Annotated in this window: 466 protein-coding genes, 8 tRNA genes, 1 other RNA gene, 4 pseudogenes and 1 other annotated feature (1 of these 480 only partly in view); of the genes and pseudogenes, 189 read left to right on the top strand and 290 right to left on the bottom strand. The window is 53.3% G+C overall.

Going from position 1 to position 457156, the window contains the following annotated elements:
* Positions 1-231 carry the final stretch of a virulence factor SrfC family protein gene (locus tag F3J37_RS01715; RefSeq protein WP_166931342.1) on the top strand. The gene continues 2142 nt to the left of window position 1, outside the view, so 231 of the gene's 2373 nt are visible here — the last part of the coding sequence; the start codon falls outside the window, past its left edge; the stop codon is at positions 229-231.
* On the opposite strand, the gene F3J37_RS01720 is transcribed toward F3J37_RS01715, so the two are convergent.
* From F3J37_RS01720 to F3J37_RS01730, 3 genes are all read right to left on the bottom strand, one after another.
* Positions 232-498, bottom strand: a complete 267-nt coding sequence (locus tag F3J37_RS01720; protein ID WP_038647177.1) for a barstar family protein — start codon at positions 496-498, stop codon at positions 232-234. It lies immediately after the preceding gene.
* A gap of 2 nt (positions 499-500) precedes the next feature.
* Positions 501-935: a ribonuclease domain-containing protein gene (locus F3J37_RS01725; RefSeq protein WP_166931345.1), complete on the bottom strand. Its 435-nt coding sequence runs from the start codon at positions 933-935 to the stop codon at positions 501-503.
* 88 nt (positions 936-1023) lie between these two features.
* Positions 1024-1371, bottom strand: a complete 348-nt coding sequence (locus F3J37_RS01730; protein WP_034827340.1) for a helix-turn-helix domain-containing protein — start codon at positions 1369-1371, stop codon at positions 1024-1026.
* A gap of 295 nt (positions 1372-1666) precedes the next feature.
* On the opposite strand from F3J37_RS01730, the gene F3J37_RS01735 reads away from it, so the two are divergent.
* Positions 1667-2821 (top strand): efflux RND transporter periplasmic adaptor subunit, encoded by a 1155-nt coding sequence (locus tag F3J37_RS01735; RefSeq protein ID WP_166931347.1) that lies wholly within the window; start codon positions 1667-1669, stop codon positions 2819-2821.
* An 18-nt stretch (positions 2822-2839) separates the two neighbouring features.
* Positions 2840-5992: a multidrug efflux RND transporter permease subunit OqxB gene (oqxB, locus tag F3J37_RS01740; protein WP_166931351.1), complete on the top strand. Its 3153-nt coding sequence runs from the start codon at positions 2840-2842 to the stop codon at positions 5990-5992.
* Positions 5993-6037: 45 nt separating this feature from the next.
* On the opposite strand, the gene F3J37_RS01745 is transcribed toward oqxB, so the two are convergent.
* A complete protein-coding gene (locus tag F3J37_RS01745; RefSeq protein WP_166931353.1) occupies positions 6038-7480 on the bottom strand; it encodes a sensor histidine kinase in 1443 nt (480 codons plus the stop codon).
* On the bottom strand, positions 7477-8196 hold the full coding sequence (locus tag F3J37_RS01750) for a response regulator transcription factor (RefSeq protein WP_240154046.1): 720 nt from the start codon (positions 8194-8196) through the stop codon (positions 7477-7479). Before F3J37_RS01750 ends, F3J37_RS01745 begins: the two co-directional genes overlap by 4 nt.
* A 152-nt stretch (positions 8197-8348) precedes the next feature.
* On the opposite strand from F3J37_RS01750, the gene F3J37_RS01755 reads away from it, so the two are divergent.
* The 3 genes from F3J37_RS01755 to F3J37_RS01765 are packed head-to-tail and all read left to right on the top strand — an operon-like array spanning position 8349 to position 10023.
* Entirely contained in the window at positions 8349-8948 is a 600-nt protein-coding gene (locus tag F3J37_RS01755) for a cytochrome b/b6 domain-containing protein (protein WP_240154047.1), read from the top strand.
* Positions 8949-8956: 8 nt separating this feature from the next.
* Positions 8957-9739: a molybdopterin-dependent oxidoreductase gene (locus F3J37_RS01760; RefSeq protein WP_166932009.1), complete on the top strand. Its 783-nt coding sequence runs from the start codon at positions 8957-8959 to the stop codon at positions 9737-9739.
* 29 nt (positions 9740-9768) lie between these two features.
* Positions 9769-10023 (top strand): pentapeptide MXKDX repeat protein, encoded by a 255-nt coding sequence (locus F3J37_RS01765; protein ID WP_160867222.1) that lies wholly within the window; start codon positions 9769-9771, stop codon positions 10021-10023.
* Positions 10024-10068: 45 nt separating this feature from the next.
* Here the strand turns inward: F3J37_RS01765 and F3J37_RS01770 are convergent, their stop codons facing one another.
* On the bottom strand, positions 10069-10554 hold the full coding sequence (locus F3J37_RS01770; RefSeq protein WP_034827354.1) for an RrF2 family transcriptional regulator: 486 nt from the start codon (positions 10552-10554) through the stop codon (positions 10069-10071).
* A gap of 159 nt (positions 10555-10713) precedes the next feature.
* Positions 10714-11913: an MFS transporter gene (locus F3J37_RS01775; RefSeq protein WP_166931357.1), complete on the bottom strand. Its 1200-nt coding sequence runs from the start codon at positions 11911-11913 to the stop codon at positions 10714-10716.
* 155 nt (positions 11914-12068) lie between these two features.
* Here F3J37_RS01775 and tus point away from each other — a divergent pair, with 155 nt between their 5' ends.
* On the top strand, positions 12069-12995 hold the full coding sequence (gene tus / locus F3J37_RS01780; protein WP_166931359.1) for a DNA replication terminus site-binding protein: 927 nt from the start codon (positions 12069-12071) through the stop codon (positions 12993-12995).
* Positions 12996-13067: 72 nt separating this feature from the next.
* Here the strand turns inward: tus and fumC are convergent, their stop codons facing one another.
* Positions 13068-14465, bottom strand: coding sequence for a class II fumarate hydratase (gene fumC / locus F3J37_RS01785; RefSeq protein ID WP_034827360.1), 1398 nt, complete (start codon positions 14463-14465; stop codon positions 13068-13070).
* A gap of 196 nt (positions 14466-14661) precedes the next feature.
* Between fumC and manA the strand changes: the two genes are divergently transcribed.
* Together manA and F3J37_RS01795 are read left to right on the top strand one after the other, a co-directional pair.
* A complete protein-coding gene (gene manA, locus F3J37_RS01790; protein WP_166931362.1) occupies positions 14662-15837 on the top strand; it encodes a mannose-6-phosphate isomerase in 1176 nt (391 codons plus the stop codon).
* A 128-nt stretch (positions 15838-15965) separates the two neighbouring features.
* Positions 15966-17465: a YdgA family protein gene (locus tag F3J37_RS01795; protein ID WP_058960012.1), complete on the top strand. Its 1500-nt coding sequence runs from the start codon at positions 15966-15968 to the stop codon at positions 17463-17465.
* A gap of 34 nt (positions 17466-17499) precedes the next feature.
* Here the strand turns inward: F3J37_RS01795 and malI are convergent, their stop codons facing one another.
* On the bottom strand, positions 17500-18525 hold the full coding sequence (malI, locus tag F3J37_RS01800) for a Mal regulon transcriptional regulator MalI (protein ID WP_097117230.1): 1026 nt from the start codon (positions 18523-18525) through the stop codon (positions 17500-17502).
* Positions 18526-18704: 179 nt separating this feature from the next.
* Here malI and F3J37_RS01805 point away from each other — a divergent pair.
* Positions 18705-18896 (top strand): annotated as a pseudogene (locus F3J37_RS01805) (PTS sugar transporter subunit IIBC); the annotation flags it as partial.
* A gap of 998 nt (positions 18897-19894) precedes the next feature.
* Here the strand turns inward: F3J37_RS01805 and F3J37_RS01810 are convergent.
* The 3 genes from F3J37_RS01810 to F3J37_RS01820 form a co-directional block, all read right to left on the bottom strand.
* Entirely contained in the window at positions 19895-20107 is a 213-nt protein-coding gene (locus tag F3J37_RS01810; RefSeq protein ID WP_166931364.1) for a hypothetical protein, read from the bottom strand.
* 74 nt (positions 20108-20181) lie between these two features.
* The gene (gene umuC, locus F3J37_RS01815) at positions 20182-21444 is read right to left on the bottom strand and encodes a translesion error-prone DNA polymerase V subunit UmuC (protein ID WP_166931367.1); all 1263 of its coding nucleotides are present in this window, start codon (positions 21442-21444) and stop codon (positions 20182-20184) included.
* Positions 21444-21683: a DNA polymerase V gene (locus F3J37_RS01820; protein ID WP_166931370.1), complete on the bottom strand. Its 240-nt coding sequence runs from the start codon at positions 21681-21683 to the stop codon at positions 21444-21446. Before F3J37_RS01820 ends, umuC (F3J37_RS01815) begins: the two co-directional genes overlap by 1 nt.
* 114 nt (positions 21684-21797) lie before the next feature.
* On the opposite strand from F3J37_RS01820, the gene F3J37_RS01825 reads away from it, so the two are divergent.
* Entirely contained in the window at positions 21798-22091 is a 294-nt protein-coding gene (locus tag F3J37_RS01825) for a hypothetical protein (protein WP_166931373.1), read from the top strand.
* A gap of 188 nt (positions 22092-22279) precedes the next feature.
* Here F3J37_RS01825 and F3J37_RS01830 read toward each other — a convergent pair whose 3' ends face one another.
* The 9 genes from F3J37_RS01830 to F3J37_RS01870 all read right to left on the bottom strand — a co-directional run bounded on the left by F3J37_RS01830 (position 22280) and on the right by F3J37_RS01870 (position 30255).
* The gene (locus tag F3J37_RS01830) at positions 22280-23368 is read right to left on the bottom strand and encodes an acyltransferase family protein (RefSeq protein ID WP_166931376.1); all 1089 of its coding nucleotides are present in this window, start codon (positions 23366-23368) and stop codon (positions 22280-22282) included.
* 110 nt (positions 23369-23478) lie between these two features.
* On the bottom strand, positions 23479-23712 hold the full coding sequence (locus tag F3J37_RS01835; protein ID WP_166931379.1) for a hypothetical protein: 234 nt from the start codon (positions 23710-23712) through the stop codon (positions 23479-23481).
* A complete protein-coding gene (locus F3J37_RS01840; protein ID WP_166931381.1) occupies positions 23709-25316 on the bottom strand; it encodes a phage tail protein in 1608 nt (535 codons plus the stop codon). The genes F3J37_RS01835 and F3J37_RS01840 overlap by 4 nt, the downstream gene beginning before the upstream one ends.
* 66 nt (positions 25317-25382) lie before the next feature.
* Entirely contained in the window at positions 25383-26045 is a 663-nt protein-coding gene (locus tag F3J37_RS01845) for a UCP028438 family phage-derived protein (protein ID WP_166931384.1), read from the bottom strand.
* Positions 26046-27173 (bottom strand): baseplate J/gp47 family protein, encoded by a 1128-nt coding sequence (locus F3J37_RS01850; RefSeq protein WP_369410639.1) that lies wholly within the window; start codon positions 27171-27173, stop codon positions 26046-26048. It abuts the gene before it with no gap.
* A gap of 3 nt (positions 27174-27176) precedes the next feature.
* The gene (locus F3J37_RS01855; protein ID WP_166931387.1) at positions 27177-27542 is read right to left on the bottom strand and encodes a contractile injection system sheath initiator; all 366 of its coding nucleotides are present in this window, start codon (positions 27540-27542) and stop codon (positions 27177-27179) included.
* Positions 27543-27551: 9 nt separating this feature from the next.
* Complete coding sequence (locus F3J37_RS01860; protein WP_166931390.1) at positions 27552-28151, bottom strand: phage baseplate assembly protein V; 600 nt, start codon at positions 28149-28151, stop codon at positions 27552-27554.
* Positions 28148-29263 (bottom strand): phage late control D family protein, encoded by a 1116-nt coding sequence (locus tag F3J37_RS01865; protein ID WP_166931393.1) that lies wholly within the window; start codon positions 29261-29263, stop codon positions 28148-28150. Before F3J37_RS01865 ends, F3J37_RS01860 begins: the two co-directional genes overlap by 4 nt.
* Positions 29264-29265: 2 nt before the next feature.
* Positions 29266-30255 carry a hypothetical protein gene (locus F3J37_RS01870; protein WP_166931395.1) on the bottom strand — a complete coding sequence of 330 codons (990 nt, stop codon included), beginning with the start codon at positions 30253-30255 and terminating at the stop codon, positions 29266-29268.
* A 97-nt stretch (positions 30256-30352) separates the two neighbouring features.
* Here F3J37_RS01870 and F3J37_RS01875 point away from each other — a divergent pair, with 97 nt between their 5' ends.
* Positions 30353-30895, top strand: coding sequence for an ATP-dependent Clp protease proteolytic subunit (locus tag F3J37_RS01875; RefSeq protein WP_166931398.1), 543 nt, complete (start codon positions 30353-30355; stop codon positions 30893-30895).
* Positions 30896-30934: 39 nt separating this feature from the next.
* On the opposite strand, the gene F3J37_RS01880 is transcribed toward F3J37_RS01875, so the two are convergent.
* The 19 genes from F3J37_RS01880 to F3J37_RS01970 all read right to left on the bottom strand — a co-directional run bounded on the left by F3J37_RS01880 (position 30935) and on the right by F3J37_RS01970 (position 46046).
* Positions 30935-33070, bottom strand: a complete 2136-nt coding sequence (locus F3J37_RS01880) for a phage tail tape measure protein (protein WP_166931400.1) — start codon at positions 33068-33070, stop codon at positions 30935-30937.
* A gap of 64 nt (positions 33071-33134) precedes the next feature.
* A complete protein-coding gene (locus tag F3J37_RS01885; protein WP_166931402.1) occupies positions 33135-33482 on the bottom strand; it encodes a hypothetical protein in 348 nt (115 codons plus the stop codon).
* A gap of 48 nt (positions 33483-33530) precedes the next feature.
* The gene (locus F3J37_RS01890) at positions 33531-34193 is read right to left on the bottom strand and encodes a hypothetical protein (RefSeq protein ID WP_166931405.1); all 663 of its coding nucleotides are present in this window, start codon (positions 34191-34193) and stop codon (positions 33531-33533) included.
* 88 nt (positions 34194-34281) lie between these two features.
* Entirely contained in the window at positions 34282-34770 is a 489-nt protein-coding gene (locus F3J37_RS01895; RefSeq protein ID WP_166931407.1) for a phage virion morphogenesis protein, read from the bottom strand.
* Positions 34771-34945: 175 nt separating this feature from the next.
* A complete protein-coding gene (locus F3J37_RS01900) occupies positions 34946-35326 on the bottom strand; it encodes a hypothetical protein (protein WP_166931410.1) in 381 nt (126 codons plus the stop codon).
* A 9-nt stretch (positions 35327-35335) separates the two neighbouring features.
* Positions 35336-35767, bottom strand: a complete 432-nt coding sequence (locus F3J37_RS01905) for a hypothetical protein (RefSeq protein WP_166931412.1) — start codon at positions 35765-35767, stop codon at positions 35336-35338.
* 46 nt (positions 35768-35813) lie between these two features.
* Entirely contained in the window at positions 35814-37370 is a 1557-nt protein-coding gene (locus tag F3J37_RS01910; protein WP_166931414.1) for a phage tail protein, read from the bottom strand.
* A 58-nt stretch (positions 37371-37428) separates the two neighbouring features.
* Positions 37429-37650 (bottom strand): hypothetical protein, encoded by a 222-nt coding sequence (locus tag F3J37_RS01915; RefSeq protein ID WP_166930968.1) that lies wholly within the window; start codon positions 37648-37650, stop codon positions 37429-37431.
* Between the two features lie 3 nt (positions 37651-37653).
* Positions 37654-38475 carry a hypothetical protein gene (locus F3J37_RS01920; RefSeq protein WP_166931417.1) on the bottom strand — a complete coding sequence of 274 codons (822 nt, stop codon included), beginning with the start codon at positions 38473-38475 and terminating at the stop codon, positions 37654-37656.
* Position 38476: 1 nt separating this feature from the next.
* Complete coding sequence (locus F3J37_RS01925) at positions 38477-39121, bottom strand: hypothetical protein (RefSeq protein WP_166931419.1); 645 nt, start codon at positions 39119-39121, stop codon at positions 38477-38479.
* Position 39122: 1 nt separating this feature from the next.
* Positions 39123-39515, bottom strand: a complete 393-nt coding sequence (locus F3J37_RS01930; protein WP_166931422.1) for a hypothetical protein — start codon at positions 39513-39515, stop codon at positions 39123-39125.
* On the bottom strand, positions 39515-39760 hold the full coding sequence (locus F3J37_RS01935; protein WP_166931424.1) for a hypothetical protein: 246 nt from the start codon (positions 39758-39760) through the stop codon (positions 39515-39517). The genes F3J37_RS01930 and F3J37_RS01935 overlap by 1 nt, the downstream gene beginning before the upstream one ends.
* Before the next feature lie 45 nt (positions 39761-39805).
* Entirely contained in the window at positions 39806-40930 is a 1125-nt protein-coding gene (locus F3J37_RS01940; protein ID WP_166931427.1) for a major capsid protein, read from the bottom strand.
* Positions 40931-40944: 14 nt separating this feature from the next.
* A complete protein-coding gene (locus tag F3J37_RS01945; protein ID WP_166931429.1) occupies positions 40945-41697 on the bottom strand; it encodes a DUF6651 domain-containing protein in 753 nt (250 codons plus the stop codon).
* Positions 41698-41818: 121 nt separating this feature from the next.
* Entirely contained in the window at positions 41819-43216 is a 1398-nt protein-coding gene (locus F3J37_RS01950) for a DUF4055 domain-containing protein (protein WP_240154048.1), read from the bottom strand.
* Between the two features lie 12 nt (positions 43217-43228).
* Positions 43229-44701, bottom strand: coding sequence for a phage terminase large subunit family protein (locus F3J37_RS01955; RefSeq protein WP_166931432.1), 1473 nt, complete (start codon positions 44699-44701; stop codon positions 43229-43231).
* Positions 44688-45167 carry a DUF2280 domain-containing protein gene (locus tag F3J37_RS01960; RefSeq protein WP_166931434.1) on the bottom strand — a complete coding sequence of 160 codons (480 nt, stop codon included), beginning with the start codon at positions 45165-45167 and terminating at the stop codon, positions 44688-44690. Before F3J37_RS01960 ends, F3J37_RS01955 begins: the two co-directional genes overlap by 14 nt.
* A 30-nt stretch (positions 45168-45197) precedes the next feature.
* A complete protein-coding gene (locus F3J37_RS01965; RefSeq protein ID WP_166931437.1) occupies positions 45198-45833 on the bottom strand; it encodes a putative metallopeptidase in 636 nt (211 codons plus the stop codon).
* A gap of 3 nt (positions 45834-45836) precedes the next feature.
* The gene (locus F3J37_RS01970) at positions 45837-46046 is read right to left on the bottom strand and encodes a hypothetical protein (RefSeq protein ID WP_166931440.1); all 210 of its coding nucleotides are present in this window, start codon (positions 46044-46046) and stop codon (positions 45837-45839) included.
* A gap of 84 nt (positions 46047-46130) precedes the next feature.
* On the opposite strand from F3J37_RS01970, the gene F3J37_RS01975 reads away from it, so the two are divergent.
* Entirely contained in the window at positions 46131-46373 is a 243-nt protein-coding gene (locus F3J37_RS01975; protein ID WP_166931443.1) for a hypothetical protein, read from the top strand.
* A 53-nt stretch (positions 46374-46426) separates the two neighbouring features.
* Here the strand turns inward: F3J37_RS01975 and F3J37_RS01980 are convergent, their stop codons facing one another.
* The 17 genes and pseudogenes from F3J37_RS01980 to F3J37_RS02055 all read right to left on the bottom strand — a co-directional run bounded on the left by F3J37_RS01980 (position 46427) and on the right by F3J37_RS02055 (position 55161).
* Complete coding sequence (locus F3J37_RS01980; protein ID WP_166931446.1) at positions 46427-46975, bottom strand: KilA-N domain-containing protein; 549 nt, start codon at positions 46973-46975, stop codon at positions 46427-46429.
* Between the two features lie 210 nt (positions 46976-47185).
* Positions 47186-47347: pseudogene (locus tag F3J37_RS01985) on the bottom strand (lysis system i-spanin subunit Rz); the annotation flags it as partial.
* A 20-nt stretch (positions 47348-47367) separates the two neighbouring features.
* Positions 47368-47748 carry a hypothetical protein gene (locus tag F3J37_RS01990; protein WP_166931449.1) on the bottom strand — a complete coding sequence of 127 codons (381 nt, stop codon included), beginning with the start codon at positions 47746-47748 and terminating at the stop codon, positions 47368-47370.
* A gap of 54 nt (positions 47749-47802) precedes the next feature.
* Positions 47803-48624, bottom strand: coding sequence for a lipid II-degrading bacteriocin (locus F3J37_RS01995; protein WP_166931452.1), 822 nt, complete (start codon positions 48622-48624; stop codon positions 47803-47805).
* A gap of 181 nt (positions 48625-48805) precedes the next feature.
* Positions 48806-49072: a hypothetical protein gene (locus tag F3J37_RS02000; RefSeq protein WP_166931455.1), complete on the bottom strand. Its 267-nt coding sequence runs from the start codon at positions 49070-49072 to the stop codon at positions 48806-48808.
* Positions 49069-49245 (bottom strand): Rz1-like lysis system protein LysC, encoded by a 177-nt coding sequence (lysC, locus tag F3J37_RS28605; RefSeq protein WP_444505530.1) that lies wholly within the window; start codon positions 49243-49245, stop codon positions 49069-49071. The genes F3J37_RS02000 and lysC overlap by 4 nt, the downstream gene beginning before the upstream one ends.
* On the bottom strand, positions 49208-49609 hold the full coding sequence (locus F3J37_RS02005; RefSeq protein ID WP_166931458.1) for a DUF2570 family protein: 402 nt from the start codon (positions 49607-49609) through the stop codon (positions 49208-49210). Before F3J37_RS02005 ends, lysC begins: the two co-directional genes overlap by 38 nt.
* Complete coding sequence (locus F3J37_RS02010) at positions 49596-50096, bottom strand: lysozyme (RefSeq protein ID WP_160833501.1); 501 nt, start codon at positions 50094-50096, stop codon at positions 49596-49598. Before F3J37_RS02010 ends, F3J37_RS02005 begins: the two co-directional genes overlap by 14 nt.
* Before the next feature lie 9 nt (positions 50097-50105).
* Positions 50106-50351, bottom strand: coding sequence for a phage holin (locus F3J37_RS02015; RefSeq protein ID WP_160833405.1), 246 nt, complete (start codon positions 50349-50351; stop codon positions 50106-50108).
* Positions 50352-50621: 270 nt separating this feature from the next.
* The gene (locus tag F3J37_RS02020; protein WP_166931461.1) at positions 50622-51194 is read right to left on the bottom strand and encodes a hypothetical protein; all 573 of its coding nucleotides are present in this window, start codon (positions 51192-51194) and stop codon (positions 50622-50624) included.
* A 13-nt stretch (positions 51195-51207) separates the two neighbouring features.
* Complete coding sequence (locus tag F3J37_RS02025; RefSeq protein WP_240154049.1) at positions 51208-52128, bottom strand: hypothetical protein; 921 nt, start codon at positions 52126-52128, stop codon at positions 51208-51210.
* A gap of 419 nt (positions 52129-52547) precedes the next feature.
* Complete coding sequence (locus F3J37_RS02030; RefSeq protein ID WP_166931464.1) at positions 52548-53171, bottom strand: hypothetical protein; 624 nt, start codon at positions 53169-53171, stop codon at positions 52548-52550.
* Positions 53161-53289 (bottom strand): YlcG family protein, encoded by a 129-nt coding sequence (locus tag F3J37_RS02035; protein ID WP_166931467.1) that lies wholly within the window; start codon positions 53287-53289, stop codon positions 53161-53163. Before F3J37_RS02035 ends, F3J37_RS02030 begins: the two co-directional genes overlap by 11 nt.
* Before the next feature lie 112 nt (positions 53290-53401).
* Complete coding sequence (locus F3J37_RS02040) at positions 53402-54019, bottom strand: recombination protein NinG (RefSeq protein WP_166931470.1); 618 nt, start codon at positions 54017-54019, stop codon at positions 53402-53404.
* Positions 54012-54338 carry a hypothetical protein gene (locus F3J37_RS02045; protein WP_166931473.1) on the bottom strand — a complete coding sequence of 109 codons (327 nt, stop codon included), beginning with the start codon at positions 54336-54338 and terminating at the stop codon, positions 54012-54014. The genes F3J37_RS02040 and F3J37_RS02045 overlap by 8 nt, the downstream gene beginning before the upstream one ends.
* 156 nt (positions 54339-54494) lie before the next feature.
* Positions 54495-54713 (bottom strand): hypothetical protein, encoded by a 219-nt coding sequence (locus F3J37_RS02050; RefSeq protein WP_166931476.1) that lies wholly within the window; start codon positions 54711-54713, stop codon positions 54495-54497.
* Complete coding sequence (locus tag F3J37_RS02055; protein WP_166931478.1) at positions 54706-55161, bottom strand: YbcN family protein; 456 nt, start codon at positions 55159-55161, stop codon at positions 54706-54708. Before F3J37_RS02055 ends, F3J37_RS02050 begins: the two co-directional genes overlap by 8 nt.
* 116 nt (positions 55162-55277) lie before the next feature.
* On the opposite strand from F3J37_RS02055, the gene F3J37_RS02060 reads away from it, so the two are divergent.
* Positions 55278-55895, top strand: a complete 618-nt coding sequence (locus tag F3J37_RS02060) for a hypothetical protein (protein WP_166931480.1) — start codon at positions 55278-55280, stop codon at positions 55893-55895.
* Positions 55888-56373, top strand: a complete 486-nt coding sequence (locus F3J37_RS02065) for an NUDIX hydrolase (RefSeq protein ID WP_205298840.1) — start codon at positions 55888-55890, stop codon at positions 56371-56373. The genes F3J37_RS02060 and F3J37_RS02065 overlap by 8 nt, the downstream gene beginning before the upstream one ends.
* 214 nt (positions 56374-56587) lie before the next feature.
* Here F3J37_RS02065 and F3J37_RS02070 read toward each other — a convergent pair whose 3' ends face one another.
* The 4 genes from F3J37_RS02070 to F3J37_RS02085 all read right to left on the bottom strand — a co-directional run bounded on the left by F3J37_RS02070 (position 56588) and on the right by F3J37_RS02085 (position 58871).
* The gene (locus F3J37_RS02070) at positions 56588-57283 is read right to left on the bottom strand and encodes a replication protein P (RefSeq protein ID WP_166931483.1); all 696 of its coding nucleotides are present in this window, start codon (positions 57281-57283) and stop codon (positions 56588-56590) included.
* Positions 57280-58206 carry a replication protein gene (locus F3J37_RS02075; RefSeq protein ID WP_166931485.1) on the bottom strand — a complete coding sequence of 309 codons (927 nt, stop codon included), beginning with the start codon at positions 58204-58206 and terminating at the stop codon, positions 57280-57282. Before F3J37_RS02075 ends, F3J37_RS02070 begins: the two co-directional genes overlap by 4 nt.
* A gap of 78 nt (positions 58207-58284) precedes the next feature.
* Positions 58285-58563: a CII family transcriptional regulator gene (locus F3J37_RS02080; protein ID WP_166931488.1), complete on the bottom strand. Its 279-nt coding sequence runs from the start codon at positions 58561-58563 to the stop codon at positions 58285-58287.
* Between the two features lie 110 nt (positions 58564-58673).
* Complete coding sequence (locus F3J37_RS02085) at positions 58674-58871, bottom strand: Cro/CI family transcriptional regulator (RefSeq protein ID WP_166931490.1); 198 nt, start codon at positions 58869-58871, stop codon at positions 58674-58676.
* A gap of 107 nt (positions 58872-58978) precedes the next feature.
* Here F3J37_RS02085 and F3J37_RS02090 point away from each other — a divergent pair, with 107 nt between their 5' ends.
* The 4 genes from F3J37_RS02090 to F3J37_RS02105 all read left to right on the top strand — a co-directional run bounded on the left by F3J37_RS02090 (position 58979) and on the right by F3J37_RS02105 (position 60640).
* A complete protein-coding gene (locus tag F3J37_RS02090; RefSeq protein WP_166931493.1) occupies positions 58979-59692 on the top strand; it encodes a LexA family protein in 714 nt (237 codons plus the stop codon).
* A gap of 354 nt (positions 59693-60046) precedes the next feature.
* Positions 60047-60187 (top strand): hypothetical protein, encoded by a 141-nt coding sequence (locus tag F3J37_RS02095; RefSeq protein ID WP_166931495.1) that lies wholly within the window; start codon positions 60047-60049, stop codon positions 60185-60187.
* Positions 60187-60429: a transcriptional antitermination N peptide gene (locus F3J37_RS02100; RefSeq protein WP_166931498.1), complete on the top strand. Its 243-nt coding sequence runs from the start codon at positions 60187-60189 to the stop codon at positions 60427-60429. The genes F3J37_RS02095 and F3J37_RS02100 overlap by 1 nt, the downstream gene beginning before the upstream one ends.
* 22 nt (positions 60430-60451) lie before the next feature.
* Positions 60452-60640, top strand: a complete 189-nt coding sequence (locus F3J37_RS02105; protein ID WP_166931501.1) for a hypothetical protein — start codon at positions 60452-60454, stop codon at positions 60638-60640.
* 115 nt (positions 60641-60755) lie between these two features.
* Here F3J37_RS02105 and F3J37_RS02110 read toward each other — a convergent pair whose 3' ends face one another.
* Entirely contained in the window at positions 60756-60881 is a 126-nt protein-coding gene (locus tag F3J37_RS02110; RefSeq protein ID WP_369410641.1) for a DUF2256 domain-containing protein, read from the bottom strand.
* The gene (locus tag F3J37_RS28090) at positions 60874-61137 is read right to left on the bottom strand and encodes a hypothetical protein (RefSeq protein WP_166931503.1); all 264 of its coding nucleotides are present in this window, start codon (positions 61135-61137) and stop codon (positions 60874-60876) included. Before F3J37_RS28090 ends, F3J37_RS02110 begins: the two co-directional genes overlap by 8 nt.
* A 119-nt stretch (positions 61138-61256) precedes the next feature.
* Here F3J37_RS28090 and F3J37_RS02120 point away from each other — a divergent pair, with 119 nt between their 5' ends.
* The 17 genes and pseudogenes from F3J37_RS02120 (at position 61257) to add (ending at position 74400) form a co-directional block, all read left to right on the top strand.
* Entirely contained in the window at positions 61257-62369 is a 1113-nt protein-coding gene (locus F3J37_RS02120; RefSeq protein WP_166931506.1) for a hypothetical protein, read from the top strand.
* Positions 62370-62403: 34 nt separating this feature from the next.
* Positions 62404-62544 carry a protease FtsH-inhibitory lysogeny factor CIII gene (locus F3J37_RS28475; protein WP_166931508.1) on the top strand — a complete coding sequence of 47 codons (141 nt, stop codon included), beginning with the start codon at positions 62404-62406 and terminating at the stop codon, positions 62542-62544.
* Complete coding sequence (locus tag F3J37_RS02130; protein ID WP_166931511.1) at positions 62541-62681, top strand: hypothetical protein; 141 nt, start codon at positions 62541-62543, stop codon at positions 62679-62681. Before F3J37_RS28475 ends, F3J37_RS02130 begins: the two co-directional genes overlap by 4 nt.
* Entirely contained in the window at positions 62678-62995 is a 318-nt protein-coding gene (locus F3J37_RS02135) for a hypothetical protein (RefSeq protein WP_166931513.1), read from the top strand. Before F3J37_RS02130 ends, F3J37_RS02135 begins: the two co-directional genes overlap by 4 nt.
* Positions 62995-63813: a PD-(D/E)XK nuclease-like domain-containing protein gene (locus tag F3J37_RS02140; RefSeq protein WP_166931515.1), complete on the top strand. Its 819-nt coding sequence runs from the start codon at positions 62995-62997 to the stop codon at positions 63811-63813. Before F3J37_RS02135 ends, F3J37_RS02140 begins: the two co-directional genes overlap by 1 nt.
* Positions 63810-64751, top strand: coding sequence for a RecT family recombinase (locus F3J37_RS02145; protein ID WP_166931518.1), 942 nt, complete (start codon positions 63810-63812; stop codon positions 64749-64751). The genes F3J37_RS02140 and F3J37_RS02145 overlap by 4 nt, the downstream gene beginning before the upstream one ends.
* Positions 64752-64753: 2 nt before the next feature.
* Positions 64754-65149, top strand: coding sequence for a hypothetical protein (locus tag F3J37_RS02150; protein WP_166931520.1), 396 nt, complete (start codon positions 64754-64756; stop codon positions 65147-65149).
* Positions 65150-65558: 409 nt separating this feature from the next.
* Entirely contained in the window at positions 65559-65798 is a 240-nt protein-coding gene (locus F3J37_RS02155) for a DNA polymerase III subunit theta (RefSeq protein ID WP_166931523.1), read from the top strand.
* Complete coding sequence (locus F3J37_RS02160; RefSeq protein ID WP_166931525.1) at positions 65795-66055, top strand: hypothetical protein; 261 nt, start codon at positions 65795-65797, stop codon at positions 66053-66055. The genes F3J37_RS02155 and F3J37_RS02160 overlap by 4 nt, the downstream gene beginning before the upstream one ends.
* A gap of 45 nt (positions 66056-66100) precedes the next feature.
* Positions 66101-66961 (top strand): phage N-6-adenine-methyltransferase, encoded by an 861-nt coding sequence (locus F3J37_RS02165; RefSeq protein ID WP_166931528.1) that lies wholly within the window; start codon positions 66101-66103, stop codon positions 66959-66961.
* A complete protein-coding gene (locus F3J37_RS02170) occupies positions 66958-68700 on the top strand; it encodes a DNA cytosine methyltransferase (protein ID WP_166931531.1) in 1743 nt (580 codons plus the stop codon). The genes F3J37_RS02165 and F3J37_RS02170 overlap by 4 nt, the downstream gene beginning before the upstream one ends.
* On the top strand, positions 68697-68930 hold the full coding sequence (locus F3J37_RS02175; RefSeq protein ID WP_240154050.1) for a hypothetical protein: 234 nt from the start codon (positions 68697-68699) through the stop codon (positions 68928-68930). Before F3J37_RS02170 ends, F3J37_RS02175 begins: the two co-directional genes overlap by 4 nt.
* 168 nt (positions 68931-69098) lie before the next feature.
* On the top strand, positions 69099-69347 hold the full coding sequence (locus F3J37_RS02180) for an excisionase family protein (protein ID WP_166931534.1): 249 nt from the start codon (positions 69099-69101) through the stop codon (positions 69345-69347).
* A 32-nt stretch (positions 69348-69379) separates the two neighbouring features.
* On the top strand, positions 69380-70657 hold the full coding sequence (locus F3J37_RS02185; protein ID WP_166931537.1) for a site-specific integrase: 1278 nt from the start codon (positions 69380-69382) through the stop codon (positions 70655-70657).
* 29 nt (positions 70658-70686) lie between these two features.
* A pseudogene (malX, locus tag F3J37_RS02190) lies at positions 70687-72108 on the top strand (maltose/glucose-specific PTS transporter subunit IIBC); the annotation flags it as partial.
* Positions 72105-73283: a MalY/PatB family protein gene (locus F3J37_RS02195; protein ID WP_166931540.1), complete on the top strand. Its 1179-nt coding sequence runs from the start codon at positions 72105-72107 to the stop codon at positions 73281-73283. The pseudogene malX and the gene F3J37_RS02195, both read left to right, overlap by 4 nt.
* Positions 73284-73401: 118 nt before the next feature.
* Positions 73402-74400 (top strand): adenosine deaminase, encoded by a 999-nt coding sequence (gene add, locus F3J37_RS02200; RefSeq protein ID WP_034827380.1) that lies wholly within the window; start codon positions 73402-73404, stop codon positions 74398-74400.
* 113 nt (positions 74401-74513) lie between these two features.
* On the opposite strand, the gene F3J37_RS02205 is transcribed toward add, so the two are convergent.
* From F3J37_RS02205 to F3J37_RS02225, 5 genes are all read right to left on the bottom strand, one after another.
* Entirely contained in the window at positions 74514-75554 is a 1041-nt protein-coding gene (locus F3J37_RS02205) for an oxidoreductase (protein ID WP_166931543.1), read from the bottom strand.
* Positions 75555-75631: 77 nt separating this feature from the next.
* Positions 75632-76549: an arabinose operon transcriptional regulator AraC gene (araC, locus tag F3J37_RS02210; RefSeq protein ID WP_034827384.1), complete on the bottom strand. Its 918-nt coding sequence runs from the start codon at positions 76547-76549 to the stop codon at positions 75632-75634.
* An 89-nt stretch (positions 76550-76638) separates the two neighbouring features.
* Positions 76639-77625, bottom strand: coding sequence for an L-arabinose ABC transporter permease AraH (gene araH / locus F3J37_RS02215; RefSeq protein WP_034827386.1), 987 nt, complete (start codon positions 77623-77625; stop codon positions 76639-76641).
* 17 nt (positions 77626-77642) lie between these two features.
* Positions 77643-79163, bottom strand: coding sequence for an L-arabinose ABC transporter ATP-binding protein AraG (gene araG, locus F3J37_RS02220; RefSeq protein ID WP_166931546.1), 1521 nt, complete (start codon positions 79161-79163; stop codon positions 77643-77645).
* 144 nt (positions 79164-79307) lie between these two features.
* Positions 79308-80291, bottom strand: a complete 984-nt coding sequence (locus F3J37_RS02225; protein WP_166931549.1) for an arabinose ABC transporter substrate-binding protein — start codon at positions 80289-80291, stop codon at positions 79308-79310.
* A 366-nt stretch (positions 80292-80657) separates the two neighbouring features.
* Between F3J37_RS02225 and F3J37_RS02230 the strand changes: the two genes are divergently transcribed.
* Both F3J37_RS02230 and araA read left to right on the top strand, forming a co-directional pair.
* A complete protein-coding gene (locus F3J37_RS02230; RefSeq protein WP_166931551.1) occupies positions 80658-82343 on the top strand; it encodes a ribulokinase in 1686 nt (561 codons plus the stop codon).
* Positions 82344-82354: 11 nt separating this feature from the next.
* Complete coding sequence (gene araA, locus F3J37_RS02235) at positions 82355-83845, top strand: L-arabinose isomerase (RefSeq protein WP_160867211.1); 1491 nt, start codon at positions 82355-82357, stop codon at positions 83843-83845.
* Between the two features lie 1233 nt (positions 83846-85078).
* Here araA and yjfF read toward each other — a convergent pair.
* Genes yjfF through ytfQ form a run of 4 tightly spaced genes read right to left on the bottom strand, consistent with a single transcriptional unit; the run spans position 85079 to position 89604 of the window.
* Positions 85079-86065, bottom strand: a complete 987-nt coding sequence (gene yjfF, locus F3J37_RS02240) for a galactofuranose ABC transporter, permease protein YjfF (protein WP_038647220.1) — start codon at positions 86063-86065, stop codon at positions 85079-85081.
* A complete protein-coding gene (ytfT, locus tag F3J37_RS02245; RefSeq protein ID WP_166931553.1) occupies positions 86062-87078 on the bottom strand; it encodes a galactofuranose ABC transporter, ATP-binding protein YtfT in 1017 nt (338 codons plus the stop codon). The genes yjfF and ytfT overlap by 4 nt, the downstream gene beginning before the upstream one ends.
* The gene (gene ytfR, locus F3J37_RS02250) at positions 87071-88591 is read right to left on the bottom strand and encodes a galactofuranose ABC transporter, ATP-binding protein YtfR (protein WP_034827399.1); all 1521 of its coding nucleotides are present in this window, start codon (positions 88589-88591) and stop codon (positions 87071-87073) included. The genes ytfT and ytfR overlap by 8 nt, the downstream gene beginning before the upstream one ends.
* A gap of 56 nt (positions 88592-88647) precedes the next feature.
* Entirely contained in the window at positions 88648-89604 is a 957-nt protein-coding gene (gene ytfQ, locus F3J37_RS02255) for a galactofuranose ABC transporter, galactofuranose-binding protein YtfQ (RefSeq protein ID WP_097119804.1), read from the bottom strand.
* Between the two features lie 675 nt (positions 89605-90279).
* On the opposite strand from ytfQ, the gene ydgT reads away from it, so the two are divergent.
* The 9 genes from ydgT (at position 90280) to nth (ending at position 98258) form a co-directional block, all read left to right on the top strand.
* Positions 90280-90495 carry a transcription modulator YdgT gene (gene ydgT, locus F3J37_RS02260; RefSeq protein ID WP_034827409.1) on the top strand — a complete coding sequence of 72 codons (216 nt, stop codon included), beginning with the start codon at positions 90280-90282 and terminating at the stop codon, positions 90493-90495.
* A 101-nt stretch (positions 90496-90596) separates the two neighbouring features.
* Positions 90597-91040 (top strand): DUF2569 domain-containing protein, encoded by a 444-nt coding sequence (locus F3J37_RS02265; protein WP_034827411.1) that lies wholly within the window; start codon positions 90597-90599, stop codon positions 91038-91040.
* A gap of 123 nt (positions 91041-91163) precedes the next feature.
* The gene (rsxA, locus tag F3J37_RS02270) at positions 91164-91745 is read left to right on the top strand and encodes an electron transport complex subunit RsxA (RefSeq protein WP_034827413.1); all 582 of its coding nucleotides are present in this window, start codon (positions 91164-91166) and stop codon (positions 91743-91745) included.
* Positions 91745-92323 carry an electron transport complex subunit RsxB gene (rsxB, locus tag F3J37_RS02275; RefSeq protein ID WP_166931555.1) on the top strand — a complete coding sequence of 193 codons (579 nt, stop codon included), beginning with the start codon at positions 91745-91747 and terminating at the stop codon, positions 92321-92323. Before rsxA ends, rsxB begins: the two co-directional genes overlap by 1 nt.
* Entirely contained in the window at positions 92316-95237 is a 2922-nt protein-coding gene (gene rsxC / locus F3J37_RS02280) for an electron transport complex subunit RsxC (protein ID WP_166931557.1), read from the top strand. Before rsxB ends, rsxC begins: the two co-directional genes overlap by 8 nt.
* Positions 95238-96296 carry an electron transport complex subunit RsxD gene (gene rsxD, locus F3J37_RS02285; RefSeq protein ID WP_166931559.1) on the top strand — a complete coding sequence of 353 codons (1059 nt, stop codon included), beginning with the start codon at positions 95238-95240 and terminating at the stop codon, positions 96294-96296. It begins immediately after the preceding gene.
* 2 nt (positions 96297-96298) lie between these two features.
* Positions 96299-96931 (top strand): electron transport complex subunit RsxG, encoded by a 633-nt coding sequence (gene rsxG / locus F3J37_RS02290; protein WP_166931562.1) that lies wholly within the window; start codon positions 96299-96301, stop codon positions 96929-96931.
* Positions 96928-97629, top strand: coding sequence for an electron transport complex subunit E (locus F3J37_RS02295; protein WP_166931564.1), 702 nt, complete (start codon positions 96928-96930; stop codon positions 97627-97629). Before rsxG ends, F3J37_RS02295 begins: the two co-directional genes overlap by 4 nt.
* The gene (gene nth / locus F3J37_RS02300; protein WP_058962383.1) at positions 97626-98258 is read left to right on the top strand and encodes an endonuclease III; all 633 of its coding nucleotides are present in this window, start codon (positions 97626-97628) and stop codon (positions 98256-98258) included. The genes F3J37_RS02295 and nth overlap by 4 nt, the downstream gene beginning before the upstream one ends.
* A gap of 108 nt (positions 98259-98366) precedes the next feature.
* Here nth and F3J37_RS02305 read toward each other — a convergent pair whose 3' ends face one another.
* The 7 genes from F3J37_RS02305 to F3J37_RS02335 all read right to left on the bottom strand — a co-directional run bounded on the left by F3J37_RS02305 (position 98367) and on the right by F3J37_RS02335 (position 109435).
* A complete protein-coding gene (locus F3J37_RS02305) occupies positions 98367-101669 on the bottom strand; it encodes an ImcF-related family protein (RefSeq protein WP_166931566.1) in 3303 nt (1100 codons plus the stop codon).
* Between the two features lie 110 nt (positions 101670-101779).
* Positions 101780-102898, bottom strand: a complete 1119-nt coding sequence (locus F3J37_RS02310; protein ID WP_166931568.1) for a KPHS_23130 family T6SS system protein — start codon at positions 102896-102898, stop codon at positions 101780-101782.
* A 5-nt stretch (positions 102899-102903) separates the two neighbouring features.
* Positions 102904-103158: a PAAR domain-containing protein gene (locus F3J37_RS02315; RefSeq protein WP_072226632.1), complete on the bottom strand. Its 255-nt coding sequence runs from the start codon at positions 103156-103158 to the stop codon at positions 102904-102906.
* A gap of 351 nt (positions 103159-103509) precedes the next feature.
* A complete protein-coding gene (gene yiaA, locus F3J37_RS02320) occupies positions 103510-103950 on the bottom strand; it encodes an inner membrane protein YiaA (RefSeq protein WP_160867204.1) in 441 nt (146 codons plus the stop codon).
* Between the two features lie 258 nt (positions 103951-104208).
* Complete coding sequence (locus F3J37_RS02325) at positions 104209-105294, bottom strand: Tli4 family immunity protein (RefSeq protein WP_166931570.1); 1086 nt, start codon at positions 105292-105294, stop codon at positions 104209-104211.
* Between the two features lie 29 nt (positions 105295-105323).
* The gene (locus F3J37_RS02330) at positions 105324-106910 is read right to left on the bottom strand and encodes an esterase/lipase family protein (protein ID WP_166931572.1); all 1587 of its coding nucleotides are present in this window, start codon (positions 106908-106910) and stop codon (positions 105324-105326) included.
* Positions 106911-106912: 2 nt separating this feature from the next.
* Positions 106913-109435, bottom strand: a complete 2523-nt coding sequence (locus F3J37_RS02335) for a type VI secretion system Vgr family protein (protein ID WP_166931574.1) — start codon at positions 109433-109435, stop codon at positions 106913-106915.
* Between the two features lie 1254 nt (positions 109436-110689).
* On the opposite strand from F3J37_RS02335, the gene F3J37_RS02340 reads away from it, so the two are divergent.
* Positions 110690-111649: a zinc-dependent alcohol dehydrogenase family protein gene (locus F3J37_RS02340; RefSeq protein ID WP_166931576.1), complete on the top strand. Its 960-nt coding sequence runs from the start codon at positions 110690-110692 to the stop codon at positions 111647-111649.
* A 32-nt stretch (positions 111650-111681) separates the two neighbouring features.
* Here the strand turns inward: F3J37_RS02340 and F3J37_RS02345 are convergent, their stop codons facing one another.
* On the bottom strand, positions 111682-112371 hold the full coding sequence (locus tag F3J37_RS02345; protein ID WP_166931577.1) for a CTP synthase C-terminal region-related (seleno)protein: 690 nt from the start codon (positions 112369-112371) through the stop codon (positions 111682-111684).
* Positions 112372-113023: 652 nt separating this feature from the next.
* On the opposite strand from F3J37_RS02345, the gene dtpA reads away from it, so the two are divergent.
* The 3 genes from dtpA to gstA all read left to right on the top strand — a co-directional run bounded on the left by dtpA (position 113024) and on the right by gstA (position 116277).
* The gene (gene dtpA / locus F3J37_RS02350; RefSeq protein WP_166931580.1) at positions 113024-114532 is read left to right on the top strand and encodes a dipeptide/tripeptide permease DtpA; all 1509 of its coding nucleotides are present in this window, start codon (positions 113024-113026) and stop codon (positions 114530-114532) included.
* Positions 114533-114688: 156 nt separating this feature from the next.
* On the top strand, positions 114689-115597 hold the full coding sequence (locus F3J37_RS02355) for a LysR family transcriptional regulator (protein WP_166931583.1): 909 nt from the start codon (positions 114689-114691) through the stop codon (positions 115595-115597).
* A 74-nt stretch (positions 115598-115671) separates the two neighbouring features.
* Positions 115672-116277, top strand: coding sequence for a glutathione transferase GstA (gene gstA, locus F3J37_RS02360; protein ID WP_182059077.1), 606 nt, complete (start codon positions 115672-115674; stop codon positions 116275-116277).
* An 81-nt stretch (positions 116278-116358) separates the two neighbouring features.
* Here the strand turns inward: gstA and pdxY are convergent, their stop codons facing one another.
* The 5 genes from pdxY to anmK all read right to left on the bottom strand — a co-directional run bounded on the left by pdxY (position 116359) and on the right by anmK (position 120820).
* Positions 116359-117219 (bottom strand): pyridoxal kinase PdxY, encoded by an 861-nt coding sequence (pdxY, locus tag F3J37_RS02365; protein WP_166931589.1) that lies wholly within the window; start codon positions 117217-117219, stop codon positions 116359-116361.
* A 54-nt stretch (positions 117220-117273) separates the two neighbouring features.
* A complete protein-coding gene (gene tyrS, locus F3J37_RS02370) occupies positions 117274-118548 on the bottom strand; it encodes a tyrosine--tRNA ligase (protein WP_034821575.1) in 1275 nt (424 codons plus the stop codon).
* Between the two features lie 139 nt (positions 118549-118687).
* A complete protein-coding gene (gene pdxH / locus F3J37_RS02375; RefSeq protein WP_045834198.1) occupies positions 118688-119344 on the bottom strand; it encodes a pyridoxamine 5'-phosphate oxidase in 657 nt (218 codons plus the stop codon).
* A 14-nt stretch (positions 119345-119358) separates the two neighbouring features.
* Complete coding sequence (locus F3J37_RS02380; RefSeq protein WP_160869826.1) at positions 119359-119688, bottom strand: MliC family protein; 330 nt, start codon at positions 119686-119688, stop codon at positions 119359-119361.
* Positions 119689-119698: 10 nt separating this feature from the next.
* Positions 119699-120820: an anhydro-N-acetylmuramic acid kinase gene (gene anmK / locus F3J37_RS02385; protein ID WP_166931592.1), complete on the bottom strand. Its 1122-nt coding sequence runs from the start codon at positions 120818-120820 to the stop codon at positions 119699-119701.
* A gap of 285 nt (positions 120821-121105) precedes the next feature.
* On the opposite strand from anmK, the gene slyB reads away from it, so the two are divergent.
* On the top strand, positions 121106-121573 hold the full coding sequence (gene slyB / locus F3J37_RS02390) for an outer membrane lipoprotein SlyB (RefSeq protein WP_034821586.1): 468 nt from the start codon (positions 121106-121108) through the stop codon (positions 121571-121573).
* A 41-nt stretch (positions 121574-121614) separates the two neighbouring features.
* Here slyB and slyA read toward each other — a convergent pair whose 3' ends face one another.
* Positions 121615-122052, bottom strand: a complete 438-nt coding sequence (gene slyA, locus F3J37_RS02395) for a transcriptional regulator SlyA (RefSeq protein WP_034821588.1) — start codon at positions 122050-122052, stop codon at positions 121615-121617.
* Positions 122053-122204: 152 nt separating this feature from the next.
* Between slyA and F3J37_RS02400 the strand changes: the two genes are divergently transcribed.
* Genes F3J37_RS02400 through F3J37_RS02410 form a run of 3 tightly spaced genes read left to right on the top strand, consistent with a single transcriptional unit; the run spans position 122205 to position 125313 of the window.
* Positions 122205-122441, top strand: coding sequence for a DUF1656 domain-containing protein (locus F3J37_RS02400; protein WP_038647264.1), 237 nt, complete (start codon positions 122205-122207; stop codon positions 122439-122441).
* Between the two features lie 6 nt (positions 122442-122447).
* Positions 122448-123305, top strand: coding sequence for an efflux RND transporter periplasmic adaptor subunit (locus F3J37_RS02405; protein WP_058959762.1), 858 nt, complete (start codon positions 122448-122450; stop codon positions 123303-123305).
* Between the two features lie 7 nt (positions 123306-123312).
* Positions 123313-125313 (top strand): FUSC family protein, encoded by a 2001-nt coding sequence (locus F3J37_RS02410; RefSeq protein ID WP_166931595.1) that lies wholly within the window; start codon positions 123313-123315, stop codon positions 125311-125313.
* On the opposite strand, the gene F3J37_RS02415 is transcribed toward F3J37_RS02410, so the two are convergent.
* The 4 genes from F3J37_RS02415 to F3J37_RS02430 form a co-directional block, all read right to left on the bottom strand.
* Entirely contained in the window at positions 125314-125781 is a 468-nt protein-coding gene (locus F3J37_RS02415) for a hypothetical protein (RefSeq protein ID WP_034821596.1), read from the bottom strand.
* Between the two features lie 134 nt (positions 125782-125915).
* Positions 125916-126434: a superoxide dismutase family protein gene (sodC, locus tag F3J37_RS02420; protein ID WP_034821608.1), complete on the bottom strand. Its 519-nt coding sequence runs from the start codon at positions 126432-126434 to the stop codon at positions 125916-125918.
* Positions 126435-126515: 81 nt separating this feature from the next.
* Positions 126516-127412: an aldo/keto reductase gene (locus tag F3J37_RS02425; protein ID WP_166931598.1), complete on the bottom strand. Its 897-nt coding sequence runs from the start codon at positions 127410-127412 to the stop codon at positions 126516-126518.
* A 72-nt stretch (positions 127413-127484) separates the two neighbouring features.
* Positions 127485-127724, bottom strand: a complete 240-nt coding sequence (locus tag F3J37_RS02430) for a DUF1289 domain-containing protein (RefSeq protein WP_034821614.1) — start codon at positions 127722-127724, stop codon at positions 127485-127487.
* Positions 127725-127951: 227 nt separating this feature from the next.
* On the opposite strand from F3J37_RS02430, the gene eptA reads away from it, so the two are divergent.
* The 5 genes from eptA to rnt all read left to right on the top strand — a co-directional run bounded on the left by eptA (position 127952) and on the right by rnt (position 132667).
* Positions 127952-129589 (top strand): phosphoethanolamine transferase EptA, encoded by a 1638-nt coding sequence (gene eptA, locus F3J37_RS02435; protein ID WP_166931601.1) that lies wholly within the window; start codon positions 127952-127954, stop codon positions 129587-129589.
* Positions 129590-129628: 39 nt separating this feature from the next.
* Positions 129629-130225, top strand: a complete 597-nt coding sequence (locus F3J37_RS02440) for a TetR/AcrR family transcriptional regulator (protein WP_166931604.1) — start codon at positions 129629-129631, stop codon at positions 130223-130225.
* A gap of 50 nt (positions 130226-130275) precedes the next feature.
* Positions 130276-131373: an alkene reductase gene (locus tag F3J37_RS02445; protein WP_058959756.1), complete on the top strand. Its 1098-nt coding sequence runs from the start codon at positions 130276-130278 to the stop codon at positions 131371-131373.
* Between the two features lie 109 nt (positions 131374-131482).
* On the top strand, positions 131483-131890 hold the full coding sequence (gene gloA, locus F3J37_RS02450; protein ID WP_034821634.1) for a lactoylglutathione lyase: 408 nt from the start codon (positions 131483-131485) through the stop codon (positions 131888-131890).
* Positions 131891-131998: 108 nt separating this feature from the next.
* Entirely contained in the window at positions 131999-132667 is a 669-nt protein-coding gene (rnt, locus tag F3J37_RS02455) for a ribonuclease T (RefSeq protein ID WP_045813980.1), read from the top strand.
* 66 nt (positions 132668-132733) lie between these two features.
* Here the strand turns inward: rnt and F3J37_RS02460 are convergent, their stop codons facing one another.
* The gene (locus tag F3J37_RS02460) at positions 132734-133069 is read right to left on the bottom strand and encodes a Grx4 family monothiol glutaredoxin (RefSeq protein ID WP_176505800.1); all 336 of its coding nucleotides are present in this window, start codon (positions 133067-133069) and stop codon (positions 132734-132736) included.
* A 363-nt stretch (positions 133070-133432) separates the two neighbouring features.
* Between F3J37_RS02460 and F3J37_RS02465 the strand changes: the two genes are divergently transcribed.
* Positions 133433-134218 carry a C40 family peptidase gene (locus tag F3J37_RS02465; protein WP_045834204.1) on the top strand — a complete coding sequence of 262 codons (786 nt, stop codon included), beginning with the start codon at positions 133433-133435 and terminating at the stop codon, positions 134216-134218.
* 85 nt (positions 134219-134303) lie between these two features.
* Here the strand turns inward: F3J37_RS02465 and cydH are convergent, their stop codons facing one another.
* On the bottom strand, positions 134304-134393 hold the full coding sequence (gene cydH, locus F3J37_RS02470) for a cytochrome bd-I oxidase subunit CydH (RefSeq protein WP_097119278.1): 90 nt from the start codon (positions 134391-134393) through the stop codon (positions 134304-134306).
* A gap of 275 nt (positions 134394-134668) precedes the next feature.
* Here cydH and purR point away from each other — a divergent pair, with 275 nt between their 5' ends.
* A complete protein-coding gene (purR, locus tag F3J37_RS02475; protein WP_166931607.1) occupies positions 134669-135694 on the top strand; it encodes an HTH-type transcriptional repressor PurR in 1026 nt (341 codons plus the stop codon).
* On the opposite strand, the gene punR is transcribed toward purR, so the two are convergent.
* Positions 135691-136602, bottom strand: coding sequence for a DNA-binding transcriptional activator PunR (punR, locus tag F3J37_RS02480; protein WP_166931610.1), 912 nt, complete (start codon positions 136600-136602; stop codon positions 135691-135693). The two genes, purR and punR, sit on opposite strands and share 4 nt — an antisense overlap.
* Positions 136603-136710: 108 nt before the next feature.
* Here punR and punC point away from each other — a divergent pair, with 108 nt between their 5' ends.
* Positions 136711-137913 (top strand): purine nucleoside transporter PunC, encoded by a 1203-nt coding sequence (gene punC, locus F3J37_RS02485; RefSeq protein ID WP_166931613.1) that lies wholly within the window; start codon positions 136711-136713, stop codon positions 137911-137913.
* A gap of 309 nt (positions 137914-138222) precedes the next feature.
* On the top strand, positions 138223-139371 hold the full coding sequence (gene cfa, locus F3J37_RS02490) for a cyclopropane fatty acyl phospholipid synthase (RefSeq protein ID WP_166931616.1): 1149 nt from the start codon (positions 138223-138225) through the stop codon (positions 139369-139371).
* 48 nt (positions 139372-139419) lie between these two features.
* Here the strand turns inward: cfa and F3J37_RS02495 are convergent, their stop codons facing one another.
* On the bottom strand, positions 139420-140070 hold the full coding sequence (locus F3J37_RS02495) for a riboflavin synthase (protein WP_034821656.1): 651 nt from the start codon (positions 140068-140070) through the stop codon (positions 139420-139422).
* 198 nt (positions 140071-140268) lie between these two features.
* Between F3J37_RS02495 and F3J37_RS02500 the strand changes: the two genes are divergently transcribed.
* The 6 genes from F3J37_RS02500 (at position 140269) to F3J37_RS02525 (ending at position 144341) form a co-directional block, all read left to right on the top strand.
* Positions 140269-141642 carry an MATE family efflux transporter gene (locus tag F3J37_RS02500; protein ID WP_166931619.1) on the top strand — a complete coding sequence of 458 codons (1374 nt, stop codon included), beginning with the start codon at positions 140269-140271 and terminating at the stop codon, positions 141640-141642.
* A gap of 154 nt (positions 141643-141796) precedes the next feature.
* Positions 141797-141873 (top strand) — tRNA-Val (locus F3J37_RS02505).
* Positions 141874-141876: 3 nt separating this feature from the next.
* A tRNA-Val gene (locus F3J37_RS02510) sits at positions 141877-141953 on the top strand.
* 12 nt (positions 141954-141965) lie between these two features.
* Positions 141966-142042: transfer RNA gene (locus F3J37_RS02515), tRNA-Val, on the top strand.
* Between the two features lie 344 nt (positions 142043-142386).
* Positions 142387-143799: a pyruvate kinase PykF gene (pykF, locus tag F3J37_RS02520; protein ID WP_034821670.1), complete on the top strand. Its 1413-nt coding sequence runs from the start codon at positions 142387-142389 to the stop codon at positions 143797-143799.
* A gap of 305 nt (positions 143800-144104) precedes the next feature.
* The gene (locus F3J37_RS02525; RefSeq protein ID WP_007374746.1) at positions 144105-144341 is read left to right on the top strand and encodes a major outer membrane lipoprotein; all 237 of its coding nucleotides are present in this window, start codon (positions 144105-144107) and stop codon (positions 144339-144341) included.
* A 69-nt stretch (positions 144342-144410) separates the two neighbouring features.
* Here F3J37_RS02525 and F3J37_RS02530 read toward each other — a convergent pair whose 3' ends face one another.
* The 7 genes from F3J37_RS02530 to sufA all read right to left on the bottom strand — a co-directional run bounded on the left by F3J37_RS02530 (position 144411) and on the right by sufA (position 151078).
* A complete protein-coding gene (locus tag F3J37_RS02530; RefSeq protein ID WP_058959750.1) occupies positions 144411-145448 on the bottom strand; it encodes a L,D-transpeptidase family protein in 1038 nt (345 codons plus the stop codon).
* Between the two features lie 61 nt (positions 145449-145509).
* Positions 145510-145926: a cysteine desulfuration protein SufE gene (sufE, locus tag F3J37_RS02535; protein WP_038647304.1), complete on the bottom strand. Its 417-nt coding sequence runs from the start codon at positions 145924-145926 to the stop codon at positions 145510-145512.
* 20 nt (positions 145927-145946) lie between these two features.
* Entirely contained in the window at positions 145947-147170 is a 1224-nt protein-coding gene (gene sufS / locus F3J37_RS02540; RefSeq protein WP_058959749.1) for a cysteine desulfurase SufS, read from the bottom strand.
* Positions 147167-148444 (bottom strand): Fe-S cluster assembly protein SufD, encoded by a 1278-nt coding sequence (sufD, locus tag F3J37_RS02545; protein WP_038647308.1) that lies wholly within the window; start codon positions 148442-148444, stop codon positions 147167-147169. The genes sufS and sufD overlap by 4 nt, the downstream gene beginning before the upstream one ends.
* Positions 148419-149165 (bottom strand): Fe-S cluster assembly ATPase SufC, encoded by a 747-nt coding sequence (gene sufC, locus F3J37_RS02550; RefSeq protein ID WP_034821684.1) that lies wholly within the window; start codon positions 149163-149165, stop codon positions 148419-148421. The genes sufD and sufC overlap by 26 nt, the downstream gene beginning before the upstream one ends.
* 39 nt (positions 149166-149204) lie before the next feature.
* Complete coding sequence (gene sufB / locus F3J37_RS02555) at positions 149205-150698, bottom strand: Fe-S cluster assembly protein SufB (RefSeq protein WP_038647310.1); 1494 nt, start codon at positions 150696-150698, stop codon at positions 149205-149207.
* 5 nt (positions 150699-150703) lie between these two features.
* The gene (gene sufA / locus F3J37_RS02560; protein WP_038647312.1) at positions 150704-151078 is read right to left on the bottom strand and encodes a Fe-S cluster assembly scaffold SufA; all 375 of its coding nucleotides are present in this window, start codon (positions 151076-151078) and stop codon (positions 150704-150706) included.
* Positions 151079-151468: 390 nt separating this feature from the next.
* Here sufA and F3J37_RS02565 point away from each other — a divergent pair, with 390 nt between their 5' ends.
* A complete protein-coding gene (locus F3J37_RS02565) occupies positions 151469-151873 on the top strand; it encodes a hypothetical protein (RefSeq protein WP_045813973.1) in 405 nt (134 codons plus the stop codon).
* 30 nt (positions 151874-151903) lie between these two features.
* Here F3J37_RS02565 and ydiJ read toward each other — a convergent pair whose 3' ends face one another.
* Entirely contained in the window at positions 151904-154957 is a 3054-nt protein-coding gene (gene ydiJ, locus F3J37_RS02570; RefSeq protein ID WP_166931622.1) for a D-2-hydroxyglutarate dehydrogenase YdiJ, read from the bottom strand.
* Positions 154958-155163: 206 nt separating this feature from the next.
* Between ydiJ and ydiK the strand changes: the two genes are divergently transcribed.
* Together ydiK and rprA are read left to right on the top strand one after the other, a co-directional pair.
* Positions 155164-156276, top strand: a complete 1113-nt coding sequence (gene ydiK / locus F3J37_RS02575; RefSeq protein ID WP_034821692.1) for an AI-2E family transporter YdiK — start codon at positions 155164-155166, stop codon at positions 156274-156276.
* Positions 156277-156592: 316 nt separating this feature from the next.
* An RNA gene (gene rprA / locus F3J37_RS02580) (antisense sRNA RprA) lies at positions 156593-156700 on the top strand.
* 99 nt (positions 156701-156799) lie between these two features.
* Here the strand turns inward: rprA and ppsA are convergent.
* A complete protein-coding gene (gene ppsA, locus F3J37_RS02585) occupies positions 156800-159187 on the bottom strand; it encodes a phosphoenolpyruvate synthase (protein WP_166931625.1) in 2388 nt (795 codons plus the stop codon).
* A gap of 449 nt (positions 159188-159636) precedes the next feature.
* On the opposite strand from ppsA, the gene ppsR reads away from it, so the two are divergent.
* Together ppsR and F3J37_RS02595 are read left to right on the top strand one after the other, a co-directional pair.
* Positions 159637-160464: a posphoenolpyruvate synthetase regulatory kinase/phosphorylase PpsR gene (ppsR, locus tag F3J37_RS02590; RefSeq protein WP_166931628.1), complete on the top strand. Its 828-nt coding sequence runs from the start codon at positions 159637-159639 to the stop codon at positions 160462-160464.
* A gap of 148 nt (positions 160465-160612) precedes the next feature.
* Positions 160613-161659 carry a 3-deoxy-7-phosphoheptulonate synthase gene (locus tag F3J37_RS02595; protein ID WP_166931630.1) on the top strand — a complete coding sequence of 349 codons (1047 nt, stop codon included), beginning with the start codon at positions 160613-160615 and terminating at the stop codon, positions 161657-161659.
* Between the two features lie 5 nt (positions 161660-161664).
* Here F3J37_RS02595 and F3J37_RS02600 read toward each other — a convergent pair whose 3' ends face one another.
* From F3J37_RS02600 to F3J37_RS02675, 16 genes are all read right to left on the bottom strand, one after another.
* A complete protein-coding gene (locus F3J37_RS02600; protein WP_166931633.1) occupies positions 161665-163104 on the bottom strand; it encodes a protein adenylyltransferase SelO in 1440 nt (479 codons plus the stop codon).
* A gap of 97 nt (positions 163105-163201) precedes the next feature.
* Positions 163202-163945, bottom strand: coding sequence for an EAL domain-containing protein (locus tag F3J37_RS02605; RefSeq protein ID WP_166932023.1), 744 nt, complete (start codon positions 163943-163945; stop codon positions 163202-163204).
* 311 nt (positions 163946-164256) lie between these two features.
* Positions 164257-164718 carry an NlpC/P60 family protein gene (locus F3J37_RS02610; RefSeq protein WP_097119267.1) on the bottom strand — a complete coding sequence of 154 codons (462 nt, stop codon included), beginning with the start codon at positions 164716-164718 and terminating at the stop codon, positions 164257-164259.
* Between the two features lie 68 nt (positions 164719-164786).
* Positions 164787-165533 carry a vitamin B12 ABC transporter ATP-binding protein BtuD gene (btuD, locus tag F3J37_RS02615; RefSeq protein WP_166931635.1) on the bottom strand — a complete coding sequence of 249 codons (747 nt, stop codon included), beginning with the start codon at positions 165531-165533 and terminating at the stop codon, positions 164787-164789.
* Positions 165534-166079 carry a glutathione peroxidase gene (locus tag F3J37_RS02620; protein WP_034821708.1) on the bottom strand — a complete coding sequence of 182 codons (546 nt, stop codon included), beginning with the start codon at positions 166077-166079 and terminating at the stop codon, positions 165534-165536.
* 39 nt (positions 166080-166118) lie between these two features.
* Positions 166119-167102, bottom strand: coding sequence for a vitamin B12 ABC transporter permease BtuC (btuC, locus tag F3J37_RS02625; RefSeq protein WP_166931637.1), 984 nt, complete (start codon positions 167100-167102; stop codon positions 166119-166121).
* Positions 167103-167192: 90 nt separating this feature from the next.
* Positions 167193-167555 carry a DUF2502 domain-containing protein gene (locus F3J37_RS02630; RefSeq protein WP_166931640.1) on the bottom strand — a complete coding sequence of 121 codons (363 nt, stop codon included), beginning with the start codon at positions 167553-167555 and terminating at the stop codon, positions 167193-167195.
* A gap of 191 nt (positions 167556-167746) precedes the next feature.
* Positions 167747-168049: an integration host factor subunit alpha gene (gene ihfA / locus F3J37_RS02635; RefSeq protein WP_007892687.1), complete on the bottom strand. Its 303-nt coding sequence runs from the start codon at positions 168047-168049 to the stop codon at positions 167747-167749.
* A gap of 4 nt (positions 168050-168053) precedes the next feature.
* The gene (gene pheT / locus F3J37_RS02640) at positions 168054-170441 is read right to left on the bottom strand and encodes a phenylalanine--tRNA ligase subunit beta (protein WP_166931642.1); all 2388 of its coding nucleotides are present in this window, start codon (positions 170439-170441) and stop codon (positions 168054-168056) included.
* A 14-nt stretch (positions 170442-170455) separates the two neighbouring features.
* Positions 170456-171439, bottom strand: a complete 984-nt coding sequence (gene pheS, locus F3J37_RS02645; RefSeq protein WP_166931644.1) for a phenylalanine--tRNA ligase subunit alpha — start codon at positions 171437-171439, stop codon at positions 170456-170458.
* Positions 171440-171510: 71 nt separating this feature from the next.
* Positions 171511-171636: a sequence feature (Phe leader region), on the bottom strand.
* A complete protein-coding gene (gene pheM / locus F3J37_RS02650) occupies positions 171587-171631 on the bottom strand; it encodes a pheST operon leader peptide PheM (RefSeq protein WP_121626058.1) in 45 nt (14 codons plus the stop codon). (Overlaps the previous feature by 45 nt.)
* Before the next feature lie 115 nt (positions 171637-171751).
* Positions 171752-172108, bottom strand: coding sequence for a 50S ribosomal protein L20 (gene rplT, locus F3J37_RS02655; RefSeq protein ID WP_007892678.1), 357 nt, complete (start codon positions 172106-172108; stop codon positions 171752-171754).
* Between the two features lie 82 nt (positions 172109-172190).
* Entirely contained in the window at positions 172191-172388 is a 198-nt protein-coding gene (gene rpmI / locus F3J37_RS02660) for a 50S ribosomal protein L35 (protein WP_006118955.1), read from the bottom strand.
* Between the two features lie 99 nt (positions 172389-172487).
* The gene (infC, locus tag F3J37_RS02665; RefSeq protein WP_034821726.1) at positions 172488-173039 is read right to left on the bottom strand and encodes a translation initiation factor IF-3; all 552 of its coding nucleotides are present in this window, start codon (positions 173037-173039) and stop codon (positions 172488-172490) included.
* Between the two features lie 4 nt (positions 173040-173043).
* Positions 173044-174972 carry a threonine--tRNA ligase gene (gene thrS, locus F3J37_RS02670; protein WP_166931647.1) on the bottom strand — a complete coding sequence of 643 codons (1929 nt, stop codon included), beginning with the start codon at positions 174970-174972 and terminating at the stop codon, positions 173044-173046.
* Between the two features lie 243 nt (positions 174973-175215).
* The gene (locus F3J37_RS02675) at positions 175216-175977 is read right to left on the bottom strand and encodes a DUF481 domain-containing protein (protein WP_034821732.1); all 762 of its coding nucleotides are present in this window, start codon (positions 175975-175977) and stop codon (positions 175216-175218) included.
* Positions 175978-176309: 332 nt separating this feature from the next.
* On the opposite strand from F3J37_RS02675, the gene ghoS reads away from it, so the two are divergent.
* Entirely contained in the window at positions 176310-176600 is a 291-nt protein-coding gene (gene ghoS, locus F3J37_RS02680; RefSeq protein ID WP_166931649.1) for a type V toxin-antitoxin system endoribonuclease antitoxin GhoS, read from the top strand.
* Positions 176601-176689: 89 nt separating this feature from the next.
* Positions 176690-177583: a fructosamine kinase family protein gene (locus F3J37_RS02685; RefSeq protein WP_097119259.1), complete on the top strand. Its 894-nt coding sequence runs from the start codon at positions 176690-176692 to the stop codon at positions 177581-177583.
* Positions 177584-177587: 4 nt separating this feature from the next.
* Here the strand turns inward: F3J37_RS02685 and F3J37_RS02690 are convergent, their stop codons facing one another.
* Positions 177588-178124, bottom strand: coding sequence for a YniB family protein (locus F3J37_RS02690; protein ID WP_034821741.1), 537 nt, complete (start codon positions 178122-178124; stop codon positions 177588-177590).
* Between the two features lie 143 nt (positions 178125-178267).
* On the opposite strand from F3J37_RS02690, the gene hxpB reads away from it, so the two are divergent.
* From hxpB to F3J37_RS02720, 6 genes are all read left to right on the top strand, one after another.
* A complete protein-coding gene (gene hxpB, locus F3J37_RS02695; protein WP_166931652.1) occupies positions 178268-178936 on the top strand; it encodes a hexitol phosphatase HxpB in 669 nt (222 codons plus the stop codon).
* Between the two features lie 231 nt (positions 178937-179167).
* Entirely contained in the window at positions 179168-180004 is an 837-nt protein-coding gene (gene kduI, locus F3J37_RS02700; protein ID WP_034821747.1) for a 5-dehydro-4-deoxy-D-glucuronate isomerase, read from the top strand.
* Between the two features lie 12 nt (positions 180005-180016).
* A complete protein-coding gene (gene kduD, locus F3J37_RS02705) occupies positions 180017-180778 on the top strand; it encodes a 2-dehydro-3-deoxy-D-gluconate 5-dehydrogenase KduD (RefSeq protein WP_166931655.1) in 762 nt (253 codons plus the stop codon).
* A 134-nt stretch (positions 180779-180912) separates the two neighbouring features.
* Positions 180913-181503, top strand: coding sequence for a metal-dependent hydrolase (locus tag F3J37_RS02710; protein ID WP_166931658.1), 591 nt, complete (start codon positions 180913-180915; stop codon positions 181501-181503).
* A gap of 153 nt (positions 181504-181656) precedes the next feature.
* Complete coding sequence (locus F3J37_RS02715; protein ID WP_038647354.1) at positions 181657-183048, top strand: L-cystine transporter; 1392 nt, start codon at positions 181657-181659, stop codon at positions 183046-183048.
* Between the two features lie 198 nt (positions 183049-183246).
* The gene (locus tag F3J37_RS02720; protein WP_034821757.1) at positions 183247-183630 is read left to right on the top strand and encodes a DUF6515 family protein; all 384 of its coding nucleotides are present in this window, start codon (positions 183247-183249) and stop codon (positions 183628-183630) included.
* A 54-nt stretch (positions 183631-183684) separates the two neighbouring features.
* Here the strand turns inward: F3J37_RS02720 and osmE are convergent, their stop codons facing one another.
* On the bottom strand, positions 183685-184020 hold the full coding sequence (osmE, locus tag F3J37_RS02725; RefSeq protein ID WP_166931661.1) for an osmotically-inducible lipoprotein OsmE: 336 nt from the start codon (positions 184018-184020) through the stop codon (positions 183685-183687).
* Positions 184021-184210: 190 nt separating this feature from the next.
* On the opposite strand from osmE, the gene F3J37_RS02730 reads away from it, so the two are divergent.
* The 3 genes from F3J37_RS02730 to cho all read left to right on the top strand — a co-directional run bounded on the left by F3J37_RS02730 (position 184211) and on the right by cho (position 187319).
* Entirely contained in the window at positions 184211-185401 is a 1191-nt protein-coding gene (locus tag F3J37_RS02730; protein ID WP_166931664.1) for a multidrug effflux MFS transporter, read from the top strand.
* 117 nt (positions 185402-185518) lie between these two features.
* Positions 185519-186346, top strand: coding sequence for an NAD(+) synthase (gene nadE / locus F3J37_RS02735; RefSeq protein WP_058959728.1), 828 nt, complete (start codon positions 185519-185521; stop codon positions 186344-186346).
* Between the two features lie 112 nt (positions 186347-186458).
* The gene (gene cho, locus F3J37_RS02740; RefSeq protein ID WP_166931667.1) at positions 186459-187319 is read left to right on the top strand and encodes an excinuclease Cho; all 861 of its coding nucleotides are present in this window, start codon (positions 186459-186461) and stop codon (positions 187317-187319) included.
* A 78-nt stretch (positions 187320-187397) separates the two neighbouring features.
* Here cho and spy read toward each other — a convergent pair whose 3' ends face one another.
* The 6 genes from spy to F3J37_RS02770 form a co-directional block, all read right to left on the bottom strand.
* Positions 187398-187895 carry an ATP-independent periplasmic protein-refolding chaperone Spy gene (gene spy, locus F3J37_RS02745; protein WP_034821771.1) on the bottom strand — a complete coding sequence of 166 codons (498 nt, stop codon included), beginning with the start codon at positions 187893-187895 and terminating at the stop codon, positions 187398-187400.
* 280 nt (positions 187896-188175) lie between these two features.
* Positions 188176-189171: a succinylglutamate desuccinylase gene (astE, locus tag F3J37_RS02750; protein ID WP_166931670.1), complete on the bottom strand. Its 996-nt coding sequence runs from the start codon at positions 189169-189171 to the stop codon at positions 188176-188178.
* A 43-nt stretch (positions 189172-189214) separates the two neighbouring features.
* Positions 189215-190543, bottom strand: coding sequence for an N-succinylarginine dihydrolase (astB, locus tag F3J37_RS02755; protein WP_166931672.1), 1329 nt, complete (start codon positions 190541-190543; stop codon positions 189215-189217).
* A complete protein-coding gene (gene astD / locus F3J37_RS02760) occupies positions 190543-192009 on the bottom strand; it encodes a succinylglutamate-semialdehyde dehydrogenase (protein ID WP_166931675.1) in 1467 nt (488 codons plus the stop codon). Before astD ends, astB begins: the two co-directional genes overlap by 1 nt.
* A complete protein-coding gene (gene astA, locus F3J37_RS02765; RefSeq protein ID WP_166931677.1) occupies positions 192006-193037 on the bottom strand; it encodes an arginine N-succinyltransferase in 1032 nt (343 codons plus the stop codon). The genes astD and astA overlap by 4 nt, the downstream gene beginning before the upstream one ends.
* A complete protein-coding gene (locus tag F3J37_RS02770) occupies positions 193034-194254 on the bottom strand; it encodes an aspartate aminotransferase family protein (protein WP_166931679.1) in 1221 nt (406 codons plus the stop codon). Before F3J37_RS02770 ends, astA begins: the two co-directional genes overlap by 4 nt.
* A gap of 888 nt (positions 194255-195142) precedes the next feature.
* On the opposite strand from F3J37_RS02770, the gene F3J37_RS02775 reads away from it, so the two are divergent.
* Complete coding sequence (locus F3J37_RS02775) at positions 195143-196234, top strand: porin (RefSeq protein ID WP_058959721.1); 1092 nt, start codon at positions 195143-195145, stop codon at positions 196232-196234.
* A gap of 172 nt (positions 196235-196406) precedes the next feature.
* The gene (locus F3J37_RS02780) at positions 196407-197465 is read left to right on the top strand and encodes an alpha/beta hydrolase family protein (RefSeq protein ID WP_166931682.1); all 1059 of its coding nucleotides are present in this window, start codon (positions 196407-196409) and stop codon (positions 197463-197465) included.
* Here F3J37_RS02780 and F3J37_RS02785 read toward each other — a convergent pair.
* The 8 genes from F3J37_RS02785 to F3J37_RS02820 form a co-directional block, all read right to left on the bottom strand.
* Positions 197398-198417 (bottom strand): helix-turn-helix domain-containing protein, encoded by a 1020-nt coding sequence (locus F3J37_RS02785; RefSeq protein ID WP_166931684.1) that lies wholly within the window; start codon positions 198415-198417, stop codon positions 197398-197400. The genes F3J37_RS02780 and F3J37_RS02785 overlap by 68 nt on opposite strands.
* A gap of 85 nt (positions 198418-198502) precedes the next feature.
* Positions 198503-199939, bottom strand: coding sequence for a YchO/YchP family invasin (locus tag F3J37_RS02790; RefSeq protein WP_166931687.1), 1437 nt, complete (start codon positions 199937-199939; stop codon positions 198503-198505).
* 211 nt (positions 199940-200150) lie between these two features.
* Positions 200151-200948: an SDR family oxidoreductase gene (locus F3J37_RS02795; RefSeq protein ID WP_166931689.1), complete on the bottom strand. Its 798-nt coding sequence runs from the start codon at positions 200946-200948 to the stop codon at positions 200151-200153.
* An 11-nt stretch (positions 200949-200959) separates the two neighbouring features.
* On the bottom strand, positions 200960-202027 hold the full coding sequence (locus tag F3J37_RS02800) for an ABC transporter permease (protein WP_034821800.1): 1068 nt from the start codon (positions 202025-202027) through the stop codon (positions 200960-200962).
* An 18-nt stretch (positions 202028-202045) separates the two neighbouring features.
* Positions 202046-203566: a sugar ABC transporter ATP-binding protein gene (locus F3J37_RS02805; protein ID WP_166931692.1), complete on the bottom strand. Its 1521-nt coding sequence runs from the start codon at positions 203564-203566 to the stop codon at positions 202046-202048.
* A 9-nt stretch (positions 203567-203575) separates the two neighbouring features.
* The gene (locus F3J37_RS02810; protein WP_166931694.1) at positions 203576-204187 is read right to left on the bottom strand and encodes a DUF2291 family protein; all 612 of its coding nucleotides are present in this window, start codon (positions 204185-204187) and stop codon (positions 203576-203578) included.
* A 44-nt stretch (positions 204188-204231) separates the two neighbouring features.
* Positions 204232-205167, bottom strand: coding sequence for a D-ribose ABC transporter substrate-binding protein (locus F3J37_RS02815; RefSeq protein ID WP_166931697.1), 936 nt, complete (start codon positions 205165-205167; stop codon positions 204232-204234).
* A gap of 65 nt (positions 205168-205232) precedes the next feature.
* Complete coding sequence (locus F3J37_RS02820) at positions 205233-206030, bottom strand: GolD/DthD family dehydrogenase (RefSeq protein WP_166931699.1); 798 nt, start codon at positions 206028-206030, stop codon at positions 205233-205235.
* Between the two features lie 376 nt (positions 206031-206406).
* On the opposite strand from F3J37_RS02820, the gene F3J37_RS02825 reads away from it, so the two are divergent.
* On the top strand, positions 206407-207228 hold the full coding sequence (locus F3J37_RS02825) for a DeoR/GlpR family DNA-binding transcription regulator (RefSeq protein WP_034821814.1): 822 nt from the start codon (positions 206407-206409) through the stop codon (positions 207226-207228).
* A gap of 47 nt (positions 207229-207275) precedes the next feature.
* Here F3J37_RS02825 and cheZ read toward each other — a convergent pair whose 3' ends face one another.
* The 15 genes from cheZ to otsB form a co-directional block, all read right to left on the bottom strand.
* A complete protein-coding gene (gene cheZ, locus F3J37_RS02830) occupies positions 207276-207917 on the bottom strand; it encodes a protein phosphatase CheZ (RefSeq protein WP_034821817.1) in 642 nt (213 codons plus the stop codon).
* 9 nt (positions 207918-207926) lie between these two features.
* On the bottom strand, positions 207927-208316 hold the full coding sequence (cheY, locus tag F3J37_RS02835) for a chemotaxis response regulator CheY (RefSeq protein WP_007892562.1): 390 nt from the start codon (positions 208314-208316) through the stop codon (positions 207927-207929).
* Between the two features lie 39 nt (positions 208317-208355).
* A complete protein-coding gene (locus F3J37_RS02840) occupies positions 208356-209405 on the bottom strand; it encodes a protein-glutamate methylesterase/protein-glutamine glutaminase (RefSeq protein ID WP_166931701.1) in 1050 nt (349 codons plus the stop codon).
* Positions 209402-210277, bottom strand: a complete 876-nt coding sequence (cheR, locus tag F3J37_RS02845) for a protein-glutamate O-methyltransferase CheR (protein WP_034821825.1) — start codon at positions 210275-210277, stop codon at positions 209402-209404. Before cheR ends, F3J37_RS02840 begins: the two co-directional genes overlap by 4 nt.
* 90 nt (positions 210278-210367) lie before the next feature.
* The gene (locus F3J37_RS02850) at positions 210368-212047 is read right to left on the bottom strand and encodes a methyl-accepting chemotaxis protein (RefSeq protein WP_166931704.1); all 1680 of its coding nucleotides are present in this window, start codon (positions 212045-212047) and stop codon (positions 210368-210370) included.
* A 165-nt stretch (positions 212048-212212) separates the two neighbouring features.
* On the bottom strand, positions 212213-213883 hold the full coding sequence (locus F3J37_RS02855; protein WP_166931706.1) for a methyl-accepting chemotaxis protein: 1671 nt from the start codon (positions 213881-213883) through the stop codon (positions 212213-212215).
* Between the two features lie 249 nt (positions 213884-214132).
* The gene (locus F3J37_RS02860) at positions 214133-215809 is read right to left on the bottom strand and encodes a methyl-accepting chemotaxis protein (RefSeq protein ID WP_166931709.1); all 1677 of its coding nucleotides are present in this window, start codon (positions 215807-215809) and stop codon (positions 214133-214135) included.
* Between the two features lie 170 nt (positions 215810-215979).
* Entirely contained in the window at positions 215980-216477 is a 498-nt protein-coding gene (cheW, locus tag F3J37_RS02865; RefSeq protein WP_034821837.1) for a chemotaxis protein CheW, read from the bottom strand.
* A 22-nt stretch (positions 216478-216499) separates the two neighbouring features.
* Positions 216500-218482: a chemotaxis protein CheA gene (gene cheA, locus F3J37_RS02870; RefSeq protein WP_202404638.1), complete on the bottom strand. Its 1983-nt coding sequence runs from the start codon at positions 218480-218482 to the stop codon at positions 216500-216502.
* Between the two features lie 10 nt (positions 218483-218492).
* Complete coding sequence (motB, locus tag F3J37_RS02875; RefSeq protein WP_166931712.1) at positions 218493-219524, bottom strand: flagellar motor protein MotB; 1032 nt, start codon at positions 219522-219524, stop codon at positions 218493-218495.
* Positions 219521-220408: a flagellar motor stator protein MotA gene (motA, locus tag F3J37_RS02880; protein WP_034821846.1), complete on the bottom strand. Its 888-nt coding sequence runs from the start codon at positions 220406-220408 to the stop codon at positions 219521-219523. The genes motB and motA overlap by 4 nt, the downstream gene beginning before the upstream one ends.
* 131 nt (positions 220409-220539) lie before the next feature.
* The gene (flhC, locus tag F3J37_RS02885; RefSeq protein ID WP_034821849.1) at positions 220540-221118 is read right to left on the bottom strand and encodes a flagellar transcriptional regulator FlhC; all 579 of its coding nucleotides are present in this window, start codon (positions 221116-221118) and stop codon (positions 220540-220542) included.
* Positions 221118-221468, bottom strand: coding sequence for a flagellar transcriptional regulator FlhD (flhD, locus tag F3J37_RS02890; RefSeq protein WP_034821852.1), 351 nt, complete (start codon positions 221466-221468; stop codon positions 221118-221120). The genes flhC and flhD overlap by 1 nt, the downstream gene beginning before the upstream one ends.
* Before the next feature lie 960 nt (positions 221469-222428).
* Positions 222429-223868, bottom strand: coding sequence for an alpha,alpha-trehalose-phosphate synthase (otsA, locus tag F3J37_RS02895; protein WP_160868190.1), 1440 nt, complete (start codon positions 223866-223868; stop codon positions 222429-222431).
* Positions 223865-224653, bottom strand: a complete 789-nt coding sequence (otsB, locus tag F3J37_RS02900) for a trehalose-phosphatase (RefSeq protein ID WP_034821859.1) — start codon at positions 224651-224653, stop codon at positions 223865-223867. Before otsB ends, otsA begins: the two co-directional genes overlap by 4 nt.
* A 539-nt stretch (positions 224654-225192) precedes the next feature.
* On the opposite strand from otsB, the gene F3J37_RS02905 reads away from it, so the two are divergent.
* From F3J37_RS02905 to F3J37_RS02920, 4 genes are all read left to right on the top strand, one after another.
* The gene (locus tag F3J37_RS02905) at positions 225193-225486 is read left to right on the top strand and encodes a hypothetical protein (protein ID WP_202403471.1); all 294 of its coding nucleotides are present in this window, start codon (positions 225193-225195) and stop codon (positions 225484-225486) included.
* 110 nt (positions 225487-225596) lie between these two features.
* Positions 225597-226280, top strand: coding sequence for an outer membrane protein (locus F3J37_RS02910; protein ID WP_160834654.1), 684 nt, complete (start codon positions 225597-225599; stop codon positions 226278-226280).
* Between the two features lie 169 nt (positions 226281-226449).
* Positions 226450-226962, top strand: coding sequence for a GNAT family N-acetyltransferase (locus tag F3J37_RS02915; RefSeq protein ID WP_034821865.1), 513 nt, complete (start codon positions 226450-226452; stop codon positions 226960-226962).
* A 158-nt stretch (positions 226963-227120) separates the two neighbouring features.
* Entirely contained in the window at positions 227121-228179 is a 1059-nt protein-coding gene (locus tag F3J37_RS02920) for a YeiH family putative sulfate export transporter (protein ID WP_166931714.1), read from the top strand.
* Positions 228180-228211: 32 nt separating this feature from the next.
* Here F3J37_RS02920 and F3J37_RS02925 read toward each other — a convergent pair whose 3' ends face one another.
* From F3J37_RS02925 to umuD, 6 genes and pseudogenes are all read right to left on the bottom strand, one after another.
* Positions 228212-228523, bottom strand: a complete 312-nt coding sequence (locus F3J37_RS02925) for a hypothetical protein (protein ID WP_034821870.1) — start codon at positions 228521-228523, stop codon at positions 228212-228214.
* 314 nt (positions 228524-228837) lie between these two features.
* Positions 228838-229098 carry a hypothetical protein gene (locus tag F3J37_RS02930; RefSeq protein WP_166931717.1) on the bottom strand — a complete coding sequence of 87 codons (261 nt, stop codon included), beginning with the start codon at positions 229096-229098 and terminating at the stop codon, positions 228838-228840.
* Between the two features lie 256 nt (positions 229099-229354).
* A pseudogene (locus F3J37_RS28100) lies at positions 229355-229540 on the bottom strand (sigma 54-dependent transcriptional regulator); the annotation flags it as partial.
* Positions 229541-229607: 67 nt separating this feature from the next.
* Positions 229608-230204, bottom strand: a complete 597-nt coding sequence (locus F3J37_RS02940) for a DsrE family protein (RefSeq protein WP_166931719.1) — start codon at positions 230202-230204, stop codon at positions 229608-229610.
* A 154-nt stretch (positions 230205-230358) separates the two neighbouring features.
* Positions 230359-231621 (bottom strand): translesion error-prone DNA polymerase V subunit UmuC, encoded by a 1263-nt coding sequence (umuC, locus tag F3J37_RS02945; protein ID WP_166931722.1) that lies wholly within the window; start codon positions 231619-231621, stop codon positions 230359-230361.
* Positions 231605-232039 (bottom strand): translesion error-prone DNA polymerase V autoproteolytic subunit, encoded by a 435-nt coding sequence (gene umuD / locus F3J37_RS02950; RefSeq protein WP_166931724.1) that lies wholly within the window; start codon positions 232037-232039, stop codon positions 231605-231607. Before umuD ends, umuC (F3J37_RS02945) begins: the two co-directional genes overlap by 17 nt.
* A gap of 450 nt (positions 232040-232489) precedes the next feature.
* On the opposite strand from umuD, the gene F3J37_RS02955 reads away from it, so the two are divergent.
* From F3J37_RS02955 to F3J37_RS02980, 6 genes are all read left to right on the top strand, one after another.
* Positions 232490-232672 (top strand): hypothetical protein, encoded by a 183-nt coding sequence (locus F3J37_RS02955; protein ID WP_166931727.1) that lies wholly within the window; start codon positions 232490-232492, stop codon positions 232670-232672.
* The gene (locus tag F3J37_RS02960) at positions 232638-233174 is read left to right on the top strand and encodes a hypothetical protein (protein WP_166931728.1); all 537 of its coding nucleotides are present in this window, start codon (positions 232638-232640) and stop codon (positions 233172-233174) included. The genes F3J37_RS02955 and F3J37_RS02960 overlap by 35 nt, the downstream gene beginning before the upstream one ends.
* Before the next feature lie 430 nt (positions 233175-233604).
* Complete coding sequence (gene alaE, locus F3J37_RS02965) at positions 233605-234042, top strand: L-alanine exporter AlaE (RefSeq protein WP_166931731.1); 438 nt, start codon at positions 233605-233607, stop codon at positions 234040-234042.
* A 324-nt stretch (positions 234043-234366) separates the two neighbouring features.
* Entirely contained in the window at positions 234367-234627 is a 261-nt protein-coding gene (locus F3J37_RS02970; RefSeq protein ID WP_166931735.1) for a hypothetical protein, read from the top strand.
* Positions 234628-235106: 479 nt separating this feature from the next.
* Entirely contained in the window at positions 235107-235391 is a 285-nt protein-coding gene (locus tag F3J37_RS02975; RefSeq protein WP_166931738.1) for a biofilm development regulator YmgB/AriR family protein, read from the top strand.
* Positions 235392-235783: 392 nt separating this feature from the next.
* Positions 235784-236524, top strand: a complete 741-nt coding sequence (locus F3J37_RS02980; RefSeq protein WP_166931740.1) for an SDR family oxidoreductase — start codon at positions 235784-235786, stop codon at positions 236522-236524.
* 145 nt (positions 236525-236669) lie between these two features.
* Here F3J37_RS02980 and F3J37_RS02985 read toward each other — a convergent pair whose 3' ends face one another.
* Positions 236670-237614, bottom strand: a complete 945-nt coding sequence (locus tag F3J37_RS02985; RefSeq protein ID WP_166931743.1) for a GIY-YIG nuclease family protein — start codon at positions 237612-237614, stop codon at positions 236670-236672.
* A gap of 399 nt (positions 237615-238013) precedes the next feature.
* Here F3J37_RS02985 and F3J37_RS02990 point away from each other — a divergent pair, with 399 nt between their 5' ends.
* On the top strand, positions 238014-238406 hold the full coding sequence (locus F3J37_RS02990; protein ID WP_166931745.1) for a VOC family protein: 393 nt from the start codon (positions 238014-238016) through the stop codon (positions 238404-238406).
* Positions 238407-238519: 113 nt separating this feature from the next.
* Positions 238520-238903 (top strand): hypothetical protein, encoded by a 384-nt coding sequence (locus F3J37_RS02995; RefSeq protein WP_166931748.1) that lies wholly within the window; start codon positions 238520-238522, stop codon positions 238901-238903.
* Positions 238904-238967: 64 nt separating this feature from the next.
* Here the strand turns inward: F3J37_RS02995 and F3J37_RS03000 are convergent, their stop codons facing one another.
* Positions 238968-239471, bottom strand: a complete 504-nt coding sequence (locus F3J37_RS03000) for a P-loop nucleotide/nucleoside kinase family protein (protein WP_166931750.1) — start codon at positions 239469-239471, stop codon at positions 238968-238970.
* A gap of 106 nt (positions 239472-239577) precedes the next feature.
* Between F3J37_RS03000 and F3J37_RS03005 the strand changes: the two genes are divergently transcribed.
* The 4 genes from F3J37_RS03005 to dcuR all read left to right on the top strand — a co-directional run bounded on the left by F3J37_RS03005 (position 239578) and on the right by dcuR (position 243223).
* Positions 239578-240144, top strand: a complete 567-nt coding sequence (locus F3J37_RS03005; RefSeq protein WP_205298841.1) for a flavin reductase family protein — start codon at positions 239578-239580, stop codon at positions 240142-240144.
* A gap of 64 nt (positions 240145-240208) precedes the next feature.
* Positions 240209-240745, top strand: a complete 537-nt coding sequence (gene msrA, locus F3J37_RS03010) for a peptide-methionine (S)-S-oxide reductase MsrA (protein ID WP_039334791.1) — start codon at positions 240209-240211, stop codon at positions 240743-240745.
* Positions 240746-240875: 130 nt separating this feature from the next.
* Positions 240876-242507, top strand: coding sequence for a sensor histidine kinase (locus F3J37_RS03015; protein WP_034821920.1), 1632 nt, complete (start codon positions 240876-240878; stop codon positions 242505-242507).
* Complete coding sequence (gene dcuR / locus F3J37_RS03020; protein ID WP_034821922.1) at positions 242504-243223, top strand: two-component system response regulator DcuR; 720 nt, start codon at positions 242504-242506, stop codon at positions 243221-243223. Before F3J37_RS03015 ends, dcuR begins: the two co-directional genes overlap by 4 nt.
* Here dcuR and F3J37_RS03025 read toward each other — a convergent pair.
* Together F3J37_RS03025 and F3J37_RS03030 are read right to left on the bottom strand one after the other, a co-directional pair.
* Positions 243217-244176: an FAD:protein FMN transferase gene (locus tag F3J37_RS03025; protein ID WP_166932028.1), complete on the bottom strand. Its 960-nt coding sequence runs from the start codon at positions 244174-244176 to the stop codon at positions 243217-243219. The genes dcuR and F3J37_RS03025 overlap by 7 nt on opposite strands.
* Before the next feature lie 133 nt (positions 244177-244309).
* Positions 244310-247090, bottom strand: a complete 2781-nt coding sequence (locus F3J37_RS03030; RefSeq protein ID WP_034821924.1) for a flavocytochrome c — start codon at positions 247088-247090, stop codon at positions 244310-244312.
* A 606-nt stretch (positions 247091-247696) separates the two neighbouring features.
* On the opposite strand from F3J37_RS03030, the gene F3J37_RS03035 reads away from it, so the two are divergent.
* Both F3J37_RS03035 and fumA read left to right on the top strand, forming a co-directional pair.
* Positions 247697-249208, top strand: a complete 1512-nt coding sequence (locus F3J37_RS03035; RefSeq protein WP_034821926.1) for an anion permease — start codon at positions 247697-247699, stop codon at positions 249206-249208.
* A 164-nt stretch (positions 249209-249372) separates the two neighbouring features.
* Positions 249373-251016, top strand: a complete 1644-nt coding sequence (fumA, locus tag F3J37_RS03040) for a class I fumarate hydratase FumA (RefSeq protein ID WP_097119217.1) — start codon at positions 249373-249375, stop codon at positions 251014-251016.
* A 78-nt stretch (positions 251017-251094) separates the two neighbouring features.
* On the opposite strand, the gene F3J37_RS03045 is transcribed toward fumA, so the two are convergent.
* The 3 genes from F3J37_RS03045 to exaC form a co-directional block, all read right to left on the bottom strand.
* The gene (locus F3J37_RS03045) at positions 251095-251259 is read right to left on the bottom strand and encodes a hypothetical protein (protein ID WP_166931753.1); all 165 of its coding nucleotides are present in this window, start codon (positions 251257-251259) and stop codon (positions 251095-251097) included.
* A gap of 151 nt (positions 251260-251410) precedes the next feature.
* On the bottom strand, positions 251411-252754 hold the full coding sequence (locus F3J37_RS03050) for an aryl-sulfate sulfotransferase (RefSeq protein WP_166931756.1): 1344 nt from the start codon (positions 252752-252754) through the stop codon (positions 251411-251413).
* A gap of 124 nt (positions 252755-252878) precedes the next feature.
* Positions 252879-254399 (bottom strand): acetaldehyde dehydrogenase ExaC, encoded by a 1521-nt coding sequence (exaC, locus tag F3J37_RS03055; protein ID WP_160832521.1) that lies wholly within the window; start codon positions 254397-254399, stop codon positions 252879-252881.
* A gap of 383 nt (positions 254400-254782) precedes the next feature.
* On the opposite strand from exaC, the gene F3J37_RS03060 reads away from it, so the two are divergent.
* Positions 254783-255346, top strand: a complete 564-nt coding sequence (locus F3J37_RS03060; protein ID WP_097119214.1) for a class I SAM-dependent methyltransferase — start codon at positions 254783-254785, stop codon at positions 255344-255346.
* Here F3J37_RS03060 and F3J37_RS03065 read toward each other — a convergent pair.
* Complete coding sequence (locus F3J37_RS03065) at positions 255334-256053, bottom strand: glutamine amidotransferase (RefSeq protein ID WP_058959686.1); 720 nt, start codon at positions 256051-256053, stop codon at positions 255334-255336. The two genes, F3J37_RS03060 and F3J37_RS03065, sit on opposite strands and share 13 nt — an antisense overlap.
* Before the next feature lie 191 nt (positions 256054-256244).
* Here F3J37_RS03065 and F3J37_RS03070 point away from each other — a divergent pair, with 191 nt between their 5' ends.
* Positions 256245-257129 (top strand): DMT family transporter, encoded by an 885-nt coding sequence (locus F3J37_RS03070; protein WP_166931759.1) that lies wholly within the window; start codon positions 256245-256247, stop codon positions 257127-257129.
* Between the two features lie 47 nt (positions 257130-257176).
* Entirely contained in the window at positions 257177-258538 is a 1362-nt protein-coding gene (locus tag F3J37_RS03075) for a CoA transferase (protein ID WP_166931762.1), read from the top strand.
* Here F3J37_RS03075 and F3J37_RS03080 read toward each other — a convergent pair whose 3' ends face one another.
* The 3 genes from F3J37_RS03080 to ghrA are packed head-to-tail and all read right to left on the bottom strand — an operon-like array spanning position 258539 to position 260826.
* Entirely contained in the window at positions 258539-259099 is a 561-nt protein-coding gene (locus tag F3J37_RS03080) for a TorD/DmsD family molecular chaperone (RefSeq protein WP_058959684.1), read from the bottom strand.
* Between the two features lie 26 nt (positions 259100-259125).
* Positions 259126-259863, bottom strand: coding sequence for a phosphatase (locus tag F3J37_RS03085; RefSeq protein ID WP_034821944.1), 738 nt, complete (start codon positions 259861-259863; stop codon positions 259126-259128).
* A 24-nt stretch (positions 259864-259887) separates the two neighbouring features.
* On the bottom strand, positions 259888-260826 hold the full coding sequence (ghrA, locus tag F3J37_RS03090) for a glyoxylate/hydroxypyruvate reductase GhrA (RefSeq protein ID WP_166931765.1): 939 nt from the start codon (positions 260824-260826) through the stop codon (positions 259888-259890).
* A gap of 207 nt (positions 260827-261033) precedes the next feature.
* Here ghrA and treA point away from each other — a divergent pair, with 207 nt between their 5' ends.
* On the top strand, positions 261034-262713 hold the full coding sequence (treA, locus tag F3J37_RS03095) for an alpha,alpha-trehalase TreA (protein WP_166931767.1): 1680 nt from the start codon (positions 261034-261036) through the stop codon (positions 262711-262713).
* Between the two features lie 399 nt (positions 262714-263112).
* Positions 263113-265209, top strand: coding sequence for a TonB-dependent siderophore receptor (locus F3J37_RS03100; RefSeq protein WP_160868208.1), 2097 nt, complete (start codon positions 263113-263115; stop codon positions 265207-265209).
* Between the two features lie 59 nt (positions 265210-265268).
* On the opposite strand, the gene F3J37_RS03105 is transcribed toward F3J37_RS03100, so the two are convergent.
* Positions 265269-265517, bottom strand: coding sequence for a GlsB/YeaQ/YmgE family stress response membrane protein (locus F3J37_RS03105; protein ID WP_160868209.1), 249 nt, complete (start codon positions 265515-265517; stop codon positions 265269-265271).
* Between the two features lie 186 nt (positions 265518-265703).
* Between F3J37_RS03105 and F3J37_RS03110 the strand changes: the two genes are divergently transcribed.
* Positions 265704-266438: a flagellar brake protein gene (locus F3J37_RS03110; RefSeq protein WP_058959680.1), complete on the top strand. Its 735-nt coding sequence runs from the start codon at positions 265704-265706 to the stop codon at positions 266436-266438.
* Between the two features lie 122 nt (positions 266439-266560).
* Here the strand turns inward: F3J37_RS03110 and F3J37_RS03115 are convergent, their stop codons facing one another.
* The 7 genes from F3J37_RS03115 to F3J37_RS03145 all read right to left on the bottom strand — a co-directional run bounded on the left by F3J37_RS03115 (position 266561) and on the right by F3J37_RS03145 (position 274203).
* Positions 266561-268051, bottom strand: a complete 1491-nt coding sequence (locus F3J37_RS03115; RefSeq protein ID WP_166931770.1) for an FGGY family carbohydrate kinase — start codon at positions 268049-268051, stop codon at positions 266561-266563.
* A 2-nt stretch (positions 268052-268053) separates the two neighbouring features.
* Positions 268054-268998 (bottom strand): transketolase family protein, encoded by a 945-nt coding sequence (locus F3J37_RS03120; protein ID WP_097119205.1) that lies wholly within the window; start codon positions 268996-268998, stop codon positions 268054-268056.
* Entirely contained in the window at positions 268991-269821 is an 831-nt protein-coding gene (locus tag F3J37_RS03125) for a transketolase (RefSeq protein WP_034821964.1), read from the bottom strand. The genes F3J37_RS03120 and F3J37_RS03125 overlap by 8 nt, the downstream gene beginning before the upstream one ends.
* Before the next feature lie 198 nt (positions 269822-270019).
* Positions 270020-271120, bottom strand: coding sequence for an ABC transporter permease (locus tag F3J37_RS03130; RefSeq protein WP_034821966.1), 1101 nt, complete (start codon positions 271118-271120; stop codon positions 270020-270022).
* Between the two features lie 2 nt (positions 271121-271122).
* Positions 271123-272637 carry a sugar ABC transporter ATP-binding protein gene (locus F3J37_RS03135; RefSeq protein ID WP_097119204.1) on the bottom strand — a complete coding sequence of 505 codons (1515 nt, stop codon included), beginning with the start codon at positions 272635-272637 and terminating at the stop codon, positions 271123-271125.
* Positions 272637-273248, bottom strand: a complete 612-nt coding sequence (locus F3J37_RS03140) for a DUF2291 family protein (protein WP_166931772.1) — start codon at positions 273246-273248, stop codon at positions 272637-272639. The genes F3J37_RS03135 and F3J37_RS03140 overlap by 1 nt, the downstream gene beginning before the upstream one ends.
* A 13-nt stretch (positions 273249-273261) precedes the next feature.
* Complete coding sequence (locus tag F3J37_RS03145) at positions 273262-274203, bottom strand: D-ribose ABC transporter substrate-binding protein (RefSeq protein WP_166931775.1); 942 nt, start codon at positions 274201-274203, stop codon at positions 273262-273264.
* 183 nt (positions 274204-274386) lie between these two features.
* Between F3J37_RS03145 and F3J37_RS03150 the strand changes: the two genes are divergently transcribed.
* The gene (locus F3J37_RS03150) at positions 274387-275334 is read left to right on the top strand and encodes a sugar-binding transcriptional regulator (protein ID WP_097119202.1); all 948 of its coding nucleotides are present in this window, start codon (positions 274387-274389) and stop codon (positions 275332-275334) included.
* Between the two features lie 59 nt (positions 275335-275393).
* Here F3J37_RS03150 and emtA read toward each other — a convergent pair whose 3' ends face one another.
* The gene (gene emtA, locus F3J37_RS03155) at positions 275394-276023 is read right to left on the bottom strand and encodes a membrane-bound lytic murein transglycosylase EmtA (protein WP_075564066.1); all 630 of its coding nucleotides are present in this window, start codon (positions 276021-276023) and stop codon (positions 275394-275396) included.
* 163 nt (positions 276024-276186) lie between these two features.
* On the opposite strand from emtA, the gene ldcA reads away from it, so the two are divergent.
* Together ldcA and F3J37_RS03165 are read left to right on the top strand one after the other, a co-directional pair.
* Entirely contained in the window at positions 276187-277110 is a 924-nt protein-coding gene (ldcA, locus tag F3J37_RS03160; RefSeq protein WP_045833039.1) for a muramoyltetrapeptide carboxypeptidase, read from the top strand.
* A gap of 23 nt (positions 277111-277133) precedes the next feature.
* Positions 277134-277796, top strand: a complete 663-nt coding sequence (locus tag F3J37_RS03165) for an MBL fold metallo-hydrolase (RefSeq protein WP_160868213.1) — start codon at positions 277134-277136, stop codon at positions 277794-277796.
* Here F3J37_RS03165 and F3J37_RS03170 read toward each other — a convergent pair whose 3' ends face one another.
* The 4 genes from F3J37_RS03170 to F3J37_RS03185 form a co-directional block, all read right to left on the bottom strand.
* Positions 277797-278210, bottom strand: coding sequence for a GNAT family N-acetyltransferase (locus F3J37_RS03170; protein ID WP_038647520.1), 414 nt, complete (start codon positions 278208-278210; stop codon positions 277797-277799).
* A 22-nt stretch (positions 278211-278232) separates the two neighbouring features.
* A complete protein-coding gene (locus tag F3J37_RS03175) occupies positions 278233-278616 on the bottom strand; it encodes a hypothetical protein (RefSeq protein ID WP_034821987.1) in 384 nt (127 codons plus the stop codon).
* Between the two features lie 131 nt (positions 278617-278747).
* Positions 278748-278969 carry a YgdI/YgdR family lipoprotein gene (locus tag F3J37_RS03180; RefSeq protein WP_058962298.1) on the bottom strand — a complete coding sequence of 74 codons (222 nt, stop codon included), beginning with the start codon at positions 278967-278969 and terminating at the stop codon, positions 278748-278750.
* A 175-nt stretch (positions 278970-279144) separates the two neighbouring features.
* Positions 279145-279324: a hypothetical protein gene (locus F3J37_RS03185; protein ID WP_034821992.1), complete on the bottom strand. Its 180-nt coding sequence runs from the start codon at positions 279322-279324 to the stop codon at positions 279145-279147.
* A 202-nt stretch (positions 279325-279526) separates the two neighbouring features.
* On the opposite strand from F3J37_RS03185, the gene F3J37_RS03190 reads away from it, so the two are divergent.
* Positions 279527-279856 (top strand): hypothetical protein, encoded by a 330-nt coding sequence (locus tag F3J37_RS03190; protein WP_034821995.1) that lies wholly within the window; start codon positions 279527-279529, stop codon positions 279854-279856.
* 60 nt (positions 279857-279916) lie between these two features.
* Entirely contained in the window at positions 279917-280468 is a 552-nt protein-coding gene (locus tag F3J37_RS03195; protein WP_034821998.1) for a hypothetical protein, read from the top strand.
* Positions 280469-280493: 25 nt separating this feature from the next.
* Here F3J37_RS03195 and F3J37_RS03200 read toward each other — a convergent pair whose 3' ends face one another.
* Positions 280494-280700 carry a DUF2767 family protein gene (locus F3J37_RS03200; RefSeq protein WP_034822002.1) on the bottom strand — a complete coding sequence of 69 codons (207 nt, stop codon included), beginning with the start codon at positions 280698-280700 and terminating at the stop codon, positions 280494-280496.
* A gap of 183 nt (positions 280701-280883) precedes the next feature.
* Here F3J37_RS03200 and F3J37_RS03205 point away from each other — a divergent pair, with 183 nt between their 5' ends.
* Positions 280884-281132: a DUF883 family protein gene (locus F3J37_RS03205; RefSeq protein WP_034822005.1), complete on the top strand. Its 249-nt coding sequence runs from the start codon at positions 280884-280886 to the stop codon at positions 281130-281132.
* Between the two features lie 33 nt (positions 281133-281165).
* Here the strand turns inward: F3J37_RS03205 and F3J37_RS03210 are convergent, their stop codons facing one another.
* Both F3J37_RS03210 and F3J37_RS03215 read right to left on the bottom strand, forming a co-directional pair.
* On the bottom strand, positions 281166-281363 hold the full coding sequence (locus F3J37_RS03210; protein WP_166931777.1) for a hypothetical protein: 198 nt from the start codon (positions 281361-281363) through the stop codon (positions 281166-281168).
* Between the two features lie 100 nt (positions 281364-281463).
* Positions 281464-281661: a DUF6404 family protein gene (locus tag F3J37_RS03215; RefSeq protein ID WP_034822012.1), complete on the bottom strand. Its 198-nt coding sequence runs from the start codon at positions 281659-281661 to the stop codon at positions 281464-281466.
* Positions 281662-281867: 206 nt separating this feature from the next.
* On the opposite strand from F3J37_RS03215, the gene F3J37_RS03220 reads away from it, so the two are divergent.
* A complete protein-coding gene (locus F3J37_RS03220) occupies positions 281868-283124 on the top strand; it encodes a mechanosensitive ion channel family protein (protein WP_045813885.1) in 1257 nt (418 codons plus the stop codon).
* Positions 283125-283183: 59 nt separating this feature from the next.
* Here the strand turns inward: F3J37_RS03220 and icd are convergent, their stop codons facing one another.
* A complete protein-coding gene (gene icd, locus F3J37_RS03225; protein WP_038647536.1) occupies positions 283184-284434 on the bottom strand; it encodes an NADP-dependent isocitrate dehydrogenase in 1251 nt (416 codons plus the stop codon).
* 101 nt (positions 284435-284535) lie between these two features.
* Here icd and rluE point away from each other — a divergent pair, with 101 nt between their 5' ends.
* The 8 genes from rluE to F3J37_RS03265 all read left to right on the top strand — a co-directional run bounded on the left by rluE (position 284536) and on the right by F3J37_RS03265 (position 292505).
* Complete coding sequence (gene rluE, locus F3J37_RS03230) at positions 284536-285204, top strand: 23S rRNA pseudouridine(2457) synthase RluE (RefSeq protein WP_205298842.1); 669 nt, start codon at positions 284536-284538, stop codon at positions 285202-285204.
* A 45-nt stretch (positions 285205-285249) separates the two neighbouring features.
* Positions 285250-285723, top strand: coding sequence for an NUDIX domain-containing protein (locus F3J37_RS03235; RefSeq protein ID WP_038647540.1), 474 nt, complete (start codon positions 285250-285252; stop codon positions 285721-285723).
* A 41-nt stretch (positions 285724-285764) separates the two neighbouring features.
* Positions 285765-286877, top strand: coding sequence for a tRNA 2-thiouridine(34) synthase MnmA (mnmA, locus tag F3J37_RS03240; protein ID WP_038647542.1), 1113 nt, complete (start codon positions 285765-285767; stop codon positions 286875-286877).
* 35 nt (positions 286878-286912) lie between these two features.
* Positions 286913-287554: a high frequency lysogenization protein HflD gene (gene hflD, locus F3J37_RS03245; RefSeq protein WP_034822031.1), complete on the top strand. Its 642-nt coding sequence runs from the start codon at positions 286913-286915 to the stop codon at positions 287552-287554.
* A 44-nt stretch (positions 287555-287598) separates the two neighbouring features.
* A complete protein-coding gene (gene purB / locus F3J37_RS03250) occupies positions 287599-288969 on the top strand; it encodes an adenylosuccinate lyase (protein WP_034822034.1) in 1371 nt (456 codons plus the stop codon).
* Between the two features lie 224 nt (positions 288970-289193).
* Complete coding sequence (gene phoP / locus F3J37_RS03255) at positions 289194-289862, top strand: two-component system response regulator PhoP (RefSeq protein WP_034822036.1); 669 nt, start codon at positions 289194-289196, stop codon at positions 289860-289862.
* Positions 289863-289865: 3 nt separating this feature from the next.
* Positions 289866-291326, top strand: a complete 1461-nt coding sequence (phoQ, locus tag F3J37_RS03260; RefSeq protein ID WP_034822039.1) for a two-component system sensor histidine kinase PhoQ — start codon at positions 289866-289868, stop codon at positions 291324-291326.
* A gap of 57 nt (positions 291327-291383) precedes the next feature.
* Positions 291384-292505, top strand: a complete 1122-nt coding sequence (locus tag F3J37_RS03265) for a ribosomal protein uL16 3-hydroxylase (protein WP_034822040.1) — start codon at positions 291384-291386, stop codon at positions 292503-292505.
* A gap of 132 nt (positions 292506-292637) precedes the next feature.
* On the opposite strand, the gene pepT is transcribed toward F3J37_RS03265, so the two are convergent.
* From pepT to lolC, 5 genes are all read right to left on the bottom strand, one after another.
* Positions 292638-293864 carry a peptidase T gene (pepT, locus tag F3J37_RS03270; RefSeq protein ID WP_038647552.1) on the bottom strand — a complete coding sequence of 409 codons (1227 nt, stop codon included), beginning with the start codon at positions 293862-293864 and terminating at the stop codon, positions 292638-292640.
* A 119-nt stretch (positions 293865-293983) separates the two neighbouring features.
* Entirely contained in the window at positions 293984-294817 is an 834-nt protein-coding gene (cobB, locus tag F3J37_RS03275) for a Sir2 family NAD+-dependent deacetylase (RefSeq protein ID WP_034822045.1), read from the bottom strand.
* Between the two features lie 149 nt (positions 294818-294966).
* Positions 294967-296211, bottom strand: a complete 1245-nt coding sequence (gene lolE / locus F3J37_RS03280; RefSeq protein WP_038647554.1) for a lipoprotein-releasing ABC transporter permease subunit LolE — start codon at positions 296209-296211, stop codon at positions 294967-294969.
* Positions 296211-296912, bottom strand: a complete 702-nt coding sequence (gene lolD, locus F3J37_RS03285; protein WP_166931779.1) for a lipoprotein-releasing ABC transporter ATP-binding protein LolD — start codon at positions 296910-296912, stop codon at positions 296211-296213. The genes lolE and lolD overlap by 1 nt, the downstream gene beginning before the upstream one ends.
* Positions 296905-298104: a lipoprotein-releasing ABC transporter permease subunit LolC gene (gene lolC, locus F3J37_RS03290; protein WP_166931782.1), complete on the bottom strand. Its 1200-nt coding sequence runs from the start codon at positions 298102-298104 to the stop codon at positions 296905-296907. The genes lolD and lolC overlap by 8 nt, the downstream gene beginning before the upstream one ends.
* A gap of 397 nt (positions 298105-298501) precedes the next feature.
* On the opposite strand from lolC, the gene F3J37_RS03295 reads away from it, so the two are divergent.
* Entirely contained in the window at positions 298502-298711 is a 210-nt protein-coding gene (locus tag F3J37_RS03295) for a hypothetical protein (RefSeq protein WP_166931784.1), read from the top strand.
* Positions 298712-298851: 140 nt separating this feature from the next.
* On the top strand, positions 298852-302295 hold the full coding sequence (gene mfd / locus F3J37_RS03300; protein ID WP_166931786.1) for a transcription-repair coupling factor: 3444 nt from the start codon (positions 298852-298854) through the stop codon (positions 302293-302295).
* A 165-nt stretch (positions 302296-302460) separates the two neighbouring features.
* On the opposite strand, the gene F3J37_RS03305 is transcribed toward mfd, so the two are convergent.
* The 8 genes from F3J37_RS03305 to hinT form a co-directional block, all read right to left on the bottom strand.
* Positions 302461-303003 carry a glycine zipper 2TM domain-containing protein gene (locus F3J37_RS03305; protein WP_034822117.1) on the bottom strand — a complete coding sequence of 181 codons (543 nt, stop codon included), beginning with the start codon at positions 303001-303003 and terminating at the stop codon, positions 302461-302463.
* Between the two features lie 295 nt (positions 303004-303298).
* Entirely contained in the window at positions 303299-304603 is a 1305-nt protein-coding gene (locus tag F3J37_RS03310) for an NAD(P)/FAD-dependent oxidoreductase (RefSeq protein WP_034822063.1), read from the bottom strand.
* A 212-nt stretch (positions 304604-304815) separates the two neighbouring features.
* The gene (gene ycfP, locus F3J37_RS03315) at positions 304816-305358 is read right to left on the bottom strand and encodes an alpha/beta hydrolase YcfP (protein WP_034822066.1); all 543 of its coding nucleotides are present in this window, start codon (positions 305356-305358) and stop codon (positions 304816-304818) included.
* Between the two features lie 39 nt (positions 305359-305397).
* Positions 305398-306441, bottom strand: coding sequence for a beta-N-acetylhexosaminidase (gene nagZ / locus F3J37_RS03320; RefSeq protein ID WP_166931788.1), 1044 nt, complete (start codon positions 306439-306441; stop codon positions 305398-305400).
* Between the two features lie 15 nt (positions 306442-306456).
* Entirely contained in the window at positions 306457-307272 is an 816-nt protein-coding gene (gene thiK, locus F3J37_RS03325; RefSeq protein WP_166932033.1) for a thiamine kinase, read from the bottom strand.
* On the bottom strand, positions 307259-307855 hold the full coding sequence (gene lpoB / locus F3J37_RS03330; protein ID WP_034822075.1) for a penicillin-binding protein activator LpoB: 597 nt from the start codon (positions 307853-307855) through the stop codon (positions 307259-307261). The genes thiK and lpoB overlap by 14 nt, the downstream gene beginning before the upstream one ends.
* Before the next feature lie 10 nt (positions 307856-307865).
* Positions 307866-308231, bottom strand: a complete 366-nt coding sequence (locus tag F3J37_RS03335; RefSeq protein WP_166931791.1) for a YcfL family putative periplasmic lipoprotein — start codon at positions 308229-308231, stop codon at positions 307866-307868.
* A gap of 18 nt (positions 308232-308249) precedes the next feature.
* On the bottom strand, positions 308250-308600 hold the full coding sequence (gene hinT / locus F3J37_RS03340) for a purine nucleoside phosphoramidase (protein WP_058959575.1): 351 nt from the start codon (positions 308598-308600) through the stop codon (positions 308250-308252).
* A 358-nt stretch (positions 308601-308958) separates the two neighbouring features.
* Here hinT and F3J37_RS03345 point away from each other — a divergent pair, with 358 nt between their 5' ends.
* Together F3J37_RS03345 and bglB are read left to right on the top strand one after the other, a co-directional pair.
* Positions 308959-310563 carry an MFS transporter gene (locus tag F3J37_RS03345; protein WP_166931793.1) on the top strand — a complete coding sequence of 535 codons (1605 nt, stop codon included), beginning with the start codon at positions 308959-308961 and terminating at the stop codon, positions 310561-310563.
* The gene (gene bglB, locus F3J37_RS03350; protein WP_166931795.1) at positions 310560-311699 is read left to right on the top strand and encodes a beta-galactosidase BglB; all 1140 of its coding nucleotides are present in this window, start codon (positions 310560-310562) and stop codon (positions 311697-311699) included. Before F3J37_RS03345 ends, bglB begins: the two co-directional genes overlap by 4 nt.
* A 369-nt stretch (positions 311700-312068) precedes the next feature.
* Here the strand turns inward: bglB and ptsG are convergent, their stop codons facing one another.
* From ptsG to yceD, 14 genes are all read right to left on the bottom strand, one after another.
* Positions 312069-313502, bottom strand: a complete 1434-nt coding sequence (gene ptsG / locus F3J37_RS03355; RefSeq protein ID WP_058959578.1) for a PTS glucose transporter subunit IIBC — start codon at positions 313500-313502, stop codon at positions 312069-312071.
* Between the two features lie 283 nt (positions 313503-313785).
* Complete coding sequence (locus F3J37_RS03360) at positions 313786-314577, bottom strand: metal-dependent hydrolase (RefSeq protein WP_034830707.1); 792 nt, start codon at positions 314575-314577, stop codon at positions 313786-313788.
* A gap of 17 nt (positions 314578-314594) precedes the next feature.
* Complete coding sequence (gene holB, locus F3J37_RS03365; protein ID WP_166931798.1) at positions 314595-315584, bottom strand: DNA polymerase III subunit delta'; 990 nt, start codon at positions 315582-315584, stop codon at positions 314595-314597.
* On the bottom strand, positions 315581-316216 hold the full coding sequence (gene tmk, locus F3J37_RS03370; protein WP_058959580.1) for a dTMP kinase: 636 nt from the start codon (positions 316214-316216) through the stop codon (positions 315581-315583). The genes holB and tmk overlap by 4 nt, the downstream gene beginning before the upstream one ends.
* Complete coding sequence (gene mltG, locus F3J37_RS03375) at positions 316206-317225, bottom strand: endolytic transglycosylase MltG (protein ID WP_166931801.1); 1020 nt, start codon at positions 317223-317225, stop codon at positions 316206-316208. Before mltG ends, tmk begins: the two co-directional genes overlap by 11 nt.
* Positions 317222-318034: an aminodeoxychorismate lyase gene (pabC, locus tag F3J37_RS03380; protein WP_166931803.1), complete on the bottom strand. Its 813-nt coding sequence runs from the start codon at positions 318032-318034 to the stop codon at positions 317222-317224. The genes mltG and pabC overlap by 4 nt, the downstream gene beginning before the upstream one ends.
* A gap of 122 nt (positions 318035-318156) precedes the next feature.
* Complete coding sequence (gene fabF / locus F3J37_RS03385; RefSeq protein ID WP_034830699.1) at positions 318157-319398, bottom strand: beta-ketoacyl-ACP synthase II; 1242 nt, start codon at positions 319396-319398, stop codon at positions 318157-318159.
* Positions 319399-319484: 86 nt separating this feature from the next.
* Positions 319485-319721 carry an acyl carrier protein gene (gene acpP, locus F3J37_RS03390; protein ID WP_007885774.1) on the bottom strand — a complete coding sequence of 79 codons (237 nt, stop codon included), beginning with the start codon at positions 319719-319721 and terminating at the stop codon, positions 319485-319487.
* Between the two features lie 153 nt (positions 319722-319874).
* A complete protein-coding gene (fabG, locus tag F3J37_RS03395; RefSeq protein ID WP_166931806.1) occupies positions 319875-320609 on the bottom strand; it encodes a 3-oxoacyl-ACP reductase FabG in 735 nt (244 codons plus the stop codon).
* A 10-nt stretch (positions 320610-320619) separates the two neighbouring features.
* Positions 320620-321552, bottom strand: coding sequence for an ACP S-malonyltransferase (gene fabD, locus F3J37_RS03400; protein WP_166931809.1), 933 nt, complete (start codon positions 321550-321552; stop codon positions 320620-320622).
* A gap of 16 nt (positions 321553-321568) precedes the next feature.
* Positions 321569-322522, bottom strand: a complete 954-nt coding sequence (locus F3J37_RS03405) for a beta-ketoacyl-ACP synthase III (protein ID WP_034830694.1) — start codon at positions 322520-322522, stop codon at positions 321569-321571.
* The gene (gene plsX, locus F3J37_RS03410) at positions 322523-323563 is read right to left on the bottom strand and encodes a phosphate acyltransferase PlsX (protein ID WP_166931812.1); all 1041 of its coding nucleotides are present in this window, start codon (positions 323561-323563) and stop codon (positions 322523-322525) included.
* A gap of 27 nt (positions 323564-323590) precedes the next feature.
* Positions 323591-323761, bottom strand: coding sequence for a 50S ribosomal protein L32 (rpmF, locus tag F3J37_RS03415; protein WP_007885783.1), 171 nt, complete (start codon positions 323759-323761; stop codon positions 323591-323593).
* A 14-nt stretch (positions 323762-323775) separates the two neighbouring features.
* The gene (yceD, locus tag F3J37_RS03420; protein WP_034830691.1) at positions 323776-324297 is read right to left on the bottom strand and encodes a 23S rRNA accumulation protein YceD; all 522 of its coding nucleotides are present in this window, start codon (positions 324295-324297) and stop codon (positions 323776-323778) included.
* A gap of 143 nt (positions 324298-324440) precedes the next feature.
* On the opposite strand from yceD, the gene F3J37_RS03425 reads away from it, so the two are divergent.
* Positions 324441-325022, top strand: coding sequence for a Maf family protein (locus F3J37_RS03425; RefSeq protein WP_166931815.1), 582 nt, complete (start codon positions 324441-324443; stop codon positions 325020-325022).
* 11 nt (positions 325023-325033) lie between these two features.
* On the opposite strand, the gene rluC is transcribed toward F3J37_RS03425, so the two are convergent.
* The gene (gene rluC, locus F3J37_RS03430; protein WP_097119613.1) at positions 325034-325990 is read right to left on the bottom strand and encodes a 23S rRNA pseudouridine(955/2504/2580) synthase RluC; all 957 of its coding nucleotides are present in this window, start codon (positions 325988-325990) and stop codon (positions 325034-325036) included.
* Between the two features lie 301 nt (positions 325991-326291).
* Here rluC and F3J37_RS03435 point away from each other — a divergent pair, with 301 nt between their 5' ends.
* Both F3J37_RS03435 and rne read left to right on the top strand, forming a co-directional pair.
* Positions 326292-326498, top strand: coding sequence for a hypothetical protein (locus tag F3J37_RS03435; protein WP_141399045.1), 207 nt, complete (start codon positions 326292-326294; stop codon positions 326496-326498).
* A 64-nt stretch (positions 326499-326562) separates the two neighbouring features.
* Positions 326563-330039, top strand: coding sequence for a ribonuclease E (gene rne, locus F3J37_RS03440; protein ID WP_166931818.1), 3477 nt, complete (start codon positions 326563-326565; stop codon positions 330037-330039).
* Positions 330040-330349: 310 nt separating this feature from the next.
* Here the strand turns inward: rne and flgL are convergent, their stop codons facing one another.
* The 11 genes from flgL to flgB all read right to left on the bottom strand — a co-directional run bounded on the left by flgL (position 330350) and on the right by flgB (position 340270).
* A complete protein-coding gene (gene flgL, locus F3J37_RS03445; RefSeq protein WP_166931821.1) occupies positions 330350-331315 on the bottom strand; it encodes a flagellar hook-associated protein FlgL in 966 nt (321 codons plus the stop codon).
* Positions 331316-331333: 18 nt separating this feature from the next.
* On the bottom strand, positions 331334-332977 hold the full coding sequence (gene flgK, locus F3J37_RS03450) for a flagellar hook-associated protein FlgK (protein WP_166931823.1): 1644 nt from the start codon (positions 332975-332977) through the stop codon (positions 331334-331336).
* A 118-nt stretch (positions 332978-333095) separates the two neighbouring features.
* The gene (gene flgJ, locus F3J37_RS03455) at positions 333096-334037 is read right to left on the bottom strand and encodes a flagellar assembly peptidoglycan hydrolase FlgJ (RefSeq protein ID WP_166931826.1); all 942 of its coding nucleotides are present in this window, start codon (positions 334035-334037) and stop codon (positions 333096-333098) included.
* Positions 334037-335143, bottom strand: a complete 1107-nt coding sequence (locus tag F3J37_RS03460) for a flagellar basal body P-ring protein FlgI (protein ID WP_166931829.1) — start codon at positions 335141-335143, stop codon at positions 334037-334039. Before F3J37_RS03460 ends, flgJ begins: the two co-directional genes overlap by 1 nt.
* An 11-nt stretch (positions 335144-335154) precedes the next feature.
* A complete protein-coding gene (locus F3J37_RS03465) occupies positions 335155-335865 on the bottom strand; it encodes a flagellar basal body L-ring protein FlgH (RefSeq protein ID WP_034830679.1) in 711 nt (236 codons plus the stop codon).
* 61 nt (positions 335866-335926) lie between these two features.
* The gene (gene flgG / locus F3J37_RS03470; RefSeq protein ID WP_034830678.1) at positions 335927-336709 is read right to left on the bottom strand and encodes a flagellar basal-body rod protein FlgG; all 783 of its coding nucleotides are present in this window, start codon (positions 336707-336709) and stop codon (positions 335927-335929) included.
* A 17-nt stretch (positions 336710-336726) separates the two neighbouring features.
* The gene (locus F3J37_RS03475; RefSeq protein WP_034830676.1) at positions 336727-337485 is read right to left on the bottom strand and encodes a flagellar basal body rod protein FlgF; all 759 of its coding nucleotides are present in this window, start codon (positions 337483-337485) and stop codon (positions 336727-336729) included.
* Positions 337486-337505: 20 nt separating this feature from the next.
* A complete protein-coding gene (gene flgE / locus F3J37_RS03480) occupies positions 337506-338738 on the bottom strand; it encodes a flagellar hook protein FlgE (protein ID WP_166931832.1) in 1233 nt (410 codons plus the stop codon).
* 24 nt (positions 338739-338762) lie between these two features.
* Positions 338763-339437, bottom strand: coding sequence for a flagellar hook assembly protein FlgD (gene flgD / locus F3J37_RS03485; RefSeq protein ID WP_034830672.1), 675 nt, complete (start codon positions 339435-339437; stop codon positions 338763-338765).
* A gap of 12 nt (positions 339438-339449) precedes the next feature.
* The gene (gene flgC, locus F3J37_RS03490; protein WP_034830669.1) at positions 339450-339854 is read right to left on the bottom strand and encodes a flagellar basal body rod protein FlgC; all 405 of its coding nucleotides are present in this window, start codon (positions 339852-339854) and stop codon (positions 339450-339452) included.
* A 2-nt stretch (positions 339855-339856) separates the two neighbouring features.
* Positions 339857-340270, bottom strand: a complete 414-nt coding sequence (flgB, locus tag F3J37_RS03495) for a flagellar basal body rod protein FlgB (RefSeq protein WP_034830667.1) — start codon at positions 340268-340270, stop codon at positions 339857-339859.
* A gap of 153 nt (positions 340271-340423) precedes the next feature.
* On the opposite strand from flgB, the gene flgA reads away from it, so the two are divergent.
* The 3 genes from flgA (at position 340424) to flgN (ending at position 341934) form a co-directional block, all read left to right on the top strand.
* Positions 340424-341083: a flagellar basal body P-ring formation chaperone FlgA gene (gene flgA, locus F3J37_RS03500; protein WP_166931835.1), complete on the top strand. Its 660-nt coding sequence runs from the start codon at positions 340424-340426 to the stop codon at positions 341081-341083.
* Positions 341084-341188: 105 nt separating this feature from the next.
* Positions 341189-341497 (top strand): flagellar biosynthesis anti-sigma factor FlgM, encoded by a 309-nt coding sequence (gene flgM / locus F3J37_RS03505; protein WP_034830662.1) that lies wholly within the window; start codon positions 341189-341191, stop codon positions 341495-341497.
* 5 nt (positions 341498-341502) lie between these two features.
* Entirely contained in the window at positions 341503-341934 is a 432-nt protein-coding gene (gene flgN / locus F3J37_RS03510; RefSeq protein ID WP_058959595.1) for a flagellar export chaperone FlgN, read from the top strand.
* A 31-nt stretch (positions 341935-341965) separates the two neighbouring features.
* Here flgN and murJ read toward each other — a convergent pair whose 3' ends face one another.
* From murJ to rimJ, 4 genes are all read right to left on the bottom strand, one after another.
* Positions 341966-343504 (bottom strand): murein biosynthesis integral membrane protein MurJ, encoded by a 1539-nt coding sequence (gene murJ / locus F3J37_RS03515; protein ID WP_166931837.1) that lies wholly within the window; start codon positions 343502-343504, stop codon positions 341966-341968.
* Positions 343505-343625: 121 nt separating this feature from the next.
* Positions 343626-344546, bottom strand: coding sequence for a Gfo/Idh/MocA family protein (locus tag F3J37_RS03520; RefSeq protein WP_160868232.1), 921 nt, complete (start codon positions 344544-344546; stop codon positions 343626-343628).
* Position 344547: 1 nt separating this feature from the next.
* The gene (locus F3J37_RS03525) at positions 344548-345189 is read right to left on the bottom strand and encodes a DUF480 domain-containing protein (RefSeq protein WP_166931840.1); all 642 of its coding nucleotides are present in this window, start codon (positions 345187-345189) and stop codon (positions 344548-344550) included.
* A 12-nt stretch (positions 345190-345201) separates the two neighbouring features.
* Positions 345202-345795 carry a ribosomal protein S5-alanine N-acetyltransferase gene (rimJ, locus tag F3J37_RS03530; protein ID WP_034820126.1) on the bottom strand — a complete coding sequence of 198 codons (594 nt, stop codon included), beginning with the start codon at positions 345793-345795 and terminating at the stop codon, positions 345202-345204.
* 244 nt (positions 345796-346039) lie between these two features.
* On the opposite strand from rimJ, the gene mdtH reads away from it, so the two are divergent.
* The 10 genes from mdtH to F3J37_RS03580 all read left to right on the top strand — a co-directional run bounded on the left by mdtH (position 346040) and on the right by F3J37_RS03580 (position 353774).
* A complete protein-coding gene (gene mdtH / locus F3J37_RS03535) occupies positions 346040-347242 on the top strand; it encodes a multidrug efflux MFS transporter MdtH (protein ID WP_034820128.1) in 1203 nt (400 codons plus the stop codon).
* A 91-nt stretch (positions 347243-347333) separates the two neighbouring features.
* Positions 347334-347981 carry a glutaredoxin 2 gene (grxB, locus tag F3J37_RS03540; protein WP_058959598.1) on the top strand — a complete coding sequence of 216 codons (648 nt, stop codon included), beginning with the start codon at positions 347334-347336 and terminating at the stop codon, positions 347979-347981.
* Positions 347982-348091: 110 nt separating this feature from the next.
* Complete coding sequence (locus F3J37_RS03545) at positions 348092-348655, top strand: lipoprotein (RefSeq protein WP_038647632.1); 564 nt, start codon at positions 348092-348094, stop codon at positions 348653-348655.
* A 135-nt stretch (positions 348656-348790) separates the two neighbouring features.
* On the top strand, positions 348791-349837 hold the full coding sequence (gene pyrC / locus F3J37_RS03550) for a dihydroorotase (RefSeq protein WP_045833074.1): 1047 nt from the start codon (positions 348791-348793) through the stop codon (positions 349835-349837).
* Between the two features lie 68 nt (positions 349838-349905).
* Positions 349906-350151 (top strand): DNA damage-inducible protein I, encoded by a 246-nt coding sequence (dinI, locus tag F3J37_RS03555; RefSeq protein WP_034820137.1) that lies wholly within the window; start codon positions 349906-349908, stop codon positions 350149-350151.
* A gap of 143 nt (positions 350152-350294) precedes the next feature.
* Entirely contained in the window at positions 350295-350564 is a 270-nt protein-coding gene (locus F3J37_RS03560; RefSeq protein WP_034820140.1) for a hypothetical protein, read from the top strand.
* 288 nt (positions 350565-350852) lie between these two features.
* On the top strand, positions 350853-351107 hold the full coding sequence (gene bssS / locus F3J37_RS03565; protein WP_013508627.1) for a biofilm formation regulator BssS: 255 nt from the start codon (positions 350853-350855) through the stop codon (positions 351105-351107).
* A gap of 107 nt (positions 351108-351214) precedes the next feature.
* On the top strand, positions 351215-352330 hold the full coding sequence (solA, locus tag F3J37_RS03570) for an N-methyl-L-tryptophan oxidase (protein WP_166931843.1): 1116 nt from the start codon (positions 351215-351217) through the stop codon (positions 352328-352330).
* Positions 352331-352624: 294 nt separating this feature from the next.
* Positions 352625-353197 (top strand): cytochrome b, encoded by a 573-nt coding sequence (locus F3J37_RS03575; protein WP_166931846.1) that lies wholly within the window; start codon positions 352625-352627, stop codon positions 353195-353197.
* Between the two features lies 1 nt (position 353198).
* Complete coding sequence (locus tag F3J37_RS03580) at positions 353199-353774, top strand: YceI family protein (RefSeq protein WP_166931849.1); 576 nt, start codon at positions 353199-353201, stop codon at positions 353772-353774.
* Positions 353775-353818: 44 nt separating this feature from the next.
* On the opposite strand, the gene trhO is transcribed toward F3J37_RS03580, so the two are convergent.
* On the bottom strand, positions 353819-354874 hold the full coding sequence (gene trhO, locus F3J37_RS03585) for an oxygen-dependent tRNA uridine(34) hydroxylase TrhO (protein ID WP_166931852.1): 1056 nt from the start codon (positions 354872-354874) through the stop codon (positions 353819-353821).
* 268 nt (positions 354875-355142) lie between these two features.
* On the opposite strand from trhO, the gene F3J37_RS03590 reads away from it, so the two are divergent.
* From F3J37_RS03590 to F3J37_RS03600, 3 genes are all read left to right on the top strand, one after another.
* Positions 355143-356066: a Kdo(2)-lipid IV(A) acyltransferase gene (locus tag F3J37_RS03590; RefSeq protein WP_166931855.1), complete on the top strand. Its 924-nt coding sequence runs from the start codon at positions 355143-355145 to the stop codon at positions 356064-356066.
* 558 nt (positions 356067-356624) lie between these two features.
* Positions 356625-356891, top strand: coding sequence for a hypothetical protein (locus F3J37_RS03595; RefSeq protein WP_034820172.1), 267 nt, complete (start codon positions 356625-356627; stop codon positions 356889-356891).
* 118 nt (positions 356892-357009) lie between these two features.
* Complete coding sequence (locus F3J37_RS03600) at positions 357010-357408, top strand: MysB family protein (RefSeq protein WP_034820175.1); 399 nt, start codon at positions 357010-357012, stop codon at positions 357406-357408.
* Between the two features lie 3 nt (positions 357409-357411).
* Here the strand turns inward: F3J37_RS03600 and F3J37_RS03605 are convergent, their stop codons facing one another.
* The 3 genes from F3J37_RS03605 to F3J37_RS03615 form a co-directional block, all read right to left on the bottom strand.
* The gene (locus tag F3J37_RS03605; RefSeq protein ID WP_166931858.1) at positions 357412-357651 is read right to left on the bottom strand and encodes a YceK/YidQ family lipoprotein; all 240 of its coding nucleotides are present in this window, start codon (positions 357649-357651) and stop codon (positions 357412-357414) included.
* Positions 357652-357789: 138 nt separating this feature from the next.
* Entirely contained in the window at positions 357790-360339 is a 2550-nt protein-coding gene (gene mdoH, locus F3J37_RS03610; protein WP_166931861.1) for a glucans biosynthesis glucosyltransferase MdoH, read from the bottom strand.
* Positions 360332-361867, bottom strand: a complete 1536-nt coding sequence (locus tag F3J37_RS03615) for a glucan biosynthesis protein G (RefSeq protein ID WP_182058499.1) — start codon at positions 361865-361867, stop codon at positions 360332-360334. Before F3J37_RS03615 ends, mdoH begins: the two co-directional genes overlap by 8 nt.
* A 279-nt stretch (positions 361868-362146) precedes the next feature.
* On the opposite strand from F3J37_RS03615, the gene mdoC reads away from it, so the two are divergent.
* Positions 362147-363298, top strand: coding sequence for a glucans biosynthesis protein MdoC (gene mdoC / locus F3J37_RS03620; RefSeq protein WP_166931864.1), 1152 nt, complete (start codon positions 362147-362149; stop codon positions 363296-363298).
* A gap of 64 nt (positions 363299-363362) precedes the next feature.
* Here the strand turns inward: mdoC and F3J37_RS03625 are convergent, their stop codons facing one another.
* A complete protein-coding gene (locus F3J37_RS03625; RefSeq protein WP_166931867.1) occupies positions 363363-364820 on the bottom strand; it encodes a phospholipase D-like domain-containing protein in 1458 nt (485 codons plus the stop codon).
* Between the two features lie 155 nt (positions 364821-364975).
* On the opposite strand from F3J37_RS03625, the gene F3J37_RS03630 reads away from it, so the two are divergent.
* Positions 364976-366124 (top strand): glycoside hydrolase family protein, encoded by a 1149-nt coding sequence (locus F3J37_RS03630; protein WP_166931870.1) that lies wholly within the window; start codon positions 364976-364978, stop codon positions 366122-366124.
* Here the strand turns inward: F3J37_RS03630 and F3J37_RS03635 are convergent.
* From F3J37_RS03635 to F3J37_RS03750, 24 genes are all read right to left on the bottom strand, one after another.
* Positions 366121-366294: a hypothetical protein gene (locus F3J37_RS03635; RefSeq protein ID WP_166931874.1), complete on the bottom strand. Its 174-nt coding sequence runs from the start codon at positions 366292-366294 to the stop codon at positions 366121-366123. The genes F3J37_RS03630 and F3J37_RS03635 overlap by 4 nt on opposite strands.
* A 39-nt stretch (positions 366295-366333) precedes the next feature.
* Positions 366334-366477, bottom strand: a complete 144-nt coding sequence (locus F3J37_RS03640; protein WP_166931877.1) for a hypothetical protein — start codon at positions 366475-366477, stop codon at positions 366334-366336.
* Between the two features lie 133 nt (positions 366478-366610).
* Entirely contained in the window at positions 366611-368815 is a 2205-nt protein-coding gene (locus F3J37_RS03645) for a TonB-dependent receptor (protein WP_166931880.1), read from the bottom strand.
* 358 nt (positions 368816-369173) lie between these two features.
* A complete protein-coding gene (locus F3J37_RS03650) occupies positions 369174-370406 on the bottom strand; it encodes a beta-ketoacyl-ACP synthase (RefSeq protein WP_166932035.1) in 1233 nt (410 codons plus the stop codon).
* Positions 370406-371137, bottom strand: coding sequence for a 3-ketoacyl-ACP reductase FabG2 (locus F3J37_RS03655; RefSeq protein WP_166931883.1), 732 nt, complete (start codon positions 371135-371137; stop codon positions 370406-370408). Before F3J37_RS03655 ends, F3J37_RS03650 begins: the two co-directional genes overlap by 1 nt.
* Entirely contained in the window at positions 371134-371607 is a 474-nt protein-coding gene (locus F3J37_RS03660) for a hotdog family protein (protein WP_034820205.1), read from the bottom strand. The genes F3J37_RS03655 and F3J37_RS03660 overlap by 4 nt, the downstream gene beginning before the upstream one ends.
* The gene (locus F3J37_RS03665; RefSeq protein ID WP_166931885.1) at positions 371600-372757 is read right to left on the bottom strand and encodes a beta-ketoacyl-[acyl-carrier-protein] synthase family protein; all 1158 of its coding nucleotides are present in this window, start codon (positions 372755-372757) and stop codon (positions 371600-371602) included. The genes F3J37_RS03660 and F3J37_RS03665 overlap by 8 nt, the downstream gene beginning before the upstream one ends.
* Positions 372754-373329, bottom strand: coding sequence for a DUF3261 domain-containing protein (locus F3J37_RS03670; RefSeq protein WP_166931887.1), 576 nt, complete (start codon positions 373327-373329; stop codon positions 372754-372756). The genes F3J37_RS03665 and F3J37_RS03670 overlap by 4 nt, the downstream gene beginning before the upstream one ends.
* Positions 373326-375647, bottom strand: coding sequence for an MMPL family transporter (locus F3J37_RS03675; RefSeq protein ID WP_166931890.1), 2322 nt, complete (start codon positions 375645-375647; stop codon positions 373326-373328). The genes F3J37_RS03670 and F3J37_RS03675 overlap by 4 nt, the downstream gene beginning before the upstream one ends.
* Positions 375613-376203, bottom strand: a complete 591-nt coding sequence (locus tag F3J37_RS03680; protein ID WP_205298858.1) for an outer membrane lipoprotein carrier protein LolA — start codon at positions 376201-376203, stop codon at positions 375613-375615. Before F3J37_RS03680 ends, F3J37_RS03675 begins: the two co-directional genes overlap by 35 nt.
* 17 nt (positions 376204-376220) lie before the next feature.
* Complete coding sequence (locus tag F3J37_RS03685; protein ID WP_166931896.1) at positions 376221-376637, bottom strand: acyl-CoA thioesterase; 417 nt, start codon at positions 376635-376637, stop codon at positions 376221-376223.
* On the bottom strand, positions 376630-378324 hold the full coding sequence (locus tag F3J37_RS03690) for a glycosyltransferase family 2 protein (protein ID WP_166931899.1): 1695 nt from the start codon (positions 378322-378324) through the stop codon (positions 376630-376632). The genes F3J37_RS03685 and F3J37_RS03690 overlap by 8 nt, the downstream gene beginning before the upstream one ends.
* A complete protein-coding gene (locus F3J37_RS03695; protein ID WP_166931902.1) occupies positions 378318-378665 on the bottom strand; it encodes an ApeI family dehydratase in 348 nt (115 codons plus the stop codon). The genes F3J37_RS03690 and F3J37_RS03695 overlap by 7 nt, the downstream gene beginning before the upstream one ends.
* Complete coding sequence (locus F3J37_RS03700; protein ID WP_166931905.1) at positions 378652-379977, bottom strand: AMP-binding protein; 1326 nt, start codon at positions 379975-379977, stop codon at positions 378652-378654. The genes F3J37_RS03695 and F3J37_RS03700 overlap by 14 nt, the downstream gene beginning before the upstream one ends.
* Entirely contained in the window at positions 379974-380534 is a 561-nt protein-coding gene (locus tag F3J37_RS03705) for a COG4648 family protein (RefSeq protein ID WP_166931909.1), read from the bottom strand. Before F3J37_RS03705 ends, F3J37_RS03700 begins: the two co-directional genes overlap by 4 nt.
* 8 nt (positions 380535-380542) lie before the next feature.
* Positions 380543-380797 carry an acyl carrier protein gene (locus F3J37_RS03710; RefSeq protein WP_034820249.1) on the bottom strand — a complete coding sequence of 85 codons (255 nt, stop codon included), beginning with the start codon at positions 380795-380797 and terminating at the stop codon, positions 380543-380545.
* An 11-nt stretch (positions 380798-380808) separates the two neighbouring features.
* Entirely contained in the window at positions 380809-381066 is a 258-nt protein-coding gene (locus F3J37_RS03715; protein ID WP_034820252.1) for a phosphopantetheine-binding protein, read from the bottom strand.
* A 3-nt stretch (positions 381067-381069) separates the two neighbouring features.
* Positions 381070-381870, bottom strand: coding sequence for a lysophospholipid acyltransferase family protein (locus F3J37_RS03720; protein ID WP_166931912.1), 801 nt, complete (start codon positions 381868-381870; stop codon positions 381070-381072).
* On the bottom strand, positions 381860-382591 hold the full coding sequence (locus F3J37_RS03725; RefSeq protein WP_166931915.1) for a beta-ketoacyl synthase chain length factor: 732 nt from the start codon (positions 382589-382591) through the stop codon (positions 381860-381862). Before F3J37_RS03725 ends, F3J37_RS03720 begins: the two co-directional genes overlap by 11 nt.
* A 197-nt stretch (positions 382592-382788) precedes the next feature.
* A complete protein-coding gene (locus tag F3J37_RS03730; RefSeq protein ID WP_097119582.1) occupies positions 382789-383181 on the bottom strand; it encodes a hypothetical protein in 393 nt (130 codons plus the stop codon).
* Positions 383182-383412: 231 nt separating this feature from the next.
* Entirely contained in the window at positions 383413-384783 is a 1371-nt protein-coding gene (locus F3J37_RS03735) for an efflux transporter outer membrane subunit (protein WP_166931918.1), read from the bottom strand.
* A complete protein-coding gene (locus tag F3J37_RS03740; protein WP_166931921.1) occupies positions 384780-385868 on the bottom strand; it encodes an HlyD family secretion protein in 1089 nt (362 codons plus the stop codon). The genes F3J37_RS03735 and F3J37_RS03740 overlap by 4 nt, the downstream gene beginning before the upstream one ends.
* On the bottom strand, positions 385865-387544 hold the full coding sequence (locus F3J37_RS03745; RefSeq protein ID WP_166931924.1) for an MFS transporter: 1680 nt from the start codon (positions 387542-387544) through the stop codon (positions 385865-385867). The genes F3J37_RS03740 and F3J37_RS03745 overlap by 4 nt, the downstream gene beginning before the upstream one ends.
* Before the next feature lie 2 nt (positions 387545-387546).
* The gene (locus F3J37_RS03750) at positions 387547-387978 is read right to left on the bottom strand and encodes a MarR family winged helix-turn-helix transcriptional regulator (protein ID WP_034820286.1); all 432 of its coding nucleotides are present in this window, start codon (positions 387976-387978) and stop codon (positions 387547-387549) included.
* 485 nt (positions 387979-388463) lie between these two features.
* Here F3J37_RS03750 and F3J37_RS03755 point away from each other — a divergent pair, with 485 nt between their 5' ends.
* Complete coding sequence (locus tag F3J37_RS03755) at positions 388464-388721, top strand: biofilm/acid-resistance regulator YmgB/AriR (RefSeq protein WP_034820289.1); 258 nt, start codon at positions 388464-388466, stop codon at positions 388719-388721.
* A gap of 151 nt (positions 388722-388872) precedes the next feature.
* A complete protein-coding gene (locus F3J37_RS03760) occupies positions 388873-390369 on the top strand; it encodes a SulP family inorganic anion transporter (protein ID WP_166931927.1) in 1497 nt (498 codons plus the stop codon).
* Between the two features lie 433 nt (positions 390370-390802).
* Here F3J37_RS03760 and F3J37_RS03765 read toward each other — a convergent pair.
* From F3J37_RS03765 to uvrY, 6 genes are all read right to left on the bottom strand, one after another.
* Positions 390803-390888, bottom strand: a tRNA-Leu gene (locus tag F3J37_RS03765).
* A gap of 11 nt (positions 390889-390899) precedes the next feature.
* A tRNA-Cys gene (locus F3J37_RS03770) sits at positions 390900-390973 on the bottom strand.
* A 42-nt stretch (positions 390974-391015) separates the two neighbouring features.
* Positions 391016-391091: transfer RNA gene (locus tag F3J37_RS03775), tRNA-Gly, on the bottom strand.
* A 141-nt stretch (positions 391092-391232) separates the two neighbouring features.
* Positions 391233-391781 (bottom strand): CDP-diacylglycerol--glycerol-3-phosphate 3-phosphatidyltransferase, encoded by a 549-nt coding sequence (gene pgsA, locus F3J37_RS03780; protein WP_034820295.1) that lies wholly within the window; start codon positions 391779-391781, stop codon positions 391233-391235.
* Positions 391782-391849: 68 nt separating this feature from the next.
* A complete protein-coding gene (uvrC, locus tag F3J37_RS03785; protein ID WP_034820298.1) occupies positions 391850-393682 on the bottom strand; it encodes an excinuclease ABC subunit UvrC in 1833 nt (610 codons plus the stop codon).
* On the bottom strand, positions 393675-394334 hold the full coding sequence (uvrY, locus tag F3J37_RS03790; RefSeq protein WP_034820300.1) for a UvrY/SirA/GacA family response regulator transcription factor: 660 nt from the start codon (positions 394332-394334) through the stop codon (positions 393675-393677). The genes uvrC and uvrY overlap by 8 nt, the downstream gene beginning before the upstream one ends.
* 429 nt (positions 394335-394763) lie before the next feature.
* Here uvrY and F3J37_RS03795 point away from each other — a divergent pair, with 429 nt between their 5' ends.
* Entirely contained in the window at positions 394764-394991 is a 228-nt protein-coding gene (locus tag F3J37_RS03795; protein ID WP_034820303.1) for a DUF2594 family protein, read from the top strand.
* 31 nt (positions 394992-395022) lie between these two features.
* Here the strand turns inward: F3J37_RS03795 and F3J37_RS03800 are convergent, their stop codons facing one another.
* Both F3J37_RS03800 and F3J37_RS03805 read right to left on the bottom strand, forming a co-directional pair.
* Complete coding sequence (locus tag F3J37_RS03800; RefSeq protein ID WP_034820307.1) at positions 395023-395634, bottom strand: acyl-homoserine-lactone synthase; 612 nt, start codon at positions 395632-395634, stop codon at positions 395023-395025.
* Between the two features lie 122 nt (positions 395635-395756).
* Entirely contained in the window at positions 395757-396479 is a 723-nt protein-coding gene (locus F3J37_RS03805; protein ID WP_160868254.1) for an autoinducer binding domain-containing protein, read from the bottom strand.
* Positions 396480-397031: 552 nt separating this feature from the next.
* Here F3J37_RS03805 and F3J37_RS03810 point away from each other — a divergent pair.
* Complete coding sequence (locus F3J37_RS03810; RefSeq protein ID WP_034820313.1) at positions 397032-397706, top strand: DUF4396 domain-containing protein; 675 nt, start codon at positions 397032-397034, stop codon at positions 397704-397706.
* Here F3J37_RS03810 and F3J37_RS03815 read toward each other — a convergent pair whose 3' ends face one another.
* Complete coding sequence (locus tag F3J37_RS03815; protein ID WP_166931930.1) at positions 397707-398405, bottom strand: extensin-like domain-containing protein; 699 nt, start codon at positions 398403-398405, stop codon at positions 397707-397709.
* Between the two features lie 284 nt (positions 398406-398689).
* Here F3J37_RS03815 and cycA point away from each other — a divergent pair, with 284 nt between their 5' ends.
* The gene (gene cycA / locus F3J37_RS03820; RefSeq protein ID WP_058959632.1) at positions 398690-400081 is read left to right on the top strand and encodes a D-serine/D-alanine/glycine transporter; all 1392 of its coding nucleotides are present in this window, start codon (positions 398690-398692) and stop codon (positions 400079-400081) included.
* Between the two features lie 42 nt (positions 400082-400123).
* Here cycA and F3J37_RS03825 read toward each other — a convergent pair whose 3' ends face one another.
* Positions 400124-401098, bottom strand: coding sequence for a metal-dependent hydrolase (locus tag F3J37_RS03825; RefSeq protein ID WP_166931933.1), 975 nt, complete (start codon positions 401096-401098; stop codon positions 400124-400126).
* Between the two features lie 23 nt (positions 401099-401121).
* Positions 401122-401757: an HTH-type transcriptional regulator RutR gene (gene rutR, locus F3J37_RS03830; RefSeq protein ID WP_034820328.1), complete on the bottom strand. Its 636-nt coding sequence runs from the start codon at positions 401755-401757 to the stop codon at positions 401122-401124.
* A 297-nt stretch (positions 401758-402054) separates the two neighbouring features.
* Between rutR and rutA the strand changes: the two genes are divergently transcribed.
* The 6 genes from rutA to rutG are packed head-to-tail and all read left to right on the top strand — an operon-like array spanning position 402055 to position 407008.
* Positions 402055-403146, top strand: coding sequence for a pyrimidine utilization protein A (rutA, locus tag F3J37_RS03835; protein ID WP_058959634.1), 1092 nt, complete (start codon positions 402055-402057; stop codon positions 403144-403146).
* On the top strand, positions 403146-403856 hold the full coding sequence (gene rutB, locus F3J37_RS03840; RefSeq protein ID WP_160868258.1) for a pyrimidine utilization protein B: 711 nt from the start codon (positions 403146-403148) through the stop codon (positions 403854-403856). The genes rutA and rutB overlap by 1 nt, the downstream gene beginning before the upstream one ends.
* Before the next feature lie 44 nt (positions 403857-403900).
* Positions 403901-404296: a pyrimidine utilization protein C gene (gene rutC / locus F3J37_RS03845; RefSeq protein ID WP_058959636.1), complete on the top strand. Its 396-nt coding sequence runs from the start codon at positions 403901-403903 to the stop codon at positions 404294-404296.
* Positions 404296-405099: a pyrimidine utilization protein D gene (rutD, locus tag F3J37_RS03850; protein WP_166931936.1), complete on the top strand. Its 804-nt coding sequence runs from the start codon at positions 404296-404298 to the stop codon at positions 405097-405099. Before rutC ends, rutD begins: the two co-directional genes overlap by 1 nt.
* Before the next feature lie 16 nt (positions 405100-405115).
* Positions 405116-405637 (top strand): NADH-dependent FMN reductase RutF, encoded by a 522-nt coding sequence (gene rutF, locus F3J37_RS03855; RefSeq protein WP_166931939.1) that lies wholly within the window; start codon positions 405116-405118, stop codon positions 405635-405637.
* A 45-nt stretch (positions 405638-405682) separates the two neighbouring features.
* Positions 405683-407008, top strand: coding sequence for a pyrimidine utilization transport protein G (gene rutG / locus F3J37_RS03860; protein WP_166931941.1), 1326 nt, complete (start codon positions 405683-405685; stop codon positions 407006-407008).
* Here rutG and F3J37_RS03865 read toward each other — a convergent pair.
* Together F3J37_RS03865 and F3J37_RS03870 are read right to left on the bottom strand one after the other, a co-directional pair.
* A complete protein-coding gene (locus F3J37_RS03865; protein ID WP_166931943.1) occupies positions 407005-407919 on the bottom strand; it encodes a DMT family transporter in 915 nt (304 codons plus the stop codon). The two genes, rutG and F3J37_RS03865, sit on opposite strands and share 4 nt — an antisense overlap.
* A gap of 111 nt (positions 407920-408030) precedes the next feature.
* Positions 408031-408195, bottom strand: coding sequence for a con-10 family general stress protein (locus F3J37_RS03870; RefSeq protein WP_071845623.1), 165 nt, complete (start codon positions 408193-408195; stop codon positions 408031-408033).
* 311 nt (positions 408196-408506) lie between these two features.
* Between F3J37_RS03870 and wrbA the strand changes: the two genes are divergently transcribed.
* The 3 genes from wrbA to F3J37_RS03885 are packed head-to-tail and all read left to right on the top strand — an operon-like array spanning position 408507 to position 410784.
* Positions 408507-409106, top strand: coding sequence for an NAD(P)H:quinone oxidoreductase (gene wrbA, locus F3J37_RS03875; protein WP_034820354.1), 600 nt, complete (start codon positions 408507-408509; stop codon positions 409104-409106).
* Between the two features lie 20 nt (positions 409107-409126).
* Positions 409127-409357 carry a YccJ family protein gene (locus F3J37_RS03880; protein WP_038647733.1) on the top strand — a complete coding sequence of 77 codons (231 nt, stop codon included), beginning with the start codon at positions 409127-409129 and terminating at the stop codon, positions 409355-409357.
* Between the two features lie 53 nt (positions 409358-409410).
* Complete coding sequence (locus tag F3J37_RS03885) at positions 409411-410784, top strand: NAD-dependent succinate-semialdehyde dehydrogenase (protein WP_166931945.1); 1374 nt, start codon at positions 409411-409413, stop codon at positions 410782-410784.
* 48 nt (positions 410785-410832) lie between these two features.
* On the opposite strand, the gene agp is transcribed toward F3J37_RS03885, so the two are convergent.
* The 3 genes from agp to F3J37_RS03900 form a co-directional block, all read right to left on the bottom strand.
* Positions 410833-412440 carry a bifunctional glucose-1-phosphatase/inositol phosphatase gene (agp, locus tag F3J37_RS03890; RefSeq protein ID WP_166931947.1) on the bottom strand — a complete coding sequence of 536 codons (1608 nt, stop codon included), beginning with the start codon at positions 412438-412440 and terminating at the stop codon, positions 410833-410835.
* A 256-nt stretch (positions 412441-412696) separates the two neighbouring features.
* Positions 412697-412784: transfer RNA gene (locus F3J37_RS03895), tRNA-Ser, on the bottom strand.
* A gap of 35 nt (positions 412785-412819) precedes the next feature.
* A tRNA-Ser gene (locus F3J37_RS03900) sits at positions 412820-412907 on the bottom strand.
* A 224-nt stretch (positions 412908-413131) separates the two neighbouring features.
* Between F3J37_RS03900 and yccA the strand changes: the two genes are divergently transcribed.
* On the top strand, positions 413132-413788 hold the full coding sequence (gene yccA, locus F3J37_RS03905; protein WP_166931949.1) for an FtsH protease modulator YccA: 657 nt from the start codon (positions 413132-413134) through the stop codon (positions 413786-413788).
* A 100-nt stretch (positions 413789-413888) separates the two neighbouring features.
* Positions 413889-414215 carry a sulfurtransferase TusE gene (gene tusE, locus F3J37_RS03910; RefSeq protein WP_038647738.1) on the top strand — a complete coding sequence of 109 codons (327 nt, stop codon included), beginning with the start codon at positions 413889-413891 and terminating at the stop codon, positions 414213-414215.
* On the opposite strand, the gene yccX is transcribed toward tusE, so the two are convergent.
* Positions 414216-414494, bottom strand: a complete 279-nt coding sequence (gene yccX, locus F3J37_RS03915) for an acylphosphatase (protein WP_166931950.1) — start codon at positions 414492-414494, stop codon at positions 414216-414218.
* An 82-nt stretch (positions 414495-414576) separates the two neighbouring features.
* On the opposite strand from yccX, the gene rlmI reads away from it, so the two are divergent.
* Together rlmI and hspQ are read left to right on the top strand one after the other, a co-directional pair.
* Positions 414577-415767: a 23S rRNA (cytosine(1962)-C(5))-methyltransferase RlmI gene (gene rlmI, locus F3J37_RS03920; protein WP_166931952.1), complete on the top strand. Its 1191-nt coding sequence runs from the start codon at positions 414577-414579 to the stop codon at positions 415765-415767.
* 58 nt (positions 415768-415825) lie between these two features.
* Positions 415826-416143, top strand: coding sequence for a heat shock protein HspQ (gene hspQ / locus F3J37_RS03925; protein WP_034820407.1), 318 nt, complete (start codon positions 415826-415828; stop codon positions 416141-416143).
* Between the two features lie 32 nt (positions 416144-416175).
* Here hspQ and F3J37_RS03930 read toward each other — a convergent pair whose 3' ends face one another.
* The gene (locus F3J37_RS03930) at positions 416176-416598 is read right to left on the bottom strand and encodes a CoA-binding protein (RefSeq protein ID WP_034820410.1); all 423 of its coding nucleotides are present in this window, start codon (positions 416596-416598) and stop codon (positions 416176-416178) included.
* 175 nt (positions 416599-416773) lie between these two features.
* Between F3J37_RS03930 and F3J37_RS03935 the strand changes: the two genes are divergently transcribed.
* The gene (locus F3J37_RS03935; protein WP_166931954.1) at positions 416774-417400 is read left to right on the top strand and encodes a YccT family protein; all 627 of its coding nucleotides are present in this window, start codon (positions 416774-416776) and stop codon (positions 417398-417400) included.
* Positions 417401-417467: 67 nt separating this feature from the next.
* Positions 417468-417929: a methylglyoxal synthase gene (locus tag F3J37_RS03940; RefSeq protein WP_166931956.1), complete on the top strand. Its 462-nt coding sequence runs from the start codon at positions 417468-417470 to the stop codon at positions 417927-417929.
* Positions 417930-417932: 3 nt separating this feature from the next.
* Here F3J37_RS03940 and helD read toward each other — a convergent pair whose 3' ends face one another.
* Positions 417933-419987 (bottom strand): DNA helicase IV, encoded by a 2055-nt coding sequence (gene helD, locus F3J37_RS03945; protein ID WP_166931958.1) that lies wholly within the window; start codon positions 419985-419987, stop codon positions 417933-417935.
* Positions 419988-420110: 123 nt separating this feature from the next.
* Here helD and F3J37_RS03950 point away from each other — a divergent pair, with 123 nt between their 5' ends.
* The gene (locus F3J37_RS03950) at positions 420111-420554 is read left to right on the top strand and encodes a YccF domain-containing protein (protein WP_034820431.1); all 444 of its coding nucleotides are present in this window, start codon (positions 420111-420113) and stop codon (positions 420552-420554) included.
* Between the two features lie 12 nt (positions 420555-420566).
* The gene (yccS, locus tag F3J37_RS03955) at positions 420567-422705 is read left to right on the top strand and encodes a YccS family putative transporter (protein ID WP_166932037.1); all 2139 of its coding nucleotides are present in this window, start codon (positions 420567-420569) and stop codon (positions 422703-422705) included.
* Between the two features lies 1 nt (position 422706).
* Here yccS and F3J37_RS03960 read toward each other — a convergent pair whose 3' ends face one another.
* The gene (locus tag F3J37_RS03960) at positions 422707-423330 is read right to left on the bottom strand and encodes a TfoX/Sxy family DNA transformation protein (RefSeq protein ID WP_166931960.1); all 624 of its coding nucleotides are present in this window, start codon (positions 423328-423330) and stop codon (positions 422707-422709) included.
* 221 nt (positions 423331-423551) lie between these two features.
* On the opposite strand from F3J37_RS03960, the gene sulA reads away from it, so the two are divergent.
* On the top strand, positions 423552-424043 hold the full coding sequence (gene sulA, locus F3J37_RS03965) for an SOS-induced cell division inhibitor SulA (protein ID WP_034820439.1): 492 nt from the start codon (positions 423552-423554) through the stop codon (positions 424041-424043).
* A gap of 349 nt (positions 424044-424392) precedes the next feature.
* Entirely contained in the window at positions 424393-425463 is a 1071-nt protein-coding gene (ompA, locus tag F3J37_RS03970; protein ID WP_166931962.1) for a porin OmpA, read from the top strand.
* A gap of 90 nt (positions 425464-425553) precedes the next feature.
* Here ompA and matP read toward each other — a convergent pair whose 3' ends face one another.
* Entirely contained in the window at positions 425554-426021 is a 468-nt protein-coding gene (gene matP / locus F3J37_RS03975; RefSeq protein WP_141399037.1) for a macrodomain Ter protein MatP, read from the bottom strand.
* A 53-nt stretch (positions 426022-426074) separates the two neighbouring features.
* Here matP and F3J37_RS03980 point away from each other — a divergent pair, with 53 nt between their 5' ends.
* Entirely contained in the window at positions 426075-427937 is a 1863-nt protein-coding gene (locus F3J37_RS03980; RefSeq protein WP_166931964.1) for an AAA family ATPase, read from the top strand.
* 67 nt (positions 427938-428004) lie between these two features.
* The gene (gene fabA / locus F3J37_RS03985) at positions 428005-428523 is read left to right on the top strand and encodes a bifunctional 3-hydroxydecanoyl-ACP dehydratase/trans-2-decenoyl-ACP isomerase (protein ID WP_034820448.1); all 519 of its coding nucleotides are present in this window, start codon (positions 428005-428007) and stop codon (positions 428521-428523) included.
* Positions 428524-428589: 66 nt separating this feature from the next.
* On the opposite strand, the gene rmf is transcribed toward fabA, so the two are convergent.
* The 6 genes from rmf to rlmKL all read right to left on the bottom strand — a co-directional run bounded on the left by rmf (position 428590) and on the right by rlmKL (position 436541).
* Complete coding sequence (gene rmf, locus F3J37_RS03990) at positions 428590-428757, bottom strand: ribosome modulation factor (RefSeq protein WP_007887362.1); 168 nt, start codon at positions 428755-428757, stop codon at positions 428590-428592.
* Positions 428758-429026: 269 nt separating this feature from the next.
* Complete coding sequence (gene pqiC / locus F3J37_RS03995) at positions 429027-429593, bottom strand: membrane integrity-associated transporter subunit PqiC (protein WP_166931966.1); 567 nt, start codon at positions 429591-429593, stop codon at positions 429027-429029.
* Entirely contained in the window at positions 429590-431233 is a 1644-nt protein-coding gene (gene pqiB / locus F3J37_RS04000) for an intermembrane transport protein PqiB (RefSeq protein ID WP_034820453.1), read from the bottom strand. Before pqiB ends, pqiC begins: the two co-directional genes overlap by 4 nt.
* Entirely contained in the window at positions 431205-432488 is a 1284-nt protein-coding gene (gene pqiA, locus F3J37_RS04005; RefSeq protein WP_166931968.1) for a membrane integrity-associated transporter subunit PqiA, read from the bottom strand. The genes pqiB and pqiA overlap by 29 nt, the downstream gene beginning before the upstream one ends.
* Positions 432489-432504: 16 nt before the next feature.
* Positions 432505-434418 (bottom strand): ABC transporter ATP-binding protein, encoded by a 1914-nt coding sequence (locus F3J37_RS04010; protein WP_034820460.1) that lies wholly within the window; start codon positions 434416-434418, stop codon positions 432505-432507.
* A gap of 5 nt (positions 434419-434423) precedes the next feature.
* Positions 434424-436541, bottom strand: a complete 2118-nt coding sequence (rlmKL, locus tag F3J37_RS04015) for a bifunctional 23S rRNA (guanine(2069)-N(7))-methyltransferase RlmK/23S rRNA (guanine(2445)-N(2))-methyltransferase RlmL (RefSeq protein WP_166931970.1) — start codon at positions 436539-436541, stop codon at positions 434424-434426.
* Positions 436542-436638: 97 nt separating this feature from the next.
* Here rlmKL and F3J37_RS04020 point away from each other — a divergent pair, with 97 nt between their 5' ends.
* Positions 436639-437748: a YcbX family protein gene (locus F3J37_RS04020; RefSeq protein ID WP_166931972.1), complete on the top strand. Its 1110-nt coding sequence runs from the start codon at positions 436639-436641 to the stop codon at positions 437746-437748.
* A 4-nt stretch (positions 437749-437752) separates the two neighbouring features.
* On the opposite strand, the gene F3J37_RS04025 is transcribed toward F3J37_RS04020, so the two are convergent.
* The 5 genes from F3J37_RS04025 to F3J37_RS04045 all read right to left on the bottom strand — a co-directional run bounded on the left by F3J37_RS04025 (position 437753) and on the right by F3J37_RS04045 (position 443393).
* Entirely contained in the window at positions 437753-438295 is a 543-nt protein-coding gene (locus F3J37_RS04025) for a cell division protein ZapC (RefSeq protein ID WP_034820471.1), read from the bottom strand.
* Between the two features lie 149 nt (positions 438296-438444).
* On the bottom strand, positions 438445-439455 hold the full coding sequence (gene pyrD / locus F3J37_RS04030; RefSeq protein ID WP_166931974.1) for a quinone-dependent dihydroorotate dehydrogenase: 1011 nt from the start codon (positions 439453-439455) through the stop codon (positions 438445-438447).
* Positions 439456-439572: 117 nt separating this feature from the next.
* The gene (locus tag F3J37_RS04035; protein WP_166931976.1) at positions 439573-440574 is read right to left on the bottom strand and encodes a glycosyltransferase family 2 protein; all 1002 of its coding nucleotides are present in this window, start codon (positions 440572-440574) and stop codon (positions 439573-439575) included.
* A complete protein-coding gene (locus tag F3J37_RS04040; RefSeq protein ID WP_166931978.1) occupies positions 440571-442097 on the bottom strand; it encodes a lipopolysaccharide biosynthesis protein in 1527 nt (508 codons plus the stop codon). The genes F3J37_RS04035 and F3J37_RS04040 overlap by 4 nt, the downstream gene beginning before the upstream one ends.
* Before the next feature lie 315 nt (positions 442098-442412).
* Entirely contained in the window at positions 442413-443393 is a 981-nt protein-coding gene (locus tag F3J37_RS04045) for a glycosyltransferase family 2 protein (protein ID WP_166931980.1), read from the bottom strand.
* A 776-nt stretch (positions 443394-444169) separates the two neighbouring features.
* Between F3J37_RS04045 and ssuE the strand changes: the two genes are divergently transcribed.
* The 5 genes from ssuE to ssuB are packed head-to-tail and all read left to right on the top strand — an operon-like array spanning position 444170 to position 448435.
* Positions 444170-444721 (top strand): NADPH-dependent FMN reductase, encoded by a 552-nt coding sequence (gene ssuE / locus F3J37_RS04050; protein WP_166931982.1) that lies wholly within the window; start codon positions 444170-444172, stop codon positions 444719-444721.
* 10 nt (positions 444722-444731) lie between these two features.
* The gene (locus F3J37_RS04055; protein WP_166931984.1) at positions 444732-445691 is read left to right on the top strand and encodes a sulfonate ABC transporter substrate-binding protein; all 960 of its coding nucleotides are present in this window, start codon (positions 444732-444734) and stop codon (positions 445689-445691) included.
* A gap of 11 nt (positions 445692-445702) precedes the next feature.
* Positions 445703-446848, top strand: a complete 1146-nt coding sequence (gene ssuD / locus F3J37_RS04060; RefSeq protein ID WP_034820486.1) for an FMNH2-dependent alkanesulfonate monooxygenase — start codon at positions 445703-445705, stop codon at positions 446846-446848.
* A gap of 10 nt (positions 446849-446858) precedes the next feature.
* Complete coding sequence (gene ssuC, locus F3J37_RS04065) at positions 446859-447647, top strand: aliphatic sulfonate ABC transporter permease SsuC (RefSeq protein WP_166931986.1); 789 nt, start codon at positions 446859-446861, stop codon at positions 447645-447647.
* A complete protein-coding gene (gene ssuB / locus F3J37_RS04070; RefSeq protein WP_058959672.1) occupies positions 447644-448435 on the top strand; it encodes an aliphatic sulfonates ABC transporter ATP-binding protein in 792 nt (263 codons plus the stop codon). The genes ssuC and ssuB overlap by 4 nt, the downstream gene beginning before the upstream one ends.
* Here ssuB and F3J37_RS28350 read toward each other — a convergent pair.
* Positions 448432-448560 carry a hypothetical protein gene (locus F3J37_RS28350; protein ID WP_255464739.1) on the bottom strand — a complete coding sequence of 43 codons (129 nt, stop codon included), beginning with the start codon at positions 448558-448560 and terminating at the stop codon, positions 448432-448434. The genes ssuB and F3J37_RS28350 overlap by 4 nt on opposite strands.
* A gap of 21 nt (positions 448561-448581) precedes the next feature.
* Complete coding sequence (pepN, locus tag F3J37_RS04075; RefSeq protein WP_166931988.1) at positions 448582-451197, bottom strand: aminopeptidase N; 2616 nt, start codon at positions 451195-451197, stop codon at positions 448582-448584.
* A gap of 244 nt (positions 451198-451441) precedes the next feature.
* Here pepN and pncB point away from each other — a divergent pair, with 244 nt between their 5' ends.
* From pncB to F3J37_RS04095, 4 genes are all read left to right on the top strand, one after another.
* The gene (gene pncB / locus F3J37_RS04080; RefSeq protein ID WP_166932039.1) at positions 451442-452647 is read left to right on the top strand and encodes a nicotinate phosphoribosyltransferase; all 1206 of its coding nucleotides are present in this window, start codon (positions 451442-451444) and stop codon (positions 452645-452647) included.
* 149 nt (positions 452648-452796) lie between these two features.
* A complete protein-coding gene (gene asnS, locus F3J37_RS04085; protein WP_034820510.1) occupies positions 452797-454197 on the top strand; it encodes an asparagine--tRNA ligase in 1401 nt (466 codons plus the stop codon).
* 300 nt (positions 454198-454497) lie between these two features.
* The gene (ompC, locus tag F3J37_RS04090; protein ID WP_304623221.1) at positions 454498-455604 is read left to right on the top strand and encodes a porin OmpC; all 1107 of its coding nucleotides are present in this window, start codon (positions 454498-454500) and stop codon (positions 455602-455604) included.
* 198 nt (positions 455605-455802) lie between these two features.
* A complete protein-coding gene (locus tag F3J37_RS04095) occupies positions 455803-456993 on the top strand; it encodes an amino acid aminotransferase (protein WP_034820516.1) in 1191 nt (396 codons plus the stop codon).
* Positions 456994-457156 lie beyond the last annotated feature (163 nt).

Here is a 457156-nt window from a genome sequence, read left to right on the forward strand (position 1 = left end):
GGACAAACCATCTTCGCCCGACCGCCTGCGCCGAGCGTGAGCTTCTCGCCAGGTCAACGTTTAACACGTTTGTCAGCCGCACCCGCCAATCATACCGCCTATTATATCTATGACTGGCTGGTGGGATTAAATTCGGTCATCGTGGAAAACAACGGCTATACCGGCGGCAGCGACCTGCCCGCCAATGCCCGTCAGATGCTGGCGATACTACTGTTGCCGCTGCACGCGTAATCAGTCATGAATCAGGCGCAGCTCGCCTCGCAGCTGCTGCGCCGCCTCTTCCATCAGCGCCAACACCGGTGCAAACTCCGCCTCGCTCGCCTGTGCAATATGATGTAAATGCAGTTCAGCCGGCAGCGCAATCCCGCCCGTCAGCCAATCCCACAGTGCGTCCAGATTACAGCCAAACTCTCCGCTGCAGCCGCTTTGGGCCACAAACTCACGGTAGAACGCCTGCCGGCTGGCCAATTGCTGGAAATCAAAAGAGAGCGTCAACATGGTTAGTTCACCTGTTTGAAGCTGCGATAGTGATCGGTGGTCAGAAAGATCAGTCCATCTGAAGAGTAAAGCAGACGATCGGCGTCGCGGTGGCCGCAATCGTAATTCACATCGGCCTCATACCATTGCCGCCCCGCTTGCATTGGCAGGCGCTGTTCACGATTGCTAAAACGATCGCCACCAATGGCGCGGCCCGGCAACACCGTGCACAAGTCGCCTTTGCTGGGGTTCCAGCCCTGACGGCGTGCTTCATTTTTGGTGAGATAAAGATCCGGCAACTGATGATTTTGCTGTAACCACTGCGCGACCGTGTGGGCATCGGTGAGTTTGGCAATATCTGTGCCCTGTGCGGCGGTTTTACCGGTTAAATGCGGCTTAAGCCCGGCCCATGTGGCGGCCAGCGCGAGAATGAGTCCAATCCAGAGTTTCTTTGACATAGTGACATCCCGAAGTGCAGGACGCCGATAATAGCAGGATTATCGTGAAGAAGAACGCGGGCCAGCATGGCTGGCCCTGGCGGAGGTGTTACTGCATCGCACTCGCGGCTGGCACGGCATGTCGACGCCATGCGCCTGGCGCCACGCCATACTGACGTTTGAAGCTGCGATTAAACGACTGCTGCGAATCAAACCCCAGTGAAATCGCCACATTAAGGATCGGTTCGTTGGTGGTCGTTAAACGGTCCGCCGATTTTTTCAGTTTCTTATTACGAATGTACTCGCCCAGCGGATAGCCGGTGTGCTCTTTGAACATACGCTGCAGGTGCCATTTCGAATAACCGGCGCGCCCTGCTACGGTGTCCAGATCCAGACGTGCTTCAATGTTGTTATCAATCCAGTCGATCAGATCGTGAATAAATGCGTCGCTCATCATCCCATTTTCTCCCGTCGCCTTAACGAACAGTATCAGTATCAGTTGCAATTACACTTTAAGGGTGACTGACTATGACATTTAATGCAAGTTTTATTATTGCATTAAATGCCGCACTCGCCGTAGGGGCTTTCCCCCTCTGAAACGAATTGATCAAAACAGCACATAAAGTGTATCAGATATTCTTGCAGATGCAGTTTGCAGCAGCCTACACTCATCGCGTTTTAATGCAATCTTAAAAGTTGCAGATTTTTCGTACATGTCCTTTCTTTTTTCACACCAACGCGGAATAACAACAATGCATCTGCAAACATATGGGGTTCGTCGGGCAGTAAGCCTGTCAGGAGTGATGTTGCTGGGAAGCCTGCTGGCCGCTTGCGATCGGGGTGTGGCGCAAAACGCCCTGCCACCGCCGCCCGAAGTGAGTGTCGCGCAGGTGGTCGAACAAAAAGTCAGCCAATGGGATAGCTTCAATGGTCGCTTTGAAGCGGTGCAAAGTGTGCAACTGCGCCCTCGCGTTTCCGGCTATATCGATCAGGTTAACTATCGCGAAGGCGATGACGTGAAAAAGGGTCAGGTGCTATTTACCATTGATGACCGCACCTATCGCGCGACGTTAGAGCAGGCACAAGCTGAACTCGCGACCGCGCGCAGTCAGGCATCGCTGGCGCGCAGTGAGTCGGCACGCACCGATAAACTGATTGGCACCAATGTGGTATCCCGTGAAGAGTGGGAACAGCGTCGTTCTGCAGCAAGTCAGGCGCAGGCCAATGTGCTCTCCGCGCAGGCCGCCGTTGATATGGCGCAGCTGAATCTCGATTTTACCCGCGTCACTGCCCCGATTGATGGCCGTGCCAGCCGCGCGATGATCACCACCGGTAACCTGGTGACCGCCGGTGACAGTGCCAGCGTGCTGACCACCCTGGTGTCGCAGGATCGCATGTATGTCTATTTCGACGTCGATGAAGCCACTTACCTCCAATATCAGGCGATGGCACGTCAGGGACAAAATCGCGGTTCGCTGCCGGTGGAAATCGCGCTGACCGGCGAGCAAGGTTATCCGCATCGTGGCACCGTTGATTTCCTCGACAACCAACTCACCGCCAGCACTGGCACCATTCGCATGCGTGCCACGCTGGATAATCATGAACGTCAGTTCACTCCAGGTCTGTTTGCCCGCGTGCGTTTACCCGGCAGCGCCGCGTTTAACGCGCTGTTGATCGACGATAAAGCGGTGCTGACCGATCAGGATCGTAAATACGTGTATGTGGTCGATGCGCAGGGTAAAGCCGAGCGTCGCGATATTCAGGCTGGCGAGCTGGCTGATGGCCTGCGCATTGTGCAATCCGGTTTGAAGCCGGGTGACAAAGTGATCGTCAATGGCCTGCAGAAAGTCTTCATGCCTGGTATGCCGGTGAAAGCTCAGCCGGTGGCAATGCGCTCCGCTCAATAATAATCGAGACTGCCTGTTATGGATTTCTCCCGCTTTTTTATCGACCGACCGATCTTTGCGGCGGTACTGTCGATTTTGATATTTACCACCGGACTGATCGCCATACCACTGCTGCCGATCAGTGAATACCCCAACGTGGTGCCACCCAGTGTGCAGGTGCGCGCAGAATATCCTGGCGCCAACCCCAAAGTGATTGCTGATTCGGTGGCGACACCGCTGGAAGAAGCGATCAACGGGGTCGAAAACATGATGTACATGAAGTCAGTGGCCGGTTCGGATGGCGTGCTGGTCACCACCGTGACCTTCCGTCCAGGTACCGATCCAGACCAGGCACAGGTTCAGGTGCAAAACCGTGTGGCGCAGGCAGAAGCCCGCCTGCCGGAAGAGGTGCGTCAACTCGGTTTGACCACGCAGAAGATGTCACCGACGCTAACGCTGGTGGTGCATATGTTCTCGCCGAAGGGCAAGTATGACTCACTCTATCTGCGTAACTACGCCACCCTGAAGGTGAAAGATGAGCTGGCGCGCCTGCCTGGCGTTGGTCAGATTCAGATCTTCGGGGCGGGCGAGTATGCGATGCGCGTCTGGCTCGATCCGAATAAGGTGGCCGCACGTGGCATGACCGCTTCTGATGTGGTCAGCGCCATGCAGGAGCAGAACGTGCAGGTGTCTGCCGGTCAGTTGGGCGCAGAGCCGACCAAAAAGGCCAGTGACTTCCTGCTGTCGATCAACACCCAGGGTCGTCTGGAGAGCGAAGAACAGTTCGGCAATATCATTCTGAAAACCGCCGATGACGGCTCGCTGGTGCGCCTGCGGGACGTGGCGCGCATCGAGATGGGTTCCGGTAGCTACGCCCTGCGCTCTCAGCTGAACAACAAGGACGCGGTCGGCATCGGTATCTTCCAGGCACCGGGCGCCAACGCCATCGACTTGTCGAATGCTGTGCGTGACAAGATGGCCGAACTGGCCACCCGCTTCCCGGACGATGTGCAGTGGGCGGCACCGTACGATCCAACCGTGTTCGTGCGTGATTCGATCCGTGCCGTGGTGCAAACGCTCTTTGAAGCGATTGTGCTGGTGGTACTGGTGGTGATCCTGTTCCTGCAAACCTGGCGTGCATCGATCATTCCGTTGCTGGCCGTGCCGGTTTCGGTGGTGGGAACGTTCAGCGTGCTTTACCTGCTGGGCTTCTCGCTCAACACCCTCAGTTTGTTCGGGCTGGTGTTGGCGATAGGTATCGTGGTGGATGACGCCATTGTGGTGGTAGAGAACGTCGAACGTAATATCGCGATGGGACTCTCACCGACGGCGGCGGCGCATCAGGCGATGCGCGAAGTGTCGGGACCCATTATCGCGATTGCGTTAGTGCTGTGTGCGGTATTCGTGCCGATGGCGTTCCTGTCTGGTGTAACCGGTCAGTTCTACAAGCAGTTTGCGGTGACGATTGCCATCTCCACGGTGATCTCCGCCATTAACTCATTGACGCTCTCTCCGGCGCTGGCGGCCAAGCTACTGAAGTCGCATGATGCACCGAAAGATATGCCAACGCGTCTGATTGATCGTTTGCTCGGCTGGATTTTCCGTCCGTTTAACCGCTTCTTCCAGCGCAGTTCTGATGGCTACGAGTCAATGGTCGGAAAAACCCTGCGTCGCCGCGGTGCGGTATTTGGCGTTTACGTCATACTGCTGGCGGGCGCGGGCTTTATGTTCCACACCGTGCCGGGCGGCTTTATTCCGACGCAGGATAAGCTGTATCTGATTGGCGGCGTGAAAATGCCAGAAGGTTCATCACTGGCGCGTACCGATGAAGTGATTCGCAAGATGAGCGAAATCGGCATGAACACCGAAGGCGTGGCCTATTCGGTCGCCTTCCCTGGCCTGAATGCCTTGCAGTTCACTAATACACCGAATACAGGAACCGTATTCTTCGGCCTGAAGCCGTTTAATGAACGTACCCGTACGGCTGCGGAAATTAACGCTGAAATCAACGCGAAAATCTCCAAAATCCAGCAAGGCTTTGGTTTCTCGATTATGCCACCGCCGATTCTGGGGCTGGGTCAGGGTTCGGGTTACTCGCTGTATGTGCAGGATCGTGCGGGCTTAGGTTACGGTGCGTTGCAAACCGCCATTAATACCCTTTCCGGTGCGGTGATGCAGACGCCCGGCATGATGTTCCCGATCTCCTCGTATCAGGCCAACGTGCCGCAACTGGATGTGCAGGTGGATCGTGACAAGGCCAAAGCGCAAGGCGTGTCTTTGACTGACCTGTTCAGTACCTTGCAGGTGTATCTCGGCTCCTCTTACGTCAACGACTTCAATAAGTTTGGTCGTACCTGGCGTGTGATGGCGCAGGCGGACGGGGATTTCCGTAACAGCGTGCAGGATATTGCCAATCTGCGTACCCGTAACAATCAGGGCGAGATGGTGCCAATCGGCAGTATGGTCAACATCACCACCACCTATGGCCCCGATCCGGTGATTCGTTATAACGGCTATCCGGCGGCGGACTTGATAGGTGATGCCGATCCACGCGTACTCTCTTCAGCGCAGGCAATGGAGAAGCTGGAAGCGATGTCGGGCCAGGTGCTGCCGAATGGCATGAACATCGAATGGACCGACCTGAGCTATCAGCAAGCCACTCAGGGCAACACGGCGTTTATCGTCTTCCCGGTTGCGGTACTGCTGGCGTTCCTGGTGCTGGCGGCATTGTATGAGAGCTGGACGCTGCCGCTGGCGGTGATCCTGATTGTGCCGGTCACCATGCTGTCCGCGCTGGTTGGCGTGTGGCTCACCGGCGGCGATAACAACGTGTTTGTGCAGGTCGGGCTGGTGGTACTGATGGGGCTGGCGTGTAAGAACGCCATTCTGATCGTCGAATTCGCCCGTGAGCTGGAGATGCAGGGCAAAGGAATTGTCGAGTCGGCGCTGGAAGCTTGCCGCCTGCGTCTGCGCCCGATCGTGATGACTTCGATTGCCTTTATTGCCGGTACCGTTCCGCTAATTCTGGGTGAAGGTGCCGGTGCTGAAGTGCGTGGTGTCACCGGGATTACCGTGTTCTCGGGCATGCTGGGCGTGACGCTGTTTGGTCTGTTCCTGACGCCGGTGTTCTATGTGACGTTACGTAAACTGGTGACGCGAAAGCAGCCGGATGCGGAAGTGCAGACGGTGTAAATCTGTTTTAGGGTAAATTGCGGCGGCCAGAGATGGCCGCCTTTTTTATAAGGGGACGAAGAGCTGGAAGCAGGCACCCGGCGCGGGTTTCAGGGCAATGTCGCCGCGATGCAATTGCAGCATGCGACGAACGATGACCAGCCCCAATCCTCCATTATCGCGACGATCCGGATCGATGATTGAGGGGCGTTCAAACAGGGTCTGACTGACTTCCGGTGAGATACCTGGGCCGTTGTCTTCCAGCTCCATCATCACGTTCTCCCCTTCCAGCCACAGACGCAGGGTAATGTTTCCACCCGACGGCGTATGACGGATGGCATTATCCACCAGGTTGGTCAGAACACGCTCTATCATCGACATATCCGCGTCGATCATGGGCAAACCCGACGCGATATCAACCGACAAATTCAGGCGGGATTTCTCCAACGCCAGCTCAAATTTCTGTATCACGTCCTGAACCAAATCCGGCAGCGAAAACCGTTCGTACTGTGGCGTGACGACACCATGTTCCAGCCGCGCTAACTCAAACAGCTGCTGCGCGAGCATGCCGACCTTTTCACTTTGCGTCAGGGCAATCTGTAAATATCGGCTGCGCTCCGCTTCGGTCAAGCTGCCAGCTTTCACTGCCAGCGTCTCCAGATAACCCTGAATCGACATCAGCGGCGTGCGCAAGTCATGCGAAATGTTGGCGACAAATTCACGACGCTGCTGATCTTTCAGCTCCAGCGTCTGTACCTGAGCATCAATACGCTGCGCCATATCGATAAAGGCGTTTTGCAACTGCGCCACTTCATCCTGTTGCGGGGAATGAGGTAGCGCGGCAAGGCGTTGTAGCGCATCCGCACCCGCTGTCACCTTTTGTGTCAGCTGTCGCACCGGTCTTGTGACCCAATAATAGGCCGCTGCACCCGCCATCAATCCAAGCAGGACGATAACCACCACCGACCAAAGCATGGCGCTGCGCAGCACGGACATTTTAACGCCCTGCTGCAGATGTTGATAATTCTCCCCCTGCAAAATCACATAGAGATAACCCACCGTTCTGTTGCCATCCAGAATAGGCGCAGCGCTGAACACTTTGAGCGCGGAAGGTGAACGAGGATCGTCACCATACACCGGCAGTGGCGCCCCATTCAGCCACTTTTGCAGTGGACGCACGTCGACCCGATCGCGATGGACATGGCCGGCTGGCGCATCATTGGCCAGAATCTGTCCCTGCGCATCCAGCAGGTAAACTTCAACGCTCGGGTTGTAGGACATCATCTGGCCGAACAGCTGCTTGAGTGCCGGAGCATCGGTGTTTCCGGCACTCATCAATGCGCTACTTTTGGCAATAGAAGCGGCCAGATCTCGCGATAAATTCTGCATCATGGCATCGCTGTATTGCTGGCGGTTGTTGTCCTGAATCAACAGGATCAGCGCACTACTGATCAGTAGCATCAGGGCAAAGACCAGCGTCAAACGCTGAGTGAGTGACAGACGTTTCATGTAACCTGATCTCCCTCACCCGGCACCACGAATTTGTAGCCCTGTCCCCACACCGTAAGAATCCAACGTGGCTCAGCTGGCGTCGTTTCAATTTTGAGGCGTAATCGGTTGATATGGGTGTTAACCGTGTGCTCATAACCTTCGTGCTGGTAGCCCCACACCAGATTCAGCAAGCTAAGTCGCGAAAAGACCTTTCCTGGATGACGGGCAAAATGGTAGAGCAACTCGAATTCACGAGGCGTCAGCTCAATTAGCGTCTGAGCCAGCCGAACCTCTCGGGCAACCGGATCAATACTCAGGCTGCCAAGACGCAGGTTTCCCGCATCCTGACGTAAATTTTGGCTCATCGCTTCCTGGCGGCGGAAAAGTGCTTTAACGCGCGCCACCAGCTCCAGCATCGAGAAGGGTTTGGTCAAATAGTCATCAGCGCCCAGTTCCAACCCCAGTACGCGATGCACTTCACTGGCGCGAGCGCTGATCATCACTATCGGCGTGTAGTGCGGCATGTTGCGCGCGCGGCGACACAATTCCAGCCCATCAACGCCGGGCAGCATAATGTCGAAGATCAGGGCATCCCAGCGTTGGCTCTCCAGTAATTGACTACCCGTATCGCCATCTGCAGCATGCGTAATATCAAAGCCTTCATCGCGCAGGTGAATGTGCAACAACTCGGCAATATTGCCATCGTCTTCAACGATTAAGATCTTCTTCGCCATGTTGACCGCCTCAATGAACATCCTTTAAATCTTATACAGAATTGCCCCCCGGAGTTATCACATTTTGTTTAACTCTGCGTGAGGACTCTGTGATCAATATCGGCGCAAAGTCTCTTCATTCCAGACGGCATAACAATATGCAGAGGTGCAGAATGAAATGTGCTCCCGATAAAAAGGTTCATCCGCTGTGGTTGAGATTGACTCACTGGATCAATGCCGTTGCGATGACATTAATGATTCTCAGTGGCTGGCGGATTTATAACGCGTCTCCTTTATTTTCATTTGATTTTCCCAATAGCTATACCCTGGGAGGATGGCTGGGGGGTGCACTGCAATGGCATTTTGCGGCAATGTGGCTTTTTGCCGGTAATGGCGTGCTCTATCTGACGCTGAATCTCCTGAGCGGACGTTTTCGCCAACGTTTTCTGCCCTTAAGTATGACTCAATTAGTAAAAGATGGCCTATCTGCATTAAAAGGACATCTTAGCCATCACGATTTACGCCAATATAATATGGTGCAAAAATTTGCGTATTTGCTGGTGGTCATTGATGGCATGTTATTAGTCTTTTCAGGGTTAGTGTTGTGGAAGTCGGTGCAGTTTCCGTTTTTGCGAGAAGTATTGGGCGGCTATGACACGGCTCGCTTCATTCACTTTTTTGCCATGGCCTTTTTATGTGCCTTTGTTGTTATCCATCTGATCATGGTGGCACTGGTACCTAAAACGTTATTATTGATGACACGCGGACGCTAAAAATGACGATGAAAAAGATTGAACGTCCCAGCAGTGAAACTGACGCCCTGTTAAAAGACGCCACTACGATTCTGGCGAAAAAAATGTCTGGCCATTCACGACGTCAATTTCTGCGCATGGGCTTGAGTGCGGGCGGTGTGGCATTGCTGACCGGGTGCGACATCGACAATAATCCTGACATCGAAAACATTTTAAGCCGCATGTCACGTTTTAATGACCGTATTCAGGGATGGTTATTCAGCGGTTATCAAATGGCGCCAGAATATACCCTAAAAGATATTACGCGGCCCTTCCCGTTTAATGCCTTTTACGGTGAAGAGGATATTCCGCAGGTAAACGGTGATGATTACCAGTTGCAACTGAGCGGACTGATACGTGATAAACGCAGCTGGCGACTGCCTGAGTTATATAAATTATCTCAGCATGAACAAATCACCCGCCATATTTGTGTAGAAGGATGGAGTGCCATTGGCCGCTGGGGCGGCGTTCGATTCAGCGACTTCCTGCAACTGATTGGGGCTGACACCAAAGCGAAATATGTCAGCTTTCGCTGTGCCGATGATTATTACACCAGCATTGATATGGCGACGGCATTGCACCCGCAAACCTTATTAGCACTGAGTTGGGATGGCCGGATATTACCGCCGGAGTACGGTTACCCCATGAAATTACGGATTCCGACCAAACTGGGCTACAAAAACCCCAAACATATTATTTCAATTGAAATCACCAACCGCTTTACCGGTGGCTACTGGGAAGACCAGGGCTATAACTGGTTTGGCGGCAGTTAATCTCCCCAAAACCCTGTAAGGAAATGAAGATGAAAAAGATTATTGCAACTGTATTCGCTGGCGCACTGTTGATGGCTTTCTCTGGCGCTTATGCTGCTGACAATATGGCTAAAGATGGTATGCAGAATGAAAGCGGTATGTCGCACGACGGCATGAAAAAAGACCACATGAAAAAACCGATGAAGAAACATGACAGCATGAAGAAAGATGGCATGTCTAAAGATGGCATGGCTAAAGACGGTATGGCGAAGGATGAGATGTCTAAGGACGGGATGTCTAAGTAACAGTGTCGGTTACCGGGCGTATGCCCGGTAACTGTTTTACTGATATCAGCGGGATTTTTTACAAAGGTCTTCGATTTCGAGATCGGGCAGTTCATCGCAGCTACTGGTGTCGTGTTTTTTCAGCTCAGCCAGTGCGTCAGCCACCGTACGCGTCTCCAGCACTTTCAACGAGGCTTCTTCCGCCTCTTCAGCAATCGATTTGAAGTACCAGCACAGGTTGGCACTCACCAGACAACGCGGTGCGACATCAGGGCGTGAAGCCCAGAGCTTTTTGTCTTCAATCACAGAGGTATAAATATCGCGCAGCGTGATCTCTGCGGCCGGACGCCCGAGGTGAATCGAACCAGTACGGCCAAGCGTAGAGACAATGATGCCATCGCGCGTTAACGGAACCATCAGTTTCCGAATGAAACTGGGGTTCGCTTCAAGACCATACGCCAAAATAGCACTGGTCGAGCGTTTGCCCAGTTGCTCCGCCATCGCTACGCTCAAAACCATCTGCAAAGCTGTCGGGAAGCGGTAATCAAGCATTTCTGTATCCTGAGTTGCGGTTTATCTTATTGTTTTTTTGCCGCGGCAGTGAGTAATCAATGAGCAATAAATATAACAAACACTGTTGCTTTTTAGAAGCGAGCTGCTGTGATCAAGGCACGTATTCATCATTTGATCAGGCAGAAGCGCACAGGCTGCTTAGTTTACGGCTCCCTTTTGCGGTTGCGGATTGGGCGCGGGCAATTTCTGCTTTAGCACGCCCACCAGCACCATATTCACTAACGCCAACAGGCACAACAGCCACAATGTGGCATTCGCCCCGAGCTGCTGAAAAACATATCCCCCTACCAGCGGCGTTAATGCCTGACCAATCAGTGCAGGACGCGCCATGCGCCCTACCACAATGGCGTAGGCCTCTGGTTTGACCATCACCAGCGGTAAAGTTCCCCGCACTATCGCCCGCAAACCGTTTCCAGCACCGTATAGCACCATACTGACCAGCGCGAACTGCGGAAACAAGGTCAACAACAGCAATCCGATGGCCACCAGTCCTACCGAGAAAAACGTCGTCCAGATCGGATGTCCCCGTTTGAACGCGATATCCACAATACGTGACCCAACCTGACAAGGACCCAGAATCGCGCTGATGGCTAAGGCGGCGGTCAATGAGTGGCCGCTGGCTTGTAATAGACTAATCAACTGCACCGAAATAGCGGTCATGATCACTGAAGCAAGGGTAAAAATGCTGCATAGCAGCCAAAATAGCGCCGGTGCCAACTCACCACTGGCGTTATGCTGCTTTGTCGCCGTTTTCACGATGGGTTTAATCGGCACAGGCAGTGCATACCAGTAGGCTGGCAACACGGTGAGGCATAACAGCGCGGCAATGGCGAAACAGGCGCCGCGCCAGTCAAGCCAGTGAATCAGCAGCGCAGTCCCCGGCCACACCAGCGTGGTGCAAAAGCCGGAGATTAAGGTAATGCCGGTAATCGCGCCGCGAGCCTGTCCACCATAAAGCGTTCCGAGGGTGGCAAACAGGGCGTCATATAAACCCATCGCCATTCCGATGCCGATAATCAGCCAGGCAAAGAGAAACAGCAGCAGATGGTGACTGAATCCCATGATCACCAGGCCCAGCGCCATCACCGCCCCGCTCGACGCCAGCAGCGCGCGGCCATAACTGCCCGCAATCAGGCGGCCACTTAAGGGGGCTAGCAGGCCAGAAACCAAAATACCTAAGGATAATGCGCCATACACCCACTGCTGCGACCAGCCGGTTTCCGCGACGATCGGATTCGCCATCACGGCCATAAGATAAAACGAACCGCCCCACGAAAGGATTTGAACGCCTCCCAGTGTCACAATGGCAGGAACCGCAGGTTTAGGGTGATGCTCCACGACAGGTTTCCGTTAGCAGGCAAAGCATTGTTATAACATGTTCATCCTGCTGGAAAAATGTTTGTGTGCCCTGCTTAGCGAAATCACGTTTCAGAGTGGAAGATTGGCACCAAATACGATAAGGTAAATGGTATGTTGTAACTATGGAGCGTAACATGTCTCGCTATGATTTAGTGGCTGATTTGCACGAGTGCGTCAACGCACTGGAGCGCGGTTTAAGTAGCCTGCGCCAGCAAGTCGAACAGCAGCCGTTGCTGATCGCGCGCGCATTCAGCTTGCCCGAAATCGAGAAAGGCCACGAGAATGATGAAATTGAGCGTATCGCCGTGACTCAACATCTCGGGCAGAAAGCGCGAGACATGGCGCTGGCTCACTACTGTCGTCTGTTTATGCAGCATCAGTCGGAAAAACTCAGCACCAAGGCTGCGGTGCGTTTGCCTGGCGCCATCTGTATAGAAGCGGATGAAGCCGTCAGCGAGCACATCAGTCAGCAGGTGGCCGATATCAATGCGCTTAAGCTGCGCCTGGAACACCTGATTACCGTGGAGTCGGGGCTGCCGAGTGAGGCGCGCTTTGAATTTGTTCACCAGCATTTGCGCGGTTTAATCACCCTGAACGCCTATCGCAGCGTGACCCTGCTGCACGGGCCGGATAGCCTGCGCTTTGGCTGGGCCAACAAGAACATCATTAAAAACCTGACCCGTGAAGCCGTGGTCGAGCAGCTGGAACGCAGCCTAAAGGCAAACCGTGCGCAAGCGCCCTGGACGCGCGAACAGTGGGCCGAGAAGGTGCAGCAAGAACTGGAGATGATTTTGTCACTGCCCGTCGATGCCAAACTGAAAATCAAGCGTCCGGTTAAGGTCCAACCGATTGCCCGCGTCTGGCGCGCCAGTAATAAGAAGCAGGTGCAACTCGCCTGCCCTTCACCGCTGCTGGTGCTGTGTCGGGATAAAACTCAGGTACCGATTCTAGGGGAATTGCTGGACTACGATGCCGATAACGTCACGCATCGTCATAAGCCGCTAGCGCAGCCGCTGCATCTGGTGATCCCACGGCTGCACTTGTGGAGTGACAAGCTTTAATGAAGAAGCGGCCCTCAGGCCGCCTCTGTCATCGCTGAACTGAGCGGCATTACCCCTCAGTTATCGCAATAATTATTGCTTCATGCTGCCAACCATCTCTTCAGGACGTACCCACTCGTCAAACTGCTCTTCAGTCAGATAACCGAGCTTCAGCGCCGAGCCTTTCAGCGTCAGCCCTTCTTTATGGGCTTTCTTGGCGATTTCCGCCGCTTTGTCATAACCGATATGGGTATTCAGCGCCGTCACCAGCATCAGCGACTCGTTCAGCAACTGATCGATACGCTCGCGCACCGGTTCGATGCCTACCGCACAGTGATGGTTGAAGCTGTCCATCCCGTCGGCCAGCAAGCGAATGGACTGCAGGAAGTTGTGGATCACCATTGGACGGAACACGTTCAACTCAAAGTTGCCCGAAGCACCACCAATATTCACCGCAACATCGTTACCCATCACCTGGCAGCACAGCATGGTCAGCGCTTCACACTGGGTTGGGTTCACTTTACCTGGCATGATTGAGCTACCCGGTTCGTTCTCTGGAATGGCAAGTTCGCCAATACCACAACGCGGACCCGATGCCAGCCAGCGCACGTCGTTAGCGATCTTCATCAGTGAAGCCGCCAGACCTTTCAATGCACCGTGTGCATGCACCAGCGCATCACAGGTTGCCAGCGCTTCAAATTTATTCGGCGCAGTCACAAACGGTTGCTGTGTCAGATCGGCCAGCGCTTTCGCCACGCGCACCGCATACTCGGGATGGGTGTTTAAACCGGTGCCTACGGCGGTGCCACCCAGTGCCAGTTCGGCCACGTGTGGAATGCTGTGTTCGATGTGCTTGAGGTTATGTTCCAGCATTGCCACCCAACCAGAAATTTCCTGGCCCAGCGTCAATGGCGTGGCATCTTGCAGGTGGGTACGACCAATCTTCACGATGTCTTTAAAGGCTTCAGACTTCTCGCTCAGGGTCTTTTTCAGCACATGAATCTGCGGAATCAGCTGCTCCCGCACGGCGATGACCGCGGCCACGTGCATGGCGGTGGGGAACACATCGTTGGAGCTTTGGCTCTTATTGACGTCGTCGTTTGGGTGCACCAAACGCGACATGCCACGCTCGCCGCCGAGAATTTCACTGGCGCGGTTGGCCAGCACTTCGTTCATGTTCATGTTGGTCTGGGTACCGGAACCGGTCTGCCAGATGGCCAGCGGAAACTCTTCACTGTGTTTATCAGCCAGCACTTCGTCAGCCGCTTTCAGAATCGCTTCTGCACGCTCAGCCGGAAGCAGGCCGAGATCGCGGTTCACCTGTGCTGCAGCGCGTTTGGTCAACGCCAAAGCATGCACCAGTGCGACGGGCATCTTCTCGGTTGAGATACGGAAATGCTCCAGCGAACGCTGGGTTTGTGCCCCCCACAACTTATCTGCCGGTACTTCGATCGGTCCCATTGAATCTTTTTCAATGCGATTCGCTGCCATGACTACGTCTCCTTAGCTCAGATTAGAGGTTTCCGCTCAGGTCGTCTTCCCGCGACGCCGTTGAGCGAGCAAGATTGTCACACACAAGAAATTAACATTATGCGAGCCCATCGCGTTTATTGCACTTGTTGATGTATTTTGTATGGCACTTTCTGCTTTAATAAGCCTATTTACTTACGGTTATTAAGGGTAAACGATGCAAAAAATGAACAATTCGCTGCAAAATTACGCTTGGGGCAGCAAAACTGCGCTGACCGAACTTTACGGCATTGAGAACCCACAAGGATTACCGATGGCGGAGCTGTGGATAGGCGCCCATCCGAAGAGTCCGTCAACCGTTGAGATCAAAGGTGAAACGCGTTCCCTGCGCGATGTCATCAATGATGACCAAACCGCAGCCTTAGGCGCGGCCGTCGCACAGCGTTTTGGTGAGTTGCCGTTTTTGTTTAAGGTGCTGTGTGCCGATCAGGCCTTATCGATTCAGGTTCACCCAAGCAAAGCCGCAGCCGAAGAGGGATTTGCGCGCGAGAATGCCGCCGGTATTCCGATTGGCGCTGCTGAGCGCAACTATAAAGACGCGAATCACAAGCCGGAACTGGTGTATGCCCTGACCCCATTCCAGGCGATGAACGGCTTCCGCGAGATGCACGAAATCGTCTCACTGCTTGAGCCGGTGGCCGGTGCCCATCCGCAGATCGCTCACTTCCTCGAAAAACCTGATGAGGCAAGCCTCGCCAAACTGTTCTCCACCCTGCTGTCTTTAAAAGACGAGCCTAAATCACTGGCGTTGGCGGTGCTGAAATCTGCACTTAACTCGCGTAGTGGCGAACCCTGGCAGACCATCAAAAGCATTGCGGCTGATTATCCGGACGATACCGGCTTGTTCTCGCCGTTGTTGCTGAACGTCATCACCCTGCAGCCTGGCGAAGCCATGTTCCTGTTTGCCGAGACGCCGCATGCCTATTTAAAAGGGGTGGCACTCGAAGTCATGGCGAATTCCGATAACGTTCTGCGCGCGGGTCTGACACCGAAATTCATCGATATTCCGGAGTTGATGGCGAACCTGAAGTTTGAGGCCAAACCGGCTGCCACGCTGTTGACGCAGCCTCAGCAAGTGGGCGACACGCTGAACTTCCCAATTCCGGTGGACGATTTTGCCTTTGCCATCCACGCTCTTTCCGCCACACCACAGCCGTTAGCGCAACAGAGTGCGGCGCTGCTGTTCTGTATCGAAGGTCAGGCGGTGATTGAGAAGTCAGGTGAGCAACTGCTGTTGAACCCCGGTGAATCATGCTTCGTTGCCGCCAATGAATCCCCGGTTAATGCCGCAGGTACAGGACGCCTGGCGCGGGTTTATAACGCGCTCAGCTGATCCGGCTGACGATACCAGCATTAACTGCTATTCTTTCAAACTATTACTTTAAAACGCCTGCGGGCGTTTTTCTTCACCGCCGCCCCCAAGCAGCGGCGTGCGGACCCAAGGATAAGGACGACTCAGCGATGAAAAAGACCAAGGTTGCCGTAGGTGTAATTGTAGCGATCGGCGTGATCTGGACAGGCGCGGCCTGGTTTACCGGCAAGCAACTGGAAAGCCATATGGATCAGATGTTGCAGAACGCCAACACTCAGCTTAATGCCTATGCGCCAAACGCTCGCCTGACGCTCAGCTATCAGGACTACCAGCGCGGCATCTTCAGCAGCAAAACCAAACTGGTGATTCAGGCCAGTTCACAGACGGAAGACAACCCGTTGCTGAAGCCGGGTCAAAGCATCGTGCTGAACGAAACCATCGACCATGGTCCCTTCCCCTTTGCGCAGTTGAAGCGCGGCAGCCTGATTCCGAGCATGGCTTCGGTGCATACCGAGCTGGAAAACACCGATGCGGTGAAGAAACTGTTTGAACTCACCAACGGTAAATCGCTGGTGACCGCTGATACGCGCGTCGGGTACAGCGGTGCCACTGATACCGCACTGGATCTGCTGGCGGTGGATTATAACAACGCGCAGACCGGCGATCGTCTTGCCACCAACGGCGGCACCCTCGAAATCAGCGCCGACAGCAAGGGCGATAAAGTCAGTCTGAATGGCGATTTCTCTAGCATCGCTGTTACCAGCAAAAACCAGGTTGAGCAGCCGGTGCTGTTTACCCTTAACGGCCTGAAGCTGAAGGGTGATACCCATCTCAGCCCGGAAGGTGTGCGCGTGGGGGATCAGTCCATCAGCCTGGATAAACTCGACGCCAGCATTAACGGCCAGGAAGGTTTGTCATTACAGAAGCTGGACACCCAATCCTCCTTCGATAATAAAGATGGCAAAATCGGCGGCGATCTGAATATGAACGTCGGCAACATCAGCCTGCAGAAGCAGCCGTTCGGCGAAGCTAAGCTGGCGATGAAGTTTGCGCAGTTTGATGCGCAAGCGGTGAAAACCTTCTCGGACAGCTACAACGCGCAGATGCAGGCACTGCTGAACCAGCCAGGTTTAGTCGAGGATCCCGTCCGCTATCAGGCTAGCGTGCAGACCATCCTGAAGAATAACCTGCCGACGCTGCTGAAGGGTTCACCGACCGTCAGCATCGCGCCGCTGAGCTGGAAAAACGATAAAGGGGAAAGTACCTTTAACCTCAGCATCGGCTTTAACGATCCCGCTACCGTCACCGGTGAAGCGCAGACGTTGGGCGCAGCAGTGGATCGCGTGCTGAAAACCCTGGATGGCAAACTGAACATCAATATGCCAATGGCTACCGAAGCGATGCGCCATGTGGGGCTGGCTGAAGGTTATCAGAGCGACGATGCGCAGAAGCTGGCGGATCAGCAGGTGAAAGGTCTGGCGGCAATGGGGCAGATGTTCCGTCTGACGCAGCAGCAGGATGACAACATCACCACCAGCCTGCAGTACGGCAACGGTCAGGTGACTATGAACGGCGACAAGATGTCACTGGAGCAGTTCCTGTCACGTTATATGCTGGGCGCGCAGACCAGCGAAGGGATGCCTGAGTAACAGCGATATACCCGCGGCGCGAGCTATCGCGCCGCTAAACGCCCCGCACCAACTGCGGCGGCACAATCAGCGTTTGCACTTCCGCATCCGGTTTCGCCAGTCGTTGCAGCATCCTTTCCCCCGCTCGCCTTCCCACATCACGCGCTTCACTACTGACAAACGTTAGCGAGGAGTCATACGACTCGCGTAGCGGATCGTCATTAAAGCCGACCAGCGCCAGCTTTTGCGTGAAGTAGCTGTCCACCGCATCTTCGCCCAGCGAGCGTCCGCTGTGGATCGCACCAAAATAGCAGCCGAGCGTGGTACTGGCGTTATGGGCAATGATAGCGGTGATGCGCGGATGGTGATGCAGCAGGTCCTGCGTCAATGCCGATACGCTCTGCTGCCGATCGTCGCACTCAATGATCCAGTCTGGACGAAACGGTAAACCGTATTGCAACAGGGTCGCACAATAGCCGCCAATACGTTCCGCGCGCGTCAGTGAAGAACCCAATCCGCCGACCCACGCGATACGCTGATGCCCCTGACGGATCAGATACTCGGTGGCGATGCGCGCCGCCTGGCTGTTGTCCGGACGCAAGGAATCGACCTTGTCGAGGCTACTGGCCCGCGCGGCGCAAATGAGCGCAATCTGTTGCTCATGCGCCTGCGCGACCAGCGTATCCGCCTGCGCAACGGCGCCACCCAACACAATGCCATCCGCGCCCTGAGCGGCCAGGGAATCGAAGCAGCGTTGCAGATGCTGCCCGTGTTGTCCGCTTTGCGTCAGCACCAAAACTTTTCCCTGCTGCTCCAGCACTTCACTCAGCCCCGCCGTCATCGCCGCATAAAACGGCTGGCTGAGATCGCGCACAATCAAACCTATGACACCACTCTCACCGCCACGCAGGATGGAAGCTGAACGGTTACGTACGTAACCCAACTGTTCAATCGCCTGATTAACCCGCTCGGCCGTGGCGGAAGAGATACGTCCTTTACCGGAAAGCACCAGAGAGACTGTCGATACCGATACGCCAGCCGCCTGCGCGACATCGTGAATAGTGGTTTTAGGCTGAGACATCCGGTTCCGTTTCCAACAACTGATGAAGAAACAAAGAGGTAAAACGTTACACTGATTCACGCAAAAATAAAGCCTGGGATTAGTCACGCTTTGTGACTATAGCCACAAAACTGCATGGTAAAACGTTTTATCATTCTTTACCATTTTGAAAATTTGCCGCTTTTTAACCAGGAGAGACTATGTCCGCCAGCCGACCCAAAATGTCACTTTGGGAATTTTTCCAATGTCTGGGTAAAACCTTTATGTTGCCCGTTGCCCTGCTGTCGTTCTGCGGCATTTTGCTCGGGATCGGTAGTTCACTGAGCAGCCACGATGTGCTGACGCTGATTCCGATGCTCGATCAGCCGTTCCTGCAATACCTGTTTATCTGGAGAGAGACGACTAGAAAACGGATTTGGGATGAAGTAGCTACGTATCACGGTTTTTGTCAAAGCCTTACCGCAAGACGATTCACTACATCGCACGTAGTAACATCGTTTTGCGGTAATTTTTTGCCCCATACATGCCCCACTCAGTTACTCACCACAAATTTTCCATAAACCCCTACCGCTTCGCTAGCATTTGCACAGCGTCATCCTAATATCAAAGTGTCGCTTTTACTTCCCTGTACTATCGACAAACTCCGATTGATCATGATTCGCACCCATTGTGCAGCCCGGACGCCTTCTGTGACGGGCTTTTTTATGTCTGGAACTATCACTTCCGAAACGGAACGAAATTCGTTACTCCCCTCAGTAAATTCTTATCATCGATCATTTTGTGATCAATCCCGCAATTGTTGCTATTATAGCGACGTAATACACGCAGCAAACGTGATGTTTTACGAAAGAGAATTTCCCATTGAACGAATTTTCAACCCGCCTCTGTGCGGGTTTTTTTGTGCCTAAGGGGTGGCGATCACATCTTTATCAGTGCCAAGGCGCATAATGTATGAAACCAGAAGGTACGATAGTTTCCTCCAAAGATTGCCCGCGCTTCATCTCACTCGCAGCGCGGGCTTTTTTGCGTAAATAGACTAGATTTGAAGTGGTACTGTCGAAAACGTGGAGGCGAGAATGCGATATCTTTTGCTGCCAGGTATCACTACGGTATTGCTAGTAGTTGTTGTGTTTCTAATGCAAGCACAGTGGAGTCCCATGCTGTGATGATTCGACCCATCTCAGCAGGCTAATAAGAACTATAAAAGTTTTCGCTGAACTCTCCGCACAGGCTGAACTCAAGGGCATCCTGTGCTTTTTTTTGTTCGTGGCATGGCAATTCCTCAACACCATACTAAGCTCAATCGGTTCCCGTTCCCCACGGGACGCCATCAATTGCAGGCATATCATTTGCCGCCCGGTGTCCACTGCTCCGGGCTTTTTTGAAAGTTTCAAATTGGCGATCCATCCTGCTCATGTATTACGGTAACTTCATGCGTCACCACTCCCACAACGGCCACATCTTCAAGCAGGTCATCTTCCAGAGTCAAACCGTCATCCGTAATAATCCGGCTAGGGTGCAGATAAGCGTGCCCCCATTCATACAGGCCTGACATATCGAGCAGAACAGTATCGCCGTTCTGTGGCCGCCTCTTCTCATCCACGATGCAACTCCGCCCCTTCCACTCAACCAGGTAACAGGTTGTGCTCGTTGCCATGACCTTTTGAACCGGCAGCGTCATCTCGCCACTGGCAGGTCCGAATATCGAGTGGTGTACGCCGGTGAAAGCATTTCCCGCTTCATTGCCCACGATTTCTGAGTACCCTGCCCTGCGAACCATAGTTTCCCCTTCCCGCTCTGGTTAAGGCCATCTACAACGCGCATCAGCGCCTCACTGTTGACCTGTGGTTTGTGTTCGTCAAAGAGATTGAGTTGTGAAACGCCCTGACTGAAGAAATCTCCAAGCATGACTCCTGCCTTCATGTAACGCCGGTTATCGAGCCAGATGCGATCAAGCATCTCCATAGCTACCCGGATGATGTCGCGGGTGTCGTTGGATGGAGTCATCAAATTACCCATGGCCTGATTACCGTAATAGATTTCATTTTCTGCATGCGGGCTGGTTCGAACGAATACCGCTACCTGCCTGCAGAATTGACGCTCTCCGCGTAGCTTCTCGGCGGCACGTTCTGCATAAGCACATATCGCCTGGCGCATCTCCATATAATCGGTTATCCGGGAGCCAAACGAGCGAGAGCAGACGATTTGCTGTTTCGTCGGTGCAAACTCTTCTATCTCAAGGCATTGCTCGCCACGCAGTTCTCGCACCGTTCTCTCAAGCACCACATTGAAGTGCTTGCGGATGATATAAGTGCTCTGCTCTGACAGATCTTTGGCAGTGATTATGCCCATCGCGTTGAGTTTCTTGCTGATTCGTCGGCCAACGCCCCAAACGTCTTCTACTGGCACAAGAGCCATTAGCTTCTTTTGACGGTCAATATTGGACAGGTCCAGCACACCGCCTGTCTTCGACCATTTCTTGGCTGCGTGATTTGCCAGCTTCGCAAGCGTCTTTGTTGGCGCGATACCAACGCCAACAGTGAGATGTGTTTCCTGCTTTATGCGAGCCCTTACCCTACGCCCGAAGTCTTCCAGTGGCTCAATCCTGCTCATTCCCTCAAGCAGCATAAAAGCCTCGTCTATTGAATAGATTTCAACAGCTGGCGCCATCTCTTCGAGCGTGGTCATTACACGGTTAGACATGTCGGCGTAGAGCGCATAGTTAGAACTGAAGATGTGGACACCATACCTTCTGAATTCGTCCTTCAGCTTGAAGTAAGGCGCGCCCATGGGCACCTGCAACTTTTTAGCTTCAGCAGAACGAGCTATCACGCAGCCATCATTGTTTGAAAGAACGACGACCGGCTTGCCGCGTAGGTCAGGACGGAACACTGTCTCGCAACTTGCATAGAACGAGTTCACATCAATCAAGGCAAACATCACATACCGCCGTTAGGGTTGAAAACCTGAAACACTCGCTCATCACCATCTTGCGGTGAAATGTCTCGAAACGTGGTTGTGTGCGTCTCGATCCAATTATTGGCATCACGCAGAGAATAATCCCACTTGTAGCGTTTAAGCACTGCTACAAAGTCGAGGGTACTGATAGTGAAACGTCCCTCGGCATCACGCTTAATCGCCTGCCTGAAAGCCATCATAATTTCGTAGTCGCGGGGCATGGTTTGGCCTCCCTGATAGTTACTGTGTAAACATACAGTATTATTGATCGTTGGAACTGATCAAGTGGGAGATTATGTGGATGCGGGAAGGGGTTGGTTAGGAAAGGAATTTAGTTGGGGGATGAGGCGCAATCGAATGTTGACCTTATCGAGTGCATGCACGATCATGATGAAAATCATGAAGCAGGATTAGAAATGAAAGAACAAAAGCCATCCTCTTATTATGGATTGATAGCTCTCAAGTGGCTCTTCAGGGCGCTGGGAGTCATGTCCATTTTGTGTATTCTTGGCGTCATACCAAAGCCCAATGATGATAACTTGCTTTATGCGGGATTCGTAATTATATGGGCGTTATCAGAGTTAGATTGGTATAGAAGAAAAAATAAAATTAAAGAGAGTCAAAAATGAGGTTTTTTACTAGGGTTTTTGGCCTGTTCCTTCTCTATAACATTCTTGTCATGAAGTCATATCTGTGGGAGTCGAAATACTATTTCTATATTGAGATTATCGGAATAGTAATATGGATGGCTAGTGAGTATTCATGGGTAAAGGAAAAAAGAAATAAAAATGATAAGGCCGGATAATTCCGGCCATTTCTAGCATTCAATTTTCTTGCTGATTGATTTCTTGAATAATGACTCAACACTATCCTTCTTAGATAGAATTGGCCTTTCAATAAGCACCCATGATATCGACGCAAGTGCGAAACTAGTTACACTCCACACAAAAACATTATTAATACTATGAGAGGAAACCGGGGTAAATCTTGTGCCAACATACATTTCTGGGACGAGGTTATGGATAAGATAGAATGCATAGCTTATCTTGCCCATTAAAGCTAGAGGCTTAAACTCAAGAAAGTCTTTAACCCTCGATTTTTCATAAGCATAGAGGTAATAAACGATGCACACTGAAAAAACAAGCAAGGCCATATACATGAGTTGAGTGTTAGCCCCATAGTTTTTATGTGACTGAAATATTTGTGTAGAAAAGTATGTAATAACAAAAACAATCAAAGATAAGTTTAGCGTAACTTTCACACCCTTTCTTGGAATATTATATATCTTTTTGTTGTAAACCGCCCAAGCCAGTAGTGCGCCTGCGGAAATCGTATCAAAGTGCGTAAATGGCAGAGCGTAAAATTTCTTTTCAGCCAAGCCAAAAAATGATGTTAACGGGGTGAATACCATTCCCAGCAAAAATGTTGCCAATATCACGTAGACGACTTTATTTTTGGGGGAAAGAAGTATTAACGCAGGCCATATCAAATAAAATTGTTCCTCTACATCAAGAGACCAAAAGTGCCCTGTATACCCAACCCAATCTTGGGTCAAAAAGATATAAATATTTGTGGCATATAAATAATGCCATATGGGGCTAATCTCTGTGAACCAATAAAGATTAAAACAAACCCCTATAGTTATTATTATGTAAAAAACAGGGACGATTCTAAGGAATCTTCTCACATAGAATGATGAGAATTTATACCATAAATAATCATCCCTGTCTTTTTGTTTGAGCAGAATTGATGTAATTAAAAATCCACTTATGACAAAAAATATTGAAACACCCACACCACCTAGTTCATTACTTTTTTCAAGGTAATAGTTAAATATGTAGTGCTGAATCAGAACCATAGAAACGGCAATTGCTCTTAACCCGTCTAAACCTTTGACATGCTTCATTTAAGAAAATTCTCAATTTATATTGAGAGCGAGTTTAAGTATCAGGTTAAGGTTTTGCAAGCATTTGCATTAAGAAAGGTTAAGAATTAGTAAAAATTAATGCCTTTGATTTACTGGTTCTGGGTGGTGTAAGTGCCATCTTTATTGTAAGTGGGGGAGTTAAGGAATTCTTCATCAAAGTAAAATATTTTGTCCTTTAAATTGAAGAACATGCCAGGTTGACAGTAAAGATCACCAACTGGAATGAGGGTGTAGCCATCTATGTTAAAATCATCTTCTGCAACAATCACATTCTCAACTAATGTCTGGTCATTCTTTATTACCGCGAAGACGGTTTTCATCATGCATACTCCCTAATTCTGCAACCACCAGATAGCCCTGTATTGCCGTTATAGGCAGACTGACTGGCACCACGATATACCCCATCAACAGAGGCTCCCCATGAAGTTCCCGGGAAGGGTCCCTGTGCTGGAGCTGTATAGTTGGTGGCTACGCCAAAAGATGCCTGGATAGCGTTTGGAACTCCTCTGCCGTAGATTGAGTTAATGATTCCAGTTCCCGTTGGCGCCGTGGATGATGCTCCGGTGGCTGACGTGATTGTCCCATTGGTGGGGGTAACCGCGTAACTGCCCTGTCCACCGGGACATGACAAAAGAGAACCAAATGTACTCGTTCCTCCCGCGCTTCCTTGCCCAGATGTTCCACCTGGAGATCCTCCGGCTCCAATAGTAACCGTAGTAGGGACTGGGTTGGTGTAACGAGCAAGAGCATATGTACCCTGACAACCTGGTGAGGTACATGCCGTTGTGGTTGATGACGTAGCTGCGCATCCGCCAGTCCCACCACTACCGCCTACCAATTCAACCTCATACATGGTTGTACCGGGCGTTGGCGTATACAAACCTGTTGACGTAAATGTCTGGATGTTTAGCAGGCGGCCTGTCGCCTGCCCTAACTGCATTGCGTGATTGGACTGCGTGGCAGCAGCTACCGGTAACGCGCCGCCACTATTTCCACACAAAACCCAGGCCGTAAGTGTGCTATTCCACTCCACTTCAATCAGTCCATTGGCAATAATCTCGCCGCCCTGCAATGCCTGATTGGCGTGAGAATAAAGGGGATATGCAGAACCGCCATTCACCGCGAGAGTAGACGCGCCGGAGTTAGCCGTTTTCGCCTTGAAGGTGACGCGCATACCGTCAGTCAGAGTTGGCAGCGCAGGAACGAATGACGCCACGTAGGCGTTGGCCGCACCGGTGTCAGCGGCGTAGGTCATTGTTCCCTGCTGAACGGCTGAGAAAATACCTGCCGCCGGAAGGAATGGCGCATTAGCAGCCACCGCAATATTCGATGCGGTGATGGTAGTGGCGCCCTGAGCGACCGTGATGATCCACGCAGCTGTGTAGCCAGTATCAGCTGCTGGCGTGGTCTGCGTACCTGTGGTTGCTGCAACGCCTGCCTTCAATGCAACAGTACAAACACCTGATCGAACCGTATTCTGAGCTGTCCCGGCATTGTTTGGTCCGCTGTACGCTACAGAAGGGTTGGCGGCATTGTAGTAAGGCAGTACGGTCGCGCCTGAGTCCGTATCGCTGTATGCAATCTGGATCAGGTAATTGATGCTCTGCCCCGCCGTGGTCGGCGCTGTCAGCGTAAAGGTGGTGGAGCCGAGGATTACGCCCTGCTTCAGGATGGTGTTAGTTGTATCGGCTGCCAGTGATGAGTAAGCGGTACCGTCAACGTTCTGCAGGCTGTAGATCTGACCTTTGGCTACATTCACCACCATTGAGGCTGGGGAAGATGGCGTGCAGGCCAGCCCGTGAAAATAGGTGTTTGAACCCATTAGTGCTGCGGCAAGCTTTGCCAAGCCCATCATGGCATATTTGTTGGTATTAAGCAGGTCAGTTTCGAGCGGAATCGCGCCCGGATAAACGATTTGACGATCCATTTATATTTCCCAATAAAAAGGCCACCGCAATGGGTGGCCTGTTGAGGATGGCGAATTGATGTGTGTTTACTGCAATCTAACCCAGACGAGGGTGCCTTCCATTTTCACTGCCGCGATGGCTTCGTAGACCTGAGCATCAGTAATACTTCCGGTGATCATGCTTTGCGATGCGTATTCGCCACGGGATGCCGAGTTGTAGCCAGATGGAGTTGATGCATAACCCGCGATATAGGGAATGCCTGAACCTGACGGACGATAAGCGGTGACGAATGCCTGGTATGGAAGCATCAGGGAGCCATAGCCTCCCGTAACGCCATATCCAATTAATGGACCGCCATAAGAACCTGTATCCAATGGTCTCTGAGATTCAAAAATGTACGGCGTCTTGCCGGTCATATCTTCTAAGATATCGATGATCGCCTGTCGCGTGCCTCGCTCCCTGAAAAGGCTTATCTTCATCTGATTCCTAAACAGATCGTCCGACTGTCCTGCCGACCTCTGCAGGTTTTTACCGAAGAAGTCATACGCTGCAATATCCAGCCAGCCATCCGTGGCGGTGCTGATTCGTGTCTGGAGCTTCGCATAAAGATACAGCGAATAGCACCATGCCAGCGCGCTGGAACAGGCAGTGAGTGCGCCAGTCAGGATAGGGTTGCTGTCACCAAACCAGGTGGGTGGCATAAGCCCTTTAAGGCGCGTGTAAATGTCGTTATGATCACCTGTCGCCATTTAGCTCACCGATATCGTGCCAGCGCGGATCACCTGCTTACCGGTAGCGGCAATATCCGCAGTCGCGCCGTTGAGGGTTACAGAGGAGACGTTAGTCACAAGAGAACTGGCGCCATATGCAATGTTGGATAACTTCGAGTACGGCAGCAACTGACCGAGCGAAAGGCTGGCGATGTATTCCTGAATCGCCGCCTGCACCATGGCTACAATCGTTGCGTGGTTGCCGGATGAGTCAGTGGTGATCACCATCACGACATTCGCCGTTACAACCGTTGGCGGAAATACGCCGAAGCTGATCGTGAAACCCCTGACAGCGTCGATTGCAGCATATGCCTGGCTGATAAACGTGCTCGATGGGGTGCCGCTACCGTCATCAACCACCGCATAAAAGTAGCCGGGTTGAGCGGTGCCGTTATACGCGTAATTTTCGGTCAGCGTATACGTAACGCCGCTTTGCATGCTGCTCAGTGCGTAACCAATCGCGGCTTTGGTCGCCTTTGACAAAGAAGCTATCCAGAGTACGAATCGGGCCCGGAAGTCATCGTCGGACTCGGCATCCTCACCGTTAACAAACGTAGTGCTGTTCGTCACCGTGTCGACATACTGGATTGAGCCGGAAATGATGGTGATGGTGCCAGCCTGCGCATTGCCCGCCGCCCCTGCGGTATCAGCCTGTACAGGAACTGACAGTGAACTCACCCCGGCTGCAATCACGTATCCCGACTGTGTGGAGTCGTACGCAGCGTTGGTTGTGTCTGCGATAACAGAGTAAGCCTGAGTACCGTCTGTAGTGGTCACGCCTGACCCGACAGGGATCAGTGCCTGATTCGTTGCCGTAAACCGACCGAACGTCGCCTGGCCTGTCGCCTGCACCGCTGACAGGCGCGTGAAGCTGAAATCAGCCATCCACGAATCCAGATCGTCGCCTGAACAGGTGGCCGCACGGGTTACCACCAGAAGATTCACTATAAGCTGCTGAATCCACATCGCAACGCCAGCATTAGATTCAGCCAGCGCGCGCAGGATGCTGCCGATCGCCAGATCGACGAGCCCCGCAGCTTTAGCCTGCATCGCAGTAACCTGATCGCTGACCAGTGTGGCGAAAGTTTTAGTATTGAGTGATGCCACGTATTACCTCGTTACGTCAAAGCTGAGTGTTTCCGGTGTGCCGGAGGTGGCGTCGGTATATTTCACTGACACGCTGACCCCGCCCTCGATGAGTGCCAGACTGACAGATGGCGCAGGGCTTGATGCGACCGCTTCCTCAAGCAGCATCTGGCCGCTGATAAGCGCCTTCCATTCGTTGAGATTTACGTTTTGCCCAACCTTTTGCCCCAGTCCCGCGCCATATTCCGGATGGAAAACGTATTCACCGGGATTGGTCATCAGGCGGCGCAGTATTCGCTGCTTTCCTCTTTCCGTGCCGGTAACAGGCCGCAGGTCGCCCGCAGGCGAGGTGCTGAGGTCACCGCCCGTATAGTGGTAAATGTCGTACATGAGTCACCGCTATGAGAGTTGTTGGTTTGGCTTGCTGGTAGTGCCGCCGCCGTCGCCATTTTCCGGATGGGTGTGGCCGTTATAGGTAACGCGAACCTTCTGAACCGTGCCGTAAAGGCCGTTGTTGTCGCTGATGTCTTTCACAACAATAAGATTGTTGTCCATCGTCACATCACCACCCGTAAAGTGGTGTGCAGGCGCGTCGTAGGTCATCTTCAGCTTTGCACTCAGAAGTACCTCGCCGGTGTTCAGGAACTTCAGAAGCGATCCGCTTTTGTGGACGAGCCAGAACTCTCCCGAAGGCGGCCCCGGACAGCGGTCTTCATCGTTATAAAACTGCCCCGCCGCCATCCCGGCGCCCATCAGGCCGGAATCAAATTCCACTTCGACCTCGGCACCAATCATTGGCCCTGCCGCCAGCCCCCATCCGTTGCCGACCCACGGAGAGCTAAGCGGTATCCACCCCGTTTCCTCGCCTGTTGGCTGCAGCTGAACCTTTACCGCGTAACTGTCCGGGTCGTAGGCGGTGATAATCCCCTGCCGCGTGCCGCTGTCACCCGCACTTGTTTGCTGAGCATTGGCCGCCATCGCATTCAGTAACGCTCTCATTGTGTTACCTCTAGTGCCGGGCTGTGATTCTTGCCGGTAACGTTCATCGTGTAGCCATTTTCCCAGCTCATCGACCGGCGCACGCTGTCACACCAGTAGCGCTGGTCGAAAGGACTTTGTGTTCCTTCAACACGTACCAGAGTCTGCGGCGTTAAAAGATTATCCCCGGCGGTTGAGCCGCTGAATTTCATCTCATGCTGCACGACCTGCTGATAAATAGTCTGCGCCAGTTCGTTGGCTGCTTCGGGGGAAAGGCCATTTCTGATCACCCGGTAAACCTGCGTTTTCGAGGTAGAGTTTCCGGGCGTGGTGCCTTTGGCATACTTCGGATAAGACGCCACGAATTGCTTGTTCTTGCGCTTCGCATTCCAGCTCAGAACCTCAACGGTGACGCCCTTTGATATCGTCAGTGCGCGAGAGAACGACAGGTCATCTGACATATTGCATTGCGGGTAAGCAAGAGTGCCCGGTGGCTGCCAGCGAATGACGTAATTGTCTGCCTTCGCCGGATCTTTAATGGGTTCAAAATGCAAGTTTTCCCCATCGACATACACGGAGTAATTTTCAATGGCTGCCAGCGTAGTGATTAAGTCCCACTCCGTTTGTTCCCCGGTAAGGTGCGCGCTGTCAATCTGATAGAACTCACCGAAACGCTGCGTGGTTGCAGTGACAACAGGTGTAAGTCCATGCCGCTGTGCCAGCATCGTGGCAATCTGTGAACTGGTGTAGTTCTTGAAGCTTTCGCCGGCAGACTTGGCATCAATCATCAGCGCGGTAAAGTCACGACCGTCAGCCGTCACCTCGAACCGTGCAGGGTCGTAATGCCAGTTGTCGATATTGCCGATAATGAGCTTCTTCTCGTCTGTACCTGATTGCGTGATGATCGAGGCATACAACTCCACCTTGATAGTGGTCTGCGTTGCCCACCAGTTCAGCATCTGCATGTTGGCTGGCATTGCAGACGGCGCGAGAACAAGGTCAAACGTCGATGCGCCACGGAAACCAACATCCTCCACGCTGAACGATACAAACGGGACTTCAGTGCCATTTAAACGACAACGCCCGCTGATATGGCGGGCGCTGGATTCAATTATCGGGTTATTTACGTCCATGGCTAACTCGTAGGGTTGGCTGGAATCGTCAGCGTGTTAATGCCGCTCAGTTGTGGGTCAGTCAGGTCATTGGCAGATGCAATGCTGCTCCAGAGAGAGGCGTCGCCGTACTGATCGGAAGCCACCTGATAAAGGTTGCCTCCGGACAGAGTAACCGTCCTCACGCCGTCCGCTGTCTGGCCAGAATTCACGTTTTTATTCAGGCGCCCTAACACGTTCTGAAGGCTGTAAAGCGCCGGTATGCGCGTGCTCTGATCTGCCTGGCTAAGCAGATTGCTGACCGTGGTTGAAATCGGATTGCCGGGAACCAGTCCACCAAGGGTGGTTATCTGGCTGGCTGCCGATTCGAGTTGGCTGATTTGCTGCTGCACAATGGTCTGCGCGGCGATAATCGGCCTGACCACTGCCTGCACCTGCTCAACCGTTGCGTGCGCAAAGTCAGTAACCTCTTTTACGGCACTCTGTACCGTCGTAACCGCGCTGGTGACTGTCGATACGTCGATGATGTCAGAGAGGCCAAGAGCCTGCCCGATATCGCTGTCCAGCAGCCCCTGCAGCGCGCCGGTCAGCGCATCCACCTTCAGCGGCGAAGCATTATTGGCAACAATGGCCACCTCAATACTGTACGGCCTGCGGTATATGAACTCATAAACCGGTGTGAAAGAGGTGATCACCACCGTGAAGCTGTAATCATCCAGCGTCAGGGTTAACTTCTCCCCTGCGTCGCGCATCCGCTCAAGTGCTTTAACACGATCGCCAGATTCGGAGCCGGTAATAACACCTGACCACGTCAGCGGGTCATATTCCACACCAAGTACGTCAATGACGCGCTTGCCCCCGACCATCTGATGCAGAACCGTCTTTTGCCGACCGGGCAGTGCCAGGCGCTCAGGGACTTCGAAATCAAGAAACTCGAAATCCCCAAGCACAAGGCGTGTTGTGGTCGGATCTAACCCCTGCGCGAAGTTATTCAGGGCGCTAATAAACGACATAGTGGCTTCCTGTGCAATCACTGATCAAACGTCAGGATTACAAAAATGGTGAAGAGGGAATATGTTGAGTGTTCGGAATATTCTTAAGGAAGAAAATATGCTGCACACAGTTCATTTCTTATGCCCAGTAACAGCTCAAACCGTATCCTTTTTTCAGCAAGGCTGCCTGCAGGCCATCGGTAACGGAGCTACATCACTGCAAATACACATTTCAAGTGGTGGCGGAGATTTAATTTCAGGATTTACTGCCTATCACTTTTTAAAATCACTTCCGGTTCCAATCGCCACTCACAATATTAGTAACGTTGAATCAGTAGCTAACGTCATATTCATGGCTGGAACCGAACGACGCGCTAACCCCGGCTCTCGATTCCTTCTTCACCCCCTACATTGGGGTTTCGCTACTTCGGGAGTGGATCACGCCAGAATTATCGAGTGGTCCAAATGTCTCGATAACGATTTCGAGCGTTTTGTTGAGGTTCTCAATCGCGAGACGCAGCGCAACGATGTCGACTGGGGAACATTGATTAATTCCGCGACAATACTTGACGCCGATGCCGCCACCACCAACGGTATGGTTACATCTGTGGCAAGTGCAACACTGGCTGAATCCGCCGCTAATTGGTGGGTAACCTGCTGACATTGCTATTCTCCAAAATAAAACCCGCCAGTTGGCGGGTTATTGAGTTGAGGCTTTACTTACCTGACCCGGATATACCATCAACATTGATGAGTCGAAGGCGCTGGTAGATGCTGGGGCTTTGGTGGCTTCACGCGTCTGGTGTTTGGTAACCACCTGAGCAATAGGCTTGCCATCGAGGTTTACTGTGCTGTTAACCTGTATCGTCTGTCGGCCAGCGGGAGGAACAGCTGGAGTATCTCGCCCCTGATACATGCCTTTCATTCCAGTGGCCATATCAACATGGCCGCCAGAATTACCCTGAGATGCTAACGCAAGAGCGGTTTTTGAACGTGGGGCTTTAGGGCCTCCCGTAATCGCATTAATGTCACCAAGCAAGCTCATTGCATTGCTTCTAACCTGCCTCTCTTGGGTCGTCAGTATGTTGACGCCGGGAAGTTGGTTCAGGTAACCAATGATGGTGTTAAAGAGAGATGCAAAGCCCGAGTCCACCTTCTTGCAGAAGTTATCCAAACTTGTCCAGACACCCCAATTCGCAATATAGCTACCTACCTGCTTAATCCTGCCCCAGATATTGGTGGCAATTCCTTTAAATTCCACCCACATCTCTTTTAGTGCCGGCTTTATTTTGTCCCAGTTTTTGTAAATCAGGACTCCAGCACCAGCAACTGCCGCGATAGCCCAAACTACCGGCCCCCCAAGCATTGTCACCACCGAGCTAACTACACCCAAGCTGCCTACAAGTCGGGCCGCTGTGATTGTTGCACCGAGCAGTAGGATGCCACCGGTTAAGAGCGACAGACCAGCAACAGCGGTTGCTGAGTACATCGCAATTTTGGTTGCCCAAGGGTTATCTTCAGCAAACTTGCTCACTTTATCGATGAATCGAGCAAATCCTAGCGTGACATTTGTGATCGTCGGTAGCAATTGAAGCCCCATTATTGCTTTGAGGTTCGTCCATGCGGAAGAGAGTGCTGAAGCAGCGCCATCAGGGGAGTTTAGGTAAACATCGTAAGCCGAATTAAAGTCTTTGGCGTGCCGGAATATTGCGGCATCCTTCTCCAATTTACTGGCATTGAGAATGTGCTGGCCGAGGAATCCACCGGTGTTCCTGTTAAAGTTTTTGGCAACCATCTCGGCTACTTGCGTGTCCGTTAGTTGCGCGCCATATCGCTCTCTAATTTTAGCTGCCATGGCTGCTGCCAATTGGTCCGGATTGGCAAACATCCGCACATACTCATCTTTAAGCCCGCCACTTAATATCGATTCACCACCGAGGCTTTGCATGTATATTGCGCGCTCACTTGGTGACATTCCGTTCATGGCGTTTTTCATCAGGTTGAGGCGGGCTTTACTCACTCCCTCATCGTACATTCCCAGCTCAGACAAAAATCCTTTCGCTTTTTTGTCCATATGCCCGCCGATAAGCGAACTGAATGATGTCATCAACGCTGTACCGGATTGGAAGCCACCGTTTATGGACATCAGTCCAGCGAACTCACCATAAAGGTACTTTGGATCAAGTAGCGTATAAGCCATTTTGCCCGATTGTGAGGCAGCCAAGAAATCTTTTGGGCTTACACGACCTTTAGAAGCAAGCTGAACCTGAGACATCCATTCAAGCTCTTTTTGAAATTCTGCTGGATTGTTAACGACTGAGCCGCCGCGATGCTCAAGCGCCCTGGCAGCTGCGTTAACCATCCCATCCCTAGCATGATCTCCAAGAGCCATGCCTATGGTTGACTCGTATTTAGCGAACATCGGAGCCAACTCAATTGAATGGTGTAAATCGCCCAGAGCGGTGTGTAAATCTTGAATTAAGCGGATATTACCGGCAATTGTTGTGCCAAGAACCTGATGAGAAACAACCTGCGCTGTAGTTGTAACCGTAGCATTATCTTGAGCAGTTAGATTAATAGTTTTGAAGTCGTTTTGAGCCTTCACAAGGTCGTTAGCGGCCTTGATAGTTGCGTCCAAGCCTTTGGTGATCACTAAGCCTACGGCAGTAAGCGCCCCGCCAGCCAGCGTCATTTTACCAATCTGCTCCATCTTACGCTGGAACACTTCCGCTTGCTTGTTGGTATCACCGAACTTGCGAGATATCGCCAGTAGCCCGGCCGATACGTTTTCGGTCATCGACAGCCTGACCGCTACTTTATAGGCTTCAATGTCCATCACAACTCCAATTATGGGCAATAAAAAAACCCACCAATTGGTGGGCTTTTCTAGTGCATAGCTATTATTTCCGCTTAAGGAACATTCTCTGAATTGAGTAAACTGTTCCACCAGGCGCTTCTACGTTAACCAGCGAAAGGTACTGAGGGTCATTACTAACAACCACCAATCTTATTTTTCTCAAAACTAACAAGTCATAATATTGACCATCAGTTGTGGTCGCTATTCCGCTGTCACCTTTTTTTGCTGTGACAATAACTTCTGAACCGGGCGGGCATGTTTGTCTTGTGCACGACCCGTATAATTCTGCGTATGTTGTATCATTTCTAAAACTTGCAGCCATGTCATCATCAGATGCAGCATGAGCCATACCAATTACTAACATCCCAAAAAGTAGCAATAGCTTCTGCATAAGAACCCCTTAAAATATTAATACCGAAAAGTTAGCAACAGTTGGCATTTAAATTTGAGATATTAATTTTTTAAGAACTGCAACAGCTATTAGACTTTTTCCAATATCCATGTTCAGGTATTTTGGTTCATTACCGTATTGGATTACTAAGGTTTCATTATTATCATCAGCATTAATCACCTTTCCAATCGGACATTCGAAGCTTTTTTCACTACCAGAGAAAATGACCCTCTTATTAGTTATTGATAGCTCCCCCATTGAAATTTTGGTTAAAATTCGCTCTGTATGATAAGACCTCGTACTACCAGTTGAAACAGAAAAACCTTTGGCTACTCTCACCCTTGCAGAGCCAGAACCAGTGCTATATCTCTTGCTTCTCATCTCATAAAGTTCAGCCTCTGTAGAAAAGTGGCAGACTTCATTTTTCTTCAGCAAGGCCTTTAAGCTGAGTTCTACAGGTAGATCGCCAGAATTAATGCGACTGACTAGTAATTGGCTCGCATGGATGTCATTGCTATTTTTTTGATATTCAAGCCGATGCCCAGCGTCTATAAATTCGTTTTTTTTGTGTCGGTAAGTAGAAACGCCTCCAACAGTCAACAATGCAGCAAAGGCTGCACCGGGAAGGTTTCCAGCAACAAGAAAGACAAAAGAAATTCCGCCAAGTATGTAGATAAGACACATCAATGCCTTATTACTGTAATTCTGCATATCCCTATCCCCATCCCCATCGTAAAAGTTAGGAGTAATCCTAGCCCCGACTGGGCGCAATGGGAAGCAAGAAACCCGCCGGAGCGGGTTAAATTAAATCGTCATAACCCAGCGAAGGGTGGATAGCGTGGCCTTTTGTTATTCCCTCAACTGCGGCTTTGCCGATGATGCGCCGGATGAAATTTCCGTTATGGATGACAGCAGGCCCAAGTACCGGGCGCGGCGGCATTCTTGTCGTGCCAAATTCAAACCACGGCGCTTTCTCATCTTTAGATCCAACCACAGCCTCTAATCCATCAACTTCGAATTGCCAGCTGTCACGAAAACCGCCGGTACGCTCCAGAGGAGCATCAGCAGGAAAACCCTTCCGGGCTTTATCAGCTTCAGTGCTATCAGCAAGATCATCCCATTTGTTAAACGGTCCAACTGATGCCTGATAGTGCCCCACCTCATCTTTAGCGGTTTCTGCAATTCTGCGTGCCGCCTCTTCCAGCCCGTTCTTCATGCTCTTATGCAACGCAACATCTAATGCTGCAAACTGCAAGGCTGCACCAAGGAAGCCATTCAGTTCTTTCATTTTTGCTCCTCCCACTGCCAGTTTTGCCAGTTGAACTTGGCGCCATCCAGCTCAGAGAAAACTATCGACATTGCGTCGCGCTCATGAGGCTCAAGTGTGACCACGTCAAAAACAGTCGGGAATGGAACCCCGTTTTTCACAAGCCAGCAACGGCTGCGAAAATCGGGGTTCGTTGCTAGTTTTTTGTGGCCGCCTTAACGCCTTCGCTGTCACCCTGCCCATTGTCGTCTTTAGGGAAGAAGTGCTTTGCAAGCGCATCCATACCCTCACGACCGAGGATGCTGATCATCGCGTCAATTTGAGCCTGATTCTGAGGACATGAATATTCGTCGCCATCAATCTCAGAAACTCGTGCTGCGGGAATCGCATAAACGTTCACGTAAACCGCATTCATTGCAGCTTGACCACCCATCGCCAGAATTAGGCGCGATTCCTGCAAGGGGTCGAGGTCACGATACTTGATGATGCGGCCACGAGCATCCTTCACCTGGTTGGATTTAACTTCTGCTGCCACCGCTGCCGGCTGGTCATTTTCGTGCACAGTTACCTTTGGCATTCTTTATCCTTAATTCACTTTTTTGCGGCGGTTAGCGGTGAATGACAGCGTCTGGCTGACAGTCTTCTCGCCCTGTTTGTTACCGGCATCGGTCAGATGGAATGACACGCCTTCATAGCGATACACGCTGATGGTGCCATTCGATTCTGTGATGCTCTCGGTAATGGTCCCGCGCTGCTGATCGATACCGTTGAAGTAGTTGTTTTCCCACTGCGCCCAGAAGTCATCCAGCGTGCCATCCATGCGCTCAGCGGTGATGGTGCCATTCCAGCCTGTGGGGATTTGCAGTTCATCACTCACGCCATTCAGCGGGGTAATTTTCTGGTTGGAAACCTGCGGCTTAGCGTCGAAGGTCATAATTTTCGGGATGCGCAGTTTCCCGGTTGGCGTGGTGATATCAACAGCGACATCGCGGCCTACTGTGTAGCCAAGTTGCGGCATGGTGTTTCTCCAAAAGAAAGCCCCGCATTAAGCGAGGCCTGAATGGTTAGCTGGATGGGTTGTTGGATACCGCGATAGTTACGCTGCCACCGCCTTCCAGATTGACAAGGAAGTAGCGCACCACGTTCAGATACTTGACCTGCACATCCGCTACCATGTAGCCGAGCGCAGCCTGTGAATCAGAGTTATTCGACGAATCCAGTTTCACAGAGAATGCCGGGCCGCCGTTGGGGTCACCAATCATCTCCTGATCTTCAAGATTAGAGAGGAATGCCTCAATGGTGCTCTTTGTCTCGCGACGCAGTTCGGCCGTCTGGTTCTGGCCCACTACATCACCAAAACTTGCCGCGATGGTCAGCGACAGGAAGTTGGTCATGCGGGTGTAGGTGTCGTCGTTCTGGCTCTGCACAGAGCTGCAATTACGGCCAGAGCGCATGCCGAAGTAATTACCGCCCGGGCACGGGTTGGTGATCACATCCAGTCGAGCTGAGTTGATCGCGCCAATCTCAGATGTCGAGTAAGGCTGATTGGCCAGCTGGCGCTGAGTAGCAATGATATTGCTGATGCGCTTGTTCAGAGTGGAGATATGCGGTGAACGGGCGGCAATATTGGCTGCCTCGAACGTGGCAGGAGCAATCATGCGGTTCACACCGTTGACCGTATCTTTCCAGTATCCCCAGTCGCCCACGATGGCCTTGAAATGCCAGTCATCCACACCGACGTTATTCAGCAAGGTGCTCAGCGCTGAGTACGTGGTACCCGATGCGCCCTGGCTGATCGCAAATGAACCTTCGGCAGTGGCGAACGTTGCCATGGTCGGCCACGCGCTGCTGTCTGTCAGGTCAACAAGGTTCATCACCTGTGAGTTGGTACCGCGCAGCGCATACATCCCCTTGCGGGTAGTGCTGGTGCCGTCAGTGCCGAGCAGAGTGGAGTCAGTGATGGTTGTCACGCCATCGGTACCGCCCGCCATGGTGTAGGTTTTGGTCACATCAGGCAGTGCGGTGCTGGCGCCCACGTTAGCAACAGCCAACTGACTGGCTCCGCGAATGCTGGTCTGTCCGTTGTTTACCGCGCTTACGATGTTCTGCCAGAGGGCAAGGCCCGTGCCGGTGATGTTATCGAAAATCTCAGCACTCTGGCCCGGCAGGTTAATCGTCAGTTTAAACGAGTTAACCGCGGTACCGGCGGTGATAGCCGCCTGCAGCGTGTTGCCGCGCGTGCCGGTGTAAATAGCAGTTAAAGTCAGGCCTGTCGTAGGGGTGCTGGCTACATCCTTCATCGCAACGGTTGCAGCGACATCCGTTCCGTCAGTGACGCGCACGCAGTGCAGATTAGAGGCACCCAGTTGCAGCGAAATAGCCACGGCTGTAGCCAGATCGTATTTGCGTACCTGAGGCGAACCAAGATAAAGCGCCTGGTCGGTGTCGGAACCAATCAGAAACGCGCTGTTTACCGGCCCCCAGCTGCCAATGCCGACGAGGCCGAGGCCATCAGTTGCCACACCATTGATGTAGCGGGTTTTCGGCGCAATCACCTGCACGTACAAATCAGGTGCAGAGAGCGCAGAGGTGTTCAGACTGCCTGCTTGATAAACCGGCATGTTCTTCTCCAATAAAAAACCCGCCATCGTGGGCGGGTCTGGTTGGGACTGAGGTGAATTACGCGGCGCGTTTAATCACGTAGACAGCCTGGTCGCCACCAAGAATTTCTTTGATGGTGGTGACATCTGTAATTTCTTCGCCAATCTGATAATCGGCAAAGGCGATGCGAACGACGAGGATATATCCCAGCGTTTCAGCTTTTGCGGCAGTTGTTGTAGCCGCCGTAGTAGTTGCCGTCGCTGCGGTGCTTGTGGTCTGCGCGCTATCGGTATCAGCCATGGTTTACTCCAGAAGGGTTTTAATCAGGTTGCCTGAGGCGTCAGTGACGTGCATAACGGGAGCGACGATCTGCGGCGCGGCAATAGTTTGGGTGGTGGCATAGTTGACTGTATAAATCAGGTCTCGCCGGTAAATAAGGTAGTTTTCGCTGGCGTCGGTATCAAACTGCCGCGTGTAAAACAGCAAAGATGGCGCACCGTCACCCAGCGAGATACTGCTGCTTTCAGACAACATAGCGTCAACAGCAGATGCAATGAGTATCCGCATGGCCGGTGTGGGTGCCCAGATGGTTATCTGGAAATCCTTTGCCTGCCTGCGAAGCTCGCGCATCGCCGTACCAACGCCGCCAGTACGGGCGACAACAGAGCCACCACTCGCCAGCGTGATGACTGCTCCGCTGCTGGTTGCGCCCGGAATCTGGTTAGCCATAGCCGTGGCAACTGTCGCCAGCGTGTCGCCGCTCTGCACGGGGTAATGATATCCGGTACCGTCAATCAGGAAATACACGTTTGTTGGCACTGAAACAGCGCCGGAAAGCGTAATATTCAGCCCATCAACGGTGGCAATCATCGGCGGGTCGCCCTTCTCGATAACCCTGTACGGCCTGCCCAGCTCGCTACCAATCTTCCTTTCAGATGGCAGCGCCCAGATGGAAATGTGCGCGCCACTGGCGTTGATATCCTCCTGGAGTACGTTAGGCACCGGCCAGCCCGGGTAAATCTTCACAACTGAGCCGGAAATACTCGGTGATGAGGTGCCGTTTGGGTACACCGTTGAGGCGATCATCCCGGCAATCGTGTTGCTTACGTCAGATGAGTCAGCCATATCACACCAGTGCCTGCATTGCGGTTATGCGCCAGCCCATATCAGTGAGTTCAGCGCTGGAAATGACGTAACGGCGGCCAATGTCGTCGGTGATGATGTCGCTGGTACGCAAAACGATGTCACCGAAAGCCGGAAACAGGATTGCGTACCACGGCGTTTTGGCATCTGCGGGCAGATTGACGGGGCTTTTCTCCCCTTTCGTACCCTGCAGGATGCTGGCAGGCCAGCCAGACATTATCGCGACTTCATTTGCTGCAGTCGTGCCGCCATATCCCTGCACACCGCCGCCACCGGGTGCCTGTGACGTTCTCAGCACTTTAATAGTGCGATTGGTCTGCACGCAGTAAATCGGCAGCGTTGTCTGCATAGCGGCCACGAAGAAAGCTCCATCCTCCGGCGACACCAGAAAATCACCCGGTACAAATTCGCGCCCGTCGAACACGCCCAGCCAGGTGGCCTGACCGTACTTATTCGGTGCGCTGTAGGTGAAATTCGTGGTGAAGGATGCTGGCAGCGTCTGCAGAGATGCGGTTTCGAGAGGATTGAATGCGCTGGCTGCCCGATACTGCCGGGCGCTATATCCGATACGCTTCGCTGCCTTACCGTAGCCGATGTAAACCTTCTCTCTCAGCTTTGCAGCATCCATTTCAGCACCTGACTATCTGCGTGGTTCCGTTACCAAGCGCAGTCCCGGGCGCTATGCCAATAAATCCGCACAACTCGCGACGCCACTGATTGAACAGCCGCGTGCGGTCGCGCACTTCATTGGTGTTTCGCTTCCAGACTGCAGCCTGATCCGTATCGAGGTTGTCACCTGCGCCGGTGATGGCTGATTCGAGCGCCTTTAGCGTGGTGACATAGTTCACCACCACGGCCTCTTCCTCAGCGCTTAACGTTGACAGGCGGTGATAAAGTGTCTGCCAGGCACCTGAGGACACCCAGCCGTAAGCCATATCGCTGGTATCCGTGGCAGGAATATCACCCTGCATCGGATAGCCCATAAATCGGCGCACATCCACAAGTTGACCGGCAGTCAGCATTATTCAGCCTCTTCCTGTTTTACCGCCCAGCCACCTGAGTAGTAGTTTTTCACTTCTTCAGGATGAACCTGAGCGGTGTGCGGTGCCGGATGAACTTCCGGATCACGCACCATCGTTACAAACGCTACGGATGAGGCATTTTGCACATCAGCGCCAGCCTCGGCGTTAGTGCCGGTTGTGACTTCAATGCCATCAGTAATGACCTCTGGCGTGTTGTCTTCGGTTCCGTCAGCTTTCTTAGCCATGATTATCTCCGGATTGCAGCCGCCGGTCTCCCGGCGGGTTAAGGATTAGCCCAGCAGAAGTGCGGTGTGCTCAGGCTTGATGTTGGCGCAGCCCCACGCGGCGGCAATTTCGTAATGCACGCGCTTGTACTGGCGGTACATTGACACTTCGAACGCCATGCCGGTACGCGGATCGGTGATGGTGATGCGGTCATCGGCCATATCACCTTCCTGCGGCAGCGCCGGTGCGCGGGTTGCCAGCAGAATCGCTGAGCGGCTGAACGCGAAGTTAGCGGTGAAGCTGGCCGCCAGCGTAACGGTGGCGCCAGTCGCTACATTCTCACGTAGGCCCGGCGCGCCGATAGCCAGAGAGCCACCTGACAGGACGCTGGTCACAACGTACTTGTAGTTGCCGATAGTGATGATATCGCCAGCCAGAATAGTGCCAGTGCCAGTCTGTACCGGGATGATAGTGGTGCCCACGGTCAACGCGCCGTTGGTTACATAGCTTGCGCCGGTGCCCGGAGTGTGAGTGACCACACCTGCGGATTCACGCACTTTGAAGCCGTGAAGCTCCAGCAGCGTACCCTGAGCGCGCAGCTCGTCGGTGCCCGCTTCGTTAGCCTTGGTCAGCTGGGCCAGTGTACGCAGGTTTGCACCCGCTGTGGTGTCGATAACACACTGCAGTTCGCTCAGCGGCGCGCCGTTATCAGACAGGATTTTGCGGACCTGCGCGGTGTCGCTCAGGTCTTTAGCAAATGGCGTGGTGCCAGCGGTACCAGCGGCGCGGGATGAGATCAGGGCCAGTTTACCCAAGTCTGATTCCATCTCGTTGACCAGCGTACGCATTGCCTGCGCAATCTGGTTGCGACGAATATTGGCGTAGCCCGGGCCGTTATTAACACCCTTCTGCTCTTCACCCGTCCACTGGAACGGCACCATGCGGGACTTCTGAATGGTGAATGGCGTGTTGCCGATGTTCTGGTCACCGGTGTTTGGTGGCAGCTGGCCGGGCACGACATCCTGCGCAGCAGCGGCAGGTGCGATCGGGATGCGGATTGCTTCGCCCACCGCTGCACGTTCTGCAGAGGGGTCCAGCGTGACAGCAGGGATGAAGCCGGTCAGTTCGCGGGACACGATATCGCGCGCCGCGAACAGATCAGGGATAAGGCCGGTGAGGTTGTTAGCCATTCAAGTTTTTCCTGTTAATCAGTAATAGTGACACCGGCACCGATCTGGCTGCTCTGGTCCTGAGGACTGAGCGACTCAAACTGCGCACGGCTGATAGTTTTGCCGCCCGTACCACCATTGCCGCCGCTGGAGCCGCCGCCTGATGCGCCGGTGCCTTTGAGGATTTGGTCTTTATACGGGTAATTTTCGACGAGGATGCCCAGCGCTTCATCGAAACCAGCCGGTTCACCGGGGTTGCTGGCGCTGAAAATCTTGTTGCCTGCTTTGTCGTAGGCGATGACGCTGTCACCTTCGAGTTTGAAGCTAGAACCGAAGCGTGATTCCACCATGTCGGCAGGAATGTTCAGCTTGTCGGCGATGAACTTCGAACGTGCGAAGCTGCCACCCACTTTTTCAGCAATCAGGCGACCGCTGAGGTCGTCGCGCTCTTTAACAATGGGCGCGTACTTCTCTTCAACTGCCTTGATCGCTTCTGCGCGGACCTTGTCGACTTCACCGGCATCCACCAGTTTTTTGTCGTCGAGGTTTTTGATGACTTCGAGCGCTTTGATAGCCGCCTTCGGATCGGCAATACCTTCAAACGTTTTCAGGGAGGTCTCTGCCGCTTCAGCGCGCTCACGATGAGATTTGGCCTCACCGTTAAGGCGTGAAATTGACTGGAGGGTGCCTGGTGCGTCAAAAGCAATTTCTTTGCCGTCATCGTTCACGTAGACAGGTTTGCCATCGGATACGACCACATGGCCGTTTTCGTCGAGTTTCAGTTTCATAGCGGGTTATCCAACCTTATCGGTGAGCCATCCGGCCCGTTTCGCCGTTCCGCATCCGCAGATTTCGGCAATAAAAAAAGGCCCATGCGCGAGCATGAGCCTGTGTCTTTGCGGCTGGTAATCAGCCGGTCAGCGTTGTCTTGGTTTCACCCGGGCGAGGTGCCTGTTTCGCGATGCGAGTTTGCTCGTCCGCCCAGTTCAGTTCGATGTCAATCAGCCCACGACGCTGCATCTCGTTAAACAGCGTCTCACTGGAGAGCGCGTTAGCGACATTCATATCCATGAGTAGTGTTGCGGATGCCTCGGCAAGCGTGGCAGCGCCAAAGTCGCGGAAGATGGTGACTGTGCCGCCATCTTTCTCCTTAATCCACTCTGCCGCATACTGCAGGGCCAGATTAGCCGCATCAGTCAGGTCACCAACTATACGCTGTAATGCGCAGGTGCCTGCCTCATTGTCAGCCACTGTCTGTGCGACAGTCTGCCGACCTGGCTTGATGACAAGCAACTCGGCGCCAATCTGCCGCATGAGGTCTTCGAGGTCGCGCAGGTCGGTACGCCCGGCCTCAATGGCCTTGCCGGTGTGCTCAACATATTTGAGGTCGGCGTCATCTTCATCGGAAACGATGGCGTTTGCGGCACCTACCGTAATTGGCGCATCACCAAGCTTACGACCGAACAGGATCGGCACGCGGGCAACATGCAAAATAGTCTGCTGATCGCTGCGAGACTGCCAGTGTTCGATGTTGAGGAAGGCGAGTTGTGCCAGCGGCGGGCGGGATTGCATGAAGCCACGCTTATCGCCGTAGACAGGCACAAACGTGATTTTATTCAGGCTGGTTACGCCTTCTTCATGCAACTGCCACTCCAGAACATTTGAAGCGTTGATTTTCTGGCGATAGGTGCGCCACCGGCCCGGGTTCAGCACGCGAACCTGCTCAATTTCCTTAACGACAAACTCATTTTCCGGATCGCGCTCACTTACTGTCTCGACAAAGCGGAGCATGGTGAATGTCTCGCGCCCGTCAATGCGCTTTGAGTCGAAGTCGAGCAGGCTGTTTGCCCCAATCTTTGCAAAGTAGGGTCGCAGGCCGCGCCTTTTTTCCTCGGCTACCGACAGGTTGCCTTCGGTTGGCGGGTGCTCAACCAGAATGCCGCAGATGCCGTTAGCCATTACCTCTTCACAGATATCGGCCAGGAATGAATGCAGGTTGGTACCCTGCTGATCGATATCAGGGAACATCTGCTGAATGCGCTCAGGCACCTTTTTCTCATCCCACGAAACCGGGCGAGAGAATGGCTTGCCGCTCAACACCTCGACGGTGCGTGAGAAGGCCGGAACCAGCGTGGCCGTAGCGAGGCGGTTCTTATAAAAGCCCTCGTCCTCATTAGGCCACTTGGGCAGATACATTTTGCCCGCATCGCGCATGGCAGAGGTGCCGCCCAGCAGAGCGGCAATCATCGGCCAGCAACCGGCAATGGCCTCGATTTTTGCGGACCGCTTGCGAACGTCATTACTCATTGTGTTTTCCGGTTAGGCAGAGAAAGGTCTGACGGTTACGCCTTTCGGCTGGAACAGTTCGGTAATTGCCCAGACCAGCGCATCAAGGCGGTCTGGTGATTTTTTGGCAGTAGCTGGCACGTATTCCATAAGCTGATTTTCCAGCGTATAGAGGTTGCCGCGATGCGCCACACGCCCCTGCTCATACAGAGCAGATATAGGTTCAGCACGGGCGTATTTGCCTTTGCTGGCGTGCACACGGATGATGCGACCGGTATACCCCGCGTTGCGCAGCGTATCCTCGGCCATATCGCCACCCTGGTTAGTTTCGATCACGATCGCTTCAGCGCGGTGCTCGTTATAAGCCCATATGGCTTTTTTGGCCCAGCCGTTCGGCGAGAATTTGCCGGAGTAATCGCCATTGACCGAAAACAGGCGTTCATTACCTTTTCCGTAGGAACTGGCGGCCACGATACCTGTTTCATCACTGTCCTCATTGTTCACTGCCTGAGGGTCAATAGCGATAACGGTACGGGTCGATTCTATGACGATTTGCAGCGCGTGAGCGCTGGATATCATCGCCTCGTTCCACAGCGCACCTTCAGCATTGAAGCGGCGAGGCTTCTGCATATACTGCGCTTCGGCAGTGCGTCGGTGCGAGAACAGCGATATCCGGTGCGTTTCATTGTGCTTAAACGGCCATAGCCAGCCATCAGGCAGGCCATGATCAATCGGTATCGCGTGAGTGTTTTCCGGGTAGAGCGCGCTGTATGACTGGCTGTTGTCGATAATCACCGGCAGATTGAGGTGATGCCACTCTTCCCCGCTGCCGCCTCGCAGCAGGTAACCGCTCAGGTCGTGATAGTGAATGCGCTGCATGATCACAATCATCGGCGTTGTTTCGACGGCCAGACGTGATTTGATGGTTTCGTTAAAGCGGTTATTCACGCCGTCACGCACGATTTCGCTGTAAGCGTCATCAGGCTTTACCGGATCATCAATAATCAGACTGCCCTGCCAGCCCGGCTCCATATGCCCGGCACGAAAGCCGGTAACCTGACCCGCAGCGGACGAAGCATAAACGCCTCCGCCGAACTCGTTCCACCACATCGCCTTACTGTCTGCGTCATCGCGCAGCGCCATCGGCCACATCGACTGATAAGCCTTCGACTTAATCATGGTGCGGGCAGTTGATGAGTTCAGCAGGGCAAGATTGTGCGAATACGACAGGTGCATGAAGCGCGCGCGGCGGTTAAGCGCCAACCCTCGCCCCATCATGTTGATAGTTGCCAGCTCAGTTTTGGTATAGCCAGGCGGAACGTTGATGATCAGCCTTGTGATTTCGCCATCAATCACCCGGTCGAGCGTTTGCTGAATAACCTTGTGATGCGGCGCTACAATCATTTTGCCGTCGGTGCGCTGCTTAAAGAAGTAACGGGCGAAATACATGCCGTCTTCTTCACACTCAATTTTTCGCGCGTAAATCTTCTGCTCAGCAGTCGTCATCCTCCAACATCTCCCGCCGAGCAGCTTTGTATTCGTCTTTGGTCAGCGTTGCCGACTCAATTGGCCCACCGTCTTTTCCCGTATGCTCAACCTTTTGCTTGTTCGTGTAAGCGTCACCGCACTCTTTGGCAGCCTGTTCAATCAGGGTTGCAGCCAGCGCCATGTTTCGCATGTTCTCAGCCTTGTTCATCATCCGGTCGAGGGTGCGCAGGCGGTAGGCTTTGTTGGCGATCGGGATGTCGGTGATTTCGGTCTGGAAGCGAGTGCGGGTCACGTTGAACAGGTCGACCCACTTCTGACTCAGGCTCTTCGCCATCGCGTTAGCCGGGTCATATGCTGACACCTGCTGACGCGTGACAGTCACCCTGAAATTCTCTTTTACAAGCTCGATCACCTTTGCAGGTGTGTCATAGCATGCGAGGGATTGAACGATGAAGGCTTTAACCTCTGTCGATAAAGCTGCCACAGGTCACCTCCATGACAAAGCAGATAAAAGTTATGCCAGTTTCATCAGGCACGTACCGCATGCTCTGGCTATGTTGATGTTTGCCACTTCTGCCGGTCTGGCAGCGGCCTCAATAAGTTCCTGAACGTCAGCGCTTGCGCCATAGCGGCGAACCACTCCGGTGAACTCTTCCACGTCGTGGCCACGCAAGCACAACTTAGGATCTCCATCTCGCGTGAACTTAGGTACGCCAAACTCATCGGTGGCTTGAGCGATGTGGTAAAGCTCATGCTCTACCAGAGCGCAGAATTCAAGGTCACTGCATTGAGAGCAGTAATCGGCCGCCAGCGTGATGATGAACTTCGGAATTCGACCGAACCATTCATGCATCTGCTGTTCCACTCTGGCTTTCTGCCATCCACCGGCGCGGAGCATTACTTGTTCGGCCTGGCCGAGGACGTAGCGCCCTTTCTTCGCGAACGAGTCAGACGCCCACATGAAGCAGAGATCGGCCTCAACCAAGTGCTCGTGGTCAGGGTTATGGATGCTGCCGGTATCGCTGATGATTTGGCGATTTACCCACTCATGCACTTCATTGGCGGGAATGAGCCGGGTGTATGGATGCCAACTCTCGGAGTCGCTGAAGTTAACTGGCGGATAAGGCCTGCGCTCGTCATCGTTAGCCATGGGTTACTCCGTTGTTACTTCTTCTGTCTGCTCTACCGCTACTGGCGTGAATTGCACACGCTTCACATCGGCAGGAGCGAAATACAGCCACTCGCCCGTCTCAGTCGCCAGCGGCACTAAGCCGTTAACCAGCTCAGGCTGACGGCGTGACATCTTGCCCGTGAAGCTTTCACCTGTTTGGGTGGTTAGCGTGATTTGGTAGATTTCGGACATACCAACCCCCAATATGTTATTTTTTGTAAAGTATTAAGTGTTATTTGTATATATTAAGCTTTTCATTTCATAAGGATGAACTAAATGAATAAGGTAATGGCTTGGTTGTCAGGGTTGTTGTTCTTGGCCGCACTTGGTTATGCATTCTACTTCTCAGAGCGAACGGCAGTATCTTTCGCTTTTTTATTCGCCGCCTTTGCGTGTACTGAGTTATTTATAGACTGGTCTGGAATTAAGGATGGCGGTTTAAAAAAGATCGGGCTTACTATATGTAAAGCTATACCCGTTATAGCAGCAATTGTTCTGGCTTTTAACCCAAACCTCTAATTCTTAGAGGTGTTTATTGCCCGCTATAAAAGTGGGCAATAATTTACCCACTTTCACTGGGTAGTGTCTCCTTCCATCAACGCCACCATGTCTGGATCTATCTGGCTTACAATCCTCTCACGTGCGCAGCTGAGAAGTTTCTTTCTCCCACCAACGCCCCACTTATTCATCGCCCTGGCGCAAGCACTGACCTCTTTTGTCTCAGTTGCTATTAGCAAGTCGAGACGGTTAAGCCGGTTCATGCTGCTAATACCGCTAAGCACAGCTTCTCGGAAAGTTTCGTACACCTGGATTTCGAACTCCGGTTTAATCCATGCCGCATAGCGAATAGCTAATAATTCGGCGGCCCAAACACCTTGGCTCACGCCACCATTAACAATGTTAAGTGATTGATTTTCTTCCAGACGACATTTTTGTCCTCTGGAATCAAGCGCAGAAACGAAACGCTTTACGGCTGCACTCCGAATAAATTTGTTAGGCCTTTGGGATTCCGTCGCCTCTCCATTGACTACGGCTGCGGCATGTAGATCGTTAAGGTTGTATCTTCCTTCCGAGTCAACCCGGACAGAGATACCGTAAACATTCACAGTTTGATTTGTCATGTCGGTAATTACCTTTTAGTGATGAACCTTGTCTCACAGGAAATCCGGCCCTCAGAGGCTCCGACAGCCAGCCGGTATCCTCAAGGGTCATCCTGAAAGGTTCTGAGTGGTAAAATGCGCGTGAGATGCGCGGTAAATACGTATAAAAAAGCCCACACATTTCTGCGCGGGCGATTTTCCTGAAAGTTACATCTCAATTGTTGAGATTCTTTATTTCAGACACTGCTCTTTGATGTAGTCCTGCAAATAACCAACCTGCTTCGTCACTGTGACGATTCGCTCTCTGAGGGTGAAATAATCCCGTTTAGCGGCGTCAGTAAGTAGGGCTCTACTAGCATCATCGGGCGCACTCGAAAATGCGCCCTGTGATGATCTTACTGCTTTGAATGCAGTTAGATACCGCCAAACTCTACGCTATCTCGACTGCAATCGAGTAATGCCATTCCATTTTGCGTTCCGTTGGTGTCACTCCTCTGGCTAAAAGGAACCATCCAAATGTTGTCGCTAAGAGAAGCATTATCAACATCTACTAATAAATGGGCCTTTTGCGCAGCATCCTGAACCTTTGAAAAGTCGTCGAAACCTTCATGCTCACCTGTCCTAGCGGCAACCACTTTTCTGACAATTGTCCGACTGTCGTAGTGCTGGCAGGCAGTAATGTCAGCTGTTACTACTTTGTCAGGCTTGTTGATGATAGGAACGGCAATCATTCCAATTAGAACAATTGCTACGATGATTAGCACTAACAAGACTCCAACACGCAAAGATTTCATGACTATTCCCTATCTTAAGCATTACATTAAGATGAGAATTATACTCATTAAGACTCAAAACTTAACATGCGTTTGACCGTTAATTTCAATTTTATAAGGTACTCCTTTGAAGCGCTCCCCCATCCAGCGACCGATGGTGGTGAGATCTTCATTCGTCTTGGTTCGATGAGTGCTGGCATCAAAGTCATATTTATCAGGAACTTGAGCCCTAATCACACCATCGAATGCCCACGACCCGGTTGCATTTCGAGTAAAGACACCATCCATTTGAAGAGTAATGTTTCCCAGGATGTACTCCATCACATAGTTAGAACGTCCGGTATCATATGGGAATGCAAACGTCATGTTATATGTCCCGGGCGCCCCAATCGCGTTCATTCGGCTATTAAAACCAGGAATTTTATCCGCTGTGAGGAACTGCAAAGCAAGGGTGTTGATATCAACGCTCATAGATTGACCATTACCCCAGAGGAAGTTACCAAAAGCGCTCGCGATTGCGTAAGGAGAGTTTCCTAATTGTTTTGAACCGCCATTCAAAGGAAGATCAGTCCGCTCTTTTGAATAAAATTTTTGAGCAACATAAATTCCATCATTTGGATGTTCAATTTCGCATTTATTCAAGAAAATACAGTTACGGAACCAGATTAGAGAGTTCTTTTGCTTTTCAGCTTCGGATTTTGCGCTTTTAATAATCTTGGATAATGCTGGCAATGAACGGTTATAGTAAGCGCCGGACTGAAAATCAATTGCGATCGCAGCCTCTGGTGGCGGCCCGCCAACCATGCTTCCACTACCGCTAGACATTGGCATTAGTGATGCATCGGGATTTCCAGCAGGTACAGCAGGCACAGTTCCGCTAACAACAATATCGCCCATAAAAACCTCTCCTATATTCGGTTTTAGAAATTAACTGATGATATTTTTAATGAATATCACACGACACACTTTGAGATGCGCCTTGTGATATCCACTTATACAAATAGAAAGCCCGACCAAAGTCAGGCTATACAGATGTGCGCTTATTTATGTGCTTAGTAGGCATATAATCGCGAGGCGATTACAGGTATTTCTTCACCATAGCTACAAGCTCATCTTTAGCTGATGCACCTAATGTAGCGACACCGCTTTCTACAAACGCCAGCGCTGCTTCGAAGTCCTGCACGCCTGCTTTGACTTCTGCTGTCGGGGTGATTACTTCAGCGGTAACAGGCTCTGCTGCAACTGGCTGTACGGTGGTTGCGTCATTCAATGGCTCAGACATTTGGTTGCTCTCTTCTTTAGGATGGATAAACAGGCTCTTCAGCCATGTCAGAAATTTGGTCATTTTTGCCGTTCCAGTTCTATTTTACGGATGGCGGCCTTATCACGGTTGCAGTTGGCAAGTGAGTTGAGCAGGCGCTCGTTCAGCTCCAGACTGTCGCCCCATGTGAACGGTTCAGGGATAAGTGGTACTTCGCAGTCAGCCAGCAGGCTTACCGGTATCTGTACCGGTGGCACCTGAACGTACTTTGTTTCGGTTTGCGCGCAGTTGGTCAACAGCGGCAGCAGGAACAGGCTGAGTAGCGCACGGATCGCCTTTAATCGCCTGACGAATGATGACCACCCTTCCCTCGCTATCTGAGTTACTGGCCTGATTATCATCATGGGTTGCCTGGGCGATGTCGTTGAAGAGTGCTGTGGCTCTCAGAACATTGGTTGTGATGGCCTCGGCCGATGTCTTTTCCTGCTTCAGTTGTTCATTCTGCAGGGTGAGTAATGCCTTTGAGGATGACTGAAGCTTTACCGTGACGCAGAGAGCCATGACCAAAAGGATCAGGACCGCAATAGCGACCGCATCCCATTTGATTCTACTTAAGGTCATTGGCGTTCTCCGCCAGGCACAGTGAACGCTCCATGTCACGGCGGTTCATCAGTCCGCGCCATTTCTGTCCGCCTGCATACACCCATCGGCGCATCTCTTCGCACGCTCCGGTCACATCGCCCGCATTGAGCTTCTTCAGCAGGGATGATTTCGAGAATGCAGATGATCCTACGTTGTAGGTGAAGCTGTAGAGCGCGGCTTTCTGGTATTCACCCAGGGGGATTTTTACCAGTCCGTCAACTGACTGCTTAACCGGCTGAAGGTCAGCGCTCAGAAGGCGATCGCATTCACGGTCGGTGTACTTCTTGCCTTTGATGATGTCGTTGCCGGTATGACCATCGCAGACAGTCCACACGCCAGCCACATCTTTGTAAGGCTCGTACACGCGACCCTCAACGCCATCTTTGCCACCGAGGAACACGGTAGCAATCGCGATAGCACCACCACCGGCAACAGCGATCAGCTTATTGCGCAGATTACTGGACATAGCCATGGGTTAATCCTCGGTGGTGACATCGGGTGCGGTGGGCCAGCGCTGGAGCGCAGCGATTTGCGCGTTGGTGGCCTTGCGTTTGTAATACCAGTTGATGCCGAGAGTAATAAGTGCGACCACGATACCGGCCAGCACACCCACGGCACTCCACTCATCGGGACTCAGCTTGGTAAGCAAGCCGTTTGCTATTGTCCCGGCAGATGCGCCATAAGCTGCGCCTGATGCCAGTTTGCTCATATCGATACTCATGTGACCCCCTCTGTGTTGAGGGAGCTGGCTCAATTAGGAATTGTCTACTTTCTGAACTGAGCAAGCCCGGTTAGCTTTAATCTTGTCGAGAGAGAAAAGCCCGGTTGCTGTTAGGTAGCCAAGATTGAATAATCCGCCTGAGTGCGGATTTTTTTTGCATAGAAGGCGCCCGCTATCACACAGGGAAACCCATGAGGTCGTGCTTGTTGGCAGGGGCGAAATAAAAAAGGCCCGCCGAAGCGAGCCTTTTTGTTTTTGTGCTTTGTGATTTTATAGGGAAGATTGGTGAAACCTAACTGAAAGGTAATACAACCCTAATAAAGTCGTGGTTATCAAGTTTATTAGTATCAAAGAGTAAAGACCCACAAATACTGTTTTTACAAACCAAAGCACTTCTATAGAGCTGAGACCAATGATCCATGCAGAAATCATTTTCCCCAAAAGAATTGACACAAGTCCAACGCTAAACAATATAAAACTCATGAGCGCAAGATATCCAAAAAGAAAGCAAACAAATCTTCTTCGTGTAAGCTCGACTTTGATTTCAGTCCCACGAAACTTTTCTAAGAGAATTGGCGGATCTCCAGCCATTACCTCGTCGATAGACGCATTACTGAAGGTCGAAACTGCGGCTAAAGCAGCAATATAGAACCCTATCAGGACTTGCAGCAACCCATTAACTTGTACTATAAGACCACTGCTACCCACTAAGGGAATTTGATCGTGGCAAAAAAAATAAACTGCCATCGCAAGTACAGCCCCTAGCGACGGTAAAATAAAGTCGTACCATTTTTTTTCGCTATGTCTGATACGCAGATAATTTAATGGTGAAAAAAGTTTCATATTGAAACCTCGATTATAATAGCCCTTTCATCTTCCTCTCCAGTTCCTGGTGTATCGTGCTTTCACACTGATTTATGCCGGAACCGAGAATGATTTTTTCACTTTTTGTAAAGAGCTTAGTTGCTGCATCCTCATTCCTGTCTAAATCAAGGCTAGCTTGACGACCATCTTTAGAATAGCTGATAGATACCTTGCTAAAGCCCGACTGCTGACCTTTCTTTCTTAAAATTTCCAATAACCTTTTTTTATCTGCCAGCGGTGGTTGCTTTACAATCTTATACCTCACTGACCGTTCTGCTAGTTCAGTGTAAGCGGTTTTGTCCATGCCACCTTGCTTACGAGTGCTGACCAGCTTTACATTATGCAGTTTTGCACCCTTCAAAGTGTCCAGCAAGGTTTGCGAGCCATGCGAAAAAATTTCAAGCTTTGGCTTCAGCTGGCACATTGCTTTTGTCGCTGGATTTTTGAACTCTTGACCAATGAATGCATCACGAAGCATTGCATTGAGAAAAGGCTGTAGGATTGATTTGCTTATACCCGGTACTGTCTCAACTAAGGTTTTGAAATGATCTGCGGTATGCTGGGCAACTGTGGTTGAGATCATTACATGGCTTGAAACAGCTATTCCTTCTCCTGCAAGCTTGGGCTCAACGCGAAGTTGCCCTGTCGTGAGTTCGCCAAAAACTGGATCTGACCCGTTTTTATCACAAAGCTGGATAAGCAAGATTGCTTCTGAATCACCAACTTTGTAAGTCATCTCAGAAATTCGCACTGCACGCGTACCTTGATTGTACAGCCGGACAGCGTTTCCTGCATCCACTAGGTTTTTCAGGTTCCTCAGGATGTCGATAACAGGTATATCAGGCGCAGCCGGATGAGTCGGCTGAAACGCAAAATCGAAGAAAGAAACCCATCTTTCATAAGTTGACAACATTGAACAGCCCTATTCGTTAGTAATAGCCCTAGTACAACTTAACGAATTAGGAAAAAAAATAAAGATACAATGAGAAAAACTCTAATTTTTAGCAATTCATTTATGGAGCCTTTAGTCCTAAAAATTCCAGATATTATCCCCGACGCTAAGCGGTAAATACGGTCATCGTCATGACCGAGGAAATATTTGGCGGCCAAAGCATTCGAACCCGCGACCAATCGGTTAACAGCCGAACGCACAACCACTGTGCTTCTCACCCGGATTTCAGGCAATAAAAAAGCGCCTTCGGCTGGTAACCGTGGCGCTTTTAATCACTCACTTGTGATGGAACTGCTCAGTTCGCTTTGCTTCCCGAGCATATATGAATATGCCAGGCTTCCATGCCCTTTGTCTTTAGCTATTCGTGCTATTCATTCTCTTTAGGCAGCTATTTTAGGAATCTCCTTCTCCATTTCTCGCTTAATTGCGTAAAACATTTCTCCTTCGAGGATGTCCAGCGCCCATTCCATTCTGTTTCTTGCTTCCTTGGTGCTGATGCCAGTGAAATAAATCAGCGATGCACCGATGTTTTGCACGCTCTTGCGTTTGCAATATCGTAATCTGGCTACGTTCTTAATCGGGTTGTCCTTCCCGAAGGTTTTAACCATGACAGCTTCAACGAAAGCAGCATCATCTGATTCTTTGGCGAGAGCGATGATGTTTGCTGTTGAGGTTTGTGGCATCAGCAGGTCTCGGGCTTTGCGGAATAGCTCTTCACCACGCAGGCCTTCACAGTGCAGCTCTGACACGATTTTCTCTATCTGCTTACCCTTCTGCTCACTCCATTCGCAGCGCATCATAAGGCGGCCGATAACGTTCACTTCACCGCGATCGTAATCTTCATTGCCGAGGTGCTGGCCCCAAACTGTGAGCATGTGGCGAACCCACGCCTGCTGTGAGATGTTGATGGTCTTCCATCCATTGCCAAACAGTCGGCGCATATCTGCAGAGCTACGCACACCGGCGAGCCTGACGATTTGCTGAAAGTCTCTTTCAATGCGCATGTTTCATCCCCATGATTTTGGCTGTGTGCTTGATGATCCGGTAATCAACCGGGAAGGTATTGCGGGCGCGGTACATCCTGAGAAACCGCCACTTGTCTCGCAGGTAATCGGCGATCATTTCTTCCTCCGCTTGGTGATTTTTTCGGGGCTGGCCGGGTAGCTGGAGCGCTTGCGCTGAACCGGGATCGGATGAACGGGGTTAAATCTGCTGAGTAATCTGGTTAGCCAGGTCATGCGGCTTCGCTCCTTTGTTTGATCAACTCACGGGTTTTCTGCCTGTAATGCGCCGCCAGTTCCTGCAACTCTTCCCGCGTCCACTTTTTCAGCTCTTGCGGCCCCATCAGGCGATCGAATGCAGCCTGACCGATTTTCTTAATCAGGTTTGGCGTGTAGTTTTCGATGTTTCCGGATAGGTGCTGGTTACAGGGAACGCACTGCTTATGGCAGTTGGTTTCGTCGTAACGTGTGGCCGGTGATGCGCCGCGTGTGCGGTAGTGGCCTGCGTCATATTTTCCATCGTGAAAGCGACCGCAGCTTATGCATGGATCGGCGGTGTCGCGGGAGCGGATAAACTCGTTGAAGGCGGCTTGAGCTTGTTGGTGGAAGTGGCTGAGGGGCTTAAGTGCTAACTTGCGGATCTTGAGGTTACGTTTTTCCTGCTGTGCTTCTTTCTTTCTGACCTGCTCCTGCTGATGTATTCGTTTCTTTCTGGCTGCTGTTGCGAGTTGCTTTATCAGTTCGTCCTGGTGCTCATCGCAACACCACCACTGATAAAGAGTAAGGGGCTTATAGCGCTTTTTGCATATTCTGCATTTACGCACCTTCGGTGTTTTCCTTTCTTCAGGCATTGCACCTCTCCTTTTTGCGGTCATCATAATATCTCAGGTCGTCGCCATTGAGCGGCATAAGGTATTTAGAAGGGAAAATACACCAGCCATAATTTCTGAAATCCCTTAACGAGACGGAAAATTTTCCAACACATACAATATCGCCAACACACAGCCAGCCGCCCGTGTTAGATGGCATTTGTCCGCAGGTACCATCTGGTGCATTAAAAAATTCTCCAGCCTCGCACCAACCCAGTAATGTTACAGACTTGCCGACGTTTTCTGGATTCACTGAGTCAATTACCAAAGCAATGCAACCTGCTTCTAGTCCTGATTTCATCGGATTTTCTCCACATGATAACATTTGGCCCTAATTCATATTCATAAGGACCGGGATGTTTTAAAGCTATTACAGGTAAGACATGGTTAATACTTCAAAATTTATCTTTGTTCTAGTTTAAATATTAGGTGGTAAATTAAGAATTGCATGACGGAATTAAGACACTTCATCTGTGCGTTCCTTTTGAACATAATCGGGCCAATATTTATTGAGGATGATTGCCGGTACCTTCAGCTTTAGTCCGAGCGAGTGGGCCTTACCTGTGACAGCAGACACCGATTTGTTTATAGCGGCTGCCATCACGGGCACAGGAACCTTTCCGGCGACGCGCTCGATGTAAGCCAGATCCTTATCTGACCATGTTTTCTTAGGCATTTTGATCGTCCTTCAGTTTTTGATATTCGCTATCGTGCGGAATGGTCAACGCCAGCCCGAACTGTGCGCACCACTGCTCAACCTGATTTAGGAAGAAGTGCATATCTCCTGTGTCAAGGCTGAATGTATGGCGCGGCTCGTAGGAGGTGACCTTCTCGCCGGTAACGAAGTCGGTATAGGTAATCTCTTCGCAGCCAAGGTAAGTGCGCTTTAGGTTGCGCTTTACCCAATCAGGCGTGGCGTCGATACGACCAGACTTGATGAGATATTCGCTGATTTCGCCAAACCACATATGGGCGAGGCTGTTCTGAGAAAAGCTACGTTTTTCTTTCCACGGCCTGAGGATTAGCCGGTAGCAGTCGCCGGATTCGAGCAGGGGTTGAAGCTGTTGCCCGATAGCGCTGAAGTTTGCCTTATGAAGTCTGATGCCCTCTTTTGGTATCTCCATAGCATTACTGATATGATTGGTAATTGCCTAACTTAAGGTTATGAAATACATTTAAGCGTTGAGCTATAAAAGTAATAAATTTGTAAGTCATTTGAAAATACATTTCAGGAGCTCCAATGTCAGTATCAAAAGATTTTCTGATGTCAGTTTATGAAAGATGTAATGAACACATAAAAGAGCAGTCTTCTAAAAGAGATCAAACCATCGCTTTCTATCTTGTTATATTATCGTTTTATATTGGTTCATATACCTCCTTCAGCAAGATGATATCTAGCCAATATTCGGCCATTTTTTTAAACTTAGTCATATGTATGATTGGGGGGATGACAATAAGAACTCTCTCCGGGTTGCGCTCTTGGCAAATGCAATACACAGACTCAGCCCTAGCACTTAACAAAATACTTGCAAGGGATAAGCTTGATTTTGGAGATGTTAACCAAAGCATAAAAGATTTCTTCAAAAAACAGAACCAAAAATATAGCACCATGAGTTTTGAAAAGATGTTAAAAGGTATCGAGAATAGAGTCATATTTTGTATGATCCTTATCTCAGGGTTTCCAACGGCTATACTTGTGAAAGAAATTTTTTCGCTATTGAAGGCTAATAATGAATATTTGACCGCTTCCGCTAAGGTATTGGTCTATTGTACGTATGTCTTTTACTATCTCTATAATACAAGAAAGATTATACGACGTTCTGCCATTCAACCAACCTGGATTGTAAATTTTGAATAAGGTTATTTTCGAAAACAGCATGCTATCAGTCTCGATCGATGAACTGGGTCACCTCAAACTCCACCAAAAAAATGGTGGCGTTGTAATAATACCCATCCATAAAAACCAATACGCAATCATTCAACACCTAAGGAACGGTGAGAATTTGTATGAGTTCCCTCGGGGATTCATTGATTCTGGAGAAACCCATTTGACAGGAGGAGAGAGAGAACTTAAAGAAGAGCTAAACTTAGAATCCTCCAATAGCTATATTCTTGGTAAGTTGTCTACTGACTCAGGTTTAATATCGGATAAAATCCAAGCAATAATTTGTGAGGTTGACGATATAAAAAACCTCACGCCTCAAAAAGAGGAAGGAGTGATTTGTTGTAAATTCCACTCACTTGAAGAGATTTTTGGAATGATTAAACAAGGTTTAATTAGAGATAATTTCACCTTATCAGCACTCATGCTGTTGATTGCAAAGAACCAAAGCTAATCATTTAATATTTACAAGCATCATTTCTCTTTTGAAGTTGAATATGAATATGGGAAAAGTTCATGCTGTAAAATATTATACTTTCTAGATAATTCTCTATAATGACCGCTTCGATTCTATTCCAACTTCAGCACAATTCATTCTTCACAAATCGTTTTGTTGCTAACTATCAAACTTCGGCATAAGCGCCAATTGCTAATGCTTTTTTCCTCACTCATGACTTACCTCGCTTCAGGGTTGCACGCAGCATCGCTACGCCCTCCTGCGCTTTCTCGGTAGTTGATGGGATGGAGAGCTTCAGCAACTGCTTACGCGGCTGTGGTACTTCTTCTCCAGCTTCAATGCGCTGTGACATCTTGCGCAGCTCAGAGCGACATTTCACGCGCAGCTCGGGTTCACTCAGATTGTTAGCTCGCATCATGCTGTACAGGCCGGTGACCATCCAGTATTCGGCGTTGCTGCCCCACGGATAGTCTTCTGCCGTAACGTAACCGCCGCGTCTGGCGCAGTATGTCATCACCAGCGAATACAGCGTATCTTCGTCAGGCAGACCCGCAGCGCAGAATGATGATTGCTTGCACCAGGCGATAAACTGGCCTGGCGATGGCAGAAACGGGGATCCACTGGCACGAGCCTGCCGCATTCCGGCCGCCAGCTGTGTTTTGCTGGTTATGCCATTTTCAGCGAAGGCTGCAATCCACTGACGTTTAGCAGCGGCTTCATCAGCTGGGTTGCGCCATGCAGTGCTGATTGATGCCGGGAAAACCTGCTTCAATCCCTCGAAAAACTCGTTAATCAGCTTTTCGATTTCGTGATGCAAGCGGCGATCGACATGCTGCGGTACATCACCGGCCATGCGCGATAACGCGGCGCCGTCACGGTGGTTCACAGCTGCTTCGAGTTGTCTCATATGAATTTCTCCCAAGCTTCTTCGCTGTTCCAGTGGACAGCGGCATGCTGATCCGTAGACACAGGTCGGTTTCGGTTAGGCTGGTGCATTTGTGCTTTGAGCGTGTCCCACTTCTGGCGAAGCTTTGCAGGGCTCATGACGTTGGTCTGCCAGAAGGCATCGGCGTTAGCCCATTTGAACAATTCGCAGATTTCATGATGTGTGCACTTCAGCGCATTGCGCATCAGGCGGATGTCGTTCGCCCATGCTGGCCAATTGGGTTGCTGGGCAGTAGGCGACACATTTCGAACTTTTGAATAAATCCAGTCGGCCGCTTTGAGATCGTCAGCTGTCCCCCACTTGTCCCCTTTCGGCGTTTGGATGGCTGCATCGGGTCGGATAGCCGAATTATTTTCAGGGGGTGGGTCAGAGGATTCGCCAGAATTCTCTGACGAATAATTACTTTCTTTCTTGTCTTTTGAAGAATGTCTTTTGTGTGTCTCCAATTTAGAGACAGGCAAAGTCTCTAGGTTAGAGACACTTTTTGTCTCTGGTTTAAAGACTAAATTGCTAACTTGGAGACACTTGCTGAATTGCCACGCTGAAACCTCTTTGTTAATCCCGATTTGGCTTCCTTCCATTAACAGGCAATTCATTGAAAGCAGTTCTTTTTTTGCCTTGTTGACGTTCTGGCGAGAAAGCCCGGTGAGTTGGGCAATCTGCTCATCAGCAATGCGATCTGATTTCTTGTTGAAACCGTATGTTTTGCGGACGTATGCCAGCATCAGTTTCAACTGCCTAGCTGTTAAATCGGCACTTGCGATAGCTTCCAGTAGCTCGTTAGCGATTCTGGTGTAACCATTATCGGTATCGACCACACGGCGCTCCACGGCCTCCGTTTCAGGCCTGATTGGTGAGACGTTGCTGTAGGCGAGATTACTCATAAAGTGACCCGCCACTGTTTACATATCCAGTTAGTCCTGGCATAATTTTCTCCAGTTATTTGTGTTCGCAAATTGCTACTAGGCCGGGAATGAGTTGCTGCTCACCCCGGCTTTTTCATTGGTGAGAATGCTCGCCACCTGTCTGGCTAAATGAGCCATCTCGTCATCAACGACACCCCATTCAAGCACTGCCAGTAGCATCGAGAACTTAGGCAGCCAGTCGCGTTTCCAGCGGCTAATCTGCGCTTTATCGACACCCATGGCGGCAGCTGTCTTTTCAGTGCCAATCATTGCGATCTTGTTCAGTAAGGCGCTTTCAATCTTCAGCGCCTCGTTGCGTTTGTTTGCGCGTTCCATTCGTTATATTTCCTTGTGATGTAAGAACTTGCTGTACCTTGCAGTAACAAGGTCAGTTGGTTTTGCCCTGGAGTTCCGAGGGCGGTCAGATTGATAAAGAGCGACGCTGCTTATGCGGCAGCGTTTCTGCTGCTAGGGAAAGGTCGGAGTTCTTCTGCTTCCACGCTTCCATCAGGCTTTGTGGTGATGAAGATCTTGCGACCAACTCGTACTGCTTTGCTGATTGCCGTCTGGTGAACGCCGATAATGTCGGCGGCTTTTGCCTGACCGTTCTCCTTGACGTAATCAGCGAGGGTTACTTTGTCCATCGGTTTCCTCCACGTGATTACCGATGCAGTAATAATACTATGAGTATTAAATAAAGCAATACCTACGGTATTTCACGTTTTAATAACTGAGGTATTAGAATCAGGTGATGAAAAACACCAAGGTTTTGACGCCGGAACAGCTTGATGACGCAAAGCGCCTCAAAGCTCTGTACGAGTCTAAAAAGAAAAATCTGGGCATTACCCAGCAAGATATTGCGGACGCACTGGATATCACTCAGGGCGCTGTAGGCCATTACTTGAATGGCAGAAACGCACTTAACTTAAGCGCAGCTTTAACTTTTTCGCGCTTACTCCAGGTTCCTGTTAGTGATTTCAGTCCATCGTTAGCCAAAGAAGTGGATGCAGCTTCACTCCCTGCCCTCGATAAAAACGTGACTTACGCTGGACCATACGAACCAAAAGGAAGGTATCCTATGCTCAGCTGGGTCAGCGCAGGACAATGGGAAGAGGCCATGGAACCCTATTCGATCAGCGAGATAAACGAGTGGTATGAATCGGATGTACCTATTCAGGGGACAGGATTCTGGCTGAAGGTAGAAGGTGACTCCATGACTGCCCCTATCGGGCAAAGCATCCCAGAAGGCCATAGCGTTCTGGTTGATACTGGGCGTGAGGCAAAAAATGGATCATTGGTTGTCGCTAAACTGACAGACGCAAATGAGGCGACATTCAAGAAGCTGGTCATCGACGGTGGACAACGCTACCTGAAAGGCCTCAATCCTTCATGGCCTATGACGCCCATTAACGGCAACTGCCGGATCATCGGCGTCGTAGTAGAGTCAAAAGTCAGATACGTTTAAAAGCAAGTACCCCGACAAGCCGCCACCGAGCGGCTTTTTTATTACCTGCAAAAAATAAATTCCCTTCAATTACAGCATATTAATACCATTCATATTATTTTTAATACTCTGGGTATTGCCATGAATTAATACCTAGAGTATTGTTTATCTCAACAGCAGGACGCTGGCGAACAACTAAACGGACTTTTGCTCTTTAACAATTTAGCCCTGTGAATACACAGGCCGAGGCGAGTGCTTCGGGCAAGAGATAGGTGGAGCTTACGCCAGTCAGGACGGTGGACCTGAGAAGCCTATGAAGTTCGGAAACGTCACGGGTTCCGGCTCTTGCACCCAAGCACTCATCGAGGAACACCCATGAACGAGAACTACCAGAAATCATCTGCGTATCGTGAAGCCGACCTTTGGGAGTCGATGCGCAACCAGAACGATCGCAACTACCGCCGCGTGCTCAAGAAGCAGCGCGCTAAAGCCGCCAAACGTAACGGAGCAAAGTGATGACCAGAAATCAACGCCGTATGGCGGCCTACAACGCGAAGAAAGCAGCAGAGGCTACCGACGCTAACCGCTTCGGGAAAAAGCTGACTGTGGCTCTCTCAGGATGCAGCTTAAACGTATCCCGCGCCACATCCTCACCAAGTCTGCGTGAGAAGCATGAGAGCACAGCGATGTGCTTACCGGAAATCGCGATTTTTGCCGCTGGATATCGCAAATCAAAAGACATCGTAACGGCGAGATAACGGTATGAGGAAAGAAACGGTTATGTCATGGAGTGACGCAATTGAAGCCATGGAGAACGGAAAAACGGTGCGCCATGAATACTTCACTCGTGAAGAGTGGTTTGAGATGCGCAACGGCAGATTGTTCGCTGAGGATGGATGCCCGATGGATGGATGGTATCGAAATGAAGACTGGCAGAAAACAGGCTGGTCAATCGTCGGCAATCAGTAAATAGCGGAGCCACCCATGAGCAAGACAGAAAACGCCATAGTCTGACTGGTCATTGCTTTGCTTATGGTGGCTGGTTGGTTGAGTAAGGTGCCGTGTTAACGGCGTGGAAGCTTAGTCACTTCCTTCGGCACCGCTCAGAACATTTCTTGACCTCATCCCAGCACTTCTCCCACTTTTTACGCCAAGTAAATGGCCTGCCACACACTGTGCAAATTTTGATTGGGAGTTCGTTTTTATTCACGGTGTTCCTTATGAGATTTGGCCTCAACAAGAATTAACGGACATTTTCTTACCTTACAGGCCTGGGAATAGGCCAGCTCACAGACATCGCAAATGCTTATTACTTCAGATTGATACTCGTACTCCATGTAATAACGGAAGTTGCCACCATTCGCATCTGTACGCCAGAAACGGAGGGGCTCCAGTACTTCATCAAGCTGCCTGAATGTCAGGCCCGTCGGGTTATGAAAACCCACTCTTACGCGATATGTAGTCATGATTTGATAATCCCTAACCCTCTGATTCGTTACAACCCGGTAATTAATCTCGCTGTGATAGGGATTTCCTAAATACACCCGCCTCTGTGCGGGTGTTTTTTTGCCCGCAGGAGAATGAAATGAGTGAAACAACGGATTTAGCAGTACTGGAAATTAAGCCAGAGCAGGCACCAACGCTGTATGTGCCAAACGGTCTCAATGCTTATCTCGATGAGATTCGCAATTCAGTGAATGAAGTGCCTGACCTGAGCACTGCCAAGGGTCGTGCACGTGTGGCATCGCTGGCGGCGCAGGTATCGCGTAGTAAGACAGCCATTGAAAAGCCTGGCCGCGATTACCTGAAGCGCCTGAAAGAGCTGCCGAAGGAAGTTGAGGCAGAACTGCGCCGCTTCGTGTCCGAGTGCGATGCCATCCGCTATGAAACCCGCCGCCCGCTCACTGAATGGGAGCAGGCTGAAGACGAACGCAAGCAGGCATTGCAGCAGCGCCTGGCTGACCTCCGGTCGCTGGCTGATGTGATTGATGATAGTGGTAACTACCTGCCGTCTACGGATATTCAGGCGCGTCTCAGTGAAGCCAAAGCGGTGACCCTGGATGAAACATGGCAGGAAATCGCTACCGAAGCAGGCGTGGCGAAGGATGTCACAGTGCAGAAGCTGGAAGCCGCGGCAGTCGTGGCTAAGCAGCGTGAAGATCAGGCCGCCGAACTCGAACGCCTCCGCAAAGAAGCGGAAGAGAAAGCCCGTCGCGATCACGAACAGAAGTTGAAGCAGGAAGCGGCTGAGTCCGCCCGCCGTGAAGCTGAACAGAAAGCGCAGGTTGAGCGCGAGGAAGCAGCGCGCCGCGAAGCAGAGCTGAAGGCAAAAGCAGAACAGGCAGATCGTGACCGCATCGCCGCACAGGAGCGTGCTGAGCGTGAAGCCAGAGAAGCGCAGGAGCGCACTGCAAAACTGGCGCAGGAAGCGCGTGAGCAGGCTGAGCGTGAGAAGCAGGCGGCAATCGCTGAAGAGCAGCGCAAGGCCAAAGCAGCGGAAGATGCCCGACTGGCTGAAGAGAAGCGCATCGCCGACGAAGCCGCAGCGCGCGCAGCCAATGAAGCGCACAGAAAGACGATCGGAACCGCTGTCGTAAACGCGCTCATCGCCAACGCCGGATTAACCCGCGTACAGGCCATCGACGTTCTGATGCAAATCAAAGACGGCAACATCCCGCATACCAGCATCACCTACTGATTTAACCAATTCAACCAACACCAAGGAATCACCCATGCAGGCATTCGCTATCGCTGGGGCCACCCACATGGGTGGCTTCAGTTTCAACACGTCTCAATTAGACCGCATCGTTAGCCGCATCCGTTCTGGCTGGCGCTCATTTATGGACACTTTAAATCAGCAGGGACAGCCATGATCAAGCAAACGCCAACCAAGCAGTATCAGAAGCAACAGGAAGAGCTTGAGCGCCAGCGCCAGATGCTGGAGCAGACAAAGGATTTCACTTTTATCAACCAGATGCTGAAAGCTATCGGCATGGGAGAGCGCAAATGAAATTCCGGTTGCACGATAAAGACGGCAAAGAGGTTCAGGCCATCGCCGACAGCCTGCTGGATGACGAGTTGCAGATCATCGCCGCTCGCGTTGACAGCATCTTAGCCCAGCGTCACATGAGCCCAATCGTGGCGCCAGCCTGCGCCTATATGCTTCGCCATTTCGATCACGAAGCCATGGGTATGTTCGACATGGATGATGAACTGGAGATGGCTGCCGACGCATTCATGCGCGACATGATGATCACCGCTGCGAAGCGCGAACGGGCGATTGAAATCTGGAAGCACAAACACAGTTACGACGAGGTGGCGTGATGGAGCCTGGCATTTATTTCGACATCAGCAATGAGGCGTATCACCACGGTGCCGGAATCAGTAAATCACAGCTGGATGACATTTCGATAAACCCGGCCATTTTCCAGTGGCGCAAAGAGGCACCTGAAGACGAAGAGAAGAAATCGGCGCTCGATATGGGCACCGCGCTTCACTGCCTGCTGCTGGAACCGGAAGAGTTCGATAAGCGCTTTATCGTGGCGCCGGAGTTCAACCGCCGCACCAACGAAGGCAAAGCGAACGAGCAGGCGTTTCTGAAGGACTGCTCAGGGTTGGGCATGACGGTTATGGATGCCGAGCAGGGGCGCAAATTGAAACTGATGCGAGCCAGCGCCCTCGCCCACCCCGCCGCACGCTGGCTTCTAGAAGCCGAAGGCCATCAGGAAGCTTCGATCTACTGGAACGATGACCAAACCGGTGAACTTTGCCGGATCCGTCCGGACAAATTCCTGACCGGGCAGCCGGTGATAGTGGACGTGAAGAAAGTGGCGGACATGAGCCGATTTGCGCGCCACGTCGAAGAGTTCCGCTATCACGTTCAGGACGCCTATTACCGCGAAGGCTACAGCAAGCACTTTGGCGAATACCCGCTTTTCGTTTTCATCGCCGTCAGCGAGTCAATTGATTGCGGCCGGTACCCGGTGCGGGTGTTCCAGTTGGGCGAGGATGACGTTTCAGTCGGTTATGACCTCTTCCGCCGCGACCTGACCGCCTACCACGAATGCATGCAGTCCGGTAACTGGGGCGGCATTGAAGAAATCACGCGCCCGGATTGGGCCAAGAGAAAGGATAATGTATGAGCAATGACCTGATTCATGCGCCAACTAATGAGGCAGACACTAGAGCAGCCATCTTCAGCCCTACAGGTTTGCAAAAGCTTCAGGCGTTCGCCGATGTGATGGCAAAAGGTAAAGCGACTGTTCCTGCACATCTCGCGGGCAGTCCGGCGGATTGCATGGCTGTGGCCCTTCAGGCTGCTCAGTGGGGTATGAACCCATACGCAGTGGCTCAGAAGACACACCTGATTAATGGCGTTCTGGGGTATGAGGCACAGCTAGTGAATGCGGTGATCACCTCGATGGCCCCTACTAAAGACCGTCTTCATTACGACTGGTTTGGTCCATGGGAAAAAGTGATTGGCAAATTTATCGAGAAAACATCCCAGAAAGGTAATAAGTATATCGCCCCGAACTGGTCCATGGCAGATGAGCAAGGATGCGGCGTGAGAGTATGGGCCACCCTGAAGGGTGAAGACGAACCACGCGTGCTCGAGTTGCTTTTATCTCAGGCTCAGGTGCGCAACTCAACGTTATGGGGCAGCGACCCGAAACAACAACTTGCGTACCTTGGCGTAAAGCGCTGGGCGCGCCTGTACTGCCCTGATGTGATTCTCGGTGTGTACACGCCAGATGAGTTTGAGCCCCAGCAGCGAGCAGAGCGCGATGTCACCCCGGCGCGCAGCCGTGCCGACCTGAATAACCTGATCAACAACAAGCCTGAAACACAGCAGCCTGAGCGCGAAATTAACCCGGCGACGAGCACCAATGATGCACCGCGCACGCCGGATCAGCTGCTTGCCGATTTCACAGAGGCTTCAGCCAATGCTGATTCAGTTTCGAGTCTCGACCGCTTCTACAAGTACGCGGCGAAGGTGCTGGCTGACAGCACCGGGCATCTTGAAAAAGCCACTGACGTTTACCTGATCCGCAAAGCTGAACTGGATGAAGCGGGAGCGTAGCCATGCGCAAACTTGCACAGTACCGGCGCAACGCTGCGCCTAACAGCGGTTTCAAGGAGCGAGCCGTCTGGCAGTTGAGTAAGGGACCAAAAACAGGGCGCGAATTAAGCGCCCTTTTTCATATGTCGCTGGGCCAGTTCAACAGCATCATGCGCGGCTGCCTGCGCGGTGAGACGGCGGTGATTACTGCCAGCAACCCGGTGCCGGTTGATGGATGCACCGACTTCACTTACACGCTGGTCAGCACCAGACGCATCACTCACAAGAACCCGAAGGCAATCGTCGTTTCATGGCGCGCTTTCGGCATGGCTACCAATGACAGCCAGCGCATAAACACAGAGGCGGCACAGCGCCGCGCCAGATTAATCAAGGCTGGCCTGTGGCCGGTTGGAGAATGAAAATTTTTGTTCGAATTATCTTACTGCCTATCAATTCCTAAATATCATATGTTCATAAGATTCATTAGTTAATAGTTATGAATTTCTCCTGGAAGTAAACCATTATTTTCATCAATACTTGAATTTAACTGTTGATCGATATTAAATTATTATGCATTTTTGTAACAGGCCCTAAATCTGAGGTTTCGATGCAAAAATATCACTCCCAACTGGTTGAAATATCTGACGAACTCGTCAAGTTCAAGTCGCAAGGTAATATTTGCATTGAGCTATCTGAGGTCGACAGTGAATATGGATTTAATGAATGGATGCCGTACCTGTGCCTATGTTGCGAATGGTTCGATAGAGCGCACGCTTTAGCTATGATTTCTGCTATTGAAAAATTCAAATTGAGCCAAGAGGTGTTGCATTGACTAATAACCTTGCAGCACGCAGCAGAGAAGAACGCGATAAGATAAACGTGGACTTAGCTGCGTCTGGTGTTGCGTTTAAAGAGCGCATGAACCTGCCGGTTATCGCCATGGAAGTGGAGATGCGGCAGCCGGAAGCGTTGCGTGAATACTTCAAAGAGCGCCTGCAGCATTACAGGAATGTCGCGTTGCAGTTACCGCGCGGCAGCGATCCGGTTTATCAGAAGGAGGAGAAGTGATATTCGATTGCATAATTATTAAGGATGGAGTTACACCTCATATCCACCAAGTTGGTGCGACTAATGCTAATTTCTGCATAGTTGATGAATATCGACGAGTTATTGAAGAGTTTGCTATTCAGCAATTTGAACTACCCGATCCGGAAAGTGGCCGAAACGCACTATTTCTATTTGCATTAAAAATGGATTGCCAAAGAGAGCAAATGATTGAACAAATAGATATTCTTCGGCCAAGACCTGTAAGATTTATTGATTAACCTGCTCCGGCAGGTTTTTTTACGCCCAAATTCTGGAGTACCAGCATGACAAATCCATATGTTGCCGCGCTGGAAGCGCTGCGCGCACAGCCGACCCATAAGCTCAAGCAGGTTGGCGACCAGTGGCGCACCCCTGATCAAATCTGGTGGGGCATTAATTCGCTTTACGGCCCTTTTGTTCTCGACCTGTTTGCCGATCGCGACAACGCAAAGTGCGAGGCCTATTACAGCGCGGAAGACAATGCACTGACTCAGGACTGGTCTGTCCGCCTGGCTGAACTGAATGGCGCAGCGTATGCGAACCCACCCTACAGCCGTGCCAGCGAACACGATGGACAGTACATCACCGGCATGCGTCACATCATCGCTCATACCATGGCAATGCGGGAATTGGGCGGGCGCTATGTGTATTTCATTAAAGCCGCAACCGCCGAGACATGGTGGCCGGAAGAAGCGGATCATATCGCATTTGTTCGCGGCCGCATCAGTTTCGACCTGCCCGCATGGTACCGGCCGGAGGAAGGCCAGCCTTTAGAGTCATCAGCCGGGTTCGGCGCGGCGATCGCTGTGTTCGATAAGGAATGGCGCGGACCAAAATTCGATTATGTCAGCCGTGACAATCTCGAGGCGCGCGGCGCGGCATTCATGGCGCAGATTGAGAGAGCAGCAACTCGGATTAGTCATTCAACTACGCCAGTTAATATCCCCATCACAGCTAACGATGTCTGGTCAGCAGAGGTTAAGTTGCTCTCCAACCAGGTGGAGAGCATCGAATTATTGCCTGCTGATCATCAGAGAAAAATTAAGCATCACATCAATCGCATGGTACTGGAACGCCAGCCAACAGGCGTGATCATTGCCGCCGCGCAGTCGCTTGCAACAACTTTTGGAGAGTATGCTCAGTGAGAGAAATCATCGTTGATAACTTCGCCGGCGGCGGCGGAGCCAGCACCGGGATCGAAATGGCTACCGGCCGCAGCGTGGACATCGCCATCAATCACGACCCGAACGCGATCGCCATGCACACCACGAACTACCCGGACACGCTGCACTACTGCGAATCGGTGTTTGATATTGACCCGGAAACGGCGACCGCTGGCGCGCCGGTTGGTCTGGCGTGGTTCTCGCCGGATTGCCGCCACTTCAGTAAGGCCAAGGGCAGCAAGCCAGTGAAGAAGGAGATTCGCGGCTTGGCATGGATTGTCATTCGATGGGCACTCGCGAAGCGCCCACGCGTTGTGATGCTGGAAAACGTGGAGGAGTTCAAAACTTGGGGGCCGCTGCTGGAGAGCGAAGAACGTCCGGATCCGGCGCGTGCGGGAGAAACATTCTCGGCTTTCGTTGGCATGCTTAGCACCGGCGTTCCGGCGGATCACCCGGCGCTGGATGAGGTGTGCGACTTCCTGCAGATTGGCCGCCATAGCGCAGACGCCCGCCGCCTGGTAGCTGGGGTAGGTTATGACGTGGAATACCGCGAGCTGCGCGCATGCGATTATGGTGCGCCAACTATCCGCAAACGATTCTTTATGGTGATGCGCTGCGACGGCCAACCAGTGACGTGGCCACAGCCATCGCACGGGGATCCAAAAAGCCTGGCTGTGCAGTCCGGTCATTTGAAGCCATGGCGAACTGCAGCTGAATGCATCGACTGGTCAATTCCCTGCCCCAGCATATTTGGACGCAGTAAGCCGCTGGCCGAAAACACGATGAAACGCATAGCGCGCGGCATTCAGCGCTTCGTGATCGACAACCCGACGCCATTCATCGTGAAGTGCAATCACACTACTAGCAAAGGCGGTTATGACTGTTTCCGGGGCCAGTCGCTGGACGACCCGCTTCAGACAATCACCCGCAAGCATGGGTATGCCGTAGTCGCGCCGATTTTTGCTGGTACCGGCGGATCAACATTCCAGATGAAGCCGCGCCCCGTCGATAAGCCGTTTTTCACGCTGCTGACTCAGAACCGCACAAATGTTGTCTGCCCGATGCTTGCACCGATCATCTCCCGTCAGTTCGGTAACAGTGTTGGTCATCCAGTTGATGAACCTGCGGGAACGGTCATGGCAAACGGTGGTGGAAAGAGTGCGCTGGTTACCGCGTTCATGGCGAAGCATTTCGGCGGAAACTATACCGGCCCCGGTGCCGCGTTGGATGGACCGGCACACACGGTGACCACTACCGATCATCATGCGTTGGTTACGTCGAACCTGATTAAGTTTCGCGGCACCAACACCGGCCAACCAACCGACACTCCGCTGCACACCATCACCGCTAGCGGCACCCACCTGGGCGAAGTGCGCGCCTTCCTGATGAAGTATTACGGCAACGAGAAAGGCGGAGTTGGGCTGACTGAACCGCTGGGTACAGTCACTACCAATGACCGCTTCGGCCTGGTCACTGTTGACGGCGATTATTACGAGATTGTCGATATCGGCATGCGCATGCTGCAGCCACACGAACTCTACGCAGCGCAGGGCTTCCCTTCCTGGTATGTCATTGATCAGGACTTTCGCGGAACGAAATACGCGAAGGATAAGCAGGTTGCCCGTTGCGGCAACGCCGTGCCGCCTCCGTTCGCTGAAGCGCTGGTTCGCGCCAACCTTCCTGAGATGTGCTCACCGCTCGCAAGGGAGAGAATTGCATGATGTCGACACAAACCGAAAATGCGCTCCGGGCGGTAGCGCGCAAGTGCCGGTCAGATATCTTGGCTGCGCTGAAAGGCAAGCCGCGATCAGAACGGGACAGCATCATTACCGCCATCCTCGATCGCCACGCCAAAACGATTGATTGCCTGCCACCGAATACGTTCCGGCCAAAAGCCTGGCTGATTCATTACGTGCGGCAGATTGATAAAGAAATGCGGACGGCAAAATGACTGCCACATGCGATGAAGTAGACACGGGCTGGGTTATCGCAAACCTGGCCCTTTTTATTGCCCTGCTCTTGGCATGGATCTGGCCACCTAAAGAGTAAATGTTGCCATATAGCCACATCTCACCCGATTAACCCTATTTGTTGTCATATACCAACATCCGGAGAGCCAATGGAAAGCGTTATTCAACTGACGCCCAATAAATGGGTGTCTGAGTCTGTTCTCACCACAGTAACCGGCATGACCAAGCACATGATTCAGCACGCGCGCCGCGCTACCTGGATGGAAGGTCGCGAGTATAAGCATGTATCGCCTGACCTCGCGCCGAAAGAAAACAGCACCATCATGTACTGCCTGCCGGAAATAAATCACTGGATAGAGAGGCAGCGCCCGGCGATCCGCAGGAAGATTTCTGCTTAAATGTCGGCTCCATTAACAACCGGGGAAAGAGAATGGCTAGCTATCCAACCGGCGTAGAGAACCACGGAGGGTCTTTGCGCATCTGGTTCATATACCAGGGTAAGCGAGTAAGGGAAAGTCTTGGTGTGCCGGATACACCAAAGAACAGGAAGATGGCCGGGGAGTTGCGCACATCAGTGTGCTATGCGATCAAGACGGGAAACTTTGATTACAGTAAGCAGTTCCCTGATTCGGCCAATATCGAAAGGTTTGGGGGCAAAAGGCAACCTGTGACGTTGTCACTGTTAGCTCAAAAGTGGATGTCGTTGAAGGAGCTTGAGCTTACGAAAACGGCGCGCGTCCATTACCACTCCTACATCAGGTCGGTGTTTGAGGTGCTTGATGGACAACGGTACGCGAACAGCATTACGCAGGAAGATATGCTTCAGGCGAGAAAGGCGCTATTGAATGGGTATCAACGACCGAGGGGAAGAGACCACCGGCCACTGGAGGGAAGGAAGGCAACAACAGTGAATGGATACATCGCCTGCATGAAGGGTATGTTCTCGTTTGCAGTGCGTAATGGTTACATGGATCAAAACCCGCTTGATGGGGTATCGCCACTCAAGAAAGAAAGGCCAAATCCTGATCCGCTCACACGGGAAGAGTATGAGCGTGTATTAGACATGTGCCCTTCTGACCAGATGCAGAACATGATCATCTTTGCCGTGAATACCGGCATGCGACACGGTGAGATTTATGCCTTAGCCTGGGAGGATATCGACACTGTTAACTGGACGGCCAAGATAGTGCGCGGCGAGGCCCTTGCCAATCACTTTACACCACCTAAGACAGAATCGGGGATCAGGACGGTCCAATTGTCAGTTCCGGCTATTGAAGCTCTCAAACGCCAGATGATACTGACCAGGATGGGTAAGCAGCACGAAATCAAGGTTCATCTGAGGCAGAACGGTGAAAAGCGTATCGACCTCTGCACTTTCATATTTGCGCCGCACCTGACCGCGATGAATGGCAGGTCAGAGGATTATTACACTAACGGTTCTCTTGGCGCAGCATGGCGAACCATTCTGCGCCGGGCAGGAGTCCGACACCGAAAAGCCTACGAAACGCGCCACACGTTTGCATGCTGGGCATTGAGTGCCGGAGTCAACCCGAACTTTGTAGCTAACCAGATGGGCCATTCATCCGCACAGATGCTTTATACCGTTTATGGAAAATGGATGACAGAAAACAACCTTGATCAGATGGCGGTTTTAAACGCTGAATTTTCAAGAAATGCCCCACAGATGCCCCACAGTAAAACCGCCTGAATGTAACTATCTGTTTTTAAACTCACTTCCTCCCTCAGTCGTTATTCATCTGGATGGCGAAGCTGGGTTCATTTGCCTTCAGTTATCTGCCGGTGATGTTCGCGATTGCGATTCCACTGGGCATGGCGCGGGAGAACAAAGGCGTCGCTGCCTTTGCCGGTTTTGTCGGCTACGCAGTGCTAAACCTGAGCGTGAACTTCTGGCTCAATATCAATGGCATTCTGCCAACCACCGACGCAGCGGTGCTGAAAGCCAACAACGTACAAAACATCCTTGGCATTCAGTCGATCGACACCGGTATTCTCGGCGCGGTGATTGTTGGTGTGGTAGTGTTCTGGCTGCATGAACGCTTCCACAATATCCGTCTGCCGGATGCGCTGGCCTTCTTCGGCGGTACGCGCTTTGTGCCGATTGTCACCACCGTGGTGATGGGCTTACTCGGCTTAGTGGTGCCTCTGATTTGGCCATTCTTTGCGCGCGCCATCACCGGCCTCGGCTGGATGATCAACAGTGCCGGTGAATTTGGCCCGATGATCTTCGGCACCGGCGAACGTCTGCTGCTGCCGTTTGGTCTGCAACATATTCTGGTGGCAATTATTCGCTTCACCGATGCGGGCGGTACGCTCGACGTCTGCGGCAAAAGCGTCAGCGGTGCCCTCACCATCTTCCAGGCGCAGCTGGCTTGCCCGGATACCCACGGCTTTGCGGAAAGCGCCACGCGTTTCCTGTCGCAAGGCAAAATGCCGGCCTTCCTCGGTGGTTTGCCGGGTGCCGCACTGGCGATTTATCACTGCGCACGTCCTGAAAATCGTCACAAAATTAAAGGGCTGCTGATTTCGGGTGTGGTGGCTTGCGTGGTCGGCGGGACTACCGAACCGATCGAATTCCTGTTCCTGTTCGTGGCTCCGGTGCTGTATTTGATCCACGCCCTGTTGACGGGTCTGGGCTTCACCGTGATGGCGATACTCGGCGTGACCATCGGTAACACCGACGGCAACGTTATCGACTTCTTCGTGTTCGGCGTGCTGCACGGCCTCTCCACCAAATGGTATTGGGTGCCGGTGATTGCGGCGGTGTGGTTCGTGGGTTACTACGCCATCTTCCGTTTTGCTATTACCCGCTTCAATATCAAAACACCGGGTCGCGAAGCAGAAACCAGCAGCGTGGAACAGCAGGTCAGCCGCGCGGGCGTGGGGAAATCAGGCTACAACACCCCGGCGATTCTGGCGGCTCTGGGCGGTGTGGAAAATATCACCTCGCTGGATAACTGCCTGACGCGCCTGCGTCTTACCATTGCGGACATGAGCAAAGTGAACGATGCCGCACTGAAAGCCAATGGTGCAATTGGTGTGGTGCATCTCAACCAAACCAGCCTGCAAGTGGTGATCGGTCCGCAGGTGCAGTCGGTGAAAGATGAAATGGCACACCTGATGAGCGCGACGGTGTCATGACGCAGAGGTTTGATTTCGACCAGGCCGTGGATCGCCACGGCAGCTGGTGTACGCAGTGGGATTTCGTGGCGGACCGCTTTGGTGTGGAGGGCTTATTGCCCTTCACCATCTCCGATATGGATTTCGCGACGGCACCCTGCATCATTGAGGCCCTGCAACAGCGGTTAAACCATGGCGTATTGGGCTACAGCCGCTGGCAGCATCAGGACTTTACCTCGGCGATTCAACACTGGATGAAGAATCGTTTTGCCACAGAGGTTAAGTCGCAATCGCTGGTTTACGGCCCGTCGGTGATCTACATGGTGGCGCATATGCTGCGCCACTGGACAAAACCCGGCGATGAAGTGCTGATTCATACGCCTGCCTACGATGCATTTTATCACACCATCAACGGTAATCAGCGCCGCGTGCTGGAACTGCCGCTCCAGCGCCAGGGTAATGACTGGCAGTGTGATATGACGCAGCTGGAACCGCTGCTGGCACGACCCGATTGCAAAGTGATGCTGCTGTGTAGCCCGCACAATCCTACCGGCAAAGTGTGGCGGCGTGAGGAGTTGCAGCAAATGGCCGCGCTCTGTGCGCGTCATGATGTGAAAGTGATCAGCGATGAGATCCATATGGATATGGTGTTGGGCGACGCACACCACACCCCGTGGAGCCAGGTGGCGCAATCTCCCTGGGCGTTATTCACGTCGGCATCAAAGAGTTTCAACATTCCGGCGTTGACCGGCGCGTGGGGCATTATTCCGCATGATGCCGATCGCCAGGCGTGGTTCCACGCGCTGAAGCAACAGGACGGCCTATCGTCACCGGCGGTGATGGCCGTCGCGGCGACCATTGCCGCGTATCGTGAAGGTTCAGCCTGGCTGGATGCACTGCGCGATTATTTGCAGGCGAATATGCAGCACATCGCGCAACGGCTGAATGCCGCGTTTCCCGCTCTAAACTGCCAGCCCCCTGCCGCCACCTATCTGGCATGGATTGATCTTACTCCGCTGGGTATTGATGAGCAGGCACTGCAACAGCAGCTGATTCATCAGTACAAGGTGGCGATCATGCCGGGTTCGACTTACGGTGATGCCAGCCGCGGTTATCTGCGCCTCAACGCGGGTTGCCCACGCAGCAAGCTGGATGACGGGCTGGATCGCCTGATTGCGGCTTTAAAATCGTATTAAATGCGCTCGGATGCTGATTAATTCAGCATCCATTTCACGACTTGCGCAAATCACTGGCGCTGTTGCGCAAGATGTTTTTATAATGCTCTGCACTTTATGAAACTTTAGCGAGTGCGACATGATTGACCTGAAACTCCCCCTGACCGACATCCACCGCCACCTTGATGGCAACATCCGCGCACAAACCATTCTTGATTTAGGTCGCCAGTTTAATCTCGCACTGCCAGCCAATTCGCTCGACGATCTGCGTCCGCATGTGCAAGTGACGGCCAATGAACCTGACCTGGTGAGTTTCCTGCAGAAGCTGGATTGGGGCGTAAAAGTGTTGGGCGATTTGGATGCCTGCCGCCGCATTGCGTTGGAAAACGTGGAAGATGCCGCACGCGCCGGTATTCACTATGCAGAACTGCGTTTCTCACCGGGATACATGGCGATGACGCATAACCTGCCGATTGCCGGTGTGGTGGAAGCCGTAATTGATGGCGTGCGTGCTGGCGTAAAACAGTACGGCGTGGATGTGAACCTGATCGGCATTATGAGCCGAACCTTTGGTGATGAGGCCTGCCTGCGCGAACTGGAAGGTTTGCTGGCACACCGCGATGGCATTACTGCTGTGGATCTGGCTGGTGATGAGCTCGGCTTCCCGGGCAGTGAGTTCCTCAGTCACTTCAATCGCGCGCGTGATGCTGGTTTCCGTATTACCGTGCACGCCGGTGAAGCTGCTGGCCCGGAAAGCATCTGGCAGGCGATTCGCGAACTCGGCGCGGAGCGTATTGGCCATGGTGTGAAAGCGATTGAAGACCGCGCGCTGATGGATTTCCTGGCTGAGCAGCGCATTGGTATCGAATCCTGCATGACCTCGAACATTCAGACCAGCACGGTAGCTTCACTGGCCACTCATCCGCTCAAAGCCTTCCTGCAACACGGCATTCTCGCCACCATCAACACCGATGATCCGGCAGTTCAGGGTATTGAGCTGGCGCATGAGTATGAGCACGCTGCGCCGCAGGCAGGACTCACCGCCGAAGAGATGCGCCAGGCGCAGGAAAATGGTGTGACGATTGCCTTCCTCAGTGATGCAGAGAAAGCGGCACTGCGTCAGCGCGTGGCGGGATAACGCGCCTTAAAGTAAAAAAGGTGCGCAGCGATGCGCACCTTTTTAATCAAGCCGCACCAGGGTGAACTGAGCTTTTGATGGGATCGGTTCCCGCAGGGTGCGCTTTCATTTAGTCACCTCAGCGACATCGTCTGGCGCTTCTCAGCGGACTGTAACCCGAGTTCAATCAGCTCCATCACCTGAATCGCCTCTCCAGCCTGTACCGGGTTCTCACCGGTGCCCGCAATCGCATCACGGATTGCCGCATAGTAAGCCGGATAGTTACCCGGCAGCGTCAGCAGCTCTTTCTCCACCATCACATCGCCTTCTGCCAGCGTCAGGGTACCGTTGCGCATGTCGTAGCCCCAGTCTTCCTGCGGTGGACGTTCACCCGCTTTCAGACGATCTTCCTGCGGATCCAGGCCGTATTTGACGTAACTGCCCCGCGTGCCGTGCACCACGAAGCGCGCCGATTCTGCCGCCACCAGCATGCTGGCGTGCAACACTACACGACGGGTAGGATAGGTCAGCACTGCGTGGAAATAATCGGTGGTTTGCGCACCCGGACGCAGTTCAGCCATATCCACATTGATCGCCACCGGCGGACCAAATAATTGCAGCGCCTGGTCTAACACATGCGGTCCAAGATCAAACCAGATACCGCTGCCCGGGCCTTTCATCTCACGCCAGCGCTGACGAACTTCAGGGCGGAAGCGATCAAAATGCGATTCGAGATGACGCACATCACCTAAGGCGCCATCAGCCAGCAAAGTTTTCAGCGTCAGGAAGTCACTGTCCCAACGACGATTGTGGAAAACGGAGAGCAGCAGCCCTTTGGCCTTAGCCAGTGCATCCAGCTCACGCGCTTGTGACAGTGTCACGGTAAACGGTTTATCCACCACCACATGTTTACCGGCATTAAGCGCCGCTTTGGCTAACGGGAAGTGAGTATCATTTGGCGTCGGTATCACAATCAGTTGCAGTGTCGGGTCATCCAGCAGGGCTTGTGGATCAGAGACCACCTGCACCGAGGGCCAATCTGCATGCACCTTGCTGGCATCGCTGCTGGAGACGGCTGCCAATTCAACGCCTGGCGTACCGACGATCAAAGGAGCATGAAAGGTTTTGCTGGCAAAACCGTAGCCAATCAGGCCGACACGTAATTTATCGCTCATTCTCATTCCTCTTGTTCGTTACCAGACTGATTTAAGACGAATCAGCCGGTAACAACAAGGCGGAATCACCTGAAAACTCAGGAGATCGCACTCCGTGCCGGTTGCCAGCTTTCCTGCGCCACCAGGGCATCGTGCGCATCCTGACTGCGACGGCGGAAATCACTGGGGCTGACGCCGACCCGTTTGCGGAACACGCGAGAGAAATAGAGCTGATCGTCATAACCCACTTCGCGCCCGACCGAGGCAATGGGCTCCTGCGTGGTTTGCAGCAACAGTTTAGCGCGGATCACCCGCTGATCTTCGCGCCAGCGCAGCAAATTGATCCCCATCTGTTCGCGAAACAGATGCGCCAGTCGTGACGGGGAAAGACACACATGGCGCGCCACTTCCTCGATTTTCACCTCGCTTGCCAGATGGTTGGTAACGTATTGGCAGGCCTCAATCACGCGCGGATCGCGAATTTGCTGATGACTGCGCGGATCCTCCTCCACCGCACGCAGCAGCAGGCGCTCCAACAGATTCATCGCCAGTTCCTCGGCAAAGCGACGGCCTGAATTGTGGGTTTGCTCAATGCTGGCAAACAGACGATCAAACTCGGCACGTTGCGCTTCCGGCAAGCGTAACCGCCCCACGCCCTGGCTCTCATCCTGCCACTGCAACCAGTCCGTCCAGTAAGCCCGTGGACGGAAATAGACCCAGCGATGGAACCAGCATGGGCTGTCTGGTGAACGGCCATAGTAGTGCGGGGTTTTAGGCTGGAACAGCAGCAAGTCACCGGGTTCGCAGTCAAACGCCGATTCGCCATCAAAAATGCGGCCCTGACCTTTGATCGTCAGATTAAGGATGTAACCCTTCATGCCGAGCGGTCGGTCGATAAAGAAGTCCAGCTGATCGTTGGCATTGATCGGCGTTAAGCCCGCCACCAGCCAGGCATTAAACGGATAGCCGGGTAGCAGTGGGTTCTGCTGCTCACTAGGGGGTTCACGATGGTACATAGTGCCCTCACGGTAACCTGTAAATGCGCAGTGCCGCGCGCCAGAAGGACGACCATTTGGCCGCCCTGCCTTATCTTTTACGGCTGGAATCAGGCCGCTTTGTTTTTCTGTTTGTAGCGGTCAAAAATCACCGCCGCTAACAGTATCAAACCGCGCACCACATACTGTGAGAACGGCGAGATATTCAATAAATTCATCGCATTCTCAACCGTACCCAGAATCAGCACGCCCGCCACCACATACGAAATCTTACCGATGCCGCCTTTCAACGAAACGCCGCCCAGCACACAGGCTGAAATCACGATCAATTCATAACCGAGTGAAGTCATCGGCTGACCACTGGTCATGCGTGAGGCCAGAATAATGCCCGCCGCCGCCGAAACCAGTCCCGAAAGAATGAAGATGATGATACGGGTACGCACCACTGGCACCCCGGCCAGACGAGCCGCTTCTTCATTACCGCCAATCGCCAGCGTGTTGCGGCCAAAGGTGGTTTTATTCAGCACGAAACCAAACACAATCATAGTGGCGATGGTGAGCCAGATCGGCGCTGGCAAGCCGAGCCAGTTGGCATAACCGAGGGTGAAGAAGCGTTCATCCTCGATGCCGACCGCTTTACCGTCAGAGAAGATATAGGCCAGACCACGCACAATCTGCATCGTCGCCAGCGTGGTGATCAGCGCATTGATCTTCAGCCGGGCAATCACGAAGCCATTGATAAATCCGGTGGCCATGCCGAGCACTAAACCGGCTGCGACGCCCAGCCAGAGGCTCTCCGTCATGTTGATCACCACGGCGGTGACCACACCGGCACAGGCGATGACCGACGCGACGGAAAGGTCAAAATCGCCTGACGCGAGGCAGAACAACATGCCGCAGGCCACCATGCCGGACATCGACATGGCAAGTCCCAGCCCTTTCATATTGATGAACGTGCCAAAGTTGGGTACGAAGATGGCGCAAACGATAAACAGCAGCGCGAAGACCACCAGCATGCCGAAGTTATCCCAGATACGCCCCAGTTGCAGGCCGTTACGCTGCACCGGTGGCGTGTTGGAAGTGGTAGATGAAGCCATTGTTGCTCTCCTTTACATCAGGCCACGGCGGCCGCTTGAGGGGTTTTCGGCATCGCCAGGCTCAGCGTCAGCTGCTCCGTGGCCGCGTCGTGTGGCAGTTCTCCGGCAATCTCTCCTTCACGCATCACCACGATGCGGTCAGCCAGGCCCATCACTTCGGGCAAATCGCTGGAGGCAAACAGCACCGCGATCCCTTTATTTGCCAGTTGGTATATCAGGTTGTAAATCTCATGCTTGGCACCGACATCAATGCCGCGTGTTGGCTCATCCAGCAGAATCACGTTCATCTCTTCGGACAACCAGCGACCCAGAATGGCCTTCTGCTGATTGCCCCCTGACAGGTTCATGATCAGCTGCTGCGGACCTGGCGTTTTGATATTCAGTGAGCGGATGTGAAGATCGGCGTTTTTCGCCTCCCAGCCGGGTTTAATCAGACACCCCGCCGTGAGATTGTGGCGGCGTGCACTGATATTGATGTTGTCGCGCACCGAGTGCACCGGAATAATCCCTTCGGATTTACGATCCTCGGGACACAGCATGATCCCCGCGCGGATCGCATCGATCGGCTGACGGATGTTGAGCTTTTTGCCATCCAGCGACACGCTGCCACCGCGCAGTTTGGTGGCCCCAAACAGCCCTTTCATTAATTCGCTGCGCCCCGCCCCCACCAGCCCAAACAGGCCGACGATTTCACCGGCTCGCACCGTGAGCGAAATCGGCATGCGCACGCCTTTGGCTTCGACCTGGTCAAGCTGCAAACGCACTTCACCCAAGGCGCGCGGCGCATAGCCGTAGATATCGCCAAGGTTACGACCGACCATCGCCTGCACCAGGTCGTCATGATGCGTATTCGGCATATCAGTGAAAGTGCGCACATAGCGACCATCTTTGAACACGGTGATGGCATCGCTCAGGGCAAAGATCTCCTCCATACGGTGCGACACATACAGCACCGTACGGCCCTGATCGCGCAGCTGACGAATGACGCGGAACAGATGCTCGATTTCACGCGCTGAAAGTGAACTGGTCGGCTCGTCAAAGGCGATGATGCGCGCATTACGCGCCAGCGCTTTGGCGATCTCCACCATTTGCCACTGGCCGAGCGACAGATATTTCAGCGGCATATCAGGATCGATATCCATGCCGAGATTTTTCAGCTGCAAATCCGCTTCGTAGCGCAGCAGTTTGCGATTCACCAACCCACGTTTGTGCGGCAACTGGCCGAGATAGATGTTCTCCGCCACGCTCATCTCCGGCACCAGATGCAGTTCCTGATAGATGATCGCCACGCCCGCATCCAGCGCATCCACGGTGTTGTTGAAACTTTTCACTTCGCCTTTGATGCGAATCTCACCTTCAGTCGGCTGATAACTGCCGCTGAGAATCTTTAGTAGCGTGGACTTTCCCGCGCCGTTTTCGCCCATCAGCGCATGCACTTCCCCGGCGCGGCACTGGAATGAGATATCCTGCAGCGCCTTCACGCCCGGAAAGGTTTTACTGATGCCATGAAAGGACAGAAAAGCTTGATCAGTTTCCATGGAAACTCCTCTTCGCCTCCATCCTTCGCGCCGTTGCTGTGTTGTCTTCGCGCTTTGCCCCAGCCATCAATGAAACGGGCGCAAACGCGATGGCCAACCTGCTGCAACACCCGGGATGGAGGCTGCGTTTATCAATCAGGCGACTTACATCAGCCCTTTCTTCGCCAACTCAGTTTTGAAGTTGTCGCGGGTAATCAGCACCACATCGGTGACTTCGGTGAATTTCGCGGGCTCTTCGCCTTTGGTCACCCAGTTGTAGAGCATCTGGCTGCTCTTATAACCGTGCACATCCGGGCTTGGCAGCAGCGAACCGTAGAAGCCGGTTGGTGCACCTTTAGACAGCTCGCTCACCGCATCCACACCGTTAATGCCAATGCCAATCACGTCGGGCGCTTTAAAGCCCTGGCCTTCAGTCGCGCGCACGCCACCCAGCACGGTGTTGTCATTCATGCCGACAATCAGCCAGTGTTTTACTTCTGGATGCTGCACCAGCAGCGAGTTACCGGCATCAAATGCCCCCGGAATATCGTTGGATTTGGTCGGCACCTGATAGATTTGCGTCTCCGGGAATCCAGCCGCTTTCAGCGCTTCCATCGAACCGCCGGTGCGACGACGCGCAGTGTCCAGCTCATTGGCGGTAATCGCCATGACGCCGGTCTCTTTCGCATCCCAGCCGCGTTTCTGCATCTCTTTGTAGAGTTCCTGGCCCTGGCGCTCACCGATCTTGGTTGCGGCCATCATCACCAGCGGCACGGTGTCCATTGGCTTGCCTTTGGCGGTAACAAACTGGTCATCAACCGCAATCACTTTCAGGCCATAGCTACGCGCTTTCGCCACGATGGCTGAACCCAGCTTCGGGTCCGGGGTGCAAATCACGAAGCCTTTGGCCCCGCTTGCCGCCAGGCTATCAATGGCATTCAGGGTTTTCTCGCCGTCGGGTACGGCAATTTTGATCACGTCAAAGCCGAGATCTTTGCCAGCCTTATCAGCGAACTTCCATTCGGTCTGGAACCAGGGTTCCTCCGGTTGTTTGACGAGGAAACCGAGTTTCATCGTCTCGGCGATAGCGGATTGTGACATAACCGCGGCGAGACCTACCGCCGCCAGCGCTTTAGTGAATTTATGCATGATGCTCTCCGGCACAATGATGTTTTATCGCTGTTAATAACGAATCGGTGTAAACGCTACCAATTGGATTTCACGTTTGGGTACAGCGCAAAATCAGCGCGTTAGCTCAAAGGTTGTACAAAGGCTGTGCAAACGCTGGGCTAGTTGTAGCGGTAATGGCGAAGAAAAATGTAGAGCGGTATCACATCCCAAAACGATGACCAATTCCTCCATATATTCAGCGAAATTAACCAGTCATTAACTTTTGCTGCCGATCACAGAACGGTTCCGATGGCAGAAAAGTGCATATTCTCAGCCAGCGATGACTAACCGCTTATGCACCCGCATTCCAGGATAGAGCCAGATAACTCACACAGGAGAATCCTAATGGGTGCTGGCGCCATAACAATTGGGCTGGATTTTGGCAGTGACTCGGTGCGTGCCCTCGCCGTGGACTGCCACAGTGGTAAAGAGCTGGAAAAGGCGGTGGTGAACTATCCACGCTGGGCGAAGGGTGAATTCTGTGACGCGCACGCCAACCGTTTTCGCCAACATCCACAAGACTATATCGACGCGCTGGAGCAGGCGGTGGTCGCGGTGGTGCAAGCGCTAACTCCCGAACAACGCGCTGCCGTGGTGGGGATAGGCGTGGATTCAACGGGTTCAACCCCTGCACCGATTGACCGTGACGGCAACGTGTTAGCCTTGCGCCCGGAATTCTCCACCAACCCCAACGCTATGTTTGTGTTGTGGAAAGATCACACCGCGATCGAAGAAGCGGAAGAGATTAATCAGCTGTGCCGTAACGGTCATTTCACCGATTACACCCGTTATATCGGCGGCGTGTATTCTTCGGAGTGGTTCTGGGCCAAGATTCTGCACGTGTCACGCCAGGATGCAGCAGTGCGTGATGCGGCAGTGTCTTGGGTGGAACTCTGTGATTGGGTACCGGCACTGTTGAGCGGTCGCACCGCCCCAGCACAGCTGCAACGTGGACGCTGCGCCGCCGGGCATAAATCGCTGTGGCATCCTGAATGGCAGGGTTTACCGCCCGCAGATTTTTTCCGCGCACTCGATCCGATGTTGGTTGAGCAGCTGGATTCTCCATTGTTTACCAACACCTTCACTGCTGATGTACCGGTGGGCACGCTTTCCAGCGAATGGGCGCAGCGTTTGGGATTGTCTGAGCAGGTAATTTTGTCCGGTGGGGCCTTCGACTGTCATATGGGCGCGGTCGGTGCGGGCGCGCAGCCTTATACACTGGTGAAAGTGATTGGCACCTCAACCTGCGACATTTTAATTGCCGACAGCGAGAAAGTCGGCGATCGCGCCATTAAAGGCATTTGCGGCCAGGTGGATGGCAGCGTGGTACCGGGCGCCATCGGCTGCGAAGCGGGTCAATCGGCGTTTGGTGATATCTACGCCTGGTTTAGCCGCTTGCTGGGCTGGCCGCTGCAGCAGGCCGTGACGCGCCATCCTGAGTTGCAGCCGCAACTCGCCGAGATGCAGCAGGATTTAATCCGTTCCCTTACCGAAGCCTGGGCTGCCGATCCCCAGCTTGATCATCTGCCCGTGGTACTCGATTGGTTCAACGGGCGTCGCACACCGGATGCCAATCAGCGCCTGAAAGGCGTGATCACCGATTTGAATCTTGGCACCGACGCGCCTGCGTTGTTTGGTGGTCTGGTGGCCGCCACGGCGTTTGGTGCCCGCGCCATTATGGAGTGTTTCGAGCAACAGCAGATTCCGGTGGAGAGCATTCTGACGCTCGGCGGCATCGCGCGTAAGTCCCCTGCCATTATGCAAGCCTGTTGCGACGTGATGAACCGTCCGCTGGATATCGTGGCTTCTGATGAGTGCTGTGCGCTGGGCGCTGCCATTTTTGCCGCCGTCGCCGCGAACGTGTATGCCGATGTGCCTGCCGCACAGCAGGTGATGGCGAGTCCGATCGCCGTGACCTTGCAACCCAACAGTCTGCGCGTGGCGGGCTATCAACAACTTTATCAACGCTATCAAAACTGGTGCCAGGCCGCTGAACCTCAGTATGCCGCCCGCGCCACATCCGCTAAGTAAAGGAGCGAGAAATGGAACAGAACGTTTGGTTTGTGATTGGGACTCAGCATCTCTACGGAGCGGAAACCTTGCGCCAGGTCGAACATCACGCACGCCAGGTGATGGACGGATTGAATCAGGCGGGCACACTGCCGGTACCGCTGGTGTTGAAGCCACTGGTGAAATCACCGGATGAAGCGCTGGCGCTGTGCCGCGAAGCCAATCACGACAATAGTTGTGTCGGCATCATGACCTGGTTACACACATTCTCACCGGCCAAGATGTGGATTGGTGGGCTGAGTATCCTGAATAAGCCGCTGTTGCAATTCCATACCCAGTTCAACGCAGAAATTCCGTGGGACAGTATGGATATGGACTTTATGAACCTGAACCAGACCGCACACGGCGGCCGAGAGTTCGGCTTTATCGGCGCGCGCATGGGCTTACAGCACAGCGTAGTGACTGGCCACTGGCAGGATAAGACCAGCCAGCAACGCATCGGACGCTGGATCAATGCGGCACTAGCGAAGCAGGCCAGCCAGCAGCTGAAAGTGGCGCGCTTTGGCGACAATATGCGCGAAGTGGCGGTGACCGAAGGCGATAAGGTGGCGGCACAGATTCAGTTTGGTTATTCGGTCAACGGTTGGGGCGTCGGCGATCTCGTTGAGGTGGTGAACAGCGTCAGCGATGGCGATGTGCATGCGTTGATCGATGAATACGAGAGCCAGTATTTGTTCAGCGAGGCTGCCGCCGTGAATGGCGAGAAGCGTCAGAATGTGCTGGATGCGGCGCGCATTGAATTAGGTTTGAAGCGTTTCCTCGATGATGAGGGCTGCAAAGCCTTTACCACTAATTTCCAGACTCTACACGGCATGACGCAGTTACCAGGCTTGGCCGTTCAACGTTTGATGGGCCAGGGTTATGGTTTTGCCGGTGAAGGTGACTGGAAGACCGCTGCGCTGCTGCATATTTTGAAGGTGCAAGCCGGGAATCGTGCGGGCGGCACTTCATTTATGGAGGATTACACCTATCACTTTTCCCCGGGCAACGATTTGGTGCTGGGTTCACATATGCTGGAAGTGTGTCCATCGATTGCCAAAGAGGCGAAGCCGTTGATTGATGTGCAGTTCCTCGGCATTGGTGGCAAAGCCGATCCGGCGCGCATGATTTTCTCCACGCCAGCTGGTCGCGCGGTGAATGCCAGTGTGATTGATATGGGCGATCGTTTCCGTTTGCTGGTAAATGTGGTGGATGCGATTGAGCAGCCGAAACCGCTGCCGAAATTGCCGGTCGCGCGTGCCTTGTGGCGTGCCCAGCCCTCACTGGCTACCGCTTCCGAAGCCTGGATTTTGGCCGGCGGTGCGCACCATACGGTGTTTAGTCAGGCACTGGATTTGGATGATATGTATTTGTACGGCGAGCTGAACGGCATTGAGGTGCTGGTGATTGATGAGGATACGCGTTTGCCGGCGTTTAAAGATGCATTGCGCTGGAACGAGGCGTATTACCGGTTAGCGCGCTGATCGTGTTATGACCTGTTGAAGCCGCGTTGAGTCGCGGCTTTTTTGTGGCTAAAACCTGCGATCCAGGCAGCATAAGTAGGCGTAGTGGTTAAAAGTGTGCGTTCTAGTCAACGAAGGTGAGTGCTGTGACTAAAAACGTGCGCTCCAGTCAACAAAGGTGGGCGTTGTGACTAAAAACGTGCGGTCCAGTCGACAAAGGTGGGCGTTACGTAAAGTCGGCGTGAATACATCCCTGTAGCCTCGGACGCCGCATCCATGCGGCGTACGCTTTACTCCACTACCCACCTTTGTCTCCTTTATGCAAGTTCGTTGCGGTTTTTTTGGCGCTGAATTTGAATCGAACGCTCATGTTTACACTGACTACAGCAATAACAGCCCTGACCACCGTTGTCTCTATACGGAGGCTTGGTGCGATGTTTTATTGGTCCAGTACTGAACAGAACTTTCAAGTTTGCACGGACTACAGCAATGACAGTCCCAACTGCGCCATAAAGGCCAGCCCGAAGAGCAAAGCGTTCGCGCCAGGGATGGCGCGGTCGATCTGCATGGATGCGGGGTTCCTTTGCGATCGGGCTGGCCTTTAGGGGGCTTCGCACCCAACCATCAGCAACTCCACCTAACTTTTAAAGATGGCTGCTGTGGCTAAAAACGCGCGGTTCAGTCGACAAAGGTGGGCGTTACGTAAAGTCGGCGTGAATACATCCCTGTAGCCTCGGACGCCGCATCCCTGCGGCGTACGCTTTACTCCACTGCCCACCTTTGTCTCCTTTATGCAGGTTCGTTGCGGTTTTTTGGGAGTTGAATTTGAATCGAATTTTCAGGTTTGCACTGACTACAGCAATGACAGTCCTACCCACCTTTGTCTCTCTTATGCAGAATTATTGCGTTTTTTGGGAGCCGCATTTATATCGAGCATTCAGATTTGCACTGACTACAGCAATGACAGTCTCAATTGCCCCATAGAGGCCAGCCCGAAGAGCAAAGCGTTCGCGCCAGGGATGGCGCGGCCGATCTGCATGGATGCGGGGTTTCTTTGCGATCGGGCTGGCCTTTATGGGGCTATGCACAAAACTTTCAGCAACCCTACCTAACATTCAAAATATAAGCGCCAACCCCTGCAATCCCCCCCAACATCCACAATTCTGAGCAACAAGCCTCCAACATCCTCGAATCGGCGAGCCAAAACAAAAAAGGTGCGCAAATTTGCGCACCTCCTGAAAATGCCACTAACAACTACGAAGTTAAACGCTTAACCGGCGCATTCTTCTGGCGATCCCACATCACGGTCAGCAGACGCTGCAGTGCGATAAACGCGAACAACAGAATACCGATGGCGATCTTCGTCCACCACGAACTCAACGTGCCGTCGAAGTTAATCCATGTCTGAATCAGCCCCTGAATCAACACCCCAAACAACGTGCCGAGCACCGTGCCGACACCACCGGACAACAAGGTGCCGCCAATCACCACCGAGGCAATCGCGTCCAGTTCCACGCCCAAACCTGCCAGGGCGTAGCCTGCTGAGGTATAGATCGAGAACACAATCCCCGCCAGTGTAGCCAGGGTGGTGGAAAGCATATAAATCTTGATGGTGGTGGCGCGCGTCGAAACGCCCATCAACTGCGCTGATGTCAGATTGCCGCCAATCGCATACACCTGATTACCAAAACGCGTGCGATGCGCGAGGATGATCCCGCCAATCACCACCACCAGCATAATCACCGCCAGTAGGCTAAGACGCCCACCGCCGGGGATCTTCCACGCCAGGCTCGACAGTGTGGAATACAGCGGATGATCGATGGGAATCGAATTCTCCGACACCAGATAACTGCAACCGCGCAGGAAAAACATCCCCGCCAGGGTAATAATGAAGGCCGGGATCTTCAGCGCATCAATCAGCCAACCCATCATGGCGCCAAACAGTGCCCCCATCGCCAGCACAATCGCGAAGGCTAGAATCGGATCCACATGATAATCGCCAATAATCTTCGCCAAAAACACGCCGCTAAAGGCGATAACGGCCCCCACTGACAAATCGATACCGCCAGACAGAATCACAAACGTCATACCCACGGCGATAATGCCGAGAAATGCGTTATCGGTCAGGATATTACAGATCACGCGTGTCGAGGCAAAGCCAGGAAACTGACTCAGGCAGAACAGATAACCGGCGACAAACACCAGCAGCGTAATCATCAATGGCAGATGGCGCTTAATCATTTTGGTCGTCTCCCTTTCAGCATGGCGATAAAGCGCGGCGATTGCAGCAACAGCACACACATCACCACTACCGCTTTCACCACCTGATTCAGCTCCGGCGGGAAGCCAGACAGCAAAATACCGGTGTTCATCGACTGAATAATCAGCGCGCCAACCAGCGACAACACCAGATTAAAACGCCCGCCCATCAACGATGCACCACCAATCACCACAGCGAGAATGGCATCCAACTCCAGCCATAGTCCGGCATTGTTGGCATCGGCACCCCGAATGTCTGCGGCCACGATCAGGCCCGCGACAGCCGCACACACACCGCTGATGGCATAGGTGGACATCACTACTAACCAACCGTTAACACCGGCATTGCGGGCAGCACGCAGGTTAATCCCCACCGCTTCGATAAACAGGCCCAGCGCGGTTTTGCGCGTCAGCAGCCACACTAACAGTGCCACCAGTAGCGTTATCCACACCGGAACCGGCAGCATCCACAGCGAGCCGCTGCCAAACCAGCCGAGGCTGTCGCTGTTAAAGGTCACAATCTGGCCCTGAGTAATCAGCTGTGCAATACCGCGTCCGGCCACCATCAAAATCAACGTGGCAACAAACGGCTGAATCTTCAGCAGCGCCACCAGCACGCCATTCCATAAGCCGCAGGCCAGGCCGGTGCCAAGGGTGGCGAGAATAATAAAACTCAGGCTGTGTCCCGCAACGGTCAGGGTGGCCGCCGTCGCGCCCGCAATCGCCATCACCGCGCCGACTGACAAATCAATCCCGCCGGTGGCAATCACCAGCGTCATACCGACCGCCAGTAAGGCGACGGGTGCAGCACGGTTGAGGATATCAATCGGGCTGCCGAACAGGCGGCCGTCCTGAATATGCACGGCAAAAAAATTGTTGGCGACCAGGCTATCCACCAACAGCACCAGAATCAGCGCGATGATTTGCGGCATGCCTGGCGGTAACTTCGGCTTACGCCGTTCAGGTTTTGGATGTGTCATAGGGGATTCAAGCATGTTGTGCTCCTCCATCGGCGATGGCATTGACGATCGACGCCACCGACAGCTGCTCCAGCGGGATTTCAGCCACCTGCTTCAAATCACGCATGATCAACACGCGGTCGGCATAGCCCACCAGCTCTTCGAGTTCAGAGGAGATAACCAGTAACGCCAGTCCATCGGCGCACAGGGTTTCAATCAAACGAATGATCTCGGCATGTGCACCGACGTCAATGCCGCGCGTCGGTTCGTCGAGAATTAAGAATTGCGGCTTCGTCACCAGCCAGCGTGACAGCAGCACCTTCTGCTGATTACCGCCGGAGAGTAATTCCACCGGCTGATCGGCATGTGGCGTGCGAATCCCCAGGCTTTTGATAAAGCGATCGGCGATGGCCTGCTGCTCACGCCGTTTAATCGGTCGCAGCCAGCCGCGTTGGGCCTGTAGCGCCAGAATAATATTCTCGCGCACCGATGCAGCGCCGATAATACCGTCGGTTTTACGATCTTCCGGGCAGAACCCCATGCCCAGATGGGAAGCTTTAGCCGGTGTCCGGATGTGCTGCACTTTGCCTTTGATGGTGGCAGTACCCCGATCCGCTCGACGGATACCAAACAGCACTTCGGCGGTTTCCGTGCGCCCCGATCCCAGTAATCCGGCTAAGCCCACCACTTCTCCCGGACGCACCTCCAGGTCGAAAGGTTCAATGGTGCCCTTCTTGCCGTAATCTTTAAATGACACCACCGGTTGATTGCTCTTCAGCGTGCTGCCCTGACGCTGCAGGGCAGTTTCCAGTAACTCGCGCCCCAGCATCAGTTTGATCAATTCGATTTGCGGCAGCGATGCCGTATCACGCGTGGCTATAAACTGGCCATTGCGCAAAACGGTAATACGATCGGTGATGCGATATACCTGATCGAGAAAATGAGTGACAAAAATCAGGCTCATCCCTTTGGCTTTCAGTTGCGCCATCAGGGTGAATAGCATTTCGACTTCGCTGGCATCGAGGCTGGCGGTGGGTTCGTCGAGGATTAACACCTGAGCCGAGAGATCCACGGCGCGGCAAATCGCAATGATCTGCTGCATCGCCACCGAGTAATGGCCCAGAGGACGCGTCACGTCGAGGGCAAAACCGTAGTTGCGCATCAGCGCATCGGCATCGCGCACCATACGCTTGCGGTCAATCATGCCAAAGCGGCGCGGCTCGCGGCCGATGTAGAGATTGTCTGCCACCGACATATTCGGCAGGAGATTCACCTCCTGATAAACCGTGCCGATGCCCATTTGCTGTGCATCGGCGGTATTGTGCGGTGAAATGGCAGTGCCATTCAGGGTGATGGTGCCTGCATCACGGGTGTACACGCCGGTCAGCACTTTAATCAGCGTGGATTTCCCGGCGCCGTTTTCGCCCAGCAGCGCCATGATCTCGCCTTTGCGAATGCTGAATGACACATTATCCAGCGCTTTCACGCCGGGGAAACCTTTGCTGATACCGTTGAGAGTCAGGAGTGCGGATGCATCTGCGGTGCTCATCAGGTTCTACCTCGCCTTACGTCATGAAAAACCGCCCCGAAGGGCGGTTGCGGGGATCAGTAACCCATGCCTTTTTTGGTGTCGAGCTGTGCCTGCGCTGAGTCTGGCAGATACAGTTTCGATTCGGTTTTGATGATTTTTGGTGGCATCGTGCCGTCTTTTTTGAATTTCTCCAGCGCATCGAATGCCGGACCCGCCATGTTTGGCGTCAGCTCGACGTTGGCATTGGCCTCACCCGCCAGCATCGCTTTATAGATATCCGGTACGCCGTCGATAGAACCGGTCAAAATATCTTTGCCTGGCTTCAGACCCGCTTCTTTAATGGCCTGAATGGCGCCGATCGCCATATCATCGTTGTGCGCATACACCATGCAGATGTTCTTGCCGTTGTTTTCCGCTTTGATAAAGCTCTCCATCACCTCTTTACCTTTACTACGGGTAAAGTCGCCGGACTGCGAGCGGATCACTTTGATGTTGTTGTGGCCCGCGATGGCTTCGGCGAAGCCTTTTTTGCGGTCGATGGCTACGCTGGCACCCACGGTGCCTTGTAACTCAACCACATTACACTTCTTATCGCCGACCGTTTTCACCAGCCAGTCACCAATCAACTTGCCTTCCAGCACGTTGTCTGCGGTCACCACCGCCATATACAGCGACTTATCTTTCACCACGATGGCGCGGTCTAACAGGAACACCGGGATTTTGGCGTCTTTGGCTTCTTCCAGCACCGGTTCCCAACCGGTTTGTACTACCGGGGCGATGAAGATGGCGTCAACGCCCTGCGCGATAAACGAGCGCACCGCTTTGATTTGGTTTTCCTGCTTCTGCTGACCATCGGCGATTTTCAACGTGATACCGCGCTTTTGCGCTTCGCTTTTCGCCACGTTGGTTTCTGCTGAACGCCAGCCAGACTCCGAGCCAACCTGTGAGAAGCCCACCGTCATATCAGCGGCAAGTACAGACGTACTGAGTGCTGAACTGACCATGGCGGTTAAGAGTAAACGTTTCCACATAATTTCATTCCTCTGAAGGGAGTGTGCTGTAGGGGTACAAAACGCAGATTAAGCCTGGCGCAAAAGCGAGAAAACAAGCGCGACATGCCTCACAAAATAGAATGAATTAAAGGAGTTACGAAATTATGCATGTAAGAAGTCATACCAGCCATATGGACAATTTGCCTGATATTTATTTCAGTGTCGGTTAAATAAATGTAATAAACAGAATCGGTTAGGATGGTGGCTACTGGAAGCGATTACAGACGCTGCGTAAAGAATGGTTATCGACTGCGGGCACAAGCAATGATCAGTTTTGTGATTATTCGCACACTACATGATTTACAGTTTCAAAGCGTGTAGATGCCATTGCTTAACAGTTCGACATAAATCGGCCTAATAAACGTCTTATATGAATGAAAGTCAGTGCACTAAGCCTGATAAAAAATGACAACTTTCATTTGCGTTAAGGGTGTGAGCTTTTTTCACATTATGCCGTCTGTCAGGGTTAAATTTGTCTTAATCCCGTCTGGAAATGCGCGTTTAAAACGGCAAAATGAAGAAAAAATGTCTTTTGATGAGCGAATTAGCTCACGTTGTCTGATTTTTGAATTTTTTTAACGCTGGCGTATGGACTCTGTCAGTGTGCTCCCTATACTTGGGCACTTCCGAGCACTTTATTTTTAAATGGCAATCATGACTGCGCTAGATTACCTGCTGAAATTCCGCAAAGTGAATAATCTCGATAGTCTGGAAAAACTCTACGACCATCTTAATTATTCGCTGACCGATGACAATGACATCATCAATATGTATCGCGCTGCCGATCATCGTCGTGCTGAACTTGTTTCCGGCGGCCGCCTTTATGATATGGGCCGCGTGCCGAAATCAGTCTGGCGCTACGTAATGTAATGGGTTTTCCCCGCCTTTTTCTGCACTATTGCGTTGTCCATGTCGGGCGTGCCCCGTTTGGACATACAACGCCTTCTTAATTTCGCTACAGGATCCGCAAGATGACCGAATCGGTAAACCCGCCGCGTATTGCTGGCTGGCTGTTGTTGCCGCTAGCCTGGTTGATTATGACGATGCTGACCAGTGCACTGGTGGTGGCCATGTATCTGAGCCCGTTGTTTGATACAGAATTGCGTACCACGTTGTTCACTCATGCCAGCCAATTGTTCACGCAATGGGCGATTTCCCTGCTCACCGCAGGCGTGGTTTGGGTCTACAGTATCTGGGTTTGCTGGATGTTCTGTAAACGTTCGCGCCGTCTACCGCGTCATTACATCCTGTGGTTGCTGATGACGGTGTTACTGGCGTTGAAAACGTTCGCTTTCACCCCGGTGGCGGATAACAAAGCCATTCAAACGCTGTTGTTGTCACTGCTGGCGGCGGCGGTCTTTGTGCCCTACTTCAAACGTTCTCAACGTGTAAAAGAGACGTTTATCCAGCCATAACGGCGCGAGTTTCGTCAGGAATTTAATTCTGCGTGCTCTCAACATCCACAGATTTTGTGTAGAGGTTGAGATGCACCTCTCAATTCCGGATAATAGACGCCTTTCGGCTTCCCAGGTTAAAAAATGACCGATTACTTACTTCTCTTTATTGGCACTGTGCTGGTGAACAACTTCGTGTTAGTGAAGTTTCTCGGCCTATGTCCCTTTATGGGCGTGTCAAAAAAATTGGAAACGGCCATTGGCATGGGACTCGCCACCACTTTCGTGATCACCCTGGCGTCGATTTGCGCATGGCTGGTGAACCATCTGATTCTGGTGCCGCTCGATCTGGTGTACCTGCGAACCCTGGCGTATATCCTGGTGATCGCCGTGGTGGTGCAATTCACCGAAATGGTGGTGCGCAAAACCAGTCCGTCACTCTATCGACTGCTGGGCATTTTTCTGCCGCTGATTACCACTAACTGTGCGGTGCTGGGTGTCCCTTTGCTGAGCGTCAATCTCAACCATACCTTTATGCAGGCTGCGGTCTATGGCTTCAGTGCCTCGCTCGGCTTCTCCCTGGTGATGGTGCTGTTCGCCGGTATGCGTGAACGTCTGGTATTGGCCAACGTCCCTGCGCCGTTTAAGGGCAACTCCATTGCATTAGTCACCGCAGGTTTGATGGCGCTGGCCTTTATGGGCTTTACCGGGCTGGTGAAATTCTAATGACCGCGATTTGGATTGCTATTGTGGCTATTGCTGCGCTGGGCCTGGTTTTTGGCGCCCTGCTCGGCTATGCCTCGCGCCGATTCGAGGTAGAAGAAGATCCGATCGTTGAACAGATCGACAGTATTCTGCCGCAGAGTCAGTGCGGCCAGTGCGGATATCCGGGCTGCCGCCCGTACGCCGATGCCGTGGGTAATAACGGTGAAGCCATTAATAAATGCGCCCCCGGCGGCGAGCAAACCATGCTCAAGCTGGCCGCACTGCTCAACGTTGAACCGCAACCGCTGGATGGCGCTGAGGAAGTGCAGGAACCGATCCGCACCGTGGCCTGGATTGATGAAGCCAACTGCATCGGCTGCACCAAATGTATTCAGGCTTGCCCGGTAGATGCGATTGTCGGTGCGACCCGTGCCATGCATACCGTGCTGAGCGATGTCTGTACCGGCTGTGATTTGTGCGTTGCTCCCTGCCCGACCGACTGTATTGAAATGCGTCCGGTTGCCACGACCACGGCCAACTGGAAATGGGATCTCGAAACCATTCCTGTACGGGTGATCCCGGTAGAAACTCATGCTTAATTTGTTAAAACTGTTCCGCAAAGAGAAGCTGTGGGATTTTCAGGGCGGCATTCATCCGCCGGAAATGAAAACACAGTCTAACGGCACGCCGTTAAGCCAGTTACCGCTGCCTGAACAATTTATCATTCCGTTAAAACAGCATATCGGGCATGAAGGCGAGATTTGCGTCTCACCGGGCGATCACGTCTTGCGTGGTCAGCCGCTGACGTTTGGCAGCGGACGCATGCTGCCGGTGCACGCACCGACCTCCGGCACCATCGAAGCGATTGCGCCACATATGACCGCGCACCCTTCGGGTCTTTCCGAACTGTGCATTTTCCTGCGCGCCGATGGTGAAGATCGCTGGACCACCCTCGATCCGCAACCTGACTTCCGTTCGCTTACTCGTGAAGATGTCGTCAAGCGCATCCATGAGGCAGGCGTCGCCGGTTTGGGGGGTGCAGGCTTCCCGACCGCCACCAAGCTACGTGGCGGATTGCGCGGCGTCAAAACCCTGATTATCAATGCCGCAGAGTGCGAACCTTACATCACCGCCGATGATCGTCTGATGCAGGACTGCGCGGCTGAAGTGCTGGAAGGTTGTCGTATCCTCGCCTGGGTATTGCAGGCTGAGCGTGTGCTGATTGGCATCGAAGATAACAAACCCGAAGCGATTGCAGCGCTGAAGCAGGCTTTGGGTGGTGACCGCGAGTTGCAACTGCGTGTCATCCCCACCAAATACCCTTCTGGCGGTGCTAAACAACTGACCCAGATTCTTACTGGCGTTGAAGTGCCGCACGGCGGCCGTTCCACCGATATTGGCGTGCTGATGCAAAACGTCGGTACGGCCTGGGCGGTAAAACGCGCCATTATCGATGGCGAGCCGATTACCGAACGCGTCGTTACCCTGACCGGCGAAGCCATTGCGCAACCGCGTAACGTTTGGGGACGCCTGGGTACGCCAGTTAGCCATCTGTTGCATCATGTGGGTTTCGCACCGGGTTCACGTCAGATGGTGATCATGGGCGGCCCGCTAATGGGTTTTACGCTGCCGTCACTGAATGTGCCGCTGGTTAAAATCTCCAACTGCATTCTGGCACCTTCTGCCAGTGAAATGGGCAATAACGAAGAAGAACAGTCTTGTATTCGTTGCAGTGCCTGTGCGGATGCCTGCCCGGCGAAACTGCTGCCTCAGCAGCTGTTCTGGTACAGCCAGGGCGGCGATCATGAGAAGGCGCGCGCCCATAACATTGATGACTGCATTGAGTGCGGTGCCTGTGCATACGTCTGCCCAAGTAATATTCCGCTGGTGCAATATTATCGCCAGGAGAAGGCAGAGCTGCGTGCTATCGATCTCGAAGCGAAGCGCACCGCCGAAGCTAAAGCGCGCTTTGAAGCGCGTCAGGCGCGTTTAGAGCGGGAAAAACTGGCGCGTGAAGCGCGTCATGAAGAAACTAAACAGCGTGTGGCACGTAGCGATCAGGGTGAACGTGACGCGGCGATTGCTCGCGTGAAGGCGCGTGCCGCCAAAACACCGGAACAGGAAACTGCCGAGCGTGAGGCTCGCCATGCACAGGCGTTAGCTCAGCAGGCGGAAAAACAGTCTGAAACGCAGGCGCTGAGTCGCCAGTCTGGCGATCCGCGTAAAGCCGCGGTGGAAGCGGCCATTGCGCGAGCTAAGGCGAAGAAGTCTGGTGTGGCTGAGCAACCGATCAGCGACGTTGCTGAAACACCTGTTGCTGAGGCTGATCCACGTAAAGCCGCGGTTGAAGCCGCCATTGCGCGCGCTAAGGCGAAGAAAGCTGCGGCTGCGGCTGGTGAACAAGTTTCTGAGCCTGCTAAAGCAGCCCCGGCCGCTGAAGTTGATCCGCGTAAAGCGGCAGTTGAAGCTGCTATTGCGCGTGCTAAAGCGAAGAAAGCCGCTGCGGCTGTCGAACAAGCGCCTGCACCTGCTAAAGCAGCCCTGGACGCTGAAGTTGATCCGCGTAATGCGGCAGTTGAAGCCGCCATTGCGCGCGCTAAGGCGAAGAAAGCTGCGGCTGCGGCTGGTGAACAAGTTTCTGAGCCTGCTAAAGCAGCCCCGGCCGCTGAAGTTGATCCTCGTAAAGCCGCGGTTGAAGCCGCCATTGCGCGCGCTAAAGCTAAGAAAGCCGCTGCTGCTGGCGAACAAGCGTCTGAACCTGCTGATACAGCACCGACCGCTGAGGTTGATCCTCGCAAAGCAGCAGTTGAAGCCGCTATTGCCCGTGCTAAAGCCAAGAAAGCCGCTGCTGCTGGCGAACAAGCGTCTGAACCTGCTGATGCAGCACCGACCGCTGAGGTTGATCCTCGCAAAGCAGCAGTTGAAGCCGCTATTGCCCGTGCTAAAGCCAAGAAAGCCGCTGCTGCTGGCGAACAAGCGCCTGCATCTGCTGATGCAGCCCCGGCTGCAGAAGTTGATCCGCGTAAAGCGGCGGTTGAAGCCGCCATTGCTCGCGCTAAAGCGAAGAAAGCTGCGGCGGCTTCTGGTGAACAAGTGTCTGAGCTTGCTGACGCAGCACCTGCCGCTGAAGTTGATCCGCGTAAAGCAGCGGTTGAGGCCGCCATTACTCGAGCTAAGGCGAAGAAAGCGGCTGCGGCTGCGGCGGCTGAGCAGATTTCTGAACCTGCTGACGAACCACACGCACCTGAGCCTTCTGATGCAGCACCTGCCGCTGAAATCGATCCGCGTAAAGCCGCGGTGGAAGCGGCCATTGCGCGCGCTAAAGCGAAGAAAGCTGCAGCGGCCGCAGAGCAAGCTTCTGCGTCTGCTGAAGCCGCACCTGAATCATCTTCTGAAGTAGAGGCTGCTGCCTCTCCTGACTCCGCCGACCCACGTAAAGCGGCCATTGCCGCCGCGGTCGCCCGTGCCAAAGCGCGTAAAGCGCAGCAGCAGCCTTCGACGACTGAGGATTAAATGGCTTTTCGTATCGCAAGTTCCCCTTATACCCACAATCGCCGCAGCACCGGCAACATCATGCTGCTGGTGGTACTGGCTGCGCTGCCGGGTATGGCCGCGCAGTGGTATTTCTTTGGCGTGGGTTTTCTGATTCAGGTATTGCTCGCCACCGCCACTGCGTGGATCACCGAAGGCGCCATTTTGCGTCTGCGCAAAACACCCGTGGTTCCAACACTTGCGGATAACTCCGCCCTGCTTACTGCATTGCTGCTCGGCATCAGTCTGCCGCCGCTGGCACCCTGGTGGCTGGTGGTCATTGGCACCGTGTTTGCCATTGTTATCGCGAAACAACTGTATGGCGGCCTGGGTCAAAACCCCTTCAACCCAGCGATGGTCGGTTATGTGGTCTTACTGATCTCCTTCCCGGTGCAGATGACCAGTTGGTTGCCGCCGGATACATTGCAGGCAATCAAACCCGGCCTGCTGGATTCTCTCAGCATGATCTTCACCAATCACACGCTGGCCGGTGAAACCATGCAGCAGTTGCAGCTCGGGGTGGATGGCGTCAGCCAGGCCACGCCGCTGGATACCTTTAAAACCGGCTTGCGCGCCGGACATAGCGCAGAACAGTTGCTGGCGGAACCGATCTATACTGGTGTGCTGGCGGGATTGGGCTGGCAGTGGATCAACCTCGGTTACCTGCTGGGCGGTATGCTGCTGCTGGCAAAAAATGCCATTCGCTGGCACATACCCGTCAGTTTCCTGGCGTCGCTGGCATTCTGCGCCACCCTTGGCTGGTTGTTTTCACCGGAATCGCTGAACTCGCCGCTGATTCATTTGTTCTCCGGCGCGACCATGCTCGGCGCATTCTTTATTGCCACCGATCCGGTCACCGCCTCGACGACTAACCGTGGTCGCCTGGTTTATGGAGCACTGATTGGTTTGCTGGTGTGGCTGATTCGCAGCTTTGGCGGATATCCGGACGGTGTGGCCTTCGCGGTTCTGTTGGCGAACATTTGCGTGCCGCTGATTGATTACTACACCCAGCCGCGCGTTTACGGCCATCGTAAGGATTAATGATGTTCGATGCTATTCGTAAAAATGCCGTGACGCTGGCGGCGTTTGCGGTGATCACCACCGGCGTCACTGCGGTAGTGAACTATGTCACCAAGCCGACGGTGGAACATCAAACGGCACTGCAGCAAAAAAACCTGCTCGATCAGGTAGTGCCTACCGAGATGTATGACAACCACATTCAGCAAGAGTGTTTCCTGGTGACGGATGCAGCGGCATTAGGCAATAACCAGCCGCATCATCTCTATCTGGCGCGTAAAGGTGATAAACCCGTCGCGGCGGCGCTTGAGACTACCGCGCCAGACGGCTATTCTGGTGCGATTCAGATGCTGGTCGGTGCCGATTTTCACGGCAAAGTATTAGGTGTCCGCGTAGTGGAACACCATGAAACGCCTGGACTGGGCGACAAGATTGAACTGCGCATTTCCGACTGGATCAACAGCTTTAACGGCAAAGTGGTGCACGGTGCCGACGACAAGAACTTTGCGGTGAAAAAAGACGGCGGTGAATTTGATCAATTTACCGGCGCGACCATTACCCCGCGTGCAGTGGTGAATGCCACTAAACGTACCGCATTACTGATTGAAACGTTGCCAGCGAAGCTCTCTTCGCTGCCCGAATGTGGAGATGCACCATGAGTGAAGCAAAATCCCTGCTGGTTGGCGGCCTGTGGAAGAACAACTCCGCCTTGGTGCAACTGCTCGGCTTGTGTCCGCTGCTGGCCGTGACCTCAACCGCCACTAACGCCCTCGGCCTTGGCCTGGCCACCACGCTGGTGTTAACCATCACCAACAGCGCTATCTCCGCCTCGCGTCGTTGGGTGCCGGCGGAAATCCGTATCCCTATTTACGTAATGATCATCGCTTCGGTAGTGAGCTGCGTGCAGATGCTGATCAATGCTTACGCTTACGGGCTGTATCAGTCATTGGGAATCTTTATTCCCCTGATCGTGACCAACTGTATTGTGGTGGGCCGCGCGGAAGCGGTGGCGTCGAAAAGCAGCATCCCGCTCTCGGCGCTGGATGGATTTGCCATTGGTATGGGCGCGACCTGCGCGATGGTGACGCTAGGTTCGATTCGTGAATTGATCGGTAGCGGCACCCTGTTTAACGGTGCTGACCAACTGCTGGGCCCCTGGGCCAAAGCGCTGCGCATTGAAGTGTTCCATTTCGATTCACCGATGTTGCTGGCGATGCTGCCGCCTGGAGCTTTTATTGGCTTAGGCATGCTGCTGGCCGGTAAATATCTGATCGATCAGAAAATGAAGCAACGAGCCGCCCTGCGCGCTGCTGAACCTGAAGACGCGCCACAAGGTGAAACCGGGAAGGCCGTGTGAACAAGGAAAAGCGACTGCAAATTCTCACGCGCCTGCGTGATGACAATCCGCATCCCACCACGGAGCTGTACTTCAGTTCGCCGTTTGAACTGCTGATTGCGGTGCTGCTGTCCGCGCAGGCCACTGATGTCAGCGTGAATAAAGCCACGGCGAAGATGTATCCGGTGGCAAACACCCCCGCCGCCATTTTGGCTTTGGGTGTTGATGGCGTGAAAGAGTTCATCAAGACCATCGGCCTGTTTAACAGCAAAGCGGAAAACGTTATTAAAACCTGCCGCATTCTTATTGAGCAGCACGGTGGTGAAGTACCGGAAGATCGCGCGGCATTAGAAGCCCTGCCTGGCGTCGGACGCAAGACCGCCAACGTGGTGCTGAATACCGCCTTTGGCTGGCCGACCATTGCCGTGGATACGCATATTTTTCGCGTCAGCAATCGCACTCGCTTTGCCCCCGGCAAGAATGTCGAAGAAGTCGAAGATAAACTGATTAAAGTGGTGCCATCTGCCTTTAAAGTCGATTGCCACCATTGGTTAATCTTGCACGGCCGCTATACTTGCGTGGCACGTAAACCACGCTGCGGCTCCTGCCTGATTGAAGATTTGTGTGAGTTTGACGCTAAAGAGTCTTAGTGTCCGCCAGGGGCTTCAGCCACGGCTCCCACAGAAAGACTGAGTCCGTCGCCAGCGCGCGAAGATGGTCCGCATCCGCACCGCAAGCGTTAATTAGGGATTGCAGGGTCATGAGTCTTCCTCGCTGACAAAGGTTTCATCCGGCACGTCCGGGGTGTCACTGATAATGAATATGTCCGCCGGGAGCGTGAAGTTGCGCAGCTTCAGCAGCGCCAGCGGCCCCTCACCCGCTTCTGTTCGCAGAATGTAGTTCAGCGGGCGGCCGTCGGGAGCCTGCCAGGTGAGCCGCCAGCTGCTGCGGATGCCCGGATTGGCGCTGACCTGAGCCTTATCCAGCAGGCGAATCAGGCCCCAGCTGCCCGGCATGTCGCCGTACTGGCGGGTGCCGGCCTTCGTGCTTATCCAGCTCAGTGATGCACCCGGCGCTTCTGTGTCGGCAGGCCAGGTGAAGCGCTTCCACACCGGTTGCTGATTCATGTAGGTGAGCTTCTGACTGTCGATAATCAGGTCAGTCTGCATCACGTCTGCAGCCGTACCAGGACGCAGCTCAAAGTGCAGCCCGGCCTCGCCGCGGGTAAACACCACGTCAGAAATCCGGCTAAGCTGATTAAGCGCCTGCAGAAAAGCCGGGTTAAAAGTCAGCCCCTGAGCGTTGATGCTGTCCGGTATCCAGCGCGTGCCTTCGCGGTGCAGCACACCGCTCAGACGCGACTGCAGGAAGCGGGTGATGCGACCGTTGTCCGCATTCAGATATTTCGCCAGCAGCGGCAGTGACACTTCACTGCTGACATTTTTAAACGGATAGCGGCCGCCAAACGCGCTGTTCCACTCATTCACCACCGCCTGCTGCCACTGGGCGTTCAGGCTGCCCGCAGCCGGCACCAGCACCTGCTGCCAGGCCTGCTCCATCGGGCGCACAAACACCGCCTGCCCAAAACCGCTCCACTCCTGCCCCAGCCCGGCGGCGACCAGGCTGCCATAATCACGCGTGTCAGTGAGGTCCACGGTTTTCCCCTGAAACACCGTCTGCGCCAGCGTCTGCGTCATGGCCTGCGGGTCTGCCGCGTTAGTGACCTGCTGCAGGCGCAGACGCACCTGAGTCACGCGCGTCAGGAAGGTGCGCAGGTTCATACTGCTGCTGCCCTGACTGTCAGTCAGCGCCAGCAGCGGGCCGAAAGTCGCATCGAGTGGGCCGCTCGGGCCGCTGTTCTGGTCAATGGCAGGGCGCTTTTCCCGACTGAGCAGGTTCTGCGCAGACTTCACCAGCGAGTCAGCAATAGCATCCCCACTCTGCCCGGTCCGTCCCTGCACGTTGAGCGTATTCATCAGCGCCACCAGCGGTGACTGCCTGACGTCTGCCATCAGCGTGAGCTGATCGATCGCGTCTGAAAGCGTCGGTGCCGGCTGCAGGCGCAGGCTGTTGAGGAAATTCAGCCAGGCGGCGCTGTAGTCGGCAAAGTATCGGCTTGTGAGCCGCGCCTCCAGCGCTTCGGGTGAGGAAGCATCACCGGCGGGCGGCGGCGCATCACTGAGTACCCAGTCCATCTCTTCACGCCGCTCCCGCGCCACTTTTTCAATCGCGGGTTTAACGCCATCTTCCCAGGCCTGACGGGTGAACATGCCGGGAACAACTTCATCGGTGGTAAACAGCCGACCGGCATCCGTATCGCCGGTCATATCGGCCAAGCGCATATCGGCATACTGGTGCGCCACCTGCGCCAGCACCCTCTGATACTGGCGGGACTCGCTGTTGGTCACCCCCATCTGGCGAACCAGCAGGGCGCGCACCTGCCTGACCAGCTCCGGGTCTGCTTTCAGCGCCCATTCAGGGTGAGCATTAAGATTCTCTGCATAGAAAGCCAGCAGCGGACTCCCGGCGCCTTGCCAGTATGCCTGGTCCAGACCCTGCCGCTGCGTCCAGTTCTGCATCAGTGCCTGGCTGAACCAACTGGGGTCCATACGTTCAGGGCGCGTCAGCATCAGATACAACCTGAGCTGCGTGTAGGCCTGCTTTGACTGCGTTTCCCGCAATGGGCTGTCAGGTGGGAGTGAGGCATAGGCTTTCAGTGCGTCAGTAAGCTGCAAGGCTGCTGCATCGCGTAGCAGGGGCGGCGCCGCCTGACGGTAGCGCGGCCACAGGGCAGACAGCAATTCTTCGTTCTGATTCAGTCCGAGGCGGCTGTACCAGGGCGTACCATGCTCCTGGCGATACTGTAATTGCCCGATCGTATCCTGAAGCACGCCCATCGCAGCAAGCCGTTGTTTTAAAGACTGACTGCTGTCAGAAGCGTTTTCAGTCACCTGTACGGCATCACCGATAATGCTGCGATTGGCGGCGAAAGAGACCAGCATTCCTACTCCCCACAGTACCACCAGCACACAGGCGGCTGCGGCGAGAATGCGATTCCACTGCATGCCATAGCGAGACGGGCGAAGATGAGCAGGGAGTTCATTTGAAGACGCAGGCAGCGCATCCCAGCATTTATCGCGTATCCAATGGTGTGGCACCGTAAGTGCCGTACCTTCCGATTGCGGGCTGAACACCATCCCCGCCAGCGGCAGAGAGCGATGAACACTCTGCAGCGGAGAAAGCAGCGTAGTTATCGATTCAGGCACACGCGCCAGCTGGTCCGCGAGGCTCAGCAAAAAGTGATGCTGCGGCGAGCCCGCCACCTGCTGGGTCCCCTGCGCGATGAGATCCGCCGCCAGTGCCGCGAGCAATGCATCGTGATTATTGGTTGTGGAAGTCTGGAACCCAACGGCCTGAGTTATACGGCCAGATTGCTTTCCAGCCCGTGTATGCAATGACCAGACGAACAGCGGCAGTCGCCAGCCGAGCATATTGCAGCGAGCCGATAAGGCATGTGCGGTGGCATCAATCGCGGCACTGGAAGGTTGCGCAGTAGTGGGCAACCCGCCAATGTCGTTAAGCTGGTCAGCAGCAGAAGTCACCCAAATTATCGCGTCTGCAGGACGGCGACGCAGACGCTTTAAAGCAATCAGCCAGTTTTCATCAGTTTGAGAGGCGGGATCGCCGCCCCACAACAACAGCGTACCACTGTCCTCTTGCCAGAGTTGATTGGTCAGGCCAGGTGCCAAGCGTTCAACGTCTGACACGCTGCCCGTGATGAGAAGGATGTGAACTTTGAAATTCCAAAGACGGCCGTGTTGTTGGTGGAGAGCATAATGGAGATGCTGAAGAATAATCCGGTGATTTTCAGTTGAAGTGGTTTTTTTCTTATCTAATTGCTTGTCGTGCCCAATTATTTTTTGAGGTAAATATTGCTCATGCTCTTCGCCAATTGACTTTTTCTGAGAAAAATGAAGAGTAAAGACAGCTATTATTAAAGCTATTACACACATCCCCCAGATTAACCAAACATATTCAACATTTACGCCTAAGATATCCATACCACTTCTGAAAGTAGTGATCAGGAATGCACTTACGCATGCAAGCGCCACGACTAATATTGAATATCCTGTTACACTAAAACGCCGAATGACCGGCGAAGCTGTTGATGTCATAAAAACAACTTCCTTGTAATCAGACAAAATGAATAGGCTTTATCCTTGCCACCTGATATTAATAATTGAGTTTCTCCCGTTCTAATTGCAGCATCAACTAATAATGAAATAGAAACAGGAAAGGATAGTGGTCCTGGCGGGCCAAATGAATGATTAACAACCAAAAATGGATATCGAGAAGGAAGTGCCCATTTTTTTTCTTCAGCATAGCGTACGATTGTAATCTTATCAGCCTCCTCAACTCCCGAAAGCCATACATGCTTCATTTCTGAAGCCTCCAACCTGTTATACTCTGTCAGAGTATCAAGTGATTTCGTCAGAGAGTTTGAATGCAAAAATCTCCCTACACCTGCTTTGACAAGAAATGAATCACTCTTGATCATTTCTGATGAACATATAAGACTTGCGTTAATGAATTCACTATATCCACATTCAACAGAGTTAGGCCAATCCTGTAAGGTAATAATCAGTGCCATTTCTTTAATCGAACAGAATTCAGAACCTGAAAAGTATTGGTCAGTCACAGATACAATATTAGGGACAATATCCCATTGTTTAAATACAGCCTCAGAAATGTGAGATGCATCATGCTTTTCTGTTTTGAGTAAAATGATGTCATAAAGACTATTTCGATAACCAGGGCATTGTCTTTCCAGATTTTCATCTAAAAAAATAAACTTAGAGCTTAAATTTAAAAAATCGTGGTGTAGATGCCTGCATTTAACCGGATATGCTGGAATATTAGAAGGATCTCCAATTAAAGCTTCGCTTCCATTTTTTTCAGGACACAAGATTATATTTGCTATAATCGGCCTTTGCCACATAGCCCAACGCTGCCAATGAGATTTGGTAAGTTGAGTCTGAATACCCCATAATATAGCGGCATTGGAAGATTGATCATAGCGAAACCAAATAATTCCCACGAGACATAGCCATATCAACCCTGAAGGTAGCAAACCATTGATTATTATATCTCTGTAATCATGAACTTTCAGCAGAAAAATTGAAGTTAATGCACCTAAGCAAATCAAAAGAATAAAAACAATCGACAAGAATTTAATGGATGGTTTCTTCAAGATTTTTTTTGGTGGGATATCTGGAATTGGCCAATTCATTTTATTTAATCTACCATCTCATTTCGAAAGCTGATAACTTTGCAACCACATTCACATACGCAGTCGTGAACAACCACCTGAACGCCATTATCAAACACTGTAGGATCGCCCTGCTGAATGTGGTTAGAACCATGCAGTGGGCATGAAACGCTATCTCCTACTAATGCCACTTGTACACCTTCGACATACATGGTTGATGTGGCTGATATAACCTTACCGCCGTGTGTTGTTGCATCGCCTAAGCAAGTCAGTGCTGGCATATACTTTTCCTCCTATTTTAAATGGTGAGATACATCATTAAAGGAAATCAATAAATCAATAAATCAATAAATTTCAAAATTTAATAGCTTAAAATAATAAATAATAACCGCGAAACATACTTTACTGCTTAATAACAACCAAAGGATTACTAGTTTAAACTTATAGACTCACTATATCGATCATATACAAAAACGTTATCGCATGAAATTTAAACTGCGGCATTCCTATTAATCATAATTGAACACCCTATTAAATGAGCATGCTCTCAACAGAAGGTGCAATGGGTTAAATAAATATGAGCAATCTTTAATGGTATAATTCGAATCGGGCGCATCACCGCCCGACAGCCATTACTCCAAAGTATTCTCAACGTTATTATTAACCGGTATCCCTTGTTCTGTGAATTGGTTATCACGGGTATTCTTCTGCACGGCTACTGCACCAAATAGCGCCATGAAGAATGACACACCGTAAAACCCTTTTTCGCTAGGCATCAGTGTTGCATTCACCAATCCGATAACCAGCAGCGCAACTGAAAGACCAAATGCCAGTAGGCACACTCCGTAGTAAAGGCGAGTTGTGGGGATATTTTCCTGGCGATCGCGAACCGTTTTTTGCAATGAAACCGCAGCAAACAGCGCAAGAATCAGCACAGAAAAATAGTAGCCTTTTTCATTTAGCTCCATCCCTGCCTGCCACAAACCGGCCAAATAAACCACACTGCCGCCGATCATGGCAATCCAGGAAATAGCGATAAATGCGGGTGAAACAGGGATATTCTGCGTTTTCATAGGATTTCCTTTAATTTATTGAAAATAAGTTAAAATGTTAAAAAGACCTGCCGCCGGAATTAAATTCAGACCAATGCACCAGGGCATTGCGCCCTGTGCGCATTTTTCAAACAGCCGTTGACTAAAAACAGTAAAAATATTCGGATTGAATAGGTGGTTGACATTGCATGGGAGAATGCCTGGCAATAGACAGGCAGCACTCAGTACATAAAACAACTTATATGTCATGCGGTTGTACTAATGATTAGGTAAAGCAGGCTATTTTGCTATCGCATTTGGGCGGATACGGATAGTGTCGGTAATCTGCTGCCAGATACTTACAGCTTCGGCCTCTGTAAGACGTCCCTCGCCCTCAAGGCCCTGCTGCAGGAACGTCAGAGATAACATTGGATGCTTGGGCGATGCCGTTTTTTCATTGATATTAATGACAAATCGCAGGGCTTTTTCACCGTAGGTGTCACTAAGCAATCCCTTTGCCAGCCACTGTTCTGCATACAATCCATTGATGTTACGGGGTCCACTGGCGATCGTATTGCCTTCGGCTCGCTTGATGTTGCGCTCCATCATGGCACTTCTCTCCAGCAGAGAATCATCAGAGTCACTGTAGTTATCGCTATCAAAAAAAAATCTAACTTCAGGGTATTTTTGAGAGATGTAGTTAGCACTAATCTCCTCATTTGGCTTAGTTATTCCATCCTTTATAAACAATTCTGGCAGACAGAATCCAGATTCATTTGGTATTTCGTTCTCTTGCTTACCGGAAATACGCCTTAGCAAATCTGTTATCTCAACCAGTTTATTAGGAACAGTATTTCCATAGATTTCAGGTGTTTGTTTACGTTCTTCATCATAACGCGACGATAATCCATTATCAGCTTCAATGGTGATTTCAACAGCAACACCATTAGTGTAAAGGTGAGCTTCAAGGATACGTGAAGCGTCAACAATTTGGGTACTCTCATTTCGTTCAAATATCACCCCCTCCATACCATCAGGTAAAGAATAAACTTCTTTGAGATAAGGCATATCCACTGGCTTCAAGGTTTTCGTAGCTGATAGTTCAGCCTCTCTTAAGCGGATTTTGTTTTCGAACGCTGGACGATAGATCCGTTTGTATACTAATTGTGATCCATCAATAAACACCAATACATCGTCAGGCTTAATAATGAATGTTTCCGGCAGGTCAATCAAATAACGCCCGATACATCGGGTAGTTCCTTCCTGTAAAAAATGTATCACGTTTTTACGCTCCTCTGAGGTTAAATTTACTCTTGGTGACCACCAGCTATATCCGTACCATCTAATAATACCAACACCCAATACAAGCAAAGTGGCGGTGACCATTTTGATTCTCATTCTTGCCTCAGTGTGATTTATTGTATTTTCTGAACGATTTTCACTAGAGCACGTAGTGTAAACTGTTGTGCCAGTAAGTTCTGGAAGGCTGGTTCATGTTCGACTGAAACCTGAAACCGTGCTTGTAATGAGTGTTCATTGATGCGCCCTGAGCGCACGGGTACAGTACCGTCTCCCGCCTCTTCTGCAGGCAACAACTTGTAAGTCTGATGAATACCTTTTGCCCAGCCGCTACCGGACAGGGAAGAGGCAACATTTCTCTTGTCTGACATTTCTGTTTTATTCACAGCACGACCAGTCAGCCCATCACGCTGGCGGTTCCTATTAAGCCATGCTTCAATCTGTGGAGTACTTGCCTGCCAGCTAACATCTCCATAGGATTTGTATGACTCATCTGCACTGTAGAAGGACCAGGTGTTATGGTGAAACTTTCCAGAGAGATCCTCAATAAAAGGCATAACTTCACGTTGTAATATTTTTTCAAACGTTCTCCAGTCCCTATCCCGGTCTGCCTGACTAAAGCTTTTACCGGGATTAATAAACTGATCCTCGCACAGTCCCCACCACTGGTCCTGTTTAAGATAAATTTCGCTATAGGGACATTCGTTTGGAAGTGCATATATTGTTTTGTCGTCTATTATCTTTAACCAGCCTAGGCCATATTCTCTCCCCGGCAACAATTGCAGAGGTCCGGGAGCCTGAGAGAGTACAGCGGTCATAGTTTCAGCATCTGAGCCCAATACTTTCGCAACTCCCCAGCCTTTAACGTTACCTGCACCGTTTTCTGTCCCAGCCTTCATTCTGCGATAAGTGGCTGCGGCTCCCAATGCTGGCATCACGCCATGTATCACGCCAAGTACCTTATTTTCTCCTCCGAGGATTTGTGTATAGTGCCGAGCAACAAGCCCCCCCATAGAGTGGGTAATCAAAATAACCTTCTCGCACTGCCGTCCTTTTAGCCGATAGAACTGGATTTTTTCATCAATGTATTTGTTCAACGCAACAGCTGAAACGGCGTTAGACTGGAGCCAATTATACCCCATAGCAAAGACAGGAAAGAGGTAACGGAAAGTCAAATCTACCTCTTCCTTACTAACTGATGTATCACCCACTTCTAGTTCAAGCGCGGTTTTAAGCAGATTAGTGCGCTCATTAGAATGACCATTTTCAAAGTCATTGAGAGTGTTTTGCAGCCAGTCAAGAAAAGTACCATAACTTTCATAACCTACTGTTCCCCACCCACGTTCCCGGCGAGTTTTAAGTAAAAAGGGTTCTTTTTTATCATCTATTTTTCCACCGTCATCCACAGTTGTCTTTTTTGGATCCAACTTTTTTCTTCGCGTTTTCGCATTTTCACCAAACCAGTACAAAACAAGTTCTTTTTTACTATCTAGCCGCCAGATATTTCTTGCTTGCTTATCGTTATTTCTCAAATTGCTGCCCATTACACCCGGTATAAAAATGACTGGAATAACCCGATCTGGATACACGACACATTGCTGTAAAATGTTTTTTTCTTTAGGCGTACTAAACAACTGATAACAAGCATTACCATCCTCATCAAATGTCGGCTCAATTTTTGGTATCGTTTTTTCCTGAGACATAACTAACGCTCCTTGTTCAAGTTTAAATTGATGCTGGTAATGTCAGGAAAGTTTTGATGAGCTATTTTTCCTGCACCATCTGAAGTAGCTAATGTCTTCCCGAGATCACTAATCACATTCCCCTGATGACTTTTTACCGCTTCTTTAGTTCCTGCCCGGATGAGTTGCGTGTTGAGTTCATAATTACCCTGTTGCCAGGAACTAAACATTTCGCTTGCGCTTTGACCACCGAATTTTTGCCATACCGCTGCGCGCTGAATAATTTTATCCGGGGCACCGCTCTCTACTTCACCGTCTCCTATTCTCAGATAAGCACCACCGCTACCTACCAGCAAAATATCCTGTTTTGCACGTATGATAACTTTACCTTCGCTACTACTGATACGTACATCCTGGAATGCGTCCAGCAACATCTCATCACTCTGAGACTGAATTTCGACTTTCCCCTTAGCCGCTGGTAACTTCAGTCCCAGCTTTTGTGCAAACAGGCTGATTCTTTCGCCCGCTGCCACCGTAAAAGCTTTCATTACGCTGAAGTCAGTGTTTTTACCGCTGGTTGCAATGAGGTTTTCACCTGCTGACAGTTGCAGGCTTTTAGTCGTGGCCTGCGCGATGCCACCAGGCGCTGAGAGTAGTAACGCAGACTGCCTAAGATCGGTGATGGCATCACTCAAAAGCGACTTCTGGGTTTGTAAATCCGCCAATTCGGCTTTTGCCATCTCTGCTGCACTTCGCAAGGACTCAGTTAACTGCTGCGCCTTTTGAAGTTCGCTAAGAGCATCTTGCATCGACAACATCTTCCCATGTGCCTGAGGCTGAATATCCGCAGTGATAAACACGCCTTTGCCACCACGGATAGCGATATGATTATCAGTCCGTAGCTCTGCTCCTTCGCCACGAAGTTCACGCCGCGCATCGACATTGTGCCCCAGATTCAGCTGCGTCTTGCCCCCATACTCCGTGCTGAGCTTGATATGCTCCTCACCACGCTTATCCTCCATACGCAGTTTATTCAGCCCTGCCGTACGGATAACATTGCGGGTGCTGTTTTTCTCGGTGACGTGATCAACATGACGAGAATCATGTAGCGCATGAGCAATATACGGCTGGTCCGGGTCACCCTCACGAAACGCTATTGCCACCTCCGTCCCCTGTATCAGCGGGAAGTGGAAGCCGTACATATCTCCACCGTAAGGTTTCGCGAGGCGAACGGGCATGCTTTCCAGGCCGCGCTCTCTACCCTCCTCGTCCGCATCAAACACCACTCGGTATAACCCGGATGCATCCTGCCAGGCATAGATGTCGTTGTCTTTCGCACTGGTCACGCGCGCCGTCATGGTACCGCTGACTTTAGGACGAGCAGGCAGTGCGGGGCGCCAGCAAAGCGTCTCACTGTAAGGCACAGCATTCAGCGTTGCCTGGAAGGCCGAACGTCGGCTCGCACTGACATTGATTTGGGTGATTAAAACGGGACTCTGCAACTGTGCAGGCAGCGTGGGTATGCCTGTTTCGGTAACAGATAAAACATGTCCGGGGCCGATAAAAGTATCGTTGCAAATACCGGATATCAGCGTCTGCCGGGCAAGAAAACGTTCATGATCGAGACGGGCATAAATGTTTGCGGTCTCGGTCTCCGGAGCAAACTTATCGCCGCTGTAAGGATGGCGGGGACGATAGTGATAAACCTCCCCGTAAGAGATGTTGTCGCCATCACCCCGCGTCATATCGGCCTTCACCGACCGCAGCACGCGCTGTGCCTCACGGTGGTTGTAATCCTTTGTTGTCACACCCGCTTCAACCACGTTATGGGTCAGATTCAGGTTCCAGACAGATTCCTGAGCATTGTCTTCAAGACCTGACGGGCTGTTCAGCGGCAGCGACTTCTGATCGGAATAAGCGCTCTGCGCGTCACCAAAACGGATGACCTCAGTCTGCGTATCGGGCTGAAGTGTGAAGTGATAGAAAATGCCGATTTCAGACAACAGACGCTGTACAAACTTCAGGTCACTTTCCTGATACTGGTTAATCTGCTCTCTTTTGGGGTAGTCATGCTTCAGGCTGAATTCATATTCCCACCCCTGAAAACCATGCTCATCCAGTATCTGACTGACAACTTCCGGAACGGATTTATTCACAAAGAAGCGGTGTGAGCGGAATTGTTTATCCAGAAGCGAGAAGCGGGGTTCAATAATAACAAGATAGCTGACCTGGTCTGCGGAACCCGTCAGACGCCGGAAGTCGGTGATGTAGCCGTGAACAATCTTCTGCGATTCGAATTTCTGCAGAGGTCCAATGCCCATAATCAGCGTCACCGCTTTGCGCAGCATCCGGTCTGGTGAAATGTCATTATCCGGGCTGGTGAACATCACGCTGTAAAGGTAGTTCTCGCTCAGCGCTTCCATGCCCGTAAGATTTTCCACATCAATCGGTGAATTGCAGGCTGGAATCAATAAAGAATATCGATTGAGCGTAGAGGAAATTACCGATGCTGTTTTTTCTATTAGGCCAGAGGGGATCATTGTCATTCTCTCCTTGATGACGAATTGTTATGTCTCCCACTAATTGCAGAGAGAATAACGTCAGTAATATTTTTATTTCTTGATTGCCGATAATTACTTCTTTGTCAAGCTATCAGGGATTAACGTCACCGATATCGCATGCTTTTCCATAGGGAAAAACCGCCCCCCAGTGATTGTCATACGGCTGCTGCGACTACTAAATTTGATAAATTCTCACTCTGTTTCAGGCACGCTACCGCCCCTGGCCGTTAACCGAGGCCTATAAGGTCTGAGGCATCTGTAAATCGGTGTATTTTTCAGAGGCGTATCTGCGCGCAGGCGAACCTCTGAAAAAGCGGACAGTGAACCACCCACACGGGCTTACGCGAAGGCGCGTTCGTGCAATGAATTGGAATGAATGATTTTGACATCCTTGTAAGTCCAGGTTTTTATTCGCTGCGCAATTCAATCTGCTTCAGGTAGTTGCGCTTCTTTTTATAAGTGCCCTTGATGTCGTGCATCACAGGGTTAACCTTCACCACCCTTGCGTTCTCCTTATGAACGAGAGAGGAAGCTCGATTGACTTATGCGCCCCTGCGGTGTGCAGGCACTGGCGTAAATTGGAACGGACTTTCAAAGCCCCAGTTTGATAACCCACGCTTATGATTCAATCGTATAAATAGTGGAGAAAAGCATTAAGACCCGACTTTTCCTGTAAGTCCGTGCACGAATATAAAGTAATCAATGGACCTAAAGCAACAGCCTGACACGTTCTCTTATTGCTGATTTATATAAGGAAATTCTTAGATTTGGCTTTAAGTCATTGTTAGATGACTCATAATTTAGCCAGAAATATCTGAAAAAAATTTTTGAGAAAATTTATTCTCAGGCGGTCACTTCATTCAAATGAGGACAAACCAGTAAGCAAACATAACAACTTTCTCCGAGGGATTATTTTGGAGGGGCGATTGCCGTGATCGTTGCGCCCGGTACACATTGCCGAGGTTGAGGGTGCGGTGAAAGCGCCACCGCTATCTCTGTTTCACAAATAGCACTCAGTTTGGGACACATTTTCCTCTCTATCAGAGATGCCGGCAGATCTGGGCTTTAACCGAAAGGATATAATCCATTGCATTAGCGGGTTGCTATTAATGGAAAAAAGCAAAAGTGGTCATGTAGAATTATAAGAAATCGTCCTTAAGCTAAAACCTCATGACATTAAATAATGGTTATTTAGGACTTCACCATCCTAATTCGACGCCAAAACCGAAGTCTGAGTCCATGCCGATAACGGATCGCAATCTCGCGCTCTGGTATCGGCAGTTTGGCGATCCTGTTGATGTACTGACGCTGGAATCCTCCTCTTTATCCTCTTGTTCCGCTGACCTGCTTCGCGTGCAAATGCACTATGCGCCAGTGAACGCATCTGATCTGATCCCGATTACCGGTGCTTATCGTCATCGTGTCGCACCGCCACAGGTCGCTGGCTACGAAGGCGTGGGCACCGTGATCTCCGCGCCCTCTGCTTACTCACATTTAGTGGGGCAACGCGTGTTACCACTGCGTGGCGTGGGCTGCTGGCAACGTTATGTGGATATCTATCCACAGCTCGCTATTCCGGTACCAGAGGATATTACGAGTACGCTGGCCGCGCGCGCCTATATCAATCCGCTGGCCGCTTTGCTGATGCTACAGCAATGGCCGGTCAGCGGTAAAAATGTCCTGGTCACTGCCGGTGGTTCCGCCTGCGCACTGTTGCTGGCCCAGTGGGCTAAGCTGCACGGTGCACGACGTGTGGTGATGGTGTATCGCTCGTCAACACATGCAGAAAAGTTGCACGCCCTCGGCCTGACTGCGTTGCAGGAGACTGCGCGGGATGCGATTAAAACAGTGAGTGCGCAAACCGATATCGTGTTTGATGCTGTCGGCGGCGATGTGGGGCAGTTGATCTGGCGAACGCTAGCTGAGCACGCACAGTTTGTGGCTTATGGAGTATTGAGCGGCACGCCAGTAAAAGTGAATGCTACCCGCCCGGTGCTGCACTGGTTTCATGTGCGGCACACCTTGGGCGATATTGGCGCGGCACCGTGGCAGCAGCTTTTCATAGAACTCTGGCCGTTGCTGCGCGACAGCGAGTGTGGTGAGGTGGAAATTTTCCCAATGAGCGAGTGGCGCGCGGCTATTGAGAGTTATCACCAGTCGGGTCGCACGCGCAAACCTCTGCTGTGTCTGGACGAGTAAAGAGAGGCTAAGCAGCCTCTCTGTTCAATCGATTATTTAGCCGCAGCCTGCAGCCAGGCGACCACCAGCGGGGATAGCCGATTTTGCAGCGCCGCCCGTTCTGACTGGAACAGCGTCGCGACAAAGAACGGATGATCGGTCAGTTCAACACCGCGTACGTCACGATCCAAATCCCATGAAGTAATCTTTAGATTATTAGTGGCCAGCGCGTCACTGAATTCCGGGTTCACGCCGAAATTGCAGTGATACCCTTCATCACTTTCCAGCGCGCCGTAAGCTTGCGCAATCCGTGAGCCCGGTTGGAAAGTCACCGTGCCACGCTGTTCCACCAGCGAACAGGCCAGCGGCGCAATCACCCAGCGCCCACCTTCATCCGTTTCCGCATGCCCGGCATCTTCCCAACCCAGTACATTACGTGCGTACTCCACCACCGCATACTGGAAACCGCCACACGAACCGAGGAACGGTTTGTGGTTTTCACGCGCCCAGCGGATCGTCGCAAAGACACCTTCGTCGTTGAGATACGGGCTACCTGGCACGACCCAAATGGCATCGTAATCGTTCCAGTTGTGTTGATGGATGTCGGGAGTGGCGATCCAGTCGGCGGTGACGTCGAGCGAAAGGAATTTTGCGGCAAACTGTACAGCAGGAGGAATGGCTTGATGTGCAACGGCATTGGCACGGAAATCGCCAACAAGGGCGACACGAACTGACTGCGTCATGGCTACGTCCTTTTAGGGAAAAAACGAGGTTACAGCAAACATCACGACCTGTCTAAGCGCATTTCAGCGCGATATTACTCACTTTCGTTTGCGCGCATTTTGGTTATAGCCTGCTTTTTATACGGCTAAACATTCCTCTTTGTGGTGATTAACTCGACGGATGTTGACTACGCAATCGTTTACTTCTTTTACGGTTTTAATTAATTCGTAATTTTGTGCGCAGGATCAACAAATTAGCCATTTGGAAACTTTAGCCAGCCTATTACGCTCAACAATCAAACAATTGTGCTCAGTAAGTGCGCACGTGCGGTCTTTATATTGGTATAAATTATCATCTATAGCGTTATGTTCTGCAAAATGCGTCTTAAGCGGTTTATATCAGGAAAATGATCCCTGAGATCTCCAGTTAGCACGATTATTCTGATATAATGGCACACAGCAATATTTAACACTGATTTACAACTTCTTATAACGGCATTAACCCTACCTGTTACAAGTATTTCAGCGTGCAAAAAATGCTTGCCCTGTTGGCCTGATTCAGCCAAATTAGGCGCCGTTTTTCCTTTCTAATAACAATGTTGCGCGGGATTACTCAGCCCGACGCAGACTTAATTCCTGTCGTAAAACAGGCTATGTATAAACTGAGGTACATGTGTCAACTGCAAACAAACACACTGACGAGGCAGTAAGCCTCAACGCGTTCAAGCAACCGAAAGCGTTTTATCTGATCTTCTCCATCGAACTGTGGGAGCGTTTCGGCTACTACGGTCTGCAAGCCATCATGGCCGTTTACCTGGTGAAACAGCTGGGCATGTCCGAAGCGGACTCCATTACCCTGTTCACCTCGTTCAGCGCCCTGGTTTACGGCATGGTCGCGATTGGCGGCTGGCTGGGCGATAAAGTATTGGGTACCAAACGCGTGATTGTGCTCGGCGTGATCGTGCTGGCGCTCGGTTATGCACTGATCGCTTTCTCAGGTCATGACACTGCGATGGTGTACGTCGGTATGGCGACTATCGCCGTGGGTAGTGGCTTGTTTAAAGCCAACCCTTCTTCTCTGCTGTCTACCTGCTACGAGAAAGATGATCCGCGCATCGACGGTGCGTTCACCATGTTCTATATGTCGATCAACATCGGTTCTCTGTTCTCGATGATGCTGACACCGTGGTTGGCTGCACATTACGGCTGGGGCGCAGCGTTCTCGCTCTCCGTAGTGGGTCTGGTGATTACCTTACTGAACTTCCTGTTCTGCCAGCGCCTGGTGAAAAACTACGGTTCTAAACCGGACTTTGCGCCACTGAATGTCAGCAAATTGCTGATGACGCTGGTAGGTGTGGTGGCGCTGGTTGCCATTGCCGCCTGGTTGCTGCATCACCAAAGCATTGCGCGTATGTCGCTGGGCGTGATCGCCATCGGCATCGTGCTGGTGTTCGCGAAAGAAGCCTTTGCCCTGCAGGGTGCAGCACGCCGTAAAATGATCGTCGCCTTCCTGCTGATGCTCGAAGCGATTGTGTTCTTCGTGCTGTATATGCAGATGCCAACCTCACTGAACTTCTTCGCTATTCGTAACGTTGAGCATGCCATTCTGGGTATTACCTTCGAACCTGAACAGTTCCAGGCACTGAACCCGTTCTGGATCATGCTGGCCAGCCCAATTCTGGCAGCGGTTTACAACAAGCTGGGCGACAAACTGCCTATGCCACACAAGTTCGCGATTGGTATGGTGCTGTGCTCTGCTGCGTTCCTGGTGCTGCCATTTGGTGCCAAGTTCGCTAACGATGCCGGTATTGTGTCTGTGAACTGGTTGATCATCAGCTATGCACTGCAGAGTGTGGGCGAACTGATGATTTCCGGTCTTGGCCTGGCAATGGTGGCGCAGTTAGTCCCACAGCGTCTGATGGGCTTCATCATGGGTTCCTGGTTCCTGACCACGGCGGGTGCTGCAATGATTGCCGGTAAAGTGGCGAATCTGATGGCCGTACCGAATGATGTGACCGATCCGCATGCTTCACTGGAAGTTTACAGCCAAGTGTTCCAGCAGATTGGTATTGCGACCGGTGTGATCGCTATCCTGATGCTGATCACCGCGCCACTGCTGAACCGCATGACGCAGAGTGATGCTTCACAGCCTGAACTGAAAAGCGCTAACGCCAATCAGTAATGAAGGTGATGTGAATAAGCCGGGCAAACGTCCGGCTTTTTTATTTCCTGTTACTCATTTCTTTCCACCGCTTTAACGTTTCCTGCTGCCAAAGCTTCGCTTTTTATCCACTTCCCCGCATGATGACGGCTTCCTGTTAAACGTGCTGGAATCATCATGGATAGATTTGAAGAACTTCAGGTATTTGTTGCGGTGATTCAGCAAGGCAGCCTGGCCAGTGCTGCACGTTTTTTACAGCGCTCCCCTCCCGTTATTACCCGCACATTGAATGCCCTCGAGTCCCGGTTGGGCACGACCCTGATTGAACGCACCACTCGTCAAATGGCGCCCACAGAAGCGGGCTGGCAGCTGTTCGAACGGGCTCAGCAAATATTAGGTGATTATCAGCACGCGCTCGATAGCGCGCATCACAGTGGCCTGCAGGGGCTGCTGCGCATCACCGCACCCGTGCCTTTCGGCCGCCGCCATATCATGCCGCTGGTGAATGCATTCTTGCAGCAACATCCCGAGATGCAAATCGAAGTGGTGCTGAGTGACAGCTATCAGGATCTCATTGAGAACGGGTTGGATATCGCGCTGCGCATTGGCGAATTACAGGATTCTTCAATGGTGGCACGCAAAGTAGGCAGCGTGCGTTCGACGTTGGTGGCGAGCCCGGAATATCTTCGGCTTGCGGGTGCTCCCGCCCATCCGGCAGAGCTGCAGCAACATACGGTGATCACCAGTTTGCGTCACACACGCGAATGGCGCTTTGCACAGGATTTACGCGTGCGCATTTTGCCTCGTCTGCGCGTAAACGATATTGAAAGCCAGTTGGAAACGCTGCGTGGAGGCCAGGGGATTGGACGTTTGCTGTCGTACCAGGTGCTGGATGATATTCGTGATGGCAAACTGATCCGTTTATTACCCGAGTGGGAGCCTGCCCCCTTGCCGGTACAACTGGTCACACAGCGGGTTAAAAACATGACGCCTAAGGTGCGGCAGTTCTGGGACTATGCGCTGGAACAATTGCCTGCGCTACCTTGTTTTACGCAGGGAAAGTTTAAAGCGGACCGTAATTCCTGATCGCGGTCACTGGTAAAAAATTTTCGCAGATTTATGCTAATTCGATCACAACCACACTTCCAGGAGAAGCCATGATGAAACTCTATTGCAAACCCGGTGCCTGTTCGTTGTCACCGCATATTGTTGCGCGTGAATGCGGGCTGGACTTTACCCAGGTCAATGTCGATCTGCAGAAAAAGGTCACCGAGCAGGGAGAAGATTACTGGCAAATTAACCCCAAAGGACAAGTTCCGGCGCTGCAGTTTGATGACGGCAGCTTGTTAACCGAAGGCGTTGCCATTGTGCAGTATCTGGCGGATCTGAAGCCGGATCGCAATTTACTGGCACCGACCGGCAGCCTGACGCGCTACCACACCCTTGAATGGTTGAGCTTTGTCAGCAGTGAACTGCATAAAACCTTCTCGCCGCTGTTCCGTCCGGACACGCCGGAAGAGTACAAAGTGATTGTGCGGGCGCAGTTAGAGAAAAAATATCAGGCGGTGAATGAAGCGCTGCAGGATAAGCAGTGGCTGATGGGACTGCGTTTCACCGTGGCCGATGTCTACCTGTTTGTGGTCACGCGTTGGGCAAAAGCCATCAAGCTGGATTTGAGCGGGTTAACGGCACTTGAAGCTTGGTTTGATCGCGTGGCGGAGCGCCCTGCGGTGCAGGCAGCATTGAAAGCGGAAGGTTTGGTTTAAGCCGATTCAAGCGCACCCTGTGCGCCTGTTTTGCCTCGTGTCTGCAGGCCACCGGGTGGTCGCCTGCAGATTTCGCAGCCGTTACAGCCTCTCAGCAGCAAAGTGCTGAGTCGGTTGTGCAATTGCATCCTGCGCTGCCACCAGTTGCAATTCGTACTCGCCCATCTCGTGAGTTTTCAGCATCACTTCATACACTGCAGCGGTCACGTGTTCCAGTGCATCCTGTAACGATTTGCCGTGCAGCAGATCGACCAGCAGCAAACCACTGGTGAGATCGCCCACGCCCACCGGCTGACGAACCCCGAAATCCACCAGCGGACGGCTGATATGCCAGCACTCGTCAGCGGTGACCAGCAGCATCTCAAAGCGATCGCTGCGACGTCCGGCACGCGCCAGATGTTTCACCAGCACCACTTTCGGCCCTTGCGCCACTAACGCGCGTGCCGCCACTACCGCCTGCTCAACATTCGCCACTTCGTGGCCGCTGAGCATTTCCAGCTCCAGCAGGTTCGGCGCGATGATATCGCTGGCTGGCATCGCCATCTTGCAATGGAACTCCGCGACGCCAGGCGCCACAATGCAGCCCTTCTCGGGATGGCCCATCACCGGATCGCAGAAGAACCAGGCGTTGGGGTTAGCGGCTTTCACCTGACGCACGATTTCCAGAATCTGCTCGCCCTGCTCAGCAGACCCTAAATAGCCGCTCAGCACCGCATCACAGGTCTTCAGACGGTCAATCGCCGCGATGCCTTTGACGATGTCGGTGAGATGCGTAGCGGGCATCACAGTACCGGTCCAGTGACCGTATTGCGTGTGATTAGAAAACTGTACGGTGTTTAACGGCCAAACGTTTGCGCCCATACGGCGCATGGGGAATTCGGCGGCGCTGTTTCCGGCGTGGCCGTAAACCACATGAGACTGGATTGCGAGGATATTTTTCATTATTGCCCTGTACTGCCTTGCCATAAAAAAGGGCCGGAAACCGGCCCTCGAACCTTACTGCCAGTTAATCAGGCAGTAGTGCTTTTTACCGCGACGCAACAGCGTGAAGCGACCAAACAGTTTGTCGCTGTCGCTGAAACGATATTCGGCGTCAGATTGTTTTTCACCGTTGAGAGAAACGGCGTTGGAACCGATCATGGTACGCGCCTGGCCACGAGATGGCACCAGTTCAGCCGCCACCAGCGCCTGCTGCAGATCGTCTTCCGCTTTCAGGTTAATCACTGGCATACCGTCCTGTGCTAACTGCTCGAAGTCCGCTTCGGTCATCTCGGTCAGGCTGCCTGAGAACAGGCTGTCGGTAATACGCTTAGCGGCCGTCAGACCGGCTTCACCGTGCACCAGACGTGTTACCTGCTCTGCCAGCACGTATTGGGCGCGTGGCGCTTTACCGCTGTTCTTGTCTTCTTCTTCCAGCGCATTGATCTCTTCAATGCTCATAAAGGTGAAGAACTTCAGGAAGCGATACACGTCTGAGTCAGCAGTGTTAATCCAGAACTGGTAGAACTTGTATGGGCTGGTTTTCTTCGCATCGAGCCACACTGCGCCACCTTCGGTTTTACCGAATTTGGTGCCATCAGATTTGGTGATCAGCGGAACGGTCAAGCCCCACGCCTGCTGCTGATGCAGACGACGCGTCAGATCGATACCTGACGTGATGTTGCCCCACTGGTCAGAACCGCCAATCTGCAGCACCACATCGTGACGCTTGTTCAGCTCCGCAAAGTCGTAACCCTGCAGCAGGTTGTAGGAGAACTCGGTGTAAGAAATCCCCTGATCTTCACGGTTCAGACGCTGCTTCACCGCTTCGCGGTTGATCATCTGGTTCACCGAGAAGTGCTTACCGATGTCACGCAGGAAAGTCAGCACGTTCATGCCGCCAAACCAGTCGTAGTTGTTCGCTGCGATAGCACTATTATCGCCGCAGTCGAAGCTGAGGAAAGGCGCAACCTGGTTGCGGATCTTCTCAACCCATTCGCCCACGGTATCCGCGGTGTTAAGTTTACGTTCTGCTGCTTTAAAGCTGGGATCGCCAATCAGACCGGTGGCACCACCCACCAGCGCGACCGGCTTGTGTCCGGCGTCCTGAAAACGTTTCAGGCAGAGCAGCGGCACCAGATGGCCCAAATGCAAGCTATCAGCGGTCGGATCGAAGCCGCAATAGAGTGCAATTGGCCCTTGCGCCAGTCGCTCTGCTAACGCTTCCTCGTCCGTTACCTGGGCGACTAAGCCCCTTTCTTGCAATTGTTGTATCAGGTTACTGCTGGTCATCACTGACTCCAAATTGATCAGACTGCACCTAGGCTGGTACACAGCTTTCCGCTGAGATGCGGATACGAAAAAAATGAGGGCTATAGCATAAAGCGCTGACGCCAACTGCGCCAGCGTTGAAAGGGGGTAAAACGCAGTTTTACGGCGCTAAACGGTCAATCGTCCAGCCGTTGCCTTCACGTTGGTAGAGGAAGCGGTCGTGCAGGCGATGTTCGCCGCCCTGCCAGAACTCCACGGTATGGAATTTGACGCGATATCCGCCCCAGAAACTGGGTAAAGGCACTTCGCCTTGCTGGAATTTTTGCTTAAGTTCAAGGAACTTGCCTTCCAGCACACCACGCGCCGAAATACGGCTTGATTGCTTTGACACCCAGGCACCGATCTGGCTATCCCGTGGGCGGCTGCTAAAGTATTTCAGCACTTCCAGTGGCGACAGTTTTTCCACTTCACCCAATACCATCACCTGGCGTTCAAGAAAGTGCCATGGGAAATGCAGCGAGATGCGCGGATTGTCCGCCAGTTGCAGCGCTTTGCGGCTGCCCAGATTGGTGTAAAACACCATGCCTTGTTCATCGTAATGCTTCAGCAACACAATACGCTGATAAGGCTGGCCGCTGCTGTCCACAGTGGCGACGGTCATCGCCGTGGGATCGGGCAGTTGGGCATCGCACGCCTGCTTGAGCCAGTGTTCAAACAACGCCAGCGGATTGTCTGGCAGATCGTTACGTCTAAGCCCGCCGCGAGTGTACTCACGACGTAAATGGGCAATGTTTTGCAAGCTGTCACTGTCGCTCATGCTGATTCTCTTCGTTACTGGGCGGACGTATCCGCATTTTGCAATTCACAGTCATTAATCACGATTTTGTCATTACGCTCAACAAAAGCGCCATTGCCTTTCGACCAGAAGACATAAGTGCCGTCGCTGTAGCGCGCGCCGGAAGCCGATACGGTTTGCGTTAAGGTGAGCGGTTTACCATCCAGAATAAAGCTCACCTGCTGCTTCGGATTGTCCAGTGTCACCGTTAACGGTAACGTGCCGCACTGATAGCGCAATGTCTGTGGTGTAGGCTGCTCTTTGTGCATCATGCCGCAGCCACTCATCGCGACGACACAGCTCAACAGAATAACGATTTTTTTCATCTTTCACTCCTTAATGTGTCAATCGGGCATTCGCCGGATAAATGGCGCCCAATACACTCATTTCCCGTGCACCGGTGACGGCAGGCAAATTGCCTGGCAAACCGGACAAGGTGCGAAACGCCAGCCAGGCGAAGGCCAACGCTTCCATATCATCACCACTGATCCCGGCGTCATCCGTCGTCCCCACTTCTGTACCCGGCAAATGGGCCGCCAGCCGCGCCATCAGCAATGGGTTGCGACTGCCGCCACCACACACCAGCAGGCGATCGCAGCCATCATTGAGCTGAACTTGTTGAGCAATGGTCAATGCGGTGAGTTCGCTGAGTGTGGCCTGCACATCCTGCGGTGCCAGCGCCGGGAAACGCTGTAATTGACGTTCAACCCAGCCGAGATTGAAGTATTCACGACCGGTACTTTTCGGTGGTGGCAGCGCGAACCAGGGGTCGTTGAGCATTTCCTCCAGCAGTGCAGGCACCACCTGACCACTGCGCGCCCAGCTAGCATCCTTATCATAGGGCACGCCCTTATGACGCCAAATCCAGGCATCAATCAACATATTGCCAGGCCCGGTATCAAAGCCACGCACAGGCTGACCGGGGATCAATAACGACAGATTGGCAATACCGCCAATGTTGAGCACCATGCGCCGTTCAACGCTGTCCATCAACAGCGCCTGATGGAACGCGGGAACCAGTGGCGCGCCTTGTCCGCCTAAGGCCATGTCGCGACGACGAAAATCGGCCACCACGGTAATTCCCGTGGCGGCGGCGATTTGATTGCTGTCCCCAATCTGTAGCGTATTCGGGGCGTCGCTCTGCGGCTCATGCCACACGGTCTGACCATGACAACCTATTGCCATGATGTCGCTGGCTTCCAGCGATTGCTGCTGCATTAGCGTTAACACCGCTTCGGCAAATAGCTTGCCCAGCCGTGTATCCAGTTGGCCGAGTTGCGACAGCGTCAACGATTGCCCCTGACAGATTGCCAGCACCTGTTGCCGAATCTCCTGCGGCATCGGGTGACAATAGCTGGCCTGCTGCGCGACCATATGATTATCAATCACCGCCAGTACCACATCGACACCGTCGAGGCTGGTGCCGGACATCACACCAATATAGCGTCCTGATTTCATAGCGGTTCCTTACTCACGCGCGAGTCTTCAATTTGATTCTGTTTAGCCTGGCAAATATCAGCGGCTAATTCTATGATAAAATTCCGCTTTTCAACCGCACCGCACATGGCATTTCAGCGATAAAATATTTTCAGCACGAAATTGAATTTTTGTTGAGGGGCAATGGTCTATCCTTCGCCTCAGCCGCGTAATATTTGGACATAGAGTCAATTGCCAGCTTTCTGTCTTATACTCTTGCTGTAGAGGACGAGAACATGGCGTTTTTTTGCATTAAGGAGCTTTCTGATGATTAAGCGTTTTGTAGCCGTGGCACTGACCGGCCTGACGCTGGCAGGTTGTGTCAGCAATGACACCCTTTCCGGTGATGTGTATAGCGCCAATGAAGCCAAACAAGTACAAAGTGTCTCATACGGTACTCTGGTGTCGGTTCGCCCGGTTAAAATCCAGGGTGGCGATGAAAATAACGTGATTGGCGCGATTGGTGGTGCGGTGCTGGGTGGTTTCCTCGGTAACACCATTGGTGGCGGCACCGGTCGTAGCCTGGCCACAGCAGGCGGTGCGGTACTTGGCGGCGTAGCAGGCCAGGGCGTGCAGGGTGCGGTCAACAAGTCTGACGGTGTTGAGCTGGAAATCCGTAAAGACGATGGCAACACCATTATGGTGGTGCAGAAGCAGGCCGCAACCCGTTACTCAGTGGGTCAGCGCGTCGTCATGGCGTCGAATGGCAGCCAGGTGACCGTTTCACCACGTTAAGCGAACAGATAAAAAAAACCGACGCCAGCGCGTCGGTTTTTTTATTTCTCGCGGTTTTGGAACTCGAGAATGTTTTTTTCCAGTCGAGCAATCAGCGTGACCATTTGATTAATCTCTTCGAGGCTGATGCCCGAAAGGATGTCATCGCGGGTCGCATCAATCACATTTTCAACCTGCTCGATAATCGGCTCGGCCTGCTTCGTCAACTTAATGCGTTTGGCACGACGGTCGTTAGCACAGGTGGCACGCGTGATGAGTCCCTTCTCTTCCAACTGATCCAGCGTACGCACCAGCGAAGGTTGTTCAATACCAATGGCTTTGGCCAGCTGGATCTGCGACTGCTCTGGCGGAAGTTGATGAATATTGTGTAACGTCACCCAATGCGTTTGTGTCAACTCAAGCGGCTTCAAACGCTGGTCAATCAAGGCACGCCAGATGCGTACCAGCCGAGACAGGTCTGTACCGAGGGGCGTATCCATTTCATCTCCTTATAATTAGCTTGCTAGCTATCAAGCCAGATTTTACACTATTCTGCGAGTTTACAGGACAAATTACAAATCCCAGGCCAGACGGCACGCTCTCTTCTACGCTAGTTTGAGAGAGAACCTGGGACAATGAAGGATGAAGACACGTGTCCATTACCGCACTTTCCGCCACCGCTCCGCTTACCGACCTGGTATTTGGTGCCTCGCTGTTCTTTCCGCCGCTGTTTAAAGCTGTGCTGCTGGGTTTCTTTTTCTGGTTACTGATTCACCCGTTGCTGCGCGGCTGGATGTACTCCGGCGACATCTGGCATCCCACCTTAATGGATCTTTCCCTGTTTGTTCTGTGCGTCACTGGCGCACTGTGGATACTGAGCCTCGGATAAATCACCATGAAATTCAACCCTTTTAAATACTTTTCAACACTGGTGGTGTTTGCCCTGGCCCTGATTGCCGGCTGGTGGATGTGGAACTACTACATGCAGTCACCGTGGACACGTGATGGCAAAGTGCGCGCTGAGCTGGTGGATATCACACCGGAAGTGTCTGGCCGCATCATTGATCTCAAGGTGCATGACAACCAGTTTGTGCATAAAGGGGACATCCTTTTAAAGATCGATCCCGTGCCCTGGCAAATTGCGCTGGATAATGCAGATGCCCAACTGGCGAAGGCGCAATCCGATTTGGCCAAAGCCCAACACGAAGCCAATCGCCGTGCCAGCCTGCCACGTAATGTGATCTCAGCAGAAGATATGGATGCCGCACGACTGACAGCGAACGCCGCAGCAGCAACGGCTAAAGCGGCACAGGCGAGTCTGGATCAGGCGCGCTGGAATCTGCAACAAACCACCCTTACCGCGCCCACCGACGGTTGGATCAGCAACCTGACGCTGCGTCCCGGCAACTACGCCACCGCCGGAACACCGTTGTTCGCCCTGGTGGATAGCCACTCCTATTATGTAATGGGCTATTTCGAAGAGACCAAACTGCGTCACATTCAGCCCGGCGCCGACGCGCAAATCGTACTCTACAGTAATGGCACTCGCTTACAGGGAAAAGTGGAGAGTATCGGGCGCGCTATTTACGATCAGAGCGTTTCAACCGATGGCGGTTTAGTGCCAGACATCAAACCCAACGTGCCTTGGGTGCGCCTGGCACAGCGTGTGCCGGTACGCATTCGTTTGGATGCGATCCCTGATGATGTTCCGCTCGTGGCGGGCACCACCTGTACGATTTCCATCGCACATTGAGGCCGTCATGAATCTGCAGTGGCTGGCCTGGCAAAATCTGCCGTGGATTAAAGCAACCGGCGGCGAATGGCGCTATGCCTTGCGTAATGCGATTGCGATGTGTCTGGCGCTCACCATCGCCTATGCGCTGCAACTGGATGAACCCTATTGGGCGATGACCTCCGCCGCCGTGGTGAGTTTTCCCACCGTCGGCGGTGCGATCAGTAAAAGTCTGGGGCGTATTGTCGGCAGTCTGCTCGGTGCCACCGCCGCGCTGCTGATTGCCGGGCATACGCTCAACGAACCCTGGCTATTTGCCTTTTTTATGGCCGGCTGGCTGGCGTTTTGTACCTGGATCGCCAACCACTATCAAAACAATGTCGCCTACGCATTCTCTCTGGCCGGGTACACCGCAGCGATCATTGCCTTTAGCAGCGTCAATATTACCGATGTGACCCAATTGTGGGATATCACTCAGGCGCGCGTTTGCGAGGTGATTTCAGGCATTTTATGTGCCGGACTGATGATGATGGTTTTGCCCAGTACATCAGATGGCAACACCTTGATGACTTCACTGCGGCAGATGCACGCCCGTCTGCTCGACCATGCAGTTTTACTGCTGCAACAAAGCAGTACTGATAACGTGCGCACCGCGCATGAGAATGTCATCAGCCAGATTCTCACTATGAACTTGCTGCGTATTCAGGCCTTCTGGAGCCATTACCGCTATCGCCGTCAGAACAACGTGCTTAACTATGTTTTGCACCAGCAGTTGCGCCTGACCAGCGTTCTCTCCAGCCTGCGCCGCATGCTGCTTAACTGGCCCGACGCACCACCGGAACTCTACACCGCCATTCAACAGTTGTTACACGAACTCGCATTGCCGCAGTGTGATAAATATCGTCTGGCGCGCATACTGCGTAGTGTAACACCGGACGCCACCGGCGATTATCGTCAGCGCGCGTTTGTTCAGCGTTTACGTTATTTCTGCTGGGTTTACCTCAACGTTAATCGCTGGATACGTTTGATTGAGCGCGCAGACGCCGATACGCGCTTTCAACCGCCAAAAGTGCCCTCTCTGGCACGTGAAAGCGACAGCGCTGAAGCCGGCTGGAGTGCGTTGCGCACCTTCAGCGTGATCTTGCTGGGCTGCGCTTTCTGGATTGGCACACAATGGGATGCGGGTGCGGCAGCCCTGACGCTGACGGCGATTGCCTGCGTGCTCTACTCTTCCGCTCCCTCCCCCAGCGGCAGCGTGTCACTGTTGCTGAAAACCCTGCTATGGCTGTCGGTGTTTAGTTTTCTGCTGCAATACGGTTTGATGGTACAAATCAGCGCCCTGTGGCAATTTCTGCTGGTGCTGTTTCCGCTGCTGATCACCTTGCAACTGTTTAAGCTGCAGCAGAAAAAACGCGCGGGGATGTGGGGACAATTTATTGTGTTTATGGGTTCATTTATTGCCGTCACCAACCCGCCAGACTGGGATTACCAAAGCTTTCTCAACGATAATCTGGCCAAAGTGTGTGGCGTGCTGCTGGCATGGATGGCTTTTCAGGTACTGCGCCCCAGCTCCGATGCGCGCCGTAGCCGCAGGCATATTCGCGCGTTACGCCATGCATTTCTTGACCAGCTGCGACGCCATCCACGTCTCAGCGAAAGCCACTTTGAATCGCAGATCTACCATCACATTAGCCAGCTGAGTAGTAGCCGTGATGAACAGGCGCGTGTCTGGTTACTGCGCTGGGGCGTGGTGCTGCTCAACTGTTCTCATATTGTCTGGCAATTACGCGAATGGCGGCCAGCCTCAGCCACTCTGGCGCAAATGCGCGATAGCAGTTTGCAGGATCTGCAACGGATTATGAGCCTGCGCGGCGTGCGTCATACTTCGTTGCAGGCCACGCTGGATGAGCTGGAAGGGATGATTGCGCAACTGCAGCAGCAGCCTGATAGCGAAGCCAATACGCTGGCGGGCATTTTATGGCGCCTGCGCTGTTCGTTAGCACAGTTAAGTCAGGCGGTGCCGGATTAATTACTGGCAATATTGTGTGGTCTGGCGGTTAAAATCGTCCTGCAACTGCTGCAAGGTTTTGTGCCCTTCAAAACGGGTTTTGTCTTGCTCGGTCATCGGCTCAATCACCAGGTATCGCTCCTCATACGAATAGATAAAGCGACGATCGAGAAACGTGCCGGTGAAACTTTTCCCCCGGATTGAGCCGCAAACCGTGGTTAACGTGCGGTGAAAAAACTCGGTGTGCAGGAAATTGGTTTCGGTGGCGCTACGCAGCACATTCTGACAGCCCTGTGCCTGTAACTGTTCGAGCGTGTGCGGGGTAAGCCACTCCCGTCCGCGAGCGATATCTTCACAACTTGCACGCAGCGGGTTGGTATCAATGGTGCGCTGTAACTGGCGGCTGGTGTCTAACCTCAACTGCGTTTCGTTGGGTTGATCACATCCCGCGAGTAATACACATAACAGCAAAATCCCACGCGTTTTCATTCCTGCCCCTGAGAGGTTTTATTCCTGAATCAACATCATAGGACGGATAGCGTGCGGAGTGTAGCGGGAAAGTGGGTCAGACTTTTTCCGGCAGTGAAAAGATGCAGACGGCAGATTGCCTGCCGCCTGAGAGTTTAAATCACACCGCAGGCAAATCGGGCACCGCCTCCCCCTAACGGTTGCGGATGATCTGCATGATTATCGCCACCCACATGAACCATTAACGCCTTCCCTTTCACTTCGCTCAGCGATTTTATACGCGGCGCCACCACCGGATAATCGGCCTTGCCATCGTCAGTGACATACAGAGCAGGCAGATCGCCCAGATGACCGTCGGCGTAAGGCCCGAGATGTTTGCCGGTGTTTTGTGGATCCAGATGTCCACCCGCTGCGCCGGCCGCAACAGTTTTGCCATCCGATTGACCAGGCTCACAACTGCCTTTGGCATGCACATGGAAGCCGTGAATACCCGGTTTCAGGCCGGTTAGTGCGGGCGCGAACTGCAAACCATATGGCGTTTCACTGATAGTGACTTTACCAATGGCGGCGCCGATACCCTGTGCGGTGACCTCATGCAATGTCACCTCTTCAGAGGCGGCCTGAGCGCCAGCAGCACAGACCAGCGCCAGTGTGGCGATGAGAATTTTTTTCATAACGTCTCCTTACGGTTGAAATGCCCTGTAAGCCTGGACCGGAATAGGCCAGGCTGCCGTAATTTGACGTAGTTTTACGCTTCAGGGCACATCAAAACCGAGTGCCGCTTTGCGAATGCGGAACCACTGCTGACGATCGAGCGTCAGTTGGCAAGCGCCTGCCGCTTCGCTGACGCGCGTGGCTTTACCGGATCCGATGATTGGCAGTGGGCGGCTTGGCAATTTCATCACCCATGCATACACCACCTGTTCAATGCTGCTCGCGCCGATTTCCTGTTTGACCTGCTCAAGCTCATCACGCAGCGGCTGATAATGCGCATCGTTAAACAGACGTCCACCGCCTAAACAGGACCATGCCATCGGGCGGATGCGCACCTGCTGACACTGGTCGAGCGTGCCATCGAGCAGCGTTGACTGTTCCAGCGGTGAGATTTCCAGTTGGTTGGTCACCAGGCTAAACGGCAGGCGAGATTGCAGCAGCGTGAACTGGGAAGCGGTAAAGTTCGACACGCCGAAGTGACGCACTTTGCCGCTCTGATGCAGTGCCATAAAGGCTTCGGCCATTTCATCTGTATCCATTAACGGATCCGGGCGATGAATCAGCAGCAGATCGAGATAATCGGTGTTGAAGTAGCGCAGGGAATTTTCCGCACTGTGCAGGATGTGGCTGGCCTCGGTAATGTAATGGCCAATTTTATGTTCCGGTTTGGCGCGTGTTGCAATGCCGCATTTGGTGACAATCTGCAATTTTTCACGCAGCCCCGGCGCCAGACGCAGCGCCTCGCCAAAAGCGGCTTCACAACCGTAGTTACCATAAATATCGGCGTGATCGACAGTGGTGATGCCCAATGACAGATGATGCTCGATAAAAGCCACTAACTGCTGCGGCGTCATGCCCCACTCCAGCAGGCGCCAGTAGCCAACGATCAGCGGTGAGAATTGAGGTCCCTGCGGGGCGATAGTTTGCGGTTGTAACATCGGTAAACTCCCTTGAACGCGAAAGCGGAAAGCGAAGCTGGGAGTATAACGGAAAGGCAAATCATCGTTTTCTTAAAACAGTGAGGGTTGTTCCGGATCATGATTCTCATCGACTTTTTGTTGTCGATGCAGGCGCAGCCAGCGTTGGCGACATAACCGCAACACATCACGTTTTTGCGCATCGGTAAACTTCATCCAGTTAAAGCGTTCCTCACGGCTACGCAGACAGCCGCGACAATAGCCGCGCGCATCACTCTGACAGATGCCGCGACACGGGCTGGGAACAGGAAAGAACTCTAATTGCTCGGCCACATCCACTCCGGTTTAACAATAAGCTTTATATTGATAACAGCTTAGTGACATTGTGCAAAGCGTATACGTAGTTCGCCCAGATTTCATCCAGTCGTCACCACGGAAATGGATATTTACCATTGATCTCAGCGCAAAAACCCTTGGTTGGGTACTGTTTAATAAGCGTTAAGGTTTTCCTCATATTGAATTCATACGATTGTCACATTCCATCCTGCTACTGAGTTTTCATGAAATTCCCGAACAAGTTACAGTGCCATGCCAACAGTTTTAATCTGATTGCCGCCCTGTTTTTTACCCTCGTGCTCAACGCCCTGTTTCTACTGCGGGCGTGGGAAATTATCCCTTACGATCGCCTTCACGATTACCTGTTTGCTGCCAGCATTCCGGTGGTGCTGGCCTCTGCGTTCTATCTGATTTTCTCGTTGCTGGCATGGCCCTATGTTCGCAAGCCGCTGCTTATTCTGTTGGTGCTGGCCAGCGCCGCCGCTAACTACTTTATGCACAGCTTCGGTACGGTGATCGACACCAACATGATCGAAAACGTGTTTGAGTCAGATGCTCAGGAAGCTGGAGCACTGATCAGCAGTGGTTATGTGGTGTGGATGATCTTGATGGGGTTGGTGCCCGTCGCCGCCATCTGCATGGTGCGCATTAAAACGGGCCAACGCTGGTGGTGGAGCCTGCTGCAACGCCTGGCCGGGGCGCTGGGTGCGATTTTGCTGATTCTACTGATGGCGGTGCTGTTCTACAAAGATTACGCTTCGCTGATTCGCAACAATAAAGGGCTGGTGAAAATGATCACCCCGGCCAATATTGTCAGCGGCACCGGTCATTACGTTGATCAGCGTTATCTGCAAGGCAGCCAGGCGTTGGTCAAAATTGGCCAGGATGCCAAAAAAGGCCCGCTGATCGCCGCGGAACCGAAGAAAACGCTGGTGGTATTAGTGGTCGGCGAAACCGGACGTGCTGAGAACTTCTCTCTTGGCGGCTATGCGCGTGAAACCAATCCTGAACTGAAAAAACAGCAGGTTATCTACTATCCCGACGCCAGTTCCTGTGGCACGGAGACCGCCATTTCAGTGCCCTGTATGTTCTCCAACATGCCGCGAGAGCATTACGACGCCAACCTGGCGCATCATCAGGAAGGCGTGTTAGATATTCTCGCCCACGCCGGGGTCAGTGTGTTGTGGCGTGAAAACGATGGCGGCTGTAAAGGCGCCTGCGATCGCGTGCCGCACACCGATATGACGCAGTGGAATTTGTCGCAATATTGCCACGATGGTTTCTGTCTCGATGATGTTCTGCTGCATCGTTTTGATAACTATGTGGACAGTCTGCACAATGACGGGATTATCGTGTTACATCAAATGGGCAGCCACGGTCCAGCCTATTATCAGCGCTATCCGGCGGAATTCCGTCGCTTCACGCCAACCTGCGATAGCAACCAGATTCAGGATTGCGATCATCAGGCGTTGGTGAATACCTATGATAACTCTCTGTTGTACACCGACGATATGGTGAGCCGCACCATTGATAAACTCAAAGCTTTGAGCGATCGCTTCAACGTAGCGCTGGTCTATCTCTCAGACCACGGTGAATCACTGGGTGAACACGGTATGTATCTGCACGGTGCGCCTTATATGTTTGCGCCCTCACAGCAGACACATATCCCACTGTTGATGTGGATGTCACCAGGCTATGCGTCGGCGTTCCACATTAACGAGACCTGTTTACGCCAGCAGGCCGCGAGTGAGAAAGTGTCGCAAGACAATCTTTTCCATACGGTTTTGGGCATGTTCAACATCCAAACGCAAGAGTACCAACCGCAACTGGACATGATCAGATCGTGCCAAAATGCCGGATAAGGTTTGCATTAGACCGACTGGTCTAATACTGTGTGGCCCATGAACAAGACTGTGCAACGCAACGAAACCCGTGAACATCTGCTCGCTACTGGCGAGCAGGTTTGTCTGCAACGCGGTTTTACCGGCATGGGCCTGAGCGAAATGCTGGCGCTGGCGGAAGTGCCAAAAGGATCGTTTTACCACTACTTCCGCTCCAAAGAAGCTTTTGGCGTGGCGTTGCTGGAACGCTATTTCGTTAACTACCTGCAGCAGGTCGATCAGCAGTTAAATCATCCGGGCTTGTCAGCGCGGGAACGTTTGCTGGCACACTTCCGCTATGGCGCCACGCTGTTTATCGAGCAAGGCCATATCGTGGGCTGTTTGGGTGTGAAGTTATCGGCGGAAGTCTGCGATTTATCAGAACCGATGCGTGATGCCTTGCAGCATGGTGCCAGTGCCATGATCGCGACTTATGCCCGCTGTTTGAGCGAAGTCGCCGCTGAACAGCCGCTGCCTTGTGGACAAACGCCCGAGCAACTGGCACAGCGCTGTTACCTGTTGTGGTTAGGCGCCAGTTTGCAAAGCAAAATTTCGCGAGAGTCAGGCCCGATTACCCTGGCACTTGAAACCATTGAACAGTGGCTGAATGGCCACTGATTTTTAAAAACCGCAGTTTCTAGACGACCGGTCTACTTATAGGAGTCATCATGGCGAGTAAACAGCTGTTCTCCCCACTCAAAGTGGGCGCGATTACCGTACCTAACCGTGTATTTATGGCACCGCTGACGCGTCTGCGCAGCATTGAGCCGGGCGACATCCCAACCCCGCTGATGGCAGAATATTATCAGCAGCGCGCCAGCGCCGGTCTGATCATTACTGAAGCAACGCAGATCTCTTTCCAGGCGAAAGGTTATGCTGGTGCACCGGGTTTGCATACTCAGCAGCAAATTGCCGCGTGGAAAGTGATCAACGAAAGCATTCATGCGGCGAAAGGTCACAGCGCGGTGCAACTGTGGCACACCGGCCGTATCTCGCATAACAGCGTTCAGCCGGAAGGCAAAGCGCCTGTTGCACCTTCAGCTCTGGCTGCGGGCACGCGTACCTCATTGCGTGCTGAAGATGGCACCGTTTACCGTGAAGATACCTCCCTGCCGCGTGAATTGAGCGTGGCGGAAATTCAGCAGATCGTAAAAGATTTCGGTCAGGCGGCGGCAAACGCGCGTGAAGCCGATTTCGACCTGCTGGAGCTGCATTCTGCCCACGGCTACCTGATGCACCAGTTCCTGGCACCGGGTTCCAACCAGCGTACCGATGAATACGGTGGTTCGATTGAGAAACGCGGTCGATTCGCGCTGGAAGTGGTGGATGCGGCGATTGCTAACTGGTCTGCCGATCGTATCGGCATTCGCATCTCGCCAATCGGAGCCTTCCAGAATCTGGAAAATGGTGCCGATGAAGAAGCTGCCGCGTTGTGGTACATCTCCGAGCTGGGCCAGCGTGGTCTCGCGTATCTGCACCTGTCTGAACCAGACTGGGCCGGTGGCCAGCCTTACAGCGATGCTTTCCGTGCAAAAGTGCGTGCGCTGTTCCCAGGCGTAATTATCGGTGCGGGTGCTTACAGCGTTGAGAAAGCTGACGACCTGATTGCACGTGGCTTGATTGATGCCGTGGCCTTTGGTCGCGACTTTATTGCTAACCCGGATCTGGTTGAGCGTCTGCAGCAAGACGCACCGCTGAATCCACAGCGCCCGGAAAGCTTCTACGGCGGCGGCGCTGAAGGCTATACGGATTATCCAAGCCTGTAAGAATCAAGCTGCCGCACCGGATGTGCGGCAGTGCTGTTTCTTCAGGGCATTAACTGGCTATACTTGCTAGTCTTTGTCATTCCCTGATGACTTTTCAAAAGAGGATGTTATGCGTTTACTTCACACCATGTTACGCGTTGGCGATCTGCAACGTTCTATCGATTTTTATACCCGTGTGCTGGGCATGCGCGTACTGCGTCAGAGCGAAAACACCGAATACAAATACACCCTGGCTTTCGTGGGTTACACCGAAGAGAGTGAAGGCGCGGTGATCGAACTGACCTACAACTGGGGCGTGGACAAGTACGACCTCGGTAATGCTTATGGTCATATCGCGCTGGGCGTCGATAACGTCGCTGAGACCTGCGAGCGCATCCGCAGTGTCGGTGGCAACGTGACGCGTGAAGCCGGTCCGGTAAAAGGCGGCACCACCATTATTGCCTTTGTTGAAGATCCCGATGGCTACAAAATCGAGCTGATCGAAAACAAACATGCTGGTCACGGCCTCGGTCACTGATGCCGTTAGTCAGTCTGCTAATTTGCAGGCTGACTTCCCTCTCCTGCTGCACCCTCCTTTAATTTTTGCCATAATGCGCGCTGCCCCATTTCTTGCTATGAGATCCTGATGTCTGAATCGAACGCCTTAAACGCTCTTCATCAACGCTTCCGTGGTTTTTATCCTGTGGTTATTGACGTCGAAACCGCCGGCTTTAACGCGCAAACCGATGCACTGCTGGAAATTGCGGCCACCACGCTCAAGATGGATGAGGACGGTTGGTTACACCGTGATGAAACCCTGCACTTTCACGTTGAGCCGTTCGAAGGCGCGATCCTGAATCCTGCGGCGCTGGCGTTTACCGGTATCGATCCCTCCAACCCTTTACGCGGCGCGGTAAGCGAATACGAAGCGCTGCATGCTATCTTCAAGATGGTGCGCAAAGGCACCAAAGATCATGGCTGTAATCGCGCCATTATCGTGGCGCACAATGCGACTTTCGATTTGAACTTTGTGATGGCCGCCGCCGAACGCGCCAGCCTGAAGCGTAATCCCTTCCATCCTTTTGCGACCTTTGATACCGCGGCACTGAGCGGTTTGGTGTTGGGACAGACGGTGCTGGCAAAAGCCTGCAAAGCGGCGGGGATGGAGTTTGATAGCACGCAGGCGCACTCCGCGCTGTACGACACCGAGCAAACGGCCACGCTGTTCTGTGAGTTGGTGAATCGCTGGAAACGTTTGGGGGGCTGGCCACTGGCTTTCAGTGAAGAACAGACTGAAGACGATGCCTCTGCCTGATGGGTTGATTGGCTGATTGCCGGATGAGTGCGCAAAGAAAAGGCCGACATGTGTCGGCCTTCGCAATTATTCCGCTTCTTTATACTTCTCAGCGGTTTCTTTTACCAGCGGCTGCAATTCGCCACGCTGGAACATCTCAACGATAATGTCGCAACCGCCGACCAGCTCGCCATCCACCCACAATTGCGGGAAAGTCGGCCAGTTGGCGTATTTTGGCAATTCTGCACGGATATCCGGGTTTTGCAGAATATCCACATACGCGAAGCGCTCGCCACAGGCAGAAAGCGCCTGCACAGCCTGTGCAGAGAAACCGCAGCTTGGCAGTTTCGGGGAACCTTTCATGTATAACAAAATCGGGTTTTCTGCGATCTGGCGCTGAATTTTTTCAACAGTACTCATTATTGCCTTCCTTAATACTTCACTTCGTGTTTGTTTATTGTAGCGACTTCAGCCCCGCACTGAAAACGGGATTTTGCGTTACCGACCAGCTGATCGCCATGTTTGTTAAGTGCTGAGGGTACAGATAACATTTTCATATCATTAATAAGCATGAACAAATTAATAATTAGCAATAATTTCGCTGCGTTAAACAGCTGAAATCGCTCAATTTAGCGACATTATCTACCTGGTAACAGATTAATAGAAAAAGGCCTTACCTTTTGGAAAAAAAGTGGATTAGAATTGCTTCGGCGCTGATCGTTGATCAGATTTCTCTTACTCTGCCGCAGCCTGCTTTTTGCCAGACTGCTTAACCTGTACCGGACTATGCGTTTACTGATTACGCTTTTCATACTGGCTTTTGCGCAACTGTTTTTTAACGTGGCTTCTGCTTCGCAGCATGCCCCGATTAATGCCAGTTTGCATAACGCCGAGAAAAAAAGTGCGCGCGAAGATGAGCGCCGCAAGCGACGCCCGGTTAAAACAACGGCTAAAAAGTCTCGCCTGACCACCGTGCAGAAGCTCAAGCTGAAAAAGCAGAGTAAAACCGAAACCGCCTTAAACAAATCCAGCCGCAAAAAATCCCTGCTGAAGTCGCCATTGAAAAAGTATGGCCATCAACGCCTCGCGAAAAAGTCCCCGGATGTGGACGATGAAGTTCAGGGACTCACTGGCATCAAGATGAGCAAATCCCACCGCCTGCGCTACCAAAAGGCACGCGAAACCGCGATGACGAAGTTGATGGGACAACTGGGCAAGCCTTACCAGTGGGGTGGCACCTCACCCCATACCGGTTTCGATTGCAGTGGTTTGGTCTGGTATGCCTATAAAGATCTCGTCAAATACAAATTCCCACGCACGGCGAATGAGATGTATCACCTGCACGATGCCGCGCCCATTAAGCGTGAGATGCTGGAGAAAGGGGATTTGGTATTCTTCCGCATCAATAATCGCGGGACTGCCGATCATGTGGGCGTTTACCTCGGCAACGGTAAATTTATTCAGTCACCCCGCACCGGTAAAGACATTCAGATTAGCGCATTGGGCGAAGACTACTGGCAGAAACACTATGTCGGTGCGCGCCGTATGATGACTCCAAAAACTATTCGCTAATTGTTGCGCAACATCCTGTGGCTCTCGCCACAAAAAAAGCCGGACGCTTAATCAGTGCCGGCTTTTTTTATTGATGCGCTTTGAATTAATGAAGAATGGCGGTGAAGCTAAACGCAATAATCATCAACAGTGCGCCAACCGTGGTCATTAGCGCCAGCTTTAAATCTGTACTCATCACTACTCCTTAGTCACACATTTATTAGGGTTAAAACAATTTTCGCACAGCGGTGGGCAAAAATCTCGTCTTATCCGCGCTGGCTTGCTAGAATCGCCGCCTTTCGTTGCGCAACTGATTTTTGCGCATGCTGTATTTACAGCCTGCTGAAGTGATTTTCCCTGCCTGAAACGGCAGATTTGCCCCCCCCTTTAGGGCATAAAACCCTTCGCAGACGCAAACGTTTAACAAAATACTTATCAGTAAGTTGCGATAAGCCGGGGAGTACCTTTTTCATGGCAACAATTAAAGATGTAGCGAAACGCGCGGGTGTATCTACCACCACCGTTTCGCATGTCATCAACAAAACGCGTTTTGTTGCAGAGGAAACGCGTAACGCCGTATGGGAAGCGATTAAAGAGCTGCACTATTCGCCGAGCGCCGTTGCGCGTAGTTTGAAGGTGAATCACACCAAAACGCTGGGACTGTTAGCCACTTCCAGCGAAGCGCCCTACTTTGCCGAAATTATCGAAGCGGTTGAGAACCACTGTTTCGAACGCGGCTATACCTTGATTCTGGGCAACGCACATAACGATTTGCAAAAGCAGCGCGCTTACCTGTCGATGATGGCGCAAAAGCGTGTGGATGGTCTGTTAGTCATGTGCTCAGAGTATCCTGACGATTTGCTGCAGATGCTGGAAGAGAACCGCAACATTCCGATGGTCGTGATGGACTGGGGCGCCTCTCGCGGCGACTTCACCGATACCGTACAGGATAACGCCTTCCAGGGGGGTTACCTGGCTGGACGCTACCTTATCGAGCGCGGTCACCGAGATATCGGTGCGATTCCGGGTCAAATGGAGCGCAACACCGGCGGCGGGCGCCATGCGGGCTTCCTGCAGGCGATGAGCGAAGGCGGTGTGACCGTGCGGCCGGAATGGGTTGTTCAGGGCGACTTCGAGCCAGAATCGGGTTATCAGGCGATGCAGCAGATCCTTAATCAGAAACAGCGTCCGACCGCCGTGTTCTGCGGGGGCGATATCATGGCGATGGGCGCGATCTGTGCCGCCGATGAGATGGGACTGCGCGTGCCGCAGGACATCTCCGTGATTGGCTATGATAACGTGCGCAACGCGCGCTACTTCACCCCTGCGCTCACCACAGTTCACCAGCCGAAAGCGGAGTTGGGCAAAAAAGCGCTGGAAATGCTGCTGGATCGCATCACCAGCAAACGCGAAGAGCCGCAAACCATTGAGGTCCAGCCTACACTGATTGAGCGTCGCTCCGTGGCGGACGGTCCATTCCGTGATTACCGCCGTTAAAGCTGATTTTCGCTGAGCCACTCGTGGTTCAGCGTTTCAGCATCGCCAAGATAGGCGAGTAACCACTCCAGCGCGGGTGACGCACGCTGTTCTGACCAACTGACGCAGCAGGGACTTTCCGGAAACGGCTGCGGCAGTGATAGCTCGACCAACGCCCCCCTATCCAATAATGGCCGCGCCAGGTGGCCCGGCACCATGCCCACGCACAATCCCGCCTGCAAACAATCCATCCCTGTTTCCCACTCTGGCACCACTAAACGCCGCTGATTATCCAATGTCCAGGTCATGCGTCGTGGTAATGCGCGAGAGGTATCTTCCAGTACCAGCGATGGCCAGGCACGCAGCGCTTCTTCGTTGAGATCGGCACTCGCGGCCAGAGGATGATCAGGACTGACCACACAACGCCAGTTTAGAGCACCCATATCCTGAAAGGCAAAACGTCCACCCACCGGGATCGCCTGGGTGGCGCCAATCGCCACATCGACCCGCCCGTCCGCTAAGGCATCCCATACACCGTTAAATACCTCGTAGCTGATGATCAATTCCATATCCGGGAAATGACGGTAAAAATCCTTTACCAGTTGTCGGGTACGCTGGGGTTTTACAATGCAATCCACGGCAATACTGAGCTGTCCGCGCCAGCCATTCGCCAGTTGCTGGCACTGCCTGCGGGTTGCCAGCATTTTTTTGATAACAGATCGCCCCTCCCGCACAAAATGCTCGCCCGCCGGGGTTAACACCACCTCACGGTGCTGACGCTCAAACAACGGCACGGCCAGCCAGGTTTCCAGCTGACGCACCGTATAGCTGACGGCAGAGGGCACGCGATGTAATTCCTGCGCCGCTGCGCTGAAACTGCCATTGCGCGCGACGGCGTCCACTACTTCCAGCGCATACTCAGACCACATACTTTTGCCTTCAAAAATTTTAATAGCACTGCGCAAATATTAGCGTTTCACAAAGAATGACGCACTCTTTTACACTCCCCGACGTTCAATCTGCCAATGAGAATTACTATGTTGTCGTCAAAAGGATTTATGCCCTATCTTGCCGTGCTCAGCATGCTCGGCTTCCTCGCTACGGATATGTATCTGCCTGCCTTTGGCGATATGCAGCGTGACTTCGCCACCGCGCCGGGCACCATCAGCGCCAGCCTCAGTCTGTTTCTCGGTGGTTTTGCCTGCGCCCAGGTATTCTGGGGACCGTTGTCAGATCGCTTTGGACGTAAACCCATTTTATTGGCAGGTTTGACGATTTTCGCCCTGGGTTGCCTAGGGATGGTATGGGTGACGGACGTCAATATGATGCTGGCGCTGCGCTTTGTGCAGGCGGTTGGCGTGTGCGCCGCCGCGGTCAGCTGGCAGGCACTGGTGGTCGATCGCTACCCCAAAGCCCAGGCCAATAAAGTTTTTGCTACCATAATGCCACTGGTTGCCCTTTCTCCTGCGCTGGCACCTTTGTTAGGTGCATGGCTGATGGGCCATTTCCACTGGCGCAGTATCTTTGTCGTGCTGACGATTATTGCCGTGCTGCTGGTCATCGGCACGCTGCAGCTTGCTGCGCCTAAAAAAGCCAAAGCAGATAATGCTCCGCAACCCGACTGGCTGAATCTGCTCTCCACGCGTGTCTACAGCGGCAACGTGCTGATCTACTCTGCCTGTTCTGCCAGTTTCTTTGCCTGGCTAACCGGTTCGCCGTTTATCCTGGCGTCTGCGGGTTTAACTCCCGCCGATATTGGTCTGAGCTATATTCCGCAAACCATCGCATTTTTGATTGGTGGCTTTGGTTGCCGCGCGATGCTGAGCCGATATCAAGGATCGCAACTGCTGCCGTGGCTGTTAGTGCTTTACAGCCTGAGCATATTAAGTCTGTTTGTCGTCGCGATGCTGCCTGCGCCTTCGTTGATTGCTCTGTTGCTGCCTTTCTGTGGCATGGCACTGGCCAATGGCGCCATTTACCCGATTGTGGTTTCCAGCGCATTAGCGCCTTTTCCGCACGCCACGGGCAAAGCCGCAGGTTTGCAAAATCTGCTGCAACTGGGTTTGTGCTTTATCGCCAGCCTGTTGGTCTCTGCCGGATTACAACAGGCGCTCTACAACACCACACTGGTGATGGTCGCCACTGTGGTGCTGGCCTGGGCTGGCTTCATCTGGCAACGCAGCTTAAACGCACAAAGTGATATTGCTCACACCTCCCGTCCCTGCGAAGATAATCACTGATGCAACGATTATCGTTAGCAAACTAACGATAACTCGTTGAATATTGACCCACGTGAGCATATACTCAGTGGGTCAGCATTTCTGCAACAAATCAATAACATAATTGCATTAATTTTAAGCGACTCTGTCGCTGGGATGGCGTCTGCACGATCTTCCTCTCCTGATTGGTGCCAGACATTTCTATTCAGATTCATACCTCTGTAAAACGTCGGATATCTGGCGCACGGATTTTCCGTGAGATCTCTCACAGGCCTTAGGAAATTGACTATTATTTCCACAGGTTCAAATCGGAAGGGTGATGGAGAAGCTATGAGTTCATCGTGTATAGAAGAAGTGAGCCTTGAAGAAAACCACTGGTTTCGCATCGTCAACGAATTACTGGAACGCGCTGATGTTGCGGTCAATGGCACACGCCCCTGGGATATTCAGGTCAAGCATCCGGATTTTTTTAAACGTGTTTTGCAGGAAGGATCGCTAGGTCTGGGTGAAAGTTATATGGATGGCTGGTGGGATTGCGAACAATTGGATGTCTTTTTCCATCGCGTTCTGCTACAGCATCTGGATAAACAACTCCCGCGTCATTTTAAAGATACCTTGCGTATTGCGGCCGCGCGTTTAACCAATTTACAGTCTAAGAAACGCGCCTGGATTGTCGGGAAAGAACATTACGATCTCGGTAACGATCTTTTTTCACTGATGCTCGACCCCTTTATGCAGTACTCCTGCGGTTACTGGAAAGACGCTGAAACACTGGAACAGGCTCAGTATGCCAAGCTGGATATGATCTGCCGTAAATTGCAGCTTGAGCCCGGCATGACGTTGCTGGATATCGGCTGCGGCTGGGGCGGACTGGCTGAATTTGCCGCGCGCAATTATGGCGTAAAAGTGCATGGCGTCACCATCTCGGCTGAGCAGCAGAAGTTAGCCCAGCAGCGCTGTGAAGGGCTGGACGTGACTATTTTGCTGCAGGATTACCGTGATTTGAATTTGCAGTTCGATCGCATTGTATCCGTCGGCATGTTCGAACACGTGGGGCCGAAAAACTATGCCACTTATTTTGACGTTGCCGATCGCAATCTCAAACCAGACGGCATATTTTTACTGCACACCATTGGTGCCATCACCACCGATATGAATGTGGATCCCTGGATTGATAAATATATCTTCCCCAACGGGTGTTTACCGTCTGTGCGTCAAATTGCTGATGCCAGCGAGAAGCATTTTATTATGGAAGACTGGCATAATTTTGGTGCGGATTATGACACCACCCTGATGGCATGGCATGAACGATTCCAGAAGACCTGGCCGCAACTGGAAGAAAAATACGGCGATCGCTTCAAACGGATGTTTAGTTATTATCTCAATGCTTGCGCCGGCGCTTTCCGCGCGCGTGACATCCAATTGTGGCAGGTGGTATTCAGTCGCGGTAAAGAAGGTGGTTTACGCGTTGCACGGTAATCAAAGATGAGAATTTAAAAAGGCGCCGCGGCGCCTTTTTTTATTGGATTACTCAGCGTCTGCGGCTTGCGCCAGCGCGATAGCCGCGGCTTCACGTTGGGCCAAAACGCGTTCCACCGTCTCGACAATCGCCTGAGTATGGGGATCGATCTCAATGTTCACTTTGTGCCCCAGTTTTTTCGCACCCAGCGTGGTGCGCTCCAGCGTTTCCGGAATCAGGTGCACACAGAATTTGCTTTTAGTGACGTCACCCACGGTCAGGCTGATGCCATCGATACCGACGAAACCTTTATGCAGGATATATTTGATCTGAGAAGCATCCTGTAATTTAAACCACACTTCACGGTTATTTTCAGACTGGATGATTTTGCAGATTTCTGCCGTGGTCATAATATGGCCAGACATTAAATGTCCGCCAATTTCGTCACTGAACTTCGCCGCGCGCTCAATATTCACCACATCGCCCACCGCTAATTCACCAAGGTTGGTAATGCGTAGGGTTTCTTTGATAAGGTCGAAGCTCACGCGATCGCCCTCAATCGCCGTCACCGTCAGGCAGCAGCCGTTGTGCGCCACCGAGGCGCCCAACGCTAATCCCGGTAAAAGTTCTTCCGGCAGACGTACGATATGGGTACGAAACAACTCTTTTTCTTCTACGGCGATAATTTCGGCCGTGCCCTGCACAATTCCAGTAAACATACTCTCAGCCTCTGCGAAGTTTGTGTCAGTTTATCACAGCTTGAGCAGCGCGGTTTAATTTGCCGGAGTTCAAACTTTACACAATTAACTTAACAAAATGCGATCAAAGTTTGGTGGAACGCAGCGCTACCGCTACACTAGCCGCGCATTCTTTGGGGATATCTCCCCTCTTCTCTTCTTAATTTAAGCAGGTGTTACGTGCAGAAGTATTTAACAGAAGCGCGTCAATTGCTGGCCCTCGCGATCCCGGTCATCCTTGCTCAGGTGGCTCAGACGGCGATGGGTTTTGTGGATACCATTATGGCCGGTGCGGTGAGCGCCACGGATATGGCCGCCGTTGCTGTCGGCACCTCTATCTGGCTTCCCGCCATTCTGTTTGGTCATGGTCTTCTGCTGGCGTTGACGCCCACCGTTGCGCAATTCAACGGTTCAGGACGCCGCGAACGCATCGCGGAACAAGTGCGTCAGGGTTACTGGCTGGCACTGGCCGTCGCATTTCTGATCATTGTGGTGTTGTGGAATGCCGGCTATTTGATTCATGCCATGCACGATATCGATCCGCAACTGGCGGCTAAAGCCGAAGGCTATCTCCATGCATTACTGTGGGGTGCGCCCGGCTACCTGTTCTTCCAGGTGGCGCGTAATCAGTGCGAAGGTTTATCAAAAACCAAGCCAGCCATGCTGCTGGGCTTTTTAGGTTTGCTGGTTAACATTCCCCTGAACTACGTCTTTATTTACGGTCATTTCGGTATGCCCGCACTCGGGGGCGTAGGCTGTGGTGTCGCCACCGCTTCGGTTTACTGGGTGATGTTTATGGTGATGCGTTTCTGGCTGAAACGCATGGCAAGCATGCGCGATATTCGCATGAACAGCCGCTGGTCACCGCCCTCACGCGTCATCTTGTCTCGGCTGTTTACCCTCGGGTTACCGGTGGCGCTGGCACTGTTCTTTGAGGTCACCTTGTTTGCGGTGGTGGCACTGCTGGTCTCTCCGCTGGGGATCGTCAAAGTCGCGGGTCATCAGATTGCGCTCAATTTCAGTTCGCTGATGTTCGTTCTGCCACTGTCACTCGGTGTCGCGACCACCATCCGCGTGGGCTATCGTCTTGGGCAGGGCTCAACGGAACAGGCGCGCGTGGCGGCATGGACGGGACAAGGTGTCGGTATCAGCATGGCCGCTATCACAGCGATCTTCACCATCACCTTCCGTGAACATATCGCCGCACTGTATACCGCCAATCCAGAAGTGATTACGCTGGCCGCCCAACTGATGCTGCTCGCTGCCATCTATCAGTTCTCAGATTCCATTCAGGTCATTGGTAGCGGGATTCTGCGCGGCTACAAAGATACGCGCTCCATCTTCTTTATCACCCTGATTGCCTATTGGGTACTGGGTTTACCGGTGGGTTATATTCTGGCGCTGACCGACTGGGTGGTACCGCAACTCGGTCCGGCGGGATTCTGGTGCGGATTTATTGTCGGCCTGACGTCTGCTGCCGTGATGATGATTTGGCGTATTCTTCGGTTGCAACGTTTGCCGGCGCAGATAATTTTGGCGCGCGCGGCCCGCTAAGTCGCTGAACAGGCCGTTATTTGCCCCCGCAATGCCTAAAAAAACAGCGGGTCGCACAGATGCTGGTCAGTCGTCATGGAAAATCATTTTTTCCCTTGCCAGCATCGCGGCCTGCCGTTAATATTCGTCCCCGCTGTCGCCCTGACAGCATGTTGCGCTCTTAGCTCAGTTGGTTAGAGCACCACCTTGACATGGTGGGGGTCGATGGTTCGAGTCCATTAGAGCGCACCAAGTGCGTCCGTAGCTCAGTTGGTTAGAGCACCACCTTGACATGGTGGGGGTCGGTGGTTCGAGTCCACTCGGACGCACCAAATTTCTAAAATGCGCTCTTAGCTCAGTTGGTTAGAGCACCACCTTGACATGGTGGGGGTCGATGGTTCGAGTCCATTAGAGCGCACCACTCTTTGTTTTCTCTCCCTTTGCGCAACACCCCTTTCCTTGATCTGTATCGTTTTCTCTCTCAGCTTTTATATTGGTTTTCGCATACTTAGCGTCTATACTATGCCGCGTTGTCCACCTGAAAGGTTTCAGCGCTAACGTGCCTATGCCAACAACTCAAATGATTTGCGCAACACTGCTCTGCCAGTTCCCTCGCGTACTGCATAACTTCTCTGCACGCTTAGCCTCTGTCACCTATTCTTACTCCTGTACGATCCAAACCAACACCATACACATTTTCACTTCGCTGCCAAACGCCGCGAATCCCGACCTCTATCATCCATCACAACTTACAGAAAACCTGACATGAAAAAGACCAAGATTGTTTGTACTATCGGTCCGAAAACCGAATCTGAAGAGATGCTGACTCAACTGCTGGAAGCGGGCATGAACGTCATGCGCCTGAACTTCTCACACGGGGATTATGCCGAACATGGTCAGCGCATCACTAACATGCGTGCCGTCATGGAAAAAACCGGTCGTCAGGCCGCGATTCTGCTGGACACCAAAGGTCCTGAAATTCGTACCATGAAACTGGAAGGCGGCAACGATGTTTCATTAAAAGCCGGCCAGACTTTCACTTTCACCACCGATCAGTCAGTGATTGGTAACAGCGAACGTGTTGCTGTGACCTATGCAGGCTTCACCGAAGACCTGAAAATCGGCAACACCGTGTTGGTCGATGATGGCCTGATTGGTATGCAGGTTACTGAAGTGACAGAAAACACGGTCGTCTGTAATGTGCTGAACAACGGTGACCTCGGTGAAAACAAAGGCGTTAACCTGCCAGGTGTTTCTATCCAGTTGCCAGCGCTGGCTGAAAAAGACAAACGTGACCTGATCTTCGGTTGCGAGCAAGGCGTTGATTTCGTCGCGGCTTCCTTTATCCGTAAACGTTCGGATGTACTGGAGATTCGCGAGCACCTGAAAGCCCACGGCGGCGAGCACATCCAGATCATCTCTAAAATCGAAAACCAGGAAGGCCTGAACAACTTCGACGAGATTCTGGAAGCCTCTGACGGCATCATGGTTGCACGTGGTGACCTGGGTGTTGAGATCCCGGTTGAAGAAGTGATCTTCGCGCAGAAGATGATGATCAAGAAATGTAATAAAGCACGCAAAGTGGTCATCACCGCGACGCAGATGCTGGATTCGATGATCAAGAACCCACGCCCTACCCGCGCGGAAGCAGGCGACGTGGCGAACGCCATCCTTGATGGTACTGATGCGGTTATGCTGTCGGGTGAAAGTGCTAAGGGTCGTTACCCGCTGGAATCTGTGACCATCATGGCCACTATCTGTGAGCGTACCGACCGCGTAATGAAATCTCGCATTGGCGAGCTGCAGGATTCACGCAAACTGCGCATCACCGAAGCGGTTTGCCGTGGCGCAGTGGAAACAGCAGAAAAGCTGGAAGCCCCAGTGATTGTGGTGGCGACCGAAGGCGGTAAGTCTGCTAAAGCGATTCGTAAGTACTTCCCGGACGCCACCATTCTGGCGCTGACCACCAATGCGACCACCGCACGCCAGCTGATTCTGAGCAAAGGCGTGGAGACGCGTCTGGTGACTGAAATTGCCTCAACGGATGATTTCTACCGTATTGGCAAGGAAATGGCGCTGGAAAGTGGCTATGCACAGAAAGGCGACGTTGTGGTGATGGTATCAGGTGCACTGGTTCCAAGTGGCACGACCAACACCGCTTCAGTCCACGTACTCTGATTTTTGCCTGAAGTTTTATTTAAAAGCGCCTTTTCGGGGCGCTTTTTTTATTCTTGCGCTAATACAAAATCCAGATTTTTCCAATCGATAATAACTATTCAATATCCCGCACAATTAAGGTTAGTCCGATTAAATCTCTCTGTTTTAGCTAAATATTTTCATCATCTTCTGCGAAACGCTGCTTCTTTGAGCGAACGATCAAATTTAAGCATGTTCTCATCAAAAATTTATTCTCAACTCAAAAAGCTTTGTGTAATACTTGTAACGCTACATGGAGATTAACTCAATTCTAGAGGGTATTAATAATGAATCGTACTAAACTGGTACTGGGCGCGGTAATTCTGGGTTCAACTCTGCTGGCTGGTTGCTCAAGCAACGCTAAAATCGACCAGCTGTCTTCAGACGTTCAGACTCTGAACGCTAAAGTTGACCAGCTGAGCAACGACGTGAACGCAATCCGTTCTGACGTTCAGGCTGCTAAAGATGACGCAGCTCGCGCTAACCAGCGTCTGGACAACCAGGCTCACTCTTACCGTAAGTAAGAGTTCTGGTTTGAAAAATGGTGCCCATGTGGCACCATTTTTTTTGTCCTGATTTTGGTCCTTCCTGAATCAGGGTTTAGCGCCACTCTCACCCATTGCCTGGCTAATGGTCGCTTGTCCTGCCCCAGCGCCACTCTGCTGTGTTTGCAGCACATCCGGCAACACCGTGTCCTGCGTGACGGGTTCGCCGCTGCTCACCAGTACAGGCATCCCTGAACGACGCGCCATCGCCTCTTTGATCAGTGCGGTATCACTCTTCTGACTATTGATAAATGCCTTAGATTTCGCAGTCAACGCAATTGGCATGGTTTGCGGATCGTCCTTCTCATTGCGCGACAACGGCTGATGCACCTCAACGTAACGCTTGCCATCCGGTTCCACCGCATACTTGATCGGCTCGTTAACGATCTGCACCCTCGTTCCCTTTGGCACGCTGTTGAACAGCGCTTCGATATCATCCGGACGCAAACGAATACAGCCCGAGCTCACACGCATCCCAATACCGAAATCGGCGTTGGTGCCGTGAATCAAATACTGGCCGGTACCGCGCGCCAGACGCATCGCAAACAAGCCCATCGGGTTGTCTGGCCCGGCCGGAACGACACCCGGTAAGGTAATGCCCTCTTTCGCGTAGCGTTTGCGGATATTGACGGTAGGCGTCCAGGTGGGATTGGGGATTTTCTGGCTGATGCTGGTGACCATACTTGGTGTCGCGGCGCCCAACTGGCCAATACCGATCGGATACACCACCACGCGATTCTCCCCTTTCGGATAATAGTAGAGACGTAGTTCCGCAAGGTTAATGACGATACCTTCACGGGGTGCATCAGGCAGCAGCATTTGTAATGGAACCGTCAGTTGCGTCCCCGCTTTGGGCAGCCAGGGATCGACGCCAGGATTGGCCTCCAGCATGCCGAGCATCCCAATCTTATAATGCGCTGCAATGCTCTCTAAGGGCCGTTTGTCGTCAGGGACAGTGGTCAGGGTATTCTCGCCAATTAAACGGCTGTTATCGGCTGGCAGGGGATATTCCGTTGCAAATGCAGGTGCAGAAAGTCCGAAGCAGGACAACAGCAATGCACCGGCTAAACGTAACGCTGGTTTCATGCAATTTTCTCTTTGTCGGATGGAACAGACCCCGGTCATGCCGGGGTCTGGAGAGTGTAACTTAGCTGAGGCTTTGAGCGTTATGACGGATCGCGCGAATCATCGCTTCCAATCCTTGAGAACGTGTAGGAGTGAGGTGTTGAGTCAACTCTAATTCTGCGAACCAATGACCGACATCCAGCGCGAGAATCTCCTGCGCTTGCAAGCCCTGATAGAGGCTAAATACTACCGCAATCAAACCTTTAACAATGGCGGCATCACTGTCGCCTTCAAAGGCGATGGTGCCATCAGCTTGTGGGGTCATGCGGATCCACACCTGACTCTGACAACCCGAAATCACATACTCTGGCTGCTGTAAGCTTTCAGAGGATTCTGGTAATTTCGCACCGAGTTCAATGATGTAGAGATACTTCTCTTCCCAGTTTGCGCAACGGTTAAAGTTGCGCACCAGCTTCTCTTTTTCTGGCAAATTCGCCATGGATAACTCCTGAAATCTGCTCAACCGCCCAGCAGACGATGAATACGCGTCAAACCTGCTGCCAGGCGATCGGCTTCTTCTTCACTGTTATACAGCGCAAATGAGGCACGGCACATTGCGGGCACCGCATAGTGGCGCATCAGAGGCATAGCGCAATGATGTCCGGTGCGGATGGCAATGCCGTATTGATCGAGGAAACTCCCGACGTCAAAGGCATGATGCTTACCAAGGTTGAATGCCACCACGCCACTGCGTTGTGCCGGACCGTAGATAATCAGGTCGGGTACCGACGCGAGCTTATCTAATGCGTAACGCATCAGAGAGGTCTCACGTTCGTTGATGACATCCAATCCCAGCTCACTGATCCAGTTCAGCGCCGCGCCTAAGCCGATGATGCCACCGGTATTCGGTGTGCCGGCTTCAAAACGCCACGGGGCAGTGTTCCAGGTGGTGCCGGTTGGCAGCATCACCTGATCGATCATTGAACCGCCACCTTCCCATGGAGGCATGATCTCCTGTAACGCTTTACGCGCATACAACACGCCGATACCGGTCGGGCCATAAATTTTATGGCCAGAGAAGACGTAGAAATCGCAATCGATATCCTGCACATCCACTTTGTGATGCATCACCGCCTGCGCACCGTCCACCAGCGTGACAACACCCGCGGCTTTCGCCTGCGCCACGATGGCTTTCACCGGATTGACTGTACCGAGCACGTTAGAAACGTGCGTCACTGCCAGCAGGCGCGTGCGGCTATCAATCAGCCCGCTCAGCTGCTCAACAGCCAGTTCGCCCTGCTCGTTAAGCGGCAGAACGCGAATTTCAGCCCCGGTGCGCTGCGCCACCATCTGCCACGGCACGATATTAGCGTGGTGCTCCATCTCCGTGATGATGATGTTATCGCCCGATTGCAGCTGACTGCCGCCCCAGCTGTTGGCCACCAGATTGATGCCTTCAGTGGTGCCTTTAACGAAGATAATCTCTTCTGGCGATGCCGCATTGAGAAAACGCGAGGCTTGGGTGCGCACGTTTTCCATATCGGTGGTGGCTTGCGCACTCAGCGAGTGAATGCCACGGTGCACGGCTGCATAGCCGTGCTGGTAAAAATAACTTTCCGCATTGATGACCGCGAGCGGGCGCTGAGCGCTGGCCGCGCTATCAAGGTAGGCCAGCGGATGTCCGTTGACCTCACGTTTCAGAATCGGAAATTCCGCTCTGATTCGTTCGAGATCGAAAGTCATAACTCAACTCCAGGGAAACGCGCACTAATGCGTTCCAGCACCAGTTGGCGCAGCGGTTCTTCTTCCAGCAGTTCGGTCAATTCAGCCGCGAACGCATGGATAATCATCTGCTGTGCGGCATCTTCAGGGATACCACGCGAGCGCAGATAGAACATCTGCTCATCGTCGATACGGCCGATGGTCGCACCATGGCTACACTTCACGTCATCCGCATAGATTTCCAGCTGCGGCTTGGTATCCACTTCCGCCAGGCGACCGAGCAACAGGTTGTTGTTGGTCATCTGTCCGTCGGTTTTCAGTGCATGCTTCGCCACTTTAATGTGACCGTTGAAAATCGAACGGCCTTTATCGCGCGAGATGGTTTTGTGCAGCTGACGACTCAGGCAGTAGCCTTTGTTGTGTTCAAGATAGCTGCGGGTATCCGCCACTTCTGCGTTGATCGGCAGCACCAGACTGTTCAGTGACAGCTGGGTGTTTTCACCGTTGAGCTGCACGCTGGTGTTGTGACGAGACAAGCCAGCACCCAGCAGGAAGCTGGTGCTGCTGACCTGTGCATCACGACCAATGACGATGTCATTGTGTGCAAAGTGATAGCTACTGCTCTCTTCGAACGCCAGCTTGATGTGTTTCAGCTGGGCATTGTCGGCGACAGCAAAGGTAAAGCGTGCACCGGTAAAGTGGGCCGCACCGTTCAGCGTCACGTAATGCTCAATCACTTCAGCTTCGGCGCTCTGCTCCAGCTCAAGATGATGGCGGTGATGAACGGTGTTCAGCGCATCGGCTTTGCCGCTGGTGATGTGCAGTAAATACAGCGGACGTGCCGCCGATTTGCCGCGCGCCAGACGAATGGAAGTCACTTCTTCCGCCAGGCTTTCGGTGAGATGCAGGAACACTTCTGGCTGCACCGCAGCCGGCAACGGGCGGCGTTCAGCCGCACGGCTGTGCTGCACGTCAAACAGATCGGTGTCGCGCGCGCTCAGCTCAGGCTGGAAGCGGCCATCAACAAACACCAGACGCACCGCATCCACCGGTAGCGCCAATTCAGCAACCTGTTCCGCCGTCACGGTCTGCGCTTCTGGCAACACGAACTGGTTGGCGAACAGGCCATCCAGCGCGGTGTATTTCCAGTTTTCATGCTTACGGGTCGGCAAGCCGACACGCATTAATTGCTGCCAGTGCTGCTGTGCCTGCAGAGAACGCACCTCACCGCGCGATTCAAACAGGTGATGCCACTGTTGCAGGGCGTTATCACTCTTCGTCGGTAAGCCAGCCATAGCCTTGCTCCTCCAGCTGTTTAACCAGCGAGAAATCGCCAGACTTAACGATTTTGCCCTGATACAGCACGTGCACGTGATCTGGCTTGATGTAGTCCAGGATACGCTGGTAGTGGGTCACGATAATGAATGAACGCTTACCGTCACGCAGGCTGTTAACGCCTTCAGCGACGATTTTCAGCGCATCGATATCCAGACCGGAGTCGGTTTCATCCAGGATGCACAGTTCTGGCTCAAGAGCAGCCATCTGCAGAATGTCGTTACGCTTCTTCTCACCACCGGAGAAGCCGACGTTCACTGAACGGGTCAGCAGATCTTCAGGCATCTTCAGCAGTTTAATTTTGTCTTCGATGAAGTCCTGGAAATCAAAACGGTCCAGCTCTTCCTGCTCACGGTATTTGCGCACCGCATTCACAGAGGTCTGCAGGAAGAATTGGTTGCTGACGCCCGGAATTTCGACCGGGTACTGGAACGCCATGAAGATGCCTTCGCCCGCGCGCTCTTCTGGCTCCAGCTCAAGCAGGTCTTTGCCATGGAAGCTGACAGAACCACCAGTCACTTCGTAATCTTCACGACCTGCCAGCGTTGCAGACAGGGTACTTTTACCTGAGCCGTTAGGGCCCATGATGGCGTGGACTTCGCCTGGTTTCACTTCAAGGTTCAGACCGCGCAAAATCTCTTTGTCTTCAACGCTAACCTGTAAATCTTTAATGCTTAACATACTCTTTCCTTCACATTGCTTCCGGCAACGCGTGTGGCATCAGCCCACACTGTGCTCAAGGCTGATAGCCAACAGTTTTTGCGCTTCCACGGCGAATTCCAGTGGCAGCTCGGAGAAAACGTCTTTGCAGAAGCCGTTGACGATCATTGAGATCGCATCTTCTTCGCTAATGCCGCGCTGCAGGCAGTAGAACATCTGGTCTTCACCAATACGCGAGGTCGTGGCTTCATGTTCCAGCTGTGCCGTGTTGTTGCGCGTTTCCACATACGGGAAGGTGTGCGCACCGCATTCGGCACCAATCAGCATCGAGTCACACTGGGTGAAGTTACGCGCGTTGGTCGCGGTTGGCATGATTTTCACCAGACCACGATAGGTGTTCTCACTCTTACCGGCGGAGATCCCTTTCGAGATGATGGTCGACTTGGTGTTCTTACCAATGTGGATCATCTTGGTGCCGGTATCCGCCTGCTGACGGCCGCTGGTCAGCGCCACGGAGTAGAACTCACCCACTGAATAGTCACCGCGCAAAATGCAGCTTGGGTATTTCCAGGTGATGGCTGAACCGGTCTCAGACTGCGTCCAGGACATCTTGCTGTGGTCGCCTTCACACAGCGCACGCTTGGTCACGAAGTTGAGGATACCGCCCTCGCCTTCACCGCCCGGGAACCAGTTCTGTACGGTGGAGTATTTCACTTCGGCATTTTTGTGGATGATCACCTCAACCACTGCGGCGTGCAGCTGGTAGGTGTCACGCACCGGGGCTGAGCAGCCTTCGATATAGCTGACATAGCTGTCTTCATCGGCGATCAGAATGGTACGTTCGAACTGACCGGTTTTCGCCGCGTTGATACGGAAATAAGTCGACAGCTCCATCGGGCAACGCACGCCTTTAGGGATGTAGACAAAAGTCCCGTCTGAGGCCACAGCAGAGTTCAATGCCGCGAAGAAGTTATCGTTGTGGGGAACCACAGTACCGAGATACTTCTGCACCAGCTCTGGATGATCGTGAATCGCTTCGCCGAATGAGCAGAAGATAATGCCTTGCTCAGCCAGTTTGTCACGGTAGGTGGTGGAAACGGATACGGAGTCAAAAATCGCATCAACCGCGACTTCACGTCCTTCACGTACCGGAACACCCAACTGATTGAAAGCGTCTTCCACTTCTTTGGTCAGGTAATCGCTTGACGCGACGCTGCCAGAGGTTTGCTTCGCACCCGGTTCAGAGGCGCAGCTATCATCGCAATTGCCGCAAGACGGCGCGGAATAGTAGCTGTAATCCTGATAATCGAGTGAGGCGTAATTGGCTTTCAGCCAATGTGGTTCTTCCATCTCTAACCAGGCACGGAAGGCCTTGAGGCGGAATTCCAGCATCCACTCAGGTTCGTTACGTTTGGCCGAAATCGCACGCACCACATCTTCATTGATGCCGTGTGCCAATTCGTCGGTTTGCAACTGGGTAAAGAAGCCTTCTTTATAATTCAGGCTACCTTCCCACGTTTGTACATCGTCAGATGCTTCGCTGTGTCGTGACATTTTACTTACTCGACGCCAAAGCTCTCACCGCACCCGCAGGCGTGCTGAGCTTTAGGGTTGTTGAATTTAAAAATCTGGTTCAGGCCTTCACGGACATAATCCAGTTCGGTACCGTCAACAAACGGCATAGCCTGAAGAGGCACAAATAATTTTGCGCCGAATTGCTCAAACGTCAGGTCGTCATCGGCTGGCTCTTTTGTCAGATCCATAACGTACCCAAAACCGGCACAGCCGGACTGCTTCACACCCAATCTAAGGCCCTTAACTTCAGGATCCGCCTCAACCAGGTTAAGAATCTGTTTCGCTGCCGATTCGGTCAGCGTAAGCCCTTTCCAGACGAAATCGTCGGGTGAAAAGGAAGCTGCATTTACTGATGACATAGTGCTACCTCGTAAGTCTGGGCCTTTTCAGGCTATCCCCCTATGGTAGTGATATCAGATACCACTTCAACCTCTTGTTTTGCAGGGATAATCATCTCGTGCTGTTTTTTACTGTTGCTTTATTAAGCATAGTCTCTTCAATCGAGCTTGTGAGCGGCATTCCCGTGCGCGCCACACCCGCGTAACCCGTTAAAATGACGTAAAATTTAGAAATTCAACTTTACGACATCGTCATGATTGATAGGTTACGCCTTTCTTCAATGTAAAGAGATTGTTATTGCCGATTTTAGTAACAGGCAAAGGAAATCAATAAAATTTCATTGCGGGAATTGCATTCCTGACGCGGTTGAATATGATAATGATTATCATTAACCCATTTAAGGTAGCGACATGACGCTTACCGTCTCAGCCTGGTTACAACACAAAATCGATGAATATAAGTTTTCAGTGCGTGATATCACCGTCGACTTCTACATGGCTCAGGCTAAGCTCAACCGCACCGATTGTACTATTGACCAACTGCGTCGCTTTAACGACACCTGTCTCGACATGGCAGAAATCTGCGAGCTTAACGGCGACGACCAAAGCTATCTGCATGCCATGGGCAAGCTCCATCACCGCTTAGTGCAGGAGATGGGCAATGCCGATCGCGACCGTTTATTCCGTATTCAGGCCTATCAACTGGCGCGCCTGTCGTTGACTCGCTTGTGTCATCAACTGGCGCTCAGCGGCGAGTGGGATAAAGCCACCAGCCTGCAGAGTGATTTCGTCCGTCACGCAGGCTGGATATTCTAATCCAGCTTTGTGACGACTCCTACAATTTGTTTACATCAATTCCAGTAATGCCTGCAGCGGATGGCGCATGCCATTGCCCTCGGCGCGTTTCACCTGGCTGCGACAGGAGAAACCTGTCGCCAGACAACGCTGACGTGGCAGTTTCTGTAGCTGCGGATGCCATGAGAGTTCGTAGATGCCGAGCGAATTTTCGAGGTTCTTGCTCTCATGTCCGTACGTCCCCGCCATACCGCAACACCCGACGTTGACGTTTTCCAGCTTCGCACCGAAACGCGCAAAGATGTCCTGCCACTGATTCGGCGTTGAGGGCAGCGCAGTGACTTCAGTGCAGTGTGCAAACAGATACCAGGCCTCGCCGCTGGCAGTCTGCACCGCGCGCGCATCAAGGGCTTGCTGCAACCATTCGTGGACCAGTTGCACCTTGAACTCACCGCGCTGCTCACCCAGCACTTCCTGATATTCATCGCGATAACACAGCACCGTTGCGGGATCGACCCCAACCATCGGCATTCCCAATTGGGCGACACGATTAAGAAACTCGGCGGTTTTGCCGGCAGTGCGCGCAAAGCGCTGCAGGAAGCCTTTCACATGTTGTGCTTTGCCATTGGGTGAGAAGGGTAACAGCACCGGGCGGTAACCCAGCTTCTCAATCAATTTGACGAAATCGGTCACCAGCTGCGCTTCGTAATAGCTGGTGAACGGATCCTGCACCACCAGTACACAGTTTTCACGTTGCGCACTATCCATCGCTTCCAGCTGTTCCAGCGTCAGGCTCATCGCCGGGTGCCCACCGAGCTGCTGTTTCAGGCTTGGAGATGAAAGCAACGGCAGATCGACCATGCCAATGTGGGTTTTACTGAGATCGCGCACCCACGGCTGCTTGAGAAAGAAGTTGAACACCTTTGGCGCTTTAGCCATCAATGGCGCATAACTCTCAACGGTGGCCACCAGATGATCGCTCATCGGACGCAAATAGCGCGTGTGATAAAGCTGCAGGAAGCGCGAGCGGAAGCCCGGTACATCAATCTTAATCGGGCACTGCGTCGAACAGGCTTTGCAGGCTAAACAGCCTGACATCGCCTCTTTCACTTCATGAGAAAAGTCATACTCGCCCTGCTTCGCGTGCCAGGAGTTACGCGTGCGTTGGATCAGTGTGCGCAGGCTGGCACCCTGTTTAGGCAGCGCCTGTTCCAACTGCGAGGGATCAACGCCCTGCTCTGACAGCAAACGCAACCATTCACGCGTTAGCGTCGCGCGTCCTTTCGGCGAATGGATACGGTTGCGGGTAATCTTCATCGACGGGCACATCGGGCTGCGCGCATCAAAGTTGAAGCATAAGCCGTTGCCGTTGCACTCCATGGCGCCGCGCCAGTCAGTGCGCACCGTGACCGGAATCTGACGATCGTAAGTGCCGCGTTTCACCGCATCCACCTGCATCATCGGCTCGTTGCTGCCCAGCGGGGTGCAAATCTTGCCGGGGTTCAGGCGATTATCAGGATCGAAGGCGGCTTTAATTGCGCGCAGTTCGTTGAACAGCGTCTCGCCAAAAAATTCCGGGCTGTACTGCGCGCGGAATCCTTTACCGTGTTCACCCCACAGTAATCCGCCGTAGCGTGCGGTCAGCGCCACCACTTCGTCGGAGATTTGCTTCATCAGCATCTCTTGCTGCGGATCGCACATGTCGAGCGCAGGACGGACGTGCAGCACACCGGCGTCCACGTGGCCAAACATGCCATAACTCAGGCCATGGCTATCGAGCAAGGCGCGGAAATCGACGATGTAATCCGCCAGTTGTTCTGGCGGAACTGCCGTGTCTTCCACAAACGGAATCGGCTTGGCGCGCCCTTTGGCGTTACCCAGCAAGCCCACCGCTTTTTTGCGCATATTATAGATGCGCTCGATACCGCCTAAATCATTACACAGTTGATAGCCGATCACACCGCCCTGCTGCTGCGCCATCAGCTCATCCAGTCGACCGCACAGGCTGTTGACCTGCTGTTCAATCAATTCGCCGTTGTCACCGGCAAATTCAACAATATTCAGGCCGAGCATTTCCTTGTCCGGCACATCGGTAATAAGCTCTTTTACCGAATGCCAGACAATATCCTCACGTGCCAGATTCAACACTTTAGAGTCCACGGTTTCTACTGACAGCGCTTTGGCTTCCACCATGAAAGGGGCATTACGCAGTGCAGAGTCAAAGGAGTCGTACTTGATGTTCACCAGACGACGCACTTTCGGGATCGGCGTGATGTCCAGACGCGCTTCCGTAATAAAGGCCAGCGTCCCTTCTGCACCGCATAACAAACGCGTCAGATCGAAGGTTTGCATGTCATCGCTGAACACATGACGCAAGTCATAACCGGTCAGGAAGCGGTTAAGCTTAGGGAATTTATCCAGAATCAGATCACGCTGATCACGACAGCGATTCAGCACCTGATGATAGATACGCCCTTCTGCTGTCGGTGTTGTTGCTAATTGCTCAGCCAGTTCGGTGGGCATCGCGCGGGTATCCAGGATATCGCCACCGAGCAGAACCGCCCGCAATCCCTCCACGTGATCCGAGGTTTTACCATACACCAGCGAACCCTGCCCGGATGCATCGGTATTGATCATGCCGCCTAAGGTAGCGCGATTACTGGTGGAGAGCTCCGGCGAGAAGAAGAATCCATAAGGCTTCAACCAGGCATTGAGCTGATCTTTCACCACGCCCGCTTCCACACGCACCCAGCCCTGTTCAGGATTGATTTCAAGGATGCGATTCATGTAGCGCGACATGTCGACCACAATGCCCTGATTGAGTGACTGACCGTTGGTACCCGTTCCGCCGCCGCGTGGGGTAAACACCAGGCTGTTAAAGCGCGTTTCACCGGCCAGCCGCGCGATTAGCGCCACGTCCGCCGTCGAACGCGGAAACAGCGCGGCATCGGGTAACAGCTGATAAATGCTGTTATCGGTAGAAAGCGAGAGACGATCGGCATAACTGGTGGCGACATCGCCGGTAAAGCCTTGTTCTTTTAATGACTGCAGGAATGTCAGCACCAGTTGAACGAGGCCTGGCGCCTGGGAAATCTGTGGGATCATTATTGCGTGACCGAGATGTTGTAAACGTTTGCGTGGTTATTTTTTTCAACCACTGGTTTTATCATATTTTTTTAATGGCTGCTGTTTTTTCAGGAAAGACCTCCACGACACCTGCTTTTTTCTGTTTAATTTTCAGGAAATAGCTCATCATTGATCAGGGCCCACGCGGTCCACCACGAAGGATTAATTGAGGTCAAAACGTTGTGATGAAAAGCCTGCAACGCGGTATGGATCTACCGCAACTGCTATTCTCGTTGATGTTCATTCTCATCATGATCATCGCCTGCCTGTGGGTGGTACAACCCTTTATTCTGGGCTTTGCCTGGGCCAGCATGGTGGTGATTGCGACCTGGCCATTGATGATCCGTTTGCAGCATTTGCTGTGGGGACGACGATCGCTAGCGGTGATCGCCATGACCATTCTGTTACTGCTGCTGTTTATTATTCCCATTGCCCTGCTGGTGAGTAGCCTGATCGACAACAGCGCACCGGTGATTGCCTGGGCCACGCAGCGACATCTGGTTTTCCCGGATTTTGTCTGGCTGCGCGAAATTCCGTATGTCGGCAACAAAACCTACTCCAGCTACCATAAAATGGTCGATGGCGGCGGGACGGCGATTCTGAATCAGCTGCAACCTTACATTGGCCGCACCACAGGCTTCTTTGTGGCGCAGGCCGGCCACTTCGGCCGCTTTATGATCCACCTCGCCGTCATGCTGCTGTTTAGCGTGTTGCTCTATTGGCGCGGTGAGCAGGTCGGCCACGGCATTCGTCACTTCGCTTATCGTATGGGCGGACGTCGCGGCGATGCGGCGGTGCTGCTGGCTGGGCAAGCGATTCGTGCCGTGGCGCTGGGTGTGGTGGTGACGGCGCTGGTGCAGGGTGTGCTGGGCGGCATTGGCCTGGCGATTTCCGGCATCCCTTATGCCACCTTGCTCACCGTGCTAATGATTCTGACGTGCCTGGTGCAGTTGGGGCCCTTGGTGGTGCTGGTACCGGCTATCATCTGGCTCTACTGGAGTGGCGATACCACCTGGGGCACGATATTACTGGTGTGGAGTTGCGTGGTCGGCACGCTCGATAGCGTATTGCGTCCGATGCTGATTCGTATGGGCGCGGATCTGCCGATGATTCTGATCCTTTCCGGCGTTATCGGGGGATTGATCGCCTTTGGCATGATCGGACTGTTTATTGGCCCGGTGGTGTTAGCGGTATCTTATCGTTTGGTTTCCGTGTGGATGCATGAAGCACCTGCCCCGGATGATGACCCGCAAACGGCCATCGAAGCTCTTGCCGAACATGAGGAAGAGCAACCTTAAAGCTGACCTTTTCCGCGAGCGGTGCAGATAAATGCACCGCCTTCTTCTCCCACTTCTGATTTGCCTTACCTACTGCGCTGAAAGCAACTTAATCGCTGTCACATAATTGCCTACACCACCCTTTATTTTTCATAAGCGATTTTTAAGAAAAAACGCAGATTTAGGCGCTTTAGGTGGATTTCGCTAACGGAATGATTATTTTTCGAACTGAATCATCAGGCGCAACCGTTAAAAAAGCTCAGAAAAGATTATCAGCTTTAAACTAATAAGAGGATTCTTAAAGACGCCAGCAAGCCTGATGAATAACATGAATCCTATGTTTGAGATCAAACCACTGATTTTTAAACAACCTTTTTCCCCTGAGTAAAGTGAAGAATTGCTGTGTGTAGTCTTTGCCCATCCCCTGTGATGGGCTTTTTTTTTGTATTTTTTATGGATAAAAAAAAGGCCAGCAGCGCTGGCCTTAATGATTTCATCAAGGACGCTTCAGATTTACCCCGAACACGCCCTAATTGATGTCTGATTACTGCTTAGCCGCATCCAATTCCGCCAGATTTAACCAGGTTTGCACCACGGTATCTGGGTTCAATGACAGGCTATCAATACCCTGCTCCATCAACCACGCAGCGAAGTCTTCATGATCTGAAGGACCCTGGCCACAAATTCCAACATATTTGCCTTGTTTCTTGGCGGCCTGAATCGACATCGACAGCAGCGCCTTCACCGCTTCGTTGCGCTCATCAAACAGTGCAGACACCACGCCAGAATCGCGGTCCAGACCCAGCGCCAGCTGTGTCATGTCGTTCGAGCCGATAGAGAAGCCGTCGAAATACTGCAGGAACTGTTCAGCCAGCAAGGCGTTTGACGGGATCTCACACATCATGATCACCTTCAAGCCGTTCTCACCGCGTTTCAGACCCTGCTTACCGAGTTCTTCCACCACGGCCGCCGCCTGGTCAACGGTGCGCACAAACGGAATCATAATCTCGACGTTAGTCAGACCCATTTCGTTACGTACTCGTTTCACCGCTTCGCACTCCAGCGCGAAGCAGTCGCGGAAGCTGTCCGCCACGTAGCGGCCCGCACCACGGAAGCCCAGCATCGGGTTCTCTTCTTCTGGCTCGTAACGCTCGCCGCCCACTAGATTGGCGTATTCGTTCGATTTGAAGTCTGAGAGGCGCACAATGACGCGCTTCGGTGCAAAGGCCGCGCCCAGGGTGGCGATGCCTTCGGTCAGACGAGCGATGTAAAACTCAACCGGATCATCGAAGCCCTTCATCATTTGACGAATCTGCTGCTGCAATTCCGGTGTCTGCTGGTCAAATTCCAGCAGGGCTTTCGGATGCACGCCGATCATACGGTTGATGATAAATTCCAGACGTGCCAGACCGACACCTTCATTTGGCAGACAGGCGAAGTCAAAGGCGCGATCCGGGTTACCGACGTTCATCATGATTTTCAGTGGCAGGTCCGGCATGGTATCCACTTGCGAACTGGTCACTTCAAAGTCCAGCAGATCCTGATACACATAACCGGTGTCGCCTTCAGCACAGGAAACGGTCACCTTATGCCCATCTTTCAGATAATCGGTGGCATCGCCACAGCCAACGACGGCAGGAATGCCCAGCTCACGCGCGATGATCGCCGCATGGCAGGTACGGCCGCCGCGATTAGTGACTATCGCGGAGGCTTTCTTCATGATCGGTTCCCAATCCGGGTCAGTCATGTCAGTGACCAGCACATCACCCTTTTCGATGCGGTGCATTTCGCTGATGTCATGAATCACTTTCACTTCACCCGCGCCAATGCGATGGCCGATGGCACGGCCTTCCACCAGCACCTTGCCTTTCCCTTGCAGGTTATAGCGCTCCATCACCTGACCGTTAGAGCGCACGGTTTCCGGACGCGCCTGCACAATGAACAATTTGCCGGTGTGACCATCTTTCGCCCACTCGATATCCATTGGGCGCTTGTAGTGCTGCTCAATCAACACCGCCTGGCGCGCCAGATCCTGCACTTCGTCATCGGTCAGGCTAAAGCGGTCACGCTGCTCCTGATCGACATCTTCAATGCGCACCTGCTCACCGTGCTCCTGAGAATCGGCATACACCATGCGGATCTTTTTGGAACCCATGGTGCGACGCACGATGGCCGGGCGATTGGCTGCCAGCGTGGGTTTGTGCACGTAGAATTCATCCGGGTTCACCGCACCTTGCACCACCATCTCACCAAGACCGAACGCCGAGGTGATAAAGACCACCTGGTCGAAACCGGATTCGGTATCAATGGTAAACATCACGCCAGAAGACGCGAGATCGGATCGCACCATGCGCTGAATACCCGCTGACAGGGCAACGCCACGATGGTCGTAGCCCTGGTGCACGCGGTAAGAGATCGCACGATCGTTAAATAAAGAAGCGTACACGTGCTTCACGGCCACCAGCACCGCATCAAAGCCCTGCACGTTAAGGAAGGTCTCCTGTTGCCCCGCGAACGAGGCATCGGGCATGTCCTCAGCGGTGGCGGATGAGCGCACCGCAAAGGAAGCGTCGGCATCATCAGAGGAGAGTTGCTCATAGGCAGTACGAATCGCCTCTTCCAGCTCAGGCAGGAATGGCGTGTCCACAATCCATTGACGAATTTGTTTACCGGCCTTAGCCAGCTCTTCAACATCATCAATATCCGTTTTGTCCAGCAAATCATAAATGCGCTGGTTCAGTCCGCTTTGATCGAGAAACAGATTAAAGGCGTAAGATGTCGTGGCATAGCCGTTTGGCACGGAGACGCCCAGTGACGACAAGTTAGTAATCATTTCTCCCAGGGAAGCATTCTTGCCCCCCACCCGATCAACATCATGCATGCCAAGCTGGTTGTACCAGAGCACTAGCGACTGTTGGTCTTGATTGGACATTGAGATTATCCTTCATTTAAATGATTGGAGCACATGGAACATTTTGCTATTCGCCAAAACAGCCTGGCACAATCAATAAATAAAGACTAAGTGTTGAATCGTTAAAGCAGAAAAAGAAACGCAAATTCGGACTAGTTCCCGCTGGCATCAAAGTTGCGCAACAGGCTTATTTAACGCCGGCACATTGCCGCAACGATATTTTTCCCCTTTTCAGAGGGTTAGCCATTGCTTTTTGTTGCGCAACAGATTCAGACTTTATTTTTACCTTGTGATAAAAATTGCGGGGAAATAGCCGTTTTCAAAACAGCATTTCATCTAATATTGTTCATCACACAAATCAAATTCCAGCAAAAGCGCTAATGATATGGATATTTCATTTTATTTTTAATTAAAATGAAATATCACCAATGACATTGTTACGCAAAAGTAAATGAGAGGGGATTTCGCCTATGAGCTCTGAGCGCAGTGTGTTCTACATTTCAGACGGTACCGCCATTACCGCGGAGGTATTGGGGCATGCCGTTCTGTCGCAATTCCCTGTGAACATCAATAGTGTGACCCTGCCCTTTGTTGAGAATGTTCAGCGAGCTCAGGCGGTTAAGGCGCAGATTAACGCGCTTTATCAGCAAAGCGGCGTACGTCCGATTGTGTTCTTTTCCATCGTCACCCCGGATGTGCGCGAAATCATTCTGGAAAGCGAAGGATTTTGCCAGGACATCGTGCAGGCGTTAGTGGGTCCGCTGCAAAGTGAGCTTGGCGTATCTTCAATGCCAGTGGCGCACCGAACCCATGGTCTGACGGCGAGCAATCTCGGCAAATATGATGCGCGTATTGCCGCGATTGATTACACGCTTGCGCACGATGATGGTATCTCACTGCGTGGTCTGGAGGATGCACAGGTCATTTTGCTCGGCGTCTCTCGCTGTGGCAAAACACCCACCAGCCTCTATCTGGCGATGCAGTTTGGTGTGCGTGCGGCAAACTATCCCTTTATCGCCGATGACATGGATAACCTGAAATTACCGCCGGCGTTACGCGCCCATCAACATAAGCTGTTTGGATTAACCATCGACCCTGAACGTCTGGCGGCGATTCGGCAGGAGCGTGCAGAGAATACCCGTTATGCCTCGATGCGCCAGTGCCGCCTGGAAGTGGGGGAAGTGGAAGCGCTCTTCCGCACGCATCAGATTCGTTACCTTAACAGTACCAACTATTCTGTAGAGGAGATTGCCACCAAAATCCTCGACATTATGGGTCTGCGCCGCAGCATGTATTGATCTGTACGCCAGGCCGTAAAGCCTGGCTTCCGTCTTGTTTCGCTCACCTTTCTTTTTAGCGGGTTGAATTCGCGGCCTATTGGTTTATTGTGACCACCATCACTTCCCGGTATTTCACCGTTGCGAAGAACAGATTTTGAGAATCTCAATGAACAAGACTGATGAACTGCGTACCGCGCGCATCGGCAGCCTGCTAACGCCCGCTGTGCTAGCGCAAGAACACCCCATTTCACCGGAGGTGGCAGCCACCGTCACCGCTGCGCGCCAGCGTATTGCACGCATTTTGACCGGTGAAGATCCACGCCTGTTGGTGATTATCGGCCCGTGCTCGCTACACGACCCTAAAGCCGCGCTGGACTATGCCGAACGCCTCAACGTGTTACGCGAACGTTACCAGGATCGTCTGGAAATCGTGATGCGCGCTTACTTCGAAAAACCGCGCACGGTGGTCGGCTGGAAAGGATTGATCTCAGATCCGGATCTGGATGGCAGTTTCGACGTTAATCGCGGCATCGCCATTGCTCGTAAACTGTTGCTGGATATCAACGCCACCGGTATGCCGACCGCCACCGAGTTCCTTGATATGGTGATCGGCCAGTTTATTGCCGACCTGATCAGCTGGGGCGCCATTGGTGCACGCACCACGGAGAGTCAGATCCACCGTGAAATGGCTTCGGCGCTGTCGTGCCCGGTCGGATTCAAAAACGGTACAGACGGCAATGTGCAAATCGCAGTGGATGCGATTCGCGCGTCACGCGTCAGCCATATGTTCCTGTCTCCAGATAAACACGGTCAGATGACGATTTACCAGACCAGCGGCAATCCGCATGGTCATGTGATTCTGCGCGGTGGCCGTCAGCCTAACTATCACGCCGAAGATGTCGCGGCCGCAGCCGCAAATTTGCGTGATTTCAATTTGCCGGAACAGCTGATCATCGACTTTAGCCATGGTAACTGTCTGAAGCAGCATCGCCGCCAGCGCGACGTCGCAGATGATGTGGCAGCACAAATTCGCGCGGGATCACGTGCGGTGGCGGGTGTGATGATTGAGAGTTTCCTGCAGGAAGGTAATCAGAAAGTGGTGAGCGGCGAGCCGTTAAACTACGGTCAGTCCATTACCGATCCCTGCCTGAGCTGGGAAGATAGCGCCGAAGTGCTGGAGAAACTGGCTGCCGCGGTCGACAGCCGTTTTTAATCACCTTAGCTGGAGCAACTCACCTCCAGCGTTTTGCCCCACTCTGGCGGCCGTTGGCGTAACTCTGCGCTGACGGCCGCATCATCAAATGGCTGTTGTAAAGCCAAATGGAGCCGCTCCAGCGCCGCCTTCTCACCCTGCTCGACTTCTTCAATCACCTGCTGTGCCAGATAATTGCGCAACACCAGCGCTGGGTTGGCCGCCTTCATGACCTGTTGGCGTTGTTCATCTGATGCCTCATCCTGCAGCAGACGCTGACGATAGCCGTCGTACCAGTGGTCAAACGCCTCGCGGTCAATAAATTCATCACGCAGCGGCGAACGCTGTTGATGCTGCTGCGTCTCACTCAGTAAGCGAAAGGTCAACGTGTAATCGCTTCGCTCTTGTGTCATCAGCGACAGCAGTTGCGTCAGAATCGCGTTGTCATTGGCATCGGCAGTCAGAAGGCCCAGTTTAGCGCGCATTTTCTCACCCCAGACCCGCATAAGTTCCGTTTCATAATGGCTGAGCGCCTGTTTTAACTGATCCGTGCTCATCAACCCTGACAATGCATGCGCCAGACGATTGAGGTTCCACAAACCAATCATCGGCTGATTCTCAAAGGAATAACGCCCCTGATAATCGCTGTGATTGCAGATGAATCCGGGTTGGTAATCATCAAGGAAGCCATAGGGACCATAATCCAGCGTCAGTCCGAGGATCGACATGTTGTCGGTGTTCATCACGCCATGCGCAAAGCCTACGCTCTGCCAGTGGGCGATCAGGCTGGCAGTGCGTTTCACGATATCGGTAAACCACAGCACATAGCGGTCAGCGTCATCGCTTAACTGCGGCCAGTGATGATGAATGGCGTAATCTGCCAGTTGCCGGACCTTATCCTGCTCGCCGCCATAGTAAAAATGTTCAAAGTGACCAAAACGCAGATGACTCTCAGCGATGCGCATCAGCATTGCCCCGCGTTCCTGCGTTTCACGCAGCACTGGCTCATCGCCAATCGCCAGAGCCAGCGCGCGAGTGGTGGGAATCCCCAAATGGTGCAATGCTTCCGAAGCCAGGAACTCACGCACGCTGGAACGAATCACCGCCCGGCCATCACCCATACGCGAATAGGGTGTCAATCCCGCCCCTTTTAAATGCCAGTCGAGTTTACGTCCGTTCGTCAGTTGCTGTTCACCCAGCAGAATGCCACGCCCGTCGCCCAGTTGGCCGGCCCACACACCAAATTGATGTCCGCTGTAAACCTGCGCCAGCGGGGCCATACCTGGCAATAGCTCACGACCACTCCAGACGCCGTGCCCCTGCCCAGTGAAGAGCCCGGCATCCAGTTCCATTTCTGCCGCCAGCGGCGCGTTATGATAGAACAGGCGCCCGCCTTCCAACGGCGTTGGCATCAGCGCCGTATAGCATCCCGGCAGCTCTTGCTGCCAGCTATTAATAAATTGCATCACCACTCCAGAAGGTGCACACAAAAAGCACCAACAGTGAGTTTAAAGAATAGGGTTCAGTGTAACGCTGGGCGTCAGCGGATGACAGTTGAAAGGACTACTGCTGTGAAGGGGTGTGCGAAGTCACATCAGGATAAATAAGATCACCTAACCGTTCCGCTTTGACAACCGGGAACAAATTGCCTTGCAGTTGAGCTCCGCTCAGCATGCTGACTTTCTCCAGCATGAGGTTATCGTCAACACCACATATTATGAGCTGATCGGCATAATCTGAGAAATTATCGATGACCGTTTGGATAAATGGTGTAAAAGATGCACGTTTAGCCAGGCCTTGTATAAAGGTTTTATCCAGTTTCAGTACACTAAAGAGATTATCGTAAACTGCGGTCGCAGGTGCTTTACCCGCACCAAATTGGGAAAGTGATAAACGGAATTCCTGCTGTAATGTTGCCAGAAGTGGCTGCGCTTTTCCGCGCGCTAATTGCGGAAACGTTTCGCTAATATCGAGAATAATAAAAGGAAGTTGTTTAAATTTCCTTAACAGAAATTCACTTTCAAGCAGCGTTAACGCCATCGAATCATCAATACGAACCAAAGCGGTAATTTGATGTAGCTCAAAAAAGTCACGGTACTTTTCCAGTAAAGAAAGCTGGCTCTGCATTAACCGTAATTGCTGCGCATCGTCTAATTGCGGCAACAGCAAATCCTGCGGCAGCGTAATAGGTGCGCTGTCGTGGACGAATTGCGTCACCAGCTCGACCGCAGTCAGCTGGCCCGCCAGTGTATAAACTGGATAGAACCAGGTTTCCGACTGATAGTCGGCAGATAAATGGACTTTCATTTTAGCAGCCAGAAGCAGTGGCAATTGGCGCATCGTATATCAATGAAAACGGTCAGGCAATAGGACCAAACGTTAGAAGAGACGCAATTTTGTGCCTGATTAAACCGTTTTAAGCCATAAATAAAACTTAAGCCAAATAGCCTGAGTGGTTGTCCATACTCATTAAATAAATTCAGTCTTATTTTTAGTATTTATGCGAGCACAGGTAAAGTGCCATTTTAAATGAGAGTTAAATTCGAGGGGAATTCAATAATAAACCGGCTGAAAAACCATGAAGAGAATAGGTCATTCAGCACTGGTATGGTAATCATTCAGATACGACGTGCCTGCCAAAATACCTTGCGCCAATAGACATTATCCAGTGAAGAGCGAATCACGCCCTGGCTGGTCGAAGCGTGGATAAAGGTGTTATCGGTATCATAAATACCCACATGCAGGCCATTCTCTCCGCTGCCCGTTTTAAAGAAGACCAGATCACCGGGCAGCAAATCGCGTTTATCAATGCGAGTGCCAATATCCGTCTGGTCAACGGTAGAACGCGGCAGTTGCATATCGAATTTATCGCGGAAGGTCAGATAAACAAAACCAGAGCAATCCACACCGCCTCGACTTAACCCGCCGTAGCGATAAGGCGTGCCACGCCAGCGACCTAACTGATCGTTGAGTTGAGCAATCACGGTGATGGAATCAGAAAGGCGGCCATTCGGCGGCGGCGCGTGATGGCTACTACACCCAACCAGCAGCAGCATCAGAAGAAATACCGTTATTCGCATCAGAATGTCCCTAAATCCGTCGCCCGGATGACACTTTAGCGGCAAATCTGCTTAACAGGCAATGTTAATCAGGGAATAAACAGCAGAGGGCCTTGCGGTGTATCTAATTGTTGAAACTCGGTTTGGTACAACGGAGAGAGATTGGCGGCGGTTAAGACGTCCCGCGCACTCCCCTGCATCACCACTTCCCCCTGATGCATCAATCCTACGCGGTCGGCATGGCGCAGACTGTGGTTAAGATCATGGCCGCTGGCAATCACCGCAATACCGGCGTGGCACAGCTGGAACAACAATTTATCCACGGCTCGCTGCTGCGCGACATCCAATGCCGTCATCGGCTCATCCAGAATTAAAAGCTTGCCGTGAGGATTGATCGCCGGATGGATTTGCATCACCACCGCAGCCAGTCGCACACGCTGCCATTCGCCTCCGGAGAGCTGCGTCAGTTGACGGGTTAATTTGTCCTGTACGCTGAGTTGCGTCAGCACATCATTGAGTGTGACATCTACCTGCGGCGACGCCGAAGAGAAATGCAGACGCAGATAGTGCCAGACGGGCATGGTCCCTAACGCGGCCTGTTGTTGCGGTAACCAGGCACGCCATTGAGCCAGTGCAGCCCCGCTTAAGCGGCTCAACGACGTTCCTGCAAGCTGAATCACGCCTTGAGCCGGCAATAATCCCGACAGCGCACAGAGTAAAGTACTTTTTCCCGCGCCATTCGGGCCCACCAAATGTATCCATTCACCTGCATTGACGCTGAGATCAACCGGAGCCAGACGTCCCGCGACGCTGACTCCCTGACACTGCAACAGCATTTACTCTGCCAGCGCCTGCTCAACGCGTTTCAGGATGATCGGATCATCAGGCGTCATATCCGGAGAGAAACGCGCAATGACCTTACCCTGTTTGTTGATGAGGAATTTTTCGAAGTTCCACAAAATGTCGCCCTCGGCTTTTGGTGCACGTCCTTTGCTCACCATACGCTCGAGGAAACCGCTGCCTTCAGGACGTTCGGCTTCAGGCTGTGCCGCCGTTAACTGCGCATACAGCGGATGACGATTGGCACCGTTCACATCGGTTTTATCGAACATCGGGAAAGTCACACCATAAGTGGTGCTGCAGAAGGTTTTGATCTCTTCGTTGCTGCCCGGTTCCTGCTCCAGAAACTGGTTGCAGGGGAAACCCAGCACGCTAAAGTTTTTGTCCTGCCAGGCTTTCTGCAGTGACTCAAGCTGCTCATACTGCGCCGTCAGCCCACATTTTGACGCCACGTTGACCACCAGCAGTACGTTGTCCTGATACTGTGCCAGCGTCGTTTTTTCGCCGTCCAGGGTAACCAGTTCTGTCTGATAAATGCTCATTGTCGATTCCTGTTGTTGAGACCAAGATGCCAGCCATTGCTAGCGCGAAGATTTCACTAAAAGCACGATAAACAGCGGAGCGCCGAGGGTGGCGGTGACCACGCCAATCGGCAACTCAGCCGACGTCAGCACCAGCCGGGCGATAATATCTGCCCCGAGGAGCACCGCAGCCCCTGCCAGCGCCGAGGCGGGCAGCAGGTATCGGTGATCGCTAAAACCGCTTAAGCGTAACAGATGAGGGATGACCAATCCGACAAATCCGATGGCACCGGCCATCGCCACGCTGGCGCCTACCAGCCAGCCCATCGCCAACACTAACAGGTTACGCCATAACAATAACGGCAGGCCTAGCTGACGCGCCGAGATTTCCCCCAGTGAAAGTAAATTCAGCGTCCGAGCGGTGGCTGTCAGCAGAAGAGTGACCGGCAACAGCGCCAGCATCATCCAGCCATAGCGCCAGTCAATACCGCCAAAGCCGCCCATCATCCAGTACATTAACTGCCGCAGATCGAGGCTGGTGCTAAAGTACACGGCCCACGTCATCACTGCGCTACAGATAATGCCGAGCGCCACGCCCGTGAGCAGTAAGCGACTAACGGAAAGCTGACGATGGGCAAAGTGCAGCAGGATCAGCGTGATCAATAATGCGCCCGCCATCGCCGCCAGCGCCAGGCTCCATAGCGAGCCATTGCCCAGCATCACACCCAACACTAACCCAATGCCCGCGCCATTGGATACGCCAAGCAAGCCGGGTTCCGCCAGCGGATTGTTGAACAGCGCCTGCATCACCACGCCACACACCGCCAGCGCAGCCCCCACCAGCAGCACCGCCAGCGTGCGCGGTAAGCGCAACTGCCAGACGAAGAGTTCACCGTTAGAGGAAAACCATTGGGTTGGCGATATCCAACTGTCTCCGGCGCACAGGCTGAGAATAAACAGCAGCAGCAGAATGGCACTGAGCAGCATCAGCCAGCGCTGGCTACGACGATCGGCCTGACGGGCAAGCTGGTCCAACAGAGTCATAGATAAGATTGGCTGAGAAAACAGAAAATCGATTGTAGTGGGATTGTGGCAAAAAGAAAGCGGCACCGAGTGGGTGCCGCTGAGCATTGCTTATTGATGAGGCGGGATCGGTTGACCGTGATTATCACGCTGATCGTGGTTATCACGCTGGTCATGATGCTGGTCGCGCGGCTGCGGTTTGTTATCGTGGTGCGGCGCATTGCCCGGGTGCTGTGACTGCCAGCCGTTACCGTTCCAGTAACCGTGCGGGCCTTTGGTGCCGATGCGTTGATTGTGGTGCTGTTTCCACCAGGTTGGCGCACGCCAGTCGTAGCCATCCCAGTAGTAGCCACGTTTATCCTGATCACCGATATGAATAGAAACACCCGGTGTGTTGATGTTAACGGAAACATTGGCGCTAGCCAGCAGCGGCATGCCTAACAGGATGCCCAGTAAAAGTGCTGTCTTTTTCATCAGCAATACCCCTTGTTATGTGATGGCGCTGTTATAACAAATGGATTGCCGCAGTCACTATCAGCCAGTGCCGATTTTCATCCTATTTTCCGGATACTTACGAAATCCTGACATTATGGAAAGATTACGCAGAACGGCTATTTTACAGCCAATAAAAAAGGCCGCTAAGCGGCCTTTTTGTCATACTGAAATTAGTCAGCGTCCTTCGGTGTCGCGTTCTCAACGCGACTTTTCAACTTCTGTCCCGGACGGAAGGTCACCACTCGGCGGGCAGTGATAGGAATATCTTCCCCCGTCTTCGGGTTACGGCCCGGACGTTGGTTTTTGTCACGCAGATCAAAATTACCAAATCCGGACAGTTTAACCTGTTCTCCGTTTTCTAACGCGCGGCGAACTTCTTCAAAGAAGAGCTCAACCAACTCTTTGGCATCGCGTTTGCTCAACCCGAGTTTTTCAAACAGGTACTCTGACATTTCAGCTTTTGTAAGCGCCATAGGTTCAATCCCTCAAGGTTGCCTGGAATCGCTCTTTTAATGCCGCAACGCATTTGGCAACGGTCGCGGCAATCTCCTCTTCTTCGAGTGTCCGGCTGGTATCCTGCAAAATCAGGCTAATCGCGAGGCTCTTTTCGCCCTCGTTCACGCCCTTACCACGGTACACGTCAAACAAGTTTACGCCAACTACCTGATTTACGCCAACTTTCTTACACTCCGCGATGATATCTGCTGCGGGCACGTTTTCAGCCACTACCACAGCGATATCACGACGGTTCGCCGGGAAGCGTGAAATCTCGCGCGCGTCAGGCAGGACGCGGTCTGCGACCTTATTCCAAAGCAGTTCAAACACTAAGGTGCGGCCGTTGAGATCCAGCTTACGTTCCAACTCCGGATGAACCACTCCGATAAATCCGATTCGTTCGCCGCGTAAATAAATTGCCGCGCTCTGTCCCGGATGCAGTGCCGGATTGGCTTCTGCACGGAAAGAAATCTCATCGAGTTTACCGGTCAAATCCAGTAACGATTCTAAATCGCCTTTTAAATCATAGAAGTCAACTGTCTGACGCGCCAGATCCCAATGCTCTTCATAGCGATTACCGCTCAGAACGCCCGCCAGCATAAGATCCTGGCGGATACCGAGATCGGCCTGCGTATCAGGAACAAAGCGTAAACCGCTCTCAAACAGGCGCACACGGCCTTGCTGACGGTTCTGGTTATACACCACCGCACCGAGCAGACCGGTCCACAGTGACAAGCGCATTGCCGACATATCGCTGGAAATCGGGCTTGGCAGGATCAGCGCTTCTTCACCCGGATGCAGCAGCTGCTGCACTTTCGGATCAACGAAGCTATAAGTAATGGCTTCCTGATAGCCTTTATCGACGAGCAGGTTACGCGCACGCTTCAGCGACAGATCCGCTTCGCGATGCTTCGTCATAATCAGGCTGGCTTTCACCGGCACGTCTGGAATGTTGTTGTAGCCGTATACGCGGGCCACTTCCTCAACCAGATCTTCTTCAATCGCCATATCGAAACGCCAGCTTGGTGCAACGGCTGTCCACTCGCCATTGCCCACGGTCACTTCGCAACCGAGACGCGTCAGGATATCGGTGACCTGCTCATCGCCGATCACGTGGCCAATCAGGCGGTCCAGCTTTTCACGACGCAGGGTAATGGTGGCGCGCTCAGGCAGCTTGCTGGCGTCGGTTTGATCGATAACCGGACCCGCTTCGCCGCCACAAATGTCCAGCAGCAGTTGGGTGGCCCGCTCAATGGCTTTGAATTGCAGTGCCGGATCAACACCACGCTCGTAACGGTGTGACGCATCGGTATGCAGGCCCTGACGACGAGCACGGCCGGTGATCGCCAGCGGTTCAAAGAAGGCGCACTCGAACAGCACATTTTGGGTTTCTTCATTCACACCGGAGTGCTCACCACCAAAAATGCCGCCCATCGCCAGCGCTTTCTGATGGTCAGCAATCACCAGCGTGTCGCTGCTGAGTTTCGCTTCGGTACCATCTAGTAAGGTCAGGACTTCACCCTCTTCCGCCATGCGCACCACGATGCCACCGTCAATGCGGTCGAGGTCAAAGGCGTGCATCGGCTGACCGAGTTCCAGCAGAACGTAGTTGGTGATATCCACAACCGGGTCGATAGAACGGATGCCGCAACGACGCAGTTTTTCACGCATCCACAATGGCGTTGCCGCTTTCACATTGATGCCTTTTACAACGCGGCCCAGATAACGTGGGCAAGCGTCGGTGGCATCTACGCGAATCGGGAAGGTATCAGTAATGGTCGCTTTAACCGGCTCAATCGTTGGCTCGGTGAGCGGCAGACCGTTGACTACCGCCACATCGCGCGCAATACCAATAATACCGAGGCAATCGGCACGGTTTGGCGTTACGCTGATTTCGATGGTGTTGTCATCCAGCTGCAGATAGCTGCGGATGTCAGTGCCGATAGGCGCATCAGCAGGCAGTTCAATAATGCCGCTGTGATCGTCGGAAATACCCAGCTCAGAGAACGAGCACAGCATGCCTTCTGAAGGCTCACCGCGCAGTTTCGCGGCTTTGATTTTGAAGTCGCCTGGCAGTACAGCGCCGACGGTTGCCACGGCGACTTTCAGGCCCTGGCGGCAGTTTGGCGCACCACAGACGATATCCAGCAGGCGCTCGCCGCCCACGTTGATTTTGGTCACGCGCAGTTTGTCGGCGTTCGGATGCTGGCCGCACTCCACCACTTCACCCACGACCACGCCATGGAACGCACCGGCGACCGGATCCACGCCGTCCACTTCCAGGCCGGCCATGGTGATTTGCTCAGACAGCGCAGCGCTGTCCAGGGCTGGATTTACCCATTCGCGTAACCAGAGTTCACTGAATTTCATTGGATAACCTGCCCTTATTTAAATTGTTTGAGGAAACGTAGATCATTTTCGAAGAAGGCGCGCAGATCGTTCATGCCATAACGCAGCATGGTGAGACGCTCCATTCCCATGCCGAAAGCGAAGCCAGAGTAGACTTCCGGGTCAATGCCCACATTGCGCAGTACGTTCGGATGCACCATGCCGCAGCCCAGCACTTCCAGCCACTTACCATTTTTACCCATCACATCCACTTCCGCAGACGGTTCGGTGAACGGGAAGTAAGAAGGACGGAAACGAATCTGCAGGTCTTCTTCAAAGAAGTTGTTCAGGAAATCATGCAGCGTGCCTTTCAGGTTGGTGAAGCTGATGTCTTTATCGACGATCAAACCTTCCATCTGATGGAACATTGGGGTGTGGGTTTGATCGTAGTCGTTACGATACACGCGACCTGGCGCGATGATGCGGATCGGCGGCTGCTGGTTTTTCATGGTGCGGATCTGCACGCCAGACGTCTGGGTGCGCAGCAGACGGGTGGCATCGAACCAGAAGGTATCGTGGTCAGCACGCGCCGGATGGTGGCCAGGAATGTTGAGTGCGTCGAAGTTATGATAGTCATCTTCGATTTCCGGACCAGTGACCACCGCAAAGCCCAACTCGCCGAAGAAGTTTTCGATACGATCGATGGTGCGGGTCACCGGGTGCAAACCGCCGTTCTCAACGCGGCGACCAGGCAGCGAGACATCAATGGTCTCTGCGGCGAGGCGCGCATTCAGCTCAGCGCTTTCCAGGGTGTCTTTACGTGCGTTAAGACGATCCTGCACCTGCTGCTTCGCTTCGTTAATCACCGCGCCTGCTGCCGGACGGTCTTCCGCTGGCAGTTCACGCAGGGTGGTCATTTGCAGCGTCAGATGCCCTTTCTTACCCAGGAATTCGACGCGCACGGCGTCCAGGGCGGCGATATCCGACGCCTCGTCGATAGCGGCCGTGGCACGGGCCACCAGGTCTGCGAGTTGGGACATGATTTCCTCTTCTTCCAGCCGGGCTGGTCAGTTCTTGTTAGGACCGTGAGATCCGATAAAGTGTCGCCAGAAACAAAAAAGCCTCCACGAGGGAGGCTTTCAGCGCGATTTTTCGTTTCTTTTCTTATGCGCAAAAGCCCCCGATTGTCAGGCGCTAAAGTAAAAAAAGAAACGGAAAATAGCAGCGTGCATGCTTGCGTTACCTTGTCTTGATAGAAACCGCACTATTGAAAAGCCCAGCGGTTAAAATGTCAATCTTTTGCGTGAGTTGCAGGCAATAAAAAAGGGAGCAAGCTCCCTTTTTCATCTGACTTACGCCAGAGCTGATTTTGCTTTTTCGACCAGTGCCGTGAAGGTCACTTTGTCGAACACAGCGATGTCAGCCAGAATCTTACGGTCGATTTCAATAGAGGCTTTTTTCAGGCCATTGATGAAACGGCTGTAAGAGATACCGTTCTGACGGGCCGCAGCGTTGATACGCGCGATCCACAGCTGACGGAACTGACGCTTACGTTGACGACGGTCACGGTAAGCATACTGACCAGCTTTGATAACAGCCTGGAAAGCAACGCGGTAAACACGTGAACGTGCACCGTAGTAGCCTTTAGCTTGTTTTAAGATTTTCTTGTGACGTGCGCGAGCAATTACACCACGTTTTACGCGAGCCATGTGAGCTCTCCTATATCATATTCTGTGATGCCCTATTCCCTGCAGTACGCAAAGTGTTCAGGCAGATTTATAAAAAGTTTACTTATGCGTACGGCAGGCAGGCAACAACCAGACCCAGATCGCCTTTAGACACCATGCCTTTCGGACGCAGGTGACGTTTACGCTTGGTAGACTTCTTAGTCAGAATATGACGCAGGTTCGCGTGCTTACGCTTGAAGCCGCCAGAAGCGGTCTTCTTGAAGCGCTTAGCCGCGCCACGGACAGTTTTAATCTTTGGCATTTTTACAAATATCCACTTCGCATTGTTAATAAAATGAATCAGACAGGCGAATAAGATTCCGCACAGCGCGAACGCTGCGCGGAATTATTACTTGAAGGCCTACTGTTTCTTCTTCGGTGCGAGCACCATGATCATCTGGCGGCCTTCGATCTTAGTCGGGAAGGACTCGACAATGGCCAGATCCAGATCTTCACACAGGTCTTTACGGACGCGGTTAAGCACTTCCATACCGATCTGCTGGTGCGCCATTTCACGACCACGGAAACGTAGCGTGATTTTGGCTTTATCGCCCTCTTCCAGAAAGCGAATCAGGTTGCGTAGTTTGACCTGATAGTCGCCATCATCGGTACCAGGACGGAATTTAATTTCCTTAACCTGGATAACTTTCTGCTTCTTCTTCTGTTCCTTAGAAGACTTACTCTTTTCATAAAGGAACTTGCCGTAATCCATAATACGGCAAACCGGCGGTTCGGCGTTCGGGCTGATTTCAACTAAATCTACGCCAGCTTCTTCGGCTTTCTCAATTGCTTCGCGCAATGTCACAATGCCAAGTTGCTCGCCGTCTACGCCAGTTAAGCGCACTTCGGTAGCACGGATTTCGCCGTTGATACGGTTCGGACGCGTCGGTTGTACTCGTTTTCCGCCTTTAATAACCTTATTCCTCTAATTGGTGAAGATGTCGGCTGCGAATCTCTTGTTGCAGCTTCTCAACAAACACATCTACGTCCATGCTCCCGAGGTCTTTACCACGGCGGGTGCGCACGGCAACTTTGCCTGCTTCCACCTCTTTCTCACCGCAAACCAGCATATAAGGGACGCGACGTAATGTGTGCTCGCGGATTTTAAAGCCTATCTTCTCGTTTCTCAAGTCTGCTTTGACACGAATGCCCGCTTTCTGCAATTTCTTTGTCAATTCACTGACATATTCTGCCTGACTGTCGGTAATATTCATCACCACAGCCTGCACGGGGGCCAGCCAGCTCGGGAAGAAGCCCGCGAACTCTTCGGTCAGGATGCCGATAAAGCGCTCCATTGAACCGAGAATCGCACGGTGAATCATTACCGGCGTCTGACGATCGTTGTTTTCGCCCACATAAGTGGCGTCCAAACGTTTTGGCAGGGAGAAGTCTAGCTGAACGGTGCCGCACTGCCATGCGCGGTCGAGGCAATCGTACAGGGTAAACTCAATTTTCGGGCCGTAGAAGGCACCCTCTCCTGGCTGATATTCGAACGGAATTTCGTTCTCCTTCAGCGCTTCTGCTAAATCCACTTCCGCACGGTCCCACATTTCATCGGTACCGATACGTTTCTCCGGACGGGTCGACAGTTTCACCACGATTTTTTCAAAACCGAAGGTGCTGTACATGTCGTACACCATACGAATACAGCTATTCACTTCATCACGAACCTGATCTTCGGTACAGAAGACGTGCGCATCATCCTGGGTAAAACCACGGACGCGCATCAGGCCGTGCAATGCGCCTGATGGCTCATTACGGTGGCAGCTACCAAATTCCGCCATACGCAGCGGCAGGTCACGGTAGGATTTCAGACCCTGATTAAAGATCTGAACGTGGCCAGGGCAGTTCATTGGCTTGATGCAATATTCACGGTTCTCTGAAGAGGTGGTGAACATCGCTTCTTTGTAGTTTTCCCAGTGGCCGGTTTTTTCCCACAGCACACGGTCCATCATAAACGGACCTTTCACTTCCTGGTAATCGTACTCTTTCAGCTTGGTACGGACGAACACTTCCAGTTCACGGAAGATGGTCCAACCGTCGTTGTGCCAGAACACCATACCTGGCGCTTCTTCCTGCATATGGTACAGGTCGAGCTGCTTACCGATTTTACGGTGATCGCGCTTCGCCGCTTCTTCCAAACGCTGCAGATAGGCAGCCAGCTGCTTCTTGTCGGCCCACGCTGTACCGTAAATACGCTGCAGCATTTTGTTGTCGCTGTTGCCGCGCCAGTAAGCACCGGAGATTTTCTGCAGTTTGAAGTGATGGCAGAAACGCATGTTCGGCACGTGCGGACCGCGGCACATGTCGATGTATTCTTCATGATGATACAAACCAGGTTGATCATCGTGGCTGATGTTTTCGTCAAGAATGGTGGTTTTGTAGCTTTCGCCACGCTCAGCAAACACATCACGTGCTTCCTGCCAGCTCACCTTTTTCTTCACCACATCGTAATTAGTCTCAGCTAACTGGTGCATACGCTTTTCCAGCAGCTCAAGATCTTCCTGCGTCAGGGTGTGTTCGAGATCGACGTCATAATAGAAGCCGTTATCGATCACCGGACCAATCGCCATTTTGGTATTCGGCCACAGTTGTTTAATCGCATGCCCTAACAGGTGCGCACAAGAGTGACGAATAATTTCCAGACCGGCTTCATCTTTGGCGGTGATAATTGCCACCTGAGCATCTTCGGTGATCGGATCAACCGCATCCACCAGCTCGCCATTTACACGACCGGCAATACAGGCTTTCGCCAGGCCCGGTCCGATATCCATCGCGATGTCCATCACGCTGACCGGACGGTCAAATACGCGCTGGCTGCCATCAGGAAGAGTAATTACTGGCATTTCATATCCTTAATTGCAGTGGTAAGCCACACGAAAGCCTACATGCAACATTGAGTTCTGTTTGAGTAACCCGGCGTAATGTCAGACCCACGTTGTCGGAATGACGCCAGGAATGTAAAGCGCCGGAGATAATAGCAGCTTTCTGCCGCGATCTAAACCCGCGAAAAATGCGCTAAGCCATCGACAGATAAAAAAAACCGCTGCGCGGCGCTGGCCGGCAACGGTTTTTTCATCACGGCTCGCTTACATCGCGTAAGAAAGCTGGATGGTGGTTTTGGTGTCGGTACGATCCGGCGCAGACTCTGGCGGATTATTATTCCAGGTCACGTTGTAAGCCAGCTTCAACGCGAAGTGTTCGTTGATGGCCACCTGCAAGCCGGTTTCGGAGTTCAGCGTTGTATCTTCACCGAAGCTGCTCAACACGGAAACACCCTGGATGAATTTGGTCGTGTCAGTCAGTTGCCACTGGTAGCTCACAGCACCGTATCCCAGCGCCTTGGTTTCGTGACCACCTTCATGGAAATCATCGTAACGTACACCGGGACCGAATTCAGCTCGCAGCGAGTGCACAGGACCGTTCAGCAACTGGCGACCATAACCGGCAGTCAGTACATCGCGCGAATCATAACCGTTGAAACGGTCGCTCAACCAGCTCGCCTGACCGAACAGATAGTCCGCGCTGTTCATATTGTAACGGGTACGACCACCGATGTTGTAAGTCTCTGAGGAACGCTCATCGTTGGATGAGTTGTTCGCGGCGTTGCCCCACAAGCTGTAAGCGGTGTTGGTCTGATACCACGTCATGTTGGTTGAGGCGCTCAATGATGAACTGGTGGTATTCCCTGTCTGTGCCAAATAACCGGCTGACGCGCTGCCTTCAAACGGTTTTTTTGCCGTTGAAGGGTCATCCATAGAGGTAAAAACGGTGTTATCAGCAAATGCCTGGTGACAAAATGCTCCAGCAGAGAGCAATAAAACAGCGGACAGCTTATTAAAGGCTTTCATTAAATGTGACCCGTACGGCAGTTTAAAAAAGAGTGAGTCTGAAGAGTTTTCCCAGCCAATCAATGCAATTTACGGTAAGTTTTGTAAAAAAGTATGAAGATGCCAGAAATGCCAGGTTCCGCGCTGGAACCGCATGGTTAATAGGAGCTTTCCCATTTCCGCTGCGCATTATAAGAGGCAATTAGCGAAATAGCAGCCCAATTGATACAAGAATTTTCTGAAGCCTGTTGACGCAGATTTACGCTCCCTTTTCCCACCTGAATTGCGCAGAATTCGCTCTATCCGCAGCGCTGGTCTACGCTGAAATCTGTTCCATTACAATGAGGTGAATGATGAGTGACCACGACCTGAAACGTTACATTGTCACGCTAAGCTACCCTGATGAGAGCTTAGGCGATCTGCAATCCCTTAACAGCGTGATGGTCAGCGGCGGTTACACCACGACCTTGCATGATGATGAAGGTCATTCGCATGAGTTGGGAACCAACAGTTTTGGCATCATCAGTGCATTGGAACAACATGAGATCGCAGAACACGCCGCCGGGCTGGCGGATGTTGCCCTGCATCGTAAAGCGGAGGTGAAGATCACCACGCTGTCCGAATTTCTACAGGCAAAACCCTGACGCGCCACAAATAATCGCCGCACCACTGGTTTTGCTGAAGTTTTGAGCGCTACAATCAAACTTACGCAGCGAATAAAGAGGATTACCCAATGTGGTCAGCCATTAGTCGTCTGTTAAGCGAACACGCCGGTGAAGCTGAAATCACTGAACGTTACGAACTCCCTGGTGGCGATGTGCATCCTGCCTGGCGCCTCCGCTACGGCGATCTCGACGTTTTCGTTAAATGTAATACGCGCGATATGCTCACTCTGTTTAGCTGGGAAGCGGACCAGCTGGGATTGCTGGCGCGGACACAGACGGTCCGGGTGCCGAAAGTATATGGCGTCGGGAATGACCGCGACAGCAGCTTCTTACTGTTGGAGTATATTCAGCCAGAGGCGCTGAACGAACAGAGCGCCTTCCAGCTTGGCCAGCAGTTGGCTCACCTCCATCAATGGAGCGAGCAACCGCAGTTTGGCCTCGATTACGATAACAACATCACCACCTCCCCCCAGCCCAACAGTTGGCTACGCCGCTGGTCGGTGTTCTTTGCTGAACAGCGTATTGGCTGGCAACTGCAACTGGCCGCTGAGAAAGGGGTGCAATACGGCAATACCGAATTGATCGTCGATTGCGTGCAACGCGCGTTGGCCAATCATCATCCTCAGCCTTCTCTACTACACGGCGATTTGTGGCCTGCTAACTGCGCGGATAGCAGCAGTGGGCCATGGCTGTTTGACCCCGCCTGCTATTGGGGCGACAGGGAGTGCGATCTCGCGATGTTGAATTACTACGTCGAATTGCCACGCCAGATTTACGAGGGATATCACTCGGTGTGGCCGCTGGCGGAAGGGTTTTCGCAACGACAGCCCGTGTATCAGCTTTACTATTTGCTCAACCGCGCCAACGTGTTTGCCGGTAACTGGACAAACGCGGCACAATTCGCGATTGACCAGTTGTTAAATGAAGATGCATTGGGACAACGTCAGGCCAGGCCGGCCTGACGCCTTACAGCATGCCCAGTAATTTCAGGACAAAATAACCCGCAATAGCAATCACAATTGGCAGGATATAGAGCGGGAAAATTTGCAGCAAAATAGTATGTCGCGGGACATGGATCTTCTCTTCCAGCTGAGCACGTGTGCGCCCTTCAGCTCCTTTGGCTTGTTCAAGAATCAACTGATCTTCAATACCTTCCTTGATGTGACGCGACTGACGCCACATGCGCGCGCCTGACGCCTGCAGCGCAATGCCGACGAAAATCAGGATGTAGATGACCCAGAAGCCAATATTGGCACCGCCATGAAACTCCGGTACCGGTGAGTTTTGCCAAAACAGGTTCAAAAACGGCGTATTGAACTTGATCATGTCGACCATGACATGGACAAAATCAAGCATCACTGCATCAATGCCCGGCTGCTTTTCACTGTGTTTAAACATGAAGCCGAGAATTGAGATAATGGTGGATAGCAGCGCCGGAATAAAAATTACCCAGCCAGCCACTCGCTTAAGGATGGCGATGCGGCCAGCCTGTTGGTAAGTCATGGTGTCTCCCTTCACATACAATAGTTTTGCCCTAAGTCTACCTGCACTGCGGCTTTTTTTCCTGAAAAATGCGTAACCTGCCGTGAGTCGGATTTCCCGGCTGCGCATGATAAGGTAGGGCAAATTTCAAACGGAGCTGTTGTATGTCTTATCGTCGCCCGGTGTTGGCCGCTATTTTTGATATGGACGGATTGCTGATCGACTCTGAACCCTTGTGGGATCAGGCAGAACTGGATGTGTTTGCGAGTCTGGGGGTGGATATTACCCGCCGCCATGAACTGCCCGATACGCTGGGTTTGCGCATCGATCAAACCGTCCGTATGTGGTTTGAAGCTTTGCCGTGGAACGGCCCGGATCAGGCGGAAGTGACGCAACGTATCATTGCCCGCGCGCTGGCATTGGTTGAGGAGACGCGTCCATTACTGCCCGGCGTTGAACAGGCATTGCAACTTTGCCAGCAGCAGGGATTAAAAATCGCTCTCGCTTCTGCGTCACCGCTGTTTATGCTGGAGCGCGTGCTGGAGATGTTCGACCTGCGCAAATACTTCGACGCCATTGCTTCAGCCGAAAGCCTGCCGTACAGCAAACCTCATCCACAGGTCTATCTGGATGCGGCGGCGAAGTTGGCGGTGGATCCGCTCAACTGTGTGACGCTGGAAGATTCGTTCAATGGCATGATCGCCACCAAAGCCGCGCGCATGCGTTCGATTGTGGTGCCAGCAGCCGAGTACGCGGATGATGCGCGTTGGGCTCTGGCCAATGTGAAGCTGGCGAGTTTGGCCGAGTTGAAAGCTGAGCATCTGTTCAATTAATTCTGATACACCTGTGCCGGGCCAGGACTCAGCCCCTCCATTCTCGTTGCCCATCTGTGGGCAACACTTTCCATTGTTCCTGACACCCACTACGGCAATAACTGCGCGTATTTGATCACTCACACAATTAAATAAAACAACGTTTCATTTTTATTGAATTCACATCCCATCCTGCCTAAGATGCCCAAAGACCCACTTCGGGACACTTCCTTCAACTTTGAGAGGTCTGAGATGGACGTTCGTCAAAGCATTCATACTGAGCATGCAAAAAATCTGGACACCGCCGGATTACGTCGCGAATTTTTGATCGAGAAAATTTTTGAGGCAGACCATTACACCCTCACTTACAGCCACATTGATCGCATCATCATTGGTGGTGTCATGCCAATCCAGCAGTCGGTGACGATCGGTGAAGAAGTCGGCAAACAACTGGGCGTGAGCTATTTTCTTGAACGCCGCGAACTGGGCGTGATCAACATTGGCGGACCGGGCTTGATTGACGTCGATGGCAAAACCTGGGAGGTGGGCCATCAGGAGGCGCTGTATGTTGGCCAGGGCGCCAAAAGCGTGGTTTTCCGCAGCAGCAACGCCAACCTTCCAGCGAAGTTTTACTACAACAGCGCACCCGCACATACCCGTTATCCGGATAAAAAGATCACCCTGCAGGATGCAGTCAAAGCCACGTTAGGGGATGCCGCGACCTCAAACCGTCGCACCATTAATAAATTTATCGTGCCGGATGTGTTACCCACCTGCCAGCTCACCATGGGACTCACGCGTCTTGATGACGGCAATCTCTGGAACACCATGCCGTGCCACACCCACGAACGTCGTATGGAAGTGTACTTTTACTTTGATATGGCGGATGACAGCGCCGTTTTCCACATGATGGGCCAGCCGCAGGAAACGCGCCATTTGCTGGTGCACAACGAGCAGGCGGTGATCTCACCAAGCTGGTCAATTCATGCCGGAGTAGGCACACAGCGCTATACCTTTATCTGGGGCATGGTGGGCGAAAATCAGGTGTTCGATGACATGGACCACGTCAGCATCAGCGCGCTGCGCTAACAGGAGCGAAAGATGATCCTTAACGCATTTAATCTTGAAGGCAAAATTGCGCTGGTCACCGGCTGTAATACCGGTTTAGGTCAGGGGATGGCCTTAGGGTTGGCGCAAGCCGGCTGTGACATCATCGGCGTTAATCGAGCCGGTCCTGCCGATACGCAGTCTAAAGTTGAAGCCCTGGGGCGCCGCTTTTGGTCGATTCAGGCCGATTTGACTCAGCCGAAAGGGGTGCCGCAAATTGTTGAGCAAGCCGTGGCTCAGGCCGGACGTATCGATATTCTGGTGAATAACGCGGGCATCATCCGCCGTGAAGATGCACTTAACTTCAGCGAGCAGGATTGGGATGATGTGATGAACATCAACAGCAAAAGCCTATTCTTCCTTTCTCAGCAGGTGGCGCGTCAGTTTATCGCTCAGGGCAAAGGCGGCAAGATTATCAATATCGCCTCAATGCTCTCCTTCCAGGGCGGTATTCGCGTGCCTTCTTATACTGCGTCGAAAAGTGCGGTGATGGGCTTAACGCGTCTGATGGCCAATGAGTGGGCGAAACACGGCATTAACGTGAATGCCATCGCTCCAGGCTATATGGCAACCAATAACACCGAACAACTGCGTAATGACGAATCACGCAACGAAGAGATCCTCGGGCGCATCCCTGCCGGACGCTGGGGTATTCCGGATGACATGATGGGTCCGATCGTGTTTCTGGCTTCTGACGCTGCAGATTATGTGCACGGCTACACCCTGGCCGTCGATGGTGGATGGTTAGCACGCTAACCTGTTCTTTTCCCGCGTCATTATGACGCGGGAAAGCGAAAAATATTAACGCTTCGTTACAGCGTCACCGTTCTATTTCACTGGATAAATCCCTATACTGGATGCATCGACAGTTTTTGCAGCCAGGTTTCATCATGACGGCCGAAGGCCATATCATTTTTGCCATTGCCAGCGCGATTTTTGCTAAGCGTGCGGAGCTGACGCCAGTGATGGCCAGCGCCGACTGGTGGCATCTCGTGCCTGCTGCACTGCTGACCTGTCTGCTGCCTGATATTGACCATCCTAAATCTGTGTTAGGCCAGCGCCTGAAATGGATCTCACAACCCATTGCGCGCGCCTTTGGTCATCGTGGATTTACCCACAGTTTGCTGGCGGTAGCGATCAGCCTGTGGCTATTCCAGATTAACGTTCCGGCGGACTGGTTCCTGCCTGCTGATGTCTTACAGGGGATGACGCTGGGTTATCTCAGTCACATCGTCGCCGACATGTTGACCCCCGCAGGCGTCCCCTTGCTGTGGCCGTGCCGCTGGCGTTTCCGTTTGCCGCTGCTCAATAGCCAGAAAGGCAATCAACTGGAGCGCGCACTTTGCCTCGCATTGGTCGGATATGCATTGTGGTTTCCCGCAGGTATGCCCTCTTTTGGTGCCAACGGTTGGCCCGAGCAACTGTTTAATACGCTGCAAAATGGTGTCGGTCGGCTAGTTAATGGCCAAGGCGGTCAATAACCAGGCAAATCAATCAATAAAGTTATAAACCATTCCTTTTGAGTATAAGCCTGCACTTTCCTGAACTGGTAACATTCCTGACATTCCCTGACGGGAACTTACTGTTTTCCGTGCCAGCCAAACGTGCTGCGCGGCACACCTCTGGAGTCGAGTATGGATTTTCCCCTCATTATTAATATCATCGCCTTCGTTGCGTTGCTGATTCTTTTGAATCGTATTGGCAACCAAAGCTGGAGCTTGTCGAAACGCGTGCTGACTGGCTTAGTGATTGGCGTGCTGTTCGGTCTGGCGCTGCAAACCATTTATGGCGAAAACAGCCCGGTGGTGAAGGATTCAATTAGCTGGTTCAACATTGTCGGCAACGGTTATGTCCAGTTGCTGCAGATGATTGTGATGCCGCTGGTGTTTGCGTCAATCCTGAGCGCGGTAGCGCGTCTGCATAACGCCTCTTCACTCGGCAAGATCAGCGTGCTGACCATTGGCGTATTGCTGTTCACCACCGCGATCTCCGCGCTGGTGGGTGTGATGGTCACCGGGCTGTTTGGCCTGAGCGCAGAAGGTCTGGTGCAGGGTGCGCAGGAAACCGCACGTCTGAGCGCGATCCAGAGCAACTATGTAGGCAAGGTTGCCGATCTCAGCACGCCGCAGCTGCTGCTCTCCTTTATCCCGAAAAATCCGTTTGCCGATATGGCGGGTGCTAACCCCACCTCGATCATCAGCGTGGTGATCTTCGCTGCCTTCCTCGGCGTGGCTGCATTGCAGTTGCTGAAGGATGACAAAGTCAAAGGCGAGCGCGTACTGGTGGCAATTGATACGCTGCAGTCCTGGGTGATGAAACTGGTGCGTTTGATCATGAAGCTGACGCCGTACGGTGTGCTGGCGCTGATGACCAAAGTGGTGGCGGGCTCTAACCTGCAGGACATCATCAAGCTGGGTGGTTTTGTGGTGGCCTCTTATCTCGGTCTGGCGATCATGTTTGGCGTGCACGCCCTGCTGCTGTCAGTGAACGGCATCAACCCGATGCGCTTCTTCCGCAAAGTATGGCCGGTGATCACCTTCGCTTTCACCAGCCGTTCCAGTGCGGCCAGCATTCCGCTGAACGTCGAAACGCAGACGCGCCGTCTTGGTGTGCCCGAATCGATTGCCAGCTTCTCGGCTTCCTTCGGTGCCACCATTGGTCAGAACGGTTGCGCCGGTTTGTACCCGACCATGCTGGCGGTGATGGTTGCGCCAACGGTCGGCATCAACCCGTTTGATCCGATGTGGATTGCTACGCTGGTCGGTATCGTTACGCTGAGCTCAGCCGGTGTTGCCGGTGTAGGCGGCGGTGCCACCTTCGCCGCGCTGATTGTGCTGCCTGCGATGGGCTTACCGGTGACCCTGGTTGCGCTGCTGATTTCCATTGAGCCGCTGATCGACATGGGCCGTACCGCATTGAACGTCAATGGTTCGATGACGGCCGGTTCACTCACCAGCCGCTGGCTCGGTTTGACCGATAAAAAAGTGCTGGAAAGCGACGAGCACGCTGAACTGGCGCATCGCTAATTCCAACGCAGCAGAACAACGGCAGGCCTCATCGCCTGCCGTTTTTTTATGGCTGAAACTCCGCAATTCCCCCCGATCGTGGCGCTAGCGTCAGGAAAGCGTTAAGCATGGTAAACAGACGAAAAATCAGCCACTTTTCACTTGAGTTTTGTCGTCAGAAGGCTAATTCTGCTATCAGTCATAGCAGGAGAATCACCGATGAAAAACGTTATCGCCTCGGTGCTGGCGTTAACCTTATTAACGCCCGCCATTAGTTTTGCCCACCCTTACGGCTGGGGCCCCGGCCCAGGTCCACATTGGGGTGGTGGCCCACGTTGGGGCGGTCCTGGTCCGCTGCGCTTCTTACCTGAGGCGGCGACAGCGGTGCTGATAGGCGGTCTCACTTATTACATGCTGAATGGCAACTACTACCAGCGTCAGGGTGATACCTACGTGGTGGTTCAGGCGCCTGAAGCGCCGCCAGAAGGCGGGATGCGCGTACTCGATTTCAACGGGAAACGCTATTACGTGCAGGAAGGCCACTACTATCAGCGTGAGATGGGCGGCAATTATGTTGAAGTGCCACGCCCTTACGGACTGTAAGCGTTAAACGAAAAAAGGCCCGTCATTGACGGGCCTTTTTGCATTCGGCAAGAATTACTGAGCAGCTTGCGGATCGGTATCGTAGTCTTTACAGCTCTGGAAACCGTAGTTCATGACACGGCCCACATCGTTGTAACTGACAAAGTAGGTCTGTGCTTTACCATCACGCTCGCCGAGTATATAGGTCTGGCAAGTACCACGGGCGTGTACCATGGTGATTTCAGTTGATGGCGCACCCGCAATCTGGCGAACCTGATCGCGTGTCATTCCTTTTTTCACATCCTTAACCACCGGCTTAGTCACATAGCTTTCTGCTTTGTCATAAGTCGTACAACCAGACAGGGCTACCAGCGTCACAGCGGCAGCGATACATCCCAGCACTTTATTCATCTTTATATTCCTCATTCTTTGTCCATGTCACACTAAGCCTGGAACATAAATCCAGATTTATCAACTCAATGGCTTCGCTTTAAGCCCATTCTGAAGCGTTAGTTTTTCGTAAAGTTGCTGTGTTGCCGCTTCGCGCTTCGTATAATCCCCCGGAAAAAAAATCTCAAGACATCAAGAAAACAGAGGATCAATGACACCTGCACACTCTAATCGGTTGGTTTACGCCATTACGCTGGGCCTGCTTGCGGCACTCGGGCCGCTCTGCATCGACCTGTACTTGCCTGCCTTACCTGAACTGGCGCGCGATCTGCACACCGAAACCGCCACCGCGCAGTTAAGTTTAACTGCAGGTTTGCTGGGCCTCGGCGCAGGACAATTGCTGTTTGGGCCGATGAGCGACAAATTTGGCCGTATTCGCCCCCTGATGCTGTCACTGGTGTTGTTATTTATCGCTTCAATTGGCTGCGCGCTGGCAAAAGACATTCACTCGCTGCTGGTGGCTCGCTTGTTTGAAGGCCTGGCGGGCGCTGGCGGTGCGGTATTGTCACGCGCCATCGCACGCGATATGTACAGCGGCCATGAACTGACGCGTTTCTTTGCCCTACTGATGCTGGTGAATGGTCTGGCGCCGATTGGTGCGCCGGTACTCGGCGGCGTGTTAATGACGGTGCTGAACTGGCGCGGCATTTTTGTGGTGCTCGGTTGTATCGCCGTACTGCTGGTCTTCCTTGCGCGCTGGAAACTGCACGAAACGCTGCCCGCCGAACGTCGCAGTCAGGGCTCGATCTTTTCAGCCTGGGCAGCACTCGGCCAGGTGATCACTCATCGTCCCTTCATGGGCTTCTGCCTGACGCAGGGCTTTATGATGTCCGGCATGTTTGCCTACATTGGCGCTTCCCCGTTTGTATTACAGCAAATCTATGGCCTGTCGCCGCAGGCGTTTAGCTTCTGCTTCGCCGCCAATGGCTTCGGCCTGATTATTGCATCTCAAACCAGTGCACGCTTGTGCCCGCTGTGGGGTGAATATCGCGTGCTGAAAGGTGGACTGACGCTGGCGTTCGTGGCGTCAGGTTGCTTGCTATTAGCTGGCCTGACCGGTGCACCATTGCCAATCATTCTGCTGGCACTGTTCTTCACCATCGCCAGTAACGGTGTGATTGCCACTACGGCTTCGTCATTGGCGATGCAAAGTCAGGGACACCGTGCAGGCAGCGCCTCGGCGGTGATTGGCGTCACCATGTTCACCTTAGGTGCCATTAGCGTGCCCGTCACCGGTTTGGGCGGCACCTCAGTATTGAGCATGACGGGCACTATCTTTGGCTGCTTTATGCTGGCAATTTTGATGTTCATCCTGTTGGCGCAAAAACCGAAAAGCGCCTGAAAAGCCTGCAAATAAGTGCGACAACAAGCCATGCGGCTTGTTGTTTGCCAGCGGAGGCGTTAGCTTTAGCAGATGATTCGTATTGTGCCGTCAGGCTACTGACTTGAGGAGAGGTTCATGTCACTGCAGCAGGAAATCATTGAAGCGTTGGGTGTTAAACCCGTTATCGATCCGCAACAGGAAGTCCGCGTCAGCGTCGATTTTCTGAAATCCTACCTGAAAGCCAATCCATTCCTGAAAACCCTGGTGCTCGGCATCAGCGGCGGACAGGACTCTACGCTAACCGGCATTCTGTCACAAACCGCCATTCGCGAGTTACGTGAAGAGACCGGCGACAAAGATTACACCTTTATTGCGGTACGTCTGCCGTATGGCGTGCAGGCCGATGAGCAGGATTGTCAGGATGCGCTGGCGTTTATCCAGCCGGATCGCACCTTGGTCGTGAATATCAAGGAAGCGATTCTCGCCAGCGAGCGCGCGTTGAAAGAGGCGGGCATCGTGGTTTCCGATTTCGTGCGCGGCAACGAAAAAGCGCGTGAGCGTATGAAGGCACAATACAGCATCGCCGGCATGACCAAAGGCGTGGTGGTGGGCACCGACCATGCGGCCGAAGCCGTGACCGGTTTCTTCACCAAATACGGTGACGGCGGCAGCGATATCAACCCGATTTTCCGCCTGCACAAAGGTCAGGGAAAACAGCTGTTAAAAACCCTCGGCTGCCCGGAACACTTGTATCTGAAGCATCCTACTGCCGATCTGGAAGACGATCGTCCTGGCTTGCAGGACGAAGTGGCACTCGGCGTCACCTATCAACAGATTGACGCTTATCTGGAAGGCAAAACCATCGATGCCGCCGCCGCGAAGATCATTGAAGGCTGGTATCTGAAAACCGAACACAAACGTCGTCCGCCGATCACCGTGTTCGACGACTTCTGGAAAAAGTAACCGCTCTACGTTTCCCGCCGCTGTCGCGGGAAACGCCCTCCTCCTGCCGCTGACTGGCGAGAAAAGCATCACGCTGATATACTGGACAGACAACCAGTAATCGGAGTGTGTTTTGGTCAGACGTGCAGCCAGCCACCGCCTCGAATTTGATGCGGCCGCGATTTATCAATATCCCGAACATTTACGCCAATGGCTGGAAGGTTTGCCCAATCAGCCTGGCGTTTACACCTTTCACGGTGACAGCGCTAACCTGCCGTTATATATCGGCAAAAGCGTCAACCTGCGCAGTCGGGTGATGTCGCATTTTCGCACCCCGGACGAAGCCAACATGTTGCGCCAGGCGAGACGCGTCACCTGGATCCCTACCGCGGGCGATCTTGGCGCGCAACTGCTGGAAGCGCAGATGATCAAAACCCAACAGCCGCTGTTTAATAAGCGCCTGCGCAAAAATCGTCAGCTGTGTTCATTGCAGCTTGGCGATGGCCCTCCGCAGGTGGTGTACGCCAAAGATCTCGACTTCTCGTGCTCACCGAATCTCTACGGCTTATTTCGCAGTCGCTTTGCGGCCATGGAAAAACTCAAGACGATCGCCGATGAACAGCGCCTGTGCCATGGATTGTTGGGGTTGGAGCGTTTAACGCCGGGACGTGGCTGTTTTCGCGCCGCACTAAAACGCTGCGCTGGGGCGTGTTGCGGCAACGAATCCATTGAAGCCCATCAGCAACGGTTGCATGAGGCATTGGAACAGATGCGCGTGGTGTGCTGGCCGTGGCAAGGCCCGATTGGCATGGTGGAAGTGGGCACGGAGATGACGCAGATTCACGTCATCGATCACTGGTTCTGGCTCGGTTCGGTCGCTACCGAAGCAGAGGCCCGCCAACTGCAGCGCGCACGCCAGGGTTTTGATCATGACGGCTATAAAATTTTGTGCCGCCCGCTACTGTCCGGGGTTTTCCCGCTGATTGAACTCTAAAACAAAACCGCCGACGCTGCCCAAAGCATCAGATGCAGTGGACAACGTCGGCGGTCTCAAACCGATTAGCTAAACGGCTTATTCACCATCAGCCGGCGGTGGCGGCATTTTACCGTCATGCGGGCCTTTCTCTGTCAGACGTTTCTCAAAGTTGGCGTTGTACTGTTTTTTCTGCTCAGGCGTCAGCACGTTGTAAATCTTGTTCTGTGTTTCCATCATGCTCACCGCACGATCTTTCGCGTTGGCGGTCATTTTCTCAGCCTGCGCTTCGGCTTTCGCTTTATCGAAAGTATCTGAAGCGATGATGCTGTGGTTGGCACGACGCTCTTCCAGAGATGGACGTTTCATCTCTTTATGGCTGTCACGCATGATGGTCTTGATCTGCGCTTTCTGCGCATCCGTTAAATTCAGGCCTTTGAACATCATCTCCATACCGTGATGATGCATTGGCGGCTTGTGCATCGGTTTTTCGCTACCTGCTGGCGGTGGTGTCAGATTGTCCGCTGCAGCGTGGACGATGTTGGCAGCACCAAGAGCCATTGCAGTAGCCAGGAACAGGGAAGTGAGTTTACGCATAATATTTGTCCTTACTATTCAGTTTCATGACGACAAGGTGTGTCGCGTCTTCGGAAACAAGCATACGACGCCAAACGTCAACTACTCAGAGTCTGAGTAAAGCCCTGAAAGCATAAAAGACAGTAATCAGGCAATCATGGAGAGAAAGAGAAGAAATACGTGAGGAATTGCAAAAGAGTATGACAATCAAAGGGAAATGCGCAGGAATTAAGGAGGAGTGTAACGGTATTGTCGGATTTGCGGAAGGGAAAAATGGGTGAATTTTCTTCACCCACCTTATTTATAACGTCAGTGCCTGCGTTTGCTCGTTTTCTTCCACCAGCATCAAGCCAGCACGCAGTCCTGCGGCAACATTTGGGTTGGGAAACAGCACATATTCGCGCGCCTGCTGCACGTAGTAGCGCGTCTCCCCCTCTTCTGCCAGCAACGTGCCTTGCGGGAAGGCAGTGAAATTCAGGGTCTCTGGCCCCATGTGCAGCACAAACGCGTCACCGTGGCGGGTAATCTGCTGCGCCACGCGATAGTGGCGGGGTTGTTCCCGCACCTCTGGCAGTGGCTCACCGTACAACAATGCTGCCAGCGCCAGCTGCACGGCCGCAAACTGGCTGAGATCATTTTCACCAAACGGCAGCGCTTTACCCAGCTCCAGCGTGCAGCTGGCCGCATCGTGATGTTCACAGCTGTAATGGGTAAAGGTGCCGCCTGGAGAACGATGAAACACCAGCGCTTCCAGCTCAGCCGCCGCCAGCCAGTGCAGGAAGTCCTGCGGCCACGGCTGAGGATTCAGCGGCATCACGCCGAAACGCGCATGGTATGAGCCGCGAATCGCGGTATGCAGATCGAGATGCCAGCGCACTTCATGATCGCGACACTCGCGCCAGAACTGTTCCAGCGCCTGCTCCAGCCGCAGCGTGCGTTGAGCTTCAGGCAAATCGGAGACCTTCTGCCAGCGCCCTCCGAACAAACGGTTAATGTCATATTGCTGATAGCGCTTGCCGCTACGTAGCGCATCGGGATTGCCCAATATCACCAGCAAGCGCACCGCTAACGGTTGTTCTCCGCGTAGCAGTGGCGTCAGCAACAGGTTAAGAATCTCAACCGGGGCCGTTTCGTTGCCGTGCACGCCCGCTGACAGCACCAGCGCCTGATGCGTCGGTGCATGGGGGGTCAGGGATAGAATGCCCTCATCATGCCACTGCCACTGTAAATGGGCATTGCTGCCCTGCCGCTGCTGCGGCGGCTTACCTGACAGGGTTTGTTGTAGAAAATCCTGCATGTACACTCCTTTTCAACTCAGAAGCTTCACTTACCCTCTGAGGTTAACGCTGAAATGCGTAGACACTGCCTAAGTCTAGCAGCTGTGTCAGCTCATCCAGCGCGGTGCGTCCTTCACGCAGTAATTGCGGATCGGCCAAATCGGTTTGGGTGAGGCGATCGCGATAGTGGCGATCCACCCAGCTGTTCAGGGTGTTGAACATGCGATCATTCATCAATACCGCTGGATTCAGGGCCTGACGCTCCGCTTCATTCAGTACCACGCGCAAACGCAAACAAGCTGGCCCACCGCCGTTGCACATGCTCTCACGCAGATCGAACACCGTGAGCTCACGAATCGGCCCGCCGCTCTCCACCAGCCCGGTCAAATAGCGCCATACACCCGCGTGCTGGCGTGACTCTTCTGGCAGCACCAGTCGCATGCCACCTTCAGGATGCTGCAACAGTTGGCTGTTAAACAGATAGGTATTCACCGCGTCGGCTACTGACACTTTATCGCGCGGCACCACAATCGGCTGGAAACCGGGCACCCGCGCAGCCAGCTGTTGTAATAACGCCGGCTGATCGACAAACGCCTCTTCATGGCAGAACAGCACCTGCTGGTTGCTGACGGCGATGACATCGTTGTGGAATACGCCCTGATCGATCACCAGCGGGTTTTGCTGTGCAAACAGCGTGCGATCGTCGTCGAGCTGATGCAGGCGCGCCACCGCGGCACTGGCTTCCCGCGTCTGACGTGCCGGGTAACGTGCCGGTGCAGCACCCTGCTGTTGACCATCACGACCATAAACAAACAGCTGAACACCCGCATCGCCGTAGTCCGCACCAAAGCGGTTATGGTTGGCGGCACCTTCATCGCCAAACAGCGCCACTTGTGGCAAAGCATCATGCACGCTGAAATGTTGCGGATCGCGGAAAATGGCGCGCAGCAAGTCGGCGGTTTCCGGCGCTTCGATGGCACGGTGGAATTTATTGTTGAGGTTAGCCACGGTGAAGTGCACGCGGCCATCGGCGCTATCAGCCGAAGGCGATACAGTGGCGGCATTGGCCACCCACATTGCCGAGGCAGAACTGGCAGCAGACAACAGCTGCGGCGCCTGCTGAGCCGCTTTCGCCAGTACCTGTTCGTCCGAGCCAGCAAAACCGAGCTGGCGCAGTAGCGGGATATTCGGCCGCTCATGCGGAGGGATCACCCCTTGCACGTAGCCCATGTCCGCCAGCGCCTTCATTTTCAGCAGGCCCTGCTTTGCGGCCAGGCGCGGGTTTGAAGGCTGCAGTTGATTGCGCGTTGACGCTTCATTTCCAAAGGAGAGCCCGGCGTAATGGTGCGTCAGGCCGACCAGACCATCAAAATTGGCTTCAAACGCTTTCATTATTCAGTTCCTTCCGCGGAGAAATCGAGTCCCGGCGATAAGCTGCCCGGCAAGGCCAGGCTTGGGCTCTCTAAAGATGCCATCGGCCACGCGCAGTAATCCGCAGCATACCAGGCACTGGCGCGATGGTTACCGGAAGCACCCACACCGCCAAACGGCGCTGAACTAGCGGCACCGGTTAATGGTTTGTTCCAGTTAACAATGCCGGCTCGCGCTTCCAGCAGCAGCTGGTCAAACTGCGCACGCTGCGGAGAAATCAAGCCACAGGACAAACCGTAACGCGTCTGGTTAGCGATACGAATCGCCTGATCGTACTCGTCGTAACGGATCACCTGCAGCAGCGGACCAAACACCTCTTCGTCAGGCAGTTTCGCCACGTCGGTCATCTCAATAATGCCTGGAGTGATAATGGCGCTGTCGCGGTCGGGCCAGTGCATCGCCAGCAACACCTTACCGCCCAGATCGATACGCTGCTGCCAGGCTGCGTAAATATGTCCGGCGGCGGCGGGTGAAATCACGCTGCCCATAAAGGGTTGCGGTTCAGCATTCCAGGCGCCAGGTTGCAGACGTCCGGCCACTTCCACCAAACGCTGCAGGAAGGCATCGCCTGCTGCTCCGCTTTTCACCAGCAGACGACGTGCACAGGTGCAGCGCTGCCCGGCGGTAATAAAGGCAGACTGAATCGCGATGTGTACTGCACCATCAAGGTCTGAAGGATCTTCAACAATCAGCGCATTGTTACCCCCCATCTCCAGGGCCAGCATTTTCTCCGGCTGCCCGGCAAACTGACGATGCAGGTGATAGCCGGTTGCGGCGCTGCCGGTAAACAGCAGGCCATCGATTTGTGGCTCATGCGCCAGTGCCTGCCCGGTTTCGCGCGCGCCCTGCAACAGCGCTATCACGCCCGCTGGCAGTCCCGCCTGATCCCACAGTTCGACAGTTTTTTCCGCGGTCATCGGCGTGAGTTCACTCGGTTTGAACACCACGCAGTTACCCGCCAGCAGTGCAGGAACGATATGACCGTTCGGCAGATGGCCGGGGAAATTGTAAGGACCAAACACCGCGAGCACACCATGTGGACGATGGCGCAGCGAACTTTCGCCGTCGGCCTGCTCTCCGGTACGCGTGTGGTAGGCTTTCACCGAGATGGCAATCTTATTGATCATCGCCTGCACTTCGGTCAGGGTTTCCCAGCGCGGCTTGCCGGTTTCTTTAGCAATGGTCTCTGCCAGCGCAGTTTTGTGGCTTTCAAGTAATGTGGCGAAGGCTTCCACTACCGCCTGACGTTCCGCAAACGGCCTGCGTGCCCACGCGGGAAAGGCCGCGCGCGCCGCTTCACAAGCCGCCGCCACCTGCGCACCGGTCGCTGCCCGACCCTGCCACAATGTTTCACCGTTCACCGGGTTTTGTTTGGTTAACGCTTCCGCGCCGCCTGTCAGCCATTGACCATTAATGAAGTGCGTCATGCTTTTTTCTCCTCGCGGCACAACGTGACCACACGCAATGCATCGCCATAATCGCAGCGCAACGCCGTGCGCTGATGTTCATTGATGCGGACTTTCCCGCTTGCCATATCGACAGGCAGCAGCACCACGCGGAAATGCTGGTAATCACCGTTGGCGACCAGACACAGCGGCCAGCTTTCATCCGCTTCCCCGGCTTCGGCCTGAAGCAGATGGCTTTTACGAATGGCGCGAATGCGATCAATCTCGCACTCCAGCGTTGGGCCGCCGTCAAAGATGTCGACGTAATTGAGATAACGAAACCCTTCGGCTTCCAGCACGGCGCGCGCGGGGGCCGTTTTCGGATGCACTTCACCAATCACCTTCTGCGCCGCTTCGCTGAGATAGTGGATATACAGCGGATGCTTTGGCATCAGCTCGGCAATAAAGGCTTTCTGCCCGGTGCCGCTGAGGAAATCGGCCTCACGAAACTCCATCGAGAAGAAACGGCTACCGACGCTGTCCCAGAACGGGGAATGACCGGTGTCATCACTGACACCGCGCATCTCTGCCACCACATGCTTCATAAAGCGGTCGCGGAAATTTGCCATAAACAGGAAACGGGATTTCGACAGCAGATGGCCATTTTTGCCATCGCGATAATCGGGATCGAGGAACAGGGTGCACAGCTCGCTACTGCCGGTGTGATCGTTACTTAAAGACAGCGTTGGCAAGCTGGCATAAACGTTTAACTCTTTCGACGCGTGCACCTGGGTGCCCACACGGAAGTTGTACCACGGGTCTTGCAGGCCTACGGCCACCTCAATGGCACAGATGCCGACAGCACGGTTGTCTTCGCTGTCAGCCAGCACAAATACATAGCCTTGTTCAGCACGCGATAACGCGCCCTGCCAGGTGAGCAGAGAACGCTCAATTCGCGCTTTCAGTGTATCGCTATCGGCGGGCAGCGAAGTTAAGCCGCCCCCGGTTTTGCCCGCCAGCGACAGCAACTGCGCAAGGTCGTCACGTTCGACGGGGCGAATCACCATCATGATGCAGCTCCTGTAAGCACACGAGCGCAGGCACGTTCAAAGCGCGCCAGTCCCTCTTTCACTTCCGCTTCGCTGATATTCAGCGCTGGCGCGAAGCGCACCACGTTGGCACCGGCAATCAGCACCATGACACCTTCTTCTGCCGCCGCCAGGTTGAACTGCTTCGCTTTCCCGGCAAAATCTTCATTCAGCACGGCACCAATCAACAGTCCGAGACCGCGAACTTCTTTAAAGATCGGCAGGCGCTGATTCATCTCCTGCAAAGCATCGACAAACCACTGATGGCGCTGCGCCACGCCCGCCATAAAATCGGGTTGGTTAATCAGCTCCATCACTTTACCAGCGACGGCACCCGCCAGCGGGTTACCGCCGTAGGTGGTGCCATGGGTGCCCACGCCCATCACCAGCGCCAGATCTTCGCGTGTAAGAATCGCGCCAATCGGGAAGCCGCCACCGAGCGCTTTGGCGGTGGTCAGGACGTCCGGCGTCACGCCATAGTGCATGTAGGCATACAGCGAACCGGTACGACCCACGCCGCTCTGTACTTCATCGAATATCAGGGTCGCCTGATATTTGTCGCAAAGTTCACGCAGGCCGCGCAGGAAAGCAGGATCGGCCGGTAACACGCCGCCTTCGCCCTGAATCGGTTCAACAATTACGGCACAGGTCTGGTCATTGATCAGTGCTGCCGCAGAGGCGAGGTCGTTGAAGTTGGCGTGCTGAATCGCCGGAGGCAGCGGTGCAAAATCACGTGAGTAAGCCGGTTGTCCACCCGCTGAAACAGTAAACAGCGTGCGTCCGTGGAAAGCATTATTGAAGGCTACAATGCCATTTTTCTCTGCGCCAAAACGATCGTGCGCCACTTTACGGGCCAGCTTCAGTGCAGCCTCATTGGCTTCCGCCCCGGAGTTACAGAAGAACACGCGATCGGCGAAGGTGGCGTCAATCAGCTGTTTAGCCAGACGTAAAATAGGTTCGTTAGTATAGCCATTGCCGGTGTGCCACAGCTTACTCGCCTGCTCGGTCAGTGCCTGTTGCAAAGCCGGGTGTGCATGTCCCAAAGCATTCACCGCGATGCCGCCTGCAAAGTCGATGTAATCCTTACCTTGCTGATCCCAAAGGGTTGAGCCTGCAGCACGCACCGGTACGAAAGCCGCGGGGGCGTATACCGGCATCATCCATTGATCAAAATCGTGACGTGAAACCTGCAGTGACATAGCCATTTCTCCTGCTCCACCTGAGTGAAGCTATTGTTTTAAAATTGTTAAAATCTGTTGTGTCGCAGCACTACTGTAGAGTGCAGTAAGCGTGCCAGCTAGCGGAAAAAATGCATAAACGGGTTTGGGTTACGCAATATCAATGAGTTACACCAGGTCACTATTCACATAAAATGCATAAAAAGTGAATATCAGTCTGATGGAGATGGGAGAGCAGCAATTTATTTAGCAGATTTATGCATTCACAAAATGAAATAGCGCTTTTGTGATCGCACAGGGAATATTTCGCCAAAATGTCGCGGCTGTCGCCCTGTTTTAGGGCAACTTGTGCATTTATGGTGCGCGAGTGTGCAGGAAGTGTGCAGCCAGATGGGTAAGTAAAAGCAGCGCTGATTCGCCGCTAATTAACAATCTTGTTGCATATTTGGCTGTATTTTGAACAGCCATTTAATTAAACGTGAGTTAAACCACATTTAGTGACTAAGGTTATTATCAGAACAGAAATAAAAGGATACAAAGAGATTAACCAGATAATTACCATGCTAATGATTAGGTGGTTTTCTATATTTGTTATTGAACAATAATGCATAGGCTTGTGCTATTTAACCCTTAAAGAAATGCGGTGATTTACTTTTCTTTAATTTTACTAAAAACTATTAAAAACAATGCTATATGTATTTAGATTAGTCAAATGCATGACGGAATTGAGATAAGTTTATCCAATGTAAAATCCCGAACAATGGAAGTTAAGATTAAAAATCACACAAAAAGCCAATCGGAAATATTTAGTTACATATATTGCACTGTTGATCTTGAACCTTTTGTGTCATTTTCTTTTCACCCCGATGACGGGGATACAATTAAAAAATATCACAGGGTAAATTATAAATGATGAAGCGCTCCTTACTGGCAGCAGTGATGCCTTTACTGCTGGGACTTTCTTCGGCTCAGGCCGCCGAAATCTATAACAAAGATGGCAACAAGCTGGACCTGACCGGCAAAATCAACGTTTCGCATCTGTTCTCGGATAACGACAGCGCAAACGGTGAAGTTTCTTCTTATACCCGTCTGGGCTTTAAAGGCGAAACCAAAATTAATGACCAACTGACCGGCTATGGTCAGTGGCAATACCAGTACAGTCTGAGCAACTCTGAAGGCAGCGATGCCAACTCAGGCAACAAAACCCGTCTGGGCTTTGCAGGCCTGAAAGTGGCTCAGTTTGGTTCAATCGACTACGGCCGTAACTACGGTCTGGTGTATGACGTACTGGGTTACACCGATATGCTGCCGTACTTTGGTGGTGATTCAGGTTACACCGATGCCTTCCTGTCAGGCCGTTCTACCGGTGTGCTGACCTGGCGTAACAAAGATTTCTTCGGTCTGGTGAAAGGCTGGAACTTTGCCGCGCAGTACGAAGGCAAAAACGAGCGCTCTGATAGCGCGACTGCCAGCAACCTGGCGGTACGTCGTTCGAATGGCGACGGCTTTGCGCTGTCAACCTCTTATGACTTCGATTTCGGCCTGAGCCTTGTCGGTGCTTACGCTAATCTGGATCGTGTCACTGCACAGAACACCGCGACCTACGGCCGTGGCGATAAAGCGCAGAGCTGGGCAGCCGGTCTGAAATATGATGCTAACCAGATTTACCTGGCGACCATCTATGGCGAAACGCAGAATGCAACGCCGATCGGTAACAACGGTTTCGCTAACAAAGCGGTTAACTTTGAAGCCGTTGCACAGTATCAGTTCCTGAACGGCCTGCGTCCTTCACTGGGCTATGTGTCTTCTCGCGCGAAAGATGTTGAGAACAACGTGGGCGATACCGATCTGTTCAAATACGTTGCCGTTGGCGTGACTTACTACTTCAACAAGAACATGTCTGCTTATGCAGAATATAAAATCAACCTGTTGAAAGATAATAACGCGTTGAACATCAACACTGACGACGTAACTGCTGTTGGTCTGGTGTATCAGTTCTAAGAGAGTATCCCTCATTGCATACCGGCTAGTGTCGGCTGGGTATGAGCCAGGGGCAGCGTAAGCTGCCCTTTTTTGTTGTCGTTATACAGGTACTCAATCGTGATTGAGGACGCGATAACTGACTGTTTCCGTTATTACTCTTCATGATTTTACACTCATGGAGACAACGCTAATGATTCGATTTTGTATTTGTGCACTTATGCTGATGATGTGTGCGTCGCTTGCACAGGCCGCAACGGGTTTTCGTCAGATAACACTTGATAGTCAGGGCAATCGTCCGCTCAATGTTGCGTTTTGGTATCCCACTGCCGCCACGGGCGTCTTTGAAGATGTGGGTGAGAACCCCGTGTTCTATGGTGAGCCGATGTTACGCAATGCAACGCCTCGTCCAGGACAGCATCCTTTAGTCCTTCTGTCTCACGGCTATGGCGGTAGCTGGCGTAACCTCAACTGGTTGGCGCATGCACTCACTGTACAGGGATATATCGTCGCTGCCCCCAATCATCCCGGTACAACAACTGAGAATCACGATCCTGCTACTGCCCGGAAACTTTGGCTGCGTCCAGATGATATCAGCCGGGTACTGGATCGGTTATTGGCAGACGAACACCTGGCAGGAAAGGTCGATTCGTTGCGCATCGCCGCCATCGGCCACTCACTCGGAGGGTGGACAGTAATGGAGTTAATCGGTGCCCGGTTTTCGTCGAACAGATTTGTTCAGGATTGTCAGAACCACGCGCAACTAGCAGACTGTCAATTAATCGAGACTTTGGGTATCAGCAATACAAATACCGCTTCTTTATTAGATGCTCAATTACGTAATCCACGTATTAAAGCGGCCGTATCGCTTGATCTTGGTCTGGCGCGCGGATTCACACCTGAGAGCCTGTCAAGGGTTTCTGTGCCAGTGCTGGTGTTATCCGCAGAACAAGACAGTGTTGAACTTCCCGCCTCACTGGTATCCGGTTATCTGGCGCAGTATCTTCCGCCGCAACAGACATCGTTTTCACGTATAAGAGGCGCAACCCACTTTAGTTTTATGCAGCGCTGTAAACCTCATGGTGCTGAGTTAATCGAACAATCTTCCCCAGGTGAGGGCTTCGTTTGCCGGGATCAAGGCAGCCGCACCCGCGCCGATATTCATCAGGAGTTAATCGCCCGTATCACTCGCTTTCTGACAGCGGCATTGAACCCGCCTGCTGACGAAATGCACTCGGCGTCTGTCCGCTAATGCGTAAAAACTCGCGATTGAAATTTGATTTAGTGGCGAATCCTGACGCCAGCATCACCTCCGTAACCGGCAATGAACTGCTTCGAAGCAACTGCTGCGCATGAGCGATGCGAAAACCATTTATCCACTGAGAAACATTGCAGTGGTAAGTCGCATTGATCGCACGTGAGATATGACGCGAGGGAATACCGGATTTGCGTGCTAACAGATTCAACGTGAGTTGTGTATTAAGGAACAGGTCATCCTGCCGCAGTCGATTTTCCAGTTGCAGGCACAAGGCTGCCTGCTCAGGCGTCTGCAACGGAGAAGAATCGGGCAGTACTGTCTCAATACTCACTTCCCGGGGGCGGGTCCGTGCTGCAAGTACAATCGCCAGACTAAGCAAAGGCAGCATTAAACTTTGCAGTATCGCGATGATTTGCGGCACAAGCTTGCCCTGATGCAAAGTGAATTCGAGCGCCACCAGCAAATCTGTCATACCAGAGAAGCAAAGAAAAACACCGGCGGTAAGAGCCATTCTTGCCGCCAGCCCGACTTCACCAATGCGCGCATCGCTAAATCGATCCCCACCGCCTAAGCCCATAAGAATCAATGTCGCCCCGTATCCGATATAAAGCACAAATAGCGCGCTATCAATGGCTTCTGGCCAGCACTGCATAATGATGATGGCCAGCGCGGGCGGGACGATTTTCCAGAGTGAATATTGATGAGTCGTATGCGGGCTGAAACAGTGCCAGGCCAGCGCCGGGATTAGCGTTGCTAATAACACGCGCAAAGCCATGAGTGGTGTTGACGGCCAGATCCAACGTAATGCTCCCACCGCCAGTAACAGTGAGCAGACGACCAGAAATAGCAGCGTGGTTTGGTGGCGTTGCTTATCGTTCGCCGCTAAGGTCACGATTAAAATTAGCAGCACCATTAGCGTAACCAGCGGAACCGGAATTGAAGGCATGCAAAAAGAATCCATTCTTGACAATAAGCCGCTATATTACCAGGTTCATGCACTGAAGTGGCCGGAATTTCGTCGATGACCGTTTTTAAGGCGCCAGCAAATCGAAGCGATTATCCTCACCGGAATCGATGCTAAACGGTTCCTGAATTTGCAACATAATCCAGTTGGAGGTCACCCGGCTGCCCTTGCTGTCTTCCAGTGTCACAGACAGACGATAGCTGTTGGTGGCGTCCGATGCACTGTTCCACGCGGGCATAATGATGCTCCAGCCTTGCGGATCATTAGGATTAGCGCCCGGCGTGAGGCTTAACGCCTGGGTATCGCCCTGCCACGTCACCCTGGTTATCGGATTCGCATTACGGATTTGCAATTTCAGCGGCAGGCTTTCGCCGCCGTTTAATTGCCATGGCGGTGTGGCGAGGAATACCGATAAGGTTTTGCGCTGACGATACTCCACCACCGGCGTGTTGTTGCGCGTCACCATGTCGTAACGGCTGCCGCGCAGCGAACGCGCTTCTGCCACGTTGTCGGCGCTCAACTGCTGGCTCAACGGCACGCCGAAACGATAGTTAAGATGTAAACCCAGCTGATCCTGACTTTCACCTTCATTACTGGTTTTGTGGCTGGCAGAAAATGTCACCAGCGGCACCGGCGTGTAGGACACACCAAAGGTCAACGCCGAAGGATTGTGATAGGTATTGCCGCTGCTAAACAGATCCACATCACTGCCCAGATACTGCTCCCAACTCACCGACATACCAAGCTGGCGATAAAACGGCAGGTAGCCCTGAGTGGTGAAATCGTAGCCGCGTGCTAAACGCTGCTGCTGAAAGGGATCGCGGTTTTGCCAGCCCGATAGCGGTGTGTAGTAGTTAGCCGAGAAGCGCAGGTAATCACCCCAGGCTTCTGTGCCCACTGAAGCGCGCTGTAATCCGCTGTTGAACATGCGGTCGACAAAACCGTTGTAACCAAGCAGCCATTTGCCCGCCGTCCAACGTTGTCCTAAGCCGATATTGCCCACCAGCCCATCATCCGTTTGGTGAAAACCCACCTCACTAAAGGTCAGATATTGATAGCGATCGGCCCACGGCGTTAGCAGAGAGGCGCCACTGCCGGTGAAGTTACCGTCCATATCGACGTTAAAATCGATCTGCGCTTTACCATAAGGCGATAGCAGAGATTGGCCCTCATCCACCACGCGGTTTGCCACCTCATCGCGGAAATGGTTAAACGCCCAGATGCCCGCCTGATGACCAAAAGTGTTGTCACTGGTGCTGTCCTGACTGGCTTCACCAATGCTCTTGGCGATGGTCGCCAGATTTTTGCTGAAGGCCGCATTCTCATCTTCATAGCCAAGTGCGGGCAGATCGCTGGCCATTTTCTGGAAGCGTTCGGGATCGCTAAAGGGCGCATCAGCGACATGCGTGTCAGTCACCAACGCGAGAGCAGGCGCGGTGAAAAGCAGCCCCGTTGCAGCGGGCAACATACGCAGTGATTTGAAAGCAGAGAAAACAGATGTCATAGCAAAAACAGGCTTTTATCCAGTTTAGAATTTGAAGTGGCTCACAAAACTGTACTGGAATACCCTAACACATTCTGCCGATTTTGCAGAAAAGGCCGGGCTGAATTAGGACATTGCCTGATTAGCAAAAGGCATCATTTTCTATTGATCACTAAATCGCTCCGCAGAGCGCCCTGCGTGAAGTGCCGCAAGGCGCTCACGGCTGCTGCGATTAGGAGAAGATCAACCCGCCATCCACATTGATGGTTTGGCCGGTGATGTAGCGCGCATCATCCGACGCGAGAAACGCCACCAACCCGGCGACATCTTGCGGCTGTCCGGCGCGTTTCAGCGGAATATTTTCCACCCACTCCGCCATCAACTCGCCTTTGCCATACTGCTTTTTATCGCTGCTAAGGATTTCTCCCCACACGCGATCGTTGTAATCCCACATCTCACTTTCGATGATACCCGGACAGAAAGCATTCACGGTGATGTGCCACGGCGCCAGTTCCAGTGCCAGGCTCTGAGTAATGCCGATAACACCCATTTTACTGGCCGCATAGTGTGGCGTGTAAATAAAGCCCTGTCGCCCCTGCCCGGATGAGGTGTTGATCAGGCTGCCGCTGCCCTGCTTCACCATGTACTTTGCCGCCTCACGGCAACACAGCCAGACGCCGGTGGTGTTCACAGCCAGAATTTTTTCGAAATCGCTCTTTGGCATTGAATCAAAGCGATCAATAGTGATCACTCCGGCATTCTGAATCGAGACATCAATGGTGCCAAAGCGCTCCGCCGCCTGCTGATAAAGCTGCTGCACTTCGGCCTCATTGGTCACATCCACCTGCAGCGCCAGAATCTCGCTGCCATACTGTTCTTCCAGCGCCGGCGCTGTGGTGAATACCCGGTCCGAGTTGGACACCATTACCAGCCGAGCGCCATCGCGCGCAAATCGTGCGGCGATGCCCGCGCCAATCCCGCGGCATGCGCCGGTAATCACCACCGTTTTCCCACTAAAATCGCGTGTCATATTGCCTCCTGTTATCCGTGCGTTGCTTCAGGCAGGGCGGCCGATTGCTGCTTTTTTTCATGTCTGCGCAGCAGCACCACCTTACTTTGTAATTTTTGCTGGAACTGGTCGATGACCACGGCGGTGACGATCACCAGTCCTTTAATCACCATTTGCCAGAAATCGCTGACGCCCATCATCACCATGCCATCGGCGAGGAACACGATGACAAAGGCACCGATGATCGAACCTGATACGCGCCCGCGCCCCCCTGCTAACGCCGTTCCGCCCAATACGGTTGCACCGATGGCGTCCATCTCGAACATGTTGCCGGTCATCGGGTGCGCGGTTTGCAGTTGGGATGCGACGATCAATCCCACTAGCGCAGCACATAAACCGGAGAAGGCATAGACAAACACTTTGACCTTAATGATCGGCACACCGGCCAGGCGTGCCGCAGATTCATTGCCGCCGGTGGCATAGATATAGCGGCCCAGCGGGGTTTTACGTGTCAGATAAAGGCCGAGCAGCAGGAAGCCGATCATTAACCAGATTGGGATGTAGACGCCAAGCACACTGCCCGATCCCAGCAACGCGAAACCGGTATTGCCCAATGCTGGCATCCCCACCAGATTGGCGTAGGTACTGCCATCGTTGAACAGCAGCGCGGCCCCGCGAGCCACATACATCATGCCGAGGGTGCAGATAAAGGGTGCCACGCCCAGACGCGTCACCACGGTGCCGTTGATCAATCCCAGCACAATGCCAAACAGCGCCACCACCAGAATCACTTCCGGCACGTTAAAGAACAGCGTGTTGCCGCCCCATAGCGGCACACCATTGGTGAGCAACGCCCCCGCCACCATGCCGCAAATGCCCGCCACCGCACCGACCGACAGATCGATGCCACCCGTAAGGATCACCAGCGTCATACCAATGGCCAGCAGCCCGGTGATGGCAACATGCTGCGTCATGATCAGTAAGTTTGAGGTGGTCAGGAAATTAGGCACCATAAAGCTGAAAAAGCCGACCACGATCAGCAACGCAATAAAGGTTCGCGCTTTCAGCAAGTACATATAAAGCAGGTATTTCTGGTTCATTTATTGATCTCCTGCGGCTCAATCATGCGGTGTTGAGGCGCTTATCAGCGCTTCTCGCGTTGCTGCGCTGCGCGGTAAGTCGGCGGTAATACGGCCATCGGCCATCACCAGAATGCGATCGGCCAGTGCCATCACCTCGTCCAGTTCAGAAGAGGAGAACATCACCGCCAGACCTTGCTGTGCGAGATTGCCAATCAGGTGGTACACGTCCGTTTTGGCCCCCACATCGATCCCACGCGTGGGTTCATCCAGCAAAACCACTTGAGGGCCCGTCATCAGCGCTTTTCCCAGCACCACTTTCTGCTGGTTACCGCCGCTGAGTGAGGTAATCGGCAGTTCTGGATCGCTCACTTTGATGGCGAGATGACCAATCATTTCATCGACGCGACGCTGCTCTTTGTGGGGATTGAGTAAGCGCAGCGCACGGCGAAAACCGCGCAAGCTGAGATCGCTTAACGTCATGTTGGCGGTGATCGACATCAACTGCACCACGCCTTCGGTTTGTCGGTCTTCCGGTACCAGCGCAATGCCTTTTTTCAGGCGCTGCTGGAAGTTGCGTTTATCCAGCACTTCGCCATTCAAACTGACGCTGCCAGACTGGCAGTGCATCATGCCAATCAGCCCTTTAAACAGCTCGGTGCGCCCCGCGCCCAGCAAACCGTAAATGCCGATCACTTCGCCCTTGCGCAGTGAGAACGACACATCATTGAGCTTATAGCCACCATTCTGATGCAGCGCCGTCAGGCCGTTAACGTGCAAAACCGTTTCGCCCTGTGCAGCGGGCTGGTAGTCGAAGTGTTTTTTCTTGTCGCCGACCATCTGTTCGATGATCCAGGGAACTGACGCATCACGCACTTCTCGCTCACTGATAAAGCGACCGTCACGGAAAATGGTGATGTGATCGCCAATTTCCATCAGCTCTTCCAGCCGATGCGAGATATAGATGATGGTCACACCACGCCGCTTCAGCTGGTCAATGACGTTGAACAACACTTTCACTTCAGACTGGCTCAGCGCACTGGTGGGTTCATCCATGATCAGCACGCGCGTATCTTTCGACAGCGCCCGAGCGATCTCGACCAGCTGCTGATGGCCGATCCCCAGTTCGCCCAGCGGTGCATAAGGGTCAACATCCAGTTCCAGCCGCTCCAGCAGCGATTTTGCTAATGCGTACTGATACTTTTCATTGATCACACCGCGCTGGAAAAACTCATTGGCGATAAAGATGTTGTCCATTACGTTCATGTTGGGGAACAGGTTAAGTTCCTGAAAGATGATGCTGATACCGTGCTTTTCCGCCTGATGAGTGGAGCTGAGCGACACCACTTCTCCGTCCAGCAGAATTTCACCGGATGAAGGCGTTTCCACGCCCGCCAGCATCTTCATCATGGTGGATTTACCGGCACCGTTTTCGCCAATCAGCACGTTCACTTTGTTGCGATAGACGCGGTAATTCACCTGATCGAGTGCGGTCACGCCGGGATAAATACGCGACACGTTACGGGTTTCGATGATCACGTCACTTTGAGGATTTTGCATACCCGCTCCTTACTGCCGCACGATGGCAGCAGGTGTGACATTCGGCACCTGCTCAGGCGTATCGAAGCTGCTAAACACGCCGGAAATTTGCACCTTATCGCCGACTTTGGGCTTGAAGGCGCTCATCATGTTGGCTGCCTGCTGATTAATGGCGCGGCTGTAGTCGCCAAACAGCACCTGATCGTTGAAGTCCTGATAGCTGGCTCCTTTGTAGGCATCACGCAGCACCGTGCCAGGGAAAATCGGACCGACCTGCACCGTCACGTTATCGCCGGAAACATCTTTCACCGTCATGCGGCCATTGCGCGAAGTGGTATTCACCGCTGTCACCTCATCGCTGACCTTGACGCTAAAGACACAGGGGTTCTCTTCCTGCGCGCGGTAGCCGTAGGTTTGACAGGCGCTGTCAAAATCTTTGGCGGACTTCAACGCATTCAGCAGTTCCGCCACCGGCTTCGCATCGTGCTGAATCTGCGGCACCAGTTTCTGCTGCCAGGTCTGAGCAATATTGGCCATTTTAGGATTGGGGGGATTTTTCAGGTCGGCCAGCTCCTGCTGCGACACAATGCGGCAACCGCTAAGGATCACGATAGGAAGCAGTAACCAGAGTCGTTTGTGCATCACATTCTCCTGGGCGCCTGCTGTGCAGGCGCACCGATTATTGATTACGACTTGTAGTTAAAGTCCTGCACGCCTTTAGCATTGTCCGGGGTGATTAAAATGCCGCGGAACATCACGCGCTGCTTCTCCGGCTTCACCCCTTTCTGGATGAAGTTGTCGAGATCGGTCACGCCCTGCGCAGCAATAGCCTGCGCCTGCAACATTACCGTAGCTTTCAGATCGCCTTTTTCTACCGCATCACGCTCGTCGTTGCTGCCGTCGATACCCACCACGGTAACATCGTTGCGGCCTGCGGCTTTAAGTGCCGCAATCGCGCCCAGCGCCACCGGACCGTTACCACAGATCACGCCTTTGACATCGGGATGGGCCTGCAGAATGCTGTCCATAATGCGTTTGCCATCAATCAGGGTGCCTTTCGCATCCTGACGTGCGACAGATTTCATATCCGGATACTGATCCAGCACCTGGTGGAAGGATTTCGAACGGGTGACACAGTTGTTGTCCGCGAGGTTACAGGTCAATTCGGCATAGCTGCCCTTTTCACCCATCTTCTCAACAAACACGTTGGCGACGTCTGAGCCGGCCTGGAAGTTGTTATGGGTGATTTGCACCAGCGCCACATCATCTACAGGAATCTCGCGGTTAATCAGCACCACCGGAATCCCCGCATCTTTGGCTTTTTTGATTGCTGCGACGCTGGCGGTGGAATCGGCGTTATCCAGCACAATGCCCTGCACTTTTTTACCGATGGCGGCATCGATCAGTTCGCTCTGCTTCTTAACGTCTTCACCGTGCGACAGCACGCTGGTTTTATAGCCCAGCTCTTGCGCTTTCAGGTTGGCGCCTTTGGCTTCGGAAGCGTAATAGGGGTTATCCAGTGAGTTCACCAGAATCATGATGGTGCCTTTGTCGGCAGCGAAACTGGATTGGGCGATCAGGCAACTGGCAATGGCAGTGAATAACAGGGTACGTTTTTTCATGTTCGTGCTCTCTCATTGTTTTGTTGTTATTGCAGGGTTGAGGCCGTACTGGTGCTGGCGCGGCATTACCAGATGGTGAAGCCGCCATCGATCATTAAATCTGCGCCGGTGATCATGTCGCTGCCGTTGCTGGCGAAGAACACCACGGCAGCGGCAATTTCATCGGTGTAAGCAAAACGCCCTAACGGGATCAGTTTTTTCATCTGTTCGCCCTTCTCACCGCGCCAGGCCTTTTCGCCCATCGGCGTCAGCACCACGGTGGGTGACAAGGTATTGACGTTGATACGGTGTGGTGCGAACTCTTTGGCCATCACTTTAGTCATACCGAGTAGACCCGCTTTGGCAGAGGTATAGGCCACGTGGTTATCAATGGCGATGGAAGCGGCCTGTGAAGCGATATTGATGATCTTGCCGCCATTACCGGCGCGCACCATGCGTTTGCCCGCCGCTTGTGAGCAGAGGAAAGGACCCGTGAGATTGACGGCGATCTGCTTCTGCCACTCGGCAAAGTCGGTTTCCAGTACCGGCTGTAACATCACATAACCCGCGCAGTTCACCAGGATATCAATGTGGCCGTAATGCTGTTCAACCTGGTTGAACGCCGTCTCGACTGAGCCAGCATCGGTCACGTCACAGCACACCAGCAGTACACGATCGGCAGAGAATTGTTCCTGCACAGCCGCCACGCGATCGCTTTCGAATGGAGGGTAAAGCAGGGCCAGCCGTGCACCTTTCTCTAACAGCATGGCGTTACTGGCCATGGCAATTCCACCGAGGCCACCGGTCACCACCGCCACCTTGCCGGTGAGGTCCAGATCGGTATTTACGCCGTAGCGCAGGTTGACATCGTATTCCCCACTCATCCCTTCTCTCCTGTGTGCATGTTCAGCGCCTTTGGTTATCTCTGGCCGGATAGGTTTGCAGTAACATTGATTTTCGAACAAAAATATAAGCTATCGTTTCGCAATGGTTTGTGGGTGAGATCAAATTTCATACAAATGATGCAAACTATTTTTATCTTACTGTATTTTAAGTAAATAACTAAATATCACGTTTTGTGATATAGAAATAACGGCTGGCAGGTCTATGTGAAATCAATTGCATGGCTTTATCTTATTTTCATTCGAAAATGCATCTTTGTGCGAGCCGCCTCGCAAATCCCTGGTATGCAGAGTAAAATCATCACGGGTTTTCTTATTGCCAAAACCAGACCGTGATTGGAAAGAGGGAGCATTTCGATTGAAAAGCAAAACTGAGCAGCTGGCTGATATGCAGCAGCGTCGTGAGAAGATCCTGGAGATGATCCGCGAAGACGGCACAGTCACGGTTAAAGCGCTTACCGATACCTTTGGCCTGACCGAGGCAACCATCCGCACCGATTTGCGTATGCTGCAAAAAGCCGGGCATGTGCAGCGTTATCACGGTGGCGCCACGCTGATGACCGGTAAGCAGAACACCGGCGCACTGCTGCTTGAGCGTCAAACTCACCTTGATGAGAAAGAAGCCATTGGCCGGCTGGCCGCGCAGTATGTGGAAAATGGGGATACGGTGATTTTCGATTCCGGCACCACCACCACCGCCATTGCGGAAGCAATTGGCCACATCCGTCGTTTATCGGTGATCACCACGGCGGTGAATATTGCGCTGAAGCTGGGGGGCGAACCGGGGATTAATATCCTGCTGACGGGGGGGACCTTCAAATTTCCAACACTCTCGACGTCCGGTGAGAAAGCCGCTTCTTTCTTTGAAAACGTGCTGGCCGAAAAGCTGTTTCTCGCCACCGCCTGTATTTCGCCCCGCCTCGGGTTAAGCTTCCCCAGTGAGACGGATATCAAAGTGAAGATGGCGATGATCAACTCCGCCAGTACGGTATTTGTGGTGGCAGACTCCAGCAAAATCGATAAGGTGTCGATGTTTGCCCTGCCCTGTGACTGGAGCAAAATCCATTATTTGATTACCGATCGCGGGATTACGCCGGCGCAGATTGCAGCGTTTGAAGCGTTAGGGGTACAGGTGTTGGTGGCAGGCATTGAAGAGACAAAAAAACGCGCGGTGTTTTGAGCATCAATTCAGGGGCGGCCCACTCGCAGCCGCCCCCTCAATGCTGATTAGAAACCTAAGCTATCCAGCAAGTCATCCACCTGATCCTGGTTCGCTACCACGCCAGGTGCATTGGCATGGATCTGTGGACCATTCAACAGGCTGCTGGCGTCTTTACGCGCGGCAGCGTTGGCTTCAGGCATATTCTCCAGCAACACCATCAGCAACTGACGCTCGATCTCCTGGATCACATCCATCATGCGCTTGATCACCTGGCCGGTAAGGTCCTGGAAATCCTGCGCCATCATGATCTCAAGCAGCTGCTTGTTGGTGTACGAGGTATGCGACGGCACATCACTGAGAAATTCGCGCGTATCCGAAACCAACTCGCGTGCATCCGCCAGCTCAATCGGGTTTTCAAACCACGCATCCCAACGGCCTTTCAGCTTGTTGGCGTTGGCTTCCATTTGGTCCTGGTGCGGCTGCGCGGCTTCAACGCAGTTGAGTGCGCGTTCTGCCGCTTGCGCCGTCATCTGCACCACGTAATCCAGACGGTCACGCGCGTCCGGAATCGCTTCCGCCGCTTCGGCAATCGCCTGGTCTAACCCCAATTCGCGCAGGCTGTCGCGCAACATACGCGTCAGCGAGCCGATACGGGTAATAATGTCGTGTGCCGAGGCTTCTTCGGTTGGTTTCGGAAGGTCGCTCATCACATCTCCTTACATACCCAGTTTTTCGAAAATTTTACCCAGCTTTTCTTCCAGCGTGGCTGCGGTGAACGGCTTCACTACATAACCGCTGGCACCGGCCTGGGCAGCTGCAATGATGTTCTCTTTTTTCGCTTCGGCGGTAACCATCAGCACCGGCAGTTTGCTCAACGCCGCGTCCGCACGAATGGTCTGCAGCAGTTCCAGACCGTCCATGTTGGGCATGTTCCAGTCGGACACCACGAAATCAAAACCACCCGCACGCAGTTTGGTCAGTGCATCAACACCGTCCTCTGCTTCTTCAACGTTGTTGAATCCCAGCTCTTTCAGCAGGTTGCGGACGATACGACGCATCGTATTGAAGTCATCCACCACCAAAAAGCGCATGTTTTTATCAGCCATATCTACTCCTGTGTTGTCTCGTCCGGCAGGACGGGCTCGTTAAATTCGCAATGCCTGTCCGGCGCTAATTTTTGCCAGCATGTGCTGACTGATGTGTCCTAAATCGACTACTTCACTGGTGCCGCCCATCGCAATCGCTTCGCGCGGCATACCAAAGACGACGCAACTTGCTTCATCCTGCGCGATGGTCCAGGCACCGGCACGATGCATTTCCAGCATCCCGGCGGCACCGTCGTTACCCATCCCGGTGAGGATGACACCCACGGCATTTCGTCCTGCGTGTGTCGCCACGGAACGGAACAGCACGTCAACAGACGGCTTATGGCGGTTCACTGGCGGTCCATCATTCAGTTTCACCACGTAGTTAGCGCCACTACGGCCCAACTCCATGTGCATCGCGCCCGGTGCGATATAGGCATGACCGGGCAAAATACGTTCGCCATCTTCCGCTTCTTTCACGGTTATCTGGCACAGCTTGTTCAGGCGCTCAGCAAACGAGCGGGTAAACCCTGGCGGCATGTGCTGCGTGATCAGCAGCGCCGGGCTGGTCGCGGGCAGCGGCTGCAGTACATGGCGAATCGCCTCGGTGCCGCCAGTGGAAGAGCCAATCGCAATCAGCTTCTCACTACTCAGCAGCGGGCCAGCTTTCAGCATCACCGGGCCGGGTGTGGCCGGGCGCGCATGCAATTTGGCTCGCGCCGCTGCGCGAATTTTGTCGGCGATCATCTGGCTGTACGCCAGCATGCCTTCGCGAATACCCAACTGCGGCTTAGTGACGAAATCCACTGCGCCCAATTCCAGCGCGCGTAATGTCACTTCCGATCCTTTACCGGTCAGCGATGACACCATCACGACTGGCATCGGACGCAGGCGCATTAACTTCTCAAGGAAGTCGAGGCCATCCATACGCGGCATCTCGACGTCCAGTGTCAGCACCTGTGGGTTGTATTGCTTGATTAAATCCCGCGCCACCAACGGATCGGGCGCGGTAGCGACCATCTCCATATCGGCGTGGCTGTTGATGATCTCCGTCATCAACTGTCGCATTAGCGCGGAGTCATCCACGCACATCACGGTGATTTTGCTCATCGTCTTTCCTTGGTCAATCCATAGACTGTCTGTCCACGCAGCCAGAACTCTTTACTGATCTGGCTGAAGTTCTCTGAGTGTCCAGCGAACAGCACACCGCCGGGCTTCAGCAGGGGAACGAAACGGCGCAGAATTTTTTCCTGCGTCTCTTTATCGAAATAGATCATCACGTTGCGACAGAAAATTGCGTCGAACGGACCCGGCAACGCCCAGTCGTTGGCCAGTAAATTCAGCTGCGAATAGTTCACCATGCTGGCGAGATCGGAGCGAACGCGTACCATACCTTCATGCGGGCCGGTGCCACGCAGGAAAAAGCGTTGCAGCTGCGATTGCGATAAGGTGCGCAGCTCTTCCTGGCGGTACACCCCCGCCACGGCTTTTTCCAGTACCTGTGTATCAATGTCGCTGGCGTGCACCTGGAACTTACCCGGTCCGGTACCCAGCGTTTCCGCCAGCGTCATGGCGATGGAGTACGGCTCTTCGCCGGTTGAGGCGGCGGTACTCCACACGCTGTAACTGCCACTGCGCTTACGCGCATGATCCGCGAGGATCGGGAAATGGTGCGCCTCGCGGAAAAATGAGGTCAGATTGGTGGTCAATGCGTTAATAAACGCCTGCCATTCTGCACTGTTCTGGTCTTGCTCCAGCAACGCCAGATAACGACCAAAATCATCAATGTTCAGCGTGCGCAAACGGCGCACTAAGCGGTTATAAACCATCTCCCGCTTGTGATCGGCCAGCACGATGCCTGCGCGTTGATAGATCAGCTGGCTGATACGACGAAAATGCGTATCTGAAAGCGGCAGGCGCTGCACCATTTGCGAGAGCAGCGTTGTTGCTTCACTTTGATCCAATAACGTCGATTTCTTCATGTCAGGTCACCCGGCAACAAACTGATTAAATTGTGATACTGCGATTACTGCTGCGCTGCCAGTTGGGCCGCCTTGCGGCGGCCATACGGATTAAAAGGTTTCCCAGTTATCGTCCGCGCTACGTGCACCTGCGGGTTGAGCCAGCGCTTTGACTGCGGCTGGACGCAACATTTTTGGCGCTGTAGATAGGTTAACGGCCTGAGCGACAAATTCTTTACCAATATTGAACACCGCAACCGACTGTTTCAGTCGACTGGCCTGATCTTCCAGTGCGGCAGCCGCCGTGGCTGACTCTTCTACCAGCGCGGCGTTCTGCTGTGTCACGCGATCCATCTCGTTCACGGCCAGACCCACCTGGTCGATTCCGCGACTCTGCTCATCCGACGCCGAGGCGATTTCGCCCATGATGTCGGTGACGCGAGTGACGGCGTTGACGATGTTGGTCATGGTTTCGCCCGCGCTCTCCACCAGCACCGAACCGGTGTTGACGCGACTCACCGAGTCTTCGATCAGACCTTTGATCTCTTTCGCTGCCTGGGCGCTGCGCTGTGCCAGACTGCGCACCTCACCCGCCACCACCGCAAAGCCACGGCCCTGTTCACCCGCACGTGCTGCTTCAACCGCCGCGTTGAGTGCCAGAATGTTGGTCTGGAACGCGATGCCATCGATCACACTGATGATATCCGCGATTTTCTTCGAGCTGCCGGTGATCTCTTTCATGGTGGTGACCACACCATCCACCACTTTGCCGCCGTGCTGCGCGGTTTCAGAGGCAGTCAACGCCAGTTGTGAAGCCTGACGGGCGTTTTCGGCGTTCTGCTTCACGGTCGCGGTCAACTGCTCCATGCTGGCAGCCGTCTCTTCCAGAGAAGCGGCCTGCTGTTCAGTACGTGAAGAGAGATCGTTGTTACCCATGGCGATTTCGCTGGCACCGGTGTAGATAGCGTCTGAACCATCACGCACGGTACGCACGGTATTCGCCAGCTCCTGCTGCATGTGCTGCAGTGAGCTGAGCAATTCACCCATCTCGTTGCGCATACTGACATCAATCTGCTGCGTCAAATCGCCACGCGCGATGTGACGGATATGGTCGATGCTCTGTTTCAACGGACGAATCAGCACGTTGCGCATGCCGCTCCATACCAGTGCAATCACCAGCAGGGTCACCAGCAAAGTACCGATCACCAGCATGATGGAGTGCTGATAGGCGCTTTCGTTGGCATCAATACCCTGCTTTGCCAGCACGATGTTGTAGTTCAGCCATGCGGTGTAATCCTTCTCGAATTTATCCTGCATACCCTGCGTTGGTTGATCGACAAAGCCTTTGAAGTTCCCGTTACCCAGGAAATCAATCAGCTCGGCCAGTCCACCACGGAAGGCGTTGTAGTTGGCCTGCAGCGTCTTGACGTTCTCCGCACTTTTGCCCTTCTCAGACAAATTCGCGTTGAACTCGGCAAAAGCCTGGTCAGCGGTTTTCAACTCCTCACTTGCCAGCGCCACCAAATCTTTCACGGTTGCGCCTGAGCCAGCTTGCTGGCTGTCCAGCAAATAGCGGATCCCTGCACGGTTCAGCGTGTTACGCGCCTGAACCAGCGATACCCAAGAGGTGCCCATCGCCCGTTGCAGCGTACTGAGACGCTGGTTGTAGGCAAAATTCTCTTTATCGGCTTTCACCGTGGTAAAAAACATCCCTCCGGAAAACAGCTGCAGCAAGGCAAACAGTGCCAGCACACATAACAGCCCGGAAACGACACGAATACGACTAAACATAAACACCTCATTGGTTGGCGGATCGCTCCTGTTATCGGCGTTCACAGAGGGATCTTTATGTTGTCTGCAACGGGTTGGACCAGCGGGAATTAAGGAGGATCAGGGATAAATTAAAGTGTGCCGACAGGTGAACGGGCGCACCTGCGTGCGCCCGGTTAAAAACGTTTAAAATGTCTCCCAGTTGCTGTCACTCACTGGCGCGGTGACAGTTTTGCGCGGTGTACTCAGCACCGGCTGCACGCTCGGTGACGAGCGCACCGCCGCAGTGGCCTGCGAGGCACGCGGCACGCGGAATACCGCCACTGACTGGCTCAAACGACTGGCCTGCTCTTCCAGCGACGCCGCAGCAGCGGCGGATTCTTCCACCAGCGACGCATTCTGCTGCGTCACGCGATCCATCTCAGTGACCGCCTGGCCGACCTGATCAATACCGCGGCTCTGCTCATCCGACGCTGAGGCGATCTCGCCCATGATATCCGTGACACGCGTGACCGCGCCGACGATATCATTCATGGTTTCACCGGCGGTGCCGACCAGCTGCGAACCGCTGTTAACACGATTCACCGAATCCTCAATTAAACCTTTAATCTCTTTCGCCGCCTGCGCACTGCGCTGCGCCAGATTACGCACTTCACCGGCGACGACTGCAAAGCCGCGACCCTGCTCACCCGCGCGAGCGGCTTCGACTGCCGCGTTCAGTGCCAGAATATTGGTCTGGAAGGCAATGCCATCGATCACGCTGATGATATCGGCGATTTTCTTCGAACTGCCAGCAATGTCATGCATGGTGCGCACAACACCATCCACCACTTCGCCACCTTTACGCGCGGTATCGGAAGCGCTGAGTGCCAGCTGAGAAGCCTGACGGGCGTTCTCGGCGTTCTGCTTCACGGTCGCTGTCAGCTGCTCCATGCTGGCCGCCGTCTGTTCCAGCGAAGCCGCTTGTTCTTCGGTACGCGCGGAGAGATCGTTGTTGCCCGCCGAGATTTCGCTCGCGCCGGTAAAGATGGCATCAGAGCCGTCACGCACGTTGCTGACGGTACGCACCAGCGACTGCTGCATCTCATGCAGGCTGGCCGCCAGTTGGGTCATCTCGTTACGTCCTTCCACGGCAATATTCTGCGTCAGATCGCCAGAAGCGATATGGCGGATATGGCCCAGCAGCTGATGCAATGGCTGGATCAGCACCGCACGCAGACCGAACCAGCAGCCGACAATCACAAGCACCACCACCAATGCCACCACCGCCAGCAGCCACATCATGGTGTGGAACGCTTGCTGGTTCTGCGCCACGCCTTCCGCCGCCAGCGCACTCTGCGCCGTGCGCCACTCTGCATAGGTGGCCTTCATCTTCACCTGTTTGGCTTCAATGTTCTGCGCAAACATGCCTTGCAGATCGTTAGCTTTCAAACGTTCCAGCATCGCTTTCAAACCATCGTTGAAGGCGGCGTAGTCCGTTTCCAGGCGATCGCGCAGTGCGTCCGGCAAGCCTGGCGTACCCGGCAGATCGTAGTAACGCTGGTAGTGCCCGGCAGCCACATCCAGCTGCTTTTCAGTCTGTGCAATCAGCGCCTGAAGCTGGCCGCCGTTGGACTGTGCCGCCATGCTGCCCTGCATGCGCAGCATCGCGCGGTTTAACACGGTACGGGTCTGGTTGAGTTCGATCCAGGCATCGGACATCGCGCCGACGTTGTTGGTCGACGTCTGTGCCACGGCAAAAGCTTCTTTATCTTTTTGTAAGGCAGACCAGAACAATCCGCCCGACAGTAACTGCAAAGCACCAAAGACCAGCAAGACTGCGATCAGGCTGGTGACAACATTGATTCGTTTTAACATGGGTTCTCCAAAGAGTGAGGCATTTCGGCTCCCGCTGTTATCGACCGCAGTTGTTAAATTTTGAGGGGCTTTAACGGATTTTACGAAATATAATTCTGCCAATAACTTTCTTTACAGTGTTTTATAACTAAAGAAATTGTCATTAAAAAAAATGCGCCTTTATCGGGTAAACGATAAAAGCGCATTGATGCTATTGGAATAAAAGGATATTGCGGCAGTGGGTGCGCCAGCGCACACCACTGCAAGCGATTAAAACGTTTCCCAGTTACTGTCGCTGACTGGTGCAGTCACAGCTTTACGTGGTGCACTCAACACCGGCGGCGCGATCTGCGGATGGCGCACCACGGCACTGGCCATGCCAGGCTGTTCGGCACGCGGCACACGGAATACCGCCACAGACTGGCTCAGACGGCTGGCCTGCTCTTCCAGCGAAGCCGCTGCCGCAGCAGACTCTTCCACCAGCGAGGCGTTCTGCTGGGTCACGCGGTCCATTTCCGTCACAGCCTGACCGACCTGATCGATACCACGACTCTGTTCATCAGACGCTGAGGCGATTTCGCCCATAATATCGGTCACACGGGTGACCGCATTGACGATCTCACTCATGGTTTCACCGGCGGTACCCACCAGCTGCGAACCGCTGTTGACGCGATTGACAGAATCTTCAATCAGACCCTTAATCTCTTTCGCCGCCTGGGCGCTGCGCTGTGCCAGGTTGCGAACTTCACCTGCCACCACCGCAAAGCCACGCCCCTGCTCGCCAGCGCGCGCCGCTTCCACCGCTGCATTCAGCGCAAGGATGTTGGTCTGGAAGGCGATACCGTCAATCACGCTGGTGATATCAGCGATCTTCTTCGAACTCCCGGCGATATCGCTCATGGTGCGTACGACGCCTTCCACCACGTTGCCGCCCTTCTGTGCGGTTTCTGAGGCACTCAACGCCAGCTGTGACGCCTGGCGGGCATTTTCGGCGTTCTGTTTCACTGTCGCGGTCAGCTGTTCCATGCTGGCTGCGGTCTGTTCCAGCGAGGCAGCCTGCTCTTCCGTACGAGCTGAGAGATCGTTGTTACCTGCCGAGATTTCACTCGCACCGGTGAAGATGGCATCAGATCCGTCACGCACGTTACTGACAGTACGCACCAGCGACTGCTGCATGTCATGCAGGCTGCTCGCCAGTTGGCTCATCTCATTGCGGCCTTCAACGCTAATACTCTGGGTCAGGTCACCCTGCGCGATCGACTGAATGTGGGCAATGTTAGTATTCAATGGATTAATCAGGATGCGACGCAGGTTCACCCAGCACAGTCCAATCACCACTAATACCACCACCATGATAGCGCCCAGAATCCAGCTCATGCGGCTGAAGGCATCGGCATTTTTTTCCTGGCCTTGTGCTGCCAGTTTCGCCACATCCGCACGCCAGTCGGTGTAAGTTTTCAGGAACTTACTTTGGCTCGGTGCTACTGGCACGCTGCCCGCTTTCGATAAATCGTTGGCGAGAAGCGCATCCTGCATCTGGCTCAATGCCGTGGCGTAAGCGGTATAGCCCTCATCCAGTTGACCTGTGAGTTCCTTATCTTGTCCCGGTGTATCCGGAATCGCTTTATAGAGTTTGAAATTATCCGCTGCTTTTTGCTGGAACTGTTTGCTGTCGTTGAAAAGCCCCTCAATATCCGGCTCTTTGTTGGCCAGTTTACTGGTGGCGATACGCAACTGGATGCGCGTCAACACAACACGGCTTTGGTTGAGGCTCATGTAAGCATCATTCAGCGCCGAAAGGTTTTGGCTCGCTAACTGCGACACATTGAAGCTGGATTTGTCGTCGTTTAAAGCTTTGAGGAATATGGATCCGGATATGACCTGCAGCAGGCCAAACATCAGTAGCACCACCAGCAGACTGGTGACGACGCGAATTTTTTTTAACATAGATAGCCCTGGGAAAAGTAAGTAAATGGAACGCAATATTTATCGGCGGGCGAGGCAGGGAGTTTAATGAAAGTTGTGTGAATAAATATTGTTATTATCTGATTTTTATAGAAATTATTTCAATGCGGGATTATCACGGGCCGATGCTGCCAGCCCGTGATTGTCGATGATTACGCGCTACGCAGCGTATCCACCAGCGCCATCTCTTCGCTGCTCAGCAGCTTCTCGATGTCGACCAGAATCAGCATACGTTCGCCCAGTGCGCCGAGGCCGGTCAGGTACTCGGTGGACATGGTGACCGCGAATTCCGGTGCCGGACGAATCTGTTCCTGCATCAGAGACAGCACGTCAGACACGCCATCCACCACGATACCCACGACGCGGTGCTCAAGATTCAGCACGATCACCACGGTGTTTTCGTTGTACTCCACATCCTGCTGCGCGAACTTCACACGCAGGTCGATGATTGGCACAATCACGCCACGCAGGTTCGTCACACCCTTGATGAATTCTGGGGTGTTGGCGATACGTGTTACCTGATCGTAACCCCGAATCTCCTGCACTTTGAGAATGTCGATGCCGTACTCTTCGTCACCCAGGGTGAAAACTAAGAATTCCTGGCCCACGGTTTCGCCAGCGATTTTGGTCACGGTTGCCATGTCAGTCATTTTTTTGCCCTTTATTTATCTATTACGCTGCGGCACCGGCCACACGCTTTTCACGGTTCAACGATTGCAGTGCAGAGACATCCACAATCAGCGCCACACTACCATCGCCAAGGATGGTGGCGGCAGAAATGCCCGGCACTTTGCGGTAGTTGCTTTCCAGGTTCTTCACCACCACCTGATGCTGGCCAATCAGCTGATCCACCAGCAGTGCATAACGGCGGCCTGCGCTCTGCAGAATCACCACGATGCCCTGGGTCGCGTCGGTTTTGGCATTCTGCACATCAAACACATTCCACAGCTCCACCAGCGGCAGGTATTCGCCACGCACTTCCAGCACGCGCTCGCCACCGGCCAGCGGTTTCAGCTCTTCAGCCGTTGGCTGCAGGGATTCCATCACCGCGTTCAGCGGCAGAATGAACACTTCATCCGCCACGCGCACTGACATGCCATCAAGAATGGCCAGCGTCAGTGGCAGCAGGATGCGAATAGTGGTGCCTTTGCCCTGCTTCGAGGAGATTTCGACGTGACCGCCCATCTCCTGAATGTTTCGTTTTACCACGTCCATGCCCACACCACGGCCGGACACGTCAGTGACCTGCTCCGCCGTTGAGAAGCCCGGTGCGAAGATCAGCATGCCGACTTCTTCATCGCTCATGCTGTCGCTGACCGGCAGGCCAGAGGACAGGGCTTTCGCCAGAATACGTTCACGGTTCAGACCGGCACCGTCATCGATCACTTCGATGCAGATATTGCCGCCCTGATGTTCCGCTGACAGCGTCAGATTGCCCACCGCTGTTTTGCTCGATGCCAGACGCTTCTCTGGCGTTTCGATACCGTGGTCAAGGCTGTTACGCACCAGATGCGTTAACGGATCGATAATGCGCTCGATCAGGCTCTTATCCAGTTCAGTAGAGCTACCCAGCAGCGTCAGCTCCACTTCTTTGCCCAGCTTGCTGGCCAGATCGCGCACCAGACGCGGGAAGCGGCTAAACACATACTCCATCGGCATCATACGAATCGACATCACCGACTCTTGCAGGTCACGCGCGTTACGCTCCAGCTGGCCCATGCTGTTCAGCAGGTCGCCGTGAGCCACAGGATCCAGTTCGCCAGAACGTTGTGCCAGCATTGATTGGGTAATCACCAATTCGCCGACCAGGTTGATCAGCTGATCCACCTTCTCAACCGCAACACGAATACTGCTGGATTCGCTGGTTTTGGCCGGCGCTGCCGCACGTTTCGCTTCACGTTTGGCTGGCGGGGTGATGTCGGTTACGGTGGCGGTTTGCACCGGTGCAGGGGCTTCCACCGCAACGGCTTCGGCAGGTGCTGCTGCGACGGTGGCCGCGCCTTCCGGGAAGTGAATCTGCGCTTCATCAATCACAAAACAGAGCACCGCAACGATGTCGTCTTTACCGACGCCATCAATGGTCACTTCCAGCGAGTTGGTGCCTTTCACCACGTTGGAGACAGTGCCGAGATTACCCAGCTCCTCCAGCATCAGTTCCGGCTCTTTCTCTTTCAAATCGATCAGTTGCAGGCGTAAACCCGCGGCCGTGGCCGGGGCTGCGGCGATCTCCACCACGTCGGCCACTTTTGCCGGCTCGGGTGCGATTCCTTTGGCTTCCAGCGCCAGCTGACGCAGTGCTTCGCAGATATATTTGAAGTTTTCTGCGTTGGGTTCCTGCGCCGTTTTATAGGCATCGAGCTGTTCTTGCATAATATCTTTGGTTTCCAAAAACAGGTTGATGATGTCGGTGCTGAGCTGCATTTCGCCGCGGCGCGCACCATCCAGAATGTTTTCCAGGATGTGGGTGGTTTCCTGTAAAACCGTAAAGCCAAACGTACCGGCTCCGCCCTTAATGGAGTGGGCGGCGCGGAAGATGGCATTCAACTGCTCGGAATCGGGCTCCTGGGGATCCAATCCCAACAGGTGTTGCTCCATATCCGCTAACAGCTCATCGGCTTCATCGAAAAACGTCTGGTAAAAATCGCTGATGTCCATGCTCACGGGATCACCTCGGCTGTGAGGGTTGGTCTGGTGTCACCGCGCCTGCCGCTGGCTGCGCTGCTGGTGCAGGCGCCACCGCACTGACCGGCGAAGCCGGAGTAGCGGTAGAACTTGCGGGTGCAGCAGATGCAGCGGGACCGGTCGGTGCGGTAATGTCGGGAATAATTTGTGCCGGGTCAGTTATCTGCGCGGCATCGCTCTCAGAGTTCTCTTTCTCAATCGCAGCCTGGGTGTCATGGTTCAACACCAGCAGACTGATACGACGGTTTACAGCATCGTTCGAACCACGATTCTTTAACTTCATGGTGTCAGCCATGCCCACCACGCGCAGCATTTTGCCCCCATCCAGCCCGCCAATCACCAGTTCACGACGTGAGGCATTGGCGCGGTCGGCTGAGAGTTCCCAGTTACTGTAGCCGCGATCGCCCGTCGCATACTGGAAGTCATCCGTATGGCCAGCCAGGCTGATTTTGTTCGGAATATCATTCAGAACCGGCGCAATGGCGCGCAGGATGTCACGCATGTACGGCTCCACTTCTGCGCTACCAGTTTTGAACATTGGGCGGTTCTGGCTATCAATAATCTGAATGCGCAGCCCCTCTTCCACCATGTTGATGATCAGATGCGGACGCAGTGCTTTCAGACGCGGATCGGCTTCAATCAACTGGTCCAGCTTTTCGCGCAGACGATTCAGACGAATCTCCTCCAGCTTTTTCTTCTGCGCATCCATATCGACCACTTTCTTCACTTCGCCGTCTTTACGTGTTGGATCGTCACCGCCACCGGGGATCGGGCTTTCGCTGTCGCTGCTGCGCTGGCCACCGGTCAGCGCGACTTTCAGCGGTGTACGAAAGTATTCTGCAATCTGAATCAACTCTTTCGGGCTGGAAATTGAGAGCAGCCACATCACCATAAAGAACGCCATCATCGCCGTCATAAAGTCGGCATAGGCAATCTTCCACGAGCCGTGGCTGCCATGATGACCTTTATGTTTGCGCTTTTTAACCAGCACAATGGGGCGATTGCCTGCCTTCATGAGTTCTGATCCGAGGTTTGTTTCGCAGGATTTTTCGCGTTACGCACATGTTCTTCCAGCTCGGAGAACGACGGACGCTCAGCGGAATACAGGGTTTTACGCCCAAACTCCACGGCGATCTGCGGTGCGTAACCATTCAGACTGGAGAGCAAAGTCACCTTGACGCACTGCATCATTTTGGTGGTTTCAGCACACTTCTGACGCAGCACTGACGCCAGCGGCGAGATAAAGCCATAAGCCAGCAAGATACCAAGGAAGGTTCCCACCATGGCGTGAGCGACCAGCGCGCCCAACTCTGCTGCCGGGCGATCGGCTGAGGCCAGTGCATGTACCACGCCCATCACCGCCGCCACGATACCGAAGGCAGGTAAGCCATCGCCCATGGCCGATATACTTTGCGCCGGCACTTCACACTCGTGCTCGTAGGTCTCGATCTCTTCGTCCATCAGCGCTTCAATTTCAAACGCATTCATATTTCCGCTCACCATCAATCGCAAATAGTCGGTAATAAAATCCACCAACTGTTTATCGGACAAAATACGCGGATAGTTAGCAAAAATTTCGCTCTGGCTGGGATCTTCAATGTCACGTTCTAATGACAGCATGCCTTGCTGACGTGATTTCGCCATCAGGCGATACAGCAGTGCCATTAAATCCATGTATACAGCTTTGTTATATTTCGAGCCGCGCATTAACATTGGCAAGGCTTTTAATGTTTTCTTGATCGACTTGCCATTGTTGCCCACTAAAAAGGCACCAATACCGGCACCGCCGATAATAATCAGCTCGGCAGGTTGATAAAGCGCCCCCAGATGGCCACCGACCATCATATAGCCGCCCAACACGGAGCCGACGACCACGATATAACCCAGAATAATCAGCACAAAAAATCCTTACGTCCGTAACGTGTTGGTAGAAGTTAAGCCAGAGAGCCGCAGGTGTTATTCGTAAATCGTGGGCAAAAAAAAGCAGCGGACTAAGCCGCTGCTGGATGTTTTCCACGATGCGAACAAACTTAAACGGCGCGTTTAACCTGTTCATCCAGCAGTTGTGGAAAGGTATCGGCAGAATCTGCAGAAAGTTTACGTCTTTTTACGGCACGTGATGGCGGCTGGCACAGGCTGCAAACAAAGCTGCCAACAGGCTGATGAGCGTGATTAATAAAGCTCCCGCCACAGCATTTACAGTCAGACAATTCCAGCATGCCGCTTTCAACGAATCGCACCAGGGTCCATGCACGCGTTAGCGCCAACAGCGGGCCCTCGTCCGATTGCGGACACTGCTCAAGATACAAGCGATACGCTTTGATGACCGCTTCAACACCATTGCTCAGCCCGGTTTTCAGCAGGAACTGCCAGGCATTACAGAACATGGATGAGTGAATATTTTGTTCCCAGGTCATGAACCAATCGGTTGAGAATGGCAGCATGCCTTTCGGTGGTGGTGCACCACGCAGCTCTTTATACAGTTTAATCAGGCGACCACGGCTCAACTGGGTTTCGCTTTCCAGCATTTGCAGTCGTGCGCCCAACGTAATCAGCTCCATGGCCAGCTGAATATCGCGCGCTTCCTGAACAATACTTTTTTCGGTCATTAAACCGCCCTCTTCTTCGCAGAGGCATCATCTTTTGACGCGTTCCGCAGTAAACGGCTGGATAATAAAATGCCGGTGTGGATTTGCTGCAGGTCATCCACGCGTGATTCTTGAGTCAAACGGTTAATATGGTTGTGATCGGTAAAGCGGAACTGGCAAACCAGTTGATTGGTTTCCGCTAATTTTACCATCTCAGGCAAGGTTAATTGCGACAATGCATCTGCCATCGATTCATCGATGCCTAAACGAAACATTGCTGAAGCTTTTTCCTGGTTAATTAAACGCTGAGCAAGAAGCAAATATGACAGATTGATGTCATATATATGTTTTAGTAATTCTGATGTACCCATTTTTTTCCATCCTGATAGACGCGACACATATACGGCCACAGAATTAAAAGTTCTATGGTTCGGGTTGCTGGTTGGTAAATCTAAAGATGGCAAAAAATAATCAGGCAAAGCCAACGTGTACTGAACTGTTTCACTTCCCGCCGGGACACTGATCAGTAGTAGTCAAAACTCCAGGCCAATCTTTTCTTGAGTTGTAACCATCTTCCGTGACGTCTGCTTACAGTTTTTTAAGACTAATCCGAAAACAACGCAAATCTATATCGTCTGATTTCTACATACAACGTGAGTGGTGCGAAATTTTAGATAAAGTGTGATCTGCGTCACACTTTTAAGGCAAATTTTTTCCTGGAAGCTTCAGAATTGCTTTTATGTTGTACGTTTTTTGAGCGAATTTGAATTGTTTCGCTAATATTTCACTCTAAAAAGCCCCTTTTTAGCCTGTATGGTCGATTGTCATGACAATGCGATCTTTTATCTGTTGAGTTGGTTTTAAATGGCGATATGCAGCCACTTAAAATCATAAAAGCAGCATAATATGCTGATTTTGGTAAAAACTATTTGCTTCTAAATTAATCACTTACAGGGAATATTGCTGAAATGCACTACCACCATGATGATAGATAAGCGTGAAGACTGGACGCAGCGCGCCTGGGAACTGTTAGGGCTTTGTAGGGAGTGTTTAGCGAACGGCAGTGGATGTAACAGTGCGTTACATTAGTGATATGAATGAATTGGGGATTTGACGCATTGATTTGAGATAACTATCGGCCTGACCAACCAAACCTTTAGGGCCGACATGAAAAAAAAGCTTTTTTCACGTTCGATTGCACGCTTTTTAACCAAAACGTGCGATTTTAGCTGCCGTGTCAGGCAGTTACTCCTTAAGGAAATGAAAACGATTTCGCAGGTTTAAGATGGGCAGTGAAAACGGTGCGCAGCATTGCGCACCGGAAAGCAGATTTAGGCGAGTTTCGGGAAGGTCGCGACTTTATTGGCGATACCATGATCGGCGCTGCGCGCAGGTAATGCATTTAAATCACGCAGGAAGCTCTCACGCCATTGCGTAATATCCTGCTTGCGCAACACCGCCATCATGTCGTTGTAGCGCGAGATGCGCTCGGTGCGCGGCATGGTGAGTGCCCTGTCGAGTGCGGCAGCCACTTCATCACGATCGTAAGGATTCACGATCAATGCCGATGTCAGTTCGTTCGCTGCCCCCGCAAAGCGTGACAACACCAGCACGCCGGGATCGTCTGGGTCCTGCGCAGCCACATACTCTTTCGCCACCAGATTCATGCCGTCACGCAGTGGCGTGACCAGCCCCACATCGGTTAAGCGGAAGATTTTCATCAACAGGCGGCGATCAAAGTGCTGGTTCAGATAATAGAGCGGTGTCCAGCCGAGCGTACCGTACTTACCATTAATACGCCCCGCTTCCGTCTCTAATTGATGGCGAATATCCTGATAAGCCTGCACATCGCCACGGGACGTCGGCGCGATTTGTGAATAACGGATATTGCCGCGATGCTGCGGGAAATTCTCCAGCAGTGCCTCATAAGCCAGAAAACGCTCCGGTAATCCTTTGGAATAATCGAGCCGCTCGCTGGCAATAATGTTTTGCACATCGCCCAGCTCACGTTTCATTGCCGCCATTTTCGGTGGCAGATGTCCTTCGGCCATCTCTTTGATGCTATCCGGCTCGATACCAATCGGATACACCTCCGTCATAAAGGTATTGCCAAAGGCACGGTGTTTCTTCTCGCCTTTATTCTGCAACTGCGTCAACTGGCTCAGGCTATCGAGGAAGGCTACGCGATCGGACTCGGTCTGGAACCCCAGCAGGTCATAATCGCACAGCATCTCCAGCAGTGTCTGATGCGGTGGCAGCGCATTGAAGATCTCCGGCGTCGGGAACGGAATGTGCAGGAAGAAGCCGATACGATTGTTGACGCCCAGTTTGCGCAACTCGGCTGCAAACGGCAGCAGATGGTAATCATGGATCCACAATACATCGTCAGGTTGCAGTAGCGGCTTCAGGCGCTGTGCCAGCAAGGTGTTCACACGGCAATAGCCATCCCAGGCTTCGCGCTGATACTGCACTAAATCCAGACGATAGTGGAAGGCCGGCCAGATAACGGTATTAGAGAACTGGCAGTAGTACTGATCGTAATCGTTCTGATTGAGCGGCAGTGAGGCATAAGTAATGCCATCCTGTTCAATCTGCGAAAGTGGCTCATCCTCTTCCTCGCCAGAGAATTCACTGATTTCTCCGTTCCAGCCAAACCACAAGCCTCCGGTGGTGCGTAACGCGTCCAAAATGCCCACCGCAAGACCCCCCGCGCTGGCTTTGCCTCCATCCGGAATGGCGATACGGTTAGATACCACGACTAAACGACTCATAACCTTGACTCCTTACCGACGATGTCATGTTCTAGTTGTAATAATAGTTGCGCCAGCCAGTGCCATACCGCATCAACGCTGTCGAGACGGTAGCGCGCATGGCTGGCGCCTTCTCCGACCTTGACTGAAATGCCCTGCATGGCGTTAACGGCGAGAAATCCTTTTTCATCGGTCAGATCGTCACCCACGAAGACCGGAATGCGGCCAATAAAGGGGGCTTCTTGCATAAATTCACGTACCGCAGCACCTTTATCGATGCCCTGCGGTTTTAGCTCCACCACACACTTGCCCGGCTGTAGTGCCAGCGCAGGAAAGCGCGTCACGGCGTCTTCCGCCAGCTGCATGATGGATTTTTCGTACTCGGGCGCGTTGCGATAGTGCAGCGCAAACGCCATGCCTTTCACTTCCAGCAGGGTGCCTGGCCATTGGTCGAGTGTTTGCTGCAGTTCGGTTTGCAGCGTTTGCGCAATGTCGCCAGGCAGCGAATGCCGGTGCACGTGCCCACTGGCGTCACGGCGTTCCGCACCATGCACGCCCGCAGCGGGCGCTTCCAGTGGCGCAACCAGTGCATCCAGTTGCGCAATCGGACGGCCCGATACCAGCGCCAGGGCGCCATGACTCAGATTGGAGATTTGTTGCAGATGCTGGCGCACCGATGCGGGGATGGAAACCGACTCGGGTTGCGACTGAATGGTCGCTAGCGTGCCGTCGACATCAAAAAAGAAGGCATAAAGACCGCCACTTAATGACGGCAAGGTGCTGTTCTGATTAACCGCAGGGGTCACGTCTCCTCCTGTTCATTAGGCTTTAACAGGATGTTCGAAGTCAGGCTGGGTGTTTTCAGTCGGATGTCTGGACTGAGGCGAGGAGATTGAGCCAAAAACGGGGGACTGCGATAGGTAACTCTCCACAAACGCACAACTTTATAGCCAACACAGCAACCTGACTGCGAACATCGTCAGCATTAAGTCTAGACGGAGATCACAGTTTTGCCAGGCGTAGCGGGTTAACGCATGTGAAAAGTGTCTGTTTCAGGTCTTTGCAACGGCAAAAAATCGCCCCCTTTCCTTTTATAACGCTTCGCTTTTTTAAGACCTTAAATTTTGCCCGCCCTCTTTCACTGGTGACGCCTCATTTACCAGATTTTCCTCACTTGCATCCGCGCCGCCGATTGGCTTATGGTGCGGTTACCGCGCGATTCAAGGCGGAAAAAAGGCCGATAAAGGCCCATATCTGCGCCAAATGGCGCTTTCAGGCAGGCATTCAGGACGATGAAAATCCGATCAGGTTCACACTTTTGCGATGTCATGGCGGGTAACAGCCTATGATCCCCCAGAGCTACAGTCAGCGCGTGCATTTCTATTACTGCATCCTGGTGGCGCTGAAGATCAATGCAAAAACGCGCAAACCCGCCGGCGTGCGCGGCAAGAATAACTTTCTGCTGAAATGGCTGCGTAACGCGCAGAACAACACCATTTTCCATCCCGACATCACCAGCGAAATTGAGTGGCTGCGTGGCAAAATTATCAGCTCCGGGCCGGATGCCGATTTAGAGCCGATGCTGCAATACGTTTATGAGACCGCCAGGCGCGCTGAAACCTTGCGTTTAGGCTCTTAGCTCCCTTACGTAACTCTACCAGGTTGCCTAAGTATTCAACCGAATTTTTCTCGTGATTGGCCTTTCTTATGATGCGTTCTCTACCTGATAAAGAATGAGAACGGAATCATATGAAACTTAATGCGTTAATCTTTGCTATGCCAATGCTGTTTGCTGCGGGCAGCGCTGTTGCAGCCGAAACCAGTGAAGGCTATTACGCCTCTGCAAAATATCTGCAAAGTGAACAACGTGCCAAAGAGATGGATACCAGCGCACGTCCTGGCGTGGGGCAATTTGTTGCAGGCAATGAAAAGGCACATAACGGCGCGGCAGCGCTTGCAGCCGGTTATCAATGGGGCAATGGCTGGCGCACGGAAGGCGAATATACCTTTGGTCAGAAATCCGAATTCACCAGTGGTTCATCGACTTTCACTTCCAGCTATAACCATCTGCAAACCGATGTCCAGCGCTTGATGCTGAACGTGTATCGTGACTATCAAATCGGCTATAACGTTGCGTTGTACGGCACCGCAGGCGTCGGCGTCAGTAAAATCAAAGCAGGCGGTTGGCAAGGCAACTCCTCTCGTCAGTATGCTTCAACCACGCAAAACAACCTGACCTACAGTGTCGGCGCCGGTATTAGCTACACGCCGATTGAGCAGGTGAGCCTGGACCTTGGCTACCGTTATGTGGATATGGGCAAAATAGAGAGCGGATACAATACGTTCGGGAACGCTCGTGGCCTTAAAGATGAGCAAATGAAAGCACATCTGGTGGAAAACCAGTTTGTTCTGGGAGCCCGTTATTTGTTCTGATGCCTTACGCATCCCTGCGCTCTCCAGTCGGAGGGCGCATCACTATTCTGATTCCACACTTAGCATGTGTCGGAACCGTATCTCCCTGTTAAAGTACCCTGCTGAAAAGTCAGCGATGGAACGTTTGGCTGCACGACCATCAATAGGGACGGATAACAGGACATCTTACATGAATTTCACCATACGCAAGGCTCAGGCCGAGGACGCGGAACTGCTTCATCAGCTGGGACGCATGACCTACAGCGCGCATTTCAAACATATGTGGGTTTCAACCGACGAAATGGATGCGTTTATCGATAAAGAATATGGCCTGACGGTGCTGCAGAGCAGCCTCGCGGCAGAAAACGAGAGCTGGCTGATCGCCGAGACCGATCACCCGGTAGGTTTTGCCAAGGTCACCTGGAATACACCGGTTCCTGATTCCGGCATGACGGGCGCCATGTTGAATAAGCTCTACCTGAATCCCGACCAGACCGGTAAGAACTTCGGCAAAATCATGTTCCAAAGCATCATCAATGAAGCCCGTGAGAAGCAGGAAGGTTACATGTGGCTGGAAGTGATGGCTGAAAACGTGCGTGCACGTAAGTTTTGGGAAGCCTTTGGCATGCAGCACATCAAAGACATCCCGTTCGTCACCGCCTCGCAGCGTAGCACGCTGCAAATTTTGGGTATGGTGATTTAACCCGACAAGGCGCCGCGAACACCGATTTCGCCGCGCCCTCTCCGCCTTTATCTGCGTTCATCCCCGTCTTTACCACTTATTCAGATTTGTTCTAACGATATAATCAGTTTTTCTTTCAAGCCATCTCTCCGCATCATAACGGCAACACAGGAGGCGTTATGGCTGATATCTCTCTACACAAACACTCACAGGGTATGGCGCATTTCGCGCCCGGTTTGCTGCTTACGGCGGCCATTGCGCTGGCAACGGCATGGCTCGGTAATCTGCTGTCGGTCGCGCAGCTGGGGTTAGGCGCCCTGACGCTGGCCATCATCGGCGGGATCATTCTCGGCAATACGCTCTACCCGACGGTGCACGGTCACTGCGACGCGGGCGTACAGTTTGCCAAACAGAAACTGCTGCGTCTCGGCATTATCCTTTATGGCTTCCATCTCACCTTCCAGCAGGTGCTGGATGTCGGCGTCAGCGGTGTGGTGATTGATGTACTGATGCTGACCAGCACCTTTACCCTCGCCTGCTGGCTGGGACGTAAAATCCTGAAACTGGATCGTGAAACCGCGTGGTTGATTGGTGCAGGTAGCAGTATTTGCGGTGCCGCCGCCGTATTGGCGACTGAACCGGTGATTAAAGCCGAATCGTCCAAAGTGGCGGTGGCGGTCGCGACTGTGGTGATCTTCGGTACACTGGCGATTTTCCTTTACCCGCTGATTTGGCATAGCGTTTCGCCATTACTGCCGGGCCTGAGCCTGAGTGAATTTGGTATTTACACCGGTTCGACCATGCATGAAGTGGCGCAGGTCGTGGCGGCCGGACATGCTATCAGCCCGGAAACAGAAAATGCGGCGGTGATCGCCAAAATGCTGCGCGTAATGATGCTGGCACCGTTCCTGGTGGTGATCGGGGTGATGGTACGCCGCAGCGCACCGGCCACCAGCGGGGAAAAACAGCGTATTACTTTCCCATGGTTTGCACTGGCGTTCATTCTGGTGGCGCTGTTTAACTCAGCGCATCTGATTCCCGCCTCGGCGATTGCGGTCATTAATCAGCTGGATAACGTGCTGCTCGCCATGGCGATGGCCGCACTGGGTCTTACCACCCATATCAGTCAGCTGAAGCGAGCCGGACTGCGTCCGCTGTTATTAGGTTTGATGTTGTTTATCTGGCTGATTGTCGGCGGCGGCGCGATTAATCTCACCATCCACCATTGGCTTGGATAACTTATTTGCCGCCCGACCGGGCGGCAAAAGCCTTATTGTTTGAAGTGTTTTCGTGAATAGATGGCGGTCTGTCTGCGGCTTTTAATGCGGAATTTGGCATGAGAGATCACCGTCATCCACTTCGGATCAACCTTGTTAGTCAAATAGATATTCAACTGATCCAACAGCGCCTCCCAATTCTTCGCCTGCCAGGCTTTGTCACTGCCGAGTGACTCTTTCATTTGCTGAATGAGGCTATCCACTCTGGATTTTACCTCACTCAGTGTTTCTCCAGCCTGATGCGATGCTGCTAATTTCCGGATTTCGGTGGCGTAATAATGGATATCAATCTCGTTCTCGCGCACGCGAACCTCTGCTTATTATTGGTCCGTAATATTACAGTAACCTAAGTCTGTGAATTAACATAATCGGCAATACCTTTCGCCGCTTCGCTATTGTTACCTATTCGCACTTCCTATGTCAGGATTGATGGGCAACCTTCAGCCTGTCAGCCAATTAAAAAAGCCGCCCGCAGGCGGCGTGTTACATCACTTTTTAGTAGATATTGAAATGGGGTTTCATTATTTTAGCGAAATCTTAACGAAGTTCTTTCGGACACCCACATCAATTTCACAACCCTTTATAATCAGTGAATTAGATGATTTCCATCTAATCAGGATCACTCTTTAATCGTAAATTCCAGCTCACTGAGTTTTTGATATTCCTTCGCCAACTTTTTAAGTTGCACCGCACGCATTTTATCCGCACGCACCAGCGCTTCTTCTTCGGTTAACTGAAACTCTTTTTTCTTAAAAAACTGCTCAAAGTTGTACTCACGATCGCGGCGCTGTACAAATACCTCGCCATCATTTTTGAGTTCACCTTCTGCGATGTAGATGCCCCGGGTTAATGCATATTTTGTTATATAGGCTTTTGTCATGCTGTCCTCTCATCTTGCTACGTCGGTTAATTAAAGCAAAATCGCCGCGTAATTTACAGCGTCTTGAAGAAAAAACAGTCTATTCCTGGATGGCATCTCCATTGATTTAATTAATGTTTTAATTAAACCTAACGTCAATACCAGGAAAAAATACCTCAGGTTTGGTGACAATTTAAAGCGCAGCGCGATTTAAACATTTCAGCTGTGTGAAGCTACCCCACAGGAAATTTCCTTTCAGCGGTGCAAAGAACGGTATTCATTTTTTCTGGATATCTTCCCAATTCAGCCCGAAGCGCATGAGGTATTTACGTAAGCGATCGGCATCATTCGGCTGCTTTTTATGCTGCCGCGAGACCGAAAATAAATGTCGTCCCGCTTCAGATAATGTTGAGGTGTGTTGGCAGACTTCCAGCACGGTTTCGAGTTGTTTTTGATCAAAGAGAACCTTTGGCAGAAGCCACAATAAGGGCGTTGAGGTTCATGCCAGGGACAGCAAAGCCACAAACGCATCACATACTCAGTAAAGCGTACCCCTGATTTTGCAGCGTGGTCATCGTGGTGAGTGCAGAAGGTGTATGGATCACTGAATCTGCAATCCATTGGGGTTCGTAGTGATGCCAGGCCAGCGCCTGATCGCACACCGTGACTTTGACGCCCTGCTGTTCCAGCGCCGATATCAGCGCAAGGTTGGGATTATCCACACCAAACAGCTGTCGAAAACGGGTGTTTTCCAGCATCGCGGGCGTCGCTTCGCCATTCACCGCCACCACAAATTTTAACTGCTTTGCCGGCACGCCGGCCGCCACATAGGTATTCACCACTTGTGCCACATGCTCCAGCGCCGGATTAACCTGACCGCGTTCTTCCGCGCCACGACTGACTTTGAAGACCACTTTGTTACTCAGCGCACTGCTGGGCTGGAATGCGCTGCTGGCGTCATAGTGCACTTTGCCGTAACCGGCAATAGCGGGCGTGGTCCAGGTGATAGCGGGATCGGAAGGAGGTGCACTGGCTTTCGGGGCAAAGAGGGTTTCATTTTGGCTGAGTAAGGCACCGCATACCCCACCCGCTACTGCGACAACTGCGCTAATCACCACTGAACGCATCTCTTTTCCCCCGCGACATCGTGAAAAATCGGCCTTGCCAAGTATGGCATGGATTGGCATTTTGTCGGCTTATCGTGACGGTATACGGGCATATTCAGTCATTTCCTAACGCCCGATAAAAAGTGGCGGCTCATGTTATGCGCTAATCCGCTATTCACTTCGCCACCGGGAGATCTGCGTATCGGGTGGTATATGCTGGAGACAACATCTCACGCTTCATCGCCCAGGATTTCTGGATTCCTTGTCCGGCGAACCATAGCTTCCCTTTTCCTTTTTTATTGATCTGATCTATCACATGCATCAATGCTGAACTGTTGGCCTGTGGCTGGATATCATCAAATAGATCAAGCTGCGCCACGCCCTGACTGTAAAAGTCACCTAACAAGACACCCGCTTTCATATAGCGACATCCTTCCCGCCAGATGCGATCCAGCGCCTCGGTGGCAACGCGGATAATGTCACGAGTGTCATTCGTGGGTATCTGTATTTCACCAATCGCCTGATTACCGTAAAAGATTTCACCCTCCGCATGCGGGCTGGTGCGAATAAACACGCCGATCTGTCGACAATACTGCCGTTCGCCACGCAACTTTTCGGCGGCGCGCACGGCATAGTTGCACACCGCTTCACGCATATCGGCGTACTCCGTGATACGTCCCGCAAACGAGCGTGAGCAGACAATCTGCTGCTTCACGGGCGCAAACTCTTCCAGTTCGAGACAGGGCTCACCGCGCAGCTCGCGCACGGTGCGCTCCAGCACCACATTGAAATGCTTGCGGATCACCCAGGTGCTCTGCTCCGACAAATCCAGCGCGGTGTTGATGCCCATGGCATTCAGCTTCTTGCTGATACGACGCCCTACGCCCCACACATCCGCCACATCGACTAACGCCATTAACTTCTTTTGCCGCTCAAGGTTGGAGAGATCCAGCACGCCGCCGGTTTTACTCCATTTCTTAGCGGCATGATTGGCCAGCTTGGCCAGAGTCTTAGTCGGGGCTATACCGACTCCAACTGTCAGGCCCGTTTCTCTAAGCAGGCGCTTACGAATGTCACGGCCGAACACCTCGAGATCGATACAACTCCTGACGCCTGATAAGTCGAGAAAAGCTTCATCAATCGAATAAATTTCCATCCTCGGAGCCATCTCTTCGAGAATATTCATCACCCTATGACTCATGTCACCATACAGCGCGTAATTGGAACTAAACACCTGCACCTTCTGGCGTTTGAGTTCATCCTGTAGCTTGAAATAGGGCTCAGCCATACCGATACCCAATGCCTTCGCTTCTGCTGATCGTGAAATTATGCATCCGTCATTATTGGAAACAACAACCACAGGCTTACCTTGCAGGTCCGGTCGAAAAACAGTTTCGCAGGAAGTGTAAAAACTGTTTACATCAACAAGCGCGAACATATCTGTGGCTTTTCAGGGTAAACGTCACTACACCAAAAATTTCCAGTTCCTCTTCTGCCTCGAAAACGATAGGAGAATAGTTTGTATTACGGGGCATGAGCTGAAGGCGTGGGGAAGTTTGAAGTTCTTTCACCGTGAATTCTCCCGAGACGGCAGCAATGACGATATCGCCATGAACTGCAGATAATGACCGGTCAACAACCAGTAAGTCTCCGTGACTGATACCTGCTCCTAACATTGAATCGCCACTGACTTTGATAAAGTAGGTTGCGCTAGGATGTCTGATGACAAGCTTATTCAGATCGAGACTGTCCTCAATATAATCCTGAGCGGGGCTGGGAAAGCCGCAAGGCACACGTTCCATAAAGAACGGAAGCGGGCTCGTTGTATCGGACTGAGAGGGGGTAATCAATTGCATAACGGGCACCTTGATACTGTGTTTATATACAGTATCCATGATTATTCTGATCGATCAAGATCCCTGGAGGAGGATTTCTGAAAGCCGTTGAAGCTCCTCTGAATTTAAGTTGCAACCAGACCCTGAATCCTGAAGATCGAACACTCAATAATCACATAACGTTACTTATTCTGCTTTCCTACTGTTGTCATTCTGCTGAGGTTCGCCAAATGTCGATCCATCACATTGATATCGTCAGCTACAGCAATCTGTTATCTACTGTCAAAGGGATATCCTTATGCTGTCAGCCAACAAAACGGACTTCAGCTGCAAATCTGACAGGCAGACAGCCCTAAGCTGTATAATGTCAGGTAAGCTTAGAACTGCTAACTACCTGCACAACAGTAGTTTCAGCTATATTTGTTATTGCTCACAGTTTATACTGTACGGATTGATCAACGGAGGCTCTTAATGAAACACACTCCACAAAGTAATGCTGACATTCTCAATCTTCATGCTCGAACCATGCAGATAAATGGTACTGTTGACGAAAAGGTTGAGCAGTTGCGCAACATGTTTGCTCAGAGTTCAAAACGTACTAAGGATGACAGGAAGCTCCGTGGGGATCGAGAAAAGGTATATTACGAAGGCTGAGTTTAGCGAAGATTTTGTAAGAGCCAGTGAAGACTTTGAATATGGGTATGACGTTATCTCTAAAGTTAATGTCAAAACTGGTCAGTCAATTCTGCATTACGCAGTCCGCCTCCAACAGAGATGGAACGATGATAATTGTATCGTCGTCTATGATCATGATGACGATAGATTATGGAGCAGGGTAAAGGCCTCTGATTCGAAGGATGATGCAGGCATAAACTGGTATCTTGGTTTTTTTCATGGTCGCGTTGAAGCATGGAAAAATGATCCCCTAATCGTAATATCTTTCCGTGATGAAATCATTCCAACCCCTACAGGGTATGATAAAGGTTTCAAGTTAGCTGTTATCCACGCAATCAGCGATCACTCTACCCTTTTCGGTGATAGCTGGGAAAAGAAAATCCCCGCTTACATGCGTGATAAGCGAAAAGAAAATTCCAATATTCTCAACTATTTTGCGGATATAAATAGCTCGGACTCTGACGACCCGACTGCATCTTGAAACTCGTAAATATGGCTGAAGCCTTAGTTTTGAATAGGGGATTATCTGCATCTCTATGCAATTGAATTAAGTATCCGATAATGCGATTGGGATGACTATAACCTCACCCCAAGAAAATCCGCAGTTACCGCTTCTATAACCTCTTGGCTCAACGCCTCAGCATCAACTATCATCCGCACTCCATGTCCATAAGCGAACCCCGGCAGAAGCTGATACTCACAAATAATTTCAGGCGGTTCTGACCTTCTCCCCGTTGATTAATATACCGCAATGTATTAATCAACGGGGAGCAGTTCACCCTCTTTTTAGCTATCTTTAATGCGGTATGGATGCGCCAGTCTACTTCATCATGCTATGCCGTCTGCGCATCATACTTACTTCGTCACGTCAAAATAGGAAGTGCACTTTGCCTCAACCTCAAGACCAGCGCATGCGCCGAACGGCCTTTATGGCGGATACCACTGCACTGATTTTATTTTTCACCACGACGGGCATGATTAATGAACGATGGATCGCCGGCATGGCGTGGGATCAGGTGCTACATGCCCGTTTGATTGGTGCCGTTTTGATGGTGCCGGTTGCCCGCCCTTATGGCTTGTGGCGCGATTGGGTAATGCAGCGTGCGGGATCGGGCCGGGTTTCGAAACTGCTGTGGGACAGTGTCGCGCTGGTGAGTTTTCAGGTGCCCATCTATGCAGCAATCATTGCTTTTAGCGGTGCATCGGGCAGTGGACTGGTGCGTGGGACGCTCGGTGCTGCGTTGATGATGCTGTGTTTGGGAAGACCTTATGGCGCGTTTCTAAATTGGGTGCGAGGAGTGTTTGGTTTGCCGCCGGGTGGAGAAAAGCCGATGTCATTGGATAGCTAAATGATTTTCAACCGGAAGCGAACAAAAATGATTCGAATAGCCTGTGAAAGGGTGTGTTAACCTTTTGATGAACAGGCACTTTTCCCACATAAATAATCCTTTTTTTATAAAATCATTAAAGCCCGTGCCTCACGCTGTATTAAAAATGAACAACCCCCATTCCGCATGATGGAAACGCCAGATTGAATATTTAAAGGCTCCGCTTTTATTGATCATGAAAATCCACACCATGACATTATTAAGACGAGTCGTAATGCAATATTGAAAATAGCTTCTAAGTTTAAATTGAGGTTGTCATTAATTCGATCTGATGGAGGATTTTCAGTGTTATTTCAAGATCATGAAAAAATCCATATTATCATTGGTGAAGCCGCATTAAGCCTTGCTCTATGTCGAAAGGAAATCAGTATTGCAAACCTTTTTTCACAGCTTGGTTTGATGTCTAAATCAGAGAATAATATTGACCGCTTGACTCAAATCGCTAAAGCCAGAAACTGGTTAATGAGCTTTGAGTCGTCTTCAGTCGCCGAGGAGCAAATACCTTATTTGCAGACCTTAGTTAGCCTGAACAATGAACTGAATTAACGATAAATGAACTGAAGCCAAAGGACGTAATCCGGTTCCGGCCGGGAGACGACGAAGCGGATAACCTCATCGGTTACACGTGAGTGTATACCGGCCGGAGACACTGTCAGGGACGACACTCTCAAAATGAGTTGCCAGAATCAGTCTTTCGCTACACCACTGGCGAAGCAACTGAGTTATCACGCATAAGCTGATAACACACTCCACGTAAACCATCCCCGCATAAAAACCGCAAACATCGAAGATGAATTTGAGCATAAATTGGTCTAATAAGATTTATGGACGATGCCAGAACGGTTTTTGGTGATCACCGTCCTCCCAATTTTGACAAAATGCGCTAAATTTAATTCATCTGTGGTTTCGATATCACTCGAAATACCACCCTGTACAAAATCCGCACTCTACTAATAGATTGCGATTTTTATACGTTACAGCCTGACCATCATGACGTTTGAGTAGCGGACATAAGGGATAAAATCATGTATCAGAGCGCACAACAGTCAACTAATAGCGCGAAGTCTTTCCTTCACTTAGATGCGCTTCGCGATAAAGCCACTGCTGAAACCGTTGTAATTGAAGCAGCCGCGGGTGAAATCACCCAACGTGGCATGAGAGTCACCAACGGCGCCGTTATTTTGCAATTGATCACTGAAGTGCAGAAGGCCTCTGATCCCGTGCAAATCGATCTGTTACTCAACGCCCTAAAAATCGTGGTCGGGATGACTCCCGGTGAAGAAGAACGCTGGGCATACTTTAACTGGTAAACGTGTTTATAAAGACTAAGCACATCCTCGACCATTGATATTGTTGCTACAGAAGCCCCAGATCCATGAAACAGACGGGAAGCACTCAATATTTTAAAGAATGCAGGTATCAGCTATACGCCAGGTATCGACAAACACGAAGTGGAGGATTTTCTGTCACCTTATTTAGTGAGGCCATATTAGGCGCCTGCAAATTTCGACGCTGTTCGCGCCGGAAAGGCAAGATCTGCTTCACGCTCAAAGCCGGCCTGACATCTCGCCAGTGGGTCCATTCCGTACCAGAAGCTGTAGTGCAATCAGCAATGCCTTAGTTGCGTAATGAAATAGATGACGAACAGTGTTTTGTTTACGTAAGGTAAATGCTCATTCCTCAGCCAAAAAAAGGACTAAGCATGGGCAGGTTTCAGGGTAAACGTATACTGATCACTGGTGGTACAAGTGGCATGGGACTGGCAGGCGCGCTGCGCATTATCACTGAAGGTGGTGATGTAGCCATTACAGGACTGAGTGAAGAAAGACTGGAACGCACCCGTACTCTACTGCCTAAAACATCGCTTATTTTGAAAAGTGACTCTGCGAGCGAAGTTGACATCAATGCGCTAAAGGAAGCTATTAGCGATTGGGGTTCACTTGATGGATTATGGCTCAATGCTGGCTTCGCGGAGGTCAGCTCTCCGGAATCTGTAACGGCGGATTCTTTTAATCGCATGATGAACGCAAATGTGCGCGGCCCGATGCTACAGCTTGCCGCCCTATCAAAATCACTTAATTCAGGTGCATCCGTTCTGGTTACTTCGTCCTCTTCGGCTTATGAAGGTGCGGCTATGACAAGCCTGTATGCAGCGACGAAAGGCGCCGTTATCGCTATGGTCAAAAGCTGGGCATCTGCACTGGCCGAACGAGGCATTCGCGCCAACACTTTGGTGCCAGGCCCAATTGAAACTAATTTCAGGCACTTTATGCCAGAGGAGTCGCGTCAGCAGTTTGAAGATTTTGTGGTAAGCCAGGTTTCTTTAGGTCGCGCAGGCACAGCAGAAGAAGCCGCTGCGGTTGCATTATTCCTCCTGTCAGATGACGCATCCTATGTTACTGGCAGCCAGTATGCTGTAGATGGCGGGCTGGTACATTACTGATGTGTCTATAAGGAATTATGAAATCTATCGAGTAGATTCAATAAAGTCTGCTGTTCGCTCACAGTGGATCTCGCCCTGCGGCAAGTCTGCTCCGTGCCAGGAGCGGACCATTGCAAAATGGGATTGTTTCAATCAAAACGTAACGTCACAACCAGCCAACGCTCTCTCGCCATTTACGATTAGTAACTTTATCATTTTCGCTTATTTTTTTAGAGATAGAGCGAGGCTCTCTTCCTAGATACTCAGATATTTCTGTCGGGGACAATTCAAAATCGACAAGCATGACTCTAAGTTTTTCCATTTCCTTTAAAGTCCAGGGCTTGCCAAAATTTTCATACAGAGAGACCTTATCCTCCCTGATAGCTCGCTTTCTCTGAGTTTCACTTTCCCTCTGAAAAATTTCGCTTTTAAACTGCGAACGGAACTCTTTACAGAAATTGTCATCAGTTTTTTTGTTATACAGGTTGCTAAAAATAAGTTTGGATGCCGGATCTAAATCAGGCGTATCAATAATAAAAACCTTGACCTTTTCCATATATGGATGTTCAATTTTACCCAATATGCTTAGTTGTTTTATATTGAAAAAACCTCTCAAATCAAAAGAATTAATGAGCTTTAATTGAATTGCACTTTCAATTCTGCTTGCATTTGAATAACAGTACCTTGCCATTGGAAGGGCCCACACTACGAGTTGAGGAATATATTTTTCCAATGCAATTTTCTGCCAGTCAGTATCAAAGATTTGGCTTTTTGCTAAAATGTTCTTCGGCAAATCAGAAGGCAATGTTGTTGATGCCCATATCTTATAATCCTTAGCCAAGGCTTGATAGTGTTTTGTGTGGTTATGAATTTTATAAGCCGACATGAAGCGATACACGTCGTCCTCGTGACCCGCATCGTAAATTGTTCGGTTTCCTCTCAGATATCCGTCGTAATGTTCGTTTATCCTTCTACCTACATTACAACTTACCCCAACGTAAACCACACGATTGAAAAGTCCTTTATGGACAATAAGATAAACTCCGCTACAGCCAGATTTCTTGGCCTCTGATATAGAACCTAAAAATCTCCATTCCATAATTAAATCCATTATTACTGCCACTTTTTTTATTTATCATTATTTTTGTGAAAGTTCAACAAATTAGTTCAAGAACTAAGAGAGCAAGACTTATATAATTATTCTTGCCATCGTTAGCGATCATATAGTGTGGTGGCGCAATGTACTTGGACGTGCATGTGGAGAAAATATATCGTTGTTGATTAAAATGACCTGCTCCCTGTTGATTCACACAGAATGCTGTTAGCAATGTCCGATGTTCGCTCACAAACGACCTTCACTACCAATCCACCCCAAGTCAGTCGCCGGCTTAGCAACAAAAATACACCCCCAAAACATTATGGTAAATCCCGTGTTGTGCTGTGCTCAGTCGGTTGTATCTCGCAAATTCTTCAGCAAACATCTCTTAAGCACAAATATGGAGCACCTACCATGAACATAACCAAAATCGACCATATCCACGTCTACGTTGACGATATAGAAAAAGCAGAACGCTGGTATCAGGAAATCCTTGGCTTCACCCGCGATAGCTTGCTGTACTTCTGGTTTGAACAAGGAGGGCCGCTGGTCATCAGAAATAGTGGCGCATCGCTTTCCCTCTTCCTGAGAAAATCCCAGCACCCGGGCCATACCATGGCTTTTGCCGTGCAGGCGTCAGCATTTCTCGAACTGATACCTACCCTAAAGTTCAACAAAATCGCCTATACCGTCAGTGATCACGATGTCTCTATGTCCCTGTACTTCAGCGATCTCAGTGGCAACAAGATTGAAATAACGTCCTGGGAATATACGCAGGCAAAACAGATATTGGAAAACGCGGGATAATGATTCGCCAGTCAGGAATGAATAACGCTACAATCAATAACGGACTAACATTTTGAAAGGAATCAAAAATTGAAATTTCACTACTCGCTTCATCGCCTTAGCTTGGCAAAGCAATGGCAAAAGGACAGTTTCAGAATTGCATTTTTATTCTCATCGGCCTATTCTTCTCAGCCGTGATCAAATGGCTATTACCCCAATTAACTCATGGTAATATCACCGGCGGCTTTACCGGTATGCTATGCGGGCTTGCAGCAAGCTTTTGGTTTACCAATATTGCGTGGCTTACGTTTAAGACCCCCATTCGCCAAAGCGACCTGGATTCAGTTCTGGAGAAATACCATTACCAGCAAACTGAGCAAGGTTATTATGAGCTGCAGATAGCGAAATACCGAAGATTCAAATCTCAGCGTATTTATATAAGTAACGATGGCAATGACATCACGCTTGAAGGCCCCTATAACACCCTCAAAAGAATTATCAATCATCTCAATAAATAGCCGGAAACTTTGAGGGGCCAATATTAGATGACTGGAACAAATATCAATCCAGTCATCTTCACTCTTAACCGTGCACCACCACATTAAACCCTTCATCCGCATGCGGTGCGACGAAGTAGCTGCTGATCACCTCGAACTGCGCATCGGTGGCCGCGAAGTCATGCTCACCTTCTGCGTTGCGCGCATGCAAACGGGTTTTGCACACCGCATCCGGCACATCGATAAAGTGCAGTTGATGCTCCGCCTGAGCACTCTGGATCACCGCCTTCATCCACTGACGTTGGCCGACGGTGTTCGCCGGGAAATCCAGCACCACCGACACACCGCGCTGTAACAGTGCGATCAGATGTGGCGTCATCGCATTGCGTAATTTGCCCGCACAACGGACGTAGTCCGCAACATCCTGCATCTCTTCGGCGAACAAATGTGCCAGCCAGGCGTCTTCGCTGATAATCACCGCGCCAGTTTGTTGGGCCAGTTGATGTGCCAGCGTTGATTTTCCGGCAGCGATTTTACCGCACAGCAGATGCAAAACAGGACGAGATGTGGACACAGACGCAGATTCCATTAGCCAGCTCCAGATAAAATGACGCTCTACCATGCCGTTAAATGCCGGTCCAGTAAAGCCTGGCATCTACACTTACGCTATCTCTGCAAAAATAAGGAGACGCATGATGAGTCAACGCCTGCATAAAATCGACTTTCCGGTCAGCAAGGCGCGGAAGTATCTGGAACCCGGTCCGGTGGTGTTGCTGAGTTCGCAATTTGAAGATCACCACGACATCATGACGCTCGGCTGGCACACCATTCTGGAGTTCTCGCCGTCACTGGTGGGCTGCATGATCGCCAACGGCAACTACAGCCATGAGCTGATTCGGCAAAGCGGACAGTGCGTGATGAACATCCCCTCGGCGGATTTGGTGGATAGCGTGGTGGCGATTGGTAACTGCCATGGCGATCGCCTCGATAAGTTCGATGCCTTTCACCTCACGCCAGAACCGGCAAAAGTGGTGAATGCGCCGCTGATCGATGAGTGCTTCGCCAGCTTTGAGTGTCAGCTGTATGACGATTCGATGGTGAATAACTACGGCTTCTATATTTTCGAAATCGTTAAAGCGCACGTGGCCGATAAACCGGAATTTCCGCCGACGCTGCACTACACTGGCGAAGGACGTTTTACCGTAATGAGCAATAGCGTGCTCGACAAGCACCATGATTTTAAGCCAGAAATGTTAATTTAGGCGGCTTGAATTCACCTTCGAGCGCCCTCACAGTAACGCTTTCGACCTGACAGGAGTAATAACAATGGCAACCGAATATGCGGTGATCGCCGGTGGCTGTTTCTGGTGTACCGAAGCAGTGTTCAAAGATGTGATTGGCGTGGAGTCAGTCGAAAGTGGGTATACCGGCGGGGAGCGCCCGAACCCAACCTATGAGCAGGTGTGCAGCGGTGCCACCGGCCACGCCGAAGCGATCCGCGTCGGTTTCGATCCCGAGCAAGTGAAATATGGCGACCTGCTGGATATCAGCTTTGCGACGCACGATCCAACGCAGCTGAACCGTCAGGGCAACGACGTCGGTACCCAGTATCGTTCAGCGATCTTCCCGGCGAATCCAGAGCAGGAAGCCGAAGCGATTGCCGCCATTGCGCGTGCGCAAGCCGATCTCAACGTGCCGGTGGTGACCACCATCGAGCCGCTGAAAGAGTGGTATCCGGCAGAAGATTATCATCAGGATTACTGGGATGGCGCCGGCCAGCGTAACGGCTACTGCATGGCGGTGATTCCACCGAAACTGCAGAAGCTGCGTAAGAGCTTTGCCAACCGCGTGAAGCAGGGCTAATCCAGCCCCCTAAGATGCGGCCTCTGCACGCCGCATCCAGTCTGCTTATCACCATCAAAGGTCGTCATTTATGACGACCTTTTTGCATTAAAGCGTCATAATAGCGCCCTCTTCTCTTCAGGGAGCGATGATGACCACGCCTCAACCCGCAATCCCCGCGCGCAAGCGGCCCATGAAACTCAACACGCTGGTGACGCTGATGCTCAGCGCGGTGATCGTGCTGGTGCTGCTGAGTGTGCACATGTTCTATTTCTTCCAGATTGGTGCCTCAACCCGCGCCCAGCTGGAAGATAAAGCCATGGCGGTGGCCCGCACGCTGGCAAGATCGCCGGAGATTCAGCAGGCGCTGACGCAACCGGTAGCCAATGCCAATATTCAGCCCATCGCGAAAGCCGTGGAAGAGAGCAACAATCTGCTGTTTATTACCGTCACCAATATGGACGGTATCCGCTATTCTCATCGCAATCCGGAACTGGTCGGTAAGCACTTTATCGGCGAGGACATTGGGCCTGCCCTGCGCGGCCATGAAAACGTCTCGGTGAACAAAGGTTCTTTAGCAAAAGCGCTGCGCGTGTTTACTCCGGTGTATAACGCGGAGGATCGGCAGATCGGCGTAGTGGCGATCGGTATTTCCCTTGATGCCGTGACCGATCAGATCAACGAAAGCCGCTGGAGCATTATCTGGACCATCCTGATTGGTACGCTGGCAGGCGCGATTGGCACCCTGGTGCTGGTGCGCGTGCTGAAGCGCATCTTGTTCGGCCTCGAACCCTACGAGATTTCCACTCTGTTTGAGCAGCGTCAGGCAATTCTCAACTCGGTCAAAGAGGGCGTGGTGGCGATGGACGATCAGGCTCAGGTGACGCTGGTGAATCAGGCCGCGCGCACCCTGCTTAATGAGCCGTCGTCCAGCGGTATGATTGATAACGAGGGCATTGATGATGCCTCGGTGATTAACCAACATCTGCGAGATGTGCTGCACAGCGGCCGTGCGCGTCGTGATGAAGAGCTGAATGTGAATGGTCGCTTGCTGTTGTGCAATACGGTGCCAGTGCGCAGCCAGGGACGCATTATTGGCGCGGTCTGTACTTTCAGGGACAAGACCGAAATCAGCCGACTGATGCAGCGTCTGACGGGCATGGTAAACTACGTCGATGCGTTGCGGGAGCGCTCGCACGAGTTCATGAACAAGCTGCACGTGATCCTCGGCCTGCTGCACATGAAAAACTATGCGCAAGTGGAAGCGTATATTTTGAAAACCGCCAATAATTACCAGACTGAAATTGGCTATTTGCTCGATCGCATCAAGTCACCGGTGATTGCCGGTTTCCTGCTGAGCAAGATCAATCGCGCTTCGGATTGCGGTCATCGCCTGACCATCAGCGATGCCAGCTATGTGCCCGACAGCGGTAACGAAGACCAGATGGCGGCCCTGATCACCGTGGTCGGTAATCTGGTGGAGAACGCCATCGATGCGCTCAGCGAGCAGACCGAAGGCGAGATCCACGTGATGCTGCACTATCAGAACGGCTGGCTGGCGTGCGAAGTGAGTGACGATGGTCCCGGCATTGAGCCGGCCAATCTGGCGACAATTTTTGATAAAGGGTTCTCCACTAAAGGAGAGAACCGTGGCGTCGGCCTGTTCCTGCTGAAACAGCAAACGGAAAACCTCGGTGGCGGCGTGACCGTTGAGTCAGAACCCGGCGTATTTACCCAATTTTTAGTACAACTTCCCTGGGATGGAGGAAACCAATCCGCATGATCAATGTGTTAGTGGTCGATGATGACGCCATGGTCGCTGAGCTGAACCGCTCGTTTATCGGTCAGGTTCAGGGCTTTCACTGCTGTGGAACCGCTTCGACCCTGAAGCAAGCCAAAGAGATTCTGTTCAACAGCGACACCCCGATTGATTTGGTGCTGCTGGATATCTACATGCAGCAAGAGAATGGCCTCGATCTGTTGCCGGAACTGCGCAAAGCCCAGAGTTCGGTAGAGGTGATCATCATTTCATCCGCTGCCGATGCCGAAAACATCAAAACTTCGCTGCACTACGGCGTGGTGGATTATTTGATTAAGCCGTTCCAGTTCCCACGTTTTGAAGAGGCGCTCACCAGCTGGCGGCAGAAGAAGTCGCTGATGGATAATCAGCACTACTATCAGCAGTCTGATGTCGATCTGTTGATCCATGGCAACCCCGCCACGCAGCATGACAACAAACGCCTGCCGAAGGGTTTAACGCCGCAGACGCTGCGCACCTTGTGTCAGTGGATTGATGCCCATCCCGGTCACGAGTTTTCCACCGATGAGCTGGCGGCGGAGGTGAATATTTCGCGCGTGTCGTGCCGTAAGTATCTGATCTGGCTGGCGCAGATTAATATTCTGTTCACCAGCATTCACTATGGCGCAACCGGGCGTCCGGTGTATCGCTATCGTTTACAGCCGGAATACCATTCGCTGTTGCAGCAATACTGTCAGTAACGCAGCTGCCAGGCGAAATCGCGCTGCTGGAACTGGAAGTGGCGCGGTGAAGAGCAGATGATCTGTCGATCGCGCGTCACAAACACCGCATCCAGATCGGGCTGGTCGGCCAGATAAGCCAGCCCCTGCTCCACGCCCATGCCGTACAGCAGCGTCGTGTAGATGTCACCATCCAGTGAGCGGTCAGAAATTACCGTCACGCTCAGCAGCTCGTTATCCAGCGGATAGCCGGTGTGGGGATCAAAGATGTGGTGCCAGCACTTGCCGTCCAGTTCGAAATAGCGCTCGTAAATCCCCGATGTCACCACCGATTTCCCCTGCACCTGCAGCACACCCAGCAGTTCATTCTCGCGTCCAAACGGCTTTTTCAGGCCGATGCTCCAGCCTTGTGGCTCATGCGGCGGTGCGCCGAGGGTCTGCACATTGCCCCCGAGATTGATCAGCGCCTGCGGCACGCCCTGCTGGCGTAAAAACGCCTGCACCACATCCGCGATATACCCTTTGGCGATGGCCCCGAGATCGATCTCCATGCCCGGCTGTTGCAGGAACACCGAACGCTCTTCTTCGTTGAGGATCACCTGATGTGGATCGGTGAGCGGCAACAGTGCGGCAATCTCATTGGCGGGAGGCACGGCACGCCCCTGAAAACCAATCTTCCAGCATTTGACCACCGGACCGATGGTGAAGTTAAAAGCGCTGCCGGGTGACACACTGACGGCATGTGCCACGCTGATCAGTCGGAACACCGCCTCACTGACGCGCACTGCATGGCGACCCGCTGCCTGGTTGATCGACATCACTTCGGATTCGGCACGATTGACGGTGAACAGGTTTTCCTGCTGCTTGATAAGTTGAAAGACCTGACGGGCTAAGGTGGGGTTATCGTCGAACAGTTTGAGCAGAATGGGCGAACCCATCAGAACAGCGGAGTAAGAGTAGACGCCTTCGGTCATAGAGCCTCGTTTACCCGCCATACTGCGCGCCAGTGGGTTGTGTCGATAACCCAATGACCGACCGCTGCCAGTCATTGGGATTCACCCTTAACGCTTTACTCTGGTACGCAATATTTTGGGTAATTAACGTTAATTAGTTTCCTAACGCCAGTTTAGCCGCATTGTGACCGGCCTTGATACCGAAGATGATGATATCCGCTACCGCGTTACCACCGATACGGTTCGCACCGTGGATACCGCCGACCACTTCACCAGCAGCCCAGGCACCCGGAATCACCTGTTTCTGCGCATCCAGCACCGCAGTATCGGTGTTGATGGTGACGCCGCCCATGGTGTGGTGCACCCCCGGGGCGATACGGATGGCGAAGTACGGGCCTTTATTCAGCGGGTGACGCAGCGCCGTCTTACGACCGAAGTCTTCATCATCCTGTTTCGCCACAAACTCGTTGTAACGACCGAGTGTGGTCTGCAGCGCTTCCTGATCCATGTTGAGTTTCACCGCCAGCTCGTGCGGGGTTGGTGCGCTAATCACAAAGCCTTTGGCGATATACTCGTCGGCCGCTTTGTTGTTGGCACGCACCTGCTCATCAAACACGATCCATGCGCTTTTCTCTGGCAGTGCGATGATCTCAGCAGAGACTTTGTCACGGGTTTCCATCTCATTGTAGAAACGATGACCCGCCTGGCTGACCAGAATCGCCCCGCCGCCACGCATCGCTTCGGAGATCAGATAAGACGTAGTCTGTTCAACCGTTGGGTGAATCTGGATCTCACCCATATCCACGGTATCCGCACCGATTTTTTGCAGCATGGCGATACCGCTACCGGTGGCACCTTTGTGGTTGGTGGTGACGAAGCCATCCAGTTCCGGGCGATATTTCACCACCATTTCGCGGTTAGCACTGAAACCGCCGGTGGCGACAATCACGCTTTTCGCATTAAGAATGCGGCTGTCATTGTACTCATCCACCACTTTGACGCCGGTAACGGCACCGTTTTCCACCAGGATCTCTGAAACTGAAGTCTCCAGCAGCACTTCGATTTCGCGCTGGTTGACGTTTTTCACCAGGCCGCTGATCAGGAAGCCACCGACGGCAGAACGGTCTTCCGGACGGTGCGTACGGTCGATGCTCATGCCGCCAGTAATGGTGATGTCGCACAGCTCGATATTTTTCGCCGCCAGCCACTCAATCGCTTCCGGCGCCTGCTCAACAAACTCGCGCAGCAGCACCGGGTTGTTTTTGAATTTACCGCCCTTCAGCGTCTCTTCGTAGAACAGCTCTTTGCTGTCTTCGATGCCTTTCAGTTTCTGATAGCGGGTTTCGGCGGCGTTCATGCCCACCGAGGCTTTGATGGTGTTACCGCCAATGGTCGGCATCTTCTCGATGATCACCACGCGTGCGCCGTCATCGTGCGCCTGAATCGCCGCCGCCAGACCGGCACCGCCAGTCCCCACCACTACCACGTCATAATTGACCGGTGCGTTCGGGTTACCGCCCTCTTCAATCACATACTCTTTACTGGAGGTGGTCAGTGCGCGGGAGACCGCTTTTTTCAGCGCCTCACTCTGCGTGGTCGCACCGGTGATCGCATCGACGTGCGGGCTGTTTGCCACCAGAATGCGTTCACGCAGGCTTTCGAAGGTACTGGTAAAGTCGACATCCAGGCTGGGATCCGGCACCAGTGAGATATCGGTGATACGGTCCGTGTCGAGGGTGACGTTGATTTTCAGCTTCAGCGCTTCGGCTTCCACTTTCGCCTGGTAAACTCCGGCTTTGTATTTACGATGGCCATCGCTAACGTCGCGGATCATCGCATCCACCAGCGAGAAGCGCCACAGCGGTTCTGGAATCGTCAGCGCCTCACGCTTGGTGCTGTCGATGTAGAGCTCCATGTGCTCGTTTTTGATGATGCGATCGGCCCAGTCCGGATAGGCGATGCAGGCTTTGCCGACCGCCACCAAATCAAAGCCGTGCTCCAGCGCGTTCTCGGCATCTTCTTTATTCACCACACCACCCACGCCAATCACCGGCACTTTCGCCAGCGTGGCAGAACGTTCGGCCAGGTATTTGGTGATCAGTGGCGTGGGATCTTTGGTATCGACAATCGATGGACGCAGCAGCTGTCCGACGGAGAAGTGCACGTAATCCAGACCGCGCGCCGCCAGTTTTTCCAGCAGATACATCGTGTCGTCCCAACGGATACCGGGAACTTCCAGCTCTTCCGGTGAGAAGCGATAACCGATGATGAAGTCAGCCGCCGCAAAGCGATCGGCCATTTTATGGGTGATCTCCAGCACTTCCATTGGGAAGCGTGCGCGGTTATCGCGGCTGCCGCCCCATTTGTCGTCACGCTGGTTGGAGTTAGGTGAGTAGAACTGCTGAATCAGATAGGTGTTCGCGCCATGAATTTCGACGCCATCGAAACCGGCTTTGATGGCACGGTTCACCGCATCACCAAACTTGGTGATCATCACATCGACTTCTTCGGCGGTCAGCGCTTGCGGCTTAGTGGCACCATCACGCGGTGCAGCAATGGCACTCGGTGCAACAGGGGTTTTACCGCCAATCAGCGCAGGTTCCACCATGCGGCCACCGTGGTAAATCTGCAGAATGGCTTTTGAACCTTCAGATTTGATCGCATGGGCGATTTTCGCCAGCCCGGCAATTTTGTTGTCGCTGTCGATACCCAACGCGCCAGGGAAAGCCGGGCCACGGTTATCAATAAAGCAGCATTCGACAATCACCGTACCGATACTGCCCGCACGTACGCGGTAATACTCGACCAAATCGCTGGTGACACCGCCGTCAAAATAGCCGGTACAGGTGGTCATCGGGGCCATCACCAGACGGTTTTTCAGCACCGCACCTTTCGGCAGCGTTAGCGGGTTAAGGATTGGGGTGAGCTTATTCATAATGAGCAACTCCAGAATTAAGAAATTGTGTATTCAATTCTTTGGCGGTTCGGCGCGGCTTTATAATTATTTAAGTGGTCCGATTTCATGGCGTAAATATACCATTTTATTTAGTTACATAACCCAGAAAGTTAGTTATATAAGTTTTACGTTTGGAAATGATATTTGATGCTCATTGCCAGAATAGGCGCTCCGCTAAGTTTTAACCAAGACTTGACAAAAATCAACTTTTTCCTTACATTTAAAACAAATGTAGTACTATCATAAAGATAAAAGCCTCTATCCCGCCTCATTTTGCTCGATTTTTCGCGTTTCGATAGTTTGTAGCGTTTAATCCACAGCAGACAGAAAGTTAAATAAAAAGCAAAAGATAAAAATTAAAAAACAGTGCATATTTTTTATTGATCTAGATCAAAGGAGATATTTTAATTAATCGCATCTTAGCTGCATTCAATTGATAATTCGCGTATCGAATTTGCAAAGCAAAGTTTCATCAAAGAACAAAATTTAAATTGTCACGACTCATCTGCTGCACGCATGTTGAAACCAAAAGAACAGTGTGTTCGTGACAATCAATCGCATTCTTCCTAACTTGCAGACAAAACTATGAACACACAAACAACCCAGAGTGCCTCCCCCGTAGTGCCTCCTGCGGCGCCGGGGAAAAAGAATCGCCTGATTATGTTGTGCCTGCCGATCATTGTGGCGGTGCTGTTGCTGCTGGTCCCGACCCCTGCCGGGCTGGAACCCTATGCATGGCACTTCTTCGCTATCTTTGTCGGTGTGATTGTCGGGCTGATCTTTGAACCGCTGCCCGGTGCCGTTATCGGCCTCACCGGCGTGGTGGTGATTGCGCTGTTCAGCCAGTGGGTGCTGTTTAGCCCGGCCGAGCTGGCTGATCCCAAGTTCAAAACCGCCGCGCAGTCGTTCAAATGGGCAGTGAGTGGCTTCGGCAACTCCACCGTCTGGCTGATCTTCGGTGCCTTTATGTTTGCCGCCGGCTACGATAAAACCCAGTTCGGTCGCCGCCTGGCGCTGATTCTGGTGAAGTATCTCGGCCGTCGCAGCCTGACACTCGGTTACGCCATCACCTTCGCTGACCTGTTACTGGCACCGTTTACGCCTTCTAACACCGCGCGCAGCGGCGGGACCATCTACCCGATCATCGCCAACCTGCCGCCGCTGTACGGTTCCAAACCGAATGACCCGAGCGCACGTAAGATTGGTTCTTACCTGATGTGGGTGGCGATCACCGCCGCCTGTATCACCAGTTCAATGTTCCTCTCTGCACTGGCACCGAACCTGCTGGCGCTGGCGCTGGTAAAAAGCGTGGTGGGCTTCGAAATCTCCTGGGGCATGTGGTTCCTCGCTTTCCTGCCGCTCGGTGTGCTGTTGATTCTCACCATGCCGCTGCTGGCTTACTGGCTCTATCCGCCGGAAGTGAAGGTTAATGACGAAGTGCCACGTTGGGCGACCGCTGAACTGGCGAAGCTCGGCAAGCTGTCACGCAACGAAATCCTGCTGCTGGTGTTTGTGGTCTCAGCACTGATGATGTGGATCTTCGCTGCCGCATGGATTGAGCCAGCGATGGCCGCCCTGCTGGTTATCGTGCTGATGCTGTGGACCGGTGTACTCAACTGGAACGATATCACCAGCAACAAAGCGGCATGGAATACCTTTGCCTGGTTCGCCACACTGGTCGCCCTGGCGGATGGTCTGGCGCGCGTGGGCTTTATCGCCTGGCTGGGTAAAGAAGGTGCGCAACTGCTGCACGGTTATGACCCACAAGTCTCGGCGGTGGTGTTGCTGGTGGCCTTCTACTTACTGCACTACCTGTTCGCCAGTACCACTGCGCACACCACGGCACTGTTACCAGCGATGCTAACCATTGCCGCCTCGATTCCGGGCATCAACATGCCAGTGTTCTGCCTGATGATGTGTGTGTCCCTGGGTGTGATGGGTATTATCACCCCGTACGGCACCGGCCCTAGCCCGATTTATTACGGTAGCGGCTACCTGCCAACCAAAGATTACTGGCGTCTCGGTACTATCTTTGGTGCCATCTTCCTGATTGCTCTGATGGTTATCGCCTACCCGTGGATGGTGATGATGTTCTGACGATGTTGCTCCGATGTTAAAAACGGAGCCGCGCAGTACCGTGAAAGTGTTATGATGCTCGCCAGTCAGCCCTTGCGGAGGGCTGGCGAGAGAAAATCTAAAAACAGATCGCCTAATTTGTCACCTGCCACTCTGACAGGCGACACGAAGCTAAGTGAGCCAACATGTCGAACAAACCCTTCTATTATCAGAATCCCTTTCCTCTCGCCAAAGATGATACCGAATACTATCTGCTGAGCCGCGATTACGTCTCAGTAGCCAACTTCGATGGCGAAGAGGTGTTGAAAGTCGATCCGAAAGCCCTGACGCTGCTGGCGAAGCAGGCATTCCATGATGCTTCATTCATGCTGCGCGCCTCGCATCAGGCGCAGGTTGCCGCGATTCTGGCGGATGACGAAGCCAGCAAGAACGACAAATACGTTGCCCTGCAATTCCTGCGTAACTCGGAAATCGCCGCCAAAGGCGTGCTGCCGACCTGCCAGGACACCGGCACGGCGATCATCATGGGCAAAAAAGGCCAGCGCGTCTGGACCGGTGGTGGCGATGAAGCCGCGCTGTCACAAGGCGTCTATAACACCTTTATTGAAGACAACCTGCGTTACTCGCAGAACGCCGCGCTGGATATGTACAAAGAGGTCAATACCGGCACCAACCTGCCGGCGCAGATCGATCTCTACAGCGTGGATGGCGACGAGTACAAATTCCTGTGCATCGCCAAAGGCGGCGGTTCTGCCAACAAAACCTATCTGTATCAGGAAACCAAAGCGCTGATCACCCCGGCCAAGCTGAAGAATTATCTGGTCGATAAAATGATGTCGCTCGGCACCGCCGCCTGCCCGCCGTACCATATCGCGTTTGTGATTGGCGGTACCTCAGCAGAAAGCACGCTGAAAACCGTTAAGCTGGCTTCCACCCACTACTACGATTCACTGCCGACCGAAGGTAACGAACACGGTCAGGCATTCCGTGACGTGGCATTGGAGCAGGAACTGCTGAAAGCCTCACAAGAGCTGGGCCTCGGCGCACAGTTCGGCGGTAAATACTTCGCCCACGATATTCGCGTGGTGCGTCTGCCGCGTCATGGTGCGTCTTGCCCGGTGGGCATGGGTGTCTCTTGCTCGGCTGACCGTAATATCAAAGCCAAAATCAACCGCGAAGGCATCTGGATCGAGAAACTGGAAGATAACCCAGGCCGCTATATCCCGGAAGAACTGCGTCAGCAGGGCGAAGGCGAAGTGGTGAATGTCGATCTTAACCGCCCGATGAGTGACATTCTGGCGCAGCTGTCATCCTATCCCGTGGCAACCCGCCTGTCGCTGAACGGCACCATTATCGTGGCGCGTGATATTGCCCACGCCAAACTGAAAGAGCGCATCGACAACGGCGAAGGTTTGCCGCAGTACATTAAGGATCACCCAGTGTATTACGCGGGTCCGGCGAAAACCCCGGAAGGTTATGCCTCCGGTTCACTTGGCCCAACCACCGCGGGTCGTATGGACTCCTACGTTGACCTGCTGCAGGAACACGGCGGCAGCATGGTGATGCTGGCAAAAGGCAACCGCAGCAAACAGGTGACTGATGCCTGCCATAAACACGGCGGCTTCTACCTCGGCAGCATCGGCGGCCCGGCAGCGGTACTGGCGCAGCAGAGTATTAAGAGTCTGGAATGCGTGGAGTACGCAGAACTGGGAATGGAAGCCATCTGGAAGATTGAAGTGGAGAACTTCCCGGCGTTTATCCTGGTGGATGACAAAGGCAATGACTTCTTCCAGCAGATCCACAATCAGTGTTCTGCCTGCGTGAAGTAAGGCTTTAAGCCGTGCTAAAACTAAAAATCCGCGGCTTATGGCTGCGGATTTTTTTATGGGGTGAGCACTGCGCGATGCTTACATCGCACCGAGTTGTACGTCTAACAGCATATCGGCATCATCATCGTTTTGACCAATCACGTAGATCGCCTGACGTCCCGGCAGATTCACCGTGATGATGTGCTGATCATCGGCATCCAGCACGTCATCGTGCTGTTCCTGAAACTTATGCAATGTGTTCATGTTTTTCCTTAAAATGGTGCGCGACTTTACTTTCCCTACACTCTTATATCGACAAGACCAGGCTCAAATGTAGCGGAATATTCTGCTTTCGTGATGCAGGCACTCTGTCACGGCCAAATGACAGTCTGATTAAAGAAGTAACGCACATTTCTTACTGTGAGGATGTCAGTGCCGGACAACCTGGTAGCGCCGGATAACGGATGCAATCCGCTGTCACCGCCTTCTCACTGTGCGGTGTCCCATCCGGTGCCCAGCGGTAATCCACCATGTAGGCGCGATACACCGTGTTGCCACTGTAGTGATCGCGCGGCATCGCTTTGCCGTAAAACGGGCTGACGTACTCCCAGACAATCGCGCCCTGCGGTGTCACCTGGAACAGGCGGCCGCTCTGCCCTTCGTTGATCAAGGTGTTGCCATTCGGCAGGCGCTGCGCGTTGCTGATATAGGCACTGTAGAAGGTGGAGATCGCTTGTCCTGATTTCTCGCCGGTGTACTCCCAGACGATTTGTTTGGTCTGCGGGTTCACTTCAATGACGCGTGAAGCGGAGAAGAATCCTTGCCGCGTGGGCGGGAATCCGGCGTTGCCCTGATTATCAAAAATCAGAATATTGCCAGCACCCGGCAAGCCCGGTCCGATCATGTGCACATCGTGCTCGCCAATCAGCTGATCCAGCGGACGCGGCAGCGGGGTATCCAGCTTCAGCGCTGGATAATCAGGCCCAATGCGCCACACCACTTTGCCCGTCTGCCGATCGACAATCACTGCCACGTTGCCGTTGCGCGAGTTAAACAGGATGTTGTCAGGGGCAAAGCGTTGATCGCCTTTATCAAACCACGGGTTTGGTCCCAGCGGTGCCGCCGTGTTCATATGCAAAAAGTCAGCGTCCTGGCTGTCACGGATCATCGCCAGTTGCGCGTCAGAAAAACCCAGCTCATTGAGGTGATCGGCCACCGACCAGCTCCATAGCTTTTCCCCCTGCGGCGACACCTCCTCCAGCGTATTATCGATAATGCGATAGTTGTAGCCCGGCAGCTGGCGCAGTGTCGCGCCCAGCACCAGCGTGTTGCCATCTGCCAGGCGCTGGATTTCATGGTGTTGGTGCACCGGCTGCTGCTGACTGCCGTATTGCCACTGTACCGCACCGTTCCAGTCCACTTCCGCCACGCTGGCATTCACCATGCCGTTGCCGGGGCTGGCTTCCTTATCGAGATCTTTCTGACGCTCCAGCTGTACCAACAGATGCCCCCGCTGGCCGTTGACGCGATCACTGGGAATTGGCCAGCTCGGGAATCCTTCATAGGCCCAGCGATGCACTTCCTGCCCGGTCATATCAATTAAGTGGGTTTGGTTATCGCTGCCGGGGATCACCACATAACCGTTCCAGGCACGCGCGGGATCGTAATACGTCACGCCCGTAGGAAACGCACTGGGAATGGCCGATGCACCAAATGAGAGGGACAACAGGCAGACAGACAACGTTGCCGCAATACGCATAATTCACCATCCTGACTAAGGGAGAAAGAAAACGCCCTTATAGGGTAGATGCGAATGGCGGCAGGATTAGTCCGAATGAGGCATGTGGGAGAAAAGGCAGCGGCATGACCCGCTGCCTGAGTGCTTAGAAGAAGCCCAGCGGTTGCGTGCTGTAGCTCACCAGCAGGTTTTTGGTTTGCTGGTAGTGATCAAGCATCATTTTATGGGTCTCGCGACCGATACCGGATTTTTTATAGCCACCGAACGCCGCATGTGCCGGATAGAGGTGATAACAGTTGGTCCAGACACGGCCCGCTTTAATCGCGCGCCCCATACGATAGGCGCGGTTGATATCACGGGTCCATACACCTGCGCCCAGTCCGTAGATCGAGTCATTGGCGATGGCGAGGGCTTCCGCTTCATCTTTGAAGGTCAGTACACCGACCACCGGTCCAAAGATCTCCTCCTGGAACACGCGCATGCTGTTGTCGCCTTTCAGCAGCGTTGGCTGAATGTAGTAGCCGCTATCGAACGCTTCACCAATCTTCTCTACACCGCCGCCGTGCAGCACCTGTGCACCCTCTTTCTGCGCGATTTCCAGATAAGAGAGGATTTTGTCGAACTGCTGCTGCGACGCCTGCGCGCCAATCATGGTTTCGGTATCCAGCGGATCGCCGCGTTTGATGGTTTTAATACGTTTCATGACGGCCGCCATAAACGGCTCAAAGATCGACTCTTGCACCAGCGCGCGTGACGGACAGGTACAGACTTCGCCCTGATTGAGGAAACCGAGCACCACGCCTTCTGCCGCTTTCTCGATAAAGCTCTCTTCCGCATCCATGATGTCTTCAAAGAAGATGTTCGGTGATTTACCGCCCAGCTCAACGGTGGACGGGATCAGGCTTTTCGCCGCCAGTTCGAGGATATGCCCACCGGTAGCGGTGGAGCCGGTAAAGGCGATCTTGGCGATGCCCGGATGTGACGCCAGCGCTTCACCGGCTTCTTTACCGTAACCGTGCACCACGTTGATGACACCCGGCGGTACCAGATCTTTGATCACTTCCATAAACAGGGTGATCGACAAGGGCGTCTGCTCAGCCGGTTTTAACACCACGCAGTTACCCGCTCCGAGCGCCGGAGCCAGTTTCCACGCCGCCATTAATAGCGGGAAGTTCCACGGGATGATTTGCCCGACCACGCCCAGCGGTTCATGGAAGTGGTAAGCGGCGGTGAATTCGTCGATTTCCGCTGCCGTGCCTTCCTGTGCGCGCACGCAGCCCGCGAAGTAGCGGAAGTGGTCTACCGCCAGCGGTAGGTCAGCGGCCAGGGTTTCACGTACCGGCTTGCCGTTATCCCAGGTTTCGTTGACCGCAATGTATTCCAGCTTCTCTTCCAGTCGATCGGCGATTTTCAGCAGCACCAGCGAACGCGCCTGCGGGGAGGTTTTGCCCCAGGCATCCGCAGCGGCCTGTGCTGCCGCCACCGCATTATCGATATCGGCCTTATCCGAACGCGGGAACTCGCCGATGGTGGAACCGTTAATCGGGGTGGTGTTGACGAAGTAATTACCGTTCACCGGCGCAACGAATTCGCCGTTGATAAAGTTGCCATAACGCGATTGCAGAGTGATGAGAGAACCTTGTTCTCCCGGAGCAGCGTAACGCATGGTGTTTCTCCTTGCGGACAGAGTGGCGAATAACAACTATGAAACCTGTTATTAACATTGATCGATCAATGTCAGCCTGTCAGATCGCAGAGCGGGAAACTGTGACCGCACCGAAGGAAAATTCCGGGAATGAGGGTTTGAGATTTAGGCGTGATGATCCTGCACGTCAGTCTCAGCATTGATTAAACGTTACGCTCTTGCCTGCCGCAGATGGCCGGAGTCTATTGCGCCAATTCACAGCCAGGTTATCAGCTTTACATCCCTCCAATTTCTTCCCCGCTTCGTTGCGGAAAATTCCGAGTTTTGCCGCATATGCAGCGAAAAGCGAAACAAACGCAATGAATTTGGTCAATATGAAACAGGATACTCATCAGGAGAAAGAGATGTTGGCTTCAGCCCTGACGTTAATGCGCGCCAAAGCGAACTTTGTTCAGCAATTTATTCGAAACCCGCGCAAGATGGGCAGCATCACGCCCTCCTCTGCTGCGCTGTGCCGCACCATGTGCGATGCCGCCAACTGGGATCACAGCCTGCGTATCGCCGAACTCGGTGCCGGTGACGGCGTGTTAACCCGTCATATTCTGGACAGAATGTCGCCGCAGGCTCAATTAGATGTGTTCGAGATCAGTCCAGATTTAGTGAAGAGTTTGCGCGCGTGGAGCGATCCCCGCATGCAGGTGCGTGCGTGCTCAGCCGAGTACTTGTCGGGTGAATACGATGTGATCTTTTCCGGCCTGCCGCTGCTGTCGCTGCCGCCGGAAACGCGCGAAGCGATTCTAAGCGCCGTGCACGATGTATTGGGCCCGCGCGGTGTATTTATCCAGTTTCAATACACCTCATTGACCCAACCTACTCTGTCACGTTACTTCACCTGGCAGCGCCAGCGGGTGCTGAAAAATATGCCGCCCGCCTGGGTTTATCGCTGCACACGGCATTACGCGCCCTGAGCCTGCACGCGCGGCTGCGGCCGCGTTTGCTGCCAGAATCTTTGGAGCAACTCACGTGACCAATCCTCACCGGCGACCTGCGCGCCATCATCACTCACGCCTTCCGGTAAGCAGGTGGTCATGATTTCGCGGGTAAACTCCGGGTGGAACTGCACCGACAGCGCCTGCGGGGAATAACGTAAAATCTGGCAGCCATCCAGCTCGGAACGTGCCAATACTTCAGCCTGCGACGGCGGCGTAATCACCGACTGGCGATGTGACAACCACGCCTGGAATTCACCTGGTAACGTCGCTAACCAGGGATCATCACTGGCAGTGTGGGTCAGGGTTTTCAAGCCGCGCTCCCAGCCGTTCGGGTTATCACCCACTTTGCCGCCCAGCGCATACGCCATCAGCTGATGACCGTAACAGACGCCCAGCAGCGGCAGCTCCGCTTCCAGCGCGCCACGAATCCATGCGGCCGTGCGTTCGCTCCAGTCGGCGTGGTCGGTGACCATTGCCCAGGAGCCGCTGAGAATCGCGCCGCTGACGCGATCAAACGCCGGCAACTCTTCGCCAAGATGCGGACGGACAATCACATAGTCTTCCGGCTGCAGTTGCAGCGCATCAATAAACCAGACGGGTTGTTCACCAATTTGCGCCACGACCTGCGGTGGCGGGACTTCGAGTTGAATCAGAGCAAGGGGTAACGCGCGGGTGTGTGTCATTCCGAATTCATTCCTTAACGGAGTCAGCTTTCGGACATCCACTTTGACAGGAAATCAGTGACCTGTCTTATTTTTTTCCTGCATAAGCTCATGCCATAGCGAAAAATATTTTTGCACAATGTCACAGAAATGCACGGCTTCGTGCCATGATTAGCCGGTGATTACCCCCCTTTCATGTGAAGGATGACATTGTGGCAGTGCGGCATTTCTTTATGGTTCTGATGGTGGTCTCCATCTGGGCTTTCAATAACGTGGCGGTGAAGTGGGGATTGCTGGAACTTCCGCCGCTGTTCCTCACCTGGATGCGCTTCGTGGTGGTGGCGATTGTACTGGTGCCGTTCTGCCGCATTACGCGCGAACAGCTGCCGTGGCTGCTCACCCTTGCCTTCACTTTTGGCTTCATGCACTTCTCGCTGCTGTTTGTCGGCATGCGCTTTACCGATGCCGGAACCGGCGCGATTGTGGTGCAGCTCGGTACGCCGATTGCCATGTTGCTGGCAATGCTGGTGCTAAAAGAGAAGCTGACGCTGGTACAGCTGTTTGGTATTGCGATCTCGTTAGGTGGCGTGGCGGTGCTCTCCGGCAGCCCCACGATTCCGGCGTGGTGGGTGCTGTGCATACTGCTGTGCAGCGCCTTTGGCTGGGCCATCAGCAATATGATCGTGAAGAAATCGCCGCCGATAAAACCGCTGACGCTCACCGGTTGGATCTCATTCCTCGCCGTGCCGATTGTCGGTGCCGCTTCCTGGCTCACCGAATCGCACCAGTTTTACGCCTTAAGTCACGCGGGCTGGCGCGGCTGGTTTGGTATTCTTTACAGCGCGCTGGCTTCCTCGATTGTGGCTTATACCTTGTGGTATTCGTTGCTGAAAAAGTACAACGTCAACTTAATCATGCCTTACTCGCTGCTCACGCCCGTGCTGGCCGTGTTGATGGGCGTATTTGTGCTGGGCGACAGCATGAACAGCTTCAAGATTCTCGGGGCGTCTCTGGTGGTGCTCGGTACCGCCATTGCGGTAATCAACCTGCGTAATCTGCGCATGCACGCGCGCTTTCCTCGCCTGCGCCGCCGTTAAATTCTCTCTGCTATGCTTGAGTCTCGCGCGTTTTCCGGAGACTCAATATGGATACTCAATCTGCTGCCGCGTTATGGCAGCAACTGTGGCAAGGATTGCGTGGCGCGGAACCCCTTCCCGCGCTCAGCTTTCTCCAGCCCGATACCTTTTCTTCCGCGTTTGCCGTCAGTGAACTGGCCGCCACCAGCATCGGGCTGGCAAGCCAGGCGGTGAGCGACTTGCTCGGGCAATCGGCCACGGTTAGCGTCAATGTGCGGCTCGCCTCTCGCTGGTTTCAACACAGCCTCACGCCGTTAAATCGCTCACCCGCCGCGCTCTGGGATCCCTTTGCAGGCGATTACGCCACCACCGATGGCTGGATCCGTCTGCACACCAACGCCCCTCATCATCGTTCGGCCATGGAGCAGGTGCTCGGCCAACACGCCGACCGCGCCGCGTTAGCGCAGCGGGTGTCTCAGTGGCAAGCGGCCGCGCTGGAGCAGGCCGTGATTGAGGCTGGCGGCTGTGCTGCGCAGATGCGCAGTGAGCAACAGTGGTTGCAGCACCCACAAGGGCTGGCCGTCAGCAGTGAAGCGCTGATCGCGCAACAGGCCACGGGGGATGCGCCCACGCCCGGCTGGCAACTGCCGACGGCGCGTCCCTTGCTCGGCGTGCGTGTGCTGGATCTGACGCGCATTATCGCCGGGCCGGTCGCCACGCGTTTTCTCGCCAGCCTTGGCGCGCAGGTTTTACGTATCGATCCTTACGGCTGGGAAGAGCCAACATTGGAGGAGGAGATCACCTGCGGCAAACGCTGCGCACGGCTCGATCTCAAATCCAGAGCGGGCGTTGAGCAGCTGCGCGATCTGATCAAACACGCTGATGTGCTGGTGCATGGTTATCGCGCGGATGCGCTGGAAAAGCTGGGGCTGGATGCCGAGTCACGGCGCAAACTGTCGCCCGGATTGGTGGATGTCAGTCTCAATGCGTGGGGCTGGAGCGGACCATGGCGCAATCGTCGCGGCTTTGACAGTCTGGTGCAGATGGGATGCGGTATTGCCGAACAGGGCATGAGCTGGCGTGGTAACACCAAACCGACACCACTGCCAGTGCAGGCACTCGATCACGCCACTGGCTATATGATGGCCGCCGCCGTGCTGGAAGGGATGCGTCAGCGTCGGGAAAATCACGTTGGCTGGCAGGCTCGCTTATCGCTGGCGCGCACCGCCAGGCTATTGCAACAGTTTGGCGCGTCCCCGCAGCAGCCGCAGCATGGCATTACCGCCCAGCACGACGATGCCCTGCCGACAGTTGAGATCAATGCGTGGGGGATTGCCGAAAGGTTGCGTGCCGCTGCATACCTGCCCGGCACGCCGATGATCTGCGCCACGCCGGGCGTCAAGCTCGGCAGCGGCGCAGCCAGCTGGTAATCAGGCTTCTTCGTCGTTGCCTTCGTTCAGCTCGTCGTACATTGCCTGAATGGCTTCACGGCTCAGCGCGGCCAGCGTGCGGTAGAACGCGCTGGTCGCGTGGGCTTCCACTTTGCCGAGGAACGCGCCGCACCACGGCAGCAGATAGTCGTCGAACAGCGCTAATTGCGCAGCAAACTCATCCTCCGCGGACTGATCTTCCAGCCACGAGGCCGCCAGCAGCAGTACGCCAAAATGGTCGGCTGGCGCGTCGCTTAACGGCATGCCACGTGAAGAGAGAAACGCACGCACATCCGCTTCCTGCGGGCCGTTTGGCCACTGTGAGGCGTAAGGCGGTACGCTGCATTCGCTGCCGACGAACAGTGCGTTGTAATCCGCCGCCAGCGCCTGCGGATCGCTATTCTGCTGCAGACGCGTCAACAGTTCATCCTGCTCCAGCGGCCACTGAGCCTTCAGTTTGCCTTCACGCAGCATGGTGAAGAGCGGCACCAGCAATGGATCTTGTGGCTGGCGGTTGAACAGCGAGCCGATGACGCGGCAGAGAATGGAAAACTCATTCATGCAACAGAATTCCTTGAGGCTAAAAGTTAAAAGTCCGCAAATTCAGCAATGTGCTTACCGGTTCGCTGTTCGAGGAAGTCGAGCAGGCGGCGCGGCGTGACATTTAACACGCGATCCTCGGGAAAATCCACTTCGCGTGTGATGCGGATGCAGTGTTCGAAATGACCAAGGGTAAAGGCGGTGTGAGAGTCTGAACCGAACGCCAGACGCCCGCCGGCATCACGCACTGCTTCAGCGATGGCGCGGCAGTTGGGTTCACTGCCCGGACGCGAATGGGTAAAGGAGGAGTTATTGATCTCCAGCGCCACATCATAATGCGCGGCCGCTTCGGCAATGGCGCGGATATCCACCGGGAATTTCGGGTTGCCAGGATGCGAAATAATGTGCACCAGCCCACCGGCCATCGCGGCAATCATCGCTTCCGTGTGATGCGCTTTATCACGCGGTGCATACACCGGCTCATGGAAACCGGCCACGATCAGATCCAGTGCATCCAGCATCGGACCGCTGCAGTCAATTTCACCCTGCTGATTTTTGATGTTGGCTTCAATACCACGCAAAACGCCTACGCCATCAATCACGCGTGGCCAGATACGCATATTAACGAAGTGCCAGTAGTGCGGCGCATCCGCCATATCCGGGCCGTGATCGGTGATGGCAAACAGCTTCAGGCCATTCTGCTTCGCCTGCACCACATAGTCATGCAGTGTGCTGTATGCGTGGGTACTGGCAACGGTGTGCATATGCAAATCGACGGGATACATCCTCTTCTCCTGACTCAATGTGAATTAATAACCGCGCTGGCGATCAACTAAACCACCCGGCTGATCCCCTTGCTCCAGAGCAAGTATGGCACCGGCAATGAAATCCATCGCCTCGCCGGGCAACGTGATAGCCGCAGTATGTGGCGTCAATGTGACATGTGGATGAGACCAGAGCGGGTGATCCGCCGGCAGTGGCTCGGTCTGGAACACATCCAGCGCCGCGCCCGCCAGTTGCCCGCTGTTCAATGCGGCCAGCAGATCGGCTTCCACCACATGCGCGCCACGCGCCAGATTGAGGAAAAAGGCACCCTGTGGTAACACGCGCAGAAACTTTTCATCGATCAGGTTGGTGGTTTCCGGCGTGGTGGGCAACAGATCGATCAGCACCTGAGTGCCATCCAGAAACGCATCCAGCTGATCGCGACCGTGGAAGGTTTGCACGCCCTCAATCTGCTTAGCCGAGCGGCTCCAGCAGCGCAGCGGGAAACCCCACTGACGTAAACTTTCCAGCACGCTACTGCCCAGTACGCCCGCACCGAGCACGCCGATGGTGAAGTTGGCGCGATCCGCTGTGTCGAGTGGCTGCCAGTTTGCCTGTTGCTGCTGCTGACGATAGTCGGCAAAACGGCGGAACCAGCCCAGCACGCACCAGTTGGCGTATTCCTGCATCTGTCGCGCCATGCCGGTATCTTCGAGACGGAACAGCGGCACCTCATCGGCTAACATTTCCGGATGGGCACGCAGTTGCTTAAGAATTTCGTCCACGCCCGCGCCCATGGCAAACACACCTTTCAATGGACGACCAGCCAGCATCTCGGTGGGTGGCGAACGCACGATGGCATAATCCGCCGGATCCGTGTCGCCTGGCTGCCAGTAGCGCACGTTGGCTTGCGGTAAACGCTGACGTAGTCCCGCTAGCCAGCGATCGGGGGCTTGCGACGGGTGATACCAGATGATCTCCATACAGCTCTCCTTTTTTTCCTTCAGCCTCAGGCAAATAGCGCTTCAGGGCAAGCAAAAACCTTAAGGTTAATGCAATTTCTTGCGTGATTAATTCCCGCGGCTTCACATTTCCATGGCCTGAGGCGGCTAAGCGGCACGTTAGCGACTAAAGTTGTTCGGGTGGTCAATGTGTTAGCGCACCACCTTTTCGGACAAGGAGAAAAACCGATGATAAAAAATGTCAAATTCACCCCCGCGCCACTGACGTTCTTACTGAGCGCGGCGCTGCTGGCCAGCGCCTCTGTTGCGCAGGCGGAAGATACCAGCCGAATGCTAAGCAGCCAGCCACAGCCGCCCGATATCCGCCTGGGGCCTCTGTTTAATGCGGTACAGCAGGCAAAATTTTATCCGGATCAGAAAACCTTTGCCGATGCGGTTCCGAAGTATAATCCTTCCTCGATACTGGCGGACTGGCAGATGCAAAAGAGCCAGCGCAACTTCGACCTCAAGCATTTTGTTGACGCCAACTTCACACTGCCCAAAGAGCAGGACAAATATGTGCCGCCTGCCGGACAAAGCCTGCGTGAGCATATCAATGGACTGTGGCCGGTGCTGACACGATCGACACCGACCGCCAGCCAGTATGATTCCCTGTTGCCGCTGCCGAAACCCTATGTGGTCCCCGGCGGCCGCTTCCGCGAAGTCTATTACTGGGACAGCTACTTCACCATGCTGGGCCTCGCCGAAAGCGGGCACTGGGATCGCGTGCAAGATATGGTGGATAACTTCGCCACCGAACTGGATAAATACGGCCACATCCCGAACGGCAACCGCAGTTATTACCTCAGCCGCTCGCAGCCACCGTTCTTTAGCCTGATGGTGGATCTGCTGGCGACGCATAAAGGTGATGATGTCTATCGCCAGTATTTGCCGCAGTTGCAGAAAGAGTACGACTACTGGATGGCGGACAGCGATAAGGTCGCTGCCGGTCAGGCCAGCAAGCGTGTGATCAAACTTGGCGACGGTACTCTGCTTAACCGCTACTGGGATGACCGCGATGCGCCGCGCACCGAATCCTGGCTCGACGATGTGAACACCGCCAACAAAGCGCCGGATCGCAATAAACAGCAGGTGTATCGCGATCTGCGTGCCGGTGCGGCTTCTGGTTGGGATTTCAGCTCTCGCTGGTTTACCGATGCCCACAATCTGGCCTCGATCCGCACCACCCAGCTGGCACCGGTCGATCTCAATAGCCTGATGTTCCATCTGGAGCAGGTGTTGTCCAAAGCCTCGAAACTGGCGAATCAGGATGACAAAGCCAAACAGTTCGCGGCAGATGCTGAGAAACGCCAGGCAGCGATTAATCGTTATCTGTGGGATGAGAAGCAAGGCTGGTACGCCGACTACGACTGGCAGAAAAAACACATTCATCCGCAGCTGACCGCCGCTACTTTGTTCCCACTCTATATGCAGGTGGCGAGTGAAAAACAGGCGGACCGCACTGCCAAAGCGGTGGAGAAACAGCTGTTGAAACCGGGAGGTTTGGTGACCACCACCGTGAACAATGGTCAGCAATGGGATGCACCAAATGGCTGGGCGCCGCTGCAATGGGTGGCGGTGGAAGGACTGGAACATTACAAGCAACCCAAGCTGGCGCAGGAAATTGGTCAGCGCTTCCTGCAAAACGTGCAGGCCACTTACGACAAAGAGCACAAGCTGGTTGAGAAGTATGTGGTGGAAGGCGCGCAACTGGGCGGCGGTGGTGGCGGTGAATATCCGTTGCAGGACGGTTTCGGCTGGACCAACGGCGTGACGCTCAAACTACTGGATAAATACTGCCCGAAAGATCACACCTGTAATAACGCGAGCGATATCCCGAATATGCCCGCGCTGAGTGCGGGTAAATAACCCTCTCCCTCTACTTTAAAACCGCTGCTACTGCTTTGTTTGTCAAACGGTAGCAGCGCAATCGGTTCGCGCTGTCAAAGCTAAGGTGCTGAATGCCATCATCTCAGGCATACGATGCCACCACTGAACACAGCGAAGTCATCACCTCAGGTTTACACACCATCGCGCACCGCGACAGATGGTATGACTGCATCATGAAACCTTTTCTCACATAAAGCCGCGCTCGCTACGCTACCCCTCCTGTTTATTTCCTCACAATCTCTTTCACTCACATTAACAACTTGAAACACACCCCACTAAAAGATAATAATTCTCACTCTTAATTTTAATCGTATTCTCAATTTTCGGCATTGCCGATTGAGTGCTGCTTTTGTTCTGCTTCCCGTTAAAGGATTTCCGATGACGCTTTTTACCCTTAATCGTACCCGCGTGCTCTGCGCACTGGCTCTGGCCCTTCCCGCCGCAACCTTCGCGGAAGAATCCATCGTGGTCACCGCGCAACCGCAAGAGAGCGCCAACTCACCGACGCAAGGCTATCTCGCCACCCGCAGCAGCGGCGGCAGTAAAACCGATCAGCCGCTGATCACCACGCCGCAGTCCATCTCAGTGGTGACACGTCAGCAGATGGAAGATCAGGGTGCGCAGGATCTCAATCAGGTACTGAACTACACGCCGGGCGTATTCACCAACTTCGGCGGGGCCGCCACTCGCTATGACACCATTGCGCTGCGTGGTTTCCATGGCGGCGATGTCGACAACACCTTCCTGGATGGCTTGCGCATCATGAGTGATGGCGGCAGCTTCAACATCTTGCAGGTAGATAACTGGTTCCTCGATCGCGTTGATGTGATCAAAGGCCCCTCCTCCGCACTTTACGGCCAGACCGTACCAGGCGGATTAGTCAATCAGGTGAGCAAGCGGCCGCAGTTTGCTGAAGAGGGCCATTTCCGCCTGTCGACCGGCACCAACGCCACCAACAGCGCCGCCTTTGACTACACCAATGCGATTAACGATCAGTGGGCCTTCCGTCTCACCGGCATCACGCGTAACAGCGATACGCAGTACGATCACACCCGTGAAGAAAAATATGCGATTTCGCCACAGCTGCTGTGGCAACCCAGCGAAGACACCAGTCTGGTGCTGCGTGCCTATCTGCAAAAAGATCCATCCGGCGGTTATCACGGTTCCGTGCCCGCTGAAGGCACGCTTTATAGCCATAATGGCCGCAAGCTGAGTGATGGATTCTATGAGGGCGACAGCGCGCTGGATCAGTTCAAGCGCCACGAGCAGATCTACAGCTACGACTTCTCGCACCGCTTCAATGAAGTGTGGTCTGTATACTCCACCGCCAGCTATAGCCACGCCAATGTCGATCTCGATCAGGTGTATCAGATTGGCTGGGATGCCGCTAACCCGGACCTGCTGACCCGCTACTACTCCGGTGAACGTTCCTCGCTCAGCGCATGGGCCAACGATAACCGTCTGCAGGCCGATTTTGCCACCGGCGCGCTGCAGCATCGGGTGATCCTCGGTGCCGAATACCACCGTTATAAGAATGATTTGAGTAAAGCCAGTGGCTATGCGAGTTCATTAAACCCCTGGACGGGCGAAGCGGTCGGCAGCATGCCGGATTACAGCTGGACCGAACAAACGCGTCGCTATTATCAGACCGGACTCTACTTGCAGGATGAAATGCAGCTCGACCGCTGGCATCTGGATCTCTCTGGTCGTTACGATCGCATCGTCTCCAATAATGGCACCAGCCGTCGCCAGGATGACCACGTCAGCGGCCGTGCTGCGCTGCTGTATGCGTTCGACAGCGGAATTTCACCTTACGTCAGCTGGAGCCAGGCGATTACCCCGGCTTCTTTGACCGACCCAGACGGCAATCAGCTGAAGCCAACCACTTCCGAGCAGTATGAAGCCGGTGTGAAATACCAGCCGGTGGGCACACGTGATATGTACTCCATCGCGCTGTACGATTTGACGCAAAACGATGTGGCGAACCGTAACGTGGTGGACAGCACCTACAGTCCTTCCGGTAAAGTGCATTCGCAGGGCATTGAGCTGGAAGCCCGCAACCAGCTAACGCCGCGACTCAGCACCATCGCCGGTTACACGCTGAACCATCTGCGTTTCAAAGATTCCGTTGACGGGAATGATGGCCATACGCCTTACGTCACGCCGAACAGCATGGCGTCATTCTGGGGTCACTATCAGTTTGATTACGGCTTGAGCGCCGGTGCGGGTGTGCGTTATATCGGTAAACAGTGGGCTGATAATGAAAACACCACACGTTTGCCGTCAGTGACGTTGTTGGATGCATCAGTCCGTGCCGACCTGAGTGCGTGGAATTCACAGTTGAAAGGGGCATGGCTGCAGATCAATGCCAATAACCTGACCGACAAAAAGTATCTCGCCGCCTGTTATGGCACCGGGTATTGCTATCGCGGCGCAGAGCGAACCATTACCGCCACCGTGGGCTACGACTTCTAACTGCCAAAAAAAATCCGCATCCCGGTGGGATGCGGATTTCATTAAATCAGGGGGTACTGCTAGGTGCGCACTTTACGGTAGATCCACAGCACCACGATGGCACCAATCACCGCCACCACGAAGCTGCCAAAGTTGAAACCGTCAACTTTACCGAAGCCAAACAGGGTACTGATCCAGCCGCCAACCACCGCGCCGACGATCCCTAAAACCACAGTGATGATGAATCCACCGCCATCTTTACCTGGCATGATCCATTTAGCGATGATCCCGGCAATCAAACCAAAAATAATCCATGAAATGATACCCATTTACTGCTCCTTACGTTATGAATCAAGGTGTTCACTGCGATTAGTATAGTCGGATATTTTTAATCTGCTTGATGAACATCACAGTAGATAGAGAGTTAGCAGGCTAAAGCTTTTTGCCACCCTGTCGATAATAATGCGATAGCCGTGTCACCCGTGATAATAACAATCGGATAAGTGGAGCAGGATGTGAAAGAAGCCGATAACGAACAATATCTCAAACGAGGCACCCTTGCTGTTTTAAACGTAATGAAGGATTTGTTGCGTTTCCAGACCCCTTTAATGGTGAGTTTTTCGCGCGGTCAATTTATCAGTCGCATGCTGGATGCCGATGAGGATCGCGTGATCTTCGATCTCGGCAGCAATGCACTGGACAACGATTTAGCGCTGCAGGGCGGCGAAGTGAATATCGCGGCAGAAACGCAGGGGGCAAAAGTCGAGTTTGGCTTGATCAAACTGGAGCGCACCGAGTTCGAAGGCTTACCGGCTTTCACTGCCCCACTGCCTGAACTGCTGTGGCAGATCCAGCGTCGTGAGTTTTTCCGTGTTTCCGCCCCAATGGAGCCAGTGTTTTACTGCCATACGCAGTGGCCGGATGGCAGTAAGGCGCGTTTTCGTTTGCAGGATCTCTCTCTCGGCGGTGCAGGTGTCTTGCTGGACGAAAGCTTGCCAGAGGGTCTGAACCGCGGTGACACCTTTAAAAATCTGCGCGTGGAGTTGGGCGAATACGGTCATTTTGAGGTCACGGCACAGCTGCTAAATATTGGCGAGCGCAGCACCGTCACCAGCAAGAATGAAACCCGCACAACCCCTCGTCTCAGCTTCCGCTTTACCGCCATTGAGCCGGTGCAGGAACGCCAGCTACAGCAGGTGATCTTTGCCCTGGAGCGTCTGGCGCGCGACAAAGCGAATCGCTTCCAGTAATTGGGTAACATGCGGGGACCAGAGCGAACCCCGCAGAATTCTCTACGACATGATTTATCACGCCTGGGCAAGCGCGGTGTGACTCGCCCTCGCGCGATACGTTGTCTTTGAGACGATAAAGATTAATGGTGCGGTTGATAACGACAACGCGCCACCGCTTCCAGCCAGCCGCGATAATTCTCCTGCATAATGGTCGCGCGATCGCTGCGCGGCTCAATCACGCTGCCCCCCTGCAACGCCTGCATATCACTGCCCTGCTGCCACCAGCCTAATGAACGCCCCGCCAGCAGCGCGGCACCCAGGGCGGAGACTTCAGCGGTAGGGGCACGTTTCAGCGGCCGCTGCAACACGTCTGCCTGTAACTGCATCAGCCAACTGTTTTCGGTTGCCGAGCCATCCACACAGAGCGCGGGTAACTGCACACCACTGGCCTGCTCCATAGCGAAGAACACATCGGCAATCTGGAAGGTGATTGATTCCAGCGCCACGCGCGCCAGCACCTCTGGCGTGGCGGCATCGGTAAGGCCACATACCATGCCGCGCGCCTTCAAATCCCACCAGGGCGCGCCCAGGCCTGACAATGCAGGCACGAAATAGATGCCCTGATTATGCTCGCTGCGTTGCGCCATCGCCGTCAGTTCACGCGGATCGCTGATGCCCAGCATGCGTCCCAGCCAGGCCGCGCCTGAACCGGTATGGGTGATGTTACCTTCAAAGGCAAATCGCAGCGTGCCATCGTGCCACGCCACCGTGGTGCTGAGGCCGTTTTCGGTCAGCAAGGGGGTGGCCATTGACATCATCAGCGATGAACCGGTGCCGTAAGTGGCTTTCACCACCTCTTCACCCGCACTACGTTGTGCCAGCAGTGCCGCATGGGAATCGCCAATGCGCGACAAAATGGGCGTACCCGCTTTCAGTCCGGCGATGTCCTGTACCGTGACAACACCCTGCGCACTGGCGGAGGGCACAATATGTGGCAGCGCCGCGCGCGGGATATGGAATAACGCCAGCAGTTCGTCATCCCAGTCGCCGCTGTGCAAATTGTAGAGTTGGGTGCGGGCCGCATTAGCGTGATCGGTAATAAAACTTTCGCCGCCGCTAAGTTGCCAGCTGAGCCAGCTATCAACAGTGCCAATGCAGAGTTCACCGGCTTGTGCACGCGCCAGTCCATCTGGAATCGTCGCCAGCATCCCGGTGAGTTTGCCTGCGGGAAACATGGGATCGACCGCCAGGCCCGTTAAGCCGGTGATGCGTGGCGCTTTACCCGCCATGCGTAAATCGCGACAAAAGGCTTCCGAGCGACGATCCTGCCAGCTCACCAGCGGCGTCAGCGGTTGCCCGTCGCGGCGCTGCCAGATCAGCACCGACTCGCGCTGGTTGCTGATCGCGACGGCGGCCACCTCTGCCCCGCCGCACTGCGCCAGACAGCTTTCAATCGCCTGTTTCACCGCCTGCCAGATCGCCAGCGGATGCTGCTCGGCCAATCCCGGCTGGGGATGGGCTAGCGTCAGAGGCTGGCTGCCGCGCGCCACCACGTTGCCTGCGCGGTCCACCGCTATGGCTTTCGCGTTAGTGGTACCCTCATCAATTGCCAGTATTAATGGACCCGCCATGTTTACGCTCCTGCACACATGCGCACTGCACTCTTCACCACGCTGGCGGCGTCAATACCATGATGCGCGCGCGTGGAGGCACGATCGCCAGCAATCGCGTATTGACCATCGGGGATGCCCAGACGTAACAGCGGAATTCCGCAGCCGCCTTCAGCCAGCACTTCGGCCACCAGACTGCCGACGCCGCCGTTAACATTGTGCTCCTCTACGGTGATCACCGCCGGATAATGCTTTAACAGCTCTTGCAGCCGTTGGGTATCGCAGGGACGAATTGATGGAATGGCGATCACACCTGCGCTGATTCCCTGTTCCTGTAATTGCTCGGCCGCACTCACCGCCTCATGCACGGTGGAACCCATCGCCACCAGCACGATGTCGTTGCCTTCACGCAACACGTCGATTTGGCCCGGACGGAACTGGTAGTTTTCATCGTGCAGCTGAGGCAGGTCCTTGCCATCCAGACGGATGTAAACCGGCCCCACATGCGCAAGGGCATAATCGATGATCTGGCGGCACTCCAGCGGGCAGGATGGCGCGTAAATCTCGATATTGCCGAAGCCACGCATCACCGCAATATCATCAATGCTGTGGTGGGTGCTGGCCAGCGGGCCGTAACTGGCACCGGCATTCAGGCCAAACAGTTTGACGTTGGTATTGTTGTAACAGACGTCCACTTTTACCTGCTCGTTGGCGCGCGAAATCAGGAACGGAGCTGCATTACAGGTCACCGCCACTTTTCCACCGATTGCCAGACCGGCCGCCGTGCCCACCAGGGTTTGTTCCGCAATGCCAACGTTCACCAACCGATCGGGAAACGCCTTAATGAAAGGCGATATTTTTGCCGTTGAGGTGGAATCTGCCACCACCGGCACCAAATCCACACCGCGATTTACCGCGTCAATAAAGGCTTCCACCATCACCGTGGCCAGGTGTTTTGCATTACTCATCTTTTAATTCCTCCAGTGCCAGTTCGATCTCTTCCCCTTTCGGCACACGGTGATGCCACTCTGGTTTGCCCTGAATAAAGGAGATGCCAAAGCCTTTCTCGGTATGCGCCACAATCACCTGCGGTTTGCCGTTACGTGGCAGGTTTTCAATGGTTTCCACCACGGAAGCCATGTCATTACCGTTGCATTCAGTGACTTCCAGACCGAAGGCTCGCCATTTATCCGGCAGCGGATCGGTGTTCATAATGTCGCGCGTGTGCCCTGCCAGCTGCAGTTTGTTCTTGTCGTTGATGATCACCAGGTTATCGAGGTTGTAGTGCGCCGCCACCAGCGCGGCCTCCCAGTTACTGCCCTCGGCCAGTTCACCGTCGCCTGTGACCACAAAGATGCGGCGGTCGCTGTTGTCTTTTTTCGCCGCCAGCGCAATACCCACCGCCACCGGTAAGCCGTGGCCCAATGCACCGGTGTTGAGTTCCACGCCCGGCGTTTTCTGCCGCACCGGATGGCCCGGCAAATGTGAATCCGAATGCTGATAAGTGGGCAGCCATTCGGTTGGGAAGTAACCCGCCTCCGCCAGCACACAGTAATAGCCGCCGACCGCATGCCCTTTCGACTGGATGTAAATGTCACGCTGGGGATCGTTAGTGCGATCCGGTGCGCAATTCAGGATGCGGAAATAGAGCGCCGTCAGGATTTCGACCTGAGAGAGATCGGCACCGGTATGTCCACCCGCCGGACTACCGGCATTGAGCTGGATGATGCGGCGACGCACAGCGCGCGCTTTCGCTGCCAGGTCCGCCACCGAATATTTGAAAGGATTCATAGACACCTCTGCATTTTAAAGCGTTATTGAATATATATTCACAGCAGGTAAAAAAATTTACCCGGATTTTTCCCCTGAATAAGCTGAGTTGCGGGAAGGCGGCCAGCTCGTCAATCCCCCAGGAGCTTACTCAGGTCAGTGACTGGGATGAGCAAGCGCAACCGACGCACCTGCGGCTCGGCTTATGACGGGTAACAATTAACCTTTGGCCTCACCTTCCTGAATCAATGCCTTCTGCGCCACCACGGCGGCCTTTTGCTGCATGCGGCTTTGCATTTGATCGATGATCACTGCCACGATAATCACGATGCCTTTGATCACCATTTGCCAGAACTCGCTGACGCCCATCATGATCAAACCATCCGCGAGGAAACCGATGACAAATGCCCCTACCAGCGTGCCGAGAATGGTGCCGCGCCCGCCAGCCAATGAAGTACCGCCCAGCACGACCGCCGCAATCGCATTCATCTCGAATGAGGTGCCGTTCGCCGGATGGCTGGCCACCAGCTGCGAGGAGACCACAATGCCGGCAATCGCCGCACAGAAACCTGAAATGGTGTAAACCCAGATTTTCACCGACTTCACTTTGACGCCCGAGAGTTCCGCTGCACGCTCGTTATCACCAATCGCATACACCTGACGGCCAAACGGCAGGCGACGTGCTACATAGGCAATCACCAGCGCCAGCACCACCATCATCCAGATCGCCCACGGTAAGCCGAGAAAATACCCCGCACCGATTTTGTCGAAACCGGTGTTACCTAGCAGCGGATTGCCCTGCAAGCCGGGGAAGGTTTCGCCGCCGGAGGTCAGCATCGCCGCCCCGCGCAGGATGTACATGGTGCCCAGCGTGCAGATAAACGGGGCCACGTTGTATTTGGTGATGATCCAGCCATTCACCGCGCCAATCAGTCCACCCACCACTAACACCACGGGCACAATCACCCAAACGCTGGGAAAGATGGCGATGCCAAACATCGGCAACACAATGCCTTTGGTAATCAACCAGCCGGCAATCATGCCGCACAGGCCCAGCGTGGCACCGATGGAGAGATCAATACCCGCAGTGATAATCACAAAGGTGATGCCGAGCGCCAGAAACGCATTGATGGCGATGTGTTTGACCATGATCACCATGCTACCCACGGCGAGGAAATCCGGCACGGTGATGGCAAAGAAGCCGACGATGAGGAACAACGCGATAAAGGTGCGCAGTTTTAACAGCAGCAGAATCATGCCTTCACGCGAGTTGAAAACCTTACCTGGCGAAGCGAGCGCCATTGCGCCATTGTTTTTCATGCTCAGAACCCCTGTGCACTTGCTTTAACCAGCGCCGCCTCTTCCGCTTCCGCGCGCGGCAGGTCAGCTGTCAACTTGCCGCCAGACATCACAAGAATGCGATCGGCGACGGCCATAATTTCTTTTAAATCGGAGGTGGAGAACACCACGGCAATGCCCTGCTCTGACAGTTTCACCATCATGCGAAACACTTCCGCTTTGGCACCCACATCAATGCCCCGGCTCGGCTCATCCAGCAGCAGTAAACGTGGATTGGTGAGCAATGAACGGCCAATCACCACTTTCTGCTGGTTGCCGCCACTCAGCGCACTGATCGCCACGTCGGGTGACGATATTTTGATGGCCAGATTGCCTACTGTACTGTTTACCGCTTCGCGTTCAGCTTGTTCGGCGATCACGGTGCGATGCGATAAACGTCGCCACAGGCTGGCAATGGTGAGATTGCTGGCCACAGAGGAGACCGGGAAAATACCGGCCCGTTTGCGATCTTCCGGCACCAGGCTCATGCCCATACGAATACGTTCGGCCGTTGGCAAGCGTGTGGGCAACGGTTTGCTGTCCAGCCACAGTTTGCCGAGATAGTTGCGCTGGCTGCCGAGCAGGCACTCAAACAACTCGGTGCGCCCCGCGCCCATCAGGCCATAAATGCCGACGATCTCCCCGGCGCGCACATTGAAACTGACATCGTCCACCAGCGTATTGCCATGGGCACTGACACAGGTGATGTGCTCGGCTTCCAGCACCGCCGCCCCGAACTGACGATTAGGCGGCAGAAAGTTACTCACCGGTTCGCTGCCGAGCATTTCACGCACGATCCACGGCACATCGATGTCGCTGACCTTCGCTTCCGCCTGAAAGCGACCGTCGCGCAGGATGGTAATCACATCGCCAATCGCCATCAGCTCTTCCAGCCGATGCGAGATATAAATGATGGAAACCCCCTGCCGCGTCAGTTCGCGGATCACGCGGAACAGGATCTCCACTTCGGTTTTGCTCAACGCCGAGGTCGGCTCATCCAGAATTAAGATGTCGGCGTTTTCTGCCAGCGCTTTGGCAATTTCCACCAACTGCTGCTGACCCACTTTCAGGTTGCCGACCATCTCGTCCGGTGAAATTGGCTGGTCGAGACGTTGCAATAACGCAGCCGTGCGTCGCTTCTGTTCAGCTTCGTTAATCGGGCTGATGCCGCGCTGGATTTCCCGTCCCAGAAAGATGTTCTCCGCCACGCTGAGGTTTTCGAACAGGTTGAGTTCCTGATGCACCATGCCGATACCGTGGCGGGCGGCGTCTCGCGTACTGCTCAACACCACTTTTTCGCCGTTAAGGAACATTTCGCCGCTGGTGGGCTGCTGCACCCCGGCGAGGATCTTCATCAGCGTGGATTTACCTGCCCCATTTTCACCGATGATGACGTTCACTTTGCCGCGCCACACGCGATAATCGACACGGTCCAGCGCCAGGGTGCCCGGAAACAACATCGACATCTGTTTGGCCTGCAGGATGATTTCATCGCTCATCATGGATTCCCTTGCTGCAACTGAATCGCCACCACGTCATTCACCTGATTCGGCTCCATACTGACGGCTAACAGCGCCTGCACCGGTTTGCCGACCCAACTGGCATCCACCGGCGGTAGTTGCTGAACGGCATGACGATTCAACGCTTTAGTCAGCTGTGCGTATTGCACCTGATTGGTGAACTCTTCAAAGCGATAGCCCGCCGCATCACGAATTGCATTACTGCGCAGTACCGGCCCAATCAACACCTTGACCGGTTTGCCATTGATGGTGACAGTCAGGCTGCGTTCGCGTTCGTTGCTGTTATCAAAGTCGGTGACGGTTCCTCCGGCACGCACAAACACGCTTTCGCTGCCCCCGGCCTTGACGGTATGACTTTTGGTTTCCATATCCGCCCAGCTCAGCGCCTGCTTCTCAGCCGGTTGCTGCACCCGGCTGGCCCAGCTCGATTCGGCGATCTGCTGTGGCGTCTGATTGCTGTAGCCGGGTTTGGCATTCGGATCTTTCGGCATGATGGGATTGCCGTTTGCATCGAGATCCACCACGGTGCAGGCGGTCAATATCAGCGATAAGAGCCCAACCATCAGCCCGGTTGCTGCTTTTCCCTTCATGCCGACCTCCGTCTTATTTCGCCAGGTTGAAGTTTTTCAGCTTCGCGGCGTTACTGTTATCGATCAGCACGCAATCCATAAGCTGCTTCTCTTCTTTTTGCGCTTTGCCGTTTTTCAGGTAGTAATCCACCTGCTCAACCGCCATTTGTGCCTGATCCCAGCCTGGCTGCAGCACCGTGGCTTTGATGTTGCCTTTATTGATGATGGAATCGCGCGTGTAATCGCTGCCGTCAAAGCCCACCACAATTACGTTGGTTTTACCGGCGGCTTTCAGCGCGGCTTCTGCCCCCAGCGCCATGGTGTCATTCCCGGAAATCACCCCGACAATGTTGGGATTTTTCTGCAGAATGGTTTCCATGCGGCTAAAGGCTTCGGTCTGGCTCCAGTTGGCACTCTGCTGCGCCACCATCTTCATATCGGGATAGTCATCCAGCACGTCGTGATAGCCCTGTGAGCGCACGCCCGCGTTGGTATCCGACTCTTTGCCCAGCAGCTCAACGTAGTCGCCTTTGCCGTTCAGCAACTTAGCGAACTTCTCTGCGCCCAACTGCGCGCCCTGATAGTTGTTAGAGACAATCTGCGCCACGGCGACGCCGGTTTTGTTGATCTCACGGTCAATCAGGAAGGTGGGGATTCCAGCATCTTTGGCTTTTTGCACCGGGCCGACGGTGGCGTCAGCACCGGCGTTATCCAGAATGATCGCTTTGGCTTTACGCGCGATGGCGGTTTCGATCAGCTGGTTTTGCTTATTCACGTCATCATCGTGCGAGGCCACCAGCGTGGTGTAACCGAGCGCTTTGGCCTTCTCTTGCGCGCCATCCGCTTCGGCTTTAAAGAACGGGTTATCGTGAGAAGGCGTGATAATTGCTATCAAACCTTTCTCTGCCGCCAGCGTTGCCGCTGAGGCCAACATCAGTGAAGCCAGTAGGGTCATTTTGAGGACAGAAGCTTTCATTGATTTTTCTCCGCTTGAATATATATTCAATTGCGATTTTATATGCATAATGACTATGCGCTGGCTTGCTGAACTCGTCCATCGCGCGATCCTGAAAAAGCGAAAACGATCACAAAATGTTCTGCGTTGTTATTTATGACAGCCTGATTAACAATACCAGGCAGGTTAAGAGAGAGAAAAACCATGGCAAAACAGGACGAACAGCGGCTGATGGTAAAAATCGCCACGCTTTATTATGTGGAAGGCATGAAGCAGTCCGATATTGCGCAACTGCTGAAGCTGTCGCAATCCTTTGTGTCACGCATCCTCAATCGCAGCGTGAAAGAAGGCGTAGTGAAAATCAGCGTGGTGCCACCCGCCAATGTCTATCCCGAACTGGAGAAGGCGATTGAGCAGCAGTATCAGCTACCACAGGTGATTGTGGTCGATGTGCCGGATCAGGCTTCCGCGCTGCAAATTAAACAGGCGATTGGCTCAGCAGCGGCGCACTATCTGGAAACCCGCCTGCGCGCCGATGAACTGATCGGCATTTCATCATGGAGTGGCACCATTCGCGCGATGGTGGACGCGTTGCATCCGCTGAGTGCGCCCTGCAAAGGCGTGATCCAGCTGCTTGGTGGGGTGGGTGCGAACGGCAACGTGCAGGCCACCATCCTGACGCAGAATCTTGCGGCGCTACTGGATTGTCCGGCCTGGTTGCTGCCGTCGCAGTCGATTGAGCATTCAGTGCAGGATCGTCAACGCTTATCAGTAAACCCAGACGTGGCCGTGGTGCTGGAAAAGTTTGATCAAGTGGATCTGGCGATTGTCGGCATTGGCGATCTTGAGCCCTCCGCGCTGCTACGCAATTCCGGCAACTACTATGACGGCGAGATGCTGCGCACGCTGGCCGAGCGCGGTGCGGTGGGCGATATCTGTTTGCATTATTTTGATACTGACGGAAAACCGGTGTTGAACGCCGAGGAAGATCCGGTGATTGGCATGGAGCTGGCGCAGGTTAAACAGTGTGCGCAAGTGGTGGCACTGGCGGGCGGCAAAGAGAAAGCCCAGGCGATTCGCGGAGCGTTGCGCGGTGGATATGTGAAAGTGCTGATTGTGGATTATCCCACCGCACGATTGCTGATGGAATGACCGATTTAACAGGTTGCTTTAAGGCGCGGCCCTGACGAGCCGCGCTTCGCAAAGCCGACTTATCCGATGGTTCGGTAGGCCGTTGTGACCTTCCACAAATAACGTGGTGCCTGTGCCGCCGGATGTTTATCCTGCACATGCTGATAGAATTCGTCCGGCGTCATCGAGTTGATCATCGCAATCGCCCGATCGCGATTCCGTGAGAAGGTGCGCAGCAACGCACCAGCACCGTTGGCGTAAGAAACGATGGTGGCATAACGCAGCGTGAGTGGATTTCGAATACCGGCCAACTCAGAATCCTGCAGCAGCTTGAGATATGCCGCACCGATATCGATATTTCTCGCTGGATCGCGCAATTCCGAAGACGTCGGCTGACCGTGACGTCCCTGAGTGCGATACACCGCACGCCCCGCCGTTGAGGCTTTAATCTGCATCAACCCTACCGCGTTTGAACGGCTGGTAACGGTGGGATTGCCCCCGGATTCGACACTAATAATGGCGCTGATTAACTTCTCATCAACGCCATAATGACTGGCGGCATCTTCGGTAAACATTGACCATGCATCATTCACTTTCGACGGTGGTGCCTGGGTTAATGGCGTATTTTTCTCTGGCACGACCGTTTTTTCTGGCTCACTGGCACAGCCCGCGAGCAACAGCGCAGATAGCATAAGTAGTCGAATTTTCACTGATTTTTGGTTCCGCAATAGAGTTGGCGCAAGCTATCATACCTGGCGCAGCGCAATGCAAAATTACCGTTTATCCTAAATACGTAAAAAACCTTGTGCTGCCGTGACATCGGTAACGGATTTCGCCATCATCGGCAGGCCACTTTAAATCAGGATGAACGCTATGCTTTCCCCCCGATCTATTCGTCTGATCGCCCCCTCCGGCTATTGCCATAATCAGGATGCGGCCCAACGTGCAGTGAGTCGTTTACAGGCTCAGGGACATCAGTTGGACAACTTATCAGCGATTACACGCCGCTTCCAGCGTTTTGCGGGCGAAGACGGGGAACGGTTGAATGATGTGAACCAGCTGGCAACACTGAGCACGCTGCCCGATATTGTGCTGGCGGTGCGCGGTGGGTACGGTGCCTCGCGTTTGCTGGATCAGATTGATTATGTCGGTCTGCAGCGCCGGCTGCTCAATCAACCTATCGCGCTTTGTGGACACAGTGATTTTACCGCGATTCAACTGGCGTTACTGGCGCAAACCGGGCTGGTGACCTTCAGCGGCCCGATGCTGGCCGGCAACTTCGGCGCAGAGGCATTATCCGAATTTACCCTGTCACACTTTTGGCAGGCGCTCTCTTCTCCTACAGTCAATATAGGCTGGCAGACCCACAGCCCGGATGCGGGACGCTGGCAAGGGACCTTGTGGGGTGGCAATCTGGCGATGATCTGCTCCCTGATCGGCACACCCTGGATGCCACAAATTGAAAACGGCATTTTGGTGATCGAGGATGTGAATGAGCATCCTTTCCGCATAGAGCGTATGCTGATTCAACTGCAACAGAGCGGCATTCTGGCGCGCCAGCGGGCGATCATCACCGGCAGTTTCACCAGCACGTCACTGTCGGCTTATGACAATGGTTTCGATTTTGCCAGCGTATGGCAACGCATCCGCGATGAATATCAGCTACCGGTGATCAGCGAACTGGCGTTTGGCCACGATGCCGACACCGTCACGCTGCCGCTGGGTGCCAGCGCCACCTTACAGCTTGAACAGGGCGAAGCGCAGCTTGCCTTCACCGGCCACCCGACATTGCGCTAACGTTTTGCCGCAGGAGACCGACATTGAAGCCACTGTACGAAGATTTGTGGATCTCCACCCCGGAATTTCCCGCCGAAGAGACGGCGCAAGATTTAATGATGCATGGCTTTATGCTGCGCCATCCGCGCGGCAATCTGGTCATCGGCCGTGTCGAGCATCCGCTCGATCATGAGTTTCTCAATGATGCGGGCGGGGTGATTCGCCACTACCTCACCCACTGGCATGAAGCCGCGCCCGGCGCCGTGGCGATCCAGCAGCGTTTTAACAGTGCGCTCTACTGTCACAGCCGTTCACTGGGGCCGGTCAGTCTGATTGTCGAACCTGATGAGACCTTCATTCAACAGGAAAGCCACTTTGGTGATTTCCATCTGCTGCCCACACCCGGCCACACACCCGGCAGCTGCAGTTACCTTTATCACTCCCCGCTGGGCCAGACCTATCTGTTTGTTGGCGATACCTTAACCTGTGACTACAACCGCTGGATCAGCGTGTTGGTACCGGAGAGTAATCCGCTGGAGTTACAGCAATCACTGGAGCTGTACCGCGAGCTGCGCCCGGATGTCGTGCTGATGAGTACCACGCGTGGTCACTTATCATGGGCCAAAGTTGATTTGCAGAGTTGGCTGGCGGCGATTGATGAGGCAGAGCAATCGCCGCTGGATTTACGCCAGCAGCCACTGATCTAGCTACAGCGATTTACTGAGGTAATGACGCTGATGCAGACGCGGATAATTATCGAGGCTAAAGCGTAAGGTGTAGCCCATCTTTTCATAGAACGGGCGCGCCTGGAAACTGGCCGTATCAACCTGCGCATAAAGGCAACCACGGGCGCGGGCTTCTGTTTCGGCGGCCTGAATCAACTGTGTACCAGCGCCCTGCCCACGTAACGCATCGCCGACCCATAGCAGGTCGATGCGCAGCCAGTTACCAAAGGTGGAACCGGTCAACCCGGCCAGCTTGCGGCCAGAAGCATCCTTAATGAAGACGCCAATCGCCTGCATCTCACTGGGATCGATAAAGCGGCTGTTATATTCGGTGAGGCCGAGACGAACATCATCCAGATCCTCTGCGGTAACGGTGTCGGTTACGCTTAATTGCATCGTCTTCTCCTTTGACAGGCAACTATGAATTGGGGCGCTGGCTATCGTCGTAACGTTCCAGCGAAAGAATTTCCGCATCGCGTTTTTCGGTGCGATTGCAGGGGATGAGTTTATCGCTATCGGCATAGACAAAGAACGTATCGTCATTGTTTTTGTTCACAATCAGCTGATCGCCATTACGAAAACGCGTGATCGCCACTTTATCCCCGCCTTGCAAACGCGTGCGCTGTTGCCCTGCTGCAATTTGAAAATGACGTGTTGGCCACATCAGCGTACTTAAACCGTATTCCGCACGCGATACCGTCATGGTCGGGCGCCCCGGACAGGTAATTTGAAATTCGGTTTCGCTCCAGGCCGGCGCGATATGGCACGCCATTAAGCCAACGGCAATAGCTATCGCCTTCATTGGATCTCCGCTGAGGTTAGATGATGATTTCGTTGGGTTTTATGCAGAGAAGCCTAACACAGAAAAAAGTGAGAAGACGAATAATGGCCCGTTGAGTACGGGCCTGCAAGGATAGAAGGGTAAAGAAAACGTTAGTTAACCGAGTTCATATCTTTGATTTGATTACGGTTTATCTGCTGTTCTTTACCATCAATATCTTTGTAAGTAATCATGCCGGTATCTTCATCCACTTTCGGTTTACCCTGCACCACAATGGTTTGCCCATCGGTGGTGTGCATGACGTGATCGGATGCGCAGCCCGCCAGCAGTAGGCCGAGGCTAAAAGTACCAATTAAAAGCAATGTCTTTTTCATCTCATCCTCCTTTTGGATTCATTGTCAGGTTTAGCACAGCGCGCAGTAATGTGAACCAGGAGAAAGATTAATCTGTGCAGAACAATTGCTGCGCATCAGCCGATATCGACTGAGCAGCAGCTATATTGCATGGATTTCCATCGCAAACGGATGGGGAAGGAATGACCGAAAGGGATTACTCTGCTGCAACCTGTGCGGCGACTAACATTAACGCCAGACCCGCATCTTCCGGATCGAAGCCTTGCATCACTTCTTGTATGGCCGCTACACAGTTCATTACCTGCTTTTTTTTGTCGGCTTCTAATTTATCAATCGCGTGCTGAAGAATCATTAAACTGGCTTCTTCTTCTTTCATAGATTTGCCCTTGTTTTGCTTACCTGATGCGCAACGCTGGCAAGAATAACGTTTATCTGCTACCAAAGTCACCCCTTTACATTCTTACCGCTTAACGATTAAGCAAATGACAAATGGGAAGCGGTGCCAGACCTGCTATGATCAGCATATCAGTGGGCATTGACGGGCCACTGCAAACAAGGAATCGAACCAGGACAGGATCATGTTGCGAATCACGGTAGTACTCACCCTTTTATTATTGGCTGGTTGCAGCTCCACGCCCAAAGGTGTCGACTGCCCGGGCGAAGTCGCGACCATTTATGGACAATCAATGGGGCAGACGCAGGCGCGCATTTTCGATTTGGTGAATGCCTTTACGGTCACGCGTGATGGCGTGGCGGTGAAAAGTGGCACATTGCACTCCAGCGATCGTTTCCAGTATGTCCCTTCTGCCGTGACGCCTGAGGGCTTCACCGCTCAGCGGCTGTCAGATAAGCAATTCCGTCTGATCAACCCTTATCAGAACACGATGATTACCTGGACGTGCCCTTAAACGTGCTTAGCCGGGAAAGATGGTTTATTGTCAGGCTTCCTCACGCTGCGGACCTGTACTATGGAAAAGAGTCTGGACAATAACGGCTACATCGATTTCCCCTTCCCCGCTTCCACCAACGCGGATGGTTCGGTGAATCCTTGTGGATTTGACCTCACGCTGGAGACCGATCGCATCGACGAAATCTCAGCGGGTAAACATTCCGAAAATTTACGGCGTTTACTGGAAGAGGTGAATTTGCAGGAGGGGGTATTTATGACCTTAGCCTGTGACTGGCAGCAGCGTGATGACGGCGTGTGCGGATTTATCGATGTGGCATTACGCCCGGCGCTATCGAGTGGCAGCAGTGAGGAGACGCAAAGTCTGGATCAGGCATTTGAACTCTATCTGAGCCGACAAGAGAAGCAGCACAACATGCAGAGCGGCACCCTGGTCAATTACGCCCGCGCCGTGCTGGATTGGGGCTGGTCACCTTTGCATCAGCGTCATATGCGCTATGAGAAAGTCACCATTCGCTATTATTGTCAGCAAGCCGACGATGCCGAGTGGTGTTTCGATCATCTTCGCCATTTTTTGGTGACCTGGTATCCGGCTTATCGCGGCAATCCCTGAGGGCGTCTCGTGACACCCTTAGGGATTAGGGTTTGACCAGACGAATCGCATGCTCCAGCATCCGCTGTTCGTCGCGTTCATCATGCGCGCGATGATGGCGGGTTCGCTGCAATAAATCGGTGATTTCAGCGCGTTTAGTTTCGTGGCCACATTCGGATAGGACAATCACCGCGTCGCCAATAACCCGACACACTTCATCGTAATCGTCTTCACTTAATACATCACGTTTCATCTCTCCTCCTGGTGTGACACGGCCTGATTTCCGCAAATCAAAAGGCCTGCTACTTCGTTTAAGCCTGGACAGAGTTCAACAATCCTGCAAACCACTGTTACAACCTCGTTGGCCTGCGGGTTGCTGGTCTGAAAATCTGTGACTACGCTGAATCGTAATATTCACAACCAGCAGGGAGTCATCATGACTGATAAAGCGGAAGCAAAATTGAATGAAGCAGCGGGCGCAGTTGAAGAAAAAATCGGGGAATGGACCGGCTCTCGCAAACATCAGGCTAAAGGTGCCGCGCGTCGTTATCCCGCGCAAGCCAGTTATGCTGTGCAGGATGCAGCAGATTGCGTGGTCAAATCGGTACGTGATAATCCGGCAACTGGCCTGGCGGTAGCGGCCAGCATCGGCATTATTGTCGGTTTCCTGCTGGGCAGGAAATAAGCGGCGATAGGGGGGCCTTCCTGGCCCCAACGCTTATTGATGATGACCAGCCTCATCCAACCTTTCCTGAATATATTCATCCGGCGTCTCTGCCACATCAGCCGTGCTGTTATTCACATCCAGATGACGCCCCTGGTGCACAGTGATATTCACTGGCACGTCAGGTAATTGCGCACAGCTGCCAAATGACACCAGTAAAAAGAACCACGCCGCTAATGACGTCTTTGCCATCTTCTCTTCCACCCACACTGTTTTGAGTCGGGCCAGATTGCCTGACAGAGTGCAAATTAGCGTCAGTGCTGCGCAAAGCTGTGTGGGGAGATGTGAGCAATCAGGCTTGCGAACGACGTGCTTTGAAGCGCGCCACCATGGTCATCAATGCCTGATAAATCAATCCAGCGTACAAGCTTTTCACCACCACCATACTGATGGCCTCACCCTGCGCCTGCCACGAAGTGAACCACATGAAAATGCCCCACAGCAGCGAAAACAGCAACCAGCCCTTAACGAATTTGATGACACCTTGCATACCACCTCCAGAATCTGAAGCGCAGAACATAGCGGGTTTTGCCGGAAAAGGCACGACGAGGGGTTCATGGATGCTATCTGTTTCAAAGTTTTGCGAAATGTATTGTCAGGCGCGAACCGCCGTTAAGAAATTGCGCACTTGTCGCATACAGTATGATCACAGTTTGTGATTGAATCCCCGCCAACGTTGTCAGGCATGTTGTGAATATGAATTATTTAAGCGATATCCAGAAATTTATTGAGAGTAACACCCTGCTATCCACCACTTTTAGCTTGCTGCTGCTGGTGATCGCGGGGATGGTGACGCATCTGATCTGCAAATTCTTTGTGGTGAAGGTGGTGCGCAAGGTCTTCTTCAGCACACACAAAAAACAGGTTCCACTCGATAAAGATGTGCGGCTATCTGAAAAGCTCTCAAACTTTATTCCGGTGATCACGGTCTATTACCTGCTGCAGTTTATGCCAGATCTGCCCGAGCATCTGCTGATTGCTATTAAGACTATCTGCGGCATTTTGTTCTTTGTTTATCTGTCGCTGTTCTTCACAGAAGTGCTGGAGATTGTTAACAACTCCTACTCCCGCAAATCAAAGCGTAAGAATCACTCGATCAAGGGCTATATTCAGGTCGGCAAGATCCTGGTGCACATTATTTCGGCGATCATGATTCTGGCCATTATGTCGAATAAATCGCCAGTGATTATTATCTCGAGTTTGGGTGCGGTTGCTGCGGTATTGATGTTGGTGTTCCAGCACACCTTAATGTCGCTGGTGGCGAATATTCAGGTGTCATCCAACGATGTGCTGCAACTTGGTGACTGGATTGAGATGCCGGATAAAGGCATTAGCGGCGAAGTGATTGATATTGCACTGCACACCATTACGCTGCGTAACTGGGATAACACTTTGTCACGCATCCCGACGAAAAACTTCCTCACCGAAACCTACACCAACTGGCAAGCGATGTTCTCCTCCGGCGCGCGCCGTATTATGCGTAGCTTCCACCTCGACCAAATGTCGATTCGCTTTCTCGATCACGAACTCATTCAGCAGATGAGCCAGATTCGCGGTGTTAACGAACAGCTGTCAGCGTTAATGGATGGCCGTGACAGCAATGCAGTGGGCGATCGTTGGTTTGCTGACAACGGTATGACCAACTTGACGGTGTTCCGCAAATATCTCACCGCGTGGCTGTCGCAGCGCGATGATATTAAGCAGGATATGTATATCGTGGTGCGCACCATGAAGCCCTCACCGGAAGGTTTGCCGGTAGAAGTCTATTGCTTCACCTCGTCGATATTTTGGGTCGAGTATGAGAATTCGCAGTCAGCGATATTCGAATATATCTATGCGATTGTCGGCCAGTTTGGGCTGCGCATGTATCAGCATCCGGGCGGCAATGATTTCTGGCGCTTGTCGCAGCAGCATGCGTCATCCGCCAAATCCGTTGAACAGCAGGCCGATTAACTTAGCGCATAAAAAAACGGGAGCCATGGGCTCCCGTCTCAATTTCTGGCTGGCAGAAATTACATGTTCGCGATGATCGCGTCACCAAACTCTGAACATTTCAGCAGTTTAGCGCCGTCCATCAGACGCTCGAAGTCATAGGTCACGGTCTTAGCAGCGATAGCGCCTTCCATGCCTTTAACAATCAGGTCTGCGGCTTCGAACCACTCCATATGACGCAGCATCATTTCTGCGGACAGGATAACGGAACCTGGGTTCACTTTATCCTGACCCGCATACTTAGGCGCCGTACCGTGGGTTGCTTCGAACAGTGCGCACTCGTCACCGATGTTCGCGCCAGGTGCGATACCGATACCACCAACCTGTGCCGCCAGGGCATCAGAGATGTAGTCACCGTTCAGGTTCATACAGGCGATAACGTCGTATTCAGCTGGACGCAACAGGATCTGCTGCAGGAAGGCGTCAGCGATCACGTCTTTAACGATGATCTCTTTGCCAGTGTTTGGATTCTTGAACTTCATCCATGGACCGCCATCGATCAGCTCGCCGCCGAACTCTTCTTTCACCAACTGGTAGCCCCAGTCTTTGAATGAGCCTTCGGTGAACTTCATGATGTTGCCTTTGTGAACCAGGGTCAGAGAATCACGATCGTTGGTGATGGTGTACTCAACCGCAGCACGCACCAGACGTTTAGTGCCCTCTTCAGAGCACGGCTTCACGCCGATACCACACTGCTCAGGGAAGCGAATTTTCTTCACGCCCATCTCTTCGCGCAGGAACTTGATCACTTTGTCCGCTTCTGGCGTGCCCGCTTTCCACTCGATACCCGCATAGATATCTTCTGAGTTTTCACGGAAGATCACCATGTCGGTATCTTCTGGGCGTTTAACCGGGCTTGGAGTGCCGGTGTAGTAGCGAACCGGACGCAGACACACGTACAGATCCAGCTCCTGACGCAGCGCCACGTTCAGAGAACGAATACCGCCGCCAACTGGCGTAGTCAGTGGGCCTTTGATGGCAACGCGGTACTCTTTGATTAAATCGAGGGTTTCTTGCGGCAGCCAGACGTCCTGGCCGTAAAGTTCTACTGATTTCTCACCAGTATAAATTTCCATCCAGGAAATTTTGCGCTCGCCGTTGTAGGCTTTCTTCACAGCGGCATCAACCACTTTCAGCATAACAGGGGAAACATCAACGCCGATGCCATCACCTTCGATGTAAGGAATGACTGGGTTATTCGGAACAGTGAGTTTGCCCTGAACCAGGGTGATTTTTTGACCTTCCGCCGGAACAACTACTTTGCTTTCCATCAACCTCTCCTTCGAGCGATTTTTTGTTAATGATTTGTAAGATGCGGGTCAATACTACTTGAATATTTCCGCTACGCCAATCACCGCAGTTTCGCGTTATAATGCGCCGATTGTTTCTGACTGCAAAGCCCATGCGAAAAACTTCTCAACGAATTCACCAGGATAAGCGTCCAAACACCGCAGCACGCCAGCCCGTGCGCCGTGACACACGTCCAAAAGGACCGCGACGCGTCATACTCTTTAACAAACCTTTCGATGTTTTACCGCAGTTCAGTGATGAAGCGGGACGCCGCACGCTCAAGGATTTCGTGCCGGTTAGCGACGTTTATGCCGCCGGCCGCCTCGATCGCGACAGCGAAGGTTTGATGATTCTGACCAATGATGGCGCGCTACAGGCGCAACTTACGCAGCCCGGAAAGCGCACCGGAAAAATTTATTACGTTCAGGTGGAAGGCGCACCGCAGGAATCAGATTTATCCCTGTTACGCAGCGGTGTCACCCTCAACGATGGGCCAACGTTGCCCGCAGGCGTGGAATTAGTGACCGAGCCAGCGTGGCTGTGGCCGCGCCATCCGCCGATTCGCGAGCGAAAAGCGATTCCCACCAGTTGGTTGAAAATCACCCTGTACGAAGGACGTAACCGTCAGGTGCGGCGCATGACGGCGCATATTGGTTTTCCCACCTTACGCCTGATTCGCTTTGCCATGGGCAAATATCAACTGAACGATTTAGCCCTGGGGGAGTGGCGCGATGTCAGTGCCAACGTTTAGATCACGACTTTTCAATAACTTTTAGTTAACAAATTCGGAGGAAGGATGTTTAAACCTCATGTAACCGTAGCCTGTATTGTGCAGGCACAAGGCGAATTGCTGGTGGTTGAAGAGCGTGTTCACGGCCGTATTACCTGGAATCAGCCGGCGGGCCATCTCGAAGCTGATGAAACGTTGCTCGAAGCCGCACAGCGTGAGTTATTTGAAGAGACGGGAATAGACGCTAAACCTGAGTATTTCCTCGGTGTGCAGCAGTGGATCGCGCCTGACGATACACCTTTTGTGCGTTTCCTGTTTGGCCTCGATCTGCCAGAAAAATGCGAGACGTCCCCGCACGATCGCGACATCGATTGCTGCTGGTGGCTGCCGCCAGAGCAGATTCTGACGGCGAATCGCCTGCGTTCACCGCTGGTCGCTGAGAGTGTACGATTGTGGCAGCAAGGCGCACGTTATCCGCTGCAACTGGTGGCGCCGTTCCAATGGCCGTTTCACGAAGGTGCGCGCCCGGCTTCGGCATGATAGAATGCGCCGCCTGTTTTTATCGTAATTAAGAGTGCGTCATGTCTGACAACAGCCAGAAAAAAGTGATCGTCGGGATGTCCGGCGGCGTCGATTCTTCCGTATCCGCCTGGTTACTGCAACAGCAGGGCTATCAGGTTGAAGGCCTGTTCATGAAGAACTGGGAGGAAGACGACGGCGAGGAGTATTGCACCGCCGCTGATGATCTGGCTGACGCTCAAGCCGTGTGTGACAAACTCGGCATTAAACTGCACAAAATCAACTTCGCGGCTGAGTACTGGGATAACGTGTTCGAACACTTCCTGGAAGAGTACAAAGCGGGCCGCACGCCAAACCCCGATATTCTGTGCAATAAAGAGATCAAATTTAAAGCCTTCCTGGAATTCGCGGCTGAAGATCTCGGTGCAGACTTCATCGCCACCGGTCACTATGTGCGCCGCGCCGATGTGAATGGCACCAGCCAGTTACTGCGCGGTCTCGACGGCAATAAAGATCAGAGTTACTTCCTCTACACCCTGAGCCATGAACAGATTGCGCAAAGCTTGTTCCCGGTGGGTGAACTGGAGAAGCCTGAAGTACGCCGTATCGCTGAAGAACTGGATTTGATCACCGCGAAGAAAAAAGACTCGACCGGCATCTGCTTTATCGGCGAGCGCAAATTCCGCGACTTCCTTGGTCGTTACTTACCTGCACAACCGGGCGAAATCGAAACCGTTGAGGGTGAGATTGTCGGTGAGCACCAGGGGCTGATGTATCACACGCTGGGTCAGCGCAAAGGATTGGGTATTGGTGGTCGCAAAGAGAGCAATGACGATCCCTGGTATGTGGTCGACAAAGACGTCGCACGCAATCGCCTGGTGGTGGCTCAGGGTGCGGAACATCCACGCCTGATGTCTGTGGGCTTGATCGCTCAGCAACTGGATTGGGTTGATCGCCAAACGATGACGGCCCCGTTGCGCTGCACGGTGAAAACCCGTTATCGCCAGACCGATATTCCCTGTGAAATCATTCCGCTCGATAGCAATCGTATTGAAGTGCGTTTTGACGAGCCGGTTGCGGCCGTCACGCCTGGCCAGTCGGCCGTATTTTATCTGGGTGATGTTTGCCTCGGCGGCGGCATTATTGAACAGCGCCTGCCATTGGCAGAAGCCTGAGGTCGGCGCTGCCGACGCGATGACAGGAGTTAAGCGTGGCCAAGAACTATTATGAGATAACGCTCGCGCTGGCGGGTATTTGTCAGTCCGCGCATCTGGTGCAGCAATTAGCGCATCAGGGCAGTTGCAACAATGCCGCATTAACCGTGTCGCTGCGCAGCCTGCTGGATCTGAACCCCGGCTCGACGCTGGCGGTATTTGGCAATGATGAAGCGAATCTGCATCTCGGCCTGGAATCGCTGATGGCGGTGTTGAACAGCGGCAGCCGCCAGGGTGCCGGGGCCGAACTGACACGTTACACCCTGAGCATGATGGTGCTGGAACGTAAACTGCACGGCAACAGCGCAGCACTGAACACGCTCTCTCAGCGCATTGCACAGCTTGATCGCCAACTCGCGCATTACGAGCTGGAATCAGAAACTATTACCAGTGCCATGGCGGGGATTTATGTCGATGTGATCAGCCCGCTGGGTCCGCGCATTCAGGTCACCGGTTCGCCGCAGGTATTACAGAATTCTCAGGTACAAAGCAAAGTACGCGCTACCTTGCTGGCAGGCATTCGTGCCGCTGTGTTGTGGCAGCAGGTTGGCGGTGGCCGCCTGCAGCTAATGTTCTCGCGCCAGCGTCTGCTGCGTGAAGCCAAAACCATTTTATCCCGGCTGGGCCCGGCGTATTAAGCGCCGCCCTGCCCTAATTTGTTAACGATTCAGGAGTTGCACTGATGGAATTATCCTCTCTGACCGCCGTCTCACCTGTCGATGGCCGTTATGGCGATAAAGTCAGCCCGCTGCGCGCCATTTTCAGCGAATACGGTTTGCTGAAATTCCGCGTTGAGGTTGAAGTTCGCTGGTTACAGAAACTGGCTACGACCGCAGAGATCAAGGAAGTTCCTGCATTTGATGCTGACGCAAACGCTTTCCTTGATGCCATTGTCGCCAATTTCAGCGAAGAAGACGCAGCGCGCATCAAAACCATCGAACGCACCACCAACCACGACGTCAAAGCGGTTGAGTACTTCCTGAAAGAAAAAGTGGCTGATGTCCCTGCGCTGCATGCGGTATCCGAGTTCATCCACTTCGCCTGTACTTCTGAAGATATTAACAACCTGTCTCACGCGCTGATGCTGGAAACCGCTCGCCGTGATGTCATCGTGCCTTTCTGGAACAAAATCATCGATGCGGTGAAAGGTCTGGCGCAGGAGTATCGTGATATTCCGCTGCTGTCGCGTACGCATGGCCAACCCGCTACGCCATCCACCATGGGTAAAGAGATGGCTAACGTCGCTTACCGTATGGAACGTCAGCTGCGTCAGTTGAGCAAAATCGAAGTGCTGGGCAAAATCAACGGCGCGGTCGGCAACTACAACGCCCACATCGCTGCGTATCCGGAAGTGGACTGGCATCAGCTGAGCGAGCAGTTTGTCACCTCACTGGGTGTTACCTGGAACCCGTACACCACTCAGATCGAACCGCATGATTACATTGCGGAACTGTTCGATTGCATCGCGCGTTTCAACACCATCCTGATCGACTTTGACCGTGATATCTGGGGTTATGTAGCTCTCAATCACTTCAAGCAGAAAACTATCGCGGGCGAAATTGGCTCTTCCACCATGCCGCATAAAGTGAACCCGATTGACTTCGAAAACTCTGAAGGCAACCTTGGTCTGGCGAATGCGGTGATGCAGCACCTGGCGAGCAAACTGCCGGTTTCCCGCTGGCAGCGCGATCTCACCGACTCTACCGTACTGCGTAACCTCGGCGTCGGCGTGGGCTATGCACTGATCGCTTATCAGGCGACGCTGAAAGGTATCTCCAAGCTGGAAGTGAACCGCGATCGTCTGCTGGACGAACTGGATCACAACTGGGAAGTGCTGGCCGAGCCGATCCAGACCGTGATGCGCCGCTACGGTATCGAGAAGCCATACGAAAAACTGAAAGAGCTGACGCGTGGCAAACGTGTGGATGCAGCCGGTATGCAGGCCTTCATCGACAGTCTCGAACTGCCGGAAGAAGAGAAAGTGCGTCTGAAGCAGATGACACCGGCCAACTATCTCGGCCGCGCCATTCAGATGGTTGATGATTTAAAATAATCATTAAGGGTGTGCCTGTGCGCACACCCTACCCTTTCCCTCAGGCAGTCGAGCACCAGCAAATCGGCAAGTACATCAATCCTTTGTTGCCTGCGTCCGGAATGAATGCTCGCCGCTTTTTGCTGCTGTCGTTCAAACGATGACAATCAAGTGTTGTTCTCTTGTTTAGCTCGCTTAACATATACTCTTGCCATCATCACTGAGTTTGAAGGTAAGGAAATTCTATGCGTGTTCTGGTTGTGGAAGATAATGCACTGCTGCGTCATCATCTCGCCGTGCAGTTACGTGAAATGGGTCATCAGGTGGATGCTGCCGAAGATGCCAAAGAAGCCGACTATTTCCTGCAGGAACACATTCCCGACATTGCGCTGGTCGATTTAGGCTTGCCTGATGAAGATGGCATGTCGTTGATTCGTCGCTGGCGCGGCGATGCTGTGCGTCAACCGATTCTGGTGTTGACGGCACGTGAAGGCTGGCAGGCTAAAGTGGAAGCACTCGAAGCCGGTGCCGATGACTACGTCACCAAACCTTTCCACATCGAAGAAGTCGCTGCACGTTTGCAGGCGCTGATGCGTCGCAACAGTGGACACGCTTCGCAGATCATTGCGATGCCGCCGTTCCAGGTTGATCTGTCACGTCGTGAAGTCACCGTCAATGATGCACCGGTCAAACTCACCGCCTTTGAGTACACCATTGTAGAAACCTTGATCCGCAACGCCGGAAAAGTGGTCAGCAAAGATTCGTTGATGCTGCAACTCTATCCCGATGCCGAACTGCGCGAGAGCCATACCATTGATGTTTTGATGGGGCGCCTGCGTAAAAAGATTCTTGCGCTCCATCCGACCGAAGTGATTAACACCGTGCGCGGCCAGGGCTATCGCTTTGATCTCTGATTTATGAATTGGCTGAATCGCTTACGTCCTTTCTCATTACGCGCCCGGTTTTTACTGGCGACTGCCGCTATTGTCCTGTTTCTGTCGCTCTCCTACGGCATGGTTGCCGTAGTCGGCTATGTGGTGAGTTTCGATAAAAACACCTATCGCGTGATGCGCGGCGAGAGCAACCTGTTCTTCACCCTGGCGCAATGGCAAAACAATAAGCTGACCATTGCCCAGCCAGAGCGGATGACGCTCAATTTCCCGACGCTGGTGTTCATCTACGATGAACACGGCAAGTTGCTGTGGCAGCAGCGTGATGTGCCTGACATCCGCAAAAACATTCGGCGTGAGTGGCTGCTCAAGCCCGATTTTTATGAAATCGACACCACAAATCGCACCAGTCTGGCCGCCATCGGCAACAACTCCGAGGTCAAAGAGCGGTTACATCAACTGGACAGCGACAACAACGACACCTTTACCCACTCGGTCGCCGTCAACCGTTACGATGCCACCACCAACTTACCGGCACTAACCATCGTCGTGGTGGATTCCATCCCTCAGGAACTGCAGCACTCGGATGTGGTGTGGTCATGGTTTAGCTATGTGCTGGCAGCAAACCTGCTGTTAGTGATTCCGCTGCTGTGGCTGGCCGCGCACTGGAGCCTGCGCCCTATTGGTGATTTAACCGCGCAGGTGCGTGAACTGGAAACGGGTCATCGCGAGAATCTGGACGACAATCCACCGCAGGAGTTGCGCAGCCTGGTGCGAAATCTCAACCTGCTGCTGACCAATGAGCGCCAGCGCTACACGCGTTATCGCACCACCCTGTCTGATTTAACGCACAGCCTGAAAACCCCGTTGGCGGTGTTGCAGAGTACCTTGCGCTCCCTGCGCAGCGGCAAGGAGCTCACCGTGGAGCAGGCTGAGCCGGTGATGCTGGAGCAGATTAGCCGTATTTCACAACAAATTGGCTACTACCTGCATCGAGCCAGTATGCAAGCCGATCATAATCCGCTGCAGCGCGATCTGCATTCGGTGTCGGCACTACTGGATAGCCTTTGCTCGGCGCTGAATAAGGTTTATCAGCGCAAAGGTGTCGAAATCACCCTGGATATCTCCCCCGAGTTGACCTTTATCGGCGACCAAAATGACTTTATGGAAGTGCTGGGCAATGTGCTGGATAACGCCTGCAAATACTGCCTGGAATTTATTGAGGTCAGCGCACGACAAACCGACAAGGCACTGCATCTGTTTATTGATGATGACGGCCCCGGCATTCCTGAAAGCAAACGCGATCTGATCTTCGTGCGCGGTCAGCGTGCCGATACGTTACGTCCCGGCCAGGGCCTTGGCTTAGCCGTGGTCCGCGACATCCTCGAACAATACGCCGGTCAGGTGATCGCCAGCACCAGCCCACTAGGCGGTGCCCGCATGGAAGTGATTTTCCAGCGTCAGGAAGTTGAACATCACCGCGAGTAGAAAGGCCTGCGGGCTGTTATACTTGCCTGCATTCATGGCCCTAACCGGAACACTCGTATGGACTATCAGCTCGATATTAACTGGCCCGACTTTATTCAGCGCTACTGGCAAAAACGTCCGGTGGTGCTCAAGCGTGGTTTTAAAAACTTCATTGATCCCATTTCTCCTGATGAGCTGGCGGGTCTGGCGATGGAAAACGAGGTGGACAGCCGCCTGGTGAGCCATAACAACGGCAAATGGCAGGTTAGCCATGGTCCGTTTGAAAGCTATGATCATCTCGGCGAGAGCAACTGGTCGCTGCTGGTGCAGGCGGTTAATCACTGGCATGAACCTTCTGCTGCACTGATGCGCCCGTTCCGCTTCCTGCCTGACTGGCGCATTGACGATCTGATGATCTCTTTTGCCGTTCCGGGCGGCGGCGTAGGCCCGCACTTCGACCAGTATGATGTGTTTATCATTCAGGGCACCGGTCGTCGTCGCTGGCGCGTAGGCGAAAAAGTGCCGATGAAACAGCACTGCCCGCATCCCGATCTGCTTCAGGTTGAGCCGTTTGATGCCATCATCGATGAAGAGATGGAGCCGGGCGACATTCTGTACATTCCACCAGGATTCCCGCATGAGGGTTATTCGCTGGAAAATGCCATCAATTATTCGGTCGGTTTCCGTGCACCTAACGGTCGTGAATTGATTAGTGGCTTCGCTGATTACATGCTGGCGCACGAATTAGGCAGCTATCGTTTCAGCGATCCGGATGTGCCGTCGCGTGATTGCCCGTCACAGATTTTGCCTTCTGAAGTGGAAGGAATTCGTCAGGTGATGCTGGATGTCATTAATCAGCCAGAACAGTTTAATCAGTGGTTTGGTGAGTTTATCTCACAGACACGTCACGAACTGGATATCGCACCTCCTGAGCCGCCGTATCAGCCTGATGAGATTTACGATGCGCTGCAGCAAGGCGATGCGCTGACACGTCTTGGTGGCCTGCGCGTGTTAACGCTGGGCGATGCGGTGTTTGTGAATGGCGAGCGCGTGGCGTGCAGCCATCCGGAAGTGCTGGCGGCACTGGCACACAATCAGGTGTTAACGCTGGAAGATTTCGGCGATGCGCTGGACGATCCGTCGCTGCTGGCACAGCTTGCAGCGCTGGTGAACAGCGGCTACTGGTTCTTTGGTGAGTAATCAGTTGCGCTAAAATCGCGCCTCTTTATCACGGCGCGATTTACCACAGGTGTTTGCCGCGACAGAGACGCTGTTGACTGCGCCGCCACGTAAGATATTGATAAAAGGCCTGCTTAGCAGGCCTTTTTCATACTATTTCTTCTCTGCTGCCAGCGCAGACAAGCGCACAATCACATCCACCGCCTGCGACATCACATTTAATGACGCGAACTCGTGTTTACCGTGGTAGTTATAGCCGCCGGTGAACAGGTTCGGACACGGCAAACCTTTCCACGATAGCGCAGAACCGTCGGTGCCACCGCGAATCGGCTTCACCACCGGTTCAATCCCGCAATCACGAATGGCCTGCAGCGCCAGCTCAATAATCTGCGGATGTGGCTCAACTTTCTCACGCATATTGCGGTAGCTGTCGCTAATCTCTACTTTCACTGAGCATTCAGCCTGCAGCCCCTTCCCAACGCGCGCAGCAATCTCTTCCAGCAGCTGTTTACGCTGTTCATAACTGTCGGCGTCGAAATCACGAATCAAATACATTAATTCGGCATGCTCAACCGTGCCTTTGATGGTATGCAGATGGAAAAAGCCTTCATAACCGTCGGTGAACTGAGGTTTTTCTTTGGCGGGTAGCTCAGCGTGGAAACGCATTGCCAGATCCAGTGCATTCACCATGACGTTTTTCGCACTGCCGGGGTGCACGTTATTGCCGGTGATTTTCACCATCGCGGTAGCCGCATTGAAGTTTTCAAATTCAAATTCGCCGAGGTCGCTGCCATCAATGGTATACGCCCAGTCCGCAGCAAAACCTTCAACGTCGAAATGAGAGGTGCCGCGACCAATCTCTTCATCAGGGGTAAACGCCACACGAATCGCGCCGTGCGGAATATTCTCTTTCACCAGGCGCGCCATCGCCGTCATGATTTCAGCGATACCCGCTTTATCATCTGCGCCCAGCAAGGTTTTGCCATCGGTGGTGATCAGCGTATGGCCAATCAATTTGTGAAGAATCGGGAACATCACCGGCGAGAGGATTTCATCGCCATTGCCCAGCGCAATATCGCCGCCACGGTAGTTTTCGATAATCTGCGGATTGACGTTTTTAGCGGTGAAATCCGGTGACGTATCCATATGCGAGATAAAGCCGATCACCGGCGTCGGCCAGTCAACGTTGGCGGGCAAAGTGCCCATCACGCAGCAGTGATCGCTCAGGGACACATCAACAAATCCCAGTGCAATCAGCTCTTCCTGTAACTGACGCGCCAGCGTCCACTGCCCTTCACTGCTGGGCACCTGACGCGCCTGCGGTTTTGACTGAGTTTCTACGGCCACATAACTGAGAAAACGCTCAAGTAATTGATCCATTTGTCATCCCTCTAAAGAACCTGCGTTATTATCATGGCGCGTGAGGCGCGCCATGTTGCGTCAAATCATTATCCTTCAGGTTAGCGTTCTCAGCGCAAAGTGCTTAACCAGATATCGTCTTACTTATACAGCCCGCGTAGAAAGGTATGCACAAAATCCGGTACCACCTCACTGGCCAAGCCGTACTGGCTTTCCGCGAACTCATTGCCCACCTGACTCGGCTCCAGATTAAGCTCAACGGTATGCGCACCCTGCAGTTTTGCTTCATGCACAAAGCCGGCGGCGGGATAGACATGCCCGGAGGTGCCAATGGCGATAAACAGATTGGCTTTCTCGATCGCCTGATAAATCTCTTCCATGCCGAGCGGCATTTCTCCAAACCACACCACATGCGGACGGAGTCGGGCCGGGAACTGGCAGCAGGTGCAACGATCGTCCGGCTTAACATCTTCCGTCCAATCCAGCACCTGACCACTGCTTTCACAGCGCACTTTTAGCAATTCACCGTGCATATGCAACACGCGCTGACTGCCTGCCCGCTCATGGAGATTATCGATGTTCTGCGTCACCAACAGGAAGTTGTCGCCCAGCACCTGTTCCAGTTCGGCCAACGCTTTGTGCGCGGCATTTGGCTGAATCTCCGGCTGTTGCAACTGACGGCGGCGCGCATTGTAGAATCCTTGCACCAGATCGGGATTACGATGAAATCCTTCTGGTGTGGCAACATCTTCAACCCGATGCTCTTCCCATAATCCGTCGGCAGCGCGGAAGGTTTGAATGCCTGACTCGGCGGAGATGCCAGCGCCGGTCAGTACCACGACGCGCGGTTGCGGGTGCGCAGCCAGTTCAGCTTTGCGATCGCGTTCAAAGATGCGCTGGCGAAAGCGCTGATGCACTTTGCGGCGATTTTTCTTGTCGCGGGCGAGTCGTAGGCGGCGGCGCGGTATGCGCATAAAAGCTCCTTATGCTGCGGTGGTTGTCACCGCATGTCGGGTGTTTGGCTCGGGATAATGGTTCCCGATAATAGCGGCTGCGCATGACGGCTGCATGCCACAGACGCTGAAAATGTGCGCAGCCGCGAAGGCGGCTGCGTTTTTTATCATTACTGTCCGCTCAGTACGCGAGCCGGATCGATTCGACTGGCACGCCGCGCCGGATACCAGCTGGCAATCAGGCTGAGCAGGATGGCGGTCACCAGCACCGAAATCACATCAATCCAGTGCAACTCCGATGGCAGGAAATCAATGAAGTAGATATCCCCCGCCAGCAATTGATGACCGGTAAGATGCTCCAGTCCACGCACGATCGGTGTCAGGTTGAGCGCCACCAGCACACCCACCACGACACCGCTGATGCTGCCGAGCAATCCGGCCAGTAAGCCATACCAGATAAAAATGGCACGGATCAGGCCATCTTTGGCGCCCAATGTGCGCAGCACCGCAATATCACTGCTCTTGTCTTTCACCGCCATTACCAGCGTCGAGACGATATTAAAACAGGCCACGCCAATCACCAGCACCATCGCCAGATACATAATCGCGCGGATCATCTGGATATCGCGGTACATGTAACCGTAGGTGCCAATCCAGCTCTTGATATAGACATAGGAATGCGTGGCTTCACCCGCATCGCGCACCAGTTTTTGCGCCTGGAAGGGATCGCTCATCTTCAGCGCGATGCCACTGACGCTGTCGCCCATATCAAGATATTTTTGCGCATCCGCCAGCGGCACCAGCGCCAGGCTGTGGTCGAGCATCCCGCTGAGTTGCAGAATGCCTGATACCTGCAGACGAATACGTTTCGGTTGCAGCAGCTTATTTTCACCGTCATTGTTCGGGATCATGATGGTGATCCAATCGCCCTGCTTCACGTTAAGCGATTTCGCAATGCCGCCACCGAGGATGATCTGCTGTTTATCCGCGCCAAACTGCTGCCACGCATCGCCATCGACAAAACTCGGCAAGGCGCTTAGCCGCGATTCCTGTTGCGGATCGACACCCTTCACCTGCAACGCCTGCATCTTCGCGCCGCTCTCAATCAAGCCGGTAAAGTTAATGTAAGGCGCCGCTGCAGCGATACCCGGCACCTTTTCAATCGGTGCGATCATCGGCTGCCAGTTGCGGAAAGGCTGATTCACCGGCTCGATTTCACCGTGCGGCACCACGGCCAGAATGCGCTTGTTCAGCTCGCGTTCAAAACCGTTCATCGCGCTCAGGCCAATGATCAACACGGCAACACCCAGGGCGATGCCGATGGTCGAGATGATGGAGATCAGTGAGACCATGCCACCACGCCGCCGACCGCGACTGAAGCGCAGGCCAAGCAGCAGGGATAATGACGAACCCATCAGATGGCTCCCAGCGTCAGATGCTCGCTCAACTGACCGTCGCGCATCTCCATCTGGCGATTCAGACGTTTGGCCAAGTTCAGATCGTGCGTCACCACCAGAAATGCGGTGCCCTGCTGCTGGTTCAGCTCGCCCAGCAGTTTGAAAATCGCATCGGCGTTACGCGCATCCAGGTTACCGGTCGGTTCATCGGCCATCACCAGGCGCGGACGATTCACCAGCGCACGCGCAATAGCCACACGCTGACGTTCACCGCCTGATAACTCAGAAGGACGATGGGCAGCACGTTTTTCCAGTCCTACCGCTGCCAGCATTTCCAGCGCACGCGAGGCAGCTTCCGCTTTGGCGGTTTTACCAATCAGCAGCGGCATTGCGACATTCTCCAACGCCGTGAAATCTGGTAATAGATGGTGAAACTGGTAGATAAAGCCCAGTTCACGATTGCGCAGTTCGGCTTTAGCAGAGGACGACATCGCATTCAGCGACTTGCCGTCAAACACCACGTCTCCCGAGGTCGGTGCATCGAGGCCGCCGAGCAGATGCAGTAAGGTACTTTTACCCGAGCCGGAGCTACCAACGATGGCCGTCAGTTCGCCTGGCTGCAGGCTAAAAGCCACATTGCGCAGCACATCGGTCTGCACGCTGCCTTCCTGATAGCTTTTGCACAGGTCACGACACTGCAACAAAGGGGTATTACTCATAACGTAAAGCCTCAGCGGGTTGAACGGCGGCAGCGCGCCATGACGGATAAAGGGTTGAGAGCAGCGCGACGATCATCGAGACCAGCGCAATCGTGACCACCTGCCAGACGTTGATATCGACCGGCAATGCCGCGCCATCCAGGAACAGGCCAATCACTGGCATCAAATTATTCAGCTGGCTGGCGAGCAGCACGCCGAGCAGCGTACCGAGCAAGGTGCCGATAATGCCGGCACTGGCGCCCTGGACCATAAACACCGCGACGATCTGTCGGCGGGTTAAGCCCTGCGTTTGCAGAATCGCCACTTCGCCCTGCTTTTCCATGATCAGCAGGCCGAGTGAAGTAATGATGTTAAACGCCGCCACCGCGATGATCAGACTCAGCAGCAGCCCCATCATGTTTTTTTCCATGCGCACCGCCTGGAACAGATCGCCTTTGCGCTCGCGCCAGTCTTTCAGCGTCAGGCCATCCGGCAATTTCTGTTCGCTGAAAGCATCCGCATTTAGCGGTTTCTCCAGCCACAAACGCCAGCCGGTGATGTTCCCCAGCGGATAGCGCATCACGCGGGAGGCATCCTGCTGATTCACCAGAATCTGATAAGCATCGACTTCGCTGTTGGCAGCATAGGTGCCTGCGACGGTGAAGATACGCTGACTCGGCAAGCGGCCCACCGGCGTAAACTGGCTCACCGTCGGCACCATCAGACGCAGTTGGTCGCCACGTTTAACGCCCAACTGAGATGCCAGCTGTTCACCGAGAATCACATTGTATTGGCCCGGTTGCAGCACGTTCTGTTGCGTGTTCACAAGATAAGGGGTGAGCGGGTCTTGTTCGTCCGGGTTGATGCCCAGCATCACGCCCACTGAGACATTGCGCGCGCTTTGCAGCACCACATCCGCGGTCGTCAGCGGGGCCACACGCGTGACGCCCTGCAGTTTGAGGCTCTCCGCCGTCACCTGTTGTGGATTGATGCTGCCTTTGTCGCTGGTGACCAACGCTTGCGGCATCAGGCCGAGGATATTGCCCTCCAGCTCACGCTCGAAGCCGTTCATCACCGACAGTACGGTGACCAGCGCCAGCACGCCCAGCGTGATACCGATGGTGGAAAGCCAGGAGACGAAGCGACCGAAGCGGTCTGAGGCACGTCCACGCATGTAGCGCAAACCGATGAATAACGCGACTGGTTGATACATGAGATCCGTCTTGGCAGTTGCCTGAAAATAAGTAGTGGGATGATAAAGGAGCAGCCCTGTTTATGAAACCTCTAACCCTCTGAGTCTGTGGCAAAGTTGCATCCAAATACGTCGCAATCTGCGTCAATGCATAAAATTGCGACAAAATAATGATACTTATTGTGCGTTTATTAGGCATACCCTGCGGTAGACTTCTCCATGTAGCACAAATTTATGTCCAGCCGGCACCGCAGTATGCCCATTTAATCAGCACCGCAGTCAGCCCAAAGATTTCGTGCTGTGGCAAGGCGGCAAGCCTGCTAATCCCAAGGAGCTTACATCAGTAAGTGACTGGGGTTAGTAGGCACAGCCAACGCCGCCACGGTGCGAAAGATGCCGGGCGAAAAGGAGTATACCCATGTTCAGATTTCCGAAGGGCAGTATCGTGAAACACAAATCGGGAGAAATCAGAGGCGAGATCGTCAACGTCTTTGAACAGGGAGATGCGGCAACCGGCTATTACGTGAAGTGGGACGACGGCAACCACAGCTATCATCTGGAAAAAGAGCTGTCCTGGGCTAACGTCGATCGTCCACGCATGCACTACACACGGCAATCAAGTAAGTGACCGGGGTTCGCAGACGCAGCCAACGCGGCCACAGCGCGAAGTATGAAGGGCGATGAGAAATAGCACCGCGACAGATGATCCTGGGGGCGGATTATGGAATGATGACGCCCTGGAATCCAAGGAGAGAATGTCGAGTCCTTATGTCGGAACAGAGTCGTTATACCCTGCCTGCGAAAGCGGGCGATCATCGTCAGCTCGGCGAACTGATTGGCGCCGCGCAGGCGGTTGAGTGCGCCAGTATTACCGAACGCCACCCGGGTCCGGTGCTGATGATTACGCCGGATATGCAATCTGCCCTGCGTCTGCAGGAGGAGATTCGCCAGTTCACCGATCTGCCGGTCACCAATCTCGCCGACTGGGAAACGCTGCCTTACGACAGCTTCTCGCCGCATCAGGACATTATCTCTGCCCGTCTTTCCACCCTTTATCAACTGCCCAATCTGACGCGCGGCATGCTGATTATGCCGGTCAACACGCTGATGCAGCGCGTCTGTCCGCACAGCTTCCTGCATGGCCATGCGCTGGTGATGAAGCAGGGGCAAAAACTCTCGCGCGATGCGCTGCGTGATCAGCTGGAGCAGGCTGGCTATCGCCATGTCGATCAGGTGATGGAGCACGGCGAGTACGCCACGCGCGGCGCGCTGCTGGATCTGTTCCCGATGGGCAGCGATCAGCCCTATCGTATCGACTTCTTTGATGACGAAATTGACAGCCTGCGCCTGTTCGATGTGGACAGCCAGCGCACGCTGGAAGCGGTTGAGGCTATCAATCTACTGCCTGCACATGAATTCCCGACGGATAAAGCGGCGATTGAGCTGTTCCGCAGCCGCTGGCGCGAGCGATTTGATGTGCGCCGCGAGCCGGAGCATGTCTATCAGCAAGTGAGCAAAGGCACGCTGCCTGCCGGGATCGAATACTGGCAGCCGCTGTTCTTTGAGCAGGAGTTGCCCACCCTGTTCAGCTATCTGCCTGCTAACACGCTGGTACTCAACAGTGGCGATCTGCACGGCAGCGCCGATCGCTTCTGGCAGGATGCTAACGCGCGTTTCGACAATCGCCGCATCGATCCTATGCGCCCGCTGCTGGAGCCTGCAACGTTGTGGCTGCGCCCGGACGCGTTGCTCGGTGAACTGAAAGCCTGGCCACGCATGCAGCTCAGCAGCGAAACGCTGCCAGAAAAAGCCGCCAATACCAATCTCGGCTATCAACCGCTGCCGGAACTGACGGTGCAGGCCCAGGCGAAAGCGCCACTCGATCTGCTGCGTCAGTTCATGGAGCAGTTTGATGGGCAGATCATTTTCTCAGTAGAAAGTGAAGGCCGTCGTGAAAGCCTGCAGGAATTGCTGGCGCGCATCAAACTGCGCCCACAGCCGATTGAACGCTTTGAAGAAGCCGCCAAACAGCCGCACAGTTTAATGATTGGTGCCAGCGAACGCGGCTTTATTGATAGCGCGGGCCATCGCGCGTTGATTTGTGAAAGCGACCTGCTGGGTGAGCGTGTCAGCCGTCGTCGCCAGGATAATCGCCGTACCATCAATCCCGATGTGTTGATCCGCAACCTCGCCGAGCTACATCCCGGCCAGCCGGTGGTGCATCTGGAACACGGTGTGGGCCGTTATATTGGCCTGACCACGCTGGAAGCCGGCGGCATTGTCGCGGAATATCTGATGCTCTCCTATGCGGGCGACGCCAGGCTGTACGTGCCCGTTTCATCACTGCACCTGATCAGCCGCTACGCGGGTGGCGCGGATGAGAATGCCCCGCTGCACAAGCTGGGCAGCGATGCCTGGTCACGCGCACGCCAGAAAGCGGCGGAGAAAGTGCGTGATGTGGCGGCCGAACTGCTGGATATCTACGCCCAACGCGCGGCCAAAACCGGCTTCGCCTTTAAGCACGATCGCGATCAGTATCAACTGTTCTGCGAAGGCTTCCCGTTTGAGACTACGCCGGATCAGGGCCAGGCCATTAATGCGGTGCTGAGCGACATGTGCCAGCCGCTGGCGATGGATCGTCTGGTGTGCGGTGACGTAGGCTTTGGTAAAACTGAAGTGGCGATGCGCGCCGCCTTCCTCGCGGTGGAGAATGCCAAACAAATCGCCGTGCTGGTACCCACCACCCTGCTGGCGCAGCAACATTACGACAACTTCCGTGACCGTTTCGCCAACTGGCCAGTGCGCATTGAGATGCTGTCACGCTTCCGTAGCGCCAAAGAGCAGAGCCAGGTGCTGGAACAGGCACGTGAAGGCAAAGTAGATATTCTGATCGGCACGCATAAGTTGCTGTCAAACGACCTGAAATGGCACGATCTCGGTCTGTTGATTGTCGATGAAGAGCACCGTTTTGGCGTGCGTCATAAAGAGCGTATTAAAGCGATGCGCGCGGACGTTGATATCCTGACGCTCACTGCTACCCCCATCCCACGTACACTGAATATGGCGATGAGCGGCATGCGCGATCTGTCGATCATTGCAACACCGCCAGCCCGCCGTCTGGCAGTGAAAACCTTTGTGCGCGAGTACGACAGCCTGGTGGTGCGTGAAGCGCTGCTGCGTGAAATTTTACGCGGCGGTCAGGTTTACTATCTCTACAACGATGTTGAGAACATCGAAAAAGCCGCACAGCGTCTGGCGGAGCTGGTGCCGGAGGCCCGCATCGCCATCGGCCACGGCCAGATGCGCGAGCGCGAGCTGGAACGGGTGATGAATGATTTCCACCACCAGCGTTTTAACGTGCTGGTGTGTACCACCATCATCGAAACCGGTATTGATGTGCCGAGCGCCAACACCATCATCATTGAGCGTGCTGACCACTTTGGCCTGGCGCAGCTGCATCAGCTGCGTGGCCGCGTCGGGCGCTCACACCATCAGGCCTATGCCTGGCTGTTAACGCCGCATCCAAAAGCCATGACCACTGATGCGCAGAAGCGTCTGGAGGCGATTGCCTCGCTGGAAGACCTGGGCGCGGGCTTTGCGCTGGCGACGCACGATCTTGAGATTCGCGGTGCCGGCGAGCTGCTGGGCGAAGATCAAAGCGGCCAGATGGAAACGATCGGTTTCACGCTGTATATGGAACTGCTGGAAAACGCCGTGGATGCGCTGAAGGCCGGGCGCGAGCCATCGCTGGAAGATCTCACCAGCAACCAGACCGAAATCGAACTGCGCATGCCTGCGCTGCTGCCGGATGACTTTATCCCGGACGTGAACACGCGTTTGTCACTCTATAAACGCGTTGCCTCAGCCAGTGACGAGCAGGAACTGGCTGAGCTGAAGGTTGAGATGATCGATCGTTTTGGCAAGTTGCCGGATGCGGCGCGCAACCTTCTGGATGTGGCGGCTTTACGTCTGGTGGCGCGAGAACTTGGCGTGCGTAAAATTGAAGCCAGTGAAAAAGGCGGATTCTTCGAGTTCGCGCCGCAGAATCATGTCGATCCCGGTTGGTTGATTGGCCTGCTGCAAAAAGATCCTAAACAGTGGAAGTTGGATGGTCCAACCCGTCTGAGATTCACTCGTGATTTGGAAGAGCGCAAAGTGCGGATGGAGTGGATTCAGGGCTTCATTGCCGAACTGGCGAAGAATCGGATTTAGCGTCCTCAGCCGCATCTCGCCTGGCGAAGCGATACATTGCGCTTCTGCATGCAACATGGTGGCTATCGGGACGCGAGATGAATCTCGCCGCGCCGGTTTACACCATAAAAAAAGCGCCTTACGGCGCTTTTTTCGTTACTGCTGCTGTGACGTGTCTTTGCCCAATCAGGCCTGATTCGAATTCAGGATCAGCTGACCATTACGGTCAAGCGGAATGCGGGTGCCAGGGTCATTTTCCATGCGGATTTTGCCCTGCTGGTCGCCTATTTTATAGGTCACATCATAACCCAGCATTTTTTCCTGTTTGTCATAAACGGTTTTGCAACGCTGCTCGTTGGTGGTGTAGGTATCACGATCCTGCAGTGCCCCCTGCACCTGGTTACCACCGTAACCGCCCGCCAGCGCGCCCGCTACCGTTGCGACATCGCGCCCACGACCGCCACCAAACTGGTGACCGAGCACGCCGCCCGCCACTGCACCCAGTACCGAACCGGCGATGCGGTTCTCATCCTGTACCGGACGACGATGCGTTAACGTCACGTTGCGACACTCCTGTCGCGGTTGTTTAATGCTCTCTTTGATCGGCGTAGCCGAGAGAACTTGTGCATACTGCGGGCCGCGATCAAAGACATCCATGCTGGCGACGGCGGCAACCCCTAACGCTGCTGCCACGCCGATACCGATACCCGCTAACATTGATTTATTCACAGGAATGTCCTCCTGAATGTTGTTACCGCGCATTCCTGCCGCTACGAAATCCTGTGTAGCCGAGGCATAACCGGCGTGCGCGCCGCGCCGTGTTTGTGGATATAAGTTTTACAGATGGTCCGTAATTGCAACATCAGATTAATGGAGGAAACGCAGCGGAAAGCCTTCAGGGCCAGTTTTTCGGAGAGTTCTGAGAGAGGCTGAAATACCGCCGTAACCTTAAACTGAATTGTCGTTTTTCAGCGGGTTACGGCAGGCAGAGCGGCATCGGGCGGCAGAGGACCGCCCGAAAACATTAGTGCAACTTGAGGCGAGGACGCAGCACGCGGTTCAGGCTACCGACCAGCATCATCAGGCCGGTTTTGAAGTATCCATGGAGCGCAATCTGGTGCATGCGATATAGAGAAATATAGACGAATCGCGCAATGCGCCCTTCTACCATCATCGAGCCGCGCATCAGGTTACCCATCAGGCTACCCACGGTGGTGAAGCGCGACAGTGATACCAGAGAACCGTGATCTTTATAGACGTAGGCTTTGAGCGGTTTGCCTTTGCGTTGCGCCAGAATATTTTCCAGCGCGCGTGACGCCATCTGGTGTGCAGACTGCGCGCGCGGTGGCACAAAACCGCCGCCCGGCAGTGCGCAGGAGGCGCAGTCACCAATCGCGTAGATGTCATCATCCAGCGTGGTTTGCAGCGTGTCTTTCACCACCAACTGATTGATACGGTTGGTTTCCAGCCCGCCAATCTCTTTCATAAAGTCCGGCGCTTTAATACCGGCAGCCCACACCATCAGGTCAGCATTAATAAATTCGCCGCCTTTGGTATTGAGCCCCTCTTCTGTTGCGCTGGTCACCATGGTTTGCGTCAGGACGCGCACGCCGAGCTTGGTCAGTTCCTGGTGTGCCGCAGCAGAAATGCGCGGTGGCAATGCTGGCAGAATACGCTCACCGGCTTCCACCAGCGTCACGTTCAGTGCAGAGCTATCAAGGCCTTTGTAGCCATAGCTGTGCAGCTGCTTCACGGCATTGTAGAGTTCTGCTGACAGCTCAACGCCGGTGGCACCGCCGCCGACAATCGCAATGTTCACTTTTTCCAGGCTACCTTCACTGGCGGAGAAGCGCAGGAACAGGTTAAGCATCTCGTTGTGGAAACGACGAGCCTGATGCGGGTTATCGAGGAAGATGCAGTGATCTTTCACACCCGGAGTGCCGAAGTCATTGGAAGTACTGCCCAGCGCCATCACCAGACGGTCATAAGCCATCTCGCGCTGCGGTACCAGTAATTCACCGTTAGCATCACGGATTTCCGCCAGCTCAATGGTTTTGTTTTCGCGGTTAATTTGCGTCAGCGAACCCAGCTGGAACTGAAAACCGTGATTACGCGCGTGCGCCAGATAGCTCAGGGCATCAATCCCTTCGTCCATCGAACCGGTTGCCACTTCATGCAGCAATGGCTTCCACAGATGGCTGTGGTTACGATCGACGAGAATAATCTCGGCTTTCTTGTTCCTGCCCAGCTTGTGACCGAGCTGCGTTGCCAGCTCTAAGCCGCCGGCACCACCGCCAATAATGACGATTTTTTCCATAGATGTAGTCAACAAAGACCCCCTCAAAGTTGTAAACCAATAGTTAATTAATGGTTACTAAAAACCTTAATAAACATAGGGTTGGCGACGTTAAATCGCGAGCTGAGGGCAGAATATCACGGCGCTAACGACATATCATAAGAAAATTGATGTACATCAATCTTTCAAGCGCATTATCAGAATGTTAAACGTTTTGTGCGCCGCATCACACGGCGCGCGGAGGCTCAGGCAAGGGATTTAAAGGCCTTAATGCGGTGCAAATGCGGCGAGATGTTCTTGAATTTATGGCTGGCCTGTTCGTCCCACACGATTTCATAGAAAGGATGCAGTTGTGCGGCCGTGCGCTGATTATCCAGCGCCTCGTCATGGCGGGACAAAATGGTCAGGCAGCGATCGCGATTCTTTTCACGAAAATCACTGACGCACTTGGTGGCGATATCCAGATACTCTTCCGGACGATCAATCTTGCCTTCCATGTTCTCATACGGGAATAGGTTGGGATTGAAAATCACCTGACGCATACCGCAGAGAAAACCGATACGTTCGGCCCAGTAACCACCCAGCCCCACCCCGCAAATCAAGGGATACGCATCACCGCCCTGCTGCTGCAATTTATCGCACTCTTTCAGCAGAAACTGCATGTCATGTTTGGGGTGTTGCGTGCTGTAACTGATGAGTCTGACGTCCGGGTCAATAAACTGCAGTTGCAGCACTTTTTCGTGGTTGCCCGGACTGTTGGAATCAAAACCGTGCAGATAGATGATCATGATTATCCTCAGCGTGGAATGAAATCCGGGCAGCGACGCTTATCTGCCCGACGCTTTATGCTCCAGCCAGCGCTCCTGTAATGCGCTCAGCTGATGATGATTCTGCTTCCAGCGTTCACTGGATTGCAGTGATTCTCGATTGTAACGTCCCTGATGGTATAACTGCGTGACACGCTCCGCCTGGATCGGCGTCAAGTTATCCAGCACACTCACCGCTCCGGCGCGCTGATTGCACACCAGGATCATGTCGCAGCCCGCATTGAGCGACTGCTGCGCGCGCTCAGCATAACTGCCCATTACCGCAGCACCTTCCATCGACAGATCGTCGGAGAAAATCACCCCGTTAAAACCGAGTTCTTTACGCAGCACGGTTTGCAGCCAATAAGGTGAGCCGCTGGCAGGTAATGGATCGATCTCAGTATAGATAACGTGCGCCGGCATCACGGCATCCAGCAGTTGCTCATCAATCAACTGCTTAAAGATCGCCATATCATGCTGGCGCAGCGTGGCGGCATCGCGCGGATCGCGCGGGGTCTCTTTGTGGGAATCAGCACTCACCGCACCGTGACCGGGGAAATGCTTGCCAGTGGTTTTCATGCCAGCTTCGTGCATGCCGTTGATAAAACGGCGAGCAATTTGCAATGCAATCGCGGGATCTTCATGGAAGGAACGGTCGCCAATCGCCGCGCTGATGTGGCCAATATCCAGCACTGGCGCAAAGCTGATATCAATATCCATCGCGATCATTTCCGCTGCCATCTGCCAGCCGGCCTGCTGCGCCACTTCACCCGCGGTGGCGATATCATGCAGGGCGGCAAAAGATTGCATCGCGGGGAGTGTGGTAAAGCCTTCACGGAAGCGCTGCACCCGTCCGCCTTCCTGATCCACCGCGACCACTAAACGATTACGCGAAGCAGCGCGAATCTGGCGTACCAGTTCCGCCAGCTGATCCACATCGTGGAAGTTGCGGGCAAACAGAATCAGTCCGCCCACCAGCGGATGCTTCAGAATCTCGCGCTCTTCGGCGTCGAGTTCGTAGCTTTCAACATCCAGCATTAATGGGCCGGGGGTATTCATGGTCATGGTTACAATCCTGAGTTAGAGATCCTGCCAGCTGGCCTGCGCCAGCTGTTGCAAATGAGGGTCACCGCTCTGTTCAGCACGCAGCTGATACCAGCTCGCCATCAGCAGATGCAGCCACGGCTGCCAGCGCCGCATATGTCGCTTAAGTCGCGCTTCGTTAAGCTGGCTGCGTTGCGCGTAACCCGCAATCCAGTCGATTGGGTGTTCTCCATCGACCGCACACAATGCCGCGAGTTCCAGCGCCACATCGCCATCAGCAGCATATTCCCAGTCGATGAGACGCAATCCATCTGGCGTGGCAATCACATTGCCGGCGTGAACATCCATATGAATCGGTACGAGGCGCAACGGCCGGGGTTCACCCTGGTTGAGTAAGCGCTGTAGAACGTGCTGCCAGCGCCAGTGGCGTTGCTGACAAAGCTGCCAGTAATGTTGCAATAGCGGCGTCAGGCGCAGGCGATAGCCCATCAGCGGCTGCTGATGTAAACGATGCAGTAAGGCAAGCACCGCGTCGTGCTGTTGATTGAACTGCGCAGGCGTCAACACATCACCGGGCAACCAGCTCTGTAAAAGCCAGGGATGGTGCCAATCCAGCGGTGTCGGCCCGAGTTGCGCAGCACGCATTCGACGCAAGATGCGATATTCGCGTTGGCGATCAACAAACGGGAGCGGTTGCTGCGGCGCACGACGCGCCAGTAGCTCACCCTGCTCGGTTTTCACCCGCACACTGTTGCCACTCAATCCCGGCAGCGCGAAAAAATGACCGGCAGCTTGCGCCGTCGGCCATTGTTGCTGAATCCGTTGTTGCAGTATGGGATCAGGGTTGAGCAATACCATTGCCTGACCAGATAATTTCACCGGTCTGCACCAGCATCAGCTGCATCTGCAGCGTTGGCGCTTTCACATCGCCCTGTGCACTGCTGTAAAGCACATACTGCGCGTTGACATTACGTGCCAGGCCAATGGCTTTGCTGCGCGAATTGAGGCTGTCATCGGCTGACAAGCCCAAAGTCTGTTTTGCCTGTGCCAGCTGTTCTGGCGTTACCAAAGTGAATTTGCCGTTGTTCGCCAGCGCATTCTGAATCGCATCGGTGGCTTTATCACTCTGCAACGAACCGTTGGTGCTGTTCTTGATGCGATCCACCAGCAGCACGCTGCCTGGATTCACACCGGCAGACTGCACCATGTTCCCCACTAACGGCTGCACGCTGGCATTCCAGTTAATGGTTTTGAGTTTTGGCGGCTGCGGCACCGTTTCCGGCGGCGGTACCGGCTGCACAGGAGGCTGCTCCGGTTGAGTTGGCGTCGTTGGCTGGGTCGGTTCAACCGGCGCTGGGGTTTGCTGTTTCACCACACAACCGGTGAGCATCAACGCAAATAACAGTGCGCTGGAACGTTTTACACTGCGAATCACAGGTTACTCCTCAGAGATAAAGATAGAGACGCACCTTACTGGCGGTCAGGTTACCGATTTGCGAGACAACTTCTGTGCTGCCATGCGCCGGGACGATTTGAGTTTGAGCCGGCTCTTCCGGTGTTATCTCCAGCCCCTTCTCGTCGTACCAATAAAAACGATAGTGAACGGTCACCGGCGTTTCCCGCTGATTATAGAGCACACTTGAGGCACGCATCTGCCCATCACGACTGGCCAGCGCAGGTTCGTCGGTAATGATGCCCGCAGAAAGCACGGAAGATTCCATTACCAGCGATTGCGAGGTGTTGATCATCGGTTTGTCACTGCTGCACCCGACAAGGGTCAGCAACAGCAGGCCACTCAGCCATTGACGCATCACAAGGTCCGCCTGAGGTTAGATAGACAGCATCGGACCCAGCGGCTGACCGCCGACCAGGTGCATATGAATATGATAAACCTCCTGACCACCATGCTGATTACAGTTCATGATCAGACGATAGCCATCCTCGGCAATCCCTTCCTGTTTCGCGATTTTCGCCGCCACGGTAATCATACGGCCCAACGCATGCTCGTGTGCTTCCTGCACGTCATTGGCGGTGGGAATCAATACATTAGGGATAATCAGAATGTGCGTTGGCGCTTTAGGCGCGATGTCGCGGAAGGCGGTGACCAGTTCGTCCTGATAAACCACGTCGGCGGGGATTTCGCGACGAATGATCTTACTGAAAATGGTTTCTTCAGCCATGGTGCATTTCCTTAAGCCTGAGTTCAGTCAGGCAGTATGCGCGAGGAATTCGTTTGCTTTCAACCTCAGTACCACTTTTCTTCTGTTAAATGGCTGCCTTTACGCCATTTCATCTCCCAGACAGCATTGCTGTGCTCTCCCTCTCAAATTTACGCCATCGCAGATCACCAAAATGAAACACTGTTTTATAAATTAGAGTTATCACGCCAGTTTCTTTGTGTTTTTGCCACAAAACCATCAGGCCTTGCCAAATCGCGAAGGTTTGCCGCTGCACCGCGCTCTACTTTCTATCCAATCCGGGCAAGCAGTACGGAGTAATGAGGGATGTGTCATCCGTCAATTTCAAGGAGAACCTGCCATGCAGTCTCGTAAAATTAGTCTGGGCCATTATCTGGCTTACGGTTCCGGGGATTTCCTCGGCGCCGGCACCACGGCGCTTACCGCCGCCTGGTTGCTCTATTTCTACACTACCTTCTGTGGGCTTTCGCCGATTGAAGCCACCTTTATTTTTGCTGCTGCCCGCGTGCTGGATGCGGTCGTCAGCCCGTTAATGGGCTTTCTCACTGATAACTTCGGATCCACCTGGCTTGGCAGACGCTTCGGCCGTCGTAAGTTCTTTATCCTGCTCGGTATCCCGTGCGTGTTCAGCTATAGCCTGATGTGGATCGGCGACATGAGTTTCTGGTGGTATCTGCTGACCTATCTGCTGTTCGATATGGTCTACACCATGATTCTGGTGCCGTACGAAACGCTGGTGCCGGAGATGACCGACGACTTTAAACAAAAGGCCCGCTTTTCCGGCGCGCGTATCGCGCTGGCACAACTGTCATCGATTCTGGCCGCCTTCCTGCCAGGCATCCTGATTGGCTGGTTTGGCAAAGAGAATCCCATCTCCTTCTTTTATGCCAGCCTGGTGTTCTCGGTCATCTGTGCGCTGGTGCTATTCCTGGTGTGGCGCTTCACCTGGGAACGCGCACCGGAGGATTTTTCCGCCGAGTCACGTCGGGCTGAAGAAGAAAAGACGCAACTCTCGCTGTTCCAAAGCCTGAAACGACTGTATATCGAGCTCGCCTCCACGCTGCGCATCCGTATCTTTCGCCAGCATCTTGGCATGTATCTGGGCGGTTACATCGCTCAGGACGTCTTTAATGCGGTATTTACCTGGTACGTGGTGTTTGTACTGATGCAGAGCGCGCAAATCGCTTCCAGCCTGATGGGAACGATGGCGGTGCTGCAATTTATAGCGGTGATGGCAATGATCCCGCTGTGTATACGCCTCGGACCGGCCCCAGCCTATCGTCTGGTGGTGATGCTGTTTGGCCTCAGCGCCCTCTCCTACGCTGGACTGTGGTACAGCGGGATGAACGATAACTTCGCGCTGTTAGTGCTGATCTCGGCCTTCGCCGGTTTAGGACGTGGCGGCATCAACTACGTGCCATGGAATACCTACACCTATATCGCCGATGTCGATGAAGTGATCACCGGACAGCGACGTGAAGGCATATTCGCCGGGATCATGACATTGACGCGTAAAGCCTCGCAGGCCGGTGCCGTGATGATCGTTGGCATCATGTTGCAGCTGGCGGGTTTCACCTCCGGTAAAACTGAACAGATTCCTGCGGTGGGCCATACCATTCTGCTGATCCTCAGCGTCGGCACCGTCGGCGTGCTGATCTGCGGCTTTATTGTGTCGCTGCGCTTCAAACTTAATCTGCATACCCACACTGTTCTGCGCGAAGAGACGCTGAAGATGCGTGAAGCGGGCCGTGTGGTCCCGGAACGTATAACACCGCAGGCGCGCACCATCGTCGAAACCCTGGCGGGTATGCCGTATGAAAACTTATGGGGCAACAACAACGTCGGTTACCTCAACCGTAACAAGCCCGCAGCGCCCGCGCTATCCACGCATCGCGGCACACTTCACTCTCTCCCTACCCTGATTAACGATAGGAATGAACCATGACTGTATTTCCTGTAAAACACAGCGCCTTGTTGCGCCAGCCTGAATACCTGTTGCCGCGCAGTGAGTTAGTGCAGCTGATCCACAAACTCACTGACAATCTGGTCAACATCACCGATCACAGCGGCGAGTTTTTGCTGCGGCTGGATGATGGCCGCGTCATTGACACTAAGGGTTGGGCTGGCTGGGAATGGACGCACGGCATCGGGCTGTATGGCATGCTGCATTACACCCAGCAGACGGGCGATCAGGCAACCCTGAAGATTATCGATGACTGGTTTAGCGCGCGCTTAGCAGAAGGCACACCGACAAAGAACGTGAACACGGTATGCCCGTTCCTGACGCTGGCTTATCGTTATGAAGAGACCGGTCATGCAGCATGGCGGCCGGTGCTGGAACGCTGGGCTGAGTGGGTGATGTATGAAATGCCGCGCACTGAGCAAGGCGGTCTGCAGCACATCGTTTACAACAACGAAAATACCCAGCAGCTGTGGGACGACACCTTAATGATGAGCGTGATGGCGCTGGCGAAGATCGGCCAGTTACTCGATCGCCCGGAGTTTGTTGAAGAAGCCAGCTATCAATTCCTGATTCACACTCAATACCTGATGGATCGTCAAACCGGTTTGTGGTTCCACGGCTGGACCTTCGATGGCCGACACAATTTTGCTAATGCCCGCTGGGCACGCGGCAACAGCTGGCTGACCATCGTGATCCCGGATTTCCTCGAAATGATGAACTGGCCGGAACAACATGCCACGCGTCGTTTCCTTCAGCAGGTATTGGCCAGTCAGGTAAAGGCATTAGCCGCTTGTCAGCACAGCAGCGGTCTCTGGCATACCCTACTCGACGATCCACAAAGCTATCCGGAAGCGTCTGCCACGGCGGGATTCGCTTATGGAATTCTCAAAGCGGTGCGTAAACGGTATTTGTCTGACGAGTATCGCCCAATGGCGGAAAAAGCCTTGCGTGGCGTGATCGCCAATATTGATGAAGACGGGGAGTTAAAACAGGTGTCGTTTGGCACCGCAATGGGCAGCGATTTGGAGTATTACCGCCAGGTACCGCTGACGTCGATGCCCTATGGTCAGGCGATGGCGTTGCTATGCCTGACAGAGTATTTGCGGGTTTATCTGTAATCGCATTCACGTTGAAGTGGGAGAAAACGGCGGCAGACGTATAAAGCATTCCGAGCCAGCAACCATGGGCAGTGAAACATAGCGTGACCACCCAATACCGCTAACACCGATACCCTAATTTCTGGCGATGCGTCAGTACAGTCCAATGAAAAACGGGGTTTTATCCAATACCGCACCTAAGGTGAGGTGCGAGGGAGCGGCGGCAGAGGAGTAAAGCGTCCCGCGACAGGGATGTCGCGGGCCGAGCCCCAGGGATGGTTTATGGCGTCTTTACGATCTGCCGCCGCTTCATCGCACAGGCTCGGCCTCTGCCTTTGACCTTGACCTCAGCCTCAGCCTCAGCCTCAGACCGAGCCCAACCCCAAGCCTTTACATATTACGAATATAATCATCCATCTCAGTTTTCAGGTTATCGGACTTGGTCCCGAAAATCGCCTGAACACCGGAACCGGCCACCACCACGCCACGCGCGCCGAGGTTTTTCAGTTCAGTTTGATTCACTTTTGCCACATCCGCGACACTCACACGCAGACGCGTAATACAGGCATCAAGATTGGTAATGTTCTCTTTACCACCAAATGCAGTCACCAGTTTGCCTGCCATCTCGCTACCGGTAGCGCTGCTCTGCTCCATTGCAGTGTCCTCACGTCCAGGTGTTTTCAGATTCAATTTCACAATCAGCACACGGAAAACGGTGTAATAAATCAGGCCGTAAATGATACCGACAATCGGGAACAACCAGATCTTGCTGCTGTTACCGCTCAACACCACAAAGTCAATCAGACCGTGTGAGAAGCTGGTGCCATCACGCATGCCCAGCAGAATACAGATTGGGAATGCCAGACCCGCCAGAATCGCATGGATGACATACAGAATCGGCGCCACGAACATAAACGAAAATTCAATCGGTTCGGTGATACCGGTCAGGAACGAGGTCAGCGCGGCGGAAATCATAATACCGCCCACTTTGGCGCGGTTTTCCGGCTTAGCCGAGTGCCAGATAGCAATCGCAGCCGCAGGCAGACCGTACATTTTGAACAGGAAGCCGCCAGAGAGTTTACCTGCGGTTGGATCGCCCGCCATATAGCGTGGGATATCACCGTGGAACACCTGGCCTGCGGCGTTGGTGAACTCACCAATCTGCATCTGGAAAGGCACGTTCCAGATATGGTGCAGACCAAACGGCACCAGCGAACGCTCAACGACACCGTAAATGCCGAACGCCACCACCGGGTTCTGATAGGCTGCCCACTGGGAGAAATCCTGAATCGCGGTACCAATCGGTGGCCAGATAAAGGACAACACGATACCAGTGAAAATCGCGGTCAGACCGGAAATGATCGGCACAAAACGCTTACCGGCGAAGAAGCCAAGATATTCAGGCAGCTTGATGCGATAAAAACGGTTAAACATATACGCGGCGATTGAACCGGCAATGATCCCGCCCAGCACCCCGGTATCGGCAAGGTGTTTGGCCTCAATTTCCGCTGGCGGTAAGTGCAACACCAGTGGTGCAACCACCGCCATGGTTTTCACCATGATGCCGTAAGCCACCACGGAAGCCAGCGCCGATACGCCATCGTTATTGGTAAAACCGAGCGCCACGCCAATCGCAAAGATCAGCGGCATGTTGGCGAACACGGAACCGCCCGCCTCCGCCATGACATGTGAAACGACAGCAGGCAACCAGCTGAAGTTAGCCGAACCAACACCTAATAAAATACCGGCAATCGGCAAAACCGATACCGGCAACATTAGCGATTTACCTACTTTTTGCAGGTTCGCAAATGCGTTCTTGAACATAAAAGCTCCTGAGTATGAGTGCATATTTGCGCAGTGCGCTGGCAAAGGGGGAGGATCCTTCACCGGGGTGACGCTGAGCGTCTTTTGATTTATTACGAAGGGTAAAATAAATCGATATTTGTTACTTTGACGGCTATCACGTTTCGCTCAAGACGAACGCTTGCTTTCTGTTGTTTTTGACTGAATTGCCTGGAGAAACAGCAATAAATCACTGCCCGTGCCGCGTTATATGCCGCACAGGTCAGTGATTATGGAATTATTACAGAGTTTAAAATAAAGCGGATTAGCCGCCGAGACGGCTCATCGGGACATGGAACAGACGCGAGAAGTTTTCTGTGGTCGCTGCAGCCAGCGTTTCGATATCCACACCCTTCAGCACAGCCATATAATCCGCGACATCACGTGTAAAGGCTGGCTGGTTTTCTTTGCCACGATGCGGAACCGGTGCCAGATACGGCGAGTCAGTCTCGACCAGCATGCGATCCAGCGGCACATAACGCGCGGCATCACGAATCTGTTCAGCATTGCGGAAGGTCAAAATGCCGGAGAAGGAGATATAAAAACCCATATCCAGCAACTGCGCCGCAGTCTCTTTATCTTCAGTAAAGCAGTGCAGAACGCCACCACACTTTTCCACCTGCTCTTCACGCAGGATTGCCAGCGTGTCTTCACGTGCATCACGGGTATGTACGATGATCGGCTTATTCAGCGCGATGCCGGTACGGATGTGTTCACGGAATGAGGCTTGCTGCTGCGCTTTGGTCTCCTGCTGATAGAAGTAATCCAGCCCGGTTTCGCCCAGTGCAATCACCTGCTCTTCAGCTGCCAGTCGACGAAACTCTTCGACATCGTAAGGTGCTTCCTGATTTAACGGATGCACGCCGCAAGCCAGGGCGATGTTTTCCCTGTCGCCGACCAGTTGCTTGATCTTGTAGTAATCCGGCAGCGTGGTGGCAATCGCCAGCATAAACTTCACGTCACGCGCGGCGGCTTTGGCGATCACATCGTCCAGATCGCGATGCTGCTTCTCATAATCCAGGCCATCAAGATGGCAGTGCGAATCAACAATAAACATACTTCTCTCTTTTACGCTTAGCTGACCGCCGTGGGCGACATTAAGCGTCCCCAGGCTAACAGGCGATCGGTCAAAATCAGTTCACGGTTCAGGGCGGCGACATGCAACAGTTGCTCACGACACTGCATCCACTGCTGGGCGCTGGCGTTGAGCGCACTGCTGTTAAGCTGCTGAGCCAGTTGCGATACGACCTCAGGATGGTCGCCGTTGCTTAACCAGTTGCTGGCACCCTGCTGCACTTTCATGGCATCCACCAGTAATGAAATCAGCCAGCTGAGGCGCTCTGCCACATCGTCGCTGTTCAGCGCGGGCAGCAGTTGCAGTACATCGCTGTTCAACGCGCTGAGCAAGGTTTCACACAGCTTCTCACGTGCCTGCCAGCGCTCAGGCTGCAGCAGGGTCAACGCAGCAGCAGGTGCGCCATTGCTCAAGCGCAGAGCGGCTCGCAGTACTGGCTCGGATTGCGGCAGCTGTTTCTGCAGCCATTGCAAACTGGGCAGCTCTTCCGGCGGGGAAAGATGCCATGTCATGCAGCGGCTGCGCAAGGTTGCCAGCAAACGTGATGGCTCACGGACGCTGAGGAAAAACCAGCAGTTGGCAGGAGGCTCTTCCAGCGTTTTCAACAACGCATTGGCGGCGGCTTCAGTGAGCTGCGCCGCATCCGGCAACCAGACAATCTTTGCTCCGCCCTGCTGAGCAAAATGGTAGAGCTTCTCGGTGACGTCACGTACCGCATCAATACCCAGTGAAGATTTGCCTTTTTCTGCTTCCAGACGATACCAGTCAGGATGCGTCTGCGCCTGCATTAGCTGGCAGCCGTGGCAATGGCCGCAGCTCTTCAAGCCTTCCGGATGTTGGCACATTAACCAGCGGCTAACACCCCACACTAACGCATCGTCACCCATGCCATTAATGGCCTGTATCAGCAAGGCATGGTGTGCCTGACCGCTTTGATGACGGCTGATAATCTGCCGATAGGGCTGATTCAGCCACGGATACCAGTTCATGCCGCCTGACCTGCCAGCCATTTTTGTAGCGCTGATTTAAGTGACGATGTCACTTCTGCAATATTTTGTGTGGCATCAATGGTTAAAATGGTGTCATCGCTGGCAGCCAACGCCAGATAACGGTCACGTGTGCGTTCAAAGAAACGCAGTGATTCTTGCTCAATACGATCGAGTTCCCCGCGAGCACGCGCGCGTTGCAGGCCAATTTCCGGTGTCACATCCAGGTAGAGGGTCAAGTCCGGACGGAAGTCGCCCAATACCGCATCGCGCAGGGTGGTCATCAACTGCGTATCCAGGCCACGGCCACCGCCCTGGTAAGCCTGGGATGAGAGGTCGTGACGGTCACCAACCACCCAGGCGCCACGCGCTAACGCAGGCTTAATCACGTTCTCGACCAATTGAACACGGGCGGCATACAGCATCAGCAGTTCGGCTTTGTCAGTCACCTGTTCGCCATCAATCCCCTGCTTCACCAGCACGCGTAATTGTTCTGCCAGCGGCGTGCCGCCAGGCTCACGGGTGAACACCACATCGTCGATACCCTGCTCATGCAGCACCGCCACAATGGCATCACGCGCAGTGGTTTTGCCCGCGCCTTCAAGGCCTTCAATGACGATAAACTTACTTTTCATTTTTTTCCTTCATAGCCAGCCGATAGACCTGCACCGCTTTATTATGGCTGGCGAGATTGGTGGTAAAGGTATGTCCGCCTTTGCCATCCGCGACAAAATAGAGATAGTTGGTTTTTTCTGGATGCGCCGCCGCTTCCAGCGAGGCTCGGCCTGGCATCGCGATAGGACCTGGCGGCAATCCGCTAATCGTGTAGGTATTGTAATCGGTCGGCGTTTCGAGGTCTTTACGCGTAATCGTACCGGTGTAGTTATCACCCATACCGTAAATCACGGTAGGGTCGGTTTGCAGCTTCATGCCGGTGCGCAAGCGATTAATAAATACGGAGGCAACGCGCGCGCGCTCTTCCGTCACGCCGGTCTCTTTTTCGATAATCGAGGCCATGGTGACCAGATCTTGCTCATTTTTATAGGGCAGATTGTCCATCCGCCCCTGCCAGATCTCATCCACCAGTTTATTCATGCGCGTGTGTGCCCGCTCCAGCAGCGATATATCACTGGTGTTAGCTGTATACAAATAGGTGTCGGGATAGAAAGCGCCCTCAAGCTGATTTGCATCCATCTTCAGCGCAGCGGCGACAGTCGCAAACTGATCGTCAGTTAGCGTATGTTTGATATAGGGCGCTTGACGCAGTTCGGCCAACCACTCCTTCAAGCGCGAGCCCTCGACAAACCGCACCGGAAATTGCGCTTCTTTACCGCTGGCCAGCAACTGCAGCAGCTGTCTTACCGTCATATTACTTTCCAGTCGGTAGGTGCCGGCTTTGAACTTCGCGAGTTCAGGCTCAAGTTTCAAAAGCGGCCCAAACCAGATACTTTCCGGAATGATGTGCTGGCTTTCCAGTTGCGCTTCCAGCACGACCCGACCACTACCCGCGGGCAATGTGTAGATCGTTTCCTGATTAATGGTCAAAGGGGTATCGGCAAAACGTTCAATCTGCCAATAACACAATGCCGCCGCGAGGCCGGCAAGCGCCACAGCGCTGGCGAGTATTTTTTTCATTCGGGTCATGATGCTTCCATCTTCTGGCAACTGTTATACAGCTGCTGGTACAGCGTGCGTGCGGTGAACGAAACATCGTCAATTTTCCGCACAGGTAAAACCGGCATCAGGGCATTGCAGATCACCACTTCATCGGCGTTCAGCACATCCTCCCTGCTTCCTTCAATCAACTGACAAGCCTGGCCTTCCGACGCTATCTGCGCCATCAGATAACGGCGCATAATGCCATCGACACCCGCTTGCTCAAGACGCGGCGTGAAAACCTGATCACCTTTGCGCCAGAATAAATTGGCCGCACAGCATTCCACCACCGTCCCTGCAGTGTCAAGCACCAGCGCCTCATCAGCATCGGTGTGGTCAAGCTGCTGACGGATCAGCACCTGTTCCAGTCGGTTAAGATGTTTGAGGCCGGCGAGCAGTGGATTGCGCGCCAGTCTCACTGGGCTGGTTATGAGCGCTGCACCCTGCTGCTGCAAAGTGGTGTAGTGTTGCGGCCACGGAGAAAGGGAGAGGATGCGCGTCGGGGTTGTGCAACCGGTTCGGCTATATCCCCGTCCACCGACGCCTGGCGTCAGAATCACTTTTAAAACGGACTGGGTTTGACCCTTGGCGGCATGCTGCATCTCCTCGGCCAGCTGCGCCATATCCGGTAAGGGAATGAATAAACGCTCACAGCCTTCCTGCAATCGCTGCAAATGGGCGTTCAGCAGTTGTATCTTGCCTGCCACTACCGCAGCAGTGGTAAAACAGCCATCACCAAACTGCACCGCGCGATCGCGCGCAGAAAGTTCGAACTGCTCTACGCCGTTTATCCACATACCGCTCACCTTTGGCTACCCTGCCAGTCTGAATACCACTGACAGCGGTAAGAATCCACGCCACTGCGTGACAAAATATAAAAAAGGCCCGCATTGCGGGCCTCTGTTTGGCTGGGTAAAACTTAGACCTTGCGGAAGATCAGCGAGCCGTTGGTGCCGCCAAATCCAAAGGAGTTACACAGCGTGTACTCCAGTCCGCTCACCTGACGTGCTGTATGCGGCACGAAGTCGAGGTCACAACCTTCATCTGGGTTATCCAGGTTGATGGTTGGCGGAACCGCCTGGTCGCGCAGCGCCAGAATCGAATAAATCGCTTCTACCGCGCCTGCTGCACCCAACAGGTGCCCAGTCATGGATTTGGTAGAACTCACCATCACGCTGTGAGCCGCTGCACCAAATACAGACTTGACCGCCTGAGCTTCAGCTTTGTCACCCGCTGGCGTAGAGGTGCCATGCGCGTTGACGTAGCCAATCTGTTCAGCATTCAGCTGCGCGTCACGCAATGCATTCACCATCGCTGCTGCAGCACCTGAACCGTCCTCCGGCGGAGACGTCATGTGGTAAGCATCGCTGCTCATGCCGAAACCGATGATTTCAGCATAAATTTTGGCACCGCGCTTTTTCGCATGCTCGTACTCTTCCAGCACCACAATGCCTGCACCATCGCCCAATACGAAACCATCACGGTCTTTATCCCACGGACGGCTTGCCGCCTGCGGATTATCGTTATTGGTTGAGAGTGCACGTGCAGCACCAAAGCCACCCACACCCAGCGGGGTACTGGCTTTTTCAGCACCACCGGCCAGCATGACATCGGCGTCGTTGTACGCAATGATACGCGCAGCATGACCAATGTTGTGCACGCCTGAAGTACAAGCGGTTGCAATAGAAATGCTTGGACCTTTCAGACCGTACATGATGGTCAGGTGACCTGCCACCATGTTAACAATGGTAGAAGGAACAAAGAACGGGCTGATTTTGCGCGGACCGCCGTTAACCAGTGAACTGTGGTTGTCTTCAATTAAACCCAGTCCGCCGATGCCGGAACCGATAGCTGCGCCGATGCGACCGGCATTCTCATCAGTCACGACCAGACCGGAGTCCGCCATAGCCTGAATACCAGCCACAATGCCGTATTGGATGAAGTCATCCATCTTGCGCTGATCTTTGCGCGAGATGAATTCATCGCAATTAAAATCTCTTACTAAGCCCGCAAAGCGTGTTGCGTAGGCACTAGTATCAAAATGGTCGATCAGGCTGATGCCGCTCTGACCGGCAAGGAGAGCACTCCAGGTAGACTCTACGGTATTGCCGACAGGAGACAACATGCCAAGACCAGTCACAACTACACGACGCTTAGACACGTACGTCCTCCAGGGAGGGAAAAAATAACGCTATGTGGGGCAAACATAAAACTCAGGCGGTCGAGGTGACCGCCTGAAGATATTCATTAGCCTTGGTGGCTATTGATGTAATCGATCGCTGCCTGAACGGTAGTGATTTTCTCAGCTTCTTCGTCTGGAATTTCAGTATCAAACTCTTCTTCCAGAGCCATTACCAGCTCAACGGTGTCAAGAGAATCTGCACCCAGGTCTTCAACGAAAGAAGCAGTGTTAATCACTTCGTCTTCTTTAACACCCAGCTGCTCAGCTACGATTTTCTTAACGCGTTGTTCGATATCGCTCATACTATTTAATTTCCTATCAAAACTCGCTTTCGCGATGGTTTTCGTAGTGTATAAAATGTTGAAAAAGATGCAACAAAATCCCGGCTGGTCGAACCACGATTTTGCGCTATTCTGCGGTGTTTACCGCAGATAATGCAAATGTTTTCGTGATTATCAGACCATGTACATGCCGCCATTGACGTGGAGCGTCTCACCCGTGATGTAAGAGGCTTCGTCAGAGGCTAAGAATGCAACAGCATTGGCAATCTCCTGCGGGTCGCCTAAACGACCTGCCGGCACTTCTGCCAAAATGCCCGAGCGCTGATCTTCGTTCAGTGCACGCGTCATGTCCGTCTCAATAAAGCCCGGAGCCACGACGTTTACGGTAATGCCACGTGACGCGACTTCTCGCGCCAGTGATTTGCTAAAGCCAATCAAACCTGCTTTTGCTGCCGCATAGTTTGTTTGACCCGCGTTACCCATGGTTCCAACTACAGAACCGATGGTAATGATACGGCCCACGCGTTTTTTCATCATGGCACGCATAACCGCCTTAGAAAGACGGAAGACTGATGTCAGGTTGGTATCGAGGATATCCGCCCACTCATCGTCCTTCATGCGCATCAACAGATTATCACGCGTAATGCCTGCATTATTGACTAAAATGTCCACTTCGCCAAATTCAGCGCGAACTTTCTCGAGCACGCTCTCAAAAGAGGCCGCATCGGTCACGTTCAACAGCAGACCTTTGCCGTTATCGCCGAGGTAAGCACTGATTGCTTCCGCACCGCTTTCGCTGGTGGCGGTTCCCACCACTTTCGCACCACGCGCAACCAGCGTTTCCGCGATTGCACGGCCAATGCCGCGGCTTGCGCCAGTCACCAGCGCTACTTTACCTTCAAAGCTCATGTTTTTCCTCTTATTCCTGTGTAAGCGCCGCAGAGAGTGACGCAGAATCGTTCACGGCTGCAGCGGTCAGGCTATCCACAATACGTTTGGTCAGACCGGTCAGGACTTTACCTGGACCGATCTCCAGCAACTGGCCAACGCCTTGGGTGGCAATAAACTCAACGGCTTCGGTCCAGCGCACCGGGCTATACAACTGGCGAACCAGTGCACTGCGAATCGCAGCGGCATCGGTTTCACACTTGACGTCTACGTTATTGACGACAGGCACACCAGGTGCATTGAAAGTAATATCTTCCAGTGCCACAGCCAGTTTATCTGCTGCGGGCTTCATCAACGCGCAATGCGAAGGAACGCTCACAGGTAATGGCAACGCACGCTTGGCACCAGCCGCTTTACAGGCAGCACCTGCACGCTCAACCGCTTCTTTGTTACCCGCGATAACCACCTGGCCTGGCGAATTGAAGTTCACCGGCGAAACCACCTGACCTTGCGCGCTTTCTTCACACGCTTTACGGATAGACTCATCATCAAGCCCGATGATTGCCTGCATGGCACCGGTCCCTTCAGGAACCGCTTCCTGCATCAGTTTGCCGCGTAATTCGACTAACTTGATTGCGTCCGCAAAGTTCAGTACGCCAGCACAGACCAGCGCAGAGTATTCACCCAGGCTATGGCCGGCCATCAGCGCAGGCTGCGGGCCATTTTTGCTCTGCCAGACGCGATAAATCGCGACGGAGGCCGCCAGCAACGCAGGTTGCGTCTGCCAGGTCTTATTCAGTTCTTCAGCTGGACCTTGTTGTACCAACTGCCATAAGTCATATCCCAGTGCATCAGAAGCTTCACGGAAAGTGGCTTCAACCTGCGGGTTTTCCACAGCCAGATCGGCCAGCATGCCGACGGTCTGTGAGCCCTGTCCTGGGAAAACAAAAGCAAATTGTGTCATCTGTCGTTCCTGTCAATCAAAAGCGAACCAGCGCAGAACCCCAGGTGAAACCGCCACCAAAGGCTTCCAGCAAAATCAGTTGGCCAGGCTTGATACGGCCATCTCGCACCGCTTCATCCAGTGCACTTGGCACCGAAGCCGCTGAAGTGTTGCCATGACGATCCAGCGTCACCACCACTTTTTCCATGCCCATGCCGAGCTTTCTGGCCGTTGCGCTGATAATGCGCAGGTTGGCCTGATGTGGCACCAGCCAGTCGAGCATTTCGCGATCAAGGTTGTTGGCTTGCAGCGTCTCGTCCACGATATGGGCAAGCTCGGTCACAGCGACTTTAAAGACTTCATTACCGGCCATCGTGAGATAGGCTGGCTCATCCTGATGTTCACGATCCTGATACGGCAGCGTCAACAGCTTGCCATAACGACCGTCAGCATGCAGATGCGTTGACAGGATACCGGGCTCTTCACTTTGCCCCAGCACCACAGCGCCAGCGCCGTCACCAAACAGGATGATGGTGCCACGATCGTTAGGATCGAGGGTGCGGGCTAAGACGTCCGCACCGATCACCAGCGCGTGTTTGACCACACCGTTTTTGATGTACTGATCGGCAACGCTAAGTGCATAGGTGAAACCTGCACATGCAGCGGCCAGATCGAAAGAAGCGCAGTCATTGATCTCCAGCATCTGCTGGATCATGCACGCTGAACTTGGGAAGGCATGGCTGGAAGAGGTGGTTGCCACAATAATCAGACCAACATCGCTGGCCGCAACGCCTGCCATTTCCAGCGCGCGCTGTGCAGCCGCAAAGCCCATAGTGGCAACCGTTTCATCTGGCGCGGCAATACGGCGCTCACGGATACCGGTACGCGTGACAATCCACTCGTCCGAAGTCTCCACCATTTTTTCCAGATCCGCATTGGAGCGAACCTGCTCAGGCAAATAGCTGCCCGTACCGATAATTTTGGTAAACATCTACGCTTTGTCACTCCTGGCTAATACAGCGTCAAGGCGCGCCGCAATCCTCTCTGGGACTTGCCTGCGCACCGCCTGCTCTGCCTGCTCTATCGCCACGGCAAACGCACGTTGATTCGCCGCACCGTGGCTTTTGATCACTGTTCCGCGCAATCCTAACAGACAAGCGCCATTGTACTGGTCGGGGTTGAGATGGCCGAAACGTTTAGCCAGACGCTTTTGCAGCCAGCGCCCGACCCATTTCAACCACCACGCCCGTTTTTTCCCATCCTCTGACGACTTGAGCAGAGAAAGAAACATTCTTACCACGCCTTCCATGGTTTTAAGCGTGACGTTTCCCACGAAGCCATCACAGACCAGCACATCCGTCTTGCCGGTGAGGAGATCATTCCCCTCAAGATAACCAATATAGTTGATTTGCGGCGTATCCCGCAGAACCCCAGATGCTGTGCGAATCGTTTCCAGCCCCTTGGTCTCTTCCTGCCCAATGTTGAGCAGCGCGACACGCGGTCTGTCGATTTCCAGCACTTCCTCGGCCATGACAGCGCCCATGATGGCAAACTGCACCAACATATCGCTATCCGATTCCACATTTGCGCCGAGATCCAGCACCACCGTTTTACCCTGCTGCTGATGCGGCAGAACGGTCATCAGCGCCGGACGCTCAATGCCATCCAGCGGCTTCAATAACATCTTAGCCAGACCCATTAACGCGCCGGTATTGCCTGCACTGATGCAGGCTTGCGCGTTACCCTCTTTCACCAGCTCGAGTGCCACACGCATCGAGCTGCCGCGGCTGTTTCGAATGGCTTGTGAAGGCTTGGCATCACTTGCAATAACCGATTCGGCAGGGATCACCTGCACACGCCCCAGTAACGAGGAATCCGCTTTGGCAAGAAATGACGAGATGATGTCGGGATCACCGACCAGAAGAAGAACCAGATTCGTATGAGAGGCCAGTGCCTGCAAGGATGCAGGCACTGTCACGCAGGGACCGAAATCCCCGCCCATGGCATCAACTGCCAGGGTCAAACGTGTCAAGGTATCGCCTTGCGTAACCGCAAAGAATTACTTGGTGATAACCTTGCGACCGCGGTAGTAACCATCCGCAGTGATATGGTGACGCAGATGAGTTTCACCAGAAACTTTATCTACTGACAGAGCTGCGGTGGTCAGCGCATCGTGCGAACGACGCATACCACGCTTAGAACGGGTTGGTTTATTCTGTTGTACGGCCATGGACCTTACTCCTATTACTTACGCTTTAAACTGGCTAATACGGCAAAGGGATTTGGTTTTTCTGCCTCTTCAGGCAACTTGCCAAATACCATGTCCGCGTCGGACACTTCACAGTGTTCAGAATCATGCACCGGAACTACAGGCAGCGCGAGGATGAGTTCATCTTCGATAACTGCCAGCAAGTCGATTTCGCCGAAATCATTGATATCAACTGGCTCGTAAGCTTCCGGCAGTGCCTCGGCCTGCTCATCAGAAGAGACAGGACTGAAGCAATAGCTTACGTGGACAGCATGCGGGAATGACTGGTTGCAGCGTTGACACGACAATGTCACCTGCACATCAGCTGTTCCTTGCAGAACCGCTAAGCGCTGGTTGTCAATCGCAAACGACATGGTGCATTCCACATCACTGTCCACACTCACGACCGTTTCGGCCAGGCGCGCCACCAATTCAGGTGCATACACACCTTGGTAATCAAGGCGCTTTTGCGCGGCGCGGGCCAGATCGATCGTCAGGGGTAATTTTACCTTTTGCATAGGGCGCGCATATTAACTTTGTAACGTCATAGAGTCAAAGAAAAAGGCCGGTTTACAGCATCTTTCACCCGTTAGTCGCATCCAGTGCGGCGCATAGTTTAAAATGCCTGTCATCTTTACGCTATCTATTCTGAAAAAAAATCATGACACCGTTAATTCTGGCCTCCACTTCCCCATTCCGTCAGGCCTTGCTGAGCAAGCTTGGCCTGCCTTTTATTGCCGTTGCGCCCGATTGCGACGAGACGCCGCAACCGAACGAAACCGCACCGCAGTTAGTGCAACGCTTAGCACTGGCAAAAGCCCAGGCGCTAGCCGCTCGGTTTCCACAAAGCTGGATTATTGGTTCCGATCAGGTCTGCGTGCTTGATGGCAACATCACCGGAAAACCGCATACGGTGGAGAATGCCTGCCGGCAACTGGCTGCGGCCAGTGGAAAAGTGATTACGTTTTATACCGGGCTCGCCTTGATTCAGCCACAAACGGCACAACAGCAGGTGGTTTGTGAACCGTTCAACGTACATTTCCGTCATTTAAGTCAGGCAGAAATTCGTCACTATGTGGAAAAAGAGCAGCCGTTGAATTGTGCGGGCAGCTTTAAAAGCGAAGGTATGGGGATTTGCTTGTTTGAGCGGCTGGAGGGGCGCGATCCCAATACGCTAATTGGATTACCGCTGATAGCGTTAAATAAGATGCTGATCAAAGTGGGCATCAACGCGCTGGGTTGATGCCCGGAAAATCAGGCTTTTTTCTGGCGCAACTGCGCCAGGCAGTGTTTCAGCGCATTATCCAGCGGCGCTTCCATTCGCAGGACTTCCCCGGTATTCGGATGGGTAAAGGTCAGCGCTGCAGCATGCAGGAACAACCGCGCCAGGCCCGTTGACGCGAGCTGACGATCAAAGTCCCGATCGCCATAGCGATCGTCAAAAGCGATAGGATGGCCACCATGCAGCGTGTGCACACGGATCTGGTGCGTGCGCCCGGTCACCGGACTGGCTTTTACCAGAGTGGCGAAACCAAAACGCTCTTCCACTTTGAAACGGGTCTCGGAGGGCTTGCCTTCCGCACTGACACGCACCACGCGCTCACCGCTTTGCAAAATATTTTTCAGCAACGGTGCCTGCACCGCTTTCAAATGTGAAGGCCAGTCACCGCGCACCAGCGCCAGATAATCTTTCTGCATGCCCTTTTCACGTAACTGCTCATGCAGCGAACGCAGCGCAGAACGTTTTTTTGCCACCAGCAAAATACCGGAAGTGTCGCGGTCAAGACGATGTACCAGTTCGAGGAAACGGGCTTCAGGACGCAGCGCGCGCAGACCTTCAATCACACCAAAGCTAAGACCGCTACCCCCGTGTACGGCGGTACCTGATGGCTTGTTCAGCACCAGTAGATGATCGTCCTCATACAGGATGGCATTCGCCAGCGCGGCAACCTTATCGAGTTTCGGTGATACCGCCTGCTCTTCACGCTCGGCCACACGCACTGGCGGAATGCGCACTTCATCCCCCACCTGCAGCTTATACTCGGGTTTCACGCGCCCTTTATTCACGCGCACCTCGCCTTTACGCAAGATGCGATAAATCATACTTTTCGGCACGCCCTTGAGCTGAGTGCGCAAAAAGTTATCAATACGTTGTTCGGCATTTTCAGCCGTAATGGCGACATAAAGTACGCCGGGATTCTCTGTTTTCATGGCGGCGATTCTAAATAGTGTCCCTGGATAGCGCCACCCCTTTTTCTGTGCTTAACTCTCTCTTTGTCGCGCGGACAAAAGGTCATAATGATGACTTTTTCGCCGATGCGATGTTAAGCCCTGCAAATGAACAGGTTAAGGATGCACAAACTTCACAGCTCGGTAAAAGTCGCCTTGCTATATGTGAGTGAGCAATGGAATAATGCAGGGGTTTCTGCCCTGGAAAATTCAGGCAGGAAAAAAGAGCGAAATAAGTCATTTTGCCGGATTGAACGGACACGCAGCAATGGCGTAAGACGTAATGTTAAATCAGGCACTTAGCGGGCTGCGGGTTGCAGCCTGGACGACAGACTGGGATGTGTGGATTTCTGAATTTTCTATAGCTATTCCACCTTCAGGCGCTGTTTTTCCTTATGAAAAACAGGCCACCGACAAGATTTGCGCCCCTTTAGCCGACGACAGCCGTGAGGTTGACGTCAGTGCATTAAGACACGGGGCCATCGGTTGATTCTCGTCCAGGGTAACGATGCCCGCAGCTACATCACTCATGTGAGAATAACGAGTAAGTCACGATGAAAAGAATGTTAATTAACGCATCTCAGCAGGAAGAGTTGCGCGTTGCCCTTGTTGACGGCCAACGTCTGTACGATCTGGATATCGAAAGCCCCGGACACGAGCAGAAAAAAGCCAATATCTACAAAGGTAAAATCACCCGTGTTGAACCCAGCCTCGAAGCGGCATTTGTCGATTACGGTGCTGAACGCCACGGTTTCCTCCCCCTGAAAGAAATTTCCCGCGAATACTTCCCTGCTAATTACAACGCACATGGCCGTCCTAACATCAAAGAGGTGTTGCGTGAAGGTCAGGAAGTTATCGTGCAAATCGATAAAGAGGAGCGTGGAAATAAAGGTGCAGCCTTAACCACCTTCATTTCTCTGGCCGGTAGCTATTTAGTCCTGATGCCGAATAACCCGCGTGCCGGGGGTATTTCCCGCCGTATTGAAGGTGACGATCGCACCGAACTGAAGGAAGCGCTGTCCGCACTGGAACTGCCAGACGGTATGGGCTTGATCGTACGTACCGCAGGCGTTGGCAAATCTGCCGAATCGCTGCAGTGGGACTTGAGTTTCCGACTGAAGCACTGGGAAGCGATCAAAAAAGCCGCTGATAGCCGCCCTGCCCCGTTCCTGATCCACCAGGAAAGCAACGTCATTGTACGTGCCTTCCGCGACTATCTGCGTCAGGATATTGGTGAGATTCTCATCGATAACCCGAAAGTGCTGGAGCTGGCCCGTCAGCATATTGCTGCGCTCGGTCGCCCGGACTTCAGCAGCAAAATCAAATTGTACACCGGTGAAATTCCGCTGTTCAGCCACTACCAAATTGAGTCGCAGATTGAATCGGCATTCCAGCGCGAAGTGCGCTTGCCTTCCGGTGGCTCAATTGTTATCGATAGCACCGAAGCGCTGACCGCCATCGATATCAACTCCGCCCGTGCAACACGCGGTGGCGACATCGAAGAGACGGCATTCAATACTAACCTCGAAGCGGCTGATGAAATCGCTCGTCAGTTGCGCCTGCGCGACCTCGGCGGCCTGATTGTCATCGACTTCATCGACATGACACCGGTTCGACACCAGCGCGCGGTTGAAAACCGTCTGCGCGAAGCGGTTCGTCAGGATCGTGCACGCATTCAAATCAGTCACATTTCGCGTTTCGGTCTGCTGGAAATGTCGCGTCAGCGTCTTAGCCCATCATTGGGTGAATCCAGCCATCACGTCTGCCCACGCTGTAGCGGCACCGGCACCATCCGTGATAACGAATCGCTCTCGCTGTCTATCTTGCGTCTGATTGAAGAAGAAGCGCTGAAAGACAACACCAAAGAAGTGCATGCGATTGTACCGGTGCCCGTCGCCTCTTACCTGCTGAACGAAAAGCGTGATGCAGTCAGTGCGATCGAGAAACGCCAGGGTGGCGTGCGTGCCATCATCGTGCCAAACGATCAGATGGAAACGCCACATTACTCTGTGCTGCGCGTGCGCAAAGGCGAAGAGACGCAGACACTGTCTTACCACCTGCCAAAACTGCATGAAGCCGAAATGGCGCTGCCTTCGGAAGAAGAGCATGCCGAACGTCGTCGTCCTGAGCAGCCAGCCCTGGCCGCCTTTGTGATGCCTGATGCGCCGCCTGCGCCAGTTGAAGTGGAAAAAGAGAGCCGTAGTGCGGTTAAAGCGGATGCAAAACCGGCAGCTGCCGCCGCGGCACCTGCCGTTGCCAGCACTGGCTTTGTCGCTCGTCTGTTAGGCGGTTTGAAAAAACTGTTTGCTGGCGATGCGCCTGCTGCTGCACCTGTTGAAGCTAAACCAGAAGAGAAAGCCGCTGAAAGTGAGAATAATCAGCAGCGTGGCGACCGCCGTAACAACCGTCGTAGCAATAATCGTCGCGATCGCACTCCGCGCAACGGTGAAAATGCTCAGGGTCGCGAAGGCCGTGAAGCGCGTGAGCCACGCGAATCGCGTGAACCACGTGAAGCCCGCGAGCCGCGTGACAATCAGGACAATCGCCGTAACAAGCGTCAGAACGAGCCTCGTGGTGAACGTCCAGCGCTGACCGATGAGCAGCTGCAGCAGCGTGATGAGCAGCAGCAACAGCGTCGTGAGCAGCGAGCTGAACGCCAGCGTCGTCGTCAGGATGAGAAACGTAATCAGCAGCAGGATCAAAAAGCCGCTGAAACCGTTGCTCAGACCGAAATCACTGATGGAAACGTTGCGCAGGAAGAAGAACGTGTGCAGGTCATGCCACGCCGTAAACAGCGTCAACTGGCACAGCGCGTGCGCGTGGGTGATACTGGCGAAGTGGCGGCAGCCATCCCAGCACCAGCAGCCACGGAAGCGGTTGTGGAAAATGCACAGCGCACTGCATTCAATGAGCAATCTGAAGTCGCTCAGGATGAACAGGATGATAACGAGAACCGTGATAGCGCCAACATGCCGCGTCGCTCACGTCGTTCACCACGTCATCTGCGCGTGAGCGGCCAACGTCGTCGTCGCTACCGCGATGAGCGTTACCCAACCCAATCTGCCATGCCGCTGGAATCGGCTGCCTCTTCTCCAGAGATGGCATCCGGCAAAGTCTGGATTACCTACCCGGTTGCCCAGGCCCACGATCAGTTCTCCTCTCAGGAAGCGCTGAACGAAATGCCTGATTACAGCTATCAACATACCGGTGAAGCGGACGCACTGCCGGTTGCGGCAGCAGCAGAACAGGTTACTCAGCCAGCAGCGCAAGAGGCTGTTCATCAGTCTGAGCCACAGGCACACACTGAAGTGCCGGTGGTGAACACCGATGACCTGACCCCAGTCGCTGCGCCTGTTAACGAAGAGCCTGCCGTGATTTCTGCCGCTGTTGAGCAGATTGCACAACAAACCGCTGCTGAAGCCGTACCGGCCGATGAAGTGACAACGGCACCGGCTGACACGGTCATCGCTAATGAAGTTGAAGATATTCAGGCTGAAGTTGCACCCGCTGCGGAAGTTGCTGCTGCATCGTCTGAAGTGGCACCGGCTGCGACGCCTGCATCGACTGAGACAGTTTCTGCTACTGAAGTGACACCAGCTGAAGAAGTCCCTGCTGCGGAAATTACCGCACCACAGGTCAGCGAAGCCGTTGCTGAGCAAGCGCCTGCTGAAGTTCAGCCTGCTGTTGCAGCGGCTGAGCAAGCACCCGCTGAAGTTGAACCTGCTGTTGCAGCGCAAGTGGAAGAAGTGCTGACTGCACCCGTGGCTGCTGAAGCGCCTGCTGCACCGGTTACTGAACCGCATGCTCCTGTTGCTGCACGTGATACCGCAGTGAGCAACGCTGATACCCGCTGGAAGCACCACGCCACGGCGCCAATGACCAAAGCACCTGCTCCGGCATGGGAGCCAGAAGTCGTTCGTCACAGCGATTGGGTTCGCCCACCGTTTGACTTCGAAGGCCGTGGCTCTGCGGGCGGCCATAGCGCCACGCATCAGGCGACGGCACCGGCAACACGTCCGGAAAGCGTTTAAGTCTTAGTCGCTAATCAGCGTTAACAAAACCCCGACTGGTTCGGGGTTTTTTATTGCCTGTCGATCCTGCTCTGCCGCAATGACTCGTGATGATCTGGCAGAGTAGACAAACAGACCGCTGCGCCGCAGGAGGCAGGTGCGAAGAGGTGGTGATCTGGCAGAGTAGACAAACAGACCGCGGCTCCGCAGATGCCAGGTGCGATGAACGGTGCGACGAAATGACAGGCAAAAAAAATCCCACGGCCCCAAAAGGCGGTGGGAGAAACTAAGCGCGCCCGGTTTAAGCACGCTCAAATTTTCAAGTCAGATCTTATGAATTCAGCTGGAACAGTGACATCTTCGACATATCAGTGAAGGTCTTGTAAGACGCTTGCAGTGCTGTCTGTTGCATGGTGTAGCTGGAAATGGCGGAGGTGTAATCGACATCTACCAAATCACTCATTTGCGAGGTCATGATAGTATCGCGATCGTCACCCTGCGCATTCAGCGTGTCGAGTTCTGACAGCTGTGTACCGACTGCAGAACGCACGGTCAAAACGTTGTTCAGTGAATTACTGAGGCCACGGTTGGTTTTATCCATCGCATCCTGGAACGTTTGTTTGGTCGCATCATCCGCATTGTCTTGTGGCACTTTAAGGGCCGCAATGGCGCTGTCGAGCATATTAAAGACATTGGTCTCGCTCGCCGTTCCATCTGGTTCAACTTTCGCATTGCTGGTAATCGACATGAACACAGAAGATCCGGTACTGCTCACATCCATAGTGCGGCCATCATCGACTTTCTGCGTGATAGCCTGATCGCCGCCCACATAGCTCACGCCAGTGCCGGCAGTATCGGTGAATGGTGCCGTATCGGTTTTGTAACCGGCGAAAATATAGCGACCATTACCATCCTGGCTGTTGGCCTGATTAAGCAACTGGGCGCGAATACCTTCCAGTTGGGTGGCGATAGAGGCACGGTCGTCATCGCTAAGTGTGCCGGTAGAGCCATAAACGATCAGGGTTTGTGCATCCTGAATGCTACTGGTCGCGCCTTTAAGCGCATTCTCTTCCATCGACAAGCTTTGATCCGCGAAACTACGCGCGGTCGCGTATTGGGTACTTTTCGCCTGAGACTGCGACAGCACCACGGCACGAGAGGCCGCAATGGGATCATCAGATGGGTTGTTAACACGACGACCGCTGGAAAGCTGTTCGCCCACTTTTAACCAGGAAGATTGCGAGTCAGTAATCCCGCGCACCTGCTGGTCAAAAATCATATTGGTACTAAGACGCATGGTTTTTATCCTCTATGCTTAGCCGCGGATGTCCATCAGCGCGTTGAAAATCGTGCTGGCGGTTTGCAATACCTGCGCATTCGCCATATAAAACTGCTGATATTTGGTCAGGTTGGCGTACTCTTCATCAAGGTTCACCCCTGAGACCGACTGCTGACGGTCGGTAAGCTGATCGACCACGTTTTTCTGCGTGGTACTGGCCGTTTCCAGTGTGCTGGTTTTGTTACCCACCGTGCTGACGATGCTGGCATACGCTTGCGCAATCGTTGCGTTGCCGTTAACCAACTTCGCATCCTGCAAATCCAGCATTTTTTGGGCGTTGGTGTTGTCACTTTCGCCACTGGTCGCACTGGATGCAGCAGCGATTTGCGATTCATCCGTGATAGCCACAGACATACTGCTAATCACGTTCTGGACCGGTTTTACCAGGAAACTATCTTTATTATCAGGCGTACCGGTAACGGTTAATTTCAGGCCATCAAAGCTCAGTGTGCCATCTGTCGCATCAGGCGTAACGCTAAATTTCACGTTGTCAGACAAGCGAGTCACAGACCAGGTACTGCTGGCGCTGTCATAGCTCATGGAGTAGTTTGAGGCTTTAAGCGCACTGGTATCAGACCATTCTGCGGTCACCGTTGTAGTGGACGTATTCTTGCTGTTACTCACTACGTTCGGTGAGCCGATGTTGAAGAATTTCGTGCCCAGATCGCCGTTACTGTCATATCCTGCCGTTTGTACGGCGTTAAAGCTGGTGGTGAAGGCTGCCGCTAACTGGCCAAGCTGATTCTGTGCGGTATCTAAATCCTGCGTGCGGAACGCCAGCAAACCACCCAGTGAACCGGTCGTCAGGGTTTTTTCAGGAATTTCGACATTACCTGCTTGCTTGTCGACATAACCAACAGTGATACGCGAGTTATCGGCGCTGGAAGGCATCGCGACCAAATTAGTCGAATTTTTGCCGTTAACCAGAGTGACACTCCCCATCGAGACGATATAGCTACCCTCTTGCTGAGAGACGTTTACCCCAACGATGTTATTAAGGTTGTTCACCAATTGATCGCGTTGATCCAGCAGATCATTCGGTGCAGCACCGTTGCCGGTGGTCAGTTTTGCAATCTGGGTGTTGAGATCGGCAATCTGGCTGGTGTAGGTATTAATCTGGTCAACGTTAGAGGCAATGTCCGTATTCACGCTGGTTTGCATGTTATTCAAGTACTGCGCCGTGGTCTGGAACTGATTGACCAACCCCTGTGCATAGCTCAGCATTGATTGACGTGCAGACGGATCGTTTGCATTACTTACCACGTTTTGCACATTGGTAAAGAAGCTTTGAATCGACGTTGAAAGGCTGGTGGTCGATGTCGACAGCAGGTCATCAATGTTTGAAATCTGACTGTATTGGGTATTCACCGCGCTGTAATTGGCATTGGATCCGCGCAACTGAGCAGTAACAAACTCATCATATTCACGCTGCACGCCAGACAGCGTCACGCCATTGCCATAGTAGCTGTTGCCTTGTAAGGTGCTATTGGCCTGCGACAGAATGGTGGTCTGACGTGAGTAACCCGCTACCGTGTAGTTGCTGATGTTGTTACTGGTGGTGCTTAATGCGGCCTGTGCGGCGCTCAGCCCACTCATCGCTGAGTTAATTATGCTGGACATCTCGGTTCCTTTATTTCCCGTTAACCGGGCTGGCAGTCATCAGTGCGATTGGGCGGGCTAAAACGCCCGCAGCTTATGATGGTTATCGGCGTGCTTAAGTGAAACTTGAGGTAAAAAATCAGAACAAATCGGTGATATCCTGACTGTACGCCTTCACGACTTTCTCGCCCATGTTTTTGAATTGCTGGATCATTCCCACCAATTTCTGCGCATATTTCGGATCGGTGGCGTAGCCCGCTGCCTGCAGGGCTCGTGCGCCCTGCTCCGGGGTTGCGGCATTGGCAACGGCGGCATAGCGCGGGTTATTGGACAGCAGTTTGACGTAGTCGCTGAGCGCTTCCATATAGGAACCATACACACGGAAGGTGGCACGCACTTTCTTCGCCACGCCACCTTCATATTCGGTGGTCATGATGTCGGTGGTTGCACCCTTCCAGTCACCACCGGCTTTGATGCCAAACACGTTGTAGCTCGGCTTGCCGTCGCGCGTCAGAATCTGGCGTTGTCCCCAACCCGATTCCAGCGCCGCCTGGGCAAGAATCAAGTGATGAGGAATACCACTCTGCTGACTCGCGGCCTGCGCGGGTTGGGATAACTGGGCAATAAAGTCGTTGCTATCCGCTGGGAAACTGGACGGCGAGACCGGCAGACGCGGCACCGCTTTGCGTACCATCTGCTCCAGTTGGTTGGAAGGCAGATTGCTATAAATGAAGCTGTTATCCAGCTTCATCGGTACTGTGCCAGCGGTTTCATCAGGCTCTTGCGCGGGCTGCATCTGTTTGACGATCAAATCCGCCATTCCCAGCCCGCGTTTACCGATTTCCTGCGCAATCTGCTGATCGTACATTGAGGTATACATCTTCGTTGAGTCGCTGCTGAAGATGCCATCCTGCGGCAACGCTTCACGCATGCTCTTCAACATCATCTGTACGAACATTCCCTCAACCTGTTTTGCCACCTGCAGCGCCTTCCCTTTCGGATCGGTGGCTGCTTCGCGTTTCAGGTTGTTCAGTGAGCGGCTGTCATAGGCCGCACTCATCAGCGATTGCGTATCGGTCATCAGATGATTTCCAGTTTGGCGCGCAGACAGCCTGCACTTTGCATCGACTGCAGAATCGACATCAGCTCAATCGGCGTTGCGCCCAGGGCGTTAAGGGCACGGACCACGTTATTCAGATTGGCGCTGGAGTTAACATGCTGCAACGCGCCACCGCTCTGGCGTAAATCGATTGACGTCTGGGTGGTAGCGACCGTCTGTCCACCAGCAAAAGGCGTGTTCGGCTGGCTGACGTTCTGCTGTTGGTTAACCGTTACCGACAGGTTGCCCTGTGCCACAGCACAAGTGTTTAGTGTGACTTCGCGGTTCATGACCACAGAACCGGTACGCGAGTTGATGATGACCTTGGCATCTTCGATCGGCACGGAAACGTCAATATTCTGGATTTCGGCCAGCAAGCGCACTTGCGAACTGTTGTTTGGCGAAACACGAATCTGCACGGTACGTGCATCCAGCGGTTGAGCGGATCCCATACCACGACTGTTAATCGCATCAGCGATACGCTGTGCCATGGTGAAGTCTTCATTATTCAGCTGCAGGTTGATGGTGTTCTGACTGCCAAAGTTACTTTGCAGTTCACGCTCCACCGTCGCTCCGTCAGTAATGCGACCCCCGTTAAGCTGGTTCACCTGCACACTGCTGCCGCCGGCTGATGCACCCGCACCACCGACGAGGATGTTACCCTGGGCCAGCGCGTAAACCTGATTATCGACCCCTTTCATCGGCGTCATTAACAGCGTGCCACCGCGCAGGCTTTTGGCGTTACCCAGCGAAGAGACCACCACGTCAATATTCTGCCCCTGACGCGCAAACGACGGCAGCTTTGCCGTGACCATAACCGCCGCCACGTTCTTCAACTGCATATTGGTGCCGGTCGGCACGGTGATACCGAGCTGCGACAGCATGTTGCTTACCGTCTGGGTGGTAAACGGGGTTTGCGTTGTCTGGTCACCTGTCCCATCAAGCCCCACCACCAGGCCGTAACCGATCAGCTGGTTTTCGCGCACGCCCTGCACGGATGTCAGATCGCGAATGCGGTCAGCCTGGGCCATCAGACTGACACCGAGCAGCAGGCTCAGGCTCAGACGCAGCAGAGTGTTCATTTTCATCATTACCTCGATTACATCGGCGACACGTTCAGGAAGAAACGCTGGAACCAGCCCATGGTTTGCGCCTCATTGATATACCCGTTTCCGACATACTCAATACGTGCATCGGCCACCTGCGTTGACAACACGGCGTTGCTGGCGCTGATGGTGCGTGGGTTAACCACACCGGAGAAGCGAATAAATTCGGTTCCCTGGTTAATTTCGATCTGTTTCTCACCGACCACGCGCAGGTTGCCATTCGACAACACCTGATTCACGGTGACGGTGATGGTGCCGGTAAAGGTGTTATTGGCCGTTGCGCCACCTTTGCCAGCGAAGTCATTTTTGCCATTGGCATCCAGTCCGGCTTTCTCACCGGCGGCGCCGACCAGACCGCTCAGGCCGGTTGGCACAGTGCTCACGCCAAAGCTGTTGCTGCCATCGCGGCTCGCATTGGCTGAAGAACTTTTGCTGGCGCTGACATTTTCTTGCAGCGTAATCGTCAGAGTATCGCCAATGTTACGTGGACGGCGGTCTTCGAACAGCGGCTGATAGCCATAGTTCAGTGGCGCAACGCCCTGGAAAATGGAACCGTTTACCACTGGCGGTGCGGAAGGCGTGGGTTCTGCCGTTGTTGCACCCTGCACCAGAGGCGTGCGCGGAACCAGCGCACAACCGTTTAATGTCAGTAGCAGCGTGGCTACTAACCAATGCCCAGGCTTGAGAATCACTTGCTTCGCCACGGAGTTCTGACCTTATTCATGTTCTTAATCGGGCCAGCCAGGCTGGCCCAACGGCCCCAGATTAAACCTGGGTTAATTTCTGCAGCATCTGATCAGAGGTGGTGATCGCTTTGCTGTTGATTTCATAAGCACGCTGCGTCTGAATCATGGTGACCAACTCTTCCGCCACGTTGACGTTAGAGGTTTCAACATAACCCTGATACAGCAAACCAGCGCCGTTCTGCCCTGGCGTACTCTGCGTCGCCGCACCGGATGCCTGCGTTTCCTGATAGAGGTTTTCACCCAGGCTATCGAGGCCCGCATCGTTCATAAAGGTGCTCAGCGTCAACTGTCCCACCTGCGCTGGGTTGGTCTGCCCCTGCTGCGTCACGCTCACCACACCGTCACGCGAGATGGTGATGCTGGTGGCGTTCGCCGGAATAGTGATCCCAGGCTGAACCGGATAGCCGGCGTTGGTCACCAGCTGACCGTTCTGATCTACCTGGAATGAACCGTCACGGGTATACGAAGAGGTGCCATCTGGCATCTGCACTTCAAAATAACCCTGACCGTTGATTGCCACGTCTTTTGAGTTGCTGGTCTGCGACAGGTTGCCCTGGGTATGCAGACGCTCGGTGGTCACTGGGCGCACACCGGTACCGATCTGCAAGCCTGAAGGCAATGTGGTCTGTTCTGATGACTGCGTGCCCGGCTGACGCAGCGTCTGATACATCAGATCTTCGAACACGGCACGCGAACGTTTAAACCCGTTGGTTGAAACGTTCGCAAGGTTGTTCGAAATGACGTCCATATTGGTTTGCTGGGCGTCAAGGCCGGTTTTAGCGATCCATAAAGAACGAATCATGTTGTTTTCCTTACGCCTTAGCTGCTCATGTTGAGCAGTTGATTGGCTTTTTGTTCGTTTTCATCGACGTTAGTGATGACTTTCATCTGCATCTCGAAACGTCGGGCGTTGGCGATCATGTCGACCATGGTTTCCACTGGCTTAACGTTGCTGCCTTCCAACACACCTGGCATGACCGCGACCGTTGCATCAGGAGCTAAAGCCGCACCGCGTGTCGCCTGCGTCGCCTGGGTTGGACGGAACATGCCGTCGTCACCACGCTGTAACTCTTTGCCCGTGGCCTTCACCAGCTTCAGCTTGCCAATCTGCACCGTGGCGTTCGGTGCATCACCCGCATTACGCGAAGTGATGGTACCGTCAGCCGCGATGGTCAGTTCGGAGCCTTGTGGAATGGCGATTGGACCGCCATCGCCCATCACGGGATTGCCCTGAATGGTCAAAATACCGGTCGAGCTGATCTGCATATTGCCGTTGCGGGTATAGGCTTCAGAACCGTCAGCGGTACGCACCGCCAGCCAGCCATCTTGCTGTACGGCCACATCGAGCGGGCGTCCGGTGTTGTCCATCGCCCCTGGCGTCATATCGGCACCCGGCGTTGAGGCAGCCACTAAGGTGCGCGTCGGCAGCGACCAGCCGTTGACCGGCACCGCGCGCAACGCGTTGAGCTGGGCGCGGAAGCCCGGCGTTGAGGCGTTGGCGAGGTTGCTGGCGGTCACCGATTGTTGTTCCATCGTCTGACTGGCGGCGCCCATCGCGGTATATATTGCGTGATCCATAGTGCAATCCCGTTAGCGAATTAACGTAAGTTGATCAGGGTGTTGAGGATCTGATCCTGCGTTTTAATCGTCTGGCTGTTCGCCTGATAGTTACGTTGTGCAACGATCATGTTGACCAGCTCTTTACTCAGATCGACGTTGGAGGCTTCCAGTGCACCTGAGGTCAGTGAACCGTAAGTCCCGGTGTTGGCCAGACCGATGGCTGCCTGACCTGAAGAGTTAGTCGCTGACCAGACGTTATCGCCTTCTGACTGCAGGCCTTCCGGGTTAGAGAAGCTAGCCAAAACGATTTGACCCAGCAGCTGAGTTTTCTGGTTCGAATAGGTACCGGTGATGGTACCGTCATCGTTGATGGCGTAGCTGGTCAGGTCGCCCGGCGCATAACCATCCTGCGTTGGGTTTCCGAATGAAGTGGTGCCGGTATTTTGTTGCTGGCTTCCAAGTACGCTCAGCGTGATGGCCTGATTAGCCGCAGCACCATTAGCTCCCTGAATAGTCAAGCCAACAGTGGTTCCGCCTGGGGTAGTTGTCACGCCGCTTGTGATTGATTGCAGCTTACCGTTGGAGTCGAAGGTCATGGAGAAATCACCTGCTGACGTTCCAGTCGTGGAATCAATCGCGTGCACATCCCAGTTGTTATCACTGGTTTTCACATAATAGAGATCGAGTGCATGATCGTTACCCTGTGAGTCATACACAGTGATGGTGCTTTTGGCGTTGTAGCTATCGACGTCTGACGAGCTGAAGGTTGCCACAGTTGGCACGCTATCTGTGGAGTTCAAGTTTGAAACCAAACCTGCTGTGGTTGTCGCGCGCGCCGACATCTGTGTCGTCGGTACGCTCAATGCCACCGGGTTTGCACCCGTCTGAATCGTCGGCGGTGTACCGGATGCCGGATAGCCGGTGACGCTCATGCCCTGGGTATTCACCAGGTTACGGTTGGCATCCAGCGTGAACTGACCGTTACGAGAGTAGTACACGCTACCCGCGGCATCGCTCATTCGGAAGAAACCGTTACCGCTCAGTGCCACGTCCAGACCACGGCTGGTTGAGGTCGTTGTACCGTCGTTGAAGTTCTGAATAACCGCAGCGACCTTGGTACCCATACCGATATTTGAACCAGCAAACATATCCGCGAACGAAATGGTGCTGGATTTGAAACCCGCGGTCGCGGAGTTAGCGATGTTGTTACCAATGACATCCAGGTTACTGGAGGCCGCATTCATACCACTGACAGCTTGAGAAAAAGACATAACGTGTCTCCTGCTAAAATTGAATTAGAGAATCTGACGAACTTCATCAAGAGTGGCGGAGCCCATGGTGCCGAGGTCCAGTTTTGAGGTGTTATCCACCGTACTCACGCCATTCACGTAAGCGTAATTAAGCGGTTGTGCCACCAATTGTGTGCTGCCATTACTGGCGGCAATTGATACAGAATATTTGCCATCAGCCACTGTCGTGCCATTCGCATCTTTGCCGTCCCAGGAGAAGGCGTGAACGCCGGACGTCAATGCGCCCAAATCGACAGTGCGAACCACAGTGCCGTTCGAATCTTTGATGGTCGCGGTGGTGGCGGTAGAGGCTGTACTCAACTCCACACCGAAAGGTGTCGTGGTACCACTGCCAACCAGGATCTGGCTGCCATCAATCATCACACCATGTCCAATCAGCGTCGTACTCTGCAGTGACTGGCTGGTAGTGAGCTGACCAGAGATAGAACCCAATGTGGTATTCAGCTTCTCAATGCCGCTCAGGGTGTTAATCTGCGCCAGCTGAGTGGTGAGCTGGCTGTTGTCCATTGGGTTGGTGGGATCCTGGTTCTGCAACTGCGTCACCAGCATGGTCAGGAACTGGTTCTGCAAGTCCTGAGCACTGTTTCCCGTCCCTGTTGAACTGGAAGAACTCAGTACCGTTGGGTCAAGATTGGCATTAACGCCGACTGCTACGCTCATGTTCGTGCTCCGTTATTGACCCATCGTCAGGGTTTTCATCATCATTGATTTCACCGTGTTCAACACTTCGACGTTGGCCTGATAACTGCGGGACGCTGACATGGTGTTGACGGTTTCTGATACGACATCGACGTTTGGCATCTTGACGTAACCCTTCTCATCCGCCATCGGATTACCGGGGTCATACACCAATTTGGCCGGGGTAGGATCGTTCACCACGCCCGCGACTTTGACGCCACCGGTCGCCGCGCCAGGGGCGGCATCGGTCTGGAATATCACCTGTTTTGCCACATAAGGCTGGCCATCCGGCCCGGTGACGCTATCGGCGTTGGCCAGGTTACTGGCACTGACGTTGAGGCGCTGTGATTGCGCGGTCATCGCAGAACCGGCGATATCAAAAATATTCAGCAATGCCATGGTTATTGCCCCTGCAGAACGCTCATCATGCCTTTGATTTGGCTACTGATGAGGGTGAGATCGGTTTGGTATTTCAGGCTGTTATCAGCAAACTGCGTACGTTCACGATCCATATCCACGGTGTTGCCATCCGCGGCAGGTTGATCGGGAATGCGGTACATCAGGTCCATGGATGGCTGAGAGTTGGTTTCAGCGGCGATGTGGCGTGAAGAGGTGACTTTCAGCGCCATGCTGCTCCCCTCCGCGCGACCATTTTCCATCACCTTGCTCAGCTGGCTGGCAAAGTCGATATCCCGCGCCTGGTAGCCCGGGGTATCGGCGTTGGCAATATTGGACGCCAGGATTTCCTGGCGCTGAGCACGCAGATTTAACGCTTCTGTACCAAATCGCAGCGCGGCATCGAGTTTGTCGAGCATGCTTCCTCCGCGAATGAGAATTTCGAGCTGACAGCTTAAGTGGACAAATGCAAGGGCGATCGTCTGAATAGCAGCAAAAATCACGGCTATTTTTGACATTGAATTTTTCGCGCGAAGAGTAGACTCAGGCCATCTTCTCGACAGGAGGCGTTTATGCGCAGTTCTTTATCTTTGCTGGCCACGTTGTTGTTGGCCTTCGCGCTGCCCGGCCATGCGGCGGACCTGACCGCACAGTTAACGCAGTTTTTTAAAGCGCGCGATCCGCAACATGCCGCGGGGATGACCGTGGTGGTGCGCACACCCAAAGAGCAGTGGCCGACCTGCGAGGCACCGGCGTTACAACTGCCGGGCAACAGCCGCCAGTGGGGTAATCTCAGCATTGCCGCCAGTTGCGATCAGAATCGTCGTTTCCTGCAGGTTCAGGTACAGGTGACCGGTCAGTATTTAGTTGCCAGCCATCAGGTCGCCCGTGGCAGTACCCTCGACCCGAATGATTTCCGTCTCGAGACCGGGCGTCTGGATGAACTGCCTCCGCGAGCCCTGTTCGATAACAACAGCGTGGCCGATGCGATTGCGCTGCGCGATATCCCGCCTGGACAGCCGGTGACCGCAATGATGCTGCGTCAGCCCTGGCGGGTCAAAGCAGGACAAAATGTGATGGTGGTAGCCAGCGGAAACGGGTTTAATGCCAGTAGCGAAGGACGTGCGCTGAACAACGCCAGCGCGGCACAAATGGTGCGCGTGCGCATGGGAAATGGTCAGGTTGTCAGTGGGCGCGTCGACGCGGATGGGAATATTCTGATATCGCTATAAAGCGTTAAAGAACCTTGTTGTTCTGCCGATAGAGATATCAACAAAGACATTACCCTATGCTGACTCAGTTGACTGACCCTCAGCTGACCTTACAGGAGCACGACCATGAGCATCGACAGAACGCAGCCTTTAATTCCGGTGAGCACTGTACAATCCCGCGACACCAACGATAACAACGGCAAGGTGCGCCAAAACGTGACTGCTTCAACCAACGCCAGCACCAGCGAAAGCGGTGCTGAAGTGAAGTTGAGCACGGCTCAGGCGCAGTTAATGCAGCCGGGCAGCAAAGACATCAACACTGCACGTGTTGAACAACTGAAAACCGCTATTCGTAATGGCGAACTGAAAATGGATACCGGTAAGATCGCCGACGCGCTGATCGCCGATACCAAGGCGTATTTAGAGGGTAACTAATCCCAATGGACAATCTGCTGACCACCTTAGATAAAATGCAGGACGTGCTGGCTTCACTCACTGTGGTGATGGATGAAGAGCAACAGCAACTGTCTGCCGGCCAGGTTAATGGCAACCTGTTGCAGCGCATATCAGAAGATAAAAGCGCGCTGCTGACGACGTTGAATTATCTGGACGACATGCGCCGTAATACCGAAAAATCACTCGGTACTCAGGCGCCCTATGATGGTCACAGCGATCGTGAACGCCGCTGGCAGAGCATTCAGCAGCATACCCGCCGTTTGCGCGATACCAACACTCATAACGGTATTCTGCTGCAGCATCAAATCAGCTTCACCAATGATGCGCTCTCGGTACTGAAACCGCACCAGACTCAGGCGTTTTATGGTCCCGATGGATTAGGCAAAGGTCAATCGACGCTCAGCCGCAAAGGTTAATAAAGAAAAATCCCGCCGAGGCGGGATTTTTTTATGCCAGCGTGCGGCGGGCAAAATCTCTCGGGCGGAAGCCCAACAGACCCAGCATGACAAAGTAAGCACCACCGCCAATAGCACAGACTGCAGCCAGACGCAGTAACCGCCACCACATCTGCCCTTCTTCCCAGGCCGGCATCACATGCAGAATGCCCAGCAGCGCTGCTGCCATGACCACAACCGCAATCATCAGACGCACCAGGAAGCTAAACCAACCCGGCTGCGGCTGGAAGATATCCTGTTTACGTAATTGCCAGTACAGCAGCGCGGCATTCAGACAAGCCGCTAATCCAATCGACAACGACAATCCGGCATGTTTGAGCGGGCCGATAAACGCCAGGTTCATCACCTGCGTCATGATCAGCGTCACAATCGCAATCTTCACCGGGGTCTTAATGTCCTGACGCGAATAGAATCCAGGCGCCAGCACTTTAACCACAATCAGCCCCATCAATCCTACCGAATACGCCACCAGCGCACGCTGCGTCATGGCGGCATCAAATGCGGTGAATTTACCGTACTGGAACAGCGCCACGGTCAGTGGGCCAGAGAGAATGCCGAGGGCAACGGCGCTCGGCAGGGCCAACAGGAAGCAGAGGCGCAGGCCCCAATCCATCAGACGCGAGTACTCATCATGATTGCCACTGGCGAAACTCTTCGCTAACGATGGCAGCAAAATCGTGCCCAGTGCGACACCCAATACGCCCGACGGGAACTCCATCAAACGGTCAGCATAGTACATCCACGACACTGAACCCGAGACGAGGAATGAGGCGAAAATGGTGTTGATAATCAGCGATATTTGGCTCACCGATACGCCAAGAATCGCCGGTCCCATTTGGCGCATGACGCGCCATACACCGGCGTCACGCAGGTTGAGGCGCGGCAACACCAGCATGCCGATTTTCTTCAAGTGAGGCAGTTGGTAGAACAGTTGCAACACCCCACCGACCACCACAGCCCATGCCAGCGCCATCACCGGTGGATGGAAATGCGGGGCAGCAAACACCGCAAAGCCAATCATGCTGATGTTTAATAACGTCGGCGCAAATGCCGGAACCGAGAAGCGATTCCAGGTGTTGAGTATCGCACCGGCCAGCGACGCCAGGGAGATCAGCAGAATATAAGGAAAGGTAACGCGTAGTAGCGAACTGGTCAGCGCGAATTTATCGGCGGTATCAGCAAATCCGGGCGCAGTGACCATAATCACCCAGGGCGCGGCAATCATGCCGAGCATCGTCACCACCGCCAGCACCAGCGTCAGCAAGCCGGAAACGTAGGCCACAAATACGCGTGTGGCCTCTTCGCCCTGCTTGCTTTTGTATTCGGCAAGAATGGGCACAAACGCCTGAGAAAAGGCGCCTTCCGCAAAGATACGGCGCAGCAAATTGGGCAGTTTAAAGGCCACGAAGAAGGCATCGGTGGCCATACCGGCACCGAAAACGCGTGCCACTATGGCATCACGGGCAAAGCCCAGCACGCGGGAAAAAAGGGTCATCGAACTGACCGCAGCCAGCGATTTCAACAAATTCATTTTGAGTGGCGCATCCTGAAAAGTGTCGGATAAATGAGCAACTTAGCGCGGACATCTGCAGATGTCCGGCGATAGTCTACTGCCACTGCGGGAAATGACCAGCATTGAGTGTTACAAGGGGTTATTCCTGTTCGGCATCGCGCCACAGTTTTTCCACCAGACGCTGCGCCGCCAGCGCCTGTTCACCGCTGGTTTCAGGCATCGTCTGATTTTGTACGCACTGGATAAAATGCTGTGCCGCACCGCTGAAACCACGCTGAGCAAGATGGCTTTGCCAGGAGGCTACCGGGTCGGTACGTAAGCCGCCGAGGTTCTCCTGCTGCCAGTCACGCATCTCATTAATTTCGATGTAGTCACCGTCGCAGATGGCGCTCACCACTTCGCGCTGTGTGCCGGCGCGACGATGCATACTGGTGGTAATTTGCAACGCTCCCGCCGAGAAGTGATGTTCGGCGTACAGCATCGCCCCCTCCTCATTGGTTTCAATAAAGCCCTGCTCACGCGTGAGTTTGCCCCCTGCCAGCCACAGCGCCGTATCCACCACGTGCAGGTAGTCATCCAGCAGAGTAAAGCGCAAATCCCCTGGACCCACGCTATCCGCGCGATGCTTCTCAATACGCAGTGAAGCCGCTCGCGGCATTTCCGCTTTCAACTGTTGATAGCGTGGCGCAAAGCGACGATTAAACGCCACCATCAGTTTACGTTTGCGCTTCTCTGCCAGTGCCACCAGCGCTTCCGCCTGCTGCAGGGTTTCGGCTAATGGTTTATCCACGCAAACATCTTTGCCCGCCAGCAGCAACGCCTGCACCACTTCAAAATGACTGGCGGTGCTGCTGTGCACAAAGACCGCATCACTGGCGGCTGCCAGCGCGTCCAGCTGACTGAAATATGGCATGCGGTAGCTGTCGCAAATCGGCTGGGCTTTAGCCTGATTCGGCGAAAACGCCCCTGCCAGCTGCCAGTCGGTGGCGTGCGACAACACGGGCAACCAGGCTTTTTGCGCGATGCCGCCTAATCCAACAATACCGATACGTAGCGTCATGTTATTGCTCCTTCTGCAACAGGTGCTCCAGCTGGGATTGCAGCTGAGCCACCTGTTGTTCCAACTGCGCAACCCGGCTGACCAAATCTTCACTGTCCATCTCATCCGTGCTCGTGGCGGGTGCTTCAGCCACATCGCCGCCGAACAGATGCATATAACGACTTTCGCGTTTACCCGGCTCACGTGCCAGACGCACCACCATCGGGCCGTCATCACGGGTGATTAAGCCGTTCAACGTTTGCTCGACCTCATTCATATCGCTGAACTCATGCAAACGTCCACTACGGGTACGTAGCTCACCCGGCGTCTGTGCGCCGCGTAAGAACAGTAGCGTCAGCACCGCCACTTCTGCGCTGTTAAGCTGCAAATTACCGAATGCAGAGTTACAGAAGCGCTGTTCATACTTACTGACGCGTTGACCGAACCCGTTATTGGAGGTGGCCAGATGCTTTTTCACCAGCTCATCAAGCTGAGATTGCACCTCCATTTCACTCAGGTTCATCACCGGTTCACGGTTGGATTTTTGATTACAGGCGGTGACCACGCCGTTAAGGGAAAGCGGATATTGATCCGGAGTGGTGACCTGTTTCTCTAACAGGCAACCGATCACACGCAGCGCCTGCGCGGATAAAGCCATCTTCATGCGGTTTTCCTTTTATTGTCCACGACGATCCGCGGTCCACTCCTGCCACGTCAGCGCGGTCAGCACGTGATCCTGCCAGCGTCCATCAATCAGCAGGTAATCTTTGGCATAACCCTCTTTCTCGAATCCGAGACGCGCCAGCAAATCACCGCTGCGCTGATTATGCGGCATATAGTTAGCCATAATGCGGTGAATGCGTTGCTGTCGTTGCATATAGCGAATCGCTGACTGCAACGCTTCAAACATCATGCCTTGCCCCTGCCACTTCTCGCCTAATGAGTAACCGAGGTAACAGGCGTGAAATGAACCGCGCAGCACGTTGCTAAAATTGGCCACTCCGCGCACTTCATGCTCTTCCGGGTCCATCAGCACAAAATAGTAGGCAGAGCCCTGTTTATGCATATCCGCGATCAGCCCAAGGCGTGCCTGCCAGCCTGAGGGGTAGCAGTGGCTTTCGTCGCGCACCGGCTCCCAGGGTTTGAGGAAGACGCGGTTCTCTGCATAATAATCTGCCAATCGCCAGGCATCGCGCTCGTGAACTAAACGGACCACCAAACGATCGGTAGTCAGGCGCACGCGGGGTCCAGCAGAACGATAGCCAAACATCATGACTCCTGAAATCCATAACTTTAAGAAAGATGTACGCCTGAGGCGATACTTCTCACTATAACCGTCCCTTTCACTACGGTAAAACCCTCAAGACCCTGCCACGCAATTCATCCTTATCCAGGATTAATTTTTCTGCGGATTCGATGAAAAAATATCATCCTGGATACGCTGTCTTTCCCGTCAGCGCAGGCGGAAAATAGACCAACTGGTCACTTTTCTCTTCTCTTGCTCAGGGTTAAGCATGTCTCGGGTAGCGCGGGCACGACGCCTCGGTAAAACATTCCTCTTAGTCGATAACATGTTGGTGGTGTTAGGCTTTTTCGTGGTATTTCCACTGATTTCTATCCATTTCGTTGAGCAACTGGGCTGGGCGGCGTTAATGGTGGGTATCGCGCTGGGTTTGCGTCAATTTGTACAGCAGGGGCTAGGCATTTTCGGCGGCGCAATTGCGGACCGTTTTGGCGCACGTCCGCTGATTGTGACGGGCATGCTGATGCGCGCAGCTGGATTTGCCTGCATGGCGCTGGCGCATCAACCCTGGATGCTGTGGCTGGCCTGTTTGCTTTCCGGCCTCGGTGGCACCTTGTTTGACCCGCCCCGCAGCGCCATGGTGGTAAAACTGGTGCGCGCTCGTGAACGCGGTCGCTTCTTCTCGCTGCTGATGATGCAGGACAGCGCGGGAGCGGTGCTAGGGGCGCTGATTGGCAGTTGGTTGCTGGCGTGGGATTTCCGCCTGGTGTGCTGGGTGGGTGCAGCGGTGTTTGTCGCTGCGGCGATATTTAACGCCGTGTGGCTACCGGCGTGGCGCATCTCAACGGAACGCATTGCGATGCGCGAAGGTATGCAGCGTGTCTGGCAGGATAAACGTTTTCGCCTCTATGTGCTGACGTTGACCGGCTACTACATTCTGGCCGTTCAGGTCATGCTGATGCTGCCGGTGATGGTGAATCAGGTGGCTGGTGCGCCCGCCGCCGTGAAATGGATGTACGCCATCGAAGCCATGCTGTCGCTCAGCCTGCTCTATCCGCTGGCCCGCTGGAGCGAAAAACGCTTCCGCCTGGAAACCCGGCTTATGGCGGGTTTATTCCTGATGACCTTTAGCCTGCTACCTGTCGGCATGACCCAATCTCTCCCTTCGCTGTTTTTGTTAATCGGCGTGTTCTACCTGGGGTCCATCATCGCCGAACCGGCACGCGAGACGCTCAGCGCATCGTTGGCCAGTTCACGCGCGCGGGGCAGTTACATGGGATTCAGTCGTTTAGGTCTGGCCATCGGCGGTCTGATTGGCTACTCCGGGGGTGGGTGGATGTTCGACATGGGCCAGCAATTGGCTCTGCCTGAACTGCCCTGGATGTTGCTGAGCAGCGTTGGCATCATCACTCTGCTGGCATTGTGGTGGCAGTTCCAGCCGCGCCCGGTGGCACCGATCATCTTCAGCAGCTAGTTTGCCCCTTCGGAGGATCTCTTCCATACTTCCCGCACGTCCGGAAAAAGGGTGACCTTTGTCACCCTTAGATTTACACAGGAGAAACGGGATGAAACTCTACATCTACGATCACTGCCCTTTCTGCGTGAAAGCACGCATGATTTTTGGCTTAAAGAACCTGCCGGTTGAATTGATCGTTATGCTCAATGACGATGAGCAGATGCCAAAAAAACTCATCGGGCAGAAGATGGCCCCCATTCTGCAAAAAGCCGATGGCAGTGCGATGCCAGAGAGTATGGACATTGTCCGATTGGTGGATAAGCAGGATCGCGAGCCATTGCTGAACGGTAAAAACAACCCCGCCATCAGCGAATGGCTGCGCCGCGTTAACGGCTATATCAATAAGCTGCTGATTCCGCGCATCGCTGATGCCTCGTTTGCGGAATTTGCCACGCCGGAAGCGCGGAGTTACTTCCGTGAGAAAAAACAGGCCAGCGTCGGAGATTTCACTGAGCTGCGTAAACACGCGCCCGGGCTGATAAAAAACATCAGTGATGACCTGCGCCAACTCGATAAGCTCATCGTCAAACCCAATGCCGTGAATGGCGAACTGTCTGAAGACGATATCAATCTGTTTCCGCTCCTGCGTTCGCTCACCTTAGTGGCTGGCATCGAATGGCCGAGTCGCGTAGCGGATTACCGCGACAATATGGCGAAGCAAACCCAGATTAACCTGCTCTCTTCCATCGCGGCATAGCCCCGTCCGATGAGAAACGCTGCGGCGTTTCTCATCCCTCTCCTGGTGACACCTGGCCCGGTTTCAGGCAGGCTATGGCTGTTTTGCCGTATCGTTCAGGATGAGGATCTATGAAAAAGGCGATGTCTGGGCTATTAGCCCTGTTTTTAGCCGTGCTGTTGAGCGGCTGTAATCAATTGACGCAATACACCATTAGCGAACAGGAAGTGAATCAAGCGCTGCAGAAGCGCAATAACTTCGAAAAAGACGTCGGCGTATCCGGGCTGGTCAATGCACACATCGTGCTCAGCGATCTCACCAGTCAGATTGGTCGTGAAGAACCCGGTAAGATTACCCTGTCCGGCAAAGCAAACATCAATGTCAGCTCGCTGTTTGGTCCGCAGCAGGCTGAGATGCAGCTGAAGATGAAAGCGCAGCCGATTTTCAATGCGCAGGAAGGCGCGATTTATCTGCATGATATTGAAATTGTCGACGCGCAAGTACAACCAGAAAAGATGGCGTCCATCATGAAAACACTGACGCCTTATCTTAATGAGTCTCTCAAACGCTACTTCAATGAGAAGCCTGCCTATGTGCTGAGCGAAGACCGTAGTAAAGGGGAAGCACTGGCGAAGAAATTTGCCAAGGGTATTGAAGTGAAGCCGGGACAATTGGTGATTCCGTTTACGGATTAACCTCAACCACCGCACCTTCGGGTGCGGTTTTTGTTTCCGGCAATAAAATCCCGTGCAAACGGTTGCTCACACCCTTATGATTACTCCCCGGCCTAAACGTGCCCATTCGTTTTTTCTCAGCCGGAGCCTTTTTGAATGACAGCCCAACCCCAGCAAATCACGATTCGCCGCCCTGACGATTGGCATATCCATCTGCGCGATGGCGCGATGCTTAATGCAGTTTTGCCTTATACCAGTGCGGTCAATGGTCGTGCGATTGTCATGCCAAACCTGGTTCCACCGGTGACCAGCGTCGAGGCCGCCATTGCCTATCGCGAGCGCATTATGGCTGCGCTGCCTGCAGAACACGCTTTTACGCCACTGATGACCTGCTATCTCACTGATTCCTTAGATCCGGATGAAATTGAGCGTGGCTTCCGCAACGGGACTTTTACCGCAGCGAAACTCTATCCCGCGCATGCCACCACCAACTCCAGCCACGGCGTCACCAATATTGACTCCATTGCCAGCGTGCTGGATCGTATGCAGCAGATCGGTATGCCGATGCTGGTACACGGTGAAGTCACGGATTCGCACATCGATATTTTTGACCGTGAAGCACGCTTTATCGAAACCGTGCTGGAACCGCTGCGTCAGCGTTTCCCTGCCCTGAAAGTGGTGATGGAACACATCACCACCAAAGAAGCGGCAGAATATCTGGCTGCGGGCAACGACCTGCTGGGTGCCACCATCACGCCGCAGCATTTGATGTTTAACCGCAATCACATGCTGGTGGGCGGTGTACGTCCTCATCTCTACTGCCTGCCGATTCTGAAACGCAACATTCACCAGGAAGCACTGCGCAGCCTGGTGGCCAGCGGCAATCGTCGCGTATTCCTTGGCACGGACACCGCACCACATCTGCGTCACCTTAAAGAGGCGAGCTGCGGCTGTGCCGGCGTGTTTAACGCCCCGACATCACTGCCTGCCTATGCCACGGTATTCGAAGAGTTGAATGCGCTGGAACATTTCGAAGCGTTCTGTTCAGAAAACGGTCCGAACTTCTACGGCCTGCCGCTAAATGAGGGCACACTGACGCTGGTACGTGAGTCCTGGACAGTGCAGGACACCATCAACGTGGCCGATGACACGCTGGTGCCGTTCCTGGCAGGTGAAACCCTAAACTGGCGTATCAAAGAATAATATTGCACAGCTTGCCTTTGGGATAATTTTACTGTACAAATAACCAGTATATTATCCCGGAGGCTTTTATGCGTGTTGAAATTACCGTAGCGAAAACTCAGCCCCTTCCCGCAGGTGCACTGGATGCACTCAGTGCCGAACTTACCCGTCGTATTTCCCGTGATTTTCCCGATGACGATCACCATGTCAAAGTCCGTTATGCGGGTGGCAATCAATTGAGCGTATTTGGTGGCTGTAAAGCGTCACGCGAACGCATTAGCGATATTTTACAAGAAACGTGGGAAAGCGCAGACGACTGGTTTATTACTGATTAACTGCCACTGTGCCGTTTTTGCCGGGTTTCGCCACCCGGTTTTTTTGTTTTAATTTCCCTCTCGCCAGATAAAGTCGCTGCATCTAGACTCATGTTTAACGATCCCCTATCCTTGCCTCGTCATGCTTACGGGAGGTGTTTTACATGACTACTGAAAAACCAGAAGAGGCGATGACCTTCGGTGAATTGCTGGCATTAATTGCTGAACAGCAGCGACGTTTAACGGTGCTGGAAAATGCCTTTGCCAGTTTGACGTTCTGCCTCGACGATCGCGCCAGTCAGTTACTGGTGCATAATCTGTCGCTCGAAGCGCAAAATCAGAACCACGACGCACAGTTACAGCAGCACTTTACTCGGTTGGCTGAAGAGATTCAGCGGCGTAATGGCCAGCTGCCTCCAGAAGCGCAGGCCTGAAACTGGCCTTTTTTTACTTGTCGCTGCAGCGTAAAGTTTTCCCCTAACGCCGCCGATAACTAAGGTGTAGCCACTGTCACGATTATCGAATATAGGCCCGAAGCAGCGGGCACTTTATTATTCGACAAAAGTCGCATTCTGAACGCATTTATTATCGTTCTCTTTTTAATCGCCACACGTTTTAACTATTGTACCGCCTGTTTCATGTTATAATTGTTCCGCTAGTGCAAGAAAAGCCGCATTGAACCTCAAGAAGCACTTCGTTTAACGAGTAATAAGGAGGTTATAATGGACAGAAATAAAGACGTCATTCAGACTCATCCGCTGGTGGGATGGGACATCAGTACCGTAGACAGTTATGACGCCATGATGATCCGCCTGCACTCGCTATCATCGCAGGATCAGAAAGAAGAAGAAGCTGACGTGGGACCCACCTACTGGCTGACTACCGACGTAGCCAGACAGTTCATCTCGATACTCGAAGCTGGCATTGCAAAGATTGAGTCCACAGAGCAATACCTACGCGATAATCAAAAGCACTAATTTCTTACTTCGCGTGAAAGGGCACCCAATAGGGTGCCTTTTTCATGGACACGATTTTTTTGCTATGCTGTTGAAAAATTTCGTCGTTTGGCAGGAGTGATGTGGTTATGGTTTATGATCTGATTGTGGTGGGCAGCGGATCGGTGGGAGCCGCCGCCGGTTTTTACGCAACCCAGGCAGGCTTATCGGTATTGATGATTGATAGTGCCCATCCTCCGCACAGCCAGGGCACACACCACGGTGAAACACGCCTGATCCGCCATGCCTATGGCGAAGGTGAACGCTATGTCCCGCTGGTGCTGCGCGCACAAACCTTGTGGGATGAGCTGGAACGTCAGAGCGGTGAACGCATTATGCATCGAAGCGGCATCCTCAATCTGGCCCCCCTCACTTCCTCATTTATCCAGAATGTCATCGACAGCGCCAAAACCTATCAACTGGAAGTAAAAATCCTGCAGGCAGACGAAGTGCGCAAGCGCTGGCCGCAGATCTCTGTGCCCGACGGCTACATTGGGGTATTCGAACCTCACTCCGGCTTCCTGAAATGTGAGCAGGCGGTTCGTAGCTGGATACAGCTGGCTGAACAGGCGGGCTGCGCACAACTGTTTAATTGCCCGGTGAGTGAGATCGCACGCGATGGTGACTTGCAGCAAGTCACTACCCGCGACGGCGTGTTTCGCGCGCGTAAATTATTGGTCAGTGCCGGAACCTGGGTGAGTGAGCTGGTAAAAGATTTGCCAGTACAACCGGTGCGTAAAGTCTTTGCCTGGTATCAGGCAGATGGACGTTATAGCGAGAACAACCAATTTCCTGGCTTCACGGTGGAGATGCCTGATGGCAGTCACTTTTATGGCTTCCCTGCCGACAACAATGCATTAAAAGTGGGACGTCACGATGGCGGGCAGCTGATGCAGAAACCCGAAGATCGTAAACCTTTCGGCAGTATCGCTGCAGACGGCAGTGAAGCCTTCAGTTTCCTGCGTCAGTTCTTACCAGGGGTTGGCGTTTGCTTACACGGTGAGGCCTGCAGTTATGACAACACACCTGATGAAGACTTTATTATAGATCCCCTTCCAGGCGAGCCAAATCGATTAATTATTACCGGCTTGAGTGGACACGGATTTAAATTTGCCTGCGTATTAGGTGAACTTGCCAGTGAATTTGCCCAGGATAAGCCCTTCTCCTTTGACCTGAAGCCGTTTTCACTTTCGCGCTTTGCTTAACGTTGTCTCGCTGGCGCCTCAGGCGCCAGCCTTATATTGACGCAAACTTACATTAATAGTTCTTTCCTGACATTTTAGCGTTTAGATTGCCGCATTAGGTGTAGCAATATTCAATTCAATTTTATTTCCCCGCCACCTATACAACCATCGTCAATATTTCTGACGCAGACATCGATATAAACGCACAATTTCCGAATGTCTTTTTAAATTTTATAGAAAGGTAAGCTTAATTGCTTTCATATTTCAAAGTATGGATGCTTATTACCACCTATTTCCAGATATGGATTCACTTTTATGTGGCGTAACTCCAGACAACATTTCGGGCTAATGACCATTATGTTGCATTGGCTAATGGCGCTGGTCATTTACGGCATGTTTGCGCTGGGTCTGTGGATGGTCGGATTGGGATATTACGATGGCTGGTATCACAGCGCCCCGGAAATCCACAAAGGCATTGGCATCCTCCTATTTGCCACATTACTGCTGCGCCTTGGCTGGCGTATTATCTCTCCCCCACCCGCACTCTTACCACACTATTCCCCCTTAATTCGCCGCTCCGCCCGCCTGGCTCACGGGCTGTTGTATGGCTTGTTATTGCTGCTACTGGTAAGCGGCTACCTGATATCGACCGCCGATGGCAAAGCTATCTCTGTGTTTGGATGGTTCGAAGTGCCCGCCCTGTTAAGTGGAGCAGGTGAACAGGCTGATTTGGCTGGCGATCTGCATTTGTGGCTGGCCTGGGGATTAGTGCTGTTTTCTGCGCTGCATGGGCTGGCGGCATTAAAACACCATTTTATTGATCGAGACGTCACATTGAAAAGGATGCTGGGTTACCGCATCCCGTTAACCTCTGAAAAGGAGAAGTAAAATGCTCAAGAAGACGCTACTGACACTGAGTGCCGCCAGCCTGTTAGGCACCAGTTTGCTGGCCAGCGCAGCAGACTATAAATTTGATAAAGAAGGCCAGCACGCCTTTGTTCAGTTCCGCATTCAGCACCTGGGTTACAGCTGGCTATACGGGACGTTCAAAGACTTTGACGGCACTTTTACTTTTGACGAAGCCAACCCAGCGGTCGATAAGGTTAACGTGACCCTGAACACCGCCAGCCTTGATACTAACCATGCCGAACGTGACAAGCATATTCGCAGCGCGGATTTCCTTAACACCGCCAAATTCCCACAAGCCACCTTTGCCTCAACCGCAGTGAAAAAAGAGGGCAAAGAGTACAAGATCACGGGTGACCTGACGCTCAACGGCGTGACAAAGCCGATCACGCTGGACGCCCGACTGCTGGGCGAAGGCAAGGATCCCTGGGGCGGCTATCGTGCCGGATTTGAAGCTAACGGTGAGATCGTGCTGAAGGATTTTAATATCACTAAAGATCTTGGACCGGCATCGCAGAAAGCTGAGCTGATTATCTCAGTGGAAGGCGTGCGGCAGTAAGGCAGAACCAGCCTGAGGTCATGCGGCCTCAGGCTGGATGCAGTTTACTTCTTCTCTGGCGCGGGGATCGCCATCGTCATGTTGAGTAAACCGCGTGACTTATTGAACACCTTATTACCGTTTTCACGGCCTGCGCGGCGTGAACGCTGCTCTTCCGGTGCTAATGTCGCCTCTTCCATACACAGCGGGCTGCAGCAGTTGTGGTATTTCTCCGCACAGCTTGGGCACTGAATGAACAGCAGATGGCATCCGTCATTGACGCAGTTAGTGTGACTATCGCACGGCACGCCGCACTGGTGGCAACTCGAGAGAATATCGTCAGAAATACGTTCGCCCATACGTTCATCAAACACAAAGTTTTTACCTTTGAAACGGACAGGCAAACCTTGCTCACGCGCACGGCGGGTATATTCAATGATGCCGCCTTCAATGTGGTAAACATCGTTGAAGCCTTTGTGTTTCATCCACGCACTGGCTTTTTCGCAGCGGATCCCGCCGGTGCAGTACATGACAATCTTTTTGTCTTTATGCTCCTGCAGCATATCCACGGCCATCGGCAGCTGATCGCGGAAGGTGTCGGCGGGAACTTCCATCGCCTGATCAAAATGGCCCACTTCGAATTCGTAGTGATTACGCATGTCGACAAACACCGCATCGGGATCATCCAGCATCGCATTGACCTCTGCGGCTTTTAAATAGGCACCGACATCGCTGGCATCAAAGCTTTCATCTTCAATGCCATCGGCCACAATGCGCTCACGAACTTTCAGGCGCAGTACCCAGAAAGATTTGCCATCATCGTCCAGCGCAATGTTCATTCGCAGGTTATTTAACGCCGGGTCAAACGCATACAGTGCAGTTTTCATGGCTTCGTACTGGCTGGCAGGAACGCTGATTTGCGCGTTGATCCCCTCTTTTGCCACGTAGACGCGTCCAAAGACCTTGAGCTTTGTTAGCGCAATGTAGAGGGCATCACGGAAGACTTTCGGGTCGGCAATCTGGAAGTACTTGTAAAAAGAGACTGTGGTACGCGGCTCGTTTTCAGCCAGCATACGTTCTTTCAGCTCTTTATTGGAAACAAGGTTATGTAACACTGGCATGGTGTTCGATCCTGTTAGCAATCAGAGAAATTTAGCGCGCACATGATACCTGAATTCCGCTCGATGCAAAGCCCCTGGTCAGATAATCCTGAATGGCGTGATTACCGACGCAATTCTCCGCCGCAGTTGTAGATTAATGCGCAATCTGACTGCCTTACACCCGCCTGCAGGCTATGCTTGATTTCAGTCAGCACGAAAAAATGGCATAATCACGACAAATAACAGAAACCGGACTCTCTGGCACAAGACGCAGGATACTGACATTTCCATGACTCAACTTCCCCAATTTTCCCGTGAACTTCTTCACCCGCGTTACTGGCTGACCTGGATAGGTATCGGCTTTCTTTATCTGCTGGTGTTACTTCCTTACCCGGTGCTGCATACGATTGGCTGTGGCCTGGGCCGCATTGCCATGCGCTTCTTAAAACGTCGTGTGGAAGTCGCGCAACGTAACCTGGAACTCTGTTTTCCGGATATGCCTACCAGCGAACGTGAAGCCATGGTGAAGCACAACTTTGAATCGGTTGGCATGGGGCTGATTGAAACCGGTATGGCGTGGTTCTGGCCTGACTGGCGTATTCAAAAATGGGTGGCCACTTCGGGGCTCGAACATGTCAGCCATGCGCTTGCGGAAAAACGCGGCATTTTATTGATTGGCCTGCATTTCCTGACGCTGGAGCTGGGTGCTCGCGTGTTTGGCATGCACAACCCAGGCATTGGCGTTTACCGGCCGAATGACAATAAGCTCATCGACTGGCTGCAAACCTGGGGACGCATGCGCTCAAATAAGAGCATGCTGGATCGCAAAGATCTCAAAGGCATGATTCGCGCCATGAAGAACAACGACATCATCTGGTACGCGCCTGATCATGATTATGGCCCGCGCAGTAGCGTGTTTGCCCCGTTCTTTGCCGTGCAGGATGCGGCAACCACCACGGGCACGCATATGTTGATTCGATTGGGCAATCCCAGCGTGATCCCGTTTCTCGCCCGCCGCCTGCCCAACGGACGCGGTTATGAGCTTAAAATGATGCCTGACATTCGCCATAAGTTCTCGCTCGAGAATGAACTCGATACCGCTATCGTGATGAATAAAGTGGTTGAAGAAACCGTTCTGTTGGCACCAGAGCAGTACATGTGGTTGCACCGCCGTTTTAAAACCCGCCCTGAAGGTCAACCATCGCTGTATTAATGTGATGTGGAGCACAGTCTGTGCTCCACGCTTTCCTGAAGAAATTTGCGTTATTTCACGACGATAGTCTGTCAATTTTAGTCAAACCGGACCAGTCTGAATTCAGGCTGATGGCATTGTTCGGTCCAGCTTTAACTTAATCCATGGAGCAGAATAACCTGTAGAAATGCAGAATATTAATCTTTGTTAACGAAATGTAAACACTAAAATGCGCATCTCTTTGAATTCTCATCCAGCAGCATCAAAATGCTTCATCAATTGAAACAGGTGGTCACGGATCTAATTTTAACGCATTCCAGGCCTATTCCTATTTAATATTGCTGAATGCTTTTGTTCCGCTTATCAATCCAGTAAAATTAACTTACATAACAAGGTATTGTCTTAGTCCACCCCCTTTATATTCTGTTTCTACAAAAGAAGAGCTATGCTTATTCCTTTCTGGAATTTGTTAGCGAAATCGATTCCAGTTAATTTCAACCGTGACAGTTAGCTAAATAACTGCCCTTCTAAAAATATAAAAAGATTACACACAGCAAATATATCGCAGGAACCTATAATATGAATAAAGGCATCTATTACTACGTGACAATCAGTACCGATCAAGAGGGCTACCACCTCTTGCATCGGAAAGAGTGTAAACGTCTACCCGTTAAGGAGGATATGGTTTTTATCGGTACGCTCTATAATTTAAATCAGGCTTTATCAACCGCTCGTATTAATTTTAAAAAGGTGAAACCCTGTATTAAATGCTGCATTCGTTACTCTGCTCCTATTATTCGCGAGTCAGTACGTCCTGTACTGCATTTCCCGCAAAAGATGATCTAAACGGTTTGGGCGGTTGAATTGCATTCATCCGCCCGCCGTTATTCTATGCCTGCCCTGCACACTTCCATTTTTCGTCTATTCTTCTGTGAAATCCCTTTCAACAGACATGGAGTTCATTATGAGCTTGTACAGCACGCTTGAAGAAGCTATCGACGCCGCACGCGAGGAGTTTCTCGCCAGCCAGACGGATGTGCACGAAGACGATGCCAGCGTGAGCCAGTTCTCGCTACAAAAGTACGTGATGCAGGATGGTGACATCATGTGGCAGGCAGAGTTCTTTGACGGTGAAGATGAGCAAGGTGAATGCCTGCCGATCTGCAGCGGCGAAGCAGCCCAGGCGATATTTGACGGCGATTTCGACGAGGTGGAACTGCGTCAGGAGTGGCAGTCGGAAAACACCCTGCACGAGTGGGATGAAGGGGAATTCCAGCTGGAGCCACCACGCGATCTCGAAGAGGGTGAAGCTGCGGCAGAGGAATGGGAAGATGACGATAGCCCATCGGATAAATGGGCGTAAGCGTTACTCGTAAGGGCCGTGGCTGGCATCGACGGGCAGCAACAGCGTATCCATCACCAGCGAGAGTGGCAGATCAAGGATGGTCAGCACGCGCCATGGCCCGTCACGCACATCCCATTGCACACCGGGATAATACTGGCTGCCATGTCCCTGTACCGGGACGGTTCGGCTGATAATACTGCCGCAGCCGCTCAACACGAGTGTGGTGGCACACAATAGGGTTAATTTAAGGAAATAATTCACAACATTTACTCACAATGAACTGGCGTTAGTTTAACCGGGTCACGGGTGGAATAACTACACCTGCGCGCGTAAAGATTGTGTTAGTCGGAATGTTGGCAAAAAAAAAGCGGCATCGCTGCCGCTTTTAGGTTTTCGAGGTTAGCGCTGTGGAAGCGCCTCAGGATTGAGTGTCAATTTCTGATAACTCTCCACCCATTGATGATATTTCTCTGCACTTTCCCACAGGCGTGAGTGCACGCGCGCCAGCACTACTGGGTCACTGATGAGCTGCAAACGCTGCTCGCGGTTCAGTTTCTCAGGCGCATCGCTCAGTGCCTGATCGACACGGCGGTCGCGTGCATGATCCAGCAACGCACTCTGTTTGTGACGCGACGTGGCCATTGCGGTAGCCAGTGCGTTGAATGCCGGGTTGAACAAGGCATGCATAAAGCCATTCTTCAACGCCCGCTCGCGGTTCAACTGCAGGTAGTGATCGGTATCAACCAGCTCTTTTGGTGGTTCATACTCTTCCGGGATTAGGAACAGCTTCGCATTCTTACTCTTCTGTCCCACCGTTGCACGGCTCGACATCACCGACACAAACGGCGACAGAATCAGTGAGAACACAATCGGCGCCAGCCACCATAAGAAGTTCAGATCGAGCACACCCATACCGGCCGCCCAAACGATACCTAACAGCATCTGAGAACCATGACGACGGAAAGCTTCGCCCCATGGTGTAGCATCGTCATCACGCTGCGGTGAGTTCCACACCACTTCCCAGCCGAGGAACGCGCTTACCACGAACACGGTGTGGAACAGCATACGCACCGGTGCCAGCAACACCGAGAACAGCATTTCCAGAATCAGCGAGCAGAACAGACGAATGGCACCACCATACGGTTTGGCACCTTTGAACCAGATCAACACCACACTGAGCAGCTTCGGCAGGAACAGCAGTACCAACGTGGTAGAGAACAGCGCGATCGCCAAATCAGGACGCCACTGCGGCCACACCGGGAACAGCTGGCGCGGTTGCAGGAAGTAGGTCGGTTCCATCAGCGTATGTACCACCTGCAACGCGGTGGACAAGGCGAGGAACATAAACCACAACGGTGCTGACAGATAAGACATCACACCGGTCAGGAACACCGCACGGTGAACCGGGTGCATCCCCTTCACCAGGAACAGTCGGAAATTCATCAGGTTACCGTGGCACCAGCGACGGTCACGCTTCAGTTCATCCAGCAGGTTCGGCGGCAGTTCCTCGTAAGAGCCCGGCAGATCATAGGCGATCCACACTCCCCAGCCGGCACGGCGCATCAGCGCGGCTTCAACGAAGTCATGTGACAGAATTGAACCGGCAAAAGAACCTTCACCAGGCAGCGGTGCTAACGCACAGTGCTCGATGAACGGCTGAACACGGATGATGGCGTTATGGCCCCAGTAGTGCGATTCGCCCAACTGCCAGAAGTGCAGACCGGCGGTAAACAGCGGGCCATAGACGCGGGTCGCGAACTGCTGACAACGCGCATACAGCGTGTCCATGCCTGACGCTTTTGGCGACGACTGGATAATACCGGCGTTCGGATTGGCTTCCATCATGCGCACCAGTCCGGTGAGACACTCACCGCTCATCACGCTGTCAGCATCCAGCACCACCATGTAGCTGTAATTGCTGCCCCAGCGACGGCAGAAGTCATCGATGTTACCGCTTTTACGCTTCACACGACGACGGCGACGGCGATAGAAAATCTTGCCTGCGCCTCCGACATCACGCACCAACTCCATCCAGGCTTTCTGCTCAGCGATGGCGATATCGGCATCGTAGCTGTCGCTCAGGATATAGACATCGAAGTGCTCGGCATTACCTGTGCGCTGCACCGATTCCCAGGTGGCACGCAGACCGGCGAATACGCGTTCAACGTCTTCGTTACAGATCGGCATGATCAGCGCAGTACGATGCTCCGGATTGAGCGGCTCATCACCCGTGGACGAATACGAAATGCTGTATTTGTCGCGACCCATCATCAACTGCAGGAAGCCCATCAACGCGGTCCAGAAACCAGCGGACACCCAGCAGAACAGAATGGCAAACAGGAACAATATCCCGGTTTGCAAAATGTAAGGCAGGATCAGCTCTACCGACTGCAGCCAGTTCTGATTAAACAACTCGATAGGATCGAGCAGCGTCCAGCCCTGATATGGCAGAATGGTTTTCATGTACCAGGTCGCCACTACCGTCTGTAAAATCGTCAGAATCAGCAGGACATAACGGCGCATAGAACCGACATGACGCCACTTATCTTCGGTCTTTTGCTCTTCCGCTGTGGCATAACGCGGCGTGGATTTTTTCCCACGCACAGAATCCCATGCACGCGCGATCGGGTTGGTGCGCCAGATCTCAGGGAACATCAGCGAGCGCTTCACTTTAGGCATCGCCTTCAGCGTGGTGCGGTCGAGATAATCCTTACTGAGTTGTTGACCCTCGGCCAGTGAATCCGGCCAGGCCATCTGTACGCGTGATGACACCGATTTTAGCGGCGCATCATCCGGGCGATCGCTGGCGGCAACATCTTGCCCCAGCGCCGTATGAATAGCGTGGAACGCCTGGGCATTCTGTAACGAATCACTCAGACGAGCGCGCCCCGCCGCATCAAGCGGCAGGGCCTCCACGTAAGATTGAGGTAAAAAAGTCGATTTATTCATTGGCAGGTAGCTGATAGCTCCAGGTTTCCGTCAATGTCTTGTCGCCGCTCACCAGCGCCGCACGCATTTCGGTCGGCTGCTTGTTATCTTTCACGCGCAGACGCAATACCAAACGCCAGCCTTTGGTCACCGGGTTGTAGCGTACACTCTGCTCAACCACGTCGGCATTGTTGCCTACACTGACCTGAGGCGCGACCTGAGTATTGTCCGGCAGTTTGCTCATCGCTTTACCGACGAAGTCGATAGTAAAGGCAATTGAGCCATCCGGCTGACGTACCAGGTTAGACTGCTTCACATCACCCGCAGAACGCAGCGTGTTTTTCACCCATGCCACATCATCCTGATGCAGTTGGTTTTCATCACGCGTGAAGTGTAGACGATATTGGAAATTCATCTCTTTGCCCGGCTCTGGCAATTTCTCAGGCGTCCAGAAAGCCACGATGTTGTCGTTGGTTTCATCCGCTGTCGGGATTTCGACCAGTTCGACACGGCCTTTACCCCAGTCACCCTGTGGCTCAACCCAACCGCTTGGACGCAGATCGTAGCGATCGTCGAGATCCTGGTAATGGCTGAAATCACGGCCACGCTGCAGCAATCCGAACCCTTTCGGATTTTCGATGGTAAAGGTGCTCACCGCCAGGTGTTTCGGGTTGTTCAGCGGACGCCAAATCCACTCACCGTTGCCCGCGTGAATGGACAGCCCATTCGAGTCATGCAACTCGTTACGGAAATTGGTCACCGGTGAAGGCTGGTTAGCACCAAACAGGAACATGCTGGTCAGTGGCGCCACGCCCAGTTTGCCGACGTTGTCACGCAGGTAAACCTTAGACTGCACATCCACCGTCGACTCTTTACCCGGTTTAATAATGAAGCGATAAGCACCGGACGCACGTGGCGAATCCAGCAGTGCATAGATCACCAGCTGCTTGTCCTGAGGTTTTGGACGTTCAATCCAGAACTCTTTAAAGCGCGGGAACTCTTCACCTGATGGCAGTGCAGTATCAATCGCTAAGCCGCGCGCAGAAAGACCATACACCTGACCTTCGCCAATCACGCGGAAATAGCTGGCGCCCAGGAAACTGGTTATTTCGTCATCTTTACCCTTTTTGTTTAAAGGATACAGTACTTTGAATCCGGCAAACCCGAGGTTCTTGACGGAATCAGCATCGTGTTTCACGTTGCCGAAGTTGAAATAGTCAGGGTTATATTTGATTTCACGTACTGATGAGGCGGTGACTTCATTAATTTTCACCGGCGTATCGAAATACATGCCCTGATGGTAAAACTCGAGCTTAAACGGCGTGCGCAGTTTGCCCCAGTATGCTTTGTCGTGGTTAAACTGGATCTGCTGATAATCCGCAAATTTCATATCACGAAACTGAGAGGGTAAATTGCTCTTCGGCGCTTCGTAACCTTTCCCTGCCAGCGCCTTGGCTTGTTTTGCCACATCATCAATGTTGAACGCCCAGCTATTGTTGGCATACAACGCCAGCAGAACTGCCGCGCCTACCCAGCGCATTTTTACCAGTCCCACTTTTTTATTCACTTTATTTAGCACATCCCCCCCTTTCGTGTGCTCAGATCAAACCCGTTTATCTTAAAGGATTATTCGGTTTTCCGACAGCTTATGCACAAGATTGTTCCGCTGATTTGTAAGCTGAAAGTGTGCTTTTCGGATAATTAAACCCTTCAGGTTAAGATACAGAATCACCTGATAGTATACGCTGTTTACAGGCGGTAGAATTTTCATCCAGCATAATCCGGTTTCAGGGTGAAACCGGCAAGTAAACTGACAAATTGGAAGCTTATGAGTTCAGCAAAACCCGAACGCGAATATTTTCTCGACTCCATTCGAGCGTACTTAATGTTATTAGGCGTGCCCTTTCACGTCTCGTTGATTTACTCCACACAGCGCTGGGCCGTGAATAGCCACGATGCCTCGATGTGGTTAACCGTTTTGAATGACTTCATCCACGCCTTCCGCATGCAGGTGTTCTTTGTTATTTCTGGTTATTTTTCCTATATGCTTTACCTGCGCTATCGGCCACAACACTGGCTGAAGGTCCGCATGGAGCGTGTAGGTATCCCGCTGTTAACCGCCATTCCGCTCATTACCCTGCCGCAGTTTTTTATGCTAAAAAATCTGACCGACAAAGTGGGTCATTGGGATAGCTTTTCTTTGTATGACAAGTACAACACGCTGGCGTGGGAACTGATTTCTCATCTGTGGTTTTTACTGGTTTTAGTGATTCTGACGGCATTCGGCATGCTGACCTTCCGCTGGTTGAGCACTCAGCAGCGGAAGATTGATTATCAGCAGGTAGGCTGGGGGAAACTGACGCTGGCATTTCTGGCTTATGCATTGGCCTGGTGTCTGTTCCGCCGCGTGCTGTTCTATGCCGTACCGGCCGTGTTCGCCGACGGTCTGTTCAGCGTGGCCGTGATGCAAACCCTGACGTTCCTGCCGTTCTTTATGCTGGGCGCATTAGCATGGAAACATCAGGCGCTCAAAGCCTTGTTTGTGCGTTTCAATCCGGTGATGTGTTTTGGCGCCATTGCGGTATTTATCGCTTACAGCCTGAATCAGCGATACAGCAGCGGCGATGGCTGGCTGTATGAAATTGATGAGGTGATCTCAACCCTGATGGGACTTTGTATGCTGAATGTCTGCTTTAGCTTTGGTCACAAGCTGCTGAACAGCCATTCCCCGCGCATCATGTATTTAGTCAATGCCTCACTGTTTATCTATCTGGTGCACCATCCGCTGACGATTCTGTATGGCATTTACGTTACCCCGCATATTAGCAGCAACACGCTAGGTTTCTTTGTCGGTCTGCTGATGGTGTTTGGCATTGCTTTTATGCTGTATGAAATCCATCTGCGCATCCCACTGCTGCGTTTCCTGTTCTCCGGTAAACCTCAGCGCAATGCGGTTAAAGCGCCCTCTGCTACACGGTAATCGGCATCAGCCCCCACAATGTGGGGGCGATTGTTGTCCGGTGCGCCAGCATGTCCTGCGTCATTTACAACAACCACTCCACCGGTAAGCGCCACACCAATCGCACCAGCAGTCGCTGTATCCACGTACACTGCGGCTCATGCTTGTGCACCACCTCACCTGCTTCACCGGGATACTCAACCCAGTTCACCCGCCCCCAGTTGTCCAGACGCAGTGTCCAGGCGCGATCGCGCATCCCGGCAATAAAGCGCTGATGGGTTTGCTGCGCCAGGGCTTCACTCTCAATCACCAGCCCCATTTCGGTATTCAGCACCGCAGAGCGGGGATCAAAATTAAACGAGCCGATAAACACCTTTCGGTTATCGACGGTGAAGGTTTTCGCATGCAAGCTAGAGCCGGAATTACCGGTTAACCCGCGGTCATGTGGGGCTTCACTGGCATTCGCTTGTGGCTTCATCTCATACAGCGCAATTCCATGACGCAGCAGCTTTTTACGCCAGCGCGCATAACCTGCGTGCACCACGGACACATCATTGGCCGCCAGTGAATTGGTGAGTATGGCGATTTTGACACCCCGCCGCTTCAGTGCGACCAGATGAGCCACGCCGGCACGCGTGGGCACAAAATACGCCGAGATGATATCGAACTGCTGTTGCGGTGTGCCAATCACCTCCAGCATGCGTTGCGGCAACAGGCTGGAACGTTTCGCTTTGCCAAGTCCCTTGCGCGGATCATCACTCAGCAGACGCGATTCGGCCCACGTCATCTGCATTGATCCCTGTTCCATTTGGCTGACAAAAGAAGAGTGCTCCAGCCGCGCCAGATAACGCTGAACGGCTTCACTCTGCTGCCACTCTGCCGGTAAACGCACAGCCTGATGGGCATCGCCCGAGACATCTACTACCGCGCGCAAGGGTGAAACCGCTTTGCTCTGCCAGTAGCGCTCGAAATCGTGCGTGACTTGATGTACCACCGGGCCAATCGCCAGCACGTCCAAATCGGTAAACAGCGGCTCATCGCCAGTCCCGAAATATTCGTCGCCGATATTGCGCCCACCGACCAGTGTCACGGCCCCATCCACCGTCAGGCTCTTATTGTGCATGCGTCGATTAAGGCGGGCGAAATCAGTCAGGTAACCGAGCGCGCGCAGGGTGCGAAAGGAAAAGGGATTGAATAAGCGCACCGCAATATTGGGATGGCGATCGAGTTCGGCCAGCGTGTCATCCAGGCCCGGCGTATTATTGTCATCTAATAGCAAGCGAACGTTGACGCCACGTTCGGCGGCATCCAGCAACGCGCTAAACAACAGACGGCCAGACATGTCGTTGTGCCAGATGTAGTACTGCACATCAATAGTGTGTTGCGCCATGCCCATCAGCAGATAGCGCGCGGCAAAGGCATCCAGACCATCGTTAAGGGGATGAATGCCACTCATCCCAGGATGCAGCGCACAACGTGCATCAACAATCTCTCGTAACCCTTCGCCCGCAGGCGGTTGCTGAACGGATGCTGCTTCACTCATACCGAATCCCTGAATTCACTGGATCTATTATTGTTGGTCTTACCGCATCGGATGGCCATCAGAGATATCTGCTACCGCTCGCTGACGCGTCTTTAGTTTACAGTCTAGACTTAGGCGTGCGTTCTGCATCCGACGTTTACCGTGAGGAGAGGATGATGACTCAGCAATCCCCGCGCCATCACCCGCAGCTTTTCCGCAGTTTCTTCCAGGGTAGCTTCCCCTGCTCCACCGCCTGCCGCAGCGGGGGCCGTCGTATGGATATGGTGATCAGTAGTGGTCACGACATGTTACTGGAGAAAGATTACGCTGCGCTGGCGCAGGAAGGATTACACACTGCCCGCGACGGTGCACGCTGGCATTTAATCGAAGCCACGCCAAACGAATATGACTGGCGCAGCTTTTTACCGATGGTCCATGCCGCCGCACGTCACGATATGCAGATCATCTGGGAATTAGCCCATTTTGGCTACCCGGAACACCTTGATATCTGGCGTAGCGCCTTTGTCGATCATTTTGAGCGTTTCGCACGTGCCATGGCGCAGTTGATGCGTAATGAAGGCGTTGAACACCCTTTTTTCACCCCAATCAACCAAATATCCTTTTGGTCTTGGGCCGGGGCAGATGTTTCCTGGCTTGATCCCTATGCCAGCGAGCGCGGCCGCGAGCTAAAACGTCAGCTGGTACGCGCCTCGCTGGCGGCGATGCATGCGGTTCGCGACGTTTATCCTGATGCGCGCTTTGTAATCACCGATCCGCTGGTGCAAATCGCCGCCGATCCCAACAACCCCGACAGCAAACCCTACGCAGATGCCCAGCATCAGGCCCAGTTTGAAGCCTGGGACTGGATTGCCGGGCGTGATGCGCCGGAACTGGGCGGACGTGAGGATTTCCTCGATATCCTCGGCCTGAATTACTATCCCGATAACCACTGGTTCTTTTCCGGCGACACCATCCCTGCTGAACACGCGACTTATCAACCGCTGCATCGCCTGATGCTGCAATGCTGGCAACGCTATCAACGTCCATTATTGCTGGCAGAAACCGGTGCCGAAGGCGACGCGCGCGCGCCCTGGCTGCGGCATGTCACGGAAGAGGCGCTGTTAGCTCTGGATGAAGGGGTAGCGCTGGAAGGCATTTCGCTCTATCCGGTAGTCGAATATCCGGCCTGGGCAGACGATCGACGTTCACCTGGCGCGCTGTTTGGCCTGGGCGATCCCAATGGCAATCGCACGCTACACGAAGCCCTGGCGTTAGAACTACGCAGTCAGCAAATTAAGTGGCACAACCGGGAAAAACAGAATTAAGAGTGTTGCGTCGGATGAACTTTTGGTGGACAGGTTTGTACATCAAGCGTGGGATCGGCGGGATGGCGCACATCGGTCAGCCATGTCATGGTGAACAGGAACACCACGCCGATTAAACAGGCGGAGAGCAGGCCAATTATGGCGATCAGTTTGTCATCTCGGGCTTCCATCGACATCTCCTTGCAGGCTTCCATGAACTGTTGCTGACCTTAGCTCATCCATAACGTCACCATCAGGACGAAGATTATAAGGGTAACAGAGGTCACTGCAAGTACCACAATAGCGAAGTGCGCATCATCCAGAGATTGTCGTAAAGGCTCGTCGTGATCGTCAGGTGGCGCGGGTGAACTCATGTCGACTCAATAACAAAAGACTTTTGTGCGCGGGATTGCCGCACTGAGTGTAATGGAATGCGTGGCAAGGTACAGAATTATTTCAGTATGAAATGACAACAGGGACGCAATGGCGTCCCTGTTAAGAGCCGGATTAGAAATCGTAGCTCATGGAGACTTTCAAGGTGCGAGGTTCGCCCTGATAAATGTAGTAGCCGTAGCTTTCTACGCTTGACCAGTACTTCTCATTGGTAACGTTATCAACACCCACGCGCCAGACCATATCATGATCGTTCAGCTTGGTGCGGTAACGTACACCGAGATCCAATGTGGTGTAGCTATCCAGCGACTTGGTATTCTGCGCATCGGCATACTGCGAACCTGAATGATTCACATAAGCCGTGGCCGTTAAGCCATCGACCGGTTTGATGTCGTATTCAGCACCCAGTACGAAGTAGTAGCGAGGAACACCAATCGCCTGCTTACCATTTAACGTGCCGTTGGCAGATTCGGTGATCTGCGCATCCAGCCAGGTGGCGCTGCCATTCAGACGGAAACCGAGTACCGGTTCGCCAAACAGATTCAGCTCTACACCACGGTTACGCTGCTCACCATTCAACGCATAAACGTTATCGCTGTTGGTGATCGCGTTAGGTTTGCGGATATCAAACAGTGACAGCGCGCCGCCAACACGATCGAAGTCGACTTTCACGCCCACTTCATTCTGCTTAGAGTGCGCGATGCCGGTGGTTTTACCGTAGTTGGCGGCGGTATTTGGCGCCGCGCTACCCGGCTGCAGTGCTTCGGTGTGGTTGGCATAGAAAGAGACCTCTTTCCATGGCTTGTACACCACGCCGTAAGTTGGCATCCAGCGGCTGGCGTCAAAGCGAGAATCGGTATCTTCCGCACCCGTGTTGTTATCGTAACTGCGCACCACGACTTTCTGATGACGTGCACCGGCGGTGAACAGCACGGTGTCATCGAAGAAGCCCAGCGTATCGCTCAGCAGATAACCTTGGGTACGCGTGCGGCCCGTGGTCAGCGGATCGTGGTAATCCCCACTGCCCGAAGTGGTGACCGGAACTGCAGTGGTCGGCGTGTTATAAATATTGGTGTCGACTGACCCTGCGCCATAACGCCACGCCGTTTTAACCGCCTGAGTCACTGCAGAATAACCAAAGTTAACTTTGTGGGTGAAAAATCCGGTGGTGAAGTTACCGCGAATCCCCGTCATGCCACTGAAAGCATCGCTGATACGGTTGGTATCTAAGCGGCCATACTGCGCATCGCCGCTGGCATCGGAGACCGCCGGGCTGGCATACAGGCCAATTTCATGCGAATGCTGAGCACCTACCGCACCGTACCAGGTCCAGCTATCGGTTAAATCATACTCGGCCTTCGCCATACCGAATTCACTTTCGATATTGCTGTAAACCCAGGGCTGGCTGGTGTTATGCGTTGCGGCTGTCGGTGCGGGAATGAAGTCCAGCCCACTGACGTTAACGCCAATGCGGTCACCGTGGAAGGTCTGCTTCTGGTAGCCCACATCCAGTGAGGTACGCAGGCGATCGCCACGGTAATCCAGACCGAGGGAGGCCGCCGTGGTGCGGCGTTTAGCGCCATGCACTGCGGTATCCCCTTCACGATCCAGCACATTGACGCGCACGCCAAACTGGTTGTTATCACCAAAACGACGTCCGGCATCAACCGATCCGCCCACCTGAGAAGAGGAGGTGTAATCCAGGCCGACACGCGCCATTGGCGTATCTTCCGCGTGTTTTGGCTCAAGGTTGATCATGCCGCCAACGCCGGACGTTGCCGCACCGTTAACCAGTGAGTTAGCCCCTTTAAACACTTCTACGCGATCAATCAATTGAGTATCGATCACCTGACGCGGCACGACGCCTGGCAGCCCGCCGTAAGTCATGTCATCGCCATCCAGCTCAAAACCACGAATGCGATAGGTTTCCGCATAGTTGCCGTAGCCCTGAACGTTCTGCACGCTGGCGTCGTTGCGCACCACGTCAGCGATAGTTTTCGCCTGCTGATCCTGAATCATTTTCGAGGTGAAGCCGATGACGTTAAACGGCACGTCCATGGCATTCTGCTCACCCAGCATGCCGAGGCGGCCGCCGTGGGCGATTTGCCCGTCGAGGTACGCGGGTACTAAATCATTGCCGCCGGATTTGAAATCAGCTTGTGGCGTCGCGGTCACGGTCAGCGTCTGCTGCTCGTTTTTGGCCGCGGTTGAAGACGTTGTGGTGTTGGTGGTAGCAGCCATCACTGGCAAACAACCGGCACTGACCAGAACAGCAAGCAGCGTCGGTTTCAGTCCGGGATTGAAAGGCGAAGTACGCATGGATATCCCCTGATACGAATTATATTGATAATCATTTTTATTACGGGTTGCGATTATGCGGAGTGCCAATACGAAAGCAAGTAAAATCGCTGAACTTACTCAACTCAGCGTGGTCAGAAGCGCTTATTTGTTAAGAAAGCGAAAACTCCCTGCGGTAATTGCACTTACCACCGTGATTTCACTCAGAAATTGTGGGGATTTAAGGCCGGTAAAAATAAGAGTAAGCGGCTTCGTTGATTGAAATCGCTGACATTCTGGAGGATTCAGCGTTGCGGTTTCGCTTAATGAAACCGCTCGCAGTTTGGAGAATTTAGGCGACGCGGCTTCACTTATTGAAACCGCTGACAGTCGGGAACAGTTAGGCGTCGCGCCAGCGTTTAAACACCAGCGAGGTGTTAATACCCCCGAAGGCAAAGTTGTTGGATTGAATATAATCGGTATCGATTGGTCGTGATTCGCCGATGATATAGTCCAGATCGCCACACTCTGCGGCGGGCTGCGTCAGATTCAGCGTGGGCGCAAACCACCCTTCTCGCATCATCTCAATGCTCATCCAGGCTTCCAGCGCACCACAGGCACCGAGCGTGTGACCAAAGTAACTTTTCAGCGAGGAGATTGGCGTGTTATTGCCAAATATCGCTGCCGTGGCCTGACTTTCAGCGATATCGCCGCGATCGGTGGCCGTGCCATGGGCGTTGATATAGCCAATCTGCTCTGGCGTCACGCCCGCCGTTTTCAGCGCGCGTTCGATGCAAATTTGCATGGTTTCACGCTGCGGCTGGGTAATATGCGCCGCATCACAGTTGGTGTGGAAACCCACCAGTTCGGCGTAAATGGTGGCGCCGCGTGCCTGGGCATGCTCCAGTGATTCGAGGATCAAGGTTCCCGCGCCTTCGCCAATCACCAACCCATCGCGCTGCTGATCAAAAGGTGACGGTGAAGAATGCGGTGCATCGTTGCGTTGGCTGGTGGCAAACAGCGTGTCAAACACCGCCGCTTCGGAAGGACACAGCTCTTCCGCACCGCCCGCCACCATCACGGTTTGGTATCCATGGCGGATCGCTTCCCACGCATAGCCAATCGCCTGGCTGCCCGAGGTGCAGGCGCTGGAAGTCGGGATCACCCGGCCGCGCAGGCCAAAGAACAGCCCGGCGTTCACCGCCGTGGTATGCGGCATCATCTGCACATAGGTGGTGCCGGTAATGTTATTGGTGTGTTTTTCTGTCAGCATGGTGGCAAATTCACTGACCGGGCCGGTGCTGCCAGTAGATGAACCATAGGCAATACCGGTTTCGCCGCTGGTCAGTACCGGGTGATCGATCAAGCCGGCCTGCTCCAGCGCCAACTCGGTAGCGCGCGTCGCCATTAACGACACACGACCCATCGAACGAATGCGTTTGCGCGTGTAGTGCGCGGGCAGTTCGAAGTGATCGACCGGGGCACCGAGCAAGGTGTGTAAGCCGTCGTAAATCTGCCATTCCGGCATTTTACGCACTGCATTTTGCCCCTGCTTAATGCGCGCAGCCACCGCTGGCCAGTTTTCACCAAAGGCAGTGACGCCCCCCATTCCGGTTACCACGACCCGTTGCATCACAGCATACCTCCGTTGATTGAAATCACCTGACGCGTCACGTAGCCCGCAATATCCAACATCAGATAGCTGGCGAGTCCGGCAACTTCCTCAGCCGCCCCCATGCGCTTCATCGGGATGATCTTCAGCGCTTCGTCGATCACCATCGGCTCCAGATCCGTCATGCCGGTGTCAATCAAACCTGGTGCGATACAGTTCACAGTGATTTTGCGTTTTGCCAACTCGATGGCCAGCGCTTTAGTGGCACCGATAATCCCGGCTTTAGCCGCGCTGTAATTCACCTGACCACGGTTGCCCATGATGCCAGACACTGAGGATAAGGTGACGATACGACCGCCTTTGCGCAGACCAATCATCGGCATCACACAGGGATGAATCACATTGTAGAAGCTGTCGAGGTTAGTGTGGATCACACTGTCCCACTCATCTTCAGTCAGGGCCGGGAAAGCGCCGTCGCGCGTAATACCGGCATTATTCACTACACCGTAATAGGCGCCGTGTTCGGCGATATCGTTTTCAATCGCGGTGCGCGTAGCTTCGCGATCGGCCACGTCAAACTGCAGAGTGCGCCCCACTCCGCCCGCATTCGTGATGTCCGCCAGCGTCTGTTGTGCACCCGCTGCATCACGGTGGTAATGCACCGCCACGTTGAAACCATCCTGCGCCAGGCGAAGCGCAATGGCGCGGCCAATCCCTTTACTGGCGCCGGTCACTAATACGCTGCGCGTCATGGCTGCATCCCTTGTTGTAATTGATTAAGTTCCTGTTCATCCGGCTGATAGGTATTCAGCCGACCGCTGGCAAGGACCGCATCCTGACTGCGGATCTCGCCTTCAAAGCTACCGAGCTTGTCGTCACGCATCAGCAGATGCATCTCCACCCGCAGCGTGCTGTCTGCGGCAAAGGTGGCAGCAGCGGCACGATAGCCGCGTCCACCCAGTAACATGCCGGGGCGGATATTCCGATCGCCGCGCTGCCGGGCATGAAAGCCAGACCAGACGCCAACGGTCTGCGCCATGATCTCGACGCCAAACCATGCGGGCAGCTCGCCCTGCGCATTAAGAAACGGCGCGAGTACGCCCTGGTGGTTGATGGTCACTTCACACACCACGCGCTCGTCGCTGACCTGAATCACGCGATCCAGCAGCAGCATCGGTGCACGGTGCGGCAGATAGTCGCCCACCGGCAGAAAATCAGTCATGAGGCTTTCCTACAATCAGGCAGGTGTTGTTCCCGCCAAAAGCAAAAGAGTTTGAGGCGATGATGGGACGCGCCAGCGGCTGTGGCAAAGTCAGCAGTCCGCAGACCGGCAGCGTGCTATCCAGGGTAGTGGCGCTAAAATCCTGCGCCGGTAACGCCAGATTCTGCTGCACGATGAGTGCCGCCAGCGCCGCCTCGGTCGCACCCGCCGCGCCGAGCGTGTGGCCCGTTAGGTGCTTAGTGGAACTACAGGGCACGCTATCGCCAAACAAACGATGAACCACGCCTGACTCGACCTGATCGTTGAGTGGCGTCGCAGTGCCGTGCAAATTAATGTAGCCGATATCCTGCGGCTGCAGTTGGGCCTGCTTCAGCGCCATCTTCATCGCTTGCTCGGCGCCAATGCCTTCTGGATGCGGAGCCGACATATGCCAGGCGTCTGATGACTCACCCGCACCAAGCAGCGCCAGCGACTGCGGCTCACGCGTTAGCAACAGCAGCGCCCCCGCTTCGCCGATAGAAATACCGTCACGTTCTGCGCTGAACGGTGCACACTGGCGTTCGGATAACGAATCCAGGCTGGCAAAACCGTTTATTGGCATGCGGCTCAATGAATCCGCACCGCCCACCAGCGCCACATCCACCAGACCGGCCTCAATCAAGCGCTGCCCACTGATCAACGCGCGTGCACTGGAGGAACAGGCAGTAGAAATCGTGTACGCCGGGCCGTCCAGTTCAAGGTAGTGCGCCAGGAAACGCGACGGATCGCCTAACTCCTGCATGCGGTAATCGTAACCCGGTAAGCCTCTGTCAACCTGACGATCGCCTTCGTCCACGCCCGAGGTGCTGGTGCCCAGCACCACCGCGACACGTTCACGACCAAAGCGGGCAATCGCCGCATCCACGGCCGGACGGATCTGCGCCAGCGCCGCCAGCAGCAGCTGATTATTGCGCGTGTTATGCGCAGCAAGGGCGGCGGGCACTGCTGGCAGTTCGCCCGGCACCTCGCCCAGCCAGCAGGTTTTACCTTGCTGCAACCAGCCTTCGCGCGGCTGCATGCCGGGTGCGTGGCCTGAGGTTAACTGCGCGGTAATCTGCTCCAGTGAGTTGCCAAGCGCATTCACCATGCCAAACGCCGAAATGTAGATCATGAAGATGCGTCCAGATGCTGAATTTGAATTTGATAACCGAAGGCGCGCTGGTCGATGCTGATCGGTTCACGTACGGTTCCCCGTTGCAGATAGCGAATCAACGTCACCACGTTACCGGCAGGATCGCGCAACTCACGACGATCACCCTCGTCGACCAGTTGCCAGCCTGGCGGCAACTGCGGTTGCCATGCGCTGAGCGGCCAGTGGCTCAGCATGACATCTGCCAGCACCTGGCTGGCTGGCGGCATTTCGGGCAGCGCCATCATCTGCTGCGTATGAATCCCGTTTTTATCATAGGTCACACGGAACAAGCGAATGCCCAGCGAGGACAAACCCGCCAGGCTGATTTGCTGTGAATCGGCGCTTAACAGCACCAGCAGTGACTGGGTTTTACCTTTGGCGTGGCCGGTCAGCAGTTGCTGCTGCTGAAACGCGGGTGAAATGCCCGGCGCAGGCAACGTGACGCGCACGCCCGGTTTCAGCCACGCGGTGGGCCGATCGGATGGACTGTCATGCTGCGCACAACCGCTTAACAGTAGGCTCAGCATCAACAACAAAGCACCTGTTTTCATCGTTGCTTCCTTTTCCCTGGTGCCAGCGCCAGCGGCGCTAACAAGAATGCACAAAAGATCCCGCTGCACAGCACCGTACCAAAACCACTGATCGCCGCTGTGCTGCTGAACACCAGCATGCCCAGCGTCAGCAGTGTGGTCATCATCGCCAGCGTGACGGCCAGCATAGAGGTCAGCGGCGTACCGCGCGGATTACTGAAGAACAGCGTGTAATTGATGCCGATGCCGAGTACCAGAATCAGCGCCAGCAAGGCAAATAAGTTCAGGCTGGCGCCAATCCAGCCTAATGTTGCCAGCGCTGCCGCCAGCGACAACCAGGAAGGCAAGGCGCTGCGTAAACCCGCTTGCAGGCCAAGGCGCACGATGTAACTTGCGGTGATCAGCAACAACGCCAGCGCCAACAGGCCACTCAGCAGCGTACGCCAGAAACGGAACAGTTCATCGTAGCTGGCTTTGCGATCGACCCAGCTCACGCCCGCCTGCTGCGTTGCTAAATCGAGTAACGCCGCACTGTTTTTCACGCCATTGACCGGCACCAGCACGCTGCTGCGTCCATCCGGCAGCGACAACCACAGCAAACGCCAGCCCTCACTCAGCGGACTTGCCAGCCAGTTATCGGCTTTGACTGGCATCGGCGTTAAGTCGGCATGAGTTATCGTGATGCCCGCCTGTTTTAACCGCGCCAGGATAGTTGGCGCGGCCTGCTGCAACAACTGCAGATCCTGCTGCTGCTGGTCCAGCGAATTGAGCGGCAAGACACGAAAACCCGCCATCCAGCCCTGCTGCTGCGCCAGTTGTAGCTTGGGTGTCAGTGCGCTGAGACGCTGCAATGCCTGCTGCTCGTTATCCCCCCACACCACGAACCAGGTTTGGTCGGCCTGTTGTCCCGTCAGCTGTGCCAGTTGCCGATCCTGAGCCAGTAATTTAGCCGGAGCGCTCTGCAGATGGGCAATATCGTCATCGACATGCAGTTGCAGGATCCCGCTCAATGCATAGAGCGCCACCAGCAGTGGCAATCCGACTTTTAACAGCGTGTTGCGGCGCCATGCCGCTAACCAGCGCGCCAGCCACACCATACCGGGAATTGGGCGCACCGGCAGGCCACGCACCACCCATGGATAAAAACAGATCACCGTCAGGCAAGAAGCACTTAACCCGCTGGCGGCAAACACCGCCAGCTGGCGCAAACCGGGAAACGGCGCCAGCAACATCAGCAGCCAGGCAATCGCCGTGGTACCCAGAGCCAGCAGTAAAGTGGCCCGCACCTTGTGCAGGCTTTGCCATGGCGTGGACTGCTCGCCGTGTACCATGCGTTCCGTCAGATAGTACAAGGTATAATCGGCGGAGATGCCGACAATGCTGAGGCTCATCACTAAAGTCGTGAGATGCAGCTCACCAAAACAGATCAAGGTCAGCACCGTACCCGCCATCGCGCCTATCGCCACCGAGAGCGCACACAGCGCCAGCGGTCGCAGCGAGCGAAACACCAGCCACACCAGCAGCAGCAAGCCGGCCAGTGTGACGCTGCCGAGCGTCTCGACATCATGCTGCGCGCGCTGGCTGGCATCATCGCTAAACAGCACTGTGCCACGCGTTAACAGCTGCGCATCTGGCCAGCGCGTTTTTAACTGCTGTTCAAGCTGGTTGAGGGCGGTCACCAACTGATGACTTTGCTGAATGCTAAAGGCATTGCTCGCCAGTTCACCGTGCAGGAAATACCAGCGGCGCTGCTGGGCGTCATTCACGGTTAACCAGCCGTTATGCAGTACCATTTTGCTGGCATTCTGCTGCAGTGCCAGCTGCGCGCCACGCACCAGCATCAGCGGGTCGTTTTGAATTTCTTTACTGCTCACACCGGCAAACGCTGAGAACAGTTGCGCCAGAATCCAGTCGGCTTGTGCCGTACCGCCGTTTTGCAGACGGGCGCGCGTCAACGGATCGATCAGGCCGTTACGATGCTGGAAGGCGTAGGTGCCCCAACGCTGTATCTGGTCATCATCCAGCGCACCGCTCACCTGTTTCAGCATCGGCAGCGCCTGCAGCTGCGCTTGCCACCACTCTGCCGCTTCATCGCCGTGATCGTTATCGGCGCTCACCAGCCACACCAGCTGACGATCCAGCCGCTGCATAAAGCCTTGCTGGATTTCAGCGGGTGCCTGCCCCAGATTTTGTTGCGGCAGTAAAGCCAGCACGCTGCTGTTCAGCTGGCTGCGCGGCAACAGGATGGCCAGGGCCACCGCCAATGCCAGACAAACCGCCAGCCACAGCAGCGCAGCGGTTTTCTCACTGCGCTGGGGCAAAACGCGCTCGCTCTTCATCAGTCAGTTGTTTCGGCTTGGTGCGGGTATCACTTAAGGTGATGGCGGTTTTATCGCCCTGCTTATCATCCAGCGTAATGCTGTTAAGGAAGGCTGCACCTTGTAGATCGATGCGATTGAAGATTTTGTTCAGCGGTGCCGCCTTAGGCGTCAGGCTGAGCTGCCACTGGTCATTCCCTTTATCATGGAAATCGAGTTCAAAATTCTCGCGCAGCACCTTTTCGTCGGCCTGAAACAAGGCGCGCAGCAGATGATTGAACTGAAACATCTGCGGATTGCTGTCGGCGGTGATCACCTGCGGCGGCTGACCGCTCATGCTCTGCACCATGCGCTTATCATCGAGAATCAAGGTCATCACAAACGGAGTGGCCTGATGCCACCACAAACCTTGTTGCTGGGCGATTAATAACTGGCCACGCGACACCAGCGGCTGCGACATACCAGAAATGGTACGCACCTGCTCGAAGTTGGCGCGGATCACCGGCTGGCTGGCAAAACGCTGCTGCAGCTGATCCAACGTGATGGCCTGTGCGCTGGCACACAGCAACATCAGCATCAGACAAAGAGTTCTGATCACGGTTTGACTCCCAGGCGTTCAAATAAAATATCGGGTGAAACGAAATTCATCTCCTGACTCGCCGCATCCACCGCCACCTGCAGCGTGTGCGCTTTGGTGGTGATCTGGTTCGCGGCATTGCGGATCACATAATCAATACGCAGGCGATTTTCGTATTCCGTAATGCTGGCTTCGACGCGGATCACCTCTTCGCAGCGCAGCGGCTGGCGGTATTTAACACGCGTGTCCACCACCGGCCAGACAAAACCGCTGGCGGTCATCTCACCGTAGCTGTAGTTGATGCTGCGCAGTAGCGCTTCACGCGCCACTTCAAAAAAGCGGAAATAGTTGCCGTGCCACACCACGCCCATCGGGTCGCAGTCGTGGAACGACACGGTTAATTCAACCTCAGCGCGCCAGATACGTTCACTCATCGCGGCTCTTCTCCTCTGGTAAGGTCCAGAAATCGTAAAAGTTAAACCAGTCCAGCGGCGCCATCAGCGCATGCTGTTGCAGTCGTTCGGCATAGCGATCCACCGTGGCCTGCAGCGCCGCCTGTCGTTGGGCGCGCGGCAGCAGGATCGGATCGGCAAAGGGTTCACAATGCACGCGCAGTCTGCCCTGTTCCCGTAAGGCAAACATCAACAGCACCGGACAGCGTAAGGCGGCGGCCAGGACAAAAGGCCCCTGCGGAAACGGCGCCGGACGGCCCATAAATTCACTCCACACCACGCGGCGTTCGCCCCCGCGCTGGCGATGCACGGCGGTACGATCGCCAACAATCGCCACCCATTCCCCGGCATCCAGTTTTTGCTGCAGCAGGATGGCCGTATCCGGGCCGATATCGGTGACCGGCATCAGATTCACCCCGGCCTGCGGTGCAATGCTCTCCAGCACCTCGCGAAAGCGCTGGGCGTTATCGGTAAACACCAGCGCGTTGATCACCAGCCCACTGACCTGCTTTGCCATCGCGCGGCAGGCTTCGATATCCCCCAGATGCGACGCGAGGATCAAATGTCCTTTGCCCTCCGCAGCACGGATGACCGCTTCGGCACCCGGCGCAAAATCAATATCGCGCCCCCACTGCACATCCCCGCGCCAGCTGGCGACTTTGTCCAGCATGCTGTAACCAAAGCGCAGAAAGTGGCGATAGCTATTGATCGGCGTCGGCAGGGCAATCTGCTGTTTACTGGCTTCTGCCTGCACCCGCGTCAGCCATTGCTGAGAAGCGGCACGCGCCTCACGTCCGCTCAACCAGTAAACCGCCACCACCGGCCATAGCAACAGCACAAACGGCAGCCGCCCGGCGCGACGATACAACCACAGCATAAAACGCAACCCGCTCTGACCCCGACGTTCTGGCGTGGCGGCCCAGTGCTGCGCCGTTTTACCCCGGCTCAGTAACTGTGGGATGCGCGGCACCATGCCAAAGAACAGGCGCGTGTGCATCCATGAGATACGCAGGTTGTCGTGCAAGGCATCAAAATGTGACAGGCCACTTTCCGGATAGGTGACGCGCGTGCTGATAAAGCGGCTCGGCGTGCCCTGCCAGTAGAGTCGCACCATGATTTCGGTGTCGAAATCCATGCGCTGGCCAATCGGGTGGCGATCACAGAGTACCAATGAAGGTTGCAACGGGTAGACGCGGAAACCGCACATGCTGTCTTTTAGCGAGAAGGAGAGCGTTTCAATCCACACCCAAAAATGGGTGATGTAACGGCCATACAAGCGGGATTTCGGAATGGAATCATCGTAAACAGGCTGGCCGGAGATCAGGCAATCGGGATGGCTTTCCGCTTCCGCCAGCATGCGCGGCGTGTCTTCCACCTGATGCTGACCATCCGCGTCGAGTTGTAGCGCGTGGCTGTATCCTGCCGCAGCGGCTCGGCGCATCCCGGCGATCACCGCCGCCCCCTTACCCTGATTCTCCGGCAAGGTGAGGATATCCAGCTGTGGGGCGTCGAGCGCGGCGATCTGCTGCTGAGTCTGCGCATCACTGCCGTCATCGACGATAATCACCGGCAGATTAAAGGGAGCCAGCCGCGCCAGCACCGAGGCCAGCATGGCGCCGTGGTTGTAACAGGGAATCAGAACACAGGGTTTGAAAGGCGCATTCAGCACAGGCGAATCTTCCCGCTGCTGGCAATCTCAGTGCTGTCCGTGTAAATCAGGCTGTAGCTGAAGCTCAGCAGTGATTTGTCTTCCTGCCAGCTCAGCTGCAGCTCTAGCTCCGCATCAGGCGGCACCGGCTGCTGAAACTTGATGTTCTCAATTGAACGGAAGTGTTTACCGATGGCCAGGCGTGACAGGCCGTAATGTAAAGCCCAGTCGAGCTGCGCCACGCCGGGTAAAATCGGTAAGGTCGGGAAGTGGCCGCGGAACCAAAACAGATCCGCGGCAGCATGCAGGCGCAGCGTCAGTGTTGCGCCCTGCTGCAGGGCGTTGAGTTCAACCGGCAACATCAAACAGTTCCTCAATTTGGGGCCAGGCGCGTTTACTCTGCGCCGTAACCGGAATCGCGTTGACGACACGCCAGTAACGCGGCATGGCGACTGGCTCCAGCCAGGGTTGTAGCGCGATTTTCCATTGTTTCTTGCGTTGGGTCAGCGTTGCGGCATCCAGCGTTTCCGGCAAAGCCAGCACCACGCCAATCGCCTGGCGTCCGTGACGCTGAATCGCCAGAGCGGCCGCGTCTTCTACGCCGGGTAAGGCCAGCAGTCTTCGCTCGATCTCACTGAGTGAAACGCGCTTATCTTCGATCTTCACCACCCGATCCTGACGCCCCGCCAGCTGAAACGTGCCGGAGGGCTGTTGCACGATGCGATCGTCGAGCGGCCAACCTTCAGGGGTTTCCAGCAGCGCTGAAAACACCCGCCAGCCGGCTTCCTGCTGTACCAGCTTAACGGGCGGGAAACAGTGCCATGGGGCGTTTTCTTCCTGCGCACAGCGCCAGCCGATCACGCCGGTTTCGGTGCTGCCGTAAATCTCATCCACCGCACACTCAAAGGCGCGCTGAGCGTGCTGTGCATCAGCCCAGGGCAAAGCCCCGCCAGCCGAAACAATCAGCGCACATGAAGGTGCATCCAGGGCAGGATCCAGGCGACGCAAAAAAGCCGGGCTACTGATAAAGGCGTAGCGACGATCGCGACGCTGATCGGCGAGCTGTTCACCGTAAAAAATTTGCTGAGCGGCAAGTGGCAAGCTCAGCGCCATCGGCAACACAATGCGAAACGTCAGGCCATACAGATGTTGATGGCTCACTGACGCAATCACGTGACATTGTTGCAGACGCTCGGCCCATAACGCTGCCAGCCACTGCGCTTCAAGATCGAGTGCACGCAGTGATTTCACCACGCGACGCGGCGTGCCGGTGGAGCCGGAGGTGAACAGCACCAGTTCGGCATCTTCGGCGATGGCAGGCAGTTCGCCCAGCGCCAGTGCACCGTCCCAGCGCAACTGTGGCAGGGACACCGCCAGCGGCATATCGCTGATCACGCCATCCAATTGTTCTGCCATCTCTTCCAGCTGCGCGGCCCGACAATGTCCGGGGATCACCGGGGTTTTACCGGCATGCCATAACGCCAGCAGCGCAGCCGTAAAGTGATAACTGTTATCGAAGCATAGCGCCCAATGCTGGCCCGGCAGGCGCTGTACTGTTTCCACTAACGCCATCACCTGCTGGCGCATTTCCGATAACCAATGCTGTTGCTGCCCTTGCCAGGCCACGACACGATCCGGCGCTTCGAGCCAGTCGCGGATACTCACCACCTTCATGCCTTGTTCCTCATACGCTGACGCAGCAGCCATTCGCCGCCCATCAGCGTGCCCATCAGCAGATAGCTGATGCACCCATTCCAGAGTGTCCACAGCGAGAGATCATTGAGCAGGCAAGTGGCCAACGCCACGCTGCCGTTAAAAATGAAAAAACCACACCATACCTGTGTCACGCGCCGCGTATAGCGCACGGCCCGCGCGGGCAAATCCGCTTCACGCAGCCGCGCTAAACGCTCGACCAGCGGCATCGGGCTCCACAAAGATGTGCCAAACAGCAGCAGCATCAGCCCATTCACGACTACCGGATACCACAGCAACAAATGCTGACTGCGCAACAGCATGCTGGCGAGGCACAGTAAGGTCCCCACCAGCGCCAGCGACAGCATCACCCGCCCCATCGCGCCCTGCGCATGACGTAACTGCCAGATGCGCCAGCCAAACAGCAGGGCTAACACAGCAATCACGCCGCGCCATTGCGGATGGGTGACGGCGAGCCACACCAGAAACGGCCAGGCCAGCAGGGCCAGACCATTTATCAGGCGCAGAAAGGCTGGCATGCCGGAAATCAGGCTTCGTCGCGCATCAGTTGATCGACGGCATCCACCACATCCTGCACGGTGCGAACCGCACGGAAGGCTTCAGGTTTGATTTTTCGGCCGGTACGCTTTTGCAGGTGCACCACCATATCCACCGCATCAATGCTGTCGAGTTCGAGGTCTTCATACAGACGGGCATCCGGGCGGATATCATCGGCATCAATTTCAAACAGCGAGGTGAGCAGCGAGGCCACTTCCTGGTAAATTTCGTCTTTATTCATCATTTTGACTGTTCTCAGGCTTGCTGTTGTTCAACAAACGCGGCCAGCGTGGCCACGGAAAAAAAGTGCGCGCGTAAGGTTTCGCTTTCTGCGGAAAGCTGTACGCCGAAGCGATTTTTCACCGCCAGTCCCAGCTCAAGGGCATCGATTGAATCGAGTCCCAACCCTTCGCCAAACAAGGGGGCGTCGGTTTCTATATCGTCCGGGCTGATATCTTCCAGATTTAGCGTGTCGATAATCATCAGTTTGATGTCGTCAATCAGTGCTTGCATAACTTACTTTGTCTCTTCAGGGACCAGTGCCTGTTGCAAGTGACGCGTCAGGCGACGCGCGGCGAGCGGCTGCGCATCTTCTTCGGCTTCACTGAACGCCTGGCTATCAATACGCGATTGTACGCGTACAGTAAAAACGGGTTTAACCAGCGGAATCTGATACCAGCGACTTTGCTTATCGAGCATACGCTGGGTGCAGCTAATATGTACCACGCGCAGATCGCATCCGGCACGCACCGCGATATTGGCGGCACCGCGTTGCAGCTTTAACGGTTCACCATAACGGGTACGCGTCCCTTCAGGAAAAATCAGGATGGTATCGCCGCGCGCTAAACGCTGCTGGCTATCGGGCAGCAAGGTATCGGCTTCGCTGTTAATCAGGTAATCGGCAGATTTGATGACGCCATTAAAAAAAATGTTGTGCTGCAGTTCGGCTTTGACCAGACAATCCATTTCCGGAAGCACCGAAGCAATCATCACATAATCAATTAACGAAGGATGATTGGCGACAATCAGACAGCCGCGATCCTGGCGCAGTAGCTCCGCACCAATGATCCGATAATCGTAGACACCAACAAAGCGACAGAAGCGCAGGAAACAGCGGAAGCTCCAGGCAATGCTGCTGCGTGCAATCTGACGACGACGCAGGCCATCGCGCTGAATCAACAGAAGCAGGTTAAACCAGGTCACAGACAGCAGCAGACCGCCCACGCTGAACAACGTAAAACTCACCGCGGTCATCACCAACCGCCAGTAAAAGTTGCAGCCAGCACGCCAGCGCTGGGCACGCGAATTATTCGCCATCATGACGTTCCCAGTGCCACAGGTGACGTTCACCGGCAATTGTCATTTTCGCATCATCACGCAACATCGCCTGCAGGAATTGCAGACTTTGCGGTAAGGCTTCGGGCTCGGATCGTGCAGATTCTGCTGTACAGCGCCACGCATCGCCGGATTGCAGCACCAGTGCCACTGCGTAAGGGGCGTTGAAACGGTCAACTTCAGGCAGCCAGGGCTGATAATAGGCGGGTACGACGCCGTCAAAATCCACCAGCAGCACCTGTGCGTAGCCCGCCTGATGCAAAGCCGCGACCTCAAGCAAACCTTGCTGAAAACTGTCCATGCCCGCTGAAATAGATGAAGAGACCAGCGGCTGTCGCGCCGCAATGGTTAAGCTCCCCACCGCAGAGTTGTGTACGGACATAGCAAAATCGGTCGGAGAGAGCGCCTGCTGATCTTTTAACGCCGTGAGTATGCGCAGATTACGTTCCAGCTCACCGTGGCGGCTGGTAAACACAATGGCATCCACCGTTTGACGTGCCAGTAGCGCCAGCCCGCTTTCCACAGCCGCACGGCTGCCCGCACTCAGGCGGCGTGCAGTCATCATCGGCAAAAATTGGGGTTTGGCGATCGGTAGGGTGGCGTCCAACGCGGTTTGCTGTCCGGCCCAGTGCTGCCACTCATCGGCAGTGCTGTGACCTGGTGCAATCGCGTGCCAGTCAACCAGGGTGTAAGCGAGTTTCATACCTGTATTCTTTCTTCAGCCTCAGGGATGGTCAGATTTTCGCTGTGCGGCATCCCTTCCCTGCTTGCGTTCGAGTCCGTCATCCGTCTCATGCGAATGTCGCCGATTAACAAGGCGGGCACGTGGCCCGCCTGTTTTCTCTTTCGGCAGCGTTAGCGCTTTCTTTAAAACATTATGTCAGCGATCACGCATGGCGCTTATTTTACGGCCTGAACCGCAAGACGCGTCTGAATACCCTGGTTCAGATTCTGAATCCAGCGGTTGTAGTTACGATGGATCTGGCCACTGCCCGCTTTCAGATTGGTACTGCTCACGTAATCAATGCGGTAGCTGTTTGCAGCATAAGTGATGCGAATGTCGGCCGTATGACCGCGCTCGGACAGCTTACCGTTCATCACGCCCGGGCCTGCCGGGGAAATCACCCAGTGGTTGGCCGCACCGGCTTCAACAATGGCGCGCTGCATTTGACTATCCGTGTAGCTCTGCCCAACGGTCTGGCTCACGTTCTGAATGGGCGCGGTGCGCGGTGCGCAACCCGTCATTAATGCCGCTGTCACGATTAAGGCAAGCGCCGCTTTTTTATTCATCATTTCCTTTGTTTCCCCTGTCGTAGCCAATCACCACAGATGGCGACCGTGTGCGTAATTGAACTTGCACTGATCCGTTCAGACTTTGTAAAGCGCGCGAATAATACCACTATATGTAAAGACAAGTAAAAAAAAGCACGAATGACTTAAGCAGCGCCTCATTTCATGGCAAAAGAAGAAATTGCCGGGTTTACAGCGTAAAATCTGCCGCAAAACCGGCTTGTGGCATGATGTTTAGCCCTGCCAGCCGCCGCCGAGCGATCGGTAAAGATCGATTTGTGCGAGCAACAGAGTGTTTTTCACTGAGACAATATTGAGCTGAGTGTTAAACAAGGTGCGCTGCGCGTCCAGTTCATCCAGATAAGAGGCATAACCGTTCTGATAACGATTACGTGCGATGCGGTATGCTTCTGTCACATAGCCTTCTTGCTTCTGCAATTCCGTCAGCTGTTCCTCACTGCGGCGAATGGCATCCAACGCGTTATCCACATCCGAAAAGGCACCGCGTACCACTTTCTCATAGCCATAAAGCGCCTGATTACGTGCGGCCATCGCCACATCCACCTGCGCCGTCAGTGCTTCGCGGTTTAATAGCGGTGCGAGAATGCTGCCGCCAATGCTCCACAGGCGGAAGGGATTGTCGAGTAACTGATGCAGTTGAAAACTTTGCAGCGTGCCGGTCGCCGTCAGATTGAGCGATGGCAATAAATCGGCCTGCGCCGAAGCCAGCGAGGCATCCGCGGCAATCAACTGACGCTGTGCCTGTACGATATCCGGGCGGCGGTTGAGCAGCTGAGACGGCAACAACGCCGGCAGCGTCTGCGGTTTGATATGGTCGAAGTTGCGGGTACGGGCAATCTCGCGCGGATTCATGCCCACCAGCACGCTGAGTGCATTCTCTTGTTGTTCGATTTGATGCTGTAACTGCGGCACCTGCGCTTTGGCGGTCTGATATTCCGAAGCCGCCTGCATCCACTCCAGTCGTGAGGTATAGCCGGTTTCAAACTGGCGCTGCGCCAGATTTAACGAGTTTTCACGCGTGGCCAGCGTCGCTTCGGTGACACGCAATTGTTCGTCCAGCGCGCACAAACTGAGGTAACCGGAGGCCACCGAACTGGCAACCGTTAATTCAGCCGCTGAAGCTGCAGCACGCTGGGCATCCAGAGACGCTTGCGAAGCAAGAATGCTGTTGCTGCGACTGCCCCAGAGGTCTACGTCATAGTTTGCCTGCAGCAGTCCCTGGAAGACGGCATTCTCATACGGTTGCCCGGTTACTGCCGACAATGCGCGCTGATGGGTGGCGGCAACCCCGGCGGATAGCGTGGGGAAATTATCCCCCTGCGCAGCACGCAATTGCGCGCGGTACTGATCGACCCGTGAACGGGCAATCAGGATATCGCTGTTATGTTGCAACGCCTGGTTCACTAAGCGGTTAAGATTATCGTCGCCAAAGCGTTGCCACCACTGTGCTTCGGGAGCTGCCGACGGGCCAACCTGCTGGCGCCAACTGTCCGGGATCGGTAAGGATGATGGGGCCTTTTCCACTTCTGTCGCGCAGCCGCTGACCATCAACGTCATCAGCGAGGCGAGGATTAACCGCTTCATGGCGCATCCTTGTGCGGCTCTGCTGCAGTATCAATATTAACTTCAACCGACATGCCGGGACGCAATTCTTTAGTATCGCCGAGGATTTGAATACGTACCGGAATACGCTGTGCGATCTTCACAAAGTTACCGGTGGCATTGTCCGGTGAAATTGCACTGAATTCCGAACCGGCGGCGGGGGAAATAAATTCAACCCGGCCGTCAAAACGCTTGCCGTCCAGTGCATCAACCCGAATCGTCACGGGTAATCCTGGACGCACACGTGCCAGCTGTGTTTCTTTCAGATTGGCGATCACCCATTTGTTATCCGGCACCACTGATGTCAGGCGCGTGCCCGCCGTGACATAGGTCCCTTTACGCACCGACAATTGTCCCAGCTGTCCGCTGTCGGGCGCGATAATACGTGTATTGGCCAGATCGATATTGGCCAGTTCCAGCGCGGCTTTGGCACTGGCTACATCGCCTTCCAGGGAACCGCGATTCACGATGACCGTTTGTAAACTCTGCTGCGATACTGCAACCTGCGCATCTGCCTGGCGAAGTTGCGCTTGCGCCTGCGCGTTAGCGGCACGCGCTGCGTCACGTTCACGCACGGAGAGCGACCCATCGGCCGCCAGATTTTCTACACGCTTCAGGTCAAGGCTGCTTTTCAGCGCCTGGGCTTTGGCATTCTCCAGCGCAGCTTTATTGCTGAGAATATTGGCTTCCGCACTGCGGCGTTGCTGTTGGTTATTGTTTTGCGCAGCGATTTTCATATCCAGCTGCGCTTGCGCCTGATGCACGCGCTGGCGATAGATACGATCGTCAATGGTCATCAGTAACTGCCCTTTGGTGACCGGTTGTAAATCCACCACATTCACGTCGGTCAGATAGCCGCTGACCTGCGGGCTGATAAAGGTGACCTGCCCGCGCACATAGGCGTTCTCCGTTGACTGAATCGTGCTGGTAAACGGCCACAGCTGCCAGGCGTATAAAATCACCAATACGCCAACGATCACGATGCCGCTGCCGAAAGCGATGGAAAGAATGCGTCGGCGGTTGGCGCGTTCGCGCTCCGCAGCCTGAATATCGTCCTGTTGGCTCATGAATTCTCCGTCGGGTTTGAAGCTTGCTGACGCTGTTCCGTCAAATTATGGCGTGCCTGACGCCAGTTGATATAACGCAGCCGCGTCAATCGCCACAGCACCCACATCAGGGTGATCAGCGCCATCGCGGCAGTCAATAAATAGGTGTCGTTGTAGGCCAGCACGTTAGCCTGGAGTGTGGCCACAGCTTGTAGCTGGCTGCTGCTCTGCGCGCTGAGCAGAACGTTGTCGGGCAACTGGCTGCTAAACAATGAACTGTATTGGCTGAGGCGCTCGATGACATTGGGATCAAGCTGTGACAGCTGATCGCCCAGCAGGCTGGAGTGGTACTTCTCCCGCCACGTCTGGAAGGTGCCGAGTATAGCCGAGCCAATCAGCCCGCCCAGATTTTGGCTCATGCCAAACAGCACCACAAAACTCACCAGATTTTTCGGCTGCGTCACCACTCCGCCAATCCCTAACAGCATCGCGGGCGCGAGGAAGAACGCGCTGCTAAAGCCGAGTAAAAACTGACTGACATACAAATTGTTGCCGCGTGTCACTGGGCTGGATTGTGCATCCATGTACGAGGCGATGATCATCACCACCAGCGAGGTGACGATCGGCCAACTGAGATGCGTCGGTTTGATGGTCAATGCACTGGCGATCATGCCAAAAATCACCCCAGCGATAATCGCTAAAGCCAACCCACGCATCTGGTCATTCAGCAGCCCAAGCTGTTGCAGGAAGCCCACCGCGCCGGTATTTTGCTCGGCCAACACAATGCGCATCATGATCATCACAATGCCCAATCGCACAATCATGCCGTTACTCAGCCATCGGGTGTTAATCAGCGGATTCGCGCGGTTATGTTCCACCACCACTGCCGCAACAATCAGCACCAACGAAAGGGCTAATGAAATACCCAACCACGGCGTGGTAAACCACCACTCGATGCGGCCCAGCGATAGCACGCCGCACAGCAGTGCCATGCCGGGTGCCAACAGGATAAAGGTGACAAAATCCATCTTTTCAAAGGCCTTGATACGATCGCCCGGCGGCAACTTCACCACCAGAACACAACCGAGCGCTATCATCGCCAGCCCTAACTCAAACAGATAAAGACCGCGCCACTCTTCCAGTTGGAGCAATTCGGTAGAGAATAAACGGGCGAGCGGGATCGCCAACTGCGATACGGTGATGCCGATCACCAGGGCTTTGAGTCGGTGTTTCGCCGGCCAGGCCTGAATTTGGTAATAGATACCAAGGGAGCTAAGCGCCGCGCCCACCATCCCGTGAGCGGTGCGCACAATAATGGCGGAACTGAGATCGTTGGCCAGGATATGGAAGAACGCCACGATGACGTAAAGCACGAGAAAAGCTTCGGTAAACAGCCGCAGGCCAAACTGCTGACGAAATTTAACCAGCAGCAGGTTGATGGAAATGTTGCCCATCACGTAGACAGCCGGCAGCCAGGCAATCTCATTGCTATAAGCGCCAAAGGTGCCCTGAAGATTGGTGAGATTGGCCGTCACCAGCGCATTACTGAGCGCACCGGTGATGGAGATCAGCAGTCCAATAATGCCAAACGCCACGCGCTTTGAGGGCGAGTGGATTGGGGTGGAGGGTGAACCCGGCAGCATCGGTTTTTCATGAGGCAGCCATTCACGTTGTGCATAAGGATTGCGTTTTGCCACGATTAGATACTTCCCAGTCGAGCCAGCAACTGTTGCAAAACCTTCTCGGTCACTGCCAGCGCTTCAGGATCGATGTCTGCCAGCAACTGTGCGCGCAAGCTGTCTGCCTGGGTTTTCACTTCAGCAAACGCGACGCTGCCCTGCTCGGTCAACACCAGCAGGCGTTTACGGCGATCCTCTTTCGGCTGCACGCGCGCCAGTAACTGCTGTTTTACCAATCGATCTACCAGTGGCACCACGCTCGCTTCTTCCAATCCCAACAGTTGGGCCAGCGCTTTCTGGGTCGGCGGCTCCGTGGCCGTGGCCACTGTGGCGATGGCCATCCAGCTGCTCATACTTAAGCCACTCTCTTTAAGGCGACGATCGACTGCCAGCCGCCATGCATGTGCCGTAAGATGTAATAAACGCGAAAAAGGTTGCGGATAGTCACTCAAAACGTAGTAGCCTAATGATTAGAGACCTAACTAAACAAGTGCGTTATTATAAACAAAGTGTCAGCCTGATGAAAAGTTTGCTTACATTAGCACTGTAGTTCGCGCGCCTCTGCCCTTCCACTCAGTTCTCAAATAGATACGGCCTGCCACAAAGCCTATCCCTGTACAGCTATTTTGTATAAGTTTCGCGTAAATTAAATTATTCAACTAATTGATAAATAATAATAAGCACAAATCCCTTAAAAATATCATTGTACAAGTTAGGGTTCATTGTATAAGTTTACTTCCGTGAGCCAGCGACTGGCTCCGTAACGAATGATGCACTTTGCGTCGCCTCTGAAGGTGTTTTTGGATTTCCACCTTCAGAGGTGTCTTTTTTGCGTTGGTTGATGAGTTTGGGTCTTACGCGCCTGTCCGCGCGTAAGTTTTTTCATCATGGAACTGAAGGCCAGGTTGCCATCAGACCGATCTGAAGGGCTTCATACATGCAAAACGCCGCCACCAGCAGTGACGCTATCGCTGACTACTTTAAACTCGCCGGTAACAGCGACAGCACCGAGATGGAAGTATTCGGGCAGATCATCGCTGAAATCCTGCAAGCCGGCATGCCGGTCACCAATAAAGCCATCATCGCTTCGCTGATTAATCGCCTTGAGATGGAAAGTGATGTGATCCAACTGGATATTTATCGTCATCTTCTCGAACTGGTGGTTAACAAAACGCCTGACGATCTCTCGGTGTAATACCGGATTCCAGGGACGGAATCACTCTCTTCTTCGCTCTCCCGCTAGCTTCATCCCTCAATGCCCGCTAACATCATCCGCGTTTAGTGTCCAACTGGTTGCTGCCATGCCGTGACGGTATGCGCAAAATAATAAAAGAGCCTGCACATTTATGAGCCGATCTACAGAACACGCCCCTGCGGCGAACGATATTACCGTGGGCAGCGTTTTACGCTCGCCTGCGCTGCTTACCCGTGAGTGTCTGGCGGGAGTGATTACCGCACTGGCACTGATCCCGGAAGTGATCTCCTTTTCTGTTATTGCGGGTGTCGATCCCAAAGTGAGCCTTGTCGCCTCGGTGGTGCTGTGTCTGACCTTGTCGATTTTAGGTGGCCGCCCAGCCATGGTCACGGCAGCAGCGGGATCGGTGGCACTGGTGATTGGACCGATGGTGCACGCGCATGGGGTTGAATACATTCTTCCTGCGGTAATCCTCGGCGGTATCATTCAGATCATTTTTGGTCTTGCCGGGCTGTCCCGCATGATGCGCTATATTCCGCGTTCAGTGATGCTGGGCTTTGTGAATGCGTTGGGCATTCTGATTTTCTTCGCGCAGGTTCCCCACGTCTGGGGGCAATCGGGATTGGTATGGGTGCTGTTTGCCGTGACCCTGGCGATTGTGCTGCTGTTACCCAAAATCCTGAAAAGCGTCCCGTCACCGCTGGTCGCCATTGTCGTCGTCACCGGGGTGGCGTTGTTGCTGGGTTATCGCGTGCCTAATGTGGGCGATGAAGGGCCAATGAGTTCAGGCTTGCCCGGATTTACCACGCTGCTGGTGCCGTTTAATTTACAGACATTACAGATTGTCTGGCCTACCGCGCTGAGTATCGCCTTCGTGGGTTTGATGGAATCTCTGCTCACCGCCAAACTGGTGGACGATATCACCGATACGCCTTCAGGTAAGCGCCGCGAGTCCTGGGCACTCGGCGTCGGTAATATTTTGGCCGGTTTTTATGGCGGTATCGCTGGCTGTGCCATGATCGGTCAGACCATTGTTAACGTTGAGCTGGGCAAAGCACGCACGCGCATCTCAACCATTGCGGCAGGTATTGTGCTGTTGCTGCTGGTCACCGGACTGAGTCAGATCATGGCGCAGATTCCTATGGTGGTCCTCGCGGCCATCATGATGGTGGTCGCAGTGAAAACTGTTAACTGGCACAGCCTGCAACCCGCCACGCTAAAACGTATGCCGTGGTCAGAAACCTCGGTGATGGCCCTGACGGTTGTGGTCACCGTTTGGACTGGCAACCTGGCGCTGGGCGTATTGATTGGCGTCATCCTCGCCATGATGCTGTTTGCACGTCGTATTGCCCATGTTATCCATGCTGAGCGCAAGTTAAGCGATGACGGTGAACAGGTCTATTACACGGTGCGCGGCCCGCTGTTCTTTGGCAGCAGCAATGATTTATTCGAACATTTCGATTACGGCCACGATCCGAAAGTCGTCACCATTGACCTGACGCATGCACAAATCTGGGATGCATCCAGCGTCGCGGCACTGGATGCCATTGAATACCGCTATCAACGCCACGGTGCAACGGTCACGGTTATCGGGCTGGATAATCGCAGTAGCGATTTCCGCGATCGCCTGAGCGGTAACCTGGGGTGATAATTTTAATGAAGTGAGTCTGAGTCACTTCATCCAGAATGATGATTCTCTGAGCTGTCATCTCCAACGAGCTGACAGCTTTTTTATGTGCTTGAGTCAGCGAGAGATCAACTACGCTTAGGAGGCAACGCTGGGTTGCCCGAAGAAAGGACGTTATTGATGAAGCATTTTTTCGCTGGGATGATGATTATCACTTGTCTGGCAACGTTAATAGGCTGCCAGCAATCCGACAGGCCAATTGGGCCAGATGGACGCCCCAACGTGCCCACCAAGCAGCCTATTCCGGGCGGGCCGATGAGCAAAGGGCCTGTGGGGCAACCGCAAGCTTGATGCGGATTGCGCCGTTGAGCAGGCACAAAAAAACCGCCCTTGGGCGGTCACGACATTACTGCATATTGCTTTGATTTTATTTGGTTTTAGCGACTACTAAATATGGTACCCGGGGCGGGACTTGAACCCGCACAGCCATAAGCCGAGGGATTTTAAATCCCTTGTGTCTACCGATTTCACCACCCGGGCAGGGTGTAAATTGGAGGCGCGTCCCGGAGTCGAACCGAGGTAGACGGATTTGCAATCCGTTGCATGGCCACTCTGCCAACGCGCCTTTATTCTGATGTGTCATCCGTTAACAACGGAGGACTAAATTTGGAGCGGGAAACGAGACTCGAACTCGCGACCCCGACCTTGGCAAGGTCGTGCTCTACCAACTGAGCTATTCCCGCAACTCACCGAACTCGCTGATTTTATTCAGCTTCTTGCAGACTCGCTGCCGTTCGATGCGATGCATTCTACTTATCTGACGCAATGAGTCAATAGAATTATCCACACAGCGCGTCCGTTTGCTGCTTTTTAAATCGTATCGATCAGCTATCGAGCAGATCACCGCGTGCGGCGCTTAAATACTGGAACATTGACCAGAAGGTCAGCACCGCGGCGATATACAGTGCCACCACGCCCACGCCCACTACGGTTGCGTCTGGACGCCACAGCAAGGCGAACAGTGAGAACATCTGCGCCGTGGTTTTCACTTTGCCAATCCAGGAAACCGCCACGCTGCTGCGCTTACCAATCTCCGCCATCCACTCACGTAAGGCTGAGATAATAATTTCGCGCGCAATCATGGTCGCTGCCGGTAAGGTAATCCACCAGGCGTGGAAATACTCGGCGACCAGTACCAACGCAATGGCCACCATCACTTTGTCTGCCACAGGATCCAGGAAAGCGCCAAAACGCGTAGTTTGCTTCCAGCGGCGGGCAAGAAAACCATCAAACCAGTCAGTCACGGCGGCAACGACAAAGATCAATGCAGTGGCAAAAGGTGCCCATTGAAAAGGCAGATAAAATGCCAGCACAAAGAATGGAATCAGTACAACTCGAAACAGGGTAAGACACGTCGGAATGTTAAATTGCATATGCCAGTAACTGTCTGGTGTGAGTAGAATTTAACGTATGTTCCTACATTGCCCCCCCTGTTTCAATGCTAGTGTTTCAGCGAGTAGTAGATTTTTTCCGCCAGCGCGAAGGAAATCCCCGGCACTTTAGCAATCTCATCCACGCTGGCATTCATCAGGGGTTGCAGGCCCCCCATGTACTTAAGCAGCTGTTGACGCCGTTTTGGCCCTACCCCTTCAATGCTTTCAAGTGCACTGGTGTTCTTCACTTTGGCGCGTTTTTTCCGGTGCCCCGAAATTGCATGATTGTGAGAGTCATCACGAATATGTTGAATGACATGCAGTGCAGGCGAATCTGGCGGCAACGAAACGCCCTCGCCTTCCGCTTCAAAGAACAGCGTTTCCAGACCCGCTTTACGGTCAGTGCCTTTTGCCACGCCCAGCAGAATGGGATGATCTTTATCCCAGGGCACATCCAGCTCTGCGAACACCTGTTTCGCCTGTGCCAGCTGGCCTTTACCGCCATCGATGATAATCACATCAGGGATTTTGTCCTCCTCCAGCGCTTTACCATAACGACGACGTAATACCTGGTTCATCGCGGCGTAATCGTCGCCGGGCGTGATGCCTTCAATGTTATAGCGGCGGTAATCCGAACGCAGCGGTCCATCGCGGTTAAAGACCACACACGAAGCTATCGTCTGCTCACCCATGGTGTGACTGATGTCGAAACACTCCATGCGCTTGATGCTGTCGAGTTCGAGAAAGACGGCCAGCGCCGCTAGTCGCTGCTGAATAGTGGAGTGCTGAGACAGTTTAGTGGTCAAAGCGGTGGCCGCATTGGTGCGCGCCAGTTTAAGGTAGCGAGCCCGATCGCCGCGCGGTTTGCTTTGAATATTGACCTTGCGGCCGGCCAATTCACTCAAGGAATCGGCCAGCAACTCACGTTCGGGCAGACTGAAGTCCAGCAGAATATCAGCTGGCAAAGTGCGTGCTTCGCTCCCCTGCAGATAAAACTGGCCGACAAAGGTTTGCACCACTTCGGTGAGATCGGTATCAGCAGGCACTTTCGGGAAATAACTGCGGCTACCCAGCACTTTGCCCTGCCGAATAAACAGCACGTGCAGACAAGCCATACCGGCGTCGAATGCCACCCCCATCACATCAAGGTCATCCCCCTGATTGGAGACAAACTGCTTCTCTGTGACGCGTCGTACCGCCTGAATCTGATCGCGCAGACGCGCCGCTTCTTCGAAGCGCAATCCATAGCTGGCCTCTTCCATGCGTTTGACCAGTTGGTTGATGACTTGATCATCTTTGCCGGCGAGAAACAGCCGCACGTAATCGGTTTGCTGCGCATACTCATCTTCGCTGACCAAACCCGCTACACACGGCCCAAGGCAACGGCCAATCTGATATTGCAAACAGGGGCGAGAGCGGTTGCGATAAACACTGTTTTCACACTGTCGAATCGGGAACACTTTCTGCAACAGCGCCAGGGTTTCACGCACCGCATAGCCATTAGGGAAAGGCCCAAAGTATTCCCCTTTCGCGTGTTTGGCACCACGATGCATCGCCAGTCGCGGATGCGCGTCTGCACTCAGAAATATATAGGGATAGGATTTATCATCACGCAGCAGCACGTTATAGCGAGGCTGATAGAGCTTGATGTAATTGTGTTCAAGCAGCAACGCTTCGGTTTCGGTATGCGTCACCGTCACGTCGATGTTTTGGATGTTACTGACCAGGACTTCGGTTTTTCGGCTGCCCACCTGAGTGCGGAAATAACTGGTCAGGCGCTTTTTGAGGTCTTTCGCTTTACCGACATAGATCACCGTGCCTGTCGCGTCATACATGCGGTAGACGCCGGGCTGACTGGTCACGGTGCTTAAAAAGGCTTTGGAATTGAAAACGTCACTCACTACTGATTAACGGCTCCGCATTATAGAGACCATGTCGAATGGCCAGATGCGTTAACTCTACGTCGCCACTGATGTTCAACTTACTGAACATGCGATAACGGTAACTGTTAACGGTTTTCGGGCTGAGATTAAGCTGCTCGGAAATTTCCGTCACCTTTTGCCCTCGGGTGATCATCAGCATAATCTGCAATTCCCTTTCCGACAAACAGCTAAAGGGCGATTCGGCTTTTTGCGGCTCGATTTGGCTAAGCGCCATTTGCTGCGCAATATCTGATGCGATATAGCGCTGGCCTGAGTGCACCGAACGAATCGCACTCACCACTTCCTGCGGGGCCGCACCTTTGCTCAGATAACCCGCCGCACCGGCTTGCATCACTTTTGCCGGCAGCGGATTTTCGGTATGGATGGTCAGCATAATAATGCGGATGTCAGGATTGAAGCGCACAATTTTTCGCGTGGCTTCCAGACCGCCGATGCCCGGCATATTCATGTCCATCAGCACCACGTCGACCGGATTGCTGCGGCACCATTTCACCGCGTCTTCACCACAAGCCACTTCCCCGGCAATTACCAATCCCTTCATATCTTCCAGTATGCGGCGAATACCGGCGCGTACCAGTTCATGGTCATCAACAAGAAGCAGACTGATCAACGGGACGTACTCCGCAGGTTAGTGAGGGGAAAAATATATTTCAGGAGGGCCATCTTACCGGGTTTGCCGGGGAAAAAACATCTGGCTACGCAGATAAATCTCAAATGAAATGATACACATCAAATTGAGCTCAATCCCAGATATCTTTTGAGTGAAACGCTTAGCATGCAAGAATTAAAATGTGAAATTGTGACTAATATCATTATGTTATAATTTATGCTCTTTTCATTGACCGCTGGGCTTTGCTTAATAAAAATAACTTCAACGCCTGATTTTCCCTGCCTGTTAATAACGCAAACATCCATTTAATGTTGGTTTAATCTCCACCGCTTCGCCTGGGATAAATTCCTCATTCAACCATATGATATACTCTGTTTTTTACACACAGATATTGTGTCTACATTCAGTAACACCACCAAGGAGTCAAAGATGAGTGATGAAGACTTTTCAACATCGCGGGATACCCAGGCATTGGCCGATGAAGTCGCTTGCCTGAAAATGATGGTGACGCTGATTCTGAAAGGGATGGGTCAGGCGGATGCCGGTAAGGTGATCATTAACATGGAGCGCTATGTGCAAAGCGCGTTAGCGGATAAGCCGCAGGCGGAAGTGTTCAGCAACACCATTCGTCAGATTAAAACCGCCTACCGTCAGTAAGCGGTGAAGCCCCGCGCAATGCGCGGGGTGGTCAACTGTGCGACTGCCAGTTCACTGAAACACCCAGTGACGGCAGCACCTCTTCCGGACTAAACCGGCGTGTGCCACGATACTTGTCCGCCAGTGCCGGTTGATGAACCGGAATACGAATGGCAAACAGATTATCCTCAGATTGAATCAACCCGGGTGATAAAGGTTCGTACACGACGTGGTGCTGCTCAAACATTTTTTCCAGCATCGGCGTTGCTGAACTGATCAGGTACTCCATACCGCTGAGTTCCGCCAACTGCACCGCATGCCACAAAATCGTCAGTGGCAGTTCTGCATCCACCTCAAGGCGTGCCGAAAAGCGTGACATTTCCCAGACTTTTTCCTGATCGAACGGCAGCACCATGCCTTCAGGCACTTCTGGTTCATGCCAGGGCAACAAACGTGCACAGCCGCAGATCCCCTGGCGCGCATTCCAGGCGATCATCCAGGTGACATCGGAGCGATCAAAGCGATCATACTCCTGTCCGGGCGTACTTAAGCGCGGCGGGATAGACCAACCTTCACCCCGCGCAAAAACGCTATAGCGATACGTTCCTAATTCTGCCAACAGAGAGGACGGCATATCCTTAAGCTGTGTTTGAATTACTTTCATCATGCGCCCCTGACATCCCCATGTTTGCAATGATTTCTTTGCGCCAGCCTGGCAAAGTTCCGGCGCAGGGTAGACAACTGACTAAAGAGTGGGAACTACTAAAATTAGTAGTTGCCTTTTTGCTATATCAGGCCAATTGCCGCCGCATAACACGCAATCTGCGTTTTATTGGAAACATTAAAACGCTTTTGCATATTCTTTTGGTGAAAATTCACCGTATGTTCTGAAATCGCTAAAATCAGTGAAATTTCCGCAGAAGTTTTTCCTTCCGCCGTCCATTTCAAAATTTCCAGTTCGCGTTGACTAAAATCGTTAGATAAAATCGCCATTGAACTATCATTTAGCCGCTCCAGCACGCGCAAACTCAGTTCCGCCAGAAGGTGCAGTTTCACCTCTAGTTGAACGCGTAAGTGTTGAGTCTGACTGTGAAGCGATGATGCTATAGATAATATACCAATGGCACGATTTGGCGCCATTGCCGAACAAGAAAAGCCGCTGTTGAGCCCTGCCGCATTCGCTTCAGCCCATAAATTACCGGCACCGGTAAATAAATCCCGCGTCCATTCCACGCCTCGTCCCGGCCGCTGACAAAGCAACAGCACCGGATCGACAGCATAATAATTTTCGCTTTCATAGCGCTTAACCCAGCTTTCCGGGTAAGTACTGAACAAAAACACGCGCGGCCGGGTAAAAGGCACGGGATGTTGAACCAGGAAAGCGAATGAATCGAAACCCATCGCTTCAATGTGTTTTTGTAATAGCGTTTTTACTTGAATCACTTCCGTCAGCGCCTGAAATTCATTTTCAGTTTCGCCACGCCAGACGAAATAATTATCGGTCGTCATTATTGCCTCAGCGTTGTTTCACGCTTTAACTTGTTATTCGTTCTGATAAACACAAAAAATAAATTAACTAGAGAAAAAATATTGATTGAAATGAGAGCAGCCCGCGGGGTAACAATCATAACCATCCTGTTGTCAATGCGTTACCATTATGGGGAACTGAAAGCAGATACATTTTGCCAACAGCTTCACAACTTTAATCCTCTTTCCTGATTAGAATAGGATTTTTCCGAAGGAGTTTCAATCACCCTATTCATCGAAAATCATCATTAGATTGATAAATTTTTAGCATCGTCATTAACTAAAATCACTCACTTTGAAAGCGGTTACTGAGGGTAATAGCGGTATTTGTGGGACGACGGCTATTCGGTTCATTCTTAATCCCAGTGATTTCTGTGGTGAGCGGTATAACGTGATTTCCGTCACCCTCTTTTCCAGCTACGCTTAGAGGATGTGCGGGGGGATGACGCTGTGGACTTTTTAGGGGAAGACGTTGCGCCCTCACCCATACTGGCGCATTGTCATGCGTATTCGAGCATCATAACGGGGCTGACTATGATGAACCAACTGGCATTACCTTTCCTTGTACTGGGCGGTTGTACAGCGCTGATGATCTTAAAAGATCTTTTCCGTCACCCGCATCCGGTGGCCATCATGAATATCATCTGGCCGCTGACCGGCCTCTATATGCCGTTCATCGGATGGTTAGCCTGGTGGTATCTGGGCCGTAAACCTTCACGTCAGGTAAAACTTGCGCTGCTGGTTCCACAAAAAATTCAGAGTAATGCCAGCTGGCAAACAATATTTATTTCCACCTCATTATCTGCCGCGGCCTGTATATTTGGCGACATAATGACCCTACCAATAATCACCTTGCTAAATCAGTTCGCCATTATGCCAACGCTCTGGATGCAGGCAATTATTTGCTTGATAGTTTCTCTGGTGGTGGGTTTATTTTTCCAGTTCCTGGCTATCCGCCAACGTGAAAAACGTTCATTTGGCCGGGCGTTATTATTAGCATTTAAAACCGAAACGTTTCCCCTGCTGATTTATCAATTAGGTATTTTTATCTTTATGGCACTGGCACTAAAATTTGTTCTCAACCAACAAATCAATCCATTGCTGGTGGCTTTCTGGTTTATGTTACAACTGGCCATGATCATCGGTTTTCTATTCTCCTGGCCCGCTAATCATTTCCTGATAAAACGAGGGCTTAATCCCGCCGTCTGACTAATGACAGTATCCGGCGCCGCGCATGCCCAGGTGAAAATGTCCGGCATGCGCGGCGTTGTAATCCGGTCCTAACGCATTACCAAAGGTCGCACAGCCGTTGTGCCATAAAGCGCGAAGCCCTGCAGCCGCATCCTCAGGTTGATGCCAGTTTTTTGCCACCTGCAGCCAGCGTCCATCTGCAAGCTGAAACCCAGTCACATCCCATGCATCTGCTGTTGCATGCTCGCTTAAACGCCCCTGCTGGCGATGATAGATATTTCGACAGGCGTAACTGCCGACGTGGGTGATTCGCCGAATCGGGCTGTTGATACCTGCCTGCTGAAGGGCGTGAGTGCTGTTGACGACAAACATTGTGCTACTCACCGCCATCGGGCAACTGGCAAGAAAGCTGCTGCTCAATGTCACTTCACCATAACCACTCACGCGCAAAGGCTGTTCAATAGGGCAATCACCTTGCAGTGCTGGCACGGCGCGAAATTGTACCCACCCCTGCTGACTGGCTCGATGCATCACCGCCATACAGGCCGCAGGATCGTGACTCAAGCGCTGCAATTTGTAGCGCATCATCCATCCTGGAGGGTCAGTCACCGACAGCGGTGTAAATGGATTCCACTGCGGCGGCAAATGCGTTTTCAGCCACGGCAAACTCCACCAGCCACATAATGCCAATAGAGCAATCGCTAATAATGCGCGCATCACACCTCACGTTTACTCATAAAAAGAAGACGTAAGTGTAGGTGGCAAAATGGAGAGATAACGCAGAAAAGGCTTAATTGCTGAAGATTTACGCAAATTCACCGTGGATTATGCCATGTAAATATTTACTGACAGAGTAACCCCCGCAAAAGGTCACAATTGTAAAAAAACAATTACCGAGAGTTGCAACCTTTCCACTATCTTATGCCACTTGCCCTATCAAACGGCACGTTATCTAACAGCCAGTAGAGCTGACACAACATCAAAACAGGAAAGATATATTTATGGTTGATCAATCCAAAGAGGCGCTTATCGAGGCCGAGCAGCCGGATAAGCTCCAGCGTAATCTGCATAACCGCCATATCCAACTGATAGCCATAGGTGGCGCGATCGGCACCGGGTTGTTTATGGGCTCAGGTAAAACTATCAGCCTGGCCGGCCCCTCGATCATTTTCGTTTATATGATCATCGGCTTTATGCTGTTCTTCGTGATGCGCGCAATGGGCGAATTGCTGCTCTCTAATCTCGAATATAAATCCTTCAGCGATTTTGCTGCCGATTTACTCGGCCCGTGGGCGGGGTATTTTACCGGCTGGACTTACTGGTTCTGTTGGGTGGTGACGGGCATTGCCGATGTGGTGGCCATTAGTGCCTATTTCCAACTCTGGTTCCCCGACTTCTCCATCTGGATGAGTGCACTGCTGTGTATATTTGTGTTCCTGGCACTCAATATTGCGACGGTGAAATTGTTTGGTGAGATGGAGTTCTGGTTCGCGATTATTAAAATCGTGGCGATTGTTGCCCTGATCGTGACTGGCATCGTGCTGGTGAGCATGCATTATCCTTCGCCCAGCGGCAGCGCGGCTGCCCTGAGCAATATCTGGGATCACGGTGGTATGTTCCCGAAAGGATTGAGCGGCTTCTTTGCTGGCTTCCAGATTGCGGTGTTTGCCTTCGTCGGCATTGAGTTAGTCGGCACGGCCGCAGCGGAAACCAAAGATCCGCACAAGGTGCTGCCACGTGCGATTAACGCTATTCCGGTGCGTATCATTATGTTTTACGTTCTGGCACTGCTGGTGATCATGGCGGTGACGCCGTGGAATCAGGTCATGCCGGACCGCAGCCCCTTCGTTGAGATGTTTGTGCTGATCGGATTACCCGCCGCCGCCAGCATCGTTAACTTCGTGGTGCTGACTTCTGCTGCATCATCCGCCAACAGTGGCATTTTCTCCACCAGCCGTATGTTGTACGGTTTGGCAGAACAAGGCGTGGCACACAAAGCATTTGGCCGCCTGTCGGCACGCGCGGTTCCCACCACCGGGCTGTTTTTCTCCTGCTTCTGCCTGCTGTGCGGCGTTGCGCTGATTTACCTGATCCCCGATGTGATGACGGTATTCACCATGGTCACCACGGTATCGGCGATTCTGTTTATGTTCGTCTGGACCATCATCCTGTGCAGCTACCTGGCTTACCGCAAACAGCATCCGCAACGTCACGCTGAGTCGAAGTTCAAGATGCCGCTGGGCAAGCTGATGTGCTGGGTGTGCATGGCGTTCTTCGCCTTTGTAATTGTCTTGCTGACCTTGCAGGATGATACTCGTCAGGCGTTAATGGTCACGCCGCTGTGGTTCGTCATTCTCACCATGGGCTGGTTGTTACGTCGTCGTAAAGCCTGATAGCCCTGCCGACAAAAAGCCCCGAATGCTCGGGGCTTTTTTTTATAACCTTTCGCGTAATTTATGCCATGCCTGCGCCAGTGAAGGTCGCACAGAAGGCTCCCTTTCTGGTGCCGGTTCGGGAACATGTGCCGATCCCAGATTGAAGGTGAAGGTGTAATTGGGCGCTTCCCCCATCCTTAAATCCGAAATCAAGGTCTCTTCACCCTGCTGGCGCATGGCGTAAAAACCATGGCTGAACCACGCCACTCGCTCGGCATACCAGTCGCCTTTAAACGCATCGAACAATTGCGGGTGGCGCGGATGCCAATGAATTTCCAGTGCTCGATCGGGTGACAACAGTGACCAATAGGCCTCACCGTAACGATCGGGGGTCATAATCACGGTTCGCCACACCAGGGTATTAAATGCCGTTGGCGTCACCAGCACCTGCTGCGGCTTGATGGATTGATCAGTTAAATCACGATCGATATGCTGCGTCGCCACGCCCTGCACCACCATGCTCCAGCCAAGATACAGCGTACTGATCAGCAAACCCGCCTGATTCCAGCGCAGTCCGACTCCATCACGCCGCCATAGCGCCACCCCCAGCGCGATCAGCAACGGCAAGGTATACAAGGGATCGATGATGTACATGCTGCCAATCGCGTAGGGGAAATCGGTAAACGGCAACCCCAGCTGCGTGCCGTACACCGTTGTCAGATCAAGCAACGGATGCGTGATCAGGGCCAGCCAAATTGCCAGACACCAGCCGCGCCAGTGGGAGCGACTGCGTGTTGCACCTGCGATCAGCCAGGCCAGCAGAGGCGCAACTAGCGTGAGCCATATCAGCGCATGACTCTCAGTTCGATGCAGCGTCATATTGCGAATCGCATCGCCATGATCGATAAATACATCCAGATCGGGCAAGGTGCCGGCAATCGCACCCACCAGCGCCGATTGCCATAGCGGCACACGCTTGCCCATCACCGCGACGGTGACCGCCGCGCCCAACGTCAGTTGTGATAGCGAATCCATGCACTCTCCTGGCTAAAGCGGGATCAACGCACGCGGATCCCTTCAATAATCATGCGCTGTACATTCTCCAGCGTTTGCTCGAAAAATTCCGGGTCACTCAGGGTCTGGCCGGTGATCGCCTCAACCTGTGACGCAAAATCCGCGTAATGTTGCGTGGTGGCCCACAGCAGGAAAAACAGATGCTGCGGCTGCACCCCGGCTAACCGCCCTTCCGCAATCCACTGCTCGATGATCGCCGCCTTCTCATCCACCAGCGCTTTTAAATCCCCGGCCAGTTCACCTTTGAGTAACGGCGCCCCCTGGAGCATTTCCAGACAGAACAAGCGCGAGGCCTGCGGGTGATCGCGCGACACCTCCAGCTTAAGACGGATATATTTCCGAATGGCGGTCAGTGGGTCCTGATCGTGGCGCAGTGCGCGCAGTGGAGCCAGCCAGACATCAAGGATCTCCTTCAGAACCGCGATATACAGCACCTCTTTTGAGGGATAGTAGTAAAGCAAATTGGTCTTGGAGACGTCGGCACGCTCTGCCACTTTATCGAGGCTGGTACCGTGAATACCGAACTGCGAGAAGAAGCTTAACGCCGCTTCCAGTATCGCAGCCCGTTTTGCGGCAACGGCACGTGAACGTCGGCCCGGTTGTTTTTCATCGCTTTTCACACTGTTACCTCTTCAATCCTGCTTGTTCGCATCATAACAAAGCCCCTCTTTCCTGCCTAATCGCTCTCCCTGCACCTTTTTTGACCACCGTGCGCATGAAAAACGTGCAAAAAGTTTTGACCAAACGGTCTGATTTAGACCAACCACTCCACTTTCATCCTTCAGTAGTTTTTAACACATTGTTGTGTAAGGCATTTAAAAATGTGGCACAGGCTTTGCAATTTTGTGACTGAGCGCCGCGTGCAAGAAGCAGTGCAGCGCGTAAAGCAATGCCCGTTCAATGCAGAGAGGTTTCACATGAAAATTGGCGTATTTATCCCGATTGGCAACAATGGCTGGCTCATCTCCACCCATGCGCCGCAGTACAAACCGACTTTTGAACTGAATAAAGAGATTGTGCTGAAGGCCGAGCATTATCACTTCGACTTTGCACTCTCGATGATCAAACTGCGCGGCTTCGGGGGTAAAACCGAATTCTGGGATCACAATCTCGAATCCTTCACATTGATGGCGGGGCTCGCGGCGGTGACCTCAAGGATTGAGATTTATGCCACGGCAGCCACTCTGACGCTGCCTCCAGCAATTGTGGCGCGCATGGCCGCCACCATTGATTCGATTTCCAATGGCCGTTTCGGCGTCAATCTGGTCACCGGTTGGCAGAAACCGGAATACGAACAGATGGGATTGTGGCCGGGTGATGAATACTTCTCCAGCCGTTACCAATACCTCACCGAGTACGTCACCGTGCTGCGCGATTTATGGGGCACCGGTCAGAGTGACTTCAAGGGTGAATTTTTCACCATGAACGACTGCCGCGTGAGCCCGCAACCGCAGAAACCGATGAAGGTGATCTGCGCCGGTCAGAGCGATGCCGGCATGGCATTCTCCGCGCAGCATGCCGATTACAACTTCTGTTTCGGTAAAGGGGTCAACACGCCTACCGCCTTCGCCCCGACCGCCAGCCGCATGAAAGTCGCCGCAGATAAAGCCGGACGGGATGTCGGTTCCTATGTGCTGTTTATGATCATTGCTGCCGAAAGCGACGAAGCCGCACGCGCCAAATGGGAGCATTACAAAGCGGGTGCTGATGAAGAAGCGCTTGCCTGGCTCACCACACAAAGTCAGCAGGATACCAAGTCCGGCAGCGACACCAACGTGCGTCAGATGGCCGATCCCACCTCAGCCGTGAACATCAATATGGGCACCTTAGTGGGTTCATACGCCAATGTGGCACGAATGTTGGATGAAGTCGCTGAGGTTGACGGCACACAGGGCGTACTTTTGACCTTCGATGACTTCCTGCAAGGCATTGAAGATTTCGGTGAGCGTATCCAGCCATTAATGCAGTGTCGTCAAAACGTTATCACTTCGCAGAAGGAGGTTGCCTGATGAGTACCGTGACTTGCGCCCATACGTCGAGTTTGCCCAATATCACCCTGCCCGCCCGACCAGAATCGATTGCACTGCCGCCGACGCAAAGCGCCTTGATCGTCGTCGATATGCAGAATGCCTATGCCACCGAAGGGGGTTATCTGGATCTTGCTGGCTTTGATGTCTCCGCCACCAAACCAGTGATCGCCAAAATTCATCAGGCGGTAACCGCGGCGCGCGCCGCTGGCATGCAGATTATCTGGTTCCAGAACGGCTGGGATGACCAGTACGTTGAAGCGGGTGATGCCGGCTCGCCTAACTTCCATAAATCGAATGCACTGAAAACCATGCGTAAGCGCCCGGAGTTACAGGGCACGCTGCTGTCGAAAGGCGGCTGGGATTATGCGCTGGTGGATGAACTGGTGCCGCAGGCAGGAGACATCGTGCTGCCCAAACCGCGCTACAGTGGCTTCTTCAATACGCCACTCGATAGCATGCTGCGCAGCCGCGGTATCCGCCACCTGGTGTTCACCGGCATTGCCACCAACGTGTGCGTTGAGTCGACACTGCGCGATGGCTTCTTCCTCGAATATTTTGGCGTGGTGCTGGAAGACGCCACTTATCAGGCCGGACCGGCATTTGCCCAACAAGCGGCGATTTTCAACATCGAAACCTTCTTTGGCTGGGTTAGCGACACGGACACTTTTTGTGAAGCTCTGAAAGCTTAGGGTCCATCTCACCTGCAAAACCATAACGATAAGGAACTGCGACGATGCCTAAAAGTGTGATTATTCCTGCCGGCAGCGGCACCCCGATTGCGCCCTTTGTGCCAGGAACCCTGGCCGATGGCGTGGTGTACGTGTCAGGCACGCTACCGTTCGATGCCAGTAACAATGTGGTCCACGTCGGCGATGCCGCGGCACAAACCCGACACGTACTGGAAACCATCAAAAAGGTGATCGAGACCGCCGGTGGCAGCATGAGTGACGTCACTTTCAACTCTATTTTCCTCACCGACTGGAGCCATTACGCCGCGATTAACCAGGTCTACGCCGAGTATTTCCCCGGCGACAAACCCGCGCGCTTTTGCATTCAGTGTGGATTGGTTAAACCAGATGCGCTGATTGAAATTGCCAGCGTCGCGCACATCGGGCCGCAGGAGGCGTAATGCACCTTGAGATTCATGGTTTAACCGCTGCCGACGCGCCAACACTGGTGCTGTCGTCCGGCCTGGGTGGCGTGGCGGGCTTTTGGCAACCCCAGCTGGCGGCGCTCGCTCCCCATTATCGCGTGGTGACTTACGATCAGCGCGGTACCGGTCGCAGTGCCGATACGCTGCCTGAAGGCTACAGCATGGCGATGATGGCCGCCGAACTGGCTGAATTACTGGCGCAACATGACATTCACCATTACGACATTATTGGCCACGCGCTGGGTGGCCTGATTGGCCTGCAGCTGGCGCTGGATTATCCCGACCGTGTCGGCCGCATCGTGCTGATTAATGGCTGGCTGTCGTTGGATCCTCACACGCAACGCTGCTTCCAGGTGCGGCAGGATCTCCTGCTCAACGTGGGCGTTGAAGCCTTCGTGCGAGCGCAGCCACTGTTCCTCTATCCGGCTGAATGGCTGGCTCGACATCAGGCGCGCATCACCGCTGAAGATGCCCATCACGTGACCCATTTTCAGGGCATGGAAAATCTGCTGCGCCGCTTGCACGCATTAATGAACAGTGATTTCCGTCCGCATGCGGCGCGGATTCATCAGCCTGTGTTAGCCATTTGTAGCCAGGACGATCTGCTGGTGCCGTGGAGCTGCTCTCCACAACTGGCCCAGGCGCTGCCGAATGGCAGTCTGATTGAGATGCCGTGGGGCGGGCATGCGATGAGCGTGACCGATGCCGATAAGTTTAACGCTCTGCTGCTGGGGTGGCTGGCCGAAACGGCTGCACCTGCACAGCGCGCCGCCAGTTGAACAGAGGAGTGAAACCATGAGTGTGCATGAACTGCCGCTGGTACCGAATGTAGATCGCGATGCTTTCCGCCATGCCATGGCACGATTGGGTGCTGCGGTGAATATCATCACCACCGACGGTCCGGCTGGTCGCGCCGGATTCACCGCATCTGCTGTCTGCAGCGTGACGGATACGCCGCCCACTTTGCTGGTGTGTCTTAATCGTTCGGCCTCAGTCTGGCCGACCTTTCGGGACAATGGCTATCTGTGCGTCAACCCCCTGGCGGCCGGTCATGAAGATCTTTCGACACTGTTTGGCGGGAAGACGCCGATGGAACAGCGCTTTGCTGCGGCTAACTGGCACACGCTGGCCAGCGGTTCACCGCTGCTGGAGGGTGCCACCGTGTCGTTCGATTGCAAAATCACCCAGGTGGTCAGTGTTGGCACACACGACGTTTTGATGTGTGAAGTACTTGCGCTGGTACGTAACGATGATTCCCATGGCCTGGCGTGGTTTGACCGTGGATATCATCACCTTTTACGGCAGGACGCCCGCTAACGCCGCTCTGCGCGGTCCGGTTCCACCGATATCCTGGAGAAAACGATGGCGAATTCCTGGTTCCCCCGCTGGCAGAAAAAGTCAGCCATGACCGAAGATGGGCTGATTGCACCGGATGAAACCCTGCCGTTCGGGCAGACGTTTGTCATGGGCCTGCAGCATGCTGTAGCAATGTTTGGCGCGACGGTGCTAATGCCGTTGTTGATGGGACTCGACCCCAACCTGGCGATTCTGGTTTCCGGTATCGGCACGCTGCTGTTCTTTGTGGTCACTGGCGGACGCGTGCCGAGTTATCTTGGATCCAGCGCCGCCTTTGTCGGGGTGATTATCGCGGTGACCGGATTCAACGGCCAGGGATTGAACCCTAATCTGGCGCTGGCACTAGGCGGCGTCATTGCCTGCGGCGCGCTTTATACCTTCATTGGCCTGATCGTTATGAAGGTGGGCACGGGTTGGATTGAGCGGCTCATGCCCCCTGTCGTCACGGGTGCAGTGGTGATGGCAATTGGCCTGAACCTGGCGCCAATTGCTGTTCATGGCGTATCAGCATCAATGTTCGATAGCTGGATGGCCGTCATGACCGTGCTGTGCATTGGCGTGGTCGCGGTCTTCACGCGCGGTCTGGTTCAGCGCTTGCTGATTCTGGTTGGCCTGATTGTCGCCTGGGCGATCTACGCCTTGCTCACCAATGTGTTTGGCCTCGGTAAGCCAGTCGATTTTAGCGGTGTCGCCAGTGCGCCCTGGTTTGGTTTACCACACACCACCGCGCCGGTATTTGATATGCAGGCGATAGTGATGATTGCCCCTGTGGCCATCATTCTGGTGGCTGAAAATCTTGGGCATATTAAAGCCGTCGCCGGTATGACGGGACGCAATCTGGATCCCTGGATGGGACGTGCGTTTGTCGGGGATGGCCTCGCCACCATGCTGTCAGGTTCGATGGGAGGCAGCGGCGTGACAACTTACGCAGAGAATATCGGCGTAATGGCGGTGACCAAAGTCTATTCGACACTGGCGTTTGTCGCGGCAGCAGTGATTGCGCTGATACTCGGCTTTTCACCGAAGTTTGGTGCCTTGATTCATACTATTCCCGGCCCGGTGATTGGCGGCGCGTCAATTGTGGTATTCGGTTTAATTGCCGTGGCAGGTGCGCGGATCTGGGTGCAAAACAACGTTGATTTCAGTCAGAACGGCAATTTGATCATGGTGGCCACCACGTTAGTGCTGGGCGCGGGCGATTTTGCTTTAAAGATCGGCAGTTTCACCATTGGCGGGATTGGCACCGCGACCTTCGGTGCCATTATTCTTAATGCCATTCTTAAACGTCGGGGCGCCGCGCTGGCTAACCAGGCGGCTCGCCAGCATCCCTAAGGTTCCTGCGGTGCCTGCTCAGGCACCGCTTTCTTGCGGCGAAGTCGTAACTCGCTGACGATCACTCCACAAACGATCAGCACACCGCCCATCAAGGCAGCGGCGGGTAAACGTTCACCCGCAATCCGTCCAACCACCCCTGCCCAAACTGGTTCACCGGCGTAAATCACCGTAGCCCGCGTCGGTGACACGCTGCGCTGCGCCCAGTTCATTGTCACCTGAATCAGTGCACTGGCCGCACCCAGACCCAGCGCACTCAACAGCAATGGCGTTGAGATCGTTGGGATCGATTCGCCATTAGGGATCATAAAGACAAAAGCGCAAGCCGATGCGACCATCAGTTGGATCAGCGTCACGCGACGCACATCAACCTGGCCTGCAAAGCGACTGATCAGAATAATTTCAGCCGCGATCGCCAGTGTACTGAGTAACGTCACTATCTCGCCCGCGTTCAACGTCAGGCTACCGTCTTGTGGCCCGGCCACCAGCACTAAACCGGTAAACGCCAGCATAATGCCAATCCATGCCATTAACCCTGGCGGACGGCGCAGAAATACCCATTGCAGTAACGGTACCACCGGCACATACAGCGCGGTCAGAAACGCCGACTGGCTGCTGGAGATGGTTTGCATCCCCCAGGTTTGTAAGCCGTAGCCACCCGCAATCGACACGCCAATCAGCGCACCGGCTTTCACTTCGAGCCATGTCATGTGTTTCAGGTAGCGACGAAAAAAGAAGGCCAGCAATAGCGATGCCGTGGCAAAGCGCAGCCCCACAAAGAAAAAGGGACCGGAGTGTGCCATCGCACGGTGCACCACCAAAAAGGTGCCACCCCAAACCATGGTAATGAAGATGAGAACGAGTTCCTGACGCGTAATACGCAGGCTGAGACGGGAGTTTGAAGCAGACATAACGCACCAAAATAATCGATTGGCGATCATTTTTGCCTGGTCAGGAGGGGAAAAGCAATCTTTGTTACCGCCGGGCGAACCCGGCGGAGGGGAGAATCAAACACAATCACATTACTTCTTGCTGCGACTGCGTCCCCCTTTTTCACCTGCTTCGGAAGCGCGTTGCGGGTCATTCCTGAAATTACCGCCGCTATTTTTTCCGCCTTTACGACCGGCTTCCGCGGCTCTCTCGCGGTCTTCCGCGAAATTGCCTGATCCTCCACGATGTTGTGCCATCATTTCCTCCAGGGATTGAGCATCTGTGGTTAGGCCTTTTCATCCAATGTGGTGAAAAGCAAGGCGGCGGAGTATTCGCGCCACCTCATAAAAGAATAGCCAGGCCAGTCTGATATTCGGCTAATATTCATACTTTGAAACATATAATTCACTTATTTTTCCATCATAAACCAGATTAACATCCAGCTTACAAGCGGTTAGCCCGGCAAAAAGCGCAGCGCTAGACGTACCCATCTATCCTCCCTTCCGGCACCTTACGCAGTCTCTTCTATACTTCTGAATACTCATCACCCTCAGCAGGATAGAAAACCATGGCAAAAGTTTTGGTGCTTTATTACTCAATGTATGGACATATCGAAACCATGGCGCAAGCCGTGGCTGAAGGCGCAAAGAGCGTGAGCGGTGCGGAAGTCACCATTCTTCGTGTACCGGAAAGCATGGATGCGGAGAGATTTGCGCAGGTGGGCGGCAAGGTGAATCAGGCGGCGGCTGAAGCAAAACCTGAAGATTTAACCCAGTACGACGCCATCATCGTGGGTACGCCAACCCGCTTTGGCAATATGGCCGGTCAGATGCGTAATTTCTGGGATCGCACCGGCGGATTATGGGCCTCAGGCGCGCTGTACGGCAAACTCGCCAGTGTATTCGCCTCTACCGGCACCGGTGGCGGTCAGGAACAAACCATCACCTCCGTTTGGACCACCCTCGCCCATCACGGCATGGTTATCGTGCCTATCGGTTATGGCACCAAAGAACTTTTCGATATATCCCAAGTACGCGGCGGCACGCCTTATGGCGCCACCACCATTGCGGGCGGTGACGGCTCACGCCAACCGTCAGCAGAAGAACTGGGAATTGCCCGTTATCAGGGCCAATACGTCGCCGGACTGGCGGTAAAACTGCAAGGATAAATTCACAACAGGAGACCTTTATGGCCACAGAACAGTCGAAAGCTCACCACGTGGGCGAATGGGCCACGCTGCGCCACACCTCACCTGAAATTGCTGAAGCCATATTTGAGGTGGCAAATTACGATGAACGACTCGCGGAAGAAATCTGGCGTCAGCAAGGTAGCGACGATGTGCTGCTCCGCGCCTTTGATAAGACCGACCAGGACGTTCTGACGTGGGACGATAAGACGGTCGAGCGTAAAAACGTTTAACACGCAGGCGGGCATGTCCCGCCTTTGTCATTTTTACTGCCAAGGAGCCCTTTATGTCAGCCTATCAAAGCATCAACCCGGCCAATAATCAGTTGCTGAAATCCTGGCCTAATCACGATGACACCTTCATGCAGCAGGCACTCAGCGCGGCTGACGAACTCTACCACTCTACGTGGTGTAAAGGCGATATGCAGCCACGCCTGCAGGTGCTGCACCGACTGGCCGATTTGATTGATCAGCGCGTTGACGAATTAGCTGAGATTGCCAGTCGTGAGATGGGCAAGTTAATCGGGCAGAGCCGGGGGGAAGTAAAAATCTGCGCACAGATCGCTCGGTACTATGCCGAACATGCGGCTCACTTATTGCAGGCACAACCTTATCCCAGCACGGTGGGCGATGCCTGGCTTGAGTATCACCCGATTGGCGTAGTGGTCGCCGTCGAGCCCTGGAACTTCCCATATTACCAGCTGATGCGCGTGCTGGCGCCGAATCTGGCACTGGGAAATCCGGTGCTGGCGAAACATGCCAACATTGTGCCGCACTGTGCGGATGTCTTCGAAAAACTGGTTGAAGAAGCGGGTGCGCCAAAGGGTGCGTGGACCAATCTGTTTGTCTCGAATCAACAGGTCGCCGATCTGATTGCCGATCCGCGCGTGCAAGGTGTCGCGCTGACGGGCTCTGAACGTGCCGGTAGCGCCGTGGCGGAACAAGCAGGTAAACATCTGAAAAAATCCACGCTGGAGCTAGGCGGCAATGATGTATTCGTGGTGCTGGACGATGCCGATATCGACGAAGCTGTGCGCCAGGGTGCGCAGGCACGATTGAGCAACTGTGGTCAGGTATGTACAGCAGCAAAACGCTTTATCCTGCACGAAAAAATCGCCACTGAGTTTATGGCAAAGTTTAACGCGGCCCTGCAATCGGCCAAACCGGGGGATCCACTGGATGAAAGCACCACGCTGGGTCCGCTTTCATCGAAAGAGGCTCGCGACCGTTTAGTGAAACAGGTTGAGGATGCGGTTAAGCAGGGTGCGCATGTTGAACTGGGCGGAAAAGTGATTGAAGGCGTGGGTTGTTATTATCAGCCGACGATACTGACTGGCCTCACACCGCAAAATCCCGCCTATTACCAGGAGTTCTTTGGACCGGTGGCACAGGTTTATGTGGTGGCTGACGATCGCACCGCCATTGCACTGGCCAATGATTCGCACTACGGTCTGGGCGGTTCAGTGTGGACGCGCGATATTTTGCGTGGGCGCAACATGGCATCGCAGATCGAGACCGGTATGGTGTTTATCAACTCCCAGAGCGATACCGCCGCGGAGTTGCCGTTTGGTGGCGTGAAACGCTCAGGCTATGGACGCGAGTTGTCCGATCTTGGCCTGAAGGAGTTTGCGAATCAAAAACTGGTGGTCGTCGCCGGTTAACAGAAATAAAAAACCCCGTCGCGACGGGGTTTTTTCATTACAGCGACGTTAATTGCTGGCTGGAGCGGCTTTTGCCGCCTCACCTTCCGGCTTGGCTGGCGTCGCATCTGACTGCGCTTTCTGCGCTGCGGCGGCATCGGCTTTCGCTTTGTCCTCCGCCGCTTTCTGTGCAGTGGTTTTCTCAGCTTTCGCTTTATCCTCTGCTGCTTTTTGGGCAGCCGCTTTGTCTGCCTTCACTTTCTCTTCAGCGGCTTTAGCATCAGCCGCTTTCTGCGCAGCTGCTTTGTCCGCTGCGGCTTTATCTGCAGCCGCTTGATCCGCTTTCGCTTTAGCGTCGTCATTGGCGGCAGCAGGCGCAGGTTGTGCCGCTGGCTCTGCTGCTGGAGCCGGAGCAGCCGGCTGCAGCGGGGTACCCTGCAGTGCAGTATTCAACGCGGTAGCAAACTGATCCCAGCTGCAGTAGCCGTTGGCATCGGCATCACAGCCTGCCAGTTGCAGCGTGACACGCTTCGGCGGGTTTTTCAGGCTCAGCACATCAGCATTGCGCAGCTGTTCCGCTGTCTGATAAACGTATTCCACTTTCAGCAGATCTTTGTTGTTTTTAGCATCGTGCCAGCGCTCAAACACCACCTGGCCACCGATGGGCGTTTTCTCATCGTTACCCGGCAGCTCGTATGGCTTAACCTGCAATGCGCTCAGCAGTGAGGCAATATTCGAATCATGCCCCACCATCACCGTGACTTTCGGTGCGTTCGCTTTGTCCTGGTCCACTAGCTGGCTGCGGATGTAATCCACCAGCGGTGCGGCCACTTCACGCGCGACATCAGGAGAAGTGAACAGCGCATCCTGATAACCATTTTTGATTGCCGCGAGGGATTTCCACTGCTCAGGGGTTTTAATCTGGCCCCAGGCCACCTGATCGGCCGGGAAACCTTCGTAATATTGCAGCGTGAAGGCATCGACCAGCGAATTGCCGATTTTCAACGGCCCATTCACGTTAGGCTCTTTGCCATTTTCTGCGCTGAAGGTGTTGTCACCGCCGCTCAGATCACACTGTTTTTTGCCGTTACAGGCCGGTGCAGTTTTATAATCAACAATCTTTTCTAACTGCTGGAAAGCCGGTTTCAGCGCCAGCTTCTCATTCGCAGCCGTCATCGCCGCCAGCGCTTTCTTATTGAATTCGTCGCTGCCGTCCGTGATCACCGGATTAAAGATAGGATCCATGGTGCCCATCGCATCCTGATGGGTCACAGAAATATCACAGCCAGGGAAAGCGCCAGTAATGAAGTATTGCGCGGTGGCGACCGTACGTTGCAGGCTGTTGGCATAGACAAAGATGTTGCTGCTGTCCGGGCAGGTGCCGCTTTCCACCAGACCCTGTTGTGCCAGCCACTGACGGGTATAGTTACCCATGTAGACTTCCAGCACGCCGCCTTTAGTGGTTAACTCGCCGCCGGGCACATCCCACTGCGGCCAATTCTTCTTGGTGGATTGTTCCAGCACGCTGCCGTTGTTGGCTAACGGTGCACGCAGATTGTGACGGCTCAGCATCAGCACTTGCTGTAACTGCATATCTCCATCTGCCGCGTAAGCAGACATACCGATCGGGAGCGCAGCGATAACTGACAACGCGCAAAGACTCAGTTTCTTGATCATTGTGCCTATTCCATAATTCATCAGTGAAACACTCTGGCATTCAAACGATTAGCTCGCCATTGAGCGAATTACCGCACAGTGTAACCCAGCTTGCCTCGGAAAATCGCCAGATGTTTACAAAAACCGTGAATGGAATATAGCAGTAAACGCGCGTGCCGTCGGGTTACGGCAGAAGATTGAAAAGCAACGGGATGTTTTTCGGATTTCCGGAACGCAGAAAAGCAAAAAGCCCGCATTTCTGCGGGCTTCTTTAATATGGCGGAGGAACAGAGATTCGAACTCTGGGATGGTTTCCCATCGACGGTTTTCAAGACCGTTGCCTTAAGCCACTCGGCCATCCCTCCGGAAATCTTTTTGTCACTTCACTCTGCAAGAGTGATGGCGGAGGAGGAGAGATTCGAACTCTCGGATGGTTTCCCATCGACGGTTTTCAAGACCGTTGCCTTAAGCCACTCGGCCACCCCTCCGCAATGAGGCGCACTATAAACATCCCCCCGAACGATGTAAAGCGCGGATTGAATCGTTCGCCTGAAAAACAGCCAAAATCCATTTTTTCGCTGTCAAAATCACCATTCTGCTCAGTGAAACAGCAATTTATCGCGTAAAGATGGGTAAAACGACTTTGCTGTCTGGTAGCCGTTGCGTATCCTCAGGCCATATTTGGTGTTCTCTCTCTATAATGGAGCGCATGATGGATAGAATAATTAGCTCGTCACAGCAGCAATCGCTGATCAGCACCCACAAAGTGCTGCGCAATACCTACTTCTTACTTGGCCTGACGCTGGCGTTCTCCGCGGTCACTGCCACGCTCAGCACCGTTTTTTCTCTGCCCTCTCCCGGATTAATTTTGATGCTGGTCGGTTTTTACGGTCTGATGTTCCTGACCTACCGTCTGGCAAATAGTCCGGCAGGTATTCTGGCAGCCTTCGCCTTTACCGGTTTTCTCGGTTATTGCCTCGGTCCGATTCTCAGCTCTTTCCTCGCTGCGGGCATGGGCGATGTGATTGCCATGGCGCTGGGCGGTACGGCGCTGGTGTTCTTCTGCTGTTCGGCATACGTCCTGACCACGCGTCGTGACATGTCGTTCCTCGGCGGCATGATGATGGCTGGCTTCGTGGTGTTACTGGTTGCAGTGGTAGCGAATATCTTCCTGCAACTGCCAGCGCTGCATCTGGCGATCAGTGCGCTGTTTATCCTGTTCTCTGCGGGTGCGATTCTGTGGGAAACCAGCAACATCATTCATGGCGGCGAAACCAACTACATCCGCGCCACCGTGAGCCTGTATGTGTCGCTGTATAACATCTTTGTCAGCCTGCTGAGCCTGTTAGGTTTCGCCAGCAAAGATTAAGCTGCAGACGTAAACGTCTAAAACCCCGCTTCGGCGGGGTTTTTGCTTTTTAATAGTCGGCCAACTTACAATATGCCGATTGATGCTGTGAGGAATGACTGTGATTTTTGCCGGTAAAGAGATTGCCACCGATGCGGAAGGCTACTTAAAAAATAGTGCGGACTGGAGCGAAGCACTCGCTGCGGTGATTGCCGAGAATGAAGCCATTGTGATGAGTGAGGCTCACTGGGAAGTGGTGCACTTTGTGCGCGCCTTCTATCAGGAGTTCAATACTTCCCCTGCGGTACGCATGCTGGTGAAAGCCATGGCGCAGAAGTATGGCGAGGAAAAAGGCAATAGCCGTTACCTGTTCCGACTGTTCCCGGAAGGTCCGGCGAAACAAGCCACTAAAATTGCCGGTCTGCCAAAACCTGCCAAGTGTCTTTAATCAGCCAGTGGTAAATCGCGTAGGTATCGGCGTGGGTTGATGAGGTTCCACCAGCACCTTATCGACCCGTGCACTGGTTGGCCCGCCTGCTTTTAGCCAGGCGATTAACGCCTCCACTTTTTGTTCATCGCCAGCGGCCAGCACTTCAACACTGCCATCGCGCAGGTTTTGCGCATAACCTGTAACGCCCAGTTTATTGGCCTGTGACTGGGTGTAATAACGAAAGCCTACCCCTTGCACTATACCGTGCACCCAGATTTTGTAGCACGTGTTCGCCATGGCTATCTCCCCATTGTGCGTTGCAATTTGCCGCCATCCACCGGAAAATGGCGCCTCATTTTTTCAGGTAAGCATAGCAAACATGACCGTTCGATTGATTCTCGCTAAGGGACGTGAAAAATCCCTGCTCCGCCGCCATCCGTGGGTGTTCTCAGGTGCCGTTGCCCGTATGGAAGGTAAAGCCCAGTCTGGTGAAACTATTGATGTCTGCGACAGCAATGGTAAATGGCTGGCCCGTGCCGCTTATTCTCCGCAGTCACAAATTCGCGCGCGCGTTTGGAGCTGGCAGCAGGATGAGTCAATCGACATCGCCTTCTTTGTCCGCGCTTTTGAAAAAGCACAGCAGTGGCGTGAATGGCTTGCGCAGCGCGATGGCCTTGATAGCTATCGTCTGATTGCCGGTGAGTCGGATGGTATGCCTGGTGTGACCATCGACCGTTTCGGCAACTTTATGGTGCTGCAGCTCCTGTCAGCCGGTGCTGAATATCAACGCCCGGCGATTCTCTCTGCCTTACAGCAGTGCTTCCCAACTTGCGCGATTTACGATCGTTCTGATGTTGCCATCCGCAAAAAAGAAGGACTGGAACTGACACAAGGCCCAGTCACTGGTGAACTGCCGCCGCCGTTACTACCGATTACCGAACACGGTATGAAATTGCTGGTCGATATTCAGGGCGGCCATAAAACCGGTTACTACCTTGATCAGCGTGACAGCCGTTTTGCCACGCGCCGCTATGCTGAAAACGCTCGCGTGCTGAACTGCTTCTCTTACACCGGCGGATTTGCCGTGTCGGCCCTGATGGGTGGCTGCCGCGAAGTGATCAGCGTGGATACGTCACAGGATGCGCTGGATGTGGCGAAACAGAACGTTGAGCTCAATGGCCTTGATCTGTCTCGTGCACAGTTCGTGCGTGATGATGTGTTCAAACTGCTACGTCGTTATCGTGACAGCGGCGAAAAGTTTGACGTGATCGTGATGGATCCGCCGAAATTTGTTGAGAACAAGAATCAGCTGATGGGCGCCTGCCGCGGATATAAAGATATTAATATGCTGGCGATGCAGTTGCTCAACCCTAACGGTATTCTGCTGACGTTCTCTTGCTCAGGACTGATGGCCACCGATCTTTTCCAGAAAATTATCGCCGATGCCGCAGTGGATGCGGGTCGTGATGTACAATTTGTAGAGCAGTTCCGTCAGGCAGCCGATCACCCCGTGATCGCCAGCTATCCTGAAGGTCTTTATCTGAAAGGTTTTGCCTGCCGCGTGCTGTGACTTGAAAATCTGTACCCTGCCTCCATATTAGAGACAGGGCACAGTTTTGGGAGGCACCATGATTACCAGTAAATTTGGCATTGGACAGCAGGTCCGTCACCGTCTCTCCGGGGTGCTCGGCGTTATTGTGGATGTCGATCCGGAGTTTTCTCTCGATGAACCCGAGCAGGATGATGTGGCGGCCAGTGAAACGCTGCGCGCCGCACCCTGGTATCACGTAGTGATGGAAGATGAAGAAGGCGAACAGGTTCACACCTATGTTGCTGAAATTCAGCTCGCCGGTGAAACGTCGTATGAGCATCCTGAGCAACCTTCGATGGATGAACTTGCTGCTTCCATCCGGCAGCAGTTGCAGGCACCTAGCCTGCGCCATTAATGACAACGGCGACCTCGGTCGCCGTTTCAGCTTTACGACGCGATGGGCGGAATACCCAGACGCGGAATTTCAATCTTAGGACAACGATCCATCACCACCGTCATGCCCGCATCGCGCGCTAGCACTGCCGCCTGCTCATTGATCACGCCCAATTGCAGCCACAGTGTATCGGCACCAATGGCAATCGCTTCCTGCGCCACACCCCACGCGGCCTCAGCATTGCGAAACACATCTACCATATCCACTTTACCCGGAATTTCTGCCAGCGTGGCGTAAGCGGTCTGCCCCAGCAACTGCTGCCCCGCCAGTTTTGGGCTCACCGGAATAACCTCATAACCCTGATCAAGCAAAAACTTCATCACACCATAGCTTGGGCGATCGGCGCGATCGCTCGCCCCTACCAATGCAATGCGTTTGGTGCGGCTCAATACATCACGAATCGTTTGATCATTCATTTTTTTCTCCTTGTTCGTTCGCCTGAGTGTAGTTGCCATTGCGTGACACAGTGCAAGCCCCTCAGATAAAAACTTTGCGCCTCAGCACGAATAAATATGTGAAAATGTAAATTTAATGCCATAATGTAATAATTTGCTACACATCACCCTTAATCCCCATCCTCCGGGAGTTGAAATGAAGCTGTCTTTGGCTGTTACGAGTTTACTCGTGTTACTCGTATCGGCATCCTGCCATGCCATCACCCTCAAACTCGATCCTGAAATCGACTTGCTGGTGCTCGATGGTCGCAAAATCTCAGGCTCGTTGCTGAAAGGCGCGGACAGCCTGGAGTTGGAGCGTGGGCAGCATCAATTCCTGTTTCGCGTTGAAAAACCTTGTGCGGATGCCACGCATTTTCAGTCGGTGCCAATGATCGTCACGTTCAATGCCAGCGCCACCTCAGTCGCGATTCGTTTACCCGTTCTGGCCAACCGCCGAGAACGCAGCACGTTCGATGAGGCGCTAAATTTCCAGCTCGTTGATGAACGAGGGAATGAAATCACCAGCGTGCGCGATCGCTTACCACAGGGTAGCGATAGCGATCTGGAAAAGGCCATGCTGAATTATAACCGTACTGCCCAGGCGGCATCGGTTCCTCGCTTTGCGCTGCAATCGGTGAGTGCGCCGGATGCCCAGATGAGTCTCGATTTTGCCTGGCAGGATGCGGGAGAGTTACCTTATCTGCAACAGTGGTTTCAGCGCTTTGATGCTGCTACACGCCTGAAATTTATCAGTTGGATGAAAACCTTACGCGCAAGTTGATAGTGTTGAAATGTCAGGGGTACACTCATGCCTTAAAATTAATGCATGAGAAGAAACAGGAAGCCCTATGGAGCAGACCGTTCGTACCCTTAACGTTCAGAAACACATAGCCCTCGTTGCCCACGATCACTGCAAAGCGACGCTACTGGGGTGGGTTAAAGCCAACCAGAGCGCGCTGCAACCGCATGTGCTCTATGCCACCGGCACCACTGGTAATCTGATTAATCGCCACACCGGTTTAGACGTCAACGCCATGCTAAGCGGCCCGATGGGCGGCGATCAGCAAGTGGGTGCTTTGATTTCCGAAGGGAAAATCGATGTGCTGTTCTTCTTTTGGGATCCGTTAAATGCGGTGCCGCACGATCCCGATGTCAAAGCCCTGTTACGTCTGGCCACCGTGTGGAATATCCCGGTGGCGACCAATCGCGCCACCGCAGATTTCATTATACAGGCACCGATGTTTGCCCAGCAGTTTGAGATTCAGATCCCCGATTATCAGCGCTATCTTGCCGATCGTTTGAAAGCGTAATAATCAGGCCTTCCGGCTCTGCGGCACGCCCAATTCACGGAAGTGTTCGACAAATACGGAAGGCCGATCTTTATCAAACAACATCCACACCTGCTGACGTGCGCGGGTAATCGCCACATAGGCCAACCGTCGCTCTTCAGCATCCGGGAAATCTTCCGGCTGTGGTAATAATCCCTCTTCCATAATCGATTCACGCGCCTCAGCGGGGAAGCCATCACGCCCCTCATGCAGGCCCAGCATAATGACAAAATCTGCCTGCTGCCCTTTGCTGGCATGAATAGTCATAAATTCGATCTGCAATTTCGGCCAGCGCGTTTTGGCTTTATCGAGGATGGCAGGACGCAGATGGTGATAGCGCGCCAGCAACAGCACACGCTCTTCCGGTTTCGCATAGCCACTTAATTTATCCAGCAACGGTTCCAGTTGCTCCTGCGGCAGCAGCGTGACTGACTTCTTATTCCCCTTGCTCAGACTGTTGAGCGGCTTGCGCAGCTGATGTGGATTCTGCTGCACAAAGCGGTTGGCAATTTCACCGATTCGGTCGTTGAAACGATAAGTGGTGTCCAGCACGCAGCGATCGCCATCACCAAAATAGTGATGGAAAGCCGTGGTCAGACTCATTTCGGCACCACTAAAGCGATAGATTGCCTGCCAGTCATCGCCCACCGCGAACAAACTGGTGCGCTTATTCTGCTGACGTAACGCAGTCAATAAAGCGGCACGCTGTGGCGAGATATCCTGAAACTCATCCACGAGAATATGCTTCCACGGACTGATAAAGCGTCCTTTTTCGAGAATGGCAATCGCCTGATGGATCAGTCCGGAGAAATCGACTGCCCCCTCTTCTTTCAACGCACTCTTCCAGGCTTTTAATAGCGGCGCCAGCAGTTTGACGCGTTTGCTGAAGTTATCGCGGAAATCTTCTGGTACATCGGCAATCATCGCCGCCTGCGCGCCGCCGTGCATACGCATCAGTCCCAGCCAGCGCTCCATGCGTGAGGCCAGCCGTTGCGCCAACTTGTCATCCTGCCAGAATGGGCCTTCAGCGACCTCCCACTCCAGTTCCTCCTGCAACCAGTGACGCCAACCGCTCGCCTGCGCTTTTTTACTGTTGCACTGTTCGCGCCAGGTGTCGATCAGCAGTTGCCGCCGCGCCTTGCTGTCACTTTCAAGCTTGCTGATCACCGGCTGCTTATTGCTGCCTTCGCGGATGATGTGCAATGCCAGCGCGTGAAACGTTCGCGCCTGAATCGCACTCTCACCTAAGCGTTGTTGAATACGATCGTTCATCTCTTCGGCCGCCTGGCGACCAAATGCCAGCAGCAGGATTTGCTCCGGCTGTGCCAGCTTGCGTTTCAGCAACCAGCCGGCGCGTGCCACCAGCACCGAGGTTTTACCACTTCCCGCACCGGCCAGCACCAGTAATGCGTCTTCACCGTTGACGACCGCTTCGCACTGGGAAGCATTAAGCGGTGTAGTTTCGACAGTGGAGAAAAATTCGTGGTAGTCCTTGATGACCTTCGTCGTCCATTCACGGTTGCGCTGGCGAATGGCGGTTTCACCTTGTTCTAACCACTGCTGGCAAAACTGCCAGCGCGCACGGCAATTATCAAACTCATTCAGGCGCGAAAGTGGCAGCGGTAAGGCGGAAAATTGGCGTTGAATGCTCTCTTTTACCGTAGCCAGTTCGCTGCGCTTTAACCAGCGATCCTGTTGCGTGAAAGCGATAATCTCCTGTTCCAAAGCCATCAGGACTTGTGCACTGACTTCGCTCATTTCCTGACTCCACTGCTGCCAGGCATGCTGCAAGTAATGGAAAAAACGCTGTGTCTCCTGCCATTCCGTGCCGTGCAGGCGTACAACCTTATCTTCTGGCAAGTGAAATTCCAGCTCTCCCCAAACCATGCCGCGTTTACAGGCAATGCTGATTAACTGATTGAACGGGATAAGATATTCGTGACGATCGCCACTGACTTCCACGCCAGCGGCCAGCAGACGCACCCGATTATAGGGATGCTGAGCCAGACGTTTGCCCATTGATGTTGCTTTCAGTTCCATGTCCGCACCGTCTTGTGGAATTCGATTATCGCGCAGTTTACCTGTCAGACTCTTGGCGCTCCAGCCTTAAAACAGGCTAAACTGGGCGACACATATTGCGGATTGCAAAAGGAAAATCGTGTTATGCGCACCGTATTGAATATTCTTAACTTCGTTTTGGGTGGCGTGTTCACCACGCTAAGCTGGCTGTTTGCCACGCTTGTCAGCATTGTGCTTATCTTTACCCTGCCTTTAACGCGATCCTGCTGGGAAATCACTAAACTTTCACTTCTGCCCTTTGGTAATGAAGCGGTGCATGTCGATGTGCTGCGACCTGACAGTAAAAGCCATGTGCTGAATGCTGGCGGAACCTTCCTCAACATTTTCTGGCTGGTGTTTTTCGGCTGGTGGCTGTGTCTGATGCATATTTCTGCCGGCATCATCCAATGCCTGACCATCATCGGTATCCCCGTCGGTATCGCTAACTTTAAAATTGCCGCTATCGCACTCTGGCCCGTAGGCCGCCGTGTGGTCTCGGTGGAAGAGGCTCAGGCCGCGCGTGAAGCGAATGCGCGTCGTCGATACTAAGGCGGACAATTGATGCTTCTGAACGCGATGCCGGGATGGCGACGTTATCTGTTCAATAGCAGCCTGCGTTATTTATTGCGCATTTTCTTCGCGCTGGCAGGGTGTGCCGCCGTTCCGTGGTGGCTGCAGCAAATAGAGTGGACCATTCCTTTGACGCTCGGCGTGGTGGCGGCCGCGCTGGCCGATCTTGATGACCGATGGACTGGTCGCCTGCGCAATCTGATGATTACGCTGGTCTGCTTCTGCATCGCTTCGGTATCGGTTGAGTTGCTGTTTCCCTATCCGTGGGCCTTTGCCATCGGTTTGGCGCTCTCGAGTTGGGGCTTCATTTTGCTTGGCGCTTTGGGGCAGCGCTATGCCACTATCGCTTTTGGTGCGCTGCTCATTGCGGTTTATACCATGTTGGGAATTGGCTTATTCCCTCAATGGTGGATGCAGCCCGCCCTGCTATTGATTGGTGCGCTGTGGTACAACCTGCTGACATTTATCGGCCATTTGATTTTCCCGGTACGGCCGGTACAGGAGCAACTGGCGGCCAGCTTTTCTCAGTTGGCGAGTTATCTGGAAGCCAAGGCAAATCTGTTCGATCCAGATGCAGGTGAACAGGATGATGCCAGTACCATTGCCACGGCGATGGTGAACAGCCAGTTGGTGGCGCAACTTAATCAGACGAAAACCACCATTCAGAGTCGCTTGCGCGGCGACCGTGGATCGCGCAGCACACGTCGCAGTTTGCACTACTATTTCGTCGCGCAGGATATTCACGAACGCGCCAGTTCATCCCATCTGCAATATCACCTGCTGCGCGATGACTGGCGCTATAACGAAGTGTTGTTTCGCTTCCAGCGTCTGTTGAATATGCAAGCTCAAGCCTGTCGCAAGCTGGCTGAGAGCATCTTGTTAAGACAGCCGTGGCATCATGACAGCAGCTTTGAACGCACTTTTTCCCGGCTGGAAACGGCTTTGGAGAGATTGCAGCAGAATGACCCGCAGGATCCTCACAATCGCGCGCTGTTTTGGCTGCTACGCAATTTGCGTGCGATTGATGCGCAACTGGCCTCGATTGAGTCTGAACAAGCGCTGGCCGAACCGCCTTCCTCAGCCGATAACCATCTTTCTCGTGAAGGGCTGAGTGGATGGGCGGACATTCGGCTACGGCTGAGCCGTCATCTGAGCCCCGGATCGGCGCTGTTCCGTCATGCTGTGCGTATGTCTCTGGTACTTTGTGTCGGATACGCTTTCATTCAGATTACCGGTCTTCATCGCGGCTACTGGATTTTGCTCACCAGCCTGTTTGTCTGCCAGCCTAATTACAACGCCACGCGCCGCCGACTCGCCTTACGTATTGGCGGCACGCTGGCCGGTATCGCCATCGGCTTGCCGGTGCTGTGGTTGGTGCCCTCCATCGAAGGGCAGCTGATTCTCATCGTGCTAAGTGGCGTACTGTTTTTTGCCTTTCGTCAGATTCAGTATGCGCAAGCCACACTGTTCATCACCTTGCTGGTGCTGCTCTGCTTTAACCTGCTGGGCGAAGGATTTGAGGTGGCGTTGCCGCGTATTGTTGACACCCTGTTGGGTTGCGGTCTGGCCTGGCTCGCCGTGGCATTTGTCTGGCCCGATTGGCGTTTTCGCAAAATTAGCGCCGTGGCGGATCGTACGCTGAATGCCAATTGTCGTTATCTTGATGCCATCCTTGAGCAATATCATCAGGGCAAAGATAACCGTCTGGCTTATCGTGTGGCGCGTCGTGATGCTCACAATGCCGATGCGGAATTAGCATCGGTGGTCTCGAACATGAGTAGCGAACTTAAGCTTCAGCAACCGCTGCGTGAAAACGCGTTCCGGTTACTGTGCCTGAATCACTCTTTCCTGAGCTACATCTCAGCGCTGGGCGCACATCGCGAACGGCTTTCTGATCCCGCATTGCTCAAAGTTTTAGACGATGCAGTGTGTTTTGTTGAAGATGTGCTGCAGATTGAACGCGTTAACGACAAGCAGGCAGTAGCCATGCAGCAGCAGGTGATGCAGCAGTTAAGTGATATCAAAAACAGTTCGGACGTGCAGGCGCCGCTGGTGATGCAGCAGTTGGGTTTACTGATCGCCCTGCTGCCAGAAATTGCCCGCCTGCGCCGCACATTATCCAGTCATTAAGTTAACTCGGCTCCACCGTGTTTTTTTGGTGGAGCGTTTTGACATACCACGCATGCAGTTCTTCTCTGATCGCTGCAGGCAATGCGGCCTGGTGATGTCCGGAAATCGCCCCTTCCAATGCCATTAACGTTTTCAGCCCGATATGTTTGTTAACGGCACGCAGTTTGAGCCAGCTCTGGCGCGATCCCATTTCATGCAGCACTTTCACCGAACTGATGCCAACTTTATGCAGCATCATCTCCATGCGCAGGCTAAGGTTAGGCAGATCCTTCAGCCGTAAGGTCACTGTCCGGTTTGCTAACTCATGCTGTGCTGCGTGCAGCGCACTGGCCGACAACCGCAAGAGTTGCTCAGGATCCTGCCAAAGCTTCGCATCCACTTTGAAGTAATTCAGTTGCACTGGTATGCCGCGTTTGCGATAGACCAGCGGTTCAAGAGCACGTTGGGTGTGGTAAGTCTGCAATGCCTCACTGGCACGCAGGTAAAGCGCGTCTTCATTGATATACGCAAAAATGACCTTTTCTACTGTCAGAGCATAGCCACCAAATTGCGTTCGGGATTCGATCTTTCCCAGCGGCGCCAGCTGTGTTTTGGATTGTTTAACGAGTGGATTGTTGGTTTTCATTACAGCTCCTTTCCGTGAATTCTCATTCGAGAAAATTCCTTAAAATCCTGGTTTTTCATCTGGTTAGAAGATAGAAAAAACCCATTAGCTGTTCAATGAATAAAAGCATTTGCTGTGTGCGATGTGCACAATTTGCGAGGTGTTTTCAGAAATTGAGGTTGATCTTTATCCAGGAAGACATTACTGTACATCCATACAGTTCATTACTGAGTGATTAAAACATGCGTACTCAATTCTCTGGCCTTGCTGATCGTTCTCAACGTTTTGCTTCTTCAAGCCTGACGCAGCCTTCTCTGGGTGGAATTACTGAACTACGTTACAGCGAACAACCTGGCATGATGCAGTTACTGCTGTTGCCGGTGTTAAAGCAACTCAGCGAACAGTCTCGCTGGCAGCTGTGGTTAACACCAGCGCATAAGCTGAATCGCAACTGGATGCAGCAGTCAGGATTACCGCTTGAGAAAAGTATGCATATCACCGAATCTGAACGACTCACGACAGTGGAAAGTATGGTGAAGGCTCTGCGCACGGGAAATTATAGTGTGGTTTTGGCCTGGATTCCGTACGAATTGAATGATGAAGAGCGGTTTGAACTCGAAATGGCAGCGGCAGAAGGTGAAGCACTAGGTTTAATTATGCGTCCGCAAGGTCACGATCGCGTCTTGTCCAGACAACCAAATACGCCAAAAATTCCGTCGGATTTGTTTCATTAAGTAAAACCAGGAATTTTCTCACGCTTTTTTTTCTTAAGGATGCTGCTAAGCCACTGATTCTTTTCCCGCCAGCTTTGACAATGGTTTAGCCGCATTTTCTCAATTCGCTGGCGAAGATTTTGCCATGTGATTTGTTAAAATGTGTGTATAAATCCCTGTTTTTTTGCTGGCTGGCCTCACATCATACTTGTAACTTTCCAATCTCGTTGTAGACTTTATCTCGCCAGGGTGCTCAATAACCTCCGTTTTTTCGGTAGAGTCAAAAGCGAGCGTTTAGACCCGGCGAAGGATTAACACAAAGAGCAACCTTTTTGCTCATTGCCTATTTGGATGATAACGAGGCGCAAAAATGAAAAAGACAGCTATCGCAATTGCAGTGGCACTGGCTGGCTTCGCTACCGTAGCGCAGGCCGCTCCTAAAGATAACACCTGGTACACCGGTGCTAAACTGGGCTGGTCTCAGTATCACGATACTGGTTACTACGGTAACGACTACGAGAACAACAACGGTCCAACTCACGAATCTCAGCTGGGTGCTGGTGCATTCATGGGCTACCAGGCTAACCCATACCTGGGCTTCGAGCTGGGCTATGACTGGCTGGGCCGCATGCCTAACAAAGGCAGCGTGACCAACGGCGCATTCAAAGCACAAGGCGTTCAGCTGGCTGCTAAACTGAGCTACCCAATCACTGACGACTTCGACGTGTACACCCGTCTGGGCGGCATGGTGTGGCGTGCAGACTCTACTCAGACCAACCCAACTGTTGGTCGCATCAGCAACCACGACACCGGCGTTTCTCCGCTGGCTGCTGTTGGTGTTGAATACGCACTGACCAAAAACTGGGCAACTCGCCTGGACTACCAGTGGGTTAACAACATCGGTGACGCAGGTACCGTTGGTGCGCGTCCAGACAACAGCATGCTGAGCGTCGGCGTTTCTTACCGTTTCGGTCAGGATGAAGCAGCAGCACCAGTTGTTGCTCCAGCACCTGCTCCAGCGCCAGTTGTTGAAACCAAGCGTTTCACTCTGAAGTCTGACGTACTGTTCAACTTCAACAAAGCCACTCTGAAACCAGAAGGCCAGCAGGCTCTGGATCAGCTGTACAGCCAGCTGAGCTCAATGGATCCTAAAGACGGTTCTGTTGTAGTACTGGGCTTCACTGACCGTATCGGTTCAGAGCAGTACAACCAGAAACTGTCTGAAAAACGCGCTCAGTCTGTAGTTGATTACCTGGTCTCTAAAGGTATCCCTTCTAACAAGATCTCTGCACGCGGTATGGGCAAATCTAACCCAGTGACTGGCAACACCTGTGACAGCGTGAAAGGCCGTAATGCCCTGATCGACTGCCTGGCGCCAGACCGTCGCGTTGAAATCGACGTGAAAGGTATCAAAGACGTTGTAACTCAGCCACAGGCTTAAGTTATCACGCAATAAAAAACCCCGCTCTTGCGGGGTTTTTTTATCTCTTTTCAACTGGCTAACAACACCATCATAGTGCACACATTAGCGCTATTCGTTCTCTGATCCGCCTTTACCCAAAATCGCCTGCAGATCCTGCTTAAGCGTTGACATCTGGCTGGCATACTTCTCTTTGCGCTCGGCATCTTCAATCAACTGCACAATGGTTTCTGATAGCGTGTTGCTGCGACGCTGTGCCAATCCTGCCAAACGCTGCCACACCAGATATTCCAGATCGATCGACTTCTTACGCGTATGCTGATGTTCCGCATTAAAATGCCGCTTACGGCGCGCACGAATAGTCTGCTTCAGACGGTTCTCGAGATCGGGGTGAATGTGCTGAGCTATCCATTCCGCTACCTCTACTGGACTATTTTCCATCGCCAGTAAGGCATCCACCGCAGCCTGCGCGGCGCTGAGCTCAAGATGACGGGTGATCAATTCACCCTCCCGATGCTTTTTCACCAGGTATTTCCACTTCCATCCACTTTCAAGATTTTCGAGTTGCTGGTATTTCATCGGAATCTCATCGTGATCACGTAACAAACTAAGAATAACAGCTTTTTTCCCGGATGCAGCAAGGAAAAACATGTAGCGGTCATCACATTTCGGGCTGGAACTCCGCAGTGCTTAACAAGGTTGATTCCTGTATAATCGCGCTTTTCCTAAATCTGACTAATGCGAATATTTTGACCAGCACTCAAATTACGTGGCAAGCCCTGCAGCCGGATAGCATCCGCTACCAATCCATTTTCTCAAACGTCTCACTGGAAGATAGCGATAGTCTTGCCGCGGTTCAGCCGCGTCTGCTGAATGCGCTGGCGCATTTGCATCATCAAACCTTAGGTTTTCCTCTGTTGCTATTACGCAGTCAGGAAAACAGCGATTACCTCGCGTGCATCGCCGAAGCCGCACAGCGCTTCCAGCCCGAAGAGATCGCGCTGTATGGCGGTGACTATCATGTCATGGGTGACACGGTCAGCCTGATGCCGCCCAGCGATGCTAACCGGCCATTCACCAGTCAGGGCGGTGTTCACTTTGCCGACTGGATTGAAGCAGAACAGCTGTTTGGTTGTGTGCGTCAGTACAAAGATCGTATTCAGCCCGAGCCGGGGTTGATTCATCAAGCCAATGGCGGCACTTTAATCCTGTCCGTGAATACGCTACTGGCTCAGCCACTGCTATGGCTGCGTCTGCGTAAGTGCATCGAGCAAGGCCGCTTTGACTGGTATTCGCAGGACGAACGCCAACCGTTGCCAGTGGCCATCCCTTCCCTGCCGCTGCAACTGCGCCTGGTACTTTGTGGCGATCGTGATGCGCTAGCCAGCTTCCAGGAATTGGATGCAGAAGCGCATGAAATGGCACTCTACAGCGAGTTCGAAGAGAACCTGCAGATCACTGATGAAGAGGACATGACCTTCTGGTGCCAGTGGACGCTCACACAAGCTGAACAAGCCGGTCTGGACCAGCCTGCAGCCGATTTCTGGCCGCTCTTGATCAATGAGGCGGTTCGCTTCACGGGCGATCAAGAAACCCTGCCGCTCTGTCCGCGCTGGTTACGCCGTCAGCTGCAGGAAACCGCGCTGCACGGTGACGTCATCAATGCTGAAGCATTGAAAGAAGCACTGGAAGCGCGCGAATGGCGTGAAAGCTACCTGGCTGACCGCATGCGTGACGAAATTCTGCTCAATCAGATTATGATTGAAACTGAAGGTGAAGTGGTGGGACAGATTAACGGTCTGTCTGTAGTGGAGTTTCCTGGTCATCCGCGTCCGTGGGGCGAGCCGTCACGTATCACCTGTGTTGTTCATCCGGGAGATGGCGAATTCACTGACGTTGAGCGTAAAGCCGAGCTGGGCGGTAATATTCATGCGAAAGGCATGATGATTATGCAAGCTTATCTGATCGCTGAACTTGAACTCGAGCAACAGCTGCCCTTCTCAGCCTCGTTAGTGTTTGAACAATCCTATTCCGAAGTGGATGGTGATAGCGCCTCACTGGCCGAACTCTGCGCGCTGATTAGCGCACTGGCCAATCAGCCACTAAGCCAGCATATTGCGGTGACCGGTTCCGTGGACCAATTTGGTAATGTGCAGCCTGTTGGCGGCCTGAATGAAAAAATCGAAGGCTTCTTCAGCATTTGCCAGTCACGCGAGCTGACCGGTAAACAAGGCGTTATTCTGCCAGCCAGTAATGTGCGCCATTTGAGCCTCAGCGAAGCTGTGGTTGATGCGGTGAAGCAAGAGCAATTCCACATCTGGGCAATTGAAAGCGTGGATGAAGCGTTACCCTTATTAACCGGCATCGCATGGCAAAGTGAGAGCGGCGAGTCACTGCTCAATACCATTCAGGAACGTATTGCACAGCTGAACCAGCAGGAAATTCGTCATCGTCCGTGGCCATTGCGCTGGCTCAACTGGTTTAACCACAGCTGATTGATTTGCCCAGCGTACAACTGTTCGCTAATATTCGGGCTTCACTAAAAGAAGGCATATTGAGAACATGGTAGATAAACGCGAATCCTATAGCAAAGAAGACCTGGTTGCCTCAGGTCGCGGCGAACTGTTTGGCGAAAATGGACCGCCGCTTCCCTCTGATAACATGTTGATGATGGACCGCGTGGTCATGATGACCGAAGACGGCGGTAAATTTGACAAAGGTTTTGTGGAAGCCGAACTGGATATCCGCCCTGACCTGTGGTTCTTCGATTGCCACTTTAAAGGCGATCCGGTCATGCCTGGCTGCCTCGGCCTTGACGCCATGTGGCAGTTGGTTGGTTTCTACCTCGGCTGGTTAGGCGCTGAAGGTAAAGGACGCGCACTGGGTGTGGGCGAAGTGAAATTCACCGGTCAGGTACTGCCAACCGCGAAGAAAGTCACTTATAAAATTCACTTCAAGCGCGTGATCAACCGCAAGCTGGTGATGGGCGTGGCTGATGGTGAAGTCTTCGTTGACGGTAACCTGATTTACACCGCGACAGATTTGAAAGTGGGCCTGTTTAAAGACACCTCTGCTTTCTAATTCCCCAAACGAAAACCTCCGCATTCAGCGGAGGTATCTTCCTTCAATTTTGGACATCCGACAGTGCTAGGCCACCGCCGACCTGTCCTCCATGGCTTGACGCCAACCTCCCAACCAGTAAGACCGCGCATCGATCATTTGATAAGGGCATATCTCTTTTGAGCGGCCCGTAATACCGGCTTGATAGCCTCGTGAATGTGCACGTTCCAGGCGGTCTCTTTTCTGTCTCTTCATGCCTCGATTCCCTCATTTCAGGTCTGGTGGATTCTGGGTGGAAAGAAAGAGTGGCGATATAATGTTCAACCACAGTAATGTTCTAACTCCAGACAGAAGAAAGATCAATGCGCAAAATTCACGCCAATGTCATCATTTTGACGTTAAAACGACATCTATAATTGTCAATTCCGTGTATATCTGGCTGATAAGACGATAAAAAAAGCCCCTGATTTGATGCACGTCACACAACGGCAAATCAGGGACTTAGCATAAGCATCGAACAAATCTTAATTTAGCGAAATGACACTTTTTGCGATTTGTTGTGCTGTTTGCTGCCAGCCGATAGCCAGAGTACGCACCAGCGCATCATAGCCATCTTCGTTTTGCGGCAGAGTCAGATTAAAGCCATGTTTGATTAAGCGCCCTTGATGTTGCAGGAGCCATTCTCCGCTCACCACAACCTGGCCATCATAGCGCCCCTGGAAACCGGTCACATTCACCGTCAAAGTATCGTGGCTCTCACCTAACGGAGCACTGGCAACAATTCGGCCCGGCAGTGCTTTGCTGAGGTTGCTGATCAATGTCTGTTGTAGTTGTTGATCCAGCGGACTGGCCCACAAGTTATTGGCAGCAATCACATACTTTACATCGCTGGTTTGATACACCAAACCATTCCCTGCCATATAATCCGGAACCGATACCTGCTCGACCCAAATCATTGGCTGGTTGCCGCTGGATGCGCTGTCTACACGCGCGACATTGCTGCCCGCGGGCAGTTGATAATAGGTGTTTTCGATGGTGCTGCTACAACCTGCCAGGAGCAGCAACGCACCAATAATCAGCCCTTTTTTCACTGTTTCGCCCTCTTTGGCTGGGGATCCTGGCCCGGTTTGGCTTCAAACACCAATGCATTGCTCTTGGTATTGAGCGTTTTCAGCACCGGCTGCAATTCGCGCAGCACCTGGTCAAGTCGCTGCATGTCTCCCACCAGTTTGTTATAAGCCGGTGAACCCGGCTGCAAGCCTTTCATGCTGCGATTCAACTCGCGCAGCGTCTGCTGCATATCTTCTGGCAGCGTTTTCATCGCCGGGCTGGCAGTGATGTGATTGAGGTTATCCAGGGTTTTCTGCAATTGCTGCATCGTACGCTGGCTCTCTTTCAGGGTGCCTGTCGCTTCGGTGATCATCGGATTTAATGGCAGACCGTTGATCTTATCCAGCGCTGCCGTCAGTTTCTGCTGGATCTGACTTAATCCACCACTGACCGTTGGAATCACCTCCAGGCCCGCAATCTCATTTGGACCTTTATACGCCGGCGCGTTGTCATAGAAGTCCAGATCGATATACAGCGCACCCGACAAGAGGTTACCGGTTTTCAGCGTGGCGCGCAGACCTCGCTTCTTGCCATCCTGCAGATGCTGTTCAAGGTTGAAATCTCCGCCCAGACGGCTGATAAAGCGATCCGGTTCGATGCGAATCAATATCGGAACACGATAATCGTTATTCAACGCCTGATTGATACCTGGAATGGTGTAAGGCACTTGCGAGACGGTACCCAGACGAATGCCACGGAACTCAACCGGTGCGCCTACCTGCAAGCCACGAATCGAATCGGTAAAGAACAGCAGGAAATCGGTGTGGTTGGTATATAACGAATCCTGGATGCTGCGCTGATCGTCAAACAGGTGGTATTCCGCTTTATTTTCGGCGATCTGCCCCAGCTCCGCGCCATCTGGCACATCAAAACTAACGCCACCGCTAAACAGCGTAGTCAGTGAACCCATTTCCACCCGCATGCCCGAGGCAGACATATCGACGGCGATACCGCTGTCTTTCCAGAAACGGACATTGGTCGTGATCAGACGATCGTACGGAGCGGCGATGAACAGTTGATAGGTCATCATGCGTTTATCGGTATCAAAGGTGCTGGATTCCACCGTACCCACGCGATAGCCACGGAATAGCACCGGATCGCCCGCATTAAGCTGTCCGGCTTTTTTACTGTCGAGTGTGATGCGAATGCCTTTGGCATCCGGCGGTGCCAGAGGTGGCGCATCCAGCAGCTGATAGCGCTCCGGTTGATCGCCCTTCGTACCTGGTTGCAATTCAATATAGGCACCCGAGAGTAATGTGCCGAGACCGGTAATCCCTTCGCGCCCGATTTGCGGTTTCACCACCCAGAATACGCTGTCGCCATGCAACAGTTTTTCCATCCCAGAATTGAGGCGTGCTTTGATCTCCACATGGTGCAGATCGTCAGTTAATACTGCACTTTCCACTACGCCAACATTGACACTGCGGCTCTTAATGGTGGTTTTTCCGGCTTCTATACCCTCAGCGCTTTCGGTGATCAACGTCACCTCCGGACCCTGATGGCTGAAATGATAAAATAAGATCCAGCCACCAATGAATAGCGTGACGATGGGTACGATCCAGACCGGTGACCAGCGTTTAATCTGGTCGACCTTAGCAGTCCCGTGATGGTTGTCCGTCAAGACGCGGCTCCTTTCGTTCAGTTTCCCGTAATCGATCCCAAATCAGGCGCGGATCAAACGTCATGGCTGCAAACATAGTGAGAATCACCACCATGGCAAACAGCAGCGCGCCTGGCGCAGGGTAAACACTCATTAGCTGCCCCATCCGCACCAACGCGGATAACACAGCGATGACAAACACATCAATCATTGACCAGCGGCCAACAAATTCCACCACCTCATACACCACGTGCATCTTCTCATCATCACGCCGGCCACGACCACTGGCGTGCCAGCAAAGCCAGGCAATCGCCAGCATCTTGAGTGAAGGCACCATGATACTGGCGATAAAGATCACCAGCGCCACTGGCCAGGAGCCATCGCTCCACAGCAGAATCACCCCGGCCATAATGTTCGAGGGATACTGCGAGCCAAGCGTCTCGGTGACCATAATCGGCATGATGTTTGAGGGAATGTAGAGCATCACCGAGGTGATCAAGAGTGCCAGCGTCCATTGCAAGCTGTGCTTACGTCGCGGTGCAGCGACCACGCCACAGCGGGGACACTCAGCCTGCCCGACAGATAAGATAGCGGTACAGCAAGGGCAACTGCGCAATCCCTGCTTCAACCCACTGATTCCGGCTTGCGGCACCATCGGCAAAAGCGGCAGTGGCTGAATGCACTGCCACACCCAGCGCCGATCCACACACTGGAAGGCGCGCAGCTGTAATACACAGAATAGACACCACGGCCAGAAACTGCTGCCAAGGCCAATTTCGCCGTAGGCCATCAGCTTCACAAAGCTCACCAGCACGCCAGCCATAAAGATTTCGGCCATGCCCCAACTGCGCAGCTGGAATAAAATACGCGCCAGCCCAAGGCGCAGGCTGTGCGGCATACGCACGCGATTCACCAACAGCAGAATGGTGATCATGCAGAATGCGGGAATCCCCTGTACAAAAAGCAGAAACAGTGTCGCCAGGCTGCGGTAATCTTCACGATCCATCACCGCGGGAATTTCGAGCAGCGAGATTTGGCTGCTCAGCCCGGCCACATGCATATTGATAAAGGGAAATAGATTCGCCAGCACCAGCATAAACAGTGCCGCGAAAGCGTACCCGGTAGGACGTTTTCGCGGCTCATGCCAGTTAGCGGTCAGCGTGGTATGACAACGTGGGCAGCGCGCGCGACTGCCCACCGGCACGGCAGGCAATTTTACGGTTAAATCACACTGTGGACAGAGCATCCACTGGTGCGCCTGATCCGTTGCACACATACTGACTTCCTCTGTGTTACGCGCCGTTTTTCAGCGCTTCCAACTCTTCCCAGCGCTCAAACGCCACTTCCAGCTCTTTTTCCGTCTGCGCTAACGCATCCAGAACCGGTTGAGTTTTGTCGTGCGGCTGGCTGAAAAAGTCCGGATGGCTCATTTTCGCCTGCAGTTCGCCGATACGTGTTTCCAGTTGCTCCAGTTTTTGCGGCAGCTGTTCCAGTTCACGCGTCAGGTTATAGCTGAGTTTGTTCGCGCTACGTTTTGGCTCCTGATTTTTCTCTGCCGCTTTGGGCGCTGCGGATGCGGTTTTCACCGTAGCGGACTTGGTTTGCTTATAGGCGCTACGCTGTAACTGCGCATCGTGATAGCCGCCGACAAAGGCACCAATCTCACCGTTGCCTTCAAAGATCCAGCATTCGGTCACGGTGTTATCGACGAATTGACGATCGTGGCTCACCAGCATCACGGTGCCCTGATAACCATCCACCAGCTCTTCCAGCAGCTCCAGCGTTTCGACGTCGAGGTCGTTGGTCGGTTCATCGAGAATCAACAGGTTGCTGGGTTTCAGGAACAAACGCGCTAACAGCAGGCGGTTACGCTCACCACCGGATAACGCACGCACTGGCGTCATCGCACGCTTCGGATGGAACAGGAAGTCCTGCAGATAGCCCAGTACATGGCGCGGCTTACCGTTCACCATCACTTCCTGCTTACCTTCCGCGAGGTTATCCATCACGGTACGATCCGGATCCAGTTCAGCACGGTGCTGGTCGAAGTACGCGATCTCCAGCTTAGTCCCGCAGTGCACGCGACCACTGTCCGCTTTTAACTCATCCAGCATCAGACGCAGTAAGGTGGTTTTACCACAGCCGTTCGGGCCAATCAGGGCGATCTTATCGCCGCGCTGCACCTGAGTGGAGAAATCGCGCACCAGCGTTTTGCCATCCACGCTGTAATTGACGTTTTCCATCTCAAATACAATCTTACCTGAGCGAGCGGCTTCGCCGACCTGCATGTTGGCTTTGCCCATCACATCACGGCGTTCTGAACGTTCACGACGCAGCGCTTTTAATGCGCGCACGCGGCCTTCATTACGGGTACGGCGCGCTTTGATGCCCTGGCGAATCCAGACTTCTTCCTGCGCCAGCTTGCGGTCAAACTCCGCGTTCTGCATCTCTTCGACGCGCAGTGCTTCTTCTTTACCCAGCAGGAATTGATCGTAATCGCCCGGCCAGGAAACCAGTTTACCGCGGTCGAGATCGACAATACGCGTCGCCATATTGCGGATAAACGAACGGTCGTGCGAGATAAACACGATGCTGCCGGTAAAGGTCTTGAGGAAGGTTTCCAGCCAGTTGATAGTTTCAATATCGAGGTGGTTAGTCGGTTCATCAAGCATCAGCACGCGTGGATTGCTCACCAGCGCACGGCCCAGCGCGGCTTTACGCAGCCAGCCACCGGAGAGTGAGGAAAGCTCAGTGTCAGCTTCCAGACCAATCTGCTGCAATACGTCATTGATACGGCTATCGAGCTGCCACAAATTCTGATGATCCAGAATAGTTTGCAGTCGACCCATTTCGTTGAGGTTTTTCTCGCTCGGATCTTCCATCACCAGATGAGAAATCGCGTGATAAGCTTTCAGATGCTCAGCCTGCTCCGCAACGCCCTCCGCCACAAAATCGTAGACTGAACCGGTAATGTTGCGCGGTGGGTCCTGTTGCAGGCGCGCCACCACTAAATCTTGTTCGTAAATAATGCGGCCATCATCCAGCGGTTGTTCGCCATTGATGATTTTCATTAATGTGGATTTACCGGCACCGTTACGGCCCACCAGACAGACGCGTTCGCCCTCTTCGATGTGCAGTTCGGTGTTATCCAACAGCGGCGCATCGCTGAATGAGAGGTAAGCGCCATGGATACTGATCAGTGACATAAAACTTATTCCTTACCGGCGTGGCTAACCAGCCAGCAGTTGTGAATTTGACGGTTGCGTGCGAAATCTTGCGACAACGTTTTTTGGGTAATTTCCTGCGCCTGTAAGCCCAGAGCGGCTAAACCGTCCAGGTCCATTTTGAAACCGCGCTTGTTATTCGAGAACATAATGGTGCCACCGCGACGCAGCAGACGTTTCAGATTCTGCATCAGCATCATGTGGTCACGCTGCACGTCAAAATCGTCTTCCATTCGTTTGGAATTCGAGAAAGTCGGCGGATCGATGAAGATCAAATCAAATTGTTCGTCACTGTCACGCAGCCAGCTCAGACAATCGGCGTGCATCAGTCGATGCTGACGTCCGGTCAGACCGTTAAGACGCAGGTTGCGCTCGGCCCACTCCAGATAAGTGCGAGACATATCCACGGTGGTAGTGGTTTTCGCGCCGCCTAATCCGGCGTGCACGCTGGCGGTGCCGGTGTAGGCAAACAGGTTAAGGAAGTCTTTACCCGCGCTCATTTTGCCCAGCATTTGGCGGGCCAGACGGTGATCCAGGAACAAACCGGTGTCGAGATAATCGGTCAGATTCACCAGCAGGCGCGCGTCAAACTCCTGCACTTCGAAGAACTCGCCCTTCTCGCCCAGTTTTTGATACTGGTTTTTGCCTTTCTGGCGCTCGCGAGTTTTCATCACCAGGCGATTGGCCGGGATCTCCAGCACGCTCAGGGTGGCGCTGATCACATCAAACAGACGCTGACGTGCTTTATTGGCATCCACGGTTTTCGGTGGTGCATATTCCTGAATCACCACCCAGTCGCCGTAGCGGTCTACCGCGACGTTGTATTCCGGCAAGTCGGCATCATACAAGCGATAGCATTCAATGTTGGATTGCTTCGCCCACTTTTCCAGCTTCTTGATGTTCTTACGCAGACGGTTGGCAAAGTCTTCGGCAATTTGCGCGCTCCCTTCACCGCTGGTTGCGGCCAGCTGATAGTTTTTCTGCACACATTCCAGTGGGCCGTTTTTGGCTTTGAACTGGCGATCGGCGCGCAGCTGCAAACAGCTCAGCAATTCCGGTGACGCACTAAACAGAGACAGATTCCAGCCGCCGAACTGCTGTTTCATAATGCGTCCCAGCAGGCTGTGCAACGCAATCAACGCGGGTTCGCTTTCCAGACGTTCGCCGTAAGGCGGGTTGCTCAGCACGGTGCCGGTGATCTCCTGGCCCGCCAGCGGGTTCTTCAGCTTAATCATATCCTGCTGGGCAAAAGTGAACAGCTCGAATACGCCAGCACGACGCGCATTGGCTCGCGCGGATTCCAGCACGCGGCTGTCATTGTCGTAACCGAAGAAGCGCGCGGTTGTGGCCGCCGTCCCCACACGGGCACGCTCTTTCGCCTCAGCCAGTACTTCTTGCCAGACTGCCTGATTATGGTTTTTCCAGCGATTGAAACCCCAATGAGTACGCAGCAAGCCCGGCGCGCGATCGGTAGCGATCAGCGCCGCTTCCAGCAGTAAAGTACCAGAACCGCACATCGGATCGATCAATGGCGTGGTGCTCTGCCAACCAGAACGCATCACAATCGCGGCCGCCAGCGTCTCTTTCAGCGGTGCCTGACCGGTTTGCTGACGATAGCCACGCTGATGCAGCGCATCGCCGCTCAGATCCAGTGCGATGCTCACGCGATCTTTATTCAGCCACGCATTAATACGGATGCCTGGCTGTTCACGATCCACGCTTGGACGCTCCAGATTCTGACGCGTAAAGCTGTCAACAATCGCATCTTTGATACGTAATGCACCGAACTGGCTGTTACGGATCACCTCATTGGTACCGCTAAAGTGAATTGCAAAGCTGGTGCTGCTGTCGAACATCTCGGTCCAGGGAATGCTCTGCGCGCCCACATACAGATCGAGATCGCTCCAGACGCCAAATTCTCCCAGCGGCAGCAAAATACGCGAAGCCAGTCGGCTCCACAGCAGGCTTTGGTACATCACACGGTCATCGGCACGGAAGTGGACGCCGCCCTGCACCACCTGCAAATCCTGCGCACCCAGCGCGTCCAGCTCAGTTTTTAACAGCTCTTCGAGCCCACGCGCCGTACTGGCAAACAGAGAATTCATATCGTCACTTTTTACTCTTGCTAAAATTGTTGCGCATTATAGCGAATCAGCGTCCTATGTCATAAAGTTAGCTTCTTTTTGTCCTGTTGGAGTTTCGATGATTACGCTTTCTCGCCTCTATATTCATCCGGTCAAATCGATGCGCGGTTTGCAACTGTCTCATGCACAGGTGCTGGAGAGTGGTCTGGCGTTTGATCGCATCTTCATGGTGACCGAACTGGACGGCACTTTTATTACTGCGCGACAGTATCCGGACATGGTGCGTTTTACTCCTGCGCTGTTACCCGATGGCTTATTTTTAAATGCCCCGGATGGCAGCCAGGCCTTAATTCGCTTCAGCGATTTCACGGCACAATTGTCACCCACTGAAGTTTGGGGGAATCATTTCACCTCGCATATTGCGCCCGCTGAAATCAATAATTGGCTGAGTGAATTCTTTCCGCGTCCGGTGCAATTGCGCTGGACCGGTGTTACTCCCACGCGACGGGTGAAAAAATTTGATGAGGTATCGCTGAGTTTCGCGGATGGTTTTCCCTTCCTGCTGGTGAATATGTCGTCACTGCAGGATCTGCAGCAGCGCTGCCCGGCCAGCGTACGCGTTGAGCAATTCCGCCCCAACCTGGTGGTCAGCGGCGCGCCAGCTTGGGATGAAGATAGCTGGAAACAGGTTAAAATCGGCGAGATTGTTTTTGATATGCCCAAACCCTGCAGCCGCTGTGTATTCACCACCGTGGGTACCGAAAGCGGGCGCAAACATCCCGAAGGTGAACCCCTGGCCACGTTACAACGTTTCCGCAGCGGTCAGGACGGCAGCGGAGATATCGATTTCGGTCTGAATCTGATCGCCCGCAACAGCGGCGTGATCCGCGTCGGCGATGAGCTCACGGTTTTGGCTCGTCAGACACCGCGAGCTTACGGAGCGGGCGCGGTGGTGGAAACCCTCAAACCGGCTGCCAGCCAACAGGCAGAAGTGATCATTGGCTATCAGGGCAGTGAATTTACCGGCGACAACCAGCAAGTGCTGCTGGAACAACTGGAGATGCAGGGCTTTCGCATTCCCTACTCGTGTCGTGCCGGGATATGTGGTAGCTGCAAGGTGACGCTGGTATCAGGCGAAGTGAAAGCGCTGAAACAGAGCGCAGTGCGCGCAGACGGAACGATTCTCAGTTGTAGCTGTATTCCAGCAGGCGATATTGTTCTGGCTTAAACGCTTAAACCGCCCGCGCAAAGTGGGCGTTTTGTTCCTGCTGATGCGGCCGCAAACGATCGTTCATGATCTTAATGGCATCGCCTAACTGCATACCTTTACCGGCTACCGATAATGTATTTTGCGCCAGCAGACACAACGCCGCATTTTCGCCACTCTCGACCACCAGCAATTGCGCCTGTTCGCCGCTATCGGCCAGCGTCACGGCTACCATATCGCCTGATGCGGGTTGCCAACTCTGGGTATGGCTGGTGAAATGCCAGCTTTTTGGCATGAGCGGTTTTAAAAAACGACTCGCCACTAATGCGTTTAAGACTAATTCAGCGCGCTGATCGCCTTTTAATCCACTCTGTCGGCAACGCTCTTCAAACGTAAAATACAGGGCAGCGTCATCGACACAAAAACCACTGACATTAAAGGCATCCGGTGTCAGCATTTTACGCGAGAAGCGCGAACGAAATAGCATGCCATCGGCCAAATCCAGCATCATACGATCGTGTTCTGCGTCAAAATACCAACGCCAGTTATCATCAGGTTTGATTTTCATGATGTGCCCTGTGGTTAATCGCTGCGCAAAATGGCGCTCAATGAAAAAATAAAGCTCTAAGGAAAAGCTGAAAAAAACATCAGCAGGACAAAATATAAACGAGCCGAAGGGATAAATAAACCCCCCGGCGCGGGAAAGTGGGAAATGTCTTAGAGATGGGTCACGATATCTTTAATTAAACCTGGGCCTTTATAAATAAAGCCAGAGTATATCTGCACCAATGTGGCCCCTGCGGCCATTTTTTCACGAGCGGAAACCAGTGAATCAATACCACCGACGCCAATAATAGGTAAGCGACCTTGCAGCTCTTGCGACAAGCGGCGAATCACTTCAGTGCTGCGTGACTGTACCGGACGGCCACTTAATCCACCCATCTCATCGGCATATTTAAGTCCAGCAACTAAAGCACGATCGAGCGTGGTATTCGTGGCAATGACACCGTCAATTTCATGGCACACCAAACTGTCGGCAACCTGGATCAATTCTTCTTCAGAAAGATCCGGCGCGATCTTCACCGCCACCGGCACATATTTAAGGTGCCGTTCCTGCAGCTCTTTTTGTTTTAATTTGATCGCCGAAAGCAGATCGTCCAGCGCTTCGCCATATTGCAGCGTGCGTAATCCAGGTGTGTTTGGCGATGAAATATTGATGGCGATATAACCGGCATGGGCATACACCTTTTCCATGCAGATCAGATAATCGTCTTTGCCTTGCTCCACTGGCGTATCTTTATTTTTGCCAATATTGATACCGAGGACACCTTTGAAACGCGCTTTTTTAACGTTCTCGACTAAGTGATCGACGCCGTGATTATTAAAGCCCATGCGATTAATAATCCCTTCCGCTTCCACCAGACGGAACATGCGCGGCTTATCATTGCCAGGCTGTGGACGTGGCGTCACCGTCCCGACTTCCACGAAGCCGAAACCCATCGCACCAAAGGCATCAATGCACTCTGCGTTTTTATCGAGGCCTGCAGCAAGCCCCAGCGCGTTAGGGAAAGTCAATCCCATGCAGGTCACCGGGCGTGACGGCAGCGACTGGCGAATCAGTCCTTCCAGCGGCGTTCCGCTGATAAAACGTAATTGTTGAAAGGTGAGTTCGTGCGCACGCTCTGGATCGAGCTTAAACAGCGCCGGCCGGACGATAGGATATAACATGCACTCTCCTGAATGGCGGAAGCGAAGAAGTCGGGTGCACGGAAATTTGTGCGCCAGAATGGTAAAGGCCTCTGGCGCAAAAGTAAATTTAATCAGGTGATGCGGAGTTGATCGAAATCAGCGCTTACCGGTATAACGCGCCAGCAGGCTGCGACTCGCCTTCAGGCCGTTATAGAGCGTGGGATAGTACCACTGCAGTTTCATGCGTTTACTTTCGCCCGTCACTTTGCGTATCAGTTGGTCAATGGTGACATGCCACTCCTGCGGGACATCAATGTCATTTTTACGCATCTCGATCAAACAACCGTACATCACGGGTTCGTAATAACGATCGAGTAACCACTCATCCGCAGCCAATCCCCACGCCTGCATAAAGCTCTCGCTGTTACCTCGCGCAATAAAATAGTTTTCCACCCATGAAAACGTCGCTTTTCGTTGTGAGAGCGAGGTCACCATAAATCGCTTGTAGTAATAGCTTTCGTGAGAGAACACCACTTCCTGTGCCTGCATGTAGAGCGCGAACATGAAAGGAGCGTCTTCATGGTTTTGAATCGGCAAAAACGTCACGCCTACGCGTTCGATCAGATGGCGAGAAACGATGCTACTCCATAACACGCGGTGCGCTGACTGATGAGTTATCATGTGGCGCAGCGTTGTGCTGCCCCCCGGGAAAGCCCCCTGCATCTTCCGCTGATGAAACGGTTGATACTGACGCTGGGCGAGCGGCAAATCAGTAAACATTTTGGCGCCAAAGCAGAATAATTCCATTTCTGGATGCTGCGTTTTGGCCCGTTGAAAATCAGCAAACAGCGTTTTACCGACGAAATCATCTGCATCCATAAAGTAGATGAAGTCCCCCGTGGCGATCTCCAGTCCGCGCGTACGCGCAGCACTTACGCCACCGCGCTGAGATTGTAACAATGTCATTTGCGGATAGCGTTTCGCCAGCTGCTGGAGTAGCTCCACGCTGTTATCGGTAGATCCGTCATCAATCACAATAATCTGGTCGGGCGGCGAAGATTGCCCCACCAGCGAATCAATGGCTTCTTCCAGCCAGGGGGCACAGTTCCAGTTTGGAATGATCACCGTGATGGTCGTTTTCGTACGCTGATCGCTCATTCTCTCTCCTCAACATTAAAGCCCTTATTGAACGGCAGATGCAGACGTTTAATCACCAGACTGTGTAGCAGACAACACACGCCCAAATTCACCATGCCAAACAATCCAAGCCACAGCAGATTAAGCCAGCGATTTTGATCCCAACTGATCGGCAACAGCGAGCAGAGCCATGCCATCACGCCAGCCACCACCCACACCAACATCACGTCACGTGTCAACCACGTAAAATGGATGCCTGGCGCGAAACGGCGATGCACCAACCACGCCCAACCAAAGAGATAGAAGACATTTTGCCCTAACCACAGCCAGCCCGTGCCGCGGGCACCGAAATGGAGAGCGGCAAAGATGTTGAGTGGCACCAGCACAATGGCGAAACAGGAGAAACCTTTAACGTGGAGCTTAAGGTTGCCGTTGATGTATTGCAGATGATAAAGCAAACCGCAGATGGCCTGCACCCCGCTACCCAGCGCATACAAACTGAGCACAAATGACATCTCATTCACCACCTGCTGGTTCTGTGTCCATGCCCACAGCAGCGGCGCGGAGAAACAGGCAATCGTAATACTGAGCGGGGCCATGAAGATCGCCACCGCTTGGGTGGTATAGCGATACAGCACGAGCGACTGGTCATCACCCTCTTTTTTGGTTTTCATCCCGGTCATGCGCGGCACGATGGCCTGCATAATCGGGCTGCTCAACAAAATAATGCCAGTTGCGGCCGTGGCCACCACGGTAAAGGAGCCGTATTCACTCAGCGGCAATGTTTTTGACAGCACCAGACGGTCAATCTGGGAAATAAAGGTCCAGACTGCACTGGCGTAAGCCGCGCTAAGGGCAAAGCGAATAAATGGCTTCAATACTTCTTTAAGATTTTCATGCTTCTGCCTGCGCGCCGAGGCCGGCACCAGTTGGAAGCATTTGTAAATCAGGCACACCGCTTCGGCAATTGAGACCAACAGTTGCCAGATAAAGAAACTCAACACTGGATTAGAGAACAGCTGGATAACCAGAACGGCGCCAAAGGTGCGCAGTGTGACGATCACCAGATTGACGCCATTCAGCCAAACCTGATGTTCAAAGCCGACGATAACGCTGCGATAAGGGCTGGTCCGCCAGCGAATGGCAGCGGTAATCACCATAATTGCTACTGCGATAACCACATCCGAGGACGGCAAATGCTGGGCGTCCAGCCAGTGATGGGCAATCCACGGCGTTGCCACCCAACCGATGACCACCAGCACCACAGTTGAAATCAGGAAGAATTTCGACAGCGCAGCAAATAACGAGGGGAACCAGATAAACTCAGCTTGATTAGCGCGATAGCGGGCCGCTTCACGCATCAAAGTGGTGGATACACCGGCATCCAGTAATTGCAGCCAGGTTAACAGAATCGAAAAGAATCCGACTAAACCATACGCTTCCATCCCCAAATGATGAATATAAAGCGGTACTACCAGAATACCTGACAGTGTCAGGTAAATCTGACCAACATAGTTGGCGATGGCGTTTCGTTTAATTGACATAAGTATCGAGGCGTCTGGGAAAATTCGCTAAAAATAGAGCCTGACACAGAACAGCATAACTGCCTACCGGACTTATTCTTAATTTCAGCACTGGTGCTAAAATGCGTTTTTTCCCACATCAGGGAAGACCGATGAATGAATTCCACACAGGAATAAATAAGCCTCCTGCCCTTCTCGCATACGGCAAAAGAAAGGATGACAATTTCATGAATGGCTCATCATCGGTAACATTTTTATCGCAGCTGAAGCGAATTATTACATTTCGCTTGCTACTGTTGCCACAGAATTATTTCACCGCAGTGGAATAAAAAGGAATCATGCTGCTCGTTTTAACTCTCTTCCGACTTTAAAATTCTGCAACAGGATAAACATATGCGGGCGCTGAATAAGCAACCACTCTTTGATATTGGCTGGCTCAAATTGCCCACCTAAAAATCGAATGGCATTAATCACATATTCCGGCACGGCTGTACCATTGTACAACGAGAGATAAATCATCAAGCGGAAAGAGTGCATTAAATAGGCTTTCTCAATTTCCTTTTTTAATGGCGAGTCCTTTAAAGCCATTTTCAAGGTGCTGTAGGCCTGCATAAAGGCATTGTACCGTTGCTGGAAGTACTCCTGACTCTTACGGCTGTTAGTCAGTGACCCGTTGCGCACGCGTTGGTGGTAATACACTTTCTGACTAACCCACGCATGATTTGAGAGAACGTAAGCCGAAAGGGTGAACTGGTGATCTTCATGAACCCGGTCACGAAAGCGCAAACCATGCTGCTGCACCAGACTTTTTTTCACTGCATAATTCCATGCAGCAGACGTGTAACTACCGTTGCGCAGCAGGCGCGAGAACACCTGTGAGGACGGCTGTTTCCCGAACAACTCATGCCGCACTTTAGGACGTGTAACCTGGCGTTGGTGCTCCTCAAACATCTGCGAATTGAAGCAAAACAGTTCGGTCTCGGGGTGCGCCTGATACACCTGCTGCAGTTCAGCCACCAAGCCATCTGCAACAATATCATCGGGATCGCAGAAAAACAGGAACTCCCCTTGGGCTGCCGCTATTCCTGTATCACGCGCCTGTCCAGCGCCGCCATTTGTCGTGGTGATGATTTTCACCTGCGGCAAATGCGCGTAATGCCGCTCGACCAACGCCAGCGTGCCATCGGTAGAGCCATCATTAACAATAATAATCTCATTGGGCGAATCAATTTGCTTAAGCAATGCGTCAACACATTCGACAATATAATTCTCTACGTTATAGGTAGGAATGATAATAGATAACAGGATTTTAGACATAAACCTTTCCCGAAAACGGTTGAAAGAAATGAAATGCCACTGGCAAGAGGTGCCTGTGTAAAAGCATTGCGCTAAGGAGTTAAACGCAATGTAAACGGCCAGATTGTTATTTCGGGATCAGTTAAGCAGATAGAATTTTTATTTCACAGGGCCAAAAAATAATTAAGCGGCTTGAACCATTAGCAATACATCACCCCTGCTAACTTCTTTATGGAATAATGCATGCGTCACATTAATGCCTTTAACTTTTGTCGCATCTGATGAGGGAAAGTTACACATTTTATGTGCGAATAGATGTCAGGGAATACTTATCTATAAAATTTAAACAGATAGATAAACCCCTCCCGCAACGTCTGATAAGTTTAATGAAGAGTAAACAGACCTTGGCGCTCAATTGATTTATCTCACTTTTTTTACTTTTGTAACTGTGCGAGTTCACTTCATTATTTTCGCTTGTCCATCAGTCCGAGTTTTTCGAAACGTAACTGTCGTTACAGATATCCGCACAGAAAATAAACTTGCTCATGCAATGATGAGTTGTCGTTTCATTCATTGTTAGTAATCATTCCCAATGGTAGTAAGGTGCCCTTTTAGGACTATTCGCAATTCGTTAGCGCCAACACTGCCACTTCTATTTAGTCAGATGAACCCTTTTGCATTTTCCGCCTTTTGATTGCCAGATAAATCATTTAAGCCCATCTCCTCGCTCTGCCAGTATTGAACACATCAGTTCTCAATATCAGATAATCAATAACTTTAAGTTATAAGGAGTGACCATGCGAGTTATTACGCTGGCGGGCAGCCCTCGCTTCCCATCGCGCTCTACTGCAATGCTCAGCCTGTGCCAGCACGCGTTGGAAGCACGCGGTGTTGAAGTCATTCCCTGGAATATTCACAACTTTCAGCCGGACGATCTGCTCTATGCGCGCTTTGACTCCCCAGCCCTTAATGCGTTGAAAGCCGACCTGGCGCTGGCAGACGGACTGATTGTTGCCACTCCTATTTATAAAGCTTCATTTTCGGGTGCGCTGAAAACCCTGCTTGATTTACTGCCAGAACGCGCTCTGGAACACAAAGTGGTGTTGCCATTGGCCAGCGGAGGTAGTGCATCCCATTTACTGGCCGTGGATTACGCGCTCAAGCCGGTATTGAATGCGCTGAAAGCTCAGGAAGTGCTGCATGGGGTGTTTGCCACCGATACGCAAATAGTGAATTACGACCGCCAGCCAGAGCTGGATCCACAGTTGGCCAAACGCATCGACGACGCGCTGGATACATTCTGGCATGCACTGCATCGTCGCCATCAACCTTACGCTCAAGCGGTATAAAGGAAGAATCATGAAAAGGATGTTTACGAATTTACTGCTGCCAGCCTTTGCTGCGCTATTTGCCCTGAGTGCCAACGTCGTTGCCGCTGATGCCCCGGCGCAATTGCGTGTGGGTTATCAAAAAGGATCGGTGAGCATGGTGTTAGCAAAATCTCACCAGATGCTGGAACAGCGTTTTCCCCATACCCAGATCAAATGGATTGAATTCCCCGCGGGCCCGCAAATGCTGGAAGCGCTGAATGTCGATAGCATTGATTTGGGCAGCACCGGCGATATCCCGCCACTGTTTGCCCAGGCAGCAGGCGCGGACCTGCTGTATGTCGGTTCCGAACCACCGAAACCTCAGGCTGAGGTGATTCTGGTGCCCAAAGACAGCCCGATTAAGCGTGTTGCCGATTTGAAAGGTCATAAAGTGGCCTTTCAGAAGGGCTCCAGTTCACACAACTTATTGTTGCGTGCGCTGGAACAGGCTGGCCTGAGCTTTAAAGATATCCAGCCCACTTATCTGACCCCTGCCGATGCGCGAGCCGCTTTCCAGCAGGGCGATGTCGATGCCTGGGCTATTTGGGATCCCTACTACTCTGCCGCCTTACTGCAAGGCAACGTGCGCGTACTGGCTGATGGCAGCAAGCTCAATCAGACTGGGTCTTTCTATTTAGCCACCCGAAAATATGCCGAAGCCAATGGTCCATTTGTCCAGCAAGTGCTGCAAACCTTTAGCGATGCTGACGCGCTCACCCACAGCCAACGCGATCAAAGCATCGATCTTCTGGCACAAGCGATGGGCTTACCCAAGCCGGTGATTGCCAGCTATCTCGACCATCGTCCCCCCACCGCGATTACGCCGGTCAGCGCACATACTGCGCAGGCCCAACAGCAAACGGCCGATCTGTTTTATGCCAATCATTTGATGCCGGTAAAAGTGAACATCACTGACCGCATCTGGCATCCACAGTCCGCCCAGCCATAAGGAATTGAATCATGAGCATATCCGTTTTTTGGTTTCTCCCCACCCACGGTGATGGGCACTATCTTGGCACCGCCGAAGGTTCGCGTCCCGTCGATCACGGTTATCTGCAGCAGATTGCTCAGGCCGCCGATCGCCTTGGCTTTGGCGGCGTGCTGATCCCCACCGGCCGCTCCTGTGAAGATGCCTGGCTGGTGGCCGCGTCACTGATTCCGGTGACGCAACGTTTGCGCTTTCTGGTGGCGCTGCGTCCGGGCGTGATTTCACCGACCCAGGCAGCGCGCCAGGCCGCGACGCTGGATCGTCTGTCCAACGGGCGCGCGCTGTTTAACCTGGTCACAGGCGGCGATCCTGAAGAGCTCGCGGGGGACGGCGTGTTCCTCGATCATCGGGAGCGTTATGAAGAATCAGCGGAGTTCACCCGCGTATGGCGTCGCGTTTCAGAAGGTGAAACCGTGGATTACGAGGGTAAACACGTCAAAGTGCGCGGTGCACGCCTGATGTTTAAACCGGTACAACAGCCACGTCCACCGCTGTGGTTTGGCGGTTCATCCGATGCCGCGCAGGATCTCGCCGCTGAGCAGGTCGATGTTTATCTCACCTGGGGCGAGCCTCCGGCATTAGTCAAAGAGAAAATTGATCAAGTGCGTGCCAAAGCGGCGGCACAGGGCCGTAAAGTGCGCTTTGGCATTCGTCTGCACGTCATCGTGCGTGAAACCAATGAAGAAGCCTGGCAGGCAGCGGATCGCCTGATTGCTCATCTTGACGATGCCACTATTGCCAAAGCGCAGGCGGCCTTTGCCCGTACCGATTCCGTTGGACAGCAACGCATGGCCGCGCTGCACGGTGGCCGTCGTGACAAGCTGGAGATCAGCCCAAATCTGTGGGCAGGCGTGGGTTTGGTACGCGGCGGTGCCGGTACGGCACTGGTGGGAGATGGTCCAACCGTGGCGGCGCGTATGCAGGAGTACAGCGACCTCGGCATCGAGACCTTTATTCTCTCAGGCTATCCGCATCTTGAAGAAGCCTATCGTGTCGGTGAGCTACTGTTCCCACACCTTGATTTGGCCATCCCAGAAGTGCCGAAACCTCGTGTGGTGCAAGCGCACGGTGAAGCGGTAGCCAATGATTTCACCCCGCAGAAAGTGTCTCAGAGCTAAGGAGTTCAGGATGGCAAAATTTCAAAAACAGCTGAGTAATGCCTTGCTGCCCTGGGCTTTACCGGTGCTGCTGGTTGCGGTGTGGCAACTCGCCTCTCAGGTGGGCTGGCTCTCAACACGTATTCTGCCATCACCGGAAAACATCATTATTACGTTCTGGAAGCTGACGGTGAGTGGCGAACTGTGGCAAAACCTCGCCATCAGTGGCTGGCGTGCGGCGATCGGCTTTGCCATTGGCGGCTCGATCGGTTTGGCGCTTGGCTTGATCACCGGCACCTCACGCGTGGGCGAGCGTTTGCTGGATACCTCAGTGCAGATGCTGCGCAATGTGCCGCACCTGGCACTGATCCCGCTGGTGATTCTGTGGTTCGGCATTGATGAGTCAGCCAAGATTTTCCTGGTGGCACTCGGCACCTTATTCCCGATTTACCTCAACACTTATCACGGTATCCGTAATATCGATCGTGGTCTGGTGGAGATGGCGCGCAGTTATGGTCTTTCTGGCTGGAGTCTGTTTATTCAGGTGATTCTGCCAGGTGCGCTGCCTTCGATCATGGTCGGCGTACGCTTTGCCCTCGGCCTGATGTGGCTGACGCTGATTGTGGCTGAAACTATCTCGGCCAACTCTGGCATTGGCTATCTGGCGATGAATGCACGTGAGTTTCTGCAAACCGATGTGGTGGTGGTCGCCATCATTCTCTATGCGCTGCTCGGCAAACTGGCCGATGTCGCCGCTCAACTGCTGGAGCGCGTATGGCTGCGCTGGCATCCGGCTTATCAATTGAAGGAGAACGCATGAGCAACGCAACTTTGAGCCCGTCGCGTCTGAACAGCGGCACCCCCGTTGGCGTTAACGGCGTCAGTAAGCAGTATGGCGACCGCACCATCCTCAACAATATCAATCTGCATATCCCTGCCGGGCAGTTTGTTGCCGTGGTGGGCCGCAGCGGATGCGGAAAAAGTACCCTGCTGCGCCTGCTGGCAGGACTGGAATCTACCTCGCGTGGCGAGCTGCTGGCAGGCACTGCGCCGTTAGCGCAAGCACGCGAAGACACGCGTCTCATGTTCCAGGATGCACGTCTGCTGCCGTGGAAAAAAGTTATCGATAATGTGGGCCTGGGTTTAAAGGGGCGTGAATGGCGGGCTGCCGCACTGGAAGCTCTGGAGGCGGTGGGTTTAGCCGATCGCGCTAACGAGTGGCCAGCGGCACTATCGGGTGGGCAAAAACAGCGCGTGGCGCTGGCTCGCGCGTTGATTCATCGACCCGGTTTATTGCTGCTGGATGAACCCCTCGGAGCGCTGGATGCACTGACGCGTATTGAGATGCAGGGATTGATTGAATCGCTATGGCAACAACATAACTTCACGGTGTTGCTGGTCACCCATGATGTCAGTGAAGCCGTGGCGATGGCCGATCGCGTATTGCTGATCGAAGAGGGACAGATTGGGCTGGATTTAACCGTGGACCTCGCGCGACCACGTCGACGTGGATCGGCGCGACTGGCGGAACTGGAAGCAGAAGTGCTGGATCGTGTGATGAAGCGCAGTCCGGCAGATCAGCCGCTGAAATTCGCCCAGCAGCGTTAGTCGAAGTCGAAGTCGAAGTCGAAGTCGAAGTCGAAGTCGAAGTCGAAGTCGAGCGGGATATTGCCACTGTCACTCCGGGCAACCAGAGAAAGTGGCAGCGAGTTCAGCAAAAAAAGCCGCATCATCGTGATGCGGCTTTTACCTTATCAGGCATTCAACGCTTTGGTGATCTTCTCGTACAGATCGCCCGACAGCTTATCCAGACCTTTCAGGGTTTCCAGCGCCTGACGCATCAGCGCCTGACGACCGGCATCGTAACGCTTCAAGCGAATCAGCGGCTCAATCATGCGCGCAGCAACTTGCGGATTACGTGTGTTGAGGTCGGTCAGCATCTCTACCAGGAACTGATAGCCACTGCCGTCTTTGGCGTGGAACGCTGCTGGGTTGCCGGCCGCAAAAGCCCCAATCAGTGAACGAATGCGGTTCGGGTTACCCATGGTGAAAGAACGGTGATTGAGCAGTTCACGCACCTTGCTCAGCACGTTGTCCGCCGGGCTGGTGGCTTGCAGCACAAACCATTTGTCCATCACCAGGCCATCCTGATGCCAGCGCTCGTCATAGGCGGCCAGCAAGGCTTCACGACACGGCAACTGCGCTGCCACTGCTGCTGATAGCGCGGCCAGTGCATCCGTCATATTGGTCGCCTGCTGATACTGCGCCTGCACTAACTTATCCGCCTGCTCTGCATCGGCGAACGCCAAATAGCTCAGGCAGACATTTTTCAGTGCGCGCTTGCCAATCTCTGCATGCTCCACCTTGTATTCCTGGCTCTGGTTAGCCAGATACACGGCATACAATTCATCGCTCAGTTCGGTTGCCAGCGCATGCACCAGCGCCGCACGCACCGCAGAAATCGCCAGCGGATCGATCACGTCAAACAGCTCGGCGATTTCATTCTCGCCAGGCAGTGACAAAATCAACGCGGTTAACGCCGGATCGCCCTGCTCTTCCAGCAACACCGCGCGGAAGGCATCCGCCACGTGCAACGGCAGCGACAGCGGTTGTCCCTGCTGATGGCGCGCGACATTCAGACGAATATAAGTCGCCAGCAAACTTTGCGCCGCATCCCAGCGCGAGAAATCATTGCGGGCGTGACGCATCAGGAACGTCAGCTGCGCATCGCTCCATTTATAATCGAGCTTCACGGGCGCCGAGAATTCACGCAGCAGCGAAGGCACCGGCTGGAAGTGCACGTTATCGAAAATAAAGGTCTGGAACTCCTCGGTGACATTCAGCACATGATGCACCGGATGCCCGTTATGCTGCAGCGGAATCACCTTGCCTTCGTTGTCGTACAGTTCGATATCCAGCGGGATATGCAGCGGCAACTTCTCTTTCTGTTCAGCCGTCGGTGGCGTGTGTTGTGTCACGTGCAGCGTGTACTGCTCCAGTTCAGGATTGTAGTCGTCACGCACCGTCAGCACCGGCGTACCGGCCTGGCTATACCAGCGACGGAACTGTGACAGATCAACATTGGAGGCATCTTCCATCGCCTGCACAAAATCGTCGCAGGTGGCCGCACTACCATCGTGACGCTCAAAATAGAGCTGCATGCCTTTCTGGAAATTGGCTTCGCCGAGCAGGGTATGCAGCATGCGAATCACTTCAGAGCCCTTCTCATATACGGTCAGGGTATAAAAGTTGTTCATCTCAATGACCTGATCCGGGCGGATTGGGTGCGCCATTGGGCTGGCATCTTCGGCAAACTGTGCGCCGCGCATCACGCGTACGTTGTCGATGCGGTTAACCGCACGCGAACCGAGATCTGAGCTGAACTCCTGGTCGCGGAACACGGTTAAGCCCTCTTTCAGGCTGAGCTGGAACCAGTCGCGGCAGGTGACGCGGTTACCGGTCCAGTTATGGAAGTATTCGTGACCAATCACCGCCTCAATACCGAGATAATCTTTATCCGTGGCGGTTTCAGCTTTCGCCAGCACATATTTGGAGTTGAAGACGTTGAGGCCTTTGTTCTCCATCGCGCCCATGTTGAAGAAATCCACCGCAACGATCATAAAGATGTCGAGATCGTATTCGAGGTTAAAGCGTTCTTCATCCCACTTCATACTGGCTTTCAAAGAGGTCATTGCCCAGTCGGCACGATCGAGATTGCCACGATCGACGAAGATCTCCAGCGCCACATCACGGCCGGAACGCGTGGTAAAGCTGTCGCGCAGCACGTCGAAATCGCCCGCCACCAGCGCAAACAGATAGCACGGTTTCGGGAACGGATCCTGCCACTTCACCCAGTGGCGACCATCTTCATGACGACCGCTCTCTAACTTATTGCCGTTGGAGAGCAGGAACGGATATTTTGCCGCATCGGCAATGATGGTGGTGGTAAAGCGCGCCAGCACGTCCGGGCGATCCAGATACCAGGTAATATGGCGGAAACCTTCCGCTTCACACTGGGTACAGAGTGCATCACCCGACTTGTAGAGCCCTTCCAGCGCGGTGTTTTTGTCTGGATGGATGTCATTAATGAGGGTCAGGGTAAAGTTGTCGGGCAGTTGGCTGATGACCAGCGCGCCCTCTTCTTCACGATAGTGTGACCAGGGATGGCCATCCACCGCCAGCGACACCAGCGTGAGGTCTTCGCCATCCAGACGCAGTTCGGCATCCGCAGCACCGAGACGCTTCACCTGGCTCACCGCCGTCACGCGCGTGCTGGTGGCATCGAGGTCAAACGTCAGGTCGATATCGGTGATGGTGTAATCCGGCGCACGGTAGTCGTGGCGATATTTGATTTGCGGCTGTTGCGTCATAAGTCCTTCTCGCATCGTTAATATGTTGACCCGTCAAAGTCTAAGCGGGTTGTGCCTTCGTTGCCACGCACAATGCGTGCCTTTGCTGAAAAGGCTACAATTCATTAACAATGGCACAAATGACCCTCGACCTGCCACCCGCAATTATGGTGTGATCGCGTTCATTACTGTTTTATACTCCTGCGTCTTTATGACTTTGTTGACACCGGGCTCTGCTCCGCGGAAGAGGATGCTGAAACGCACCATGACTGGACATGCTTCCCCGATTTTGACCACGCTGCTTGATACCGATGCGTATAAGCTTCATATGCAGCAGGCCGTTTATCATCGTTACTACGATGTCCCGGTAACGGCAGAATTTCGTTGTCGCGGCGATGAATTGCTCGGCCAGTATGCCGATGAAATTCGCGCGCAACTCGATACGCTGCCTTCTCTTGCCCTGAGCGACAACGAATATCACTATCTCAGCGGCTTACCTTTCTTTGAATCCGATTACCTCAACTGGCTGCGCCAATTCCGCTTTGATCCCTCTCAGGTCAGGGTGCGCAATGAGAATGGCCGTCTGTCTATTCAGATCAGCGGGCCATGGCGCGAAGTTATTCTTTGGGAAGTGCCGCTGCTGGCGCTGATCAGTGAAGTGGTGCATCGCCATCGCACACCGGAGATCGGTGTGGAACAAGCGGTCACTCAGTTACAGCAGAAGCTGGTCGATTTCCGTCAGCAGGTGGGCGATCTCGATATGTCTCGCTTCCAGCTGATGGATTTTGGTACCCGTCGCCGCTACTCCAAAGCGGTTCAGGAAGCGATTGTCAGTACGTTAAAAGCGGAGTTCCCGTGGTTAGTGGGCACCAGCAATTACGATCTCGCCCGGCGCTTACAGCTCAATCCGGTGGGCACTCAGGCCCACGAGTGGTTCCAGGCACATCAACAGATCAGCCCGGTGCTGGCGAATAGCCAACGCGCGGCGCTGCAATCCTGGCTGGATGAGTATGATGACCAACTCGGTATCGCGTTGACAGACTGCATCACCATGGATGCCTTCCTGCGTGATTTCGGCCCGGGCTTTGCTCATCGCTATCAGGGTTTGCGCCATGACTCGGGAGATCCCGTGGAGTGGGGTGAAAAAGCCATTGCACACTATCAGCGTCTGGATATCGATCCGAAGAGTAAAACGTTGGTGTTCTCAGATAACCTCAATCTGGATAAAGCGCTGGCGTTATATCGTCACTTTGGTCAACGCGCCAACGTGGTATTTGGCATTGGTACGCGCCTGACCTGCGATATTACTGGCGTCACACCACTGAACATCGTGATTAAACTGGTGAGCTGTAATGGCAAACCGGTGGCGAAACTCTCTGACAGCCCGGGTAAAACCATCTGCCAGGATAAAGCCTTCGTGCGCGCCCTGCGTAAAGCATTCGACCTCCCTCTGGTGAAAAGAGCCAGCTAATCATGGATGCAGGGTGCCCGCACCCTGCTCTTTCACAACAAATCTCCCTTTTTCCCCTGCAAAATTGCTTGTTTCCTGATGGCTCGCAAGTAACATAGCAAAACCCCGAAATGGGGCTTTTATCCACTTCTATATATAGAGAGATATTTATGAGCGTAGTGCCTGTAGCGGATGTACTGCACGGCCGTGTCGCGGTCGACAGTGAAGTCACCGTACGTGGTTGGGTGCGTACCCGAAGAGATTCCAAAGCCGGTCTTTCCTTTATCGCCGTTTATGACGGTTCCTGCTTTAATCCCGTTCAGGCCGTCGTCAATAATTCTCTGAATAATTATCAGGATGAAGTGCTGCGTCTGACCACGGGCTGTTCAGTGATTGTCACTGGTAAAGTGGTGGAATCACCGGGCGAAGGCCAGGCCTTTGAACTGCAAGCGACCAACGTAGAAGTCACCGGCTGGGTAGACGATCCGGATACCTATCCAATGGCGGCAAAACGCCACAGTATCGAATACCTGCGTGAAGTCGCACACTTGCGTCCGCGCACCAATCTGGTCGGTGCCGTAGCGCGTACACGTCATACTCTGGCGCAGGCGCTGCATCGCTTCTTCCACGAAAATGGCTATTTCTGGGTTTCTACCCCGCTGATCACCGCATCGGATACAGAAGGTGCGGGCGAGATGTTCCGCGTCTCTACGCTGGACATGGAAAACCTGCCGCGCGATCCGCAGGGCAAAGTTGACTACGACAAAGATTTCTTTGGTAAAGAAGCCTTCCTGACCGTTTCTGGCCAGTTGAATGCCGAGACTTATGCCTGTGCATTGTCAAAAGTCTATACCTTTGGCCCGACCTTCCGCGCAGAAAACTCCAACACCAGCCGTCACTTAGCGGAATTCTGGATGCTGGAGCCGGAAGTCGCTTTCGCTAACCTTGACGACGCTGCTGCACTGGCTGAGGCCATGCTGAAGTATGTGTTCAAGGCGGTGCTTGAAGAGCGTGCTGACGATATGGCGTTCTTCGCTGAACGCGTAGACAAAGATGCGATTGCTCGCTTAGAACGTTTTGTCACTACCGATTTCGCGCAGGTAGACTACACCGATGCGGTCGACATTCTGCTAAAAAGCGGCCAGACATTCGAAAACCCAGTGTCCTGGGGCGTGGATCTCTCCTCCGAACATGAACGTTACCTGGCCGAGAAGCACTTCAAAGCGCCGGTGGTGGTGAAGAACTATCCAAAAGATATCAAAGCGTTCTATATGCGTATGAACGAAGATGGTAAGACCGTGGCGGCAATGGATGTTCTGGCGCCGGGCATTGGTGAAATCATCGGTGGTTCACAGCGTGAAGAGCGTCTGGATGTACTGGATGCGCGTCTGGCAGAAATGGGTCTGAATAAAGAAGATTACTGGTGGTATCGTGACCTGCGCCGTTACGGCACCGTGCCACATGCTGGTTTCGGATTAGGTTTCGAACGATTAATCGCCTATGTCACCGGCGTACAAAATGTAAGGGATGTTATCCCCTTCCCTCGTACTCCACGTAACGCTAATTTCTAAAATTCGCGATTAAATATAAGTAATTCATATATATAACGAGGTCGGCATAGCCGGCCTTTTTTTATTTTTGTAAATTTAGAGTTCTCTCACAAAGTTCCCGATATTTTACAAATTGTAATACAAAATTTCTTTTTGATACGTAATTGCGAGATTTGAATCATTTTCGGGCTAGAAATAGCAACCCTGTGATGGAAAGATGCGTGCAGACACAGGAGACATCAAACTTCTTTCAAGGTTCCCGTAAAGGTTTCTTGACGGCAGTGGCAGATGTCCAAATAACTCCAATGAGGGTAATAAAAAATGATGAAGCGCAACATTCTTGCAGTGGTTATCCCTGCTCTGTTAGCTGCAGGCGCAGCAAACGCAGCAGAAATTTATAACAAAGACGGCAACAAACTGGATCTGTACGGTAAAGTTGATGCGCGTCATCAGTTTTCCGACAACGCTGGCTCAGATGGTGATGAGACTTACGTTCGTTTCGGCTTCAAGGGTGAAACCCAAATTAATGACCAACTGACCGGATACGGCCAGTGGGAATACAACGTACAAGCTAACAACTCTGAAGCTCAGGGTACTGACGGTAACAAAACTCGTCTTGGCTTCGCTGGTCTGAAATTCGGTGAATTCGGTTCATTCGACTACGGCCGTAACTACGGTGTTGGTTATGACCCACTGTCTTGGACCGATGTTCTGCCAGTGTTTGGTGGTGACTCTGGCTACTCAGATAACTTCATGGTTGGCCGTTCAAATGGTCTGGCTACCTACCGTAACAACAACTTCTTCGGTCTGGTTGACGGACTGGCCTTTGCTGTTCAGTACCAAGGTAAAAACGAAGAGTCTGCCAACGGTCGCTCTGCATCTAAAGCAAACGGCGACGGCTGGGGTACTTCTTTAACTTATACCTCTGATATCGGTGTTGGTGTTTCAGCAGCTTACACCTCTTCAGATCGTACTAACGGTCAGCAAGGTTCTTTCTACGGCAACGGCAGCAAGAAAGCTGACGCATGGTCAACTGCTCTGAAATACGACGCTAACAACCTGTATCTGGCTGCAATGTACGGTGAAACCCGTAACTCAACCTGGATCACGACTGACGCTGATACCGTTAATGAACTCAGCGGCGCGATCAACAAAGAACAGAAATTCGAAGTTGTTGCTCAGTACCAGTTCGATTTCGGTCTGCGCCCATCCGTTGCATATGTCCAGTCTAAAGGCAAGGACATCGAAACTTGGGGTGACCAGGATATCTACAAATACGTTTCTGTTGGTGCGTACTACTACTTCAACAAAAACATGTCTACCTATGTTGATTATCAAATCAACCTGATGGACGAAAACGACTTCACCCGCGCAGCTGGCATCACTACTGATGACACTGTAGGTGTTGGTCTGCAGTACCAGTTCTAATCTTCGATTAGAGACGAATACTGTTTAAAAGCGGAGCCTTCGGGCTCCGTTTTGCTTTTCAGTGATCAGCTTCTCAATTAGCGCCACTACTTTATACACGCGGCTTATTTCTTTTTTATGTCAGCGGTTGGCAAGCGTATCATCTGACGCTAACCTGATAGCTCATTTCGCTAAAGTTCACCCAAACGGAACTGACTCATGTTTGAATCGATCTCTGCCGCACCCGCCGATCCTATTCTGGGACTGGCTGACCTGTTTCGCGCCGACGACCGCCCGAATAAAATCAACCTTGGCATTGGTGTCTATAAAGATGAAACCGGTAAAACACCGGTACTAACCAGTGTTAAAAAAGCTGAGCAGTATCTGCTGGAAAATGAAACCACCAAAAATTATCTGAGCATTGATGGTCTGGCCGACTTTGCTCGCTGCACTCAGGAATTGCTGTTCGGCAAAGAGAGCGCGCTGATTTCAGCGGGCCGCGCGTGCACAGCACAAACTCCAGGCGGCACCGGTGCATTGCGCGTCGCTGCGGATTTCCTTGCGACACAGACCAATGTGAAACGCGTGTGGGTGAGCAACCCTAGCTGGCCGAACCACAAAAATGTATTCAACGCGGCGGGTCTGGAAGTCTGTGATTACCAGTACTACGACGCGGCCAACCATAGCCTCGATTTCGCAGGCATGGTCGCTTCGTTGCAGGAAGCCAAAGCCGGCGACGTGGTTCTTTTCCACGGCTGCTGCCACAACCCGACTGGCGTCGATCCTTCCGCGGACCAATGGCAACAGCTGGCGAAGCTATCGCAGGAAAAAGGCTGGCTGCCACTGTTCGACTTCGCTTACCAGGGCTTTGCACGTGGCCTGGATGAGGATGCAGAAGGTCTGCGTATTTTCGCCGCGTCTCATCAGGAGCTGATTGTTGCCAGCTCTTACTCCAAGAACTTTGGCCTGTACAACGAGCGTGTCGGTGCACTGACGCTGGTTGCCGCCAACAGCGATGTCGCGAAAACCGCCTTTAGCCAGGTGAAATACAGCATCCGTGCTAACTACTCTAACCCACCGTCACACGGTGCCGCTGTGGTCGCCACCATCCTCGGTAACGACGCGTTGCGTACCATCTGGGTGCAGGAGCTGACAGACATGCGTCAGCGTATCCAGCGCATGCGTCAGCTGTTCGTGAATACCCTGGCAGAGAAAGGCGCGAAACAGGACTTCAGCTTTATCATTAAGCAGAATGGCATGTTTTCGTTTAGCGGCCTGACCAAAGATCAGGTTGTGCGCCTGCGTGACGAGTTCGGCGTGTATGCCGTTAACTCTGGTCGCGTGAACGTGGCTGGGATGACGCCAGACAATATGTCTGCGCTCTGTGAAGCGATTGTCGCTGTACTTTAAATAAGTCAGCAGAACGAGAAATGGGCCTTAATGGCCTAATGCCGATCAGTTAAGGATCAGTTGAACGATCCAGTGGCTGTGTAAGAATCCGGAAACGCTTCGTTTCCGGATTTTTTTATGCAGCTCAGTCAGGCCCTTGATATCGTCTCTCGTTACGATTCTC

The sequence above is a fragment of the Candidatus Pantoea communis genome, from assembly GCF_011752685.1.
GTDB classification, from domain to species: domain Bacteria; phylum Pseudomonadota; class Gammaproteobacteria; order Enterobacterales; family Enterobacteriaceae; genus Pantoea; species Pantoea communis.

What these genes read in the sequence shown, in the direction of transcription:
- pncB (WP_166932039.1), top strand. Translation starts at nt 451,442, where the DNA reads ATGACTGGACATGCTTCCCCGATTTTGACCACGCTGCTTGATACCGAT.
- F3J37_RS03600 (WP_034820175.1), top strand. Translation starts at nt 357,010, where the DNA reads ATGAGCTTGTACAGCACGCTTGAAGAAGCTATCGACGCCGCACGCGAG.
- F3J37_RS02340 (WP_166931576.1), top strand. Translation starts at nt 110,690, where the DNA reads ATGCCGATAACGGATCGCAATCTCGCGCTCTGGTATCGGCAGTTTGGC.
- F3J37_RS03140 (WP_166931772.1), bottom strand. Translation starts at nt 273,248, where the DNA reads ATGAAGGGAAAAGCAGCAACCGGGCTGATGGTTGGGCTCTTATCGCTG.
- flgG (WP_034830678.1), bottom strand. Translation starts at nt 336,709, where the DNA reads ATGATTCGTTCTTTATGGATCGCTAAAACCGGCCTTGACGCCCAGCAA.
- F3J37_RS04055 (WP_166931984.1), top strand. Translation starts at nt 444,732, where the DNA reads ATGAAAAGGATGTTTACGAATTTACTGCTGCCAGCCTTTGCTGCGCTA.
- sufC (WP_034821684.1), bottom strand. Translation starts at nt 149,165, where the DNA reads ATGTTAAGCATTAAAGATTTACAGGTTAGCGTTGAAGACAAAGAGATT.
- F3J37_RS03210 (WP_166931777.1), bottom strand. Translation starts at nt 281,363, where the DNA reads ATGGCAAAGACGTCATTAGCGGCGTGGTTCTTTTTACTGGTGTCATTT.
- ssuD (WP_034820486.1), top strand. Translation starts at nt 445,703, where the DNA reads ATGAGCATATCCGTTTTTTGGTTTCTCCCCACCCACGGTGATGGGCAC.
- F3J37_RS03150 (WP_097119202.1), top strand. Translation starts at nt 274,387, where the DNA reads ATGGCAAAACAGGACGAACAGCGGCTGATGGTAAAAATCGCCACGCTT.
- flhC (WP_034821849.1), bottom strand. Translation starts at nt 221,118, where the DNA reads ATGACCGAAAAAAGTATTGTTCAGGAAGCGCGCGATATTCAGCTGGCC.
- F3J37_RS03185 (WP_034821992.1), bottom strand. Translation starts at nt 279,324, where the DNA reads ATGAAAGAAGAAGAAGCCAGTTTAATGATTCTTCAGCACGCGATTGAT.
- F3J37_RS01770 (WP_034827354.1), bottom strand. Translation starts at nt 10,554, where the DNA reads ATGCTTGATTACCGCTTCCCGACAGCTTTGCAGATGGTTTTGAGCGTA.
- rlmKL (WP_166931970.1), bottom strand. Translation starts at nt 436,541, where the DNA reads ATGAATTCTCTGTTTGCCAGTACGGCGCGTGGGCTCGAAGAGCTGTTA.
- rutF (WP_166931939.1), top strand. Translation starts at nt 405,116, where the DNA reads ATGAGTGTGCATGAACTGCCGCTGGTACCGAATGTAGATCGCGATGCT.
- F3J37_RS02995 (WP_166931748.1), top strand. Translation starts at nt 238,520, where the DNA reads ATGGCAAAAGGACAGTTTCAGAATTGCATTTTTATTCTCATCGGCCTA.
- yiaA (WP_160867204.1), bottom strand. Translation starts at nt 103,950, where the DNA reads ATGAAAACGCAGAATATCCCTGTTTCACCCGCATTTATCGCTATTTCC.
- pheT (WP_166931642.1), bottom strand. Translation starts at nt 170,441, where the DNA reads ATGAAATTCAGTGAACTCTGGTTACGCGAATGGGTAAATCCAGCCCTG.
- rsxA (WP_034827413.1), top strand. Translation starts at nt 91,164, where the DNA reads ATGACCGATTACTTACTTCTCTTTATTGGCACTGTGCTGGTGAACAAC.
- pepN (WP_166931988.1), bottom strand. Translation starts at nt 451,197, where the DNA reads ATGACGCAACAGCCGCAAATCAAATATCGCCACGACTACCGTGCGCCG.
- F3J37_RS02165 (WP_166931528.1), top strand. Translation starts at nt 66,101, where the DNA reads ATGACAAATCCATATGTTGCCGCGCTGGAAGCGCTGCGCGCACAGCCG.
- cheZ (WP_034821817.1), bottom strand. Translation starts at nt 207,917, where the DNA reads ATGAGCGACCTTCCGAAACCAACCGAAGAAGCCTCGGCACACGACATT.
- F3J37_RS01795 (WP_058960012.1), top strand. Translation starts at nt 15,966, where the DNA reads ATGAAAAAGACCAAGGTTGCCGTAGGTGTAATTGTAGCGATCGGCGTG.
- pabC (WP_166931803.1), bottom strand. Translation starts at nt 318,034, where the DNA reads ATGTGGATAAACGGCGTAGAGCAGTTCGAACTTTCTGCGCGCGATCGC.
- F3J37_RS01955 (WP_166931432.1), bottom strand. Translation starts at nt 44,701, where the DNA reads ATGACGACTGCTGAGCAGAAGATTTACGCGCGAAAAATTGAGTGTGAA.
- matP (WP_141399037.1), bottom strand. Translation starts at nt 426,021, where the DNA reads ATGAAATACCAGCAACTCGAAAATCTTGAAAGTGGATGGAAGTGGAAA.
- pykF (WP_034821670.1), top strand. Translation starts at nt 142,387, where the DNA reads ATGAAAAAGACCAAGATTGTTTGTACTATCGGTCCGAAAACCGAATCT.
- F3J37_RS02330 (WP_166931572.1), bottom strand. Translation starts at nt 106,910, where the DNA reads ATGTCTCAGGAAAAAACGATACCAAAAATTGAGCCGACATTTGATGAG.
- F3J37_RS03705 (WP_166931909.1), bottom strand. Translation starts at nt 380,534, where the DNA reads ATGCCAGCCTTTCTGCGCCTGATAAATGGTCTGGCCCTGCTGGCCTGG.
- solA (WP_166931843.1), top strand. Translation starts at nt 351,215, where the DNA reads ATGGTTTATGATCTGATTGTGGTGGGCAGCGGATCGGTGGGAGCCGCC.
- flgN (WP_058959595.1), top strand. Translation starts at nt 341,503, where the DNA reads ATGGACAATCTGCTGACCACCTTAGATAAAATGCAGGACGTGCTGGCT.
- pdxY (WP_166931589.1), bottom strand. Translation starts at nt 117,219, where the DNA reads ATGAAAAATATCCTCGCAATCCAGTCTCATGTGGTTTACGGCCACGCC.
- F3J37_RS02445 (WP_058959756.1), top strand. Translation starts at nt 130,276, where the DNA reads ATGGCGAGTAAACAGCTGTTCTCCCCACTCAAAGTGGGCGCGATTACC.
- icd (WP_038647536.1), bottom strand. Translation starts at nt 284,434, where the DNA reads ATGGAAAGCAAAGTAGTTGTTCCGGCGGAAGGTCAAAAAATCACCCTG.
- ghoS (WP_166931649.1), top strand. Translation starts at nt 176,310, where the DNA reads ATGAGTGACCACGACCTGAAACGTTACATTGTCACGCTAAGCTACCCT.
- F3J37_RS03015 (WP_034821920.1), top strand. Translation starts at nt 240,876, where the DNA reads ATGACCACGCCTCAACCCGCAATCCCCGCGCGCAAGCGGCCCATGAAA.
- F3J37_RS03950 (WP_034820431.1), top strand. Translation starts at nt 420,111, where the DNA reads ATGCGCACCGTATTGAATATTCTTAACTTCGTTTTGGGTGGCGTGTTC.
- F3J37_RS03065 (WP_058959686.1), bottom strand. Translation starts at nt 256,053, where the DNA reads ATGACACACACCCGCGCGTTACCCCTTGCTCTGATTCAACTCGAAGTC.
- pheS (WP_166931644.1), bottom strand. Translation starts at nt 171,439, where the DNA reads ATGTCCCAACTCGCAGACCTGGTGGCCCGTGCCACGGCCGCTATCGAC.
- lolC (WP_166931782.1), bottom strand. Translation starts at nt 298,104, where the DNA reads ATGTATCAACCAGTCGCGTTATTCATCGGTTTGCGCTACATGCGTGGA.
- rutG (WP_166931941.1), top strand. Translation starts at nt 405,683, where the DNA reads ATGGCGAATTCCTGGTTCCCCCGCTGGCAGAAAAAGTCAGCCATGACC.
- ydgT (WP_034827409.1), top strand. Translation starts at nt 90,280, where the DNA reads ATGACTGCGCTAGATTACCTGCTGAAATTCCGCAAAGTGAATAATCTC.
- F3J37_RS02000 (WP_166931455.1), bottom strand. Translation starts at nt 49,072, where the DNA reads ATGACCAAATTTCTGACATGGCTGAAGAGCCTGTTTATCCATCCTAAA.
- F3J37_RS03220 (WP_045813885.1), top strand. Translation starts at nt 281,868, where the DNA reads ATGAATTATTTAAGCGATATCCAGAAATTTATTGAGAGTAACACCCTG.
- F3J37_RS03235 (WP_038647540.1), top strand. Translation starts at nt 285,250, where the DNA reads ATGTTTAAACCTCATGTAACCGTAGCCTGTATTGTGCAGGCACAAGGC.
- F3J37_RS03735 (WP_166931918.1), bottom strand. Translation starts at nt 384,783, where the DNA reads ATGAAGCGGTTAATCCTCGCCTCGCTGATGACGTTGATGGTCAGCGGC.
- F3J37_RS01965 (WP_166931437.1), bottom strand. Translation starts at nt 45,833, where the DNA reads ATGGCTAACGATGACGAGCGCAGGCCTTATCCGCCAGTTAACTTCAGC.
- thrS (WP_166931647.1), bottom strand. Translation starts at nt 174,972, where the DNA reads ATGCCAGTAATTACTCTTCCTGATGGCAGCCAGCGCGTATTTGACCGT.
- ghrA (WP_166931765.1), bottom strand. Translation starts at nt 260,826, where the DNA reads ATGGAGATCATCTGGTATCACCCGTCGCAAGCCCCCGATCGCTGGCTA.
- F3J37_RS01755 (WP_240154047.1), top strand. Translation starts at nt 8,349, where the DNA reads ATGAAATGTGCTCCCGATAAAAAGGTTCATCCGCTGTGGTTGAGATTG.
- F3J37_RS02050 (WP_166931476.1), bottom strand. Translation starts at nt 54,713, where the DNA reads ATGCCTAAGAAAACATGGTCAGATAAGGATCTGGCTTACATCGAGCGC.
- F3J37_RS01765 (WP_160867222.1), top strand. Translation starts at nt 9,769, where the DNA reads ATGAAAAAGATTATTGCAACTGTATTCGCTGGCGCACTGTTGATGGCT.
- F3J37_RS01860 (WP_166931390.1), bottom strand. Translation starts at nt 28,151, where the DNA reads ATGAGAGCGTTACTGAATGCGATGGCGGCCAATGCTCAGCAAACAAGT.
- hxpB (WP_166931652.1), top strand. Translation starts at nt 178,268, where the DNA reads ATGTCTTATCGTCGCCCGGTGTTGGCCGCTATTTTTGATATGGACGGA.
- F3J37_RS01925 (WP_166931419.1), bottom strand. Translation starts at nt 39,121, where the DNA reads ATGGATGCTGCAAAGCTGAGAGAGAAGGTTTACATCGGCTACGGTAAG.
- flgK (WP_166931823.1), bottom strand. Translation starts at nt 332,977, where the DNA reads ATGTCCAGCATAATTAACTCAGCGATGAGTGGGCTGAGCGCCGCACAG.
- F3J37_RS01935 (WP_166931424.1), bottom strand. Translation starts at nt 39,760, where the DNA reads ATGGCTAAGAAAGCTGACGGAACCGAAGACAACACGCCAGAGGTCATT.
- F3J37_RS03710 (WP_034820249.1), bottom strand. Translation starts at nt 380,797, where the DNA reads ATGATGAATAAAGACGAAATTTACCAGGAAGTGGCCTCGCTGCTCACC.
- punR (WP_166931610.1), bottom strand. Translation starts at nt 136,602, where the DNA reads ATGTGGTCTGAGTATGCGCTGGAAGTAGTGGACGCCGTCGCGCGCAAT.
- anmK (WP_166931592.1), bottom strand. Translation starts at nt 120,820, where the DNA reads ATGAAATCAGGACGCTATATTGGTGTGATGTCCGGCACCAGCCTCGAC.
- F3J37_RS03335 (WP_166931791.1), bottom strand. Translation starts at nt 308,231, where the DNA reads ATGCGTCAATGGCTGAGTGGCCTGCTGTTGCTGACCCTTGTCGGGTGC.
- rutC (WP_058959636.1), top strand. Translation starts at nt 403,901, where the DNA reads ATGCCTAAAAGTGTGATTATTCCTGCCGGCAGCGGCACCCCGATTGCG.
- F3J37_RS02975 (WP_166931738.1), top strand. Translation starts at nt 235,107, where the DNA reads ATGTATCAGAGCGCACAACAGTCAACTAATAGCGCGAAGTCTTTCCTT.
- F3J37_RS02355 (WP_166931583.1), top strand. Translation starts at nt 114,689, where the DNA reads ATGGATAGATTTGAAGAACTTCAGGTATTTGTTGCGGTGATTCAGCAA.
- sufA (WP_038647312.1), bottom strand. Translation starts at nt 151,078, where the DNA reads ATGTCATCAGTAAATGCAGCTTCCTTTTCACCCGACGATTTCGTCTGG.
- F3J37_RS01950 (WP_240154048.1), bottom strand. Translation starts at nt 43,216, where the DNA reads ATGAGTAATGACGTTCGCAAGCGGTCCGCAAAAATCGAGGCCATTGCC.
- rutA (WP_058959634.1), top strand. Translation starts at nt 402,055, where the DNA reads ATGAAAATTGGCGTATTTATCCCGATTGGCAACAATGGCTGGCTCATC.
- F3J37_RS02710 (WP_166931658.1), top strand. Translation starts at nt 180,913, where the DNA reads ATGACGGCCGAAGGCCATATCATTTTTGCCATTGCCAGCGCGATTTTT.
- F3J37_RS01990 (WP_166931449.1), bottom strand. Translation starts at nt 47,748, where the DNA reads ATGAAATCTTTGCGTGTTGGAGTCTTGTTAGTGCTAATCATCGTAGCA.
- exaC (WP_160832521.1), bottom strand. Translation starts at nt 254,399, where the DNA reads ATGCGTTACGCTGCTCCGGGAGAACAAGGTTCTCTCATCACTCTGCAA.
- F3J37_RS01760 (WP_166932009.1), top strand. Translation starts at nt 8,957, where the DNA reads ATGAAAAAGATTGAACGTCCCAGCAGTGAAACTGACGCCCTGTTAAAA.
- flgC (WP_034830669.1), bottom strand. Translation starts at nt 339,854, where the DNA reads ATGGCATTGCTGAATATTTTTGATATCGCCGGTTCTGCGATGACCGCG.
- F3J37_RS02010 (WP_160833501.1), bottom strand. Translation starts at nt 50,096, where the DNA reads ATGTCCAGTAATCTGCGCAATAAGCTGATCGCTGTTGCCGGTGGTGGT.
- F3J37_RS01875 (WP_166931398.1), top strand. Translation starts at nt 30,353, where the DNA reads ATGCTGCACACAGTTCATTTCTTATGCCCAGTAACAGCTCAAACCGTA.
- rplT (WP_007892678.1), bottom strand. Translation starts at nt 172,108, where the DNA reads ATGGCTCGCGTAAAACGTGGTGTAATTGCTCGCGCACGTCACAAGAAA.
- F3J37_RS02930 (WP_166931717.1), bottom strand. Translation starts at nt 229,098, where the DNA reads ATGACAAAAGCCTATATAACAAAATATGCATTAACCCGGGGCATCTAC.
- F3J37_RS03625 (WP_166931867.1), bottom strand. Translation starts at nt 364,820, where the DNA reads ATGAGTGAAGCAGCATCCGTTCAGCAACCGCCTGCGGGCGAAGGGTTA.
- purR (WP_166931607.1), top strand. Translation starts at nt 134,669, where the DNA reads ATGGCAACAATTAAAGATGTAGCGAAACGCGCGGGTGTATCTACCACC.
- fumC (WP_034827360.1), bottom strand. Translation starts at nt 14,465, where the DNA reads ATGGCAGCGAATCGCATTGAAAAAGATTCAATGGGACCGATCGAAGTA.
- pdxH (WP_045834198.1), bottom strand. Translation starts at nt 119,344, where the DNA reads ATGAGCGACAGTGACAGCTTGCAAAACATTGCCCATTTACGTCGTGAG.
- F3J37_RS03655 (WP_166931883.1), bottom strand. Translation starts at nt 371,137, where the DNA reads ATGACGCGCAGCGTATTAGTGACCGGCGCCAGTAAAGGGATTGGCCGC.
- F3J37_RS02175 (WP_240154050.1), top strand. Translation starts at nt 68,697, where the DNA reads ATGATGTCGACACAAACCGAAAATGCGCTCCGGGCGGTAGCGCGCAAG.
- F3J37_RS01900 (WP_166931410.1), bottom strand. Translation starts at nt 35,326, where the DNA reads ATGCCAAAGGTAACTGTGCACGAAAATGACCAGCCGGCAGCGGTGGCA.
- mnmA (WP_038647542.1), top strand. Translation starts at nt 285,765, where the DNA reads ATGTCTGACAACAGCCAGAAAAAAGTGATCGTCGGGATGTCCGGCGGC.
- pyrD (WP_166931974.1), bottom strand. Translation starts at nt 439,455, where the DNA reads ATGTTATATCCTATCGTCCGGCCGGCGCTGTTTAAGCTCGATCCAGAG.
- F3J37_RS02325 (WP_166931570.1), bottom strand. Translation starts at nt 105,294, where the DNA reads ATGGTCACCGCCACTTTGCTTGTATTGGGTGTTGGTATTATTAGATGG.
- pqiA (WP_166931968.1), bottom strand. Translation starts at nt 432,488, where the DNA reads ATGTGTGCAACGGATCAGGCGCACCAGTGGATGCTCTGTCCACAGTGT.
- F3J37_RS02205 (WP_166931543.1), bottom strand. Translation starts at nt 75,554, where the DNA reads ATGAGCGATAAATTACGTGTCGGCCTGATTGGCTACGGTTTTGCCAGC.
- F3J37_RS03130 (WP_034821966.1), bottom strand. Translation starts at nt 271,120, where the DNA reads ATGAAAAACAATGGCGCAATGGCGCTCGCTTCGCCAGGTAAGGTTTTC.
- ytfQ (WP_097119804.1), bottom strand. Translation starts at nt 89,604, where the DNA reads ATGTGGAAACGTTTACTCTTAACCGCCATGGTCAGTTCAGCACTCAGT.
- F3J37_RS03060 (WP_097119214.1), top strand. Translation starts at nt 254,783, where the DNA reads ATGTTGGCTTCAGCCCTGACGTTAATGCGCGCCAAAGCGAACTTTGTT.
- pepT (WP_038647552.1), bottom strand. Translation starts at nt 293,864, where the DNA reads ATGGATCAATTACTTGAGCGTTTTCTCAGTTATGTGGCCGTAGAAACT.
- ssuE (WP_166931982.1), top strand. Translation starts at nt 444,170, where the DNA reads ATGCGAGTTATTACGCTGGCGGGCAGCCCTCGCTTCCCATCGCGCTCT.
- cheY (WP_007892562.1), bottom strand. Translation starts at nt 208,316, where the DNA reads ATGGCTGATAAAAACATGCGCTTTTTGGTGGTGGATGACTTCAATACG.
- F3J37_RS02005 (WP_166931458.1), bottom strand. Translation starts at nt 49,609, where the DNA reads ATGACCTTAAGTAGAATCAAATGGGATGCGGTCGCTATTGCGGTCCTG.
- araC (WP_034827384.1), bottom strand. Translation starts at nt 76,549, where the DNA reads ATGTACCATCGTGAACCCCCTAGTGAGCAGCAGAACCCACTGCTACCC.
- F3J37_RS03590 (WP_166931855.1), top strand. Translation starts at nt 355,143, where the DNA reads ATGACTCAACTTCCCCAATTTTCCCGTGAACTTCTTCACCCGCGTTAC.
- F3J37_RS03960 (WP_166931960.1), bottom strand. Translation starts at nt 423,330, where the DNA reads ATGAAAACCAACAATCCACTCGTTAAACAATCCAAAACACAGCTGGCG.
- F3J37_RS02980 (WP_166931740.1), top strand. Translation starts at nt 235,784, where the DNA reads ATGGGCAGGTTTCAGGGTAAACGTATACTGATCACTGGTGGTACAAGT.
- F3J37_RS01720 (WP_038647177.1), bottom strand. Translation starts at nt 498, where the DNA reads ATGTTGACGCTCTCTTTTGATTTCCAGCAATTGGCCAGCCGGCAGGCG.
- F3J37_RS03885 (WP_166931945.1), top strand. Translation starts at nt 409,411, where the DNA reads ATGTCAGCCTATCAAAGCATCAACCCGGCCAATAATCAGTTGCTGAAA.
- F3J37_RS04040 (WP_166931978.1), bottom strand. Translation starts at nt 442,097, where the DNA reads ATGTCAATTAAACGAAACGCCATCGCCAACTATGTTGGTCAGATTTAC.
- F3J37_RS03575 (WP_166931846.1), top strand. Translation starts at nt 352,625, where the DNA reads ATGTGGCGTAACTCCAGACAACATTTCGGGCTAATGACCATTATGTTG.
- F3J37_RS01995 (WP_166931452.1), bottom strand. Translation starts at nt 48,624, where the DNA reads ATGGGCGATATTGTTGTTAGCGGAACTGTGCCTGCTGTACCTGCTGGA.
- bglB (WP_166931795.1), top strand. Translation starts at nt 310,560, where the DNA reads ATGACTGTATTTCCTGTAAAACACAGCGCCTTGTTGCGCCAGCCTGAA.
- F3J37_RS01830 (WP_166931376.1), bottom strand. Translation starts at nt 23,368, where the DNA reads ATGAAGCATGTCAAAGGTTTAGACGGGTTAAGAGCAATTGCCGTTTCT.
- F3J37_RS02915 (WP_034821865.1), top strand. Translation starts at nt 226,450, where the DNA reads ATGAATTTCACCATACGCAAGGCTCAGGCCGAGGACGCGGAACTGCTT.
- F3J37_RS03080 (WP_058959684.1), bottom strand. Translation starts at nt 259,099, where the DNA reads ATGAATGAGTTTTCCATTCTCTGCCGCGTCATCGGCTCGCTGTTCAAC.
- F3J37_RS03560 (WP_034820140.1), top strand. Translation starts at nt 350,295, where the DNA reads ATGACTACTGAAAAACCAGAAGAGGCGATGACCTTCGGTGAATTGCTG.
- add (WP_034827380.1), top strand. Translation starts at nt 73,402, where the DNA reads ATGATTGACCTGAAACTCCCCCTGACCGACATCCACCGCCACCTTGAT.
- astA (WP_166931677.1), bottom strand. Translation starts at nt 193,037, where the DNA reads ATGATGGTGATTCGCCCCGTCGAACGTGACGACCTTGCGCAGTTGCTG.
- F3J37_RS03170 (WP_038647520.1), bottom strand. Translation starts at nt 278,210, where the DNA reads ATGCAATTAAGCGTAACCGACACCGTTACCGCAGAGGATCTGGATGAT.
- F3J37_RS03085 (WP_034821944.1), bottom strand. Translation starts at nt 259,863, where the DNA reads ATGTATCCCGTCGATTTGCATATGCACACCGTTGCCAGTACCCACGCA.
- F3J37_RS01975 (WP_166931443.1), top strand. Translation starts at nt 46,131, where the DNA reads ATGAATAAGGTAATGGCTTGGTTGTCAGGGTTGTTGTTCTTGGCCGCA.
- F3J37_RS03740 (WP_166931921.1), bottom strand. Translation starts at nt 385,868, where the DNA reads ATGAGCCAACAGGACGATATTCAGGCTGCGGAGCGCGAACGCGCCAAC.
- F3J37_RS03435 (WP_141399045.1), top strand. Translation starts at nt 326,292, where the DNA reads ATGTTAAATCAGGCACTTAGCGGGCTGCGGGTTGCAGCCTGGACGACA.
- purB (WP_034822034.1), top strand. Translation starts at nt 287,599, where the DNA reads ATGGAATTATCCTCTCTGACCGCCGTCTCACCTGTCGATGGCCGTTAT.
- F3J37_RS02440 (WP_166931604.1), top strand. Translation starts at nt 129,629, where the DNA reads ATGAACAAGACTGTGCAACGCAACGAAACCCGTGAACATCTGCTCGCT.
- murJ (WP_166931837.1), bottom strand. Translation starts at nt 343,504, where the DNA reads ATGAATTTGTTGAAATCGCTGGCTGCGGTCAGTTCGATGACCCTTTTT.
- F3J37_RS02600 (WP_166931633.1), bottom strand. Translation starts at nt 163,104, where the DNA reads ATGCAATTTATTAATAGCTGGCAGCAAGAGCTGCCGGGATGCTATACG.
- F3J37_RS03665 (WP_166931885.1), bottom strand. Translation starts at nt 372,757, where the DNA reads ATGATCTACATTTCGGCGTTTGGCATGGTGAATGCGCTTGGCAACTCA.
- F3J37_RS03800 (WP_034820307.1), bottom strand. Translation starts at nt 395,634, where the DNA reads ATGAAAGTAATTCAAACACAGCTTAAGGATATGCCGTCCTCTCTGTTG.
- F3J37_RS02045 (WP_166931473.1), bottom strand. Translation starts at nt 54,338, where the DNA reads ATGAAATCAGGACTAGAAGCAGGTTGCATTGCTTTGGTAATTGACTCA.
- F3J37_RS01970 (WP_166931440.1), bottom strand. Translation starts at nt 46,046, where the DNA reads ATGTCCGAAATCTACCAAATCACGCTAACCACCCAAACAGGTGAAAGC.
- F3J37_RS04010 (WP_034820460.1), bottom strand. Translation starts at nt 434,418, where the DNA reads ATGTCACTGATCAGTATCCATGGCGCTTACCTCTCATTCAGCGATGCG.
- F3J37_RS03810 (WP_034820313.1), top strand. Translation starts at nt 397,032, where the DNA reads ATGATGAACCAACTGGCATTACCTTTCCTTGTACTGGGCGGTTGTACA.
- F3J37_RS02405 (WP_058959762.1), top strand. Translation starts at nt 122,448, where the DNA reads ATGAAATTCAACCCTTTTAAATACTTTTCAACACTGGTGGTGTTTGCC.
- umuC (WP_166931367.1), bottom strand. Translation starts at nt 21,444, where the DNA reads ATGTTTGCCTTGATTGATGTGAACTCGTTCTATGCAAGTTGCGAGACA.
- F3J37_RS02265 (WP_034827411.1), top strand. Translation starts at nt 90,597, where the DNA reads ATGACCGAATCGGTAAACCCGCCGCGTATTGCTGGCTGGCTGTTGTTG.
- F3J37_RS02185 (WP_166931537.1), top strand. Translation starts at nt 69,380, where the DNA reads ATGGCTAGCTATCCAACCGGCGTAGAGAACCACGGAGGGTCTTTGCGC.
- F3J37_RS01915 (WP_166930968.1), bottom strand. Translation starts at nt 37,650, where the DNA reads ATGGCTGATACCGATAGCGCGCAGACCACAAGCACCGCAGCGACGGCA.
- F3J37_RS03105 (WP_160868209.1), bottom strand. Translation starts at nt 265,517, where the DNA reads ATGGGTATCATTTCATGGATTATTTTTGGTTTGATTGCCGGGATCATC.
- F3J37_RS03825 (WP_166931933.1), bottom strand. Translation starts at nt 401,098, where the DNA reads ATGGATTCGCTATCACAACTGACGTTGGGCGCGGCGGTCACCGTCGCG.
- fabG (WP_166931806.1), bottom strand. Translation starts at nt 320,609, where the DNA reads ATGAGCTTTGAAGGTAAAGTAGCGCTGGTGACTGGCGCAAGCCGCGGC.
- F3J37_RS02840 (WP_166931701.1), bottom strand. Translation starts at nt 209,405, where the DNA reads ATGAGCAAAATCACCGTGATGTGCGTGGATGACTCCGCGCTAATGCGA.
- nagZ (WP_166931788.1), bottom strand. Translation starts at nt 306,441, where the DNA reads ATGACCATGAATACCCCCGGCCCATTAATGCTGGATGTTGAAAGCTAC.
- F3J37_RS28090 (WP_166931503.1), bottom strand. Translation starts at nt 61,137, where the DNA reads ATGACTACATATCGCGTAAGAGTGGGTTTTCATAACCCGACGGGCCTG.
- F3J37_RS02465 (WP_045834204.1), top strand. Translation starts at nt 133,433, where the DNA reads ATGCGTTTACTGATTACGCTTTTCATACTGGCTTTTGCGCAACTGTTT.
- F3J37_RS02940 (WP_166931719.1), bottom strand. Translation starts at nt 230,204, where the DNA reads ATGCGTTCAGTGGTGATTAGCGCAGTTGTCGCAGTAGCGGGTGGGGTA.
- F3J37_RS01730 (WP_034827340.1), bottom strand. Translation starts at nt 1,371, where the DNA reads ATGATGAGCGACGCATTTATTCACGATCTGATCGACTGGATTGATAAC.
- wrbA (WP_034820354.1), top strand. Translation starts at nt 408,507, where the DNA reads ATGGCAAAAGTTTTGGTGCTTTATTACTCAATGTATGGACATATCGAA.
- F3J37_RS03670 (WP_166931887.1), bottom strand. Translation starts at nt 373,329, where the DNA reads ATGAAAACAGGTGCTTTGTTGTTGATGCTGAGCCTACTGTTAAGCGGT.
- F3J37_RS02335 (WP_166931574.1), bottom strand. Translation starts at nt 109,435, where the DNA reads ATGACAATGATCCCCTCTGGCCTAATAGAAAAAACAGCATCGGTAATT.
- F3J37_RS02955 (WP_166931727.1), top strand. Translation starts at nt 232,490, where the DNA reads ATGAAACACACTCCACAAAGTAATGCTGACATTCTCAATCTTCATGCT.
- rutB (WP_160868258.1), top strand. Translation starts at nt 403,146, where the DNA reads ATGAGTACCGTGACTTGCGCCCATACGTCGAGTTTGCCCAATATCACC.
- rsxB (WP_166931555.1), top strand. Translation starts at nt 91,745, where the DNA reads ATGACCGCGATTTGGATTGCTATTGTGGCTATTGCTGCGCTGGGCCTG.
- F3J37_RS03045 (WP_166931753.1), bottom strand. Translation starts at nt 251,259, where the DNA reads ATGAACACATTGCATAAGTTTCAGGAACAGCACGATGACGTGCTGGAT.
- holB (WP_166931798.1), bottom strand. Translation starts at nt 315,584, where the DNA reads ATGAACTGGTATCCGTGGCTGAATCAGCCCTATCGGCAGATTATCAGC.
- rsxC (WP_166931557.1), top strand. Translation starts at nt 92,316, where the DNA reads ATGCTTAATTTGTTAAAACTGTTCCGCAAAGAGAAGCTGTGGGATTTT.
- flgL (WP_166931821.1), bottom strand. Translation starts at nt 331,315, where the DNA reads ATGCGTCTTAGTACCAATATGATTTTTGACCAGCAGGTGCGCGGGATT.
- F3J37_RS03685 (WP_166931896.1), bottom strand. Translation starts at nt 376,637, where the DNA reads ATGAGTGAACGTATCTGGCGCGCTGAGGTTGAATTAACCGTGTCGTTC.
- ptsG (WP_058959578.1), bottom strand. Translation starts at nt 313,502, where the DNA reads ATGTTCAAGAACGCATTTGCGAACCTGCAAAAAGTAGGTAAATCGCTA.
- yccS (WP_166932037.1), top strand. Translation starts at nt 420,567, where the DNA reads ATGCTTCTGAACGCGATGCCGGGATGGCGACGTTATCTGTTCAATAGC.
- cfa (WP_166931616.1), top strand. Translation starts at nt 138,223, where the DNA reads ATGAGTTCATCGTGTATAGAAGAAGTGAGCCTTGAAGAAAACCACTGG.
- F3J37_RS04095 (WP_034820516.1), top strand. Translation starts at nt 455,803, where the DNA reads ATGTTTGAATCGATCTCTGCCGCACCCGCCGATCCTATTCTGGGACTG.
- ompA (WP_166931962.1), top strand. Translation starts at nt 424,393, where the DNA reads ATGAAAAAGACAGCTATCGCAATTGCAGTGGCACTGGCTGGCTTCGCT.
- F3J37_RS03630 (WP_166931870.1), top strand. Translation starts at nt 364,976, where the DNA reads ATGACTCAGCAATCCCCGCGCCATCACCCGCAGCTTTTCCGCAGTTTC.
- F3J37_RS03525 (WP_166931840.1), bottom strand. Translation starts at nt 345,189, where the DNA reads ATGAAGATGGCTTTATCCGCGCAGGCGCTGCGTGTGATCGGTTGCCTG.
- ppsA (WP_166931625.1), bottom strand. Translation starts at nt 159,187, where the DNA reads ATGTCCAATCAAGACCAACAGTCGCTAGTGCTCTGGTACAACCAGCTT.
- cobB (WP_034822045.1), bottom strand. Translation starts at nt 294,817, where the DNA reads ATGCGCATACCGCGCCGCCGCCTACGACTCGCCCGCGACAAGAAAAAT.
- sulA (WP_034820439.1), top strand. Translation starts at nt 423,552, where the DNA reads ATGCGTACTCAATTCTCTGGCCTTGCTGATCGTTCTCAACGTTTTGCT.
- rnt (WP_045813980.1), top strand. Translation starts at nt 131,999, where the DNA reads ATGTCTGAATCGAACGCCTTAAACGCTCTTCATCAACGCTTCCGTGGT.
- acpP (WP_007885774.1), bottom strand. Translation starts at nt 319,721, where the DNA reads ATGAGCGATATCGAACAACGCGTTAAGAAAATCGTAGCTGAGCAGCTG.
- fumA (WP_097119217.1), top strand. Translation starts at nt 249,373, where the DNA reads ATGTCGAACAAACCCTTCTATTATCAGAATCCCTTTCCTCTCGCCAAA.
- F3J37_RS02855 (WP_166931706.1), bottom strand. Translation starts at nt 213,883, where the DNA reads ATGTTAAAACGAATCAATGTTGTCACCAGCCTGATCGCAGTCTTGCTG.
- F3J37_RS01920 (WP_166931417.1), bottom strand. Translation starts at nt 38,475, where the DNA reads ATGGCTGACTCATCTGACGTAAGCAACACGATTGCCGGGATGATCGCC.
- F3J37_RS02800 (WP_034821800.1), bottom strand. Translation starts at nt 202,027, where the DNA reads ATGAACCAGAAATACCTGCTTTATATGTACTTGCTGAAAGCGCGAACC.
- ssuC (WP_166931986.1), top strand. Translation starts at nt 446,859, where the DNA reads ATGGCAAAATTTCAAAAACAGCTGAGTAATGCCTTGCTGCCCTGGGCT.
- F3J37_RS03680 (WP_205298858.1), bottom strand. Translation starts at nt 376,203, where the DNA reads ATGCTGATGTTGCTGTGTGCCAGCGCACAGGCCATCACGTTGGATCAG.
- F3J37_RS02380 (WP_160869826.1), bottom strand. Translation starts at nt 119,688, where the DNA reads ATGAAAAAAATCGTTATTCTGTTGAGCTGTGTCGTCGCGATGAGTGGC.
- F3J37_RS02860 (WP_166931709.1), bottom strand. Translation starts at nt 215,809, where the DNA reads ATGTTAAAAAAAATTCGCGTCGTCACCAGTCTGCTGGTGGTGCTACTG.
- trhO (WP_166931852.1), bottom strand. Translation starts at nt 354,874, where the DNA reads ATGCCAGTGTTACATAACCTTGTTTCCAATAAAGAGCTGAAAGAACGT.
- yjfF (WP_038647220.1), bottom strand. Translation starts at nt 86,065, where the DNA reads ATGATTAAGCGCCATCTGCCATTGATGATTACGCTGCTGGTGTTTGTC.
- rlmI (WP_166931952.1), top strand. Translation starts at nt 414,577, where the DNA reads ATGACCGTTCGATTGATTCTCGCTAAGGGACGTGAAAAATCCCTGCTC.
- F3J37_RS02040 (WP_166931470.1), bottom strand. Translation starts at nt 54,019, where the DNA reads ATGCCTGAAGAAAGGAAAACACCGAAGGTGCGTAAATGCAGAATATGC.
- ompC (WP_304623221.1), top strand. Translation starts at nt 454,498, where the DNA reads ATGATGAAGCGCAACATTCTTGCAGTGGTTATCCCTGCTCTGTTAGCT.
- araA (WP_160867211.1), top strand. Translation starts at nt 82,355, where the DNA reads ATGGAACAGAACGTTTGGTTTGTGATTGGGACTCAGCATCTCTACGGA.
- F3J37_RS02820 (WP_166931699.1), bottom strand. Translation starts at nt 206,030, where the DNA reads ATGAGTGGGGAATACGATGTCAACCTGCGCTACGGCGTAAATACCGAT.
- mfd (WP_166931786.1), top strand. Translation starts at nt 298,852, where the DNA reads ATGTCGGAACAGAGTCGTTATACCCTGCCTGCGAAAGCGGGCGATCAT.
- F3J37_RS02790 (WP_166931687.1), bottom strand. Translation starts at nt 199,939, where the DNA reads ATGACATCTGTTTTCTCTGCTTTCAAATCACTGCGTATGTTGCCCGCT.
- cheR (WP_034821825.1), bottom strand. Translation starts at nt 210,277, where the DNA reads ATGAAGAAATCGACGTTATTGGATCAAAGTGAAGCAACAACGCTGCTC.
- yccA (WP_166931949.1), top strand. Translation starts at nt 413,132, where the DNA reads ATGGATAGAATAATTAGCTCGTCACAGCAGCAATCGCTGATCAGCACC.
- treA (WP_166931767.1), top strand. Translation starts at nt 261,034, where the DNA reads ATGATAAAAAATGTCAAATTCACCCCCGCGCCACTGACGTTCTTACTG.
- rpmF (WP_007885783.1), bottom strand. Translation starts at nt 323,761, where the DNA reads ATGGCCGTACAACAGAATAAACCAACCCGTTCTAAGCGTGGTATGCGT.
- ldcA (WP_045833039.1), top strand. Translation starts at nt 276,187, where the DNA reads ATGCTTTCCCCCCGATCTATTCGTCTGATCGCCCCCTCCGGCTATTGC.
- mltG (WP_166931801.1), bottom strand. Translation starts at nt 317,225, where the DNA reads ATGACCCGAATGAAAAAAATACTCGCCAGCGCTGTGGCGCTTGCCGGC.
- F3J37_RS03025 (WP_166932028.1), bottom strand. Translation starts at nt 244,176, where the DNA reads ATGACCGAAGGCGTCTACTCTTACTCCGCTGTTCTGATGGGTTCGCCC.
- F3J37_RS03215 (WP_034822012.1), bottom strand. Translation starts at nt 281,661, where the DNA reads ATGCAAGGTGTCATCAAATTCGTTAAGGGCTGGTTGCTGTTTTCGCTG.
- F3J37_RS03425 (WP_166931815.1), top strand. Translation starts at nt 324,441, where the DNA reads ATGACACCGTTAATTCTGGCCTCCACTTCCCCATTCCGTCAGGCCTTG.
- dcuR (WP_034821922.1), top strand. Translation starts at nt 242,504, where the DNA reads ATGATCAATGTGTTAGTGGTCGATGATGACGCCATGGTCGCTGAGCTG.
- cydH (WP_097119278.1), bottom strand. Translation starts at nt 134,393, where the DNA reads ATGAGTACAGATTTAAAGCTGGCGCTAATGACCACGGTTGGCGCACTG.
- rpmI (WP_006118955.1), bottom strand. Translation starts at nt 172,388, where the DNA reads ATGCCAAAGATTAAAACTGTCCGTGGCGCGGCTAAGCGCTTCAAGAAG.
- F3J37_RS02815 (WP_166931697.1), bottom strand. Translation starts at nt 205,167, where the DNA reads ATGAAAAAACGTACCCTGTTATTCACTGCCATTGCCAGTTGCCTGATC.
- F3J37_RS02905 (WP_202403471.1), top strand. Translation starts at nt 225,193, where the DNA reads ATGATCCCCCAGAGCTACAGTCAGCGCGTGCATTTCTATTACTGCATC.
- malI (WP_097117230.1), bottom strand. Translation starts at nt 18,525, where the DNA reads ATGTCTCAGCCTAAAACCACTATTCACGATGTCGCGCAGGCGGCTGGC.
- flgJ (WP_166931826.1), bottom strand. Translation starts at nt 334,037, where the DNA reads ATGACCGATACGCAATCGCTGATGAGTGCGGCCTATGACAGCCGCTCA.
- spy (WP_034821771.1), bottom strand. Translation starts at nt 187,895, where the DNA reads ATGCGTAAACTCACTTCCCTGTTCCTGGCTACTGCAATGGCTCTTGGT.
- F3J37_RS02610 (WP_097119267.1), bottom strand. Translation starts at nt 164,718, where the DNA reads ATGCGAATAACGGTATTTCTTCTGATGCTGCTGCTGGTTGGGTGTAGT.
- F3J37_RS02495 (WP_034821656.1), bottom strand. Translation starts at nt 140,070, where the DNA reads ATGTTTACTGGAATTGTGCAGGGCACGGCCGAAATTATCGCCGTAGAA.
- F3J37_RS01945 (WP_166931429.1), bottom strand. Translation starts at nt 41,697, where the DNA reads ATGAAACTGAAACTCGACGAAAACGGCCATGTGGTCGTATCCGATGGC.
- F3J37_RS02620 (WP_034821708.1), bottom strand. Translation starts at nt 166,079, where the DNA reads ATGAGCATTTATCAGACAGAACTGGTTACCCTGGACGGCGAAAAAACG.
- ydiJ (WP_166931622.1), bottom strand. Translation starts at nt 154,957, where the DNA reads ATGATCCCACAGATTTCCCAGGCGCCAGGCCTCGTTCAACTGGTGCTG.
- F3J37_RS03935 (WP_166931954.1), top strand. Translation starts at nt 416,774, where the DNA reads ATGAAGCTGTCTTTGGCTGTTACGAGTTTACTCGTGTTACTCGTATCG.
- F3J37_RS03595 (WP_034820172.1), top strand. Translation starts at nt 356,625, where the DNA reads ATGAATAAAGGCATCTATTACTACGTGACAATCAGTACCGATCAAGAG.
- tyrS (WP_034821575.1), bottom strand. Translation starts at nt 118,548, where the DNA reads ATGACCAGCAGTAACCTGATACAACAATTGCAAGAAAGGGGCTTAGTC.
- ytfR (WP_034827399.1), bottom strand. Translation starts at nt 88,591, where the DNA reads ATGAGCACCGCAGATGCATCCGCACTCCTGACTCTCAACGGTATCAGC.
- fabD (WP_166931809.1), bottom strand. Translation starts at nt 321,552, where the DNA reads ATGACACAATTTGCTTTTGTTTTCCCAGGACAGGGCTCACAGACCGTC.
- nadE (WP_058959728.1), top strand. Translation starts at nt 185,519, where the DNA reads ATGTCACTGCAGCAGGAAATCATTGAAGCGTTGGGTGTTAAACCCGTT.
- F3J37_RS02415 (WP_034821596.1), bottom strand. Translation starts at nt 125,781, where the DNA reads ATGAAAACGCGTGGGATTTTGCTGTTATGTGTATTACTCGCGGGATGT.
- F3J37_RS02020 (WP_166931461.1), bottom strand. Translation starts at nt 51,194, where the DNA reads ATGAAACTTTTTTCACCATTAAATTATCTGCGTATCAGACATAGCGAA.
- F3J37_RS02080 (WP_166931488.1), bottom strand. Translation starts at nt 58,563, where the DNA reads ATGGAACGCGCAAACAAACGCAACGAGGCGCTGAAGATTGAAAGCGCC.
- mdoH (WP_166931861.1), bottom strand. Translation starts at nt 360,339, where the DNA reads ATGAATAAATCGACTTTTTTACCTCAATCTTACGTGGAGGCCCTGCCG.
- F3J37_RS03295 (WP_166931784.1), top strand. Translation starts at nt 298,502, where the DNA reads ATGTTCAGATTTCCGAAGGGCAGTATCGTGAAACACAAATCGGGAGAA.
- motB (WP_166931712.1), bottom strand. Translation starts at nt 219,524, where the DNA reads ATGAAGGCAGGCAATCGCCCCATTGTGCTGGTTAAAAAGCGCAAACAT.
- F3J37_RS02345 (WP_166931577.1), bottom strand. Translation starts at nt 112,371, where the DNA reads ATGACGCAGTCAGTTCGTGTCGCCCTTGTTGGCGATTTCCGTGCCAAT.
- F3J37_RS02410 (WP_166931595.1), top strand. Translation starts at nt 123,313, where the DNA reads ATGAATCTGCAGTGGCTGGCCTGGCAAAATCTGCCGTGGATTAAAGCA.
- F3J37_RS03700 (WP_166931905.1), bottom strand. Translation starts at nt 379,977, where the DNA reads ATGAAGGTGGTGAGTATCCGCGACTGGCTCGAAGCGCCGGATCGTGTC.
- F3J37_RS03135 (WP_097119204.1), bottom strand. Translation starts at nt 272,637, where the DNA reads ATGAGCGATGAAATCATCCTGCAGGCCAAACAGATGTCGATGTTGTTT.
- mdoC (WP_166931864.1), top strand. Translation starts at nt 362,147, where the DNA reads ATGAGTTCAGCAAAACCCGAACGCGAATATTTTCTCGACTCCATTCGA.
- mdtH (WP_034820128.1), top strand. Translation starts at nt 346,040, where the DNA reads ATGTCTCGGGTAGCGCGGGCACGACGCCTCGGTAAAACATTCCTCTTA.
- F3J37_RS02720 (WP_034821757.1), top strand. Translation starts at nt 183,247, where the DNA reads ATGAAAAACGTTATCGCCTCGGTGCTGGCGTTAACCTTATTAACGCCC.
- flgB (WP_034830667.1), bottom strand. Translation starts at nt 340,270, where the DNA reads ATGCTCGACAAACTCGATGCCGCGCTGCGATTTGGTACAGAAGCGTTA.
- kduD (WP_166931655.1), top strand. Translation starts at nt 180,017, where the DNA reads ATGATCCTTAACGCATTTAATCTTGAAGGCAAAATTGCGCTGGTCACC.
- F3J37_RS03720 (WP_166931912.1), bottom strand. Translation starts at nt 381,870, where the DNA reads ATGGCGAATAATTCGCGTGCCCAGCGCTGGCGTGCTGGCTGCAACTTT.
- F3J37_RS02095 (WP_166931495.1), top strand. Translation starts at nt 60,047, where the DNA reads ATGAACGAGAACTACCAGAAATCATCTGCGTATCGTGAAGCCGACCTT.
- helD (WP_166931958.1), bottom strand. Translation starts at nt 419,987, where the DNA reads ATGGAACTGAAAGCAACATCAATGGGCAAACGTCTGGCTCAGCATCCC.
- lolD (WP_166931779.1), bottom strand. Translation starts at nt 296,912, where the DNA reads ATGAGTAATACCCCTTTGTTGCAGTGTCGTGACCTGTGCAAAAGCTAT.
- flgM (WP_034830662.1), top strand. Translation starts at nt 341,189, where the DNA reads ATGAGCATCGACAGAACGCAGCCTTTAATTCCGGTGAGCACTGTACAA.
- F3J37_RS03865 (WP_166931943.1), bottom strand. Translation starts at nt 407,919, where the DNA reads ATGTCTGCTTCAAACTCCCGTCTCAGCCTGCGTATTACGCGTCAGGAA.
- F3J37_RS02595 (WP_166931630.1), top strand. Translation starts at nt 160,613, where the DNA reads ATGAACAAGACTGATGAACTGCGTACCGCGCGCATCGGCAGCCTGCTA.
- F3J37_RS02070 (WP_166931483.1), bottom strand. Translation starts at nt 57,283, where the DNA reads ATGAGACAACTCGAAGCAGCTGTGAACCACCGTGACGGCGCCGCGTTA.
- F3J37_RS03000 (WP_166931750.1), bottom strand. Translation starts at nt 239,471, where the DNA reads ATGGAATCTGCGTCTGTGTCCACATCTCGTCCTGTTTTGCATCTGCTG.
- F3J37_RS02565 (WP_045813973.1), top strand. Translation starts at nt 151,469, where the DNA reads ATGACGCTTACCGTCTCAGCCTGGTTACAACACAAAATCGATGAATAT.
- F3J37_RS02075 (WP_166931485.1), bottom strand. Translation starts at nt 58,206, where the DNA reads ATGAGTAATCTCGCCTACAGCAACGTCTCACCAATCAGGCCTGAAACG.
- asnS (WP_034820510.1), top strand. Translation starts at nt 452,797, where the DNA reads ATGAGCGTAGTGCCTGTAGCGGATGTACTGCACGGCCGTGTCGCGGTC.
- F3J37_RS02145 (WP_166931518.1), top strand. Translation starts at nt 63,810, where the DNA reads ATGAGCAATGACCTGATTCATGCGCCAACTAATGAGGCAGACACTAGA.
- sufS (WP_058959749.1), bottom strand. Translation starts at nt 147,170, where the DNA reads ATGACTTTCGATCTCGAACGAATCAGAGCGGAATTTCCGATTCTGAAA.
- F3J37_RS03125 (WP_034821964.1), bottom strand. Translation starts at nt 269,821, where the DNA reads ATGAATCCTTTCAAATATTCGGTGGCGGACCTGGCAGCGAAAGCGCGC.
- manA (WP_166931362.1), top strand. Translation starts at nt 14,662, where the DNA reads ATGCAAAAAATGAACAATTCGCTGCAAAATTACGCTTGGGGCAGCAAA.
- F3J37_RS03675 (WP_166931890.1), bottom strand. Translation starts at nt 375,647, where the DNA reads ATGAAGAGCGAGCGCGTTTTGCCCCAGCGCAGTGAGAAAACCGCTGCG.
- fabA (WP_034820448.1), top strand. Translation starts at nt 428,005, where the DNA reads ATGGTAGATAAACGCGAATCCTATAGCAAAGAAGACCTGGTTGCCTCA.
- sufB (WP_038647310.1), bottom strand. Translation starts at nt 150,698, where the DNA reads ATGTCACGACACAGCGAAGCATCTGACGATGTACAAACGTGGGAAGGT.
- F3J37_RS03880 (WP_038647733.1), top strand. Translation starts at nt 409,127, where the DNA reads ATGGCCACAGAACAGTCGAAAGCTCACCACGTGGGCGAATGGGCCACG.
- F3J37_RS02295 (WP_166931564.1), top strand. Translation starts at nt 96,928, where the DNA reads ATGAGTGAAGCAAAATCCCTGCTGGTTGGCGGCCTGTGGAAGAACAAC.
- rne (WP_166931818.1), top strand. Translation starts at nt 326,563, where the DNA reads ATGAAAAGAATGTTAATTAACGCATCTCAGCAGGAAGAGTTGCGCGTT.
- F3J37_RS02225 (WP_166931549.1), bottom strand. Translation starts at nt 80,291, where the DNA reads ATGCATAAATTCACTAAAGCGCTGGCGGCGGTAGGTCTCGCCGCGGTT.
- F3J37_RS02810 (WP_166931694.1), bottom strand. Translation starts at nt 204,187, where the DNA reads ATGCACAAACGACTCTGGTTACTGCTTCCTATCGTGATCCTTAGCGGT.
- phoQ (WP_034822039.1), top strand. Translation starts at nt 289,866, where the DNA reads ATGAATTGGCTGAATCGCTTACGTCCTTTCTCATTACGCGCCCGGTTT.
- sodC (WP_034821608.1), bottom strand. Translation starts at nt 126,434, where the DNA reads ATGAAAAAAATTCTCATCGCCACACTGGCGCTGGTCTGTGCTGCTGGC.
- F3J37_RS02690 (WP_034821741.1), bottom strand. Translation starts at nt 178,124, where the DNA reads ATGACTTACCAACAGGCTGGCCGCATCGCCATCCTTAAGCGAGTGGCT.
- F3J37_RS02675 (WP_034821732.1), bottom strand. Translation starts at nt 175,977, where the DNA reads ATGAAAGCCTTTAATAAGCTGTCCGCTGTTTTATTGCTCTCTGCTGGA.
- F3J37_RS01745 (WP_166931353.1), bottom strand. Translation starts at nt 7,480, where the DNA reads ATGAAACGTCTGTCACTCACTCAGCGTTTGACGCTGGTCTTTGCCCTG.
- dinI (WP_034820137.1), top strand. Translation starts at nt 349,906, where the DNA reads ATGCGTGTTGAAATTACCGTAGCGAAAACTCAGCCCCTTCCCGCAGGT.
- F3J37_RS02730 (WP_166931664.1), top strand. Translation starts at nt 184,211, where the DNA reads ATGACACCTGCACACTCTAATCGGTTGGTTTACGCCATTACGCTGGGC.
- ydiK (WP_034821692.1), top strand. Translation starts at nt 155,164, where the DNA reads ATGAAAAGCCTGCAACGCGGTATGGATCTACCGCAACTGCTATTCTCG.
- F3J37_RS03360 (WP_034830707.1), bottom strand. Translation starts at nt 314,577, where the DNA reads ATGTTTATTGTTGATTCGCACTGCCATCTTGATGGCCTGGATTATGAG.
- F3J37_RS01940 (WP_166931427.1), bottom strand. Translation starts at nt 40,930, where the DNA reads ATGGCTAACAACCTCACCGGCCTTATCCCTGATCTGTTCGCGGCGCGC.
- alaE (WP_166931731.1), top strand. Translation starts at nt 233,605, where the DNA reads ATGCGCCGAACGGCCTTTATGGCGGATACCACTGCACTGATTTTATTT.
- rluC (WP_097119613.1), bottom strand. Translation starts at nt 325,990, where the DNA reads ATGAAAACAGAGAATCCCGGCGTACTTTATGTCGCCATTACGGCTGAA.
- F3J37_RS01865 (WP_166931393.1), bottom strand. Translation starts at nt 29,263, where the DNA reads ATGGACGTAAATAACCCGATAATTGAATCCAGCGCCCGCCATATCAGC.
- rimJ (WP_034820126.1), bottom strand. Translation starts at nt 345,795, where the DNA reads ATGTTTGGCTATCGTTCTGCTGGACCCCGCGTGCGCCTGACTACCGAT.
- rluE (WP_205298842.1), top strand. Translation starts at nt 284,536, where the DNA reads ATGCGCCGATTGTTTCTGACTGCAAAGCCCATGCGAAAAACTTCTCAA.
- F3J37_RS02015 (WP_160833405.1), bottom strand. Translation starts at nt 50,351, where the DNA reads ATGAGTATCGATATGAGCAAACTGGCATCAGGCGCAGCTTATGGCGCA.
- F3J37_RS03805 (WP_160868254.1), bottom strand. Translation starts at nt 396,479, where the DNA reads ATGACGACCGATAATTATTTCGTCTGGCGTGGCGAAACTGAAAATGAA.
- otsA (WP_160868190.1), bottom strand. Translation starts at nt 223,868, where the DNA reads ATGAGTCGTTTAGTCGTGGTATCTAACCGTATCGCCATTCCGGATGGA.
- gstA (WP_182059077.1), top strand. Translation starts at nt 115,672, where the DNA reads ATGAAACTCTATTGCAAACCCGGTGCCTGTTCGTTGTCACCGCATATT.
- bssS (WP_013508627.1), top strand. Translation starts at nt 350,853, where the DNA reads ATGGACAGAAATAAAGACGTCATTCAGACTCATCCGCTGGTGGGATGG.
- F3J37_RS02120 (WP_166931506.1), top strand. Translation starts at nt 61,257, where the DNA reads ATGAGTGAAACAACGGATTTAGCAGTACTGGAAATTAAGCCAGAGCAG.
- F3J37_RS02230 (WP_166931551.1), top strand. Translation starts at nt 80,658, where the DNA reads ATGGGTGCTGGCGCCATAACAATTGGGCTGGATTTTGGCAGTGACTCG.
- F3J37_RS01855 (WP_166931387.1), bottom strand. Translation starts at nt 27,542, where the DNA reads ATGTACGACATTTACCACTATACGGGCGGTGACCTCAGCACCTCGCCT.
- F3J37_RS02060 (WP_166931480.1), top strand. Translation starts at nt 55,278, where the DNA reads ATGTCAGTATCAAAAGATTTTCTGATGTCAGTTTATGAAAGATGTAAT.
- F3J37_RS03100 (WP_160868208.1), top strand. Translation starts at nt 263,113, where the DNA reads ATGACGCTTTTTACCCTTAATCGTACCCGCGTGCTCTGCGCACTGGCT.
- F3J37_RS02715 (WP_038647354.1), top strand. Translation starts at nt 181,657, where the DNA reads ATGGATTTTCCCCTCATTATTAATATCATCGCCTTCGTTGCGTTGCTG.
- F3J37_RS02310 (WP_166931568.1), bottom strand. Translation starts at nt 102,898, where the DNA reads ATGAATTGGCCAATTCCAGATATCCCACCAAAAAAAATCTTGAAGAAA.
- F3J37_RS02055 (WP_166931478.1), bottom strand. Translation starts at nt 55,161, where the DNA reads ATGGAGATACCAAAAGAGGGCATCAGACTTCATAAGGCAAACTTCAGC.
- F3J37_RS01725 (WP_166931345.1), bottom strand. Translation starts at nt 935, where the DNA reads ATGTCAAAGAAACTCTGGATTGGACTCATTCTCGCGCTGGCCGCCACA.
- flgA (WP_166931835.1), top strand. Translation starts at nt 340,424, where the DNA reads ATGCGCAGTTCTTTATCTTTGCTGGCCACGTTGTTGTTGGCCTTCGCG.
- F3J37_RS03035 (WP_034821926.1), top strand. Translation starts at nt 247,697, where the DNA reads ATGAACACACAAACAACCCAGAGTGCCTCCCCCGTAGTGCCTCCTGCG.
- F3J37_RS01890 (WP_166931405.1), bottom strand. Translation starts at nt 34,193, where the DNA reads ATGCAGAATTACAGTAATAAGGCATTGATGTGTCTTATCTACATACTT.
- F3J37_RS03730 (WP_097119582.1), bottom strand. Translation starts at nt 383,181, where the DNA reads ATGATGAATAAAAAAGCGGCGCTTGCCTTAATCGTGACAGCGGCATTA.
- F3J37_RS03145 (WP_166931775.1), bottom strand. Translation starts at nt 274,203, where the DNA reads ATGAAAGCTTCTGTCCTCAAAATGACCCTACTGGCTTCACTGATGTTG.
- ihfA (WP_007892687.1), bottom strand. Translation starts at nt 168,049, where the DNA reads ATGGCGCTTACAAAAGCTGAAATGTCAGAGTACCTGTTTGAAAAACTC.
- F3J37_RS01845 (WP_166931384.1), bottom strand. Translation starts at nt 26,045, where the DNA reads ATGGCGACAGGTGATCATAACGACATTTACACGCGCCTTAAAGGGCTT.
- F3J37_RS01870 (WP_166931395.1), bottom strand. Translation starts at nt 30,255, where the DNA reads ATGTCGTTTATTAGCGCCCTGAATAACTTCGCGCAGGGGTTAGATCCG.
- F3J37_RS03760 (WP_166931927.1), top strand. Translation starts at nt 388,873, where the DNA reads ATGAGCCGATCTACAGAACACGCCCCTGCGGCGAACGATATTACCGTG.
- F3J37_RS02985 (WP_166931743.1), bottom strand. Translation starts at nt 237,614, where the DNA reads ATGGATTTAATTATGGAATGGAGATTTTTAGGTTCTATATCAGAGGCC.
- slyA (WP_034821588.1), bottom strand. Translation starts at nt 122,052, where the DNA reads ATGGATACGCCCCTCGGTACAGACCTGTCTCGGCTGGTACGCATCTGG.
- F3J37_RS03815 (WP_166931930.1), bottom strand. Translation starts at nt 398,405, where the DNA reads ATGCGCGCATTATTAGCGATTGCTCTATTGGCATTATGTGGCTGGTGG.
- F3J37_RS02910 (WP_160834654.1), top strand. Translation starts at nt 225,597, where the DNA reads ATGAAACTTAATGCGTTAATCTTTGCTATGCCAATGCTGTTTGCTGCG.
- rmf (WP_007887362.1), bottom strand. Translation starts at nt 428,757, where the DNA reads ATGAAGAGACAGAAAAGAGACCGCCTGGAACGTGCACATTCACGAGGC.
- F3J37_RS03405 (WP_034830694.1), bottom strand. Translation starts at nt 322,522, where the DNA reads ATGTTTACCAAAATTATCGGTACGGGCAGCTATTTGCCTGAGCAGGTT.
- yccX (WP_166931950.1), bottom strand. Translation starts at nt 414,494, where the DNA reads ATGGCGAACACGTGCTACAAAATCTGGGTGCACGGTATAGTGCAAGGG.
- F3J37_RS28350 (WP_255464739.1), bottom strand. Translation starts at nt 448,560, where the DNA reads ATGATGCGGCTTTTTTTGCTGAACTCGCTGCCACTTTCTCTGGTTGCC.
- flhD (WP_034821852.1), bottom strand. Translation starts at nt 221,468, where the DNA reads ATGGGTACATCAGAATTACTAAAACATATATATGACATCAATCTGTCA.
- rsxD (WP_166931559.1), top strand. Translation starts at nt 95,238, where the DNA reads ATGGCTTTTCGTATCGCAAGTTCCCCTTATACCCACAATCGCCGCAGC.
- cycA (WP_058959632.1), top strand. Translation starts at nt 398,690, where the DNA reads ATGGTTGATCAATCCAAAGAGGCGCTTATCGAGGCCGAGCAGCCGGAT.
- ppsR (WP_166931628.1), top strand. Translation starts at nt 159,637, where the DNA reads ATGAGCTCTGAGCGCAGTGTGTTCTACATTTCAGACGGTACCGCCATT.
- F3J37_RS03940 (WP_166931956.1), top strand. Translation starts at nt 417,468, where the DNA reads ATGGAGCAGACCGTTCGTACCCTTAACGTTCAGAAACACATAGCCCTC.
- F3J37_RS03650 (WP_166932035.1), bottom strand. Translation starts at nt 370,406, where the DNA reads ATGCAACGGGTCGTGGTAACCGGAATGGGGGGCGTCACTGCCTTTGGT.
- F3J37_RS03265 (WP_034822040.1), top strand. Translation starts at nt 291,384, where the DNA reads ATGGACTATCAGCTCGATATTAACTGGCCCGACTTTATTCAGCGCTAC.
- F3J37_RS02425 (WP_166931598.1), bottom strand. Translation starts at nt 127,412, where the DNA reads ATGTTACAACCGCAAACTATCGCCCCGCAGGGACCTCAATTCTCACCG.
- F3J37_RS03635 (WP_166931874.1), bottom strand. Translation starts at nt 366,294, where the DNA reads ATGGAAGCCCGAGATGACAAACTGATCGCCATAATTGGCCTGCTCTCC.
- F3J37_RS02035 (WP_166931467.1), bottom strand. Translation starts at nt 53,289, where the DNA reads ATGATCGCCGATTACCTGCGAGACAAGTGGCGGTTTCTCAGGATGTAC.
- F3J37_RS02105 (WP_166931501.1), top strand. Translation starts at nt 60,452, where the DNA reads ATGTCATGGAGTGACGCAATTGAAGCCATGGAGAACGGAAAAACGGTG.
- F3J37_RS02025 (WP_240154049.1), bottom strand. Translation starts at nt 52,128, where the DNA reads ATGTTGTCAACTTATGAAAGATGGGTTTCTTTCTTCGATTTTGCGTTT.
- F3J37_RS03640 (WP_166931877.1), bottom strand. Translation starts at nt 366,477, where the DNA reads ATGAGTTCACCCGCGCCACCTGACGATCACGACGAGCCTTTACGACAA.
- oqxB (WP_166931351.1), top strand. Translation starts at nt 2,840, where the DNA reads ATGGATTTCTCCCGCTTTTTTATCGACCGACCGATCTTTGCGGCGGTA.
- F3J37_RS02805 (WP_166931692.1), bottom strand. Translation starts at nt 203,566, where the DNA reads ATGCAAAATCCTCAAAGTGACGTGATCATCGAAACCCGTAACGTGTCG.
- F3J37_RS03175 (WP_034821987.1), bottom strand. Translation starts at nt 278,616, where the DNA reads ATGAAGGCGATAGCTATTGCCGTTGGCTTAATGGCGTGCCATATCGCG.
- F3J37_RS04025 (WP_034820471.1), bottom strand. Translation starts at nt 438,295, where the DNA reads ATGAAAATCAAACCTGATGATAACTGGCGTTGGTATTTTGACGCAGAA.
- agp (WP_166931947.1), bottom strand. Translation starts at nt 412,440, where the DNA reads ATGATCAAGAAACTGAGTCTTTGCGCGTTGTCAGTTATCGCTGCGCTC.
- F3J37_RS04035 (WP_166931976.1), bottom strand. Translation starts at nt 440,574, where the DNA reads ATGAGCGATCAGCGTACGAAAACGACCATCACGGTGATCATTCCAAAC.
- pgsA (WP_034820295.1), bottom strand. Translation starts at nt 391,781, where the DNA reads ATGCAATTTAACATTCCGACGTGTCTTACCCTGTTTCGAGTTGTACTG.
- araG (WP_166931546.1), bottom strand. Translation starts at nt 79,163, where the DNA reads ATGGAAACTGATCAAGCTTTTCTGTCCTTTCATGGCATCAGTAAAACC.
- pyrC (WP_045833074.1), top strand. Translation starts at nt 348,791, where the DNA reads ATGACAGCCCAACCCCAGCAAATCACGATTCGCCGCCCTGACGATTGG.
- F3J37_RS03930 (WP_034820410.1), bottom strand. Translation starts at nt 416,598, where the DNA reads ATGAATGATCAAACGATTCGTGATGTATTGAGCCGCACCAAACGCATT.
- F3J37_RS02085 (WP_166931490.1), bottom strand. Translation starts at nt 58,871, where the DNA reads ATGGACAAAGTAACCCTCGCTGATTACGTCAAGGAGAACGGTCAGGCA.
- F3J37_RS03580 (WP_166931849.1), top strand. Translation starts at nt 353,199, where the DNA reads ATGCTCAAGAAGACGCTACTGACACTGAGTGCCGCCAGCCTGTTAGGC.
- F3J37_RS01930 (WP_166931422.1), bottom strand. Translation starts at nt 39,515, where the DNA reads ATGCTGACTGCCGGTCAACTTGTGGATGTGCGCCGATTTATGGGCTAT.
- F3J37_RS03980 (WP_166931964.1), top strand. Translation starts at nt 426,075, where the DNA reads ATGCAGCAAGGAAAAACATGTAGCGGTCATCACATTTCGGGCTGGAAC.
- F3J37_RS02780 (WP_166931682.1), top strand. Translation starts at nt 196,407, where the DNA reads ATGATTCGATTTTGTATTTGTGCACTTATGCTGATGATGTGTGCGTCG.
- rsxG (WP_166931562.1), top strand. Translation starts at nt 96,299, where the DNA reads ATGTTCGATGCTATTCGTAAAAATGCCGTGACGCTGGCGGCGTTTGCG.
- F3J37_RS03075 (WP_166931762.1), top strand. Translation starts at nt 257,177, where the DNA reads ATGGATACTCAATCTGCTGCCGCGTTATGGCAGCAACTGTGGCAAGGA.
- F3J37_RS03545 (WP_038647632.1), top strand. Translation starts at nt 348,092, where the DNA reads ATGAAAAAGGCGATGTCTGGGCTATTAGCCCTGTTTTTAGCCGTGCTG.
- F3J37_RS01840 (WP_166931381.1), bottom strand. Translation starts at nt 25,316, where the DNA reads ATGGATCGTCAAATCGTTTATCCGGGCGCGATTCCGCTCGAAACTGAC.
- gloA (WP_034821634.1), top strand. Translation starts at nt 131,483, where the DNA reads ATGCGTTTACTTCACACCATGTTACGCGTTGGCGATCTGCAACGTTCT.
- F3J37_RS03870 (WP_071845623.1), bottom strand. Translation starts at nt 408,195, where the DNA reads ATGGCACAACATCGTGGAGGATCAGGCAATTTCGCGGAAGACCGCGAG.
- slyB (WP_034821586.1), top strand. Translation starts at nt 121,106, where the DNA reads ATGATTAAGCGTTTTGTAGCCGTGGCACTGACCGGCCTGACGCTGGCA.
- F3J37_RS03660 (WP_034820205.1), bottom strand. Translation starts at nt 371,607, where the DNA reads ATGACTGATTTTCTGCCGGTGGGCGACTATCTGCCGCACCGTGCACCG.
- F3J37_RS02305 (WP_166931566.1), bottom strand. Translation starts at nt 101,669, where the DNA reads ATGGATATCTTAGGCGTAAATGTTGAATATGTTTGGTTAATCTGGGGG.
- F3J37_RS02195 (WP_166931540.1), top strand. Translation starts at nt 72,105, where the DNA reads ATGACGCAGAGGTTTGATTTCGACCAGGCCGTGGATCGCCACGGCAGC.
- F3J37_RS02130 (WP_166931511.1), top strand. Translation starts at nt 62,541, where the DNA reads ATGATCAAGCAAACGCCAACCAAGCAGTATCAGAAGCAACAGGAAGAG.
- F3J37_RS03200 (WP_034822002.1), bottom strand. Translation starts at nt 280,700, where the DNA reads ATGAAACGTGATGTATTAAGTGAAGACGATTACGATGAAGTGTGTCGG.
- hspQ (WP_034820407.1), top strand. Translation starts at nt 415,826, where the DNA reads ATGATTACCAGTAAATTTGGCATTGGACAGCAGGTCCGTCACCGTCTC.
- F3J37_RS28475 (WP_166931508.1), top strand. Translation starts at nt 62,404, where the DNA reads ATGCAGGCATTCGCTATCGCTGGGGCCACCCACATGGGTGGCTTCAGT.
- ycfP (WP_034822066.1), bottom strand. Translation starts at nt 305,358, where the DNA reads ATGATCATCTATCTGCACGGTTTTGATTCCAACAGTCCGGGCAACCAC.
- F3J37_RS03345 (WP_166931793.1), top strand. Translation starts at nt 308,959, where the DNA reads ATGCAGTCTCGTAAAATTAGTCTGGGCCATTATCTGGCTTACGGTTCC.
- F3J37_RS03520 (WP_160868232.1), bottom strand. Translation starts at nt 344,546, where the DNA reads ATGACGCTACGTATCGGTATTGTTGGATTAGGCGGCATCGCGCAAAAA.
- F3J37_RS02100 (WP_166931498.1), top strand. Translation starts at nt 60,187, where the DNA reads ATGACCAGAAATCAACGCCGTATGGCGGCCTACAACGCGAAGAAAGCA.
- F3J37_RS02920 (WP_166931714.1), top strand. Translation starts at nt 227,121, where the DNA reads ATGGCTGATATCTCTCTACACAAACACTCACAGGGTATGGCGCATTTC.
- F3J37_RS03475 (WP_034830676.1), bottom strand. Translation starts at nt 337,485, where the DNA reads ATGGATCACGCAATATATACCGCGATGGGCGCCGCCAGTCAGACGATG.
- cheA (WP_202404638.1), bottom strand. Translation starts at nt 218,482, where the DNA reads ATGGACATCAGCGATTTTTACCAGACGTTTTTCGATGAAGCCGATGAG.
- F3J37_RS02030 (WP_166931464.1), bottom strand. Translation starts at nt 53,171, where the DNA reads ATGCGCATTGAAAGAGACTTTCAGCAAATCGTCAGGCTCGCCGGTGTG.
- F3J37_RS02850 (WP_166931704.1), bottom strand. Translation starts at nt 212,047, where the DNA reads ATGTTTAGTCGTATTCGTGTCGTTTCCGGGCTGTTATGTGTGCTGGCA.
- F3J37_RS01820 (WP_166931370.1), bottom strand. Translation starts at nt 21,683, where the DNA reads ATGCCCCGCGACTACGAAATTATGATGGCTTTCAGGCAGGCGATTAAG.
- umuC (WP_166931722.1), bottom strand. Translation starts at nt 231,621, where the DNA reads ATGTTCGCGCTTGTTGATGTAAACAGTTTTTACACTTCCTGCGAAACT.
- yceD (WP_034830691.1), bottom strand. Translation starts at nt 324,297, where the DNA reads ATGCAAAAGGTAAAATTACCCCTGACGATCGATCTGGCCCGCGCCGCG.
- F3J37_RS03460 (WP_166931829.1), bottom strand. Translation starts at nt 335,143, where the DNA reads ATGAAAATGAACACTCTGCTGCGTCTGAGCCTGAGCCTGCTGCTCGGT.
- F3J37_RS03115 (WP_166931770.1), bottom strand. Translation starts at nt 268,051, where the DNA reads ATGGCGGGTCCATTAATACTGGCAATTGATGAGGGTACCACTAACGCG.
- F3J37_RS02785 (WP_166931684.1), bottom strand. Translation starts at nt 198,417, where the DNA reads ATGCCTTCAATTCCGGTTCCGCTGGTTACGCTAATGGTGCTGCTAATT.
- astB (WP_166931672.1), bottom strand. Translation starts at nt 190,543, where the DNA reads ATGAAAGCGTTTGAAGCCAATTTTGATGGTCTGGTCGGCCTGACGCAC.
- F3J37_RS01910 (WP_166931414.1), bottom strand. Translation starts at nt 37,370, where the DNA reads ATGCCGGTTTATCAAGCAGGCAGTCTGAACACCTCTGCGCTCTCTGCA.
- F3J37_RS02685 (WP_097119259.1), top strand. Translation starts at nt 176,690, where the DNA reads ATGTGGTCAGCCATTAGTCGTCTGTTAAGCGAACACGCCGGTGAAGCT.
- F3J37_RS02150 (WP_166931520.1), top strand. Translation starts at nt 64,754, where the DNA reads ATGCGCAAACTTGCACAGTACCGGCGCAACGCTGCGCCTAACAGCGGT.
- F3J37_RS03795 (WP_034820303.1), top strand. Translation starts at nt 394,764, where the DNA reads ATGAGTGATGAAGACTTTTCAACATCGCGGGATACCCAGGCATTGGCC.
- punC (WP_166931613.1), top strand. Translation starts at nt 136,711, where the DNA reads ATGTTGTCGTCAAAAGGATTTATGCCCTATCTTGCCGTGCTCAGCATG.
- grxB (WP_058959598.1), top strand. Translation starts at nt 347,334, where the DNA reads ATGAAACTCTACATCTACGATCACTGCCCTTTCTGCGTGAAAGCACGC.
- F3J37_RS03180 (WP_058962298.1), bottom strand. Translation starts at nt 278,969, where the DNA reads ATGAAAAAGACATTGCTTTTAATTGGTACTTTTAGCCTCGGCCTACTG.
- F3J37_RS03715 (WP_034820252.1), bottom strand. Translation starts at nt 381,066, where the DNA reads ATGCAAGCACTGATTGACGACATCAAACTGATGATTATCGACACGCTA.
- F3J37_RS02525 (WP_007374746.1), top strand. Translation starts at nt 144,105, where the DNA reads ATGAATCGTACTAAACTGGTACTGGGCGCGGTAATTCTGGGTTCAACT.
- F3J37_RS01895 (WP_166931407.1), bottom strand. Translation starts at nt 34,770, where the DNA reads ATGAAAGAACTGAATGGCTTCCTTGGTGCAGCCTTGCAGTTTGCAGCA.
- F3J37_RS02770 (WP_166931679.1), bottom strand. Translation starts at nt 194,254, where the DNA reads ATGTCACTGCAGGTTTCACGTCACGATTTTGATCAATGGATGATGCCG.
- tmk (WP_058959580.1), bottom strand. Translation starts at nt 316,216, where the DNA reads ATGAAAAGTAAGTTTATCGTCATTGAAGGCCTTGAAGGCGCGGGCAAA.
- F3J37_RS03030 (WP_034821924.1), bottom strand. Translation starts at nt 247,090, where the DNA reads ATGAATAAGCTCACCCCAATCCTTAACCCGCTAACGCTGCCGAAAGGT.
- F3J37_RS02775 (WP_058959721.1), top strand. Translation starts at nt 195,143, where the DNA reads ATGATGAAGCGCTCCTTACTGGCAGCAGTGATGCCTTTACTGCTGGGA.
- F3J37_RS01885 (WP_166931402.1), bottom strand. Translation starts at nt 33,482, where the DNA reads ATGCAGAAGCTATTGCTACTTTTTGGGATGTTAGTAATTGGTATGGCT.
- araH (WP_034827386.1), bottom strand. Translation starts at nt 77,625, where the DNA reads ATGGCTTCATCTACCACTTCCAACACGCCACCGGTGCAGCGTAACGGC.
- F3J37_RS03005 (WP_205298841.1), top strand. Translation starts at nt 239,578, where the DNA reads ATGAGTCAACGCCTGCATAAAATCGACTTTCCGGTCAGCAAGGCGCGG.
- F3J37_RS02090 (WP_166931493.1), top strand. Translation starts at nt 58,979, where the DNA reads ATGAAAAACACCAAGGTTTTGACGCCGGAACAGCTTGATGACGCAAAG.
- F3J37_RS03050 (WP_166931756.1), bottom strand. Translation starts at nt 252,754, where the DNA reads ATGCGTATTGCGGCAACGTTGTCTGTCTGCCTGTTGTCCCTCTCATTT.
- F3J37_RS01905 (WP_166931412.1), bottom strand. Translation starts at nt 35,767, where the DNA reads ATGCCGCAACTTGGCTACACAGTAGGCCGCGATGTCGCTGTTGATATC.
- F3J37_RS02135 (WP_166931513.1), top strand. Translation starts at nt 62,678, where the DNA reads ATGAAATTCCGGTTGCACGATAAAGACGGCAAAGAGGTTCAGGCCATC.
- F3J37_RS01980 (WP_166931446.1), bottom strand. Translation starts at nt 46,975, where the DNA reads ATGACAAATCAAACTGTGAATGTTTACGGTATCTCTGTCCGGGTTGAC.
- F3J37_RS03645 (WP_166931880.1), bottom strand. Translation starts at nt 368,815, where the DNA reads ATGCGTACTTCGCCTTTCAATCCCGGACTGAAACCGACGCTGCTTGCT.
- phoP (WP_034822036.1), top strand. Translation starts at nt 289,194, where the DNA reads ATGCGTGTTCTGGTTGTGGAAGATAATGCACTGCTGCGTCATCATCTC.
- F3J37_RS01880 (WP_166931400.1), bottom strand. Translation starts at nt 33,070, where the DNA reads ATGGACATTGAAGCCTATAAAGTAGCGGTCAGGCTGTCGATGACCGAA.
- kduI (WP_034821747.1), top strand. Translation starts at nt 179,168, where the DNA reads ATGGACGTTCGTCAAAGCATTCATACTGAGCATGCAAAAAATCTGGAC.
- F3J37_RS02795 (WP_166931689.1), bottom strand. Translation starts at nt 200,948, where the DNA reads ATGACACGCGATTTTAGTGGGAAAACGGTGGTGATTACCGGCGCATGC.
- osmE (WP_166931661.1), bottom strand. Translation starts at nt 184,020, where the DNA reads ATGAATAAAGTGCTGGGATGTATCGCTGCCGCTGTGACGCTGGTAGCC.
- F3J37_RS03205 (WP_034822005.1), top strand. Translation starts at nt 280,884, where the DNA reads ATGACTGATAAAGCGGAAGCAAAATTGAATGAAGCAGCGGGCGCAGTT.
- F3J37_RS03725 (WP_166931915.1), bottom strand. Translation starts at nt 382,591, where the DNA reads ATGAAACTCGCTTACACCCTGGTTGACTGGCACGCGATTGCACCAGGT.
- cheW (WP_034821837.1), bottom strand. Translation starts at nt 216,477, where the DNA reads ATGACTGACATGGCAACCGTGACCAAAATCGCTGGCGAAACCGTGGGC.
- btuC (WP_166931637.1), bottom strand. Translation starts at nt 167,102, where the DNA reads ATGACTCTGTTGGACCAGCTTGCCCGTCAGGCCGATCGTCGTAGCCAG.
- tus (WP_166931359.1), top strand. Translation starts at nt 12,069, where the DNA reads ATGTCTCGCTATGATTTAGTGGCTGATTTGCACGAGTGCGTCAACGCA.
- ssuB (WP_058959672.1), top strand. Translation starts at nt 447,644, where the DNA reads ATGAGCAACGCAACTTTGAGCCCGTCGCGTCTGAACAGCGGCACCCCC.
- F3J37_RS02180 (WP_166931534.1), top strand. Translation starts at nt 69,099, where the DNA reads ATGGAAAGCGTTATTCAACTGACGCCCAATAAATGGGTGTCTGAGTCT.
- F3J37_RS01835 (WP_166931379.1), bottom strand. Translation starts at nt 23,712, where the DNA reads ATGATGAAAACCGTCTTCGCGGTAATAAAGAATGACCAGACATTAGTT.
- msrA (WP_039334791.1), top strand. Translation starts at nt 240,209, where the DNA reads ATGGCAACCGAATATGCGGTGATCGCCGGTGGCTGTTTCTGGTGTACC.
- F3J37_RS02140 (WP_166931515.1), top strand. Translation starts at nt 62,995, where the DNA reads ATGGAGCCTGGCATTTATTTCGACATCAGCAATGAGGCGTATCACCAC.
- umuD (WP_166931724.1), bottom strand. Translation starts at nt 232,039, where the DNA reads ATGCAATTGATTACCCCCTCTCAGTCCGATACAACGAGCCCGCTTCCG.
- sufD (WP_038647308.1), bottom strand. Translation starts at nt 148,444, where the DNA reads ATGGCTGGCTTACCGACGAAGAGTGATAACGCCCTGCAACAGTGGCAT.
- F3J37_RS03195 (WP_034821998.1), top strand. Translation starts at nt 279,917, where the DNA reads ATGGAAAAGAGTCTGGACAATAACGGCTACATCGATTTCCCCTTCCCC.
- F3J37_RS03190 (WP_034821995.1), top strand. Translation starts at nt 279,527, where the DNA reads ATGTTGCGAATCACGGTAGTACTCACCCTTTTATTATTGGCTGGTTGC.
- F3J37_RS01735 (WP_166931347.1), top strand. Translation starts at nt 1,667, where the DNA reads ATGCATCTGCAAACATATGGGGTTCGTCGGGCAGTAAGCCTGTCAGGA.
- F3J37_RS04045 (WP_166931980.1), bottom strand. Translation starts at nt 443,393, where the DNA reads ATGTCTAAAATCCTGTTATCTATTATCATTCCTACCTATAACGTAGAG.
- rutD (WP_166931936.1), top strand. Translation starts at nt 404,296, where the DNA reads ATGCACCTTGAGATTCATGGTTTAACCGCTGCCGACGCGCCAACACTG.
- lolE (WP_038647554.1), bottom strand. Translation starts at nt 296,211, where the DNA reads ATGGGTTCGTCATTATCCCTGCTGCTTGGCCTGCGCTTCAGTCGCGGT.
- F3J37_RS02630 (WP_166931640.1), bottom strand. Translation starts at nt 167,555, where the DNA reads ATGAAAAAGACAGCACTTTTACTGGGCATCCTGTTAGGCATGCCGCTG.
- F3J37_RS03695 (WP_166931902.1), bottom strand. Translation starts at nt 378,665, where the DNA reads ATGTTGCCGGTTGAACTCAACGCCCTGCAGCAGGGCGCAACACTGACG.
- btuD (WP_166931635.1), bottom strand. Translation starts at nt 165,533, where the DNA reads ATGCTGTTGCAGTGTCAGGGAGTCAGCGTCGCGGGACGTCTGGCTCCG.
- F3J37_RS03755 (WP_034820289.1), top strand. Translation starts at nt 388,464, where the DNA reads ATGCAAAACGCCGCCACCAGCAGTGACGCTATCGCTGACTACTTTAAA.
- F3J37_RS04020 (WP_166931972.1), top strand. Translation starts at nt 436,639, where the DNA reads ATGATTACGCTTTCTCGCCTCTATATTCATCCGGTCAAATCGATGCGC.
- F3J37_RS01750 (WP_240154046.1), bottom strand. Translation starts at nt 8,196, where the DNA reads ATGGCGAAGAAGATCTTAATCGTTGAAGACGATGGCAATATTGCCGAG.
- astD (WP_166931675.1), bottom strand. Translation starts at nt 192,009, where the DNA reads ATGACGCACTTCATTAATGGTCAATGGCTGACAGGCGGCGCGGAAGCG.
- flgD (WP_034830672.1), bottom strand. Translation starts at nt 339,437, where the DNA reads ATGAGCGTAGCAGTCGGCGTTAATGCCAATCTTGACCCAACGGTACTG.
- F3J37_RS02315 (WP_072226632.1), bottom strand. Translation starts at nt 103,158, where the DNA reads ATGCCAGCACTGACTTGCTTAGGCGATGCAACAACACACGGCGGTAAG.
- F3J37_RS02605 (WP_166932023.1), bottom strand. Translation starts at nt 163,945, where the DNA reads ATGAAAGTCCATTTATCTGCCGACTATCAGTCGGAAACCTGGTTCTAT.
- astE (WP_166931670.1), bottom strand. Translation starts at nt 189,171, where the DNA reads ATGCAGGATTTTCTACAACAAACCCTGTCAGGTAAGCCGCCGCAGCAG.
- ytfT (WP_166931553.1), bottom strand. Translation starts at nt 87,078, where the DNA reads ATGCTTGAATCCCCTATGACACATCCAAAACCTGAACGGCGTAAGCCG.
- eptA (WP_166931601.1), top strand. Translation starts at nt 127,952, where the DNA reads ATGAAATTCCCGAACAAGTTACAGTGCCATGCCAACAGTTTTAATCTG.
- sufE (WP_038647304.1), bottom strand. Translation starts at nt 145,926, where the DNA reads ATGGCGAATTTGCCAGAAAAAGAGAAGCTGGTGCGCAACTTTAACCGT.
- flgE (WP_166931832.1), bottom strand. Translation starts at nt 338,738, where the DNA reads ATGTCTTTTTCTCAAGCTGTCAGTGGTATGAATGCGGCCTCCAGTAAC.
- F3J37_RS03120 (WP_097119205.1), bottom strand. Translation starts at nt 268,998, where the DNA reads ATGAGTAATGCAAAACACCTGGCCACGGTGATGGTGGAAGCCTTTATT.
- F3J37_RS02990 (WP_166931745.1), top strand. Translation starts at nt 238,014, where the DNA reads ATGAACATAACCAAAATCGACCATATCCACGTCTACGTTGACGATATA.
- hinT (WP_058959575.1), bottom strand. Translation starts at nt 308,600, where the DNA reads ATGGCTGAAGAAACCATTTTCAGTAAGATCATTCGTCGCGAAATCCCC.
- F3J37_RS02530 (WP_058959750.1), bottom strand. Translation starts at nt 145,448, where the DNA reads ATGAAACCAGCGTTACGTTTAGCCGGTGCATTGCTGTTGTCCTGCTTC.